The organism is Gordonia sp. (in: high G+C Gram-positive bacteria) (genome assembly GCF_047600385.1).
In the GTDB taxonomy this organism is placed as follows: Bacteria; Actinomycetota; Actinomycetes; order Mycobacteriales; family Mycobacteriaceae; genus Gordonia.
This window is the reverse complement of the sequence record NZ_JASGKZ010000001.1, coordinates 3,336,744-3,798,116: the sequence shown is the minus strand read 5'-3', so window position 1 is coordinate 3,798,116 and position 461,373 is coordinate 3,336,744. Positions and strand designations below refer to the sequence as shown.

Genomic DNA, 461,373 nt, shown 5'->3' with positions numbered 1-461,373 from the left:
TCTCATCGCGGCGCGGACCGGCGGGGTGCTGGCGTTCGAGGGCGTCTCGGTGGCGCAGTCGCCGTCGGACCTGCCGGTGGAGGTGCTCAACCGGCTGATCGACCTGCTGCGCGGCGAGGAGATCGTGCTCGACTCCCCGCTGCTGGAAGACCATCACGTGCACGTCCCGATCGAATACCACGGGCGCGTCGTCGGCGGTCTCTCCGCGTGGACGCCGCCCGAACGCACCGTCGACCCCTCCGACCTGGTGGTCCTGCAGATCCTGGCCGGCCAGATCGCGGTGGCGATGGTCAACTCCGAACTGCTGCTCGAGACCCGGCGCCGGGCGCAGGAACTCGCCGACCGGAACGCGGAACTGGAGCGGACCCAGCGGGAGCTCTCGGCGGTCCAGCGCACCGCGCTGCTCAACACCGAGCGGTCCCGGATCGCCCGCGAACTGCACGACTCGGTCGGCCAGTCGGTCCTGTCCGCCGGACTTCAGATCGAGCTCTGCCGCGGCTCCGTCCACGGCGACGGCGCCGAGCACTTCGACAAGGCCGTCGAGTTGACGCGGGCGGCGATGTCGCAGCTGCGCGATGCGATCTACACCCTCAACGACGCCGGCGTGCCGTCGCTCAGCATCGCCGACACCTTGCAAGGCCTCTGCGACCTGCATCTTCCCGCGGAGATCACCGGGTCGGTCGCCGTGCGCGGTCGGCCCCGCGAGGTGCCCAGCGAGGTGCAGCACGCGCTGCTGCGGATCGCGGGCGAGTCGTTGTTCAACGCCGCCCGGCACGCGGACGCGACCAGGGTCACCGTGCTTCTCGGGTTCGCCGACGGGCGGATCACCCTCTCGATCGACGACGACGGCACCGGGGATCCGGAGCACCTGAGGGTGCTGCTCCGGGCGTCGTCGTCGGGCGATTTCGCCGCGGGCCGTCGCCGTGGTCTGGCGAACATGTCATCGCGTGCGACCGAGTTGGGCGGCAGCATGCGCATCCGCCGATCACGGTTGGGCGGAGTCCGGATATCGGTGGAAGTACCGTTCGACGTAGGAGCGCAAGGATGAGTGCGGACCGAACAGAGGCGAAGAGCCCGATCAGAACGGTGCTGGTCGACGACCACGCACTCCTGCGCGAAGGGCTCCGCGCGGTGCTCGAACGCGAACCCGAGGTGGCCGTCGTCGGGGAGGCGGGCACCGTGGACACGGCGCTCGCCGAGGTCGCGCACACCCGGCCCGACGTCGTCGTCGTCGATCTCAAGCTCACCGCGGGCACCGACTACGAGGGGATGCGGCTGATCGGCGAACTCAAACGCGCCGACTCGTCGATCTCCGTCCTCGTGCTGACGACGTTCCTCGACGACGATCTGGTGGTCCGCGCCGTCCGTGCGGGGGCGAGCGGGTACGTGGTGAAAGACGTCGACACCACCGAACTGGTCCGGGCCATCCGGGCGCTCGCGGCCGGGGGCAGCGCCTTCGACCCGCGCAGTTCGAACATCGTGATGCGCACCATGTCGGGGGAGCGGAACGTGTCCGACGAACTCACCGATCGAGAGCGCGAGGTGCTGCGGCTGCTGGCCGACGGGATGTCGAACGGGGGGATCAGCAAGAAGCTCTTCATCTCCGAGTCGACGGTCAAGTTCCACATCCGGAACATCATCCGCAAGCTGCGGGTCTCCAAACGCACCGACGCGGTCTACGTCGCGAGCAAGCGCGGACTGATCTGAGCCCGGGCCCGCCCCGTCGGGTGATCGAGGGCGGGACCGGGTTCGGTCCTTCGGGCCGGTCAGGGGGTCCGATCGAGGACCAGCCAGCCGCCGTGGTCCTCGAAGAGCCCGGTGATGTTCGACGACCACGGCGCCGCCCACCGCAGGAGATCGGCCTCGGTCAGACACTGCAGGTGACCGAAGTGCGGGCTCGGCGTCTCCTCGTACGGGACCGCGATGATCACCCGACGCCGGGCGACGCGGAGCGCCTCGGAGATCGCCGCGTGCACGTCGTCGGCGCACAGGTGTTCCAGCAGGTGGATGAGGGTCACCGTGTCCACGGAGTCCGAGTCGAAGGGGAGTGCGCGCGCATCGCCGGTCGTGGTCGTGACCGGGACGCCGAGGTCACCGGCGGCATCGTCGAGCAGGGCGAGGGCCGCCGGATCGATGTCGAGGGCCGTGACGGTGTGGCCGTCCTGGGCGCACTGCAACGCCAGGAAACCGAAGCACGACCCGACCTCGAGCACCGAGGAGCCGGCGATCAACGAACGCGCACGCAGATGGACCGGGCTGAACGACGATCGGCCGCCGCGCAGTTCGGCCACCGAATTGCGATAGAACTCGCGCCAGGCGAGTGCGGGTTCGGTGCCGCAACTCCGCACCACCGCCATGAACGCGCTCTCGAACTCGTCGCGGCCGGACAGGTCACCGGCTTCCACCAGGGAGACGAGTGCCTGGACCAGGGTGTCGTCGCTGAGGTCGGTCGGGGAGAGGTCGTGCTCGATCTCGACGGCGGTCTCGTCGGAACGGGCGCGGATCGACGTCGACGGGCCGTCGACGGTGGACGAAGCGGTGGGCGACGAACCGGTGGGGGAACGACGTGCGGTGATCCGCCGGGCCGGCCGGGAGATCCCGATGAGTTGGCTCATATCGGCACGATATGGGTGGAGAAGCCCCAGGTGAACTGCCCGAACGGGTGTATCGACTGTCCGGACGGCCAGGTTCGCGTCGTGCTGCGGACGTCGCGTGGCCGGCGTGGGGGTTGTGTGCTTGTTTGGTGTGGTGACCTGCGGGTTTGTGTTCGTGTTGACGTGTGTGTAACTTAGTTCAGGTCGCCAGCGACGAACTTTCGAAAGAAAAACTTCTGCTGCTGGTTGCGAACAGGTTCTAGATTCTGCTAGAGTTTAGGGCCTGGGTGGTTGGACGCCGGATGTTTCACGCGGTTCCTGCTTCTCTCACTTCGTGAGGGCGCGGGACTGGGAGGAAAAATCCGGGTTTGACTTCCGACTGCCGGTCTGGTTAGGCTGGTGGAGTTGCCCGCGAGTCGGGCGGCAAGGCTCCGGTTCACCGAAGTTCGCATGCTGTTTTTACGGGGTGTGGTGTTGGTGGGTGTGTGTTTTTTGAGAACTCGATAGTGTGTGATGGATTTTCTTGTGCCAACTATTTTCGGCTGGCATTTGAGGGAGTCTGTCATGTTTTTGACAAGATGATTTTTTTGCCAGTTGATTCTTTTGAATTTGGATTATTTTTTGGTCAGGTCTATTTCTCTGATTGGTTTTTTGTTGGAGAGTTTGATCCTGGCTCAGGACGAACGCTGGCGGCGTGCTTAACACATGCAAGTCGAACGGAAAGGCCCTGCTTGCAGGGTACTCGAGTGGCGAACGGGTGAGTAACACGTGGGTGATCTGCCTCACACTTTGGGATAAGCCTGGGAAACTGGGTCTAATACCGGATAGGACCACCGGCTGCATGGTCGGTGGTGGAAAGCCTTGTGCGGTGTGAGATGGGCCCGCGGCCTATCAGCTTGTTGGTGGGGTAACGGCCCACCAAGGCGACGACGGGTAGCCGACCTGAGAGGGTGATCGGCCACACTGGGACTGAGACACGGCCCAGACTCCTACGGGAGGCAGCAGTGGGGAATATTGCACAATGGGCGCAAGCCTGATGCAGCGACGCCGCGTGAGGGATGACGGCCTTCGGGTTGTAAACCTCTTTCGCCAGGGACGAAGCTTTTGTGACGGTACCTGGAGAAGAAGCACCGGCCAACTACGTGCCAGCAGCCGCGGTAATACGTAGGGTGCAAGCGTTGTCCGGAATTACTGGGCGTAAAGAGCTCGTAGGCGGTTTGTCGCGTCGTCTGTGAAATCCTGCAACTCAATTGCAGGCGTGCAGGCGATACGGGCAGACTTGAGTACTACAGGGGAGACTGGAATTCCTGGTGTAGCGGTGAAATGCGCAGATATCAGGAGGAACACCGGTGGCGAAGGCGGGTCTCTGGGTAGTAACTGACGCTGAGGAGCGAAAGCGTGGGGAGCGAACAGGATTAGATACCCTGGTAGTCCACGCCGTAAACGGTGGGTACTAGGTGTGGGGTCCATTTCACGGATTCTGTGCCGTAGCTAACGCATTAAGTACCCCGCCTGGGGAGTACGGCCGCAAGGCTAAAACTCAAAGGAATTGACGGGGGCCCGCACAAGCGGCGGAGCATGTGGATTAATTCGATGCAACGCGAAGAACCTTACCTGGGTTTGACATACACCAGACGACGGTAGAGATATCGTTTCCCTTGTGGTTGGTGTACAGGTGGTGCATGGCTGTCGTCAGCTCGTGTCGTGAGATGTTGGGTTAAGTCCCGCAACGAGCGCAACCCTTGTCCTGTATTGCCAGCGGGTTATGCCGGGGACTTGCAGGAGACTGCCGGGGTCAACTCGGAGGAAGGTGGGGATGACGTCAAGTCATCATGCCCCTTATGTCCAGGGCTTCACACATGCTACAATGGCGCGTACAGAGGGCTGCGATACCGTGAGGTGGAGCGAATCCCTTAAAGCGTGTCTCAGTTCGGATTGGGGTCTGCAACTCGACCCCATGAAGTCGGAGTCGCTAGTAATCGCAGATCAGCAACGCTGCGGTGAATACGTTCCCGGGCCTTGTACACACCGCCCGTCACGTCATGAAAGTCGGTAACACCCGAAGCCCATGGCCCAACCCCTCGGGGAGGGAGTGGTCGAAGGTGGGATCGGCGATTGGGACGAAGTCGTAACAAGGTAGCCGTACCGGAAGGTGCGGCTGGATCACCTCCTTTCTAAGGAGCAAACAACAACAAGTGGTTTCAGGTCTGTTCATGGCCGGCCGCGTGTTTGTTCGAGGGTGAAACACAAGAAAACCATCCAATGTAAGGGTGTTGGAGTCACGTGACGACAACATCAGGGTGGACGGGTTCCCGGTGACGGGGCTCGACGATGTCACACACTATCGGGGTTCTGAGAAAACAACGGTCGAATCTTTTCCGCACTGTGTGTGGAGGGGTTCGGTTCGGGGTTGACTCTGCTGCTCGCTGACTACCGCGCGCGTTGTTTCGTGTGTATGGGGTGGGTGGGTGTGTGTTGTTTGAGAAGTGCATAGTGGATGCGAGCATCAATAATCGAGAACTTGTAGATGATACAGGACATCTTGTTTTTGGTGTTTGTACTGCAATTAAACATTTTGGTTTCTGTTGTTCAATTTTTTGGGCACAGTTTTTACTCATGTGTTTGTGGGACTCCACATTCGTATCCTTGTGCTGTGTGGGTGGTTGCCGGTTCTGAAAATTTTTTTGGGGTTGGTGGTTGCTTGTGTGGTGTGGGGGTGTGTTTGTGGGTGTTGTTGTAAGTGTTTTAGGGCGTTCGGTGGATGCCTTGGTACCAGGAGCCGATGAAGGACGTGGTAGGCCGCGATAGGCCTCGGGGAGTTGTCAAACGAGCTGTGATCCGAGGGTGTCCGAATGGGGAAACCCAGCACCAGTGATGTGGTGTTACCGCCCGGTGAATGTATAGCCGGTGCGGGGGGAACGTGGGGAAGTGAAACATCTCAGTACCCGCAGGAAGAGAAAACAATTGTGATTCCGTGAGTAGTGGCGAGCGAAAGTGGATGAGGCTAAACCGCGCGTATGTGATACTCGGCAGGGGTTGTGCGTGTGGTGTTGTGGGAGTGTCGTGGATCGGTCTGCCGGCTGGTCGGCCAGTTGAGAAAGTGTTGTGTTAGGTGAAGTGGCCTGGGATGGTCTGCCGTAGACGGTGAGAGTCCGGTAACTGAAAACGCAATGCCTGGTTTCGATGTTTCCCGAGTAGCAGCGGGCTCGTGGAATCTGCTGTGAATCTGCCGGGACCACCCGGTAAGCCTAAATACTTCCTGGTGACCGATAGCGGACGAGTACCGTGAGGGAAAGGTGAAAAGTACCCCGGGAGGGGAGTGAAATAGTACCTGAAACCGGACGCTTACAATCCGTCAAAGCCTGCGCAATCCTTGGGGTTGGTGGGTGATGGCGTGCCTTTTGAAGAATGAGCCTGCGAGTTAGTGCTCAGTGGCGAGGTTAACCCGTGGTGGGGTAGCCGTAGCGAAAGCGAGTCTGAATAGGGCGTTTTGAGTCGCTGGGTCTAGACCCGAAGCGGAGTGATCTACCCATGGCCAGGGTGAAGCCACAGTAAGATGTGGTGGAGGCCCGAACCCACTTCAGTTGAAAATGGAGGGGATGAGTTGTGGGTAGGGGTGAAAGGCCAATCAAACTCCGTGATAGCTGGTTCTCCCCGAAATGCATTTAGGTGCAGCGTCATGTGTTTCTTGCCGGAGGTAGAGCTACTGGATGGCCGATGGGCCCCACTAGGTTACTGACGTCAACCAAACTCCGAATGCCGGTAAGTGAGAGCATGGCAGTGAGACTGCGGGGGATAAGCTTCGTAGTCGAGAGGGAAACAGCCCAGATCGCCGGCTAAGGCCCCTAAGCGTGTACTAAGTGGAAAAGGATGTGGGATTGCTTAGACAACCAGGAGGTTGGCTTAGAAGCAGCCATCCTTGAAAGAGTGCGTAATAGCTCACTGGTCAAGTGGTCCTGCGCCGACAATGTAGCGGGGCTCAAGTACACCGCCGAAGCCGCGGCAATCACACAAAACATCCATGAGGATCTACGGGTTCTTGTGTAGTGGTGTGGTTGGGTAGGGGAGCGTCCTGCACTCTGGGAAGCAGCCTGGTGATGGGTTGTGGAGGGTGTGGGAGTGAGAATGCAGGCATGAGTAGCGAAAGACAAGTGAGAAACTTGTCCGCCGAATGACCAAGGGTTCCTGGGCCAGGTTAATCCGCCCAGGGTGAGTCGGGACCTAAGGCGAGGCCGACAGGCGTAGTCGATGGACAACGGGTTGATATTCCCGTACCCGTGTATCCGCGCCCAGTGGCGAGGCAGTTGTACTAACCACCCAAAAACTTCTTCTCAGTCCTTCGGGATTGTTTGGGGGTGGCTGCGTGGGACCTCGGCTGTAGTAGTCAAGCGATGGGGTGACGCAGGAAGGTAGCAGGGCCACGCGGTTGGTTGTCGTGGTGTAAGCCTGTAGCCCGGAATATAGGTAAATCCGTGTTCCTTGAGGGTGAGGGGTGATGCGTAGCCGTTGAGGTGAATTCTGTGATCCTATGCTGCCGAGAAAAGCCTCTAGTGAGTTGGTGCACGGCCCGTACCCCAAACCGACACAGGTGGTCAGGTAGAGAATACTAAGGCGATCGAGAGAACTGTGGTTAAGGAACTCGGCAAATTGCCCCCGTAACTTCGGGAGAAGGGGGACCACACCTGGTGACGACATTTACTGTTTGAGCTGGGGGTGGTCGCAGAGACCAGAGAGAAGCGACTGTTTACTAAAAACACAGGTCCGTGCGAAGTCGTAAGACGATGTATACGGACTGACGCCTGCCCGGTGCTGGAAGGTTAAGAGGACCGGTTAATCATCTTTTGGGTGGTGAAGCTGAGAATTTAAGCCCCAGTAAACGGCGGTGGTAACTATAACCATCCTAAGGTAGCGAAATTCCTTGTCGGGTAAGTTCCGACCTGCACGAATGGCGTAACGACTTCTCTGCTGTCTCAACCACAGACTCGGCGAAATTGCAGTACGAGTAAAGATGCTCGTTACGCGCGGCAGGACGAAAAGACCCCGGGACCTTCACTATAGCTTGGTATTGGTGTTCGGTACGGTTTGTGTAGGATAGGTGGGAGACTGTGAAGCGGGCACGCTAGTGTTGGTGGAGTCGTTGTTGAAATACCACTCTGATCGTATTGGGCTTCTAACCTCGGACCCTGATCGGGTTCAGGGACAGTGCCTGGTGGGTAGTTTAACTGGGGCGGTTGCCTCCTAAAGTGTAACGGAGGCGCCCAAAGGTTCCCTCAGCCTGGATGGCAATCAGGTGTTGAGTGTAAGTGCACAAGGGAGCTTGACTGTGAGACGTACATGTCGAGCAGGGACGAAAGTCGGGACTAGTGATCCGGCACCGGCAAGTGGAAGCGGTGTCGCTCAACGGATAAAAGGTACCCCGGGGATAACAGGCTGATCTTCCCCAAGAGTCCATATCGACGGGATGGTTTGGCACCTCGATGTCGGCTCGTCGCATCCTGGGGCTGGAGTAGGTCCCAAGGGTTGGGCTGTTCGCCCATTAAAGCGGCACGCGAGCTGGGTTTAGAACGTCGTGAGACAGTTCGGTCTCTATCCGCCGCGCGCGTCTAGAAACTTGAGGAAACCTGTCCCTAGTACGAGAGGACCGGGACGGACGAACCTCTGGTGTGCCAGTTGTTCCGCCAGGAGCACTGCTGGTTAGCTACGTTCGGAAGGGATAACCGCTGAAAGCATCTAAGCGGGAAGCCTGTTCCAAGATGAGGTTTCTCACCCACTTCGGTGGGGTAAGGCCCCCTACAGATGATGGGGTTGATAGGCCAGAACTGTAAGCGCAGTGATGTGTTCAGGTGACTGGTACTAATCGGCCGAGGACTTACAATAACACCCGAACACCAAAAATTTTTGGTGTGTCGCATCCACTATGTGCTTCTGAAACAACACACGAGCATTCGACCCCCCTTCTGGGGTGGTTGGGTGTGGTGTTGTTTCGTATTGTTTCGGTGGTTTTAGCGGAGGGGAAACGCCCGGCCCCCATTCCGAACCCGGAAGCTAAGCCCTCCAGCGCCGATGGTACTGCACTTTAGTCAGTGTGGGAGAGTAGGACACCGCCGAACACAACATTATGGGGAGACCCTCGAGACCTCGTGTCTCGGGGGTCTTTCCGCATCCCCGGGGGTTTTTCTTACTGGTCGGGTCTTCTCGCTGTTCGGGCCTCTTTCTTCTCTTCTCCTGACCGAGCCCCTCTCTTCTCTTTTTCTTCGTTGGTTGAGTCCCTTCGGTGGTTGAGTCCTTCCGCGGGTTGATCCGGGCCTTCTTCGTTGGTTGAGCCGGGGTCGTGAACGGAGTGAACGACCCCGAGTCGAAACCACACCTTCCCGAGACTGGGTGGGCTTCGACGCGAGTGTCGTTCACTGCGTTCCGCCACTCGGCTCAGCCAGCGGGGCGGGGGACACCGCCACTACATCCCTTCGTTCGGCTCAGCCGGTGGGAGAGCGCCACCACTGCGTTCCCCTTGTCCAGCTCAGTCGGCAGATAGGTTTCGCCGCGGTCGCGGGTCTGGCCTTCGGCCTGGCGGTCGGGGAGTGGGCGCAGAACCTCCAGTTCATCGGCGACATCTTCATCCGGCTCATTCAGATGGCGATCGTGCCGCTCGTGATGACGTCGGTGATCGTGCCGCTCGTGATGACGTCGGTGATCGTGGCGACGGGATCCATGTCGGGGGCCGGCACCGGCAAGATCGCTCTCCGCACCTTCCAATGGATGATCGGGTTCTCGCTGGTGGCTGCGGTGCTCGCCTGGGCGCTGGCGTCGTTGATCAAGCCCGGTGCCGGAATGGTCTTCCGCGGTGAACTGGATTCGTCGCTGAAGGAGTCCGCGACCGAGGTCTCCGGTTGGCAGGACACCATCGTGGAATTCGTGTCGAAGAACATCTTCGAAGCGATGTCGACGGCGACGATGGTGCCGATCATCGTCTTCTCCCTGCTGTTCGGCATCGCGTTGCGCATCCAGACCGCGAAGACCGGCGACGATTCGGTGCTCTCGTTCATCGATCAGGTGCAGCAGATCGTGCTCACCATGATCCGGCTCGTGATGTACGTGGCACCGATCGGTGTGTTCTGCCTGTTGGCGTCGATGGCCGGGGACGTCGGCTTCTCCGTGGTCACCAGCACCCTGAAATATCTCGGCACCACACTGCTGGGCGTTCTGATCATCATGGCGCTGTTCGTGGTCGTCGTGACGCTGCGCACCGGACTGAATCCGGCGCTGCTGCCCGGCAAACTCGCCGACCAGACGACCATCGCGGTCACGACCACCAGTTCGGCCGTCACGTTCCCGACCGTGCTGCGCACCGCGATCGAGAAGATCGGCGTGAGTCAACGCGTCGCGAACTTCACCCTGTCGATCGGTCTGACCATGGGGTCGTACGGCGCGGTGCTCAACTACATGATCGTCGTGATGTTCCTGGCGCAGGCCGGCGACATCCAGCTGGGCTTCGGCGAGATCGTGCTCGGCATGGCGTTGGCGATCCTGTTGAACATGGGCACCATCACGGTGCCCGGCGGGTTCCCCGTCGTCGCGATGTTCCTGGCGACCTCGCTGGATCTTCCCTTCGAAGCGGTCGGTCTGCTGATCGCCGTCGACTGGTTCGCCGGCATCTTCCGCACCTTCCTGAACGTCAACGGCGACACCTTCGTCGCGATGCTCGTCGCCAAACCCGACGACGAGATCGACGAGGACGTCTACTACGACCGCAAGCACGTGGTCGCCGACGATCTCGACATCGACGAGGAACTGCTGGTGAAGGCGGACATGGCCGATTGATCCGCGTTGATCCGCGCCGCCGAGACGAACGACCCCCGACCGAATCGGTCGGGGGTCGTTCGAGTCGGGCGTATGACGATGCGGGTTACGGGAACACCGGGAGTTGGAAGCCGCCTGCGGTGCCGGGGGTACCGACCTGGCGGGTCGTCGTCGTACTGGGCTTGGCCGCTGTCGAACGCGGCTGCCGGGTCTGCGGGGTGCGGGACCTCGGAGCACTGGAGCGAGGGGTGTTGGAGCGCGACCGCTGCGCGGCCTCGGCCCGCTTCTTCTCGGCGACGGCCCGGGCGTGCGCCTCCGGATCCTTCTTGTTGGCCTCGGCGCCCAGTCCGGTGCCGGTCTTGTCGTCCTCGATGAAGCACATCGAACGGATCACGTGATGGTAGGTCACCAGACCGTAGGTGAGCGGCAGACCGAGGACGGCGGCGATCATCCTGATAGGTGCGACGGTGATATCACCCGCGATCGGAATCGGGCTGACGAGTAGACCTCCGACCGTGGAGAACAGCCACAGGGAGAGCGCGTACGAGTAGTACGCGGCGGTCAGCGACTTGGTGACGGTCAGGTCGTGGACGCTGACCAGCTCGCCCATGTTCTTGCCCTCCCCGGAGTTGTGTCCGAGGCCGATGATGACGTTGAGCGGTGCACCACCGATGTAGGGGATCATGGAACCGAGGAACGATCCGAGCTGCTCGGCCTGGGAGAAGTCGGCCGGATCCGCGGGGATCATGTTGTGCGGGACCTTGGTCGCCTTCATGTCCCGGAGGATCTTCTGCACCTGCGCGTCGATCCGGCGCTTGGAGGCGGCATTGGGCGCGGTGGACTTGGCGAACTCGCCGGTGCGTTTGACGATGCGGCTGAGCGGCTGGTCGCCGACGGGCGCACAGGTGTCGTTGTCGGCGAGGGCGAGCTGATTGGCGGCACCCTGGATCAGCGGGTGGATCGGGATGTCGTACTTGACGACATCGGACGGCTTGCCCGCCCGCTCCTTCTGCTCATCGGTCACCCGTGCGACGCACTGGTTGATCATCGAGTTGCTCACACCCTGGTAGAGGAACTGAAGACCCATCTGGGCGCCGGTGAAGCCGAGGGTCAACAGGGTGTTGTAGGTGACGAATCCCGCGAGCGGAGTATCGCTCAGCAGGGGCGGGGAGCCGAGGCCCGGCAGCATCGAGAGTCCGAACTGGATGGGAGCCAGTACGCCCACGAAGAAGTACAGCCACACCGACTCCACGGCCTGGCTCAGCGTGATGTTCTCGACCGGGATGGCGTCGTTCTGCTTGCCGTCGCGGATCTTCAGCAGATTGTTGACGACGATCTGGGACAGCGCGGTGCGGTACTGCGGGTCGTCGCGGTCGGCGCCGAGGGAGTTCGGGTGGTCGGAGACGGCGAGCGTCGAGACGTGGGTGTTCTTCATCCACGCGAGGACGTCACGCTGATTGGCCTTGGCCGCGGCCTGAACCTGCGGGGGCAGGCTCGGCATCAGCGATTCGAGGACGGACCGGTACACGACGTCGAGGGTGGTGAACTCGCCGCTCACGCACGTGGTGTCCTTGCCCTTGTTCTCGGCGAGAGGCTTGAGCATGGAACGCTTGGAGTCGGCGATCCGCTCCTGCCGCTCCTGGTAGGTCTCCGCCGGCTCCTTCTTCGGGGGAGTGCGCTTCTTGGCGACCTCGGCGGCCGGGGTCGCGAACGTCGCGAGGGCCTGCGGGGTGAAGAGTTCGGCGTTGCCCTCCGGCACGGCGACGTTGAGGACCACGCCGCCGAGGATGCCGACCGCCGCCGCGCGGATGAACCATCGCTGGCTGTTCGAAGTCTTCTTGCCCTCACGGACACCGTTCGACGACGTCGCCATGGATTGCACTCCTCAACACGTAGGATTCGCGGCCGGGGGGATCTGGTGCGGCGTGAATGTGCGCACGACACGACTGATCTGACAGCTCCCCGACCCGTCTGACGAAAATGTTAGCGTAGCCTTACGAAAATGTGAGTACCGATTCCCGGTGGCCCTGCTCACTTTTCCGACCATTCGGTAACACCGGACGCAGGTCGGAAGTCCCTGCCGTCACAGGAGTCTCAGGTCTCCTGATCAATGCCCGACCCGGCGAGGCGCCTGCCGCGGCGCTCACCCCGGTGGTGCGTGCCACCCGGGCCCGGGCTCACTGATCGAGGGTCGCCCCGCCGTCGACCCGGAGGTCGTGCAGGACCATGTGCTTGGCGGCGTCGGAGGCCAGGAACAGGATGGTCGCCGCGATGTCCTCGGGGGCGGCGATCCGGCCGAGGGGGATCCCGAGCCGGAAACGTCCGGGATCGCCGGTCAGGACGGCGGCGCGGGCCGCGTCGTCGTGCAGCATGCCGCCGAGCATGGGGGTGTCGGTGGACCCGGGGGAGACGATGTTCACCCGGACGCCGGCCGCGGCCGCATCGATGCCGACGCTGCGCGCGTACGACGTCGCCGCGGCTTTGGACGCCGCATAGGCCGGCATGGCGGCGCGCGGGGTGGCGGCGGCGTTGCTGGAGACCACCACGACGGAGCCGCGGCGTCGTCCCGTCATCGCCGGAATGGCGGCGTCGAGGAGGTTGCGCACGCCCGTGGCGTTCACCGCGAGGCAGCGATCCCAGTCGTCGCTCATCACACCCGCGGCGGAGACGAGCACGTCGATCGGACCGTGACGCCGCTCGGCGGCGACCCAGGCCCGGGCCACGGCGTCCCGGTCGGTGACGTCGAGCGCATCGATGCCGTCGCCGGCGACCAGATCCCAGGCCTGCACGACCGCACCCGCCGCACGCAACGCGGTACAGGTGGCGGCGCCGATACCGCCCGCGGCGCCGGTCACCGCGACCACCGCGCCGGTGATCCCCGGGACGGTCACGAGCCCGCGGGCGAGAGCGCGTCGACGTCGTCGACCACGGCGGCCTTCGGGGTCACGGCCTCCACGGTCTGGGCGGCGGTGACGACCCGTCCGGCGCGTTTGCCGATGTACTCGGCGGCCATCTGGTGCTCGTCACGGGTGAAATCGGCCATGGCGTCGACGACGAAGAACGGTGCGACGTCGCTCATGAAGGCCTCGGTGGCGCTGATCATGCAGCCCATGTGGGCGTAGACGCCGATGACGATGAGCTGATCGCGGCCGTGGTGACCGAGGAGCTGACGCAGATCGGTGCGCTGGAACGCGGAGTAGCGCCACTTGGTGACGTAGATGTCGCCGTCGCGCGGTGCGAGTTCGGGGACGATCTCCTCGTCGCGGCCGGCGGACAGTCCGCGGCCCCAGAACTCGGAGAGGATGCCGCGCCGCGACGGGTGCTGGTCGCCGGGCTGGGCGGTGTAGACCACCGGGATGCCGACCTTCTCGCACGCCTCGCGGATCCGGACCATGTTGTCCAGCGCCGTGGCGATCGGCTCCTGATCGCGGTCGTAGGCGTCGATGAAGTAACGCTGCATGTCGTGGATCAGCAGGGCGGCCCGGTCCGGGTTCAGTTCCCATTCGACGTTGACGGGGAACGGGCCCGCGGGGATCTCATAAGGGGGGATATGCGGGATGGCCATAGCATTAGGCTAGCCTTACCGTATGCGCGTGTCACCTTGGCCCACCGAACTCGTCGACCGCTACCGGGCCCGCGGGCTCTGGACGGACCAGGTGTTCGACGACCTGTTGACCGGAAAAGCAGCTGATCAGAAGTTCGCCGATCGAGTGGCGGTGGTCGACGCCGCACGTTCGCTGACCTACGCCGAACTGGACGATCGTGTCGGGCGTCTCGCCGCGGGCCTGGTCGCCAAGGGCATCGGGCGCGACGACCGCGTCCTGCTCCAGATCCCGAACTGCGTCGCCTTCGTCGAGACGCTGTTCGCGCTGTGGCGCGTCGGCGCGCTCCCGGTGTTCGGGCTGCCCGCCCACCGCGAGAACGAACTGGTCGGCATCGCCCGCGCCGCCGAGGCCGTCGCGATCGTCTCCCCGGCCGCGCGCCCGGGATTCGACTACCGTGCGCTGGCGCAGACCGTCGCCGACCAGGTCGACTCGGTCCGCGAACTGATCGACTGCGATGCGTTGGAAGACCTCTGGGCCGAACCGATCGAACACGAGCGGTCGAATCCGGAGGACCTGGGTTTCCTGCAGCTCTCCGGCGGCAGCACCGGCATCCCGAAGCTCATCCCGCGGACCCACGCCGACTACCTGTACAGCGTGCGCCGCAGCAACGAGGTCTGCGGCGTCGACGCAGACACCGTGTACCTGGTGGTGCTGCCCGTCGGCCACAACTTCCCGATGAGCTCGCCCGGGATCCTCGGCGCGTTCCACGCCGGCGGGCGCGTCGTGCTGGCCGAACAGCCGCTGCCGTCGGTGGCGTGGGACCTGGTGGAACGCGAACGCGTCACCATGGTCGGCATGGTGCCGCCGCTCGCGCGACTGTGGACCGAGACCGCCGAACGCGCCGCCGCGGACGGCGCCCCGACGCACGACCTCTCCAGCCTGGCGACCGTCCAGGTCGGCGGCGCCCGCTGCCCCGACGAGCTCGCCGAACGCATCGGTCCGGCCCTGGGCGTCCGCCTCCAACAGGTGTTCGGCATGGCCGAGGGCCTGGTCTGCTACACCCGGTTCGACGACCCGATCGACGAGGTGATCGGCACCCAGGGCCGGCCGATGTCCGACGACGACGAACTCCGCCTGGTCGACGAGGACGGGAACGTCGTGGCCGACGGCCCCGGGTTCCTCGAGACGCAGGGGCCGTACACGATCCGGTCGTACTGGGGCGGCCGCAGCCCGGAGTCGTTCGCCCCCGACGGGTGGTACCGCACCGGCGACGTCGTGGAGCTCTCGGCGGCGGGCAACCTGATCGTGCGCGGCCGCGGGGCCGACCGCATCAACCGCGGCGGCGAGAAGGTGTCGGCCGAGCAGGTGGAGGAGGAGCTGCTGGCGCACCCGGGCATCCGCGACGCGATCGTGGTGGCCGCCGCCGACAAGTACCTCGGCGAACGCACCTGCGCCTATGTGATCCCGGTGGACCCGGAGAACCCGCCGAAGCTGCCCGAGATCCGAGGCTTCATGCGCAAGGCCGGGCTGGCCGAGTGGAAGCTCCCCGACGCGCTGGAGATCCTGGAGAAGTTCCCGGAGACCGGTGTCGGCAAGGTGAGCCGGAAGAAACTGCGCGAGACGCTCGCGAGGTAGACGCCCGGAGCCCCTTCGACTCGGCTCGTCACTGCGTTCCTCACCGGCTCAGGGATCGGTGAGAAGCACGGCATCCTGCGTGGAGGCGCTGACGGTCGGTGGGGAGCGCGAATCTTCGGTGGGGGATGCTCATGGCCGCCGGCTGAGCCGGGCGAGCCGCTAGGCGAGTCCGTGTCGAAGCCGAGTATCTCGGGTGAGGCGGGGTTTCCCTCCGGATGTCCGGGGCGTCGTCTGTGGACAACTCGGTTCGGGCGTACGAACCTGTGGACGACGTCGTTGAGTGATCGTCGTGCAGTACCGAGACTGAAGCGATGAACGGGGGATTCGTCTACATCCTGCAATGCTCCGATGGGAGCGGGAGCACCCGCAGCCTCGACCATCGGACGAGCCAGCACCTCGCGGGCCTCGGCGGCGACTACACGCGCCGTCGGCAACCGGTGGAACTCGTGTTCGCGCACGAGTGCGCGTCGGTGCAGGAGGCCTGGGGGCTCGAACGGAAACTGCACGGGTGGTCGCGGGCGAAGAAGGCTGCGCTGATCGCCGGGCGCTTCGATCTGCTGCCGGGGTTGTGTCGCGGCGTGGGTATCGGAAGGGCGACGACGCCGGGCGTGCGACACCCGCGACGGGGGAGTGACGCCGACGACCCTTCGACGCGACGACTCACTGCGTTCGCTGTCAGCTCAGGGATCGGCGGGAGATGCCGTAGCCGCTGGATGACGGAGGATCGATGGGGTGTCGCCGATAGCCGCCGGCTGAGCAGGGCGAACCGCTAGGCGAGGCCGTGTCGAAGCCGCGGAGCTCGGGTGGGGACCCTTCGACTCGGTTCGTCGCTGCGCTCCTCACCGGCTCAGGGATCGGTGAGGAGCGCAGCTCACGTGGAGACGCGACGGTCGGCGGGGAGCGCTGCTCGTGTGAAGGCGTCGACCGTCGGTGAGGAGCGCTGCTCGCGGGGCGAGGCGGCTCATCGCCGCCGGCTGAGCCGGGCGACGAAGCCGGCCGTGTCGACGCCGAGGACCTGGGGTCAGTGGCGGCGCAGGCGGGCGGCCAGGCCCAGGACCTTGGTGCCGACCCCGTGACCGTGGTCGTGGCCGTGCTCGTGCGTGTGGTCGTCGAACTCCTTGAGGTCGCGGTCGTGGTTCGACTTCTTCGCGTAACCGTTCTCCGTGAGGCCCCGGCGCCAGTAGCCGATCACCAGCATGGAACGACGCTCCACACCGCGCTTGCGCAGGCCCTTGCGGATCGCCAGCACCTGCGCCGATTCGGCCGCGGCCCAGGCGAACACGCCGTCGACGAGCGGGTGTGCGGCGACGGCGTCCACCAGCAGCGTGCCGGTGCCCGCCTCGGCGCCCTCGCGGGAGAGCCACTTCACCTCGACCCCGGCCGGACGGGTGAGCTCCTGGCGCGCGGAGTCGTCGCAGACCTCCACGTACGCGGTGCCGCGGGCGTCGGCGGGCAGGTTCTCCAGGATGTTGCCGATGGCCGGGAGCGCGGTCTCGTCGCCGGCGATCAGGTAGTCGGCGGCGAGACCGATCGACTTCCCGCCGCCGCCGGCGATGCCGAGCGTGCTGCCGACCCGGGCGCGCGCCGCCCACGCCGAGGCCAGTCCCTCGTCGCCGTGCATCACGAAGTCGATGCTCAGCGTGGACTCCGCCGCGTCGAAGCGGCGCACGGTGTAGGTGCGAACGCGTTCGTGCAGTTCCGGCATGGTGCGGATCGGGGTGTCGGCGCCGCAGCTCGGATCGTCGAGCTCCGGGACGCCGTAGGTGCCGTCCGCCCGCGGCAGCAGCATCTTGATGTTCGGGAACTGGCCGGTGGCGATGTACGCCGCGACCGGCTCCCCGGCGAAGGTGACTCGACGCATGTGGGGGGTGATGTCGTCGACGGATACTGCGGTGAACAGCAGGGCGGGCATGGTGCTGATGTCTCTTTCGTTGTGGTGATCTAGTGCTGAGAATCGGTCAGGCGAATTCGCCGGCGAACTCCTCGATCTCGTCCTGCGTCAGATCGTCGACCAATGAGTCGGACGGTGTCAGACCGCCGAGTGAGTCGAGCACGGTCTCGTCGCTCAGTGCGTGGAGTATCTCGGACCACTTCTCGAGGACGGCGCGGACCCGGCCGTCGTCGACCAGCGTCCGCACCCAGGCGACCTCGGTGCGCAGGACGTCGCCCGACGCCGACGGCACGGTGACGGCGTTGAACTCCAGCGGATGCGACGCGGGCATGTCGTCGTCACGCAGCACCAGCAGCGGACGTCCCGGCCACAGCGAGGAGAAGAGCGAATCGCCTTCGCCCGTGGTCAGTCGACCGAGATAGTTGAACAGCACCGGGGAGGGGGCCTGCGGTCGCGCATCCGGATGCAGCTCCGTCAGCAGACCGTACTCGAGGCCGGAGAACTGCGGGCGGGCGAGGAGTTCCTTCACCTGCTTGATCGTGGCGTCCACGGTCTCGGCCGACGCCTCGGCGACCGTCGGGGGGAGATCGATGGGCACCGGCCAGAACGCGGTGAACCAGCCGAGCGTCCGGGAGAGATCGGCGCCCTCGACGAGGGTCTCGTCGCGTCCGTGGCCCTCCAGGTCGACGAACAGCCGACGGCGGTCGCCTTCGGCGGACACCGCGCCGATCGCCACCGCGAGCGTCGCCAGCAGCACTTCGGTCGGACCCGTGCGGTAGAGATTCGGCAGCCGGGACAGCACCGCGTCGGCGGGGACGTCGACCTCGATGCGCTCGACCCGGGCCGCGGTGTCGGTCTCCGCGTCCAGGGGACGCGTGCCGACCCGGATCTCGTCGGGGCCACCGGTGGGGTGCTCCCAGTAGGGGCGTCCGGCCAGGACGTCGTCGTCGACGGCGCGGTCGACGAGCGCGCCGGCCCACTCCCGGAACGACGTCCCCTCGGCCTCGATCTGGGCGGCGCGCGCCGCGGCGACCCGGTCGTACGCGGTGCGCAGATCCTCGATCAGGATCCGCCACGAGACGCCGTCCATCACCAGGTGATGCACGACGAGGACCAGCGCATCGCAGTCGCCTGCGGGGAGCCCGCGGACGAGCAGCGCCCGCACCGGCGGCCCGACCTCGGGATCGAGTCCGCGGGCGGCCTCGGCCGCGAGCTCGGTGATCCGGTCGTCGGCGCGGTCGGCGTCGAGACCGGACGGCAGCACGTGTTCGGCGATCTCGACCGCGGCCCCCGCCTCCGTCGGCGGGGCGACGGTCATCCCGTCGGAGGTGAGGACGGCGCCGAGCATCGGGTGCGCGTCGACCACCGCGGACAGGGCCTCGTCGAGCAGGGCGAGATCGGCGCCGACCGGTACCCGAAGCACCCGGGCCTGAGCGAATCCGCCGAGGCGGCCGCCGCGCAGCACCCGTTTCATCAGCGGAGTCAACGGCATGTCCCCGTAGGCCCGGGCGGGATCGGTCGTCGTCGCGGGGGGCCGGGCGCCGTGGACGGCCTGCTCGGCGAGGGCGCGCGGCGTCCGGAGTTCGAAGACCTGCCGCGGAGTCAGCGAGAGGCCGGCGGCGCGGGCGCGCGAGGTCACCTGGATGGCGATGATGCTGTCGCCGCCGAGGGAGAAGAAGTCGTCGTCGGCGGACACCTCGTCGAGGTCGAGGAGGTCGGCGACGATGCCGCACAGCACGGCCTCGGGAGAGTCCTCGGCGGTGACGACCGGCGCCGTCCGCTGCGCCCAGGGATCGGGGAGCGCGGCGCGGTCCGTCTTGCCGCTGGGCGAGAGCGGGATGTCGGCGACCGGGACGAACACTCCGGGGACCAGGTGCGCGGGAGCGATCTCGACCGTCGCCGCCCGCAGCGCCGAGAAGTCGTCGCCCTCGGTGCCCGACAGGTAGGCGACCAGCCGACGCGCGCCGGTCCGGGAGGAGCGCACGTCGGCCACGATCTGATCCACGGCCAGTCCGGCGGCCCGCGCCGCCCGCGCCAGGAGGGCCTCGACCTCGCCGAACTCGACGCGGTAACCGGCGATCTGGACCTGGTCGTCGGACCGCCCGAGGTAGTCGAGCCGGCCGTGTGCGTTCCAGCGGACCAGGTCACCGGTCCGGTACATCCGTCCGCCGTCGCCGAACGGGTTCGCGACGAACCGCTGCGACGTGAGGTCGCCGCGGCCGAGGTAACCGCGCGCGAGCTGCGGCGTGGTGAGATACAGCTCGCCGACCCGGCCCTCGGCGACCGGCCGCAGGTGCCGGTCCAGGACGTGGAGGACCGAACCGCGGGAGGGCACGCCGATGGAGGGGAGCGGGGTGTCGGAGACCTCGGTGAAGGTGATCTCGACGGTCGCCTCGGTGGGGCCGTAGAGGTTGAACACGGTCACGTCGGTCCGGTCGGTGAGCTCGGACCACAGCGCCGGCGGGAAGGCCTCGCCGCCGGTCGAGAGGTACTCGGGCACGTGCCGGTCCGGTGCGACCTCGGTGAGTCCGGCCCGCACGTACGCGTCGATCAGGACGGGCACGGCGTCGACGTAGTCGATGCGCCGTCGACGCACGTAGTCGACGACCAGGGCGGCGTCGGTCACGTCGGCGCGATCGATCAGATGGATCTCGTGCCCGGCGCACAACCACGCGATGTTCGACACCGAGGAGTCGAACGACAGGGTGTGGGTGCTGAGCAGCCGTTGACCGGGACGCTTCATCGTGAAGTACCGGTGCGATCCCAGGAGGGTGGCGATCGCTCGATGGCTGATCATCACGCCCTTGGGCAGCCCGGTGGACCCGGAGGTGTAGATCACGTACGCGGTCGCATCGGGGCGGGGGTGGCGCACCGGCCCCTCGGCTCCGCGGGGGACGGGAGCCGGGTCGGGGAGGTCCGTGAGATCGAGGACCACGGCGTCCTCGGGCAGCAGCCCCTCGACGACGCCGCGGCTCTCCGGGGTGACGAGCACGACCCGCGGGGCGCTGTCGGAGAGCTGGTGCGCGATCCGGTCGGCCGGGTACTTCGGGTCGATCGGGACGTATGCGCCGCCGGCCCGCCAGATCCCCAGGATCCCGGACAGCGCGAGCGCCGAGGTCTCGGCGACGACGGCGACCAGCTCCTCCGGCCCGACCCCCTGCGCGCGGAGGACCGCGCCGATCCGGTCGGCGCGCGCGGCGAGGTCGCCGAACGTCAGGGTGTCGTCGTGTCCGACGATCGCGGTGGTCTCGGGGTGCGCGGACACCGTGGTGTCGAACAGTTCCAGGACGCTCGTCTCGCCCTCCGGATTGGCTCCGCCGTCGCCGAGAGCGACGACGGCCGCCCGCTGCGCCTCGGTCAGCAGATCGAAGGAGGCGAGAGCGCGGTCGGCGTCGGCGGCGGTGAACTCTTCGATGAACGTCGACAGCTCGTCGAGCAGTTCGTCGAGCGCCTCGGCGCCGTACTCGTGCGCGTCGGCGTCGAGGATCAGCTCGGGCCGGCCGTCTCCCCCCATCGCGACGGTCACCGAGAAGTCCTGCACCGGCCCCCGGTCGACGGAGTGGACGACGGCGGGCAGACCGGCGAAGTCGAGCGTGGTGGCGAACGGTTTGACGTTCACCACGGTGCCCACGTGCCTGGTGAACCCCGAGGTGAGCGTCGGCTCGGCGCCGGGAACCGCTCCACCGCGGTAGCGCTGATGCGCGGAGAGCGCCCGCATCGTGTCCTGGGTGTTCCCGATGACGTCCCGGACCCGGTCGCCCGGTGCGGTGCGGACGGTCAGCGGGGTGAGGTTGACCGCCGAGGTCGGGACCCGCGCCGCGGCGAGGCCGAGACGGTTCATCAGGAGGAAACCCATCGTCTGGCTCTGCCGACCGGTGCGCCGGGCGAGGAAGGCGGCGACGGCGGCGGTCACCACCGCGGCCCAGTTGCTGGGGCCGGTGGGATCCGCGGGGTTCGTGACGGGGGCGATGCTCCGCCGGACGCTGCGCACCGAGCGGGCCTGCCCGGCGGCCTCGGTGGTGTCGGCCGCGGCGACCTGCTCAGTCCAGAACTCCGCATCGGCGCGGGCCTTCGGCGATCCGAGGTACGCCAGATCCTGGTCGACGACGTCGCGGATCGAGCCCAGCGGCCGACCGACGTCGGGTTCGCCCGCGCAGAGCCGCCGGTAGATCTCGGCGCCGCGGGTGAACACGAGGGAGAGCCCGTAGGCGTCGATCAGCGCGTGATGCGCGGCGAGCACCCAGAAGACGGTGTCGCCGTGCCGCAGGATCCACTGGTGCACACCGGGTTCGACGCGCAGGTCGTGCGCGTGCCCGGTCCAGCCGCGGACGTGGTCGGCGAGTCGCCGCCACGCCTCGCCCGGTGCCAGATCGACGACCTCCGGCGGCGCGAGATCGAACGCGCCCGGAATCTGCCGGACCCCGCCGTCGGTCTCGACGAGACGGGTGGTGAGGGCATCGGATTCGGTCGCCGCCAGGTGGGCGGCCCGGACGAGGAGGTCGACGTCGACTCCGCCCGTCAGCTCGACCGCATCGCAGACGTTGAACGTCGGGTTCTCCGGATCGAGCGTCTGGCCGAACCACAGGGCGGCCTGGCTCATCGTCAGCTCGATCGGCGTCGAGGAGTCGAGGTTCACGAGGCGTCTCCTTCCGAGTCGTCGTTCGTCCCCGGACCCGCCAGGAACGCGGTCAGCGCCGGTCCCCAGGCGGCCACGGCATCCGGGCCGAGCAGTTCGCCGTGGGTCTGGTCGACGGCGAGGTACTCCGCGGGGGTGAACGCCGAACCCCAGGTCGCCAGGGAGGCGGCCGGATCGGCCTCGACGTACAGCACGGGCGGGTCGAGCGGCGTCTGTGGCGTGCGCATGTCGCCGCATCACCTGCAGCGACCAGCCGCTGGAGGTGATCACCGCGTCGACCACGGCCGGGTCGAGTCCGGCGAAGAAGCTCTCGCCGCCCAGGACCAGGTCGATCGCCTCGTCCCGGCGCAGGTCGCCGGACCGCTCCGGCGGCACCGGGATGCCCAGCGCGCCGAGGGCCGACGCATTCGGGGAGAGCGTGTCGAGGTAGGCGTAGTACTCCGCGGGCGACTCGGCGAAGGCGTCCAGCAGCACCAGCGACTCGACGGTGCGGCCGCGGGCGGTGAGCTCGGCGGCCACCGCCGGGGCGAGCGAACCGCCGTACGACCAGCCGAACAGCACGAGCGGGCCGGGCACGGCGTCGTCGACCCGGTCGGCGAAGTACCGGACCACGTCGGGCAGCTCCTCGGGCACGGGACTCCCGCTGATCTGCGGGGCCTGCACCGCGTAGACGCCGCGCTCGACCGGGATGTACGGCAGCAGCTGGCCGAAGGGCCAGCCCAGGCCGGTGCCGGGCGGCAGCACGACGACGGTCGGCGCCGGACCGGCGACGCGGAACTCGATCACCGGGGTCTTGAGCCGGTCCGCGGCGGCCGGATCGCCGTCGAGCACGGCCGCGATCGCCGCGATGCTCGGGTCGGCGAACACCTGCGAGACCGCGAGGTCGACGTCCAGCCGCGAGCGCACCGCATCGGCGAAGGTCATCAGCTGCAGCGAGTGCGCGCCGAGGTCGAACAGGTTCGCGTCGACGTCGACGGTCTCCAGCCCGAAGGTCTCCGCGGCGAGCTCGGCCAGCACCCGCTCCAGCAGGGAGCCGGCGCGGCCGCCGTCGGCGGTCTCGGCGGCGGGCTCGGGCAGGGCCTTGAGGTCGCGTTTGCCGTTGACGTTCACCGGGATCTCGTCGATCCAGGTGAACGACGACGGGACCATGTACGCCGGCAGCGCCTCGGACAGGGTGCGTCGCACCTGCTCGTTCGACGGTGCGGGCGCCTCCGGATCGGCGACGAGGTACGCCGCGAGCGTGGTGGTGCCGCGCTGCCCGCCGTGCGCCGTCGTGTCGCTCGTGCGCGGGGCGACCACGGCCAGCGCGATGCCGTCGATCGCGGTGAGCGCCGCCTCGATCTCCGACGGCTCCACGCGGTAGCCGCGCACCTTGACCTGGTAGTCGGTGCGGCCCAGGTAGTCGAGCAGGCCGTCGGCGCGGCGCCGCATCAGGTCGCCGGTGCGGTAGAGCCGCCGTCCCGGATCGGACGGATGCGCGACGAAGCTGAGCGCGGTGAGCTCGGGGCGGTCGTGGTATCCGCGGGCCAGGCCGTCGCCTTCCACGTACAGCTCGCCGGCCACGCCCGGGGGCACCGGCCGCAGCCACGGGTCCAGCAGGTGGACCACGGTGTTGCTGATCGGCCGCCCGACCGTCGGGGTGGGCGAGTCGACGGTGCCGCCGCCGAGGGTGTTGATGGTGTACTCGGTGGGCCCGTACAGGTTGTAGCCGAGGGTGCCGGGCGCCTCGGTCAGGGCGTCCCACACCCCGGTCCCGACGGCCTCGCCGCCGAGCAGCACCAGCGCCGGGGCATGGCCCTCGTCGTCCAGCAGGCCCGCCCCGATCAGGTACTCGGCGTACGTCGGGGTCACGTTCACGACGTCGACGTGCCACCGATCGCAGTACGCGACCAGCGCCTCGGGGTCGCGGCGCAGGTTCTCGTCGCACACGTGGACGGTGTGCCCGTAGGTGAGCCAGAGCAGCTCCTCCCATGACATGTCGAACGCGAACGACACCGTGTGCGCCACGGTCAGCCGCTCGTACTTCGACAGCGCCACCGACGGCCGGAAGATCTCGTCCTCGTGGTTGAGATACATGTTGGTCAGGCCGCGGTAGCCGGTCACCACGCCCTTGGGCTTGCCCGTCGACCCGGAGGTGTAGATCAGGTACGCCGGGTGGTCGAGGCGGCCGGGCCGGTCGCTCGCGAAGAGACCGAGCTCGGCGTCGTCGAGCGGCCCGGCCGGCAGCGCGTCGAGCCGGGCGCGGACCTCCGGGTCGCGCAGCCGGACCGGGGACGGCCCGTCGGCGAAGATGTGCGCCAGCGCCTCGTCGTCGGCGCCCGCGGTGAGCGCGACCACCGGGCGGGCGTCGTCGACCAGCCCGCGCAGCCGCTCGGCCGGATGGACCAGCTCCAGCGGCAGATAGGCCGCACCGGTGCGCAGCACCGCGAACAGCGCCACGACCATCTCGATGGACCGCTCGATCGCCAGGGCGACCACGGTCTCCGGTCCGGCGCCCTGGGCCAGCAGCAGACGGGCCAGCCGGTTGATCTCGGCATCGAGTGCGCCGAAGGTCAGCGTGGTGTCGCCGAACACGAGCGCCGGGGCATCGGCGTGGGCGGCCGCGGTGACGGCGAGCATCTCCGACACCGACAGCTCGGGCACGTCCAGGTCGCGGCCGGCCTGCGGCGGTTCGGCCGCGGTGATCGGGAGGGCGGCCAGCGGCAGGTCTTCCAGCGGTCCGGCGTCCGGCGTCGCCGGCTCGCCGTCGGTACCGGAGAACGCCTCGAGCAGGGCGAACAGGTCGTCGACCAGGCCGGCGGCCGTCACGTCGTCGACCAGGTCGCGGCGGGTCTCGACGGTCACCGCGAGCTCGCGGCCGGGCGTCACGACCACGGTGAGCGCGAAGTGCGTGTGATCCTCGCTGTCGTGCCCCACCACGCCGTGCTCGGCGCCGAGCCGGCCGTCGTCGATGAAGTTCTGCAGCACCAGCAGGACGTCGAAGAGCGCCGGGGTGCGGACCGCCGCGGCGATCTCGCCCAGGCTCAGCCACTCGTGACCGAGCAGATCGAGGCGGTCGGACTGCTGGGCGCGGAGGAACTCGCCGACCGGGGCATCCGGCCGCAGCCGGGCGCGCACCGGCACCGTGTTGAGGAACATGCCGATCGCGGCGTCGGCGCCGTCGACCTCGGTGGGCCGGCCGGCGACGGTCTGCCCGATCACCACGTCGGTGCGGCCCGACCAGCGGCCGGTCACCAGGAGCAGCGCCGTCGAGAGCACGGTGTTGAGCGTGACGCCGACGCGCTGCGCGGTGGCGCCGAGCCCCTGCGACTGCGCTTCGGTGAGCGAACGCTTGACCACGCGGGTACCGCCGCGGACCACCGGATCGGCGCCCGGGCGCAGCAGCGCGGGCTCGTCGTAGCCGTCGAGGTAGCGGGACCACGCGGCGAGCGCGGCATCGCGATCGCGGGCGGCGAGCCAGCGGAGATACCGGGCGAACGCGGGCTCGGCCGCGGCCTCGCGGTCCGGGGCGGTGCCCGCGTAGTGGGCGAGCAGCCCGCCGATGAACACGCCGTTGGACCAGCCGTCCCACACCAGGAACCGGCGCGAGACCACCAGGCGGTCGCCGTCGGCGCGACGCAGCAGGGTGGCGCGCCAGAGCGGGGGAGTGTCGAGCTCGAAACGCCGGACCTTGTCGGCCTCGACGATCTGCGCCTCGGCCTCGGCGAGCGCCTCGCCGGTGAGCACACGCAGGTCCACCACTTCGAGCGGCGGAGTCAGACCGTCGACGATGAACTGCACGGGCGCGGGCAGGCCGTCGTGGGCGAAACCGGAGCGCAGCGGCGGGTGCTCGGCCATCAGCGCGGCGAGGGCCCGGCGCAGCCGGCCGGGGTCCAGCGCCCGGTCGAAACTCAGGACGAACTGCGCGTTGTAGACGTCCAGATCGCCGGAGACCGCGGACTGGAAGTAGAGGCCCTCCTGCAGCGGGGAGAGCCCCCACACCGCGGTCAGCGGCCGGGCGATCCGGGTCTGCAGGGTGCGCAGATCGGCTTCGGCGAGGTCGACGGCCACCAGGTCGTCGAGACCGGGACCGGGCCGGTTCGCCGGGTCGGCGGCGGCCGAGGCGAGCAGGGCGGCCGCCCGCGGGAGCGCGGCGAGGAACGCCTCGGCGTCGACACCGGCGACGTCCTCGGCGGTGACGGTGGCGGTCAGGCCGTCGTCGTGCAGGGCGACGGCCAGCTCCGCGGCGGTCTCGCCCTCGGTGAGCAGCGTGAGTCCGCGCGCATCGTCGACGCGGACGGTGAACGCCGGCGGCAGTGCGGTCAGGACCGGTCCGGCCTGCGGATGCAGGTATTCGAGCAGGCCGAAACCGGCGGCCGGCGGCGCGAGGACCTCCCGGGTCCGGGCCAGGGCCTGTACGGGATCGGTGCCGGTCCAGAGCTCGGTCGGGACGGCGGTGCCCAGCGGCAGGGTGCTGTCCGCGCCGCCGCAGGCGAGATCGTCGCGGCCGTCTCGCACGAGGTCGACGACGAGCGCGGAGGAGTCGGTGGCTGCCGAGTCGGCGGCCGTGCGCTCGGCGCGGGCCAGACCCAGCGCGAGCCCGGCCACGGCCAGCCCGGTCCCGACGGCGTCGAGGCCCACGGCCCGGAAGGCGTCCGGATCGAGGCCGGGGGCGGTGCCGGTCCGCGGATCGGCGGCGGGGGCGGGGGGGACCGCTCGCGCGGCGAGCGCCCGCCAGGCGTCCAGCCGTTCGACGACGTCGGCGTCCAGTGCGCGCTCGCCGCAGCGGTTCAGCAGTTCTTCGGGATCGTCGGCGGTCGACAGCTCCAGCGGGGCGCCGGTGGCGACGGCCTCCCACGCGGCGGCGAGATCGCGGGCCAGCAGCCGGCGGCCGGCGGCGTCGACGAGCAGCGGATGCGCGGAGATCACCAGCATGCCGGCGTCGTTGCCCAGACCCGGGATCCAGGCCGTCGCGATGCCGCCCGGGCGGCGGTCGGTCCACTGCTCGTCGAGCAGCCGCTGCGGTTCCGGGGACTTCCGGGTGCGTTCCAGGACGGTCGGCGCGGCGCCGTCGGGGGCGGCCGACGGCACGTACTCCCAGAGTCCGGGCGCCAGCCGTTCGACGGTCAGGGCGAGTTCGGGATGCGCGGCGACGACGGCGTCGACCACCGCCCGCACCTGCGCCTGTTCGGCGCGCGGCGGGGTGGGGACGGCGAAGACGGTCGCCGCGGCGGTGAGAGCGGTGTCGTCGTCGACCTCGTCGAGGGCGTCGTCGTGCGCGGCGATCCACTCCTCGGTGCCGGGGAGGGTGCCGGGGAGGGGGGTCCCTTCGACGGGCTCAGGGAACGACGAAGAGAGCTCAGGGGTCGACGAGGAGGTCTCGGCCTCGGTGAGATGGGCGGGCCGGGGGAGAGCGGTCTCCAGCGGCGGTCCGACGACGGTGTCCGGGGCCGCCAGGAGCTCGCGCAGGTAGGCGGCGAACTCGTCGGCGATGGCGGACATCTCGGCGCGCTGGGAGCCGGGGCCGTGGAAGTAGACGGCCACCGACCGGGTCGCGGCGTCCACCTCGAAGAAGACGTCGATGTCGCCGGTGGGGCCGGAGGAGAGGATCTCCAGGTGCGCATTCGAGGCCCACCGCGGAGAACGCGCGGGTGGTCATCGGGAGGATGTTGGCGCCGACGCCGAACAGCGGGCGCGGAGTCCCGGAGGTGACCTCTCGGAGAGCGCGGCGCAGATCCTCGCCGCGGAAACGGCTGTGCGGATTCACCGCGCTCAGCGCGGCGTCGACGTCGCCGGCCACCTGGCGCCAGGTGGCGCCGACCCGGAGCCGGACGCGCAGGGGGAGCACGGTGGCCAGGGTGCCGATGTGCGCGCGCAGATCGGGATCGATCCGGCCGGACATCGGGGTGGCCAGCAGCAGGTCGTGCTGGCCGGTGCGGCGGTGGAGGAAACCGGCGAGGCTCGCGAGCAGCAGCCCCGCCGTGCGGACGCCGAGGGCGCGGGCCTGACCGTACAGCCGCGCGTTCTCGGCCTCGGTCAGCGGCACCGCGAGGATCTCGGCGCGCCGGGCCACCGGCTCGATCGCGCCGAGCAGCCGGGGCGGCATCGGCGCATCGGCGACCTGCTCCAGCCAGAAACGCCGGTCGTCGTCGAACCGCGGCGAATTGCGGTACTCGTCGTCGAAGCCGATCAGGGTCTCCAGCGACCACGCGGCATCGGTCTGCGGGACGTCGGCGGTGTCGGCGGGGATCCGGTGCCGCCTGCCGTAGCGGGTGAGACCGGCCGACATCATCATCCCGACGGCGGTGCCGTCGAGCACGATGTGGTGCGCGGAGAGATAGGCGAGCGTGTGCTCGTCGCCGACCCGCAGCAGGCTCGCTCGCATGAGCGGGCCCGCCGCGGTGTCGTACGGTTCCAGCAGCGCGGCGTCGATCCAGGCGCGCGCCGCGGCCTCCGGATCGGTCTCCCCCCGGAAATCGAGGACCCCGATCGGTGGGAGGTCGTCGATCACCTCCTGGTACACCTCGCCGCCTGCGGTCACGAAGCGGACGCGGGCCGCCTGCGACCGGGCGATGGTGGCATCCATCGCCACGGTGAGGGCGGTGACGTCCACCGGGCCGCGCATGTGGGCGATCAGCGCCGTCGTGTAGGCGGTGCTGTCATCGGTGGCCCGGTCGGCCATCCAGATCTCCCGCTGCGCCGCGGTGAGCGGGGAACGGGAGCCGGAGGTCGTCGGGATTGCGGGGGAAGACTGATCCAGTGTCATTTACTCGTCGTCGATCACTGAGCGGGCTTGGCGGCCTTGACCGCGGCGGCGATGTCCACGGCCTGACGTTCCACGGCGGCCGTGGTGTACGAGTAGGCCGTGCGGTACGGGTACACGTTGCCCTTCTGGACGGCGGGCAGCGCCTTGAACGCCGGGTTGTCCAGCAGCTCCTGGACGCCCTTGGCCGGCTTGCCCTCGGTGTCGGCGTCGAAGAAGATCACGTTCGCCGAGCTCAGCTTGTTCAGCTGCTCCAGCGACATCACCTCGTTGAAGCGCTTCGGCTCGGCGGGGACGCCGTCGAAGTACTTCACCCCGGCCATCTCCAGGCGCTTGTACACCAGCGACTTGTTGGTCGCGGCGGCGAAGGTGCCCGGCTCCTGGCCCGCGCCGATGTAGGCGGCGGTGCCCAGCTTGCCCAGGGCGTCCTTCTGGTCGTTCGCGATGGCGGTGAGCTTGTCGTTGACGCCGGCGAGGCGCTTCTTGGCGAAGTCGCCGCAGCCGATCGCGTCGGCGACGTTCTGGTAGTTGTCCCAGACCTGGGTCGGCTCCTGGATCTCGAGGGCGACGGTCGGCGCGGCCACCTCGTTGACCTCCTTGAGCGCCAGGGTCTTCTCCATGTCCTTACGGATGTAGGTGACCACCAGGTCGGGGTTCAGCGAGAGCACCTTCTCGGTGTTCACGCCGGCGGTGGCCGACCCGATGTCCGGCACGCCCTCGACCTGCTTGAGCTCGTCCGGGGTCGCGTTGGCCTTGTAGTCGTCGAGCATGCCGACGGGGACCACGCCGAGGTCGATCAGCTGCGTGGCCACCAGCCAGCCCGAGATGATCCGCTTCGGTGCGGCCGGCACCTTGACGTCGCCCAGGTAGGTTCCCTTGACGGTCCGCTCGCCGCTCAGGTCGCCGGAGGCGCAGGGCACGGCCGGGTTGCCGCCGGTCTCGTCGCTGTCGCTGCTGCACGCGGCGGTGGTGGTGAGGAGCGTGCCCGCCGCGAGCAGCGCCGCGGCCATGCGCACACGTCGGCGCAGGTGGGGAGAGGTTGCCATCGTGATTGAGTCCTTCACTGTCGGTGCCGACCCGGTCGGCTGGGTGAACGGCGAGAGGACGAGTGAAACGCCCTCAGCCGATGTTAAGGGTAGGGTAACCTAGCTAGTTCCGCGATCTCGGGCCCGGTCGGCGGCCGCGGCGAAACGCTCCCGCAGCCGGTCGGCGATCGCCTCGACGTCGTCGGACGAGAAGACCGCGGCCGACCACGTGACCTCCACCACCAGCTCCTGCGAGCCGTCCGCGGAACGTTCGACGCGCCCGTCCACGGTGAGCGGATGATCGACGGACAGGTCCGCCGCCGGGGTGGTCCGGGTCCACCGGGCCTGCGGGACCGGCTGCCACGGGTTCTGGCCGCGCAGATCCATGCCGCCCAGGTAGTTGACGAGGACCTGGGCCCGCGGCGAGCGGGCCAGCACCCGCGCGGTGCGCGGATTGCAGTAGCGGGCCAGGCCGTAGCCGTGACCGGGGTTCGCGATCTGCTCGGCGACCCGGTCCGCCCCGGTCGGGTCGGCGGGGGAGTGGAGCACCGGCCACAGCGCGGTGAGCCAGCCCACCGTCTCCGACAGATCGGCGTCGACCAGGTCGCGGCCGTGGCCCTCGACGTCGAGCAGGAACGGGGTGTCCGCGGCGTCCGGGGAGGCCGCCCGCCGCCATTGCGCGAGCCCGGCGGCGACGTCGGCGACGAACGACGTCCCCACCGCGTCCGCGGCGAGGTAGCGCTCGGTCTGGGCCGGGTCCAGGCGCACCGCCGTGGCTTGCAGATCGGCCTGGACTCCGGCGTCCCGGCCGATCGGAACGCCGACCAGCGGCGACGCCTGCGCCAGCACCCCGCGCCAGCGGGTGGCCTCGGCCACCGTGGCCGGTGCGGCCGCCAGCTCGGCGACGGCATTGGTGTAGCGCGCGAAACCGGTGATCGGGGCGGGCGGCTCGGCGGGACGTCCCGCGGCGAGGTCGGCGTCGATCACGGCCAGGTCGTCGAGCAGGATCCGCCACGAGACCGCGTCGACCGCGAGGTGGTGGATCACCAGGACCAGCCACGACCGCTCCGGACCGAACACCGCGGCGGCCTGCAGACAGCCGGTCGCCGTCGGATCCAGACGCGCGTGCACCTCGGCGGCGACCCCGGTGAACTCCGCCTCACCGGGTTCGGCGTCGAACCGGTGGACCGAGAGGAGCCCGGCGGCCGGTTCGGCGGGAGCCGGCTGGACGGTCCAGACGCCGCCCGCGGCCACCTCGACACGCAGCCGCAGGGCCTCGTGCCGGGCGAGCACCCGGTCCAGGACGGCGGTGACGCGGTCGGCGGTCGCCTCGGCGGGCAGCGCCACGGTGATCGACTGCGCCAGCGACTGCCAGCGACCCGTCCGGGCGGCGAGCCGAGCGGTGATCGGGGTGAGCGGCAGCGGGCGCGTCCGCTCGGCGGGCGCCTGCGCGGGGGCGTCGTCGGCGACCTCCACCTCGCGTGCGGCGGCGGCGATCGCCGCCACGGTGCGGTGCTCGAAGAGGTCGCGGACCTCGACGTCGTAGCCGCGGCGCCGCAGGCGGTTGATCACGGTGATGGCGACGATGTCGTCGCCGCCGAGGGCGAAGAAGTCGTCCTCGCGACCGGCGGCCGCGCCCTCGGGCAGGCGCAGCACCTCGGCGAAGACCTCCGCGACGGCCTGCTCGGCGGCGCCGGCGGCCCGGTCTCCGGACCCGGTGACCACCGGGTCGGGCAGGGCCCGGCGATCCAGCTTGCCGTTCGAGGTGACAGGAAGCGCGTCGAGCAGGATCAACGCCGCGGGCACCATGTGCGCGGGCAGTCCGTCGGCGGCCGCGGCCAGGACCGCATCGGGTGCGACGTCGACGCCCTCGGCGGGGACGCTGTAGGCGGCCAGCATCGTGCGGCCGTCCGCAGTGGTGTGCCCGATGATGACGGCCTGGCGCAGCGCACCGGTCTCCAGCAGCGCCTGCTCGATCTCCCCGGGCTCGATCCGCTGGCCGCGGAGTTTGAGCTGCGCGTCGCTGCGGCCGGTGTATTCGAGGACGCCGTCGGCGGTCCACCGGGCGACGTCGCCGGTCTGGTACATCCGCTCGCCCGGCCCGCCGAACGGGGCGGCGACGAAGCGCGTGGCGGTGAGGCCGGGCTGGCCGGCGTACCCGCGGGCCAGCTGCACGCCGGTCAGGTACAGGTCGCCCTAGAGACCGACCGGGCGTTCGCGCAGATCGGCGCCGAGGACGCGCAGTCCGGTGTTCCAGACCGGGGCGCCGATCGGGATCACGGTGCCGGGCAGATCGGTCACGTCGATCTCGGTGACGTCCACCGCGGCCTCGGTGGGCCCGTAGAGGTTGCCCAGCCGCACCTGCGGGAGACGGTCGCGGACGCCGTCGCGCAGCGGGGCGGTGAGCGCCTCGCCGGAACAGAGGATCCGGCGGAGCGCGGGGAGCGCGTCGTCGGTCTCGGCCAGGAACGCGCGCAGCAGCGACGGGACGAAGTGCACCGTGGTGACCTCGTGCGCGCGCAGGGTCGCGGCGATCGCCGCGGGCTCGCGGTGCGCGCCCGGCGCGGCCATGACGATCGTGGCACCGGCCGTCAGCGGCCAGAACAGCTCCCACACCGAGACGTCGAAACCGGTCGGGGTCTTGTGCAGCACCCGTTCGCCGACGGTCAGACCGTAGCGGCCCTGCATCCACAGCAGGCGGTTGACGATCGCGCGGTGCTCCACGACGACGGCCTTCGGGGTGCCGGTCGATCCGGAGGTGTAGATGAGGTACGCGGCCCGGCGGTCCGGCAGCGTCCCCGGGGCGGGGAGGTCGACGGCGGCCTCCGGCAGTGCGTCCGGGATCGCCCCGGTCGAGTCCACGACGACGGTCGGCGCCGCCCCGAACTCGGCGTCGGCGTCGTCGGTGATCACCGCGGCGGGATCGGCGTCGGCCAGGATGAACGCCCGGCGCCGGGCCGGATGATCCCGGTCGAGGGGAAGGTAGGCGGCACCGATGCGCTGCGCGGCGAGCACCGCCACCGACAGGGCCGCCGACCGCGGGAGATCCACCGCCACCACGTCGTCGACGCCGACGCCCGACGCCGCGAGCCGGCGCGCGAGCCGGTCGACGGACCCGGTCAGCTCGGCGTAGGTGAGGGTCTCGGTGCCCGGGCCGTCGCCGGCCGGGGCGATCACCGCCGGGACGTCCGGGTGCGCGGCGGCCGCCGCGGCGATCAGGGCGGTCAGGTCCACGCCCGCGGGCACGTCGTGCGCGGTGGCGTTGCCCCGCTCCAGCACGGCCCGGTCGTCGTCGGAGAGCAGCGGGAGAGCGCCGATCCGGAGCTCCGGGTCGGCGGTCATCGCCGTGATCGCGGTGGTCAGCAGGGCGGCGATGCGTTCGACGGTGGGCGCGTCGAACAGATCGCGAGCGTATTCGATCCGGCCCGAGATCCCGTCGCGGTCGGCGTGCTCGAGGAACTCGACGGTGAGGTCGAACTTCGCGCCGGTCGGCGGCACCGGGACGATCTCGGCGGTGAGCCCGGCGAAGTCCGGGTCGGGGACCGGTCCGCGGTACTGCACCATGCTCTGGAACAGCGGATTGCGGCCGTACCGGCGTTCGGGGGCCGCGGCCTCGACGATCTCGGCGAACGGGAGCATCTGGTGGTCGAGCGCGGCCAGGTCGGCGTCCTTCACCCGGGCGATCAGCTCGGCGACGGTCAGATCGCCGTCGAGCCGGGTGCGCAGCACCACGGTGTTGGTGAACATGCCGATCACCGACTCCAGGGCCGGGTGCGTGCGGTTGGCCACCGGGGTGCCCAGGGGCACGTCGAGGCTGCCGCTCAGGTGCGACCAGACCGCGGCGACCGCGGCGTGGGCCACCATGAACGACGTCGCTGAGGTCCGCCGGGCCAGCGCGCGCAGCGCGGCCCCGGTCTCGTCGGAAAGCGCGAACTCGACCACGCCGCCGCGGCCGCTGGGCGTCTCCGGGCGCGGACGGTCGTAGGGGAGTGCGAGCTCGTCCGGCAGACCGTCGAGCAGCGCCGACCAGTGGGCGCGCTCGGCGGCGCGCCGCGTGACGCCGTCGTCGTCGGCGCGGTCGAGGGTCTGCTCCTGCCAGAGCGCGGCGTCGGCGTACTGCACCGGCGCCGCGGCGGCGGATCCGCCGCCCAGGACGCGCTGATAGGCGTCGGCGAGTTCGGCGAACAGCAGCGGGGCGCACCACTCGTCGGCGGCGATGTGATGCACGGTGAGCTGCAGGATCCACGAGTCCGGGACATTCCGATCGGCGACGTCCCGGGCGGGATCGAGCCGGGCCACGTCGACGCGCAGCGGCGGCTCCACGCGCAGGTCGAAGGGCCGGGTGCGCCGCTCGGCGAGGGCGGCCGCGGCGTCGTCGGCGCTCTGCTGGTCGAACTCCTGCCCGTCGAAACCGTGGACCTCGACCGGGATCGGGGTCCCGACCGGGGCGATACGGGTCCACAGACCGCCGTCGGCGTCGTCGTCGAGCCCGGTGCGCAGCGACTCGTGGCGGTCGACCAGCTGCTGGACGGCGAGGCCGAGCGCATCGACGTCCAGGACGCCGCGCAGGGCCAGCGAGAACGGCAGGTTGTAGGCGGCCTCGTCGTCGCCGGACGTCGAGCGGACCAGCTGTTCGGCCGACCAGACGCTGCGCTGGGTCGCGCTCGCCGGCAGCGGGTCCGGCCGCGAGGTCGGGAGGGGGAGGTCGGCGCCGGACTCGTCCGGGGCGGTGCGGAGCCGATCCAGCTCGGCGGCCAGCGCGGCGACCGTCGGATGCTCGAACACGGTCCGGACGCCGACGGCGAGTTCGTGCTCGGTGACGAGCCGGTGCACCAGGCGCGTCGCGAGCAGCGAGTGGCCGCCCCGGCGGAAGAAGTCGTCGTCGCGGCCGACCGCGTCGAGTTCGAGGAGGTCGGCGAAGAGCGCCGCCACCTCTCGTTCGGCGGCCGAGCGGGGCTCGGCCGCGGTCGCGGAGGCCACCGTCTGCGGGTCGGGCAGCGCGCGGCGGTCCACCTTGCCGTTGGGCAGGGTCGGCAGTGCGTCCAGGACCACGACCGCGGGCACCTGGTAGCTCGGGAGACGCTCGGTGAGCTGCCGGTGGAGGCGGTCGGCGGCCGACTCGGCGCCCTCGGCCCGGTCGTCGAGCGTCACATACGCCCACAGGGTCTGCGTGCCGGATGCATCGGCCCGTGCGAAGACCACCGCGGCGTCGACGCCGGACAGGTCGTGGAGGGCGGCCTCCACCCCCACCGTCTCGACGCGGTGACCGCGGATCTTGACCTGGCCGTCGGCGCGGCCGTGGAACTCGATCCGGCCGTCGGGCCGGAGCCGGGCGAGGTCGCCGGTGCGGTACAGCCGACCGGGACCGAACGGATTCGCGACGAAACGCTCCGCGGTGAGGGCGGGCCTGCCCAGATAGCCGCGGGCCACCTGGGGGCCGGCGACATACAGTTCGCCGACCACGCCCTGCGGCACCGGCCGCAGGAGGTCGTCGAGCAGGACGATCCGGGTGCCCGGCACGGGACGGCCGATCGAGGCGGACTCGGTGCGGTCGACGTCCTCGTCGGCGAGGTCGGCCACGGTGACGTCGCCGACCACCTCGGAGGAGCCGTACGAGTTCACGATCTGCGCGTGCGGGGAGGCGGCGCGCACGGTGCGCACGACGTCGGCGCTCAGCGGCTCCCCGGACAGCACCCAGCGGGAGACTCCGGCGCAGGCCTGCGGCGCGGTGGTGGCCAGGGTGAACGCGAGCGACGGGACCGCGGTGACCTGGGCGACGGACCGGGCGCGCATCAGATCGGCCTGCGCGGCCGGATCGACCCGCTGCGCGTCGGTGGCGACCACCATCGGCGTGCCCGCCGCGAACGCGCCGAGCATCTCGGTGAGGCCGTCGATGAAGGCGAACGAACTCTTGAGGAGCCGGACGTCGCCGGGGGCGGCGGACCAGGCGGTCCCGGCCCAGCTCAGGCGCGCGGCGAGTCCGGCCCGCGTCCCGGCCACGGCCTTGGGCACACCGGTGGAACCGGAGGTGTAGACGAGGTAGGCGAGATGGTCGTCGTGCGCGACCGGAGCGTCGTATGCGGCGGGGGCTTCGGGGAGGACGGGGGTCTCGGGGAGGGCGGCCGCGTCGTCGTCGATCCGCAGGCGCGGCGCCGGGTGCTCGGGCACCGGGGCGCCGTCGACGGTGACGATCACCGCGGGGTCGGCGTCGGCGACGATGTACTCCAGCAGCTCGCGCGGGTACTCCAGGTCGATGGGCAGCACCGCGGCGCCCGCGCGCAGGGTCGCCAGCACCGCGACCACGGAGTCGACGCCGCGCGGCAGGGCGACGGCGACGATCGAGTCGGGGCCCGCGCCCAGCGCGGCGAGGCGGGCGGCGGTCCGGGCCACGCGCGCCTCCAGGGCGCCCGCGGTGAGCGACGTCCCGTCGCCGTCGACCGCGACCGCCTCGGCGGGGAGACGGCTCGGCGCGAGCAGTTCGGCGAGGGCGGCGGGCGCGGCCTCGTCGCCGGCGCCCGCGGCCAGGACCGCGGCGGTCCCGGCGTCGTCGAGCGCACCGACGGCGGCCACCCGGGCGGCGGGCTCGTCGGCGATCCGCCGCAGCACCGCGACCAGGGTCCGGGCCAGGCGCTGCGTCCGCTCCGGAGTCACCGCGGCGGGCAGATGATGCAGCCGGATCTCCAGGTGCGGCTGGACGATCACCTGGACGGTGATCGGGTAGTGCGTCGAATCGCGCGGCGCGATCCCGGTCGATGCGAGGCCGGCCGCGGCGAACGCCTCGAGGAGCGACGACGAGGAGGACGGATGGTTCTCCACCACGAGAAGGGTGTCGAAGAGCTCGCTCATGCCGGCGGCCCGCGAGATCGCCGGGAGCCCGACCCAATGATCGGTGAGGACCGTCGCCTGCTCGCGCTGGACGGCGGCGGCGACGTCGACCAGGCTCTGGCCGCCCGCGGCGCGGACCCGGACGGGGACGGCGCCGATCGTCATGCCGATGAGGCGTTCGGAACCCTCGAACTCGGGGCTGCGACCGGAGACCGTCGCACCGAACAGGACGTCGCTGCGGCCGGTCTCCAAACCGAGGGCCAGCCCCCAGGCCGTCTGGATCAGCGCACCCGGGGTGACGCCGGCCGCCCGGGCCCGCTGCGCGAGACGGTCGCCCAGATCGCCCAGATCGTCGATCCGGAGCTCGGCCGGACGGGTGCCGAGGGCCGCCGGATCGGCATCGGCGACCAGGGTGGCGGTGGCGCCGTCGTCGAGCACGGCCTTCCACCGCTCCAGGGCGGCGTCGACGTCGCGCTCGGCCAGCCACGCGAGGTAGTCGCGGAAGGCGCGGACCGGCGGCAGGCCGTCGACGGCGCCGCCCGCCGCATACGCGCGGAGGATCTCCTGGAACAGCAGCGGCGACGACCAGCCGTCGAGGATCAGATGGTGGTTGGTCACCAGGAGCCGCCAGTCGTGCTCGCCCAGCCGGCCGAGCGTGAAGCGGAGCAGCGGCGGATTCTCCAGGTCGAAGCGCTCGTCACGGGCGGCATCGCAGATCTCGGCCCAGGCGGCCCGAGCCTCCTCCGGAGTGCGGTCGGCGAGGTCGTGACGTTCCCAGCCGACGGCGGCGCCGTCGAGCACCAGAGCCACCGGCATGCCGTTCTTCCGTCGCCGGAACGCGGTCCGCAGGTTAGGGTGGCGGTCGAAGACGGCCTGGGCGCTGCGATGCAGCAACTCCGGGTCGAGTTCGCCGCCGAGCCCGATGTCGGCCTGGACCGTGTACGGATCGAGGCCGGAGCGATCCAGCGAGGAGGCGTAGAGCAGACCGTCCTGGACAGGAGTGAGCGGCATGATCTCGGCGAGCTTCATCAGGGAGATGCGTCCTTGTTCGATCGGGCCCGGACCTCGTCGGCACGGGCGGCGGCGCGGCCGGTCGGCGGCCCCCTCCGGCCCCACCTGGCAACTCTATTAAGGTAAGCATCACCGAACTGTTCTTACGACCCCGGGTGAGGTGATCCGGGGCACAGACCGATGGGAAGTGGACACGCGTGCGACCGGTGCACCCATGACTACCGCGGTGAGAGGCGCCGAATCGGCGAAGCCCGCCCGCGACCAGCCGAGCCCGGGCCTGGCGCAGACCAATGCGCGCCGGACCCTGGGCTGGCTCGTTCTGCTCGCAGTGCTGGTCGGAGTGATGTTCCTCAGCGTGCTGATCGGCTCCGAGGACCTGCCCTTCTCCACCGTCTGGGACGGACTCGTGCACTTCGACGCGCTCGTCGTCGAACACAACTTCGTGCGGGCGCGCGTCTCGCGGACCGTGCTGGGGGTGCTGGTCGGGCTGGCCCTCGGCGTCGCCGGGGCGCTGATCCAGGCGATGACCCGCAATCCGCTCGCCGACCCCGGCATCCTGGGCGTCAACGCCGGCGCGGCGTTCTTCGTGGCCCTGGCCGTCGGCGTCTTCGGACTCACCACCATCTGGACCAACATCTGGTTCGCCTTCCTCGGCGCGATCGTGGCGACCGCGCTGGTCTACCTGGTCGGCTCCCGGGGCGTGGCCGGGTCGACGCCGGTCCGCCTCACCCTGGCCGGGGTGGCGATCGGCGCGCTGCTCGGCGGCGTCACCGTCGGACTGGTGCTGCTGGACCCGGTCGCCTTCGACCAGATGCGCGCCTGGAACGCCGGCTCCATCGCCGGTCGTCCGCTCGACGTGCCGACGGCGGTGCTGCCGTTCATCCTCCTCGGCGTGCTCCTGTCGGCGTTCGTCGCGCGCCCGCTCAACGCGGTCGCGCTCGGCGACGACCTCGCCCGATCGCTCGGCGCCGACGTGCTGCGGACCCGGGTGATCGGCATCGTCGCGGTGACCCTGCTGTGCGGCGCGGCCACGGCGGCGGCCGGACCGATCGGTTTCATCGGCCTGATGATCCCGCACGTGTGCCGCTGGATCGTCGGCCCCGACCAGCGCTGGATCCTGCTGTACACGCTGGTCTCGGCGCCGCTCCTGCTGCTCGCCTCCGACATCCTCGGCCGGGTGATCCTGGCCGACAGCGAGGTGCCGGTCGGCGTGGTGACGGCCTTCCTCGGCGCCCCGGTGCTGATCGCGCTGGTACGGCGCAGTAAGGCGAGCGGCCTGTGAACGACGGTGAGATCAAGCGTCCTGCGGCCGTGGACTTCGGGCGGCCGGTGGCCGTCCTCCGGGCCGGGACCGGTCGGCTCTCCGGCCGGGTCGACGTCCGCGTGGTCGCGGTGGTGGCGGTGCTGCTCGCGCTGACCTTCGTCGCGTTCGTCGTCGCCCTGGTGCTGGGCGACTACCAGATGCCCGTCGATCGGGTGCTCACCGCGCTGTTCGGGACCGGGACCCCGCGCGACGAGTTCGTGATGGGCCGACGGCTGCCGCGGGCGCTGCTCGCGGTCCTGCTCGGCGCGGCCCTGGGCATCAGCGGCGCGATCATCCAGTCGCTCACCCGCAATCCGCTGGGCAGCCCCGACGTGATCGGCTTCAACACCGGCGCCTACACCGGTGCGCTCCTGGTGATCGTCGTGTTCGGGGGGAGCGCGGGATACCTGGGCACGTCGGCCGGATCGCTGATCGGCGGCATCGCGACCGCCCTGATCGTCTATCTGCTCGCCTACAAGCAGGGGGTCCAGGGCTTCCGCCTGATCGTCGTCGGCATCGGCGTGAGCGCCATGCTGGCCTCGCTGAACACCTGGCTGATCCTGACCGCCGACCTCGACGTCGCGATGGCGGCCGCGGCCTGGGGGGCGGGAACGCTGCAGGACCCGCAGAACGACCTCAAGGTGCCCATCGTCGCGCTCGTCTTCGCGCTGGTGCTGGTGCTGCTCGTACCGCTGTCGGTCCGCATGAAGGTGATGGAGATGGGCGACGACGCCGCCACCGCCCTCGGGGTGCGCACCGAGCGGACGCGCCTGATCCTGCTGGTGCTCGGCGTGAGCCTCACCGCGCTGGCCACCGCGGCCGCCGGTCCGATCGCCTTCGTCGCACTCGCCGCCCCGCAGCTGGCCAAGCGGCTCGCCGGATCGGCCGGGGTGTCCATGCTGCCCGCCGCGGCGATGGGCGCGCTGCTGCTCTCGGCGTCCGACCTGGTGGCCCAGTGGACGTTCTCGACGCCGCTGCCGGTCGGTGTGGTCACCGTGTCCGTCGGCGGTCTGTACCTGGTGTGGCTGATCGCCCGCGAAACCAAGAAGAACTGAATCGAGAGGGAACATGAAGACGACGTGGTTCGGCCGGTCGGCCCCGGTCCCGGAGCCGATCACCGACGGTCCGCGCCTGGTGGCCGACGAGGTGACCCTCGGCTACGACAAGCGGATCATCAGCAGCGACCTCAGCGTCGCCGTCCCGGACGGCTCGTTCACGGTGATCATCGGTCCCAACGCGTGCGGCAAGTCCACGCTGCTGCGGGCCCTGTCCCGGCTGCTGGCCCCGGCCTCGGGGTCGGTGCTGCTCGACGGCGCCGAGATCGCGTCGCTGCCGGCCAAGGAGGTCGCGCGTCGGCTCGGACTGCTCCCGCAGACGTCCACCGCACCCGACGGCATCCGGGTGGCCGACCTGGTGGCGCGCGGCCGGTTCCCGCACCAGAGCCTGATCCGGCAGTGGTCCGACGACGACGAGGCCGCGGTGGTGGAGGCCATGCGGTCCACCCGGGTCGATGCGCTGTCCGGGCGGCTCGTCGACGAACTCTCCGGCGGCCAGCGCCAGCGCGTCTGGATCGCCATGGTGCTGGCGCAGCAGACCCCGCTGGTCCTGCTCGACGAACCGACCACCTACCTGGACATCTCGCACCAGATCGAGCTGCTCGACCTCTGCGCGCAGCTGAACGAGACCGGCCGCACCCTGGTCGCGGTGCTGCACGACCTGAACCACGCGTTCCGGTACGCCGACAACCTGGTGGTGATGAAGGCCGGTGAGATCGTCGCGCAGGGCGCACCCGCGGAGATCGTCGACGCCGACCTGATCGGCGACGTGTTCTCGCTCCCGTGCCGGATCATCGACGATCCGGAGTCGCACACCCCGCTGGTGGTCCCGAAGGTGTCGCGCTGACCCCTGCCGGTCCCTCGGGACACCGGGACCGTCGGCCTCCGGACGCCGGGGGCGGGGAAGACGAAGGACGGGCCGGGAGAGTCGTGAGACTCTCCCGGCCCGCCCTTCGTCGTAGGGTGCCCGGCCCGGACCGTCAGCCGCGCGGCCAGGTCTTCAGCGCGTTCGCCCACGCCCGGGCCTCGTGGACCCGCTGCGAGGTGAGACCGTGGCTCTCCGGGTAGGTGCGGTAGTCCACCTGGACGCCGTTGCCCCGCATCTCGGCGACCAACTCGTCGGTGAGCGGCTGGAAGGCCACGAGGTCGGCGGTGCCCTGCTGGAGCAGGACCGGGCTCTGGAAGCCCTTGACCGGGACGCGGGCATAGGTGCGCAGCGCCGGGATCAGCGGTCCGTCGGCGAGCGGCTTGGTGACCAGCGAGCCCACCGAGATCCCGCGGGTGGCGGCGTTCTGCTGCTCGTAGCAGCGGTTCTTGGCGGCCTCCACCAGGGCGCGACCCTGCGGGGTGAGGTACGAGTCGACCTGAGCCTCCGGATGGACCTGCTTCAGGCCGGCGAGCACGTAGGTGAAGTACGTGGTGTGATCCGGGGTGACGGCCGGCGGGAAGCCGGGGCGGATGGTCGAGAAGTACTCGGGGAGACCCGAGGGCACCGAATGCGCGATGGTGCCGGCGACCTTCAGCTCCGGTGCGTAGCGCTTGGCCAGATGACCGGCCCACAGCGAGGTGTGGCCGCCCTGCGAGCCGCCGAACGGCACGAAGGCGTTCGACGCCGTGTGGTCGGAGTAGCGGTCGACGACGGTGCGGGTGGCCCGGACCATGTCGATCACGTTCTTGCCGGCGACCTCGCCGTCGAGGTAGGCGTGGTCGCCCTGGCTGCCGATGCCCGCGTAGTCGGTGGCCGAGATGACGTAACCGTCCTTGAGCCACGGGCCGAGCCACGGGTCGCGCTTGCCGCCGCTGCCGAGCTCCCGGCTCAGCCCGCAGCGGTCGCCGAGACCGACGGTGGAGTGGTTCCACGACAGGATCCGGTAGCCGGCCCGGCCGGGGGCCCGCTTCGGGATGGAGACGCTGCCCTGGACCGGGACCAGCTGCCCCTTCGCGTCCTCGGACAGGTACTTGACCGAGATGACCCGGGCGGCGCCGTCGATCGTCGAATCGGGATCGGCGGTGATGTCCACCGCGCTGATCACGTCACCTCGAGCCGCCGCATGGGCCGGGGCGGTGACCACCGGCAGAGTGGTCAGCAGGGCCGTCGCGCCGAGCGCGGCGAGTGCACGTCGAAGCACCAGGTCTCTCCTTGTTGCTTGTCTAGAGGCGCACCTCGAACACTGAGAGCGCGCTGAACGGAACACTAACAGAACGTCTTTGGCTACCCTAAGTGCCTTTACGGCTGAGTAGCGGGCGTCACAGCGGGTTTCGGCGGCTCGTAGCGCCGCACCGTGCGGAGCGAACCGAGCACCGCTGCGGCGACGATGCCGAGCGCGGTCAGGGCGAGACCGTAGTAGACGACGGCGGTGGGCGCCGACCAGAACGAGCCGATCGCTCCGGCGGCCAGGGCGCCCGCCGTCGCGCCGCTGACCTCCTGCGCCATCCAGATCCCGTTGACGCGACCGAGCAGCGGGCCGGGGGTGTGCTGCTGGATCAGCATGTAGCGGACCACCTCCTGGACGGCGTCGAGGAAGCCGATCACCAGCGCCAGGATCAGGGCGATCCACAGAGCGGCCACGGTGCCGAGGACCGCGATCAGGGCGAAGCTCGCCACCGCGATGGTGAGCAGAAGCACACCCGGACGGGCGACTCCGGCGATCCATCCGCTCATCAGGGTGGCGATCAGGGCGCCGGCCGCCATCGCGGCCATCAGGTAGCCGATCGAGCCGGCCTGGTCGTCGAACCGTTCGGAGACGAACGCGGGCAGCAGCGCGACGAGGCCGGCGGCGAACATCGTGAGCATGCCGACCACCATCACGGCCAGCACCACCGGCGACGAGCGGAAGAACGCGGCCAGCGACGGCGGCGCCGGGCGGTGAGCCTCCCCTCCGCCGGTAGGGCTCTCCTCTCGCTGGTCGAGAGGAGTCGAGACCGCTTCGTCGGGAGCATCGGCGTCGTCCGCGGTGGGCGGCGCGGGTGTGTCGGCGAGTTCGGCGTGCGGCGGCATGCTCGGCAGTCCGAGCAGGATCAGCACGGTCGACGTCGCCATCACGGCCGCCACGGTGAACGTCCAGCCCACGCCGTGCGTCCCGATGATCGCACCGGCGATGCCGGGCGAGATCGCCGTGCCGAGCCGCACGGTCAACGAGCTCAGGGCGCCGACCGCGGCGAGGTGCTCACGGGGGATCAGGGTGGGGACGGCCGCCATGAGCGCCGCCGCCGACAGCGCGCCGATCAGACCGTCGAACCCGGCCAGCGCGTAGAGCAGCCACACCTGCGGCGAGCCGCCGAAGACGCCGAAGGCGTTCAGGGCCAGGCCGGCGAAGGCCAGTGCGGCGGCGGTGCGCCCGGTGAGGATCAGCAGGCGGCGGTCGAAGCGGTCGGCCAGGGCGCCGCCGACGAGCATGCCGACGAAGGTCGCGATGCCGGTCACGGCGGTGGCCACGCCGACCTGGAACGACGACCGCGTCAGATCCCACATCTGCACGGGCACCGACACGATCAGCATGCCGATGCCGATCAGTGAGACGGCCCGGGCGATGAAGACCCGCCGGAAGGCGGGGCTGATCCGGAGCGGGGTGATGTCGATGAGTAGGCCGCGGGCCTTACCGGATGCCATCGGGATCCTTCCTGGTGCGTAAGCTGACCGCTGTCACCATAGTTAGCCTTACCGAAGGAGCCGGAATGCCCACCTCGACTCTCGATCGCGAACGTATCGTCGCCGACCTCGCCGAGGCGCTGGACGTTCCCGCCGAACAGCTCACCGACGACGTCAACGTCCTCGATCTCGGCCTGGACTCGGTCCGCCTGATGTCGCTGATCGAGCGGTGGCGCGCGGCCGGCGCCCTCCGCGCCGACATCGCCGTGCTCGCCGCCGACCCGGTGATCGGATCCTGGGTGCGCGAACTCACCGCCGACTGATCAGGCCGCACCGACACGGCGACTCGTGACCGGCCCGGACTCGTGGAGTTCGGGCCGGTCACTGCGCATCGGCGGGGTCCACGCCGAGTGCGCGCAGCACGGTGGCCAGCTTGGCCCGCGTCTCGGCGACCTCGGCATCCGGATCGGAGGCGGCGACGATGCCGCCGCCCGCCCAGGTCCGGGTGCGGAGACCGCCGTGATCGACCTCCGCGCAGCGGATGGTGACCATCCACTCGCCGTCGCCGCCGTCGGCTCCGGTGCGGGCCCAGCCGACGGTGCCGGCGTAGAAGCCGCGATCCTCCTCGGTGGCGAGGATGTAGTCGCGGGCCCGACCGGTGGGCGTGCCGCAGATCGCCGGCGTCGGGTGCACCGCGAGCGCCAGATCGAGGGCGGTGATCTCGGGGTCGGCCAGTTCGCCGCGGATCGGCGTGCCCGAGATGCCACATCGCCGGGGTCGCCATCACCTCGGGGCGGTCGGGGACGTCGAGCGTCCGGCACAGGGGTGCCAGCGCCTCGGCGATGGCCGAGATCACATAGCCGTGTTCGACGAGATCCTTGGCCGAGTCGGCCAGGGTGCGCCCGCGCTCGGCATCGACGGCGGGGTCGGTGCTGCGGGCGGCGGAACCGGCGAGCGGATGACAGCTCACCACGCGCCCCCGCTTGCGGATCAGCACTTCGGGGGTGGCCCCGACGAGATGCGACCGGTGGCCGGCCGCGGTGAGATCGGTCACGAAGACCGAGCCGTGCGGGTCGTCGGCGCGCAGCGCGGCCGCGAGCGACCACGCCTCCAGCGGGGTCCGGCTGCGCAGGACGACGCTGCGTGCCAGCACCACTTTGGCCAGGTCGGAGGCGGGATCGGCGAGGGTCGCCACGGCGTCGGCGACTCTCCGGCGATGGGTGGCGATCGGGGGTTCGAGCCGGTCCACCGACGTCGCCGGGATCGACGACGTCGACTCGGGGAGCCACGGGCCCTCGAGCACGTCGAACCGTTCGGGGGCGATCAGTGCCGCGGTGCCGCGGAGATCGAAGGGGACGGCGCCGACGACGGCGTCGACCCGGCCGTCACGCAGCGCCCGGGCGGCGGCGTGGACGTCCTGGAAGGTCTGGGTGCGGCCGTGCCCGACCGCCCGATAACCGTTGCGGCACAGCAGGAAATCCGGATGTGCCGATACGGCGGGGGCGTCGTGGTGGTCCGGTGCGTCGACCGTGGGGTGAGTCATCTCCGACAATCTGCTCGAGCTCCTTCACTTCTGCTGTGGCCACGGGGGTCCGTCCACCCGATTCGTCCGGTGTGACGCATTCGGAAGAGGACATGCCACGGCCGTAGTTGAGCTTAGGTTAGACTCACCTATTGAATCGTAGCGAGGCCGACCTCGGTTGACGAGGGATTTCAAGGAGTTATCAGTGCCCAGTGAGACCACCCCGACGTACGACGTACTCGGCATCGGGTTCGGACCGTCGAACCTCGCCCTGGCGATCGCCATCGAGGAGTACAACGAGACCGCTGTGACCCCGCTGGCCGCTCGGTTCGTCGAGCGCAGGAAGGATTTCGCGTGGCACCCGGGCATGCTGCTGCCCGGCACGACGATGCAGGTCAGCTTCTTCAAAGACCTGGCGACGCAGCGTAATCCGCGGAGTGCGTACACGTTCGTGTCGTATCTCGCCGATCGCGGACGGCTGGCCGACTTCATCAACCTGCAGACCTTCTTCCCGCTGCGCGCGGAGTTCGCCGACTACCTCGCCTGGGCGGCCGAACGGGTGAGCGTGCCGGTGGACTACGCGGTCGACGTCCGCAGCGTCGAGTGGACCGGCGAGCACTTCGAGGTGATCGCCGAGACCGGTCGTTTCCGCGCCCGGAACCTGGTGCTCGGCGGCGGGATCTGGGGCAAGATCCCGCCCGGCGTGCAGCGCGGGCCGCGCGTCTTCCACAACCACGACCTGCTGACCCGGCTGGCGGCCCTCCCGGCGGCCACTCGGGGTCGTTACGTGGTGGTCGGCGCGGGCCAGAGCGGTGCCGAAGTGGCCGACTACCTGCTGGGGCACACCGACTCCGAGGTCCACTCGGTGCTGACGAAGTACGGATTCACGCCCGCCGACGACAGCCCGTTCGCGAACCGGATCTTCGATGCGACCACCGTCGACGAGTTCTACCACGCCGATCAGGCCTGGAAGGACCGGCTGATGGCGTATCACCGCGGCACCAACTATTCGGCGGTCGACCCGGAGCTGATCTCCTCGCTCTACCGTCAGGAGTACACCGAGCGGGTGTCCGGCGAGCGCCGGTTCGTGCTGCACGGGGCCTCGGAGGTCGTCGACGTGACGGAGAACGACGACGAGGTGGTGGTCACCGTCGCCGAGCGACTCACCGGCAAGACCGAGGTGCTGCGGGCCGACGCGGTGATCTTCGCCACCGGGTTCGAGCCGGTGCCGGTCTGGCGGATCCTCGGCGATCTCGAACGCGTCTGCCACACGGATGCGGCCGGTCGGCCGCTGCTGGAGCGCAGCTACCGTCTGGTCACCGACCCGGAGGTCACCGGTTCGATCTACCTGCAGGGCAATTCCGAGCACACCCACGGTCTCACCTCGACCCTGCTCTCCAACGTCGCCGTCCGCTCGGGCGAGATCGTCGATGCGCTCACCACCGATCGGGCGATGCGGTGCGTGGAGTCGTCGTCCCTGCCCGACCGGGTGCCGAGTGAGCGTGGGCCCGCCCATATAGGCTGACCGCCGTGCGCCTCGTGATTGCCGAATGCCAGGTCGACTACGTCGGCCGACTGACCGCCCATCTGCCCATGGCCAAGCGCCTGCTGCTGATCAAGTCCGACGGCTCGGTCAGCGTGCACGCCGACGACCGGGCCTTCAAGCCGCTCAACTGGATGAGCCCGCCGTGCCGGCTCACCGAGGAGACCGCGCCCGAGGAGACCGGGGCGCAGGCGGTCTGGGTGGTGGAGAACAAGGCGGGCGAGCAGTTGCGCATCACCGTCCGGTCCATCGAGCACGACTCCCGCCACGAACTCGGGGTGGACCCGGGTCTGGTGAAGGACGGGGTGGAGGCGCACCTCCAGGAACTGCTGGCCGAGCACGTCACCACGCTCGGGGACGGGTACACCCTGATCCGCCGCGAATACATGACGGCCATCGGACCGGTCGACCTGCTGTGCCGCGATGCGGACGGCGGGACCGTCGCGGTGGAGATCAAGCGGCGCGGGGAGATCGACGGCGTCGAGCAGCTCACCCGCTATCTCGAACTCCTCAACCGCGACGCCACCCTCGCGCCGGTCGCCGGGATCTTCGCGGCCCAGCAGATCAAACCGCAGGCCAAGACGCTGGCCAACGACCGGGGGATCCGCTGCGTCACCCTCGACTACGACCGTCTGCGCGGCACCGAGAGCACGGAGTTCCGGCTCTTCTGAGCGAAGAACCGGAACTCCGCGGGCGGTGGATCCGCGGTCGGCGGGGCGGTGGCGAACGGATCGCCGCGGCCTGGGCAAGATCTCAGGCCGTGGCCACTCGCGACGGCGAATCGTCGTCGTCATCGTCTCGCTCGAAGTCGATGATGATGTCGCTCTCGAGATCGTCCTCGTCGTCGACGGTGCTGAGCACATCGGTGATGTCGAACTGGCGGGCATCGGAATCGAAGCGCTCGCGGCCCACCAGGGTGCGGTTGAGCAGTTCGAGGTCGGACTCCTCGGTGGCGCCGACCAGCGCCTGTTCGTCCTCGGACAACTCCAGGGCGGCCGGCAGCGCGCCCAGATGATCGCGCAGCGCGGCGAGGTGGTCGAGGATCTGGCGGTGGGCATCGCTGGCCGCACCGGCCAGATCGCGCGAGCGGGCCAGTCGGGCGGTGGCGATGTGGTGCGCGGCGCCGCGCAGCCCGGCGGCCTCGGCCTCGGCGGCGGCGACGATCTCGGTCGCCCGCTCCTTGGCCTCGGCGAGCTTGGTGGCGATCTCGCGCTGCGCCTGCGACCGGTCCCGCGCGGTGTACTGCTTGAGTTCGGCGGCGCTCTCCTTGGCTGCGGAGGCCTCCTGCTCCGCGTCGGAGATCAGCTTGTCGGCCTGCTGCTTGGCCAACTCCACGGTGCGGCTCGCCTCGGTCTTGGCCTTGGTCAGGATCTGGTCGGCCTCCTGGCGCGCGACGGAGACCGTCTCGGCGGCCTCCTCGCGGGCGGTGGCCCGGATGTCGCCGGCCTCCTCGGTCGCCAGGCCGAGCATGCGCGAGAGGCGCTCGCTCATGCCGGAGACGGTGGTCGGAGGCTCGGAGAGCGCGTCGACGTCCTTCTGCAGGCCGCGGATCCGGGTGCGGGCCTCGTCGAGGTGGCCGAGGAGCTCGTCCGCGTGCGCGTGCGCGGAGTCGCGATCGGCCGCCATCATGGCCAGATCGGCTTCGAGCTGGCGGATGTGGTCGGTGACCTGATCGCGGTCGTAGCCGCGCATGACGATGGAGAAGGGGCTTTGACGCTGACCTGGTGCTGACATATCGGAAACTCTAAAGCTGTCGTCGAGAGATATCTCGGTTTAGGGCGGCGTGTTGGGGAGCAGTTCGGTAACAGTGTTACTGATGTGACTCGAAGCGGTCGAACATCAGGGCGCTCTCCCGCCGGGCCTGCCGCGGGAGTCGACGGCGGTCAGTGTCCCGCGGCGGGCTCCACCAGTTCCAGCAGCACGCCCCCGGCGTCCTTCGGGTGGACGAAGTTGATCCGCGAGTCCGCGGTGCCGCGCTTGGGGGCGAGGTAGAGCAGTCGCACGCCGTTGGCGGTCAGCCGTGCGGCGAGGGCGTCGACGTCGGTCACGCGGACCGCCATCTGCTGCAGTCCGGGCCCGTTGCGATCGATGAACTTGGCGATCGTCGACTCGGGGGACAGCGGCGCCAGGAGCTGGATCAGCGCGCCCTCGCCGCCGGCCGGACCGACCATGGCCTCGCGCACGCCCTGCTCCTCGTTGACCTCCTCGTGCAGGTTCACGAAGCCGAAGTTGTCGCGGTACCAGGCCAGGGCCGCGTCGAGGTCGGGAACGGCGATGCCGACGTGATCGATGCCGATCACGAGGTCGGCCGAACCGTCGAGCGGTCCAGTGGTCGGGGTCACTGCGGTGGATGCGGAATCACTCATCTCTCCACGGTAGCGTTGACCGCGGTATGCCTTGTCGTAAAGGCCGGGTTCCGTGCAGGACCCGAACGTCATCAGTCTGGTAGGAGCGCAGTAGATGTCCGACAACACCACCGTCATCGTCGCCGGTGCCCGCACGCCCTTCGGCCGCCTGCTCGGGTCGCTGAAGGGCTTCTCGGGCGTCGACCTGGGAGCGGTCGCCATCAAGGGCGCCCTGGAGAAGTCCGGTGTGCCGGCCTCCGAGGTCGACTACGTGATCCTGGGCCAGGTGCTCACCGCCGGTGCGGGTCAAATGCCCGCCCGTCAGGCCGCCGTGAAGGCGGGCATCCCGTGGGACGTCCCGGCGCTGGCCATCAACAAGATGTGTCTGTCGGGCATCGACGCCATCGCCCTGGCCGATCAGCTGATCCGCGCCGGCGAGTTCGACTGCGTCGTCGCCGGCGGCCAGGAGTCGATGAGCCGGGCGCCGCACCTCCTCCCGGGCAGCCGCGAGGGCTTCAAGTACGGCGACACCGCGCTCGTCGACCACCTCGCCTACGACGGCCTGCACGACGTCTTCACCGATCAGCCGATGGGCGGCCTCACCGAGTCGCGCAACGGCCCCGACGGCTTCACCCGCGAACAGCAGGACGAGGTCGCCGCCCGCAGCCACCGGCTCGCCGCCGAAGGTCAGGCCGCGGGCGTGTTCGACGACGAGATCGTCCCGATCGAGATCCCGCAGCGCAAGGGCGACCCGATCGTCGTCTCCGCCGACGAGGGCGTGCGCGCCGCCACCACCGCCGAGTCCCTGGCCAAGCTGCGTCCGGCGTTCAGCAAGGACGGCACGATCACCGCGGGCAACGCCTCGCAGCTGACCGACGGCGCCGTCGCCGTCGTCGTGATGAGCAAGAAGAAGGCACAGGAGCTCGGCGTGGAGTGGCTGGCCGAGATCGGCGCCCACGGCAACGTCGCCGGCCCGGACTCGTCGCTGCAGGAGCAGCCGGCCAACGCGATCGTCCACGCCTGCGAGAAGGAGGGCATCAGCCCCGCCGACCTGGACCTGGTGGAGATCAACGAGGCCTTCGCCGCGGTCGGCCTGGCCTCGGCGAGCAAACTCGGCCTCGACATGGACATCGTGAACGTCAACGGCGGCGCCATCGCCATCGGCCACCCGCTGGGCGCCTCCGGCGCGCGCGTGGCCCTGCACCTCGCCCTGGAGCTCAAGCGCCGCGGCGGCGGCATCGGCGCGGCCGCGCTGTGCGGCGCAGGCGGCCAGGGCGACGCCCTGATCATCCGAGTCCCGAAGGCGTGATCGACATGACCAAGCAGACCGGCAGGCAGAAGTGGTTCGACGTCGCCTCCCCGGCGTCGCGGTTCCGGCTGATCGCCCTCATCGAGGCGATCACCTGGGGCCTGCTCATCATCGGCATGATCCTCAAGCGTGCGGGCGGCATCGAGTCCGCCACCATGGTCCCCGGCATGCTGCACGGCATCGCCTTCATGGCCTACGTCGCGATCACGCTGTGGGCCGCCGTCGAACTGAAGTGGAACTGGAAGATCTCGGCGCTGGCGCTGGTGGCCTCCCTCCCGCCGTTCTGCACCCTGATCTTCGAGTGGTGGGCCGAGCGGAACGGTCACCTGGACCAGCCGACCGACTCCGACACCGGTGACGAGCGTGAAAGACTGACGGTGTGACGAACCCGAGGAACCGGCAGCAGGCGGCAGCAGGCCTGCAGGCCGCCGCAGCGATGTCCGGAGCAGTCGACCTGTCGGCGCTCGCCGCCAAGGCCGAGGCCGCCCGCACCCCGGCGGGCGGACCGCCCGCCGGCGCTTCCGGCGGAGGCGCCGTGGTGGAGGTGACCGACGCGACCTTCGAGAGCGACGTCATCACCCCGTCCATGCGGCAGCTCGTCGTCGTGGAGCTGTGGACTCCGCGGTCGGCGGAGTGCCTGCAGTTCTCGCCGATCCTCGCCGACGTGGCACGACGCTCCGGCGGCCGATGGCTGCTGGCCCGGGTCGACGTCGACGCCAGCCCCGGGATCGCGCAGGCCTTCGGCGTGCAGTCGGTCCCGATGACGGTGGCGCTCGCCGAGGGGCGACCGGTCGCGGCGTTCAACGGCGTGCAGCCCGAGGCGCAGATCCAGGGGTGGATCGACGACGTCCTGGCCAAACTCGGCCCGGAGTTCGCCGCGGGTGCGGCGCCCGAGGAGCCGCAGGACCCGCGCATGACGGCCGCCGAGCAGCTGCTCGACGCCGGTGACACCGCCGCGGCACTGGCCGCCTACCGGGCGATCGTCGCCGCCGAACCGGGGCACACCGAGGCGCAGGCCATGGTGCGGAACCTGGAGTTCATCAACCGCGCGCAGGGGCACGATCCGTCGATCGTCGACACCGCCGCCCCCGGTGACCTCGACGCGCAGCTGGCCGCGGCGGACGTGCTGCTGTATGCGCAGCAGCCCGAAGCCGCCTTCGAGCGGGTGCTGGCCGTGGTGCGCACCACCGCGGGCGACGACCGGGACCGTGCCCGGACCCGGCTGCTCGAGCTGTTCGAGCTCTTCGAGCCGTCCGAGCCGGTGGTCGTGGCCGCGCGGCGCAAGCTGGCGCTGGCGCTGTACTGAGTCACTGAGTTCCGAACGGGACCGAGCTGCGGGCCGTGTCGTGAGGGTGTCGCCGGCGCCCCTTCGACACGGCCCGCTCACTTCGTTCGCGGTCCGGCTCAGGGATCGGTGGGGTGAGTCGCTCCGCTCCCTGAGCCGGGGGCGAGGAACGAGCCCCCGTGTCGAAGGGGCACGGCGACGCCCTCACCGACCGGGCGGCACCAGGAGGATCGCGGACTCGGCGGGCAGCGTCAGCCGCGCGCTGAACGGGTATCCGTGGCTCGGGACCTCCTCGACGTGCGTCGCCCCCAGATTCCCGATGCCGCGGCCGTGATAGTCCCGCGCCCCGGTGTTGAGGATCTCGCGCCACGTCCCGCCGAGCGGGAGCCCGATCCGGTAGTCGTACAGGTCGTGCGGGGAGAAGTTGAACAGGCACGCCACGGTGTGTCCGGGTTCGTCCGGCCGGGTGCCGCGGCGCAGGAAGCCGAGCACCGCGTTGGTGACGTCGGCGCCGTCGAGCCACGCGAAACCGCTTGCGGCGCAGTCGCCCTCGTGCAATGCGGGCAGCTCCCGGTGGAGACGGTTCAGGTCGCTCACCACGTGCGCGATCCCGGCGTGCGCGGGATCGTCGAGCAGGGACCACGTCGGGCCGTCGACGTCGGACCACTCGGTGCGCTGCCCGAACTCCTGCCCCATGAACAGCAGTTTCTTGCCCGGGTGCGCCCACTGGTAGGCCAGCAGGACGCGGACGCCCGCGGCGCGGTCGGATTCGGCGGGCAGCCGGGAGTACAGCGTGCCCTTCCCGTGCACCACCTCGTCGTGGCTGAGCGGCAGCACGAAGCTCTCCGCGGTGGCGTGCGTCAGCGCGAAGGCGAGGCGTTCCTGTTCGCGTCGTCGTCGCCCGTGCGGCCGGGAGACGAAGCCGAGCAGATCGTGCATCCAGCCGAGGTTCCACTTGAGGTCGAAACCGAGTCCGCCCCGGTCGACGGGCGCGGTGACCCCCGGCCACGCCGTCGACTCCTCGGCGATCATCAGGGCTCCCGGCACCTGCCGGTGCACGGCGTCGTTCAGGGCGCGCAGGAAGGCCACGGCGTCGTCGTTCTCGTGGGTGCCGCGGTCGTTGGGCCGCCACCGCCCGGGTGGGCGCGAGTAGTCGAGGTAGAGCATGGCGGCGACGGCGTCCACCCGCAGCCCGTCGAGATGGAATTCAATGCACCAGTACAGCGCGCTCGCGATCAGGAACTCGACCACCTCGTCGCGACCGAGGTCGAAAGCGTGGGTGCCCCAGTCTGGCTGGTCGCGGCGCAGCGGATCGGCCGGTTCGTACAGGTGGGTGCCGTCGAAGCGGCCGAGCGCGAACCCGTCCTTGGGGAAGTGCGCGGGCACCCAGTCCAGAAGCACCCCGATCCCGCAGCGGTGCAGGTGGTCGACGAGGAAGCGGAAGTCGTCCGGGGAACCCAGCCGGGCGGTCGGCGCGAAGTAGGCGCCCACCTGGTACCCCCACGAGCCGCCGTAGGGGTGTTCGGTGATCGGCAGCAGCTGCACGTGCGTGAAGCCGAGCGCCCGGACGTGGTCGGCGAGCGGCCCGGCGAGGTCGCGGTAGCCCAGGCCCGGACGCCACGACGGCAAATGCACCTCGTAGATCGAGACCGGTCCGGTGAGCGGATCGGCGTTCGCGCGGGCGGCGAGCCAGGCGTCGTCGTGCCAGCGGAACGACGACGCCGCGCACACCACGGAGGCGGTCTCCGGCGGGCACTGCGTCGCACGGGCGAGGGGATCGGACTTGTCCCGGACCACGCCGTCGGCCCCGGTGATCCGGTAGCGGTAGCACTGGCCCACGACGGCCCCGGGGACGGTCGCCGACCACACCCCGTCGGCGGCGCGCGTCATCGGGTGGTCGCGGGCCCGCCAGTCGTCGAAGTCGCCGAAGACGGTGACCGCTCGGGCGTGCGGCGCCCAGACCCGGAAGTGCACGCCGGCGTCGGCGGGGAAGGAGCCGAGGCGCCGCCAGAGGGGGAGTCTCCGGGAGGGCTCGGTCACGGGGTGTTCAGGCGGCGCAGGGCGGCGCGGACCGCGGCCGGGTCGGTGGTCCGCCAGAACGGCGGGAGACCGGCCACCAGATAGCCGCCGTAGCGGGCGGTCACCAATCGGGAGTCGAGGACGGCGACCACGCCGCGGTCGCCGTCGGCGCGCAGCAGTCGGCCCGCGCCCTGGGCCAGCAGCAGCGCCGCGTGATTGGCCGAGACCGCGAGGAAGCCGCTGCCGCCGCGGGCGTCGACGTCGCGCTGCCGGGCGGCCAGGAGCGGATCGTCGGGCCGGGGGAACGGGATCCGGTCGATCGTCACCAGGCGCAACGACGGCCCCGGCACGTCCACGCCCTGCCACAGGGAGAGCGTGCCGAACAGGCAGGTCGGCTCGTCGGCGGCGAACTTCTCGATCAGCGTCGACGTCATCTCGTCGCCCTGGCAGAGGATCGGGAAAGCGACCCGTTCGCGCAGTTCCTCGGCGGCCCGGGTGGCTGCGCGCATGGACGAGAACAGGCCGAGGGTGCGCCCGCCCGCGGCGTTCATCAGGTCGACCATCTCGTCGAGGGTCGCCTCCGCGGGGCCGTCGCGGCCCGGTGCGGGGAGTCTCTCGGCGACGTAGAGGATCGCCGACCGCGGATAGTCGAACGGCGAGCCGACGTCCAGGCCGCGCCAGGAGCCGCCCTCGTCGGCGTCGTCCTCGCCTCCGGAGGTGTGCGCGGGGAGCCCCCAGGTCCGGGCGAGCGCGTTGAAGTCGCCGCCGATGGTGAGCGTGGCCGAGGTGAGGATCACCGTGGAGTCGGTGAACAGCGAGGTGCGCAGGAGCCCGGAGACGCTCAGCGGGGCGATGTGCAGGCTCCGGCGGACCTCGCCGCCGCGGAGCCGTTCCTCGGCCAGCCAGATCACGTCGAAACGTTTGGCCGGATCCGGTTCGCCGAAGACGGTGAGGATGCGGACCACGGTGTCGTGCAGGTTCTCGGTGGCGCTGATCGCCATCTGCCGGGAGGAGGCGGCATCGGGATCCGACGGGTTCTTCTCACCCGCGGGGGAGATCTCGGTGCGCGCCTCCCACAGCCGGTCCCGCAGGGAGACGAGGATCTCGGCGGCCCCGGCAGGCAGCCGCAGCCATTCGCCGACCCGGGCCTGGTCGAGCAGTTCTTCGAGCTGCTCGGCGGCGGTGGCCAGGGTCTCGGCGGTCTGGACGGAGATGAGCTTTCCCGCGCGCCGACTCACGTAGGTCACGCCCGCGGCCGAGACCTCCTCGGTGGAGACCGAGGTGATCCGGTCGACGAGCTCGTGCGCCTCGTCGATCACCACCACCTTGTGCTCGGGCAGGATGTTCGCCGGACTCATCGCGTCGATGGCGAGCATGGCGTGATTGGTCACCACGACGTCGGCCTCGGCGGCGCGGCGCCGGGCGCCCTCGGCGAAGCAGTCGTCGCCGAACTCGCAGGCCGCCGCCCCGATGCATTCGCGGGAGGTGACGCTCACCTGGCGCCACGACCGGTTGTCGACACCGGGTGTCAGATCGTCGCGGTCGCCGGTCTCGGTGTCGCCGACCCACTCCCGGATCCGGGTGATGTCGCGGCCCATCCGGGACAGCTCGAAGGCGTCGAAGATGGCGTCCTCCGGTTCCTCCGCGGCGGTGGAGTGGACCTTGTTGAGACACAGGTAGTTCGCGCGGCCCTTGAGGATCGCGAACCGCGGTTCCCGCCCGAGCGGCCCGGCCAGCGCCGCCCCGACCCGGGGCAGGTCGCGTTCGGTCAGCTGTCGCTGCAGGGCGATGGTCGCGGTGGAGACGACGACGGTCTCGCCGGTGTCGATCGCGTGCCGCAGCGACGGCACCAGGTAGGCCAGCGACTTGCCGGTGCCGGTGCCGGCCTGGACCGCCAGATGCCGTTCGTCGGCGATGGCCTCGCCGACGGCGACGGCCATCGTCAGCTGGCCTTCGCGACGCGATCCGCCGAGGGCTGCGACCGCGGACCGGAGCAGGTCGGGGACGTCGGGGAGCGGACTCACTCGGCCGGGGAGTCGGGGAACGTCAGCTCGCCGACGAGTTCGACGCCCGCCGCGCGCAGCTCCCGTTCGGCGCGGGCGTAGGTCTCCGGCGAGATCGCGGCGGTGCAGGGGAGCAGCACGCGCGTGGTCAGTCCGGTGCGGGCGGCGTCGACGGCGGTCGCGCGCACGCAGTAGTCGGTCGCGATGCCGACCACGTCGACGGCGGTGACGTCGTGCTCGCCGAGCCAGGTCGCCAGCGTCACATCGTCGGCGGTGCCCTCGAAACCGGAGTACGCGGCGCTGTAGGCGCCCTTGGAGAAGACCGCGGCGAACGACGTCGTGTCCAGCGCCGGATGGAACTCGGCCCCGGGGGTGCCGACCACGCAGTGCGGCGGCCACGAGTCGACGTAGTCGGGCGTCTCGGAGAAGTGGTCGCCCGGATCGACGTGGTGGTCGCGGGTGGCCACCACCGTCCGATACTGCGGCATCAGCTCGGTGACGGCGGCCGCGACGGCGGCGCCGCCGGCCACGCCGAGCGAGCCGCCCTCGCAGAAGTCGTTCTGGACGTCGACGACGATCAGGGCGCGTCGTGGTTCGCGGCTCATGGTGCCTCCGGGGTGTTCGCTGGAGATCTGGTCACTGGACGTCGAGGGCTCACCGGACACGCGGTTCACCGGGCGTCGACGTGGCGGGTGCCGATCGCCGGCTCGCCGTGGCTCAGGCCCAGGCCCTCCCACGGCAGGCTGACCAGGCCGCGCGCCAGGTGGGCGCGGGACTCGGCGAGCGTGGGCAGGTCGGCGACGCGCTCGCCGTCGCGCACCAGCGGGATCTGCAGTTCGCGCAGGTTCAGGGTACCGGCGACGTCGTCGGGCAGGACGGTCCCGTCGCGGTAGAGGATCTCCTCGACGACGGTGCCCGAGTCGCGGGAGGCGCGCACGGCGCGCTTGGCGCCGCCCCGGCTCTCCTTGTGACTGGCCCGTTTGGCGACCGGGATGCCGTCCACCTCGACCAGCTTGTAGACCATGCCCGCGGTCGGGGCGCCGCTGCCGGTGACCAGTGAGGTGCCCACCCCGTAGAGGTCGACGGGCTCGGCGCGCAGCGAGGCGATGGCGTACTCGTCGAGGTCGCCGGAGACGACGATCTTGGTGTTCACCGCACCGAGCTCGTCGAGCTGCCGACGCACCTGGCGGGCCAGGACGCCGAGGTCGCCGGAGTCGATCCGCACCGCGTTCAGCTCGGGGCCGGCCACCTCGATCGCGTTCCGGACGCCGGTGGTGATGTCGTAGGTGTCCACCAGGAGCGTGGTGCCGGTGCCCAGCCGCGCGATCTGCGCGGCGAAGGCGGCCCGCTCGTCCGGCCCGTCGGCGGCGGCGAAGGAGAGCGTCCAGGAGTGGGCGGCGGTGCCCGCGCTGGGCACGCCGTAGGTGCGGGCGGCCTCCAGGTTGCTCGTCGCGGTGAGCCCGGCCAGGTACGCGGCGCGGGCCGAGGCGACGGCGGCCTGCTCGTGCGTGCGGCGCGACCCCATCTCGATGATCGGCCGTCCGGCGGCCGCCGAGACCATGCGCGCCGCGGCCGAGGCGATGGCGCTGTCGTGGTTGAGGATCGAGAGCACCAGCGTCTCCAGGACCACGCCCTCGGCGAATCCGCCGCGCACGGTGAGCACGGGAGAGCCGGGGAAGTACAGCTCGCCCTCGGCGTAGCCGTCGATCTCCCCGGAGAAGCGGTAGTCGGCGAGCCAGGCGAGCGTGTCGTCGTCGACGATCGACCGCTCCCGCAGGGCGGCGATCTCGGCGTCGCCGAAACGGAAGTCGGCGAGCTCGTCGAGCAGTCTGCCGGTGCCGGCGACGACGCCGTAGCGTCGGCCGTCGGGCAGCCTGCGGGCGAACACCTCGAACACGCATCGGCGGTCGGCGGTGCCGGCCGCGAGCGCCGCGGAGATCATGGTGAGCTCGTATTGGTCGGTCAGCAGCGCGGAACTGGTCACGTTCGCTACCCTAGACCTCATGGCGCTGGAGGAAGCGGCACCCGGGACGAGCACCGGTACGGCAGTGGCCGAACCGGAGGCGGCGATCGAGCGACCCTGGGTCACGATCGTCTGGGACGACCCGGTGAACCTGATGAACTACGTCTCGTACGTCTTCCAGAAGATCTTCGGCTACCCCGAACCCAAGGCTCACGAGCTGATGCTGCAGGTGCACCAGGAGGGCAAGGCCGTCGTCTCGTCGGGAGACCGGTCCAAGGTCGAGAGCGACGTCCGCAAACTGCATGCGGCCGGCCTGTGGGCGACCATGCAGCACGACGAGTGATGCGGACGTGGACCACCCGCGGCGACGGTGACGACCTGCGGATCTGCTCCAATCTGGAGAGCTACGAGTGCCAGCTGCTGGTCTCGCTGGTGGGTTCGACGTCGGAACTGCTCACCGAGCGCGCCGAGTCCGCGCCGTACGATCCGCTGACCGAGCTCACCGGGATCCGCACCGGGCACACCGAGGCGCCCCGGGATCCGACCCTCGGCCGGCTCCTGCCCGACTTCCACCGGCCCGACCAGGACGAGCTCATGGCGGCCGATCCGGTGGCGGCCGACCTCAACGGCGGTCTGCGCAGCCTGAACGAGCCGCGGATCATCGACGCGAAGCTGACCGCGGCCCAGGTGCTCCTCGACACGCTGCCCGACGGCGGCGGAGACGTGGCGCTCACCGCGGCGCAGGCCGACGAATGGCTCACCGCGCTGAACGACGTCCGGCTGGCGCTGGGCGCGATGCTCGGGATCACCGACGACCCCTGCGCCCCGGACCCCGACGACCCGCACGCCGGCCACTACGACGTCTACCAGTGGCTGACGGTGGTGCAGGAACTGCTGGTCGAGGCCCTGATGGGCGGGTATTGAGAGCGCGCGCGGGCGACCGGATCACCGATGTCGCGGGACTCGGCGTCGGACACGCGACCCGGCTCGACGCCGACGTGACCGCGGCCGCCCCCGACGCGCCCGGCCGCGGCTGGGCCACCGGCACCACGGTGGTGACCGTGCCCGACGGCGCGGTGACCGCGGTCGACGTCCGCGGCGGCGGCCCCGGCACCCGGGAGACCGACCTCCTCGATCCGGTGAACACGGTGCGCGGGGCGCACGCGATCGTGCTGTCCGGCGGCAGCGCCTACGGTCTCGCGGCGGCCGACGGCGCGATGCGCGCCCTGGAGGCCGACGGCCGCGGTCTGCCGATGGACCTGCTCGGCCACGTGGTGCCGATCGTGCCCGCCGCGGTGATCTTCGATCTGCCGGTGGGCGCCTGGGAACTGCGCCCGGACGCCGACTTCGGCGCGCGGGCGCTCCGGGCGGCGAGTGACGACTTCGCGATCGGCACCGTCGGCGCCGGGACCGGGGCGCGGGCCGGGGCGCTCAAGGGCGGCGTCGGCACGGCGTCGTCGACGCTGCACGACGGTCCCGCGCGCGGCCTCACCGTGGGCGCGCTGGTCGTCGCCAATCCCGTCGGGTCGGTGATCGATCCGGCGACCGGGCTGCCGTGGGGGCGCGACGACCTCGACCGGCACGGCCTCGGGACGCCTGCGGCGTCCGAGGTGGCCGCGCACGCCGCGCTCGGCGCCAAGGGGACCCCGCTCAACACGACGATCGGGGTGGTGGCCACCGATGCGGCGCTGCCGGTCGCGGCCGCGCGGCGCCTGGCGATGGCCGGGCACGACGGTCTCGCGCGGGCGATCCGGCCCGCGCACTCGCCGCTCGACGGCGACACGCTGTTCGCCGTCGCCACCGGCGGGACGACCGCCGACCCGGACGCGGTCGTGCCGATGCCGCCCGGCATGGACCCGGCCGCCCCCGTGACGGCGGCGCTGAGCGAGGCCGCGGCCGTCGTGGTGCAGCGCGCGGTGGTTTCCGCGGTGCTCGCGGCCACCGGCGTCGCCGGCATCCCGGCCTATCGGGACGTGCTCGGCTCGGCGTTCACGGCCGGTCCGGGAAGCCTGCGATGACCGGGTGCCCGTCGCCCGCGACCGCGCCGGCGGGGCGCCTCTTCGGCGCGCCGGACGGTGGTCTGGCAGCCTGGATGCCTGCCCGAACCGACCGACGCGGCGGTTCCCCGAAACCAGGAGGCTCGCCATCGTCGACGGTGTGATGCATGTGGGAGAACTGATCCCGACCGAGCGGGCGCTGGCCCCGATCGGGATCTTCGACTCCGGCGTCGGCGGCCTGACCGTCGCCCGCGCGATCATCGATCAGCTGCCCGACGAGGACGTGCTGTACATCGGTGACACCGCCAACGGGCCGTACGGTCCGCTGACCATCCCGGAGATCCGGAGACACGCCCTGGCGATCGGCGACGAGCTGATGCGCCGCGGAGTCAAGGCGATCGTCATCGCGTGCAACACCGCGTCGGCGGCGTGCCTGCGCGATGCGCGCGAACGCTATGCGCCGATCCCGGTGATCGAGGTGGTGCTGCCCGCGGTCCGGCGTGCCGTGGTGGCCACCAAGAACCGCCGGATCGGCGTGCTCGGCACCGCGGCCACCGTCGCCTCGCGCGCCTACCAGGACTCGTTCGCCGCCGCCCCCGACCTCGAGGTGACCGCGGTCGCGTGCCCGCGGTTCGTCGACTTCGTCGAACGCGGGATCACCAGCGGCCGCCAGATCCTCGGCCTGGCCGAGGGCTACCTGGAACCGCTGCAGGCCGCGGGCGTGGACACGGTGGTCCTCGGATGCACCCACTATCCGCTGCTCGCGGGCGTGATCCAGCTGGTGATGGGCGACGAGGTGACGCTCGTGTCGAGCGCCGAGGAGACGGCCAAGGACACCTTCCGGATGCTCACCGAATCGGACACCCTGCACCCGCACTCCGGGCGGGAGGCCCAGCGGGTGTTCTCCGCGACGGGCGACCCCGACTCGTTCCGGAAGCTCTCGACGCGCTTCCTGGGGCCGACCGTCGGACACGTCACGCACCTGTAGGACCGGGTGCGGGCGCCCGGCCCGCAATCGCCCGTCGGACCGGGGAGTCTTCCGCGTCGGTCCCGCGCGTGGGCTCCGCGGCGACGTGTCGTCGAATCTGGGACGACTTCGGTCAAGGCCGGGGTTTCGCGTCGGTCGCCGCGAGCGGCGTGGCAGAGTGTTCCCCATGCGGTTGACGGTCCTGGGATGCTCCGGCAGTGTGAACGGTCCCGGAGCACCGTGCTCGGGGTATCTGCTTCAGGCCGACGGACACGATCCGGTGCTGGTGGACTGCGGGCACGGCGTCTTCGGGGAACTCCTCCAGCACGCGAATCCGAACAAGGTCGCGGTGCTGATCTCGCACCTGCACGCCGACCACTGCCTGGATCTCCCTGCGATGCTCGTGTGGCGGCGCTGGGCGCCGGAGAAGGCCACCGAACGGTCGCTGATGTTCGGGCCGCCGGGCACCGCGATCCGGATCGGTTCGGCGTCGTCGGAGTATCCCGGCCAGGTCGACGACATCAGCGACACCTACGAGGTGCACGAATGGGTGGACCGCAACGTCGTGACGGTGCACGGTCTGACGATCGAGCCGTTCAAGGTGTCGCATTCCGCCGGCGACGTTCGGCCTCCGGATCACCGGACCCGACGGCGAGGTGCTGGTCTACAGCGGTGACACCGGCTACGCCGACGTCGTCGTCGACCTGGCGCGGGACAGCGACCTGTTCCTGTGCGAGGCCTCCTGGACGCACGATCCGGAGAACCGTCCGCCGGACATGCATTTGTCGGGTGTGGAGGCCGGCCGGATCGCGACGCGCGCCGCGGTGCGCTCGCTCGCGCTGACCCACGTGGTCCCGTGGACCGACTCCGACGCGATCATGGACGAGGCCCGCGAGGAGTACAAGGGTCCGCTCCAGCTGGTCCACCAGGGCCAGGTGATCGAGGTCCGTCCGCCGTTCCCGGGCTGAGGTCCGGGCGGGACCGGGAACCGATAGAGTCACGGGTGTGACGACACGAGCAGACGGCCGCGCCGACAACGAACTGCGGCCCATCACCTTCACCCGCGGTTTCACCACCAATCCGGCGGGCTCGGTCCTGGTCGGCTTCGGCAACACCCGGGTGCTCTGCACCGCGTCGGTGACCGAGGGCGTGCCGCGCTGGCGCAAGGGCTCCGGCCTGGGCTGGCTCACCGCCGAGTACGCCATGCTGCCGGGCGCCACCCACGAGCGGTCGAGCCGTGAATCGGTCCGCGGCAAGGTCGGCGGCCGCACCCACGAGATCAGCCGCCTGATCGGGCGTTCGCTGCGCGCCTGCATCGACCTGGCCGCCCTCGGCGAGAACACCATCGCCATCGACTGCGACGTCCTCCAGGCCGACGGCGGCACCCGCACCGCGGCCATCACCGGCGCGTACATCGCGCTGGCCGACGCCGTGACCTGGCTCGGCGCCGCGGGCAGGCTCGCCGACCCGCAGCCGCTGAGCTGCATCATCGCCGCGGTGAGCGTCGGCGTGGTCGACGGCCGCGTCCGTCTCGACCTCCCGTACGAGGAGGACTCGCGCGCCGAGGTCGACATGAACGTGGTCGCCACCGACGCGGGCACCTTCGTGGAGATCCAGGGCACCGGCGAGGGCGCCACCTTCCCGCGCGGCACCCTCGACAAGCTGCTCGACGTCGCCGTGGCCGGCATTGACCAGCTGGTCCAGGCGCAGCGCGAGGCGCTGGCCGCGCCGTACCCGGGTGAACTCCCGGGTACGAGCGAGTAGGCCGATGAGTTCGACCGAGGTCGGCGCCGGGCTCGCGGTGGACACCCCGCCCGGCAGGGTCCTCCTCGCCAGCAACAACGCCAAGAAGCTCGCCGAACTGCGGCGGGTGGTGGAGGCCGCCGGGATCACCGGACTGCAGGTCCTCGGGCTGGGCGACGTCGAGGCCTATCCCGAACCGGTGGAGGACGGCGCCACCTTCGAGGAGAACGCGCTGCTCAAGGCGCGCGAAGCCGTCGCGAGGACGGGATTGCCCGCCCTCGCCGACGACTCCGGACTCGCCGTCGACGCTCTCAACGGCATGCCCGGCGTGCTCTCCGCGCGCTGGAGCGGCGGCAAGGGCGACGAGGCCAACAACGACCTCCTGCTGGCGCAGCTCGCCGACGTGCCCGCCGAACGACGCGGCGCGGCGTTCGTCTCGGTCTGCGCGCTGGTGACCCCGGGCGGCGAGGACGCGACGGCGCGCGGCGAGTGGCGGGGACGCATCGTCGTCGAACGTCGGGGAGCGGGCGGTTTCGGGTACGACCCGCTGTTCGTGCCCGACGACGACCTGGCCGCCGGACGCACCTCCGCGGAACTGTCCGCGGCGGAGAAGGACTCGCTGAGCCACCGGGGGAAGGCCCTGGCCAAGCTGGTGCCCGTGCTGCGCTCGCTGGCGGCGCCCGACGCCTGACGGGGGGCTTCGACACACGCTCGGTACGCCGACGGCTGAGCCGGGGCGCGAACGTGGTGAGCGACCCGCGTCGCAGCCTCGCCGTTCCGGAGACGACGAAGGCCCGCCCTCACGGGCGGGCCTTCATCGAGAAGACTGTCGGGTCAGATCCCGAGTCGGGTCAGATCCCGAACCGTGCGCGCACCTCGCGGGTCCGGATGTGCTCGACGTAGAACGACAGGAACGGGATGGTGCCCGCCAGGCAGGTGCCGAGGATCCTGCCCGCGGACCAGCGCACCTTCATGGCGAGGTCGACGGTGAAGATCAGATAGATCACGTACGCCCAGCCGTGCACGATCGGGACCCAGCGCATCCAGTCGGCGTCGTAGTCGAAGCCATACTTGGCGACCATCTCGAACACCAGCACCAGCAGCCACACGCCGGTGACCCAGGCCATCACGCGGTAGCGGAGGAACGCGGTGCGGATCTTGTCGATCGGCGTGGTCACGACCGGTGCGGAGGCGGCCGGGGCGGGCTTGTCGGGGGCGGAGTTCTCGGTCACGAAGGATCCTTCGGAGATGTCTGGGGCGGAGACGTCGGGGACGGGGACGTCTGGGACGGGGCGTCGAGCTCCGCGAGATAGCGGTTGTACTCGGTCAGCGCGGGGTCCGGGGTGTCGTCGGACAGCGCAGCGACGGTGGGATCGGCGGCGGACGGCCGCTCGGGCAGCAGACCCTCGGGGATCTCCTTCGGTCCGTTGCGGGCGCGTTCGGCCTCGACGACGTCCGGGTCCTCCTCCATCACCACGAACCGGCGGTAGGCCCAGAAGATCGCGACCGCGAAGGCGGGCCACTGCAGGGCGTAGCCGAGGTTCTGGGCGGTGCCGGACGCGGATTCGTAGCGGCCCCACTGCCACCAACCGAGGGCGAGGCAGGCGCAGGCGGCCAGTACCACCAACGCGATGAGCGCCGGGCGATGCCGCTGGGGGGCGGGTTCGGGCGTCTGATCCACGTCTTCGACGGTACCCGGCCCGGGCGGGTGAGCTGCACCATGCTCGTTCACCACGGCCAGCCGATAAGCTGAGCCTCATCTAACCTGCGGAGGATTCTCATATGGGTAAGGGCTTTCAGGGTGCACTGATGCGGGCCTTCGGGGCGAAGGACCACATCGCCACGGTGACCGGCACCGAACAGATCACCTCGTCGGTGATCAAGGTGCGTTTCCGCTGTGACGGGCTGGTCTACGAGACGGGTGAGCAGCCCACCGCCTGGGTGCGGGCCTGGTTCCCCGATCCGCAGGGCGGCAGCAAGCTCCACCAGCGCGGCTACACCCTGATGGACGTCGATCCGGCCTCCGGCGACTTCTCGATGTGTTTCGTGACCCACGAACCGGCCGGTCCGGCGTCGTACTGGGCGCGCCGCGCCGAACCGGGCGACGAGATCGTCGTGAACCGGCTCGGCGGCGACGGCTGGCCGCTGGACGATCCCCAGCCGAACGGGTACGTGCTGGTCGGCGACGCCGCGTCGTGGCCCGCGTTCCACTCGATCGTCGCCGAGGCCGACAAGACGGTCCCGATCCGGATGTTCTTCGAGTACGCCCACGACGACGACCGGGACCTCCCGATCCCCGAACACCCGCTGCTGGAGGTGACCTGGGTGCCGACGTCCGACGACGGCCGCGCCCTGGTCGACGCGCTGGGCACCGAGAGCTTCCAGGGGTGGAAGGCGTACGTGGCGGCCGAGTCGACGGCCACCCGCCTGGTGAAGTCGCGGCTGACGCTGCAGGACGGCCAGAACAAGGGCACCATGCACTCGCAGGCCTACTGGATCCGCGGCCGGGCGATGGGCAAGGAGGCCGAGACCTCCGACATCGTCGAGGTGGCGTCGGCCGAGACCGCGGCGGACCCGGCTGCGGCGGACCCGGCTGCGGTGGACACGGCGGGGGCGGACACGGTGGGGGAGCAGCAGGCCGCGCCCGCCGAGTCCGCGCCGGCCGCGGTCCAGGTGGAGAGCCAGAAGGAGATGCTCAAGGCGCAGCGTGAGCGCAACAAGAAGTTCTCGGTGCTGGCTCCGGCGAAGCCCGCGTTCGTGCTGAGCGCGATCATCGCGGTGCTCCTGGCCGGGCTGGCCGTGGTCCCGCTGATCCTGTTCTCGGAACTGGCCGCGCGGTTCGTCGAGGGCGCCGGCCGCGAGGACCTGGTGCGGGTCGGTGTCACCGGCCTCGTCGTGCTGGTGGGCGGGGCGTTCCTCACCTCGGCGCTGATGGTCGGACTGCACGTCTACGACCAGTACTTCGCGACGGCGCTGCGCCGCCGGGTGATGGAGAAGTTCACCCGCCTGCCGCTCGGCTGGTTCCAGGGCCGTCGCCGCTCCGAGGTGCGCAAGCTCGCCCAGGACGACATCGGTGCTCTGCACTATCTGGTCACGCATGCGGTGACCGATCTGGCGACGGCCATCGTGACCCCGCTGGCGATCCTGATCTATCTGTTCACCGTGAACTGGACCTTGGCGCTGGTGCTGTTGCTGCCGGTGATCACCTACCTGGTCACCGTGATCAGGCTGGCCGCCATGGATCGTCCCCGGATGACGCGGATGCTGCGTTGGAACGCGACCCTGCCCGGCGACGCCGAGCGATACATCGCCGGTCAGAGCGTCAGCCGTGTCTTCGGCGACGGCGCCACCGTGGATCTGCCCGGTGAGATGGCCGAGCTGCGCGACTTCATGAAGAACTGGCAGCTGGAGACCATCGGCGCCAAGGCCACCATGATTCAGATGAACCGGCCGATGACGTCGACGGTGCTGATCGCCCTCGGCGGCACCCTGCTGGTCACGGTCGGCTGGATGCCCGCGGTGGCGATCCTGCCGTTCCTGATCCTGGGCACCTCTCTCGGCGACCGCCTGGTCGGCGCCGGTTTCGCGGTCGGCGGTCTCCGCGACGGCATGAACGCCAAATCGAGTCTCGAACTGCTGCTGAGCACGTCGGAGCTGGCGGCGGGCACCGAGCCGGTCCCGGCCGCCACCGGTCCGGCCGCGCTGAGGTTCGACGACGTCTCGTTCGGTTACGTACCGGGCCGGGAGGTCCTGACCGACTTCACCCTCGCACTCCCGCCGGGCGGCACCACCGCCGTCGTCGGGCCGTCGGGTGCGGGCAAGTCGACGGTCGCGGCGCTGGCCGCCAGGCTGTGGGACCCTTCGACGGGCTCAGGGAGCGGAAAGACCGGCTCAGGGAGCGGAAAGACCGGATCAGGGAGCGGGAAGGCCGGGGCGGGGAGCGGGAAGGCGGGGTCGGTGACGCTCGACGGCGTCGACCTGCGCACCCTCGACGAGGCCGCACTGCGGCGCCACGTGGCCGTCGTGCTGCAGGACGTCCAGCTGGTGCACGGCACCGTCGCCGAGAACATCGCGCTCGGTCACCCGGAGGCGACCCGCGAGGAGATCGTGACCGCCGCGCGGACCGCGTTCATCGCGAAAGAGATCGAGGCCCTGCCGGACGGTTACGACACCGTCGTCGACCGCGACAGCATGTCCGGCGGCCAGCGTCAGCGGATCGCGATCGCCCGCGCCCTGCTGGGGGAGCCGCGACTGGTGGTCCTCGACGAGGCGACGGCCGCCGCCGACCCGGACTCGGAGTGGGAGGTCCGCCAAGGTCTCACCACGCTGCTGAAGGGCCGCACGGTCCTGGTGATCGCGCACCGCCTGCACACGGTGGCGCACGCCGACCTGATCGTGGTCCTCGACGAGGGCCGGATCGTCGAACAGGGCACCCGTGACGAGTTGATGAAGCGCGACGGACTGTTCGCCCGCATGCAGAACCAGGCGATGGAGGCCCTCGCATGATCTACCACGACCTCGTCACCGTCACCGGCCCGGAGGCTCGCGGCGAACGGATCCGATTCGTGGCGGCGACCGTCGTCTCGACGGTGCTGCAGGCGGCGTCCGTCATCACGCTGGTGCCTCTGCTGCACGCCCTGTTCGGCGGCCGGCCGTCACAGGCCTGGCCCTGGACGGGGCTGCTGGTCGGGATTCTACTGCTGACCGTCGCCTCCGACCGGGTCGCGATGTTCGCCGGACTGAAGCTCGGCTTCCGGATCATCGACGCCGTCACCGAGGCGGGGCTGGGCGGGATCCGCCGACTGGACCCGGGACGACTGCACTCCGAGCGCGCCTCCACACTGCGCGATCTGGTGTCGGTGTCGGCGCCGGAGTCGATCTCGTCGGTGGTCCTGCTCGGGTCGCCGCTGATCCACGCCGTGCTGCTGACCCCGCTGCTGGCGCTCATGCTGCTGTTCGTGTCGTGGCAGCTGGCCCTGGTGGCGCTGATCGGCGGCATCGCCATGTTCCTCGCGCTGCTCGCCTCGCAGCGGATCGTCGCGAAATCGGAGGCGGCGTTCTCCGAGAACACCCGGGAGCTCGACGACCGGGTCCTCGAATTCGCGTGGGCGCAGCCGACCCTGCGCGGTTCGGGTGCGGGCACCGGCACGGTGAACGACGTCCTGAGCGAATCCCGCAGCCGCGGCCTGCGACTGCTGGCCTGGACGGTGCCCGGCGAGCTGCTGTTCAGCATCGTCCTGCAGTTGACGCTGCTGGCGTTCGGCGTCACGACGGCGTCGCTGTACCTGTCCGAGGCGATCTCCGGGGTCACCGCCGCCGCGATGATCGTGGTGCTGCTGCGGATCGTCGAGGTGGTCGGGTCGCTGTCGCTGCTGGGTCCGGCCGTCGCGAACGGCGCGCGGGTCTTCCGCGAGGTGGCCGTACTGGTCGACGAGGAGAACGCCGCCGCCGTGCCCGCCGCGACCGCGCCGGTCTCCGGCGCCCCGGAGGTCGCCCTGCGCGGTGTGGGCTTCACCTATCCGGACGGCACACGGGCGCTGACCGACGTCGACGCGGTCCTGCCGGCCGGCGGGATCACCGTGATCGTCGGACCGTCCGGGTCGGGCAAGTCGACGTTGCTCGACGTCGTCGCGGGGCTGCGTGAGCCGAGCGACGGCCGGGTGGAGGTCGGCGGCGCGCCGTCGTCGTCCGCCGACCGGCTGGCCGGGACGTCGGTGGTGTTCCAGAGCAATCAGCTGCGCCCGGGCACGCTCAAGGAGAACGTCGTCCCCGGTGCCGCCGACGAGGTCGACGACGCCGTGCTCGCGACGCTGGCCGAACGTGCGCAACTCGGTGAGGTCCTGGCCTCGCTGCCGGCCGGCTGGGATTCGCGGGTCGGGGAGGGCGGCAACGAACTCTCCGGCGGGGAACGCCAGCGGGTCGGCCTGGCCCGTGCGCTCGCCAAACCGTCCGGTCTGCTGCTGGTGGACGAGGCCACCTCGGCGCTCGATGCGATCACCGAGCGCGCCGTCGTGAAGGCGCTGGAGCAGGTCCGCGGCGAACGGACGACGGTGATCGTGACCCACCGTCCGGCTCTGGTGTCCCTGGCCGATCGGGTGATCGTGCTCGATCGAGGGCGGATCGTCGACTCGGGGAAGGCCGACGACCTGCTCGAGCGGGGCGGCGTGTTCGCCGACCTGTGGAAGCGCTGGCGCGAGTCCGAGGGCTGGCAGGTCTGAGGGGCCGTCGATGAGGGTGCTGGTGCTCGGCGCGCGCGGCGCGGTCGGCCGCGCTGTGAGCGACCATCTGAGACGGATGGGGCACACCGTCACCGGAGTGGGCCGTACGATGACGCCTCCGGGGATGCCGCTCGACCTGAGCACCGGTGAGGGGCTGACCGGTCTGCGAGCGGCGGCGGACGAGTACGACGTCGTCGTCAACGCCTCGGGTATCGAAGATCCGGCCCTGGTCGCGTGCACCGGGGAGGTGCCGTTCGTGGAGATCTCCGCCACCGGTGCTTATCTGGAGTCTCTCGCGGTCACCGGCTCCGCGACCACGCTCGTTCTCGGTGCCGGTCTGGCACCCGGCGCCACGACGATCCTCGCCGCCGCGCTTCCCGCCGTCCCCGGTGACGACGTCGACGTCGCGATTTCGCTCGGCTCCGGCGAGACCCACGGGAACGCCGCGGTGGAATGGACCGCGGGGCTCGTCGGCCGCACGATCCACCGGCCGCCGGAAGCCGAGCCGGTACCGAACCTGCATGAGACCCGCCGGTTCCGCACCGAAGCCGGAATCAGGACCCACCTGCGCGCCGACTTCCCCGATCACGTCCTCATCGGCGTTCCTCGCGGCGTCGCGGTGCGCAGCTACCTCGCCGTCAGCAGCCGTCTCGCCACCGCCGCGCTCGCGGTCGCCGGGCGTCTCCCCGTCCTGGCACCGCTGATCAGCCGCGCTCCGCACTGGGGAGACCGGTGCTGGGAGGTGAGTGCGACCCACCGCCGCACCGGGCGACGTCTCAGTGCGCGCGGAGTCGGGCAGTCGCACGCCACCGCGCTGCTCACCGCTCATGCCGCCGTCGCCGCGGCGACGGCGCCTCGTCGCGGGCCTGTCCCCATGTCCGAGCTGGTCACCGTGGCCGAACTGCGGGAGATGGACGGCATCGAGTTCGGCGAGTCCTGACCGGTGGGCACATCCGGCGGGCGGGAGACGGCACCGGGTATCGTGTGACCCGCACGCGCGAGTGGCGGAATCGGCAGACGCGCTGGATTTAGGTTCCAGTGTCTACGGACGTGGGGGTTCAAGTCCCCCCTCGCGCACCACAGCGGACCGAGCGACCGCCGAACACCGGCCGTCCGAGGTCCGCCGAGGGAATTCCGCGGTCGAGCTCTTTCGGCGGGCGAGCCTCCTCGCTGGCCGAGCGGAGCCCTCTCGGTGATCAAGCGGAGCCTTCTCGGTGATCAAGCGGAGCCTTCTCGGTGATCGAGCGGAGTCGAGATCCGGCGATGATCGGGCAGTGGTCTCGACTTCGCTCGACCAGCGAGAAGAAGAGCTCGACCAGCGAGAAGAAGAGCTCGACCAGCGAGAAGAACCGTCTGACCGGCGAGAAGAACTGCTCGACTGGCGAGAAGAACCGTCTGATCGGGGAGATGGAACTACCTGGCCGGCGAGAAGAACCGCTCGATCAAGACTCGTCCGGTCCGCTACGGACCCCGGTGGATCACCAGGATCGCCGCCGCGGCGCCGTCGACCGGCGTCAGCCGATGTTCGACGCTCCCGTCCCACGTGCAGGACTCGCCGCCGGACAGCACCGGACCGTCAACGGTCACCGGATCGCCGTCGACCCGCATCCGGCCCCGCGTGACCAGCACCTGCGCCGTCGACGACGCGGTGACGCTGCAGACGTACGACAGGTCCGGCGTCAACTCCACCGCGCGGACCTCGGTGGTGACGCCGTCGCGGGTCCGGGAGTCGAGCAGACGCGACGGGGTGCCGGGGCGGCGTCCCGCGATCCGGCCGGTCATCGTCCGGGTGAGATCGCGGGCGCGGGTGGCCAGGGAAGGACGTGCGGTCTCCCGAGCCGACGAGGAGTTCTTGGCATCGTCGCCGGCGATGGCGCTCACCGAGAGGTTGCGGGCCTGCCCGGCCTCGCGGAGTCGTTCACCGATGAGTCCGCTGATCTCTGGCTCTTCCACGACCGTCAGAATAGGCCGATTTCCGGCGCCCGGCCGGATGCGAACCGGTCGGTGGAGCCGTGTCACAGGTACGGGCGGGTGATCAACTCCAGATAGTGCCCGGACGGGTCAAGGAGATACACCCCGCGGCCGTCGTGCTCGCGGTTGATCTCCCCGGGTCGGGTGCGCTGCGGGTCGGCCCAGTGCTCCCGGCCCGCCGCGGCGATCGCGGCGTAGGCGCGGTCGAAGTGGTCGTCGTCGAGTAGGAACGCGTAGTGCTGCGGCGGGAACTCGAACGGCGGCGCCGCGAACTGCAGCAGGACGCCGTCGGCGAGGCCGATGTTGACGAACGGGCCCCACGACGGGAGTTCGTCGGCCTCCAGGAGGTCGCGGTAGAACGCGGCGGTCTCGGCGGCGTCGAGCGCGGCGATGATGGTGTGGTTGAAACGGGAGGACACGGTTCTCCTTCGTCGGTCTGTGGCTGGTGTGGGCACAGAGGACGAGGGAGGAGCGCGGATCAGGCGCCGACCAGGTCGCCGATCCGGGAGCGGCCCGCGCGGGCCCGACTGGTCATCACGGGAGCCAGCCTACTCCCGGCCGGTAACCTCGTGCCGGTGAACGCTCTGCCTGCCGACCTCGTGCCGCTGTCCGATCCCACCGTCGTCGACGCCCTCGGCGCCGTGCTCCGCGAGCGCGACTACTCCTCGGACGGGATCGCCGGCCTGCTGGGCGAGCAGGCGGCCGACGCGCTGGTCGGCGGTACCTGGTGGCCGGCGCTGCGGGCGACGAGCCGGGTCGACGACGCGCAGCGGCCCCTGGCCACGCTGATCCGGCTCTTCCTGCTCGGCACCGTCGAACCGGAGGAGGCCGTCGCCGAGGCGTTCGCGCCGCTGACCGTCGACGTCCTGGCCGGGGAGGGCGTCCTGCGGTCCGCGGACGACGGCTGGCGGGCCGCGCTCGACGTCCGGCCGCACGCCTCCGACGAGCGCGACCACCTCGTGGTCTCCGACCAGGACGCGCTGCTGCGGGCGGCGCCCCTCGCCCACGACCACGTGCTCGGCATCGGCGGCGCCTCGATCTCGCTGGCCCGGGCGGTGATCCGCACCCCGTTCCGGCGCGCCCTCGACCTCGGCACCGGCTGCGGCATCCAGGCGCTGCACATGGACGCGCACTGCGATCAGGTCGTGGCGACCGACACCAACGCCCGCGCGCTGGCCCTGGCCGCGGTCACCGCACGACTCAACGGCATGACGTGGGACCTGCGGGAGGGCAGCCTCTTCGCGCCCGTCGCGGGGGAGCGTTTCGACCTGATCGTCGCCAATCCGCCGTTCGTCGTCGGCACCGGCTCCCAGGACTACGTCTACCGGGACTCCGGGGTGGCGGGCGACGGGATCAGCAGGCAGCTGATCGAGCAGGTCGCCGAGCATTCTGGAACCCGGCGGCATCGCCCAGTTGCTGGCGAACTGGATCGTGCACGACGAGGACGACTGGCAGGCCCGCATCGGCGAGTGGGTGCGCGGCACCGGACTCGACGCGTGGGTGGTGCAGCGTGAGCTCGCCGATCCGATCGGCTACATCTCGCTGTGGATCGCCGACGCCGGGGAGACCCCGGAGGGGGCGGCGCAGCGCGGCGCGCAGTGGCTCGACTGGTTCGAGCGCGAGGGGATCGTCGGAATCGGCATGGGTCTGGTGACGCTGCGCAAGCCGCACACTGCGACGGACTCGGCGAGCGGTAGGGAGCCGGACGTGGTGATCGAGGAGATCACCGGGGCCGGGCAGGAGGTCACCGGCTTCGAGGCGCAGGCGTGGTGGGCCCGCCGCGACTTCCTGCGCGACACGTCCGACGACGCACTGCTCGCCGCCGCCCTGAGCACCTCGCCGGTGTTCCTCGAATCGCAGCGTCTCCCTGGGGAAGAAGGCTGGCAGGAGGTCTCGGCGGCGGTGACGCGACCCGGCGGCCCCGGCGCGGTGCTGCCGGTGGACGAGGTGATGACGGCGCTGCTCGCGGGATGCCGCGGCGAGGTCCCGCTCGGGACGCTCGTCGAGCTGCTGGCCGGATTCCACGGCGTCGACGCCGACGCGCTCGCCGAGGCGGCGCTGCCGGCGGTGCGGGAGGCGATCGGGCGGGGGATCCTCTACGTCGCGGAGTAGCGGCGCGGAGACCCTTCGACGCGCAGGCTCGTTCCCCGGTCGCGGCTCAGGGATCGGTGGGGGTGCCTCCTGACCTGCGGGGAGGTCCGTTCGTTCGACGCGGGCGACCGGTCTAACGGGGCAGCACCGCGTCCAGGGCCGCGGTCAGATCCGCCTGCAGATCCTCGACGTCCTCCAGACCCACCGAGAACCGCAGGTGACCGTACTTCCGGAAACCCTCCGGATACGCCGCCACCCGCGGGCCGGACGTGCCGACGTGCACGATCAGCGACTCGTCGTGCCCGACGGACACCGCCGAGGTGATCACCCTCAGCTCGGCCACGAACCGGTTCTGCAGGTCCGGGTCGCCGTCGAGCGCGAAGGCCATGATCCCGCCGAAGCCGCGTCCGCCGAGCAGGCGGGCGGCGACGTCGTGCTGGGGGTGGCTCGCCAGCCCCGGATACGCCACGTAGGCCACCCGCGGATCGGCCTCCAGGAACTCCGCGAGCCGCGCGGCGGAGGCCTGGTGCCGATCCAGCCGGAGGGGGAGGGTCACCGAACCGCGCTGGATGAGCCACGCGTTGAACGGCGAGATGACGCCCCCGACGTCGACCATCGCCTCCGCGCGGATCGGCGCGACCAGATCGGCCCGCCCGATCACCGCGCCGCCCATGGCGTCGCCGTGGCCGTTGATGTACTTGGTCAGCGAGTGCACGACGAGGTCGGCGCCGTCGTCGAGCGGCCGGTACAGCGGCGGCGGGGTGAACGTGGAGTCGACCATCAGCAGCACGCCGCGGCGGTGGGCCAGTTCCGCGAGCGCCGGGACGTCGGCGACCTCGGTGGTCGGATTGGCGATCACCTCGGCGGCGATCAGCCGGGTGTTCGGCCGGATCGCGGCGGCCACCGCATCGAGGTCGGTGATGTCGACGAAGGTGGCCTCGATCCCGTATTTGCGCGGCAGCAGCGTCGTCCACAGCTTGTACGTCGCCTCGTAGGTGGCATCCGAGACGACGACGTGGTCGCCGGCGCTCACGTGGGTGAAGAACACCGCGTGCAGCGCCGCGACGCCGGAGGCGAGCACCAGGGCGTCCTCGCCGTGCTCCAGCGCCGCGAGCTTGTGCTGCAGGGCGATCTGGTTCAGGCCGGTGTTGCGCGTGTAGATCACGTGCTCGGGACTGGACCAGTCGAGCGTCGCCGGATCGGGCGGCAGATGGTACGAGTTCGCCATCGTGATCGGCACCCGGATGGGGTCGCCCTCGCCGGCCGGACCGATCGCGTTGCCGCCGTGCACGCTCAGCGAGGCCTCGCCGAGGGTCTGCGGGTCGCGGCGGTCCGGTCGTGCTGTGCTCATCTCGTGCCAACCCTTCTCCTGTGGCGACGGTCCGGGCGGACCGGGTCCGGCATCCACTGTAGGAGCAGCGTGAACGACGACGACGCGCCGCCTCGAAAGAGAGACGGCGCGTCGTCGGTGAGAAGACCCGGAGGTCAGCCGATCACGAGTACAGGTTCGCGATCGCCTGCTTGTACGTGTCGTGGATCACGTTCCGCTTGAGCTTCATCGTCGGGGTGAGCTCTCCGGTGTCGATGGTGAAGTCCGTCGCCAGGACGTCGAACTTCTTGATCTGCTCGGCGGCCGAGACCTTCGCGTTGGCGGCCTTGACGGCCTCCTCGAACTCCGCGCGCAGCTCGGGGTTCTCGGCGAGCTGCTCGATGGTGGTGTCCGCGGGCAGGCCGTTGCGCTCGATCCAGCCGGGGGCGGCCTCGGGATCGATGGTGATCAGCGCGCCGATGAACGGCTTCTGGTCGCCGACGACGAGGCACTGGCTCACCATCGGGTGTGCCCGGATGGTGTCCTCGAGCTGCGCGGGGGAGACGTTCTTGCCGCCCGCGGTGACGATCAGCTCCTTCTTGCGGCCGGTGATGAACAGGAAGCCGTCGTCCAGCTTGCCGATGTCGCCGGTGTGGAACCAGCCGTCGCGGATCGAGTCGGCGGTGGCCTGCTCGTTCTGCCAGTAACCGTTGAAGACGACCGGGCCCTTGAGTAGCACCTCGCCGTCCTCGTCGATGCCGACGGTGACACCGGGGACCGGGCGGCCGACCGAACCGATCTTGGTGTGGTTCTCGTTGTTCGCGGTGACCGCGGCGGTGGTCTCGGTGAGGCCGTAGCCCTCGTAGATCGGGATGCCGACGCCGCGGAAGAAGTGGCCCAGCCGGGCGCCGAGCGGGGCGCCGCCGGAGACCGCGGCCTCGCACCGGCCGCCGAGCGCGTCGCGCAGCTTGCCGTAGACCAGCTTGTCGAAGACGGCGTGCTTGGCCTTCAGCGCGAAGCCCGCGCCGCCTTCGTCGAGCGCCTTGCTGTAGGCGATCGCGGTCTCGCTCGCCTTGTCGAAGATGCCGCCCTTGCCGCCGTCGACCGCCTTCTGGCGGGCCGAGTTGTAGACCTTCTCGAAGACGCGGGGCACCGAGAGGACGTAGTTCGGCTGGAAGACGCCGAGGTTGGCGACCAGGTTCGGGATGTCGCTGGTGTGGCCCAGGACCACGCCGTTCTCCATGCATCCGACGGCCACGACGCGGGCGAAGATGTGTGCCAGCGGGAGGAACAGCAGCGTGCTCTTGCCCTCTTCGAGGCCGCTGGCGACCGCGGTCTTGACCGCTTCGGTCTCGGCCAGGAAGTTGGCGTGGGTCAGCACGACGCCCTTGGGGCGGCCGGTGGTGCCCGAGGTGTAGATGAGGGTGGCGGCGTCGGACGACCGTGCGCCGGCCTCCCGCTCGTCGAGCGCGGAGTCGGGCACGTCGGCGCCGCGCTTGCGCAGCTCGGCGACGGCGCCGTCGTCGATCACCAGGGTCTCGGCGAGCGACTCGGCGGCCGTGATCACGGCGTCGTGCTTGGCCTTGTGACCGGCGTTCTCCAGGATCAGGAGCTTGGTCCCCGAGTCGTTCAGGATCCAGTCGACCTGGTCGGGAGCGGAGGTCTCGTAGATCGCGACGGTGGTCGCGCCGGTGCGCCAGATCGCGTAGTCGATCAGGCTCCACTCGTAGCGGGTCGCCGAGAGCAGGCCGACCCGGTCGCCCGCGCCGATGCCGGAGGCGATGAGCCCCTTGGCGACGGCGTCCACCTCTTCGGCGAACTGACGCGCAGTGACGGTGAGCCAGTGCCCCGAATCGCCCTGACGCTTGAAGACCGGCAGCGTCGGACGGTCCCGGCGCAGGGTCTGGATGCGGGTGACGGTGGTGACGTCGTCATCGATGGTCAGCGTGGAGGGAGTGGTGAACTCCTGCATACGGGCAATCCCCTCGGATCGTGGTGAGTGCTTCGGTTCCGGACGAACCTCGTGAATCGATACCCTACCAGCGAGTCAAGTGGTACGTGTCACAGGCTTTCTTCGGGGTAGCATGGGAGACGATGATCAAGCTTTACGGGTGCGCATGACTAGCACCGACAATTCCAGTTCAACCACTGACACCGTGACGTTCGACGGCTTCGGCATCGACGAGCGTGTCCGCGCCGCCCTCGACGAGGTCGGCTACGAGTCCCCGTCGCCCATCCAGGCGGCGACCATTCCACCACTGATGGCGGGCCGCGACGTCGTCGGTCTGGCACAGACCGGCACCGGTAAGACCGCGGCCTTCGCGATCCCGATCCTGTCCCGGCTCGACACGGCCGCCCGCAAGCCGCAGGCCCTGGTGCTGGCTCCGACCCGTGAGCTCGCACTGCAGGTGTCCGAGGCCTTCGGGCGCTACTCCTCGAAGATGCCCGAGGTGAAGGTGCTGCCGATCTACGGCGGCCAGAGCTACGGCATCCAGCTCTCCGGACTGCGCCGCGGCGCGCAGGTGATCGTCGGCACGCCCGGCCGGGTGATCGACCACCTCGACAAGGGCACCCTCGACCTGTCCGAGCTGCAGTTCCTGGTGCTCGACGAGGCCGACGAGATGCTGTCGATGGGCTTCGCCGAGGACATCGAGCGGATCCTCGCCGACACCCCCGACGACAAGCAGGTGGCGCTCTTCTCGGCCACCATGCCGCCGACTATCGGTCGGCTGGCGCGCAAGTACCTGAACGACCCGCAGGAGGTGAAGGTCAAGTCGCAGACCTCCACGGCGTCGAACATCACGCAGCGGTACCTGCAGGTCTCGCACCAGCGCAAACTCGATGCGCTGACCCGCGTCCTCGAGGTCGAGGACTTCGACGGGATGATCGTCTTCGTCCGGACCAAGTCCGCGACCGAGGAACTGGCCGAGAAGCTGCGGGCGCGCGGCCTGTCCGCGGCGGCGATCAACGGCGACATGGTGCAGGCGCAGCGCGAACGCACCATCAACCAGCTCAAGGACGGCACCCTCGACATCCTGGTCGCCACCGACGTGGCGGCCCGCGGGCTCGACGTCGACCGGATCTCGCACGTCGTCAACTACGACATCCCGCACGACACCGAGTCGTACGTGCACCGCATCGGCCGGACCGGCCGGGCCGGACGGTCGGGCACCGCGCTGCTGTTCGTCTCGCCCCGCGAGCGTCATCTGCTGCGGGCGATCGAGCGGGCGACGCGTCAGGAGCTCACCGAGATCGACCTCCCGTCGGTGGAGGACGTGAACGCCCAGCGGGTGATCAAGTTCGGCGAGTCGATCACCCACAACCTCGAGTCCGACCACCTGGACATGTTCCGCGGTCTCATCGAGACCTACGCCCGGGAGAACGACGTCGCGATGGCCGACATCGCGGCGGCGCTCGCGCTGGAGACCCGCGACGGCGGATTCCTGATGACTCCGGATCCGCCCGCCGGTCAGCGACGCGACCGGGATCGGGATCGGGACGATCGTCGTGAGCGCACGCCCAAGAACGGCGGACGGTTCGCGACCTACCGCATCGCGGTCGGTCGCAGGCACAAGGTGTCGCCGGGAGCGATCGTCGGCGCCATCGCCAACGAGGGCGGCCTGACCCGCGCCGACTTCGGCAACATCAGCATCCGCGACGACTTCTCGCTGGTGGAGCTGCCCGAGGACCTCGACGACGAGACCCTCGCCATGCTCAAGCACACGCGCATCGGTAAGAACCCGATCGACATCAGCCGCGACCAGGGACCTCCCGGCCAGCGCGGCGGGCGTCGGAGCGGCGGCTACCAGGGCAAGGGCGGCAAGAAGGACCACTGGGGCAAGCGGCCCCCGCGCGTCGCCGGCCGCGGACGCGGCTGACCGCGTTCGGCAACCGAACACAGACGACGACCGATCGGCGCTCCGCCGGTCGGTCGTCGTCTGTGTTCGCGGTGACGGGGCCTCGTCGAAGCCTTCCGGTCAGTCGGCGTCGATCACGGCCTGGATGCGCGGGCCGTACGCCGCGATGAGGTCGGCGGTCGACGGTGCGGTGAAGACGGGCGCGCCGACGAGGTAGCGCATGGTCGCGACGCCGAACATCATCGACGACACGGCGCGCGCGGTGTCCTCGCCGACGCCGACCCGCTCGGTCACCATGGGCATGATCGACTGCGACACGAACTCGCCGAAGGCGTGCGCGGTGGGCTCGTCGGTGACCGCGGTCCGCAGGAACGCCTGGAGCGCCGGACCGGAACCGGGGTCGTCCCAGGCGGTCAGGAAGGTCTCGGCCAGGCGTGCGCCCAGCGTCTCGCGCGGGCCGTCGGCGGCTTCGGCGATGCGTACCGCCGGATCGATCGGCATCTCCATGGCCGCGACGAACAGGCCGCGCTTGTTGGTGAAGTAATAGGGGATCAAGGCGACGTCGACGTCGGCGCGGGTCGCGACGGCGCGCATCGTCGTCTTGCCGAATCCGCCGGAGGCGAAGAGTTCGCGGGCCGCGGCCAGGATGTCGTCGCGGGTGTTGCCGTCACCGGTGCGCCGTCCGGTACGGACCGGTTCGTCCTGTTTGCTCACCCGTCCACCGTATCGCATTTCAACAATTGTTGACTTCGATGCCCGTCCGCGCCTACGGTGTCATTCAACAAATGTTGAAACATCGGCGTCGAAACGAGGAAGTCATGTCCGAAGCCCTGTCCACCGTCCCCGTGCGGAAGGTCGCCGCGGTGATCGCCGGGATCGCGATCGCGATCCCGCTGATCTTGCTGATGTTCATCGGCCCCGCCTCCCGCGGCGCGCCGCACGATCTGCCCCTCGGCATCGCCGGACCCGCCCCCGCCGTCGCGCAGGTGGAGAAGGCGCTCGACGAGCGGCAGCCCGGAGCGTTCGACGTCCAGCGGTACGACACCCGCGCCGACCTGGAGCGGGCGACCGCCGACCGCGAGGTCTACGGGGGACTGGTCGTGGGACCGGAGTCGGCCACGGTGATCGCGACCGGGGCGAGCCCCGCGGTCGCCGGGACGCTGACCCAGATCGGCGCGCAGATCGCCGCCCAGGCCGCGGCTCGGCAAGCCCCCGCCGCACCCGGAGCCGCCCCGGCTCCGGCGGCCGCGCCGACCGTGATCGACGTCGCCCCGCCGTCGGACTCCGATCCGCGCGGAGCAGGCTTCGGTTCGGTGGTGATGCCGCTGTTCATGGCCGGCGCCGCACTGGGCATCGCGCTGACCATGCTGCTGCGTCGTGCCAAGTGGATCGCCGTCGCGGTGCCCGTCGCCGCCGCCGTGGTGGCCGCGACCTGCGTGGGCGCCGCCATGGCGGTGGGCGTGCTCTCCGGCGGATTCTGGCCGCAGTGGTTCGCCATGTTCGCCGGGATCGCGGCGATCGGCGCGGTGATCGCCGGCCTGGTGTCACTGGTCGGCATGGCCGGCATGGGGATCGCGGCGCTGCTGTTCATGCTGATCGGCATGCCGCTCGCCGGAATCGCGGCTCCGCCGGAGTACCTCCCGGGAGTGTGGGGACACCTCGGCCAGTGGCTGCCGCTGGGCGCGGGCGGCACCGCCCTGCGCGGCGCGGCGTTCTTCGCCGACGGCCGGTTCCTGGGCGCGGGCACCGGGATGGCGTTCGCCGCCCTGGCGATGTGGATCGTGATCGGTTACGCGCTTCTGGGCGCGTCGATCCTCAAGCGCCGGAAGCTGGCGGGCGAGGTGCTCGGGGAGCCGGCCGCGGGCTGAGTCCGGGCGGGTCAGTCGACCAGGGCGGGGAGGCCCCGGGCGGCGGTGACGGGCAGGCGCAGGGTGACCCCGCCGAGCGCCGACGGCTCCGGATTCACCTCGATCACGGTGACGCCCCGGGCCGCCGCGGTCTCGGGCAGCGCGGCGGCCGGATGGACCACCCCGCTGGTCCCGACGACGATCACCAGGTCCGACATCGCGAACGCGAGTTCCGCGTCGGCCCAGGCGTCGGCGGGCAGCTGCTCGCCGAACCAGACCACGCCGGGCCGGATCGCCCCCTCGCATCGCGAACACGATCGAAGGTCGGGATCCACGGCGGCGTCGGCCGGAGCCGAGATGCCGCAGGTGTCGCAGCGCGGTGAGAACAGGCTGCCGTGCAGGTGGACCGCCGGCCCCGACAGGGTGCGTTCGTGCAGGTCGTCGACGTTCTGAGTCACCACCGACACCATTGCGCCGTGTGCGCGTTTGCGCTGTGCGAGCCGCGCGATCGCGTGATGTCCCTCGTTCGGTTCGACGGACCGGGCACCCGAGGCGCGGTCGGCGTACCACGACCACACCAGAGATCGGTCCCGCTCCCAGGCCTCCGGCGTCGCGAGTCGCGCCGGGTCGAAGCGGGCCCAGAATGCCGGTCAGCGCGTCGCGGAACGTGGGCACGCCGCTCTCGGCGGACATGCCCGCACCGGTGAAGACGACGATGCGATCCGCCCGCCGCACCGCGGCGCGAGCGGTCGCGAGGTCGTCGGGGGCGATGCCGTCGAGGGAGCGGGCGGTCATCCGACCTTCCGATACTTCTTGTGCATGGCCTGTTTGGAGACGCCGAGCAGCAGGCCGATCTCGGCCCAGGAGAGTCCGGCGATCCGGGCGCGGCGGACCGCGGCCTCCTCCTGGCGGGAGAGGTCGCGGCGGAGCGCGGCGATCCGGGTCAGTTGCTCGATCGGGGTCTCGTCGGCGTCGTCGGGCTGATCGTAAGCGGTCTTCATGATCTCCTCCGCGTGGCTTCTCCGGATCCTCCGGTCTCTTCCAGGGTGCGCCTCGATCGGCATGTCGTCAACCTGGGTTGACGGTTGGTCTCGACTCCGCTCGACCAGCGAGGAGAGGTTTGACCGGCGAGGAGTCGTTCGGCGGTCGAGGATCCTCTCGCTGGTCGAGCGGAGTCGAGACCGGGAGGCGGGGGATCAGTGGGGCAGTTCGGTGCGCAACGCCTCGGCGATCGCATCGGGATCGCCCGCACGGCGGGTGATCAGGCCTTTCGCGAAGCGGAGCTTGTCGCCGGAGTGGCGCGGCACCACGTGCAGGTGCGCGTGGAAGACGGTCTGGAAGGCGGCCTTCCCGTCGTTCAGGGCGAGGTTCACTCCGTCGGCGTCGAGCGTGGTCTTCATCGCGGCGGCCACCCGCTGGCCGGCCTGGAACATCCGGGCCCCGGTCTCCGGCGGCAGATCCGCCAGTCCGACGGCGTGCTCGCGCGGGATCAGCAGCGTGTGGCCCGCGGTGATCGGGCGGATGTCGAGGAAGCCGAGGAGGTGCTCGTCGCGGTACACGACCCGGGCGGGGGCGGCACCGGTGACGATGGCGCAGAAGATGCAGTCGCTCATACTCCGACAGCCTGTCGAATGCCCGAGGCGCCCTCCCGGGGAGGAGGGTGCCGCGGGCGGTCGGGCATCGGTCAGCTCGAAGTGGCCGGAGGTGCAGAGCCAGTCGTGGACGTGTCCGCCGTCGGCGTAGTACAGCGCGATGCTCTGTGCGGTGCTCAGCCGTGACGACCGGCCGTACCCCCAGTAGCGGGTGCCCTTCGCGATGGCGCCGCAGCCGTTGACCATCGCGACCACCACGCGGCAGTCGTCGTAGCCGCAGGTGCTGAGCGCGGCGCTGCGGGCGGCGGAGGAGTCCGGGTAGTCCCAGGCTCGGCCGGTGGCTCCGGACGACGGCGAGAGCGCGAGCGCGCCGTAGTAGTCGACGGCGTGGGCGGGGGCCGGTGCGGCGACGTTCGCGATGCCGAGCATCGCGCCGGCGCTCAGGACTGCGAGTCCGGCGCCGACGAGACGGGTGCGGATGTTCATGGCGATCTCCTGAATCTTTCGTGCGGACTCAGCCTGCGGCGGGTTCGCGGGTGGGTTCTCCGGACGCCGGCGGGCTCGGCGGTGCGACGGTCGGCGTCTGCACGCCGCGGGGTCTGGTCACCTCGGTCCCGACGTTCCAGTTCGAGACGTCGATCGTCATCGTCGTGCCGGTCGCCGGTTCGACGACGACGCGCGCCACCTGGTGCTCGGCGGTGATCCAGACGGTGGTGCCGAGCGGGGTGGTCGCCTTCGCGGCCTCCTCGCCGGTCGCGCCGGTCAGCGCGGCGACCGTCTTGGCGGGCACGGTGCCGGTCACCTTGGTGGCCCGGGCTCCGTTCACGTCCTCGGTGCCGTCGGTCTTCGCGCCCTCCAGACCGCGCAGGATGCCGGGGACGCCCGCCTTCGCGTCGAGGACCCGGGAGACGTCGTAGATCGATCGGCCGTCGCCGTAGTCGATCCAGCCGCCGCCGTCGACGTTCGCGTAGAAGGCGCCGTCGAGGTAGACGAACGGGGCCGTGACCTTCTTGCCGCCCATGTCGAGGGTCGCGGTGCCCTTGCCGGAGACGGTGGGCCTGGTGTTGACCTCGGCGGCGACGGCGGTGGCGTTGAGGCTCTGGACGGTGCCGCTGACGGCGATCTCGAGCGTGGCGCCGGTCAGGGCCTCGGTGGCCTCGGCGGCCTTGTTCAGCAGTTCGGCGGCCGCGGGATCGGAGGCGGCCGGGGCGGGGTCGGAGTCCGGATCGCCGCCGCAGGCGGTCAGTGTCAGGGCGGCGGCCGCGCCGAGGGCCAGCACGGCTCCGCGGATGCGTCGGTGTCGTTTCATGCGATGTCTCCTTCTCGCTGGGTGGGGAGAAGTTAACAACGCACCGGGTCCCGAAATCATGCTTCCGGGGGAATCTGAGTGTTTCTACCCAAGCGCGGCAGAGTAGTCAGATAACGATTCAGTAACGATTTAAGTCGGCGCTGCGGTGCAGGTGGGGGCGGTTACTCGCCGTTCTACCAGCGGGTATACCTGCGGGTCGCGATAAAACATGAGGGAAGCCTCATGTTTGCCTGTCATCATGGGACACGTTCAGCGGCCGCCTCGGCCGTGCCCGCTCCGACCCCCGACCAGGAGAGCCTGTGACCCTCGACCAGTTCCGTTCCCGTTCGCGCACAGACCGACCCGCCGCACCGGAACCGAGCCTGCTCGACCGACTGGCTCAGGGCGAGGCCTATGCCGTGAGCTTCGGCGGCCAGGGAGGCCCCTGGCTGCCCACGTTCGCCGAGGTCGTGATCGACGCCGACCTCGAGTCCACGATGGCCCGCGCGCTCGACGACGCCCGCGCGATCCTCGCACCGGTCGCCGAGGACCTGGCCCGCGCCGGCGCCCGGGCCTTCGACCCGATCGCCTGGATGCATGCGCTCGACGAGGACCGTCCGGTGCCGTCGGACGGCGAACTGGCCGACGCCGGCGTCTCGCTGCCGGGCATCCTGGCCGCCCAGCTCGCGACCATCGCCTCGGCCGCCAAGCAGGGACTGGACACCGCCGCGGTGCCGCCGATGGCCGTCGTCGGGCATTCGCAGGGCATCCTCGCCACCGAGGCGATCGCGGTGGCCGGTCAGCCGCGGGACGCCGACGACGCCCAACTGCTGGCGCTGGCGCATCTGATCGGTGCCGCGGCGACCCTCACCGCGCGTCGCCGCGGACTGACGGGGACGGCCGAGGCGTCGCCGATGACGTCGATCTCCCAGGTGGTCCCGCAGGACGTCGAGGTGCTGCTGGCGCAGTACGTCGCCGGTCTGCCCGCCGATCAGCGCATCGGCGCCCCCGCGGTGGCCGTGCACAACTCGCGCCGGGCCGTCGTGCTCTCCGGCGCGCCGCGCCACCTGCGTGCCTTCCAGGTGCTCTGCGAGCAGAAGGCCGAGGCCTCGGCCGACGAGCGCAAGCGCAAGCGGACCGGCGGTTCGCCGTTCGCGCCGGTCTTCGAGAACGTGATGACCACGGTGCCGTTCCACCACCCGGACATGGCCCCGGCCATCACCCTGGTGACCGAGTGGGCCCAGCGATGCGGCCTGGATCCGGCACTGGCCCACCGGTACGCCGAGGCGATCCTGGTGAGCCACGTCGACTGGGTCGCCGAGGTCGGCGAGCTGGTGGCCAGCGGCGCCCGCTGGCTACTCGACTTCGGTCCGGCCGACGTCGCGACGCGGCTCTCGTCGTCGTCGATCCGCGGTCAGGGCGTCGGCGCCGTGCCGGTCGCCACCCGCGGCGGACAGCGCAATCTGTTCGTCCCCGGCAACGTCCCCGAGGTCTCGGCCCCGTGGGCGCTGTACGCGCCGCGGCTGGCCGAGCTGCCCGACGGCCGCACCGTGGTCGACACGCCCTTCACCCGGCTGACCGGCCGCTCGCCGATGATGCTGGCCGGCATGACGCCGACCACCGTCGACCCGGCGATCGTGGCCGCGGCCGCCAACGCCGGACACTGGGCCGAGCTGGCCGGCGGCGGCCAGGTGACCGAGGCGATCTTCGCCGACAACGTCGACCGGCTCACCGAACTGCTGGAACCGGGCCGCGAGGTGCAGTTCAACTCGCTGTTCCTGGACCCCTACCTGTGGAAGCTGCAGCTTGGCGGCAAGCGCCTGGTGCAGAAGGCCCGGGCCGCGGGCGCCCCGATCGACGGGGTGATCGTCACCGCGGGCATCCCCGAACTCGACGAGGCCGTGGACCTGGTGCACGAGCTCAACGACGCGCAGCTGCACTACGTCGCCTTCAAACCGGGCACCGTGGAGCAGATCCGCGCGGTGGTCCGGATCGCCAACGAGGTGCCCGAGTTCCCGATCATCGTGCAGGTGGAGGGCGGCCGGGCCGGCGGCCACCACTCGTGGGAGGACCTCGACGACCTGCTCATCGCCACCTACGGCGAACTGCGCGACCGCCCGAACACGGTGGTCTGCGTGGGCGGCGGCATCGGCACGCCCGAGCGGGCCGCGGAATACCTGACCGGCGAGTGGTCGGCCCGGCACGGCTACCCGCTGATGCCGCTGGACGGCATCCTGATCGGCACCGCCGCGATGGCGACCCTGGAGGCCACCACGGCCCCCGAGGTGAAGCGGATGCTGGTCGACACCGTCGGCTGCGACGAGTGGATCGGCGCCGGTCACGCGGCGGCCGGGATGGCGTCGGGCCGCAGTCAGCTCGGCGCCGACATCCACGAGATCGACAACGCCGCCTCCCGCTGCGGCCGACTGCTCGACGAGGTGGCCGGCGACGCCGAGGCCGTCGCCGAGCGCCGCGACGAGATCGTCGCGGCCATGGCGGGCACCGCCAAGCCGTACTTCGGCGACACCGCGACCATGACCTACGCCCGGTGGCTGACCCGGTACGCCGACCTCGCGGTGGGCACCGGAGCACCGCTGCCGTGGGCCGACGTCACGTGGGCGCAGCGCTTCACCGCGATGCTGCACCGCACCGAGGCGCGCCTGATCGGCCAGGACTCCGGGACCTTCGTCTCGATGTTCGACGACGACGTCGACGATCCGCACGCGGCGATCGCGGCCCTGACCGCGGCCTACCCGGAGATCGACACCGACATCCTGCACCCGGCGGACGTGGCCTTCTTCCTGGAGCTGTGCCGCACCCCGGGCAAGCCGGTGAACTTCGTGCCGGTGATCGACAAGGACGTGCGCCGCTGGTGGCGCAGCGACTCGCTGTGGCAGGCCCACGATGCGCGGTACGACGCCGACGAGGTCTGCATCATCCCCGGTCCGGTGGCCGTCGCCGGGATCACCCGGGTCGACGAGCCGGTGGGCGAGCTGCTCGACCGGTTCGAGGCGCACACCGTCGAGGTCCTGCGCCACAGCGGCGAGAACGTGTGGCCGGCGGATGCGCGTCGTCGTACCGGGGAGGTCGCCTCGGCCGGACCCCTCACCGTCCTGCTCGAGTCCGTCGACGTCTCGTGGGCCGGCCGCATCGTCGCCAACCCCGTGCAGCTGCTCGGCGACCCGAGCGGCTGGGAGGTGTACGACGACCAGGTGGCCGATCACGCCCCGACCGGCGCCCGGATCACTCTGCTCTCCGACGCCGGGACCTACCCCGCGTCGTTCGAACTGTCCGTCCCCGTCTCGGGCACCCGGGTGCGGATCCCGGTCTCGGTCGAGGAGAGCTGCCTCGACGGCGGTGTGCCGCGGGTCGGCGTCGACGAGGCCGCCGGCGCCATGCGTGAGCTGCTCACCGTCGCCGCCGGCGGCACCCTGACCGATCTCGACGACGGCGCGGCCGCGGTCACCGTGCGTTGGAGCGCCGATTCGGTGGCCGATCACAGCGGGGCCACGGCGTCGTCGCTGCCGCGCGGCTACGCGCCGACCACCCCGGCCGTGCCCTTCGGCTTCGCCGTCCCCGACACCCTGGTGACGGCCTGCTGGCCCGCCGTGTTCAGCGTGATCGGCGCCGCGCGGACCGACGACGGACTGCCGGTGGTCGAGGGGCTGCTCGACCTGGTCCACCTGGACCACGCCGTCGAACTGACCGGCCGGATCCCCGAGTCCGACACCGACCTGACGATCACCGCCCGACTCGGTGCCGTGTACGACTCCGCGGCGGGCCGCGTGGTGGAGGTCGGCGTCGACGTCGCCCGGACCGACGGTGCGCCCGTCGCCACTCTGGCCGAGCGATTCGCCATCCGCGGACGCAGCGGTTCGGCCGAGTTGAGCGATCCGGTGCGCGCCGGCGGCGCCGCCGACGACGAGCGCACCGGGGTGCGCAAGCACGTGCGGACCGTGACGATCACCGCACCGGAGGACATGACCGGTTTCGCCGTGGTCTCCGGCGACCGCAACCCGATCCACACCGACGCGTCGGCGGCGCGGCTGGCCGGGCTGGGCGAGCCGATCGTGCACGGCATGTGGCTCTCGGCTGCGGCGCAGCAGGTGGTCACGGCCGCCGACCTGGACACGCCGGTGCCGTCGCCGCGGGCCCTGCTGGGCTGGACCGCCCGTTTCCTCGGCATGGTCCGCCTCGGCGACGAGATCACCGTGCGGGTGGACCGCGTCGGCATGGATGCCGGGCGCGACGTGATCGAGGTGACCGCCAAGGTCGGCGACGACCTGGTGATGGCCGCGACCGCGCTGCAGGCCGCCCCGCGCACCGCGTACGCGTTCCCGGGCCAGGGCATCCAGAGCAAGGGCATGGGCCTGGACGCGCGCTCGCGCAGCAAGGCCGCCCGCGAGGTCTGGGACCGCGCCGACGCGCACACCCGCAAGGCCCTGGGCTTCTCGATCCTCGCCGTCGTCCGCGACAACCCGACCACGCTGGTCGCGGCCGCCGGGAGCGGAGCGAGTGGAGAGAGCGGGGCGAATCGACGCCTGGAGACCTACCACCACCCGGACGGCGTGCTGTTCCTGACGCAGTTCACCCAGGTCGCGATGGCGACGCTGGGCGTCGCGCAGATCGCCGAACTCCGCGAGGCCGGCGGCTTCGTGGAGGGCGCCATCACCTGCGGGCACTCGGTCGGCGAGTACAACGCGCTGGCCGCCTGCGCCGGGGTGCTGCCCCTCGAAGCCGTGCTGGAGGTCGTGTTCCAGCGCGGATCGGCCATGCACCACCTGGTGCCGCGCGACGAGCGGGGCCGCTCGAACTACCGGATGGCCGCCATCCGCCCGAGCCAGTTCGGCCTGGCCGACGCCGACGTCACCGGTTTCGTGGCCGAGGTGGCCGCGAACGCCGACGAATACCTCGAAGTGGTGAACCTGAACCTGCTCGGCTCGCAGTACGCCATCGCGGGCACCGTCCGCGGTCTGGAGGCCCTGGAGACCGAGATCGTGCGCCGCGTCGCCGAGTACGGCGGCAAGCGCGCCTTCATCCTGGTCCCCGGCATCGACGTGCCCTTCCACTCGACGGTGCTGCGCGCCGGCGTCCCGGAGTTCCGCGGCAAGCTCGACGACCTGCTGCCCGCCGACATCGACCCGGCGATCCTGGTGGGCCGGTACATCCCGAACCTGGTGCCGCGCCTGTTCGACCTGGACCGCGCCTTCGTCCAGGAGATCGTGGACCTGGTGCCGTCCGAACCGCTGACCGAGGTGCTGGCCGACTGGGACTCGTGGGCCGCCCGCCCGGCGGATCTGACCCGCGTGATGCTGATCGAGCTGCTGGCCTGGCAGTTCGCCAGCCCGGTGCGCTGGATCGAGACGCAGGACCTGCTGTTCTCGGCGCCCGAGGCCGGCGGCCTGGGCATCCAGCGTTTCGTCGAGGTGGGCGTCAAGACCGCGCCGACGATCACCGGCCTGGCCCGCAACACTCTGAAGCTGCCGCAGTACTCCGCCACGACGGCCGAACTGGTGAACGCCGAGTCCGACGCCGCGCTGCTCACCGCGCAGGACGCCGGCGCCGACCCGGAGCCGGAGGCCGACGACGCCGCCCCGAGCCCGGACGCCGCCGCTCCCGCCGCCGCGGCTCCGGCCGCGACCGCGGCGCCCGCACCGACGGCCGCGGCCGCCGGACCCCGCCCGGACGACATCGCCTTCGGGCCGGCGGACGCGGTGCGCGCGGTGATCGCCCTGTGGACCAAGATGCGCACCGACCAGATCGGCGCCGTGGACACCATCGAGGCGCTGTGCGACGGTGTGTCCTCGCGCCGCAATCAGCTGCTGCTGGACATCGGCGGCGAGCTCGGCCTGGGCGCGATCGACGGGGCGGCCGAAGCCGACATGACCGCGCTCGCGACCACCGTGAACTCGCTGGCCCGCGGTTACAAGCCGCTCGGCGAGGTGCTCGGCGACGCCGTCGCCGACCAGTTCCGCAAGGTGGCCGGTCCGCTCGGCAAGCGCCAGTCGTACGTCACCGACCGGGTGACCGGTGCCTGGCAGCTCGGCCCGGGCTGGGCGCTGCACACCCTGGTCGCCGTCGGCCTGGGCACCCGCGAGGGCGCCAGCGTCCGCGGCGGCGACCTCGGTGATCTGCTCGACGGACCGGTGACCAGCACCGACGCGCTCGACGCGGTGATCGACCGCGCCGTCCGCGGCGTGGGAGCCGCCCGCGGCATCGCCGTCGAACTGCCGGTGGCCGCCTCCGGCGGCGGGGCGACGGTCGACGCGGCCGCGCTCGGCGAGTTCGCCGACCGGATCACCGGCGAGGACGGCGTCCTGGCCGCGACCGCGCGGACCCTGCTGACCAGGCTCGGTCTGGTCGACACCTCCTCGGCGCCCGAGGCCGACCCCGACGCCGGACTGCTGGCCGACCGGGTCAGCGCCGAGCTGGGGTCGGACTGGCAGCGCACCGTCGCCCCGGCGTTCGACGCCGAGCGGGCCGTGCTGATCGACGACCGGTGGGCCACCGCCCGCGAGGACCTGGCGACGCTGTGGCTGACGGACGTGCCCTTCGACGGAGCTCAGGGAGCGGAAGACGAAACTCCGGGAGCGGATGACGGGACTCGGGGAGCGGTCGGCATCGCAGCGGCTGCGGCCGGGTTCGTCGGTGCGGGGGAGACCGTCGCCGGGCACGCCGCCTGGTGGGGGAACCGGGCCGCCGTCGAGGGCCGGCCGGCGCACGCCGAGCTGTACGCGGCGATCGCCGAGGCCGCCCGCGACCAGACCCCGGGCGAGTTCGCCGACGACGTCGCGGTGGTGACCGGGGCCTCGAAGGGCTCGATCGCGGCCGCCGTGGTGGGCAGGCTGCTCGCCGGCGGGGCGACGGTGGTGGCCACCACCTCGCGCTTGAACTCCGAGCGTCTCGCGTTCTATCGGGAGCTCTACCGCACGCACGCCCGGACCGGGGCCGCGCTCTGGGTGGTGCCGGCCAACATGGCCTCGTACACCGACGTCGACGCCCTGATCGACTGGCTCGGCAGCGAGCAGACCGAGAACCTGGGGGCGACCACCGCCGTCGTGAAGCCAGCGATGCGGCCCACGCTGCTGTTCCCGTTCGCCGCGCCGCGGGTGGCCGGGGACCTCACCGACGCCGGTGCCCGCGCCGAACTGGAGATGAAGGTCCTGCTGTGGTCGGTGGAGCGGCTGATCGGCGGTCTGTCGGCGATCGGCGCCGACCACGACCTCGCCGGCCGCCTGCACGTGGTGCTGCCCGGTTCGCCGAACCGCGGCATGTTCGGCGGCGACGGCGCCTACGGCGAGAGCAAGGCCGCGCTCGACGCGGTGGTCACCCGCTGGGCGGCGGAGGACTCGTGGGGGGCGCGGACGTCGCTGGCCCACGCGCTGATCGGCTGGGTGCGCGGCACCGGTCTGATGGGGGCCAACGACGTGATGGTCGAGGCCGTCGAGGCGGCGGGCGTCCGCACCTGGAGCACCGAGGAGATGGCCGACGAACTGATCGGCCTGTGCACCGCGGACCGGCGCGCCGCAGCGCGGACCGCACCGCTGCTCGCCGACTTCACCGCCGGACTGGACGCCGCGTCGATCGACCTGAAGGCCTTGGCCGAGCAGGCGCAGCAGGCCGCCGAGGCGGCCGACGACGCAGGTGAGGAGGCCGAGGAGACCCTGGTCGCCGCGCTTCCGGCCCCGGCCCGCGCCGAACTCGGCAGCCCGATCGCCTGGCCGGAGATCGACGCCCGGCCGGAGGACCTGGTGGTGATCGTGGGCACCGGCGAGGTGGGGCCGTACGGCTCGTCGCGCACCCGCTTCGAGATGGAGGTGGACGAGAAGCTCTCGGCCGCCGGCGTGCTCGAACTCGCCTGGACCACCGGTCTCGTCCAGTGGGACACCACCCCCAAGCCCGGCTGGTACGACGTCGAGACCGGTGATCCGGTCGCCGAGGCCGACATCGCCGAGCGCTACCACGACGTCGTCCTGGAACGCTGCGGCATCCGCCGCTACGCCGACGAGGGCGCCATGGTCGAGAACTCCGCGCCGCTGCTGGAGTCGGTGTTCCTCGACGAGGACCTGAGCTTCACGGTGCCGTCGGAGGCGCAGGCCCGGGCCTTCGCCGCCGCCGATCCCGAACGCACCCGGGTGACCCCGAACGCCGACACCGGCGACTGGACGGTGACCCGTCTGGCGGGCACCGAGATCCGGGTGCCGCGTCGCTTCGCGCTCTCGCGCACCGTGGGCGGGCAGATCCCGACCGGTTTCGACCCGACCCGCTGGGGCGTCTCGGCGGACATGGTCGAGTCGGTGGACCGGGTGGCGCTGTGGAACCTCGTCGCCACCGTCGACGCGTTCCTCACCTCCGGATTCAGCCCCGCCGAACTCATGCGCTGGGTGCATCCGGGGCTGGTCGCCAACACCCAGGGCACCGGCATGGGCGGCATGACGTCCATGCGGTCGCTCTACGTCGACACCCTGCTGGGTGAGGCGAAGGCGAACGACATCCTGCAGGAGGCCCTGCCCAACGTCGTCGCCGCCCACGTGGTGCAGTCGTACATCGGCAGCTACGGCGCGATGATCCACCCGGTCGCCGCCTGCGCGACGGCCGCGGTCTCGGTGGAGGAGGGTGTCGACAAGATCCGTCTCGGCAAGGCGCTGTTCGCCGTGGCCGGCGGCTTCGACGACCTCGGCATCGAGGGGATCGTGGGCTTCGGCGACATGTCGGCCACCGCCGACTCGGCCGCCATGGCCGCCAAGGGCATCGACGAGCGCCGCTTCTCGCGGGCCAACGATCGACGCCGCGGCGGCTTCGTCGAGTCCGCGGGCGGCGGCACCGTCCTGCTGGCCCGCGGCGACGTCGCCGCGCAGATGGGGCTGCCGGTCCACGGCGTGGTGGCGTGGGCGCAGAGCTTCGGCGACGGCGTGCACACCTCGATCCCGGCGCCGGGCCTCGGCGCCCTGGGCGCGGCACGCGGTGCCGCGGACTCGCCGCTGGCGAACGCGCTGGCCGGACTCGGCGTCACCGCCGACGACGTCGCCGTCGTCTCCAAGCACGACACCTCGACCCGGGCGAACGATCCCAACGAGTCCGAGCTGCACGAGCGTCTCGCGTCGGCGATCGGCCGCAGCGACGGGGCGCCGCTGTTCGTGGTCTCCCAGAAGTCGCTGACCGGTCATGCCAAGGGCGGCGCCGCCGCCTTCCAGCTGATCGGGCTGTGCCAGGTGCTCCGGGACGGGGTGATCCCGCCGAACCGCAGCCTGGACTGCGTCGACGAGAAGATGGCCGAGTACCCGCACCTGGTGTGGGCGCGCGAGCCGCTGCGCCTGGGCGAGCGTCTCCCGCTCAAGGCCGGCGTCCTCACCAGCCTCGGGTTCGGGCACGTGTCGGGGCTCGTCGCCGTCGTGCACCCGGAGGCCTTCGTGGCCGCCCTCGACGCCGAACAGCGCGCGGACTACCGGGCGCGGGCCGCCGAACGCCTGCGGGCGGGACGACAGCGACTGCTCTCGGCGATGTGCGGCGTGGAACCGGCCTACAGGCGGCCCCCGAACCGCCGATTCGACGAGACGATCGACGAGCACGACGCCGAGGCCTCGCTGCTCCTGGATCCGCAGGTCCGCCTCGACTCGGAAGGGGCGTACAAGTGAGCATCGTCGGAATCGGACTCGACGTGGTGGACGTGACGGCGTTCGCGGCACAACTCGAGCAGGCCGGGTCGAACATGCAGATGGGTTTCCGGGTGGGGGAGCGGCGCGATGCCGCCGCCCGGTCGGGCGACCCCGCGCGTCATCTCGCGGTCCGCTGGGCCGCACGGGAGGCGGTGATCAAGGCGTGGTCGTCGAGCCGTTTCGCGCAGACCCCCATCCTGCCGGAGACCGCCGTGAACGACGTCGAGATCATCACCGACAACTGGGGGAGGCCCAAGGTGCGTCTGCACGGCGACCTGGCCAAATACCTCTCGAACGTGAAGATCCACCTGTCGCTCACGCACGACGGCGACACCGCCGCCGCGGTGGCGATCCTGGAAGAGGAGTGACGGCGGCTCGAGGATCGACGGAGACCGCCGGCGGGTCAGTGCCCGCCGGCGGTCTCCTCGAGCAGGAGATAACCGGCGAGCATGCGTTTGAGTTCGGCGACGATGCGCTCGTGGTCGTGCCCGGCCTGCACCGAGAAGCTCAGCAGCGAGTAGGCGGTGTGCACCAGGACCTGCGCCATCAGCCCGCGGCGCTCCCGCTGGCTGGGGATCAGGGGGGCCAGGAGCCGCGCCACCTGCTCGGCCAGGATCTGCTCGTTGAGGGCCGCGGTGACCCGGGTCGCCGGTGTGGACTGGACGGCCAGCCACACCGCGCGGCGCGACGGGTCGGTGCGCCAGAGCACGGCCAGATGGTCGAGGAACTTCTCCAGCAGCGCGGGCCACTCCAACGACGGGATCTCTCCGGCGAAGGCGGTCAGCTCGTCCCGGACCGCGGCGGTGTCGACGCGGTCGAGTTCGCACACGATCACGTACTTGTTCGCGAAGTACTGGTAGAGCGTGCCGATGGGGACGTCGGCGCGGGCGGCGATCTGCTCGCAGGTGAGCGAGTCGAAGCCGTCGTCGATCAGCACCTCGCGGGCCGCGGTGAGGATGTCTTCGAACTTGCGGCGGCTGCGTTCCTGCGCGGGCCGCTTGCGCGGCACCAGCGGCTCGGTGGAGTGGAAGCCGGACATCGCGGACGGGCTTAGAGCTTCAGGTCTCGGCGGATCTTCGCGACGTGACCGGTGGCGCGCACGTTGTACAGGGCGGCGGCGATGCGGCCGGACTCGTCGACGAGGAAGGTCGACCGGATCACACCGGTCACGACCTTGCCGTAGAGCTTCTTCTCGCCGAACGCGCCGTAGGCCTGCATCACCTCCTTGTCAGGGTCGGACAGCAGCGGGAAGGTGAGTTCGTCGCGTTCGACGAACTTCGTGAGCTTGGCCGGCTTGTCGGGGGAGATCCCGATCACGTCGACGCCCGCGTCGTTCAGCTCGGCGAGGTTGTCGCGGAAGTCGCAGGCCTGCTTGGTGCAGCCGGGGGTCATCGCGGCGGGGTAGAAGTACACCAGCACCTTGCGGCCCGCGTAGTCCGCGAGCGAGACGGGCTCACCGTTCGCGTCGTCGAGGGTGAATGCGGGGGCGATGTCGCCGACTTCGAGGCGTCCGTCAACTGGCATGGCCCCACCCTATCCGGGACGCCCCTGCCGGGTGACGACCCCGGGTACGCTCGATACGTCGTGGACCGGCTGGTCCGCGAGTTCAGCGACAGCAACGATCGGTCCGCGAGACGGACGATCGTCGACAGACATGTGGAGGACGGCGTGGCCGACGACACCGAGAAGATCGAACAGCAGATCGCGCAGGCGCGTGAGGAACTGGCGGCGACGCTGGATCAGCTGGCCGAACGGGCCAACCCCCAGCAGCTGGCCGAAGACGTCAAGGGCCGGGCGCTCGCTTTCCTGAACACCCCGCAGGTGCGCATCGGTCTGCTCGCCGCCGGCGGCGTCGCGGTGGTGGTCGTGGTGCGCAAGATCGTCAAACGTTGACGTTCACCCACCCCTCCTTGCGAGACGTTCATCGCCTCTGACCAGGCGATTTCACATCTCGGCGAACATGCTGTTAATGTTCTTTCTGCAAGGCAGCACAGCGCCTCGCAAGGCCAAGCGCCATTAGCTCAATTGGCAGAGCAGCTGACTCTTAATCAGCGGGTTCGGGGTTCGAGTCCCTGATGGCGCACCAGAGAGACCCCCTCACCGGCGATGACGGTGAGGGGGTCTTTCGTCTTCTCCGAGGCATCCATCGAGAACCCATCGGAAACGATGAGACCTCGGACGACGCGAATCACACCGATGTGATTCGTGTCCGGGCCCCTGGTCGGGAGCCGACGGATCTGTGTACCCTGACTTCTGTCGATCGTCCGCGTTGACCGCGGACGATCTGGAAGTGCGTCGGGGGGCGCGTTTCCCTACAATGACATCGACCCGGAACGCCGGTCCGTTTAGTGCGAGTGCCGGGGGTATCCGGTGAGTTTCAGGTTGGAGCATCATGGCGTTTCCTCGGCTGCGTAACCGCGCCGTCAGCAAGACGGCCGCACTCGGCACACTTCTCGTGGCGACCCTCGCGCTCAGTGCGTGCGGCGCGTACAGCGACGAGGTCCACGCCTCGGGCGAGTTCACGGACATGATCCGGCCGGCGATCTCGGTGACCGATCAGGTCGGCAAGCCGCTGGACAAGGACGCCATCGGCGTCCAGCCCGGCAAGCCGATCGTGGTCAAGGCCACCGAGGGTGCGCTGACCGGCGTCCACATCCCGAAGGCCAACGGCAACCCGGTCAAGGGCGACCTGAGCGAGGACGGGTCCACCTGGACCAGCACCGAGCCGTTCGGCTACGACCGCAAGTACACGGTGCAGGCCGAAGCGATCGGCGTCGGCGGCAAGACCACCACCAAGCAGTCGTTCACCACGCAGGCCCCGGACAACCTCACGCAGGCCTACATCCTGCCGGGCAAGGGCGAGACCGTCGGCATCGCGCAGACCGTGGGCGTCCGGTTCGACGAGGCGATCCCGAACCGCAAGGCGGCCCAGGCGGCCATCAAGATCGAGACCACCCCGAAGGTGGACGGCGCCTTCTACTGGATCAGCGATCGCGAGGTCCGCTGGCGCGGGGAGCACTTCTTCAAGCCGGGCACCAAGGTCAAGATCGCCGTCGACATCTACGGTGTCGACCTCGGTGACGGCCTGTTCGGGCAGCAGAACTCCTCGTCGAACTTCACCGTGGGCCGCGCCATGGAGCTCATGGCCGACGACAACACCAAGACGGTCGTCATCAAGCGCGAGGGCAAGGTGATCCGCACCATGCCGACCTCGTTCGGCAAGCCGGGCGACGAGACCCCGCACGGCATCTACATGATCGGTGATCGCCTCGATCACATCATCATGGATTCGTCGACCTACGGTGTGGCGGTCGGCTCGGCCAACGGTTACCGCACCCCGGTCGACTGGGCCGTGCAGATGTCCTACAGCGGCATCTACCTGCACGGAGCGCCGTGGTCGGTCTGGGCGCAGGGCAACACCAACACCAGCCACGGCTGTCTGAACCTGAGTCCGGACGACGCCATGTGGCTCGTGCGGAACGCCCTGCGAGGCGACCCGGTCACGGTGAAGAACACCACGGGCGGACCGCTCTCGGTGACCGACGGCCTCGGCGACTGGAATCTCTCGTGGTCGAAGTGGAAGAAGGGCAACGCCTAGGCGCCGCCCGCACGACGATCCGAGCGTGACGCTCGAACGACCGGCTCCCCGCCAGGGGAGCCGGTCGTCTCTCGTTCGGGGGCTCGAGTCGAGCCCGCTGGGGGCCGATGCCGTGGGTCGTGCCGACCGGGGTCGACGAAACAGTGCCATCGGTCGTTGTTACCATTCGGCGGAACCTTCGAAACACGTTCTAGTTAGGTGGCAAGACTGATGGCTAAGCCGTCCTGGGAAACCGAAGAACTCGCGGCCCTCCGCGACATGGCACGCTCCTTCTGCGAGAAGGAGATCGTCCCGAACATCGAGAAGTTCGCGCAGCAGCATCACGTCGACCGTGATCTCTGGAACAAGGCCGGTGAACTGGGCCTCCTGTGCATGTCCATCCCGGAGGAGTACGGCGGTGGCGGCGGCAGCTTCGCCCACGAGGCCGTGCTGATCGAGGAGCAGGCCCGCACCGCCGACACCTCGTGGGGCGTCAGCCTGCACAACGGCATCGTCGCGCACTACATCCTGGCCTACGGCTCGGAGGAGCAGAAGAAGACGTGGCTGCCCAAGATGGCCACCGGTGAGGTCGTCGGCGCGATCGCGATGACCGAGCCGGGCACCGGCAGCGACCTGCAGAACGTCAAGACCAAGGCGGTCAAGGACGGCGACGACTACGTCATCGACGGCTCCAAGACGTTCATCACCAACGGCGGCCAGGCCGACCTGGTCGTGGTCGTGGTGAAGACCGACACCTCCGAGGGCGCCAAGGGCATCTCGCTGGTGCTGGTGGAGACCGACCGCGAGGGCTTCAGCCGCGGCCGCATCCTGGACAAGATCGGCATGAAGGGCCAGGACACCGCCGAGCTGAACTTCGCCGGTGTGCGCGTCCCGCAGTCGAATCTGCTCGGCGAGCAGGAGGGCCTCGGCTTCCTCCAGCTGATGCAGCAGCTCCCGCAGGAGCGTCTGATCATCGCCGTCGGCGCCGTCGCCGGCATGGAGGTCGGCCTCGAGAAGACCCTCGAGTACACCAAGGACCGCACCGCCTTCGGCCGCCCGATCTTCGGCTTCCAGAACACCAAGTTCAAGCTGGCGGAGGTGGCCACCGAGGCCCACGTCGGACGCGTGTTCCTGGACGACTGCATCGAGAAGCACCTGCGCGGCGAACTGGACATCCCGACCGTGGCGATGGCCAAGTGCTGGACCACCGACACCGCGCAGAAGGTCGCCGACGAGTGTCTGCAGCTGTTCGGCGGCTACGGCTACATGAACGAGTACCCGATCGCGCGCATGTGGGCCGACAGCCGCGTGCAGCGGATCTACGGCGGCACCAACGAGATCATGAAGGAGATCATCGCGCGGTCGCTCTGAGCCCGTGCGAACGACGTCTCGCTGAACGACGAGGGGCCGATCACCGTCACCGGTGGTCGGCTCCTCCTCGTCTGCCGGGTCGTCGTCCGCCGAGCCCGGACGCTGTCGGGGTCCGGACGCTGCCGGGTTCGGGCGACCCGGTCGTATTCGACTGTCGGATGCGCCACAATGAGGCGGCGCCGGAGAGACACACCGGCGAAGCGAGCCGACCGGCGGAGGCGCCGAGGGGAGGGGTTGAACACGTGGGCACGATCGTCCTGGCGGATGCACGGACCGACTGCGAGCGGCAGGTGATCGACGAGTGGGTGCGACGCACCCATCCGGGGGCGCGGGCCCAGACCGTCGACGAGACCGATTTCGAGGCCCTGCCCGCCGACACCGACCTGGTCCCGGTGCGGGTGGTGTGGCTGCCGCCGGCGCGGGACGGTGAGCGCCGCGTCTCGCTGGCCGATGCGGTCGCGCTCTCCAATCCGCGGCGGCCGCCGGGCTGGCGGCAGTCGTCGATCCGCAGACGCCATCCGGACCGGGTGCACGCGGTGGCCGGGGCATCGGCGACGATCGCCGAACTGCGCGAGCACTACGCGACCCAGCAGGCCGAGGGCGAATCGTTCGCGGCCTTCGTCGGCATGCGGGCGGCGCTGGCCGCCGAGCGGGCGGAGCTGGCACTGGTCGGCGACCGCTACAAGGTGCCCCGGCTGGTCGCGGAGCAGATCGGCTCGTCGGCCCGATTCCAGGAGGCCGTCACGGAGCTGGCCGACCGGCTCGGGCGGCCCGTCGCGTCGGTCGCCCAGGAGGCGACCGACAAGATGAGCTCGTTCGTCGCGACCCAGAGCCGACTGATGCGCGACGTGTTCACCTCCACCTTCCGCGGTCTCTACGAGCGCGCGTGGACCGTCTCGGCCGACCTGGACACCCTCGGCCGCTTGCGTCTGCTGAACAGGTCGTCGTCGTTGATCTTCCTGCCCTCGCACCGGTCGTACGTGGACACGATGGTGCTGGGCAGCGTGCTCGACGAACACGACTTCCCATCCAACCTGGTCCTGGGCGGCAACAATCTGGCGTTCTGGCCGATGGGGCCGATCGCGCAGCGGGCCGGAACCATCTTCATCCGCAGGCAGTTCGGCTCCGATCCGGTGTACAAGCTGGCGATGCGGTCGTATCTGTCGTTCATCGTCGAGAAACGGTTCAACCTGGAGTGGTACATCGAGGGCGGCCGGAGCCGGACCGGCAAGCTGCGACCGCCGATGCTCGGCCTGCTCGCCTACGTGGCCGACGCGGTCGAGAGCCTCGACGGCGTCGACGCCACGATCGTGCCGACCTCGATCGTCTACGACCAGCTGCCGGAGATCGCGGTGATGGCGCAGGAGTCCGCGGGCGGCACCAAACGGCCCGAAGACCTCAAATGGCTGCTGCGCTATGCGCGCGGGCAGCGGGTGCATCGCGGGGAGGCGCGGGTGCGGTTCGGTGAGCCGTTCTCGCTGCGCGAAGCCCTCGACGCCGCGGGCGGGGGACGCGCGAAACTGGAGAAGGTCGCGTTCCGGGTGATGGACGAGATCAACGCGGCCACTCCCATCTCGGCCACCTCGCTGGCGGGGTTCGCCCTGCTCGGGGCCGCGGACCGGGCGTACACGGCCACCGAGATCGAGGTGATCCTGGCGCCGCTGCTCACCTACATCGACGACCGCGGGCTGCCTGGCCCGGATCCGGCGCTGTGCCGCGGCCTGGGTCTGCTGCGCACGCTCGGCGAACTCACCGAGGCCGGGGTCCTGATCGCCTACGAGGGCGGCTCGGAGAAGGTGTGGTCCATCGCGCCGGACGAACACGCGATCGCCGCGTACTACCGCAACGGCGCGCTGCACCACTTCGTCGGCCGCGCGATCGTGGAGCTGGCGATGCTCGCCGTCGCCGACGGAACGGTCCGGCCCGACGGTCTGGACCCGCGGGGACTGGAATCGTTCAGCGACCGGGAGCAGGAGCGGCTCGGGCACGAGGCGCTGCTGAGCGTCGCGCAGATCGAGGCGCTGCGGATCCGCGACCTGCTGAAGTTCGAGTTCTTCTTCCCCGTGAAAGACGAGTACCTGCACCGCCTCGGCGCCGAGCTGGACCTGATCTCGGCCGAGTGGCGAGAGGTGGAACCGACCCGGGAATGGGTGTACGACGTGCTCTTCGCCAATGCGGGCAAACTCCTCGCCCGGCGGACCCTGCAGACGTTCTTCGACGCGCAGCTGGTGGTGGCCAGGCACCTGACGGCCCTCGGCCGCGGCTCGGTGGACAAGGAGGCCGTCCTGACGGACTGCCTCGGCCTGGGACGGCAGCTCGCACTGCAGGGCGTGGTCCCGAGCAAGGACTCGGTGTCCAAGGACATGTACGACGCCGCGTATCGCCTCGCCGAGAACCGGGGCGCGGTGGGCGATGCGCCGGTCGACGACCAGCTCCGGGCGCGGGCGGCGTGGCTCGCCGAGGTGGAGGAGATGAGAGTGCGGCTGGAGCGGATCGCGGCGATCGAAGCCGAACAGGCGGCGGCGGACCGGGCGGCCGCCGACCGGGGAACGGGGGACCAGCGGTGAGCGCACTCGCGGACCGGCTCGCTCAGATCCGGTCGGCCCCGGCCGGCGACCGGGTGTGCGCGTTCTTCGACTACGACGGCACGCTGATCGACGGCTTCTCGGCCGCCGACATCCTGAAATCGCGGGTCCGGAGCCTGGACTTCACCACCGGTGAACTGCTCGACGGCCTGCTGATCGCGCTGCGCGGCTGCCACTCCGAACAGGACTACGCCGAGGTGCTCAAGGCGACGCGGCCGGCCTTCGCGGGCAAGACGTACGAGGAACTGCTCGCCGAGGGGCGGAACCTGTTCAAGAACGTGACCGCCGCCCGGCTGCGGCCGCAGATGTGGCAGATCATCCGGGCGCATCGCGCGCGCGGACACCGCATCGTGATCGCGTCGTCGGCGACCCGGTTCCAGATCGAGCCGATCGCTCGGGAGATCGGCGCCGACCGCGCCCTCGCCACCGACATCGAGGTGGTCGACGGCATCGTGACCGGCCGGGTGATCGGGCGACCGCTCTGGGGGCCGGGCAAGGCCGCCGCGGTCCGTCGTCTGGCCCGTGAGTGGGACCTGGACCTGGCGTCGTCGTTCGCCTACAGCGACGGCAACGAGGACGTCCCCTATCTGGAATCGGTCGGGAACCCGGCGGCGGTGTCGCCGCAGCACGGCCTGCGCGCGGTGGCCGAGGCCAACGACTGGCCGATCCTGGATCTGAAGAACCCCTCCCACAACCGGCTCGGCATGGCGTTGCGGACGGGGGCGTTCTACGGCAGCTTCCTGGGCGGGGCGGCCGTCGGATTCGGGCGGTCGCTGGTGTCCCCGGACCGGACCGAGGCGATGCAGTCGTCGATCGCGGCGGGGCTGGACCTCGGTTTCGCGCTGTCCGGCGTCGACGTCGACGTGCTCTCCGGCCGCGAACACCTGACGTCGGCGCGGCCGTGCGTGTTCGTCTTCAACCATCAGTCCAAACTCGACCTCCCGGTGATGATCCACCTGGTCCGCACCGACGCGACCGGGGTGGCGAAGAAGGAGGTCGGGCAGCTGCCGGTGTTCGGCCAGATCCTCGACGCCGGCGGCGTGGTGTTCATCGACCGCGCCGACGCGGGCAAGGCGATCGAGCAGTTGACGCCGGTGGTGGAGAAGATCCGCGACGAGCGGGTGTCGCTGGTCGTCGCACCGGAGGGCACCCGGTCGGCCACCCCGCGCATCGGGCCGTTCAAGAAGGGGCCGTTCCACATCGCCATGCAGGCCGGGGTGCCGGTGGTGCCGGTGGTGCTGCGCAACGCCGGCGAGGTGATGTGGCGGGGCGCGCAGACGATCAAACCCGGCGTGGTGGAGGTGCGGGTGCTGCCGCCGGTCGACACGTCGTCGTGGCGGGCCGAGACCGTCGGCGACCACGCCGAGCAGGTCCGGGAGATGTTCCGGCAGGCCCTCGCGGACTGGCCGGTCACCGCGTTCGACGACGGTCGGCTGACGCGGACCATGGGAGTGTTCGAATGGCAGGAGTCGAGCGATGACGAGTGAACAGGATCGATCCGGGCAGGATCGGCCCCTCGACTGGGGCACCGACAGCCGGATGAGCCCGGTCGACACGGTGATGTGGCGCGGTGACGCCGACCGCAATCTCCGTTCGACGATCAGCATGCTCGAACTGTACGACTGCACCCCCGACTGGGATCGCCTCGTCGCCGCCCACGAATGGGGCTCCCGGATGGCGCCCCGGTTCCGGCAGCGCGTGATCGAGGCGCCGTGGCAGACCGGGCCGCCGAGCTGGTCGGTGGACCCGGACTTCGACCTGCACTACCACCTGCGCCGGCTCCGGGTGGGCGGCGACGGCTCGATGCGGGAACTGCTCTCGACCTGCGAGCAGCTGGCGATGACGCCGCTGGATCCGCGGCGGCCGCCGTGGGAGGGCTACCTGATCGAAGGGCTGCCCGACGGGCGGTCGGCGTACTTCCTCAAGGCGCACCACGCGCTGACCGACGGCCTGGGCGCGATCATGGCGCTGGCGCAACTGCACTCGCCGACACGCGAGCCGGTGCCGGGGAAGCCGCAGCCGCCCGCGCCGGAGGTGAACGAGCCGACGGCCTTCGACGTCCTCCGCGCCCAGGTGAACGAGGAGATCGCGCGGATCCCGTCGCTGGTGGGGAAGACGCTCGACGGCGTCCTGGCCCTGCGCGACCCGAAGCGGGCGCTGAGCAGGGTGCTGCGGTACGGGCGGTCGGTGCCGCGGGTGGCCGGTCTGGTGAGCCCGCCGGGATCACCGCTGCTGGCCGGCCGGAGCGGGTCGTGGCGGTTCGCCGCGCTGGAGGTGCCGTTCGTCGGCCTCAAGGCCGCGGCCACGGCGGTGAACGCGTCGATCAACGACGTCTACCTCGGTGGTCTGATCGGCGGATTCCGGAAGTACCACGAACGCAACGGCGTGATGGTGGAGAGCATCCCGGTGGCGATACCGATCTCGGTGCGCGAGCCCGGTGACACCGGCGGCGGCAACCGTATCGCGGTCGGCCGGCTCGCCGGTCCGGTCGGGATCGACGATCCGTTCGAGCGGGTGCTCACCTGCCGTGAACAGGTGCGGGCCGCCCGGAACGAGCCCGCGGTGGACGTGTTCAACACCGCTGGACCGGTGCTCGCCTGGATGCCGGGACAGTTGATCGCGCAGTTCAGCGGCACCACCGCCGGGAACGACCTGCAGGCCAGCAACGTGCCGGGCATCCCGTGGGACACCTACGTCGCCGGGGCCAAGGTGGAGCGGATGTTCCCGTTCGGCCCGCTGCCGGGTTGCGCGGTGATGGCCACCATGATCACGCACAACGGCGTCGCGTGCCTGGGACTGAACTTCGACGCCGCGGCCGTCGTCGACCCGGATCTGTTCGTCGAATGCCTGGTCGACGGGTTCAATGAGGTGATCGGCCTGGCCGAGACGCCCGACGACGGTGAGCCGCTGCCGAAGATGACTCGGGTCGGGTGAGACGAGGTCGGCGACTCGCGGGTAGGTGCCGTCGACCCGCGCGGGGGTGCCGGGCACCGTCGTCTCGACCGAGCGGCCTCGGCTGAGGATGCTCGATCGAGACCAGGATGCCGGGCACCCTTGACCCGAGACCGTCCGACCATCCGATGGCTGAGCCGGTCGAGGAACGAAGTGACGAGGCCGTGTCGAAGTCTCGCCTTCTCGAAACTTGGGACGCGGTGCTCGGACCCCTCAATTCCGAGCACCGCGTCGGAGCGCATCAACGTCGTGCTCAGCGCAGGTTGACGGTGGCACCGCTGGAGAACAGCGAATCGTGCAGTTCGAGCGATGCGGGGCGGGCGTTCTCGGGCATGTCGAAGACGAGCTTCACGGTGACGGTGTTGCCCGGGTTGATCTTGTCCCAGACAGCGATGTCGGAGTCGCCTAGCGCGATCTGGGCGGTGGAGTCGGTCTCGAAGGTACGTCCCGAAGAGTCCTTCAGCTTCTGGTCGCCGGGACTGAACGACTGAGGCTCGTCACTGATGTTCTTCACGGTCATGGTCACGACGACGAACTGGCCCTGAGCCTTCTCCTGTAGGTAGGGGTTGTCGCCGACGACGCTGAGGCCCGCTTCCACGCCGGTGACGGTGAACTCGAACTTCCCGTCCCGGACGGGGGTGTTCAGCTCGGCCGTCTTCTCCTCCGCGTCGTTCTTCGTCGCTTCGGTCGGGGCGCCGGTGCCGAGGGCGTTCGTCGGTTCGTCGCCGCTGCCGCTGCTCAGCGCGGAGACGACGAGCAGGAAGACGATGATGCCGCCGAGAAGCCACGGCCACTTCTTCTTTTTCTTGGTCGGCTGCTGAGGAATCTGCGGTGGGGGGACCTGCTGCTGGGGAATCGGTTGCTGGGGATAGGGCTGCTGGGGGTACTGCTGCGATGAGGTCATGCCGAGAAGTCTGGTCCAGGCGGCAAGATTTTTACTTCAAACGTATCGATAAGGTGATTTATCGATTGAAATAGTGACTCCACCTAAGAGGTGCGATACGGTCTCTGGCATGACCACCCACCGGGAATCGGCCACGCGTGCGGTGATGTCCATGCAGGACATTGCTGATCTCGCCCGTGTTCAGCGCCCGGTGGTCTCGATGTGGCGGACGCGATACGCGGACGGGGAGAATCCGTTTCCGTCGCCGATCCGCCCCGGCGGCACCGAGTTCGACGCCGAGGTCGTCGCCCGATGGCTCGCGGCCACAGGACGCGGCAAGAATCCCGAGGCCGCCGACGACGTCGCTCTGTACACGACACTGCTGCGGGACACCGCGCGGTCGATGGACTCCGCGTCGTTACTGGCGCTGTTGAGCGCGCGGTCCGGCGGCGGGGTCGCCGATCTCGATGCTCCGCGGGCGTTCGAGGTTGCCGCCGGTCTCGCCGACGGGCACCTGGTTTCCCTGGACGCCGTCGAATCGGTACTTGGTGAGCATTCGGTGATCGACGCCGTCGATCGACTCGTCGAAGCAGCCTACGATCCGGCGCGGGTGATCACCCGGTTGGCCGATCTCGGATGCATGGACGATCCCGCGGGCGCGGCGGAACTGCTGACCGACGACGGTACCCGGTTGACCGGTGCGATCGCCGCGGAACTGGTTCGGTCGTCGCGGAGCCCGGTGGCGCCGAGCGGTCCTGGCGGACTGGTGTTGCTCGACGGTGCGATGGGTCTGCTCGCCGAGAACGAGCTCGCTGAACTCGCCTGCACACCGAATACGCGGCGGCGGCCGTGGCAGCGAGCGCGATGGCGGGCGTTGCTCGCCGCCGGTGTGTCGGTGCGACAGGTCGCCGCCGGTGACCCGGTGCTGCACGATGCGACGATTCTGGCGCAATGGGCGTCGGCGACCAGCGCTGATGCCGCGGCCTTCTTCGACTGGATCGACGACATTGTGGTGAGCCTCGGCCCGGGTGGGCGCGCTGCGGTGATCGGGCCGGCTGAACTGTTGGTCGACGACCTCCTGGAAGAGGTTCGGCGGCGGCGCGGGGTGGTGCTCGGCGAACACGACTACTTCGCGCCGCTGCGCTATGTCGCACGGTTGCCGAAGGGACTCGTGCGATCGGCGGGACGTCGACAGTTGGCGCTCTGGGTGATCGCGCCGTCGACGGACGAGCAGTCGGCGGCGACCGTGTTCGCCGATCATTCGGCGCTCTCCGGTCCGGTCGAGATCCAGGCACTGGCGGCCGATGTCGCGGTGGCCGCCGCCGGCGAGTGGGATCGACGGAGTCACCTGTTCCTCCGCGGCACGGTGCGCGCATCCCGGGTGACGATTCCGGCGCACGTCCTCCGGATCTCCGCCGACGACGAGATCGAGGCCGACGGCGGTGACCTGCTGGCCCAGATCTGGGATGCCGAGTCGTCCTGCGGCGTCGAGGTACTGGCCGGGATCCGAGTCCAGGCCGAGCACGACGATGCGGCTGTCGGTGCGATCTCGGAAGGAACGGTCTCCTGGTCCGCGGTGACGTCCGGTCATGGGCGTCCGCTGCGTGTGATCGCCGGTGTCCGGATCCCCGACGAACTGGTCGGTGCGGCGGGCGGCGGCCGGGTCGTCGTGCTCGGCGACGTCGAACTACGCGATCCGGCGCGGATCGGTGCGCGCGGGGTGGACCGACTGGCATTGGAACGCGTCGCACCGCGCAGCACGTTCACCGAACCGGGGGACGTCGTCTACCTGCGTACGGGAAGACCGGCGGCGCTGGTCGACGACGTCGGAGGCCGACTGGTGTTGGCGCCCGCCCGGATCGCACGCTGTCGGGACGTCGACCTCGACGGTCGCCGCCTGGTGCCGCACATCGTCGCCGCCGACATCGTCGGGCAGCGGTCGGCGCACGACGATGCGTGGCGCCTGCGCACCGTCCCCGCCCGTCAGGTCGAGGTCGTCGTGGAAGCGCATCGGCGTATCGAGCGGAGACGCGCGGCTCTGCGCGCAGAACTCGCCGTGCTCGGCGACCTCGACGACTCCCTGATCCGCGGCCTGACGACCGGGGTCCTCACAGCAGAATTCATCAGCGGGACGAATGATTCCGCGCAGCAGAAGGAGAACAGTACGTGGCGAAAGTGACGATGGCCCCGACGAAGCCGTCGACTCCGCAGGAGCTCAAGGACACGCTGTGGAAGGCGGCCGACAAGCTGCGCGGTTCGATGGACGCGTCCCAGTACAAGGATGTGGTGCTCGGACTGGTGTTTCTCAAGTACGTCTCCGATGCGTTCGACGAACGCCGTACGGCTCTCCGTGCCGAATTGGACGGGGAATCGGAGGCCTACATCACCGAGACGCTCGAGGACCCGGACGAGTATCGCGCCGAGGGCGTCTTCTGGGTCTCGTCGGCAGCACGGTGGGCCCATATCGCCGCCAACGCGAAGGGCATCGCGGCATCCGGTACAGACGATGCGCAGAGCGTCGGCAAGCTGATCGACGATGCCATGCGCCTGCTGGCGGATGAGAACGAGTCGCTGGGCGGTACGCTGCCGACCGTCTACGGCCGGGACAACATCGATCAGCGGCGTCTCGGTGAGCTGGTGGATCTGATGAACTCGGTGCAGTTCGCGGGGGACGGCGCCTCGAAGGCCCGGGATCTGCTCGGTGAGGTGTACGAGTACTTCCTCGACAAGTTCGCCAAGGCCGAGGGCAAGCGCGGCGGCGAATTCTACACGCCGCCGTCGGTGGTCAGGGTGCTCGTGGAGGTGCTGGAGCCGCACGAGGGTCGCGTCTACGATCCGTGCTGCGGTTCGGGCGGCATGTTCGTGCAGACCGAGAAGTTCCTGGAAGCGCACGATGAGGATCCGACGCGCATCTCGGTGTTCGGTCAGGAGCTGAACGAGCGCACCTGGAAGATGGCGAAGATGAACCTGGCGATCCACGGGATCGACACCCAGGGGCTGGGTTCGCGCTGGCAGGACACCTTCGCCCGGGACATCCACCCCGACACTCAGATGGATTACGTGCTGGCCAATCCGCCGTTCAACATCAAGGACTGGGCGCGGCGGGAGGACGACGAGCGCTGGCGCTTCGGCGTGCCACCGAAGCGGAACGCGAACTACGCGTGGATGCAGCACATCTGGTCCAAGCTCGCGCCGAACGGCGAGGCCGGCGTGGTGATGGCCAACGGCACCATGACGTCCAACACCGGAGGCGAGGGAGAGATCCGCAAGAACATGGTGCAGGGCGACACCGTGAGCGCCGTCGTGGCACTGCCTGGCCAGCTGTTCCGCGGGACGCAGATCCCGGTGTGCGTCTGGTTCTTCGCCCGGTCGAAGGGCCGGGGAGCCGGCGGCTCCGTCGACCGCTCCCGTCAGGTCCTGTTCATCGATGCCCGCGAACTCGGCCACATGGTCGACCGTGTGGAACGCAATCTGTCCGACGACGACATCGCCCTGATCGCCGACACCTTCCGCGCTTGGCGAGGGCGCGAGTCGGCGGTCGGCGAATACGAGGACGTGCCCGGCTTCTGCAAGAGCGTCACCCTCGACGAGATCCGCGACGCGGGCTACGCCCTGACCCCGGGCCGATACGTGGGGGCGCCGCCGGCCTCGGAGGACTCCGAACCGATCGACGAGAAGATCGCGCGGTTGACGAAGGAGTTGACGGCCGCGCTCGACGAGTCCGCGCGGTTGGATGCCGTCGTGCGCGAGCAGCTGGGACGGCTGTCGTGACTTGGGAGACTAGAACACTCGCTGACGTCGTTACCCTGAAGCGTGGATTCGATTTGGCGACGGCGAGTCGAATCGCTGGTGCTGTTCCGATTTTGTCAGCAGGATCAACAGCTGGAACCCACAATGAAGCAAAAGTTCGAGGACCTGGTTTCTCTGTAGGTCGAGCGACGAATCTGGGAGTTCCACAGTGGTCCGATGTGGACTATTGGCCATTAAACACTACCTTGTACGCTGCTGATTTTCATGGTAATAATCCGCGGTGGCTATACCACTTGTTTCAGGTGCTGGACCTGAAGGGATACGACTCCGGAAGTGTCCAGCCGATGCTCAATAGAAACTATATAGCACAGGTTCCAGTATCCGTTCCGCCGCGGCCAGTGCAGGATTCAATCGCTGAATTTCTAGGTGCTCTAGACGACAAGATCTCTGCGAATGCTCGTGCGCGGGATCTGACTATGCAATTGTCTGATTCGATCGTAAGAGCTAAATTATTGGAAGACTCACGGGCTGTTTCCTTGACTGATATCGCATCCGAGATTACGCGCGGGATAGCACCGAAATATGCGGAGGAGGGGATATTGGTTCTCAATCAGAAATGTGTACGAGGTGGACTCGTCGAGCACACTAATGCGCGGTACTCTTCGGCGTCTCCGAAGTCTGAGGTGAAGTTCCTACGTCGCGATGACGTTCTGGTGAACTCCACCGGCCAGGGCACGCTCGGGAGGGTTGCGCGGTGGACTCGTGGCTGGCCGAATGCAACGGTGGACTCGCATGTGTCGATAGTTCGATTCGATCCGAGCCTCGTCGACCCTGTTTTCGCTGGAACAGTGCTGGCAGGATTGGGGCGTGAGATAGAGGCTCTTGCCGAAGGTAGCACCGGACAAACCGAACTTCGACGTGATCTTCTCGGTTCGCTGCCGATCCGATTGCCAACGATCGGTGTGCAGCGGGAGGTGGGTTCTATTCTGTCTGAACTGTCTAGTCGGATCGATGCTGTTCAAGTCGAGAATGAAGTTCTAACCCGTACTCGCGACGAACTCCTCCCGCTCCTCATGGACGGACGGATCACCGTGCGGTCTGCTGGCGTTACCGGCGAACCGGGGCGGTGAGTGCGAGGATGGATGCCATGACTGACCGCGAATTCATGGTGACGAGGATCATGCTGAAGCAGTTCCGAAGCTTGAAGGACATCGATGTGGAACTCGGTCGACTCACGGTTCTCGTCGGACCGAACGGGTCAGGCAAGAGCAACGTCCTGGATTCACTGCGACTGGTCGCCGAGTCTTTGACGTCGTCTCTCGATCAGGCGCTGCGGAACAGGGGTGGCGTCGGAGAGGTTCGGCGGCGCTCACAGGGGCACCCCACCCACTTCGGCATTCATCTGGAGTTCTCGGGTCAGGCCGCTGACGGGAGTGTGTTCACCGGCTTCTACGGATTCGAGGTGGGGGCGGTGAAAGGCGGCGGCTACCGGTTGGCCAAGGAGACGTGCCGTGTCGACGGCGCATCCGGGTCCACCTGGTTCAAGGTGGTCGGCGGCACTTTGAAGGGCGCCAGCGACGACGTCGCCGCCGTCATGCCCCCGGCCAACGATCAACGACTGTACCTCGTCGTGGCGGCAGGGCGCCCGGAGTTCTTGCCGGTCTACGAGGGGCTGTCCGGCATCACCGTGTTCAGCCCGGTGCCAGACGTGATCCGCCAGCCGCAGAGCCCGGACCTCGGGGACTACTTGAGTCGAGACGGGGCGAACCTCGCCTCGGTGATCCATCGCCTGGAGCGGACGAAGGACGGGAGGGCGGCGAAAGCGAGGATCGAAGATTATCTACGGGTGATCGTTCCGGGGATGAAAGGTGTATCCCGTGATTCTCTCGGGCCGTGGGAGACGTTGGAGTTCACTCAGGAGGTCTCCGGCAGTGACGCTCCCTGGCGGTTCCCCGCACAATCGGTCTCCGACGGGACCCTCCGGGCGCTGGCCGTGCTCACCGCGCTCTTCGCCAGCGCGGGGCGAGTCCTCGGTCCGATCGGGGTGGAGGAACCGGAGAGCGCCTTGCATCCGGCGGCGGCCGCCGTGCTCATGGACGCTCTCCGCGATGCGAGTGAACGGCGACAGGTGATCGTCACCAGCCACAGTGCCGACCTGCTGGACCGTGACGATTTCCGCGTCGACGAGATTCTCGCGGTTCGCTCCGTCGGCGGTGAGACCATCGTCGGGCGTGTGGACGCGGGCGGAGAGATAGCACTGCGGGAAAGTCTCTACACTCCCGGGGAACTGCTTCGTAGCGATCAACTCCTGCCTGCCACACCGGTGAGGAGTCCCGAATGAGCCGATACGCAGCACCGGTGATCGCCCCGATCGTCGAGGGCAAGGGTGAGCAGGAAGCGATCGGGGTTCTCATCCGGAAAATCGCTGCCGTGCAAGGCACATACGTGGACGTCGCTCCACCGTTCCGGGTGGATTCCGCGAAGATGCGTAAACCAGAGGAATTGAAGCGGGCGATACTCGTCCAGTCCGCTCGCGTTCCCGGAAATGGAGGCGTGCTGATCGTCCGCGACGGTGATGACAAGGACGTCGATTGTGTCGTCGAACTCGCCGCGGAGCTCGCATCGACTGTCACGCAGGTGGGTGCGATCGCCGAGGTGGTGATCGCCGCTCCCGAATTCGAAGCGTGGATTCTCGCCTCGATCGACACCGTCGGCAGTCATCGACTCATCTCGGATACGACGCCGATCCTCGACCCCGAATCACGACGTGACGCGAAAGGGCGGCTGCGCGCTGTCATGTCGGAGTCGTACCGGGAGACCATTCACCAGGCGGCGTTCGCACAGCTGATCGACGTCGGACGGGCTTCACAGCGGAGTCGCTCGTTTCGACGTCTCGTTCACGCCGTCGAGTCGCTCGCCACCGAGCGACGATGATCGAACCGATGAGGAGGGATTGCACATGTCCGGCAGTTTGAGCGCGCCACTGAAGGCTGAGGTCTTCGACGTGGAGGAACTGGTCGCCAAAGCATGGCAGGGTGAGGTCCGAATCCCCGCTTTCCAGCGGCCGCTGCGGTGGGGTTTCGAAGATGCTTGCCGCTTGATCGACAGCATTCTGCGGGGGTACCCGATCGGGAACCTCCTGATGTGGTCGCGGGCAGCTGACGCCGGAACGGTCCGGCTCGGAGCGCTCAGCATCGACGCGCCGGCTCTCGGCAGCGCATTGTGGGTGGTGGACGGGCAGCAGCGGGTGACGACGCTCGCCAACGTCTTCTCACCGGAAGGCAGTAAGGACTCTCGCTTCGGACTGAGCGTCGATCTCACCGACGAGCGCGTCGTCCGCACCAAGGAGTCCGCACCGTCGCACGTGATCCCGCTGCCCGTGCTGTTCGATCTCCAGGAACTCATGCGGTGGTTTCGGGACCGGCCGGAAGCGGAAGAATACTTCGACCGGGCCACCGGGGTCTCCAAGCGGATCCTGAAAGCACAGATCTCCGCATCGGTGGTGACGACCGGTGACGAGGACGTTCTCCGGGAGATCTTCGACCGGGTGAACAACTACGGCAAACGATTGAAGCGTTCCGAGGTCTTCGCGGCGTTGCATCCGGCCGAACCCTCCGACGACGACTGGAGTTCGTTCGCGTCGATCGCGGAATCGATCGACGCCGCCGAAAACTTCGGTCTGATCGACGTCGACACCGTGATGAAGGCGGTGCTCGCCAGGCGCGGTGCCGACATCACCCGCGATATCCGTCTGGAGTTCACGGAACGTCGTGGAACGAGCGATTTCCCGGACGAAGACGTCAAGACCGCCTACCGTCTGGGCGCGGAGTCGTTGACTGCAGCGGTGAATTTCCTGCAGCAGGAGGCCGGGGTTCCGCACATGGCTTTCCTGCCGTACAAGTATCTGCTGATCGTCCTCTCACGAGTTTTCGGCCACCACGACCTCTCCGAGCCGAGCCGGCGACGGCTTCTCAAGCGATGGTTCTGGCGTGCGGCGACCGCCGGACCGAGCGTGTTCCTCGGATCGGCGACCGGCGCGGCCCGGGCGCTCTGCACACGAGTCGTTCCCGACGATGCCGATAAGACACTTCTCGGGCTGCTCGATGCGGTGCCGGAGGATCGACTCGTGACTCCTGACGTGTGCCAGTTCCGAACGAACCACGCGACCGGAAAGATCATCGCGTGCGCGATGTGGGCGCTCGAACCCCGATCGCTCGTGTCGGGGACCGTGCTCACCGGTGTCGACCTGTCCGCGGCGCTCGACGAAGTACAGACTCCGCGGGATGCGCTGCTGTCCGTCGTCGGTCGCGGTCGGTTGCCGAACGATGTGGCGAACGAGGTCGGACGTTGGCTGCTGCTACCCGACACCGACATCTCGGCAGTGGAGGTGGAAGACCGTCTCGTCACCGGGGATCTCGATGGTCGGGTACTGGCATCCCATGCGATCTCGGAGACTTCGCTCGCGAAACTGGCGGATACCGATGTCATCGGATTCGTGCGGGAACGTAGCCGAGATCTGCAGGTGATCGTCGACGATTTCCTTCGCGTGCGGTGGGAGCAGGGATTCGAGTCGAGGTCGGCGTTGTCGGCCTACGTCTTCGACGATCCGGAAGACGACGCAGACGAAGCACCGGCGGTCGGCTGAGAGGTGTGCGGATGACCAGCGATACACGGATGCTCAGAGTGACGCTTCACGGGAGAGTCGTCGGTCATCTGCGCCGTCACGGCAACGTGAGCTGGTTCGACTTCGATGAGCAGTACCTCGCGGACCCCGATCGTCCGGTGCTCGGGTTGAACTTCGAAGAGAACCCCACGGCCGCCGTTCGCGGAACGAATCGCTTACCGGTTTGGTTCTCGAACCTTCTTCCGGAAGGTGTGTTGCGGGAGTGGATCGCTCGGGATCTCGACGTATCGGTCGACCGTGAGTTCGAACTGCTGGCTCACGTCGGGCACGACCTGCCTGGAGCGGCGGTGTTCACGGAAGTCGATTCCGACGATCGCGAACTGCCCACCGCTGCCGTCGAGGAGACAGGAAATGCGGCCCGAGACGAGAGTTCACTGTGGCGATTCTCTCTCGCTGGTGTCGAGTTGAAGTTCTCGATGCTGCGCGCAGGAGAACGGTTCACCTGTCCTGCTCACGGTGCGGACGGAGACTGGATCGCCAAACTTCCGGGTACGACGTTCCCCGGACTGCCCGCGAACGAGTTCGCGATGATGTCGCTGGCGCGTGCGGTCGGTATCGATGTGCCTGAGATCCGGATGGTCCATCGTGATCAACTGCATGGCCTACCTGCCAACGCGTGGCGCAGCGCCGAGGAATGGGCGTATGCGGTGAAGCGATTCGACCGCAATGCGGATGGCAGCCGCAAGCACATCGAAGATCTGGCGCAGATCAGATCGATGTATCCGGATGACAAGTACCTCGGCAACTATGAGACCGTGGCCGGACTCCTGTATCGCGGCCACGACATCGAGAGTCTTCGGGAGTTCGCACGCCGCCTCGCGCTCTTCGTCGTGATCGGCAACGGTGACGCACACCTGAAGAACTGGTCCGTCCTCTACTCCGACCCGAGGTCGCCGCGGATATCACCGGCCTACGACATCGTCGCGACAGCGATGTACAACCCAGACGGCAGCAGTGCCGAGCAGCTGAGCCTCAAACTCAACGGTGCCCGTCGTTTCGAAAGCATCCGGCTGGCTGATTTCGAACGTGTGGAACGGAAGCTCCATGCGCAGGGTGCGGCCTTGGCAGAGGTGGTGCGAGACCTGATAGCAGTGGTGCCCGCTGCCTGGGAGGAGATCCGTGCGGTGTCGTCGATCGATTCGACTGATGCGGAGATGATCACGCGGACAGTGGCAGAGCGGTGTCGACAACTGCGGTAGCGGCCGTCCCGGAACGTGAGGGTGATGAGACATCCGGTTCCTCAGGTCGAACCGGCAGCTTGACGATTATTTGCATGATTCCACTCGATAAGGACCGTTATCTCCTAGATCAATGTTTGAATTCGCGAGATCGGGGCATGATGACGACATCGAACGCCATACGAAGAGACGTCCGACACGCGGACGAGGGGAGCGAAGACACATGGCCGGAGTCATGAACGAAGACGATTGGGAGGCCTGGACGCTCGACCAGCTGGCCGGGCTCGACTGGCGGTATCGTGCGGGCAAGGACGTCGCACCCGGCAGCGGGGAACGCGAGTCCTGGCGTGACATCGTGCTGCTCGGCACGTTGCGGCAGGCGCTGGAGAACCTCAATCCCGACGTCCCGATCGAGTACCTTCACCAGGCGATATCGGATGTGACGGGGCCGAAGTCGCAGGACGCGATCACCGAGAGCTTCCGTCTCCACGACATCCTGGTCAACGGGTACCGCGGCATCTCCTACATCGATCACGAAGGCCGTGAGGTGACGCCGACGATCCGCTTCGTCGCCGGCGATCCCGCCCGGAACAAGTATCACGCGGTGAACCAGGTGACCATCCGGAGCCGCGAGCACGAGCGACGATTCGATGTGGTCCTCTACATCAACGGACTCCCCGTCTCGATCATCGAACTCAAGCGTGCCGGATCGTCGACCGCCACCAGCGAGGTCGCGTACAACCAGATCCAGACCTATCTCCGCGAGTTTCCGATGGCGTTCCGATTCGCGGACCTCGTCGTCGTCTCCGACGTCACCACCGCACGGTATGGCACGCCCTTCACGCCGTGGAACCACTTCGCGCCGTGGAACGTCGACGACGACGGCGCCACCGTGGCACTGGGCGCTCCCGGTGACGACGGCGAACCGATGAACGAGCTCGAAGACCACCCTCGCCGGGGTCTACAACGTCGACCGGTTCGGCCAACTGCTCCGCGACTTCACTGCCTACGACCAGTCCGACTCCGGTCTGGCCATGCGCATCGCCAAACCGCACCAGTACTTCGCCGTCACGAAGGCGGTGGCGAGCACCGTCGCCGCCGTCGACTCCGACGGCCGTGCCGGTGTCGTCTGGCACACCCAGGGATCCGGCAAATCGATGGAGATGGAACTGTACACGGCGAAGGCGATGCGTCATCCGCGGCTGGCCAACCCCACCGTCGTGGTGTTGACCGACCGCACCGAACTCGACACGCAGCTCTTCGACGGGTTCAACGTCTCGGTGCTGCTGCCCGAGCACCCGCGGCAGGTCAGCAGTCGCGACGAGCTGCGGACCGAGTTGGCCGGGCGCCGCAGCGGCGGCATCTATTTCACGACGCTGCAGAAGTTCGGTCTCACCAAGTCGGAGAAGGAATCCGGCGCCGACCATCCGTTGCTGTCCGATCGGCGCAACGTGATCGTGATGGCCGACGAAGCCCACCGGAGCCACTACGACACCATCGACGGGTATGCGCGGCACCTGCGCGATGCGCTCCCGAACGCGACACTCATCGCGTTCACCGGCACCCCGATCCGGGAGGTCGAACGAGACACCCGCAAGGTCTTCGGCGACGACATCGACGTCTACGACCTGCACCGCGCGGTCGCCGACGGTGCGACGGTGCCGGTCTCGTTCGAGCCGCGCCTGATCAAGCTCGCCCGTGCGCCCGGACTCGACGACGACGAGATCGACGACGTCGCCGACGAGCTCACCGCGGGACTCGATGAAGCAGACAAGGATCGGATCCAGCGCAGTGTCGCCGTGCTCGACACCGTCTACGGGGCGCCGGAACGTCTGAGTCATCTCGCCGACGACCTCGTCAAACACTGGGAGGTGCGGCGTGACGTGATGGGTCCGTTCCTCGGCGGACCGGGTAAAGCGATGATCGTCTGTGCGACACGGACGATCGCCGCGAGGCTGTACGAGGAACTGATCGATCGCCGTCCCGACTGGCATGACGACGCCGATGACAAGGGCGTGGTCAAGGTGGTCTACACGGCCAGTCCAGGGGATCCTCCCGAGATCACGAAGCACATGCGTCGCCCCAGTGCCATCGCTGCGGTGAAACAGCGGGTCAAGGATCCCGACGACGAACTCGAGATCGTGATCGTCAAAGACATGATGCTGACCGGGTTCGATGCGCCGGCCCTGCACACGCTCTACATCGACCGGCCGCTCAAGGGCGCGCTGCTGATGCAGACCCTGGCGCGCGTCAACCGCACTTACCGGGGCAAACAGGATGGTCTGCTGGTGGCGTACGCGCCGCTCGCCGACAATCTGACCAAGGCGCTGCGGGAGTTCACCCGCGATACGGATGCATCGGGCGATCGGTTGGTCGGGCGCGACGTCGCCGAGGAGACGGCTATCGTCATGTCGCTGTTGGCCGAGCTCGACGGGACCGTCGGTACTAGGTGGAAGGAGACCGTCCGGGCCAGCGGTTATCCCAAGGCCCTCGCCGAGGTCACCAGTATGCTGCTTTCGCCGAGCACATCAGGAAACTCGGATCCGACCGATCCGAACATCAGGCCGTTGCGGGACCTGTTCCGGGACAAGAGCGCCAAGTTGGCCCGGGTATGGGCGCTCGCCGCAGGCGGAGCGGAGAATCTGGACTTAGAGCGGGTACGGCCCGAAGTCCGCTTCTACGAGGAGGTCCGCACCTGGCTTGCCAAACGCGACGCCGCCGATCGGATGAGTCGCGGTGAGCCGATCCCCGACGAGATCCGGCGTCGACTGGGCGACCTCATCGTCACCTCCGCGACAGGTGACGGCGTGATCGACATCTACCGCGAAGCCGGACTCGAGCTTCCCGACCTGCAGTATCTGACACCGGAATGGGTACACGACGCGCAGTCGGAGTCGAAGGTCCACCTCGCGATCGAAGCGCTCAAAGCGAGTCTGCAAGAGGGGGCGAGAAAAGCGACGGGCAATAACGAGGTCCGCCGGAAGCAGTTCTCGCAGCGGATCAACGAACTGATGATGAAGTACACCAATCAGCAGATCACCGCGGCGGAGGTACTCGCCGAACTCGCCGACATGGCCAAGGACGTCACGTCGGAGGCGGACCGCGGGAAGTCGTTCGACCCGCCGCTCTCCGACGACGAGCTGGCGTTCTACGACGTCGTGCATCAGAACGAGTCCGCCGTGGATGTGATGGGCGACGACGTGCTGGCACAGATCGCCAGGGACCTGGTGGCCGCCATGCGGCGCGACACTCGGGTCGACTGGACCGTGCGCGAAGACGTCCGCGCCAAGTTGCGGACCTCGATCAAACGGCTGCTCCGTAAGTACAAGTACCCGCCGGATCAACAGCCGGCTGCGATCGCCGAAGTGATGAGCCAGATGGAGTCGATGGCACCTCGCTTTGCGGCAGAGAAGTACATATAAGCTCCGGGTCGGACAGACGGTGTGGTGGCAGGTCGTCGGTAGTCGGCAGACAGGTGTCCTCACGGCCTGGTTTTCGCGGGATGCTGTCGATGAACTCCGGGTGCGTGAGCCGGAGAAAGTGTCGAGAAATTCGAGGTATCCCGAAGTGATAACCGGATGAATCCGGTGTTCTTCCTGATCTGGGCGGAAGACGGCCGTATCGTCGGTGTATGGCAGACCCCGAGCCGCCGCGCGAGTCTCGACCGGCCGGAATCGCCGACCGGTCCAGCGAATCGGCGGGCTGCGTCGTCGTACCCGGTGGATCCTCGGTGCGGTCGCGGGGGTGATCGTCGTCGCTCTGTGGTGGGGGGGGCTGCGCTGTTCCAGCCGTGGCTGTTCTGGGTGAATCACGAGGTGGCCGACGTGATCCCGTCGGCCACCACCCGTGCACCGGCCGAGGCGGACCGGACCGTGGAATCTCAGACCGAGGCATCTCGAGCCGAGGCGTCCGAGATGTTCGAGGTGATGTCGCGGGGGCCGATCGTCGTGCGTTCGGGGACGTTCCTCAGCCACGAGCACGAGACGACCGGGAAGGCGTCGATCATCCAGGTCTCGGACGGGACCAGACTGCTGGCGATCGAGGACCTGAGTACCACGTCGGGCCCCGACGTACACGTCTGGTTGTCGGCGGGCGAGGCGATTCCGGGGCGGGACGGTTGGCTCACCGCGGGCCGGGCGCCGCATGTCGACCTCGGCGACATCAAGGGGAACCGCGGTGACCAGGTGTACCGACTGCCCGCCGACGTGGGATCTGGCGGAGTACGACGCCGTCGTGCTCTGGTGCGTATGGTTCGGGGTCTCGTTCGGTGCTGTCGCGCTGGAGGCGCAGTGATCGGACTCGGCGTCGATCAGAGGAAGAACGTCGCGCTCTCGAAGAGGATCTCGCCGTCGCGGCAGTGGTAGGTCTCGGTGCCCTTGGCGCCGTTCTGCAGATCGACGACGAGGTAGCCGTACTCGCCGTTCGCCGTGAGGGTGGTGAGGGTGTAGACCGGTTCGACGCCGTCACGCGGCGCGCCGAGCGTCTGCATCATGGCGGGAAGCTCGGTCTCGACCCACTCCTCGACGCCCTGGCGCCCGACCACCGGCCCCTCGGCGAAACTGGTGTGGACGACGCAGTCCTCGGCGTAGTCGGCGGCGATCACGGCCGGATCCATCGTGGACATGGCTCGCATGTGGCTCTGCAGGACGGCCATGGTGGCGGCCGAGGTGGCGTCGAGCTCTTCCGGTGTGGTGAGGGTCATCTCTCTCCTTGTGTCGATGTGAGGTGTGACACGTTCATCATGTCCGCGGAGGAGAGTGCGGAGTGTGCAAGTTCTCGGACATCGTGCCGCGGCACGAAAGCACCGAGCCGGCGACGGGATCGCATCCCGTCGCCGGCTCGGCGTGTCGTCGTCGTCCGGTTTTAGGCCATCAGGAGTGCGACGATCCAGATCGTGAGCACGGCCAGCCCGAGGTATCCGAGCACCAGGCCCGCGATCGCCGGTCCACGACCCCGCTGGTCGTTCTGTGCACCGATCCGGCCCAGCGCGACATGCCCCAGCACCACGCCGACGAGACCGAGGCCGAGCACGGAGAACACCAGCGACAGGATCGGCAAGGCGCCGGCGGCTCCCGTCCCTCCCTGCGGGGTGTCGTCGACCCGGGCCGGTGCCGCCTGCTTCTCCAGCAGGCCGACGGACGACGACGCCGCGCCGCCGGGCGATCCCGGGGGATCGGACAGGGGAGGCTCGCCGTCCATCGCGCGCTCGTTGTTCCGCCATTCCCGGTAGCCGGGATCGTCGAGGAAGTGCTCGTCGATCTGCTGCTGCGTGGCGGCGAGCTTCGGGTCGAACGACAGGTACTTCTTGGTCTCCCGGGCCACCAGGCCGGAGAGGATCAGGATGCCGATGAGGTTCGGGATCACCATGAAGCCGTTCATGATGTCGGCGAAGGTCCAGACGATCTCCAGCGGGATGGTGGAGCCGACGAAGGCCATGACCACCCACACCAGCCGGAAGGGGAGGACGGCCCGGGTGCCGACGGCCCGCTCGATCGCGCGTTCGCCGTAGTACGACCAGCCCCACAGGGTGGTGAGCGCGAACAGCAGCAGGCAGAAGGAGACGACGTAGCCGCCGACGGTGCTGCCGGGCAGGCCCTGGTTGAACGCATCGGTGGTCAGGCGCACGCCGGTGAGTGCCGCACCGGCGTCGTCGACCTTCTCGTACGCCCCCGAGACCACGATCACCAGCGCGGTGAGGGTCACCAGGATGATGGTGTCGATGAAGGTCTGGGTCATCGACACCAGGCCCTGTCGCACCGGATGGCTGGTCTGCGCGGCGCCGGCGGCGATGGCGGCCGAGCCCATGCCGGACTCGTTGGAGAACAGGCCGCGGGCCAGGCCGAACTGGATCGCGGCGATCACCGTGGCGCCGAGGAAGCCGCCCGCGGCGGCGGTGCCGGTGAACGCGTCGGACAGGATGGTCGCGACGGCGGCCGGGATCTCGGTGACGAAGGCGGCCAGGACCCACACCTGGGCGATGATGAAGACGACGATCATGACCGGCACGATCCGGGCGGCGTAGCTGCTGATGCTCTTGATGCCGCCGATGAGCACGGCCAGGGTGACCAGCGAGACCACCAGGCCGGTGACCCAGGTGGGGATCGAGAAGGTGTCGTTCATCGCCTCGGACATCGAGTTGGCCTGCACCATGTTGCCGATGCCGAAGCTGGCGAGGATGGTGAAGAGGGTGAACGCCCAGGCCAGGACGACGCCGATCGGGCCGAGGTATCTCCCCTTGAGGCCCTTGGTGAGGTAGTACTGCGGACCGCCGTTGCGGTGGCCGTGCTCGTCGACGGTCCGGAACCGGACGGCCAGGAACGACTCGCTGTACTTCAGGGCCATGCCGAAGACGCCGCTGACCCACATCCAGAAGATGGCACCGGGGCCGCCGAGGGCGATCGCGGTCGCGACACCGGCGATGTTGCCGGTGCCGATCGTCGCGGCCATCGCGGTGGCGAGCGCACGATACTGGGAGACGTCGCCGCTGGCGCCGTCGTCCTGGCGCCGGATGAGACCGAGATGCAGGGCCGCGCCGGTGCGGGCGAACTGGATGCCGCCCAGCCGGAAGGTCATGTAGACGCCGGTGCCCAGGAGCAACGGGATGAGGACGAACGGTCCCCACACCACCTTCGATATCGCGCTGAGTATCTCGTTCAATCCATCCACTGCCAGGTCCTGTCCGGTGCCCACGGCACCTCACGCCGGTGGTTTCGGCGTCGACGCCGAATATTCGTTCCGGAATCGTAGCGGGGAGGTCGAAGCCCGGTACGAGGGACCTGGGAGGAATGCCGGGCTGCGGGTCGTCGTCGTTCGGGCCCGACGACGACCCGGTCTCAGCTGCTCTCGGGCAGGGCGTCCTTCCAGTTCACCCAGAATCCGGCGTTGTTCAGCGGATTCTCGGCCTGGGCGGCCTGGGCGTACCCGAGTATCGAGGTGCCCGGTCGGCAGCCCTTCGTCCTGATCGAATGGGTGATGGACGACGTGCCGGGCTTCAGCACGCCGGGCCGGTCGCCGTCGACCCGGACCGTCTTCGCGGTGCCGCCGACCCGGGTCACCCGGACCCCGGTCAGGGGGGTGCCGCCGGTGTTCTTCACTCCGAGAGTTCGTCGGGTCTGCCAGAGGGGGAGCGGGTTGCCCGGCCATGCGCCGAACGTGCAGACGGCGCCGCCGAGGATCTGCAGGTCGCCCGGAGCCGCGGCGGTCGCGGGGGCGGGAGCGAGCAGGGCGCCGGCGCCGACGACACCGGCGGCGAGCGCCGCGACGGTCCGCTTCAGAGACTTCTTCATGGTCGTGCCTCTCGGGTCGTGGGTTCACCAATGCGGGGATCCGTCGGGATCCGCTGCTGTCTCCGCGGTCGGAGACCGTGCCCGTCTTCGAGGCTATCGGTGGGGACTTTCGTCCCGTTCGACCAGGTCCAAGGGCATTTCGGTGCCGTGGTCCGGGACGGCGGAGTGCCGCGTGTCGCGGTGTCGGGACGGCTGCGACATCGGTTCGGAACCCACCGCCGGAATATAAACGGACCACGGTACGGTTATGGATGTCATGAAGAAAATAGGATTCCTCTCCTTCGGGCACTGGTCCACCGGCGCCGGGTCGCATACCCGCAGCGCGGGCGACGCCCTGAAACAGTCCATCGAGCTGGCCGTGGCCGCCGAAGAACTGGGCGTCGACGGCGCCTACTTCCGGGTGCACCACTTCGCCCGTCAGCTCGCCTCGCCGTTCCCGCTGCTCGCCGCGATCGGCGCACGGACCAGCCGGCATCGAGATCGGCACCGGAGTCGTCGACATGCGTTACGAGAACCCCTGGTACGCCGCCGAGAGCGCCGCGGCCGCCGATCTGATCGCCGACGGCCGCCTGCAGCTGGGCATCTCGCGCGGCTCGCCCGAGCAGGTGATCGAGGGCTACCGGTACTTCGGCCACCGACCGGGCGAGGGACGGACCGACGCCGACATGGCCCGGGAGCACACCGACGTCTTCCTGCGGATGCTCGACGGCGAGGGCTTCGCCGAGCCGAATCCGCGACCGATGTTCCCGAACCCGCCCGGACTGCTGCCGCTGGAACCGCACGCACCGGGCCTGCGCGAACGCATCTGGTGGGGTTCGGGCACCCGGGCCACCGCCGAGTGGACCGCGCGCCAGGGGATGAACCTGATGAGCTCGACGCTGCTCACCGAGGACACCGGCGTGCCCTTCCACCGGTTGCAGGCCGAACAGATCCAGCTGTTCCGCGAGGAGTGGGACAGGCACGGCTGGGGACGCGAACCGCGCGTCTCGGTCAGCCGCAGCATCTTCGCGCTGGTCGACGACAGGGACCGCGCCTACTTCGGTCTGCGCGGCCGGGACGCCGAGGACCAGGTGGGTCGTCTCGACGGCGGCACCGCGCGCTTCGGGCGTTCGTACGCGGCGGAGCCGGACCGGCTGGTCGAGGAGCTGGCGAAGGACGAGGCGATCGCCGCCGCGGACACCCTGCTGCTCACCGTCCCGAACCAGCTGGGGGTCGCTTATTGTGCACACGTCTTGGAGTCGTTCGCGACGCATGTGGCTCCGGCTCTCGGTTGGCGTCCCGAGACCGAGGGTGCCGTCGGGGGAGAATCGACCTCATGAGGGCGATGCGATGATGGACCGATGAACGAGCCCGCTCCCCGATTCCTCCTCCGTCCGTCACGCGGCTCGACGGAGTATCCGGAACTCGTGGAGATCTGGCGTAGCGCCGTCCGCGCCACACACGACTTTCTCGACGAGTCCGATTTCGAGCGCATCGAAGCCGGTCTGATCTCCGGGTATCTTCCGGCCGTCTCGATACTCGTCGCCGATACCGATGGGGGACCGGTGGGCTTCGCCGGAGTCGCCGAGGGACGTCTCGAGATGCTCTTCGTGTCGGACTCGGCTCGCGGCAAAGGCGTCGGTACCGCGCTGCTCGACGAGGCCGTCGCGCGACACGGCGTGACCGAGGCGGATGTCAACGAACAGAATGCGGGAGCGCTCGGCTTCTACCTCAGTCGAGGTTTCGTGCAGGCGGGCCGGAGCGAACTCGACGGCGACGGCCGCCCCTATCCGCTCCTTCATCTGGAGATTCCCGCCTGAGCCGACCCGCTCTCTGCCGCGAGGAGCGAAGGGCCCGCTACCCGTCGTCCCGCCGCCGGGTTCTCTCGGCGATCAGCGGATCGTTGGTCCCCTCCGGGTCGAGGGGATTGCAGAACTCGACCGTGATGGTCTCGAATCCCTTGTTGCGCTGGGCCTGCGCCAGGTGCGTGTAGGTGCGCTCGTCGCCGGGCGTCAGCACGACGTCGTCGGTGAACTCGGTGAGCAGTGAACGCGGATACAGCTCGTCGACGCGGACCGCGTTGATCTCCATGCTGATCACCACCGTGACCGCCGCGAGGTAGAGGAACGCGATCAGGCCGAGGACGGTGGCGAAGACGCCGGTCACCGCCCCGGCCCGCGCGATCACCTGCTCCACGTATTCGCGGCCGAAGTGCTGCAGGGTCTGCCAGCCGAGCGAGGCGACCACGGCCCCGGCCAGGACGTCGCGGACGCTCACCTTCCGGGCGGTCCCGAACCGGAACGCGAAGACGAACACGCCGAGCGTGAGCAGCGTGGTGCCGGCCAGGGTCACCAGGTCGGTGATCCGGCCCGCGTGCGTCCGGGAGGCGACGATGCCGAGCGTGACCAGCCCGACCATCGCGACCCCGACCGTCATCAGCAGGACGAAGCCGCGCACCCGCACGAGGATCGGATTCGGGCGGGCGTTCCGCGGCACCGCCCAGATCACGTTCATCGCGTTCTGGCAGGCCACCGCGACCCCGAGCCCGCCGTAGATCGCGCCGGCCAGCCCGACGACGACGCTGACGAAACCCCCGCTCAGCCCGGTCGGGTCGCCGAGCTGATCGCCGACGACGGGGATCTGGCCGAGCACCGAGTCGACGATGCGGCCGCGCAGGGCGTCGTCGTGCTCCAGGACGACGCCGAGCACCGTCGTCATCACCAGGAGCAGCGGGAACAGCGAGACGAAGCCGTAGTAGGCGATCAGGGCGGCCAGGTAGCCGCCCTGATCGTCGAAGAACTTGTACAGGACGGCCAGGGGGAAGCCGGTCTTCGGATGTCGCAGCGTGAAGGCGTCGATGCGGGCCGCGAACCCCGCGGTACGACGGCGCCTCACGGTACGGCGGTGCTCAGTCGAGGAGGTCGGCGTGGTGGCGGGCCGCCACGTCCGGGTGCGCCCGCAGTCGGGCCTTGAGCATGTTCTCGCCGAACGTGCCGGAGATCGGGTTGGCCGGATCCTCGGTGACGCCCGGCGCCTGGGCGGCGAACTCGGGCGGAAGGGTCACGCGGGGCATGCGCGACGACAGCGCCGGATTGAAGAAGAACGGCACCGACAGTCGTTCGGTGCCCTCCGGCGGCGACTGCACCCGGTGCATGGTGGCCTTGAGGTAGCCGTCGGTGGCGAACTCCATCAGCTCGCCGATGTTCACCACGAAGGCGTCCTCGACCGGCGGGGCGTCGATCCAGCCGTCGCCGTGCTGCACCTGCAGGCCGCCCTTGCCGGGTTCGACCAGCAGGAGGGTGAGCACGCCCGGGTCCTTGTGCGCGCCGACGCCCTGCCGGTCGGCCGATTCCGGGCGCCCGGGGTAGCGGACCAGTTTCAGCAGGGTCGACGGCCGCTCGGCGAAGGCGTCGTCGAACACGTCGGCGGGGGAGCCGAGGCTGCGCGCCCACTCGCGCATCAGGCGCAGTCCGAGTGCGCCGCACCGCGCCTGCCAGTCGGTGATCACCTCGCGGAAACCGGGCAGGCTCAGCGGCCACAGATTGGGGCCGTCCAGGCGCAGGTAGGCGGGATCGTCGCCGAGCGACGGGTACTCGGCGGCGACGTCGATCTGTTCGCGCCAGTCGATCGCGCCCTGGGTGTACTCGCCGCCGAACCGGGTGTAGCCGCGGAACTGCGGGCTGGCGAGCATCTCGACGCCGAACTTGTCGGTGTCGGGGAGGGCGAAGAACGCCCGCGCGGTCTCGAAGAGCCGGTCGCGGACGTCGCGGTCGACACCGTGTCCCACCAGGTAGAAGAAGCCGACGTCGTGCGTGGCGATGCGCAGTGCGTCTCCGAAGGCGGCGCGGTCGTTCTCGTCGCCGTCGAGCAGCGACATGTCGACGATCGGCAGTTCTGTCAGGGCGCTGGTCATGGGTGTCCTTCCCTCGCTTCGGAGTCTTTCACGATATTCGTGCGAGCACTGCGGTACATAATAGATACAAGATGTACCCGAGGGTGCGACCGAGTAGGAGAACAGTCATGTCCCGAGCCCCAGGAACCCCGATGGACCGCAGTGCGGCCGACCTCGTCGCCGAGGCGAACGCGACGGTCCCGCCGCTGTCGCCTGCGGCGGCCGCCGACCTGCTCGACGACGAGTCGGTGCGCTTCGTCGACATCCGCGAACCGCAGGAGTGGGCCCGCGAGGGGACGATCCCCGGCGCGTACCGGGCGCCGCGCGGGATGCTCGAGTTCTGGGTGGACCCGGCGAGCCCCTACTACCGCCCGGCCCTCGACGACGGGCGCCGCCTGATCCTGTACTGCGGCTCGGCCTGGCGCTCGGCGCTCGCGGCGGCGAGTCTGCACCGGATGGGGGTGGACGTCGCGCACGTGGCGGGCGGTTTCAGCGCCTGGCGGGCCGCCGGTCATCCGGTGGCGCCGTACGACGAGCCCCCGAAGGCCTGACTCGCCCTCGCGAACCCCGGGTCCGCGTTCCGGCGCTCGGGCCCGGGGTTCAGGAGAGGAAGTCCCCGGCGGCGGCCGCGAGGTCGAGCAGCGGCTGCGGGAAGAACCCCAGGAACGCCGTCGCCGCGGCGCACACCCCGATCGGCACCGTGGTCAGGGCGCTCGGGGTGAGCACGTCGGGAGCCTCGTCGGGGGCCTCGGCGAAGAACATCGACACGATCACCCGCACGTAGAAGTACGCCGCGACCGCGCTGCACAGCACGCCGACCAGGACCAACGTCCAGGCCCCGTAGCCGCCCGCCGCGGCGAAGACCACGAACTTGCCGATGAATCCGCTGGTCAGCGGGATCCCCGCGAACGAGAGCAGGAACAACGACATCAACAGCCCGACCAGCGGACGACGACGACCGAGCCCCGCCCACGCCGACAGCGCGGCCTCCTCCCGGCCCGTCCCGTCGCGCACCACGGCGAGCAGGGCGAATCCGCCGAACGCGGCGAGCGCGTAACCGGCCACGTAGAAGAGGGTGCTGCCGATCCCGGCCGTCCCGAGCGTGATCGCGCCGACCAGGGCGAAGCCGACATGACTCACCGACGAGTATGCGAGCATGCGTTTGACGTCGCTCTGGGTCACCGCCATGAACGTGGCGATCACCATGGTCGCGATCGCGACCGCCCACATCGGCATCCGCCAGTCCGGTTCCAGCGGGGCGAAGCCGACGTGCAGCACCCGGAGGAGCGCGCCGAAGGCGGCGACCTTGGTGGCTGAGGCCATCAGCGCCGTGACCGGGGTGGGCGCCCCCTGGTAGACGTCGGGCACCCACGACCCGAACGGCACCGCACCCACCTTGAACAGCAGCCCCACCGACACCAGGACCACCGCGATCAGGGCGAGCGTCCGGTCCGCCGACCCGTGTGCGAGCGCCCGACCGATGCCGTCGAGCGCGAGGGTGCCGGTGGCCCCGTAGGCGAAGGCCGCGCCGAACAGGAACACCGCCGAGGCGAACGCGCCGAGGAGGAAGTACTTGAGCGAGGCCTCCTGGGACAGCAGACGACGACGCCGGGCCAGCCCGCACAGCAGGTACAGCGGCAGGGAGAGGACCTCCAGTGCGATGAACATCGTCAGCAGATCGCCGCACGCTCCGAACAGCATCATCCCGCCCACCGCGAACAGGGTCAGCGGGAACACCTCGGTGGTGATCGCGAACCGCGCCGCGGCCAGCTCGTCCGGCGATCCCGGCACCGTCGCGGCGGCCGGGGTGAACGCGTCGGCGGGCAGATCGTCGTCCGGTCGGCCCGTGCCGTCGGCGGCGACGCGGAGTCCGGCGGCGGTGTGCACCTCGGTCGGCGCCCAGACCCGGTCGAGCCGGCGTTCGCCCATGAACGCCACCGCGGCGATCGAGAGCAGCAGCACGGTGCCCTGCAGGAACAGGCTCGGACCGTCGATCACGACCGCACCGGAGACGGTCGACTCCGCCTCGGTCCCGCGCAGAGCGAGCACGACGACGCCGACGAACGCGACGACCAGTGCCGCCGACGCCAGCGTCAGCTGGATCCGGTGGCGCAGCCGTGAGACGGCGGCCGCGGACGCCCCGGTGACCCCGGGAGCCGCCGACAGCGCGGCCTCGACCAGCACGCTCACCACGGCCGCCCCGAACACGATCAGCATCGGGGCGAGCCGCGAGTACGCGATGCTCGGCGTCTGTACGGCGAGGGTCTCGATCGCGAGGGTCGTCATCGTGCACCTCCGGCCGTGGCGGACGGGTTCTCCGGGCCGGTCACGGTGTGCGCCACCGCCGGATCCACCAGATCCAGGATCGGCCCGGGGAAGAGCCCGAGCACCAGCAGCGCGGCGAGCAGCGGCGCCACCACGGCCTTCTGCCGCACCCCGAGGTCGCGGATCGACGTCGCACCGGACCCCTCGTCGTCGCGCGGACCCGGGAGCCGGACCGGGCCGCCGAACATCCGCTGGTAGGTCCACAGGATGTACAGCGCGGAGAGCACCAGCGCGCCCGCGGCCAGGACCGCGGCCACCGGATACCGGACGTAGGTGCCGATCAGCACCAGGAACTCGCTGACGAACGGCGCCAGACCGGGGAGCGAGAGCGTCGCGAGCCCGGCGACCAGGAAGGTCTCGGCGAGGACCGGCGCCACCTGCTGCACGCCGCCGTAGTCGGCGATGAGCCGGCTGCCGCGCTGGGTCACCAGGAATCCGGCGATCAGGAACAGCGCCGCGGTCGCGATCCCGTGATTGACCATGTACAGCGCCGAACCGGACTGCCCCTGCGCGGTCAGCGCGAAGATCCCGAGCACGATGAACCCGAAGTGCGAGATCGACGTGTAGGAGATCAGCCGCATCAGATCGGTCTGCCCGATCGCCAGGATCGCGCCGTACAGGATCGAGACCACGGCCAGCCCCGACACGATCGGCGCGAACACGGCCGCCGACTCCGGGAACAGTCCGAGGCAGAACCGCAGCATGGCGAAGGTGCCGACCTTGTCCATCACCGCCATCATCAGCACCGCGCTCGCCGGGGTGGCGGCGACCGCCGCGTCGGGCAGCCAGCCGTGCAGCGGCCACAGGGGAGCCTTCACCGCGAACGCGAAGAGGAAACCCAGGAACAGGAGGTGCAGGGTGGTCGACGACGCGGCCGACTCGCCGCGCTCGGCCATGGTGCTCAGCGCGGTGAGCGAGAAGGTCCCGCTTCCGGTGCGGGCGCTCACCGTGTACAGACCGATCACCGCGGCGAGCATCACGAGGCCGCCGAGCAGGTTGTAGAGCAGGAAGCGCACCGCCGCCTGCGACGACCCCCGCCGCCCGGCGTCTCCCCGCCGGTCGTCGTCCTCTCGTTGGTCGCCGTCCCTCCGTCGGTCGCCGTCTCCTCGCTGGTCGCCGTTCCTTCGCCGGTCGGTGTCCTTTCGCCGGTCGAGCGGAGTCGAGACCCCGTACCCGCCGATCAGGAAGTACATCGGGATCAGCATGGCCTCGAACACGAGGTAGAACAGCAGCACGTCGATCGCGACGAAGCTGATCAGCACCATCGCCTCGATGGCCAGGAACAGCGCGAAGTAGGCGTGCACGCGGCGCGGGGCCGATCCGTCGTCGTCGTGGCCGTGGCCGTCGCCGTCGACGTCCCGCCAGGCCGCGAGCAGCAGCAGCGGGGTCAGCAGTGCGGTGAGCAGGACCAGGGCGAGACCGATGCCGTCGAGCGCGAGCGTGTACCGGGCGCCGAGCGCCGGGATCCAGCTCACGTCCTCGACCAGCTGAAAACGCTGCCCGCCCGCGCCGCCGGGAGAGAACCGCACCGCCACGATCACGGCCCAGACCGCCGTCGCCGCGGCCGCCCCCAAGCCGAGCCGTTTGGCGAGTTCGGCGGCACGGGGCGGCAGCACGACGACCACCGCGGAGGCGACCGCCGGGATCAGCCAGAGAATCGTCAACCAGGGAACCGAGAGGCTCACAGCGAACTCACCACCCACGTGATCGCGCCGATCAGGATCGTGCCGCCGAGGATCGACGCCGCATACGACCGCACGTAACCGCTCTGCAGACGCCGGGTGAGCCGCGACAGTCCGGTCACCCCGGCGCCGACGCCGGACGGCAGCCGATCCAGTCCGTCCTCCTCGAAGACGACGACGCCGCGCACCGCCGCCCGGCCGACACCCTCGAACACCCGCTCGTTGACCGCATCCCCGTAGAGGCTTCGGCGGGCGGCGACGGTCAGCGGCGACACGTCGTCGGGAGCCGTGACCGGGACGGGATTCCGCCCGTACCGGAGCCAGCCGAGTGCGACGCCGGCGAGCACCGTGACCAGCACGATCACGGTCACCGCGGCCGCAGGCAGCAGAGCCTGGCGATGTTCGGGCTCGCCGACCACCGGGGCCAGCCAGTGCTCCAGCGTCCCGCCGAGAGCGAGGGCTCCGCCCAGGAGCAGCGAGCCGACGGCCAGCACGATCATGGGGAGCGTCATCGAGAGCGGAGACTCGTGGGGGCGCGGGCGGTTCGACTCGCGAGAGGGGTCGCTCGACCAGCGCGGTTCGCCGAAGAAGGTCATCACCGTCACCCGCGTCATGTAGAACGCGGTGATCCCGGCGCCCAGCACCAGCACCGCGAACAGGATCGGCCCGCGCACCCCGCCCGCGGCGAGCGCGGTCTCGATGATCCCGTCCTTGGAGAAGAAACCGGAGAACGGCGGGATCCCGATCAGGGCCAGACAGCCGACGCCGAAGGTGACGAAGGTGATCGGCAGGAGCCGCGCGAGGCCGCCGTAGCGGCGCATGTCGGTCTCGTCGTCCATCGCGTGCATCACCGAACCTGCGCCGAGGAACAGCCCGGCCTTGAAGAAGCCGTGGGTCAGCAGGTGCATGATCGCGAACACGGAACCGATCGGGCCGAGCCCGGTGGCGAGGATCATGTAACCGATCTGGCTCATGGTCGACGCCGCCAGCGCCTTCTTGATGTCGTCCTGGGCGCAGCCGATGATCGCCCCGACCAGGACGGTCACCGCGCCGACCGCGATCACCGCGGTCCGGGCGGTCGGCGCGAGATGGAACAGCGGGCCCGACCGGGTGATCAGGTAGACGCCCGCGGTCACCATGGTGGCCGCGTGGATCAGCGCGGACACCGGGGTGGGGCCCTCCATGGCGTCGAGCAGCCAGGCCTGCAGCGGGACCTGCGCGGACTTGGCGCACGCGGCCAGCAACAGCAGCAGACAGATCCCGGTGAGCGTCGACGGACTCGCCGCGCCGGCGTCGTCGAACACGTCGGCGAAGCCGACCGAACCGAAGGTCGCGAACATGAGCATCAGGGCGATCGCGAACCCGACGTCGCCGACACGGTTGATCACGAACGCCTTCTTGGCCGCGGTGGCCGCCGACTTCCTGTGCTGCCAGAACCCGATCAGCAGGTACGACGCCACGCCGACGCCCTCCCAGCCGAGGTAGATCCCGAGGTAGCCGTCGGCGAGCACCAGTACCAGCATGGCCGCCAGGAACAGGTTGAGATAGGCGAAGAACCGACGACGACCCGAGTCGGTTCTCATGTAGCCGAGCGAATAGACGTGGATCAGCGTCCCGACCACGGTGATCAGCAACACGAAGCACATCGACAGCTGGTCCAGCCGCAGCGCCGCCTCGACACGGAGATCGCCGACCCGGATCCACTCCCAGCCGCCCGCGATCACCGTGCGTCCGGCGGTGTCGCGGCCGAGCATGGCGAACCAGCTCGCCAGGCCCGCCACGGCGGCGGCGCCGGCGAGACCGGTGGCGGCCAGGTGCCCCCAGGCGTTCGTCCGCCGCCCCCCGAGCAGCAGCGTCAGCGCACCGAACGCGGGCAGACCGGGGATCGCCCAGAGCAGTCCCGCCCAAAAGCCGCCGGTGAGCGCCGCGGCGTTCAGGACTGCGAGGTCCGGGACCACCGTGTCCATCGCGTCACCGCCTCAGCAGGTCGGCGTCGTCGACGGAGGCCGATCTCCGGGCTCGGAAGATGGCCATGATGATCGCCAGACCCACCACCACCTCGGCCGCGGCCACCACCATCGTGAAGAAGGCGACCGCCTGACCGTCGAGACTCGAGTGCATGCGCGCGAAGGTGACGAACGCGAGATTGGCGGCGTTGAGCATCAGCTCCACGCACATGAACACCACCAGCGCGTTGCGCCGCAGCAGCACCCCGGCGGCGCCGACGGCGAACAGGACCACCGCGAGGAAGAGACAGCCGGCCGGGTTCATCGCTCGCCTCCCGCCGCCGAGCCCACCTGTCTGGCGCCCGAGCCCGAGTCCGCGGCCGGATCCCGCGGTGTGAGCAGTGCGTTGACCGACTGCTTCGACGGGCTCCCGTCCGGTTCCAGGGCGGGGACGTCGACGGCGTTGTGCCGGGCGAAGACACCCGGCGGCGGCAGCGGCGTCGCCCGGGCGCCGTCGGCGAAACGCCTGATGGAGAGCTCGCGCTGACCGAGCTTCGGGGACAGCCGCTGCCGGTGCGCGAGCACCATCGCCCCGAGCGTCGCGGTGATCAGCAGGGCGCCGGTGAGCTCGAACGCCCACAGATGGTCGACGAAGATCAGTTCGGCCAGCGCCCGCACCGAGCCGTCGGTCTGCGCCGCGGCGGCCCGCTCCTCCATGCCGTGGAAGGGGCCGAGTGCGGCGTGCCCGAGCGCGGCGATCAGCAGGACCGCGAACCCGGCGCCCAGCCCGGCCGCCAGCAGACGCTGCCCGCGGATCGTCTCCACCAGGGAGTCCGAGGAGTCGACGCCGATCAGCATCAGCACGAACAGGAACAGCATCATCACCGCGCCGGTGTAGACGACGATCTGCACCACCCCCAGGAACAGCGCGCCCTGCATCACGTAGAACACCGCCAGGACGATCATCGTCATCGCCAGAAACACCGCCGAGTAGACGGCCCGGGGGGAGAGCACCACGCCGAGCGCCCCGACCACCGCCGTCGCGGCGAGCACCCAGAACGTGACGGCCTCGCCCAGACCCGTCTGGGCCGTCCCGGCGGCGAGGACGACGGGACTCGTCGCGGCATCGGAGATCGACGTGCCGGCGATCAGCGCGGCGGGAGTCACCGGGGCTCCTCGTCGGGCCCGACGGGATCGTCGGCGGGTTCGGCCGACCGGGCCGTCACCTCGCCCCGGTAGTAGTGCTCCGGTCGGGTCCCCGGCGCCATGTCGTGCGGGGGCGGCGTCATGTCGTCGTCGAGCGGTGCCAGGAGCTGATCCTTCTCGTAGATCAGACCGGCCCGGCTGGGTCCGGTGAGCTCGTAGTCGTCGGTCATGGTGAGCGCCCGGGTCGGGCACGCCTCGATGCACAGTCCGCACCCGATGCAGCGCAGATAGTTGATCTGGTAGACGCGGCCGTAGCGTTCGCCGGGCGAATACCGTTCCTCCTCCTGGTTCGGTGCGCCCTCCACCAGGATCGCGTCGGCCGGGCAGGCCCACGCACACAACTCGCATCCGATGCATTTCTCCAGGCCGTCGGCGTAGCGATTGAGCTGGTGGCGGCCGTGGAAGCGGGCCGCGGGCGGCCGCTTCTCCTCGGGATACCGCTCGGTCACGGGCGTGCGGAACATGGTTCCGAAGGTCACCGCGAAACCGGCGACGGGTGTGGGCAGCGGGGGCGTGGGCAGCTCAGGCATCGGTGCTCTCCTTGATCGAGTGAGGCCGGGACCCCGGCACCACCTGGCCCGGCAGGGGCGGCACGGGGAATCCGCCGGCCATCGGGTCGAAGGGCGCCGCCGGATCCGGGGTCGGGGGCGGCGGCGCGGCGGACCCGCCGACCACCCTGGCGATCGTGGCCACCAGCGCCGCGGTGGCCACGATCCCGACGGCGCCGAAGATCAGCCCCGTGACGGTGCCGGACAGGCCGCGGGTGGCCTGCACGATCACCGCGACCACCATCACCCAGGCCAGGGCGAACGGGATCAGGACCTTCCAGCCGAGCGTCATGAACTGGTCGTAGCGCAGGCGCGGAAGGGTGGTGCGCAACCAGATGAAGACGAACAGGAAACACCACATCTTGAACACGAACCACACCAGCGGCACCCAGCCGGAGTTCGCGCCGGGGATCAGGCTGATCGGCCACATCACCTGCCAGCCGCCGAGGAACAGCGTGGTGGCCAGCGCCGACACCGTCGCCATGTTGATGTATTCGGCGAGCATGAACATCGCGAACTTCAACGACGAGTACTCGGTGTGGAAGCCGCCGACCAGTTCGCCCTCGGCCTCGGGGAGGTCGAACGGCGCGCGGTTGGTCTCGCCGACCATCGCGATCGCGTAGACCACGAACGATGGCAGCAGCACCAGCACGTACCAGCGGCTCTGCTGCCCGGCCACGATCCCGGATGTCGACATGGTGGCCGACAGCAGGAACACGGTCGCGAAACCGAGGCCCATCGCGATCTCGTAGGAGATCACCTGGGCCGTCGACCGGAGACCGCCGAGCAGCGGATAGGTCGACGACGACGACCAGCCCGCCAGCACGATGCCGTAGACGCCGATCGAGGTGATCGCCAGGACGTACAGCACCGCGACCGGGAGATCGGTCAGCTGCAGCGGGGTCCGATGCCCGAACACCGAGACCATCGGGCCCATCGGGATCACCGCGAAGGCCATGATCGCCGGGACCACCGCGATGACCGGCGCCAGCAGATACAGCGGCCTGTCCACGCCCGCCGGGGTCAGGCCCTCCTTGAGGGCGAGTTTCACACCGTCGACCAGGCTCTGCAGCAGGCCGCCGGGGCCGACGCGGTTGGGGCCCAGCCGCTGCTGCATGCGGGCCATCACCTTGCGTTCGGCGAGGATCGCCACCAGCACGGTGAGGACCAGGAAGGCGAAGATCGCGATCGCCTTGGCCAGGATCAGCCACCACGGGTCGTGACCGAAGTCGGTGAGGGCGGGGAACTCCCGGTCCGCGGCGAGCATCACCGGTTCGCCTCCGTCGAGGGTCCTGCGCCCGGGGACTCTGCGCCCGGGGACCCTGCGCCCGGGAGCTCCGTGCCCGCGGACACCGTGACGGTGCTGCCCGCGGTGGCGGCCAGCGTCCGGTAGACCGGGGCGCCGGGAGAGTTCTGCGGCACCCAGACCACGTCGTCGGGCATGGCCGTGAGCAGCAGCGGGAGGGTGAGCGCGCCGCGATCGGTGGCGACGGTGACCGGATCACCGGAGGCCAGACCGAGCCGCCGTGCGGTCCCGGGCGACAGCCGGACGACGGCCCGCCGCGCCGTCCCGGCCAGGTGCGGTTCGCCGTCCTGCAGACGTCCGGCGTCGAGCAGGAGCTTCCAGGTCGCGAGGGTGAGAGCGAGCGTCGGGCGGGGCTTCGACACGGTCTCGGCCGGCGCCTCGCCCGGCTCAGCTGCAGACTTCACCGTCGGCTGAGTCGAGCGCGCCGAGTCGGCGACGAACGCCCGCGTCGACGTCCGCGGCTCCAGCGTCGCGCGATTGCCGCGCCAAGGACCGATCCGGCTGAACTCCCGGTGGATCGCCTCGGCCGAGTCGCAGTTCAGGTCGGCGCCGAGCTCGGCGGCGAGCGCGTGCAGCACCCGGTGATCCGAGAGCGGATGCGTGCGGTCCGGACGGGGCGGCAGCGCGGTGTCGAACGGGCGCGGCCGACCCTCCCAGGTCACGAACGTGCCGCTCTTCTCGGCCACCGCGGCCACCGGGAACACCACGTCGGCGAACTCGGTGACCGACGACGGCCGCTGCTCCAGGCTCACCGTGAAACCGCGCCGCAGAGCTGCGGCGGCGGCCTCCGGATCGGGCAGGTCGTCGACGTCGACGCCGCCGGTGATCACCGCCTCGAGTTCCCCGGAGGCGAGCGCCGCCAGGATGGCGTCGGTGCTCCGGCCGGGTTCGGAGGGCGGGGTGGACCCCCAGATCGCGGCGAGGTCGCGCCGGGCGATCCCCGACGAGAGCGGCCGACCCGCGGGCAGCAGATCCGGGGCGGCGCCGACGTCGAGGGCGCCCCGCTCCCCGGCGCGCCGCGGCACCCAGGCCAGGCGGGCACCGGTGGTCTCGGTGACCCGGGCCGCGGCGGCGAGGGCGCCGGGGGAACCGGCGAGCCGTTCGCCGACCAGCAGCACCGAATCCGGGGCCGCGAGCAGGTCGGCCACCTCGGGACCGGACAGCACGTCGGCCTCCTCCCCGGGGCGGCAGACCAGTACGCTCGCGGTGAGCTTCGCGGTGCCCGGACTCAGCCACGGCGCGAGCGTCACGATGCGCATCCCGTGCCTGCGCACGGCCTTGCGCAGCCGCAGGAACAGGGCGGCGCACTCCTCTTCGGGCTCGAGTCCGGCGAGCACCACCGTCGTCGCCTGCTCCAGTCGGGCGTAGGTGAGTCCGATCCCGGAACCGGCGACGTGCGCGGCGAGGAACGCGCTCTCCTCGTCCGAGTGCTCGCGGATGCGGGCGTCGACGTCGTTCGTCCGCAGGACGGTCCGCGCGAACTTCGCGTAGGCGTAGGCGTCCTCCACGGTGGCGCGTCCGCCCACCAGGACCCCGGTGCGGGCCGGTGCGAGACCGCGGGCGGCGACGGCGAGGGCGTGCGGCCACGACGCGGGCACCAGGACACCGTCGGCGTCGCGGACCAGCGGCGTCGTGAACCGGTCGGGGAGCCGGGTGTAGGCGAAGGCCCAGCGACCCTTGTCACAGTTCCACTCCTCGTTCACCTCGGGGTCGTCGCCGGCGAGCCGCCGCAGGACGGTGCCGCGCCGGTGATCGGTGCGCAGCGCGCAGCCGCCCGCGCAGTGCTCGCAGACGCCGGGGGAGGAGATCAGGTCGAAGGGCCGCGCGCGGAACCGGTAGGCCGCGCCGGTGAGCGCGCCGACCGGACAGATCTGCACGGTGTTCCCGGAGAAGTACGACTCGAAGGGCTCGTCCTGGTACGCCGACACCTGCTGCAGGGCGCCGCGCTCGGCCAGTTCGATCAGCGGATCCCCGGCGATCTCGTTCGAGAACCGCGTGCAGCGGGCACACAGCACACAGCGTTCACGATCGAGCAGCACCTCCGTCGAGAGCGGCACCGGCTTGGTGTAGGTGCGTTTGACGCCGTCGAACCGCGACTTCGGCCGTCCCGCCGACACGGCCTGGTTCTGCAGCGGGCATTCGCCGCCCTTGTCGCAGGTCGGGCAGTCGAGCGGATGGTTGATCAGCAGCAACTCCATCACGCCGCGCTGCGCGCGGGCGGCCGCGGCCGAGGTGTGCTGGGTGCGCACCACCATGCCGTCGGAGACGGTCACCGTGCACGACGCCATCGGTTTGCGCTGCCCCTCGATCTCCACCAGGCACTGGCGGCAGGCGCCCGCGGGCGGGAGCAGCGGGTGATCGCAGAAGCGCGGGATCGCCACGCCGATCAGTTCGGCGGCGCGGATCACCAGGGTGCCCGCGGGGACGGACACCTCGACGTCGTCGACGGTGAGGGTGACCAGGTCCTCGGCGGCGTCGGTGCGGCGGGGTTCGGTGACGGTCATGATCTCGACTCCGCTCGATCATCGGAGGAGGCCGCGCGATCATCGGAGGAGGCCGCTCGATCATCGGCGGGGACCGCTTGGTCGGCGGAAGGGACCGCTCGGTCGGCGGAGGGGGTCGTGCGATCGGCGAAGACCGTGGCCTTGGACGGATCGAACGGGCACCCGCCCGGATGGCCGTCGTGGGCGAAGTGCGCGAGGTACTCGTCGCGGAAATGCTTCAGCGAACTCAGGATCGGACTGCCCGCGGCATCGCCGAGCGCACAGAACGACTTCCCGACGATGCTGTCGGTGAGATCGGTCAGGGTCTCCAGGTCGTCCTCGGTCGCGTCCCCGGCTTCGAGGCGCCGCATGAGCTGCACCAGCCAGTAGGTGCCCTCGCGGCAGGGCGTGCACTTGCCGCACGACTCGTGCGCGTAGAACTCGGTCCAGCGGGTCGCCGCCCGCACCACGCACACCGTCTCGTCGAAGATCTGCAGCGCCTTGGTCCCGAGCATCGACCCGGCCGCGGCCACACTCTCGTAGTCGAGCGGGACGTCGAGATGCTCCGGAGTGAAGATCGGGGTCGACGACCCGCCCGGCGTCCAGAACTTGAGCCGGTGACCGGCACGGATCCCACCCGCCCGATCCAACAGCTCACGCAGGGTGGTGCCCAGCGGCGCCTCGTACTGGCCGGGCCGGGCGACGTGCCCGGACAGGGAGTACAGGGTGAATCCGGCCGACTTCTCGGTGCCCATCGACCGGAACCAGTCGGCGCCGTTGCGCAGGATCGACGGCACGGTGGCGATGGACTCGACGTTGTTCACCACCGTCGGGCTCGCGTAGAGCCCGGCGACGGCCGGGAACGGCGGACGCAGCCGGGGCTGTCCGCGCCGGCCCTCCAGCGAATCGAGCAGCGCCGTCTCCTCCCCGCAGATGTAGGCGCCGGCCCCGGCGTGGATCACCAGCTCCAGATCCAGGGTGGAACCGAGGACCCGGGGGCCGAGGAGCCCGGCGTCGTAGGCCTCGCGGGTCGCCTCGCGGAGCCGCCGGATCACCGGGGCCACCTCCCCGCGGACGTAGACGAAGGCGTGCCGCGCCCGGATCGCGTAGGCGGCGATCGCGATGCCCTCGATCAGCATGTGCGGCGTCGCGAGCATCAGGGGCATGTCCTTGCAGGTCCCCGGCTCGGACTCGTCGGCGTTCACCACCAGATAGTGCGGCTTCGAAGCGCCGGTCCGATTCGGCCCGCTCGCTTCGCTCCCGGCGCCGTCCCGATTCGGCCCGCTCGCTTCGCTCCCGGCGCCGGGCCGCTCCTGCGGGATGAAGCTCCACTTCAGTCCCACCGGGAAGCCCGCGCCGCCGCGTCCGCGCAGGCCCGCGGTCTTCACCAGCTCGATCACGTCGTCCGGCGGCATCCGGAGCGCGGCCTTGAGGCCCTGGTAGCCGCCCCGGCGGAGGTACCCGGTCAGAGTCCACGACTCGTCGTCGGACCAGTACCTGCTCAGAACCGGGGTCTGCGCGGGCTCCGGCTCGGCCGGGGGCAGGTCGACGGCGATCACTGCGCGGACCCTTCGACGGGCTCAGGGAGCGGCCGAGACGACTCGGGGAGCAGTTGAGACGGCTCGGGGAGCAGCTGAGACGACTCGGGGAGCGGCTGAGACGGCTCAGGGAGCGGTTGAGGCGGCTCGGGGAGCGACGGGGACGGCTCAGAGCGTGAGGATCCGATCCCTGAGCCCGTCGAAGGGGCCGCCCCGGCCAGCAGGCGCTCGTTCTCCCGGAACGAGCACAGCCGGTCCGGGCCGCGACTGGGCTGCACCGGGTTCCCGGCGCGCAGGTCGTCGATCAGGCGGGCCGCCGACTCGGGGGTCTGATCGTCGAAGAACTCCCAGTTCACCATCACCACGGGGGCGAAGTCGCAGGCGGCGTTGCACTCGATCCGCTGCAGGGTCACCATGCCGTCGTCGGTGGTGTCGCCGGGCGCGATCCCGAGCCGGTCGGTGAGTCCGGCGAGGATCGCGTCGCCGCCCAGCACGGCGCACAGCGTCGTCGTGCAGACGCCGACCAGGTGTTCCCCGGTCTTCTCGCGCCGGTACATCGAGTAGAAGGTGGCCACGGAGGACACCTGGGCCGGGGTGAGATCGAGCAGGTCGGCGCACAGGCCGACCCCGGCGCGGGTCACGTAGCCGTCGTGGGCCTGGACCAGATGCAGGAGCGGGAGGAGCGCCGAGCGGGGCTGCGGGTAGCGGGCGACGATCGGGGCGGCGTCGGCGCGCAGGGCCTCCTCGTCGGCGGCGGAGTAGCGTGCCGGACCGGAGAAGGCGACCGGCGGGTGCGGCGTCGTCGTGCTGAACGCGCCCGGCGGCGTGATCTGCAGAAAGACCGGTTCGGCGGTCGTCGGTCCACGCTGGTTCATCGGTCCACCCCTCCCATCACGGGATCGATACTGGCCACGGCGGTGATCACGTCGGCCACCAGACCGCCCTCGCACATCGCGGCGACGGCCTGGAGATTGGTGAACGACGGGTCACGGAAGTGCACGCGGTAGGGGCGCGTCCCGCCGTCGGAGACCAGGTGGACCCCGAGCTCGCCGCGCGGCGCCTCGACCGCGACGTAGCACTGGCCGGGCGGCACCCGCAGGCCCTCGGTGACGAGCTTGAAGTGGTGGATCAGCGACTCCATGGAGACGCCCATGATCTCGGCGATGTGCTGCGGCGAGTTGCCGAGGCCGTCCGGGCCCACCGCGAGGTCGGCCGGCCAGGCGATCGCCGCATCGTCGATCGTCACCGGTCCGGGTTCGAGGGCGTCGAGGCACTGCCGGGCGATCCCGATCGACTCGTACATCTCCTGCACCCGGATCAGGTAGCGGCCGTACGAGTCGCATGCGGTGTCGGTGACGACGTCGAACTCGTAGTTCTCGTAGCCGCAGTACGGGGCGGTCTTGCGCAGATCGTGGGGCAGCCCGGTGGACCGCAGCACCGGTCCGGTGACGCCCAGCGCCATGCAGCCTGTCAGGTCGAGATAGCCGACGCCCCGGGTCCGCGCCTGCCAGATGTAGTTGTCGGTCAGCAGCGTCTCCACCTCGCCGAGCTGCGCGGGCAGAGCGTCGAGCACCTCCGCGATCCGCTTCTCGGCGCCGTCGGGGAGGTCGGCGGCCACGCCGCCGGGCCGGATGAAGGCGTGGTTCATGCGCAGGCCGGTGATCTCCTCGAACAGGTCGAGGATGGTCTCGCGGGCCCCGAAACCGAGGAACATCGGGGTCACCGCGCCCAGTTCCATGCCGCCGGTGGCCAGGGCCACCAGATGCGAGGAGATCCGGTTCAGCTCCATCAGCAGCACCCGGATCACACTGGCGCGTGGCGGGATCGCGTCGGTGATGCCGAGCAGCTTCTCCACGCCCAGGCAGTACGCGGTCTCGTTGAAGAACGGGGCCAGATAGTCCATCCGGGTCACGAACGCGACGCCCTGCGTCCAGGTGCGGTACTCCAGGTTCTTCTCGATCCCGGTGTGCAGGTAGCCGATCCCGCAGCGGGCTTCGGTGACCGTCTCGCCCTCGAGTTCCAGGATCAGCCGGAGCACGCCGTGCGTCGACGGGTGCTGCGGACCCATGTTCACCACGATCCGCTCCTCGGCCGAACCGGTGACGGCGTCGACGACGTCGTGCCAGTCGCGGCCGCCGACGTCGAACTCCCGTTCTCCGGTGTCGTTTCGCCGATCCCCGAGATCGGTCCGCCCCGAACCTGTCGAAGGGCTCATCGGTACGACCTCCGCTGGTTCGGGGGCGGCACCGTCGCGCCCTTGTACTCCACCGGGATCCCGCCCAGGGGGTAGTCCTTGCGCTGGGGATGGCCCTCCCAGTCGTCGGGCATCTCGATGCGGGTGAGCGACGGGTGGCCGGTGAAGACGATGCCGAAGAAGTCGTAGGCCTCGCGCTCGTGCCAGTCGTCGGTGGGGTAGACGCTCATCAGGCTCGGGATCCGCGGATCGGAGTCCGGGGCGGTGGTCGCCAGCCGGAGCAGCCGGTTGTGGGTGATCGAGCGCAGCGGGTACACCGCGTGCAGTTCCCGGCCGGTCATCTCCGGGTAGTGGATCCCGCTGACGCCGAGGCAGAGTTCGAAGCGCAACGACGGTTCGTCGCGGAGGGCGGCGGCCGCGACGAGCAGTCCCCGGCGGTACACCGACAGGGTCAGTTCCCCGCGGTCGATCACCACCTTCTCCAGGACCCGGTCGGGGTCGGCGCCGCGTGCGGCGAGGCCGGCGCGCAGATCGTCGACGGCCTCGTCGAACCAGCCGCCGTAGGGACGCTCCGCGGCGGCGGGCGTGGTGATCGGGCGGACGAGGCCGCCGAAACCGGAGGTGTCGCCGGTGCCGGAGACGCCGAACAGACCGTGGGTCACCGCGACGGTGTCGGGCCGGGCGAGGCCCCCGCACAGGCCCGCGGTCTCGAGCGCGCCGACCTCGCGTCCGCCGTCGTCCGGTCGGGCAGCGTCTGATCGGGCAGCGTCTGATCGGGCAGCGTCAGGTCGGGTCCGGTCGGCGGTCATCGCAGCAGTCCCTTGAGCTCGAGGGTGGTCGGCGCGGTGAGGGCCGCCTGTTCGGCCGCGGTGATCGCCGCCTCGCGGTGGACGCCGAGCGGGGTGTCGCCGATCTGCTCATGGAGGGCGAGGATGGCGTGCATCAGCATCTCCGGGCGCGGCGGGCAGCCTGGCAGGTAGATGTCCACCGGGACGATGTGATCGACGCCCTGGACGATCGCGTAGTTGTTGAACATGCCGCCCGACGACGCGCAGACGCCCATGGCCAACACCCACTTCGGTTCGGCCATCTGGTCGTAGATCTGGCGCAGCACCGGCGCCATCTTCTGGCTGACCCGGCCGGCCACGATCATCAGGTCGGCCTGCCGGGGCGAAGCGCGGAAGGCCTCCATGCCGAAGCGCGCGAGGTCGTAGCGGCCGGACGTGGTCGCCATCATCTCGATGGCGCAGCAGGCCAGGCCGAAGGTGGCCGGCCACAGCGACCCCTTGCGCATGAAACCGGCGAGCTTCTCGACGGTGGTCAGCAGGAAGCCGCCGGGCAGTTGTTCTTCGATCCCCATGTTCGGGTTCCTCCGTTCTCGGATCGATCCATCCGTGGGCTGTGCGTCGATCGATGCGTTCCTCCGGCTCAGTCCCAGGCCAGACCTCCCCGCCGCCACTCGTACGCGTAGGCCACCGAGACGTTGACGACGAACAGCGCCACCGCGATCAGTCCGAACCAGCCGAGGCCGTCGGCGGCGACCGCCCACGGGTAGAGGAAGACGATCTCGATGTCGAAGACGATGAAGAGCATCGCGGTGAGGTAGTACTTCACCGGGAAACGCTGGACCGGGTTCGCCGCGGGCGGCAGCGTCTCGATGCCGCACTCGTAGGCCTCGAGCTTGGCGCGGTTGTCCCGGCGCGGTCCGACGACGGAGGCGATCACCACCGAGACCACCGCGAAGACCAGGGCGACCGCACCCAGGACGAGGATCGGGACGTAGGCGTTCATGCCGGGGCGATCCTCCTCCGGTCGTCGTCGATGCGGCCGGCGACAGGGCTGGCGCCGCAACCGATTTCGGTGTGCCACAGGTCTTCGATGTGACTTGTGACACACACTAGTGGTGTCGGCGGGAGGATGCCCGGTGAATCACCGGGTTGGTGTCGAGGGGCCGCGTCGCAGCAGGTCGGCGGCGATGCGCGGCAGCAGGATCGGGTCCACCGGGAGCATGGCGCTGGCATTGGCGCGCGACCAGTCGGCCAGCCAGCGGTCGGCGGCGCGGGCGATCAGCACCAGCAGCGGCGGGCACGGCGAGTACTCGTCGCGCAGCTGCTTGGCCAGGCCGAGACCCCCGGCGGGGGCGGCCTCGCCGTCGAGGATCACCAGATCGAGTCCGCCGCGATCGAATGCGCGCAGCACCGCCGGGGCCGTCGCCACGTCGAGGCATTCGATCTCGGGCAGTTCCGGGTGCGGTCGCGATCCGAGGGCCTGGCGGACCTGGCGGCGGGTGTCGGCGTCGTCGGAGTAGATCAGCACGCGCAGGACCACCCGGTCCTCGGTGCGTGCGGCATCGTGGCGCGGTGCGGGACCGGCGGTGCGCGGAGAACCCGGGGGGCTGCTCATGGGTCCCGACCCTAACGCGCCGCGCCGCGGTCCGCGGTCTGTCGGCGAAAGACCCTAGGCTGAGGACGGGCGACGGCCGCGGCGGCCGAGCCGGACGGAGAGGCGGGCCGATGACGGCATCACTGCGGACGCTGGAGCGGGCGGACCTCCCGTTCGTGCATCGACTGTTCAACGACCCCGAGGTGATGCGGTACTGGTTCGTCGAACCGACCTATTCGCTCGCCGCGATCCAGGACCGGTACGACAGACGACTGCACGACGAGACCGAGCGCCGCTTCGTGATCGACGACGCCGGGCGCCGCTGCGGGATCGTCGAACTGGTGAGCATCGACCTCCGGCACCGGAACTGCGAGTTCCAGATCATCGTCGCACCGGACAGTCAGGGGCGCGGTTACGCCGGCCAGGCCACCCGGGCCGTGCTGCGGTACGCGTTCGCGGTGCTGAATCTGCACAAGGTGTATCTGCTGGTCGACAACGCCAACGCCGCGGCGATCCACGTCTACCGGAAGGCCGGTTTCGTGACCGAGGGCGTGCTGCGCGAGGAGTGCTTCGCCGACGGCGCGTATCAGGACGTGACCCGGATGGCGATCTTCCAGCGGGACTTCCTGAGCGCGGAGCACCCGGCCGCGGAGCGGTAGTCGTGCGGCGCGGCGCCCGTCCGGTGCCGCCGGTCTCCGGGTCCGGTCACCCGTCGTCGCCCTGGTAGCGGTCGATGCCCAGGGTCGCGATCAGGTCTTCGTGGAGCTGGAACCAGACCCGGTGGCAGGAGTCGACGTCGGTCTTGTCGACCCAGCCGCGCTCGCCGGCCTCGGCGCGCCGCAACGCGCGGCGGTATCTGGCGAGATATCCGTCGAACCGGGCGAGCACCGCGCTGAGCGAGTCGAGGATCGGGGCCGCCTCGGCGCCGACCGCGGCGAGTTCGTCGAGCACCCTCCGGTCCCATTCGGGGTCGGCGTGGTCGTTGGGGGCGAACCGGTCGGCGGCGTTCGGCCGCATTCTGCCAGTCCGTGACGGCCCGGACGAGCCGGCCGTTGAGGGGGAGGAAGTCGCGGTACGCGGCGCCCACGATGCGCCCGGCATCGGTGTGCCTGCGCTCGACCGCGAGCTGCTCTTCGCCGGCCTCCCGCCCCGTCTCGGTCAGCGACCATCCCCCGGCATCGGCGAAGGAGGTGCGCTGCACCCAGCCCCGGCGTTCGGCGTCGTCGAGGATCCGTGCGGCCTCGTCGACGTCGACTCCGGCGCGGGCGGCCACGGCGTCGGTGTCGGCGTATCCGAGCACGCGGACGGCGTGCAGTGTGAGCAGATCCGGTGTCGAGCGATGGCTCATGGTCGATTCTCTCCTCGTGTGTTCAGCCGATCCGCGTACTGCTGGCAGGCCTGCCGGGAGCGGAATCCCATGGCCTCGGCGATCTGCGACCAGGTCAGCCCCTCGCTGCGTGCGAGGAACAGCAGGCCCGACTCGATCCCGTCCTGTTCGGCGCGAGCAGCGGGGAGCAGGGTGAGCGCGCTCAGGAGTTCCTCCCGGCTCAGGTCGCCCGCCCGCGACACCGCGTACTGCGTCAGCTCGGTCGCCGACGGCGGCATGGGCGGCGGCCGCCACGGCCGCGGTGCGAGAGCGTCGGCGCCGTGAGCGAGGAGGCGGTCGCGGGCCTGCGCCTCGCGTTCGGCCTGCGCCCGGTCGTCGTCGGCCGCCGACCGTTCGTCGTTCGTTCCCATGGGTTCGGAGTCTGCTAGTCTCGGCGTCGGTTGTCAATCAAATGTTGACACGATGACGGGGACGGGGTGCCGAGGATGTCGACGACTCTTCGCGCGGCGACGGTCGCGCGCTGCGGAGGCAAGGCCGCCGCGCTCGGCGACCTGCTGCGTGCCGGACTGCCCGTGCCCGACGGTTTCGTCGTCACCGACGACGACGGGTCGGGGGAACGGTTGCGGGCGGTGATCGCCCGTGGACTCCGCGGGCTCGGCGACGTCCCCGTGGCCGTGCGGTCCTCGGCGGCGCACGAGGACGCGGACGGCGTCTCGGCGGCCGGCCAGTACGAGAGCCTCCTCGGTGTCCGGGGCGTCGACGACGTCTGTGCGGCCGTGACCGAGTGCCGCGACTCGGCGCGGACCGGGCGGGTCCGGACGTACCTGGGCCGGATGGCGGGTGCCGGAGTCGAGCCCGGCGACATGGCGGTCCTGGTGCAGCCGGTCGTCCCCGCGGAGGTCTCCGGCGTGCTGTTCACCCCGCAGCACGCCGCCGAACCCGTCCGGATTGAATCGTCCTGGGGCCTGGGGATCTCCGTGGTCGGCGGGACCGTCACACCCGACTCCTACGAGGTCGCCGCCGCGGGGACGGTGGTCTGCGCGCCGGGGAGCAAACGGACCCGGATCGACCTCGCGCCCGGCGGCGTCGTCGCCTCCGAGGTCCCGGCCGCCGATCGGGACGTGCCGTCCCTGAACGACGAACAGGCGGTGCGCCTCGCCCGCCTGGGGCGACGGATCGCGGACCTGCGGGGCGGACCGCAGGACGTCGAGTGGGCCGTCGTCGACGATGCCGTGTGGGTGCTGCAGGCCCGGCCGGTGACCGCGCCGCCGCCGCATCCCGATACGGCGGCGGCGCGGTGCGGCACCCCGCAGGTCCTGACCGGGACGCCGGGGTCGCCCGGTCAGGTCACCGGTCCGGCCCGCCTCGTACGCGGTCCCGCCGACTTCTCGGCGGTGCGCCGGGGCGAGATCGTCGTCTGCCCGTACACCGACCCCGCGTGGACCCCCCTGTTCGCCTTCGCCGCGGGAGTGGTCACACAGACGGGCGGGGCGCTGTCCCACGCGGCGATCGTGGCCCGCGAGTACGGGATCCCCGCCGTGCTGGGAGTCGCCGGAGCGCTGGACCGGATCCCGAACGGCGGACGGGTGCACCTGGACTGCGCCGCGGGAACCGTCGCCCCGGCCGAGAACCGTCCGGCGGCGGGGTAGGGGACGAGCCCGTGGCGACCAGACGTCTGTACCTCGCGCGTCACGGGGCCGCCGACGCGTGGGGGAACCTCACCGACGTCGGGCGCGAACAGGCGCGTCTGCTGGGTCGGCGCCTCGACGGCGTCCGGATCGACGCGATGTGGCATTCACCGCTGCCGCGCGCCCGAGACACGGCCCGGATGCTCGACCTGGTGATGAGCGGTACGGCGTCCGTGGCGCCGGCCGACGAACTGATCGACCACGTCCCCCACGTCCCGGAGCCGGAGGAGACCCCGCCGTCGTGGGTGCCGTTCTTCGACGGCTACGACCCGGCCGAGGCGGCCGAGGGGCGATGCATCGCTCAGCGCCTGACCGCGCGATTCGCCACCCCGCCGGTCGACGACGAGGACCGGCACGAAGTCCTCGTCACGCACTCGTACCCGATCGCCTGGCTCCTCCGGGACGCGCTGGACGCGCCGCCGGTGCGGTGGCTCGGACTGAACTGCGCGAACACCGCGCTGACGGTGATCGAGTACCGGCCGAGCGCGCCGCCGAGCATCGTCATGGTCAACGAGATGAGTCATCTCCCGCCGGAGCTCCGCTGGACGGGATTCCCGGCCGCACCGTGGGTCTGAGCCGGTTCGACGTCGTCGCACCGGGGGTCAGCGCGGATTCTCGTCGAGGGGCGGATTCTTGTCGAGGGCGGCGAGGGCCTGCCGGGCCGCCTCCAGTTCGCGGCTCAGCTCCTCGACCCGGCGGGCGGCCTCCTCGCGTGCGGCGTTCAGCAGACCGCTGACCGCGTCGGCGCAGATCTGGTCGCCCAGTTCGCGGACGGCGGCGTCGGCGGCCTCCGGGGACACCGCGCGGGTCCGCTGGGGTTTCCGGGCGCCGCGCGTGAGCGCGACGGACCATTCGTTCTCGGGGGAGCCGTACAGGGTGACGGTGACCGACTTGAGCGCGCCGGCCTTCGGTCCGGTGCGCTTGGCCGCAGCAGGTTTCGACACAGCAGGTTTCGCTGCCGCGGGATTCGTCGCGTCGGCGGGCTTCGGGGTGGCGGCGGGCTTCGGTGCGGTCGCCGGTGTCCCGGTGGCGCGTGCCGTCGGAGCGGCCTTCTTCGCCGACGGCTTCGGCGCGGGTGGTTCGGGGGCGTCCTTGGTCATCCGGAGCTCGTCGGCCTCGTAGGGGAGTTCGTCGTCGACGCCGCGCGGCCGCACGACGACGGTGCCGCCGTCCACCGAGATCACCCGCGCGGAACTGCCCGCCGCGAGACCGAGGCTCGGGGTCCCCTCCCGCAGGTAGACGGTCGCCCGCCTGCCGTCGGCCAGGGCGGCCGTGAGGTTCGCGAGGTCGTCCGGAGTCAGTGACTCGGCAGCGGCCGAGTGGCGGCGCGGGGGCATGAGGGGTCCTTCTCGTCGAGCTTCCGATGTGGGCCCACTGTAGCCGCACACTCCGACAGGAATCGAACAGACGTGCGTATCGGTGCGGCCCGTCGATCAGCGGTCCGGCGACAGCAGGTCGGCGAGAGCGTCCTCACCGCGTGCGGCGAGGGCCGCGCAGAGGTCGGCGATGCTGCTCTGGGCGGGCAGTCCGACGGCGGTGGCGAGCAGGGCGAGCGCCGCGGCGACGTCGTCGGTCGGCGGCAGCCCGACCGCGGCGAGGAGCAGCGGCAGACGCTCGGTCTCGGCGCGGAGCGGTTCGACGTCGAACCGGCCGTCGTCGGTGAAGACGAAGAACGCCTCGCCGCCCTCGTCGATCCCGAGGGCGAGGTAGAAGCGGCGCGTGCTGCCCAGCGTCGGCTGCAGTGCGGTCCACGAGAGCGGTTGCGCATTGTCGGGCGAGTCCAGGCGCCGGGTCTCCCCGGGTTCCAGCCCCAAGGCGACCGGCAGGGCGACGGGGAGCGGGGTGCCGCTGCCGCGCAGGTGCTCCCTGGTCACCGTGACCCGCAGCTTCCACGCATCCCCGACCCGGTAGAGGTTGCGGGTCTGGGCGGTCGACTTCTTCGGCTGCGGCGAGTGCTCGGCGCGGCTGACCACGCCGTCGAGCGTGGTGAACGGCGGTGCGCAGGCGTACGACGCGACGCTGGCGGCCTTGACGTCGTACGCCGCGGACACCTCGTCGATCAGCTCGGTCACCGGGATCCGGCCGCCGCGGGCGTCGAGGAGGTCGCCGATGGCATTGCGGATCGAGCGGTACTCGCCGCCGCCCCACAGACGCAGCCCCCACTGGGTGCGGGTGACGCGCTGGAAGCGCTCGTCACCGGTCATCTGGTTGACCAGCGAGCGCGCGGAGCGCTCGACGTGGAAGGTCGCCACGATCTGGTCGGGGGTCATCGGCTCGCCGTGGATCGACAGCACGGCGGCGGCGTAGTCCTCGACGGTGGCGGTGTCCAGCAGGATCCGGTCCCGGTGGCGCACGTAGCCGAGTTCCTCGGCCCAGTCGGCCGCCCACACGCCGGGGTCCGACGACTCCTCGCCCGTCCCCGGAACGCCCTCCGGGCCGAGGCGTCGCAGTGCCCCGGGCACGACGACGCCGAACTCGTCCGCGAGGCTCCGGGCCAGTTCCGCGGAGGCCTCGCGCGCCGCCTGCATCGTCGGGGCCGCCGCCCAGGCTCCGGCGACCTCGAAGGGCACGCCGATGCCGAGCAGCACCCGCCAGAGCGGGAGGCCGACGGCGTCGACCGGGTCGCCGGCCGCGGGGACGGCGTCGATCACCTCGGTCAGGGGCCGGACCGTGCCGATCACCCGGACCAGGGCGTCGACGAGGGACTGCGCGTCCGGGCTCTCGGCGAGCCAGGACCGGAGGTCGTCCAGGGCGCGGGCCTCGTACTGGCGGACGCGTTCGCGGGAGACGCTGAAGCGTTCGGCGAGGTCGTCGAGGCGGACGCGGTCGTCGTGGAGCCGTCGAGCGGTGAACACCTCCAGATCGCGTTCGGCGAGCCGGTCGAGGCGAGCGTGCAACTCGTCGGCGACGCGGCCGGGCAGGCGGTCGGCGAGCGCGGGGGAGGCGGCGGTGAGCGCATTCGAGTCGGGCTCGGGCGGCGGCCACGTCGGCGGGGGCGGAGGCGGGCAGCGGAGCGAGCAGCGGCGTGTCGAGTCGACCGAGCGCCGACTGCCAGCGGGCGATCACCGCGAGGTCGTCGAGGATCGCCTCGGCGCGGTGCCGAGCGGCGTCGTTCCGCCTCTCCTCGTGCGGCGCGGTGCCGTGCAGTTCGGCGCCGGGACCGGGCACGGACAGGGCGATCAGCGTGGTCAGCAGCGGCTGCACCGAGCCGAGTCCCATGCCACGCTGGCTCAGGATGCCCGCGGTGGTGGCGGGTTTGATCCGCGCGGTGGTGAAGTTGGACGACTGCAGAAGCCAGTTCGCGGTGCGCGAGGGCAGGTTCTCGTCGGGGATCAGGTCGACGTCGTCGGGCAGGAACGGGAGGAGTTCGCCGAGCGGGACGTCGTCCTGGGTCTCGGTGATCAGGACCGCGATCAGGGCGCAGTGGGCGCGGAGGACCTCGGGGTCGGCCGCGGACGGGTCGTCGTCGAGCCAGAAGAACTCGGGGTCGGTGCGCCGGTCGTCCAGCCAGGGCGCGAGGTGCGCCCAGCTCGCCGGGGGCTCACCGGCGCCCGGTCGAGGATCTCCGGGTGAGGGGGCCGTGCTCATACCTGCCAGTCTTGCGCACCCGGGGTGCGGACGGGCGACGTTCTCGCGGTGCGCGTGTCGCTTCTCGGCTTCGTCGTCGGCGGCCGGATCCCGGCGGCTCCCGCTCGGACCGCCGATCCGGTGGTCAGCGCGATTCGGCGGCGCGGGCGATGTCGGCGAGATCCTGTTCCAGCATGGATCGGGTGATGCGCTCGCCGAGCTTCGCCGTCAACCTGCCGATCGCTGCGGCGAGCACGCCGCCGCCGACGGACTCGCCCGTGAACGTCATCGTGAGCGCGGTGCCGTTCACCGCGGGAGTGAGGGAGAAGGTCGTCGCTTAGAGGGTCCCGTGGTTCTGGCTGCGGATCACCGTGCGGCGCGGAGGATCGATCTCGTCGACCCACATCTCCTCGACGGCCTCGCGTTTCAGCACGAGGCGGGTCTCCCGCCAGCGCGTGCCGACGCCGTAGCCGTCGCCGGAGACCCGTTCGACGGCGGTGACGCCGGTCAGGGTGGTCGGTGCGGCGTCGAGGTCGGTGAGCACCGACCAGATCACCTCGACCGGTGCGGCGATCTCCCGTGTCACGGTGATCTCGAATCCCGCCATGTCGATGCTCCTCGGTCGGTTCCCTCCGACAGTCCGGCGGGGGCGGCCAGTGTAACCCGGGCCGGTGAGGCGGCCCGGTGTTCCCGGCCGGCCTGTGTCGCAGTCAGGATGTGCACGAAAACGGGGGTGCACAAGGCTGTCTGCCAGATGGAGCCCCGGATTCGTGTACATCCTGACGAGCAGCGCTCCGGGGAGCGGCCCAGTCGGCGAGCATCATCCCGGATGCACACCGCAGGACCGGACGCACCCTGGACGGATGCGAATCGGCCCGAATCCGCGTCTCCGCAGGTCCGGGCCGATTCTGTTCGGGGTGAGTGACGGGACTCGAACCCGCGACAGCCAGGATCACAACCTGGTGCTCTACCAACTGAACTACACTCACCATCTCGGCTCGTCCGTCGCGCTTGTGGCGTTCCTCGCGAGCCAGGACAATACTCTAGCCGGAACCCGGGGTGAAACACCAATCGGTAAGTCTCGTCGGCGTTTTCGCAGGTCAACAGCCCCGGAGAGGGCGGGTCCGGGAGAGCGGGCCGGTCTCAGGCGGGTCCGAGCTCGGTGACGATCGCGGTGAGCGTCGCCGAGTCCGGTCCGGGTTCGGGGACGAACGCCGCCTTGCGGTAGTACCGCAGCTCCAGGATCGATTCGCGGATGTCGGCCAGCGCCCGATGGGCGAGCCCCTTCTGCGGCTGCCCGAAGTAGATCGCCGGGAACCAGCGGCGGCAGAGTTCCTTGATCGAGCTCACGTCCACCATGCGGTAGTGCAGGAAGGCGTCGAGCTCGGGCATGTCGCGGGAGATGAAGGCGCGGTCGGTGGCGATCGAGTTGCCGGCCAGGGGGACTCCGCCGCCGGGGATCTGCTCGCGCAGATACGCCAGCACCCGCTGTTCGGCCTCGGCGACGGTCACCGTCGACGCGCGGACCTCTTCGGTGAGGCCCGACTCGCGATGCATCTTCACCACGACCGGAGGCATGGCGGCCAGCGCGGCGTCGTCGGCGTGGATCACCACGTCGACGCCGTCGCCCAGGATGTTCAGGTCGCTGTCGGTGACGAGAGCGGCGATTTCGATGAGCTTGTCCGAGCCGGTGTCCAGGCCCGTCATCTCACAGTCGATCCAGACGAGTTTGTCTTCCACGGGATTCGAGCCTACGTCCCTCGGAGGGCGGGTGCCTCCGTGCCACCGGATTCGTCTCTTCGGCTCGCGCCCGGTAGACGACGGTGCGAGCATGGACCTTGTGACGACACCCACAAGCTCCGGTGCGGAGGGCTCCCGCCCCGCACAGACGATCGCCTACCCGAGTCCCACGTCTCGCACGCGGCACGGTCCGCCGGGCGATCCCGTGGTGGTGGTGCTGTTCGGCGCCACCGGCGACCTCGCCCGACGCAAGCTCCTCTGCGGCCTGGGGCATCTCGTCGGCCTGGACTTCACTCCGGAGATCGAGGTCATCGGGACCAGTCTCGAAGACATGGACGACGAGGAGTTCCGGACGTTCGCCCGCGAATCCATCGCCGCCGTCGGAGCCCGGAAGCTCAGCGAAGCGCAGTGGACGGCGTTCGAGTCCTGCCTGCACTACGTGCCGACGTCCGCGGGGCCGGCCGCACTGGCGGCCAAGGTCGCCGAGAGCCGGGCCAGGCTCGGCGACGACGCCCGTCTCCTGCACTATCTCAGCGTGCCGCCGAAGGCCGCGCCGAAGGTGATCGACACGTTGCGCGCCGCGGCGCTGGTCGACCGGGCGCGGGTCATCATGGAGAAGCCCTTCGGCGAGGACCTGGAGTCGGCGGTCGCGTTGAACGCCGAACTGCACGAGACCTTCGACGAGAGCCAGATCTTCCGGATCGACCACTTCCTGGGGAAGGAGGCGGCCCAGAACATCCTCGCGTTCCGGTTCGCGAACGGTCTGTTCGAACCGATCTGGAACCGGAACTTCATCGACCACATCCAGATCGACGTGCCGGAGAAGCTCGGACTGGATGCGCGCGCCGCGTTCTACGAGCCCACGGGGGCGTACAAGGACATGGTGGTGACCCACCTGTTCCAGGTGATGGCCTTCGTCGCCATGGAACCGCCGACCGCGCTGGAACCCCGGGCCATCTCCGAGGAGAAGAACAAGGTGTTCCGGTCGCTGGAACCGGTGCTGCCCGGGGACGTCGTCCGCGGCCAGTACGCCGGGTACCGGCGTGAGGAGGGGGTGGACCCGGAGTCGGACACCGAGACGTTCATCGCCCTGCGGGCCCACATCGACAACTGGCGCTGGGCGGGGGTGCCGTTCTACCTCCGCACCGGCAAACGGCTCGCCGAGGGGCAGCGCATCATCTCCATCGCGTTCAAAGAGGCGCCGAAGTCGATGTTCCCGGCGGGGTCGGGGATCGGGACGGAGGGACCCGACCATCTGACGTTCGACCTCGCCGACGAATCACGCGTGTCGCTCTCGTTCTACGGAAAACGGCCCGGCCCCGGCATGCGGCTGGACAAACTGTCCATGCAGTTCTCGGCCGTGGAGACCGAGCGCACCGACGACATCCTGGAGGCGTACGAGCGGCTCATCCTCGACGCGATGAACGGCGATCACACGCTGTTCACCACGGCGGAGGGCATCGAGTCGCTGTGGGAGCGGTCGGCGCCGCTGATGGAGGACCCGCCGACCGTCAAGCCCTACGCGCCGGGATCGTGGGGACCGAACCAGATCCACCAGTTGATCGCGCCGCACGCCTGGCGACTGCCGTTCGAGCGCAACTGGCGAGAGAAGCGCTGACGGTCGGCTTCGTGTCCGCGGAACCGCTCGGCGGGGGCTACTCGCCCTCGCCGAGTTTGGCGTAGAAGGTGCCGACGATCGGTGCGACGATCGCGCGCGGCGTGTAGCCGCCGGCCACCGACATCGCCTTCGACAGGGTGCCGGGCACGATCCGCATCTTGTTGCGGCCGAGGGCGTCCAGGCTCATCTCGGCGACCCGCTGGCTGGAGTGCCAGAGGAAGTCGGGGACCATCTTGTCGACGATCGACGCCTCGTCCTCGGTCGGGGTGTGGGTGCGCACCGGGCCCGGCGCCAGCAGGGTGACGTGGACGCCGGTGCCGCCGAGCTCCCCGCGCAGCGACTCGCTGAAGGTGTTCACGAACGCCTTGGTGGCGGCGTAGGTGGCGTTGTTCGGGATCGGCATGTTGCCGGCCGCCGAACCGACCATCAGGATGCCGCCCTCGCCGCGTTCGAGCATCTGCGGCAGCACGGCCAGGGTGAGGTCGTGGACGGCGTTGACGTTCAGCAGCACCTGGGCGCGCTCGTACTCGGCGTCGAGTTCGGCGAGCGGACCGAAGGTGGCGATGCCCGCGTTGTTGCACAGGATCGAGATCTCGCGGTCGGCGAGCTCATCGCACAGGGTCCGGGTGGCGGCGGCGTCGGAGAGGTCGACGGCCCGGACCTCCACGGTGACTCCGCAGCGTCGTTCCAGCTCGGCGGCCAGTTCGGTGAGGATCGCGCCGCGGCGGGCGACGAGGATCAGGGAGTGGCCGCGGTCGGCGAGGACACATGCCAGGGCCATGCCCATGCCGGAGGAGGCTCCGGTGACGACGGCGCGGGCGTTCGGGTTCGGTGCGGGAAGTGCCATGGGGGCATCCTATCGGCGCACGGATGCGCCGAACCTCCCCGGCGGACCGGAGTACACCGATCCTGACGGGTAGCGCCCCGCGATCGCCGCGTCCATGACAGGCTTCAGAGTAGTTTCGAGACGGCGACGACGGAGGGGCAACGTGAGCGATCTGGGCGATATCCGACGCGAACTCACACGCCGGGCGAAAGCGGTGGCGGACCAGGCGACATCGGTCGTGTCCCGCATCGTCCCGCAATCGGACGACGGTGAGCGGCGCGCGGAGGTCTCCGCCGAGGCGGGTCTGATCCAGCGGTTCATCCTGGCGCACCAGCCGCCGCCGGGCCCGGTCCACGGCCGCTGGTCGCTGGGTCTGGGCGACCTGTTCGCCGAGAACCAGCGGATCCCCGAGTCGGTGCGGCCGATGCCGACCAAGCTCAACCGGCTCGGCGGCGTGGAGATCACCGAGACCACGGTCGCGTTCGACGGCGACGGCATCGGGTGGGCCGCGGTGAGCGAGGTGCGCACCCGGAGCCTGGTGGACTATCTGGGCTCCGATGCGCTCGACCGCCAGATGGATCACCTGCCGATCCCGTGGTTCCCCGGGCGGGACCGCATGATCCACGTGTTCTCCGACGCGGTGATGAGTCTGCTGGTCGCGACGGCACGCGAACACGTCGAACGGGGCAACGACATCCGGATCCCCGCCGAGATCGGCTTCCGCGGCGGCACCGGACAGCACCGGCAGATCGCCCCCGGCATGCTGGCGGCCCTGATCATCGCCGATCCCGCGGTGATGAGCTGCCTGATCACCACGGCGGTCGCGAACCGCATCCCGATCCGGCCGGCCGACGACGACGCGGCGACCGACCAGGAGGCCCGGGTCGACGAGCTGATCGCGCGGATCGACGCGCTCGAAGCCCAGCTCGCGGTCTCCGAGGCGCAGATCGCCCTGCAGGATCTGGACGTGGACGTCCCGGAGAACGGGGTCGACGACGAGGAGCCGGTGCGCGACGAGGTCTGACCGGGCAGTTGACCGCGTATCGGGCGGCAGGACGTCCTGGTCGGGGGCTCGTTCCGGTTGATGCAGCCGGTCGTTCGGTTGTTCGTGCGTCATGAAATCGCTCTGACCAGCTGGGTTGTGTTCGTGTTGATGTGTGTGTAACTTAATCCGAGTCGTCAGCGAGCAACATTTCACCAGAAATTATTCGCCCGCTGATTGCGAAACAGTCCGAGACTCTGCTAGAGTTGAAGGCTGCGGCGGTCGCCGGAACTCTTCACAAGTTCCCGAGACCTTCCTTGACGGGGGGTGCGGGGATCGGGAGGAAATCCGGGTTTGACTTCCGGCCATGAGCCTGGTTAGGCTGGTGGAGTTGCCCGCGAGTCGGGTGACAGGCTCCGGTTCACCGAAGTTCGCATGCTGTTTTTACGGGGTGTGGTGTTGGTGGGTGTGTGTTTTTTGAGAACTCGATAGTGTGTGATGGATTTTCTTGTGCCAACTATTTTCGGCTGGCATTTGAGGGAGTCTGTCATGTTTTTGACAAGATGATTTTTTTGCCAGTTGATTCTTTTGAATTTGGATTATTTTTTGGTCAGGTCTATTTCTCTGATTGGTTTTTTGTTGGAGAGTTTGATCCTGGCTCAGGACGAACGCTGGCGGCGTGCTTAACACATGCAAGTCGAACGGAAAGGCCCTGCTTGCAGGGTACTCGAGTGGCGAACGGGTGAGTAACACGTGGGTGATCTGCCTCACACTTTGGGATAAGCCTGGGAAACTGGGTCTAATACCGGATAGGACCACCGGCTGCATGGTCGGTGGTGGAAAGCCTTGTGCGGTGTGAGATGGGCCCGCGGCCTATCAGCTTGTTGGTGGGGTAACGGCCCACCAAGGCGACGACGGGTAGCCGACCTGAGAGGGTGATCGGCCACACTGGGACTGAGACACGGCCCAGACTCCTACGGGAGGCAGCAGTGGGGAATATTGCACAATGGGCGCAAGCCTGATGCAGCGACGCCGCGTGAGGGATGACGGCCTTCGGGTTGTAAACCTCTTTCGCCAGGGACGAAGCTTTTGTGACGGTACCTGGAGAAGAAGCACCGGCCAACTACGTGCCAGCAGCCGCGGTAATACGTAGGGTGCAAGCGTTGTCCGGAATTACTGGGCGTAAAGAGCTCGTAGGCGGTTTGTCGCGTCGTCTGTGAAATCCTGCAACTCAATTGCAGGCGTGCAGGCGATACGGGCAGACTTGAGTACTACAGGGGAGACTGGAATTCCTGGTGTAGCGGTGAAATGCGCAGATATCAGGAGGAACACCGGTGGCGAAGGCGGGTCTCTGGGTAGTAACTGACGCTGAGGAGCGAAAGCGTGGGGAGCGAACAGGATTAGATACCCTGGTAGTCCACGCCGTAAACGGTGGGTACTAGGTGTGGGGTCCATTTCACGGATTCTGTGCCGTAGCTAACGCATTAAGTACCCCGCCTGGGGAGTACGGCCGCAAGGCTAAAACTCAAAGGAATTGACGGGGGCCCGCACAAGCGGCGGAGCATGTGGATTAATTCGATGCAACGCGAAGAACCTTACCTGGGTTTGACATACACCAGACGACGGTAGAGATATCGTTTCCCTTGTGGTTGGTGTACAGGTGGTGCATGGCTGTCGTCAGCTCGTGTCGTGAGATGTTGGGTTAAGTCCCGCAACGAGCGCAACCCTTGTCCTGTATTGCCAGCGGGTTATGCCGGGGACTTGCAGGAGACTGCCGGGGTCAACTCGGAGGAAGGTGGGGATGACGTCAAGTCATCATGCCCCTTATGTCCAGGGCTTCACACATGCTACAATGGCGCGTACAGAGGGCTGCGATACCGTGAGGTGGAGCGAATCCCTTAAAGCGTGTCTCAGTTCGGATTGGGGTCTGCAACTCGACCCCATGAAGTCGGAGTCGCTAGTAATCGCAGATCAGCAACGCTGCGGTGAATACGTTCCCGGGCCTTGTACACACCGCCCGTCACGTCATGAAAGTCGGTAACACCCGAAGCCCATGGCCCAACCCCTCGGGGAGGGAGTGGTCGAAGGTGGGATCGGCGATTGGGACGAAGTCGTAACAAGGTAGCCGTACCGGAAGGTGCGGCTGGATCACCTCCTTTCTAAGGAGCAAACAACAACAAGTGGTTTCAGGTCTGTTCATGGCCGGCCGCGTGTTTGTTCGAGGGTGAAACACAAGAAAACCATCCAATGTAAGGGTGTTGGAGTCACGTGACGACAACATCAGGGTGGACGGGTTCCCGGTGACGGGGCTCGACGATGTCACACACTATCGGGGTTCTGAGAAAACAACGGTCGAATCTTTTCCGCACTGTGTGTGGAGGGGTTCGGTTCGGGGTTGACTCTGCTGCTCGCTGACTACCGCGCGCGTTGTTTCGTGTGTATGGGGTGGGTGGGTGTGTGTTGTTTGAGAAGTGCATAGTGGATGCGAGCATCAATAATCGAGAACTTGTAGATGATACAGGACATCTTGTTTTTGGTGTTTGTACTGCAATTAAACATTTTGGTTTCTGTTGTTCAATTTTTTGGGCACAGTTTTTACTCATGTGTTTGTGGGACTCCACATTCGTATCCTTGTGCTGTGTGGGTGGTTGCCGGTTCTGAAAATGGGGTTGGTGGTTGCTTGTGTGGTGTGGGGGTGTGTTTGTGGGTGTTGTTGTAAGTGTTTTAGGGCGTTCGGTGGATGCCTTGGTACCAGGAGCCGATGAAGGACGTGGTAGGCCGCGATAGGCCTCGGGGAGTTGTCAAACGAGCTGTGATCCGAGGGTGTCCGAATGGGGAAACCCAGCACCAGTGATGTGGTGTTACCGCCCGGTGAATGTATAGCCGGTGCGGGGGGAACGTGGGGAAGTGAAACATCTCAGTACCCGCAGGAAGAGAAAACAATTGTGATTCCGTGAGTAGTGGCGAGCGAAAGTGGATGAGGCTAAACCGCGCGTATGTGATACTCGGCAGGGGTTGTGCGTGTGGTGTTGTGGGAGTGTCGTGGATCGGTCTGCCGGCTGGTCGGCCAGTTGAGAAAGTGTTGTGTTAGGTGAAGTGGCCTGGGATGGTCTGCCGTAGACGGTGAGAGTCCGGTAACTGAAAACGCAATGCCTGGTTTCGATGTTTCCCGAGTAGCAGCGGGCTCGTGGAATCTGCTGTGAATCTGCCGGGACCACCCGGTAAGCCTAAATACTTCCTGGTGACCGATAGCGGACGAGTACCGTGAGGGAAAGGTGAAAAGTACCCCGGGAGGGGAGTGAAATAGTACCTGAAACCGGACGCTTACAATCCGTCAAAGCCTGCGCAATCCTTGGGGTTGGTGGGTGATGGCGTGCCTTTTGAAGAATGAGCCTGCGAGTTAGTGCTCAGTGGCGAGGTTAACCCGTGGTGGGGTAGCCGTAGCGAAAGCGAGTCTGAATAGGGCGTTTTGAGTCGCTGGGTCTAGACCCGAAGCGGAGTGATCTACCCATGGCCAGGGTGAAGCCACAGTAAGATGTGGTGGAGGCCCGAACCCACTTCAGTTGAAAATGGAGGGGATGAGTTGTGGGTAGGGGTGAAAGGCCAATCAAACTCCGTGATAGCTGGTTCTCCCCGAAATGCATTTAGGTGCAGCGTCATGTGTTTCTTGCCGGAGGTAGAGCTACTGGATGGCCGATGGGCCCCACTAGGTTACTGACGTCAACCAAACTCCGAATGCCGGTAAGTGAGAGCATGGCAGTGAGACTGCGGGGGATAAGCTTCGTAGTCGAGAGGGAAACAGCCCAGATCGCCGGCTAAGGCCCCTAAGCGTGTACTAAGTGGAAAAGGATGTGGGATTGCTTAGACAACCAGGAGGTTGGCTTAGAAGCAGCCATCCTTGAAAGAGTGCGTAATAGCTCACTGGTCAAGTGGTCCTGCGCCGACAATGTAGCGGGGCTCAAGTACACCGCCGAAGCCGCGGCAATCACACAAAACATCCATGAGGATCTACGGGTTCTTGTGTAGTGGTGTGGTTGGGTAGGGGAGCGTCCTGCACTCTGGGAAGCAGCCTGGTGATGGGTTGTGGAGGGTGTGGGAGTGAGAATGCAGGCATGAGTAGCGAAAGACAAGTGAGAAACTTGTCCGCCGAATGACCAAGGGTTCCTGGGCCAGGTTAATCCGCCCAGGGTGAGTCGGGACCTAAGGCGAGGCCGACAGGCGTAGTCGATGGACAACGGGTTGATATTCCCGTACCCGTGTATCCGCGCCCAGTGGCGAGGCAGTTGTACTAACCACCCAAAAACTTCTTCTCAGTCCTTCGGGATTGTTTGGGGGTGGCTGCGTGGGACCTCGGCTGTAGTAGTCAAGCGATGGGGTGACGCAGGAAGGTAGCAGGGCCACGCGGTTGGTTGTCGTGGTGTAAGCCTGTAGCCCGGAATATAGGTAAATCCGTGTTCCTTGAGGGTGAGGGGTGATGCGTAGCCGTTGAGGTGAATTCTGTGATCCTATGCTGCCGAGAAAAGCCTCTAGTGAGTTGGTGCACGGCCCGTACCCCAAACCGACACAGGTGGTCAGGTAGAGAATACTAAGGCGATCGAGAGAACTGTGGTTAAGGAACTCGGCAAATTGCCCCCGTAACTTCGGGAGAAGGGGGACCACACCTGGTGACGACATTTACTGTTTGAGCTGGGGGTGGTCGCAGAGACCAGAGAGAAGCGACTGTTTACTAAAAACACAGGTCCGTGCGAAGTCGTAAGACGATGTATACGGACTGACGCCTGCCCGGTGCTGGAAGGTTAAGAGGACCGGTTAATCATCTTTTGGGTGGTGAAGCTGAGAATTTAAGCCCCAGTAAACGGCGGTGGTAACTATAACCATCCTAAGGTAGCGAAATTCCTTGTCGGGTAAGTTCCGACCTGCACGAATGGCGTAACGACTTCTCTGCTGTCTCAACCACAGACTCGGCGAAATTGCAGTACGAGTAAAGATGCTCGTTACGCGCGGCAGGACGAAAAGACCCCGGGACCTTCACTATAGCTTGGTATTGGTGTTCGGTACGGTTTGTGTAGGATAGGTGGGAGACTGTGAAGCGGGCACGCTAGTGTTGGTGGAGTCGTTGTTGAAATACCACTCTGATCGTATTGGGCTTCTAACCTCGGACCCTGATCGGGTTCAGGGACAGTGCCTGGTGGGTAGTTTAACTGGGGCGGTTGCCTCCTAAAGTGTAACGGAGGCGCCCAAAGGTTCCCTCAGCCTGGATGGCAATCAGGTGTTGAGTGTAAGTGCACAAGGGAGCTTGACTGTGAGACGTACATGTCGAGCAGGGACGAAAGTCGGGACTAGTGATCCGGCACCGGCAAGTGGAAGCGGTGTCGCTCAACGGATAAAAGGTACCCCGGGGATAACAGGCTGATCTTCCCCAAGAGTCCATATCGACGGGATGGTTTGGCACCTCGATGTCGGCTCGTCGCATCCTGGGGCTGGAGTAGGTCCCAAGGGTTGGGCTGTTCGCCCATTAAAGCGGCACGCGAGCTGGGTTTAGAACGTCGTGAGACAGTTCGGTCTCTATCCGCCGCGCGCGTCTAGAAACTTGAGGAAACCTGTCCCTAGTACGAGAGGACCGGGACGGACGAACCTCTGGTGTGCCAGTTGTTCCGCCAGGAGCACTGCTGGTTAGCTACGTTCGGAAGGGATAACCGCTGAAAGCATCTAAGCGGGAAGCCTGTTCCAAGATGAGGTTTCTCACCCACTTCGGTGGGGTAAGGCCCCCTACAGATGATGGGGTTGATAGGCCAGAACTGTAAGCGCAGTGATGTGTTCAGGTGACTGGTACTAATCGGCCGAGGACTTACAATAACACCCGAACACCAAAAATTTTTGGTGTGTCGCATCCACTATGTGCTTCTGAAACAACACACGAGCATTCGACCCCCCTTCTGGGGTGGTTGGGTGTGGTGTTGTTTCGTATTGTTTCGGTGGTTTTAGCGGAGGGGAAACGCCCGGTCCCATTCCGAACCCGGAAGCTAAGCCCTCCAGCGCCGATGGTACTGCACTTTAGTCAGTGTGGGAGAGTAGGACACCGCCGAACACAACATTAGGGGAGACCCTGAACCAGATTCTGGTTCAGGGTCTTTCTGCATCCCAGGGGTGTTTTCTCTGGCTTCTTCTAATACTGCTGTTTTCCTCCGCTGGTCGGGTCTCTCTTCTCTCCGCGGGTTGAGTCCCTTCGTTGGTTGAGCCGGGGTCGTGAACGGAGTGAACGACCCCGAGTCGAAACCACACTCTCTCGGGACGGGGTGGGCTTCGACGCGAGTGTCGTTCACTGCGTTCCGCCACTCGGCTCAGCCGGCGGGAATAGCGCCACCACATGATCTGGCAGACAGACGCGGCGGACAGAACAAATGCGAGTGGCGACGACCCCGGGAAGGGATCGCCGCCACATCGGGGAGTGCGAGAGGTCAGGGGAGGCCGGCGGCCACCTCGGTGCCTTGCCGGATGGCGCGCTTGGCGTCGAGCTCCGATGCCAGGTCGGCGCCGCCGATCACGTGCGTGGTGATGCCCGCCTCGGTCAGCGGGTCGACGAGGTCGCGCACCGATTCCTGGCCCGCGCACACCACCACGTTGTCCACCTCGAGCACCCGCTTGCCGGTCTCGTTGCCCTCCTTGTCGTGGAGGGTCAGGTGCAGGCCGTCGTCGTCGATCCTGTCGTAGGTGGCGCCGGAGATCTGTTCGACGCCCTTCATCTTGACCGCGGCGCGGTGCACCCAACCGGTGGTCTTGCCGAGGGTCTTGCCCTGGCGGCCCGGTTTGCGCTGAACCATGTACACCTGGCGGACGGCCGGCAGCGGTCGCGGGGAGGTGAGGAACCCGGGGGTGTCGAGGTCGTCGGTGACGCCCCACTCCTGCTCCCACTCCTTCAGGTTCAGGGTGGGGGACTCGTCGGTGGTGAGGAACTCGGTGACGTCGAAACCGATGCCGCCGGCGCCGATCACCGCGACGCGTGCACCGATCTCGCGGCGACCCAGGACGGCGTCGGCGTACGACATCACCATCGGATGGTCGATGCCGTCGATGTCCGGGATACGCGGGGTGACGCCGGTCGCGACGATCACCTGGTCGAAGCCGTCGGCGATGATCTTCTCGGCGTCGACACGGGTGCCCAGGTGCAGGGTGACGTGGTTGATCTCGAGCTGCCGGGTGAAGTAGCGGATGGTCTCGTTGAACTCCTCCTTGCCCGGGATCCGGGCGGCGATGGAGAACTGGCCGCCGATGGAGTCGCCCGCCTCGAACAGGTCCACCCGGTGACCGCGCTGCGCCGCGGCGACCGCTGCGGAGAGTCCGGCCGGTCCGGCGCCGATCACCGCCACCCGCTTGGCGTACCGGGTCTGGCCGAGGGTCAGCGTCGTCTCCCGGCCGGCCCGCGGATTCAGCAGACACGAGACCTTCTTGCCGACGAAGGCGTGGTCCAGACAGGCCTGGTTGCAGCCGATACAGGTGTTGATCTCGTCGGATCGGCCCTGTTCGGCCTTGTTCACGAACTCGGGGTCGGCCAGCAGCGGCCGGGCCATCGAGATCGCGTCCACCCGGCCGCGTTCGAGGATCTCCTCGGCGAACTCCGGGGTGTTGATGCGGTTGGAGGCGATCAGCGGGATGTCGACGACGTCGCGCAGCCGCTCGGTGAACTTCACGAACGCGCCGCGCGGCACGGAGGTGACGATGGTCGGGACCTGCGCCTCGTGCCATCCGATGTCGGTGTTGATCGCGTCGACGCCCTCGGCCTCCACCTTGCGGGCCAGCAGCGCGATCTCGTCGAACGTCTGCCCGTTCTTGACGAAGTCGGCCACCGACTGCCGCAGGATCACCGGGAAGTCGCGCGGCGTCTGCCTGCGGACCTCCTTGACCACCTCGACCAGGAAACGCTGCCGGTTCTCGGTGCTGCCGCCCCAGCGGTCGGTGCGGTCGTTGGTGTGCGGGCACAGGAACTGGTTGATCAGGTAGCCTTCGCCGCCCATCAGCTCGACGGCGTCGTACCCGGCGCGGCGCGCCAGTTTCGCCGCCTCGCCGAACGAGCGGATCACGTGCCAGATCATCCGATCGTTCATCTTCAGGTGTTTGAACGGATGGATGGGCGACGGTGCGCTGCCCGCCGCGACCTTGAACGGGGTGTATCCGTAGCGGCCGGCGTGCAGCAGCTGCATCGCGATCTTGCCGCCCTCGTCGTGCACCGCCCCGGTGATCTGCCGGTGCCGCAGGACGTCGGCGTGGTTGGTCATCTTGCCGGCGAGGGGGAGCAGCTGGCCGGTGCGAGACGGCGCGAAACCGCCGGTGATGATGAGGCCGACGCCGCCGCGGGCGCGTTCGGCGTAGTAGGCGGCGAGTTTCGGGGTGTCCCAGATCCGGTCTTCCAGACCGGTGTGCATCGACCCCATCACGACGCGGTTCCGCAGCGTCGTCCCGCCGAGCTGCAACGGCTCGAAGAGTTTGGGGAAGTGGGTGTTCGGGGCTGTCGTGGGGGCTGCCATGACGTCGCCTTTCTACTCGGTGGTCGTGCGGTGGCTGTCGAGTTCGCGGCTCAGGCCCGCGATGGTCTCGTCGCACCAGTCGACGGTGGCCTGCGCCGCGCGGATACCGCCGCGGAGGACCAGGTACTGGTGGAGTTTGCGGCCGGTCAGGGCGTCCGGATCGGGGTAGTAGTCGCGTTCGAAGCCCCGGTACAGGTCGAGGACGGCCCGTGACTCGTCGCGGTGTGCGGCGAGTTCGGTGAGGATCGCGGCGAGGTCGCCGAACTCGGCGGCCCGGATCTTGACACCGAGGTCGCTGCGCAACGGCATCACGGGGGTGGGACTGGAGACCCAGTCGGCGAGAAGCTCCTCGCCCGCGGGCGAGAGGGTGTAGACCTTCTTGTCCGGGCGGCCGTCCTGCACGACGTCGGTGTAGGTGACCAGGCCGTCGGCGGTGAGCTTCTTCAGCGTCCGATAGATCTGCTGGTGCGTCGCGGACCAGAAGTATCCGATCGAGCGCTGAAACTGCTGCCCGATCTCGTATCCGGTCCCGGGTCGCTCGGCCAGCGACACCAGGATGGCGTGTTCCAGAGCCATACCGGGCATGGTAGTTGCGCATCGCCGCACTATGCAACAGTGTGTCTATGAACCCGAGTGCTTATGAACTCGGGTGCCTATGGCCCGGGCGTCCGTGATCAGGGGCGAGTGCGAGTCGACGACGTCCGCCCCGGAGGAACGGGACCTTCGGCTCGCGCGACGGCCCGGTCGGTTTTGCTACAAAGGTGACTGTGAGCACTTTTCGTCGTATCGAGTTGCCCGGTCATGGTCCCGAGGACGTGGTGAGTCTGCCCGACGGGCGGGTGCTGGCCGGTCTGAACGACGGCCGGCTCCTCGCCGTGACACCGGATTCGGGTGACGTGGAGGTCCTCGCCGACACCGCGGGTCATCTCCTCGGTCTCGAAGTGCTGGTGGACGGCTCCATCGTGATCTGCGACCACGACCGGGGTCTGCTGCGCCTGGACGGCGGCCGCGGCCGCCCCACCGTGCTGGTCGACGAGGTCGACGGCCGCCCGCTGCATTTCGCCAGCAACGCGGTCGCGGCGAAGGACGGCACCATCTACTTCACCGCCTCCTCGCAGCGGCACCGGATCGACGACTGGCGCAGCGACATCATCGAGCACCAGGGGACCGGCCGGCTGATCCGGCGGTCGCCGGACGGGACCGTCGAGGTGCTGCTCGACGATCTGCAGTTCGCCAACGGTGTGGTGCTCGCGCCCGACGAGTCGTTCGTCCTGGTCGCCGAGACCGGCGCGTCGCGGATCACCCGATACCGGCTCACCGGACCCGAGGCGGGCCAGGTGGACGTGGTGCTCGACGATCTGCCCGGCTACCCGGACAACATGTCGATCGGCAGCGACGGCCTGGTCTGGTGTGCGCTCGCCTCGCCGCGCAATCCGCTGCTGGAGGGGGTCTTCAAACTCCCGCTGCGGGCGCGCAAGGTGCTCTCGCGGGTGCCCGAACGGCTCGGCCCGTCGCCGGAGGACGTCGTCTGGGCGATCGCCTTCGACTTCGAGGGAAACCTGGTGCACGACGTGCGCCCCTCCGGCGTCGACTACACCTTCGTCACGAGTGTGGCCGAACGGGACGGCGTCCTGTACTTCGGGACCATCGTCGACGATGCGCTGGGCGTGTACCAGCTCGATCCGCCCGCGTGAGCCGGCGGTGCGGAGCCGCCGGGCTTCGCACCGCGTCCGTCACCGGCCCGGAAGACGGGCGTGCCGGAGCCTCGCCGTCTCGGGTTCGGGAGTTCGGGCTCGGAGCGGTTCGGTCGGTGCCCGATCCGGGCACGGCTGCCGGGTCCGTCCTCGCATCCCGGGGGATCGCTCCGCGGTGGTGAGGCGACCTCCGCGGAGGGTGAGCAGCTGATCCGCCGCCGCGGCCAGCCGCGGATCGTGGGTGATCAGCAGGGTGGTCCGGGTCCGGGCGGCGGCCCGCAACGGTCCGATGAGCTCGTCGACGGAGTCGTCGTCCAGGGCGGCGGTGGGCTCGTCGAGGATCAGCACCGGGGTGTCCCGGAGCAGGGCTCGGGCGAGGCAGATGCGCTGCCGTTGACCGCCGGACAGTTCCAGGCCGCCGTCGGCGAGCACGGTGTCGTAACCGTTCGGGAGCGCGGAGACGAAGCGGTGCGCTCCGGCGTTCCGGGCGGCGGCGACGATCTGGTCGAACGTCGCGTCGGGCCGCCCGTAGGCGATGTTCTCGCGGACCGTGCCCGCCCGGATCACGGGGGTCTGGGGCAGCAGGGTCACCGCGTCGCGCACGGCGGCGCCGGTGAGCCGGTCGTAGTCGTGGCCGTCCAGGGAGATGCCGCCGGAGTCCGGGCGTTCCATCTTCGTCAGCAATGCGGCGAGCGTGGACTTGCCGGTGCCGCTCGGCCCCATCAGCACGGTGACCCGGCCCGGACGCAGCGCGAGGTCGACCTCGTCGAGCACGACGGCGTCGCCGCGCCGGAAGCCGACCTTCGTCAGATCGACGACGCCGACGGAACGGCGGCCGATCGCCGCGGGCGTGTCCGCGGCGTCGTCCAGGTGCGCCGGTTCGTCGAGCAGTTCGGCGATGCGGTCGGCGCTGACCGCCGTGGATGCGATGGACAGCCGGATGTCGGCGAACTGCTGGAGCTTCGGGTACAGCATGGCGAGGTACCCGGTGAGCGCGAGAAGTCCGCCGACGCTCAGATCCCCCTGCCGGACCTGCCAGACCCCGGTGACGGTCACTGCGAGTGCGGCGATCACCTCGGTGCAGCCGATCACGGCGCCGAAGCCGGCTTCCAGCCGGGCGTCGTCGATCCGGGCGCGTGCCCAGCGTCGTCCGGCCGAGCGCAGACGCTGCGCCTCCCGGTGCTCCTGGTTGTAGGCGACGGTGGTCTCGTGTCCGGCGAGCGCGGTGGTCACCGCTTCGGCGATGTCGCTGCCCGCCGTCATCTCGCTGTGGGTGATGCGCTGTTGGCGACGGGTGAAAGCGCTCGAGATCAGCCACAGGACGGGGGCGCTGCCCAGCGCCACCCCGGCCACGACCGGGCTCATGAGGAACGCGGCCGTGAGCAGCCCGACGACGTTGGCCGCGGCGACCGCCAGATTCAGCAGACCCGAGCCGATGAGATGTTCGAGCGATTCGAGGTCGGTGGAATGGCGTACGACGAGGTCGCCGAGCCCGCGCCGCCAATGCGAGGCGGGCGAGAGACGCTGCACGTGCGCGAACACCCGGGATCGCAGTCGCAGGACGATGCGCTCGGAGGCGACCGTCGAGAGCACCGCGCCCGCGTAGTCGGCGGCCGAGGACGCGATGGTCAGGCCGATCCACAGGACGGCCAGCCGGAGCACGGCGAACCGGTCGGTGGCGGTGAGCGCGCCGTCGACGAGGTCGGACAGGACGAAGACGCCGACCGCATCCGTCGCGGCGGCGATCAGAAGCAGGACGACGGCGGCGGTCAGGCGCCGTCGTTCGGCGCGGACGTCGGGGAGGAAGCGGGTGATCGCACGGAACGGAGACACGGGAGTCCTCGGAGGGGTTGCCCCGGTGGGGGACGACGGGGAAGCGGGCGGGCCGGACAGCGCCGTGCGCGCCGGGCGTTCGGCCCGGCGCGCACGGCAGCGGATGTCACCTGGCGGTGATCAGCTCCACTGCCAGACCCACCGGTGCGTGTGGCGGTCCCAGACACGGCGACGGCGACGACGCTGCTGGTGCTGCTGCTGCGTTCCGCGGTTCTGCTGGGGCTGCCCGGGGCGCTGATTGCCGTTGGCCATGAGGATCTCCTTCAGATCGGTTCTCTTCGGTTCCATCCGGTGCGGGGTTCCGCGCCGGATGAGAACCAAGTTAGGAGCGTGATCTGAGTGCTCCCTGCCGCAGACCTGCCGATCGGCTGTCAGGACGGAGCGGTTCCTGGGAGAGCGGTTCCTGGGAGGTCGCCTGCAGGCGGGTCACCGATGGCAGGCGGCGACCCAGTCGGCGTCGCCGTCGGCGTAGGTCTCGTACTTCCAGATCGGGACCGCCGACTTGATCTCGTCGATCACCGTCTCGCACACGTCGAACGCGGCACCGCGATGCGGGGCGGCGACGGCCACGACCACGGCGATCTCGCCGACGTCGAGTTCGCCCACCCGGTGCTGGGCGGCCACCCGGACGTCGTCGGTGCGGTGCCGGGCCAGCACCTCCTGGAGGAAGCGGTCGGCCCGCGGGTGCGCCTCGTAGCGCAGCCGCGTCACGGCGCGGCCCCCGTGATGGTTCCGGACGATCCCGGTGAAGGTCACCAGGGCGCCGTCGGCGTCGGTCCGGACGCGTTCGGCGCAGACCCGCGGATCGAGCGGTGCGCTGAGGATGTCGGTACCGAGGTCCGGTGGGAGGTCAGTCACGGTGGCCCGTCCCGTCGGCGAGGTCGTAGAGGTGGTCGAGCAGCGGCCCGAGCACCTTCAGACCGTCGTTCACCCCGCCCGTCGACCCGGGCAGATTCACGACGATGCTGCCGCCCGCCAGCCCGGCGAGTCCACGACCGAGCGCCGCGAACGGGGTCGCCGCGAGCCCTTCGGCGCGGATCGCCTCGGCGACGCCGGGCAGCTCGGTGGTCAGATGCGGGCGGGTGGCCTCGGGGACGCGGTCGTCGACGGTGGGGCCGGTGCCGCCGGTGGTGATCAGCACGGCCGGGGCCTCGGCGAGCGCGGTGCGCAGGGCGTCGGCGACGGCGTCGTCGGACACGACGATCGGCGGGGCGGCGTCGAATCCGCGGGCCCGGAGCCAGTCGACGATCACCGGTCCGGTCGCGTCGGTGCGCTCGCCCGCGGCGATCCGGGTGGAGGAGACCAGCACGGCGGCGCGGCGTCCGGGATGCAGCCGGACCCGGCCGGCCGGCACCGCCGCGGCATCGTCTCCGGCGCGGGCGGCCGCCGCGGCCGCCCGCGTCCAGTGCCCGTGTCTGCCGCCGGTCTTCTCGGCGAGCCCGACGTCGGTCATCGTCGCGGCGGGGTCGAGGGCCTTGACCATGTCGTGCAGGGTGAGGCCCGCGACGGAGACCGCGGTGAGGGCCTCCATCTCCACCCCGGTGCGACCGGTGGTCTTGGCGGTCGCCGAGACGACGATGCCGTCGTCCTCGAGTGCGAAGTCGACCGCGACCTTCGAGAGCGGGAGCGGATGGCACAGCGGGATCAGATCGGCGGTGGACTTGGCCGCCATGATCCCGGCGATCCGGGCGGTGGCCAGCACGTCGCCCTTGGTCACGCCGCCGCCGCGGATCGCGGCGATCACCTCGGGCGTGGTGCGGAAGACCCCGCGTGCGACGGCGACGCGCTCGGTGACGGCCTTGGCGGAGACGTCGACCATCGCCGCGGTGCCGTCGTCGCGCAGATGCGTCAGGCCGGCGGGCGGCTGGTCGGATCCGGTCAGGTCAGGGGCCACGTGGTCACCTCCGTGCCCGCCGCCGCATGCGTGACGTCGGCGTCGATCTCGATGAGCAGGTCGGCGGCGGCCGCGGTCACCGCCAGGTGGCTGCCGGGTCCGCCGATCGGTTCGACGACGGGGACGCCGGGCGACTCGTCGTCGCCGAGGACGCCGCGCAGGAACTGGGTCTTGCCGCGGACCGAGGTGACGTCCCTGCCCAGCCGGGCGCGCCCGCACGGGATCGGGGGGAGCCCGGCGAGTTCGCGCAGATGATCGCGCAGCAGCACCTCGAACGAGACGATCACGCTCACCGGATTGCCGGGGAAGCAGATCACCGGGGTGCCGTGCCAGAGGGCCAGCCCCTGCGGTCCGCCGGGCTGCATCGCCGTCGGACCGAACCAGCCGTACTCGCCGAGGGTCTGGCGGACCGGTTCGCGTTCGCCCATGGAGATCCCGCCGGAGGTCAGCACCAGATCGGCGTCCAGGCAGGCCGCGGTGAGGATCGTGTCGAAGTCGCCGTCGTCGCGGGCGGCGGCGACGTACACCACCTGGGCGCCGTGCTCGGCGGCCAGCGAGGTGAGGACCAGGGAGTTCGATTCGAAGATCTGCCCGCCGGAGGGTTCGCAGCCGGGCCGGATCAGTTCGCTGCCGGTGGAGATCACGGCCACCGTGGGACGGCGGATCACCTCGACGGCCGCGACGCCGGAGGCCGCCAACGCGCCGAGATGCCGGGGGGTCAGCGTCACCCGCGCATCGACCACCCGGGCGCCGGCGCGGACGTCGTCGCCGGCCGACCGGACGAAGGCGCCCGGCTCCGGCGACGACTCGAAGCGCACCCGGCCGTCGGTCTCGACGGTCTGCTCCACCGGCACCACCGCATCGGCGCCGCGCGGGAGCGGGGCCCCGGTCATGATCGCCGTCGCCGAACCGGCGGGCAGCGATTCCGGGGCGGCATCCCCGGCGAACACCCGGCCGCTGACCGGGAGGACGACACCGGGCCGGACCTCGCTCGCGCGGACCGCGAAGCCGTCCATCGCGGAGTTGTCGAACAGGGGCAGCGAATAGGGTGCGTGAACCGGGCGGGCGGTCACGCGGCCGAGCGTCACCGCGACCGGCACCTTCTCGGTGCGCCGGATACCGGCGAGATGGGCGCCCACCGCGGCGCGGTGCTCGGCGACAGGTCTGCGGATCACCCGTCCAGAGTAGTCGGCGCCCCCGCGCGTCCTGCGCGACATGAACCGATCGGCCACCGTCATCGCCCGATCCGTCCGCCCGACGTGAACCGGGGCGGCGGCGTGATTCGCTGCTAACGTCGGAAGGATGACTGCGGCGAGCGCCCCGGAACGGACGGTCCTGGTGGATCGGTTCGGCCGTCGTGCCCGCGACCTGCGGATCTCCCTGACCCAGGCGTGCACGCTGCGCTGCCGATACTGCATGCCCGCCGAGGGGCTGCCGATCATGCCGCGGGAGGAACTGCTCTCGACCGCCGAGGTGGTACGACTGGTCGACGTCGCCGTGGACGCCCTCGGGATCACCGAACTCCGGCTGACCGGCGGCGAACCGCTGGTCCGCAGAGACCTGGAGGCGCTGATCGGCGAGATCCGGGCGCGGCACCGCGACCTCCCGATCGCCCTGACCACCAACGGCCTCGGCCTCGCCCGCCGGGCCGCGGGCCTGGCCGCCGCCGGACTGACCCGGGTCAACGTCTCGATGGACACCGTCGACGAGGACCGGTTCGCCGCCGTCACCCGGCGCGACCGGCTGCCCGACGTGATCGCCGGGATCGACGCGGCCGCGGCCGCGGGTCTGGTCCCGGTCAAGGTGAACGCCGTCGCCCTGCGCGAGACCCTCGACGGCGCCCCGGACCTGCTGCGCTGGTGTCTGGACCGGGGGCTGTCGCTGCGGTTCATCGAGGCGATGCCGCTCGACGCCGAGGGCACCTGGACCGAGGACGCCTACGTGACGGCCGCGGACGTCCTCGCCGTGCTGGGCGCGCACTTCGAGCTGGAACCGGTGGGCCGCGAGGACGCCGGCGCCCCGGCCGAACGCTGGCGGGTGGACGGCGGACCCGGCACGGTCGGGGTGATCGCATCGATGAGCCGCTCGTTCTGCGGGGCCTGCGACCGCACGCGGATCACCGCCGAGGGCCGGGTGCGCCCCTGCCTGTTCTCCGACGACGAGATCGACCTGCGCGCGATCCTGCGCTCCGGCGGCGACGATGCCGCGCTCGCGGATGCGTGGCGCGCGGTCACCTGGCGCAAGTCACCCGGCCACCTGCCCGCGGAGATACTGAGCCATCCGCGCCGTTCGATGGGGGCGATCGGTGGCTGACACCGTCACCGTCACCTACTTCGCCGCGCTCGCCGACCGGACCGGTCGGCGCCGGGAGGAGCTCGCCGTGCCCGAGCGCACGGTCGGCGGGGTGCGGGCCGCCGTCGCCGGGCGGCACGGACCGGCGGTGGGCGAGCTCGCCCGGCTCTCCGCGGTGCTCGACGGCGACCGGCTCCTGCGCGACGACGCCGACCCCGTCGGCGCCGCGGTGGACCTTCTTCCGCCGTTCGCCGGGGGGTGAACCCGCGTTTCGAGTCGCGTCGTCGGACGTCGTGGGAGATCATCGGCGCAGGCCGCGTGCGGCGGCCGTCGACATGAGGAGATCAGACATGCAGTTGCGCAGGGTGTTCGGTTCGGTGGTCGCGGTGGGTGCGGCGGTGGCGATGGCCGCCTCGGTCACGGCGTGCGGGACGTCCGACGATGCCGGATCCGACGCCCACACCGTGCGCGTGATGGCGGCGGCCTCCCTGGTCGACGTGATGGATCCGCTGACCGAGGCCTACCGGGGCGACCACTCCGGGGCGCAGGTGCAGGTGGACGCGGCCGCGTCGTCGGCCCTGGTGCAGCGCCTCAAATCCGGTGCGCAGGCCGATGTGCTGATCACCGCCGACACCAAGACCATGGCTGATGCCGTCGCCGCGGGCGTCGCGAAGGATCCGGTGACGGTGGCCACCAACAAGCTGGTGATCGTGGTGCCCAAGGGCAACCCGGGCAAGGTGACCGGCCTGGACTACTTCACCAGGGCGGGCAACCGGTCGGTGATCTGCGCGAGCGAGGTGCCCTGCGGTCGGGCCGCGGAGAAGGCGATCACCGCCGCCGGCGGACAGCCGAAGCCGCTGAGCCGCGCCGTGGACGTGCGGGCCGCACTCGGCTCGGTGACCAGCGGTGAGGCCGACGCCGCCCTGGTGTACGCGACCAATGCGACGTCGGCCGGCGACAAGGTGGCGACCGTCGAGATCCCGAACGCCCCGGTGGTGGAGTACCCGGCCGCCGCGCTGACCGACGGCGGCAAGGACTTCGTGAACCTGCTGACGTCGGATCAGGGCAAGAAGATCCTGACCGACGCCGGATTCGGCCTGAAGTGACCGGATCGGGGCAGGGCCCGGCCCGGTTCTCGCTCGCAGCGTGACTCACCGTCCGCCGAACTCTCGGCTCCCGGCGTCGATCACCGGCGTCGGGATCCTGGGCCTGGCGACGATCGTCGCGCCGCTCGCCGCGCTGGCCTGGGCCGCGCCGTGGCACCGGATCGTCGAACTGCTGTCGGCGCCGGCGGCGGTGTCGGCGCTGGGGCTCTCGCTGAGCGCCGCCGCCCTGGCGACCCTGTGCGCCCTGATCCTGGGCGTCCCGCTGGCCGCCGTGCTGGCCTCGGACACCGTGCGCCCGGCCCGCCTGGTGCGGCTGCTGGTGGTGGTCCCGATGGTGATGCCGCCGGTGGTGATCGGCACCGCGCTGCTCACCCTGCTGGGGCGGCGCGGTCTGCTGGGGCGGTACCTGTACGAGTGGTTCGGGTGGACGCCCACGTACACCTTCGCCGCCGTGGTGATCGCCCAGCTGGTGGTGGCAATGCCGTTCCTGGTGGTCAGCGTGGAGGCGGCGCTGCGCAGCCGCAACATCGACGCCGAAGAGGCGGCCTACACCCTCGGCGCGAGCCGGATCACCACGTTCCGGCGGGTCACCGTCCCGGAGATCCGCGGAGGCATCGCGGCGGGCGCGATCATGTGTTTCGCGCGGGCGTTGGGGGAGTTCGGAGCGACGGTGACCTTCGCCGGGAACGTCGAGGGCCTCACCCAGACCATGCCGCTGGCGATCTACCTGGCGTTGCAGCGCGACGAGGAGGCCGCGATCGCGATGGCGGTGGGTCTGGTGGCGCTCAGCGTGATCGTGCTGGTGTGCCTGCGGGCCCGCTGGATGCCCGCGGTCACCGGGCCCTGAGCGGCGCGTCGTCGTCGTTCCGGCCTCACACCGGGCTCCCCGGCGGGGAGAGAATCTGGATACTTCGCCGAGACGACGGTCGAAGGATCGTGAAACAAAGCGTTCGTACCTTGGTCGGGAGTCGGTGCACCGCCGACGTCAGAGGAGGAACTGCCTTGAAGCTCACACGATCTCACACGATCACCGACTGGGACCCCGAAGACGTGCAGGCGTGGAACGCCGGCGGATCGAAGGTCGCCCGGCGCAATCTGGTCTGGTCCGTCGCGGCCGAGCACATCGGTTTCTCGGTGTGGTCGATCTGGTCGGTCATGGTGCTGTTCATGCCCGAGGACGTCTACGGCATCTCGCTGAGCGACAAGTTCCTCATCGGCGCCACGGCCACCCTGGTCGGTTCGCTGCTCCGCTTCCCGTACACCATGGCCACCACCCGGTTCGGCGGCCGCAACTGGACCGTCTTCTCCGCGCTGGTCCTGGTGATCCCGGTGGTCGCCACCATCGCGTTGCTGGCCGCTCCCGGTCAGCCGCTGTGGACGTATCTGCTGGTGGCCGCGCTCACCGGCTTCGGCGGCGGCAACTTCGCGTCGTCGATGACCAACATCAACGCCTTCTACCCGCAGCGTCTCAAGGGCTGGGCCCTGGGGCTCAACGCCGGCGGCGGCAACCTCGGCGTGCCCGCCGTGCAGGTCCTCGGCCTGCTCGTGATCGCGGTGGCCGGCAACCGGCAGCCGTACTGGGTGTGCGCGATCTACCTGGTGCTCCTGGTGATCGCCGCGATCGGCGCCGCGCTGTACATGGACAACCTGGAGGGTCCCGGCGTCGACCTGGTCGCCATGAAGTCCTCGCTGGTCAACCGCCACACCTGGATCATCGCGCTGCTGTACATCGGCACCTTCGGCTCGTTCATCGGCTTCTCGTTCGCCTTCGGCCAGATGCTCGCGGTCAACTTCCGCGCCGACGGCCAGAGCGCCGCCGAGGCCGCGCTGCACGCCGCGCAGATCGCCTTCCTCGGTCCGCTGCTCGGCTCGATCAGCCGCGTCTACGGCGGCAAGCTCGCCGACCGCTTCGGCGGCAGCACCGTGACCCTGGCGGTGTTCGCCGGCATGCTGCTGTCCGCCGGAATCCTGATCGCCGGATCGTCGTCGATCGCGATCTGCACCGTCGGCTTCATCCTGCTGTTCATCCTGTCCGGCGGCGGCAACGGTTCGGTCTACAAGATCATCCCGTCGGTGTTCGACGCCGCCTCGCGCTCGCTGCCGCTCGACGAGGCGGGCCGGGCCGCCTACTCGCGGTCGATGTCCGGTGCGGTGATCGGCATCGCCGGCGCCATCGGCGGCCTCGGCGGCGTCGGCATCAACCTGGTGCTGCGCCAGTCGTACGCCTCGACCGGTGCCGCGACCACGGCATTCGTCGTCTTCGCCGTCTTCTACGCGATCGCGGCACTGGTGACGTGGCGGATGTACATCCGGGTTCCCGCCGCGGCACGGGAGTCCGCGGTCCCGGCCGACGTCGCCTCTGCGAAACTGGGTTCATGACGAACGACGTTCCGCAACGGTCGGCCTCGCCCTCGCTGGCGGGGTTCACCGTCGCCATCACCGCGGCCCGCCGCGCCGAGGAGTTCGAGACGCTCCTCGCGCGGCGGGGCGCGCGTGTGCGGAGCGCCGCGGCGATCGCGATCGTGCCGCTGCACGACGACGTGACCCTCCGCACCGTCACCGAGGAGCTGATCGCCGATCCGCCGGACGTCCTCATCGCGACCACCGGCATCGGTTTCCGCGGCTGGATCGAGGCCGCCGACGGCTGGGGTCTGGCCGAAGATCTGCTCACCGCGCTGGGGCGTGCGCGGGTGATCTCGCGCGGCCCGAAACCGACCGGGGCGCTGCGGGCCGCCGGTCTCCGCGAGGAGTGGTCGCCGGAGTCGGAGTCGTCCGCCGAACTGCTGGCCATGCTCACCCCGGACGACGTGCGGGGCCGCCGGGTCGCGGTGCAGCTGCACGGCGCCACCGACGACTGGGATCCGAATCCGGGTTTCCTGGACGGCCTCGGCGACCTGGGTGCACAGGTCATCGGAGTGCCGGTCTACCGCTGGAAGACGCCCGACGACCGCTGCGCGCTGGACACGCTGATCACCGACATCGCCGGCGGCGGCGTCGACGCGGTGACCTTCACCTCGGCCCCGGCGGTGGCCTCGGTGCTGATCCGCGCGGGGGAGCTCGGGTTGGCCGATCCGCTGCGGTACGCGCTCACCGAACGCGTCGTGGTCTACTGCGTCGGACCGGTGACCGCCGCCCCGCTCGACCGGATCGGGGTGCCCAGCGTGGCCCCGGACCGGATGCGGCTCGGAGCGTTGGCGCGACTGGTCGCCGACGACCTGCCCCAGCGACGTCCCGACCTCGTGGTGGGCGGTCACACCCTCGGTGTGCGGGCGGCGGCCGCCGTCGTCGACGGGGAGGAACGCGACGTCTCGGCGACCGGTCTCGCGCTGCTCAAGGCGCTGGCCGCCCGTCCGGGCGAGGTGCTCTCGCGAGAAGCACTGCTCGACTACCTGCCGGCCGGCGGCGACGATCCGCACGCGGTGGAGGTGGCGATCGGGCGCCTGCGCACCGCGCTGGGCGCGCGGGAGATCATCGCGACCGTGGTGAAGCGCGGCTATCGCCTGGCGGTGTAGCGGAACGGTGCCGGAACCGGACTGGGATCCGGCTCGGGTACCGCTGTCTCAGGGGATCGGTGTGTCGGCGGTCTCGACCGGTTCGGCCGGGAGGCTTCGGAACCGCGGGTGGACCAGCACGAACGCGGTGACCGCGGCCATGATGACGGTGCCGACGATCACCGGCAGCGGCGCCCACGCGCTGTACAGCGCGGTGGCCAGGGTGGGGGCGAGCACGAAGGTGAGCGCCGTGTTCGCCGCGATCAGCCCGGCCAGTCCGCCCTGCTCCTCCCGCGACACCAGCAGACTCGGACCCGCGGTGTAGCCGGGCATCGCGATGCCCACGCCGAGACCGGCGACGAACAGCGCCGCGAACAGCAGCGGCCCGGCGTCGGGGACGTACAGCAGGAAACCGAGGACGGCGACGCCGCAGCCGACCCGCAGCAGGGTGCCCGGACCCCAGCCGGACTTGGGCACCACCACCGCCTGCGCCAGGATCATGCCGAGGCCGACGGCCAGCAGCGCGGCCCCGGTGAGGACGCCGGTGGTCTTCGCGTCGAGGCCGAGCCGGTCCTGCACGAGGAAACCGGTGATGATCTGGACGAAGCCGACGGCGGTGAAGATGCCGAAACCGGCCGCCAGGAACGGCCAGACGCGCGGATCGGTGGGCCGGACCTTCACCGGGGTCTCGATCAGCACCGTCTCGTCCTCCGGGCGCAGCCGGGTGGCGACCAGGAGCACGCCGACCGTCAGCAGCACCGGCACCGCGACGAGCGGCGCCAGCAGTCCGAGGGCGGCCAGCGCCCCGCCGAGCACCGCGCCGGCGATCTGGGCGATGCCGTTGACCGCGCCGACGCTCGCCATGCCCTTGACGCGCGCGGCCTCGTCGTCGGTGACGTCGGCGATGAACGCCTGCGCGGTCGGCTGGACCGCGGCGATCGCGGTGCCGAACGCGACGCCGCGCAGCAGGACGAACAGCACGAAGAGCGCGGTTCCGCCGAGGACGCCGGTCATGCCGAAGCGGGCGACCAGCGTGAACGCCGCGGTGGCGACCGCGCCGAGTCCGAGCGCGCCGAGCAGCACCCGTTTGCGGCCCAGCCGCTGGGAGGTGCGACCCCAGCGTTGCGCGGTGAGGACCACCATGATCGCGGCGGTGCTGATGGTGACGCCCACCTGCCATTCGGCCAGCCCCACCTCCCGGGAGAGCGGCGCGATGATCGGATTCAACGTCATCTGGGCGAGGAACCCGAGGAACGCGGCGGCCAGGACCACGGCGATCTGCGGATTCGCCCGCTCGGCGGGGACGGTGTCGGGGAGGCTCACGGCAGCTGCTTCCTCAGGGTCGCCATACTTATTACTGAACGCAATTCACAATAGGTGGCGGGATCCGTCGGGGCAATGTGCGGTGACGGTGCGGGCGGGCGGCGGCGCAGACGAGAAGGCGCCGGGTCACGAAGGGTTCCGTCTTCGTGACCCGGCGCCCGCGGCCCTCGACGGGGCCGGTCGCGGCAGCCGACGGCCCTGGCGGCTGCCGAGTTCCGAGGGGCGGTGCTCAGCAGGTGGTGCGGGTGGTCTCGGCCAGGATCTGCGCCGACAGCACGCGGCGGCAGGCCAGGCTCACCACGCGCGGGTGCAGGCCGAGAGGAGCGGCGACGACGTCGGCGCCCGAGGAGGCCAGCCGCCGCTGGAACAGGCCGTCGGCCAGCAGGTACGACGCCACCGCGACGCGGCGTCCGCTCCGCCGCGCCCGCTGGACCGCCTCGTCGACGTGCGGGTGCTCCGAGTTCGCCGGCGGCGCGGCGAAACCGATGGTCACCCTCGTGCCGAGCAGCGATTCGAGGCGGGTGGCGACCCGGCGGACGTCGGCGACGGCGGTCGGGTCCGACGATCCGGCCGCGGCCAGGACCACGGTGTCGGTGCGCCGCGATCCGGCCTCGCGCAGGCGACCGGCCAGGGCCTCGGCCAGTGCGGGCGACGGGCCGAGCGCCGGGGTGAGGATCGCCCCCGGATGGGCGGCCGCCGCCAGATGTTCGGGCAGGTCGGCGCGGACGTGGTAGCCGCGGGCGAGGAAGGCCGGGACGACGATCACCCGGTCGCGGTCGGGGAGTTCGGCGAGCACCTGGCTCGGGGTGGGGCCGAGGACGTCGACGAAGGCGACGCGCACCTGTTCGTCGAGCCGGCGGGACACGGCGGCGGCGAGGTCGCCGATCATCGTGACGCCGTGCGGGTTGCGGGTGCCGTGGGCGGCGAGCAGAACGGTCACGGCCAGTCCACCTTCACTCGTTCGGCCGGCGAGGGCAGGTCGGTGAGCGGGACCTCCGACCGCGTGGTCGGGGCCGGCGGCCGCACCCCGAACCGGACGTCGGGGGTGTTGGAGACGAAGACGGTGCCGTCCAGGCCGATCCGGGTGCCGTACACCGGGATCGAGATGCCGTCGGCATCCAGGCAGCGGCCGTCGATCAGGCTGAACGCCTGCTTCTTCAGCGGGGACTGCACCACCGGGAAGCCGCCGCGGTCGCCGACGATGCCGCGCGACATCACCGCGGCCCGGCCGATCGGGTCGATGTTGCCGACGGCCTTGAGCCGGTCGTCGGCCAGCCGGAACAGGGCCACCTGGGCGCCGTCGGGCAGCAGAACGGCCACCCCTCGAAGCCGTTCGAGCCGATCGACGTGGCAGGCCGCGGTCCAGTCGCGGGTCCAGCGGTGCAGGTCGAAGTTGAGAGTCATGTCGGGATTCCTTCCGGAACGATTCCTTCTGGGACGCGGGGCTCGTCAGCGCGGGGCGCGGGCCGGGAAACCGGGGTCGCCCAGCAGGACGGGGACCTTGCGGCCGTTGTTCTCGCCGAATGCGACGGTGGGGTCGGGGGACTCGGGGGCGTTGACGAACGAGACGAAGCGCGAGAGCTTCTCGGGGTCGTCGAGCACGCCCTTCCACTCGCACGAGTAGCCCTCGACGTGGCGGGCCATGGCGGCCTCGAAGTCCTCGGCGAGGCCGAGGGCGTCGTCGACGACGATCGCCTTCAGCCGGTCCAGGCCGCCGTCGAGGTCGTCGAGCCAGGGCGCGGTGCGCTGCAGGCGGTCGGCGGTGCGGATGTAGTACATGAGGAAGCGGTCGATGTACTTGACGAGCGTCGCCGAGTCGAGGTCGCTCGCCAGCAACTGCGCGTGCTTGGGCGTCATGCCGCCGTTGCCGCACACGTACAGGTTCCAGCCGGCGTCGGTGGCGATCACGCCGACGTCCTTGCCGCGGGCCTCGGCGCATTCGCGGGCGCAGCCGGAGACGCCCATCTTCAGCTTGTGCGGCGACCGCAGACCGCGGTAGCGCAGCTCCAGGTCGATGGCCATCTGCACCGAGTCCTGCTGGCCGTAGCGGCACCAGTCCGAGCCGACGCAGCTCTTCACGGTGCGCAGCGACTTGCCGTAGGCCTGGCCGGACTCCATGCCGCCGTCCACGAGGCGCTTCCAGATCAGCGGCAGCTGCTCCACGGTGGCGCCGAACATGTCGATCCGCTGGCCGCCGGTGATCTTGGTGTACAGACCGAAGTCGCGGGCGATCTCGCCGATGAGGATCAGGTGTTCGGGGGTGATGTCACCGCCGGGGACGCGCGGCACCACCGAGTAGGTGCCGTTGCGCTGGATGTTGGCCAGGAAGGCGTCGTTGGTGTCCTGCAGCGAGGCCTGTTCGCCGCCGAGGATGTGGTCGGAGCTCGTCGACGCCAGGATCGAGGCCACGGTCGGCTTGCAGATGTCGCAGCCGGTGCCGGTGCCGAAACGTTCGATGAGGCCGGAGAAGGTGCGGATCCCCGACGCCTGCACCAGCTCGAAGAGTTCGGCGCGGGACCGGTCGAAGTGCTCGCACAGCGCCTTGGACTGTTCGACGCCCTCCTCGCTGAGGAGTTTGGACAGCAGCGGCACGCACGAACCGCAGGCGGTGCCCGCGCCGGTGCACTTCTTGAGGTCGGCGACGGTGCACGACCCGTCGGCGATGGCCGAGCACAGGGTGCCCTTGGAGACGTCGTTGCAGGAGCAGATCTGCGCGTCGTCTCCCAGGGCGCCGAGGCCCAGCGCCTCGCCGCCCTCGGCGGCCGGGGAGATCAGTGCGACGGGGTCGCCGGGGATCGTGGAGCCGACCAGCGGGCGGAGCATGCCGTACGACGACGCATCGCCCACCAGCACGCCGCCGAGCAGGGTCTGCGCGTCGTCGGACAGGACCAGTTTGGAGTAGGTGCCGCCGACCGGGTCGCTGACCACCACGTTCAGCGATCCGGGGGTGGTGCCCAGGGCGTCGCCGAAGCTGGCGACGTCGACGCCCATGAGCTTGAGCTTGGTGCTCAGGTCGGCGCCGGGGAAGGTGGCGTCGCCGCCGAGGAGCCGGTCGGCCACCACCTCGGCGGTGGCGTAACCGGGTCCGACCAGGCCGTAGCAGACGCCGTCGACGGCGGCGACCTCGCCGATCGCGTAGACGTCGGGGGCGCTGGTGGCGCAGGTGACGTCGGTGAGGATGCCGCCGCGGGGAGCCAGGTCCAGGCCGGCCTCGCGGCCCAGTTCGTCGCGCGGCCGGACGCCGGCGGCGAAGATCAGCAGGCCCGCGTCCACCGCGGTGTCGTCGGCCAGGGTCACCGTCAGACCGCCCGCGGGCGCCGCCTCGATGCTCTTGGTGCCCGACGACAGGCTGATGTCGATGCCGAGCTCGCCGATCATCCGGGCCAGGTGCTCGCCGCCGCCCTCGTCGACCTGCTGCGGCATGAGGCGCGGATTGATCTCCACCACGTGCGGCCGCATGCCGAGCTGGCGCAGCGCGTTGGCCGCCTCCAGACCGAGCAGGCCGCCGCCGACCACGATGCCCACCGCGTCGGGATTCCGCTCCAGCGAGGCCTCGGCGTCGGCGCGGATCGCGTCCAGGTCGTCGAGCGTGCGGTAGACGTGGCAGCCGGCGACGTCGTGCCCGGGCACCGGCGGGACGAACGCGTACGAGCCGGTGGCCAGCACCAGGGCGTCGTAGGCGAGGGTCTCGCCGGCGTCGGTCGTCAGCCGGTGCGCGTCCGGGTCGATCGCGGTGACGCGGGTGCCCGGGCGCAGGTCCACCGCGGTGTCGCCGGGGAAGCGGTTGCCGGGCAGGGCCAGGCAGGAGCGGTCCCACGCGCCGACGTAACCGGACAGGCCGACGCGGTCGTAGGCGGCGTCGGCCTCCTCGCCGAGCACGATCACCTGCCAGGCGCCGTCGGTGTCACGGGTGCGCAGGGCTTCGATGAAGCGGTGGCCGACCATTCCGTGGCCGACGACGACGACGGTCTTGCTCATCGCGGGGTCCTTCCGTCAATACGGGTCCGCTCGCTCGCGTTCGCGGGGCCCGTGGGCTTGATGTACCCAAGGTAGGAAGGACGTATTTCACCGACGTTGCCCCGGAGATGGCCGCCGAGTCACATCCGCCGCACATTCGCGACGGAGGTGCTGTGAGAGTTCAGCGCAGGCGTTCGACGGGGTGCGTCGACTCGGCCGGGGGCACCAGTGCGAGGCCGCGGCAGCCGAGCATCGAGGCGAGATGTCCGGTGCCGAGGTGACCGGAGACCGGACGCGGCGGCATCGACCAGCGGCCGGTGCCGTCGGGTTCGGCCGGGACCACCCGCCATCGTCCGGGCAGGCGTGCGTCGTCGTCGTTCAGGGTGATCGTCTCGGGGGCGCGAGGGGTCCGAGCGAGGAGCGCCTCGAGCAGTGCCGGAAGCACGACGACGGTGCCCGCCACGGCCGCCAGCGGATTGCCGCCGAGACCGAGGACCGGTGTGCCGCCGGGGAGCCGGGCCAGCAGGAGGGAACCGCCCGGGCGCAGGTTCACCCCGTCCAGGATCACCTCGGCACCGGCTCCGGTGAGCGCGGCGCGGAGATGGTCGGCCACCCCGCGGCCGGTGGCGCCGATGATCACGACGAGATCGGCATCGGGGTCGGCGAGGGCCTCGGCGAAGACCTCGGGGCGGTCCGCGAGATGTCCGGCGGCCGCCGCGACGACGCCGGCCTCGGCGAGGATCCCGGCCACCGGTTCGGAGGCGGTGTCGCGGACGGAACCCCACGGGATCTCGGTCGGTGTGCCGCCTCCGGGGGCGTCGGGCACGATCTCGTCGCCGGAGGTGTGCAGCCGGGCGCGCACCGGGCCGCGGACGGTCAGATGCTCGACTCCGGCGGCGCGGGCCACGGAACGGACCGCGGCGTCGACCCCGGTGCCCGCCGCGGCCAGGACGGCTCCGGCCGGCCAGGCGCTGCCGGTGCGCCGGGTGTCGTCGCGGCCGGTCGAGGTCTCGGTGAGCACGGCGCCGTCCAGGACGGTCTCCTCGTGCCGGACGGTGCGCTCGGCACCGGGCGGGAGGGCCGCGCCGGTGGCGACGACGCTCGCCTGCCCGGGGTGCAGCGCGGGGGTGTCGGTGTGGCCCGCGGCCCGGGGCGCGTCGATCAGCCGCCACGGCCCGGGCCCGGACACCGCGTAACCGTCCATCGCGGAGGCGTCGAACGGCGGGAAGGGCGCTGCCGCGATCAGCGGCTCGGCCAGCACCGTCCCGGCGGCATCGGCGACCGGGACCACGTCCACCGGCAGCGGGGTCAGGCGGGAACGCACCCGGGCCCGGGCCGACTGCGGGTCGACGCTCCCGTGGCCTGCGGCGCGGGCGACGGCCCGGGCGAGGTCTTCGGGGGTGTCGACGTCGTCGACTCCGGGCAGCGGAAGGAAGCGCGTCTCGGCCGGGATCAGCGCGCGCATCGCGGTGTCCGTCGGCCCGCGGAGGGCCGGCTCCAGGGCCGAGCGGCGCCACGCACCGAGCAGATACTGCTTCCGTCCCTCGGCATCGACGGCGAAGACGGCCGGGACCCGCGATCGTTCGAGTTCGGTCAGCAGCGCGTCGATCTGCCACGCGGTGAGATCGGGCAGATCGCCGGCCAGCACGACGACGGGCCGGTCGTCGGTGACGGCCAGGGCCGCCAGACCGGCGGCGACCGCGGCGACCGGCCCGCTGTACGGGGGATCCTCGCGGGTCTGCACGATCCCGGACGCCAGCGGTCGTTCCGGTCCCACGACGACGATCCGCTCCGCCCCGGCGACGGCGTCGAGGGCGATGTCGATCAGCCGCCGGTCGCCGACCAGCGCGGCGGGTTTGTCGACGCCGGCGAGGCGGCGGGCGCGTCCTCCGGCGAGCACGACGGCGTCGAACGCTCGCCGACTCGAATTCATGCTGCGACCCTAACGTGCCGGGGTCCCGGCGACGGACCACCGCTGGCCGGTGCCGGTGCGTCAGTACACGTCACGGACGTACCGGCGCTCGGCGGCCAGCGCCGTCACATACGCATCGGCGGCGGACGGGGCCAGGCGGCCCTGTTCGGCGACCACGCGCCGGAGCGTGTCGTCGACGTCGCGGGCCATCCGGGCGGCATCGCCGCACACGTACACGTGGGCGCCGCGCTGCAGCCACGACCACAGTTCCGGGGCGCGGGCCAACATCAGATCCTGGACGTACACCTTCTCCTCCTGGTCACGGGAGAACGCCAGGTCCAGCTCGTTCAGGACGCCGTCGCGGTGGAACCGCTCCAGTTCGTCGCGATAGTAGAAGTCGGTGGCGCGGTGCTGTTCGCCGAAGAACAGCCAGTTCTCGCCGGACGCCCCGGCGCGGGCCCGATGGTGCAGGAAGCCGCGGAACGGGGCCACCCCGGTGCCCGGGCCGATCATCACCATGGGGGCGGCCGGATCCTCCGGCGGACCGAAGTGCTTGTTCTTCTGGACGAAGATCCGGGCGGGTGCGCCGACCTCCGAATCGGCCAGGTAGGTGGAGCAGACCCCCGCCCGGCGCAGCCCTTCGGGACCGTCGAACCGGACCGCAGAGACGGTCACCTCCACGCGGTCGGGCGTCGCGAGCGGGCTGGAGGAGATCGAGTACAGCCGCGGCTGGCAGTCTGCGCAGGACGCCGAGCCATTCGGCGGCCGGCGCGGCGACGGGGAACCGGCCGATCAGGTCGACGCTCTGGCGGCCCCAGGTCCAGTCGGCGAGCCGGGCCGGGTCGCCGATCAGGGCGGTGAGCTCGGGGTCGTCGTGCTGGGCGTTGAGGAAACGCAGCAGGTCGGCGGTGACCCGGGCGATCTCCAGGTGTTCGGTGAGCGCGGTGCGCAACGGTATCCGCTCGCCGCCGAGCTCGATCTCCTCGGTGCCGTCGAGCCGGGTGAGTCCGAGCCATTCGGACACCAGGGCGTCGCTGTTGCGCGGCCACACGCCGAGGGCGTCGCCGGTCTCGTACTCGAGCGTGCCCGCGGGGAGTGCGAAGGCGAAACGTCGCACCTCCTTCGCCGAGCCCTCGGCGGTGAGGAGCTCGTTGGCGATCAGGCGGGTGAGAAGGGGGTTCTTCTTGGAGTGGGGGGCGGACGGTCTCGACTCTTCTCGGGGGTCTCGACTCCGCTCGACCACCGAGGCAGGCCCGACCGCCGAGGAGGGCTCGACCGATGAAGACGTCTCGGCCGGTGACGGGGGAGACTGGTCGGCGAGGGGGCTCGACTCCGCTCGACCGTCGGAGGGGTCGGCGTCGAGCAGGCCGGTGACGGTCTCCAGCCAGGCGGCCGCGGTCTCCTCGTAGTCGGGTTCGCACGAGACGCGCGGGGTGAGGCGGCGGGCGCCGAGGGTCTCCAGCCGACCGTCGAGCTTCCGCGCGAAACCGCAGAAGTCCGCGTACGACGAATCGCCGAAACCGAGGACCGCGTAGTGCAGGTCGGCGACGTCCTGGGCGGTGGCCGCGGCGAGGGCGTCCCAGAGCGCGGCGCCGTCGTCCGGCGGGTCGCCGTCACCGGTCGTGGCGACGACGAACAGCACGGTGTCCCGCAGATCGTCGACGCCGATGCGGTCGGCCTCGGCGAGGACGACGGTCCGGCCGTCGCCGTCGAGCGCCTTCGCGCAGTCCTCCGCGAACTCCTCGGCGGTGCCGGTCTGCGACGCCCAGACCACCGTGACGCGGCGGGTCGGCGGCTCGTCCGGAGCGGCGTCGGGCGGGGTGTCGCCCGTCGCGGCGAGAGCCGGTCCCGCGGCTTCGCCCGCGGTCCGGGAGAAGAAGCCCGCGAGCAGACCCTCGGCCCAGTGGCGGGTCTCGACGCCGAGCGGGGCGGAGGCGGGGATGGTCGGGAGCTCGCCCGCGGGCGGATTGGCCCGGATCCCGTGCACCAGTCCGGTCAGGAAGGCGCGTTCGGCGACGGTCGGCTGCGGCACCTCGCCGATGGCGAAGGCGGCGGCGAGCGGGTCGGCGGACAGGGCGGGCACAGACGGTGCGGGCGCGGTCATCGACGGGGGTCCTTCCGGTTCGGGCAGCGGGGCCGGGGTCACCGACACCGCGCACAGTTTGAACTCCGGTTGCAGCGAATCGGGGTCGATCGCATCGTTGGTCACCGCGTTCACCGCCAGGCCGTCGCCGCCCCAGTGCATGGGGACGAAGCACAGGCCGGGTTGGATCGCGTCGGTCACGGTGGCCGGGACGCGGACGGAGCCGCGCCGCGAGGTGACGTCGACCGGGTCGCCGTCGGCGATGCCGAGGACCTGGGCGTCGTCGGGGTGGATCTCGGCGAAACTCCCCGGGTTGAGCTTGTTGAGCTTCTTGACCCGGCCGGTCTTGGTCATGGTGTGCCACTGGTGCGCGAGGCGGCCGGTGGTGAGCAGCAGCGGGAAGTCGTCGTCGGGGAGTTCGGCCGGCGGCAGGTACGGGCGGGCGAGGAAGCGGGCCCGGCGGCTGGGGGTGGGGAAGGCGAACTTCGGGGTCACGCCGTCCTCGCGGACGTGCAGGGTCTGGCTGACGCCGTCGTTGAGGTAGCGGATCGGGTTGCGCGGTCCCGATCCGGGCGGGGCCGGCCACTGGACCGGCCCCCGGGCCAGCCGGGCGTGGTCGACGCCGCGCAGGTCCCAGCCGGTCCGCGGATTGTGGAAGCGCCGGAGCTCGTCGAACACCGCGGCCGCGTCGGGGAAGTCGAAGCCCTCGCCGAAACCCATCGCCTTCGCGACCTCGCAGATCAGCCGCCAGTCCGGTCGGGCCTGGCCGGGGGCGGGCATCGCGGGGGTCGTCAGCGTCATGTTCCGCTCGGAGTCGATCATCACCCCGGCGGACTCGGTCCACAGCGTCGCCGGCAGCACCGAGTCGGCGTAGGCGGAGGTCTCCACGCCGTCGAACACGTCCTGGACCACCACGAACTCGGCCTGTTTCAGCCCGGCGACCACGGCATTGCGGTTGGCGACGGAGACGACGGGATTGGTGCAGATGATCCAGACGGCTTTGACGTTCCCGGCGGCCATCTCGGTGAACAGGTCGACGGTGCCGCCGCCGGGGGTGACCGGGAGGGTGCCCTCGGGCAGACCCCACAGCGCCTCGACGTCGGCGCGGTCCTTCGCGTCGAGGACCGCGCGCTGGCCGGGCAGCCCCGGACCCATGTAGCCCATCTCGCGGCCGCCCATCGCATTGGGCTGACCAGTGAGCGAGAACGGTCCGGCGCCGGTGCGGCAGATCGCGCCGGTGGCGAGATGGAGGTTGCAGAGCGCATTGGTGTGCCAGGTGCCGTGTGTCGACTGGTTCAGGCCCATCGTCCACAGGCTCACCCAGTCGCCGGCCTCGGCGATCCACGTCGCCGCGGTGCGCAGATCGGCCTCGGCGATCCCGGTGATCTCGGCGACCCGGTCGGCGGGGTAGTCGGCGAGCAGTTCGACCAGCGCGTCCCAGCCCTCGGTGTATTCGGCGATGAACTCCGGATCGATCGCGTCGGCGTCGTACAGCAGGCGCAGCAGGCCGTTGAGCAGGGCCATGTCGGTGCCGGGGCGGACCGGCAGGAACAGGTCGGCCTTGGCTGCGGTCGCGGTCCTGCGCGGGTCGACGACGATCAGCTTGGCGCCCGCCTTGACCCGGTCCATCATCCGCAGGTGCAGGATCGGGTGGCAGTCGGCGGTGTTCGCGCCGATCACGAAGAACAGGTTCGTGTGGTCGAGGTCGTCGTAGCTGCCGGGCGGTCCGTCGGCGCCGAGCGACTGCTTGTAACCGGTGCCCGCGCTGGCCATGCACAGCCGCGAGTTCGACTCGATCAGCGAGGTCCGCAGGCAGCCCTTGGCGAGCTTGTTCGAGAGGTACTGCGCCTCGATCGACATCTGCCCGGACACGTAGAGGGCGATGGATCCGGGGCCGTGCTCGTCGTGGATCGCCTTCAGCCGGGCGCCGATGCGGGCGATCTCGTCGTCGACGTCGACCGGTTCCAGTGCGCCGTCCCGGTCGGTCCGCCGGTACGCGGTGGTCAGCCGGCCCGGCGCGGTGAGCATCTCGTGCGTGGTGTTGCCCTTGGTGCACAGGCGTCCGCGGTTGGCCGGGTGCGTGGCGGTGCCGCGGGAGGCCTTCGGGCGGCCCGCGTCGAGTTGCAGGGTCAGTCCGCAGCCGACGCCGCAGTAGCCGCACACGGTGTCGACGGTGGTCGTCCCCGTTCCGGTGGCCGTCGCGCTCGTCATGCGTTCCAGGCTGGCGCGACGGTGTTTCGCCGCGGGGCCGTCCGCCGTTACCCGAGGATCAACTCGCGCTCACATTCGGAGGTCCGCCGGTGTGCGGGGAACGGCCGTGTCGGACCGCGATGTGACGGGTGGCACAATCGGGGCCCATGAGGGATGACGTGATGAGCACGGAACAGCAGAGCGGGAACGATGCGGCGGGGCCGCTCCTCGTCGAACGGGACGGCGACGTCGTCACCTGGACGTTGAATCAGCCGGCGACGCTCAACGCGATCTCCGACGACGAGGTGATCGACGCGATCGTCGACGCGGTGGCCGAGGTGAACCGAGACCAGAGCGTGCGCGCGGTGATCCTGACCGGCGCGGGCCGGGCGTTCTCGGCGGGCGGCAACGTGAAGGACATGGCGTCGAGGTCCGGACTGTTCGGCGGTGCCGCGCACACGCAGCGGGTCGGCTACCGCGAGGGCATCCAGCGGATCCCGCGCGCGATGTACACCCTGGAGGTGCCGGTGATCGCGGCGGTCAACGGTCCGGCGGTCGGCGCCGGATGCGATGTGGCGATGATGTGCGACCTGCGGATAGCCTCGACCGCCGCGTTCTTCGCTGAGAGCTTCGTGAAGGTCGGACTGATCCCGGGTGACGGCGGGGCCTGGTTCCTGCCGCGCGTGATCGGCCCGGCGCGCGCCGCGGAGATGGCCCTGACCGGCGACCGGGTGGACGCCGCCACCGCGCTGGAGTGGGGGATGGTCTCGCGGGTCGTCGAACCCGAGGAGCTCCTGACCGAGGCGCGGGCCCTGGCCGACCGGATCGCGGTGAATCCGCCGATCGCGGTGCGGATGACCAAGAAGCTGCTGCGCGAGTCGTCGCGCCAGAGCCTGGACCAGCTGCTGGAGCTCTCGGCGGCCATGCAGGGCATCGCGCACCACACCGAGGACCATCACGAGGCCGTGGCGGCGCTCCTGGAGAAGCGGCCGGGCGAGTACCGGGGCCGCTGAGTCCGCTCCGATCCGGGCTCGCTACGACGGAGCCTCGACAGACTTCATATCAACACACGTTAATATGTTGATATGACTGATGAGCGCCTCGACGTCTGCGACCTGCTCTGCCTCGACCTGCCGCACGCCGAACGGATCCGTCGCGACCTGCCCGATCCGGCCGACCTGGAACGACGATCCGCCCAGGCCAAAGCGCTCGCCGACCCCACGCGACTCCGCATCGCCGCGGCGCTGCACACCGGAGGAGAACTCTGCGTGTGCGACATCGCCTGGGTCTGCGGCAGCGCCCAGAACCTGGTCTCCCACCACCTGCGGCAGCTGAAGTCGGCCGAACTCGTCTCGTCGCGGCGCGACGGCCGCCTAGTGATGTACTCGCTCACCGCGCGGGGACGCGGGCTCGTCGCCGCCCTGCTGACCGACTCCCACCCGACCGACTCCCGCCGGGACGAAGGGCAGGTGTGCGATGTCTGACGTCTGCTGCGGCACGACGCCGCAGACACCCGCCGCACCGGAACCCGCCGGACAGCCCGCGGCGGGTGAGCGGATCCGGCAGGTGCGCGAACTCCGGTACGCGGCGGTCGCCGCCGCGGCGCTGGCGGCCGGATGGTCGCTGGACCGCGCCGGGATGCCTGCCGCCGGGGTCGGTCTGGAACTGGCCGCCGCGGCGGTGGCCGCGCTCTCGTTCGTGCCCGAGGCCGTGCGGGCGCTGGCCCGCGGGAGGATCGGCGTCGGGACGCTGATGACGATCGCGGCGATCGGCGCGGTGGCGCTCGGCCGGTACGGCGAGGCCGCCATGCTCGGAATCCTGTTCTCGATCGCCGAGGGCCTGGAGCACTACGCGGTGTCGCGGACCCGGCGCGGTCTGCGGGCGCTGCTCGCGCTGGTCCCGCCGGTCGTCTCGGTGCTCCGCGACGGCCGCGAGACGCAGGCGGCCCCCGACGAGCTGGCGCCCGGCGACCTGATGGTGCTGCGGCCCGGCGAGCGCGCCGCCACCGACGGGGTGATCCGGCGCGGCCGGACCAGCCTCGACGTCTCCGCGCTGACCGGCGAGTCGGTCCCGATCGAAGCCGGACCCGACGACGACGTCCAGGCCGGCGCCGTCAACGGCGGCGGCGCGATCGAGGTGACGGTCACGGCGCGGGCCGCGGACTCCTCGCTCGCCCGGATCGTGCACATCGTGGAGGAGGCGCAGGAACGGAAGGGGAGCGCACAGCGGCTCGCCGACCGGGTGGCCCGGCCGCTGGTGCCGACGATCATGCTCCTCGCGGCGGCCGTGGCGGCGCTCGGCGCGCTGTTCGGCGATCCGCGGGTGTGGATCGAGCGGGCGCTGGTGGTGCTGGTGGCGGCCTCGCCCTGCGCGCTGGCGATCGCGGTGCCGTTGACCGTGGTCGCGGCGGTCGGCGCGGCCTCGCGGCGCGGCGCCCTGGTGAAGGGCGGTGCCGCACTGGAACGACTCGGCGCGGTCCGGGTGCTCGCACTGGACAAGACCGGGACCCTGACCCGCAACGCCCCCGAGGTGATCGAGACCCTGACCGTCGACGGTGCCACTCCTGTCGAGGTGCTGGCGGCGGCTGCGGCCCTGGAGGCGCGCAGCGAGCACCCGCTGGCCCGGGCGATCCTCGCCGCGGTGCCCGGAGCCGAGTCCGGCGGGGCGTCGGTGGCCGACGAGGTGACCGCGGTCCCGGGACACGGCCTGCGCGGCAGACTCGACGCCGTCGAACTGAGGCTGGGGCGGCCCGGATGGATCGACGGCGGCCCGCTCGCCGACGACGTCGCCCGGCTGCAGGAACAGGGCGCCACCGTGGTCCTCGTCGAACGCGCCGGAGCACTGATCGGGGCGATCGCGGTGCGCGACGAACTGCGCCCGGAGGCACCCGAGGTGATCGCGCGACTCGACGCCCTCGGCATCACCACGGCCATGCTCACCGGAGACAATCCGCGGACCGCCGCCGCACTCGCCGCCCGGGCCGGGATCGGCGACGTGCACGCCGAACTGCGGCCCGAGGACAAGGCGGAGGTCCTCGTCCGGGTCGCGGCCGGGCGCCCGTGCGCGATGGTCGGCGACGGCGTGAACGACGCTCCCGCGCTCGCCACCGCCGACGTCGGGATCGCGATGGGCGCGATGGGCGCCGACGTGGCGATCGAGACCGCCGACGTCGCGCTGATGGGCGAGGACCTGCGGCACCTCCCTCAGGTGGTGTCGCTGGCCCGGCGGGCACGCGGGATCATGGTGGCGAACATCGTGCTGGCGCTGGCGATCGTCGTCGTGCTGGTGCCGCTCGCGGCGACCGGGGTGCTCGGTCTGGCCACGGTGGTGCTGATCCACGAGTCCGCCGAGGTACTGGTGATCCTGAACGCGATCCGCGCGGCGCGGGTGAAGGACGACGAGAATCTGGCAGCGGCGGTGCGGGTGGAGGAGGCGAAACCGCACACCGTCGCGGTGCCCCTGCTGCACACCCCCGACGATCCCTGCTGCTCGGGAAAGTAGGTCGCGGAGACGTCCGGCCGGATCCGACGACGGCGCCGCCTCGGACCTGCGGTCAGGATGTACACGAATCCGGGGGTCCCGCCGACAGATAGCCTTCCGCACCCCCGTTTTCGTGTACATCCCTGCCTGTGCCGACGACGTCGGCGCAGGCAGGGATGTCGCACCGGTGCCCCCGGCAGGACTCGAACCTGCGACCTCGGGATTAGAAGGCCCTTGCTCTATCCACCTGAGCTACGGAGGCGTGGGTCACCACGGGATGTAGCCGACCGCGAGGGCGAGTATATCCCTACCTACAGTGGAAGCATGAGTACGACGACCCCGCGCGCGGTGGCCGAGGCCGATCGCGACAGCCTGCGGGACCCGTCGAAGCCCCGGCGCGCCCTCCTCTCGGTGATGATGCTGACCGGTGCGGTCGCCGCGGTGATCGTGACCGGGATCGGGGCGGCGACGGCGCTGACACTGACCGGACTGCCCGACCCCGGCTGGGTGGCGACCTACGGACTGCCGGTGCTGACCGTCGTCGGGCAGCTGTTCGCGGCGCTCGGTTTCGGCGGCGCGATCTTCGCGGCGTTCTTCGTTCCGCCGCAGGAGAGCGGGGAGCTCGACGTCGGCGGTTACCGGGCGCTGCGCTGGTCGGCGGCGGCCCTCGCCTGCTGGGGCGTCGCCTCGCTCGTATCGATCCCGTTCTCGATGGCCGTCTTCTCCGGATGGGGAGTGGGGACCGCCGTCGAACGCTGCGTGGATTCGGTGACGACGAGTCAGCTCCTCGGCATCTGCGGGATCAACCCGCAGTCGTGGTATCTGCTCTGGTCGGCGATCTTCGCATTCGTGGCCGCGGTGATCGCGCGGCTCGCGCTGCGGTGGGGCTGGACGATCGTCGTGATCGGATTCGGTTTCCTCTCGCTGATGCCGCCCGCGCTGGCCGGACACTCCTCGGCCGGCGGCGACCACGACCTGGGCACCAACAGCCTGATCCTGCACATCGTGGCCGCCGCGGTGTGGACCGGCGGTCTGGTGGCGGTGCTCGCGTACGCGTTCGGCGACGGCCGCTGGCGGACCCTGGCGCTGCGCCGGTATTCGCGCGTCGCGTTCTGGTGCCTGGTCGTCGTCGGAGTCAGCGGCGTGGTGAACGCCCTCGTCCGGGTGAGCCTCACCGACCTGTTCACCAGCACGTACGGGATCGTCGTGCTCGCCAAGCTCGTGACGCTGCTGGTCGCCGGGCTGCTGGGGCTGCTGCATCGTCGTCGTACACTGGCCGAACTCGAGGCCTCCGACGACCCGAAGAAGTCGCTGTTCGTGCGGTTCGCGGCCGTGGAGACGGTGGTCTTCGCACTCGCCTTCGGTCTGGCGGCCGGACTCTCCCGCACCCCGCCGCCGGTGTTGGCGACCGCGAACGTCGAGCATCACCGAGGAGAAGATCGGCTACCGGCTCGACGACCCGCCGTCGTTCGCGCGGCTCGCCCTCGACTGGCGGTTCGACCTGATCTTCGGCACCCTCGCGCTCGTCGCGGCCGTCGTCTACCTCCTGGGCGTCCGGCGGCTGCGCAAGCGCGGCGACGCCTGGCCGGTGGGGCGGACGATCGCCTGGCTGCTGGGCTGCGCGGCGCTGCTGATCGCGACGTCGTCGGGCCTGGGCAAGTACTCGCCCGCGGTGTTCAGCGTGCACATGATGAGCCACATGATCCTGTCCATGATGGTGCCGGTGCTGCTGGTGCTCGGCGCGCCGGTGACGCTCGCGCTCCGGGCGATCCCGCCCGCCGGCCGCGGACGGCCGCCGGGGCCGCGCGAATGGATCCTGACCGGGATCCACAGCAGGTACTCGCTGATCGTCACGCACCCGATCGTCGCCGTCACCATGTTCGTCGGCAGCTTCTACGTGCTGTACCTGGGCGGGCTGTTCGAGGCGATCGTCTCCCACCACTCGGCGCACCTCGCGATGAACCTGCACTTCCTGATCACCGGGTATCTCTTCTACTGGCTGGTGATCGGCATCGATCCGGCGCCGCGTCAGGTGTCCCCGGTGGCCAAACTGGGCATCGTGTGGGGTTCGCTCCCGTTCCACGCGTTCTTCGGCGTCGCGCTGATGATGACCACCGCGGTGATCGCCGGGGACTGGTACGGCTCGCTCGCCCTGCCGTGGCCCGATCACGACCTCGCCGCCGATCAGCGGGTCGGCGGCGGCATCGCCTGGGCCACCGGCGAGTTCCCGCTCATGGTGGTGATGATCGCGCTGCTGGTGCAGTGGCAGCGGTCCGACGAACGCCAGGCCCGACGCTTCGACCGGAAGGCCGACCGCGACGAGGACGCCGAACTGGAGAGCTACAACGCCATGCTCGCGCAGATGCGGACGGACCGGCAGTCCGAGCAGTCCGAGCAGTCCGACGACGCTCGCTGACCACTCACATTCCGTCGCTCGGCGCAAGACCCCGCGGCGGATCTGTGGACGGCGCGCGTCGTCCACAGGCTCGCCGGATCGGCGGTTCCCCTCCGTCCCGGCATCGGCGACGCTCGGTGGACGTAGTTCACGAACGAGTGGGGGAACAGACGATGCACGAGGTCTACACGACGATCACCGGGCGAGTGGTGAGCGATCCGCGGCCGGCCCTGACGAACGGGCACGGGGAGGTGCTCTCGTTCCGGGTCGGCTGCTTCGCACGACGACGCGACCAGCACTCCGGCGAGTGGGTGGACGGTCAGGTGCTCTACCTGGACGTCACCTGCTGGCGGCGGGTCGCGGAGTCGGCGGCGGGGGTGATCCGGCGCGGATCGATGATCATCGCGCACGGGCAGCTGCACACCAGCGAGTACACCGGGAACGACGGCGTGGGGCGCCAGAAACTGGAGTTGACCGCGACCGCCATCGGGCTGGATCTGGCGCGCAGGCAGCCGGCCGCACCCGGTTCGCCGGGCGACCCGTCCACGGCGGAGGAAGCCGTTCCGCTCGCCGAGGAGCCGGCCTGCGGGGAACCGCCGCCCGACGCCGCCTCGCACCGCGCGGAGAACGCCTTCGCCTGAGTGCGGCCGCAGACGCGAAACGAGGCCACGAGGTGATCCTCGTGGCCTCGCTTCCGGCAGTACCGGCGACGCGTCAGGCGGGAGCCGGCAACGGAGAGATCCGGAGGTACGCGGTGCGTGCGTACGGCACCATGGTGTGACGGTGGTACGCGTGGTTGTGTCGGAGGAACCCGCGGACCGCGGTGGTCAGGCGGGCGCTGAGGACGGCGGCGTCGTGCAGCCGGCGGCGCAGGAACGCGGTGACCCGATGCGCCCAGGTGAACTCGGTGGAGAGCACGGCCAGACCGAGGAACAGGGTGACCCAGCCCGGCCCCGGGACGGGCAGGGGGATCATGACCATGCCGGCCAGCATCATGACCGTGCCGACGATGCCGACAGCGAATCGGTAGGCCTGGTTGAGAACCGGGTTCTGCCGGATCGCATAGCGATTCCGCCGGTGCCAGATCTTGATTCGCAGGCGCATGTACGGCCCTCCAGATGGTCGTCGTGCGCGGTGGCGTCTCCGCCGCGCTAGCATCGAATGTACGACGATGCACCTGACCATACGGTGAGAATCGGGTCGTCCGGCGAGAACCACGGGCAAGTCGGGACCAACGACCCTGTGCCGATCGGTCGTAGGGCCCGACTTCGCGGGGTCCGGCGCGGCCTCGGCTGACGGTGATCTCAGCCGACGGTGATCTCAGTCGGTGGTGGGATGCAGACGGACGCCGTCGGTGAAACGCCGTCCGCGGCGCGGCAGGCGCGGCGGGCCGAGGAAGTCGTCGATCACCGGGGCGAACGTCGGGGCGTCGAGCACCAGGTCGATGTGGCCGCCGCCGTGCTCGTGCAGCACCGCGCGCGGCAGCCCCTTGCACAGGATCCGACCGTTGATCCGCGGCACGATCGGATCGTCGGTCCCGGAGATCACGAGGGTGCGCTGGCGGATGACCGGCAGCCAGGGCAACGACGTCCACGTGCCGCCGGCCATCAGCTGGTGGGCGTAGCCGATCTTCGATCCGGCGTGGAGTTGCTTCACGAACAGCTCGCCGACGTCGTCGCTGTGCTCGCGGACCTTGCCGCCGTAGAGGTCGGCGGCGATCGACGCGGCGTACGCGGGATCGCTGAACCGGCGCGGAGTGAGCATCTTGCTCAGCACCTGCGGCTTGCCCGGGAACATCGCGATGCCGGTGCCGGTCGCGACCAGGATCATGCGTCGGCACCGCCGCGGGTTCTGGAAGGCGAACTGCTGGGCCAGTGCGCCGCCCCAGGAGAGGCCGAGCACGTCGACGACGCCGACGCCGAGCTTGTCCAGCGCCTTGCCGAGGACCCAGGCCAGATACGGGAGGCCGTAGGGGAGCGGCGAGGCGGGCGACTCGCCGGTGCCGGGGACGTCGAACCGGATCACCGGGCGGTCCGGGTGCAGAGCTTCGACCAGGGGGTCGAGCACTTCGAGGCTGGCGCCGATCCCGTTGCACAGCACCAGCGGGATGCCGACGCCTTGGCGGTGGCGGACCCGGATCCGCTGCCAGCCGACGGCCAGGAAGAGATCGGGCTGGGCGGGCGGGCTCGTCGGCTCGGTCACGGGGGTGGTCATCGTCGTCTCTCCTTGGTTCGCGGCGGCGGTGTCGTCGTGCGGGCGGTCAGCTTTCGAGGACATAGGTGCCGGGAGCGGGCGCGACGGGCGTGAAACCGGGCGCGCCGAGGTTCTCGGGCGCCTCCCGGAGGCCGTCGCCGTGATCGCTGAGCCACTGAGCGTGCGCGGTCCACCACGATCCGCTCTCGGGCTCGATGTCCTGGCGCCACTGCTCGGCCGACAGCTCCCGGGAGACCGGGCCGATCCGGTACGAGGACTTCTTGTTGCCGGGCGGGTTGACCAGCGCCGCGATGTGGCCCGCGGTCGACAGCACGTAGGTGGCGTCGTCGCCGCCCAGCAGCGCGGCGCTGCGGTAGGTGGACTGCCACGGGCAGATGTGGTCGTTGATCCCGCCGACCACGTACGACGGGCAGGTGATCTTCGACAGATCGATCGGAGTGCCCAGCAGCGTGGCCTCGCCGGGGGTGACCAGCAGATTGTCCAGACCCAGGCGCACCATGTCCCGATGCAGCGCCGCGGTCATGTTGGTGCTGTCGGCGTTCCAGAACAGGACGTCGAAGGCGGCGGGGGTGCGGCCCTGGATGTAGTTGTTCACCACGTAGCGCCACACCAGATCCGTGGGCCGCAGCCACGCGAACATCTCCGACAGCGCGGCGCCCTCCAGGTAGCCCTTCGCCGCCGAGGACTTGATGGCCGACTCCGCCGCCTCGCGGTCGACCAGGGCCGAGGCGACGCCGGCCTGCGACTGGTCGAGCACCGTCACGAGCAGGGTCAGGGTCGAGACCAGGTCGCCCCGACCGGTGCTGGAGAGCAGGGCGGTGACCATCGCCGCGAGGATCCCGCCCGAGCACGCGGCCATGATGTGAGTGCTGGGGGCGCCGCTGATCTCGCGGACCGCCGCGAGCACCTCGATGATCGCCTCCGCGTAGGCGTCCATGCCCCACTCGCGGTGGCGGGCCTTGGGGTTGCGCCACGAGATCATGAAGACCTGATGGCCCCGGCTCAGCAGATGCTCCACCATGCTGCGGCCGGGGGCGATGTCGAGCACGTAGTACTTGTTGATCACCGGCGGCACGACGACCAGCGGCGTGGTCGACACCTGCTCGGTGGTGGGCCGGTACTGGATCACTTCGAGCATGCGCGTCCGGAAGACGACGGCGCCGGGCGTCGCGGCGGTGGTCTCGCCGACGTGGAAGGCGTCCGGGTCGACCATCGACGGCACGCGCGGCTTGGTGGACATGTCCCGGGCGAACGCGCGCAGACCCCGGTACACCGACAGGCCGCCGGTGTCGATGATCGCCTTCCAGCCGAGCGGGTTCAGCAGGACGTTGTTGGTCGGAGACAGCCCCTCGAGGATGTTGTCGAGTGCGAAACGCAGTTGCTCGGCGTCCCGCCACGAGAGGTCGGCGCTCTCGTACAGCGTCTCGGCGGCATCGCAGGCGGCGAGGTACGACTGCTCGACCCGCTTGAGCAGCGGGTTCCCGGACCAGGCCGGGTCGCGGAAGCGCTGATCGCCCCGTGCGGGGGCACGTTCGCTCCGGCCGATCGCGATCTCGCCGATCTCCTTCACCAGGCCGACGCCGGCGCCGACGACGGTTCCGGGCTTCTTGGCGAGCTCGGTGCCGAAGCGCAGCCACGCCGAGTTCGGCGCCATCCGTTTCGCGAACGACTTGGTCGAGTTGACCAGGAGGAGGTCCAGCGGGGCGGCGTGCTCGTCGGCGATCTGCGCGGCCTGATTCGTGGTCACGGGGCCTCCGTTCAAGAGGGGAAGGTGGTGCGGGGTCGTACCTCCATCATGGCTCAGATCACTCCCCGAATATGCTGTGTTCGGCACATCAATGACGGCCGTCGAGTGTGCACACGCACATCGCTCCTGTGGTGGCCGACTGCGGATCGGCCGCCGGGTCAGTCCGCGTGCGGGAAGTGCGCCTCCACCTCGAAGGCCAGGCAGAGTTCGGCGAGGTCGCGGGGCGCCGACGTCGACCGGCCGGTGAGCTCGGTGATCCGCTGCAGCCGGTGGCGCACCGTGTTGCGGTGGACGTGCATCTGCTCGGCGGTGGCGTTGACGTTGCCGTCGAGGGAGACCCACACCCCGAAGGTGTCGAAGAGCAGCTCGCGATCGGCCTGCGGCAGCCGGTACAGGCCGGCGAGCACCGAGCGGGCCAGATCGGTGCTGACCTCCGGCGAGTGCGCCGCCGCCACGCCGAGCACGGAGTCGTCGAACACCTCCACCGCTCCGCCCGGTCGGGTCAGGGCGATCCGGGCGTAGCGCAGGGCGCGCGCGGAATCGGTGAGGTCGGCGAACGGCGAACTCACGCCGACCCGACCGGAGGCGCGTTCGCGCAGCACGCCGAGCAGCCGTTCCACCTGGTACGACGACGAGGTGGCCACGATCCCGATCAGCTGGTCGGGCAGCAGCCGCCAGGCTGAATAGATGTCGGAGGCCCGCAGGATGCTCTCGATCCGGGGCAGCGGCTGACTGCCGATCTCGCCGACCGCGGCCGCCACCGCGACGTAGGGGCCGCGCGTCGGGATCCGCAGCAGTTCGGCGATCTCCCACAGCGTCTGCTCGGACGAGACCCGGCCCTGGAGCAGATGCTCGGTGAGCGCGGCGCGCTCGGTGGCGTCGTCGAGCGCCTGGGCGACGGTGCGTTCGCGGTGCGCCGCGGTCATCGCCTCGCTGAACCGGTCGTAGGCGTCCCACATCCGCGAGGTCGCCTCGAGGAGGGCTTCGCGGGAGAGGTCGGTGCGCACCACCGCGACCTCCCGGAACTCCCGCCACAGCATCTGGAAGGCGATCCGGTAGGCGTGCAGCACGGCGGGCAGCGGGACGCCGAGCTCGGCGCGGTGGGCGCCCATCGCGCGGGCCGCGGACGTGTCGAAGTCCCGGTGCCCGATCACCCCGGGCACCAGGAAACCGAAGATCCGGTCGGTGGTCTCGGCGATCTGGTCGTGGCTCACCAGATCCGTCGCGGCGTAGAAGTCGACCTCGCGGCGGATGGTCTCGGCGATGCGGTCGCTCAGCGGGGCGAGGCGTTCGCTCAGCAGTGCGGCGATCTCACGGAGTTCGGCGTCGTCGGCGGATTCCACATCCGACAGTCTGCTCGACGGCGGTCGACGACGAGGCGGCAACCGCGCAGACGGCCGCCGCGGCGGGCGGGGACGGGCGTCCGGAGCCCCGCCGAAAGGGCCCCCGGACACCGGTCCTCGCGTCAGTGCGAGTCGTCGCTCTCGTAGATGCCGCCGTGCTGGGAGGTGACCTCCACGTAGGTCATCATGGCGATCGGATCGAGACGCTTGATCTCTTCCCACAGGTCGTGCTTCTCCACACGGGAGACCAGGAAGGTCACCGCGTGGGAGATGTACGGTTCGCCTCCGCCGGACGGATAGACGGTGCGCCGGCCGATGCTGACCTTCCGGTGATGGTGTTCGGCGATGTACTCGGCGACGGCCTGGGGACTGCGGGTCACGACTCGGGCCTGCTCCATCTCCGCGCCGCCGTCCACGACGCGTTTGATGACCGGGGCGATCACCACGTAGAACAGGATGGCCGAGCCCATGGCCTTCTCCGGCTCCATCACCGCGGCGGCGACCGCGAAGATCACCACGTTCATCCAGAGGATGATCTGGTCGACGTCGTACCTGCTCCCGGCGGAGATGATGTGTGCGAGGGATTCGGTGCCGTCGAGCGCGCCGCCCTGCCGCAGCGCCATGCCGACGCCCAGGCCGACCAGCAGACCGCCGAACCCCAGCGCGTGAATGTAGTTCTCGGTCAGCGGCTTCATGTGATGGAGCCAGACGGTGCCCAGCGCCAGAGCCCCGACGCCGACCGTGGTCTTGACGGCATGGGCTCCGCCGAGCTTGCGCCAGGTGATCCAGATGAACGGCACGTTCAAGACGGCGATGAACGCACCGACCGGCAGGTCGACGAAGTTGCTGGTGATGATCGACACGCCGACCACTCCGCCGTCCAGGAACCCGTTGGGGATCAAGAACCCCTCCAGGCCGAGTGCTGCGAGCCCCGCGCCGACCACGATCACGAGATACTGCATGAATCCCTGAACGTATCGGTTGTCGGTGAACCGGCTGATCCTCTGCGGTGCTTTATCGATGATCTGCTTGACCATGTGTACTCCTTCGCGTTGACGGCATTATCTCTGTAAGGGCGCGAAATTCCCGTTTCGGCGAGATGATGGAAACATCACTGTGACGAAATCCTCGGACTCGGACCCGCGGCCGGGGTTCTCGTGATAAGCGCCACACGACGGTCGTGATCCGTGTCGATCTCCACCCGGATCCGAGCGGCCGCGGCGCATCGGGGCGGGCGGGGGTGTCTCGCGGCTCACACGAGACCGGTCATCGGTAGTCTCATCGGTGTGCAGTCGCCGACGAGACCGCCTTCCGCGTGAGAGGGGCACTCGTCTGCGCGTCTGTGGCCGACTAGGACACGAGAGCCCCTGTACGAGGTGTTCGTGCAGGTAGAAGGGATTTTATTATGGCAGAGTTCATCTACACCATGTTGATGGATGCATCATATCGCTGATTTGACGACAGTATCAGGGCAGGTCAGAGCACAGTTAGGTGACCCTCTTCTTCTTGCTGACTTGACCCTGATCCGTCCATGACTTGACCTTGGGTAGACGGGCTAGACCTCATTCGGCAGTCAGCGCCGCCTCCACCGCAGCCTCGGCTCGATCCAGGGCTCCCGGCAGCACATGGGTGTAAACCTCGAAAGTGATCCCGTAGCTGCTGTGCCCGAGCAACCTCGACACGGTCGCAACATCTACGCTGCGCCCGATCAGCACCGAGGCGTAGTAGTGCCGGAAGCTGTGGAACGTCCACTCGCCCGACAACTTCTTCTTCAGCGGCTCCCGAACATGCACCCTCAACATCCGGCCCGCGTTCGATGCCGTCCACATCAACCCCGAGCCGGTCTGGAACAGAGGCTCGTACATCTTCCGGTCCTTGTCCTTGACGAACGCCTGGAGATCGGTCATGAGCGAGGCCGGTACCGGAACCTCCCGGTCGCAGGAGTCGGACTTGAGTGGCCCCCACTTCCACTCCTTCGACCCGGTGCCCTGCTCCGCAACATGGATACGACGCCGATCTACATCCACACTACGGAGGCGCAGCCCGGAGAGTTCCTGAATCCTCAGCCCGGTCGAAGCCGCCATCCGGATCATCATCGCCAAGTCGTCGCTGACCGTCTCGGCCTTTTCGACCATCAGGTCGATCTCGGACTTCTTCGGAATCTCATGCCGCGACACCTGTCGGTTCGTCATCCGCTTCGACTTCAGGGTGGACATCGGGTTCTCGTCCATATACCCCCGATCCACGGCGACGGTGAACGCACTACGTAGTAGTCGTGACATCACCGCGATGGTCGGCTCCGCGAGCTTCTTCCCCGAGCACGGGCTCGCGACCCGCAGATCGTGCTGCCAATCGAGCACGTCTTTCACGTCGATCTGCCGAAGACCGATCTCTCCGAGCGCACCCGCGTTCTTTCGGAGATTCACTCTCAGCGCTTTGGTGCTTTCCCGCGATGCCTCGAGTTCCCATTCCTCGAGGAAGTTCACGAGCTTGAAGAAGTGCTTCTTGCCGCCCTTATCGGTGAGGTGGCTATCGGTGGTATCGAAAAGTTCGGTGAATCCACCATAAGGGCCGATAGGCTTCAACTCCGGCGCGGTGCCGCTCCGCTTCAGCCGTTCGGATCGCTCCCACATTTCGGCGTCGCGAAGAAGCCGGAACTGTTTCGAGACCAGCTTCTTCGTCGTCGGATCGTAGACTCGCGCCCGGTAATGGATCTGCCCATTGGTCAACTTGCGCTTCTGAATCGCCATGACCGAAGCTTCGCCAGTTCATCTACCGAAGGTCAAGTGCTCGCCCGAGAACGCTGCCTCGCCCCTGATCACAGCACCTCCGGCACCCACCGGCCACCGTGCCCGATCAGCCCGCGAGCAACGCACTCAGCCCCCGGAACGACGCCCGAGCCGAGTCGCGTCACGACCACCAAGTCGAGGTAACCGAAAACCCAGGCGAGACCGAGCCTCATGAGCCCTGCGGCAGGCGAGCCCTGACTGGCACATGACACGAGCGATCCACTGACTACCGACGTACCGGGAGACCGCCGAACCGACCGACGAAAGACGAACGACTCCGCGCAGCCAAACCCGATACCGTGAGAACTGTGGAGACGAACATGACCATCTGTAGAAAAAGGTTGATCACCGAAGTCAAATTCGATGCCCAGCGGTGCCAGGCGGCGTGCTGACCACCTGGCACCACCCTTCTAGATCTCCGCTCAGGAAATTTCCACATGGAAGATCTTGGCGACTGCTGCTGTCAACGGGACTTGACCACTTCGATCTGGCAGTCGGTGACCCCGGCCTGGAGTAGAAATTCCTGGGTTCGATCCGCAATCGCGGACGCCCAGGGGTAGCCGACCTGGGGGTCGTTGATACAGATGAAGCTCGCCCATCGATTGGTTCCGTCGTCTTCGATCCATGTGCGGACCACGACCGTACCGTTGCCGAAATCAATCTCGGAAGCCTCGCGAGGTGGGACGTCGAGCCCGTGGGCCTCGGCAACCATGTTCGGGTCGACCCTGGTGATGTCTCCGATTGAGCCGATTCCGGGGGCCTTCCGGTACTTGAGCTTTCGCTGACTGAACGGCGGTTCGATGGTCATCGCATTGTAGATTGCCGTCGAAACGGCTCCGGTATCAGCACTCGTGCGGAGTTTGACGCCGATTTTCACTGAGAACAGCATGATTTTGCGCTCCTGTCCGACCCGTTATTTCCAGAGTCCGCCGTGTCGTCCACAGACCCAGCCGGTGTTATTGCAGGTACGGCAGGTCAAGCCGCTGCTTCCTCCTTTACATCCTCCACATTCGAGCAGTTTGGTGTGGCATTTCTTGCACTTCGGCATGATTTCCCCTTGGTGACTGCGAGCTTGTGATGTCGGTGTGCGCTGTCGCACTTCGCAATGCTATGAAAGATCGGGGGGGGGGTATCCTATGAACGTATGAACTTCTTGCCTCATCGCCGAGGTCGCGGCGGTGTCAAGCCGTGGACTTGAAGCTCTCCCACGCTGTCGCTCGGGAGAACCAATGCCTGACCTGAGTTCGCGCGGCTTAGTGTCCAACGGTTGATTGCATCGAGGATGCGCAAGATGTGCGACACAGGAGCCGGCTCGACCATCCGGACGCACATACACCACCCCTTCTTAAAGGTCTCACCACCGAACACGCCAAACCCCAATCGAGCAAAGGTACTGGTGTACTGGTCAGGGTAACCCGAAGTGTTTCCGAACAGTACCGACCGCTCCCGCGTCCCCGAACCCACACTCAAAAGCGCGCACTCGGGTCAGTTGGCTCCGTTTGGATCAGCCCAGTTCGGCGGCACCCCCCCCAGGGTGCCCTTCAGATCCGTTGCCGAATGCCAGTGCCTATATCTTCGCAAATTCTTTCACCGCAGACACTCCTCATCTCTACTTTCCATTCTAAGCGCCTGAAATTCGCTCAGAAATATCCCCTAGCGAATACCCTGAAAGTCCGCCTATGGGGAATGTAGAGGGTAGCAATGGGCCTTTCTGGATCACTTTCGGAGATATGATAACGAGGATAGAGAGAGCCTCCAAAATCCTCGCGGAACTTCCTTTTCGAAATGGCATCACACGCGAGAAGTTCGGAGATAAAAACGCCTCGGAGAACGTCATGAGAAACGAGAGCCCTTACGGTCTCACAGACCGGCAGAACCGCATTGTCGATGTCATCCTCACTGAGCGAGAAGACCGGGCAATCCGGCTTGGTGGCAACGAGCAAGAGTTCACCGTAAATCGCCGCGCCGAAATCCGGGCCCGAAATCCCCGAAGAGGAAACCCCGCGAGAATGTCCGAAGAGCATTTCCGGTTCCTCGTCTATCAGGAGCGGCACTCCATCACCGGAGGGCTGTTCCGCACTGCCGAAGGCCGTCGAGAGGTGTGGACCGTCGATGACGTGCGCGCCGCTTACGATCTCGTCCACGAATCCGAGACGGACGACCTGAAACAATGGCGATTCGGCCTACAGGAGAAAGCCATCGAGCAGGGGAGGGCCTGGGCTGAATCCACGATCTGCTGTGAACAACTCGAGCCCGGATTCCCCACCCGCGACCACAGCACACTTGCCACGAAGAGAGCCTGCTCACTCTGTGGTCCCGCACTCAATTGGATCGAAAACCCTGCCAACCGATGCCGGATCAACCCCCTCATCATCCACGGGCGCGCAACCGGAGGAGGGCAACAATGCGCCAAATGCCGAGCGGCGCGCCAACTCCGCGCCCCACAATCCGTATCCCGGAAGCCCCGCCACCCGAAGCGCACACGCTCCGAGCATCGAACAGCACCGACGACCATCATCATCCCGATGAGCAACAGGGACGACGGAGCCCTGTTCGACCTTGCCGAAGTCGGAGATCTCCTCGCCACAACATGAGGAATTGAGACGAAATCTCCGGAACGTCTCGAAAAGCTCTCCTGGCGAGAGGCCCTGATCTCCCTGCTAACGGGAGTTTTGGATCGTCCACTCGATAGAGTGTGGGATCACTATTGTCACTGTGTCGAAACTGACCTCGGCATCGTGCCTGGTCAGGAGCTTTCTGGGGTTCGCGGGCTTCTCCGTCCTCGACAGAGGCGGCAGCCGTGTGCATACTGGGCGGCATGACGAGTGGACAGCAGCGCCCGCCGATCTGGCAGTGGAAGCAGCGCAGTGAATGGTGGAACAGTAAGGAGGCCGCGAGAAAGGCTCGATGGCAAGAAGAGCGCGACAGGGAGGATCAGTGGGTAGCTGGGGTCGACCTGAGTCTCAACGACTTCGAGCGGGTGCCGTTTCGGAAGGCTAGCGTCTTCCGGCGTCTGCTGAAGGTATGAGACAGCATCGAGAACTTGAGAGGCCGCAAAACTACGGTGACGTGATCGGCCATTGGACGTATGCAAATGGGCAAAAGCCCCCAATCTGGCAATGCAAGGCGCGTTGTCGGTGGAAGTACGGACTCTCGGAGCGGCTTGCGGAGAAGGCTGTAGCTGAACGGAAACGCGCTGTCGAGGAAGACGAGCTAGAGACAAAAATTTGGCACCAGGCCAATTGGTATGACTGACGGTGAAATTACCGTAGACAGTCTTTCGTGAAGAGCATCCGCTAGATTGCGCCCGATCCTAGTGAGCGTGGGGGAGCGGGGTTAATCGTCACTGTGTCGAAATGACCTGGTGCCCCCCCTCGCGCGTGTTCGCTGCTCGGAAATCGGGTTCGTGAATCTTCGGCGTGTCGATGGCGGGGGGGGGGGGGGTAGTTGAGTGGAAGAATCAGGGAGTGAGGCAAAGCACTTTCTACACGTGGGAGATCCCGCGCCAGCTCGCGAAAAAGTCATCGTCGCCGGATGTGTTCAGGAAGAGAATACTCAGCAACCTTGACGACCGTAAATCTTTCGATCAAGGGGAGGATTTTCTAGCGGTCATCGATATCGGGAGAAAGCGATGGTTCTCTCCGTGGCCGACTTGGCTCGTCTTGGCTGAAATCGAGGATGAGGAAGGTGTGCTCTTCAAGGCGGGGGATCTGACTAGGGCGCTAAAGAAGTCGGGTCAGTTCGGCGATCAGATGGGCAGGAGGATTCTGTATGAACGGAGCAGCCTTGTCGAAGAAGGGAAGGCACTTCCTTTGTCGAAGTTTGCGCAGCGGTGGTTCGAGCGCAACGGGTCGAATGCGGCTGAGCAGCTGAAGAAACAGCTGGATTCATAGCGCGCACGAAACGCCAGTCAGGATCAACAACGATCCTGACTGGCGTTTCGTGCTATTGAAGTGATTTACATCACTCTCGGAATGCTTCAGGCATCCACTGCACAATCCGAGTTGAAATCACCGACCCCCAACCCCGAACTCTGCATCATGGGCGATTTATTTCCCACAACCCACAACCCTCAAACCCCCACCAGCTGACACTCCCTCTATCAGCATTCTCCCAGGTCACAGTGCGTTTCCATCCGCTCTCTCTTCGCCTTCTCTCTAAGTGCCTCTAACCGCCTTCTACCTGTCTCTCTCTGATCCTCTTTAAGCCTCTCTCCGACCTCCATCCGAGCCCGGAGAGAATCCTGAAGAAGCCACTTCAAGAAGCTCTCAGCAAACTGATCGACTAATTGAAAACAACCGATTTCCCTCTCGGTGGAACAAACGAAATTCCGAGATCGAAGGCTGCGCCGTAAGGTGCGAGAGCACCCAGGGACGTTTTCACGGTGGGCGATTCTGAGTCAGAAAACGTGTGCTGCTTGTGCTAGTATATTCATGTACGAAGATGTTGGGAGACATCCGAGTATCCAAACCGTGTTGTGGTTTGAGGCGACAGGTCATCCCCGGAGTTCCATGTATCGACTCCGGGGATGACCTGTCTTCAGGGGTCGAAATGGGATGACGAAAACTTGACCGAAGTCCATGCTACCGTGTTCGTATAGCACGTCGGGAATAAACTCGAAGAAGAATATGTTCCCCTTGTTGCTATAGTTCAAAACAGCGAAGAGGCTCGCCCCCGAATCGCTGTGAATTGCCCACAACAACACGGACAGATACATGACAGAAAGGAAATCTCCCAGCAAAACGTACGTCGCCACGACCCGGCGACACGGTACCGGTTACCAAACTCGGTTCGCCTCGAGGCCGAAGTCCCCCGACACTTCCAAAGCCGGACGCACAAAGGGCTCGGCGTCCATCCCCGGCAATCCCGAGAGGTTCCGCGATCTGAAGCGTATGTCTTCGAAGAGATACGACGACTTCATGGCCATCGAGCACGATGTCGACCGGATCGAAGACGGAACAGACTACCTGGCCGCGTTCACCGTCTCCCTCCCGTCGGGAAAAGAGCTTCAGCGCATCGGGTACGTTCCCGCTGACACCGGGGAACTCAAGAGAGAACTCGACAAGACCCTGCAGCGACCCGAGTTCGCCGAAGCTCTCAAGGGTCTGAAAATGCACATGAAAGTAGAGTTCAAGCAGTACCGGGAACTCAGAATCTACAACGTCATGCACGGCCACGGAATCTTCTCGGTACCAGATATCTCCGAAACCTTCGTGCCGGAAGGCGGAAGGAAACCCCGAACGAAAGACTGGTTCTTCATCCGTGCGGTAGACGTCACCCTACAGCGCATGTTCGGGGAATACTCCCAGCGAGGGAACCCGGCGGTCGTCCTTAGCCAGGTAGTTCCGCAAGCCGAAGATCCGTGGGGTAGGACCGTGGCCGCCCAGATCAAGGCCGTCGCCGCATACCAATCGAAGTTCGGCGATCAACACGACGAGAAACGGCACACCATCCTGCAGGTCGCTGACGATCCGGAACAGATCAGGACAGGGAACTCCTCCTTCTCCATCGGCCTTCAGGGAAAGAAAGACCCCGGTGTCCGGCTCGGCAAGTTCTTTCAGTCCGACATCGACTACATGATCGACTCAGAGATCGTTGATCGTGTTCGGGATACGCCCGAAAGTTTCGCCGTCTACGTCAAATCCGATGACGCAGTAGACCTGGCCGAGTTCATGAACGGATTGGCCGACGCCAAAGCCGAACGCAGGATCGCCAAAGCCGCAGCCCGATTGGCCGGACAGATCCGGTACCCGGCACACACCACCAATGCCCTGCTGCACTACGGCCTCGATTCACCGGAATCGGCGAATGACAATTCCTGGTTCCCTATGGACGAGACGGACCGTGAGGTGTTCGAAGCTGTGGTGAGTGCTACCAACGAGATCTGCGACGCCCGGAGACGGGAACACCGGGCCCTCGGACTCCGGTGCCTCGTCCGCCATATCATCGAAAAAGTTGACCAGGTACTGACCGAGACGGCGCACGAGGCACCACCTTTGGAAGAGAAGATCAGCACTGACAGCGAACCTTCCGCTGATGACTACATTGCTGACGACATCTACGGCATTGTAGACGACTACTTCACCGACGAACCCACCGGATTCGACGGCTTACCGGAGCAAGAGCTCAGCGAATACGTCGTGAATGCTGAACCGATCAAGGCGACTCTGGTGCGTAGAACTCGCAAGGTCACCACGCCCGAGCCGGCTCCCGAAGTCGAACCCGAACCGGAAACCGAGCTTCCACCTCTGAACCGCCGCAAGAAGCGTCGGCATCGCAGTCAAGACGCCATCGACGCCAGACTGGCCGAGATCAATTCCGGACCGCACAAACCACGAAAGAGACGACATCGGCGTGAAGACACCCCTGTGCGCGGGCAAGGGACAGTAGACCGAAATCAGTCGGGCCATGCCGACCGTGATGACGATGGTCCGAAGATCAGGTATCTCAGGACCGAAGAAGAGAAGGCCGAGTTCGCACGACGACGTACACAGTCCACGAACAAAGCCGAATCCATCGAACAGTTCCGTCTCGGCAATGATTTCTGACGAATACTCGTCGGGAAAGACAGTAGAATAGACTTGCGTGATGGCGATCCTGTTGTCACGAAAATAAAGAAAGAGCTAGGGGCTGCTGTGAACAGCCTCCTGACTCCCGAGCGACAGCCCGATCATAGAAAGGGGCGCTCCACCGAACAGAACGACGGAGGTTCTGATGATGTCTCGCACCAAACTTAACACAATTTTCCTGACTCAAGATTTTGACGAACTGCTTCTCACCGAGAGAGAGCAACTCGCAAGCCTGGATTTGAACCAGTCACAGAAACGAGAGTTCCAGTACCTGATCACGCTGAGGAACGATCACGACACCCGCGAAGAAGCCCGCGACCCGCGACCCGAACATTGCACGTTCGCAGAGTGCGCAAGACGGATCAGGTGCAAGTCCCTCTGCGACTCTCATGATGCTAGGTACCATCACCTTCTGAATTTGCAATCGGTGCGAGAGCGCACTCGTGAACAATCCTTAACCCCGGAGGGTTACCGAAAGAGAGTCGCCGCTCGTTTTCGTCAACAAGGTATCGAAGTCACTCCTGGTGAACTTCCGCTTATCGATCCGAAAGCGACTTTTGCATCGACAGGAAATAGATGTAGCTACTGCGACTGTGAACTGAATTTCGATCCGGTCCTCTCACAGACGAAAGCTACGCTCGATCACATCGTAGGATTCCATGACGTAGCCGATCACAGATCAGATCTTCTGAGACCTTCGTGTAACGGGTGCAATGTGGCAAGGAGTTCAGGTAACTCAACTCGGGACGGCTCCACGAAAGAGTGGATAGCATCGAACTCAGCACAAGCCCTCAAGGCAAAAGAATCGATGACGAAGAGAGGCGTACTGACGAAGTTCATCGTAGAGGAGAGAAAAGAACTGTCCCGTAGATCACTCGGTATGGTCGATGACATTCTCTCCGACTTGGGCTTCACATCGAACGGCTTCAAGTGGAACAAGGCGGTTATGGCATGAAGATCATGAACATCTTCCGGCGAAAAGAACGATCCACATCGATCTCTATCGATCAACATGATCTTGATCTCCTGATTCTCGACATCCGTGAGATGGGTCATCGAATGCTCGTTGATCAACGGGAAACTTTCTGAAGATCATATCCGAACGTCCGAATCCTTCCGAATGACAAACCCTGGTCAGTATCCTCACCGATCTGGCTGGGGTTTGTTTCCCCTGTAGACCAGTTTACCAGTGGTAGACGATTATTTTCACTCAGGTTCCCTGATCTGCGTTTTCATATAAACAGATTTTCCTCTCCTCTTGCATCGCACGTCATGGAACACCACGAGATATGGTCGCTCCCTGTTCCGCGAACACATTGCCGTCCCTCGTTCTCCGGTTCGGTTGATTACCAATCACTTCGATCCTGAAGAGAACACGATAGCCGTGTTGTTTTGATCGACATCGCCACACGACTTCCACGAAACTTGATCGATAGGATCGAGATAAAATGATCTCACATCGATGAGTATGCGAAGAGTGTATCTCTCCTTTCATGCGATGTGCATCTATCGCTTTTCACGTCCGAAACACATGAGGTAAAAACCGTGAATGCAAAGTACAAAAATCTCGAAGAGATGAAACGCGCCGCTGAGGAACAACGACGTGCCGCCGAAGAAGAGATGACTAGGATCGCGAACCAGATCCGCTCCGAAGAGGAAGAGGTCGAATATCAGAAGTCGTTGATCCGAATCCGCCGTACGATCCTGCAACACTTCCGAGATGAACACGCTCGCTACACGAAAGAGCTGGAGGTGTACGAACTGGCCTCGAATCTTCGGAAGCTGAAGCAGGCCGAGGAGTTCGAGAAGCTCGCGCGGGTCGTGTCGCCGGATCTTCCTGAACCGGAACCCGAACGTGACTACACACCACAAGGTCTCCCCGGCGAGGCAACTGTCCTGTGGGAGCTGGGAATGTCCGCGAACAGCAGTGAGCCGTGGAACATCGACATGCCTGACGATCCTGACGCGCCGTTATCGGATGCGGATAAGCGGGCGAGACAATTCGGAGATATGATCCGAGGATCTCTCAACAGCCAACGCCGATTCCCGTCTCTGATGAACTCTGTCGTTGAGGACGAAGAGAACTCCGGCGACTGATCACCAACGATGGCAAGTCCGACACAGAAACGAAAGGTCGTCGATCTGAACTGAACTTTCCCGAAAGGGAACCACATCCCCCTCGTCTTCGGACAGCGAGGTGATAACGACAACACCCGGTGCGGTCTACCACGATCACGCCGGGTGTTGTCGGCTCCGGGCATCGATACCCTTTGGCACCTCCACGTGTCCACACTCTCGATCCGATCCACGACACACCAACGGGGATGACACACGAACACACGAACACACTGAGACGAGGAGAGGAGGGACGAGCGCACACCACGTACACGAACTACGAACCGTGTACCGACACCGCAGCAGCTATCGTCACGCAGGCTCGGACCAGCACACAGGTTCACGACGACACAGCACACGACAGCGGGGAGCGTGCTGTGTCCACCCAACCAACCCGAACGCGGACACTCATCGTCACAGTGACGAAGTGTGCGAGTGCGAAGAAGATCATGTTAACGAGGTTCGAAGTGAACGAATGAACGACGAACGACAACGAGACAGCTCGCGAAGCGTTGAACGATTGGCGATGACGAATGCAAGAGGAGCGATGAGAGATGATCGTGTGGACTCATCGCCGAAAGTCCATTCGTCTCCGAAGTGTTCATGCTCGAATGTCCGAACCATCTTCGGTTTTCTTTTTCGCGTCGCTTCGTGTATTCGTGTTTTCTGTCCGTCATACGGTAATGCTCAGATTTCACGGATCACGACCCGTTTCAATTTTTCACTGGGCAGTTGAACGACGGTTCGCTGGCGCATTCTCCGCAATATCGCTCTCGTTCTACAGCGAGAGTGGTTCTCCATTTCCCTGTGGTAGACGCTGAGCTTTGCACCGCCAAGACTGTATTTCGGCGGCGCTGGTGGTTACTGAAAAGTCCATTCCGAAAAGGGCGCTGTATCGCGTTCTAAGCGGCTTTTTTCTGTACCTCACCCCCGCGCGAAGCGCCTCAAAAGTCCGCCTGTGGGGCATCTAGGGGGCAGCAATAGGCATTTCCGGTTACAAGGGGTGGGGGTGCCCCGCTTCTCGGCGGAAGGTTGACCGGTGGGCGTAGGCTCTTTTTGTTTTTGCAAGATTTGAAAATTCGCAGATCCGCGCCCATTTGTTGCATTCGCGTGTAGGTATTCGTGCAGGTCAAAAGGATTTCATCTATCGGCCTTATCGTGCTCTATTTTCCGCGCATTGTGCAGTTTGTGATGATCTGTTCATCATGCGTCATGAACCTCCGCTCCCGTGTGATGAAAACCGCATTTTATGGTAAAATTGGAACATTGCGGAAATCGCCCATTTCATCGCACAAACGGGGCATTTCATCGCATTTTCGAGATTATCTGTACCGGGAGGTGCATTGCGATGGGTGGATCATGGAAGGCGCGTAAGACGCGAGAGGATGCTGTAAGGGGGTTCGACTCCTTGCCGATTGAGCGCAGTCCACAACCGAGGCTGAACTCGCTGTTTGCCGATTGGATCAACCCCATGCTGGCCGCTGACTACGACGGCGACCCGAAGTTCTTGCCGCTGACACGCCGCTATTGGTTGTCGCTGGGGAAGTTCCCGACGACGGAGGATCTTGCTCTCGCGCAGTGGTATTCGCTGGCTCCGGTGCCGTGCATCTACGATCTTCAACTTCGGGGAATGGCGACGACTGCGCAGCTCACCGAGATGCGACGGCAACTCGGAGGTTTCGGGATCAGCCACGAAGACCTCCGGCGACTTCGGCTCGAGCCCGGTTACTACGAACCCGGTGAGGGTGGATTTTACGATGAGGAGGATTCGGAATGAAGCGGATAAGTCCCTCGGGAAAGCGAAAGTCGAGTGTCCATGCGGCCCCCGCGATGATCTCCTCCGACGGGGAAAGGCGCAAGAGGAGACTCGGGCTGAATGGGAGGCGCTATTGCTGGGACTGTGACAAGTTTCTGTCTTCGGAGGTCGCAAAGGGGAATCACAGTCGGATGCACGTCATCGAACGTCACTTCCTGAAGTCATCCGGCGACCCGTTTACTGACAACATGCTCAAATTCAACCGAAAAAATGTTGCCCGATGGGTCACGCAGGGGAGGCCATGACCATGCACGAAAGCGACCGACACGAGATCGAAAGGCTACTCCTGGAGATGGAGATCGAGAAGGAGTTTGCCGATGAGATCGCATCGCTGAAGGCAGACCTCTACCTCGAACGCAAACGGCGAGACGAAGAGATTGAGCGCATTCGATCTGACGCACGTCGTGAAAAGGAAGCCGCACTGACAGCCCTCGACTCTGCGAAAGAACTTGCGGTACAGAACGCCATCGATGTAGCCCGGTGTCAGGCTCTGCTCAGGTTCAACGATCCGGCAGCTGCGGCATGGGTCGACAACATGGAAGGGGAGAGCCCCGAAGAGATCGCGGATGAACTGAAAGGCCGGGGCTCCTGGTTCTCACGGGGCCTCTCCGCTGGCCTGACCCCGAAAGCCGCTGCGGAAGCGGCACGTCACTGGACGCCCAGGGCTGGTTCGCACCCTCAGTGCGCCGATGAGGTCATCGACCGTCTCTCACGGGACAAGTCGAACTGGATTTCGGCCCCGGAGCCTCATGCACAGGTCAATCCCTTCGCCGCGCTCGGTCAGGATGGGCCGACCGTCGTTTCCAGCGCCGCCAAGCTGTCGGGCTCTCTCCGCGAAGCTCTGGGTGAACAGGCCATCGGCGGAAACCTCTGGCGCACGGTTCACCTGGACGACTGAGGCCGTCCCGGACGGCATTGGGGTATCCAACGCCGCATCACGCCGACAGGCCGGACAGCGGCCCGGACAGACCCCGATCTGAGCCCTCCGGGAGACAGCGCCCCGCGCCGGGTGCAGGCCGAGGTCAAGTTGACCCTGCTCGGTACCATCGGGGACGACGAAACCCCCGACGAAAACCGTCACTTGACCTCGAAACCCCGGTAACTTGACCTTTTCGGTCGGTGGACTAGACCTCAGAGCTGCGTTCGCGCAGGTGAAAGGCGGTAAGGCTATGGCAGAGTTCATCTACACCATGAAGAAGGTGCGCAAGGCGCACGGTGACAAGGTCATCCTCGACGACGTCACGATGTCGTTCTACCCGGGCGCCAAGATCGGCGTCGTGGGTCCGAACGGCGCAGGCAAGTCGTCGATCCTGAAGATCATGGCCGGGCTCGACCAGCCCAGCAACGGCGAGGCCTTCCTCGACCCCGAGGCGACCGTCGGCATCCTCCTGCAGGAGCCGCCGCTCAACGAGGAGAAGACCGTCAAGGAGAACGTCCTGGAGGGCATGGGCGAGATCGCGGTGAAGCTCGCCCGCTACAACGAGATCGCCGAGCTCATGGCGACCGACTACTCCGACGAGCTCATGGACGAGATGGGCCGGCTCCAGGAAGACCTGGACAACGCCGACGCGTGGGACCTCGACAGCCAGATCGAGCAGGCCATGGACGCGCTGCGCTGCCCGTCCGGGGACTCGGCCGTCACCCACCTGTCCGGTGGCGAGCGCCGCCGCGTCGCCCTGTGCAAGCTGCTGCTGAGCAAGCCCGACCTGCTGCTCCTCGACGAGCCCACCAACCACCTCGACGCCGAGTCGGTGCTGTGGCTGGAGCAGTTCCTCTCCACCTATCCGGGCGCCGTCCTGGCCGTGACGCACGACCGCTACTTCCTCGACCACGTCGCGCAGTGGATCTGCGAGGTCGACCGCGGCAAGCTGCACCCGTACGAGGGCAACTACTCCACCTACCTGGAGAAGAAGGCCGAGCGCCTGGAGGTCCAGGGCAAGAAGGACCAGAAGCTGCAGAAGCGCCTCAAGGAGGAGCTCGCCTGGGTCCGCTCCGGCGCCAAGGCCCGGCAGACCAAGAACAAGGCGCGTCTGGCCCGCTACGACGAGATGGCGGCCGAAGCCGAGAAGCACCGCAAGCTCGACTTCGAGGAGATCCAGATCCCGACCCCGCCGCGCCTGGGCAACGTCGTGGTCGAGGTGGAGGGCCTGGACAAGGGCTTCGATGAGCGCGTCCTGATCAAGGACCTCTCGTTCACCCTGCCGCGCAACGGCATCGTCGGCGTCATCGGCCCCAACGGCGTCGGCAAGACGACCCTGTTCAAGACCATCGTCGGCCTGGAGCAGCCGGACGGCGGCAGCGTGAAGGTCGGCGAGACCGTCAAGCTGAGCTACGTCGACCAGAACCGCGCCAACATCGACCCCAAGAAGTCGGTGTGGGAGGTGGTCTCCGACGGCCTGGACTACATCGAGGTGGGCCAGAACGAGAATGCCCTCGCGCGCCTACCTGAGCGCCTTCGGTTTCAAGGGCGGCGACCAGCAGAAGCCGTCGGAGGTGCTCTCCGGCGGTGAACGCAACCGCCTGAACCTGGCGCTGACCCTCAAGGAGGGCGGCAACCTGATCCTGCTCGACGAGCCGACCAACGACCTCGACGTCGAGACCCTCAGTTCGCTGGAGAACGCCCTGGAGCAGTTCCCCGGCTGCGCCGTGGTGATCTCGCACGATCGCTGGTTCCTGGACCGGACCTGTACCCACATCCTGGCGTGGGAGGGCAACGTCGCCGAGGGGCAGTGGTTCTGGTTCGAGGGCAACTTCGAGGCCTACGAGGCCAACAAGGTCGAGCGGCTCGGCCCCGACGCGGCGCGCCCGCACCGCGTCACGCACCGCAAGCTGACCCGCGACTGACCTCTCGACCGACACGAGAACCGAGTGACGACCGGCCGCGGCGTGGAGCGATCCGCGCCGCGGCCGACGTGTCTTCCATGCCCGACCGGAGTCGACACTCCGTCAAGTTCGGTGCGGAAAGTGAACACCCTGTCGGTATGGCGGGTACCGGGTCGCCGGGACGGCTAGCGTCCTAATCCAGGAGGCAATGAATGACTGATCAGACCATCACCGACGAGGTGCTCGCGCACCTGATCCCCGGGGCACTGCTGCGTTACGGCGGATCCGGCGCCGACCGCGAACGACTGGCCAGACATCTCAAGGCGGGCGCGGTGCGAGCCCCCGCGGAAGACGTCGTGAGCGTGTCCAAGGTCGGTGAGGTCTGGGAGATCCTGGTGGTGGCCGCCGACGCTCCGCTGCTGGTCGACTCGGTGCTGACCGTGGTGGACGGCGCGGGCCTCACGGTGGCGGGCATCGATCATCCGGTCCTTCCGGTGGTCCGCGACGACGCGGGACGGCTGCTCTCGATCGGCGACGCCGACCGGACCGGCGGCAGCCCGGTCGACGAGTCGTGGATCTGCGTGCGGGCGTTCGCGTCGGTGCGCTGCGAGCCGGAACGACTGCGCGCCGACGTCGCCCGTTCGGTCGGGTTGCTCGCCGCCGTGACCCGGGACGCCGAGACGATGCGCGCCCGGTTGGCGGGCCTGGCCGACGGCGACATCGCCCCGGCGGCCGAACGCGACGAGTACCGCCGGCTGATCGAGTGGATCGCCGCCGGCTCCAACTTCCACCTCGTCGGCTACGCGCCCGGTGACGGCGGCGCCGGACTGGGCGTGTGGTCGGACCCGCAGACCATCCGGCTGCAGCCGCTGCGCGAGTCCGGCGCCCGCGACGGCCACGGGCCGGGCGGCCTGCCGGTGATCGACCGCGTGTACCTGGAGACGGGGATCCTACGCACCCGCTATCCGCTGGTCCTCCGTTTCTCCGTGGGGAACGTGGAGCACCAGTTCGTCGGGATGTTCACCTCGATCGGCCTGTACCAGTCGGTGCGCGAGATCCCCGTCGTCCGGCGCAAGACCGCGGCGGTGCTCAAGGCGCTCGGCCTGGAAGCGGAGTCGTTCAGCGGGCTCGCGGCCATCCAACTGCTCCAGACCTATCCGCTGTTCGCGATCTTCGCGACCCCGGCGGCCGAACTGGCCCAGCGGATCCGCGGACTGCTGGCCGCCAACGTCGACCGCAGCGTGCGCCTGTTCGCGCGCCGCTGCCACGACGGCCACACCGTCGGGGTGATGGCGTTCCTGCCCCGCGACCGCTATTCGACGGCGGTGCGCTCCCGCGTGATCGAGTTCGCCGAACGCGAACTCGGCGGCTCGCGCTCGGAGTTCTCCACCCGGCTGTCCGACGGTCCGCTGGCACAGCTCCAGGTGATGATGCGGGTCCGGGGGAGCACCGCCGACCAGGACCTGCGCACCGGCTCGCCAATGCACGCGCACCTGGAGGAGCTGCTCGCCGAGGCGGTGCGGACCTGGGAGGACGACGTCCGCGCGTTCACCGGCGCCGACACGGTGGTCTCGGGTCTGCTGCCCGCCGTCTCCACCACCTACCGCGAGGAACGCAGCCCGGCGCGCGCCGCCGCCGACCTGCCGATCGTCGCCGGACTGGCCGCCGACGACGTCCACGTGGTGCTGCGGTCGTCCGACGGCGTCCCGTGGACCTTCACCCTGTACCTCGCCGGCCGCGACGCGGCGCTGACCGACATCCTCCCCATGCTGGCGAGCCTCGGTCTGACGGTGCTCGACGAGCACCCGTACCGGATCGACCGCGCCGACGGTCTCGGCGTCCGCATCTACGAGTTCACCGTGACGCCCGCGGCCCGGACCGCGGCCATCGACCCGGTCGCCGCCGAGGAACGCGTCGCCGAGGCCTTCCGCCGGATGTGGTCGGGGGAGGACGCGGTGGACCGGCTGGGCGAGCTGGTGCTCCGGACCGGGCTCACCGCCCGCGAGGTGGCAGTGCTGCGCACCTACACGCGCTACCTGCAGCAGTGCGGTTTCGGCAACAGCGTCGCCCACTACGCCGAGGTGCTCGGACAGTACCGCGAGGTGACCCGCGCGCTGATCGGGTTCTTCACGGTGTCGTTCGATCCGGCCGTCGACCCGGCGCAGCGGGACCGCCTGGTCGCCGCGGCGGACGCGACGCTCGACGACGAGCTGGCCGCGGTGATCAGCCTGGACGCCGACCGGGCGCTGTCGGCGATCGCGCACGCCATGCGCGCGACCCTGCGCACCAACTACTTCCGGCACACCGACGAGCAGAACGTCCGCCTGGACGCCGAGTTCGCGCCGACGCTGGCGATCAAACTCGCCACCCGTGCGCTGCCGCTCGCGCCCGCCCCCCGCCCCGAGTACGAGATCTTCGTCCACTCGCCGCGGGTGGAGGGCGTGCACCTGCGGTTCGGCGGCGTCGCACGCGGCGGCTGCCGCTGGTCGGACCGCCGGGAGGACTTCCGCACCGAGATCCTCGGCCTGGTGAAGGCCCAGGCGGTGAAGAACGCCGTGATCGTGCCGGCCGGCGCCAAGGGCGGCTTCGTCGTCCGACGGCCCCCGGCCCCCACCGGCGACGCCGCCGCCGACCAGGCGGCGCTGCGCGCCGAAGGCATCGAGTGCTACCGCGCCTACGTGTCCGCACTGATCCAGCTGACCGACGACATCGACCACGAGACCGGCGCGGTGGTGCCGCCGCGGGCCGTGGTCCGCCGCGACGGCGACGACCCGTACCTGGTGATGGCCGCCGACAAGGGCACCGCGAGCTTCTCCGACATCGCCAACGCGATCGCCGGGCACTACGGTTTCTGGCTCGGTGACGCCTTCGCCTCGGGCGGTTCGATCGGCTACGACCACAAGGCGATGGGGATCACCGCGCGCGGCGCCTGGGAGGCGGTCAAGCGGCACTTCGCCGAGATGGGCATCGACTGCCAGCGCGAGGAGTTCACCGCGGTGGGCATCGGCGACATGAGCGGCGACGTCTTCGGCAACGGCATGCTGCTCTCCCGGTGCACCCGGCTGGTGGCGGCCTTCGACCACCGGCACGTCTTCGTCGACCCGAACCCGGACGCGGCGACGTCGTTCGCCGAACGGCAGCGGCTCTTCGCCCTGCCGCGTTCGTCGTGGGCCGACTACCGCACGGCGCTGATCAGCGCCGGCGGCGGAGTGTGGTCGCGCGAGGTGAAGTCGATCCCGGTGAGCCCGCAGATGGCGGCGGCCCTCGGCCTGGCCGACGGGGTGACCGCGCTGGCGCCGCCCGACCTGATCCGCGCGATCCTGCGGGCCCCGGTCGACCTGCTCTTCAACGGCGGCATCGGCACGTACGTCAAGGCCGCGGACGAGCCGGACTCGGCCGTCGGCGACAAGGCCAACGACGCGGTGCGGGTCACCGCCGACACGCTGCGCGTCAAGGTGGTCGGGGAGGGCGGCAACCTGGGCGTGACCGAACGCGGCCGCGTCGAGGCCGACCTGCACGGCGTCCGGATCAACACCGACGCGCTCGACAACTCCGCGGGCGTCGACTGCTCCGACCACGAGGTGAACATCAAGATCCTCCTCGACTCGCAGGTCTCCACCGGCGCCCTGCCCCCGGACGAGCGCACCGCGCTGCTGGAGTCGATGACCGACGAGGTCGCCGAACTGGTGCTGGCCGACAACATCGCGCAGAACGCCGCGCTGGGCGCGGCCCGCAGCGCCGCCGACGCCGAGGCCGACCTGTACGCGCGGATCCTGGATCAGCTCGCCGACGACGGCGTGGACCTGGCGCTCGAAGACGCTGCCGCAGCCCGGGGAGCTGCTCGAACGGAAGGCCGCGCTCGATCGCGGTCTCACCGGTCCGGAACTGGCCACGGTGCTGGCGCACGTGAAGCTCGGCGCCAAGGCCGTCCTGATCGCCTCCCCGCTGCTCGACGGCGACGCCTTCGACGACCTGGTGTCGTCGTACTTCCCGGCGCCGCTGCGCGAGCGTTTCGCCGAGGGCATCGGCGGGCACCGCCTGCGCCGCGAGATCGCCGCCACCTGCCTGGTGAACCAGATCGTCGACGACGGCGGCATGACGCATCTGTTCCGGATGACCGAGGCCACCACGGCGACCGTCGAGGAGGCCGCCCGCGCCTACGCGGCGACCGCCGCGGTCTTCGGGTTCACCGAGCGGATCGCGCGGCTGCGCTCGGCGGGGCTGCCCGCCGACCTCCTCGACGACATGACGCAGCGCGAACGCACCCTGCTCTCGCGCGCCTCACGATGGTTCCTGGAACACCGGCCGCAGCCGCTCGCGTATGCGGCCGAGGTGCGACGGTACGCCGACGTCGAACGACTCACCCCGATGATCGACGCCTGGGCGCGGCCGACCATCGCCGAGGCCGTCGACGCCGCGACCGCCGACTACGTGAACCGGGGCGCCGACCCGGAACTGGCGCGCAGCGTCGCGCGGGCGCCGTTCCGGCTGCACCTGCTCGACGTCGCCGACGTCGCCGAGATCGCCGACCGCGGCGTCGACGAGATCGGCGACCTGGCGTTCGCCGTCCTGGAGCACTTCGCGATCGACGAACTGCTCGACGCCGTCGTGCATCTGGAACGGACCGACAACTGGCACCTGCTCGCCCGGCTCGCGCTGCGCGACGACCTGCATTCGCTGGTGCGTTCGCTGACCCTGGCGATCCTGCGACTGTCCGAACCCGACGAGGACGCCGAAGCCAAGATCGCGGACTGGGAGTCGTCGCGCAGCACCACGCTCGCGCGTGTCCGGAGCACCGTGCGCGGAGTGCTGGAGACCCCCGAACCGGGTCTCGCGGGCCTCACCGTCGCCGTGCGGGCGCTGCGCAGCATCGTGTGAATCGGGAGGGTCGTAGGCTGGAGGGCGGAGGTGATGCGGACATGCCGCAGGACGGAACGGACGACAGGCGCAGGCTCTTCGAGGACGAGGGGCACCGCACCGACGACGGCTACGTGGTCCGGGTGCCGGTGCGCTGGTCGGACATGGACGTCTTCGCGCACATCAACCACGCGCGGATGGTGACCCTGCTGGAGGAGGCCCGGATCCCGTGGCTCTTCTACGACGACAAGCCCACGCACGCGATGCGCAAGGGCTGCCTGGTGGCCGACCTGCACGTCAAGTATCAGGGCCAGATCCGGCACGACGAGTCGCCGATCTCGGTGACCATGTTCGTCGAGAGACTGCGCGCGGTCGACTTCACCGTCGGCTACGAGGTGCGCCCGTACGGCGCCGACCCGGCGGCCAAACCCGCCGTGGTGGCGACCACGCAACTGGTGTCGTTCGACATCGACACGCAACGCCCGCGGCGGATGACGCCGGAGGAGAAGGAGTACCTGGCCTCCTTCGTGCGCACGACCCCGCAGTCGTGAGCGATCTCGGGGCCGCGCGCGGTCTGGTTCCGGCGTCGGAGTCGGATCGCGGCGACACCGCGGCCTTCGTTCAGCGGGCCGCCCGCGTCGACGACTCCGGGGTGATCCGCCTCAAACAGCGACCCGACGGCCGCGTCGGACTGTGGGTGCGCACCGGCTTCGACGTCCTGGCCTCGCGGTCGGTCTTCGGCACGGTGGAACCGACCGACGTCGTCGCCGACGTCGGCGCGCTCACCGCCTCCCTCGGCACGACGACGCCCGGCACCCCCGTCTCGCTCGGGTTCGCGCTGCCCGCGGCCTGGCGCGGGGCGCTGCCCGCCGCGGACGGTTACACGCACCTGGACGACGTGCCCGCACGCGACCTGATCGCGCTGGCCCGCAAGGGCACCCGGGTGGCCCGGGACGAATCCGGTGCGCTGGGGCCGGCGTCGTCGTTGCTGGATCAGGAGGTGGTCGAGGTGACCGCCGCGGACGAGCACGCCGGCATCACCATGCGGGCGGTGTTCGCCCTCACCGCGATGGGTTTCGTGCGCGACGCGCAGGGACACGAGATCTCCGAGGACTCGCCGATCGAGGCGATCGCCGCCGACGAACCGGTCCGGGTGTGGTGCTCGGCGGCGTGGGTCCGGATCGTCGCCCGCTACGGGACGGTGTACCAGCGTCGATCGGTGCTGGGCGTCTCCGTGCTGTAGCGCGCCGCGGGGCTTCGACACGGGTCGCTCACTGCGTTTGCGTCCCGGCTCAGCCGGCGGCAGGGAGGCGCTCGTCCCGCCGGCGGCGGGGGTGCTCGTTCCGTCGGTGGAACGAGATGTTCAGACCAGCCAGGCCGCCGCGTTCGGGGCGAGCATGCCCTCGACCAGGGGGAGGCTCAGCAGCAGGATCTCGCCGTGCGGGAGCGGCACCGGCGCCTCGGTGGTGTTGAGCGCGCAGACCAGGCCGCCCGGCCGGCGGAACGCCAGGCAGCCGTCCGGCGCGCCGTACCAGTCGACGGTCGGCCCGCTGAACTCCGGGCGCGCGTAGCGCAGCTCGATGGCCTGGCGGTACAGGGAGAGCGTCGAGTAGACGTCCTCCAGCTGGGTCTCCACCGTGAAACGGCCCCAGTCCTCGGGCATCGGCAGCCACGTGCGGGGGTTGGCGCTGAACCCGAAGGGCGGTTCGTCGCCCTCCCAGGGGATCGGGACGCGGCAGTCGTCACGACCGCGCACCGTCCGACCCGAACGCTCCCAGACCGGATCGACCAGCGCCTCCTCGGGCAGATCCACCACGCTGGGCAGGCCGAGCTCGGCGCCGTTGTAGATGAACACCGTGCCCGGCAGCGCGAGTTCGACCAGCGCCATCGCCCGGGCCCGCGCGATGCCCAGACCGAGCGCGTTCTCCGCGGCCCACTCCGGATCGGGGTGGTCGGCCGGGACGGCGGGGGCGTACCGCGTCGCCTCCCGCTGGACGTCGTGGTTGGAGAGCGTCCAGGTGGGGACGGCGCCCACCGAGTCCACCGCGGACAGCGACTCGTCGATCGCCGCGCGGATCTGATTCACCTCGAAGTCGGCCGAGGCCAGCTTGAAGTTGAAACCCAGATGGAGTTCGTCGGGGCGGACGTACAGGCTGAACTCGGCGCTCGACTCGACCCAGACCTCGCCGACGTTCGCGGTGCCCGGATAGTCGTTCATCACCGCGCGGATCCTCCGGTGGATCGCGTGCACCGCGACGTTGTTGAAACGCGGATCGTCGTCGGTGTGTTTGAGGACCGCGGCGGGCTCGTCCATGTCCGGCAGACCCGGCGCCTTCGCCATCCCGTGGGCGACGTCGATCCGGAAACCGTCGATACCGCGGTCGAGCCAGAACCGCATGGTCTTCTCGAGGTCGGCCATCACCTCGGGATTGTCCCAGTTCAGGTCGGGCTGCTCCGGGGCGAACAGGTGCAGATACCACTCGCCGAGTTCGCCGTCGGTCTCCCGGATCCGGCTCCAGGCGCTCCCGCCGAAGACGCTGGTCCAGTTGTTCGGCGGGAGCTCCCCGCGTGTGCCGCGGCCCGGCCGGAAGATGTAGCGTTCCCGCTCCGGGCTGCCCGGCCCGGCGGCCAGCGCGGCCGAGAACCACCGATGCTGGTTGCTGGTGTGGTTGGGCACCAGATCCATCGTCACGCGGATGTCGCGGTCGTGCGCCTCGGAGATCAGCTCGTCGAACGCGGCGAGATCCCCGAAGACCGGATCGATGTCCCGCGGATCGGAGACGTCGTACCCGTGATCGGCCATCGGCGAACGGGTGATCGGCGACAGCCAGATCGCATTCGATGCCGAGCAGCTCCAGGTATCCGAGCTTGTCGATCACCCCGGCGAGATCGCCCACCCCGTCACCGTTGCGATCGGAGAACGAGCGCGGATAGATCTGGTAGACGATGGCATTGGTCCACCACTGGTCTGCGAAACCTGTTAGCGCCGAAGGATCAAAGCTCACGGGCCGATTGTTTCACATCGTGTTCAGAACGGGCTGTTCATCAGGGAGTGTGCCGCAGCGTCGAAATAATCGAGCATGCGGGTGCGGTGTTCGTCGTCGAGCGTCTCGGCCGGAATCGAGGCGACCGCGATCTTCATGCAGCGCAGCCACGCATCGCGTTCGATCGGACCGATCTTGTACGGCATGTGCCGCATCCGGAGGCGGGGGTGACCGCGTTCGTCGGAATACGTGTGCGGCCCGCCCCAGTACTGTTCGAGGAACATGCGCAGCCGGCGCTCGGCGCCGCTGAGATCGGCCTCCGGATACATCGGCACCAGGACCTCGTCCTTCTTCACTTCCTCATAGAAGCGTGCGGTGATCGCGTGGAAGGTCGACTCGCCGCCGACCTGGTCGTAAAAAGTGCTCACCCGGACCATTGTTCCTCACCTCGACGGCCCGCTCGCTCCGCACGCTCCGCTCCCGGCGCCGGAGCGTATCCGCCCTGCTCGCTCCGCGTGCTCCGTTCCCGGCGCCGGACGTCTACGACGCACTGTAGGCCCTCCGCGCACATCGCCGTCCGGGGTGGGTTAAATTAGACGGGCAACAGGCGGCCCGCACGGGTCAAGTGCGTCCCGCGGAGGACGCTCGTCGAAAGGCTGACAGTGGAAGACATGATCGCAATCGTCGGGATGATCGTCATCGTCCTGACCGTGATCTCCGTGGCCGGGTGCGTGATCTCGATGCTCTTCTCTTCGGGAGTCAAGCGTCCGAAGATCGCGGAGTACACCCTGGACCAGAAGTGGACGCGCTCACCGGCGCTGTTCAGCGCAACCGAGATCGAGCCCATGGCCCTGCCTCGCCATTTCGAGCCGGCCGACATCGAGGGAGGGTACGCAAGTGGCAAGTGGTGACTCGCACGAGATCGCTCAGCAGAAGACCGGGGTCCTCGACCTCAACGGCGCGTACAACGAGAGCGGTCTGCCGGTCGGTGCGGCGATCACCGCGAGCGGCCGGATCTCCGCGGCGCTGTTCCCCGGCGAGACCTTCGACACCCCGCCGTTCCGCCGGGACGAGTTGATCGCGCTCGACGAGGCGCTCCGCGACGCGAGCAACCTCGCCGAGGTGCGTTTCTCGGTGTTCATCGGCGACCTGAGTTCGGACCTGGAGGGCGAGGCCCGCAAGATCCTGTCCCGCGCCCCCGAACCCGCCTACGGCACCCTGATCGCCGTCTCCCCGAACACCCGCGACGTGGTGATCGTGTCGGGCTCGGAGGTCGCCGGTCGGGTCAACGACCGCGTGGCCGAACTCGGCGTGACCGCCGCGGTGTCGGCGTTCAAGGAGAACCAGCTCATCGAGGGTCTGGTCTCGGCGCTGCGCGTGATGGCCACCGCCGTCGCCCGCCCGTAACCGCTTTCTGCACGACGTCTCAGGGCGCCGCCTCCTCGGAGGCGGCGCCCTTCGTCGTTCGTGTGGTCTCGACTCCGCTCGACCAGCGAAGGAAGCTCCTCTCGCTGATCGAGCGGAGTCGAGATCCCCCGGGATCAGCTCGCGTCGAACACCCTGGCCTTCAGCGAACGTTCGACGCCGGCGCAACCCTCGGTGATCAGGCGCGCCAACGCGGGCGGGACGTCACCGGAGGCCAGGAAGGCGTCGGCCGCGGCCAGTCCGGACTCGGAGATGTCCCACGACGGGTACAGGCCGATCACCACGGTCTGGGCCACCTCCGACGAACGACGACGCCACAGCTCGCCGACCCCGGCGAAGTACGCGGCGGTGTACGGAGCCAGCAGCTCGCCCTGGCCGGTGCGGACGATGCCCTCGACCGTCGAGCGGACGGTCACGTTGGCGACCGTGTCGTCGTCGAAGGCCGTCGCCCACGCGGCGGCCTTGGCCTCGGTGAGCGGGCGGGCGGCGCGGGCCGCCGCGGCGTGGCGGGCCCCGGCCGCGGTGTTGTCGTTCTGCGCCTCGGCGTCGATCACCGGGGTGGCGTCGGCGTCCGGGTCGATCGCGCCCGCCGCGGCGAGCGCCTTGACCAGCTTCCAGCGCAGCTCCGCATCCACGGTGAGCCCGGGCAGACCCACGGTCGCCGGATCGGCGCCGTCCAGGAGCGTCCGCAGGTCGGCGACCTGATCGTCGTTCACGACCCCGGTCAGCAGCGCGCTCAGGAACGCCAGCTGATGGTCGGATCCGGCCTCGGCGGTGCGCGCCAACTCCAGCAGGCGGGTGGCGAACGCCGCGCGGCCGACGGCGGCGGTCCACTCCGGATCGGCGTAGCTCTCCAGGGCGGTCGCGGCCTGCAGCAGGACGCGCTGCACCACGCCGACCTCGGTCTCGGCGCCGATCCCGGACGAGACCAGGGCGACGAAGTCGCGGGCCCGCATCTCGGCCTGGCGGGTCATCTCCCACGCGGCCGACCACACCAGGGTGCGCGGCATCGAATCGGCGATCTCCCCGACCCGGGCGGTCGCGGTCGCGAGCGACTCCGGATCCAGGCGCACCGACGCGTAGGTGAGGTCGTCGTCGTTCAGCAGGACCAGCTTCCCGCGGCCGACGCCGACGAGCTCGGGGACCTCGGTGCGGGGACCGTCGACGTCGATCTCGACCTGGTGCACGCGCACCAGCGCGCCGTCCTGATCGTCGTAGACACCGATCCGCATGCGATGCACGCGGGTCTCGCCCGCGCCCGGAGCGGCGCCGTCCTGGAGCACGGCGAACGAGGCGAAGCGGCCCTCGTCGTCGAGCGTGAAATCGGGGCGCAGCACGTTGATGCCGGTGGTCTTGAGCCACTGCGCGCCCCAGCCGGACAGGTCGCGGCCCGAGGCGCGTTCGAGCGCACCGACCAGATCGGCGAAGGTGGCGTTGCCGAAGCGGTGCTCGGCGAAGTACTCGCGCAGCCCGGTGAGGAAGGGCTCGAGGCCGACGTAGGCGACGAGCTGCTTGAGCACCGAGGCGCCCTTGGCGTAGGTGATGCCGTCGAAGTTGACTTCCACCGCGGCGATGTCCGGGATGTCCGCGGCGATCGGGTGCGTCGAGGGCAGCTGGTCCTGGCGGTACGCCCACGACTTCTCGACGTTGGCGAAGGTGGTCCAGGCGTTGGTGTACTCGGTGGCCTCCACCTGGGAGAGCACCGAGGCGAAGGTCGCGAACGACTCGTTGAGCCACAGGTCGTCCCACCACGCCATGGTCACCAGGTCGCCGAACCACATGTGCGCCATCTCGTGCAGGACGGTCTCGGCGCGGCGCTCGTACAGGTAGCGGGTCACGCGCGAGCGGAAGACGTAGTCCTCCAGGAAGGTCACCGCGCCGGCGTTCTCCATGGCGCCGGCGTTGAACTCGGGCACGAACAGCTGGTCGTACTTGCCGAACGGGTAGGGGATCCCGAAGGTGCGGTGGTAGAAGCCGAAGCCCTGCTTGGTCTCGGTGAACAGGCGGTCGGCGTCCATGAACTCGGCGAGCGAGGAGCGGCAGTACAGGCCCAGCGGGATGGTGCCGTGCTCGTCGGTGTACTCGTCGGTCCACGTCGCGTACGGCCCGGCGATGAGCGCCACCAGGTAGGTGCTCATCACCTCGGTGGTCGCGAAGTCGATCCGCTTGCCGCCGTCGACGACGGTGGACTCGGCCACCGCGCCGTTGGAGATCACCTCCCAGTCGGCCGGGGCCAGGACGCTCACCGCATAGGTGGCCTTGAGGTCGGGCTGGTCGAAGCAGGCGAACATGCGCTTGGCGTCGGCGGTCTCGAACTGGCTGTACAGGTAGACGGCGCCGTCGGCCGGGTCGACGAACCGGTGCAGGCCCTCGCCGGTGTTGGAGTACGCGCAGTCGGCGACCACCGACAGCACGTTCTCCGCGGCGAGATCCGGCAGGACCAGTCCGACGGCCTCGTCGAAGGAGTCCACGTCCAGGTCGACGCCGTTGAGGTTCGCCGAGATCAGTCGCGGCGCGACGAGTTCGACGAACGTCTCGGCGCCCGGTGTCGCGGTGAAGGCAACCACGGTGTGCGACCGGAAGGTCTCCTCGCCGGGACGGCCGCGGCCGTCGGTCAGGTCGAGGTCGATCCGGTAGTGCTGGACGTCGATGGTGGCGGCGCGCTGCCGAGCAGCCGACCGCGTGAGATTGGGAGCAGTCACACGGTCGACTCTATCCCCGCGGCGGGGCCCTCGTCAGACACGACGCGAGGGGTACGACGACGGGTCCGGCGACGGCGGCCCACGACGGTCAGCGCGCGACGAACGTGCCGCCGCCCGGGACGGACGGCTGGCCCGCGTTCGGATAGGCCCACGAACCGCGGATGGCGGAGGTGAAGGCGATCTGGCCCGATCCGGTGTACGCCACCGGCCGGAACGGCGTGGGGTCGCGGAAGTTCGGGCACGGCTTCATGCGGACGTGTCCGCGATATCCGGTGGTGGTGTTGAGGTAGTCGACGTCGACCATCATCCCGGCCGCCGACGACGAGCACACCGCCGGACTGGCCGGGGCGGTGAAGGCGGTCCAGCCGCGGCGATCGGTCGAGTCCGCCGTGATGCCGACGAACAGCGGCGCCGGAACCACCAGGCCGCTCACCTGGAGGCCGGAGGCGGGAACCTGGGTGACCGGGAGCGGTGCGGCCTCGGCGGGCGCGGCGAGAACTGCGGTGGCCGCGGCCGCGGAGAGCGCGGTGGCCGCGGCGACGACGGCGGTGCGGAGCTTTCTGGATCTCATCTCAGGTCCTCGGTACGAGTGGTGTGTCCGACCCTCATCCAGGTTAGTCCCCGTCCGGTGTGACGACAAGCACGATCGGGTGTCGGAGGCCGGTGGTTGAATGGCGTCATGACTGATCGCGATCGTGTGGATTTCTGGTTCGACCCCCTGTGCCCGTGGTGCTGGATCACCTCGCGGTGGATCCTCGAAGCCGAGCGGGTCCGGCCGATCGACGTGGACTTCCACATCATGAGTCTGGCGGTCCTCAACGAGGGCAAGGACCTCCCGGAGGAGTATCGCGAGCATCTCAAGGGGGCGCTGGAGCCGGTACGAGTGCTCGCCGCCGCCGCGGCCCGCTACGGCGACGACGTCCTGCCGAAGCTGTACACCGCGATGGGCACCCGGCGGCACGACGAGGCCGACCACGACATCACGTCGATGATCGCCGCGGCCCTCGCCGCCGCCGGTCTGGACCCCGCCCTCGCCGAGGCCGCGCATTCGACCGAGTACGACGCGGCGATCCGCACCAGCCACCACGCGGGCATGGACGCGGTGGGCGACGACGTCGGCACCCCGACCGTCCACGTCAACGGGGTGGCGTTCTTCGGCCCGGTGCTCTCGCGCATCCCGCGCGGCGAGGACGCGGGCCGGGTGTGGGACGGCGTGGTGGCCCTCGCCGGCTACCCGCACTTCTTCGAACTCAAGCGCACCCGGACCGAGGAGCCCGAATTCGGCTGAGCCCCGCGTTCGGCGGACCCGGCGTCCGGGTCCCGTTCAGAACTTGGGACGGGGGTTCAGCCCGTTCGGCAGGGTGCCCGGAGGCTGATCGGTCGGTTCCGGCGGCGCGGGGACGGTGGCGGTGTGGCCGCTGCCGACTCCGCGCTTGAACGCCGTCGGCCGGCGGAACAGCGCTCCGGCCCGGGAGCGGTCGCGGAGCGCGGCCGCCCGCCAGGTGAGGACCGGGTGCGTCGAGAGCAGGTTCACCATCGTCACGAAGAAGCCCTTCTCCCGGGTCGCACGGTCGGCGAACTGGTCGAAGTCGACGGCGCTGAGCATGTACTTGCCCGCCGAGAGCAGGCCGATCGCGCCGGGGGCGCCCGCCGGATGCGTGTAGTAGCCGTAGTTGTCGGCGCTGTACTCCTGGGCGCGTGACAGCGCGGAACCGAGGATCGGCACCGAGGTCACCGCGCCGGTGAGCAACTGGCGCCAGTACGAGGTGTGGCCGGCCGCGATGTGACCCACCTCGTGTCCGATGATGAACTCCAGGGCCTCCGGGCTGCGGGCCTTGCCGCCCACCTCGAACAGATCCGAGTACACGACGATGTAGCGGCGGAAACCGTGCCCCGAGGCGAAGGCGTTGACCGCGCCGTTGCCGCTCACCACGTAGCCGTCGGGGACGTGGTGCAGGCCGTAGCGGGCCGCGGCGTCGACCAGCATGCGGTAGCCCTCGGGGAACTGCGTCGGCGTCATCTGTACGCCGTTCACCCGCTGCTGGGCGTACATGAAACCGCGGCCGAGGAAGACGATCAGCGGCATCATGAGCAGGGCGAGGAGGTAATCGCTCACCACGCCCATGGCCACCGCGAGCAGGATGACCAGGTAGCCGAGCACCGTCATGAGGATCACGATCACCAGCAGCGGGATCTCCCACGGGTGTCGGCGAGGGGTCCCGGAGTACTTCGCGGGCGGCCTCCAGACGGCATTCGGGGCCGGGTCGATGGGCGGGCGTCTCGGCCACCAGGGGGTCCGAGACGCCGGGAACTGAGGGGATGGGCGCGTGGCTGTCCACGTGTCCAATCTATAGTGGCGTCCATGCGGATTTACCTGGGTGCCGACCATGCCGGATTCGAGCGCAAGAACGAGATCGCCGATCATCTTCGGGCCGCAGGCCACGAGGTGGTCGATTGCGGTGCTCACGAGTACGACGCGCTCGACGATTACCCGCCGTTCTGTATCGAGGCCGCCGAGCGCGTGGTCGCCGATCCGGGCAGCCTGGGCATCGTCCTGGGCGGCAGCGGCAACGGCGAGCAGATCGCCGCGAACAAGGTCAAGGGCGCGCGTTGCGCTCTCGCCTGGAGCGTCGAGACCGCGCAGCTGGCCCGCCAGCACAACAACGCCCAGCTGATCGGCCTCGGCGGCCGGATGCACTCCAAGGAGGAGGCGCTGGCGATCGTCGACGCCTTCGTCGCCACCGAATGGTCGAACGAGGAGCGCCACCAGCGTCGTATCGATCTGCTGGCCGACTACGAGCGCACCGGCGAGAACCACCTGCCGCAGGCCTGAACGGCCGCCCGCGGTGCCCGAAGGGCATGCGCTGCACCGGCTCGCCCGGCGGCAGCGGGATCAGTTCGGCGGGCAGCGGGTCGCAGTGAGCAGCCCGCAGGGCCGCTTCGGTCCGGAGGCCGCCGTCCTGGACGGCATGGTCTTCCAGACCGCGGAGGCGTGGGGCAAACACCTCGTCTACACTTTCACGGCCTCGTCGGGGACGGGGCCGTCGTATCTGGTGCACATCCACCTCGGCATCTACGGGGCCTTCACCGAGGAGGCGCTGCCGATGCCCGAGCCGACCGGCCAGGTGCGGCTGCGGATGGTCGGCGAGGACCTCGGCATCGACCTGCGCGGACCGAACGCGTGCGAGCTGTACACCCCCGCGGACCTGGACGCGCTCCTCGTGCGGCTCGGCCCCGATCCGCTCCGCTCCGACGCCGACCCGGACCAGGCGTGGCGCCGGATCTCGCGTTCACGACGCTCCATCGGCTCGCTGCTGATGGACCAGAAGGTGATCGCGGGGATCGGGAACATCTACCGCGCCGAAGTGCTGTTCCGGACCGGCATCGATCCGATGCGTCCCGGTGTCGGTGTCTCGCGCACCGAGTTCGACGCGATCTGGGCCGACCTCGTCGAACTGATGCCGGTCGGGGTGGAGACCGGCCGCATCCACGTCGTCCGGCCCGACGACGACCACGGTGCGCCGGCGTACGCCCCGAACCGGCCGCGCACCTACGTGTACCGCCGGGCGGGGGAGCCGTGCCGCCTGTGCGGGACCCCGGTGCGGCGGCGCGACCTGGAGGGGCGCAACCTGTTCTGGTGCCCGTCGTGCCAGAGCTGATCGCGGCGGGGCCGATGTCGGACGGCTGACGCCGTTCCGCCGATTCTCAGAGGACGCTCAGCCGCCGACTGGGTCCGTCCCAGTCGGCGTCGGCAGTCTGGACCCATGCACGCGAACGAGATCCCGCCGTCCGCCCGGGTGACCCTGCTCGTGGTCGGCGGCACCGGCGAAGCCACGGTCGACGACGATCCCACCGAGGTGACCGGCATGCTGTCCCGGGTGACCGAGGTGTTGGACGAGCGCTTCGTGCCCCGCTGGGTGCCCTATCCGGCGGCCTACGGTCCGGCGACCGCCCTCGACGGCGAGTGCTACCGCTCCAGCCTGTCCCGCGGCGTCGCCGCCCTGGCCCGCGCCGTCGACGAGAACGTCGACGAGCACCCGGACCGACCCGTGATGCTGATCGGCTACTCCCAGGGCGCCGCGGTGATCCGCGGCCTGCTGGCCCGGCCGTCGGCCCGGCCCTACCTGAAGTCGATCGCGGCGGTCGGACTGGTCTCCGATCCGCACCAGCCGCCCGGAGCGGTGCCCGGCTGCGACGGGTGGGGAGTGGCCGGCCCGGGACCCGACCTGCCGGAGGGCATCCCCGTGTTCTGGGTGGGCGCCGCCGACGACGTCATCTGCAACGCCAGCCCGGATTCGCTGGTGCGCGACGTCGCCGATCTCTCGGAGACCTTCTCCGTCGGACAGATGGGCGCCTGGCTCGCCGACGTCTACGACCGTGTGCGCTCCGCGGATCTGCAGAACGCCGCCTGGAGCACCGGGTTCTCGCCGAGCCGGTGGCGGCGTGACGTCGTGCGGCTGGGCGTCGCGGCCCGCGAGGTGCGCGGCTACCTCCCGGCGGTGCTGGAACTCCGGCATCGGCGTTGGCGCAACCCGTTCGGCGGGCGCCACGTCTCCTACGGCAGCGAACCGTATCGTCGGGCACCGTTGACCGCCCCGGACGTGACCGGGTGCGAGGTGCTGGCGCACTGGCTGCAGTTGCAGGTCACGCTGGGCTCGGGCCGTCCGCTCGCGGCCTGAGTCCGGCGCTGGATCGGACAACGGGGTCCGATACGGGGATGATCGGACAACGGGGTCCGATGCGAACGACCCCCCTCGCGCACTGCGGGAGGGGGGTCGTGTCGTCGTTCGGCGTCAGATCAGAGACCGCTGCGGTCGGTCTTCATGTTGCCGCCGCCGATGGTGCCCTTGACGACGACCGGGGTACCGCGATCGATGTTGTCGTAGACCCACTTGCCGTTCTCGGTGCTCACGTTGATGCAGCCGTGGCTGACGTTGCTCACGCCCTGCTGAGCCACCGACCACGGAGCGGCGTGGATGAAGATGCCCGAGTTGGACATGCGGGTGGCGTACTCGACGTAGGTGCGGTAGCCCTCGGCCGAGTCGATCGGCACACCGTAGGTGGAGGAGTCCATGTACATGTCACGGTTCTTCTCCTTGGTGCGGTACACACCGTTCGGAGTCGGGTGCTTGTCCGAGCCCATGGAGATCGGCATCTTCCGGAGCTCTTCGCCGTCCTTCCACCAGTAGATGGTGTGGCTGGCGTTGTCGGCCAGGGCGACGTAGCCGGTGCGGGTGCCCACCTTCGGCATGGTCGGCCAGTCGGACTTCTTGGTGGTCGTCGTCGGCGCCTGCTCCTCGGGAGTCGGCGTCTGCTTCTCCGGCGTCTGCAGACCCGGGATCTGCGGAACCTCGACCGGCGGGAGGCCGGGAATCACGGTGACCGGTTCGGCCGAGGCGACGGCCGGAGCGGTGAGGGAGAGCGCGGCCGCGCTTACGGCGACAGCAGTGAGTCGGGCAGCGCGACTCTGACGTCGGCCCGAAGGCTTGGCGGAAAACACGTGATGAACCCTTTGCTTTGTCAACATGGAGAACGTCCCCCAAGACGTTCGTCTGGCTATCGTTACACAGTTGTTGCCTTGGGGCCAACCATCTTTCGGTGAAATGCAGGTCACGAAGGGGTGAATCCGCAGGTCCGGGGCACTGTCGTGAATTCAGTGAACTGAGCCACCCGGGTAACGACTTTTGTCGTAGATCGGACTATCGGGTCAGGTTCGCCGTTCATCGGCGAATAAGAGGACGACCCGTTTCCGGCTCTGCGGCATCGACGTCCGCGGAAGCGGCGGCGCTCCCGCGGACGTCGCGGCGGAGTCGGTCGGGGCCGATCTCACTCCTCGGGCTCGGCGATGGGCGGCGAGAGCCGCATGGAGGAGAGTTGATCGTCGGTGAACTGACCGGGAACGACGCCCTTGACCCCGTTGAGATCCGCATCGTGGAGGTCCGCGTTGCCGAGGTAGGCGTAGTTGAGGTTGGCGTTGCCGAGATTGGCGTAACCGAGGTTGGCGTTGCTGAGGTTCGCGCTGCTCAGGCCCGCGTAGCTGAGATCGGCGTTGCTGAGGTTGGCGTTGCTGAGGTTGGCGCCGATGAAGTTCGCGTAGCTCAGGTCGGCGCCGATGAGGTTGGCGTTGGCGAGATCGGCGCTGCTCAGGTTCACGCTGATGAGATTGGCGTTGTTGAGGCTCGCGGTGCTCAGATGTGCGCCGCTGAGATCCGCCTTACCGAGGTTCGCGCCGAGGAGGTTCGCGCTGCTGAGGTTGGCGTTGGAGAGATCGGCGTTGCTCAGGTCGGCGTTGCTGAGATCGGAGTAACTGAGGTCGGTGCCGCTCAGATCGGCGTTGCTGAGGTTCGCGCCGTTGAGGTTGACGTAACTGAGATCGGTGTCGCTGAGATTCGTGGTGTTGAGATCGGCGCTGTGGAGGTTCGCGTAACTCAGGTTCGCGCCGTTGAGGTCGGCGTGACCGAAATCGGTGCTGTGCAGATCCGTGCTGCTCAAATGGGCGTTCTTGAGTTTCGCGTTGCGAAGATCCGCATCGCGGAGGCGTGCGTTGATCGACATGCGCGCCGCTGAGATCCGCGCCGTCGAGGTGCGCGCCGCTGAAGTCGGCGCCGTTGAGGTTCGCCCCGGCGAGGTTCTCGTGTCGCAGGTGTGCGCCCCGCAGGTCCACTTGCAACGTGGTCCAGTCCGTCGGCGAGGGGGCCAGGGAGCGGCGGTCGCTGATCGCATCGATGATGGCCCGCCGGACTCCGTTCTCCTGGAGCCGGTCGATGGACTCGTCGGCCGGACCTCGCACGCCTTTCTTCAGCTTCTCGTCGCCGTCGGTCGTCGGCGGTTGCGGGGGACGCGTGTCGGTGCGCAGGTATGCGGTGAACACGTTGACGATCACCTGGGTCTGGTCGGGGCGGCCGACCTTGAGCCAGTCGTCGGCGAGGGCGGCGAAGGCGTAGACGCCGGCGAGACGGATGGAGGCCTTGTCGTCGCCCAGTTGCCTGGCGGCCTCGGTGTACCGGTCGTGGAGTGCGCGTTCGGCCGCCTGCCGATCGCGGTCGAGGGCCTGCTGGTCGCGGTCGAGGGCGTCTTCGCGTTCGACCTCCTTCGAGACCTGGCGGCGGAAGGCGATGTACAGGGCGCCGCCGAGGCCGAGGACGCCGAGCGCGGTGAGGGTGGTGCGAGCCGCGTTGAACCAGGCGTCGCCCACGGTGACATCCGGGCGTCCGGTGTCGCGGAGCCATCCGGCGCTCCAGAGAGAGATGCCGTCGGACTGCAGGAACAGGAACCAGAGCATCAGGATCACGCCGAGCGCCGTGCCGGCGAGGAGGAATCCCACGGTGCGTCTGACGAGGGAGCCTTCCGGGCCCGTCTGGGGCCGATTCGGACGTCTGCTGCTCACGGATACTCCTTCGGACCTTCGAATCCTGGGCTTTCGGACCGTGGGGCTTTCGCTGATCTCGGAGCCCCCGGGCACGGTGGCGAGCGTGTGGTCGGGCCAGATCGCCGGTCCGGCCAACGTACCCGGAGGCGTGCTGGGGGCCCACCGGCGCGCGTTCTCGTACTGGGAGTGCGGACTCGTTCCCGGTTTCCGTTGGCCGTTCTCGAGGGCGATGGGCTCTCGTCGAGAGGAGGTTTCCGATTCCATGCCGTTCACCTTGCACGAAACGAGCGGGAACGGCATGAGCGGCACGCCCTCCACGCGGACTCCGAGCAGTGGGGACGGGTGGCGAGCGGTGTGGGCCGAGTACGAGAACAGCCGACGGTCAGGTCTTCCCTGATCGTCGGCTGTGCTCTCCACCTGTGGAGCGGGTGACGGGAATCGAACCCGCGTAGCTAGTTTGGAAGACTAGGGCTCTACCATTGAGCTACACCCGCGTCGCCGTCGCCGGTGCCCGGCGGCTGCGATCACAGACTCTACGTCACACCGGTCCGGCGGAGCAAAACACCTCCCCGGGTTCGTCGTTCCCCGGCTTCGCCCCGTACTATCTCCCTTTGGTCGTATCGCTTGTCGCTTTGAGGCCGCGGGATGTGGCGCAGCTTGGTAGCGCATCCGCTTTGGGAGCGGAGGGTCGCAGGTTCAAATCCTGTCATCCCGACCAACGCACGAACTACGTGAGAATCGCAAAGGAGCACCAACGTCGTGAAGAGCACCGTCGAGCAGCTGAGCCCGACCCGAGTCAAGCTGAATGTCGAGGTTCCGTTCGAGGAGCTGTCCGGCGATTTCGACCGGGCCTACCAGGCGCTGGCTCAGCAGATCCGGGTCCCCGGCTTCCGCCCGGGCAAGGCTCCGGCCAAGATCATCGAGGCCCGCGTCGGCCGTCAGGCCATCCTGGAGCAGGTCGTCAACGACGCCCTGCCGGCCAAGTACAGCCAGGCGCTCGCCGAGTCCGAGACCAACGCCATCAGCCAGCCGGAGATCGAGGTCGGCGACCTGGTCTACGGCGAGCCGCTGACCTTCAGCGCCGTCGTCGACATCCGTCCGGAGATCACCCTCCCCGATTTCGCGACCGTCTCGGTCGAGGTGGATCCGATCGAGATCAGCGAGGCCGACGTCGAGGACCAGCTCGAGGAGCTGCGTCAGCGTTTCGGCACCCTCACCGCCGTCGAGCGCGGGGTGGCGGAGGGCGACTTCGTCACCCTGGACCTGTCGGCCACCGTCGACGGCGAGCCGGTCGAGGACGCCGCCACCGAGGGCCTGTCGCACGAGGTGGGCAACGGTGAACTGATCGAGGGTCTGGACGAGGCCGTCACCGGTCTGAAGGCCGGCGAGACCGCCACCTTCACCACCACGCTGGTCGCCGGCGAGCACGCCGACTCCGAGGCCGAGGTCACCGTGACCGTGCAGTCGGTCAAGGTGCGCGAGCTGCCCGAGGTGGACGACGAGTTCGCTCAGCTCGCCAGCGAGTTCGACACCGCCGACGAGCTCCGCGAGGACCTCCGCCGCCAGGTGAGCGACTCCAAGAAGTACGAGCAGGCCGGCGCCATCCGCGACGCCGTGCTCGAGTCGCTGCTGGAGTCGGTCGAGTTCCCGCTGCCGGAGAAGGTCGTGGAGGACGAGGTCGAGGCCACCCAGCACCAGCTGGTGCACGCGCTCGGCCACGACGACGAGCAGATCAACCGCTTCCTGGAGGCCCAGGGCAAGACCCGCGAGGAGTGGGACGCCGAGGCCAAGGACGAGGCCGAGAAGTCGGTCCGCACCCAGCTGCTGCTGGACGCCGTCGCCGACGAGGCCGAGACCGAGGTGGGCCAGGACGAGCTGACCCAGCAGATCATCATGCAGGCGCAGCGGTACGGCATGCCGCCGCAGGAGTTCATCCAGCAGCTGCAGAACGCCAACCAGATCGGCGCCCTGTACGCCGACGTGCGCCGCAACAAGGCGCTCGCCGGGGTGATCGGCGAGGTGACCGTCAAGGACACCAACGGCGACGTCATCGACACCGCGACCTTCTTCGGCGGGAACGACGACGCCGAGGCGGAGGCCGAGGGCGACGACGCCTGAGCGTCACCGTCGCGAGACTGACCCGCGCAGCCGGGGCCGGAGTGATCCGGTCCCGGCTGCGCGCATCGGGGCCGTCGTCCCGCGGTCGGAGAGGGTCGTCGTTCGAACAGACGCAAACTGTTCCGCTGTCAGCGAATCAGGGGGGTGTGGGGAACATTCCGAGCCCGCCGAGTGATTAATGTCGGTGACAGCTTCCACCGCGGCCGGGTCGTCCCCGACGATCGCCGCCTTCGAGATGAAGAGGAAAACCACTGTGAGCAACCTGTACACGCCCCCGTCCATGAGTTCGGGCGTCGCCGGCCTCAACCTGACCGATTCGGTCTTCGAGCGGCTGCTGCGCGAGCGCATCATCTTCCTGGGCACCCAGGTCGACGACGACATCGCCAACCGCGTCTGCGCGCAGATCCTGCTGTTGGCCGCCGAGGACCCCGAGCGGGACATCAACCTGTACATCAACTCGCCCGGCGGCAGCGTGACCGCGGGCATGGCGATGTTCGACACCATGCAGCTGGCCCCGTGCGACATCGCGACCTACGCCATGGGCATGGCCGCCTCGATGGGCCAGTTCCTGCTCGCCGCGGGCGCCAAGGGCAAGCGCCACGCCCTGCCGCACGCGCGGATCATGATGCACCAGCCGTCCGCAGGCATCGGCGGCACCGCGGCCGACATCGCCATCCAGGCCGAGCAGTTCGCGGCCACCAAGAAGGAGATGAACCGGCTCAACGCCGAGTTCACCGGCCAGCCGCTGGAGAAGATCGAGGCCGACGCCGATCGCGACAAGTGGTTCACCGCCGCCGAGGCCAAGGACTACGGCATCGTCGACCACGTCGTCACCAGCATCGCCCGCACCGGCGCCTGATTCGGCCACTACCAGAACTTTCGGAGAAACCATGTACGAGAACCTCCCGGCCGACGTCCGCGCCGGCATCCCCGACTCGGCGATCGCACTCAAGCAGATCGAGGCGCGCTACATCCTGCCGTCGGTCATCGAGACCACCCCGAACGGGCAGCGCAGCCTCGACCCGTACACCAAGCTGTACGAGGAGCGCATCGTCTTCGTCGGCACCCCGATCGACCAGACCGTGGCCAACGACATCATGGCGCAGCTGCTGGTCCTGGAGAGCCAGGACCCCGACCGCGACATCACCATGTACATCAACTCGCCGGGCGGCAGCGTGCACGACATGCTCGCCATCTACGACACCATGCAGTACGTCCACTGCGACGTGATGACCGTGTGCCTCGGCGAGGCGGCCTCCGCGGCGGCGATCCTGCTGGCCGGCGGCACCCCGGGCAAGCGCGCCGCGCTGCCCAACGCCACCGTCCTGATCCACCAGCCGCGCACCGGCGGCGCCTACCAGGGCCAGGTCTCCGACCTGGAGATCCAGGCCGCGGAGATGGAGCGCATCCGCAACCGGCTCGACGACATCCTGGCCAAGCACACCGGTCAGGACACGGAGAAGATCCGCAAGGACACCGACCGCGACAACATCCTGTCGGCGGAGCAGGCCAAGGAGTACGGCATCGTCGACGAGGTCTTCGAGTACCGCAAGAAGTCCGCGCGGAAGTGACGCGCGGCGTCGTCGACACCCGTCGCAGGGCGGGTGTCGACGGCCCGGGCCCGCGGGCTCGGAAATCCAATCGAATCCCGCTGCTCCGGTGACAGCCGCCCGGAGCGGCGGGTATCCCGCCGAAGCGGCAGGTAGACGAGTCAACGCGCAGGTACCGTGAAGGTACGCGCAGATCAGGAAGTGGGTGCAAGCCACATGGCACGTATCGGAGAGGGCGGCGACCTGCTGAAGTGTTCGTTCTGCGGAAAGAGCCAGAAGCAGGTCAAGAAGCTCATCGCCGGACCCGGCGTCTACATCTGCGACGAGTGCATCGACCTCTGCAACGAGATCATCGAAGAGGAGCTCGCCGAGACCAGCGGTGACGTGAAGCTCGACGAGCTGCCCAAGCCGACCGAGATCCGTGAGTTCCTCGACACCTACGTGGTGGGTCAGGACACCGCCAAGCGCACGCTCGCGGTGGCCGTCTACAACCACTACAAGCGGATCCAGGCGGGGGAGAAGAAGGAGCCGCGCGGCGGCGAGACCGTCGAGCTGGCCAAGAGCAACATCCTGATGCTCGGCCCCACCGGCTGCGGTAAGACCTACCTGGCCCAGACCCTCGCCAAGATGCTGAACGTGCCGTTCGCCATCGCCGACGCCACCGCGCTGACCGAGGCGGGTTACGTCGGCGAGGACGTGGAGAACATCCTGCTGAAGCTGATCCAGGCCGCCGACTACGACGTCAAGCGTGCCGAGACCGGCATCATCTACATCGACGAGATCGACAAGGTGGCGCGCAAGAGCGAGAACCCGTCGATCACCCGCGACGTGTCGGGGGAGGGCGTGCAGCAGGCGCTGCTGAAGATCCTCGAGGGCACCCAGGCCTCGGTCCCGCCGCAGGGCGGCCGCAAGCATCCGCATCAGGAGTTCATCCAGATCGACACGACGAACGTGCTGTTCATCGTGGCGGGTGCGTTCGCCGGCCTGGAGAAGATCGTGTCCGAGCGGGTCGGCAAGCGCGGGATCGGCTTCGGCAGCGAGGTGCCGAGCAAGAACGAGGTCGACACCGCCGACCACTTCGCCGAGGTGATGCCGGAGGATCTGATCAAGTTCGGACTGATCCCGGAGTTCATCGGCCGTCTGCCGATGATCGCCTCGGTGACCAACCTGGACAAGGAGGCCCTGGTCTCAATCCTGTCCGATCCGAAGAACGCCCTGGTGAAGCAGTACAAGAAGCTCTTCGACATGGACAACGTGGAGCTCGAGTTCAGCCCGGACGCGCTCGAAGCGGTGGCCGACCAGGCCATCCACCGCGGCACCGGCGCCCGCGGTCTCCGCGCCATCATGGAGGAGGTGCTGCTGCCGGTGATGTACGACATCCCCAGCCGCACCGACGTCGCCAAGGTCGTGGTGACCGCCGAGACGGTGAACGACAACGTCCTGCCGACCATCGTGCCCCGCAAGAAGCGCGAACCCCGCGAGAAGTCGGCCTGACCGGCCGAGCACGGTGACCGGCCGAGCACGGTCCGGGGGATCGATGAGGACCCCCGGACCGCGTTCGTCGCTCTGGTGCCGTCCGAAATGCACCGCTACGGTGGTGGGCATGATCCTGCGCCGCGTTCCCCGATCCCTGCCCGCCGCCTTCCTCGCCGCCACCGCCGCGGTGGCGCTCACCGCCTGCGGCGGCTCCGACGACGACGCGGACTCCCTGAGCGTGCCGATCAAGGACGCCGCGGGCGAGCAGATCGCCACCGCCGAACTGGGCTTCGACGACGGGCACGTGTCCGTCGAGGTCACCACCACGAAGTCGGGCAAGCTCACCCCGGGTTTCCACGGCCTGCACATCCACGCCGTCGGCAAGTGCGAGGCGAACTCGGTGCCGCCCGCCGGCGGTGAGCCCGGTGACTTCCTCTCCGCGGGCGGCCACTTCCAGGCGCCCGGTCACACCGGCCACCCGGCCAGCGGCGACCTCGTCTCGCTGCAGGTCCGCGAGGACGGTTCGGCGCACCTGGAGACCACCACCGACCGGGTGACGAAGGCGGATCTGACGGCCGGCGCAGGCACGTCGATCATCATCCACGCCGGTCCGGACAACTTCGGCAACGTGCCGGCGGACAAGTACCACCAGCACAACGGCGCTCCCGGACCCGACGAGTCGACCCTCGCGACGGGCGATGCGGGTGGTCGTGTGGGGTGCGGTGTGATCTCCACCGGCACGCAGAGCTGAGACCGGCCGCGCGACCGCCCGGCAGTCGGGGCGAAAACCGCCTCCGTGGCACGGTTTGCCGACACAATGGCGTGCATGACTGAACAGACGCAGCACGGACTCGCCGGAATCGTCCTCGCAGGAGGCCGGTCCCGCCGCATGGGACAGGACAAGGCCTCCCTCGAATGGGAGGGTCGGCCGATGGTGAAGACCGTCGTCGACGTCGTCGCCCAGCGGTGCGCTCCGGTGAAGGTGGCGGCCCCCGAGGGGTCACAGGCCTACCAGGAGCTGAACGACGACCCGGACCTCACGTGGATCACCGACGAAGAAGTGGGGAAGGGGCCGCTGGCCGGCATCGTCGCCGCGCTGCGCGCCGCGAAGGACGTCGACGCCTCCGCCGTCTTCGTCTGCGCCACCGACATGCCGCTGATGAGCCCGGCGCTGGTCGACGAACTCCTGCACGCGCTGACCAGCGCACCCGACGTGGTGATCGTGCACGAGGGCGGTCGCGACCATCCGCTCGCCGGCATCTACCGGACGCGTGCGCTTCCCGCGCTGCAGGCGCAGCTCGATTCGGGCGACGTCCTGATGACGTCCGCGCTGGAATCGGTGGTGACCCATCGGGTGGGGGTCAGCGACCCGTCGTGGCTGACCAATGTCGACGCCCCCGAGGACCTGCATAGACTTCGTGCGTGACCACACCTCCCGTTCACCGACCGGGCCCCGGGTTCGTTCCCGAGCCGCCACGAAACAGCCGGCTCGTACCGGGTGCCTCCGGATGGTCGTGCCGGATACGGGTCGGTGAGATGGTTTTCGTCATGCACCCGGAGTGGGTCGCCGCTGCTCTCACGACGAGGCGGGAGCGGCCCGGATATCAGCCGTTCGCGCGTGCGGTGCAGGCGATGTTCGGATCCCTCGCATGACGTCGCCCGCCGTCGTCGACTCCATCGAGTTCGAACTCAAGAATCTCGACGCGATCCAGCCGTTCGGCGGATGGTCCGACCCGAAATTGACCTGGTTCGGAATGACCGACGGCTATCTGCGCTGGCACCTGGGCGACCAGACGCTCTATGAGTACACCGCTGAGGCCCGTGATCAGTGGGGGCCGATGCCGCCCTACGCGGTAGGGCCGCCGTACAGCGACTACTACCTGTGGCGATTCCTTGCGGACCTCACGGAACTCTTCGGTGCGATCCGGGAACCGGTTCCCGGGGAACTGTTTCCGCTGACCGAGGATCCCACCGCGGTGCGTCAGGCTGCGCGGTGGTGGCTCGATGCCCGCGAGGTCCGGCCTACGCGTGATTTCGAAGAATGCTTCGACGATGTCGTTTGCGCCGAGTCCTGGATCTCCGCCCGGTTGCTGGACGCGGGCCACCTGAGGGGCGGGCCGAACATCTGGTTCTTTCGGCGCGGTGACACCCTACGGATCGTCTGGGACACCGAGGCCGTACTCGACGACGGACAGCCGATCTGGACCGCACGGAGCGGAAACTTGACCGTCGGATTCGACGACTTCGTGCGCGAGATCGAAACCTTCGGCGACTCGTTCTTTCGCGCGATGGATGCCCAGGTCGAGGCGGCGCTGCGGAAGAACTGGGGACCGATCAACGTCGACCTTCCGGGTCTGATCGACGATCATGCATCCCGGAAGGCGGAGTTCGCGACGGCGCTCGCACTTCTTCAGGAAGCACCCGACGAGCCGACCGACTGGGCAGAACTCGAGGAGTCGTACCGCCGGATGGGGACCGTCGGATAGAGATTGCGCGCCTGCGGCGTTTGCGATGACGTCCGCGCTCGAGTCGGTCCCGGATCCGAGGCGGCGCCGGGGCTCACCTCCCGGTCGGGTCGTGCAAGGTCGGACGGGAGGCGGCCGGGTTCGGCGAAGGGGGATGCGGGGTTCACGGGTGACTCCTCGGTGGTCTCGTTCTTCATCGGTCGGCGGGTGCGGCGGCGACGATCATCGCGGAGGTCGCCCGCGTCATCGCGATGTAGCGGGAGACCGCCCCGGGCAGACCGTCGCCGAAGTCGTCCGGTTCCACCACGACGACCAGGTCGAATTCGAGCCCGCTGGTCTCCGTCGGGTCCAGTCGGGTGACCCGCGGGCGGTCGGGTAAGGCCCGGAGTCCGTCCGGTGTGCCGATGACGCAGGCGATGCCGTCGTCGTTCCGGCTCAGCCAGTCGTCGAGGGCGGCGACGGCCTCGGGAACGGGACACTCGCGCACCGGTGTCCCGGACTCCCGGACGGAGTCGGGGATGTTCGCGTCGGCCAGGACCGGCACGATCTCTTCGGCGGCACGGTCCATCACCTCCCGCGGCGTCCGGTAGTTGATGCTCAGCGCGGCCACCTCGATGCCGCGGAGGCCGACGCGCCGCAGTCGTTCGACCCAGGTCTCGGTGAATCCCGTGCGGGCCTGCGCACGATCACCGACCACCGTGAACCTGCCGCTCGGACACCGTCGGCGCAGCATCGCCCATTCGGCGTCGGTGAGCTCTTGCGCTTCGTCGACCACGATGTGGGCGAAGGCGCCCGACAGCGGATCGATCTCGGCTTCGGGAAGCGCCGACTCGTCGGTGGTGAGCGAGGCCATGCCGCCGTAGGCGAACTGCTGTATCAGGCCGTCGCCGTCACCGTCGTCGTCGACGGCCACCAGTTCGTCCACCACCTCGCGTATCACCCGGTCGTGCGCGGTCGCCGCGGCCGCCCGCTCGCGGTGTCGTCGCTCCGCCGAGGCGTCGCCGAGACGGAACCGGGCCGCATCGAGGAGCGGAAGATCGGAGACCGTCCACGTCTGCGGTGCCCGACGACGGAGGGCCGCGACCTCGTCGCGCGACAGATCGGGGGCGCACGACCGGAGGTAGGCGGGCACGGTCCACAGATCGGCGACGAGGTCGGTCGGTTCGATCAGCGGCCAGGACCCGCACACGGCCTTCCAGATGCCGCGGGCCTCCGGCGAGTCGTCGTCGATCCCGAGCCGTTCCAGCAGCGCCTCGTGAATCGTCGGACGCGCCTCGTTGTGCGGGGTGCCCGGTTCCACCGCGTCGAAGGCGACCCGCCAGTCGGCGGGGCGTATCTCCAGTTCCGCGTCGTCGGTCTCGACCGTGATCGTCTCGGCGGGCGGATCCTCGTAGAAGGCGACGGCCGCCTCGATCGCGGAGGTGAGTCCGGCCTTGAGGGCGGCGACGTGCGCATCCGTCTCCGCGACCGCACCGCGCCCCTCCGGGACCAGCGACGTCAGCGTGGTGAACCGCGTGCCTTCGTCGCCGAGGTCGGGGAGCACGCCGGCCACGTAGTCGAGGTAGCGCTCGGTGGGGCCGACGAACAGGACGCCGCCCCGGGAGCGTCCCACGCGAGGATCGGCGTAGAGGAGGTGGGCGACCCGGTGCAGCGCCACCACGGTCTTCCCCGTGCCCGGACCGCCGTCGACCACGAGGGTTCCGGTCGCCGGTGTCCGGACGACGGTGTTCTGGTCCGCGGCGAGGGTGGAGAGCACGTCTCTCATCTGCGTCGTGCGGGTCGAATCGAGGGCCGCGAGGAACGCGGACTCGGCATCGAGGGTCTCCGGCGGCAGTTCGGCGACGGCCTCGTCGGTCAGCGCTTCGTCCCAGTAGTCGCAGACCCGGCCCGCCGCCCAGCGGTACCGGCGGCGGGAGAGGAGACCGCGCGGATCGGCGCGTCCGGCCTCGAAGAACGGAGCGGCGGCCGGCGACCGCCAGTCGAGGAGCAGTTCTCGGCCGTCGGCACCGGTGACCCCCAACCGGCCGATGTAGACCGGTTCGCCGGGGGCGTCGGCCGGGGTCATCCGGCCGATGCAGAGGTCGGCGCCGCGGCGGCGAAGCAGCGCGAGCCGACCGGAGGTGAGGCGGATGTCGGCGTCCCGCTCGACGATCTCCTTCGAGTCGTGGACAGCCGTCACGGCCAGGTTCGCGAGCCGCTCTTCGGCGACGACGACGGCGGCTCGCGCCGCCTCGTCGATCGCGGCGAAGTACTCGTCGTCGGCCGCGATCAGGTCCCGAGCGGACTTGCGGGCCAGTCGATCGGGCAGGGCGAAGCGGCTCGGATGCATGCGGAAGACTCCTCGGAGACGGGATGTGAGCTGCGATTATGCGCCCGCTCCGGGGCCTTGCCGCAAGCCCCGGTCTCCGCGTTATGGTGAAAGGGGATCGAGTGGAGGGTCCGCGGAACATCGGACCACCCGATTACCTAGAATCGACCGAGTGACCACCCCTGACGCGCCCAACGCGCTTCCCGCTGCCTGGAATCCCGCCGAGCATGAGGAATCCCTCTACGAGGGCTGGGTGTCGGCCGGGTACTTCGACGCCGACGAGACCAGCGACAAGCCCGGCTACTCGATCGTGCTGCCGCCGCCGAACGTGACCGGTTCGCTGCACATGGGACACGCGCTCGACCACACCCTGATGGACACCCTGACCCGCCGCAAGCGCATGCAGGGTTTCGAGGTGCTGTGGCTGCCGGGCATGGATCATGCCGGCATCGCGACGCAGACCATCGTCGAGAAGCAGCTCGCCGCCCGCGGCACCTCCAAGGAGGAGCTGGGTCGCGACGTCTTCGTCAAAGAGGTCTGGAAGTGGAAGGAGGAGTCCGGCGGCACCATCCAGGGCCAGATGCGCCGCCTCGGTGACGGCGTCGACTGGCGCCGGGACCGCTTCACCATGGACGAGGGCCTCTCACGCGCCGTCGCGAGCATCTTCAAGAAGCTGTACGACGACGGGCTGATCTACCGCGCCGAGCGCCTGGTCAACTGGTCTCCGGTGCTGCAGACCGCGATCAGCGACATCGAGGTCAAGTTCGAAGAGGTCGAGGGCGAGCTGGTCTCGTTCCGCTACGGCTCGATGAACGACGACGAGCCGCACATCGTCGTCGCCACCACCCGCATGGAGACGATGCTCGGCGACACCGCCATCGCCGTCCACCCCGACGACGAGCGGTACACCGCGCTGGTCGGCACCGAGATCGACCACCCGTTCCTCGACCGCAAGATCCCGGTGATCGCCGACGACTACGTCGACCCCGAATTCGGCACCGGCGCGGTGAAGATCACCCCGGCGCACGACCCCAACGACTTCGAGATGGGCCTTCGGCACTCGCTGCCGATGCCGACCATCATGGACAAGACCGGCCGCATCGAGGGCACCGGGACGCGGTTCGACGGCATGGACCGCTTCGAGGCCCGCGTGAAGGTCCGTGAGGCGCTCGCCGAACAGGGCCGCATCGTCAAAGAGGTGCGCCCGTACCTGCACAGCGTCGGCCACTCCGAGCGGTCCGGTGAGAGCATCGAGCCGCGCCTGTCCCTGCAGTGGTGGGTCAAGGTGGACCGGCTGGCCAAGGCCGCCGGCGATGCGGTGCGCGACGGCGAGACCGTCATCCACCCGAAGAGCCAGGAGCCGCGCTGGTTCGACTGGGTCGACGGCATGCACGACTGGTGCATCTCGCGCCAGTTGTGGTGGGGCCACCGCATCCCCATCTGGTACGGCCCGAACGGCGAGGTGGAGTGCTTCGGCCCCGACGAGACCGCCCCGGTCGGCTGGGAGCAGGACCCGGACGTCCTCGACACCTGGTTCAGCTCCGGTCTGTGGCCGTTCTCCACCATGGGCTGGCCGGACTCCACCGCCGCCCTGGAGAAGTGGTATCCGACGTCGGTGCTGGTCACCGGCTACGACATCCTCTTCTTCTGGGTCGCGCGCATGATGATGTTCGGCACCTATGTCGGCAGGCTCGACGACGCCGGGTTCGCCGCGAAGAACGCGACCGTCCCGTTCGAGAACGTGTTCCTGCACGGCCTGGTCCGCGACGAGCACGGCTCCAAGATGAGCAAGTCCAAGGGCAACGGCATCGATCCGCTCGACTGGATCGACCGCTTCGGCGCCGACGCCCTGCGTTTCACGCTCGCGCGCGGCGCCAACCCGGGCAGCGACATCTCGGTGGGCGAGTCCCATGCGCAGAGTTCGCGGAACTTCGCCACCAAACTGTTCAACGCCACCAAGTTCGCGCTGATGAACGGTGCGGTGACCGGCGAGCTCCCGCCGCGGGACGCGCTGACCGTCGCCGACCGCTGGATCCTCGGCCGCCTGGATCAGGTGCTGGCCGACGTCGACTCGGGTTTCGAGGCGTACGAGTTCTCCAAGGCCTGCGAGGCGCTCTACCACTTCGCGTGGGACGAGGTCTGCGACTGGTACCTGGAGTTGGCTAAGGTGCAGAACGCGGAGAGCCCCGAGCGCGCGGGGACGACGGCCCTGGTGCTCGGCACCGTCCTGGACAAGCTGCTGCGGGCTCTCTCGCCGGTGATGCCGTTCGTCACCGAGACGCTGTGGAAGGCGCTCACCGGGGGCGAGTCCGTCGTCGTCGCACCGTGGCCGGAGCCGTCGGGGGAGCCGTTCGACGACGCCGCGGCCACCGCGATCGAGGATCTGCAGAAGCTGGTCACCGAGGTGCGTCGCTTCCGCAGCGATCAGGGCCTCAACCCGGGGCAGCGGGTCGCCGCGCGGGTCGGCGGCCTGACTCCGGAGCTGGAGGTCACCCGGCCCTACCTGGAGTCGCTGGCCCGGCTCACTCCGGCGGGGGAGGACTTCGCCGAGACGGCGACCGTCGAGGTGCGGCTGTCGTCGTGCACGCCGACCGTCGCCATCGACACCTCCGGTCAGGTCGACGTCGAGGCCGAGCGCAAGCGGGCGGCGAAGGATCTCGCCGCGGCCGAGAAGGAACTCGCCGGCACCACGGCGAAGCTGGGCAACGAGCAGTTCCTGGCGAAGGCCCCCGAAGCGGTGGTCGCCAAGATCACCGCACGACGCGATCTGGCCGAGGCCGAGGTGGCCCGGCTGACGGCGAAACTGGCGGAGCTGGACGCGCGATGACCGCACCCGGTGGCGAGGCGGCCGACCACGAGGCCGATCTCGCCGAACTCGCGGCGGTGGAGGCCGAACTCGACACGCGCTGGCCGGAGACCAAGATCGAGCCGTCCCTGACGCGCATCCACGCGCTGATGGAGCTGCTGGGCAACCCGCAGAACTCGTATCCGTCGATCCACATCGCGGGCACCAACGGCAAGACCTCGGTCACCCGGATGATCGACTCGCTGCTGCGCGCCTTCCATCGCCGGACCGGCCGGATCACCAGCCCGCACCTGCAGCTGGTGACCGAGCGCATCGCGATCGACGGCCGGCCGATCAGCGCGCGCACCTACGTCGACGCCTACCGCGACATCGAGCCGTACATCACCATGGTCGACGACTCGTCGACCGCCGCGGGCGGACCGCGGATGAGCAAGTTCGAGGTGCTCACCGCGATGGCCTACGCCGCGTTCGCCGAGGCGCCGATCGAGGTGGCGGTGGTGGAGACCGGGATGGGCGGCCGCTGGGACGCCACCAACGTGATCGACTCCACGGTCGCGGTGATCACCCCGATCGCCTACGACCACGCCGACTACCTCGGCACCACGCTCACCCAGATCGCGGGGGAGAAGGCCGGGATCATCACCGCGACGGCTGCCGATGCCCTGGTGCCCGACGACGCGGTGACGGTGATCGGCGTGCAGCAGCCCGAGGCGATGGACGTGCTCCTGCGCGAAGCGGTGGAGGCCGAATCGGTGGTCGCGCGGCAGAACTCGGAGTTCGCCGTGCTGGAGTCGGCCACCGCGGTCGGCGGGCAGCTGCTCACTATCCAGGGCCTGGGCGGGGTGTACGAGGACGTCTTCCTCCCGCTCCACGGCGCCCACCAGGCCGAGAACGCCGCGCTGGCGCTCGCCGCGGTGGAAGCCTTCTTCGGGGCCGGACCGGACCGTCGGATCGACGCCGATCTGGTGCGCGCCGGTTTCGCCGAGGTGGCCAGTCCCGGCCGCCTGGAACGCGTCCGGAGCGCGCCGACGGTCTTCGTCGACGCCGCGCACAACCCGCACGGCGGCGCGGCCCTGGCCCGGACGCTCTCCGAAGAGTTCGAGTTCCGCCGTCTGATCGGTGTGATCGCCATGCTCGGCGACAAGGATGCGCGCGGCTTCCTGGAGGCCGTCGAACCGGTGCTCGACGCCGTGGTGATCACCCACAACGGCTCCCCGCGTGCGCTCGACCCCGAGACGCTCGGCGACCTGGCGACCGAGATCTTCGGCGAGGACCGCGTGCGCATCGAACCCTTCCTGCCCGACGCGGTGGCCGCGGCCATCGGACTGGCGGAGGAAGACGACGACGAGACCCTTTCCGGCGCGGGCGTGGTGATCACCGGTTCGGTGGTCACCGCGGGCGCCGGCCGCACCCTGTTCGGTAAGGAACCCGCATGAGTGACCTCGACAAGGCTCGGTCGTCGGACGACGCGGCCGACCGCGCGGACGAAATGGCGGGCCGCGCGGACGGCACGGAGGATCGCGCGGACGGCACGGAGGGTGCGGGCGGTGCGGTGCCCGCGCCGACCAGCGACCCCTGGAAGGGTTTCCGCGGGGTGATGGCCGGTGTGCTGATCCTCGAGGTGATCGTCGTCGGACTCACCTTCCCGGTGGTGGGCACGCTCACCGCGAACGGCGTCACCTGGGCGTCGGGCCTGTATCTGGGCGTGCTGTGTCTGATCATGACCCTGTTCTCCGGGCGGCAGGGCGAGCCGTACGCGCTCAAGGTGAACCTGGTCCTGCAGGCGCTGGTGATCGCCGGCGGCGTGTTCCACTGGTCGATCGCCGTCGTGGGTGCGGTGTTCCTCTGTGTCTGGGTCTACATCGCCTACCTGAAGAACGACGTCGAGAAACGCATCGCCCGAGGTCAGCTGCCCAGTCAGCGGCAGTAGGGGCGGTCGGCGACGTCGTCGAGGAGACCGACCCGTCGGTAACGTGGGCTACACTCCTCCGGAAGGCGTGAGCGGACCGCCTAGGAACGGAAGTGGGTCAGATGACGCGTGGTCGTCGATGGATGATGGCACTGGCGGGGGTCGCGCCGGTGATGGGGACACTGCTGACGGTGGCCCCCGCGGAAGCGGCTCCGGAGAAGCTCTGGGACAACGTGGTCGTCGATCGTGCGGGCCTGGAGAAGGCGCTGCTCGATCCGAAGGGTCTGGAGACGGCACTGCGGAAGCAGGTCGACAAGCCGGGCGATCAGGCCGGGCCCGGTCGACCGGAGGCGCCCGACATGGATCGGAAGATCCCGGAGAAGCCGCTGCCCTCGCCCGACGACTCCGTGGAGCCGTCGTTCCCGCTGACCGTCCCGCAGGGCGCGTTCGGTTATCTCGCGACGCGCAGCGCGACGCTCTGGCTCCACCAGCAGCGCCCGGGCGACAAGATCCGAGGATTCCCGGTCCCCGCGCAGTACCGCATGGCGAACGACGTCCTGGCCGACCAGATCGACCGCGAACTGAAGGCGGCCGCCAAGACGGCGGGGGCCTGCGTACAGATCATCTTCAACCCGCATTCGACGCCCGGAAACCTGTTCGACTACGGCGTCTGGTCGGTGGAGGAACAGTACTGCCCGTAGCGGCGGGGTGAGAGGTGTCGCACCGGTCACGGCCGGGGTGCTCCGGGCGCGGGGCGTCGTCGTCCATGCCTTACAGTTCTCCTCGTGACTGAACAGACTCTCGTCCTCATCAAGCCCGACGGCGTCCAGCGCGGACTGATCGGCGAAGTGATCGCCCGCATCGAGCGCAAGGGCCTGAAGCTGGCTGCTCTCGAACTGCGTCAGGTGACCACCGAGGTGGCCTCCGAGCATTACGCCGAGCACTCCGAACGCCCGTTCTTCGGCGACCTGCTCGAGTTCATCACCTCCGCCCCGGTCGTCGCCATGGTCGTCGAGGGTGAGCGTGCGATCCCGGCGTTCCGGCAGCTCGCCGGCGGCACCGACCCCGTCGAGAAGGCCACCCCGGGCACCATCCGCGGCGATTTCGGCCTGGAGACCCAGTTCAACATCGTGCACGGCTCGGACTCGCCCGAGTCCGCCGCCCGTGAGATCGCCCTCTGGTTCCCGGCCCTGAACGCCTGATCCACCCGAGCCGTTCCCGGAAGACCCCGCGCCGTCGTGGCGCGGGGTCTTTCCCGTATTCGGCGGCCGTGTACGGAAAACCGGTGAACATGTGGGATACTGGGCAGGTCCTCGGTGCCACACTTTGGTATCGACGGATACGACTACCTGCGCAGGGGCCGTCCACCCACGGCGCGCGCGGAAGCAGTCGAACACAGCAAGGCGTCGTTCCCGACGCGAAGACCACATAACACTCGGCCGGTGACGGCCGCACACATAGCCAGGGCCCTCGCGTGGCCGCGTCGGAAGCATTCGGATCGACGCGCCCGGGGGCCTCGAGGAGACCACGTGACCGATAACGGGTCGCCGACCGATGCCAACGCATCGGATGATTCGGCGGAAGCATTTCCCCTGCGACTTCGCGTGCACGCACTCGCCCGGACGCTGGGAGTGACCAGCCGGGAAGTGCTCGCACATCTGCAGGAACTGGGCGTCACCGCGCGCTCGGCATCGTCGTCCATCGGACGCGAACAGGCGCAGGCCGTCGCCGACCGCCTGGCCGCATCGGCCGCCGGTGACGACGCGGCGCCGGCCCAGGCCGAGCTCGCCCTGAACACCGGGAGCGCCGGCACACCGGAGCCGACCGCCGAACCGAAACCCGCCGAACCGGAGTCCGCTGTCGAGGTGGCTCCGGCGCCGGTCGCCGAGACGCTGTTCTCCGCGCTCACCGTCGAGGAGCCCGCCGCGCCGGCGGCCGCACCGGCCGAGGTCGCGCCGCTGTTCCTGCCGCCGACCGCGCCCGAACCCGTTGTCGCCGAGACCGTGGGTAGCGCGTCGTCGGACGAGGACGCCGAGCCCGTCGCGCCGGAACCCGTCGTGTCGGAGCCCGCCGCCGCCGAGACCGGGGACGCGGACGGTCGGGATTCCGCGGAGAGGCCGGCCGACGAGCCGGGCACGGACGAGCAGAACGACGACGAGGCCGCCGCGGATGCCGAGGACGGACCGCAGCGGAACCGGCGGCGTCGTCGTGGACGTCGCGGCCGCGGGCGCGGCCGGGGCGATGCGAACGAGCAGGACGGCACCGAGACGTCGGCGGAGAACCGGGACGAGAAGGCCGAGGAGACCTCTTCGGAGGAGGCCGCCGAGAACGACTCCGCCGAACCGGTGCCCGCCGCCGAGACCCCCGACGCCGTCGCGCCCAAGGGCAAGGGCCGGGGCAAGAAGGGCAAGGGCGCCAAGAACAAGGCCGCCCAGGGCGCGAACGCCGAGAGCGGTACCGAGAACAAGGGCGCCGGGAGCAAGGCCGCCGCGGGCGACGACGAGCGGGCCGAGAAGAACGACGCCGAGGCGAAGAACGCCGAGGGCGATGCCGGCGCCGAGAACCCGGCCGACGACGCCGAGGCGAAGGAGCCCGAGGCCGAGGCACAGGACGTCGAGAACGACGAGACCGCCGAGGGCGACGGCGACGAGTCGGCGACCCCGACGAGCAAGCGGCGGCGCAGGCGTCGTCGTCGCAAGGGCGGCGCCGAGGCCGAGGAGGCCTCGCCGGACGATCCGCCGAACACCGTGGTGCACGAGCGTGAGCCGCGGGCCAAGAAGGTGCGCGACGAGGTGCAGGGCATCTCCGGTTCCACCCGGCTCGAGGCGAAGCGTCAGCGGCGCCGCGACGGGCGGGATGCGGGCCGTCGTCGTCCGCCGATCCTGTCCGAGTCGGAGTTCCTCGCCCGCCGGGAGGCCGTCGAACGGGTGATGGTGGTCCGCGAGCGCAACGTCGATCCGGCCGTCGCCGCCGCCGATCCGCACGCGCCCAAGGAGGACTACACCCAGGTCGCCGTCCTCGAGGACGGCGTGCTGGTGGAGCACTTCGTCACCACCGAGACCAGCCAGTCGATGGTCGGCAACATCTACCTGGGACGCGTGCAGAACGTGCTGCCCGGGATGGAGGCGGCCTTCGTCGACATCGGCCGCGGCCGCAACGGCGTCCTGTACGCCGGCGAGGTGAACTGGGAGGCGGCCGGTCTGGACGGCGGCTCCCGCAAGATCGAGCAGGCGCTCCGCCCCGGCGACTACGTGCTGGTGCAGGTGAGCAAGGACCCGGTGGGCCACAAGGGCGCCCGCCTGACCACGCAGATCTCCCTGGCCGGCCGCTACCTGGTGTACGTCCCGGGCGGGACGTCGACCGGGATCAGCCGCAAGCTGCCCGACACCGAGCGCAAGCGCCTCAAGTCGATCCTGGGCAAACTGGTCCCCGCCGAGGCCGGCGTGATCATCCGCACCGCCTCCGAGGGCGTCAGCGCCGAGGAGCTCGGCGCCGACATCGCGCGCCTGGAAGAGCAGTGGAAGGGCATCGAGGCCGCGGCCGCCGAGCACACCGCGAAGGCGTCGGGCACCACCCGCGCGCTCTACGAGGAGCCGGACCTGCTCGTCCGCGTGGTCCGCGACCTGTTCAACGAGGACTTCAGCAAGCTCGTCGTCGAAGGCGCGAAGGCCTGGGACCAGGTCTCCGGCTACGTCGGCAGCGTCGCGCCGGATCTCGCCGAGCGGGTGACCCGCTTCGAGAAGGAGAACCCGAACTCGGCCGACAGCTTCGGCGTGTACCGGATCGACGAGCAGCTCACCAAGGCGCTCGACCGCAAGGTCTGGCTGCCGTCCGGCGGCACGCTGATCATCGAGCACACCGAGGCGATGACCGTCGTCGACGTCAACACCGGCAAGTTCACCGGCAGCGGCGGCAACCTCGAAGAGACCGTCACCCGCAACAACCTGGAGGCGGCCGAGGAGATCGTCCGCCAGATGCGGCTGCGTGACATCGGCGGCATGATCATCGTCGACTTCATCGACATGGTCCTGGAGTCGAACCGCGACCTGGTGCTGCGGCGTCTCACCGAGGCGCTCGCCCGGGACCGCACCCGTCACCAGGTCTCCGAGGTCACCTCGCTGGGCCTGGTGCAGATGACGCGCAAGCGGCTCGGCACCGGTCTGCTCGAGGCGTTCTCCACCACCTGCACCTGCTGCAGCGGACGCGGACTGATCGTCCACCCGAACCCCGTCGAGGTCCGTTCGGGCGACGACGGCGGCCGGGGCGGCGAGGGCGGCTCCAAGCGGTCGCGCCGCAACAAGCGCAAGGCCGAGAAGGAGAAGGCCGAGGCCGTCGTCCCCGAGACGCCGGCGAAGCCCGCCGCCGAGAGCAAGCAGCACAAGCCGGCGGCCGAGCACCCGCTCTTCAAGGCGATGGCCCATCACGAGGACGAGGCCGCGGCGGACGAAGCCGCGGGGACCGAGTCCGAGGTGGTCGCGGTGGTGACGATCGAGGAGACGGTCGTCGAGGTCGAGGTGACCGAGACCGTCGTCGAGACCGAGTCGCCGGTCGAGACCGAGCAGGCCGTCGTCGAGACCCGGCCGGTCCCGGCGGAGACGGCGGCCGAGTCGGTCGCGGAGGTTCCCGCCGACGAGAAGGTCGCCGACAAGGCTGACAAGAAGGCCGCTGAGAAGACGGTCGTCGAGGAGCAGGTCGCCGAGGAGCAGGCGCCGCCCGCGCCGGTCGTGACGCGTCGTCGTCGTGCCGCCCGCCGGGCCGCGGCGCCCAGCGCACCGGCCGAGCCGATCGTCGTGACCGCCGACAAGCCGGTCACCTCGGTGGCCGCGCGGGCCGCCGAGCCCGTCGTGGAGGTCACCCGCAAGCCCCGGCGCCGGAGCGGCCGCCGGGCGTCGGGTCCGCCGCCCGCGGAACGGGAGTGACCCGTGTGGAAGGCCGGTTTGACCTGGTCCAGCCTTCTGCCGTAGCCTTGACAGGTCGCCTCCCGTAGGCGAGCGCACACCTGTGCGCGGGGTCTTGAAACCCCGGGACTGCGGGAGGATCTCCGGATGGAGCCGGAGACGAGAGAACACCGATGTACGCCGGACGCAGGCACCTCTGCGCCCCGGCCCGATGAGACGAGTTAAGAGGACAGCGGGAATGGCAACGTACGCCATCGTCAAGACCGGCGGTAAGCAGTACAAGGTCGCTGAAGGCGACACTGTGAAGGTCGAGAAGATCGAGGTCGAGCCGGGCGGCTCCGTGCAGCTTCCGGTGGCGCTTGTCGTCGACGGCGCAAGCCTGACGACCGACGCCGACGCGCTGGCCAAGGCTTCGGTCCAGGCCGAGGTCGTCGAGCACGTCAAGGGCCCGAAGATCCGGATCCACAAGTTCAAGAACAAGACCGGCTACCACAAGCGCCAGGGTCACCGTCAGAAGCTGACGGTCCTGAAGGTCACCGGAATCAACGCGTAAGCGTTTCACTACTTCCTTAAGGAGGACAGAGGAATGGCACATAAGAAGGGTGCATCCAGCTCGCGGAACGGTCGCGATTCGAACGCCCAGCGCCTCGGTGTGAAGCGCTTCGGCGGCCAGGTGGTCAGCGCCGGTGAGATCCTGATCCGCCAGCGCGGCACCAAGTTCCACCCGGGCGTCAACGTCGGTCGCGGTGGCGACGACACCCTGTTCGCGCTCGTCGCCGGTTCGGTGGAGTTCGGCTCCAAGCGCGGCCGCAAGACCGTGAACATCGTCCCGGAACCGGCTTCGGTCTGACCCGGACACTCACACAGTTCTGAGCCGACAGGGCGGGACGGGGTCTCATCGACCCTGACCCGCCCTGTCGTCGTCTGTCACGCGCAGCCCGCTGCCCGGAGCCGCGCACCAGGAAAGGAGACACGCATGTCGCGATTCGTCGACCGTGTGACCATCGACGCCGTCGCCGGCAACGGAGGGCACGGTTGTTCCTCGGTGCACCGTGAGAAGTTCCGGCCGCTGGGCGGCCCGGACGGCGGCAACGGAGGCAGCGGCGGAGACGTGATCCTGGTGGTGGACCCCCAGGTGCACACGCTGCTCGACTTCCACTTCCGTCCGCACGCCAAGGCCGGCAACGGCCGACCCGGCGAGGGCGGCAACCGCAGCGGCGCCAACGGCGAGTCCCTGGTGCTCAAGGTGCCCGACGGGACCGTCGTGCTCGACACCGACGGCACCGTCCTCGCCGACATGGTGGGGGAGGGGACCGAGTTCGTCGCCGGCCAGGGCGGCCGCGGCGGCCTGGGCAACGCGGCCCTGGCGTCCAAGGCCCGCAAGGCCCCCGGATTCGCGCTGCTGGGCGAGCCCGGCGAAGAGCGGCAGCTGGTGCTGGAGCTCAAGTCGGTCGCCGACGTCGGCCTGGTGGGCTTCCCGTCGGCGGGCAAGTCGTCGCTGGTCTCGGTGCTGTCGGCGGCCAAACCGAAGATCGCCGACTACCCGTTCACCACGCTGGCCCCCAACCTCGGCGTCGTGACGGCCGGTGATCGGACCTACACCATCGCCGACGTGCCGGGACTGATCCCGGGCGCCTCGCAGGGACGCGGCCTCGGCCTGGACTTCCTGCGGCACCTGGAACGCTGCGCGGTGCTCGCGCACGTCGTCGACTGCGCGACGCTCGAACCCGGCCGCGACCCGGTCTCCGACATCGACGCGCTCGAAGCCGAACTGGCCGCGTACCAGCCGGTGCTCGCCGAGGACCAGTCGCTCGGCGATCTGGCGACGCGGCCGCGCATCGTGATCCTGAACAAGGTCGACATCCCCGAGGCCGACGAGCTGGCCGACCTGGTGGAGGCCGACATCGCCGAACGCGGCTGGCCGGTGTACCGGGTGTCCGCGGTGGCGCACAAGGGTCTGAACGAGCTCAAGTTCGCGCTCGCGGAACTGGTCGAGAAGTATCGCCGGGAGCAGGAGAAGCCGGTCGCGCGCCGCGCCGTGATCCGGCCCAAGGCCGTCGACAAGACCGAGTTCACCGTGATCGAGGACCCGGAGATCGAGGGCGGCTTCATCGTCCGCGGCGAACGCCCCGAACGCTGGATCCGTCAGACGCAGTTCGAGAACGACGAGGCCGTGGGCTACCTGGCCGACCGGCTCAACCGTCTCGGCGTGGAGGACGCGCTGGTCAAGCGCGGCGCCCGGCCGGGGGCGGCGGTCACCATCGCCGGCATGACCTTCGACTGGGAGCCGTCGGTGCCCTCGAGCGAGGAGGTCCCGCTGACCGGTCGCGGCACCGACATCCGCCTCGAACGCAACGACCGCATCGGCGCGGCCGAGCGCAAGGCCGCCCGCAAGCTGCGGCGCCAGCGCGACGACGAGGCCGACGAGTCGCAGGAGAGCCTGGGCTGGTCCGCCGACGACGCCGAACACGACGACACCGAACACGACGATGCCGGGGACGGCGCCGCCGAACACGGCGAGGGGACGGATGACTGAGGTGCGTGCGGCGATCGCCGCGGCCCGGTCGATCGTGGTGAAGATCGGTTCCTCGGCGGTCACCGATCTGCGGACCGGGCTGGATCACGCCCGGCTCGATGCCCTGGTCGACGCCCTCGAGGCGCGCATGCGGGCCGGGAGCGACGTCGTCGTCGTCTCCTCCGGTGCCGTCGGCGCGGGGATCGCGCCGCTCGGGCTCAAGAAGCGTCCGGTGGATCTGGCGACCAAGCAGGCGGCCGCGAGCGTCGGTCAGCTGAAGCTGGCGCAGGCCTGGGATGCGTCGTTCGCGCGTTACGGGCGCACGGTGGGCCAGGTGCTGCTGACCGCCGACGACGTGTCCAACCGCGCGCATCACGCGAACGCCCAGCGCACCCTGAACCGGTTGCGCGCCCTGCACGCGGTGGCCGTGGTGAACGAGAACGACACCGTCGCCACCAACGAACTCCGCTTCGGCGACAACGACCGGCTCGGGGCGCTGGTGGCACACCTGGCCGGCGCCGATGCGCTGGTGCTGCTGTCCGACGTCGACGGCCTCTACACCGGGGACCCGCGCAGACCCGGTCCGGACGGCGAGCCCGCCCGCTTCATCGACGAGGTGTCCGGACCCGAGGACCTGGACGGCGTGATCGCCGGATCCGGGGGAGCGCTCGGCACCGGCGGCATGGCCTCGAAGCTGGCCGCGGCCCGGCTGGCGGCCGATTCGGGTGTCCCGGTGCTGCTGGCCGCCGCCGCGCAGGCGGACCGGGCGCTCGGCGGCGCGAGTGTCGGCACGGTCTTCGCCGCCCGTCCGCAGCGGCTGTCGGCCCGGAGGTTCTGGGTGCGGCACGCCGCGGAGTCGCTCGGCCGACTGACGATCGACGCCGGCGCGGTGGACGCCGTGGTGGGGCGGCGGCGCTCGCTGCTCGCCGCCGGGATCACCGCCGTCGACGGCAACTTCTCCGACGGCGACGTCGTGGAGCTCGCCGGTCCGGACGGGCGGGTCTGTGCGCGCGGCGTGGCGTCGTACGACGCCGACGAGGTGGCCGAGATGGCCGGGAAGTCGGGGGACGACCTGCCGTCGGACCTGCGTCGGCCGGTGATCCACGCCAACGACCTCGTTCGGACGTGACCCGCCGGTAACAAAGGCTAGGCTGGTCGGCATGACCGGACTCCTGTTGAATCCCGCCACCGCCGACTACTCGCAGTTCGATCCCGAGACCCGCAGGCTGCTGCGCGCGACGATCGACTTCTTCGAGTCGTACGGCAAGGATCGCCTGCTGCAGGCGGACCTGAGCGCGGAGTGGGTCGCCGACTTCCTCGAGTTCCAGAAGCGCGAGAAGCTGTTCGCGACGTTCCTGACCCCGGCGGCCTACGCCGACGGCGACGAGAACCGTCGCTGGGATGCCGCCCGCAACGTGGCCCTCAGCGAGATCTTCGGCTTCTTCGGTCTCGCCTACTGGTACGCCGAGCAGGTGACGATCCTCGGGCTCGGCCCGGTCTGGATGTCGGGCAACGAGTCGGCCAAGACGAAGGTCGCCCGGCAGCTGGTCGACGGCGAGGTGATGGCCTTCGGTCTCTCCGAGCGCGCGCACGGCGCCGACGTCTACAGCACCGACATGATCCTGACGCCGGATCCGGCCGGCACCGGCGGGTTCACCGCCTCGGGCACCAAGTACTACATCGGCAACGGGAACGTCGCGGGCACGGTGTCGGTGTTCGGCCGCCGCGCCGACGTCGAAGGACCCGAGGGCTACGTCTTCTTCGCCGCCGACAGCCGGCATCCGGCGTACCGGCTCGTCGACAACGTGGTGCACGGGCAGATGTACGTCTCCACCTTCGAACTCGACGAGTACCCGGTGGGCGCCGACGACATCCTGCACACCGGCCCGGAGGCCTTCGCCGCCGCGCTCAACACCGTCAACGTCGGCAAGTTCAACCTGTGCCACGGGTCGATCGGGATGTGCGAGCACTCGCTGTACGAGGCGATCACGCACTCCAACAACCGGATCCTCTACGGGAACCCGGTCACCGACTTCTCGCACGTGCAGGGCAACTTCGTCGACGCCTACGCCCGGCTGGCCGCGATGAAGCTGTTCAGCGATCGCGCGGTGGACTACTTCCGCAGCGCGAGCCGCGACGACCGCCGCTACCTGCTGTTCAACCCGGTCACCAAGTCGAAGGTCACCTCCGAGGGCGAGACGGTGATGACCCTGCTGCTCGACGTCGTGGCGGCCAAGGGTTACGAGAAGAACACCTACTTCCACCAGGCCAACCGCTTCATCGGCTGGCTTCCGCGGCTGGAGGGGACCGTGCACGTCAACGTCGCGCAGATCCTCAAGTTCATGCCGAACTACCTGTTCAACCCCGCCGAGTACCCGGAGATCGGCCGTCGTCTCGACGCGGCCGACGATGCGTTCTTCTTCGCGCAGGGGCCGGTCGGCGGCGCCGGGAAGGTGCAGTTCGCCGACTGGACCGCGCCCTACGAGGCCAAGCGCGACGTGCCCAACGTGGCGGTGTTCTACGAGCAGGCCACCGCGCTGAAGACGCTCCTGGTCACCGCGCCGCCGAGTGCGGAGCAGCAGAAGGACCTCGACTTCGTGCTCACCATCGGGCACCTGTTCACGCTGATCGTCTACGGGCAGCTGATCCTGGAGCAGGCCGCGCTCATCGGTCTCGACGACGACGTCCTGGACCGGATCTTCGACTTCCAGATCCGGGACTTCTCCGGGTATGCGGTGGACCTGTACGGCAAGGCGTCGGCGACGGCGGCGCAGCAGGAGTGGGCGCTCGGCGCGGTGCGTCGTCCGACGGCCGATCCGGCGGTGTTCGATCGGGTGTGGCAGCAGGTGAAGGCGCTCGACGGCGCCTACGTGATGCCGAACTGACCGGATGATCCCGAAGACGATCCGGATCGGCGGCCCGGAGTTCCGGGCGATGCACGAGCGGGTCGTGGAGGTCACCGCGCTCACGTCGCGGCTCAACGTGCTCCCGTTCGACGACGAGGACGGCAAGGCCGAGCTGTTCGCGCAGATCCTCGGCCGCCCGCTGCCGGACGAGGTGACGATCTACCCGCCGTTCTTCACCGACGACGGACGGAACATCGAGTTCGGCGGGCGGGTGTTCGTCAATCAGAACTGCACCTTTCTCGACGGCGCGGGCATCACCCTCGGCCACCGGGTGATGATCGGGCCGAAGGCGACCTTCGTCACCGGTGGTCATCCCGTCGATCCCGCCGACCGCAAGCTGTATCTGACAGGGGCGCCCATCGTCCTCGAGGAGAACGTGTGGGTCGGGGCGGGGGCGACGATCCTGCCCGGCGTCACCGTCGGGAAGGACTCCGTGGTGGCCGCCGGGGCGGTGGTGGCCGACGACGTTCCACCGCAGACGCTGGTGGCCGGGCCGAAGGCCGGCGTCGTCCGCGGGTGGTGAGCGGCGGCGATCAGGGGACCAGCAGATCGACGACGGCGGGGAGGATCTCCTCGCAGCGGCGGTCGATCTTGAGGTCGGCGACGTCGTCGCCGCGCGTCGTGCCGCGGTTGAGGATCGCGACCGGTCTGCCGTGTTTCGCGGCGTGCCGGACGAAGCGCAGCCCGCTCATCACGGTGAGCGAGCTGCCGACGACGAGGAGCGCGTCGGCGTCGTCGACCATCGCGTACGCTCGGGCGACGGCCGGTTTCGGCACGGTCTCGCCGAAGTAGACGATGTCGGGTTTGAGGATGCCGCCGCACGCCGGGCAGCCGACGGTGACGAAGGACGCCGTGTCCTCCAGGACGGCGTCGGCGTCGGGGGCCACCTCGATGGCGCCGCGCCCGGACACCCGTTCCCGGAAATCGGGGTTGGCGGCCTCCAGCGCGGCGTCGAGGACGTGCCGGGAGAGCCGGTGCCCGCAGTCGAGGCAGATGACCCGGCCGTACGAGCCGTGCAGGTCGAGGACACGGCGCGAACCGGCCTTGAGGTGCAGCATGTCGACGTTCTGGGTGAGGACGCCGCTCACGTGCCCGGCGGCCTCGAGCCGGGCCAGCGCACGGTGGGCGTCGTTCGGCTCTGCGGCGTCCATGTGGCGCCAGCCCAGGTGGTTGCGTGCCCAGTAGTGCCGCCGGAAGTCGGCGGAACCGAGGAACATCTGGATGGTCATCGGGGTGCGGGCCGGTGCGCCGGGGCTGCGGTAGTCGGGGATCCCCGACGGCGTGGAGAGTCCGGCCCCGGTCAGCGCCAGGGTGCGTCGTCCGGCGAGGAAGGCCGCGAGCGCGGCGGCGCGGGCGGCGGGATCCGGGTCGGCCTCGGTGGGCTCGGCCGGTGTCCAGGACGCGGCGGTACGCATGACGCCCATGGTGGCACAGCCCGGCCGAGGGACACGTTTTAGACTGGAGGCACCATGCCTCGAATCATCGCCGGCGAGTTCCGCGGCCGCCGCCTGACCGCGCCCGCCGACTCGACCCGTCCCACCTCCGATCGCGTCCGCGAGGCCATCGCCTCCATGCTCGGCTCCCGGACGGATCTGTCCGGGGCGCGGGTGCTCGACCTGTACGCCGGGACCGGCGCGCTGGCCTTGGAGTTGCTGTCGCGCGGAGCGTCGAGCGCGGTGCTCGTCGAAGCCGATCGCCGAGCGGCCGCGGTGACCCGCGAGAACATCGCGGTCTGCGGCGCGCAGGGGAGGGCGCGCGTGGTCAACCGGACCGTCGCATCGTTCCTCGACGCGCCCGGTGAGCGCTTCGACCTGGTCTTCCTCGATCCGCCGTACGCGATGAGCGCAGACGAGGTGGCCGCCGCGCTCGCGGCGCTGCCCGGTCACCTCCGCGAAGATGCCTGGGTGGTGCTCGAACGGGCGACACGGAGCGACGAACCGGCGTGGCCGGACGGTCTGGAACCGGTCGCGAGCAAGGTCTACGGCGACACCGTCGTCACCCTCGCCGCGAACTGATCGGGCGGAATCCGCCGAACGACGGGGGCCGATCGGCATCGTCGTGAACACGGTCGATCGGTAGGCTCGGTGACCATGAGTACCGCTGTGTGCCCCGGCTCCTACGACCCGTTCACCCTCGGCCATCGGTTCATCGTGGCCAAGACCGCCGAGCGGTTCGATCGGGTGATCGTCGCCGTCGTCGTCAATCCCAACAAGCAGGGGATGTTCGGCATCGCCGAGCGCATCGCGCTGATCGAGCAGGACTGCGCCGATCTGCCGAACGTCGAGGTCCGCAGCTGGAGCGGCCTGCTGGTCGACCTGGTCCGCGACGAGGAGGCGACGACCATCGTCAAGGGTCTGCGTTCGGAGACCGACTTCGCCTACGAGTCGCCGATGGCGCAGATGAACCGTGAGCTGTCGGGGGCGGAGACGCTGTTCATGCTCACCGATCCGAAGTACGCGCACGTGTCGAGTTCGCTGGTCAAGGAGGTGGCCAAGCTCGGCGGGGAGGCGTCGCCGTACCTGTCGCCGGAGATTCACGCCGCGCTCATGGACCGGATCGACGGTGTGCGTCGGGTCTGAACGGATGCGGGTGTGACGACCCCGACCTCAAGTTCGACTTGAGAGATTCTGCGACACGCCGAACATCTCCCTAGTCACATCGATAACTTTGGGCACAATGGTCTCAGAATTATCGACCAGGCCAGTCATCGGTACTGAGCCGGACAAGGGGTAACCATGTACCGCTGCTTCGAAGCCCTCGAAGAACTGATGGCCATCGTCGAGGAGGCCCGAGGCGTCCCGATGTCGGCGAACTGCGTCGTGCCCCGCGAGGCCGTGCGCGAACTGCTCGACGACCTGCGCGATGCGCTGCCGCAGGAGGTCGACGACGCCCAGGACGTGCTCGACGAGCGCGACACGCTCCTCATCACCGCCCGCGAGAGCGCCGACACCATGGTCTCCACCGCCGAACGCGACTCGGAGGCGATGGTCTCCCAGGCGCGGGCCGAGGCCGACCGCATGCTGGCCGAGGCCGAGTCGCGGGCCGAGCGGATGGTCGAGGAGGCCACCGCGCACGCCAAGACCATCAGCCAGAACGCCGCCGAGGAGGCGCAGCGTCTGCAGAGCAGCGCGCAGCGCGAGTACGACGCGGTCACCGGCAGGGCTCACGCCGAGGCCACGCGCGTGATCGATGCGGGCAACGCCAACTACGAGAAGTCCGTCGCCGACGGCATCGCCGAGCAGCAGCGACTGGTCTCGTCCACCGAGGTGGTGGCCGCGGCCAAGTCGGAGGCCGAGCGGATCGTCGACGCGGCCTACGCGGAGTCGGACCGGCTGCGCGGCGAGTGCGACGTGTACGTCGACGAGAAGCTCGCGAGCTTCGAGGACGTGCTCACCAACACCCTGCGTTCGGTGAACCGGGGTCGTCAGCAGCTGCGGACCGGCGCCGCCATGCACGACTACGTCGAGCACACGCACGACGCCGATCACGGCGGCAACGTCCACAATCATCCGGCGGCCGCATCGATGGCGGGCTGATCTGCGGCAGGTGATCCGACACCGGATCGAGCGCTCATCCCGGGCGGGTAAAATCCTCGGGGTGAGCGCTCATTCGTCTGCCAGTCCGTATGTGATCGACGTCCGCAGTCTGCCCAAGCGGCCGGGTTCGATGGTCGAGGTGCAGCGGAACATCAGTGCGCCCGCGCGGATCGGTGCCGAGATGATCGGCATCCCCGCCGGCGGCGGGATCGACGTCGACCTCCGTCTCGAATCGGTCTCCGAGGGCGTCCTGGTGACCGGTACCGTCCGGGCCGCCACCGAAGGGCAGTGCGGCCGCTGCCTGGAACCGGTCCTCGGCGACGTCGACCTGTTCCTCACCGAACTGTTCGCCTACCCGGACAGCGAGACCGAGCAGACCACCGACGAGGAGGACGTCTTCCGGCTGGTCGACGACGCGGTGGACCTGGAGCAGGTGATCATCGACGCGGTCGGCACCGAGCTGCCGCTGTCGCCGGTGTGCGACGACGAGTGCGAAGGTCTGTGCACCGAGTGCGGTGTGCGGCTGGCCGACGCCGAACCCGATCACGGCCACGAGAGCATCGATCCGCGGTGGGCCGGGCTGGCCCGGTTCACCGAGTCGGGAGAGGCGTCGACGGAACCGGAAGGGAACGCGGCGAACGGAGAGGGGGCGCAGGCGTGAGCAAGTCCGATCCGGCCGATCTGCTCGGAGCCCTCGGCGTCTCGGTCCGCGAGGATCTGCTGACCCTGGCCCTGACCCACCGTTCGTACGCGTACGAGAACGGCGGCCTGCCCACCAACGAGCGCCTGGAGTTCCTCGGTGACGCCGTGCTGGGCGTGGTGGTGACCGAACGCCTCTACCTCGGTTTCCCCGACCGTCCGGAGGGAGAGCTCGCCAAGATCCGCGCCAGCGTGGTCAACATGAACGCGCTGGCCGACATCGCCCGCGAACTCGGCCCCGGCGGACTCGGCGCCCACCTGCGGCTCGGTCGCGGCGAAGAGCTGACCGGCGGTCGCGACAAGGCGAGCATCCTGGCCGACGGCCTCGAATCGCTGCTCGGCGCGGTGTTCCTGGACCACGGGATCGAGACCGCCAAACAGGTGATCCTGCGGCTGTTCGAGCCCGCCATCGCCCGTTCCGGCGAACTCGGCGCCGGGCTGGACTGGAAGACCTCACTGCAGGAGCTTACCGCCGCCCGCAACCTCGGGGTGCCCAGCTACCAGATCACCTCGACCGGCCCGGACCACAACAAGGAGTTCACCGCCGAGGCGATGGTGGCGGGCAAGGCCCGCGGCTCCGGTGTGGGACGCACCAAGAAGGAGGCCGAGCAGAAGGCCGCGGCCCTCGCCTGGAAGGCGCTCAAGGCCGAGTCCGAGGGCGCGGGCACAGTCACCAGTGCCTGAGCTGCCCGAGGTCGAGACCATCCGGACGGGTCTGGCCGCGCACCTGGTCGGTCGACGGTTCGACGACGTCGAGCCGCTGCACCCGCGGGCGACGCGCCGCCACGTGCTCGGTCCGGACGACCTGCGGGGTCGGCTGCGCGGCAAACAGATCCGCAGCGTCGACCGGCGCGGGAAATACCTGTGGCTCACCGCGGCGGACGACGCCGACGAGGTCGCGATCGTCGTGCACCTGGGGATGAGCGGGCAGATGCTGATGGCCGAGCGGGGCGCGCCGGACCCGACACACCTGCGGATCAGGGCGCTGCTCGACGACGGAAACGAGCTGCGCTTCGTCGACCAGCGCACCTTCGGCGGTTGGCACCTGGACGAGTTCGTCGACGTCGGCCCAGGTCTCCCCGGAAAACGCGCACCCCGGCCGATCCCTGAGCCGGGCGACGAAGGGGCCCGTGTCGAAGGGGCGATGGCGTCACCCTCCCAGGCGGTGCGCCGGCTCCCCGAATCCGTCGCCCACATCGCACCGGATCCGTTCGAGGACGCCTACGATCCGGACGCTGTCGTGGACCTCCTGCGCCGGAAGGACACCGAGATCAAGCGGGCCCTGCTGGATCAGACGGTCGTCGCCGGGATCGGCAACATCTACGCCGACGAGGCGCTCTGGCGCGCGGAGGTGCACGGTCGTCGTCGTACCAAGGCGTTGACCAGGATCAAGCTGCACGAGACGCTGTTCGCGGCCCGCGAGGTGATGCGCGAGGCGATCAAGGTCGGCGGGACGTCGTTCGACGACCTGTACGTGAACGTCAACGGCGAGTCGGGGTACTTCAGCAGGGAGCTGCATTCATACGGTCGGGAGGGACTGCCCTGTGACAGGTGCGGGACGCCGATCGTGCGGGAAGCGTTCATGAACCGGAGCTCGTTCTTCTGCCCGTCGTGTCAACGTCCGCCCCGTCGTTCACCCCGGCGGTGAGACCGAGGGCACGGTTCGGACTGCCTGAACTGCTGCGGCCGCGAGACTGCTAGCGAACGCGTGGTCTAGGTGTTCCCGGGTGAGCAGATGTCGGAAGTGGATCGGCGCGATGACCAGTTCGATAAGGGTGCGCCCATCGGTGTCGGGAGGCAGCTCGCCGCGTTCGATCGCTCGTGTGATCATCGGTAGGACCGCCTGGAGTCGGCCGGCCCAGAACGCCTCCCGTGCCGAGCGGGTCTCCTCTGAGTCCGAGATCGACGCGAGTGTTCGGGCGAGACCGTCACCCAGCGGGGTGTCCAAGTACGCGATCAGGTTGCTTGCGAACGTGCTCAGGTCCCCGTGGAGGGATCCGGTGTCGGGCACCGGGAGCGTGCGTTCACTAGCAGTGAGAAGGGCGTCGACCAGTAGGTTCTCTCGGGTTCCCCAGCGTCGATAGACCGAACTATTGCGGACGCCGGCGCGTCGGCTGATCTCTGGAATGCCGACCTTGTCCACACCTTCGTCGATCACCACCTCCAGCACCGCCTGATGGACGGCCTCGCGCACACGGGCGGAACGCCCCCCGGGGCGCTGTGTCGTCTCAGCGTGGGTCATATCCACGATGTTAATGCAGAAACCATTGCTTTTGTGAAGGAGTGTCGATACGCTCCCTAAAAGCAGATTATTCCGCAATATCCACCGCTTGGAGAACCACGAAATGTCCATGTCTGATCTCGCCCGACGACTCATGGTGACCGCTTGCGCGCTCACTCACACGACGGAAAGGGCCACGCGCAAGTTCGGGCCTGTGCAGTTCCTGCCGCAACTTTCCGCGGACCGGTTCACGCATCTCGGCGGCATCGCGTACGACGAGTTCCGCGAACAGCTCGAGGGTTGCCGATCATTCGAAGACGACCAGTGGACCCGCTACTGGGAGGCCTTTGCCGATCGGCATCTGGCGACCGCAGACGCTGCCCTCAACGCACTGGGCGGCCCCAGCACGAGTGAGCTCCTCGAAGACCACGAAGTCGATCTGCGTGCACTGGGCGAACTCCTTGCTCCCGCGTGCGAGATCCTGGCCGAACGCGGGATCGTGGCCGATCCGACTGCTGTCGACCGCTTCTGTGCGGAGAATCCTGCACACGCGGACGCGGCGATCGCGCTCGACGGACTGATCAAAGCGATGGTCTACGAATTCGTCGCCGCATGGCCGGGCTGGAGTCCGCTTCGACTTCGCGCGTACGAGCGGTCGCACAAACTCGGAGAAGTCGTGCAGTTGGCCTTGGCGCCCGCGATGGGGGTCACGATCGAGCGGGTAGACATCCCGCTCGGCGAGGGCGACCGAGCACGCGGCTACCTGATGATCCCGGACGGCGTGACGAAGCCTCCGGTCGTCCTCGTGACCAACGGCCTCGAAGGCACGCTCGCCGAAGTGTCTCTACCGCTGCTGAAGTACCGGTCCGAAGGTTTGGCTGTGTTCGTCATGGAGATGCCGGGCACCTACTCCTACCGCGGATCTCTGTCGCCCGCCGCCGAACACGTCTATACGAAGGTCATCGACTTCCTGTCCGAGGAACCTCGCGTCGACGGCGAACGCATCGGGATTCTCGGCCTCAGCTTCGGAGCCTACTGGGCCACCCGGATGGCGGCAGTGGACGCACGAATGAAGGCCGCCGTCGCGAATGGCGCGCCGACGAACCGAACCTTCGGGCCACTAGCGTCGGTCGGCTTGCCGGAGATCATGGTTTCGACGCTCCAGAACGCCGTCGGTGCAAAGACCATGGCGGGCACGATGTTGAAGCTCATGGCGATGTCGATCGGCGACTACTACTCGCGGATTCAGATTCCGCTGCTCGTGATCAACGGTGCTGACGACACGCTCGTCAGCACCCAGGACTCGATCGACCTCGCTACCGGGGCGCCCTACGGCCAACTCGTGCTGTATGCAGATGACGACCACTGCGCCATGGGGCACGCAGAGGAATGGATGCGATTGGCGCAGGACTTCCTTCGCGATCGTCTGCTCACCGCCGACGAGAACCGTGCGGTGCGTGCGTGACCAGACGGGCAGTACGGCGAGTGCTGAACCGTGCCGGGCAGAGCATCGCGCGCAGATCCGCACCGGCGAGGCCTGGCAGGCAATCGAGCAGCTCGACTGGCAGTCACTGTTCCGACCCGAATTCGAGCTGGAGCGCTACGCGAGCATGCCCGACGGTGGCCCGCAGCGGTCAAAACACTTCGCCACGTCGATGTCGTCGACCGCAATCATCGGACCCGACGTGATCGAAGGTCTCGATCGCCTGACTGCGACCGTCACCATCGACGGCGAGGTCGTCTCGGAGACCGGAACCCAGGGCATGCGTTACTCGCTCGGCGAAGCGATCGCGCACTGCTTGCAGGGAGAGCAACTCTTCCCCGGGGAGCTCTTCTCGACAGGGACGTTGCCCGGTGGATCCGGGATGGAGCTTGGCCGCTGGCTCGCCCCGGGGCAGACGCTGCGCCTGGAAATCGACGGCGTCGGGGTCATCGAACATCTCATCGGAGGCGAAGCATGAAGATCAACCAGGTGTCCGACTCTGTGCACGTGGTGGCCGGAACCAATGTCAATTGGGCGCTGGTCGGCAGCGGCTCCGGTGTGACGCTCGTCGACGCTGGATACCCCGGCGACACCGACGACGTTCTGAAGTCGGTGCGCGAGGTCGGACATACGCTCGACGAAGTCTCCGCGGTCCTCGTTACCCACGCCCATCTCGACCACATCGGAGCGATCCCCACTCTCGTCGAGAAGATCGGGATGCCGGTGTACACCGGCGGCGCCGAAGTGCCGCACGCCCGGCGCGAGTACCTGCAGCAGATCACGCCGAAGGAGATGCTCCGACAACTAACCACCGCCCGAGGCCGGCGATGGGTCGCTCAAACGTTGATGGCCGTCCGCGGGCACATGAACATCAAGATCCCGTTCGTCCTCAGCGCGGATGACGTCGTCCTACCGGCCGGACTGACACCGATACCGACGCCCGGGCACACCACCGGCCACACCGCGTACCTCCTGCCGGACGAGGGCGTCCTGTTCACAGGTGATGCCCTCGTCACCGGACATCCCCTGAGCTGCCGTTCGGGGCCGCAGATCTTGCCGGCGGTGTTCAATCACGACGAAGCCCAAACCCTCGACAGCGCGAAACTCCTCGAGAACCAGCCTGCTCGCACGATCGTTCCCGGCCACGGTCCGTCGATCCAAGTCGATCAGGAGTCTGCATGAACGACGACACTGCATATGCTCGCGGAATGGCGACTCGACGTCAGGTGATGGGCGACGAATTCGTCGACCGCGCCCTCAGTCGAACCGCGGGCACAGAATCTGAGGAGTTGCAGCGGTTCATCACCGAACACGTGTGGGAAGAGGTCTGGAACCGTCCGGGTCTCAGTCGCCGCGACCGAAGCCTACTCAACCTCGGCATGCTCGCCGCCTTACGCGCTCACGAAGAGTTGGCCGGTCACGTCCGCGGAGCGCTTACCAACGGACTCACCCGCGACGAGATCGTCGAGGCGATCATCCAGACCGCCGGGTACTGCGGTGCGCCCGCCGCGCTGTCCGCGATACGTGTGGTGCAGCAAGTCTTTGGCGAGACCGACTGACTTCCGCGGGTTCCTGTCCCCGTCCGGCGGCCAAGCTCACACCGGAGTGACGAGGCAGGAGCTGCTCGCGGTGGCGAGCAGTTTGCCGTCGGCGTCGCGGAGCTCGGCGTCAGCGAAACAGACTCGCTTGCCAGGCTTGGTGACCCAGCCGCGGGCGACGATCGGACCGGTATCTGCGTGGATCGGTCGCATGAAGCTGACCTTGATCTCGATGGAGCTGTAGCCGACACCGGCGGGCAGGGTCGAGTGAACGGCGCATCCGGCAGCGGAGTCGAGCAACGTGCAGGCCAGTCCACCGTGCACCATCCCGATCGGGTTGTAGACCGATTCGTCCGGCACACAGGTGAATTCGACGGCGCCCTCCTCGACGGACGTCAAACGGAAGCCGATCAGTTCACCGATCGGCGGGTTGGCCTGTTCGCCCCGCGTCCACCGCGTCAAGAACTCCAGGCCGGAGACGTCTCGACCGAGCGTGGCCGTCGCCTTCGGATCGGCCCAAGAAACGGTCTTGGTCCGCGTTGCATCGAGTCCTTCTGGGGTTTTGGTCATGGATGAAGGCTAACATGCTGGATTCGGAATCTGAACTCAGATACCATGTGCGTATGGCACGAGAATGCTCAGTTGCAGCGGCGCTGTCGGTGGTCGGCGAGCAGTGGTCCCTGCTCGTTCTTCGAGAGGTCGCGCTAGGGGTGCGGCGGTTCGACGCGATCCGCGAGAATACTGGTGCATCGCGAGCCATTCTCGGCGCGCGGTTGCGCAGCCTCACCGAGGCGGGCGTCTTGGAGAAGGTGGAGTACCGCGAGCCCGGTTCGCGAACGCGGCACGAGTACCAGCTCACCCCGGCCGGCCGCGAACTGCAGCCGGTCCTGACCGCCCTCATGCAATGGGGCGACAAGCACCTTGCCGGGCCGGCTGGGCCGCCACTCACCGTTATCCACGCCAACTGCGGCGCGCAGGTCCGGGCTGCCCTGCGGTGCGAGTGCGGGCACGTGCTGACCGATACCGGTCGTGAGCTGGCAGTACTGCAAAACCGATAGACCCCGACCGTTGTCGAGGATCGCTGTCGATCCGCACGCCCATATCAATGTTCGGCGACAAGTCCGGCTACTTCGAACGGGCGCTGAACGCGTACGGGCGTGAGGGCCGGGAGTGCCGACGTTGCGGCACCCCGATGGTGCGGGAGCAGTTCATGAACCGGAGCTCGTTCTTCTGCCCGCGGTGTCAGGTGCCTCCACGACCGCGCAAGGCACGGCGACAGCGACCGCGTCATCGACGCGTCGGCCGGGCAGCGTCCCCAGAGTACCCACGTTCGCGAAGGTCGTTCCGCCGGCGTAGAGCCGGAGACGGACTCGCAATGCCGGTCGTGGCATCCGCGGGCGGGTGCCACGACCGGCCTTCGGTCAGCGGAGGTGACGGGCGAAGAATCTCGCCGCGTCCTCACCGGCGTACGACGGCACGCCGGTGTGCCCGCCCAGATTCGCCTGGAGCGTCTTCTCCCGGGAACCGAAGGCATCGAACAGGTCCAGGGCGGCCCGGCGGTCGTTGAACTCGTCGTCCCACTGGAGAAGCATGTGGATCGGGACGGTGACGTCACGCGCCTCGTCGAACGTCCGACGCGGGATCACGCTTCCGGCGAACAGTCCCGCCGCCCGGATCCTCGGTTCGGCCACCGCCAATCGGACGCCGATGGCGAGGAATCCGCCCGAATACGCGGCGGGGCCGGTGATCCCGGGCAGATCGAGCAGTGCATCGAGGGCGGCCTGCCATTCGGGTACCGCCTGGTCGACCAGGGGCAGGACCAGCCGGTCGACGACGTCGTCCGGGACGGGGTCGCCCGCCGAGAGTGCGGCGCGCAGGTCGGCGCGGGCGTCCGCGGCCCCGGGCAGGGGAGGACGGTCACCGGCTCCGGGCAGTTCCAGGGTGGCGCAGGACGCTCCGAGGGCCACGGTGGACAGTGCCCGCTGCACCAGCCGCGGATACAGGGCGTCGAGGCCGCCGGGGTGGCCGAGCAGGACCAGCGGCGTGGGGTCGGCGGACTCCGGCGGGGTCCACAGGATGCCCGGAATCGAGTTCAGGGTGAAGTGCTGTTCGACGGCGCCGTCGATCCGGCGCCGGGAGAGGAGATGCATGGTGAGGTCTTTCGCAGAGTGCTCTGTGGCGCTCCGGACGACCTATCGTCCGACCGTGACCTCCGAGAGGAGCGCCCATGTCGATTCGTTCACGGGTACCACCTCCTCTTTCCGCCGGCACGGCTACTGCGAAGCTACTCCTGCTCGCACCGGAACACCAGTGTTCTCCGCCGGGGAGAAGGAGACCGGCCAGGACCGCCTATTCTGATTCCGCCGCGCCGAAGGGAAGGTTCACCCGGCCGCCGGTGTTGTGCCGGAAGCGAACCCGACCGCGATCGAGAGGAATCCCCAGATGACCGAGCCCACCAGCGACCAGCCCGCCAAGACCGAACTGTGGGTGCAGCGCACCGGCACACGGCGCTACACCGGGCAGAGCTCGCGCGGGGCGCAGGTGCTGATCGGATCGGAGGACGTCCCGGGGGTGTTCACTCCGGGCGAACTCCTCAAGATCGCGGTGGCGGCGTGCAGCGGGATGGCGTCGGACTTCACCCTGTCGCGCCGACTCGGCGACGACTACGACGCCACCATCCGGGTCTCCGGTGCGGCCGACCGGGAGAACGAGGTGTACCCGCGGATCGACGAGGTGATGGAGCTGGACCTGTCCGAACTCGATCCCGAGGCCGCCCAGCGCCTGCTGACCGTGGTGGAGCGTGCCGTGGACCGGGTGTGCACCGTCGGACGGACCGTGAAGGCCGGCGCCGAGGTGAACCTGACCATCGACACCGAGTGAGCCCGGCGAGATGGAACGACTGACCGCATTCGTCCACGGCACCGTCCAGGGCGTCGGATTCCGCTGGTGGACCCGCTCGCGGGCACTGGAACTGGGGCTGACCGGCTACGCCAAGAACCTCGCCGACGGGCGGGTGCTGGTGGTGGCCGAGGGGCCTCGGCCCGCGCTGGACGTGCTGGTGGCGAAACTGCGTTCCGGGGACACCGCCGGGGCGGTGGATCTGGTGGTGGAGTCCTTCGGTCCGGCGCGCGGCGACCAGAACGGTTTCCACGAGCGCTGAACACCCCGAGCGCGGGACGAGAGCCGGGACCCGCGGTGGGTATCCTTGACCGTCGTGCACCTCAAGAGCCTGACCCTGAAGGGCTTCAAGTCCTTCGCGTCGGCGACGACCCTCCGCTTCGAGCCGGGCATCACCTGCGTGGTGGGTCCCAACGGCTCGGGCAAGAGCAACGTGGTCGACGCGCTGACCTGGGTGATGGGCGAGCAGGGCGCCAAGGCGCTGCGCGGCGGCAAGATGGCCGACGTCATCTTCGCCGGCACCTCCGGTCGGGCGCCGCTGGGTCGTGCCGAGGTGACCCTGACGATCGACAACTCCGACGGGGCCCTGCCGATCGAGTACTCCGAGGTCTCGATCACGCGGCGCATGTTCCGCGACGGCGCGGGCGAATACGAGATCAACGGGAACACCTGTCGGCTGATGGACGTGCAGGAACTGCTGTCCGACTCCGGTATCGGCCGCGAGATGCACGTCATCCTGGGGCAGGGGCGGCTGGCGGCGATCCTGGAGGCGCGCCCCGAGGAACGACGCGCCTTCATCGAGGAGGCCGCCGGGGTGCTGAAGCATCGTCGTCGTAAAGAGAAGGCCGTCCGCAAACTCGACGCGATGGCGGCCAACCTCGCGCGCCTCACCGACCTGACCGCCGAACTGCGGCGCCAGCTGAAACCGCTCGGCCGCCAGGCCGAGGTGGCACGCCGCGCCGCCACCGTCCAGGCCGAACTCCGCGACGCCCGGCTGCGGCTGGCCGCCGACGACCTCGTCACCCGCCGCACCGAGATGGCGCAGCACTCGGCGATGGAGGAGGAGATCCGGCGACGGTCGGACGAGGTGACCGCCGAACTCGATGCCGCGACCGCCGCGCTGGACCACAGTCGGGAACAGCTCGCCCAGGTGGCGCCCGCGGCCACCGAGGCGGGCCGGGTGTTCTACACGCTGTCGGCGCTCGCCGAACGGGTCGAGGGCACCCGCCGGCTCGCGAGCGAACGCGCCACCCACCTGTCGACGCCGAGCGCCCAGCCGTCCGGCCCGGACCCCGAGGAGCTCGAGCGCCGCGCCGAGGAGGCCGAGCTCACCGAGGCCGAACACGAGGCCGCCGTCGAGGAGTCCGCCGAGCGGCTGGAGTACGCGACCGTCGCGCTGCGGGCCGCGGAGTCGGCGTCGGCGGAGGCCGAGCGGGCCCACCTCGCCGCGGTCCGGGCCGTCGCCGACCGTCGCGAAGGTCTGGTCCGGCTCGAAGGCGAGGCCGCGAATCTGCGCACCCGCATCGACTCGGTCGACGGCGAGACCGCCCGCCTGACCGCCGCGATCGACGACGCCCGCGAGCGGGCCGACGCAGCGCGCCGCGAACGCGACGAGGCGCAGGCGCGGATGCGTGAACTCGAAGACCGGGAAGAAGGACTCGACGCGCATCACGAGCGCCGGGTCGCCGCGCTGACCGCGGCCACCGAACGGGTCGTCGAACTGCAGCGGTCCGAGCGCGAGGCCGAACACGGGATCGCCGCGCTGACCGCCCGGATCGAGGCGCTCGCGATCGGTCTGGAGCGGGCCGACGGCGGCGCCTGGCTGCTGGAGCAGGAGACCGAAGGGATCCTCGCACCGCTGTCGGACCTGCTCAGCGTGCAGCCCGGATACGAGACGGCGCTCGCCGGAGCACTCGGTCCCGCGGTCGACGCCCTCGTCACCGCCGATCGTCTGGCCGCCCTCGGTGCCCTGGCCGCGCTGCGTGCCGGCGACGGCGGCCGTGCCTCGCTGATCGTCGGCGGTCTCCCGGAGCGGCCGCTCGGCGACCGCCCCGCACTGCCCGACGGCGCGGTGTGGGCGCGCGACGTGGTGACCGCCCCCGCAGAGATCGCCGGTGCGCTCGACGTCCTGCTCGCCGACACGGTCCTGACCGAGACGGCGCAGGAGGCGATGGCGGTGGCCGTCGAACTCGGGGTGCGCGCGGTGACCGGGGCGGGCGATCGGATCTCCGCGGCCGTCGTCGAGGGCGGTGTCTCGGCGCGGCCCTCGACCCTGGAGGTGCAGTCGGCGATCGACACCGCCACCGACGACCTGGCGCGCACCCGCCGCGAGCGGGAGCGGCTCGACGAGGTCCTGGCGCAGGCCCGGGGCGTCGAACGGGAGGCCGCCGAGGCCGCGGAGGGCGCCTTCGCGGCGCTCGTCGAGTCCGACTCCCACATCGATGCCGTCTACGAACTGCTGGCCAGACTCGGCGAGAACATCCGTGGCGCCGAGCAGGAGGCCGACCGGCTGGTCCGCCAGCGGACGTTCGTCGAAGCCGGTCGCGCCGAGAACCTGGCCGCGCTCACCGAGGTGGACGAGCGGCTGCGGGCGGCCGCCGACGAGTCCGCCGACGACGTCGACGACGACGCCGATCACGCGCTGCGCGAGGCCGCGGCCGCCGAGGTGGCCACCGCGCGTTCGGTAGAGGTGGAGACCAGGCTCGCCCTGCGCACTGCCGAGGAGCGACTGGCATTGGTGCGCGGCCGGGCGGAGGCCCTGCGCCGCAGCGCCGCCGCCGAACGGAGCAGCCGGGAGCGGCTGCGCAGGCAGGACGCTCAGCGCCGGTACGCGGCCGGGGTCGCGGCCGCCGTCGCCGAGGCCTCGGCACGGCTCGCCGACGAGGTGGCCCGCGCGGTGGAGACCGCCGCCGCCGGTCGCGACGAACTCGAAGCCGCGCGGGCGGCGCGCACCGTCGAGACCGAGGAACTGCGGACCCGCGTGGACGCCGCGACCGCCACCCTGAACCAGCTCCGGGACGCGGTGCACCGGGACGAGGTCGCCAAGGCGCAGGCCGCGCTGCGGATCGAGCAGTTGGAGGAGCAGGTCCTCGAGCAGTTCGCCGTCGCCCCGGACGACCTGATCGCCGAGTACGGTCCCGATGTGCCGATGCCGCCGTCGGACCTGGAGATGCGGGAGTACGAGGAGGCCAAGGCGCGCGGCGACGACGTCGTCGCCCCGGCCCCGATGCCGTTCGACCGCCGGACGCAGGAATCGCGGGCCAGGAAGGCGCAGAAGGATCTGAACACCCTCGGCAAGGTGAATCCGCTGGCGCTGGAGGAGTTCGCGGCGCTGGAGGAACGGTACAACTTCCTCTCCGCGCAGCTGGAGGACGTGAAGGCCGCCCGGGCCGACCTGCTGGAGGTGGTGGCCGACGTGGACGCCAAGATCCTGCAGGTCTTCACCGACGCCTACGCCGACGTGGAACAGGAGTTCACCCAGGTGTTCGCCACGCTGTTCCCCGGCGGCGAGGGACGGCTGGTGCTCACCGACCCGAACGACATGCTGACCACCGGCGTCGAGGTGGAGGCCCGCCCGCCGGGGAAGAAGGTCAAACGGCTCTCGCTGCTGTCCGGCGGCGAGAAGTCGCTCACCGCGGTGGCCATGCTGGTCGCGATCTTCCGGGCCCGGCCGTCGCCGTTCTACGTGATGGACGAGGTGGAGGCCGCCCTCGACGACGCCAACCTGCGTCGGCTGATCGGCCTGTTCGAGCAGCTGCGCGAGCGGAGCCAGCTGATCGTCATCACCCACCAGAAGCCGACGATGGAGATCGCCGACGCCCTGTACGGGGTGAGCATGCGCGGCGACGGCATCACCCAGGTGATCTCGCAACGACTGCGCGGCGTCGACCTGGCTCGGCAACACTGAACGTCACCGGACACCGAACTTCCATGAACACCGCGAACTGAAAGGGTCCTCTTCGTGGACACACAACTGATCATCGGCATAGTCATCGCCGTCCTCGTGCTGTCGGCGCTCGTCATCGGCGGTGGTATCGCGCTCCAACGGCGGCGGCGGATCTCGCTGTCGGACTCGGAGCCGGAGAAGCAGGTCGCCGACGGCCGGCGCGAGGTCGACAAGTCGGGCGGGTATCAGACCGGTTCGGGGTTCAACTTCACCCAGGGCGGCACCGCCACGCTGGAGAAGGAACCGGTGGGGGAGAAGCCCACCGCACCGAAACCCACCGCACCGAAACCCCCTGCGCCGAAACCCACCGAGCCCAAGACCCCTGCACCGACGCCGCCTGCTCCCGAAGCCGAGCCCGTCGAGCCCGAGCCCGTCGAGTCCGAGCCGGTCGCGCCCGCTGAGCCCGAGTCCGCTGAGCCCGAATCCACCGAGCCGGAACCCGCCGAGGCCGGATCGGAGCCGAAGTCCGCCGAGTCCACTGAGTCCGAGTCCGCCGAATCGGAGTCGGTCGCCGAGACCCCCGAGAGCACCGTCGACGACGAGGTCGCGACTCCGGACGCGGTCGCCGAGCCGGAGACGGCACCCGAGCCGGAGGCAGTGCCGGAACCCGAACCCCTGCCCGAACCCGAGCCCGAAGCGGCCGCCCCGGCCCTCGACGAGATCGCCCCGACCGACGGCCGGCTGTCCCGCCTGCGGGGGCGTCTCGCCCGGTCGCAGAGCGCCATCGGCACGTCCATGCTCGGTCTGCTGGGGGCCGGCGACCTCGACGAGGACTCCTGGGAGGAGATCGAGGACACCCTGGTGATGGCCGATCTGGGCACCTCGGCGACCACCGCCGTCGTCGATGCCCTGCGCGCCGAACTGGCGACCGGCAAGGTGCGCACCGCCGACGAGGCCCGGGCGGCGCTCCGCACGGTGCTCATCGCGCAGCTGCACCCCGAACTCGACCGTTCGGTGAAGGCGCTCCCGCACGCCGGCGGTCCTGCCGTCGTGCTGGTGGTGGGCGTCAACGGCGTCGGCAAGACCACCACCACCGGCAAGCTGGCCCGCGTCCTCGTGGCCGACGGACGCCGGGTGCTGCTCGGCGCCGCCGACACCTTCCGGGCCGCCGCCGCCGACCAGCTCCAGACCTGGGGCGAGCGCGTCGGCGCGGGCATCGTGCGCGGCAAGGAGGGCGCCGACCCGGCGTCGGTGGGCTTCGACGCGGTGGCCACCGGCATCGCCGACGGCGTCGACGTGGTCCTGATCGACACCGCGGGCCGTCTGCACACCAAGACGGGCCTGATGGACGAGCTCGGCAAGGTCAAGCGCGTGGTGGAGAAGAAGGCCCCGGTCGACGAGGTGCTGCTGGTCCTCGACGCCACGGTGGGCCAGAACGGGCTCATGCAGGCGAAGGTGTTCGCCGACGTCGTCGATCTCACCGGAGTGGTGCTCACCAAGCTCGACGGCACCGCCAAGGGCGGCATCGTCTTCCGGATCCAGGAGGAGCTCGGCGTGCCGGTCAAGCTCGTCGGCCTCGGCGAGGGCGCCGACGATCTGGCGCCGTTCGTCCCGGAGGCGTTCGTCGACGCGCTGCTCTGAGCACCGTCCCGGACAGGGGATCGCGGCCCGGCGAGCCGGATCCCGGATGCCCGATTCGTGCGGATGGCGCGGCCCCCGGCGACCCGGTGACCAGCCGCGTCATCCGTACGACTCGGGCGGCAATCCAGCGTTAACGGTGCAGATGTTCGTGTAACACGGCGGAAATCAATCAGCGCGTTCTCAGGAAACCTGCTCGCGGGAAGGTCTCTTCACAACGTCGAACCCGGCGTAGATTGAGGAGGTTCCACCGTGACAACGGCTCTACCCGAGAGCGTTTTCGGCACGTTCGATACCGGCAACACCGCATGGGTCCTGATCAGTGCGGCGCTCGTGCTGATGATGACCCCGGCACTCGCATTCTTCTACGGAGGCCTGACCGGTAAGAAGTCGGTCCTCAACATGATGATGATGTCCTTCGGATCGATGGCGACCGTCGCGGTCGTCTACGTCCTGTGGGGCTTCTCGATGTCGTTCGGCAACTCGCTCACCGGGGACGATGACATCCTGGGGCTGTTCTCCAACCCCTTCTCCCTGTTCGGTTCGGACCAGCTGATGGCGACCGACGGCGACAAGGTGGTGCTGTGGGGAGACGACGGCTCCGGGATCCCGGCCGTCGTGTTCCTGGCCTTCCAGCTGACCTTCGCGATCATCACCGTGGCCCTGATCAGCGGTGCCGTGGCCGAACGCGTCAAGTTCGGCACCTGGCTGGCGTTCACGGTCCTGTTCGTCACCGTCATCTACTTCCCGCTCGCCCACATGGTGTGGGGCGGCGGCCTGCTGGGCGGCGGCGAGCGCAGCTTCGCGGCGTGGATCTTCGGCAGCGAGGACGGCGAGGCCAAGGTGGCTCCGGTCGACTTCGCCGGCGGCACCGTGGTGCACATCAACGCCGGTATCGCCGCGCTGGTCCTGGCGATCCTGGTCGGCAAGCGCGCCGGCTTCGGCAAGACCGCTCACCGCCCGCACAACATCCCGTTCGTCATGCTCGGTGCCGCCCTCCTCTGGATCGGCTGGTTCGGTTTCAACGTGGGCTCGGAGCTCGGCGCCGACGCGACCGCCGGCCTGGTCTGGGTCAACACCACCGTCGCCACCGCCGCCGCCATCATCGGCTGGCTCGCCGTGGAGTGGATCCGCGACGGCAAGCCGACCTCGGTCGGCGCCGCCTCGGGTATCGTCGCCGGCCTGGTCGCCATCACCCCGGCCTGCGCCGCACTGACCCCGGTCGGCTCGATCATCCTGGGCGCCGTCGCCGGTGTCCTCGCCGCGCTGGCCATCGGCCTGAAGTACAAGTTCGGCTTCGACGATTCGCTCGACGTCGTCGGCGTCCACCTCGTCGCCGGCCTGTGGGGCACCGTCGGCATCGGTCTGCTGTCCAAGGACGCCGGCCTCTTCTACGGCAACAACCTGAAGCTGCTGGTGATCCAGATCGTGATCGCCGCCATCGCTCTGGCGTTCACCGCCGTCCTGACCGCCGTCCTCTACTACGTGCTCAAGCCGCTCGGCTGGCGCATCGACGCCGAGGACGAAGCCCGCGGGATCGACTCCGCGGAGCACGCGGAGACCGCGTACGACCTCGTGTGACCTTCCCGGCCGGGCGACACGTGTCGCCCGGCCCGGTCGCTCGACCACCACCACTTAGGCTGAACACCAGAACAGAAAGGGTGTACCCATGAAGCTGATTACCGCCATCATCAAGCCGTTCACGCTCGAGGATGTGAAAACCGCACTGGAGCAGCTCGGCATCGTCGGCATGACGGTCAGCGAGGTGCAGGGCTACGGCCGCCAGAAGGGCCACACCGAGGTCTACCGCGGCGCCGAGTACGCCGTCGACTTCGTGCCGAAGGTCCGCGTCGAGGTCGTCATCGACGACGAGGACGTCGATCAGGTGACCGACGCGATCGTCGAGGCGGCACGCACCGGGAAGATCGGAGACGGCAAGGTCTGGGTCTCCCCGGTGGAGAAGGTCATCCGGGTGCGCACCGGTGAACGCGGCACCGAAGCTCTCTGAGGCGGCCGCGCCGGATCCGGCGCGGCGCCTCAGCGCGGCCCGTGCGGACGTCCTGGCGATGTACTCGCCGGACGAGGCGGCCGGAGAGCCGCTCCGCGCGGGCCTCGCGGCCGCTTACGAGCGGTGGCTGGTCGACCGGTCCGCGGAGCTGGGGATCGTCGAGGGCAGCGGATTCGCCGTCGTCGCCGTCGGCGCCCTGGGCCGCCGCGAGATGGTCCCCGGATCCGACCTGGACCTGGTGCTCCTGCACGACGACCGGTATCCCGACCGCGTCCAGGAGATCGCCGACGGGCTCTGGTACCCGATCTGGGACTCCCGGGTCGGCCTGGACCACAGCGTCCGGACCATCCCGGCGGCGCTCCGCGTGGCCCGCGAGGAGCCGACCGCCACGCTCGGTCTGCTCGACGCCCGCTTCATCGCCGGCGACGAGGACCTGGCGGCCCTGATGATCGCGTCGATCCGCAACCTCTGGCGGGTCGAGGCCCGACTACGTCTCCCGGACGTCCTGGAGATCACGCACCAGCGGTGGAAGCGGGCCGGGGAGATCGCCCAGCACGCCCAACCCGACCTCAAGCACGGCCGCGGGGGACTGCGGGACGTCCAACTGCTCAACGCGCTGGCCCTGGCGCAGTTGACGGACGGTCTGTCCCGGTTGCGGGCCGACCAGCCCGGCACCCCGGTGGCCCAGGCCTACGAACGTCTCCTCGACATCCGGACCCAGCATCAGCTGATCACCGGGCGGTCGCGGGATCGTCTGCAGGCGCAGGAGGCCCAGCAGCTGGCCGGGGCCCTCGGGCTCGCCGACCGGTTCGAGTTGGCCGGTCTGCTCAGCGACGCCGCCCGCACCGTCGAGTTCGCCGTCGACACCGGACTGCGCACGGCGGGCAACTCCGTCGGCCGACGCGGACTGGCCAGGTTCCGGCGGCTGCCGCTGCGGAAGCCGCTCGACGAGGGCGTCGTCCAGCACGACGGCGAGGTGGTCCTCGCGCGGTCGGCCATGCCCAGCCAGGACCCGGGCCTGGTGTTCCGCGTCGCGGCCGCGGCGGCCAAGAACGATCTGCCGATCAACGGTCCCGCGCTGGAACGGCTCGCCAAGTACGCGCCGGACCCGGTGGAGCCGTGGCCGGCCGAGCCGCTCAGCGACCTGCTGGTCCTGCTGTCGGCGGGGGCGCCGATGGCGCGCACCGTGGAGGCGCTGGACCGGATCGGGCTGTGGGACAAGTTCTTCCCCGAGTGGGGCGGCGTGCGCGATCTGGCGCCGCGCGACCCGATGCACACCTGGACGGTGGACCGGCATTCTGGTCGAGACGGTGATCGGCGCGGCGTCGTTGACCACCAGCGTCTCGCGTCCGGATCTGCTGCTGCTGGGTGCGCTGATCCACGACATCGGCAAGGGCCGCGGCGGCGATCACAGCGAGATCGGTGCCGAGATCGCGGTGGAGATCGGCAAGCGGCTCGGACTGTGGCCGCACGACGTCGAGATCCTCTCGGCGATGGTGCGGTACCACCTGCTGCTGCCGTCCACGGCGACGCGCCGCGATCCGACCGACCCGAAGATCGTCGAGTCGGTGGCCGACACCCTGGGCCGGGACCGGGTGCTGGTGGAACTGCTGGGTGCGCTGGCGCAGGCCGACGGTCAGGCGACCGGTGCGGCGGCGTGGAGCGACTGGAAGGCCTCGCTCATCGCGGGGCTCACCGGTCGGCTGCTCACGCTGATCGGCGGCGCCGAACTGCCCGAACCCGAGCCGCTCACCGCCGACCAGGCGGCGCTGGCCGAGGAGGGCGGTCTGCACGTCCGGCTGGAGGCCGGCGACGGTCCCACCACGTACGTGGCGACGCTCGTCGCGCCCGACCGGCCGGGGCTGCTGTCCCGGATGGCCGGGGTGCTGGCGGCGTCGGGGCTCACCACGCACTCGGCGCACGTCCGGTCGCACGCCGGGCACGCCGTGAACTCGTTCGTCGTGATGCCCGCGTTCGGCGATCCGCCGGACGTCCAGGTGCTGCGGCAACGGCTGCGGAAGGCGCTGGAGGGCGTCGACGTCGTCGCCGGCCTCGCCGACGGCGAGGATCTGCCGCCGGTGCTGGCACCGCCGCGGGCGACGTGGGTCGAGGACTCGGCGTGCGGATCGCTGCTGCTGGAGGTGCGTTCGGCGGATCGTCCCGCGCTGCTGGCGCGGATCTCGGCGGTGCTCGAACGCGCCGGCGCCGACGTGATCTGGGCGACGGTGACGACGCTCGGGTCGACGGTGATCGACACCTTCAGCGTCGAACTCTCCCGCGACACGCCGGGGGCCCGGGACGAGATCGCCGAGGCCGTCCTGCGGGTCTGTCCGGGGCCCGCGCACCCGGCGCGCTGAGAAGTGGAAGGATAGGGGAATGTTCGAATCCCTTTCCGACCGGTTGACCGGTGCCCTGAAGGATCTGCGTGGCAAGGGGCGGCTCACCGACGCCGACATCGATGCGACGGCCCGCGAGATCCGGCTGGCACTGCTCGAAGCCGACGTCTCGCTGCCGGTGGTCCGGACCTTCATCGCCCGGATCAAGCAGCGCGCCAAGGGCCAGGAGGTCTCCGGCGCGCTCAATCCGGCGCAGCAGATCGTCAAGATCGTCAACGAGGAGCTCGTCGAGATCCTCGGCGGCCAGACACGGCGGATCCAGCTGGCGAAGACCCCGCCGACGGTCATCATGCTCGCCGGTCTGCAGGGTGCCGGTAAGACGACGCTCGCGGGCAAGCTGGCCCACTGGCTCACCAAGCAGGGGCACACCCCGATCCTGGTGGCCTGCGATCTGCAGCGCCCGGGTGCGGTGCAGCAGCTCCAGATCGTCGGCGAGCGCGCCGGCGTTCCGGTGTACGCGCCGAACCCGGGTGCCGCGGTCGGAGGGGAGGGCGAGCTCGGCGTCGACCGTTCCGGCGATCCGGTGTCGGTGGCCCTCGGCGGCGTCGCGCACGCCCGCGAGAAGCAGCACGACGTGGTGATCATCGACACCGCCGGTCGCCTCGGCATCGACGAGGTCCTGATGCGGCAGGCCTCCGACATCCGCGACGCGACCAGCCCCGACGAGGTGCTCTTCGTCCTCGACGCGATGATCGGTCAGGACGCGGTCGCCACCGCGCAGGCCTTCGCGGCGGGCGTCGACTTCACCGGCGTGGTCCTGACCAAGCTCGACGGCGATGCCCGCGGCGGCGCGGCGCTGTCGGTCCGGGAGATCACCGGCCGGCCGATCATGTTCGCCTCGACCGGTGAGAAGCTCGACGAGTTCGACGTCTTCCACCCGGACCGCATGTCCAGCCGGATCCTCGGCATGGGCGACGTCCTGTCGCTGATCGAGCAGGCCGAGCAGCACTGGGATGCGGCCGAGGCCGAGAAGGCCGCGGAGAAGATCAGCCAGGGCGAGTTGACGCTGGAGGACTTCCTCGAGCAGATGCTGATGATCCGCAAGATGGGTCCGATCGGGAACCTGCTCGGCATGCTGCCGGGCGCGGGCGAGATGAAGGACGCCCTCGCGCAGGTCGACGACAAGCAGCTCGACAAGATCCAGGCGATCATCCGCGGCATGACTCCGGCCGAGCGGGCCGATCCCAAGATCATCAACGCCTCGCGGCGGATCCGTATCGCCAACGGCTCGGGCGTCACCGTGACCGATGTGAATCAGCTGGTGGACCGCTTCTTCGCGGCCCGCAAGATGATGTCGCAGATGTCCGGCCGCATGATGGGCATGCCCGGCGGCGGTGGCAGGCGCAACAACCGCAAGGGCAAGAAGGGCGCCAAGGGGCGCAAGGGCAAGGGCCGCGGACCCACCCCGCCCAAGGGGATGCGCGGCGGCATGCCCGGAATGGGCATGCCGGGGATGCCGGGCATGCCCCCGGGGATGGGGATGCCGCCCGGCATGGACCTGTCCCAGATGCCGCCGGGGCTCGACCAGCTCCCGCCGGGCCTGGAGGGCATCGACCTGAACAATCTGAAGCTGCCGAAGAACAAGTAGGAGCCCGCCCGTGTCGAGCAGTGACCTGGGATCGGCGCCCGGCGTCGTCGAGCATTACCGCGGCATCGATCCGTTCACCGATCAGACCCTGGAGTTCTGGGTCGACGGCGGACGGATCTCCACCGCGCCGATCGCCGGCGCCGAGACCGTCTCCGACGGCGGCTGGATCGTGCCGGGACTGGTCGACGCGCACAACCACGTCGGGATCGCACCCGGCCTCGGCGTCACGATCGAACGCGCCCGCGGGTTCGCCCGGCAGGACGCGCAGGCCGGGGCGCTGCTGCTCCGCGAGGTCGGGTCGCCCGTCGACACCCGTCCGCTCGACGACGACGCCCACGGCCCGCGCTTCCTGCGGGCCGGCAAGCACATCGCACGACCCAAGCGGTACCTGCGCGACTACGGCATCGAACTCGACGACCCCGACGTGCTCGCCGACGAGGTGCGCCGTCAGGCGGCCGCCGGCGACGGCTGGGTGAAGCTGGTCGGGGACTGGATCGACCGCGAGGTGGGCGACCTCGCGCCGCTGTGGACCCGCGCGCAACTGGACGCCGCCGTGGCCGCCGCGCACGAGTCCGGCGCCCGGATCACCGCGCACGTCTTCGGCTACGACGCGCTGCCGGACGTCATCGGGGCGGGCTTCGACTCGATCGAGCACGGCACCGGGCTCACCGAGGACCTGATCGACGAGATGGTCGCCCGCGACATCGCGCTGGTCCCGACGCTGATCCAGGTGGAGAACTTCCCCGGCATCGCCGACGGCGCCGACCGGTTCCCGGTCTACCAGGCGAACATGCGCAAGCTGTACGAGACCTCGGGGGCGGTGTACGCCGCGGCCCGCGAGGCCGGGGTGGCGCTGTACGCGGGCACCGACGCCGGCGGTTTCGTGGCGCACGGCCGCATCGTCGACGAGGTCCAGGCGCTCACCGGGATCGGTTTCTCACCGCTGGAGGCGTTGGCGGCGGCGTCGTGCACGCCGCGCGAGTGGCTGGGCGTCGAGGGCATCGTCGACGGCGCCCGCGCCGACTTCCTGGTGCTCGACGACGATCCGGCACGATCCGTGGCGGCCCTGCGCACCCCGAAGCACGTGGTGTGCGGCGGCGCCCGGATCGCCTGACGATCCCGTCGGCGTCAGACAGCGCTCAGAACAGTCGGACGGCGCCGACGACGACGAGCAGCACCGCGACCACGTAGCCGGCGGCCTTGGTCAAGGAGTCTCGGTGGCTGCGCGCGGTCTGGAACAGACGGCCGACCCACGAATCGGGATTGTGTCGTACCAGGCCCAGCAGCAGCGCCGACAGGATCGGCAGGCTCAGGGCGACGGTGGCGAACAGGGGCAGACCGGCGTAGCGCTCGATCGTCGGCATGTCACTCGTCGACAGGATCGCGAGGCCGAGGAAGAACGGTACCGAGGTCACCGACTGGATGAGGCCGAGGCCGAATCCGACGAGCATCGTCAACGGTGACGGCGACCGCAGCGGCGCGAGGACCTTGTCGATCATGTCCGTCGAGTCGCCGCCCCGGAAGGTCGCGATCGCCCCGCCCACACCCACCAGGATCAACACCACGCCGAAGATCCACGAGTCGATCACCGACTGGACGAGGGAGCCGAAGCCGTCGAACACGGCCAGCGTGATCAGGGCGAGGAAGAAGACACCGAGCCAGTCGCCGATCACCAGGAGTCCGGCGATCGATCGGTAGCGCCCCGGGGGGAGCATGATCGCCAGTGCCACCAGGACACCGATGAGCAGCACGTTGATCGCGTCGAAGAACGCGAAACCGAGTGCCTGGAGCATGGATTGCGGTCCGTTCCTCGTTCGACAGATCCGGGGGAAGTGCCCGATGCGCCCGGATGGCACACGTCGCCGAGTCTAATCACGCTCCGGTGGAGAGCACTCAATCGTGCGGCTGTGACGTTGCCTGCTTTTGGCCGCCGCCGTCGTCGTCTGGCAGAATGAACCGCTGGTTCGCCGGAAGCGGTCACGCACCGACCGGCGGTCACCCCGTAAGAGATCGCAAAACCGGATCCGCCGCTCCTCGGCGGATCGCTGAATTGCGCTGTGACACAGAGGAAGTCTTCACATGGCTGTCAAGATCAAGCTCACCCGGCTCGGCAAGATCCGCAACCCGCAGTACCGCATCATCGTCGCCGACGCCCGCACCCGCCGCAACGGCCGGGCCATCGAGACCATCGGCAAGTACCACCCGAAGGAGGAGCCCTCGCTGATCGAGGTCGACTCCGAGCGCGTGCAGTACTGGCTGGGCGTGGGCGCGCAGCCGACCGACCCGGTGCTGGCGATCCTCAAGATCACCGGTGACTGGCAGAAGCACAAGGGCCTGCCGGGCGCCGAGGGCACCCTGAAGGTCGCCGAGCCCAAGCCGAGCAAGCAGGAGCTGTTCGCCGCCGCGCTGGCCGCCGCCGAGAACGAGCCCGCCGTCGAGGCCACCACCGCCAAGAAGAAGTCGGCCAAGAAGGCCGACGAGGCTGCGGAGAAGGTCGACGAGGCCGCCGAGGGCGACGACAAGTGAGTGCTGTCATCGCTGACGCCGTCGAGCACCTGGTGCGCGGCATCGTCGCCAATCCCGACGACGTGCGGGTCGAGCTCATCACCGGTCGTCGCGGCCGGATGATCGAGGTTCACGTGAACCCCGAGGATCTCGGCAAGGTGATCGGCCGCAACGGCCGCACCGCTACCGCGCTGCGGACCCTGGTCGCCGGTGTCGGCGGCCGGGGCATGCGTGTCGACATCGTCGACACCGACCGCTGACCGCACGCACGTCGAAAGAGATCGGGAGACCACGATGGATCTGGTGATCGGCCGGGTGGCCAAGACCCACGGCGTCCGAGGTGAACTCGTGGTCGATGTGCGGACGGATTCCCCCGGCGAGCGTTTCGCCGTCGGAACCGTCCTGCGCGGCCGTGCACCCAAGGGTGCCGGCGAGAAGAAGTACACGGTCGCAGCCGTCCGGCCTCACGCCGGGCGGCTGCTCGTGTCCCTGGAGGGCGTCACCGATCGGGACGTCGCCGCGGCGATGCGCGGCACGCTCTTCCTGATCGACGCCGCCGACGTCGACTCCGGCGACGATCCGGACGAGTTCTACGACCACGAGCTGATCGGCCTGCCGGTCGCCACCGTGGACGACGAGCCCGTCGGCGAGGTGTCCGACGTCCTGCACCTGCCCGGCGGGGAACTGCTCGCGGTGAAGACTCCCGCGGGGAGAGAGGTGCTCATCCCCTTCGTCGCCGAGATCGTGCCGACGGTGTCCCGGGACGGGATCGTCGTCGATCCGCCCGAAGGACTGCTGGACCCGGACTCCGAGTCCCCCGAGCCCGTCGACTCGCCCCCTGAGCCCGTCGACTCGTCCCCTGAGCCCGTCGAAGGGTAGACCCGTGCGCATCGACGTCGTCACGATCTTCCCGGAGTATCTCGAACCGCTCAGCGTGGCGCTGCTGGGCAAGGCGGTCGACGCCGGCCTGCTCGAAGTGGGCATCCACGACCTGCGGAACTGGACGCACGACGTCCACCGCAGCGTCGACGACCAGCCGTACGGCGGCGGACCCGGCATGGTGATGAAACCCGAGGTGTGGGGTCCGGCGCTCGACGAGGTGTGCCCCGACGAGGCGCTGCTGGTGGTCCCCACGCCCGCCGGGCGGCCGTTCACCCAGGCCACCGCCGAGCGCTGGAGCACCGAGGAACACCTGGTCTTCGCCTGCGGACGGTACGAGGGCATCGACCAGCGGGTGTTCGACGACGCCGCGCGCCGCGTGCGCGTGGAGGAGGTCTCGCTCGGCGACTTCGTGCTGATCGGGGGAGAGGCCGCCGTGCTGGCGATGGTCGAGGCCACCACCCGCCTGATCCCCGGGGTGATCGGCAATCCGCAGTCGCACCGGGAGGACTCCTTCTCCGACGGGCTGCTCGAAGGACCCAGCTACACCCGGCCCAAGGTCTGGCGCGATCTCGAGGTCCCGCCGGTGCTGCTGTCCGGCGACCACGCGAAGGTGGCCGCCTGGCGCCGCGAGCAGTCGCTGGAACGCACCCGCGAACGTCGACCCGAACTGCTCGACGACTCCGCGGACTGATCTCTCGGGTCTGCACCGTCGTGCGCGGCGTGTCGTGGAACCGGATCGGTCCGCGCTGCGTCTAACCGGGTATGGCACCTCGTACCAATTGGGTCGTCCCGCTCGGCACGATTCTGAATCGTCTCGATTCGATGGACGTCGGCGGCGCCGCCGCCGACGCCGCGGAACTGAACCGCATAGCCGACGCTGCGAAGACGATCGCGTTCGGGCTGGCCAAGAGCTTCGGCGGATTCGACGAGCTGATCGGGCGTGGACCGCTGGCCGCGGACGAGGCGGGTCTCGCCTTGAGCGATCGTCTCTCGGCGGCGGCGAACCGGCTCCTGGACGCCGGGTCCAGTCTTGGTGATGCATCCGGCGATCTGGCGGCGTCGGCGGCGCTCGGACCGCAGATCGTCTCGCTGGCGAGCACCATGCCGCGCAACCTCTCCGGCGCGCGGCTCACCATGATCCTGGTCTCGCGCACGATGGATCACGTGTACAGCGAGCCGATGAGCGCGCACGCGGTGGGTCTCGGCGCGGGAGGATCCGGGGGCGGGTGGCAAGGGCTGTCGGCAGCGGACAAGAGTCTCCTTCGCCGCGGCGACAGCGGATCGACGGAGGATCCGCCGGCCGGTAGGACGCCCGTACCCGGTGCGCCGGGCGACTCGCCGTCGACACCGGCACCGTCGGCGTCCGCCCCTGCTCCGACCGCGCCCGCCCCGTCGACCCCGACCCCGACTCCGCTTCCCTCGGCCCCGGCTCCCCGAGGTGCGCCCGGTGGAACACCGCCGGACGGGCCGCCGGCGGACGGAACCTCCCCGGGCGGCGGTGCCCCCGGCCGCGGTGCGCCGACGAGCCCCGCCCCTCCGGTGCCGGGAACCGGAGGTCCCGGGGCACGGGAGGTCCCCGAGCCGAGTCCGGTCCGCCCCGGCTCGGGAACCGTTCCGGTGGCCTCCGCCGAGACCGGACCGGTGCGCACCGCGCCGGGAGGACCGAGCACGACGCCGGGACCCGGGGCCGTCGTACGAGGACAGCCGGCCGCGGCCGTGCCGGCGCTCGCGCTCCCGACGGATCCGGTCGGCGCGCGACCGGGCGGACCCGGCGGTGCGCCGTTCACCGGAGCTCCGCTCATCGGGGCCGGTCCCGCCGGAGCCGCGGCGACGTCGTCTCCGCCGCGTCTCACGACCGTCCCCTCGGGGCCGCCGACGGGGAGCGGGCCGCCGGTTGCGGGGGCATCGCGCGCGGGGCTCCCCGCCGCGGGACCGCCGACGGCGCCGCTCGCTCCCGGCCAGACCGCCCGGCCGACCGCGGGTTCCGCGCCGCCGGGGATGCGGGGATCGTCGTCGATCGCTCCGCCCTCGGGTCTGTCCGGCACTCGCGACGACGAGGAACGACGACGCCCCGGTTATCTGCTCTCGACGCAGGCCGCCGTCGACCTGATCGGCCCGTTGCCGATGGCCGGGCCCGCGGTGCTCGGTGCGATGCCCGACGATCCCGGACCCGCCGACGATCGGGACGCGGAGGAATCCGACGACGAGCAGGACCTGGATCTGACGCTGTAGAGGGTGCCCGGTGTCGTACCGGGGAGGATTTCTCCACCGGCCGACGGTCTGGCAGAATGGATCGGGTTGTCCGGACACGGACACCGAACACCGACACGGGTACGAACCGGTCGATCCGGATCGTCGCGCAGCGACGGGGCCGGACGCCAGGTTCCTCTGCACCACGCGACGCCAGATTGGATCCACCATGAACACTCTCGACTTCCTCGACAAGCAGTCCCTCCGCGACGACGTCCCCGAGTTCGCCCCCGGCGACACCGTCGACGTCCACGTGAAGGTCATCGAGGGCTCCAAGGAGCGCATCCAGGTGTTCAAGGGCGCCGTGATCCGTCGCCAGGGCGGCGGCATCCGCGAGACCTTCACCGTCCGCAAGGTCTCGTTCGGCGTCGGCGTGGAGCGCACCTTCCCGGTGCACAGCCCGAACATCGACAAGATCGACGTCATCACCCGCGGTGACGTCCGTCGCGCCAAGCTGTACTACCTGCGCGACCTGCGCGGCAAGGCCGCCAAGATCAAGGAAAAGCGCTGACCTGCGCGAATGCGGTCTTCTCGACCGCATACCGCGAAAACCACGGGATGACCTACGGTTGAGCGGTTCCCGAACGACGGTTCGGAGGGCTCCCGGAATCACTGATTCCGGGAGCCCTCGTGCATTGGGGGCCGAGTGCGCCGAGCTCCTGCCGGAGGAGAGTGTGCGGCGGCTCGACGGATGCGGTGGGGCCACCGCGATCGAGGACGAAGCGGCGAGCGCGTAGCCTGGTTCCTCGTGAACGACAAGCCAACGGGTGACTGGTCCTCTGACGACGTGCCGGCGGAAGCCGACCGCGCAGGGGAGCGGTCTCCGTCTGATGACCAGCGACGTCCGGCCCCCGCCCGCGGAGGCGGGACCGACGACGCCGAACCGGCGCAGAAGCACTGGCGCGACAAACGCGACGCGTCTTCGGAGGAGGACGACGAGCAGGGCGGCGGTCTCCTCAAGGAACTCGCCATCATCATCGGGGTCGTCCTGGTCCTGATGTTCGTGGCGACGCAGTTCCTGGTCCGCCAGTACGTGGTGCCGAGCGAGTCGATGGAGCCGACTCTGCACGGCTGCTACGGCTGCACCAACGACCGCATCATCGTCGACAAGCTGAGCTACCGGTTCACCGATCCCGAGCCCGGCGACGTCGTCGTGTTCAAGGCGCCGACGTCGAGTTGGGAGGGGTCGTGGAGTTCACCGCGGTCGACCAACGCCGTCATCAGCACGGTGCAGGACGTGCTGGCGCTCTTCTCGCTGCAGCCGCCGGACGAGAACAACCTGGTCAAACGGGTCATCGCGACCGGCGGCCAGACCGTCGAATGCCGCAACGGCAACGGTAAGGGCGTGACGGTCGACGGCAAGCCGCTGCGCGAGCCGTACATCGACAAGGATCTGCAGAACGAGGCCGGGCTGGGCTCCTGCTACGGCGACGACTTCGGGCCGATCAAGGTGCCCGCCGGACACGTCTGGGTGATGGGCGACAACCGGTCCAACTCGGCGGACTCGCGCGCCCACATGGAAGACGAGTTCGAGGGCACCGTTCCGATCTCGGACATCCGAGGCCGGGTGCGCCTCATCCTGTACCCGTTCGACCGGATGGGCGGCGTGGACTCGGTCGACCCGCAGTAGTCCGCAGTGGCCCGCGGTCGTCCGTCACGCAGTTGGCCGCCCCGCACCACGGTGCGCCGGGCGGCCTCGCTGCGCACGTACGAGTTCACGCTGGAGCGGAGCGGCCTCGGACCGGTCGCCGGGGTGGACGAAGCCGGCCGCGGCGCGTGCGCGGGACCGCTCGTCGTCGCCGCGTGCATCCTGCGGCCGGTGCAGTCGCCGGCGCTCGCCGGACTGAACGATTCGAAGAGACTGTCGGAGGCGACGCGGGAGCGGCTGTACACGGCGGTGACCCGTCACGCGGTGGCGTGGCATGTGACCGTGATCGGCGCGGCGGAGATCGACCGGATCGGGATCCACGTCGCCAACATCCGCGGCATGCGGCAGGCGGTGGCCGGTCTGCCGGTGCGCCCGGGCTACGTGCTGTCCGACGGATTCGCGGTGCCCGGGCTGCCCGCGCCGTCGCTGCCGGTGATCGGCGGCGACGCCGAGGCCGCCTGCATCGCCGCGGCCTCGGTGCTGGCGAAGGTGACCCGCGACCGCATCATGGCCGGGCTCGACGAGGTGTGTCCCGGCTACGATTTCGCGATTCACAAGGGTTACGGCACCGCGCACCACATGGCGTGCCTGGACCGGCTGGGGCCGTCGCCGGAGCACCGTATGTCGTACAAGAACGTGCGCGCTAGGCTGGGCTGATGAGCGCTGAGGATCTCGAGAAATACGAAGCCGAGATGGAGCTGTCCCTGTACCGCGAGTACAAGGACATCGTCGGACAGTTCTCATACGTGGTGGAGACCGAACGGCGGTTCTACCTGGCCAACGGGGTCAACCTGCTGCCGCGGAACAACGACGGCGAAGTCTACTTCGAGATCCATCTGACCGATGCCTGGGTCTGGGACATGTACCGTCCGGCGCGTTTCGTGAAACAGGTCCGGGTGGTGACCTTCAAGGACGTCAACATCGAGGAGCTCGAACGCTCCGAACTGCGTCTCCCGAACGAGCCGACCCTGTAACCGTGGAGCTGCGCGGCAGGCGGGTCCTGGTCACCGGGGCGTCCAGCGGGATCGGATGGGCGACGGCGACCGAACTCCACCGGCGCGGTGCTCACCTGGTGATCGCCGCGCGCAGCGTCGACAAGCTCGACGAGTTGGCGGCCCGGATCGGTGCCGAGGTGTTCCCCGTGGACCTGTCGGTCCCGGGTGCGGCGGCCCGACTGGCCGAGGCAGTGGGGCCGGTCGACGTCCTGGTGAACAACGCCGGAGCCGGAGTCGCCGCCCCGGTCGCGGTGATCGGCGACGACGAGACGGCCCGCGCGGCCCTCGAACTGAACTACTGGAGCCCGTTGGCGCTGGTCCAGGCTCTGCGGCCGCGGGCGATCGTGAACGTGACCTCGCTGGCGTTCGTCACCCCGTGGCCGCTGTCCGGGGGATACGCGGCGGCGAAGGCCGCGCTGTCGACGGCCACCGAGACCCTCCGGATGGAGAATCCCGGCACGCTCGTGGTGGAGGTGATCCCCGGTCCGGTCGACACCCCGGTGCAGGCGGAGGTTCGACTGATCCCGGGCAGTGCGCGTGTCCTCGACCGGGTGCCGACGGGGACCGCGGAGGGATGCGCGCACCGGATCGTCACCGCGTTGGCCCGGGATCGGACGCGGGTCGTCTACCCGCGGCTGTACTGGCCGGCGCTGGCCTTCCCGACGGTGGGACGGCGTCTCCTGCGGTTGACGGCGCGTCACGTGGTGACGCCGGAGACGGTTCTCCGGACCGGGTCGCAGGGAGATCCGCAGGCGCGGGCCGCTCGGGAGTCGTGGCGTCCGCGCCGAGACCCCCGCCGGAGTCAGTAGGTGCCGAAGTCAGTAGGTCAAGAGCAGTCGATCGGCGACGACCTCCGATTCCAGCGACATTCCCTCCATCTGGAATCTGCGTAGCATCGACCGGCCGCAATTCACCATGACTTCACTCTTGAACAGGCCGTCCGGCGCCTCGTTGAGAACTGTTTTGAGTCCGGACTTCTTCGTCCCGTCGATACTGAGTGCTACTCGTACTCCGCGACTCCTGCACCTGTCGATCGCCTCGAACAGCTCTTCCAGTGAGAACCGGTGGGCGCCGTACAGGATCGTTTGGGAGTCGGTGTACGGCGGATCGCAGTACACCAGATCTCCACGGCGCGCCTGAGCCATGGTGTCCCGGTAGTCAGCATGGGCGAACGTGGTTCCCCGGACGCGCTCCGCCCAGAGGTCGACGCGCTTGTCGAACGAGTCCGACGAAATCGGTGTGTGCGCGCCGCAAGGAGTCGAGAGATGTCGATCCGCCTGGCGGAACCGCACCACACCGCCATAGCAGGAACGGCACAGGTAGAGCAGGTCGGCTCCGTTCGGAGAGGCATTGAAAGCGGACTTGACTTGTTCGTACACCGCCGACTTGTTCGAGAAGTCGGCGGCGACTCGGTTGCGGCGCTCGGCGTACCAGGATTTGAGCTCTTCGGGGTTCTGCTCCAAGCATGTCCAGATCTCCGCGAGTGGTGCCAGCGCATCTGCCGCGACACCTCGTCGCGGTGCGTACGTGCTCAGTACGGCTCCGCTGCCGAGGAAGGGTTCGTAGTAGGTGGCGACATCGCCGGGGAAGTAGGACGCGATCTCATGCGCGAATCGCTGCTTGTTGCCGATCCACTTCAGCAGTTGGGTCTTGAACGGCGCAACCGGTTCGGGCGCTTCGAACAGAGAGGTCGTCGTCACCTCCGCGATGGTAGCATTCGGCCACCCCGTTTTTCGGATATCGGCCGATGTCGATTTCCTGCGAGCTGTTTTGGTCGACGACTCTCGGTCAGAGATCACTCTGTTCGATCATGACGGGGCTCTGTGTCGGACGTTCTCACAACGGTAAGAAGGTACTTTTCAGAAAATGACGAAGATTCGGCGCTTGTCGGGTGTGAATTCTTCCATGAGATTCCTGGAATCGCTGAAGTATCGGTTGTCGAATACGGCAGGAGCCGTGGAAGTCAGGTGGTTTCTCGTCGTCGTTCCGCAACCAGTTTTCGGAGGGTGTTGGCGTTCAGGCCGAGCTCATCTCCGACGTCCCGGCAGGCGCGGGACACGTTCACTCCGTCCCGCTGCATTCTTTCGAGAACACTGTTGACGGCCCGCTCTTTCAACTCCATGGGGATTGCTGGCATAGCCGAATGATACGTCACCTGGTGGATCGGTCGTGTGCGACCGGTGCCGCCTGTGGCTTCTGCGCGGACGGCCGCAACCATCGCCCGGCGGAGGGCGGTCAGGGGGACGGAGAAGGTCTATTTAGCACGTGCCGGGAGTCCGGACAAGGCCCGACGGCGGATCTGTGGACGGTGAGACTTGTCCACAGGACGTCGGAATCGGGTACTGACAGTGTCGTCGTGAGCTTCCATGCTGGGGTGCATGGGGGAGAACACGGTGCGCCGCGACCGGCGTGGACGAGTGGGCCGGATCGGTGAGGATCTGGCGGCCGAATACGCCGAGTCGCTCGGCTGGCGGATTCTGGAACGGAACTGGCGGACACGGTACGGCGAACTCGACCTGATCGCCGCGGACGGGACGACGCTGGTGATCGTCGAGGTCAAGACACGGGCCTCACACACCTTCACCGATCCGGTGGCGGCGGTGACCACGGGCAAACTGCGGCGGATGCGTCTGCTGGCCCGGCAGTGGCTGGCGGCTCGGCCGGAGGGTGCGCCGTGGTGGGAGGTGATCCGGTTCGACGCCGTCTCGGTGCAGCTCGATCTCGACCACCCGGAGGATCGCTCCGCCGCGCGGCTCACGCACCACACCGGACTGGTGGAGTGAGGCGGCCGTCATGCGCGTGGTCGGAAACGTCTCCTCGATGGGGCTGTGCGGATTCGTGGCGGCACCGGTCGAGATCCAGGGGAACATCGCCTCGGGGCTGCCCGGCGTCACCATCAGCGGCAGCGTCGACGGTTCGCTGCGCGAGGCGAAGGACCGGGTGCGGGCCGCGGTGGTGAACAGCGGTTTCAAGTTCCCCGAACTCAAGGTGGTGGTCGCGCTCGCGCCCGCCGAGATGCGCAAGGAGGGCTCGGGGTTCGACCTGGGCATGGCGCTCTCCATCCTCGTCGCGGACCGGCAGGCCGAGCCGGTGCGCCTGACGGACACGGTCTTCCTGGGCGAGCTGGCGCTCGACGGCCGGGTCCGGGCGGTTCGGGGCGTGCTCCCGCTGCTGCTCGCCGCCCGCGATGCGGGCTTCGGGCGTGCCGTGGTGCCGGTGGACAACCTGCGTGAGGCGGCCCTGGTGGAGGGTATCGAGGTCGGCGGTGCGCAGTCGCTCGCCCAGGTGGTGGCCTGGCTGGCCGGTCACACGGTGCTCGAATCGGTGCCCGGCGGCGACTCCGGCCCGCCGCCGCCGATCCCGGACATGGCCGACGTGGCGGGACAGTCGGAGGCGCGCCACGCTCTGGAGGTCGCGGCCGCCGGCGGCCACCACGTGCTGATGACCGGTCCGCCGGGAATCGGCAAGACCATGCTCGCCTCCCGGATCCCGGGGATACTGCCGCCGCTGCTGCCCGAGGAGGCGCTGGAGGTGACGGCGATCCACTCGGTCGCGGGCACCCTTCCCTCGCACCATCCGCTGATCACCGTGCCGCCGTTCGTCGCGCCGCACCACAGCGTCACCGCGACGGCGCTGCTCGGCGGCGGCACCGGCATGGCCCGTCCGGGCGCGGTGTCGCGGGCCCATCGCGGGGTGCTCTTCCTGGACGAGTGCGCGGAGATGGGCCCGAAGGTGCTCGACGGTCTGCGTCAACCGCTCGAAGAAGGCCGCGTCACGGTGTCCCGGCGCGACGGCGACGCCAGCTATCCGGCCCGGTTCCTCCTGCTGCTCGCCGCCAACCCGTGCCCGTGCGCACCGGCGCACGACGTCGACTGCGTCTGCACCTCGATCGTCCGGCGCCGCTACCTGGGCAGACTCTCCGGTCCGCTGATGGATCGCATCGACATCCGGGTGCAGATGGAGCCGCCGGGGAGCACCATGCTCCTGAGCGAGCGCGGAGAGTCGTCGGCGGTGATCGCGGAACGGGTGATCGCCGCCCGCGTTCGGGCGCGTGAGCGATGGCGGGCGCACGGCTGGCTGACCAATGCGGAGGTGCCCGGCCGGGCGTTGCGGCAGGACTTCCCGCTTCCGCCAGAGGCGCTGGCGCCGATCGAGACGTATCTGCGGGACGGCCGGGTGACCGCGCGCGGAGCGGATCGGGCGCTCCGGCTCGCCTGGACCCTCTGCGATCTGCGCGAGGGAGGCAGGCCCGGCGCCGCCGACGTCGCGCAAGCCCTGATGTATCGCGATCGGGAGTTCCGGTGAGCACGGGGGAGCGGGAACTACGCGCGTGGGCCTATCTGACCGCGGTCGCCGAGCCGCCCTGCGCACCCCTGATCGACCTGGTCCGGCGCCACGGCGCCGAGGAGACCGCCCGGATGATCAAGGCCCGGGCGCTGCCGGCGGACGGTGCGGCGGTGGCGACGGCCACCGAGGCGCGCCACCGCGTCGACACCGCCGCGCGGGATCTGGAGACTGCGGCCGCGGTCGGCGCCCGGCTGGTCACCCGGGACGACGCGGAGTGGCCCGCGTGGAGTCTGCTCGCCCTCGACCAGGCGAGCACCGCGGTGCGCGGCGGTGCGCCGCTGGCGCTCTGGGTGCGCGGACCGCACCCGCTGGTGGAAGTGACCGAATCGGCGGTGGGCGTGGTCGGATCGCGTGCGGCAACGTCGTACGGGGAGCACGTCGCCGGTCGGATGGGATCGGGACTCGCAGGCGCCGGCTGGACCGTCGTGTCGGGTGGGGCGTACGGGATCGACGGGTGCGCGCATCGGGGAGCCCTCGCGGCCGGCGGCCTCACGATGGCGGTGCTGGCGTGCGGGATCGATCGCGACTATCCGACCGGTCATGCGAAACTGCTCGCCGAGATCGGCCGTCGAGGCGTGGTCGTGACCGAGTACGCCCCCGGGACGACGGCGGCCAAACACCGGTTCCTCACCCGGAACCGGCTGGTCGCCGCTCTGTCGAACGCACTGGTGGTGGTGGAGGCGGGACGACGCTCCGGTGCGGCGAACACCGCCGCGTGGGCCCGGCACCTCGGCAGGCCGCTGGGCGCGGTGCCGGGACCGGTGACGAGCGCGATGTCGGTGGGCTGTCACCAGATGATCGCCGACGGCGAAGCGACGCTCGTGGCGGACGAGGTCGCCGCCCGGGCGCTGGTCGACGTCGACGGCCGGGACCGTCGTCGGCAGTCGCCGTCGCGGTCCACCGACGGACTCTCCCCGGAGCAGTTCCAGGTGGTGGAGGCTCTCCCGGCTTCAGGTGGGCTCAGCGTCGACGAGGTCGCCTTCGTCTCGGGTCTCCCCGTCGACCGGGTCCGTCCGGCGCTGGCCATGCTGGAGGTGAAGGGCCTGGTCGAGACCTCCGGCGGGGTGTGGAGTCTGGGAGGACGGCGATGACCGACCTCGCCGCGAGTGCTCGACGCCGCCGAGGGGCGTCTGCCCGCCGGACTTCTTCCGCCCGGCTCGGAGCCGGATCACTCGGGCTCTGCCATCGGGGCGAGGAAGTCGACGTCGGTCAGCCGGATCCGGGTGTTCAGGTCGCCGCCCCAGTCGACGCCGATCCCGTGTCTGCGGAAGACCGGCACCACGACGTCGTTCATCAGCCCGACGGTCACTCGCGCGTACTCCCGATCGCGCTCGGCGTCGGACATGCCCTCCCACTCGCTCTGTGTGAAGAACGCGGGGAGGAAGGCCCCGTAGTTCAGGTAGGTGGTCCGGTCCTGGAAGATCCCGTCGGTGTCCTGCTGGTGGAAGAAGACGTACCCCTTCCACTCGCGGGAGTCGTCACGCTCGTCGACGATCTCCGCGCTGCCGCAGGTGCCGCAGCAGGTGAAGTCGCCGCGCGCGACGATCCCGGTGTCGTTCAGCTCGGCGAAGGCGCGGTCGAGTGCGGTGACCGGCAGCGGGAGACCCCACCGGGCCTGCTGATCGCGCCGGGCCTCGATCACCGACCGGAACCACGCGGCGGCGCGGTCGGCCGAGATCTCGGCGGCGGCGAGTTCGTCCTCGAAGTAATCGAGGTACACCTCGACGTCGTTCTCGCCGTGCAACACCTGCTGCCAGGTCTGTTCCTCCACGTACTCGGCGTCCTCACCGAGATCCCAGTCCACAGGCAGGGCGTATCCGTCGGGGCGTGCGTAGTGATCGATGCTCATGGGGACGTTCTACACGCGGGTGCCGACATCGCCGGGGGACTCGGCGCCCCACCGCGAACGTCTCCGGCCGCCGAGACGCGTGGTGACTATCGTCAAGTGACGATCGACTCCGCTTCGAGAGGAAGACCGCCGTGTTCGACGACCTGGAACCGTGGACACCCGACGAGGTGACGAGGATGGAGACGCTGCTCGGGGCGCTTCCGGGATGGGAGGTCGTGTGACCGCGCGCGGTGGGATCGACCTCGACCTCGACCTCGATCCCGACCTCGACGACGAGGGATGCATCTCCGCGGTTCTCACCGAGGGGGCGTGGCAGCTCCGGATCCGTGCGACGCCCACCGAGTTCGCACGACTGCGGGACGTCCGCGCGGCGTCGTGGGCGGACCGGACGTCGATACGTGCGGGCACGGTGGCGGGGACCCCGGTGTTCTTCTCGTGCGAAGGGGACACCGTGACGTTGCTGGTCGGCCACGACGACGAGACCTGGGAACTGGCCGTCGAACTGCCGGTGGGTCTGGTCGACGAACTGGTCGAGGCCTGTCCGGAAGGCTGATGCGCGGCCCGGGGCGAACCGGTGAGAAGCGGTGTTACTTAGGGTGCCCTCACCGCGTATTCGGGAGGCGGGTAGCGTGGTCGGCATGGCACGGCGACTGAACACGATGACGGTCCAGCGGACCGAACGGCTCACCGATCACATGATCCGCGTCTGGCTCGGCGGTGACGGCTACGACGACTTCGCCGCGACCGGCGACACCGACATGTACATCAAGCTGATCCTGCCGCCGGCCGGGGTGGACGTGACCTACCCCGAGCCGCTGGACATGGACCGCGTCGCCGCCGAGTTCCCGGCCGAGCAGCAGCCGGTCCTGCGCACCTACACCGTTCGGCGCGACGACCCGCAGGCCCGCGAGATCGCGGTCGACTTCGTGGTCCACGGCGACGAGGGCATCGCCGGTCCGTGGGCGGCCCGGGCGCAGCCGGGCGAGACGGTCCACTTCTTCGGCCCCGGCAGCGGTTACCGGCCCGACCCGAAGGCTCCGTGGCATCTGCTGGTCTCCGACGAGGCCGGGCTCCCGGCCCTTGCCGCGGCCCTCGAGGCGCTGCCCGCGCAGGCGATCGCCAAGGTCTTCATCGAGGTCGGCGGCCCCGAAGACGAGCTCGCGCTGACCGCGCCGGCCGGTGCGGAGATCACCTGGGTGCACCGCGGTGCGTCGTCGGACACCGCGGGAGACGACGTGAGCGGCGACGACGCCCCGGTGATCGCCGCGGTCCGCGCCGCCGAATGGCTCGCCGGCGAACCACAGGTCTTCATCCACGGTGAGGCGCAGGCGGTGATGAAGAACCTGCGCCCGTACGTCCGCAAGGAGCGCGGGGTCAGCGCGAAGCGCGCCTCGTCGATCTCCGGCTACTGGCGTCGAGGACGGACCGAGGAGGGCTTCCGCCAGTGGAAGGCCGAACAGCGGGCCGCGGGCAAGGACTGAACGACGACTCGTCTCCGGGCGGCCCCGCCGGGTCGCTCGGAGACGGGACCGTTCGACCCGCGGTCGGTCAGACCACCGTCTCCTCGTCGACGGGGCGGCGAGCCGGAATGCTCAGCGCGGTGACCGTCGCCAGCAGACAGGTGGTCAAGGCGATGCAGACCCCCCACACGTAGGCCCCGGACGACGGCAACGGCACCGCGGTTCCGCCCGAGGTCTGGACGGCCACGGTCGACGCGGACAGGATCATCCCGACCGCCGCAGTCGCCAGCGAGGTGCCGACCGAGCGCATCAGCGCGTTGACGCCGTTCGCCTCGCCGGTGTGCGATACCGGCACCCAGCGCATGATCAGGGCGGGCATCGCCGAATAGGCGATGCCCAGTCCGGCGCCGGAGAGGATGTTCGCCGCCAGCAGCCACATCCAGTTCCCCGCCCACGGGCCGGTGATCATCACCAGCAGCACCGTGTAGCTGCCGCCCATCACCAGCGAGCCGAGCGAGAGCGAGACCCGGGCGCCGTAGCGGCCGGTCAGGGCGGCCGACACCGACGAGAAGACGAACATCACCAGGCCGCCGGGCATCAGGACCAGACTGGCGAGCACCATCGACAGCCCGAAACCGAGGCTGCCGGCGGCGTTCGCACCGGTCGGCGCCATCAGGATCTGGATCGGGATCATCTGCATGGCGTAGAAGGCGAACCCGGAGGCGATGGAGGCGAGGTTGGTCAGCAGCACCGCGCGGCGGACGTTGAGACGCAGATCCACCAGGGGGTTCTCCCGGCGTCGTTCCCAGCGGCACCACCAGATCGTCGAGACGACGAAGCCGGCGAACAGGCCGAGGGTGACCGGGCTGCCCCAGCCCCACTCGTTTCCCTTCGACACCGCCAGCAGGATGCAGGTCAGCAGCACGGTGAGACCGGCGGCGCCCGGATAGTCGAACCGCCCACCGGTCGGCGTGCCGTGATCGGGCACCGTCACGACGACGGCGACCCCGGCGAGGAGGGCCACCGCCGCGGACACCCAGAACAGCGCGTGCCAGTTCAGATTGTCCGCGATGGCCGCGGCGAACGGCAGACCGAGCGAACCGCCGACGCCGAGAGAGGCGCTCATCGCTCCGACCGAGCCGCTGAGACGTTCGGCCGGCACGATGTCGCGCATCAGCGAGATCCCGAGCGCGATGGTCCCGATCCCCAGCCCCTGCAGGCCGCGGCCGATCATGAAGACGAACAGTCCGGGCGCCAGGGCGCACACCGCCGAGCCGACGGACACCGCGGCCATCGAGGCGACCACCATGCGTTTCTTGCCGAACATGTCGCCCAACCGGCCCGCGATCGGCGTGATCACCGAACCCACGAGGAGCGTGATGGTCAACGCCCACGAGGCGTTGGTCTGAGACGTCTTCAACAGCGTCGGCAGCGACGGGATCAGCGGGACGATGATCGTCTGCATCACGGCGACGACGACGCCCGCCGCGCAGAGCACGGCGATCGCGAGCCGGGGATGCGACTCGGGCGGGGTGGTGGTCAAGGTGCGGGTTCTTCTCCGGCTCGGGTGAGCGCATCAGGATGGTCGAGACCGCCCTCGACGAGGGCGGACGGAGCGTTCGCTCTCCCGTGAACCGTATACTTTGCGTCCGCTCCGCGGACAGCTACCCGCGCGTACCGTCGGCCCGCACGGGCGGCCCTACACTGGCGGCATGGCCGAGGTGCTGTCCGAGTTCGCCGATCACCTGCGCTGGGAAGCCGGGCGCAGCGAGCACACGGTGCGCGCCTACGTCGGCGATGTCCGCGGACTGATCTCCTTCGCCGGTGCGCGCGGAGTGCCGTCCACCGGGATCGATCTGGACCTGCTGCGCGCCTGGCTCGCCGAGCAGACCCGGCGCGGAGCGGCCCGCACCACGGTGGCCCGGCAGGTGTCGTCGGCCAAGACCTTCTGCGCCTGGGCGCACCGCGAAGGTCTGCTGGCGACGAATCCGGCGGCCCGACTCCAGGCTCCGAAGGCGCACCGCACCCTGCCCGCGGTCCTCGACCCGGAGCAGGCGGCCGCGGCGATCGCCGCGGCCGCCTCGCCCCCGGAGGCGAGGGACACGGGGGGCGAGAGGGACACGGGGGGCGAGAGGGACACGGGGGGCGAGGTGGGGCACGCCGGGGGCGGCGAGGACGCTCCGCTCGCCCTGCGCGACCGCCTGATCGTCGAACTCCTGTACTCCTGCGGGATCCGCGTGGGTGAGCTGTGCGGACTGGACCTGGGCGACGTCGACGCCGACCGGCGGGTGCTGCGCGTGATCGGCAAGGGCGACAAACAGCGTTCGGTGCCGTTCGGGGCGCCGGCCGCGGCGGCGGTCGCGGCCTGGCTGCAGCGCGGGCGCCCGGCACTCGTGACGGCGAAGTCCGGGGAGGCGCTGCTGCTCGGCGCTCGCGGCGGACGCCTCGACCAGCGCATGGCGCGCACCGTGGTGCACCGGGCGACGGCCGCGCAGGGCGTCGAGATCGGGCCGCACGGACTGCGGCACAGCGCCGCCACGCACCTGCTGGAGGGCGGCGCCGACCTGCGGGTGGTCCAGGAGCTGCTCGGCCACTCGTCGCTGGCCACCACCCAGCTGTACACGCACGTCAGCGTCGAACGGTTGCGGGCGGTGCACGACCAGGCGCATCCGCGGGCCTGAGCGCCGTCGTCCACGGCTCGGCGCGGCCCCGAGCGGCCCGGAGATCCGAGGCGGCCGCACGGCGGTCACCCGGGCCGGTCACCCGGGCCGGTCGCCGACCGGTTTCAGACGCACCCGGACCGCCCCGACCAGCGCCAGGGGATCGAGGTATTCGGCGGTGCGGCCCGCCCCGCGCCGCGCACCCCAGTGCAGGCAGGCGGCGGCCGGACAGCCCGCGTGCCCGGCGTCGAGATACCCGAGCACCCGGCCGCGGACGACGGTCTCCCCGGCGCGGACCGTCGCACGCACCGGTTCGTAGGTGGTGATGATCCCGTCGGGATGGAGCACCGACACCGTCGGACGGCCGCCGACCGTGCCGGCGAAACGCACCGTCCCGGCGCCGGCGGCCAGCACGGCGGCATCCGGTGCGGCGCCCAGGTCCACACCGCGATGCCCGGACCGCCAGCGCTGCGCCGGAGGATCGAAACCCCGCTCGACGGACGGCCGCGGCGCGAGCGGCCACTCGTAGGGTCCGCGCGGGGCGGCCGTCGCCGCACCGCCGACCGTCGAGAGCATCGCCAGGAGCGCCGTCGTCAGGAGTGCCGTCGTCAGCAGTGCCGCAGCCCGGGCCGTCGAGCGCACCGGAGCAGACCGCAGCAGAGCCGACCGGGACGGAGACGATCGGAACGGGGACGATCGGAGTGGAGACGATCGGAGCGGGGAAGACCTCATACAGATCAGACGCAGCGGAGGCCGATCCGGATCCCTTTTGCTCCTTCGGCGTGTCGCGGCGTAGAGTCGATCACTGCATCCCACCGGTCTCTCCGGCGGGATGACTTCGCGCGTTCGCGCGTCCGGCATCCGTGCCGGACACCACGGCAGCACCCTGCGGTCCCGGGATCCCGGGCCGGTCTGCCCGCGGACGCCAGGACCGGCGTCGACCGACGACCGGTGAAACCGAGAAAAAGGAATACCCATGGCAGTCGTGACCATGCGGCAGCTGCTCGACAGCGGCGCCCACTTCGGACATCAGACCCGTCGCTGGAACCCGAAGATGAAGCGTTTCATCTTCACCGACCGCAACGGCATCTACATCATCGATCTGCAGCAGACGCTGACCTACATCGATCGCGCCTACGAGTTCGTCAAGGAGACCGTCGCCCACGGCGGCACCGTGCTCTTCGTCGGCACCAAGAAGCAGGCGCAGGAGTCGATCGCCGCGGAGGCGACCCGCGTCGGCATGCCCTACGTCAACCAGCGCTGGCTGGGCGGCATGCTCACCAACTTCAACACCGTGCACAAGCGTCTCCAGCGCATGAAGGAGCTGGAGGCCATGGAGCAGACCGGTGGCTTCGAGGGTCGCACCAAGAAAGAGATCCTCATGCTCACGCGTGAGAAGAACAAGCTCGAGCGCACGCTCGGCGGCATCCGCGACATGGCCAAGGTCCCCTCGGCTCTCTGGGTCGTCGACACCAACAAGGAGCACATCGCCGTCGGCGAGGCCCGCAAGCTGAACATCCCGGTCATCGCGATCCTGGACACCAACTGCGACCCCGACCTGGTCGACTACCCGATCCCGGCGAACGACGACGCCATCCGCAGCACCGCGCTGCTGACCCGCGTCATCGCCACCGCCGTCGCCGAGGGCGTGCAGGCCCGCGCGGGCAAGGCCTCGGGCGACGCCAAGCCGGAGACCGGCGAGGGCGAGCCGCTCGCGGAGTGGGAGCAGGATCTGCTCGCCACTCCCGAGGCCGCCGCGGAGCCCGCCGCCGAAGCGCCTGCCGCCGAGGTGCCCGCCGCTGAGTGATCGCCTCTAGGCTGATCACGTCAGAACCCACCCACTTCTTCTCCGAAGGGAGTCGCCACCCATGGCGAACTACACCGCGGCAGACGTCAAGCGTCTGCGCGAACTGACCGGCTCGGGCATGCTCGACTGCAAGAACGCCCTGGCCAACAACGACGGTGACTTCGACAAGGCAGTCGAAGAGCTCCGCATCAAGGGTGCCAAGGACGTCGGCAAGCGCGCCGAGCGCGCCACCGCCGAGGGCCTGGTCGCCGCCCGCGACGGCGTCATGATCGAGCTGAACGCCGAGACCGACTTCGTCGCCAAGAACGACGAGTTCCAGAAGCTGGCCGAGGACGTCCTGGGTGCGGCCGTCGAGCTGCGCTCCAGCGACGTCGAGGCGCTCCTGGCCGCACCGCTGGGCGAGGGCACCGTGGCCGCCGCCGTCGAGGGCCTCTCGGCCAAGATCGGCGAGAAGCTGGTCCTGCGTCGCGTCGCCGCGTACGAGGGCCCCGTCGCCGTCTACCTGCACAAGCGTGCATCGGACCTGCCGCCGAGCGTCGGCGTCCTGGTCTCCTACACCGGTGAGGGCGACGCCGCGGCCGAGGCCGCGCGCGGTGCCGCCATGCAGGTCGCCGCACTCAAGGCGAAGTACGCCTCGCGGGACGACGTCCCCGAGGACGTCGTCGCGAACGAGCGTCGTATCGCCGAGGAGACCGCCAAGGCCGAGGGCAAGCCGGAGAAGGCGCTGCCGAAGATCGTCGAGGGTCGCGTCAACGGCTTCTACAAGGACGTCGTCCTGGTGGATCAGCCGTCGGTCACCGACTCCAAGAAGACCGTGAAGGCGATCCTGGACGAGGCCGGCGCCGCCGTCGTCGCGTTCACCCGCTTCGAGGTCGGCCAGGCCTGACGGTCCGCCGAACACCCGGCCCCGCCGTGTCCTCACCGGACGCGGCGGGGCCGAAGTGTTTCTCGGGGCGATTCACCACTATGATCAGGAGAGTTTGGCCATCGGTCGGCCAGACCCTGTCCATCACCGACGAAGGGGCACGATGACGCAGCCACAGGCACCTGTACAGCGCGAAGGATTCAGCAGGGTGTTGCTGAAGCTCGGCGGCGAGATGTTCGGTGGCGGCTCGGTCGGACTCGACCCGGACGTGGTCGCCATGGTCGCCGACCAGATCGCCGAGGTGGTGCAGAGCGGCGTCCAGGTGGGCATCGTGATCGGCGGCGGCAACTTCTTCCGCGGCGCCGAACTCCAGCAGCGCGGCCTGGACCGGGCGCGCTCGGACTACATGGGCATGCTCGGCACCGTGATGAACTGCCTCGCTCTGCAGGACTTCCTGGAGAAGCGGGGGATCGACACCCGCGTCCAGACCGCGATCACCATGGGGCAGGTCGCCGAGCCGTACCTGCCGCTGCGCGCGGTCCGGCACCTGGAGAAGGGGCGTGTGGTGATCTTCGGCGCGGGTATGGGCATGCCGTACTTCTCCACCGACACCACCGCGGCTCAGCGCGCCCTGGAGATCAAGGCGGAGGCAGTGCTGATGGCCAAGGCCGTCGACGGCGTCTACTCGGACGATCCGCGGACCGACCCGGATGCGGAGCTGTACCGCGAGATCACCCACCGCGAGGTCCTGGACAAGGAGCTCAAGGTGGCCGACGCGACGGCTTTCTCACTCTGTATGGACAACAACATGCCGATTCTGGTGTTCAATCTCCTCGAGCGCGGCAACATCGCCCGTGCGGTCGCGGGAGAGAGCATCGGCACCCTGGTCTCGTCCTGACCGTCGTACCCGCCCGGTGACGGTCCCGCAGTGGACCGCGATCGACCCCAGCACGAGATCGACCCCAGCACGACCCGCCCAGCGAATCCCGACACACCTGCCAGACCAGTGATAGGACGACGATGATCGACGAGACCCTGCTCGACGCCGAGGAGAAGATGGAGAAGGCCGTCGCGCATCTGCGTGACGAGATGACCTCCATCCGCACCGGCCGCGCCAACCCGGCGATGTTCAACAAGGTGATGGTGGAGTACTACGGTGCTCTCACCCCGATCACACAGGTGTCGAGCATCAACGCGCCCGAGCCGCGCATGATCGTCATCAAGCCGTACGAGCAGTCGATCATGGGCGACGTCGAGACCGCCATCCGGAACTCCGACCTGGGCGTGAACCCGACCAACGACGGCAACGTGATCCGCGTGGCGATCCCGCAGCTCACCGAGGAGCGCCGCCGCGACCTGGGCAAGCAGGCCCGCGGCAAGGGCGAGGACGCCAAGATCGCGATCCGCAACGTCCGCCGCAAGGCCGTCGAAGAACTGCACCGCATCCAGAAGGACGGCGAGGCGGGCGAGGACGAGGTGAAGCGGGCCGAGAAGGACATCCAGACGACCACCGACACCTACACCCAGCAGGTCGACGAGGTCGTGAAGCACAAAGAAGCCGAGCTGCTCGAAGTATGACCACCGATCCGCAGCCGAAGGCGTCCAAGGCCGGACGCAACCTCCCCGCGGCCATCGGCGTGGGCGTGGGACTCGGTGCCGGGCTCATCGCGGTGCTGGCCTTCGTCCCCCGCGGCTGGTTCCCGGTGGTCGCGGTGGCCGTCGCGATCGCCACCTGGGAGGTGGCCGCGCGGCTGCGCGAAGGCGGTCGTCACGTCGCCTTGATCCCGCTCCTGATCGGCGGCCAGGCCGTCGTCTGGTCCACGTGGCCGTGGGGGCTGGACGGTGCGCTGGTCGCGTTCGCCGGAACCGCCCTGGCCGTCCTCGCCTGGAAGCTGTTCGCCCAGGGGCTGTCGGCGGCGCCGCACGAGTACACGCGCGATGCCGCGCTCTCCCTGCTGGTCCTCGCCTGGATCCCGCTGATGGCGGTGTTCGCCGTCGACATGGTCCAGCAGGGGCTCGCCGACGATCCCGACGGCGGCCGTTACCGGGTCTTCACCTTCCTGATCGTGCTGGTCTGCTCGGACGTCGGCGGCTACACCGCGGGCGTCCTGTTCGGCAGGCATCCGATGGTCCCGGCGATCAGCCCGAAGAAGTCGTGGGAGGGTCTGGCCGGTTCGATCCTGTTCTCCACGATCGGCGCGGTGTGCTGCATGCACTGGATGCTCGACGCCCAGTGGTGGATCGGCCTGGTCCTCGGCCCGGTGCTGGTGATCGTCGGGACGTTCGGCGACCTGATCGAATCCCAGATCAAACGGGATCTCGGGATCAAGGACATGGGCACGCTGCTGCCGGGGCACGGCGGCATCATCGATCGCATCGACTCGCTGCTGCCGGGTGCGTTCGTCACCTGGTGCGTGCTCACCGCACTGCTGTAGCGGAACGACGCTCTCCGGGACACGTACCGGAGAGCGTCGCGTCGGTTACTTCGCGGCCGCGTTCCGGCGCGCCTTGTCGACCCTGTTGAGGGCGCGGCGCAGCTCCATGATCCGCGCGGCGCTGATCGCCAGGGTGATGATCGCGCCGAGCAGCGCGGCGATCAACAGGCTCACCCCGACGGGGAGCCGGACCTTCCAGAACAGCAGGTCGATGTCCTGGGAGCCCTGGTTCCGCAGGATGAAGACCAGGAGCAGGATCGTCACGACGATGCCGACAACCCACCCGAAGTAGGTGGCCCGCGACCGCGTGTGGGCGACGCTGCGCACCTGTCGTCGGGCCTCGCTGAGCGCCCGGCGTTCGGGACCGGAGGCGTCGTCGACCGGGGCGGGAACACGGGGTGCCGGAACGGCGGCGGGGTCGTCGTGCGTCTCTGGAGTGCTCATCGGGTCATCATCGCATGAGAGAATGGTCGTGTGACCAGCCTTCCCCTTGTTTTCTCCGCGCCCCGGCGCGGCAAGCCGCCGACGCATTTCGCCGACCTCGACGAGGCCGGACGGATCGCGGCGGTGGCGGAGCTGGGTCTGCCGAAGTTCCGGGCCAATCAGCTGGCCAAGCAGTACTACGGCAGGCTCAACGCCGACGTCGCCGAGATGACCGACCTCCCCGCCGGTATCCGCGACGACGTCGGAGCCGCCCTCTTCCCGACGTTGATGACCGCCGTCCGGCACGTCTCGTGCGACGACGGAACCACCCGCAAGACGCTCTGGCGTCTGCACGACGGCACGCTGCTCGAATCGGTGCTGATGCGCTACTCCGACCGCAACACCCTGTGCATCTCCTCACAGGCCGGCTGCGGCATGGCCTGCCCGTTCTGCGCCACCGGCCAGGGCGGACTCGACCGGAACCTGTCGACGGCGGAGATCATCGACCAGGTGCGGGCCGCGGCCCGCGCCCTGCGCGACGGCGACGTCGGCGAACCCGGCCGGCTCTCGAACATCGTCTTCATGGGCATGGGCGAGCCGCTGGCCAACTACAAGCGCGTGGTCGACGCGGTCCGGAAGATCACCTCGCCCGAACCGAACGGTCTGGGCATCTCCGCACGCTCGGTGACCGTCTCGACGGTCGGCCTGGCTCCGGCGATCCGGAAACTGGCCGACGAGGGCATCCCGGTCACCCTCGCCGTCTCGCTGCACACGCCCGACGACGAGTTGCGCGACACCCTGGTGCCGGTGAACAACCGCTGGTCCGTGCAGGAGGTGCTCGACGCCGCGCGCTACTACGCCGACACCACCGGCCGCCGCGTCTCCATCGAGTACGCGCTGATCAAAGAGGTGAACGATCAGCCGTGGCGCGCCGACATGCTCGGGAAGAAGCTGCACCGGGCGCTCGGTTCGATGGTGCACGTGAACCTGATCCCGCTGAACCCGACACCGGGCTCGGAATGGGATGCCAGCCCGAAGGACGTCGAGCGCGAGTTCGTGCGTCGGGTCCGCGAACAGGGCGTCTCGTGCACGGTGCGCGACACCCGGGGCCAGGAGATCGCCGCCGCCTGCGGTCAGCTGGCGGCCGAGGAGAAGTAGACCCGGCGGCGCACCCGCGGGCCCGCGTCAGCGGTCGGATTCGTCGTCGCCCTCGCCGTCGTGGTGACTCTCGCCGTCGTCGTGACCGTCGCCGGTGCGGTGATCGTCGTACCGGCTGTGATGACTCTCGCCGTCGTGGGTGCCATCGAACTCCCGACCGACGACGTAGCCGCCGCCGGCGCCGATCAGCAGCAGGGCCGCGGCCGCGGTGAGACCGCCGCCGATCTTCCATCCGATCTCGCGGAGACGGCTGCCGGGTCGCGGGGCCGCGGGCACCGGGTCGGGCGCCACGGCGTGCGGGATCCGGTCGGCGAGGACGGGGCCGGAGTCCTTCTCGTCGGTGCTCGTTTCGGTGGTGCTCGCTTCGGCGGTGCCGGTCTCGTCGGGGTTCCGGTCGTCGGTCGGGTTCGTCATCGCGCCTCTTCTCGGGTGGGCACCGGCGTCGTCCGGTGCGGTGAGTCCATGGTCGCTTCGGGCACCTGAAGAATCGCTGTCATGCGCCGGTGGCGGCCGGACCCCGCGATGCGATCAGCCGCCCCGGTGGACCGGGGCGGCTGATCGTCTCGAACGGGGTGCGGCTACTTGCCGTGGCGCTTCCACTCGTTCTTCTTGGGGCGCAGCTTGTAGAGCGGGAAGGCGATCAGCACGATGCCGATGCCGACCAGGAAGATGTCTTCGACGTGACCGTGGTGGTTGCCGATCAGCATGCCGAACATGATCAGACCGCTGATGAAGGACGCGATCGCGTAGGTGCGCGGGGCCGTGCCCGACCAGCCGAAACGCGCCGAGGGCGCGTCCGGATCCTCGCGAACCCAGCCGGTATCGACGTAATCGACCTCGGTGCTTGCCACTTCGAACTCCTCGGTGTCGGGGTCAGATGGAAATACCGATGTATGACGACCGGTAGTAGCTAGGGCTACAGCATAACCCGACCGTCGTACGCGACAATGACCGGTGTGACGACACGTGTTGCGGCGGACCGGCCGCCCGGTTCCCGGCACCGGGTCCTGGTCCTCGGCTCGACGGGTTCGGTCGGCACTCAGGCGCTGGAGGTGATCGCCGACCACCCCGAACGGTTCGAGGTGGTCGGGCTCGGCGCCGGCGGCGGAAACCTCGATCTGCTCGCCCGGCAGGCGGCCGCGACCGGACTGGCGGCCGGTGCGCTCGCCGTCGCCGACGAGGACGCGGCCGCCGCGTTCGGCGACCGGCTGGGCGGCCGGGTGTTCGGCGGCGAGCACGCGCTGGTGGAGCTGATCGAGGCGACCGAGGCGGACGTGGTCCTCAACGGCGTCGTCGGCTCGATCGGTCTGCGGCCGAGTCTGGCGGCGCTGGAGTCGGGTGCCCGGCTGGCGCTGGCGAACAAGGAGTCGCTGGTGGCAGGCGGTGCGCTGGTGCTCGCCGCCGCGTCGCCCGGCCAGATCGTGCCCGTCGACTCCGAGCACTCGGCGATCGCCCAGTGCCTGCGCGGCGGGACCGCCGACGAGGTGGACCGACTGGTGCTCACCGCCTCCGGGGGACCGTTCCACGGCTGGACCGCCGCGCAGGTGAGGGAGGCGACTCCCGAACAGGCGGGCGAGCACCCGACCTGGTCGATGGGGCCGATGAACACCCTCAACTCGGCGACGCTGGTGAACAAGGCGCTCGAGGTGATCGAGGCGCACCTGCTGTTCGGCGTCCCCTACGACCGGATCGACGTCACCGTGCACCCGCAGTCGATCGTGCACTCGATGGTGACCTTCGTCGACGGCGCGACCATCGCGCAGGCGTCGCCGCCGTCGATGAAGCTGCCGATCGCGCTCGCCCTCGGAGGGCCGGCCCGGGTGCCGGGATCGTCGGCCGCCTGCGACTGGTCCACCGCATCGGAGTGGACCTTCGAACCGGTCGATGACGAGGTGTTCCCGGCCGTTCGCGTGGCCCGGCAGGCGGGGGAGGCGGGCGGCGGTCTCACCGCGATCTACAACGCGGCCAACGAAGTCGCGGCGGCGGGCTTCCTCGCGGGGGCGATCGCCTTCCCGGACATCGTCGCGATCATCGTCGACGTGCTGGCGCAGGCGGATCGGTGGACTTCTGCACCCGGTACTGTGGACGAGGTATTGGCCGCCGACGCGTGGGCGCGGCAGCGGGCCGCCGCACTCGTGGCGCGGCGACCTCGCCCGGGTGCGGCGAGCGGGATAGACAGGGCAAGGAAGACGTGAGTTTCGTTCTCGGTGTGGTGGCGTTCGCGCTGGCACTGCTGATCTCCATCGCCTGGCATGAATGCGGTCACATGTGGGCCGCGCAGGCGACGGGGATGAAGGTCCGCCGCTACTTCGTCGGATTCGGTCCCACCCTGTGGTCCACCCGGCGCGGGGAGACCGAGTACGGCATCAAGGCGATCCCGCTCGGCGGTTTCTGCGACATCGCCGGGATGACGCCGCACGACGAGCTGGCCGAGGAGGACCGCGATCGGGCGATGTACCGGCAGGCCACCTGGAAGCGCCTGACGGTGCTGTTCGCCGGGCCCGCACAGAACTTCGTCTTCGCGTTCGTGCTGGTGATCGGCGTCGCGCTGGTGTGGGGGCTCCCCATCCTCGGGGACAAACCGGTGTACGCCACCGAGATCGGGTGCGTCGCACCGACGACCAATGCGAAGGGACGGCCGGTCGACTGCACCGGCCCGGCGCCCGCCGCGGCCGCGGGCCTGCGGTCGGGCGACCGGATCCTGGCCGTGAACGGTCATTCGGTGACGGGTTCGCCGGACCTGGTCAAGAAGGTGCAGGCCACCACCGGGGAACTGCGGCTCACCGTGCAGCGCGGCGAGGACACGCGGGATCTGACGGTGCCGGTGACCCGGGTGCAGCGCATGACGCAGAACCCGGACGAGACGCTCTCACCGGTGACGGTCGGCGCGATCGGCGTCAGCCTGCACCAGGACACCGTCCGCGACTACGACGCGCTGACCGTGTGGGGCGGCGCGGTGAGCTTCACCGGCGACATGTTCGCCGAGACGTGGAAGGCGCTCATCTCGCTGCCGTCCAAGGTGGGCAAGCTGTGGACCGCCGTCACCGGCGGCGAACGCGACCCGGACACCCCGGTCAGCGTGTACGGCGCCTCGGTGCTGGGCGGCGAGGCCGCCGAACGCGGCTACTGGGACGTCTTCTTCCTGCTGCTGATCAGCGTGAACTTCTTCCTCGGCGCGTTCAACCTGGTCCCGCTGCTGCCGCTCGACGGCGGGCACATGGCGATCGCGCTGTACGAGAGGTGCCGCGACGTGGTCCGGCGCCGATTCGGCAAGGCCGCCGTCGGCCCGGTCGACTACTACCGGCTGCTGCCGCTGACCTACGGCGTGGTGGCGGTGATGGCGGCGTTCATGGTGCTCACCCTCACCGCCGACATCATCAATCCCATCAAGGTCTTCTGACGACCGGTACGGCGGAAAGCGCTGATCTGCGGTGTCACCGTGATCGGGCGTCGATGTCGTTACGGTCGATCTCACCCGACGACAGCCGGAACCGACGACGAAGGAGCACGAGATGGCGTGGAGTGGAGACCCGATCTGGTTGCCGGAGGTGTTGCGCGGCGCCGGCTGCAAGGTGATCGAGCAGCCGGGATGGCGGGACCGGGGCCACGGTGATTTCCTGACCATCACGCACGTGATGTGGCATCACACCGCCGGCGGCGGCCCGCAGGACTGGGTGCTGGTGCAGAACGGCACCAACGGCATGGCGGGTCCGCTCGCCCAACTGGTGCTCGAGCGGGACGGCACCTACCGGATCATCGCGGCCGGCGTCGCCTGGCATGCGGGCGTCGGGTCGTGGCCGGGGCTGCCGACGAACAACGCGAACTGGCATGCGATCGGCATCGAGGCCGTCAACGACGGGCGCGGCCAGGAGTGGCCGCAGGTGCAGCGGGAGGCCTACCGGATCGGCACCGCCGCGATCCTGCGCAGGCTCGGGCGGGGTGCGGACGGCGTCGTCGCGCACAAGGAGTACGCCAAGATCCAGGGCAAGATCGACCCCTACCCGTTCGACATGGTCGACGAACGACGCCGCGTCGCGGCCCTTCTCGCGGGCCGTCCGCCCGCCCCGGTGCGCAGCGAGATCGACCACTACGCCGCGCAGTCGGCGAACACCTGGATCGGGAAGCGGGTGACGAAGGCCGGGACGGAGGTGCCCGTCGGCCCGCCGGGCGGCGGCGGCCGGGCGGTCGAGTTCGAGAACGCCGTCGTCTACTGGTCGAAGGCGACGGGCGCGCACGCGGTGCCGCGCGGCGTCCTGCTGGAGGAGTACCAGCGGCGCGGCGGCACCGGCGGCGCACTCGGGTTCCCGGCCCGCGAGTTCACGCGGCTGACGAAGAACCCGCGCGGCGACCTCGGTGCGGTCCAGGCGTTCGAGCGAGGCGTGCTCTACAAGAGGGATGCCGACGAGCGCGGATACCCGGTGTTCGGGAGGATCGGCGAGCACTGGGCGCAGTCCGGGTATGAGAACGGCCCGGCCGGGTACCCGACCTCCGACGAGCGCGAGCTCGACGGCGGCTTCATCGCGCAGGACTTCCAGTACGACCGGCTCGTGTTCTCGCCGTCGATGGTCGTGCCCGCATCGGTGCTGCAGGATCGGCGCGGAGGCGACCCGGACCCGGACGGACGGTAGGAAACACCAGCGCCCGGGCGGCCCCGCCGAACGACGTCGGCGGATCCTCCAAACGCCCCCGGAAACGATGACAAACGCGTTCCTGTCGGCCACATCGGCGAAACAGAACGGTGACAAATCCTGGGTGTGCTTGACCCATGGATCTCTACGACGTCCGCGACTACCGGGTCGCCACCGAGCGCGGCGATCTCGCCCTCGCCCCGGGCGAGGTGTTCGTGGCCGGCGGCACCTGGATGTTCTCCGAGCCGCAACCGGGCGTCACCGGACTGGTCGACGTCACCGGCCTGGGGTGGCCGCTGTTCGAGGACCTCGACGACGGACTGCGCATCGCCGCCACGTGCACCGTCGCCGAGCTCGTCGCGCTCCCGCTCCGCCCGGAGTGGCCCGCCCAGCGGCTCTTCGCCGACTGCGCGAACGCGCTCCTCGCGTCGTTCAAGATCTGGCACACCGCGACCGTCGGCGGGAACGTCTGCCGTTCCTTCGCCGCGGCGTCGATGGTCTCGCTGGCCGTCGCCCTGGACGGGGTCGCCCTGATCTGGACGCCCGACGGCGGTGAGCGCCGGGTGCCGGTGGCCGACCTGGTCACCGGCAACGGACTGAACGACCTCGCCCCGGGGGAGGTGCTCCGCGCCCTCGACCTGCCGGGGTACGCGCTGCGGGCCCGGACCGGGTTCCGCAAGATCGCGCTGGCCCAGCTGGGCCGCTCGGGTGCGGTGGTGACCGGCCGCCGCGACGTCGACGGCACGACGACCTTCGGCGTCACCGCGGCCACCACCGCACCGCGGGTGCTGCGCTACCCGGCTCCGCCCGAGGACGGCGTGCTGCGGGCCGACGTCGCCGCCCTCGACGGCTACTACACCGACCCGCTCGGCGCGGCCGACTGGCGCCGGGGCGTGGCCGGGGTGCTCGCGGCGGAGATCCTCGACGAGCTGACCGGCGGCGATCTGCTGGACGGGGCCGCGTGATGGACCTCGTCGTGAACTCCGAACCGGTCGACGCGCAGCCGCGACCCGGGCAGTGCCTGCGTACCCTGCTGCGTGAACACGGGCACTTCGAGGTGAAGAAGGGCTGCGACGCCGGCGACTGCGGCGCGTGCGGCGTCCTGGTGGACGGTGTGCCGGTCCACTCGTGCATCTACCCGGCCGTGCGGGCGCAGGGCCGCGAGGTGACCACGGTGAGCGGCCTCGGCACCCCCGACGCGCTGCATCCCATGCAGGCGGCCTTCGCCGACGGCTTCGCGTTCCAGTGCGGATTCTGCACCGCGGGCATGATCGTGACGGCCTCGACGCTCACCACCGACGACGTCGACGACCTCGACCGCAAGATGAAGGGCAACCTCTGCCGCTGCACGGGCTACCGGCCGATCCGGGAGGCGATCCGCGGGGCGGTCTCGGCGGAGCCGTCGATCGAGCTGAACCGAGATCTCGACCGGCGCGAGAAGACGCCCGACTGGCAGGGAGTCGGCTGCTCCCTGCGGCCGCTCGCCGCGACCCGGGTCGTCACCGGCACCGAGCCGTACACCTTCGACGTCGCCCCGGAAGGCCTCCTGCACGTCAAGGTCCTCGGGTCGCCGCACGCCCACGCCCGCATCGTCTCGATCGACACCTCCGCCGCCGAGGCGATGGACGGCGTCGAACTGGTGTTGACGCACGAGAACGTGCACACCCCGCGGTTCTCCACCGCCCGCCACGAGTTCCGCACCGACGACCCCGACGACACCCTGGTCTTCGACTCGGTGGTCCGGTTCCGCGGGCAGCGCGTCGCGGCGGTGATCGCCGTCGACCCCGGGACCGCGGAACTGGCGACGCGCCGCATCGACGTCGTCTACGAGCCCCTCGACGCCGTGTACGACCCCGAACAGGCCCGGAGCCCCGGCGCGCCCCCGATCCATCCCGATCTGGGAGAGGCCGAGCGGGTCGCCGATGCGCAGCGCAACGTGATCGCGGCCCTGCACGACGGTTACGGCGGCGACGTCGAGCAGGCGCTCGCGGCGTCGGCGGCGACCGTCGAAGGGGAGTGGCGCACCTCGCGCGTCTCCCACGCGCAGCTCGAGACGCACGGCACCCTGGGCTGGATCGCCGACGACGGCCGCCTGACGCTGCGCAGCAGCACGCAGGTGCCGTTCCTGGTCCGCGACGAGCTCGCCTACCTCCTCGGCCTGGACAAGGAGTCGATCCGGGTGTTCACCGCGCGGGTCGGCGGCGGTTTCGGCGGCAAACAGGAACTGCTCACCGAAGACCTGGTGGCCCTCGCGGTGCTGCGCACCGGCAAGCCCGTCGCCTACGAGATGACCCGCACCGAGGAGCTGACCCGCACCACCCACCGGCACCCGTTCCGGGTGCGGGTCCGCCTCGGGGCCGACTGCGACGGCGTCCTCACGGCCATGCACGTGGACGTGCTCACCGACGCCGGCGCCTACGGCAACCACTCGCCGGGCGTGATGTTCCACGGCTGCGCCGAATCGGTGTCGGTGTACCGCTGCCCGGTGCGGCGGGTCGACGCCGAGACCGTCTACACCAACAATCCGCCGTCGGGCGCGTTCCGCGGCTACGGCCTCGGCCAGGTGATCTTCGCCGTCGAATCGGCGATGGACCAGCTCGCCCTCGACCTCGGCATCGACCCGTACACGCTGCGCCGTCGCAACATGGTCGACGACGGCGACCCGCTGCTCATCGCGCACCCCGAACCCGAGGAGGACCTGCTCTACGGCAGCTACGGCCTGGATCAGTGCCTGGACGCGGTGGAGCGGGGGCTCGCCGACACGGCCGGGGACGTCCCGGCCGAATACCGGGCCGACCGCTGGCGGGTGGGCGAGGGCATCGCGCTCTCGGCCATCGCCACCATGGCCCCGCGCGGACACTTCGCCCGCGCCACCGTCCGCGTCGACGACGACGGCATCTACTCGATCGGAGTGGGCACCGCCGAATTCGGCAACGGGACGACGACGGTGCACGTCCAGCTCGTGGCCACCGCGCTGAACACCGCACCCGACCGGATCCGCCTGCACCACGGCGACACCAATGCCGCGCCGTACGACACCGGGGCCTTCGCCTCGGCGGGCACCACGGTCGCGGGCAAGGCGGTGCACGCCGCGGCCGTGCGTCTCAAGGAACTCCTGCTGGCGGCCGCGGTCGCCCTGACCGGCGACCCCGCCCCCGAACTGCGGTCCGACGGCGTCCACACCCGCGACGGCGTGCTCGGATTCGGGCGCCTGCGGACGGCGGTCGGCGTCGAACACCGCGACAATGCGCACGTCGTCGCCGAGGGCTCCGAGGACGGAGCCTTCCGGTCGATCGCCTTCAACGTGCAGGGCTTCCGCGTCGCCGTCGACACCGAGACCGGCACCGTGCGCATCCTCGACTCGATCCACGGCGCCGACGCCGGGACCGTGGTGAACCCCGCGCAGTGCCGCGGCCAGATCGAGGGCGGGGTGGCGCAGGGCATCGGTTCGGCGCTCTACGAGGAGATCATGCTCGACGGCGCCGGACGCGTGGTGACGCCCGTCCTGCGCACCTACCGGATGCCGCAGACCGCCGACGTCCCCGACACCGCGGTGATCTTCGCGCGGACGCACGACGACCTCGGGCCGTTCGGCGCCAAGTCGATGAGCGAGTCCCCGTACAACCCCGTCGCCCCGGCGCTGGCCAACGCGATCACGCGGGCGCTGGGCACCCGGCCGTACGAACTCCCGATGTCCCGCGACCGGATCTGGCGCCTGGCCCGGACGCTCCGGGGCACCGGCACCCCGCCCGACCCGACCGCACCACCCGACCCGACGGTCACCCCCGATCCGGCGCACCCGCCCGAATCGGCACCCCCTCCCCGGCACCGTCCGACGATGCAGAACAACGAAGGAGCTCAGGCATGAGTACAGCGGAAGCGGCGACGACCCCGCCGCGTATCGATCCGGTCGACGAGGTGCCACCGGTACCCAGACTCCTGACCTACGGATTCCAGCACGTGGCCGCGTTCTACGCGGGCGCGGTGATCGTGCCGATCATCATCGGCGGCGCGCTCGGCGTCTCCGGCGCCGACATGATCAAACTGATCCAGGCCGATCTGCTCACCTGCGGCATCGCCTCGCTGCTGCAGGCCGTCGGCATCAAGATCGGCCGGTTCCGGATCGGCGTGCAGCTGCCGCTGCTGCAGGGTGTCGCCTTCGCCGGCGTCGCCCCGCTCATCGCGATCGGCTTCGACCACGGCGGCGGATCGGCGGCGCTGCCGTTCATCTTCGGCGCGGTGATCGTCTCCGGCATCCTCTTCTTCCTGCTCGCGCCGTACATCGCGAAGATCGTCCGGTTCTTCCCGCCGGTCGTCACCGGCACGGTGCTCACGATCATCGGCGTGACGCTCATGCCGGTGGCCGCCAACCACGCCATCGGCGGCCAGCTGGGGCTGCCCGGCTTCGACTGGTCGTACCCGGTGATGGGTGCCTCCGAAGGCGGGCACGGCGATCCGTCGAGCTCGATCAACTTCTACTTCGCGATCGGCACGATCATCACGATCCTGGTGCTGCAGCGCTTCTTCACGGGCTTCCTGGCGACCATCGCCGTGCTGCTCGGCCTGGTCGGCGGATCGGTGGTCTGGTTCCTCACCCAGGACACCGACTTCACCCCGGTGAAGGAGGCCGGCTGGTTCTGGTTCTCCACCCCGTTCCACTTCGGCATGCCGCAGGTGACGCTCTCCGGCGTGATCCTGGTGCTCCTGGTCATGACCATCACCGCCGTCGAGACCATCGGCAGCCTGTACGCCGTCGGCGAGATCGTCGACCGGCGCGTCGCGCAGGACGACGTCGCGGCGGCGCTGCGGGCCGACGGCGTCTCGACGACCATCGGCGGCAGCATGGGCTCGTTCCCGTACACCTGCTTCTCGGAGAACATCGGCCTGGTCCGCGTCACCGGTGTCAAGAGCCGCTGGATCGTGGCGACGGCCGCGGTCTTCATGATCGTCCTCGGCCTGTTCCCGAAGGCCGCGGCCGTGGTCTCGCTGATCCCGGAACCGGTCCTGGGCGGTTCGGCCCTGATGCTGTTCGCCGCCGTCGCCGTGGTCGGCATCCAGCTGCTCGGCGGCGTCGACTTCAACGATCACCGCAACCTGATCGTCGCCGGCACCGGCATCGCCGTCGGCATGTACGTGATGGCCTTCCCGGGCGTCACCCAGGCGGTGCCGTCGTGGCTCGAGTGGTACTTCTCGGGCGGTATCGCGGCCGGCGCGTTCACGACGATCCTGCTGAACCTGGTCTTCTTCCACATCGGCCGCGATCGCGGCCCCGCGGTCACCACCGGCAGCGACGGCGACCTGATCCACCTCGACGAGATCAACGAGATGAGCCGGGAGGAGTTCGGCGACACCTTCGCCGCTGTGGTCCAGGGCCAGGACTGGGCGCTGGACGTGGTCTACGGGCTGCGGCCGTTCGCCTCGCCGATGGCCCTCGGCGAGGCGTTCCAGGACGCCCTGCTCACGGCGACCAACGACGAGCAGGACGCGCTGATCGACTCGTACGCTGACTTCGGTTCGGACGATCCGGACGAGCAGGCCGAGGCCATGGCCAGCATCGATCCGCTGTTCGGGCAGCCCTCGTACACCGAGCACGACGAGCTGATCGAGGTGGCCAAGGCGCATCGCGAGAAGTTCGGCTTCCCGCTGATCATCTCCGAACGCGACGAAGCGAGCTATGCGCAGATGCTCGGCTCGTACTGGGCGCGGATGGACAACTCGGTCGCCGCCGAACGCCAGGAGACGCTGATCGAGATCTCCAAGATCTTCAACCATCGATTCAACAAGCTGGTCGCCGACGCGAACCCGATCTCGACGGCCCGGTTCCAGCGTTTCACGGAGGTCGGACGATGACGACGAGGCTCGGGGGCACCAGGCCCGCGACGAAGAACGAGGATGCCCGCTGGCTCGGCGTGGCGATCGATCTGGCGACCGAGAGCGTCGCCGAGGGCGGTGGGCCGTTCGGCGCGTTGGTCGTCCGTCACGGCGTCGCGGTGGCGGTGGGGCAGAACCGGGTGACCCGGGACAACGATCCGACTGCGCACGCCGAGGTGACCGCGATCCGGTCGGCGTGCCAGGTGATCGGCGGCTTCTCGCTCGCCGGGCACACGCTGTACACGTCGTGCGAGCCGTGCCCGCTGTGCCTGTCGGCGGCGCTGTGGGCGCGCCTGGACCGCGTCGTCTTCGCGGCCGACCGGGAGGACGCGGCGCGCGGCGGCTTCGACGACCGCGAGTTCTACGAGCTGTTCGCGCGGCCGCGCTCGGAGTGGCAGATGGTGATCGACCCGATCCGCCCGGCCAACGCCTTCGCGCCGTTCGCGGCCTGGAACGCCGAGGTGGACCGTGTCCGATACTGATCGAGTGCGGCGCCTGCTGCGGGTGATCGCCGACGACGTCGTCCCGCTCACCCGGGACGGCGTGGCCGCGGGCAACAAGCTCTTCGGCGCGGCGATCGTCCGGAAGGACGATCTGTCCACGGTGGTTGCGGCGACCAACGACGAGACCGCCAATCCGCTCTGGCACGGCGAGATCCACGCGATCAAGAAGTTCTACGAGCTGACCGACCGGCCCGCGCCCGCGGACTGTCTGCTGCTGGCGACGCACGAACCGTGCTCGCTGTGCCTGTCGGGGATCGCGTGGGCGGGGTTCAACGAGTTCGCGTACCTGTTCAGCCATCGGGACTCGGCCGAGAGCTTCGCGATCCCTTACGACATCGCGATCCTCCGCGAGGTGTACGCGGTGCCCGACCCCGATCGGGCGGCGCCGGCGCCGGACCGGGACCTGTACAACCGGGAGAACGCGTTCTTCGCCTCCACCGATCTGCGTCCCGCGGCGCAGGAGGCCGCCCCGGAGCTGCTGGCCGAACTGGAGGAGACCTACGCCGAGCTCTCGGCCGTCTACCAGCGGAGCAAGGGCTCCGGGAACATCGCGTTGGCCTGACATGCGTGAACGACTCGCCGAACTCGAACACTGGTGGACCTCCGGGAGACCGGCGGCCCTGGCCACGGTGGTCGCCACCTCGGCGTCGGCGCCGCTCCCGGTGGGGTCGGTGATGGCCGTCGGCCCGCGCGGGGAGGTGATCGGGTCGGTCTCCGGCGGCTGCGTGGAGGCGGCGGTCTACGCCGAGTGCGTCGACGCGATGAGCACCGGCCGCCCCGCGCTGATGCACTACGGCTTCAGCGACGACGACGCCCTCGCTGCGGGCTTGACCTGCGGCGGCACGCTCGACGTCCTGGTCACCAGGTTCGACGGCGAGCGGTTCCCCGGCTTCGGGGAACTGGTCGGACTGATCGCCGCGGACGTCCCGGTCGCGGTGGTGACGGTGCTCGACGGCGAGCCGGACGCGGCCGGGGCCGAGATCGGTGCCCGGATGGTGGTCGCAGAAGACAGCAGCCGGGAGAGCCGAAGCCGGGGGAGCACCGGGTCGGCGGAGGTGGACGCGGCGATCTTCACGGCCCTCCCCGCGCTGCTCGCGGCGGGGGAGAGCGGGGTGCACACCCTTCCGGCCGGGAGGGGGTGCGCGGCCGGGACCGTGCGGGTGTTCACGCAGGTCTTCGTGCCGCGTCGTCGTCTGATCGTGTTCGGGGCCACCGACTTCGCCGTCGCGCTCACCGCCGCGGGCGCCTTCCTCGGGTACCGGGTCACGCTGTGCAATGCGCGGCCGGTGTTCGCCGCGCCGGACCGGTTCCCGGCCGCCGACGAGGTGGTCCGCCGCTGGCCGCACGAGTACTTCGCCGACGAGCTCGCCGCCGGCCGGATCAATGCGCGGACCGCGGTCTGCGTGCTCACCCACGACGAGCGCTTCGATCGGCCGCTGCTGACGCTGGCCCTGGAGTCGGGGGCGGCGGGCTACCTCGGCGCGATGGGGTCGCGCCGCACCCACGAGCGCAGGCTCGCCGACCTGCGCGAGGACGGCGTCTCCGAGGAGGCGCTGGTCCGGCTGCACAGCCCGATCGGACTCGACCTGCAGGCGCGGACCCCGCAGGAGACCGCGGTCTCGATCGTCGCGGAGATCCTCGCCGACCGGGGCGGGGGCACCGGGCGCCCGCTCGCCGCGGTGCCGGGCGCGATTCACTCCGCGGGCGGGAGGTCCACGTCGACGCCGGAGGCGAGGTCGCCGCATTCGACGGCGCGGACGGTGGTCGAGGCGAGATAGCCGCGGGCGCCCCGGTCGCCGGTGGCGCTCGCCGCGGCCGGTCCCACGTGACGGCGGCCGAACAGCACCGGATGGCCGGGCACGCCGTCGTAGACCGCGCGGGCGAGCGCCTCGGGTCCGGCGTGGGCCAGGAGCCGTCGTACCACGTCCGGGCCCACGTCGGGCAGGTCGACCGAATGCACGACGACGACCTCGCCCGTCGTCGCGGCCAGTCCGGCGCGCAGCGACGCGCTCATCCCGTCGGCCCAGTCCGCGGTCTTGACCACCCCGACGCCGGCGGGCACCAGGGGCCGGGCCCGGTCGGCCGCGGCGCCCAGGACCACGGTCACCCGATCGCAGCCACCCGCGGTGAGCGCCTCGATCGCACCGGTCAGCGCGCCCGGGACGAGGGCCTTGGGGAGGCCGCGTCGTCGACCCGCTCCGGCGGCCAGCAGCAGTCCCTCAATGCGCACGGTGGCCGACCCTACGCCGCCGCGGCCCGGTGCGTCGGTGTCGCGGGTAGCATGGAGCCGGTGCGTCCACCGCCGCCGGACGGCTGCGGCAGAAGGACGGCGAGGTCGCTCCGGAGGCGCAGATCGCCGAGACTTTGATCGAAGAAGCCGTGCGCATCGCCGAGGAATCGGGAGAGACTGGAAGCGGCGCCCCGGTCGTGATGGTCGGCTGACCGTGACTCGAAGCGTCGTCGACGTCATCGCGGGGACCGCGATGACCAGCGAATCGAGGAGGGACCGTGCTCGGACTGGTGCGTGATCGGCCGCTGGGTGCACGCAATGCCGAAGCCGTGGGACGGGCGCTCGACGCCGATCCGGTGGCCGGATGCATGATCGCGTCGCGGATCGAGGCCTACGGGCTCACCCCGCGTTTCCTGGGCGGCGAACTGTGGACGGCGTCCCGGCCGGAGGACTCGCTGTGCTTCTCCGGCGCCAACCTGATGCCGCTGGCGGCCACCGAGGAACAACTCGACCACTTCGCCGGTCGGGCCCTCTCGAATGCCTCGGCAGTGCACCTCGGTGGTCGGCCCCGACCACCTGGCGATGAGCCTGTGGGGCCGCGTCGAAGGGGAGTGGGGGCCGCCCCGGGAGATCCGCGCCGTCCAGCCGCTGCTGGCGCTCGACGGATTCCCCGCCGTGCCGATCGACCCCGAGGTGCGCCTGGTGACCGGCGCCGACCTCGACGTCTACTTCCCGGCGGCCGTCGAGATGTTCATCGGCGAGGTGGGCGTCGACCCGTGCGCCGGCGACGGCGGCCGGGCCTACCGTCGTCGGCTCGCGTCGCTGATCTCGGCGCGCCGGGTCTTCGCGAAGTTCGACGGTCCGCGCGTCGTCTTCAAGGCCGAGGTGGGCTCGCTGTCGCGGCGCGTCGGCCAGATCCAGGGGGTGTGGACCGATCCGGAGTATCGCGGCCGGGGCCACGCCACCGGGGGGACCGCCGCGGTCTGTGCGGCCCTCGCCCGGCAGGGCCGGATCGCCAGCCTGTACGTGAACGAGTTCAACGTCGCCGCCCGCGAGACCTATCGCAAGGTCGGTTTCGGGCAGGTCGGCACGTTCGCGACCGTGCTCATCGACTGACCGGACGACTCGACGGCCGCGGCGCGCCGGGCCGTCCGCACGGCCGGGTCCACTAAGCTCGCCGACGATGGTTCTTTCAGGGGCGAGCGGTGCGCGGGACGGCCGGCACCGCGCACGGTGGCGGGCACCGGTGGCGGCGATGACGCTGATCCTGCTGTTCCCGCTGGTCGCGTGCTCCACCGAGGACCACGGTCCGCGCAGCGTCGCCGAGGACTTCCTGCGACGTTTCGCCGCCCGCGACTTCGCGGCGGCCGCGGCGCTGACCACCAATGCGGCGCTCGCCGAACCGCTGCTGGGCGCGGCGTGGTCGGGACTCGACGCGAAAGGGCTCGACCCGCGCGCCGGCCGCCTGCGCGTCGACAACGACATCGCCGAGATCGACGTCGTCTACGCCTGGTCGCTGCCCGGTCGTCGCGAGTGGAGCTACCCGGCGACGCTGACGATGGGGCGCAGCGACACCGGGTGGTCGGTGCGCTGGGCGTCGACCAACGTCCACCCGGAACTCGGCGCCGACCAGCGTCTGCAACTCGACACGTTCGCGCCGCCGCGCGCGGCGATCATCGAATCGGACGGCAGCGAGGTGATGGGCGACGGCACCGTGACCGCCCTGAGCTTCGACGCGCGCGCGGCCGCCGCGCAGGGCTCGGTGGTCGACTCGGCGGCGCGGCTGGTGGAGACCGTCGGCCCGCTGATCCCGGGCCTGACCGTGCAGGGGATCGCCGAGCGGGCCACCGCGGCGCCCGGACCGCTGCCGATCGGGCGGATCTCCGGACCCGAGTACGACAGGCTGCGCGACCGGCTCGCGATCCCCGGCGTGATCGCCGCCGGGCAGGCGGTGCTCCAGCCGCGCGATCCGCGGTTCGCGCGGGCGGTGCTGAACCAGGTGAAGAACCGGGTGGGCGACGAGATCAGCGGCACGTCGGGCTGGCGGGTGTCGGTGATCAACCCGAACGGCGTGGTGGCCGACGTGCTCGCCGACCACACCGCGACACCGGCCCCGGCGGTCCGGCTGACCCTCTCGCGGTCGGTCCAGGACGCGGCGCAACGCGCGGTGGACGTGGTGGGCAGGCAGGCGATGATGGTCGTCCTGCAGGCCTCGACGGGCAAGATCCTGGCCGTCGCACAGAACCCGGCGGCCGACCGCGGCGGCCTGCTGGCCACCACGGGCGCCTACCCGCCCGGTTCGACGTTCAAGATCGTCACCTCGACGGCGGCGCTGCACGCGGACATGACCAGACCGGACGCCGTCGTGCCCTGCCCGGGGGAGATGCAGATCGGCTCGCGTCTGGTGCCCAACTACAACGGTTTCTCGCTCGGCCAGGTGCCGCTGTGGCGTGCCTTCGCCGACTCCTGCAACACGACCTTCGCCGATCTCGCATCCCGGATGGGTGCCTCGGATCTGCCGCACGCGGCCGCGGCGATGGGGCTGGGGCCGCGGTACGACATCGCCGGGATCGACTCGAAGTCCGGTTCGGTGCCGATCGAACCCGACCTGGTGCAGCGCGCCGAGGACGGGTTCGGGCAGGGCCGGGTTCTCGCGAGTCCGCTCGGCATGGCGCTGGTGGCGGCCACCGCGGCGACCGGCCGGACACCGGTGCCGGTGCTGATCAACGGGCGGGCGACCGGCGTCGTCGGGCCGCGCCCCACCCTGGCGCCGGAGCTGTACGAGCAGATCCGGCCGATGATGCGGGCGGTGGTGACCGAGGGCACCGCCAGGTCGGTCGCCGGTGCCGGGCCGGTCTTCGGCAAGACCGGCGAGGCGGAGACGGCGGGCGGTTCGCACGCCTGGTTCGCCGGCTTCCGCGGCGACCTCGCCTTCGCGACGCTGATCGTGCTGGGCGGCGACTCCGACAACGCGGTGCGTGTGACCCGGGACTTCTTCAACCTGCTCCCGCCCGGCCACGGGTGAGGCCCCGCCCGGGGACGTCGAGGGCGGGAGGGCCCGGGGTCAGGAGTGGTGGGGGGTCAGGAGCGGTCGGGGGTGACGATCAGCTCGCCGGTGTCCGGGTGGCGCACCAGGGACACCGGGTGGTCGTAGGTGCGGCCGAGCAGTTCGGCCGTCATCACCTCGTCGACGGCGCCCGCCGCCGGGATCCGGCCGTCCTTCATCAGCACCACCTGGTCGGCGTAGGCCGCCGCCAGCGAGAGGTCGTGCACGACGAGCACCACCGTGGTGCCCGCCTGCGCCCGCTGCCGCAGGATCCGCAGCGTCTGCTCGGTGTGCCCGATGTCCAGGGCCGCGGTGGGCTCGTCGAGGAGCAGCACCGGGGTGTCCTGGGCGAGGGCCCGGGCCAGGGAGACGCGCGCCTGCTGACCGCCGGACAGCTGGGGGAACGGGCGCTCGACCAGCTCGCCGATCCCGCAGGCCTCGATCGCGGCATCGACGATCACCGCGGTGCGCGCCGCCTCTGGGGTGCGCAGCCACGGGTAGCGGCCGAGTTCGACCACCTCGCGCACGGTGAACGGGGTGTCGACCCGGTTCTGCTGGGTCACCAGCGCGCGGTGCCGAGCCAGTTCGCGGGTCGGGATCGACGCCAGGGGCCGATCGCCGAGGCGGACCGATCCCGCGTGCGGGGTGCGGACCCCGGCGAGCACCGAGAGCAGCGTCGACTTGCCGCAGCCGTTCGGTCCCACCAGGGTCAGGATCTCGCCGGGACGGGCCGTCAGGCCGACCCCGTGCAGGACGGGGCGGCCGCCGAGGCGCACCTCGACGTCGTGGGCGTGCAGCTCCGATCCGGTCGCGTGCATGGTCACCATCCGGTCTTCGCGGTCCGGCGCAGCAGGACGAAGAACACCGGGCCGCCGATCAGCGACGTGAGCATGCCCAGCGGCAGTTCGCCGTCGGTCAGGGTGCGGGCGGCCAGGTCGGCGACGCCGACGAACAGCGCGCCGCCGATCACCGACGCCGGGAGCAGCACCCGGTGGCGCGGACCCACCAGGAGCCGCATGATGTGCGGCACGATCAGGCCGACGAACATCACGATGCCGGTGAACGCCACCGCACCGGCGGTCAGGACGGCCACCAGGATGATCACCTGGCGGCGGACCACCTCGACGTTCACGCCGAGCGCCGCGGCCTGGAGGTCGCCGAGGGCCAGCAGATCGAGTTTGTTCACCAGGACCGTCGCGGCGGCCAGGGACGCGACGACCAGCGGCGCCACCACCTGGACGTGCGACCAGGTGACCGCGCCGGCGAGCGAGCCGAGCTGCCAGAAGACGATCTGCTCGCGGGTGGCGGTCGAGGCGACGGTGGTCAGGTAGGCGATGATCCCCAGCGCGAAGGCGTTCACCGCGATCCCGGTGAGCACGATCATCACCGTCGAGGTCCCGCCGTCGCGCATGCTGAGCACGTACACCGCGAAGGTGGTCGCCAGCCCGGCCAGGGCGGCCGCCACGGCCACCGCCCAGCCGTCGGCGCCGCCGTCGCTGAGCACGAACATCAGGCACGCGCCCACCGCGGCGCCCGACGAGACGCCGACGATGCCGGGTTCGGCGAGCGGATTGGCCAGCACCCCCTGCATGAGACAGCCCGCGGCGCCGAGCGCCGTGCCGACCAGCAGACCCAGCACGATCCGCGGGAACCGGGACACCCAGAGCGCGTTCTCGCCCTCCTGGGAGGGGAGCGGACCGAGGTTCAGATGCCAGTGGTGGGCCAGCGACCCGAGCACCTCGGACGGGGGGACGTGCAGCTGGCCGGTGCCCGCCGAATACACGACGACGACGCCGAGCAGCACCAGCGAGCCCAGCAGGACCCAGTACGCCCGACCGCCGCGGAGACGGTTCTTCGTCGTCATCGATAGATCGCCTCGCCCAGCGACCGCAGGACCAGACCGGTGTCCGGGCCGAACGCGAGGATCTCGGTCTCCTCCATCGCGATGATCCGTCTGGCGCGGCCCGCGCCGGTCCCGGCGACGGCGGGCAGCGCGGCCACGCCGTCGAGGCCGCCGACCGACTCGGCGCCCTGGGTCATCACCAGGATCACGTCCGGGTCGGCGCGCATCAGGGACTCGGTGCTGACCATGGTGAAGGCCGCGGTGAGCCCGGCCTCGGTCCCGGCGTCCTTGCCGCCGAGCCCGGCGATCAGGTCGTCGGCGCCGGAACCGGGTCCGGCGAGCAGGATCAGCCGGTCGCCGCGGATGTAGAGGAAGGCCATCGTGGGATCGCCGGTGGGATCGGGCAGCGACCTGCGGGCGGCGTCGATCTGGCCCTGCGTGCGGGCGACCAGTCGTTCGCCGGCGGCCTGCGCGCCGAGGGCCTTCGCGACGTCGCGGATCAGCGCGGGCGTGCCCGCGATGCTGCGGTCGCCGGTGAACTCCGCGACGTCGAGTCCGGCGGCACGGAGCTGGTCGAGGATCCCGGCCGGAGTCGAGTCCCGGGCCGCGAGCACGACGGTGGGCCGCTGGGCGAGCACCTTCTCGACGTTGATCGCATGGCCGGGATCGGTCACCACCGGGAGACCGGCGGCCGCGGGGAAGGTGGTGGAGCCGCCCACCGCGACCACCTTCGGTCCGAGGCCGAGCGCGAAGACCGTCGCCCCCAGGGTGCCGTTGCGGTCGATCGCGATGATGCGGTCCGCGCGCGGCGACGCCTGCGGAGCGGTCTCGACGGGGACCGGATCGTCGTTCGGCAGGTCGGCCACCCGGGGGCCGTCGCGCAAATGCGCGGTGGCCGGATCGTCGATCGCGCCGACGTCGAGCGGGGCCGTGGTGCATCCGGTCAGGACGGCGACGGCCGCGACCAGCCAGGCGACGAGCAGCCCGAGCGACGCCCGGGAACGACGACGGGGCGGGCGCGGCAGCGGCACGAGGCGATCCTTCCCGGCAGGGGTGATTGAGGCATACCTTACCGGGCGGTCGGGGCGTGACCGGAACGGCCCGGAACCCCGAAGGACCGGGTCCGTAGACTGGATGCCCATGACCGTTCGTGCACCGCTGACCCCCGGAATCGTCTCGCCCACGCTGCCGGTTCCCGACTCCGTCGCCCGCCCCGAGTACGCGTGGAAAGACACCGTGAACGAGGGCCACGAACCCTGGGTGCAGACGCCGGAGACCATCGAGAAGATGCGGGTCGCGGGCCGGATCGCGGCCAATGCGCTGGCCGAGGCCGGGCGCGCGGTGGCACCGGGGGTGACCACCGACGAACTGGACCGGATCGCCCACGAGTACATGATCGACCACGGCGCCTACCCGTCGACGCTGGGCTACAAGGGTTTCCCGAAGTCGTGCTGCACCTCGCTCAACGAGGTGATCTGCCACGGCATCCCGGATTCGACGGTGATCCAGGACGGCGACATCGTGAACATCGACGTCACCGCCTACATCGACGGCGTGCACGGCGACACCAACGCGACCTTCCTCGCCGGTGACGTCTCCCAGGAGCACCGCGACCTGGTGGAGCGGACCCGGATCGCGACGGACCGGGCGATCAAGGCGGTGAAGCCGGGCCGCGCGCTCAGCGTGATCGGCCGGGTGATCGAGGCGTACGCGAACCGGTTCGGCTACCGGGTGGTCCGCGACTTCACCGGGCACGGGATCGGGGAGACCTTCCACAACGGTCTGGTCGTACTGCACTACGACCAGCCGGCCGTCGACACGATCATCGAGCCCGGCATGGTCTTCACCATCGAGCCGATGATCAACCTGGGCGGCCTCGACTGGGAGCAGTGGGACGACGACTGGACCGTGGTGACCGCGGACCGGAAGTGGACGGCCCAGTTCGAGCACACGCTGGTGGTGACCGAGACCGGCGCCGAGATCCTGACGCTCCCGGACGCCTGACCCGGGCCGGACGCCCCGCCGCCCGGCCGAGAATCGACTGCCCGGCCGAGGGCTCAGTCGAACGAGTCGCCGACGCAGAGCGTGGAGACGGTGGTCCCGGATTGCCCGGTGGCGCGTCGTGCATCGGCTTCGGCCCGGGCCCTCGCCGTCGACCGGTCGCGGCCGCGGGCGAGGAAGTAGGCGTGGTCCGACTCGGCCCCGCCGCGCGCGACGGCGCCGCAGCCGTCGGTGAAGGTGGCGTGACCCCAGGACGAGGTGTAGCCGTACTCGGCCGCCCTGCCCAGCAGGGTCTCCTTGCTCGCATGGTTCTTGAATCGGATGACGCGGCCCCGCGGACTCACCACGAAGCCCCAGACCTTCGCGGTGGACGCGGCGACGGCGCTCGGGGCGGCGGACCGATCGCGGAGCGCGGTGCTGCTCGAGGTGGTCGGGGCTCCGCGGGTCGAGCTCTCGTCCCGGTCGGCCAGCAGCACCGCGCCGATGATCACGGCGAGGCCGATGAGGATCGCGATCACCGCGAGGACGGTCGTCGTGGTCGACGACCTCGCCTTCGGCGCCGGATAGGGCATCGGGTACGGCTGCGACTGTCCGAGGTGGTGCGTCGGCGCCTGGTGGACGGGGTGGTGGGACGCCTGCCCGAACGCCCCGGAGTGCGCGGCGGGACGGGGAGCGGCGGGGTTCGGGGCGGCCGGGTGCGACGGTGTGACCTGGTGGGGCACCGGGCGTTGCGGCGGTGCCGAGGCGGCGGAGACGGAGGTGGGCGGCGCCACCAGCGTCTGCTTGCGGGTGTGCGGGTCGCCGCCGGAGGCGAGCGCGGTCGCGAAGGCCCGGCACGACGGGTAGCGCCCGTTCGGATTCTTGGCGAGGGCGCGCGCGAACACCGGGTCGAGCCCGGACAGGGACGGGGCGAACCGGCTGATCGGCGGCGGCGGTTCGGAGAGCTGGGCGTGCATCAGGGCGGCGGTGGTGAGGCCCTGGAACGGCGGTCTGCCGGTCAGGAGCGTGTAGGCGGTGCACGCCAGGGAGTACTGGTCGGCGGCGGGGATGTCGCGCCGGCCGTCGACGCTCTCCGGCGCCGCATAGCTCAGGGTGCCGACGAACGAGCCCGCGGCGGTCATCGAGGTGGCGCCGGCCAACCGCGCGATCCCGAAGTCGAGGATCGTCACGCGGTCGACGTCGTCGTTCGCCGCGTCGCGGCGCACCAGGATGTTGGCGGGTTTGATGTCCCGGTGGACCACGCCGCGCGTGTGCGCGTAGTCGAGCGCGGCGGCGGCCTGGTCCACGATCGCGAGGACGTCGCGGTAGGGCAGCGGCCCGGCGCGGTCGAGGTCGGAGCCCTCCAGGTACTGCATGGTGAACCAGGGCATGGCCTCGGCAATGCCGTGGTGGTAGACGGTGACGATGCCCGGGTGGTCGAGCTTGGCCATGGTGCGCGCCTCGGCGGAGAACCGGGCGGCGAAATCGCCCGACGAGTCCACCGAGAGCACCTTGAGCGCTTCCCGCCGGTCCAGGTTCGGGTTGGTGACCAGGTAGACGCTGCCCATGCCGCCGCGCCCGAGCAGGGACAGCACCTCGTAGCCGGCGAAGGTGCCGCCGGGTTGCGGCATGGCCATCGACGTTCCCCCTCCAGCCGGTCTGCGGTGCCGCGGGCTGCGGCTTTCGCCTGATCGTAGTCCGCGTGGCCGGGCGGTCCACTCCGCAGGGCCGCGCGGTGGCCAGACCCGGGGCGGCGCCGGGGAGCCGGGGCGGGGATAGGGTGAGGTCTGTGACGGCGATCCGCGGAGCCCTGCTGGTCGGCGGGACGTCGAGCGATGCGGGCAAGAGCCTGATCGTCGCCGGTCTCTGCCGGTCGCTTCGTCGTCGAGGCGTGTCGGTGGCGCCGTTCAAGGCGCAGAACATGTCGAACAACTCGGCGGTCACGCTCGACGGCGGGGAGATCGGCCGCGCCCAGGCGCTCCAGGCCGCGGCGTGCGGGCTGGCACCGGACACCCGCTTCAATCCGGTGCTGCTGAAACCGGGCGGCGACCGGCGTTCGCAGGTGGTCGTGCGCGGCCGGGCGGTCGGTGACGTCGGCGCCCGGGACTACCAGACCTGGCGGGCCCGGCTCGCCGACGTCGTGCACGACGAGCTGGCCGCGCTGCGGGCCGAGTTCGACGTGGTGATCGTCGAGGGCGCCGGATCGATCGCCGAGATCAATCTGCGCGCCGGCGATCTGGCGAACCTCGGCCTGGCGCGCCGGGCTGGCCTGCCGGTGCTCGTCGTCGCCGACATCGACCGCGGCGGTGCGCTCGCCGGGCTGTACGGCACCACGGCGGTGCTCGACCCGGACGATCAGGCGCTGGTCGCGGGCTATGTGATCAACAAGTTCCGCGGCGACCCGGCGATCCTCGCCCCCGGCCTGGACATGCTGCGCGAGCGCACCGGTCGGCCGACGCTCGGCGTGCTGCCGTTCAGCCCGGACGTGTGGATCGACGCCGAGGACTCCCTGGCCAGCGCGGTGGGCCGCCGGGTGGGCGTCCCGCGTCTCGCCGCGGAACGGATGACCGTCGCCGCGCTCCGCCTGCCGCGCATCTCCAACGGCACCGACGTGGAGGCGCTGGCCTGCGAACCGGGGGTGACGGTCACCTGGGTGGACGATCCCGGTGCGCTCGCGGCGGCCGACCTGGTGGTGATCCCGGGCACCCGGGCCACCGTCGACGACCTGGCCTGGCTCCGCGGGCGCGGCCTCGACCGGGTCCTGGTCGAGCGCGCGGCGCGCGGCCGCCCGATCCTGGGCATCTGCGGCGGCTTCCAGCTGCTCGGGCGCCGGATCGTCGACGACGTCGAGTCCGGGGCGGGCGCCGTCGACGGACTCGGGCTGCTCGACGTCGACGTCGTCTTCCACCCGGACAAGACGCTGCGGCGTTTCGCCGGGCACGGTGGACCGGATCCGGTGTCCGGCTACGAGATCCATCACGGCCGGGTGGTCCGGCAGAGCGGCGAGCGCTGGCTGCACGACGACGAGAACGGCCCGGAGGGGGCGCGGAGCGGCGTCGTCTACGGCACCCACTGTCACGGACTCCTGGAGAGCGACGACTTCCGTCGCGCCTTCCTGACCGAGGTCGCCGCCGCGGCGGGGGTGCGGGGTTTCGCCCCCGAACCGGGCCTGTCGGTGGCCGCGGTCCGGGAGGCGCAACTGGATCTGCTGGCCGATCTCGTCGACGAACATCTCGATGCGGCCGCCGTGCACCGGTTGATCACAGACGGGCCACCGAGGCTCCCCAGCGTTCTAAGCTCGTTGTCGTGGAGTCCGAACACCTGAAGATCGAACACAAGGGCCTGACCTTCGACGTGCATCGAAGCGGGCCCGCCCGCGGACCGTGGGTGGTGTTGCTGCACGGATTCCCGACGACGTCGTACTGCTGGAAGGACGTGATCCCGCGCGTGCACGACGCCGGGCTGCGCACCCTGACCATCGATCAGCGCGGCTACAGCCCCGGCGCGCGGCCCGACGCCGTCGAGGACTACCGGCTGGAGCTGCTGGTCGACGACGTCGTGGGGGTCCTCGGACACCTCAACATCGCGTACTCGATGCTCGTCGGACACGACTGGGGCGGGATCGTCGCCTGGCATCTGGCGGCCGGGCACCCGGACCGGTTCACCGGCCTGGTGGCGGTGAGCACCGGGCATCCGTCGGCGATGGCGGCGGCGCTCGCCGAGAGCGACGATCAGCGGCGGCGCTCGTCCTACATCAAGGCCTTCATGGCCGAGGGATCGGAGGAGAAGCTCACCGCCCGCGAGGGCGTGCTGCTGCGTCGTGCCGGGGTGAGCGCCGAAGAACTCACGCCCTTCCTGGCGCCGGCGACCAGCTCGGTCACCGGCGAGCCGGTGAACGCGCTCACCGGTCCGCTGAACTGGTACCGCGCGAACTTCGGCGGCGACGTCGCCGAGACGCTGGCCTGCCCGCCGGTGGAGATCCCGACCACCATGCTGTGGAGCGACGGCGACGCCGCGCTGGGCCGCGCGCAGGCCGAGGGCAGCAGCCGGTTCGTGTACTCGGACTACCGGTTCTCCGAGGTCCGCGACGTCGACCACTGGGTGCCGGAGAAGGCGCCGGAGGCGGTCGCAAGCGAGATCGCCCTGCGTTCGACGATGTACTGACCGGCCGTTCGGGGCCCGGGCCGGAGCGGGTAGCGTCGACGGCCATGCCCCCTACCGAACGCATCGAGGCCGTCGTGTTCGACGTCGGCGAGACCCTGATCGACGAATCCCGGATCTGGTTGCGCTGGGCCGAGCGCCTGGGCGTCACACCGCTGACCTTCCTGGGCGCCATCGGCGCGTGCGCGGCTGCCGGGCAGGAGGTCGGGGCGGCGTTCGAGCTGGTCCGCCCCGGATTCGACGTCCCCGCCGAGGACGCCGCGTGGGCGCTCGAGGACCCCGACGGCCTGCGCAGCGGGTTCGACGCCGACGACCTCTACCCCGACGTGCGACCCGCCCTGGCCGCGCTCGCCGCCCGCGGTCTGCGCCTGGTGATCGCCGGGAACCAGCCGCCCGCGGCGCTCGACGCGTTGCGCGCGATGGCTCTGCCCGTCGACGAGATCCGCAACTCGGCCGAGCTCGGCGTCGAGAAGCCCGACCCCGGGTTCTTCGCCGCGGCGGCCGAACTGGCCGGGGTCGCGCCGGAGGCGATCGCCTACGTCGGCGACCGCACCGACAACGACGTGCTCCCGGCCGCCGACGCCGGCATGCGCCCGATCCTGATCCGGCGCGGCCCCTGGGGCCACCTGCACGCGACCCGCCCGGAGGCGGCCCGCGCGACGATCATCGACTCGCTCCTGGAGCTGCCGGACCTCCTCTGAGCGCTTCCGCCGGTCGAGCGCCGCCCTCTCGTCGGTCGAGTCCTTCTCGTCGGTCGATCGCCCCCTTCTCGTTGGTCGAGCGGAGTCGAGACCCCTCGGAGAGGCTTCGACCCCCGCTCGTCACTGCGTTCCTCACGAGGCTCAGCCGTCGGAGGGAACACCGTCACCCCGGGGCCCGGGTCGTCGGCTGAGCCCGACGCAGGAACGCAGTGACGGAGTCGGTGTCGAAGCCCCTCGCACAGCGCGAGGGGCGCTCAGTCCAGATCCAGGCCCAGCAGGGCGTTCTCCAACACCTCGGGGAGCGCCGGGTGGATCCAGTACTGGCCGCGGGCCATGTCCCGGACGCCCAGCCCGAAGCTCATCGCCTGAATCACCGGCTGGATGATCGACGACGCCTGCGCGCCCAGCAGGTGCGCGCCCAGCAGCCGGCCGGTGGCCCGGTCGGCGATCAGCTTGCAGAACCCGACGGAGTCCTCCATCGCCCAGCCGTAGGCGACGTCGCCGTAGGCCTGCACCTTCACCGCGACGTCGTGACCGGCCTCGCGGGCCTGCTCCTCGGTGAGCCCGACGGTGGCGATCTGCGGGTGCGTGAACACCGCGGCGGGCACGGCGTCGTGCATGAACGACACCAGGTCGTCGGCGTCCCAGCCCTTGACCAGGTTCTCCTGCACGGTGCGCTGCTCCTGGTTCGCCACGTGCTTGAGCTGGTACGGCGAGGAGACGTCGCCCAGGGCCCACACGCCGCGCGCCGGGGTGCGGCCGTGCGCGTCGACCGGCACGCGGCCGTCGTCGGTGAGCTTCAGGCCGATGGTGTCCAGACCGAGGCGGTCGCCGTTCGGGACGCGTCCGGTCGCGACGAGGAGGACGTCGACGTCGAGCACGTCGCCGTCGCTCAGGACGAGGCGGATCGCCCCGTCGTCGAGTTCGCAGACCTCCGCGCACGTCTGGTTCAGCACGATGTTCCACTGTTCGGCGGCGACGGCGGTGAACCGCGAACTGATGTCGGAGTCCATCTTGCGCAGCAGCGCGGGGCCGCGGGCGATCACCGTCACCTCGGTGCCGAGCGCGGAGAAGACGTGCGCGAACTCGGCGGCGATGTAGCCGCTGCCCACGATCGCCATCCGCTTCGGGAGTTCGGGGAGCCGCATCACGTCGTCGTTGGTGTGGTAGCGGACGCCGGACTCGGCGATCGGCGCCGGGATCTGCGGCCGGGCGCCCGCGGCGATCACCACCTCGGCGGCCAGCACGGTGTCGCCGTCGGCGGTCACCAGCCGGTAGCGTCCGGTGTCGTCGTCGCGGCCGTCGAACACCACGTGCGAGCGGTAGACGGTGATGTTGTCGCAGTCCTCGACGCGGTAGCGTTCGCCGCCGGCGGAGATCGGGTCGATGCGGTCGAACACCCGCGACACCAGTTCCGGCCAACGGGCGCCGTCGAAGGCGGCGTCGACGTCGTACCGACCGGCCTCGCGCACCTGCGCGGCGACGTCGGCGGCGTAGACGAACATCTTGGTGGGGATGCAGCCGACGTTCAGGCAGGTGCCGCCGTAGACGCCTTCTTCGAAGAGCGCGATCGACGTCTGCTCGAAGCGCTCGTCGGGGATCGAGTTGCCGCTGCCCGAACCGATGATCGCCAGGGCGACCTGCTGCGCGGTGCTCACCGGTCGCTCCCGGCGGTCTCGTCGACGTCGATCTCGAAGCTCAACCACTCGTCGACGACGTCGTAGGCGCGTGCGCGGACCGCCTCTTTGGACAGGAACACGTCGTGCCGGGCGTCGGGCACCGCCACCGACAGCACCCGCGAACCCAGCGACGACGACCACTTGGCCATGTGTCGCACGTCCAGCACGCAGTCGGCGGTGTCCACCGCGATGTCGTACGAGGCGGTGAAGCGGGTCTTGTCGGAGCGGAGCGAGAGCACCGGCACCCCGACCTCGAGGCCCTTGTGCAGCCGCAACTGGCCCTGCCGGACCGCGTTGAGCCAGCCGAAGGTCACCGGGAAGCCGCTGACCGGCTTGCAGCGCAGGTCGTAGGTCCATTCGCCGTTGGCCTCGGTGTGCAGACTCTCGCCGTACGCGGAGGAGAGTTCGCGGGGGACCTCGGCCTTGGGCCGGATCCGGGCCCCGGCGGCCAGCACCCCGGCGACCACCGGGGTGCGCAGCACGGCCTCGCCCTGCAGGTCCAGCCACGGGCTGTTCAGCAGCAGGCCCGCCACGTGCGCGTGCCGGGCCGGATCGGTCTCCCGCAGCCGATCCAGCCACAGCGCGGTGATCAGGCCGCCGGTGGAGTGCCCGGCGACGACGATGCGCGGCGCGCCGCCGGCGGCCGCGACCTCCTCGGCGACGACGTCCAGGGCCGCGCCCAGCTCCTCGTCGTAGGTCGCGAGATCGGTGGTGAAGTGCGGGGTGTGGTGGTCGGCCAGCGAACGTCCGCATTTACGCAGGTCCAGGGCGAAGAACAGATAGCCGCGGTCGTGGAAGAAGGCGGCCATCTCCTCCTGGAAGAAGTAGTCGGTGAAGCCGTGCACGTAGAGCACCGCGCCGCGGGGCGCACCGGCGGAGGCCCCCGGCTTGCGGACGAGCGTGGCATTGATCGGATCCTCGCCGTCCCGATCCGCGGCGAGCGGGACGGTCAGGAGCTCGTAGCGGTCCAGGAAGTGGTCCGGACGCCACTGCCGGGGGGGTCGATGCGTCGAAGAGGATTCTGGGGAGGTCACGGGACCTAAGCTTAGAGCGGCGCGGTTCCTGTCGTGCATCCCACAAATGACGGTGTCGATTCGGGAACGGCTCCGGCCATGGTGGACAATGACGTTCACATTCGGACTCCACCGCGCGTATCGGCGCCGGTGAGGAAGTGGGTAGGGCGTGTCGCAGAAGGTGATCAAGACAGACGTTGCGCTGGTCGGCGCAGGCATCATGAGCGCTACGCTCGGTGCGCTGATTCGGCAGTTGGAGCCGACCTGGTCGATCAGTCTGTTCGAGCGGCTGCATGCGGCCGCCGCGGAGAGCAGTGATCCCTGGAACAACGCGGGCACCGGGCATTCGGCGCTGTGTGAGCTGAACTACACGCCGGTCGGTGCGGACGGCGAGATCGACATCACCAAGGCGCTGGGCATCAATGAGCAGTTCCAGCAGTCGCGCCAGTTCTGGGCGTACGGCGTGGACAACGGCCTGCTCGGCCGGCCCGACGAGTTCATCAACCCCATCCCGCACGTGTCCTTCTGCCACGGTGCGGAGGGCGTCGAGTACCTGCGCAAGCGTCACGAGGCGCTGAGCAGCAACACCCTGTTCGAGGGGATGGAGTACATCACCGACGACGGCGTGTTCGCCGAGCGCCTGCCGCTGATGGCCGCCGGTCGCGACTACTCCGACCCGGTCGGCCTGAACTGGTACACCGAGGGCACCGACGTCGACTTCGGTGCGCTGACCCAGCAGCTCCTCAACTTCGTCGGCCGCGAGTCGAACCTGTACTTCGGTCACGAGGTGCGCAACCTGTCGCAGCAGTCCGACGGCTCGTGGATCCTCAAGATCCGCAACGTCAACTCGCGCGAGATCCTCCGGGTGGAGGCCAAGTTCGTCTTCATCGGCGCCGGCGGCGGGGCGCTGCACCTGCTGCAGAAGTCCGGCATCCCCGAGGCCAAGGGCTTCGGCGGCTTCCCGGTGAGCGGTCAGTTCTTCCGCTGCACCAACCCCGACCTGATCGAGCAGCACTCGGCCAAGGTGTACGGCCAGGCCGCCGTGGGCGCGCCGCCGATGTCGGTGCCGCACCTGGACACCCGCGTGATCAACCACGACAAGGGCCTGCTGTTCGGTCCGTACGCCGGCTGGTCACCCAAGTTCCTCAAGACCGGCGGCGTCATGGACCTGCCGAAGTCGGTGAAGCCGGGCAACCTGCTGCCGATGATGTCGATCGCCCCCAAGGAGTTCGGCCTGCTCAAGTACCTGATCGGTGAGCTGGCCGCCACCTCGAACGACCGCGTCAAGACCCTGCAGGAGTTCGTCCCGCGGGCCACCGGCGGCGACTGGGAGATGATCACCGCCGGACAGCGCGTCCAGGTGATCCGGGCCACCGGCAACAGCGGCAACCTCGAGTTCGGCACCGCCGTGGTCGCCGCGGGCGACGGCACCATCGCCGGTCTGCTCGGCGCCTCGCCGGGCGCCTCGACCGCCGTCCCGGCCATGATCAACGTCCTCAAGGAGTGCTTCGCGGACCGTTTCGAGGGGTGGACCTCGAAGCTGACCGAGATGATCCCGTCGTACGGCCAGAAGCTCAACGACAACCCCGCGCTGTTCCGTCAGCAGTGGGACTGGACCAACCGCAGCCTCGAGCTGACCGCTGACGCCGACCGCCCGGACGCGGCGGCGCCGGCCGTCGAGGCCGAGGCCGTCGAGCCCGCCTGATCACGGTGACCGAAGCCTCTGCGCGTTACCCGTTCAGCGCCGTCGTCGGACAGGATCGGCTCAAACTCGCGCTGATCCTGTCCGCGGTGGCCCCCGGCATCGGCGGGGTGCTGATCCGCGGCGAGAAGGGCACGGCCAAGTCGACGATCGTGCGCGGTCTGGCCCCCCTGCTCGCCGACTCCGCGCGCGTCGTGGAACTGCCCATCGGGGCGACGGAGGACCGGGTGATCGGTTCGCTCGACCTGACGCGCGTGCTGCGCGACGGTCAGGCGCACTTCACCCCGGGGCTGCTGGCGCAGGCCGACGGCGGGGTGCTCTACATCGACGAGGTGAACCTGCTCTCCGACCACCTGGTGGACGTGCTGCTCGACGCCGCCGCCAGCGGCCGGGTGACCGTCGAACGCGACGGCGTCTCGCACACGCAGTCGGCGGCCTTCGTGCTGGTGGGCACCATGAACCCGGAGGAGGGGGAGCTGCGCCCGCAGCTGCTCGACCGATTCGGGCTGGTGGTGGACGTCGCCGGTCCGCGCGACGTCGACGAACGCGTCGCGATCGTCACCGCGCGGATGGCCTTCGACGCCGATCCCGACGGGTACGCCGCCCGGTTCGCCGACGCCGAGACGGAGTTGGCCGAGCGGATCGCCGCCGCGCGCGCCGCACTCGGCGAGGTGACGATCCCGGCCGCGGAACTGCGCCGGATCTCGGCGATCTGCGCGGCGCTGGAGGTGGACGGTCTGCGCGGCGACATCGTCGTCGCCCGGACCGCGACCGCGCACGCCGCGTGGCGGGGCGCCGCCGAGGTGACCGAGGACGACGTGAAGGTGGCCGTCGAGCTGGCGCTGCCGCACCGTCGTCGTCGAAACCCGTTCGACTCGGCGGGCATGGACCGCGAGGAACTCGATCAGGCGCTGGAACACGGCGAGCAGGCCGCCCAGGAGCCGCCCCCTTTGAGCCGGAGCCGGACCCCGGGTCCGGCGACGACTCCGCACCCTCCGAACCCGACGCCGCCGAGCCGGAGACCCCGCCCGACACCGACCCGGACGACGATCCCGGATCGGGCGGCGGTCGAGCGCCGCAGGGCCCGGCCTTCGGCGCCCCGCCGGTGGGCACCGGTGCCCGGCTGCGGACCTTCCGCGCCGCCGGCATCGGCGACGGCGACGACGGACGACGCTCCAAGGCGCGCAGCCGCCGGGGCATGACGGCGCGCGCCGTCGACTTCCACAGCGAGACCCCCGTGCACCTGTTCGCGACGGTGCTCGCCGCCGCGGGCCGGTCCGTGGGCGACGGGGTGCCCGCGATCGGCGCGGAGGACCTGCGCGGAGCCGAACGGATCGGCGCGGAGTCCAATCTGGTGGTGTTCGTCGTCGACCTGTCCGGGTCGATGACCGCGCGGGCCCGGCTCGCGGCGGTGCGGACCGCGTGCGTGGACCTGCTGCGCGACTCGTACACGCGGCGCGACCGGGTGGCCGTGGTGGTGGCGGCAGGCAAGGACGCCTACGTGGCGGTGCCGCCGACGCGGTCGGTGGACCTCGCCGTCGCCCGGCTGGCCCAGGTGCGGACCGGCGGCCGCACGCCGCTCGCGGAGGGACTGACCGAGGCGCTCGGGGTGATCGAGCGGGCCGCCCGGACCGATCCGACGCGGCGCCCGCTGCTGGTGGTGCTCACCGACGGCCGCGCCACCTCGGGTGCGGACGCCCCGGGGCGGGCCTCCGCGGTGGCCGACGTCGTCGCGCGAGCGGGGATCTCGTCGCTGGTGGTCGACTGCGAGCAGGGGATGATCCGGCTCGGTCTGGCCGCCGATCTCGCCGGCCGGATGGGCGCGCAGTACGCGTCGATGGACGATCTGGCGGTCACCGGTCTCGTCGGCCGGGTGAGCGGCGTCGCCTGATCTCGACTCCGCTCGATCATCGAGGGGAGCGCCTTCGCCGGTCGAGCGAAGTCGAGACCTGGGGCGGGTCGTCGTCTGATCTCGACTCCGCTCGATCACCGAAGGAAGGCTCGATCACCGAAGGGGGCTCGAACATCGAAGGACGCCCTTCCCGTCGGTCGAGCCCCTTCTCGTTGGTCGAGCGGAGTCGAGACCTTAGGCTGGTCTCCATGCCCAAAGGAGTACCCGAGTCGGTCCCGAACGACGGCCTGACCACCCGCCAGCGCCGCAATCAACCCGTCCTGGCGGTCAACACCGGCCCCGGCAAAGGGAAGTCGACGGCGGCGTTCGGCATGGCGCTGCGTGCCTGGAACGCCGGGCTCTCGGTGGCGGTGTTCCAGTTCGTCAAGAGCGCCAAGTGGAAGGTCGGGGAGGAGAACGCCCTGCTCGCGCTCGGCCGCGTCCACGAGCAGACCGGCGAGGGCGCCCCGGTGCAGTGGCACAAGATGGGCCAGGGCTGGTCGTGGATCCGACGCTCGGACGACGCCGAACAGGACCACGCCGAGGCCGCGCGGGCCGGCTGGAGCGAGATCGCCCGCCGGATCGCCGCCCGGGAGCACGACTTCTACGTCCTCGACGAGTTCACCTACCCGCTGCACTGGGGGTGGATCGACGTCGACGAGGTGGTGACCGCACTGCGGGAGCGGCCGGGCCGCCAGCACGTGGTGATCACCGGCCGGTACGCGCCGGAGGCCCTGCTCGACGCGGCCGACCTGGTGACCGAGATGACCAAGATCAAGCACCCGATGGACGCCGGCCGCAAGGGGCAGAAGGGCATCGAGTGGTAGCGGACCCGTCTTCCGCACCGGGGCGGGCGGTTCCCGGCCGTCTGCCGGTGATCGTGATCGCCGCCCCCGGCTCGGGCAGCGGCAAGACGACGGTCGCCACCGGCCTGATCGGCGCGCTCACCGCGGCCGGACACGTCGTGGCGCCGTTCAAGGTGGGGCCCGACTACATCGACCCGGGCTATCACGCGCTCGCCGCCGGGCGGCCGGGCCGCAATCTCGACCCCAACCTGGTCGGCGCCGAACGCATCGGGCCGCTGTTCGCCGCGGGGGCGCGGGGCGCGGACATCGCCGTCGTCGAAGGGGTGATGGGCCTGTTCGACGGCCGCATCGTCGACGACGACGGTGACGGCCTCGGCCTCGGTTCCACCGCGCACGTGGCGACGCTGATCGGTGCGCCGGTGGTGCTGGTGGTGGACGCCGCCGGGCATTCGCAGTCGCTGGCGGCGCTGCTGCAGGGTTTCGTCGGGTACTCGCCTGCGGTGCGGATCACCGGGGTGATCCTGAACCGGGTGGGTTCGGACCGGCACGAGGAGGTGCTGCGGCAGGCGTGTGCGCGGGCCGGCCTGGAGGTGTTCGGCGCGCTCCGCCGCGACCCCGACCTCACCGTCCCGTCCCGCCACCTGGGGCTGATCCCGGCCGCCGAGCGGGCGACCGACGCGGTGGCGGCGGTCGCCGCGATGTCGACGACGGTGGGTGCGGCGCTGGATCTGCCCGCGCTCGTCGCGGCCGCACGCGACGCGCGGCCGGGGCCGGTGCGGGCCTGGGACGCCGTCGACGAGATCGCCGGCCGGGGGAGCGACGCACGACCGCTCGTGGCCGTCGCCCGCGGCCCGGCCTTCACCTTCTCCTACGCCGAGCACACCGAACTCCTGGCGGCCGCGGGCGCGGAGGCGATCGGTTTCGACCCGCTCTCCGAATCGCTCCCGGACGGCACCGCCGCGGTGGTGATCGGCGGCGGCTTCCCCGAGGAGCACGCCGCGACCCTGAGCGCCAACACGCCGCTGCGGGAGGCGCTGCGGGCGCACGCGGCGGCCAGCCGGCCGGTGCACGCCGAATGCGCCGGTCTGCTCTACCTCCAGCAGACCCTGGACGGGCACGCGATGTCCGGGGCCCTCGCCGGCCGGGGAGCGTTCTCGGCGCGTCTGACGCTCGGCTACCGCGACGCGGTGGCCCTGCGCGACTCGGTGCTCTTCGCCGCGGGCGAGCGCGTGACCGGACACGAGTTCCACCGCAGCGTCGTCGACTTCGACGACGACCCCGGCGCCGCGTGGGCGTGGCGGGGCGTCGACGGGCGGCCCGTGCACGACGGCGCCGTCGTCGGCAGGATCCACGCGTCGTACCTGCACGTGCATCCCGCGGGCCATCCCGCGGCGATCGCCCGCTTCGTCCGGGCCGCCGCCGCACCCGGGGCGGACACGACACCTGCGGCGGATATCGCACCCGGGGCGGATCAGACCGTCCCGTCGACACCCGGTGAGGGGACATGAGCACGTCAGCGTCGTCCGAGAGCACCTACCAGGCAGGCCAGGAGCGCGGCGACTACGCCGACCTCACGGCGCAGCGCGAGGCGCGCGGCGCGGCCATGCCGACCGGTTCGGAGGCGTTGCGCACCGCGCTCGACGCGCTCACCGCCGAACGGTCCGATCCGACGGTGCTCCGCGAACTCCTCGAAGCGGTGCTGATGGTGGGTCAGGGCCTGGACCTGGCCGACGCGCTGCAGCGCATCGTCGACGTCGCGGCATCGGTGCTCGACGCGCAGTACTGCGCGCTCGGCGTCCGCGGGCCGGAACTGCGCCTGCAGGCCTTCGTCTACACCGGGATCCCGACGCGGGTCCGCGCGCAGATGGGCGGGCTGCCGGTCGGCCGCGGGGTGCTCGGAGAACTGCTGCATCGTCCCGAGGTCCTGCGGATCCCGCACCTGTCGCAGCACTCCGCCTCGGTCGGCTTCCCGCCGCACCACCCGCCGATGGACACCTTCCTGGGCGCGCCGATCATCGTCCGCGGGGAACTGTTCGGCAGCATCTACCTGACCGAGAAGAAGTCGAAGCCGGCGTTCACCCCGGAGGACGAGCAGATCGTCTCGGTGCTCGCGGTGGCGGCGGGCATCGCCGTCGAGAACGCCCGCCTGTACGAGCGCCAGCGCACCCGGCACCGCTGGATGGAGATCCTCGCGCACCGCGGCTCCGAGCCGATGGCCGGGCTGGCGCTGGAGGACACGATCAACGGTCTGTGCGCCGACGTCGCGGCGCTCACCGGGGCCGTCGACGTCTTCATCGTCACCTCCGACAACGGGGAACCGTGCCTGCACGGCCACACCGGACGCCCGGTCGGCGCCTCGGCCATCACCTGGCCCGGGCTCTCGTTCAGCGTGAGCGAGGCCCAGGGCGCCGACGCCGAATGGCTGCGGCGCGGAGCCCGGTGGAAGACGGCTCAGCCGATGCAGCACTCGCCCGGCGACTACGGCGCGATCGTGCTGACCCACGTGGAACGCCCCAACTGGGAACCGGAGGAGATCGCCGGGCTGGCCGGGGTGGCGCGGGTGGCCTCGCTCGCCATCGCCTACGCCGAACAGCAGCAGCTCACCCGCGACCTGGAGAAGCTGGAGGACCGCCACCGGATCGCCCGCGACCTGCACGACCACGTGATCCAGCGGCTGTTCGCGGTCGGCATGTCGCTGCAGACCATGCAGGCCGCCCCGGACCAGTTCGAGGTCCGGATCGCGCAGGTGATCGACGACCTCGACGCCACCATCGGCCAGATCCGCACCTCGATCTTCGACCTGCAGTCGGCGTCGATCAACGGGGAACCGGTCACGCTGCGCCGCAAGGTGCTCGACGTCGTGGCCGAACTGGCCCGGCACGCGCCGATCGTGCCGAGCGTGGCCTTCGTCGGACTGGTCGACACCCTGGTGCCGGACCATCTCGGACCGCACATCGAGGCCGTGCTGCGCGAAGGCCTCTCCAACGCGCTGCGGCACTCCGGAGCCAGCCGCATCGGGGTGCGGATCGAGGCCGACGACGTGCTGACCGTGGAGATCTCCGACGACGGGAAGGGGATCCCCACCGACGTCGGCTATCGCGGACTGGACAACCTCACCCGCCGGGCCGACGAGTGCGACGGCAACTTCACCGTCGACACCTACGCAGGCAAGGGCACGACGCTGATCTGGGAGGTGCCGCTCCCGCCGGTCTGACGGAGGCGATCCGCCCCGCCCCGTCGCTCCCCGAGCCGGGACTCAGTCCAGGATCTCCCGGCCGGTCACGGTGTTCGACGGAAGGATGATCACCTTGCGGTCGTGCGTCAGGACGTGCACGAAACCGGGCGTGGCCTCCAGGACGTAGCCGTCGAACGTGCCGTACCCGGAAGTGGTGGTGATCCGCTCGTGCGCGAGCCACGGGTCGTCGTCGACGACGGCCAGGAACAGGATGCCGACGCTGGCGATGACGGCGATCTGGCCGGTGACCGCGATCGCCAGGCGCCGGGCCCGGCCTTCGCTGGCGAAGAGCCGGACCAGGACCAGGAGGACGCCGACGCCGACGGCGCCGATCAGGGTCCACGGATTCCGGTAGGTGACGGTCATCGCGAACGCGATCACGCCGAACGCCACCGCGGCGAGGATCGTGGAGATCTCGATCCGCCGGGCCTCGCCGGAAAGCGGCCAGAACAGGCGGATCAGGGTCAGCGGGAGCAGGATCGCGGTGAGGACTCCGGTGGCCCACGGCTGCACCGAGATGGTGCCGAAGGCCAGGGCGAACGAGTCGCTGAAGTCGAAGGTGTCGGAGATGGAGGCCACCGTCGGCCAGTCCCATCGTGCGACGGCGAGCAGCCGCAGCAGCACGAACATCACCGCGACGACGGCGGCGGTGCCCAGTTCGACGTCGAAGCGCCGGTAGGCGGCCTCGGTCTCGGCGTCGTCGACGGCCTCGGCGGCGACCACCGCGGCGGTGTCGGGATCGTCGTGATCCCGACCCGGCTCGGCCTCCCGCTCGTCGCCCGACATCGGTTCAGCGTTCGCGTTCGCGGAGCTTGGTCGCCATCACCGCGACCTGGGTGCGGCGCTGCATGTCCAGCTTGGCCAGGATGTGCGAGACGTAGTTCTTGATCGTCTTCTCGGCCAGGAACATCCGCTCGGCGATCTGCCGGTTGGTCAGTCCCTCGCCGATCAGGTGGAACACCTCGCGCTCCTGTCCGGTGAGCTCGGCGAGCGGGTCCTTCTTCTCGGACTTGCCGTCGCGCAGCTTGGCCAGCAGTGCGGCGGTGCTCCGGTCGTCGAGGAGCGATCCGCCCTGCCCGATGGTGCGGACCGCGGCGATGAGGTTCTGGCCGAGGATCTGCTTGAGCACGAAACCGGAGGCGCCGGCCAGGACCGCGGCGAGCAGGGCGTCGTCGTCGGCGTAGCTGGTGAGCATCAGGCAGCGCACCCGGGAGTTGCGGGAGCGCACCTCGCGGCACAGTTCCACCCCGTTGCCGTCGGGCAGCCGGACGTCGAGCACGGCGACGTCGGGACGCGTGGCGCCGATCCCGGTGATCGCCTCCTTGACGGTGGCGGCCTCACCGACGATCTGCAGGTCGGGGGCGGTGCCGAGCAGGTCACGCAGACCGCGGCGAACGAGTTCGTGGTCGTCGACGAGGAACACCCGGACGGGCTTCCCCGGCGCACTGGACGGAGGAGTGGCCATGGAAGGAACGGTACCGCAGGGCCCGGGTGAAATCCCTCCGGGAGACCCGGCGAGTTCGGGACCAACGGCTCACGACCCGGCGGCGCCGCCCGATGAGGATGGAGTGCATGACCACACTGCTGGGAAAGAAGATGAGCGGCTCGGACCTGCTCCGTGAACTGCTTCCGGTGTGCGAGGGCGAAGTCGAGCGGCACATGAAGATGACCCGCGACTGGCATCCGCACGACTACGTGCCGTGGGACGACGGCCGCAACTTCGCAATGCTCGGCGGCGTCGACTGGGATCCGGAGCAGTCGAAGCTGTCGGAGACCGCGAAGGCCGCGATGATCACCAACCTGCTGACCGAGGACAATCTGCCCTCGTACCACCGGGTGATCGCCGACAACTTCAGTCTCGACGACGCCTGGGGCTTCTGGGTCGGTCGCTGGACGGCCGAGGAGAACCGGCATTCGGTGGTGATGCGCGACTACCTGGTGGTGACGCGCGGCGTGGACCCGGTGGAACTCGAAGAGATCCGGATGGAGCACATGACGGCGGGCTTCAATCCGCTGCCCGAGGACGATGGTCAGCGCGACCACAGCTACGACATGCTGTTCGCCGTCACCTACGTCTCGTTCCAGGAGCTCGCGACCCGGGTGAGCCACCGCAACACCGGCAAGGCGTGCGGCGATCCGATCGCCGACCGCATGCTCCAGCGGGTGGCCGCCGACGAGAACCTGCACATGCTGTTCTACCGGAACATCGTCTCCGGAGCCCTCGACCTGGTGCCCGACGAGGCGATGGCCGCCATCTACGCGATCGTCTCGAACTTCCGAATGCCCGGCGCCACCATGCCGAACTTCCGCCGCAACGCGGTCCTGATCGCCAAGGGCGGCATCTACGACCTCCCGCAGCACATGGAGGACGTCGTGATGCCGGTGCTGCGCAAGTGGCGGATCTTCGAGCGCGACGACTTCGGCCCGCTCGGCGAGATGTACCGGGAGAAGCTGGCCGAGTTCCTGGCGCAGATGAACGTCAAGGTGACCAAGTTCGAGGCCGCCCGCGAGCGGGCGCTGGCCCGGGAACGAGCCAAGAGCGCCTGACCCGGTCCGGATTCGGTCGTCCGGGTTTCGGCCGGGGTGCCGCCGCCGTTCGGGGGCGTCTGCTTTCCTCTTTCCTCTGCGGTTTCCCCGCGGTGCTCGCTTCGGTGTCGGGTGCCACGGATTCTTCTTCCCGCGCCCGGCGTGTCGCGTGTCCTCTTCCATGTCGCGCCTCATGGACGGCGCGCGACACGGAAGAGGACACGCGACACGCCCCGGTTCAACGACGATGCGGCGCCCCTCCCGGACGGTCGAGCCGCCCCGTCGCGTCTACCCGACGACGGCGTCCTCACCGATGGCGGCGTCCTGAATCAATCCGACAGTCGAGCCTCCGTGTCGCGTCTGCGTAGACGATGGCGTGTCTCCTCCGACGGCTGAGCCGCCCCGCGAACGCAGTGAGCGGGGCGAGTCGAAGCCTCTCCTGCTCGGATATCGAGGACCAGATGGTCGGCATGGTCGGGAACCGTTTCCGAACGCCGGTCATCGGGCCGTAACACGGGGAGAAGTAGGCTTTCGAGCATGGGTGATGGACACTATCTGGCCGGGCTCGACCTCGCCGGACGCAAGGTCGTGGTGGTCGGTGGCGGCGGTGTGGTGCAGCGGCGGCTGCCCAATCTGATCGCCTCCGGCGCCGACGTGCACGTGATCGCCGTCGACCCGCGGCCGACCGTCGAGGCCGAACCCGCGGTCACGGTGCATACCCGCGCCTACGCCGCAGGCGACCTGGAGGGCGCCTGGTACGCGATGGCCTGCACCGACGACCCCGAGGTGAACGCCGCGGTGGTCGCCGAGGCCACGCAGCGGCGGATCTTCTGCGTCCGCGCCGACGACGCCCGCGAGGGCACGGCCGTCACCCCGGCCTCCGGCCGCCACGGCGTGGTCGGCGACGGCGGAGTGCAGTTCGGGGTGCTCGCCGGCGGCGACCACCGGCTGTCCGCGGCGGTGCGTGCGGCGATCAGCTCCGCGCTGGCCGACGGGACGACGCTGAGTCTGGACCGCGAACCGCACGCCCCCGGCGTGGCCCTGGTGGGCGGCGGGCCCGGCGATCCCGAACTGATCACGGTCCGCGGGCGTCGCCTGCTGGCGCAGGCCGACGTGGTCGTCGCCGATCGTCTGGCCCCGGGCGCGCTGCTCGACGAACTCGGCCCGCAGGTGGAGGTGATCGACGCCGCGAAGGTGCCGTACGGCCGCGCCATGCGCCAGGAGAAGATCAACGAGCTCCTGGTGGAGCGAGCGCAGGCCGGCAAGTTCGTCGTGCGCTTCAAGGGCGGCGACCCGTACGTCTACGGCCGCGGATACGAGGAACTGCAGGCGTGCGTGGCGGCCGGGGTGCCGGTGACCGTGGTGCCCGGCGTGACGTCGCCGATCTCCGCGCCCGCGCTCGCCGGGATCCCGGTGACCCACCGCGGCGTGACACACGAGATCGTGATCGTGTCCGGGCACGTCGCCCCCGGACATCCCGAATCGCTGACCGACTGGGACGCGCTCGCCAAGCTCCGCGGCACCCTGGTGCTGATGATGGCGGTGCAGCGCCTCGATGCGTTCGCCACGGCGCTGCTCGACGGCGGCAAGGCCGGAGACACCCCGGTCGCGCTGATCGAGAACGCCTCGCGGCCGGATCAGCGACTGATCCGCACCGATCTGGCACACGCCGCGCAGACCGCGCGGGAGCAGGAGCTGGCGCCGCCGGCGATCGTCGTCGTCGGGCCGGTGGCCGCGTTCGACGACGCCGAACGGGCGATCGGGCTGTGAGTTCGACGACGACCACCCCCCGCACGAGTCCCGGCGGCTGGATCGTCGGCACGTTCTGCGGGCTGACCCTGCTCGTCGCCGGTGTCGGTTCGTGGTGGTTCGTGCCGTGGCTCACCGCGGTGCTGGTGGGCGTCGCCGTCGTCGTGATGTCGGTGTGGCAGTGGTTCCGGCGGTCGCGGGAGATCGCACCGGTGTCGTCGAACCCCTGGCTCGTGGTCGGGGTACCGGTGCTCTTCGGCGGGCTCGCGGTCCTCGCCCTCAACGGCTGGATCATGCAGGTCTCCCGCGGCGCCGACGGCGGCGGATCGAGCGGCGGCGAATCGGGGATGACGCAGATGACGGTCGGGTTCGTGACCGGCGTGATCTTCATGGCCGGCGCCTACGGCTACGGGCGGGTGCGTGCGCAGAGGGTCCAGGTGACCGAGCAGCGGTACGGCGAGCCCGTCGCCGAGACCCCGGACGAGGACGACGACGTCGACCCGAACGAGTGGTTGCAGAACTTCGACCGCCGCGCGCTCTGACCTCTACTCGGGGTGTGACGCCGACCCGCAGGTGACGCCACGCGGGTGCGGTCTCCCGGCGCGGCGTGGTGTCGCGTGCCCGACGTCATCGTGGGGCCGTGTCGCGTGCCTTCTTCCGTGTCGCGTCTCATGGACGGTGCGCGACACGGAAGAGGAGTCGCGACACGCCGGAGGAGTGGTGTGTCGGAGGAGTGGCGTGCCTTACCGGGCGCGGGGCTTCGACAAGCCGGCGTCACTTCGTTCCTCCGGCTGCTCAGCCAACGGAGGGAGGGCCGTCGCAGGGAGGACGTGACGCGGAACACGGTGGTCGGCTGTCGGCGGACGGGTGTGTCGCGTGTCCTCTTCCATGTCGCGTCTCATGGATGGTGCGCGACACGGAAGAGGACACGCGACACACCGGGCGGGAACTGGGGACGGCCCCGGCCGACGTCGTGCCTGCCCGGGACCGGGTCACTCCGTGACGACGGTGATCTCCGTCGGCGAGGTGATCTCGATCCGGTGGCCCGCATCCGAGAGCACCGCGGCGAGCTTGTCGACGTCTCCCACCTTGGCCCGCGTCTTCACCAGATCGCGGGCGATCAGGCCCTTGTAGTGCTTGTTGAAGTGGCTCACCACCTTCCGGGAACCGTCGGGCTGCTCGGTCACCACCGTCGCCGTGACCGCCCCGCGGATCGGGCCGAGGGAGAGATACGCACCCGAGCGCAGATCGAGCACGAAGTCGTCGATCTCCTCCAGCGCGGGGGAGAGCACCGGCTTCCAGACCGAGGCCAGGGTGCCGAATCCGGGCAGCCGGGATCCGCCGGACAGCCGGTACGCCGGGATCGGGTCGGTCGCGGCCACCACCCCGAACAGCGCCGAACCGATCATCAGCCGGTCGGCGGCCTTGGTCTTCGACGCGCGCGTCATGCCGCGGTGGTCGAGGGCGTCGTACAGGACGCCGGTGTAGCGCTCGACGGCCGGCCGCGTCGGCGAGAGGAAGAGTTCGGCGTTGCGGTCCACCTCGGCCAGCTGCGCCCTGCCGAGGCCGAGCGCCTTCTGTGACGCGTCCAGGTCGGCGGACAACTCGACGAGGGCGTCGGCGAGGCGTCGTCGTACCGCGTTCAGCTCCGGGAGGCAGAGCGCCTCCAGGTCGAGCGGCGCACCGCGGCCGCCGTCGGACTTGGTCTCGGAGGGAGGAAGGATCACGCGCACCCGAACACCCTAGCCAACCCGCATCCGGTTGCTCTCAGGGAAATGTCCACTTCGCGATTCCTCAAGCGGCTCTTCGCTTTTCGGATAGATCACGAAAGGTGTCGGTCGTTACATTCGAATCACGACAGTGAGGTGTGACACGTCGGCGCCCGCCGCGGTCGGCACCTCTCCACCGAGATCCCCGGAAAGCGAACCGATGCCCCGACCCTTCACCCGGACCCCCGGGTTCGTGCTGATGCTCTGCTTCACCACGATCCTGCTCGACGGTTACGACCTCGTGGTCTACGGCACCACCACCGGATCGCTGATGAAGCAGTTCGGCGTGGACAAGGCCGCCGTCGCGAACGTGCACAGTCTGACCCTCGCCGGACTGATGATCGGCTTCCTCGTCGCCGGGCCGCTGGCCGACCGGATCGGCCGACGGGTGGTGATGATCAGCGGTGTCGCGGTGTTCTCCGTCCTCTGCCTGGTGTGCGCCTTCGCGCCCTCGTTCGAACTCTTCGCGGCGGGCCGGGTCCTGTCCGGCGTCGGCCTGGGCGCGGTGGTCCCGTCCGCGGTGTCGATCGCGAGCGAGTTCGCGCCGGCCCGTCGACGTCAGCTGTTCAACGGCATGACGCTGATCGGTTACCCGGTGGGCGGGGTCCTGGCGACTCTCGTCGGACTGGCGGTCCTGCCGAGCGCCGAGGTGATCTCCGCGGCCGATCCCGCGAACGAGGCGTGGCGCTGGATGTACGCCGTCGGCGGACTCGGGCTGCTGCTCGCCCCGGTCCTCCACCTCCTGCTGCCCGAGTCGCCCGGATATCTCGCCGCTCGCGGCAGGCACGACGAGGCCGAGCGCGTCGCGACCCGCTACGGCGTGAGCATCGCCGTCGGCCTGCCGGAGTCCGGCGCCGTCGAGACCGCCCCGGGGAACGCGTCGTCGAACGCGCCGTCCGGTGTCCGGCTGCTCTTCACCCCGAGGTACGTGATCGCCACGATCGTCTTCACCCTCGTCATGTTCTGCACGCAGATCCTCACCTACGGGCCGAGCACCTGGCTGCCGAGCATGGTCGGCGAGATGGACTTCGGTGGCGCGACGGGAATCCTCGCGCTGATGATGCTGCAGATCGGCGCGGTGGTCGGCACGATCGTCGGCGCGAACCTGGCCGATCGCGGCGGGGCGACGCGCACCGTGGTCCCGTACTTTCTGCTGGGCGCGTTCTCGCTGTTCGTGCTGGCGTTCAGCGGCGACCTCGGCCCCGTGATCCTGTTCGTCGCCGCGTTCCTCGCCGGCGTCGGCACCATCGGCACCAGCACGCTCATGTACGGCGTGATCGCCGCGCACTACCCGACCTCCGCGCGGGCCTCGGCGATCGGGTTCTGCCTCGGTCTGGGGCGCGTCGGCGGCATCCTCGGCCCGCAGATCGGCGCGATCTTCGTCACCGCGCGGTCCGGTCTGCTGGCGTTCATGGTGCCCGCGCTCCTCGGCGCGGTGCTGGTGCTGGTCCTCGCGACGGTCGGCCGGACCCGGGAGCGGGACCGGGGCGCGTCGGTACCCGCTCCCGAAGCGGAGCGGATACCGCCGGGGGAGCGGGCGCCGTCGGAGAAGTCCCCGATCCGCTGACGCCGAGCGCGACCCTCGTCCGACGTCCCGCCCCTCCCTCGCATCGCGTTCGGGGAGGCGGGATGTCGCGTTCGTGCGGCGGCTCACTAAGCTTGACCTCGTGATCACGCGTATGTCTTCCCTGTTCCTGCGCACGCTGCGCGACGACCCCGCCGACGCCGAGGTGCCCAGCCACAAGCTGCTGGTCCGGGCCGGATACATCCGTCGCGCGGCGCCGGGGATCTACTCGTGGCTGCCGCTGGGCCTCAAGGTGTTCCGCAACATCGAGAACGTGGTGCGCGAGGAGATGGACGCGATGGGCGCGCAGGAGATCCTGCTGCCCGCGCTGCTGCCGCGCGAACCCTACGAGACCTCCGGCCGCTGGACCGAGTACGGCGACAACGTCTTCAAGCTCAAGGACCGCAAGGGCAACGACATGATGCTCGGTCCGACCCACGAGGAGCTGTTCACCCAGCTGGTGAAGGGGGAGTACAGCTCGTACAAGGATCTCCCGGTGATCCTGTACCAGATCCAGACCAAGTACCGCGACGAGGAGCGCCCGCGCGCGGGCCTGCTGCGCGGCCGCGAGTTCGTCATGAAGGACTCGTACTCGTTCGACGTCGACGACGCGGGCCTGCAGCGCTCCTACGACCTGCACCGCGCCGCCTACCAGCGGGTGTTCGACCGTCTCGGCGTGAAGTACGTCATCGTGGCGGCCACGTCGGGCGCCATGGGCGGCAGCGCCTCCGAGGAGTTCCTGGCCGAGTGCGAGGTGGGTGAGGACACCTTCGTTCGCTGCGCCGAATCCGGCTACGCCGCGAACGTCGAGGCCGTCGTGACCCCGGCGCCCCAGCCGCTGCCGTACGACGACGCGCCCGCGGCCGAGGTCCACGAGACCGGGGAGACGCCGACCATCGCGACGCTGGTCGACTGGGCCAATCAGGTGCTCGACGGCGAGTACACGGCCGCGGACACGTTGAAGAACATCCTGGTGAAGATCCGCAGGCCCGGCAAGGACTGGGAGATCACCGGCATCGGCGTCCCCGGCGACCGCGAGGTGGACTTCAAGCGTCTGGAGTCGTCGGTCGAACCCGCCGAGGTGGAGATGCTCGACGACGCCGACTTCGCCGCCAATCCGGCGCTGGTCCGCGGCTACATCGGCCCGAAGGGCGTGCAGGCGGCCGGCGGCACCTACCTGGTCGACCCGCGCGTGGTGACCGGCACCGCCTGGATCACCGGCGCCGACGAGCAGGGCAAGCACGTGGTGGGTCTGGTCGCCGGCCGCGACTTCACCCCGGACGGCACCATCGAGGCCGCCGAGGTGCGCGCGGGCGATCCGTCGCCCGACGGCGCCGGCGTGCTCGAGGCCGCCCGAGGCATCGAGATCGGCCACATCTTCCAGCTCGGCCGCAAGTACGCCGACGCCTTCGGGCTCGACGTGCTGGGCGAGAACGGCAAGCCCGTCCGCGTCACGATGGGCTCGTACGGGCTCGGCGTCTCGCGCATGGTCGCCGTCCTGGCCGAGCAGATGCACGACGACAAGGGCCTCGTCTGGCCGCGCGAGGTGGCCCCGTTCGACGTCCACCTGGTGATCGCCAACAAGGATGCGGCCGCCGTCGCCGGTGCGCAGGAGCTGGCCGACCGGCTCGACGCGCAGGGCCTGGACGTGCTCTTCGACGACCGCAAGGCGTCGCCGGGGGTGAAGTTCAAGGACTCCGAGCTGCTGGGCATGCCGACCGTCGTGGTCGTGGGCCGCGGCTGGGCCGAGGGGACCGTCGAGATCCGCGACCGCGCCACCGGGGAGGCCGCGGCGGTCCCGATCGCCGAGGCCGCCGACGCCGTGGTGGCCGCGACCCGCGGCTGACCGCTCCGGCGACACCGCCGCAGACGGAACGACCGCGCGCCCTCCCGACCGGGAGGGCGCGCGGTCGTCGTCGTTCGGCTCCGGCGCGTTCGGTGCGCGGTCAGTTCTTCGCGGCGCCCGGGAAGGCGACGGTCACCGGCGACCTCTTGAGCACTCCGCGCCAGTGCGCGGCGCGTTTCGCGCATTCGGTGAGCCCGTCGACCGCACGTCTGCGCAGATCACGACTGCTGACCTGCTCGGCCATCGCGCGGTAGGCGCGGGCGCACTCCTCCTCGGCGGTGAGCAGCGCGCCGGCCGCGGTCGTCGGATCGGTGATCTTCTCCGGCAGCCGGTAGCCCGCCGCGGCGACCTGCTCGTCGGCGCCGAGCGAGACCAGGTCGCGGTTCAGCGAATCACGGCGGACCCGGTGCGCGGCGATGAACTCGGCGACGGTGCCGCGCTCACCGGAACCGATGAACGCGGTGGTGACGCCGTAGGCGAAGATCGCGGCGCTCTCGGCGTCGGCGGCGTGGTCGAGGGCGTCGGTGTCGGCGGTCATGCGAGCTGGACCTCTTTCAGTGTCGCGCACGAGGCGCTGATGGACGCGAGCAGACCGGCGACGAAGCCCGACGAGGTCGCGGCGGCGTCGGCGGCATCGCGGGCGGCGGTCGAGAGAGCCTTGCCGAAGGCGTCCAGGGTCACCGTCTCGTCGTCCTCGGTCGGGGCGGCGGACGCCTGCGCCGCGGCCGGTGCGTGGAGCCGGTTGATCTCGTCGAGCAGGGCGCGGGCGTGTTCGCCGCGTTCCTTCGCGATCTGGGTGAGCGCCGCCGTGTACGAGGTCTCGCGCGGGGCGAGCTGCTCGGCCTGCCTGCGCTGCACGTCGGCGGTCCGGGCGAGGGGGGCCAGGAGCGCGGCGGTGATCTCGGCCTCGGACGGGCCGACCGTGCAGGCGCTCACCGCGGAGCCGGCGGCCGCGACGATCACCAGGCCGGCGCCGCCGCGGAACAGGGCGCGGCGGGTCGGTCCGGAGGCGGCCGGAGGACGGGACGGGGTCGGGGAAGCGGATGTCACCCGGCCGATTCTGCCAGCTTCGTCGTCGGGGCCCGACGTGTCCATGGCTCCGGCGCGTCATGGACTAGAATGAAATGTCCTGTGGCGACCGCGGTCTCCCGGCGCGTCGGCGCCGCGACACGCGACGACCGCACCCGCACGACGACGACACGAACCACTACGGAACGACGAGGAGAGGCGCGATGAGCGAGACGGCGCAGGAGCGGATCCGCGACGTCGTGGGACCGATCGCCGAGTCCCTGGGCTACGACCTCGAAGACGTCGTCGTGAAGGGGCCCGCGACGCACCGCGAGGTGCGCATCACCGTCGACCGCGACGGCGGCGCGAGTCTCGACGCCCTGGCCGAGGTGAGCCGGGCGTTCTCCGAGGCGCTCGACGACACGGACCTGTTCGACGACGATCCCTACGACCTCGAGGTGAGCACCCCCGGCATCGGGCGGCCGCTGACCCTGCCGCGGCACTGGCGGCGCAACCGCGGGCGCAGGGTCGCGCTCACCCGGACCGGAGAGGATGCCCCGAGCGAGGTGCTCGGCCGGATCTGCGACGTCGACGACGACGCGGTCACCCTGCTGCACAACGTGAAGGGCCGGATGAGCACCACCGTCGTGCCGTTCGCCGAGATCGAGCGCGCCGTGATCGAGGTCGACTTCACCCGGCCCGGACCGGCCGAACTGCGTCGCTGCGGCCTGGACGACGACGAGATCGCCCGCCGCCGCGAGCCCGCCGGCTGAGCGTCGTCCCCTCCGCACCGTCCGGCCGCCGTCCGCTCGCCGGGCGGTGTCCCACAGCCCTGTGCGCCCGGGTCTCCGCGGAGACCGCGCCCGGAACCACCCGTCCTGTCCAGACAACTCAATACGACAAACGAATAGGAGTCACCACCATGCACATCGACGTCACCGCGCTGCGGTTGATCGAGTCCGACAAGGGCATCCCGGCCGACACCGTGATCACCGCGATCGAGACGGCCCTGCTCACCGCCTACCGGCACACCGACGGCTTCGCCCCGCATGCGCGCATCGACATCGATCGCAAGTCGGGCGAGGTCCGCGTGATGGCTCAGGAGGTGGACGAGACCGGTGTCGTGGTCCACGAGTACGACGACACCCCCGAGGGCTTCGGCCGGATCGCCGCCACCACCGCCCGTCAGGTGATCCTGCAGCGGCTGCGCGACGCCGAGAACGAGAAGCAGTTCGGCGAACTGGTGGCGCACGAGGGCGAGATCGTCGGCGGCGTGGTGCAGGCCGACGCCCGCGCCAAGTCCAAGGGGCTCATCGTGGTGCAGATCGGCACCGACGCCAACGCCACCGAGGGCGTGATCCCGCCCGGCGAGCAGGTGCCCACCGAGAAGCTGCGGCACGGCGACCGCGTCAAGTGCTACGTGGTCGGGGTGACCCGCGGTCTCCGCGGCCCGCAGATCACGCTGTCGCGGACCCACCCGAACCTGGTCCGCAAACTGTTCGCGCTGGAGGTCCCGGAGATCGCCGACGGCTCGGTGGAGATCGTCTCGGTGGCCCGCGAGGCCGGACACCGTTCCAAGATCGCCGTGCACACCGGTGTCGCCGGTCTGAACGCCAAGGGGGCGTGCATCGGCCCGATGGGGCAGCGCGTCCGCAACGTGATGAGCGAGCTCGGCGGCGAGAAGATCGACATCATCGACTACTCGACCGATCCGGCGCAGTTCGTCGGCAACGCGCTCTCGCCGGCCAAGGTGGTCTCGGTGGAGGTGATCGACGCCGAGGCGAAGGCCGCGCGCGTCGTCGTCCCCGACTACCAGCTCTCGCTGGCGATCGGCAAGGAGGGCCAGAACGCCCGTCTCGCGGCCCGTCTGACGGGGTGGCGCATCGACATCCGTTCGGACGCGGAGACCAGTGACACAGCGGCCGCCGGTTCCGGAGTCTCCGAAGAGTCCGGGAATGAGTTAGACTGATCGGTGGTTCTTCCAGAGTCGACACATCCGATCCGCATGTGCTTGGGCTGCCGTGAACGCGGCCCGGTCACAGAGCTGGTCAGGGTGGCGGTGATAGGTGTGCCCGGCGATGACTCCGACAACGGTGTCCGTCTGGTGATCGATCGCCGGAAGAGCCTGCCGGGACGTGGTGCGTGGCTGCACCCGTCGCAGTCCTGCGTGACTGCGGCGGTGCGGCGCCAGGCCTTCGGACCGGCCCTCCGGGTGCGCGGACTGAAAGTGCATCCGGACGACCTCGTCGAAATTTTCGGCGAGGCCGGCCATGAGGGCTCCGCAGGGAGTCAGGACAGGTGAGTAGAAGATCATGAGCACACCGTGAAGTCGCCACGATGAGCACGTTCGTCAGTTAAACCGAGGCCGCAGCGGAAGCCCGCTCGGCCTCCAAGTGAGGAGAGCAGTGGCACCGAAGCCCCGCGTCCACGAATTGGCCAAGGAACTCGGCGTCTCCAGCAAGCAGGTGCTGGAGCGTTTGAAGGACCAGGGTGAATTCGTCAAATCCGCGTCGTCGACAGTAGAGCCCCCCGTGGCCCGTCGACTCCGCGAGTCCTTCAAGTCCGCCGGAGACTCCGGCGGCAAGAACGAGGCGGCCGCAGCGTCGCCCGCCGCCGCGGCGAAGAAGCCCGGTCCCCGTCCCGCGGCGACCCCGAAGCCGTCGTCCGGTGTCAAGCCGGGTCCGGCGAAGCCGTCCTCGGGCCCCAAGCCCGGTGCGCCCAAGCCGGCCGCGCCGAAGCCCGCGGCACCCGCCCCGGCTCCGGCTCCGGCCCCGCAGAAGCCTGCGGCGGCCAAGCCCGCTCCGCAGAAGCCGGCCGCGCAGAAGCCCGGCCCGCAGAAGCCTGCCGCGGCCAAGCCCGCTCCGCAGAAGCCTGCGGCCCCGAAGCCCGCGGCGGCCAAGCCGTCGGCGGCTCCGGGTGCCAAGCCGGGTGCTCCCGGACCCCGTCCGGGCCCGCGTCCCGCGCCGCGTCAGCCGCGCGTGGGCAACAACCCGTACTCGTCCGCTCCGGCTCCCGCGCCGCGTCCGCAGGGCGGTCCGCGCCCGGGTCCCGGTCAGGGCGGTCCGCGTCCGGGACCGGGCCAGGCCGGTCCGCGTCCGGGCGGTGGCCGTCCGGCCGCGGGCGGTCGTCCGGCTCCGGGTCAGGGCGGTCCCCGTCCCAGCCCCGGCAGCATGCCTCCGCGCCCGAGCCCGGGTGCGATGCCGCAGCGTGCGGCTCGTCCGGACGCCCGTCCCGGTGGCCGTGGCGGCCCCGGTCGCGGTGGTCCCGGCGGCGGCGGTGGCGGCGGCTACCGCGGTGGTCCCGGCGGCGGTGGCGGCGGCGCTCCCGCAGCGGGCGGCGGTTTCCGCGGTCGTCCGGGTGGCGGCGGCGGTGGCCGCGGTCGCGGCGGCACCGCGGGCGCCTTCGGTCGTCCCGGCGGCGCGCCCCGCAAGGGCCGCAAGTCCAAGCGGCAGAAGCGGCAGGAATACGATTCGATGCAGGCGCCCGCCGTCGGCGGCGTCCGGCTGCCGCACGGCAACGGTGAGACGATCCGTCTCGCCCGCGGCGCCTCGCTGTCGGACTTCGCCGACAAGATCGGCGCCAACCCGGCCTCGCTGGTCCAGGCGCTGTTCAACCTCGGCGAGATGGTCACCGCGACCGAGTCGGTGAACGACGAGACGCTGGAGCTGCTCGGCGGCGAGATGAACTACGTCGTCCAGGTCGTCAGCCCGGAGGACGAGGACCGCGAGCTCCTGGAGAGCTTCGACCTCACCTACGGCGAGGACGAGGGCGGCGAGGAGGACCTCGCGCAGCGTCCGCCGGTGGTCACCGTCATGGGTCACGTCGACCACGGCAAGACCCGACTGCTCGACACGATCCGCAAGGCGAACGTGGGCGAGGGCGAGGCCGGCGGCATCACCCAGCACATCGGTGCGTACCAGGTGATGACCGACCTCAACGGCGAAGAGCGTCTGATCACGTTCATCGACACCCCCGGTCACGAGGCCTTCACGGCCATGCGTGCCCGCGGCGCCAAGGCGACGGACATCGCGATCCTCGTGGTCGCGGCGGACGACGGCGTCATGCCGCAGACGGTCGAGGCGGTGAACCACGCGCAGGCCGCCGACGTGCCCGTCGTGGTCGCGGTCAACAAGATCGACAAGGAGGGCGCCGATCCGCAGAAGATCCGCGGACAGCTCACCGAGTACGGTCTGGTCCCCGAGGAGTACGGCGGCGACACCATGTTCGTCGACATCTCCGCCAAGCAGGGCGAGAACATCGAGAGCCTGCTCGAAGCGGTGCTGCTGACGGCCGACGCGTCGCTCGATCTGCGGGCCAACCCGGAGATGGACGCGCAGGGCGTGGCCATCGAGGCGCACCTGGACCGCGGTCGCGGTCCGGTGGCGACGGTCCTGATCCAGCGCGGCACGCTGCGCGTGGGCGACTCGATCGTCGCCGGCGACGCCTACGGTCGTGTCCGGCGCATGGTCGACGAGCACGGCGACGACGTCGTCGAGGCGTACCCGTCGCGTCCGGTGCAGGTCATCGGCTTCACCTCGGTGCCGGGTGCCGGCGACAACGTGCTGGTGGTCGAGGAGGACCGCATCGCGCGGCAGATCGCCGACCGTCGTGCCGCGCGCAAGCGCAACGCACTGGCCGCCCGCAGCCGCAAGCGGATCAGCCTGGAAGACCTGGATTCGGCGCTCAAGGAGACCAGCCAGCTCAACCTGATCCTCAAGGGCGACAACTCCGGTACGGTCGAGGCCCTCGAGGAGGCTCTCCTCGGGATCGAGATCGACGACGAGGTGCAGCTCCGCGTGATCGATCGCGGTGTCGGCGGCGTCACCGAGACCAACGTCAACCTGGCGGCGGCCTCGGATGCGATCATCATCGGCTTCAACGTGCGCGCCGAGGGCAAGGCCACCGAGCTGGCCAACCGCGAGGGCGTCGAGATCCGGTACTACTCGGTGATCTACAAGGCCATCGAGGAGATCGAGGCCGCGCTCAAGGGCATGCTCAAGCCGATCTACGAAGAGGTCGAGCTGGGCCGCACGGAGATCCGCGCGATCTTCAAGTCGTCCAAGGTCGGCAACATCGCGGGCTGCATGGTGCAGTCGGGTGTCGTCCGCCGCAACGCCAAGGCACGTCTGCTCCGCGACAACAACGTCGTGGCGGAGAACCTCACGGTCAGCTCGCTGCGCCGGGAGAAGGACGACGTGACCGAGGTCCGCGACGGTTACGAGTGCGGTCTGACGCTGACCTACTCCGACATCAAGATCGGTGACATCATCGAGACCTACGAGATGGTGGAGAAGGCGCGAGACTGATGGTGGACCACGCACGAGCCGCCCGGCTCGCCAAGCGGATCACCACGATCGTCGCCTCGGCGATCGGCACGGAGATCAAGGATCCTCGACTGGCACACGTGACCATCACGGACTGCCGGGTCACCGGGGATCTGCACGACGCGACCGTCTTCTACACGGTGATGGGGGCGTCGGTCGACGACGAACCCGACGTGGCGGAGGCGGCCGCAGGTCTGGCCAAGGCCACCGGTGCCCTGCGCTCCCTCGTGGGCGCGGGCACCGGGGTCCGGTTCACCCCGACCCTGCGTTTCGAGCTGGACACCGTTCCGGACGCGACGCGGGCGATGGACGAGCTGCTGGCCCGCGCCCGCGCGCAGGACGAGCTGGTGGCCCGCGCCGCGGCGGGGGCCACCCCGGCAGGCGAGGCCGATCCGTACAAGCACGACGAGGACGAGGCCGGAGACGATCCGGCCGGGGCCCGCGGGTGACCGCAGCCTCTGCCACTCGGATCGCCGAACTGCTCAGCGCCGCTGAGCGGGTCTCGATCATCAGCCACGTCCGCCCCGATGCCGACACGATCGGCAGTGCGCTCGCGCTGGGCCAGGCCCTGCGCGGGCGCGGGGCGGACGTCGCCGTCTCGTTCCCCGGACCCGAACCGCTGCCCGGTTCCCTCCGGCAGCTGCCGGGTTCGGAGCTGATCGTGTCCGACGACGCGCTGCCGCCCGCCCCGGTGACGGTGGTCGTCGACGCGGCCACGCTCGAGCGCATCGGCGGTCTGGCCGCGGTGTTCGCCGCGTCCGACCGCACGGTCTGCATCGATCACCACGTGTCGAACGAGGGGTACGCCGATCTCGACCTGATCGATCCGACCGCGGACTGCACCGCGGTGCTGATCCTCGACGTGATCGACGCCCTCGGGACCGAACTCACCGCGGACATCGCGACGTGCCTGTTCGCGGGACTGGTCACCGACACCGGCTCGTTCAAATGGGCGCGCCCGGCGTCGTTCACGGTGGCCGGACGGCTCACCGCGGCCGGGGTGGACTCGGCGTACTGGAACAGGATCCTGATGGATTCGCATCCGTTCGACTGGCTGACCATGGTGTCCGGCGTCCTCGACACCGCGGTGCTCGACGAGTCCGCGTGCGGCGGGGCGGGCCTGGTCGTGGCGGTGATGCACGCCGACCTGATGGCGGGCCTGGACTGGGAGGACGGCGAGAGCGTCGTCGGCATCGTGCGCACCGCGCGGGAAGCCGATGTGACGGCCGTGTTCAAGGAGTCCGCCCCCGGGCACTGGAACGTCTCGCTGCGCAGCAAGGCGGCCGTCGACCTGGTGCCGATCGCGGCGGCGTTCGGCGGCGGCGGACACACCCGCGCGGCCGGGTACAGCGACGCCGGTTCGGCGGACGAGGTCGTCGCCCGGTTGCGAGAGGCGCTGTAATCTCGGCCGTCGCGGCGAGCCCGCCGACCAGGTTCCTGCGGCTCGCCGGTTCCGCGCTGGTGGTGCTCATCGCGCCGCCGCTGTACCTGATGCTCGACCTGGCCGTGGTCGGACGGCTCGGCGGCACCGAGTTCGCGGCGCTCACCGTCGCGACGCTGGTGCTGGCGATGGTCAGCACGCAGCTCACCTTCCTGGCCTACGGGACCACGGCGCGGTCGGCGCGCGCCTTCGGCGCCGGCGACCGCGCCGCCGCCGTACGCGAGGGCGTCCAGGCCGGTTGGATCGCGGCGGGGGTCGGCGCGCTGATCGTCGCCGTCGTGTATCCGCTGGCGCCTTCGGTGATGCGGGCTCTGGTGCCCGACGACGACGTCGCGGCCGCCGCGGCGTCCTGGGTGCGGATCGCCGTGTTCGGGGTGCCGCCGATCCTGCTCTCGATGGCGGGGAACGGGTGGATGCGCGGCGTGCAGGAGGCCCGGAGACCGGTGCGGTACGTGACCGTCGGACTCGGGGTGTCGGCGGTGCTGTGCGTGGTCCTGGTGCACGGTCTGGCCGGGGCGCCGCAGCTCGGGCTGGCGGGCAGCGCGGTGTCGAACCTGGTGGGGCAGGGGCTCACCGGGGGCGCGTTCGTCGTGCACCTGGTGCGGGAGTCCGGTTCCGGGGCGGCGCTCCGGCCCGACTGGCCGGTGATGCGTGCGCAGCTCACGATGGCCCGAGACCTGATCCTGCGCAGTGCGTCGTTCCAGATCTGCTTCGTCTCGGCCGCCGCGGTGGCGGCGCGTTTCGGCGTCGCCCAGGTGGCGGCGCACCAGTTGGTGCTGCAGCTGTGGGAGTTCATCGCGCTGCTGCTCGACTCGCTGGCCGTCGCGGCGCAGCAACTGGTCGGTGCCGCGCTCGGGGCCGGGGCCTTCGCCGCCGCTCGGAGCGATGCGCGGCGGGCGACGCTGCTGTCCCTGGGTCTCTCCGGGCTGCTCGCGGTGGGATTCGCGGCCGGGGCCGCGGTGATCCCGCGGATCTTCACCGACGACGCCGAGATCCTCGCGGCCACCCGGACGCCCTGGTGGTTCCTGGTCGCGATGCTGCCGATCGCCGGGATCGTGTTCGCACTCGACGGCGTGCTCCTCGGTGCCGGTGACGTCGCCTATCTCCGCACGGCGACGCTGCTCGGTGCGCTCGGCGGGTTCCTGCCGTGCATTCGGCTCTCCCTGGTCTTCGACTGGGGGCTGGCCGGGATCTGGACCGGGCTCCTGGTGTTCATGGGTGCCCGGTGGGCGGCGGTCGGCCTGCGGGTCCGGTCGGGGTCCTGGGTGCGGTGACACGTCCCGAGGCGCCTGTCTCGTTGTGATGTCCGCGGCAAAGTGTGGATTTCGGTAACGCTCCCGGTACCGGGCAAGTTACCTTCTAGTACGTGCTGAAGAACAAGATCGTCACCGTTGCCCTGGCCGTGTCCGCCGCCGGTTCGGCGTTGCTCGCCGTGACTCCCGCGACCGCGGAAGCGGCTCCGTCCGGCACCCGGGTGATCATCACTCCGGGTCAGTCGGTGAGCGGTGTGTCGATGGCTCCGGCCTACCAGCAGATGGCGCAGGATCTCACCTCGCGCGGCTACCCGTCCACCGTGGTGGACGTGAAGGGCGTCGATCTGCGTGCGGACGCGGCGGTCATCGGCGGCGCCGTGGACCGTCTCGCCAAGGAGCATCCGCGCGACAAGATCGCGATCGTGACGCACAGCATCAGCGGTATCAGCGCCCGCTGGTACCTCAAGGAGATGGGCGGCCACAAGAAGGTCGACACCTACGTCGCCGTCGGCACCGCCCAGTACGGTTCGCCGGCCTCGTGCGATGCGGACATCGCCAAGGAGAACTGCCCGGGCACGTCGTTCATGAAGAAGCTGAACGCGGGCGACGACACTCCGGGTCAGACCAAGTACACCGGGGTGCGGAGTGCGCGCGAGTTCGCCACCGGGCACCTCGACGGCGGCCAGTGCCGGGTGAAGCCGATCCCGGCGACCGGTGTGGTGCCGCCCGCCTTCGAGCACACCATCGAGCCGCTGAACCCGGACGTGCAGAAGGTCGTGGCCGAGACGCTGAAGGGCAAGTGCTACGGCCGGTTCGTCGACGAGGCCGACGGTGTGCTCACCGGCCGGAACCAGATGCTTCCCGACGCGCCCTACTACAAGGAGCACCGCGGCTGATTCCCGCACCCGGTCGAGTGGCCCCTTCGCTGGTCGAGCGGAGTCGAGACCACCGGCCGCACCTCTTCACGACGACGGCACCGCAGTCCTCACTGCGGTGCCGTCGTCGTCTCCGGGGAGCGGCGGGGTCAGGCCACGGATCGCCGGTACTGCGGAAAGCGCTCGATGAACTGCTGGGCGTAGGTGCACACCGGCACCGCCTTGATGCCGCGGGCGTCGAGGTCGTCGAACATGAGCGAGAGCAGCAGGCGCGCGAATCCGGACTGTCCGAACTTCTCGGTCACCACCACGTGCAGCAGGGTCATGGTGTCCTCGCTGGTGAGCTCGTATCCGGCCAGACCGACCAGTTCGTCGCCGGACCAGAGTTCGTAGCGGTCGCGGTCGGGGTTGTCGCGCAGAGCGGGCGCGGGGTCCAACGTGACCGTGGGCGGCGGCACCGGTGTGTTCTGGATCACAGATTCCTGAGTCATGGGGACCAAGGTAACCCCATTCGGGCGTCGTGTCATGGGTCGGCCGGGAAACGGGGCGATCGGCGTCGAATGTCCGAATCCGGTTCGGCGGCGGGGGTTGTCGTCGACGTGAGCACGGTCTACCGTTATGAACATGTTCAATGAACATGTTCAGTCGAGTCGTGCGGAGCAGCGGGAACAGACCCGGATGCGCGTGATCGCCTCGGCGCAGCGACTGTTCTCCGAACGCGGATTCCGGTCGACGACGATCCGCGACATCGCCGCGGACGCCTCGGTGAGCGTGGGCACGGTGATGTCGGTGGGGGACAAGGACGCCCTGTTGCTGGCGGCGTTCGACGAGTGGATCGGCGTCGCGCAGCGCGGCGCCCCGGGGCTGCCCGAGGGTGACGACGCCGCGATGCGGATCGGGCGCTTCGTGCAGCCGTTCCTGACGATGTTCGAGTTCGACCTCCCGCTGGCCCGCGAATACGGGGCGATCCTGGCGCGGGGAGTCCACCGGACCGAGGTCTTCTCCGAGCTCGCCGACTCGATGATCGAGCAGTTCGCCGAGATCTTCGCCCAGCACGGTCTGGGCGACGACGCGCCGGCGGCCGCCCGCGCGACCTACCTGGCCTACCTCGGCCTGCTGATGGCATCGGCGGCCCGCGGAGAGGGTGTGGGCGGCGTCCGCGCCCAGCTCGAAGACGTCGTCCGGGTACTGGCCCGGACGCCATAGAAGGGAACCATCATGTTCGACGTACCCGATCCCGCCTGGCCGATCATCGCCCTGGCCGTGTTCTTCTTCGGCGACGCGCTCGCCGCGCTGCGACCGCCGCAGTTGATCCGCGACTGTCTCGAAGGCGTCGGATTCCCCGAGGACTGGTGGTGGGCGCTCTCGTGGGTCAAGCTGCTCGCCGGGGCGGGCCTGGTGGTCGGGCTGTACCAGCCCGGCGTCGCCGTGACCGTCGTCGCCGGTGCGATCGGCTACTTCCTGGCGGCCACCTACGCGCATGTGCGCGCCGGCTTCACCAAGAACATCACCTTCGCCAGCTGCCTGTTCTTCCTGGCGGCCTCGGTCGCCGTCCTGCTGGGCTGCTTCGTCTTCTGAGCGAGCCGTCGAGCTCTCCTGCATAGGTCGGGTTCTCTTCGCTGGTCGAGCGCACCCCCTCGCCGGTTGAGTGTGCCTTCTCGCTGGTCGAGCGTGTCTTCTCGCTGGTCGAGCGCACCCCCTCGCTGGTCGAGCGGAGTCGAGACCACCCGCTCTGGGATCTCGACTCCGCTCGATCACCGAGGGGAGCGCCCCTCTCTGGTCGGGTTCTCCTTCGCCGGGTGAGCACACCCCTCGCCGGTCGAGCGTGCCTCCTCGCTGGTCGAGCGTGCCTCCTCGCTGGTCGAGCGAAGTCGAGACCACTCCTTCGCTGTCCGGGGATCTCGACTCCGCTCGATCATCGAGGGGAGCACCCCCTCACCGGATTCCGCGGCCGCGACCTCGAAAAGTAAGGGTAACCTTATAAACATGGCTGAACAGGTATCGCTGGGGGACATCCAGGAGACGCTGCTGATCCCGTTGTACGGGCGGGCACAGGACGCGCGGAGTCGCAGCAGCGTCCTGCACGACACCAAGGCCGCCGAGATGGTCGATGAGATCGACTACGACTTCGCCAAGCATTGTCGTTCCAACACGGTCGGGGCGGTGTGGCGGGCGTCGATCTTCGACGCGATCGTCCGAGACTTCCTCGACGAGCATCCCGACGGCACGGTGGTCGACCTCGGGTGCGGTCTGAGTACCCGCTTCGAACGCCTGGACAACGGGCGGGTCACCTGGCTCGACGTCGACCTGCCCGACGTGATGGACCTGCGGAGCAGATTCTTCCGCGACTCCGATCGGTACACGCAACGAGCCGGTTCCATCCACGACACCGACTGGTACGACGCCGTCGACCGTTCGCGACCGGTTCTGCTGCTCAGCGAGGCGGTGCTGCTGTATTTCCCGGCCGAGACGGTGCTGGCGACGCTGACCTCGATCGCCGCGGCATTCCCCGGCGCGCGGCTGGCCTTCGACACCGCGGGCGAGGCCATGGTCTCCATGCAGGACAAGAGCAAGGTCTACGACCAGCTGTCCGCCCGCTTCCACTGGGTGTGCGACGACCCGAAGGCGCTGGAGTCGTGCGGTCTGCGGCTGGTCGAGTCGTATGGTTTCGCGGCGCCGCCGGCGACGGCGAAGCGCACCTGGCCGCTGCCGGTGCGCGTGATGACCGGGCTCGGCGGTCGGTTCTCGATCCCGAAGTCGTACCGGTTCAACGTCTTCGAAACGTGTCCTTCGAGATGACACGACCCGGTGACCGTCGGAGAGCGGCTCCGATGGTCACCGAGCAGGACGACGTCGCCTACTCGCCGGCGCGGCGGGCGGCGTAGGCGATGCCACCCGAATGGCTTTCGAGGATCTGTTTCTGATCGTGCTCGCGGATCAGTGTGCGGCCGATCCAGGCGTCGTGGTCCTGGTCGGTCGCCTCGCCGAGGGGGAAGCCGATCCGGGGATCGAAGTCGAGCCAGTCTCCGTTCGGGTCGACTCGCCACTCGTAGCGCACCGCCGACTGGCCTGCACGGGGGTCGTTGACCAGGAGCGCCAGGACAACCGGCCGTCTCGGGCGATCGAACGCAGTGTCCCGGCGGTCTTCGGGCTGACCGGCCAGTAGTGTTCGGCGCGATCGCGTGCCTCCTCGTCGGTCCAGGGGTCGTCGGGATTCCACCCGCGGCGGCCGCCCTCCACTCGATTCCGCTTTTCGGCTCTGAGGGATCCGGCGAAGCGTCCCTCCTCTCCGGTGCGGACGTCTTCGTAGCGGGCCATCGTCTCGGTGCTGCCTTTGACCACGACGACGACGGACTCGCCGCTTCGGGTGCCACCGGGGCGGAAGTCGGCGAGCGAGGACGGTCGGCTTTTTTCTCCGGCGCTGATCTCCTCCACGATGAAGGGTTCGGCGCTGTAGTACCTGCGCACCTCGGCGGCCGGCTTCAGCATGGCTGACGAGTGATGGCCGGCCACGATGTTGGTGAGGTCGACGCCGGCCTTTCGCAGAAGCTCGATGGTCAGTGCTTCCAAGGTCAGCGCCGACTGCTCGTCCAGGCCGCCCTTCACGATGTAGGCGTAGTCCTCGAAGTTCAGATCGTCGGAGTCGGTGTTCGCGAGGATCTCTCGGATGGCGAGATGTTTGGCGCTCAGTCGTCCGTCACCGCGTGCGATGGCTTTCCTGGCTTCGGCGAAGTGCTGGGCCCAGCGCAGACCTCGGCCCTTGCCGACGTAGAAGACGTCGTCGAGGTTCAGGGACGTGCCGACGGCGGGGTTCTTCGTCAGCAGGTACACGTAATCCTCGCCTCGGTCGCCGTCCATGGCCAGATCGATCCGGCCCGGATTCGCCGACTTCTTTCGTGGTTCAGCCATGAGTTCTCTCCTTGTGTCCTGGGGTGCGGTGGTGAATGGAGGGTGCGGCGACGCGCACCCGGCCCGGTGTTCTCTGTCTAATCGATCGGGTCCGCCGGGTGTGCGAGCCAGGGGCGGGCCAGTTCGGAGGCTTCGTGCCGGTGGCTCGCGGCGGTGGCGAGGTGTCGGTCGCGATGACGGATCGCGTCGGCCAGGCGTCGTCGATCGTCGGCCGTCCGAGTGTCCTCGTCTTTCGCCGTGTAGCGCACGATCCGGGTCTCCCAGTATTCGGCCTTGTCGAGGGCTTCTCGCCGGCGGCGTTCAGCCGCTGCGACCGCCGCCGAGAGTTCGCTGAAGAAGTCGGCCGCCACCTCGCGGAGGTCGTCGACGTCGGCGACGGCATCGAGATCGGGAATCGTCCGGGTCGTGCGTTCGTAGCGCAGTGCGGAGTGCAGGTCGGTGATCGTCGGTGCGGCGGTGACGAGCACTGTGTGGCCAGCCAGGGTGCTGCGGCGAGCGGCGATGGCGCACCGGTATGGACCGGAGGCCGCCGGGAAGAGGATCATGACGTTTCGCATGTAGGGATAGTGTCAGTTAACCAACACAATTGCAAGGTTGGTGACACTTACACAACACTAGTTCTCTGTGATGATGCTGTTCCTCATGCTGTGGAAACAGCTCTCTCGGGCAGGTGGATGGCATGGTGATCGCGGGAGGGGGATTCGTGTCCTTGCTTCCGTGGATGTCGAGTGGCTAGCGTCTGACACGGCGCGGCTCGGATGGAGGTGACGATGGCCGAAGACGGCGAGCGGAAGAGGCAGACCGCGGGACTGGCCCGGTTGCCGGTGAGTCTCCGATCGGCGAAGGAGTCGTCGGACCTCGCCGCAGGCACCGGCGGTGCCGACTTCGACCCGAGCGACCTGGCCGAAGCGCAGTTCATCGCCGGCCGTGTCATCCGCGGCGACGACCCGCACCTCGCACGGCACCTCCGGGAGAAGGAGCTCGCGCAGTTCGTGCTCAACGCCGTGGTGAACGGCACGGCGTGGGCCACCGACGTTCTCGAGGAGAACCTCCCGCGTGCCTTCGTCACTGCGTTGCGCATGGGGCCGGTCACGGCGAGTTGCACCGAACTGGACACCGTCGCCGATCGCGCCCTCGTCGACTGGGACGAGATCGGGAGACTCACGCCGGTCGATCACGACGCCGTCGGCGGAGTGCCCGTCGGCGCCGACTACTACCTCCGGACGCGCTACGGCATGAGCCTCGCCGACTCGGCACCCGAGGTGTGGTCGTCGGCACGCGGGTACTGGCACATGGCCATGGACACCGAATACCTGGTCCCTACACGATTCGGCTACGCGCCATACGTGTTCAAGGTCGACGGATGGGCCACCTGCCCGTCCGAACCGGGCAGGTCGCCACGCGTCTGGGCGACCGGGGGCAGCCTGATCGACGTGACCAGCGGGAAGCTGCGTCGGATGGAGGAGACCGTCGGCGCCGACGCGGGCTGGCTGCCGTCCGTCGCCGACGACGGGCCCGCGGCCTCGTCCGAGGACCTCGACGTCGCACGCCTCATCACCGGCCGTGTCATCGGTCTCGGCAAGGGAGCGAACCCGGTCAAACGACTCCGCAGTCGTACACGCAGGCTCAGTACCCCGGCCTTACGGAAGAAGCACAAGACCGAGTCCCGGGACGGTTGAGTCGCTTCCGCGGCCTGACGGATCTCGACGGGCCGCACGCTCTGGCAGACTGGACGGCATGGCGAAGCTCTGGGCGATCAGCGATCTACACGTCGCACACAAGGGCAACGAGCACATCGTCGACCGGATCCGGCCGGAAGGCCCGGGTGACTGGCTGATCGCGGCCGGCGACGTCGCCGAACGCACCGACGACATCATCGACACCCTGCGGCGTCTCAAGGCGCGTTTCGACACCGTCGTCTGGGTGCCGGGCAATCACGAGCTCTACACCACGGCCAAGGATCCGCTGCAGGTCTACGGCGTCGCCCGGTACGACTACCTGGTGCAGGCCTGCCGGGACATCGGCGTCCTCACCCCGGAGGACATCTACCCGCTGTTCGATCCGGGCGACGGGGGAGAACCGGTCCGCGTGGTACCGATGTTCCTGCTGTACGACTACTCGTTCCGACCCGAGGGCACGACGACGACGCTGCAGGCCCTCGCCGTGGCGCGGGAACGCAATGTGGTGGCGACCGACGAGTTCCTGCTGTCCCCGGAGCCGTTCCCGACGCGGGATGCGTGGGGGAGGGCGCGCGTCGAGGCGACGCGGGCTCGGCTCGAGGCGCTCGATCCGGCGGAGAAGACCGTCCTGATCAACCATTGGCCGCTGCGTCGCGAACCGTGCAATGCGCTCATGTACCCGGAGTTCGCGCTGTGGTGCGGCAGTGAACTGACCGCGGACTGGCACACACGCTTCAACGCCGCCGCCTGCGTGTACGGGCACCTGCACATCCCGCGGACCACCTGGTACGACGGCATCCGGTTCGAGGAGGTGTCGGTCGGGTATCCGCGGGAGTGGAAACGACGCGGCCTGCCCGAACCGCTGCTGCGGCAGATCGCGCCGGACCCGGGGTTGCAGGCCGAGGATCTGAACGAACTGGGGGTCCGGTTCGAGTTGCCGCCGGATTACGCGGAGCGCTCGCAGGAGTATCGGGAGCGGCTCGAACGGGTTCGGGAACGACGGGCCCGGCGCGGCTGACCCGCGAGGTTCACGGTTTCAGCGACCGCCAGAGGCGGTCGTCGTGCTCGACGATCACCTCTCCGTCGTGGAGGCGCCACGACCACGGTTCGGTCCAGTCGTTCTCCTCCGCGAGTCTGGCCCAGGTGGCCGCCGCCGAATTCGGCGAGGTGTCGACGCCGGGAAAACCCGGAGGCAGGACGACGACGTTGCGGTTCTGCGGTCCGAGGAGTGATTCGGCGGCCGCCTCGAACTGCAGGACGGCGGATCGGCCGGCGAGTTCCTTCGGTGTGTCGATGCGGCGGCCGTGTCGGTCCGGCGCGCCGATCACGCTGACGGTCGCGGTGGTGAACGGCCCGGTGAGGACCAGGTATTCGAGATGCGGAGCGGTGTGCATGTCCGCGGCGGGCGGCGTCCACACCGACAGGTTGCGTCGGGCGGCTTCGGTCGCGATGTGCCGAGCGGCCGGGGTGAGCGCATCGAACTCGGTGAGCGGCTGGTAGCGCGCGACGGCGAGCCGGTGGTCCCAGGCGATCGGGCAGCGGCGGGGACGGACGTGCCAGCCCGATTCGGGACGTCCGAGGTGGACTCGTTGAAGGGCGCCCGTGCGAGGACCGACATCCATGTGCAGCAGGACGGTCTCGGGATTCTCCACGGCGTATCGGATGAACCCCGACGCGGCGCTCTTCGGTCCGGACGTCAGACTCAAGACTTTGGGGCCGGTGGCGCAGGCGACGGTGTAGGCGGCTGTCGCCGACAGTGCGGCGACCCCGACCGATACCGGTCGGGGGCCGGGGACGTCCGGGAGATGTTCCAGGTGCCGGTCGAGGGTCAATGCTACGACCGAATCGGCGCCGGCTTCACCGACGGCGGCTTCGAGACCCACCGCGGCCCCGAGCCCACAGGCGATCAAATCCACTTCGTCGATCGGCTTCTCCGCCAGTTCGACGACGGTGGTTCCTCCGACGGGTTCCTCGGGTTCCCCGAGTTTCTCCAGCCGTCGCCAGGCATCGTGATTCCACAGTTCGATCACGTGACTGCGGCGTCGTGAGGGCACGAGCGCGTTGAACAGTCGGGACAGCCGGGGGAGATGGAATCCTTGCGGGACATGACGGGTGGGGCGGCGTCCGGTGACCGTGACCACGCGGACCTCGGTCCCGAACGCGAGTCGCGCGTAGGTCTCGCGGCGGGTGAGCGTGTCCGCGGCGTTGCCCGGGGAACGTTTCACCTCGACGGCGTAGACGGTGAAACCGTTGCGGACCAGGACGTCGAATTCGATCACCGGAGGCGAGCCCTCGGGAACGTCGAGGGGAACGGCACAGGCGCCGACGAGTACTTCCAACTCCCAGGACTCTTCGGTACCGGCTGCGGCGACGGCACAGGCGGTGGCCAGTTCGAGGGCATCACCGCAGAGTTTCGACGGATCCGATCGAGTCCAGCGGTCCGCCACGTCATCGGGGATTCCGTCGATCTCGGCGCGGAGCTGCTGGAGGGCGGTCACGAGCGCGGACGTGTTCGTGTCGGGCTCGGTCGCCCGCCGACACACCGTCTGGAAATCATGAGCGACGCGGGCGGGATCCGTGCCGGCGGTCGGGATGAGTGGTCCGTATCCGCGTTCGAGACGGAACCCCTCCAAGGCTGCGAGCATCTCGAGGCCGATGAGTTCGCCGTCGGGCAGAAGAACATCACTGCCGTCGGCGTCGGGACCGTCCAGGACCAGACAACGCCGATAGTTGTTGTTGTAGGAACGCAGTCCGTGACCGCCGCCGTGGGACTCGTGCTGCTCGAGATGACGCCACACTCCGCAGAACTGCTGCACCCGGTTCCCGGCGGTGTAGTCGAGTCGGTAGGGTGCGTCGATCTCGAGGTCGGACAGTGCGAGTGTGGTGTCGTCGAAATCAGTGGCCGGCCCGCAGTCGAAGAGCCGTACATCACTGAGCGTCGGGTAGAGCATGTCGCTCACCTCGGCGAGGCGGGCGGCCTGGTCGGTACTCGCTGTCGTGTGGACGATCACCAGACTGCGATAAGGCAGCGTCATGGACGGCAACGCGGCACTGCAGTTCCCGTCGACGAGGACCACGAGCGGCAGATTCGGGTAGTCGGCGGCGGAGAACTCGGCCATCAGCGGTGACGTCCTTAGTGGTGCGAGCGAGTCGAGGTGTGCTGTGGTGACCCTATGCGATGCGAACACCGGGTAGACGATTACTCGGTGCGGGGCGGCGAGGCGTAGCTACCGGGGTCCTCGACACGATGTTCGGCAGCGGTGGCGTGAGTGGTACCGGAACCGGTGCGCGAACGTGGCAGTAACGACTCAGGTGTGCAAGCCGTTGACCAGTACGAATGACCTTCGCGGACTCGATCGGAGGTGGCATGAGTTTACTTATGGTGGCTGGTGTGCGGGCGGTGTGCGTTCGTGCTGGTCAGAGGCCCGGATCCAGTGGTACCCTCGCAACGCATGTCACTCGCGAAAGCGAATTGAAACGCTCGCACACGTAGCAGGTGAACGGCGGATCCTGCTCGCAACGCATGTCACTCGCGAAAGCGAATTGAAACCCACATGGGGGCTCTTAGCCACGTTGCCACTCTTGGTCTCGCAACGCATGTCACTCGCGAAAGCGAATTGAAACTGAACTCGCGTGTGGTAGTGGATACTGTTCTCGCTGACTCGCAACGCATGTCACTCGCGAAAGCGAATTGAAACCCGAGGGCCTCGAGGACCTCGCCCCGAGAGAAGCGACCTCGCAACGCATGTCACTCGCGAAAGCGAATTGAAACGTTATTGAACACTTCCACTCCGTTAGGTAGTTGGTCTCGCAACGCATGTCACTCGCGAAAGCGAATTGAAACCACGCGCCCGGTCGGCCCACTTGTTCAGGGCACGCGCTCGCAACGCATGTCACTCGCGAAAGCGAATTGAAACCGACGCGGCCTGTGGTCCTTGTTGGACTCGAGCGGGCTCGCAACGCATGTCACTCGCGAAAGCGAATTGAAACGTTGCTGTGGAGGAGGCGCAGCAATGCCCGGTCTCGCAACGCATGTCACTCGCGAAAGCGAATTGAAACCCGCTCAGGAAGTACGAGATCTGCTCGTAGAGCCACTCGCAACGCATGTCACTCGCGAAAGCGAATTGAAACTTGGGCCTACACGAGCTGCTCTGCTGCTTCGACCATCTCGCAACGCATGTCACTCGCGAAAGCGAATTGAAACAACATCGCGTCGGTGAAGTCGATGCCGAAGCTGCTCGCAACGCATGTCACTCGCGAAAGCGAATTGAAACTCTTGCCGGACAGGAACCCGCGCAGGCGCACGCTCTCGCAACGCATGTCACTCGCGAAAGCGAATTGAAACGGTCTCGTCCGAGCTGGACGGGCGCTCGATGATCGCCTCGCAACGCATGTCACTCGCGAAAGCGAATTGAAACCGCGGAACAGATCGTCGTGCGTCTGGACGACGAAGCCTCGCAACGCATGTCACTCGCGAAAGCGAATTGAAACCGAATGCACCCGCTTTCGTGACAACACTGAGACTGAGCTCGCAACGCATGTCACTCGCGAAAGCGAATTGAAACAACAACACCGGCAATGATGATTGTGTAGATAGGACTGCTCGCAACGCACGTCACTCGCGAAAGCGAATTGAAACTCGAAAATCCTTTCGATGACGCGGTCGTGGAGCCTCGCAACGCACGTCACTCGCGAAAGCGAATTGAAACCCGACCCCGGTCGCTTTACACTTTCCGCAAGTGCTCGAAACGCACGTCACTCGCGAAAGCGAATTGGAACCCGATCGGTCAGTCGACTTCCCGGCGTGACGTACCCTCGCAACGCACGTCACTCGCGAAAGCGAATCGAATGCAGGAGGGCGAGGTCATTGACTTCGTATCACGATGAGGTGATGACTGTCTGGGTCGAGGAGGACGTACTCGATGGAGTCACACGGTGAGCACAGGTGTCGCCCAAACGGTGGATTCGCATGAGTAACAAGTCTGCGGTTCGCAGACGACCTGTACATGTCGAAGGATGGTGGTCGCGAGGAGAACTCAGCTGATAGATCTGGTCTCAGACCGGGATCTCCTCGAACGGGCATGGAAGAAGGTGCGCGACCGTGATCAAGCGAAAACCGAGTGGGGGAGTGATCCGGCCAACCAAGAGCTCGTGAGATTCGCGAACGATTCGAAGCAACGTTTGGATCGGATCTCGATGTCTCTCGAGGACGGTTCGTATGCACCGCGTCCGTTGTTCGGGGTCGAGATCCCGAAGCGGGACGGGTCCGTTCGCCGGCTGGCGATTCCGAAGATCGGTGATCGCGTCGTCGAGCGATGTGTGCTCGATGTGCTGACACCCCATGTCGATCGACATCTCGGGCCGTCGTCGTTCGGCTACCGGGAAGGGCTCGGCGTGTGCAATGCCGTCGAAGCAGTCGCGCGTTTCCGCGATGAGGGCCTCGGATGGGTGCTGCACGCGGACGTCGATGAGTGTTTCGATCGGATTCCGAGGCGCATGGCGGTGCAGCGTCTGTCGTCGTTGTTGCCCGACGATTCGCTGGCCGCACTTCTGATGTCGCTGGTCGCTCGGAAGGTGCGAACGAAGCGCGGTCTTCAGGATCGGCTCGGCGTGCCACAAGGCGTCGCGATCTCGCCGCTGTTGGCGAACCTCGTTCTCACCTCACTCGACACGGCGTTGATCGATGCGGGGATTCCAGTGGTCCGATACGCCGACGACTTCGTCGCACTGACCCAGTCGGCGGAGGAGGCACGAGAGGCCTACACCATCGCGGCAACGGCGCTGCAGGGAGTGAGGATGAGAATGGATCCGGACAAGACAGAGGTGATGAGCTTCGACGAGGGGTTCTGTTTCCTCGGCGAAGACTTCGGAACGCGGTACCCGCCGACAGTGGATCTGGATCCGGGTGACGAGCCGCTCCGGAAGTCGCTGTACGCGGGGACGTCAGGGAAGTCGGGTCTTCATCGAAGCCGGCCGACTGATCGTCGAATCGAAGGATTCGGAGGAACTGGTCAACGTACCGAAGACCACCGTCGCCCGGATCACCTGCTTCGGGGCCGTGACGGTGAGTGCGGGCACGCGGTCGTGGGCGTTGACCAACGACGTCGACGTCGCCTACCTCTCACGGCGAGGTAAGTATCAAGGGCAGCAGCTCTCGGCGGCGTCCGGCAGTCGCGTCGAGCGTCTACGCGCTCAAGTGGCGATGTCCGATGACGAGACGGCATCGCTGCGCATCGCCAGGGAGATGATCGAGACCAAGATCAGTCACCAGGAATGCCTGTTGCATCGGTTGATCCGGCGCGAGAAGTCCGGTGCCGTGGCAGAAGTGATGACGCGACTGCGTGGTCTGCGGGCCATGATTCCCGAAGCCGCCACCCGAGACGAACTCCTGGGTGTGGAAGGAGCAGCCGCCGCAGCCTACTTCAGTGCTCTCGGACAGCTGGTGCCGGAGAGTCTGCGCTTCGACAGGCGGAGTAAACGGCCGCCGGAAGACATGGTCAACTCGGCGCTGAGCTACGGATACGCGATTCTGGTGTCGGAATGCGTCGCGGCGTTGATCGCGGCCGGCCTGGACCCGAACATCGGGTTGCTGCACAAGGACAGGTCGCGGAGACCGAGTCTGGCGCTGGACCTGATGGAGGAGTTCCGGCCGATGATCGTCGATCAGGTGGTGATGGTCGCGGCCCGTCGAGGAGCCCTGAAACCCGAGCACGCCGCCGAGCGGCCGGGCGAACCCGGAGTCCATCTGAACAAGGCAGGCAAATCCGCGCTCGTCGGTGCGTACGAGAAACGGATGCTCTCGGTCACCGGCGGGGCGATCCCAGGTTTCAAGGGGAGCATTCGCCGTCACCTGTACAAGCAGGCGGGGCTGCTCGCTCATTCGATCATCGATCCCGACGCGGCGTGGTTCGGAACATCATGGCGCTGACCCTCATCGTCGCCTACGACGTGACCAGCGACCGACGTCGAGCGAAATTGGCGGGTTTGCTCCAGGCGTGGGGAGACCGCCTCCAATACTCGGTGTTCGTCTGCGTACTCGATGAGAGTCACCTGGGCGCACTGGAATCGGAGATCAAGAGGATCATCGACCCCGACACGGATTCGGTCGCGCTCGTGAGGCAGTGCGCCGCGTGCTGGAAGGCGATCGGGGCCATGGGACAACGGGAGATCCCGGAGGGCGCGACCTACTGGGCGTCGTTCTGAATCCAGGACCGGTGCAGTTCAATGCTTCCGAGGCCACGCGCCGTGTAGGCGCCGATACCCACCAACCGGGCGAATTCGAGGAGGGGCGTCCACGTGGCGGCCGCCTCCGGGGTGTCGCAGACGAATCGCATGCGGCCGGTGAATCCCGAGATGTGGATCTGGGCGTGTTTGAACGTCCGGGTCTTGCCGGTGATGTGGGAGACCCACACGTCGTCGTCCTCCGGAGACCACGGTCGGACATCGCTCAGCGGTCGGCCGAAGACGGTGTTCCAGCGGGCGTTCACCGAACGGAAGATTCGGGCCGGGTCGAGGAGCGGGGTGAAGCGCTGCCCACTGCGGATCGCGGTGGGACTCAGGAATTCCACCGTGTGTTCGCGCCGCGGTTCGACGTCCAGGACGGCCTCCTCGTCCGCCGCCTCGAGGATCCTCGGTGAATCGAGCAGCGCGGTGGTCTGCGTACCCAGACGGAACTCGGTGCCCGGAGTCAGATGCTCGGTGAGACGTCGTGCGGTCTCGGCGCCGATCGTCGTCACCTGCTGGACCGTGATCCCGCTCATCGACTCGATCGGTCGAAGCGCCCACTCCTTCGACTGTCTCCTGTGATCGTCGTCGAGAACGTGCGCGAGGGCCGCGTGGGTCTGTGTGAGCTTCACCTGCCGTGTGTCGATCGGTGCGAGCGGAATCGCCCACGTACGGATCACGGTAGGCGTCCCAGATGAGTGCATCCCTTGATCCTTCCTTTCTCGTCGCGAACCTGGCCGGCCGGGAACAGCACGTCGCGCCGATCCCGAGCGGCTTCGGCGACCAGCGTCGACACGATCCACCAGGTGTCCTCGACCGGAGCGGGTATCGGCGGATCGACCGCCGCATAAGACACCTCGGAGAGAGTGACCGAGGAGTCGTCGACGGTCACTTCGGCGAACGGCACCGAGTGCTCGACCAGACGGAATTCGTGGCCCGACCTCGGGATCGTGCACAGCAGGGTGTCGTCGGCGTCGAAGACGTGAAGGTCGTGCGGGGTCGCGTTGATCAGCCGTGCCACGATCACTCCGTGTACGGAAGCGTCGGCGGCCGGTCCGTGAGCTGTTTCAGAGCGATCCGGCGCCAGTCCGAACTCTTGGCATGCTGCTTCCGCATGTCGGTCCACCAATGGAAGCCTTCACCCTCGGGTTTCCGGGTTCGGCGCGGGTAGTGGACGGGGTGCCCAGGATATCCGGTGAGGACGCGCTGGAACTCGTCGCGTGACCGACGGAGTCCCCGATCCTGTGCCACCGCATCGTCGTAGGCGGAGAGGAACCTGTCCACCGGCACGGTCGGCAGCGGATCACGCGCGGCCGAGACGAGCGACAGATAACGATCCTTCACCGCACGACCTGACCAGATCGCACTGGACTCCTCGTCCAATTCGACGTGGACGGCGCCGAAACCGAGTGGTTTACCCAATCCCATGGTGAGCACCGCATCTTCATCCTCCTGGGTCAGGAGCCAGAGCAGCGCCCCCAGTTCGGCCTCGGAGACGTCACGGACGTCGATCGTCGTCTCGAAGACCACACCCGGCACCACCCAGTCGCTCACCTCGCCGGCCACCTGCTCCGGTACGCGGTCAGGACGCTGATACTCCTTGAACCGTCCGTCGCCGACGGCATGACGACCCGGCGTCGGGGCCCAGTACGCGGAATCGTCGAACGTGTCGGCGTGCGGCAGGAAGAATTTGCGGCCGCGGAGACGATCCTCCGGGCGGTACCCGCCGTCTTTCGGGTATGCGTCGTCGTCGACGTCGGTGTAGAAGAGCCACTGGCTGGTCTTCGGTCCGTTGAGCACGGCGAGCGGAACGGGACGATCGAACTCGATGATCGGTCGATCGACTCCGCCGGTCACTCGCGGTTGATCGATGGTGAGCCGACTGCGAACCGCGGGCTGGACCACGGCTTCGTCGCCCGCGTCAGACGATGCCCAACCGAACAATCGGTCGGCCGGGGAGAGGTGCTCGGCGGTCGGTGCCGGGAGTTGGTTCTCCGGAACCAGATCGTACGGCGAGGCTTCGAACATCTTCCGTCCGATCATCGCCGGACTGAGGTTCACGAGCTTCTCGCCGGTCTGCTCGTCGTATTTGGCCCAGAGTGTTCTTCCGGGACGGAGTTCCCAACGTCCGGGATCGCTGACGTAGGTGCCGTGTCGGGCGCGTTGCTGCGGGGTCTCGTGCTTGTGAGCATCGACGAACGACTCGATCAAGCCCTTCCACCCGGTGGCGAGATGGTCGGTGAGTGTGTCCTCGTAATCGCGGAACTCGACCCAGTCCTGTCCCTCCAGAAGTTCGGAGACGAAGAAACGCTCGTGCCGCTTCCTGTTTCCGAAAGGCGCGTCGGTCCAGTGAATTCGTCCACGGACGCGGATGGCTCTCGGATCCGGGCGGCCGTTCGTTCTCGTATCGGGTAACCGGGACGCGGTGGCGGGAAGATCCTGGCCGGGGAGAGCGAGATCGGTCACCTTCCAGGTGGCGAAGGCGTTTCCCTGTCGTTGGAGACGGAGCCATGCCTCTGCCTCGACCATGTCCAAGGAGTCGATCCGTGGTGCTTTGCGGAGTCGGGCCTTCGCCAGGTCGATCGGGAGCAGCGCGGCGGATGACGGTTCCACCGTGCCGTCGAAATCGTACGGAGTCAGGACGTCGACGCCCCTGATCGTCACCACATCGTCGTCGGAGACCGCACTCACCCATATCGGGAACAGATGCTTCGCCGCGTACCCGGGTGGGACGCGCATCGCACCGGGCGTCCGATACTTGTCTTCGTCGAAGCTGCCGTAGCGGGAATTGGTGATGGCCTCGTATGCAGATCGGAGCACACCCTTGAGTGATGACCCGAGCATCATCGGTGCGCCTTCCGCGTCACGCCGGGTGGTGTAGCGGGAATCGGGCGCCGAGTTCACGGGATTCTGCGCGTGTGGGGAGACGAGCAGGAGCGGCGTCCGGGTGGTCATCCTGATCTTGAGCCGGGCGTTGAAGAGCTCCGAGTGGAATCTCGCGAACGACGGTGCCGAATGATCGACGAGCGGTCCCTGTGTCGGGCGCGGCGGTGTCGAGACGAAGTTGTAAGGATTGATGAAAGCCATGCGTTCAGCCCTTCTCACTGGTGAAGCTCACGCGGGTGTATCGGACGTCGGCGACCGACCGGTTTCCGTGGTCGTCCTCGGTCAGATAGGTCACCTGGTGCAGGCGTGCGCGGTCTCCGCCTTTCACCTCGTTGCCTCCTGTCGGCACCCGGATCCGGCCAGTGCGCGCATCGTCGAGTGCCGCCCAGCGGGCGGTGCTGTCGGCAGCGACGGCACGTCCCCAGAGGAAACGCGCCTCGTCGTCTCCGATGCTCTCCCGGAACGGTGCGGTGCCGTCGCCTTCGCCAGCTTCGGACAGTTCGGCGGTGTCACCGGCCCCCTTGTCCCGATGGACCCATCGGACCTGGCGGTCCGGGGTGAAGAACACGGCTTCGAACACCTCGGTCCAGGCGATCGTCCGGCCTTCCGCCGCGGTCCAGAGACCGTCCTGGAAGGTGACGAACAGGGCTTCGGCAGGAAGATAGAGCACCCCGAGCGCCCCGTCGGAGGCGACGAGGTCGGCGGCGCGTTCGACGGTGAGGTCGTCGTGCACGTCGACGTGCAGGTATCGGCGGTCAGACATGAGACTCCTCGGCCTTCTGGTCGTCGCCCGGATGTGCGATCTGGCGGGACCACGCTCCCGACAACTCTTCGAGCAGGTCGTCGTCGGCGAGCACCTCGTCGAGGCTGCCGTTGAGACGTTCCGCGTAGGATCCGCGACTCGCGGTCAGGGTGATCTGCTTCCGGTCGACACGCAGCCCGCCCGAACCCCGTGTGACATCGGCACCGAGGCGCAGCCCGCCGTCGGGGATGCCGTCGGCCATGTCCAAGAGGATGAAGAGCAGCAGGGCGAGTGCGGCGTTCCGGCGGTCGGAGTTCGGTACCAGCGTGGCCTTCTCGCGGTCCCGGTCGGCGGTGTTCCGGGTCAGAGCGTCGAGATCGATCTCCAACGTCAACGGCTGCCAGGCGACATGCGGTTCGAGAGCGGTGAAGAGTTTGGCATCGACGGTGCCGCCGGAGAACCGGTCGATCGAATTGCGGGTCGCGAACACCAGGTGCGCACCGGACTTGTTCAACTGTCTGTTGAGATTGCGGACTCGAGAGTGGACGTCCTGCTTGTTCTTGGCGTTGATCAGGGCCTCCCACTGCGTCGCGGGGATCTTCGTCTCCGAGAGCGTCTCGTGGACACGGATCGCGGCGCTGTTCCCGGTGTCCTGACTGCCGGTCGCGTCACGCGAGGCGTCGGCCTTCTCGTTGGCCCGACCGAAGAGATCGCCGACGGCGTGAAGACCCACCGAGGTCAGCTGGTCGAGGAAACTGCTGGGTTTCTCCGGGTCGTAGGCCGGCGCGTCGACGTCGGTGACGGTCCGGGCGATGACCTCGGCATGTGAGCGCAACGCCCCCTTGGACGACGTCCCCGGAATCACGAAGTGGGTGTTCGCGCCGCGGGACGCGGTCAACGGCAACTGCCCGATCTCACCGCCGTCTCGACTGTCGGCGACGAACACCGCGCCGGCGGCCGTGAACGGAACGGTGACCACCAGGAGGTCCTGTGTCTCCCGGTGCTTCAGATGGTCGACGCGTGCCGGTTTGCCTGCGACCCCGAGCGTCGCCAGCAGGCGGGATCGTTCGAACGACTTGCGGAGGATCTCGACGTTCTTGGACTTGATCAGACCGTAGCCGGACGACGTCTTCGCGCCGACCGCGATCCCGGTGCGGAGCAGCGCCGCGATCCGGATCGCCTCCTGCTCCAGCTCGGGACGTTCGGCGTCTCCCTCGATCAGTGCGCGAAAACGGAAGGTGGTGCCCTCGGCGAGATACTCACGGCTGAAGAGGTGGTGGGCGGCCGCTGCACCGGTCACGCGGTCGATCGACGTCGTGGTGCGTTCCTCGATCGCCACCGAATCCCCAGTCCAGGCGTCGAAGACGGTCACGGCGCTCGTGGTGGCCTCGTCGTCCTCCACGTCGCCCCACACGGCGGAGTCTCCGTCGAGTCGAGCCCGGAGGACACCGGCCAGCGTGGTGCCGGGGACCAGGTAGCGGCCGAGGCCGTCCCGCACCAGGACCGCGTCGATCAGCGAGCCCGATTCGGCGGCGCCGATGTGCAGGGGAGACTGGGCGACGAGGTCGCCGGTGATCTCCCAGATGGTTCGCTTCACGCGCTCTTCTCCTTGGTCGTGTCGCGAGTCAGTTCGACGAGCAGCAGCTGAAACGCCTCGCGTGCCCAGCGCGCCCGGCTCTCCTCCGGGATCTGGTCGAGGAGGACACGGAATCGTCGTCCGTCGCCGTCCGCATCCAGCAGGTCCCAGAAATGGTCGCCGTGCTCGTCGGAGGGGATCGAGTCGACCACCGCTTTGAGCCTTTTCGCAGTCTCCTCCCAGACCGCCCTCCGCGTCTGGATCGTCTGGGTACCGCTGTACCAGTGGTCGAAGGCGTCCACCCCCCGTTTGGTTCCGAGACCGAGCGCGAGTCTGCGGAGCACACCCTTCTGGGCCCGGCTCGCCGACGAGGGGATCCAGCGCCTCCGACGGTCGGGATCGGCGACGAGCGCATCCACCGCACGCGAGACCCTGCCGGAGAGCACCGCCTCGACCATCACCTGCCGGGTGTCCGCGGCGAGTGTCCTCTGAGCGCTTCCGGGTTCTCGGGCGGCGGGAGCGACGTCGAACGTCGGGTGCGGATCCTGCAACAGCGGATCGGCGATGCGGATCCGGCCGAACCCCTCGGCGGTCCGTTCGCCGACACCGACGTGGAGGGATTCGAGTTTCTCCGCCGTGATCTCGCCGTCGGTCTTCACCTGGATCACCCCGCCCGCGGCCAGCCCGATCAGCGAGGGGCGTGGCAACCCCCACCGGGTCTGCCACGAATCGATCCGGACGGTGTTCACGGCGCGGGTCACACTGACCCGTTCGCCTCTCTCACCTTCCGCAGCGGGTTCCCGGATCGCCTCGGCCTCGGTGAGTTCGACGCCGAGGCGCGCGCCGAGCGCCCGCAGCAGCCCCTCGACGGTCGGATCCGGACCGCCGGACGGACCGCGGAGCAGCACATCGGATTCGAGGAAGACCGAGAACTCGGCACCCGCTTCGATGGCATCGGGTGCACGGCGTTTCTCCGCTGCGGTCCAGCGGATCCGGACGTCCCCGTAGTCGTCTTTCCGCGACTGGCCGATGCGTGCCTGCGTCGGCAGACTGTCGAGTCGGACCCGGTGTCCCTCGGGCAGCCAGACCTCGGCGGCGAAGCCGGTGCCGGGCGCTACGGCCTCGTAGGTGAACACCTCGGAGTCGCGGTCCTCGTGAACCGACACGTGCATGCGCTGGGTCAGTGCGGGCTTCGTACTCGCCCAGCAGTCGTCGAACGCCGCGACGTAGTGGTCGCGCGCCGGCTTGTGTTTGGGATCGAAGGTGTGCACGCACAGTCCGTTCACCACTTCGCCGGACGTACGGCCCTTCTCCCGTGTCAGAGTCATCGGCCAGGGGACGGTCCGTTCGTCCCCGATCACCGGAGTCGCGGGCGTCACCACCACGCGGCCGTCGCGGACGGCGGTGAAATCGAGACCCAGTGCCTCGGTGACGAGGGGGAGCAGTGCCGCACCAGGGATCGTCGTCGACGACGTGACGGTGTTGCCGCGGGTGGTGGCGCCGACCAGCAGGGGCGACCGCGTCGTGATCCATGCTGTGAGCGCGTGCCGGAGCGGGCCGTGCGGAAGATCGGCGGCGGACGTTCCGGCCGCGGCGGGAGCCGCCGGCGGCATCGGCGGAGCGTCGGCGATCGCCGACGCCGCCAGCGCGTCGAAATCCCGCGCACCCGGAGCGGTGAGGGTGAGCGTGAGCTCTCCCGCACCACGACGCCGCTTGCCCCCGACCGCCGCGGTGAGCCTCGCCGCCGCCTGGAGGAGGAAGACCGCGGGCCACACGTCTCGGAGAGGCCGGTCGGTGGCCAGCGCCCAGGTGCCGTCGAGCCGCAGACCGGCGCGAGCCCGCTCATCGGTACGGAGCTGGTCGTCCGCGGCGGTGCCGGTGGTCCGGTCGATCGCGACGTTCGTGCGCAGCACCGTGGCGGCGCGGCGGAGTTCGTCGGGATGCACGTCGAGCAGATCGGCGACCTCGTCCGCACGCACGCTCTCGGTGATCCGCAGCGGTGCGGTCATCAGTGCAGCCGGGATCGGCGTCTCCCGGCGGTGGTCGTCGGACTTCGCCGTCGACCGGTCGGGCCGTGACCCGAACAGCCAGCGCACCCACTCGGCCCAGTGATCGTCGGGCTGGTCGGCGTCGAGCGAGTCCGCCACCTGCTCGGCGCGTTCACGGAGCACCCCGGTCAGCGTCTTCGCGGGGAGGTAGGGCAGGCCGGCCGCATCGCGGACGACGGCGCGGTCCACCTGTTTGGTCGCCCCCTCTCCGGAACCGACGTGCCAGTCGGATGCCATCACTGCCGAGACGGTGAGCGGATGGGTCACGATGCGGCCTCCACGGGTGACGGGGCGAACGGTTGGTCGGAGATACTCAGCAATTCGAGTGCGGTGATCAGCGTCGTCGGCGACTCCGCGCTGTACAGGTCCTCGGACTTCTCCTCGGCGTCGGCGACGGTGATCGCCGACAGCATGTCGCCGAGTCCGATGTTGAGATGAGCGGCCTGACGGCGGACCTTACGGAGACGGTCGGCGGCGTCCTCCGGACTTCGGGCGGTGGTGAGGGCTTCGCGGATCGACTGGACGGTGCCCCGGCTGACCGTATCGATCTCGGCGATCACACGGCGCAGTTCGTCGACGGTGCCCACCCCGCCGCCGTCTATGCGCAGTGGCCGACCGAGGTAGGTCCGGCCGGCGATCGAGTCGTCGGCCAGCAGCGTGGCCAGATCGCGGATCGCGCTCTCGAAGAGCGCGTAGATCGCGACCGCACCCTCGGCGCGCGTGGTCTCCTTGGCTCGCGACGTCAAGGCCTCGGCCAACTCGACGGCATGGTGGAACGGATGTTTGGCCTTGACCAGCGCCAAGCCCACCGCCATCGAGAGGTGTTGGGCGTTCTGGCTGGTCGCCGCGGCGAGATGGGGCAACTGTTCTCGGATGTCCTGGAAGGCATCGGTGAACGGCTGCCCGATCGCCTCCCGTGCCACCGTCTCGAAGCTCCTCGAGAGCGTCACGGCGAACTCGACGGCGATCGGGCCGTCGACCACGACGATCACGTCGTCACCACCGACCAGGATCGGAAGCACCGTGTCGTGTTCGGCGACGGCCGAGACGTGGTCGACGGTCCGGCGCAGTGCCTCCCACGTGATCTCCTCGAGATTTCGGCTCAACACCATCTGGCGCTGGATGAACGACGCTCCGTCGGCGATCGCCGCGAGGTTGGTGAAGATCTTGCCGATCCCGTTGCCGTCGGCATGGATCACCCCGACCCACGACGACTCGTCGAACGCATCGCCGAGGTGGCGATCACCGACGATGACCGGGTTCCCGTCGAAGCGTTCGAGCATTCGCCCCCGGGCCTGTCGGACGCTCTCGAAGAGGAAGTCGGCCTGGAGCGATCGCGGTCGATCCTCACCGTCGGACTCGGCGCCGAACGTAGCGGTGGGACGTCCCGTATAGGCGCACGGAAGATGGAAGGGGAGCGCGGGATCCGCACTCAGCGGTGACGGTCGACGGTAACGCTGCCGCTCGAGTTCGATCGTCGCGTTGCGCAACCGCACCGCGGCGTCGCCCAGGTCCTTCGAGAGCGGTTCGGGGGACACATGACCCCACACATCGATTCCGGAGCCCTTCTCGATCGCCGTCCCCGTCACCCGGCGGACGATCTCGACGCCCAGCTCACGATCGGGGACTAGAAGAGATGCCTTGCCGGAGGCCTTCACCACGTGGACCACGACGTCGTCGTCGACGGTCCAGGAGTCGTCGGGATCGGAGACGAAGCGAATCTCTCGCTTCGTGCGCCGGTTGACGTCGTCGATCACCGCCTGGGCCGCGTCGGACACCCAGTGGTAGCCGAGTTCCCAGATCGCGGCCGAGGCCGCCACCTGCAGTCGCTGCTTCGAGGTGGAGAAGATGTAGTTCTGGTTGGAGCCGGTTTCGATCAGAACCCAGTGCATGCCGTCGCTTTCGGTGCCGAACACGTCGTGCGGTGGAAAGGCCGCGCAGCGTGTGGTGTTGTCGCCAGAAGACCGTGCACAGTGGATCACAGAAGCGGATGCCCTGTGGCGCGAAGCGCCGCCCGGGACGCGAGATTCGCACAAATGGGCGACAAGACGGGTGACGTTGTGCCAGTGTCGGTTACGTCGGCGAACGCTGTGCGGGATGCACCAACGCGGGGACGAAGACGCCGTTCGCGTAGTCCATGAACCGCCCTCGCTCCCAGATCGCGGCCAGATGCGGATGGACGTCGAACGGCGGTGCGCTGTAGCGGCCGAGAGCGACTCCGAGACTGAACGCGATCGTCTTCGGCACTCGTGCGGTGATGTCGATACGGGCGTCGGGGAACGCGGCGAACACCGCGTGGATGTGCCAGACGAGTGAATCGGTCAGCGTGTTCCCGTCGACGAACTCGCTGTCTTCGTCCTCGCCGAGGTCCTCCACCGCGACCGGGACGCCGTCGCGGTAGGACATGCCCTTCAAACGGACACGTCGCTGATCGGAGCGTGTTCCAGCAGCATCCGAATCTGAACCGGGTGGGGTGGACGGAGGAGAATCAACTGATTCGAGATCGCCGCAGTAGACGATGTGGGTGACGTCGTACTCGGGCTCGCCCGGACGGATCGGAACACGTGATCTCGAATCGGACGATGAGTCCGGGTCGGCGGTGAAGACGGGGAGTCCGTTCGGCGTCGCGAAGAGAGCCACCCGTACACGCCTGACCTCCGGGGCCGTTCGGGGCCGGTCGGTGTTCGGCGGGGAACTCCGCGCCCCCGCCGCGATGACGATCGGTCCGAACCGGGAGGGATGCGTTCGGGCAGTCATCGGAGACCGGCCGAGCACCAAAGACTCTCGCTCGGAATCGAGAGACCAGCGTGTGTGTGAGGAACCGCCCTGCTCGGCCAGCTCGATCATGCGGACACGATGTCTCGGCGTCCAGTCGAAACCCACCCGCAGTGCGACGGGCCACGGGAGGTCGGGAGCGATCTCGAACAGGGTCGAATCGTCGTCGTCGTTGGTGGATCGTTCGAACTCGGTATAGAGGTCGGCGGTGGGGCCGAGCAGGTCGACCTCCGTCGCGTTCCGGGCGATGGCGGCGTGAGTCCGGCGGACCGCCCGGAAATCGCGCGCATCCTTGCTCGTCAGCGTCGCCGCGAGGTCGTGGCGGGGGACATGACCGGTCGGTTGCAGACGAAGGTAGTAGAGAGTGCCGGTGTCGGCTCGCAATCGTCCGGCCCATCGGATCATCACGATCCAGAGAAGGAGAGTGATCCCGCTGGCGGCCCACGCGACCGGAATGGACTTGTCGAACAGTTTCTCGGCGAGCCAGCCGGTCGACGCGGTGAACGCGGACAGCGATACACCCGCGATGATCAGTGTCCGGCTCTCCGGGAGCAGTCTCCTGCCGGTGCGTTGCGCGGCGCTGCCGATCGTTGAAGGACTCACGGTCAGCGAGTCTTCCAGAAGGCCCCGTGATCGGGTGCGGATCACACGGTATCGAGGAACGGTCGGGAGCCGCGGGTGAGGCCACCGCATGACCGTAGTGACATGCCTCTCTGAATTAGCGACCTCTCAGTCTCACCTGGCACGATCAGGGGTCGAAATCCGTGCCCGGACCCAGACGGAGGTGAGACGGTGATCGAGCTGCTGTTCCCCCGCGGGGTCGGGACCGCCGAGGCCTTCGGCGACCCCGCGGACGCCCGGCTGCTGCCCGCCGAGGAGAGCCTGATCTCCCGCGCGGTGGAGAAGCGTCGTCGCGAGTTCACCACCGCGCGTCACTGCGCGCGCGGAGCCCTGGCGCAGATCGGCGTGGAGCCGGCCCCGATCCTGCGCGGCGAGCGCGGGATGCCGCTGTGGCCGTCGAACGTGGTCGGGTCGCTGACCCACTGCGACGGCTACCGTGCGGCGGTGGCCGCTTACGCCATGCAGATCCGGTCCCTCGGGATCGACGCCGAACCGCACGAGGCGCTGCCCGACGGGGTGCTCTCGCACACCAGCATCGCCGCCGAGCGCGAGGTGCTGGCCACCCGCGACGACTCGATCCACTGGGATCGGCTGCTGTTCTGCGCCAAGGAGGCCACCTACAAGGCCTGGTTCCCGCTCACCCAGCGCTGGCTGGGTTTCGAGGACGCGCACATCACCTTCACCCGGGACGCCGGCGAGGGCGACGTCGCCGCGGGCACCTTCACCTCGCAGATCCTGATCGACGGCGCGACGATCGACGGGGGAGCGCCGCTGCTGACGCTCCCGGGCCGGTGGCTGATCGCCGACGGACTGATCCTCACCACCATCGCGCTCACCTGACACATGACCGTCACCACCCCCGCGTCCCGCACCGTGCGCCGGACCGACGTCGAAGGCCTGCGCGGAATCGCGATCATGCTCGTCGTCGTGTTCCACATCTGGTTCGGCACGGTCTCCGGTGGCGTGGACGCCTTCCTGTTCATCTCCGGTTTCTTCCTGATCCCGTCGCTGATCCGTTCGCAGACCTCGCGGGAACCGGTGGACGACCCGCTGCCGCGGCTGTGGCGGATCCTCAAACGGCTCTGGATCCCGATGGCGTTGGTCGTGGCCGTCACGGTCCCGGCTGCCTGGTTCGTCTACCCGTCGTCGCGCCGCTCGGAGACCCTGGTCGATGCGCTCTGGTCCGACCTGTTCGCCGAGAACTGGGCGCTGGGCCTGCGGAATCTGAGCTACGCCGACGCCACGTCGATGCCGTCGCCGTTCCAGCAGCTCTGGTCGCTGGCCGTGCAGGCGCAGGTGTTCGCGCTGCTGATCGTCGGCGTCGTGCTGATCGGCCGGTTCCTGCGTCGTCGGGTACGACGAGGGGAGCTCCCGCACTCGTCGATCCACCGGATCCTGGTCGCGGTGATCGCCGCGACCACCGTCGCCTCGTTCGGCTGGGCCACGCACGCCGTCTCGGTCAACCAGACGCTGAACTACTACAACACGCTGTCCCGGTTCTGGGAGATCGCCCTCGGCGGTCTGGTCGGGCTGGCCGTCGCGAACCTGACGGTCCCCGGCCGCTGGCGGCAGCTCGCCGGCATCGTCGGACTGGCGATGCTCTTCGCCACCGGGCTCGTCGTCGACGGCGCCGCCACCTTCCCCGGTCCGGCGGCTCTGCTGCCGATCGGCGGCACCCTCCTGGTGTTCCTCGCCGGGACCGGCGGATCGAGCATCACCACCCGGGCGCTGTCGTGGGCGCCGATGGTGCGGCTCGGCGCACTGGCCTTCCCGCTCTACCTGTGGCACTGGCCGCTGCTGATGACCTACCTGGTGTACCGGAACCACCACGGCACCCCGATCCAGCAGGTGGGGCTGCTCGACGGCCTCGCGATCATCGCGCTGTCCCTGCTGCTCGCCGTGGGCACCGACGCCCTGCTCACCGACGGGCTCCCGCGCAGACACGTCAGGTTCCGGACCCCGGCGGTGATCGTCGGCACGGTCGCCGCGCTGGTCGTCGCGGTCCAGGCGGGACTCTCGTCCACCCAGGTGGCGTCGATCGACGACATCGACTGGACCCAGCACCCGGGCGCCTCCGCCCGCACCGGAACGGCGGTGCCTTCCGGCGTCGAGTTCCTGCCGCGCGCCGAGGTGTCGCGCACCGACCTCCCGCAGTCCGGGCACGACGGCTGCGTCAACACCGGGGTCGACGACGCCGACCTCATCACCTGCGACTACGGCGCCCCGCGCGCACCGGGCCGCAAGGTCCTGATGCTGCTCGGCGGCTCCCACGCCGAGCACTACCTGCCCGCGCTCGACGTGATCGGCAAGAACCACGACTTCACCGTCGAGACCGTGCTCATGGTGGGATGTTCGCTGGCCACCGGTCCGACGGCACCGCAGTCGACCGAGCGCGAACACTGCCGCACCTGGCAGGACAAGGCACTCGAACACGCGGTCGCCGCACGCCCCGACGCCGTTTTCACGACGTCGACGCGGCCCCGGGAGAAGGCCGGACCCGGCGACTACACGCCGCAGTGGTACATCGACGTCTTCGCGCGGCTCTCCAGCGAGGGGATCCCCGTGATCGGCGTGCGCGACCTGCCCTGGCTGCTCGACGAACACGGCGAACACCGCCAGCCGTTCGACTGCATGTCGGCCCGGAACGACGCCGAGTACTGCGGCGTCCCGCGCGCCCGCGCCCTGGCCCCGGAAAACCCCGCGATCACCGCGCTCGGCGGCATGCCGGGGGTGACCGTCGTCGACTTCACCGACGCCCAGTGCGACGCGACCGTGTGCCCGGCGGTGGTCGGCAACGTCCTGGTCTACCGGGACTCGCACCACTACACGCGGACGTTCGTGCTCACGATGATCCCGGAGATCGAGCACGCCCTCGGCCACGCCCTGGGGTGGTTCCCGGAGCGGTACTGACCGCTTGAGAGAATCGGGGAATGGCCGATTCCACCATTGAGAACGCCGGACTGCTCGTCGTCGACAAAGCCGCCGGGATGACCAGCCACGACGTCGTGTCCCGCTGCCGCAAGGCCTTCGACACCCGACGCGTCGGCCACGCAGGCACCCTCGACCCGATGGCGACCGGTGTGCTGGTGGTCGGGATCGAACGCGCCACCAAACTCCTCGGACTGCTCTCGCTGACCACCAAGAGCTACTCGGCGACCATTCGTCTCGGCGCGTCCACCACCACCGACGACGCCGAGGGCGAGCCGCTGAGCACCGCCGACGCCTCTCCGGTCACCGACGAGCAGATCGCCGCGGGCATCGCCGCGCTGACCGGCGACATCGAGCAGGTCCCGGCCAAGGTGAGCGCCATCAAGGTCGACGGCCGGCGCGCCCACGCACTGGTCCGCGACGGCGCCGAGTTCGAACTCCGGTCCCGTCCGGTGACCGTGCACCGCTTCGCCGTCGTCGACACCCGACGGGCCGGGGAGTTCGTCGACCTGGACGTCGAGGTGGACTGCTCGTCGGGCACCTACATCCGTTCGCTGGCCCGTGACCTGGGCGCCGCGCTCGGCGTCGGCGGCCACCTGACCGCGCTGCGGCGCACCGCGGTGGGACCGTTCACGCTGGACCACGCCCGGACCCTCGACGACGTGATCGCCGACCCCGGTGTGAGCCTGGACATCGACGCCGCGGCCAAACTCTGCTTCCCGCACCGCGACATCACCGACGACGAGGCCGAATCGATCAGCCAGGGCCGCTGGCTGGAGCCGATCGGGCGGAAAGAGGTGTACGCGGTGGTCGACCCGGCGGGCCGGGCGATCGCACTGGTGCAGGAGAAGGGCCGCCGCGCGGCCTCGGTGATGGTGGTGCGCCCGGCGACGCTCCGCTGAGCGAGTTCTGCCTCCTTGATCGAGCCTTCGCCTCGTTGATCGAGCGCCCCTCCTCGCTGATCGAGCGGAGTCGAGATCGCCCTCGGCGAGGAGGTGTGGTCTCGACTTCGCTCGACCAGCGAGAAAAGGGTGCTCGGCCGGCGAGAAAGGGTGCTCGACCGGCGAGGGGAGACTCGACCGGCGAGAGGGGAGGAGCGGGTGACGGGGTTGGGGTGTCAGCCGTCGAGGAAGATGGCGCGGGAGGCGACGTCGCCCAGGTGGATCAGTTCGCCGTCGTCGACGGAGACCGCGATGGTGCCCGCGAACGGGCGCTTCTCCACCACCCGCACGGTGCGCTCCAGGTCGATCCCGATCTCCTGGAAGTAGCGGAGCATGTCGGAGTCGGAGTCGGAGATCCGGCTGATGACGCCGGATTCGCCCACGTCGAGGTCGGCGAGCTGGTGGGAGGCCGCGTCGGGGATGCGGCCGTCGGCGGACGGGATCGGGTCGCCGTGCGGATCGTGCTGCGGGAAACCGAGTTTCGCGTCGATCCGGGCCATCAGGCCGTCGGACACGGCGTGTTCGAGGACCTCGGCCTCGTCGTGCACCTCGTCCCAGCCGTACCCGAGCTCGCGCACCAGGAACGTCTCGAGCAGCCGGTGGCGGCGCACCATCCCGACCGCGGCCTCCCGGCCGTCGTCGGTGAGGGAGACCGAACCGTAGCGGGCGTGCTCCACCAGACCCTGGTCGGCGAGTTTGCGGATGCCCTCCGAAGCGGTGGACGGCGAGACGCCGAGCTTCTCGGCGAGGAGTTTGGTGGTGACCTTGACCTCGCTCCACTCCTGGGACGTCCAGATCACCTTCAGATAGTCCTGGGTCACCGAGGTGAGGTCACCGACCGGGCGTGAGTGGGGCATGGGCGTGAGTTTACTCGGCGGCGAGTCGTACGCTGGACACCGTGTTGCGTTGGCGAGGGTTGTCGAATGTTCCCCCGGGCTGGGGTCGGTGTGTCGTGACGATCGGCGTGTTCGACGGTGTGCACCGCGGTCACGCCCAACTGGTGGGTGCGGCCACCAGGTCGGCGGCCGAACGGGGGATCCCGTCGGTGCTGATGACCTTCGATCCGCATCCGTCGGAGGTGGTGCGGCCGGGGAGTCACCCGCCGCAGCTGTCGACGCTGCGTCGGCGCGCCGACCTGGCCGAGGAGATGGGGATCGACGTCTTCTGCGTGATCCCGTTCAACACGACGGTGTCCGCGCAGTCGCCGGAGGAGTTCGTCCACGAGGTCCTCGTCGAGCAGTTGCACGCCGCCGAGGTGGTGGTCGGCGACAACTTCACCTTCGGCCACAAGGCCACCGGCGACGTCGCCCGGCTCCGCGAACTGGGCGAGCGGTTCGGCTTCGAGGTGACCGCCGTCTCGCTGTTCGGCGAGCACGCGGTGACCTTCTCCTCGACCTACATCCGGTCGTGCATCGGGGCGGGCGACGTCGAACTGGCCGCCGAAGCCCTCGGCCGCCCGCATCGCGTGGAGGGCGTCGTGGTGCACGGCGAGAAACGGGGCCGCGACCTGGGCTATCCGACCGCCAACGTGTCGGCCACCGCGCACGCCGCGATCCCCGGCGACGGCGTGTACGCCGCCTGGTTCACCGTCCAGCCGGGCGGTCACGCACCCGAGGGCATGGTGGCCGGCCAGCGGTACATGTCGGCGGTGTCGGTGGGGACCAACCCGACCTTCTCCGGGCGCGACCGCACGGTGGAGGCGTACGTGCTCGACGTCGACGCCGACATCTACGGCCAGCACGTCTGCGTCGACTTCGTGAGCCGGATCCGCGGCATGGAGGCCTACGACGACCTCGACTCGCTGATCACCGCGATCGGCGACGACGTCGAACGCACCCGCTCGATTCTCGAAGCCGACTCCTGAACTGGTAGTCTTCTCCGCTGGTGCTGCTGCGGTCCGTGGCGGCGCACCGCTCCGCGGTCGCGGAGTCTTCGGAACACGGAACTGGAACAAGGAGAATCACGCATGTCGCTGACTGCTGAGCAGAAGAAGGCCGTCCTCGCCGAGTACGGCGTCCACGAGACCGACACCGGCTCGCCCGAGGCTCAGGTCGCCCTGCTGACCAAGCGCATCACCGACCTGACCGAGCACCTCAAGCAGCACAAGCACGACCACCACAGCCGTCGTGGCCTGCTCCTGCTGGTCGGTCGTCGCCGTCGCCTGCTGAAGTACCTGGCCTCGGTCGACATCAACCGTTACCGCTCGCTGATCGAGCGCCTCGGCCTGCGTCGCTGATCGCCCGGGCCCTCGCGCCCGACACGGCTTCTCGTCACGGCCGCTCCGCCTTCCGGCGGGGCGGCCGTCGTCGTCTCCGGACTCCGCCGTCGTGCTGTTGCTCCCTCTCCGAGGGTTGCTCCGGCGTCTTCCGGGGCTACTCCGTCTTGAGGGGGTTCAGGGTCTCGGCGTCGAGCAGGGGGATCCCGCGGTCGACCAGTGTGGCCCAGCGCCGGTCGGCGTCGTGATCGCGGAGGCACACGGCGTGGGTGACCGTCGCGGTGAGGTTGACCGCGACCCGGCCGCCCTCGGCCTCGATCCGGCCGCGGAGCGCATCGCGTTCGGCGGGGCTGCCGCCGAGCAGCAGCACGCGTCGGCCGCCGAGACGGCCCGGCGCCCGCTTCGGCGCGGTGGACCAGGGGGCGGGCTTCGGTGCCGTCGTCGTGCAGGAGTGGAGCGGGAGGTCGAGTCCACGGCGGTCGGCGAGGACCATCGAGCGCTGGAAGACCTCGACGGTCGCCAGGACGTCCGCGGCGGCATCGTGTTCCCGCCAATCGCCGACACCCCAGTAGTCGGCGACCGAGCGGAGCTTCAGATCACGCGTCGGGAGGTCGAGGCGGCGGGTGAGGGCCATGGTGCACAGCCGCTCGCGGACCGGCAACGGCTGCCGGATGCGCTGCGCCTCGGCCGACAGGAAAGACCAGTCGAAGCGGGCGTTGTGCGCCACCAGGACGCGCCCGTCGAGCATCCGGCCGAGGTGCTCGGCGACGTCGTCGTACCGCGGTGCGCCGGCGAGTCTGGTCCGGGTGAGTCCGTGGATGTGGACCGGACCCGGATCGCATCCCGGATTCAGCAGGGTGGACCACGACGACTCGACGGCGAGGTCGGGGCCGAGCTGGGTCACGGCGATCTGCAGGACGCGGTCGGAACGCGCGCTCAGCCCGGAGGTCTCGACGTCGACGACGGCGTAGCTGCGAGGGAAACGCTGGGCCACGGCGGCGCCGGCGGGGCCCGAGAGGATCGGCGGTTGCACGTGATGGAGCCTATGCGGTGGGTGTGACAAAGACGGCACGGCGGGGGAGGACGGAACCCCGTCGTCGTGTGATCGGCCGTCGCCGGGCCGTCGAGTGCTAGAATCACCGAGAACGATTGTGCTGGTGACGGTGCGTCGAATGTGTAGGCAGACCGGTCTTCGGTAGTGGCTGCCGGAACGTCGGATCGATCCGACGGGGTTCCGGCCGCTTCGATCGATGGCCGTCTCACGCCGCCGGGTCCCCTTGTGCGGGCCCGATGGAGCGGCGCGCATTCCGGCCGTACCCAAGGCAGTTCAACGTTTCGGCACCGCGCTCTGCGCGGGGCCGGCCACTGCATATCTCGCGGCGCCGAACGACACGGTGTCGCGCAACGAAAGGGATTTGAACAATCCATGACTGATGTCATCGAAGAATTCGACGAGGCCATCACCGAGGTCTCCTGCGTGATCGACAACGGCGCGTTCGGCAAGCGGACCCTCCGCTTCGAGACCGGCCGTCTGGCTCTGCAGGCCGCGGGCTCCGTCGTCGCCTACCTGGACGACGAGACCATGATCCTGTCGACCACCACCGCCTCGAAGAACCCGAAGGAGCACTTCGACTTCTTCCCGCTCACCGTCGACGTCGAGGAGCGCATGTACGCCGCGGGCCGCATCCCCGGCTCGTTCTTCCGTCGCGAGGGCCGCCCGTCCACCGACGCGATCCTGACCTGCCGCCTGATCGACCGCCCGCTGCGCCCGTCGTTCGTCGAGGGCCTGCGCAACGAGATCCAGGTGGTCGAGACCATCCTGTCGCTCAACCCGAACGACCTGTACGACGTCGTCGCGATCAACGCGGCCTCGGCGTCCACCCAGATCGCCGGCCTGCCGTTCTCCGGCCCGGTCGGCGGCGTGCGCGTCGCGCTGATCCCGTCGGACGAGAACAAGGCCGGCCAGTGGGTCGCCTTCCCGACCGTCGAGCAGCTCGAGGGCGCCGTCTTCGACATGGTCGTCGCCGGCCGCATCGTCTCCGGCAGCGGAGCCGACGCGGACGTCGCCATCATGATGGTCGAGGCCGAGGCCACCGAGAACGTGCTCGCGCTGATCGCCGACGGCGCCACCGCGCCGAGCGAGACCATCGTCGCCGAGGGCCTCGAGGCCGCCAAGCCGTTCATCGCGCAGCTGTGCGAGGCGCAGAAGCAGCTCGCCGCCGCCGCGTCGAAGCCGACCCGCGACTTCCCGCTGTTCCCGGCCTACCAGGACGATGCCTTCGAGGCCGTCTCGGAGTTCGCCTCGGACCGCCTGAACGAGGTCCTGGCGATCGCCGGCAAGCAGGAGCGCGAAGAGGCCACCGACGCCCTCAAGGCCGACGTGCTGGCCGAGGTGGGCCCGAAGTTCGAGGGTCGCGAGGGCGAGATCGGTGCGGCGTTCCGTTCGCTCACCAAGAAGCTGGTCCGCAAGCGCATCCTGACCGACCACTTCCGCATCGACGGCCGCGGCATCACCGACATCCGCGAGCTGTCGGCCGAGGTCGGCATCATCCCGCGGGCGCACGGCAGCGCGCTGTTCGAGCGCGGCGAGACCCAGATCATGGGTGTCACCACGCTCGACATGGTCAAGATGGCGCAGAGCATCGACTCGCTCGGCCCCGAGACCAGCAAGCGCTACATGCACCACTACAACTTCCCGCCGTACTCGACCGGTGAGACCGGCCGCGTCGGCTCGCCGAAGCGCCGCGAGATCGGCCACGGCGCGCTCGCCGAGCGCGCCCTGGTGCCGGTGCTCCCGAGCGTCGAGGAGTTCCCGTACGCGATCCGTCAGGTCTCCGAGGCCCTCGGCTCCAACGGCTCCACCTCGATGGGCTCGGTCTGCGCCTCGACCCTGTCGATGCTGAACGCCGGTGTGCCGCTGAAGGCCCCGGTCGCCGGTATCGCCATGGGCCTGGTGTCCGACGAGGTGACCGTCGACGGCAAGACCGAGACCCGGTACGTCGCCCTCACCGACATCCTCGGTGCCGAGGACGCGTTCGGCGACATGGACTTCAAGGTCGCAGGCACCAAGGACTTCGTGACCGCCCTGCAGCTGGACACCAAGCTCGACGGCATCCCCTCGCAGGTGCTCGCCGGCGCGCTGAGCCAGGCCAAGCAGGCCCGCCACACCATCCTCGAGGTGATCGCCGAGGCCATCGACGAGCCCGACGAGATGAGCCCGTTCGCGCCGCGGATCACCACCATCAAGATCCCGATGGACAAGATCGGCGAGCTGATCGGCCCCAAGGGCAAGACGATCAACGGCATCACCGAGGACACCGGCGCCAACATCTCCATCGAGGACGACGGCACCGTGTTCATCGGCGCCGCCAACGGCGAGGCCGCGCAGGCCGCGATCGACAAGGTCAACGCCATCGCCAACCCTCAGCTGCCGAAGGTGGGCGAGCGCTTCCTGGGCACCGTCGTCAAGACCGCGCCGTTCGGCGCGTTCGTGTCGCTGCTCCCGGGTCGCGACGGCCTGGTGCACATCAGCAAGCTGGGCAACGGCAAGCGCATCGGCAAGGTCGAGGACGTGGTGAACGTCGGCGACAAGCTGCAGGTGGAGATCGCCGACATCGACGAGCGCGGCAAGATCAGCCTCGTCCCGGTGCAGGCCGACGCCTGATCCCCACCCCCGCTGATCGGATGATTCTTCGCTGATCGAGGAACCCTCGCCAGTCGAGTGTCTTCTCTCGCTGATCGAGTGGTTCTCTCGTTGATCGAGCGAAGTCGAGATCATCCGATCTCTCGCTGACCGAGATCACCGGCCCGCGACTCCCTTCCCGGGAGTCGCGGGCCGGAGTCGTCTGCGGGGTCAGAACTCACGCAGATACAGCAGCATCCGGTAGTCGGTGCCGGGTTCGATGTTCACGAACCCGTGCCGTTCGTAGAAGCGCCGGGTGTCGTGGTCGATCTCGTCGACGTTGATGTGCAGGCCGCCGCCGTCGCGGCGGCGCACCTCGTCGACCACCGCGTTCAGCAGTCGTGTGCCGATGCCCCGATCGCGCAGGCCGGGGATCACGTAGAGCTCGTCGAGGACGGCCAGCGGGCCGTCGTGGTAGATCGTCGGCCGGAGGGTGACGGTGCCGAATCCGGTCGTCTCCTCCGGGGTTCCGGCCAGGATCGCGAACCCGTCGGGGTCGGCGAGGAGCGCGGCGTAGCGCCTGGTCAGGACGTCGAGGTCGGCGGGCGGCGCACCGAACTCGGTGTCGAAGGCGTCCTGCAGTCGGGCGAGGAGGGCGGCATCGTCGGTGGTCGCCACACGGATCGTCATGGGCCCGACGGTAGACGACGAGGGTGCGCGGTCCGGCGGTTCGCAGTGAACCGTCGGGCCGCGCACCCTCGTCGTGACGGGCTCCGGATCAGGCCTCGGCCGTCACCTTCTCCTGCAGTTCGGCCGGCGTCATCTTCTTGGTGCCGAGCGGGTATACCAGCAGGGCCAGGGCCGCGCCGATCGCGGCGGCCACGGCGCCGATCACGAAGCACAGCTGGTAGGCGCCGAGCGTGGGGATCTCGGTGGCCTTCGGGCCGATCTCCATGGTCTTGCTGGTCAGGACCACGGCCATCACCGCGCCGGCGACGGTGGTGCCCACCGACCGCATCAGGCCGTTGAGGCCGACGCCCGCGCCGGACTCCTCGGCCGGGACGTTCTCCAGGATCAGGGTGGGCATCGCCGCGTAACCGATGCCGACGCCCGCCGAGCCGATGCAGGTGGCGATCAGCAGCTGCCACGGCGCACCGGTCAGGAAGATCGCCAGGACGTAGCCGACCGACAGGACCGCCGCGCCCAGCGCCAGAGTGCGTCGGCCGCCGATCGTGGTGAGCATCTTGCTCGACACCGGGGCGAAGACCAGCATCATCAGTCCGCCGGGGGCCATCCAGAGGCCGGCCTGCAGGATCGACTGGCCCAGGCCGTAGCCGGTGATCTCGGGCGTCTCGAGCAGCTGCGGGATGACGATGGCCTGCGCCATCATGCCGAAGCCGATGAGGACCGCGGCGAGGTTGGTCATCAGCACCGGTCGGCGGGCCATCGTGCGCAGGTCGACCAGCGGATCGTCGTGCCGGAGCTCGAACAGGCCCCACAGCACCAGGAAGACGAGGCCGCCGACGATCAACCCGAGGGTGACGCCGTCGGTCCAGCCCCAGTCGTTGCCCTTGGTGACGCCGACCAGGAAGGAGACCAGGCCGACGGTGAGTCCGAGCGCGCCGACCACGTCGAGGCGACCGTCGTGCGCGTCGTGCACGTGCGGCAGGACCAGCAGCGACATGAGGGTCATGGCGGCGGCCAGGCCCAGGGACACCCAGAAGAGGGCGTGCCAGTCGAGGCTCTCGGCGATCCACGCCGCGAGCGGGAGGCCGAGGGCGCCGCCGACGCCGAGCATGGCGCTGATCGAGGCGACCGCGGTGTTCACCATGTTCACCGGCGCCACCTCGCGGACGAAGCTGATGGCGACGGGGATGTAGCCCATGGCCAGGCCCTGGAGCACGCGTCCGACGAGCATCGGGGTCAGCGTGTCCGAGAGCGCACAGATCAGGGAGCCGGCCAGCAGGATCAGGGCCGAGGCCACCAGGATCGGCTTCTTGCCGAGGAGGTCGGCGAGTCGGCCGGACACCGGCATGGCGACCGCCGCGCCGAGCAGGGTGGCGGTGACGACCCACGAGGCGTTGGACCGCGTGGTGCCCAGGAGTTCGGGGAGTTCGAGCTGAATCGGGATCACCAGCGACTGCATCAGCGCGACGAAGAGGCTGGAGAGCCCCAGCGCCACGATGATGATCACCGGGTTCCGGGTGCCCCGGACGCGGTCCGGGGCAGAATCGGTCGTGTTCAAGAGAGATGTCCTAATCGCGAAGGTGTGTAAAGTACACAGGCTGGGTGTGTAGATTACACACTTGGTGCGCGAGGAACGAATTGGAGTGATCCGTGAGTGACGGAGAGCGGAACGACGACACGGTGAGAGACACGACGGCGAGAGATGCGGACGTCTGGGAGCTGGACGACGACGAGGGGCAGGCCCGACGGTTGGCGCGGGCACTGGCGCGGCTGGAGGGCTACCGCCGGAACCGGGCGCTCTACGGGGGACTCGGCGCCGCCGACATGCGACTGCTCTGGCTCGTCGTCGACGCCGGACCGCAGACCCTGGCCGAGATCACCCGCGCCCTCGGCCTCGAGCGGTCCACGGTGAACCGCCAGGTGAACGCCGCCGTCGACGCGGGTCTGCTCGCCAAGGGCAGGGTCGCCGGATCGAGCGCCCACCGCGTGGAACTGACCGACGACGGCCGCGCGGCCTTCGAACACGCCGCCTGCCAGGCGCTGACCGCGATCACCGAGACCCTGGCGGGCATGTCCGGCGGGGAGGCCGACGAACTGGTGGCGCTGATGGAACGGTTCGTCGACGCCTACGGCCGACGGGTCGGGGCGGTGCCGTCGCCCGAGTGAGACGGGGCGGCCCGGCGGCGCGGACGTCTCCGCGGATGACGGCGACACCGTGCGCAGGCGCCCGCGACCTGCCAGGCTGTCACCTGTCGGTGTCTCGAACCGGCACGGACGACGATCACGGCGGAACCGACGCGGGAGAGACGATGCACCTCGACGAATACATGCGCTACGACGCGACCGGCCTGGCCGAACTCGTGAGGCGCGGGGAGGTGACGCCCGCCGAACTGCTCGCGCTGGCCCGGCAGCGGATGGCGGAGGTGAACCCCGCGCTCAACGCGGTGGTGATCGAGACCGCGCCGGAAGCCGACGCGCAGGTGGCGGGGGAGCTCTCCGGACCCTTCGCGGGTGTGCCGTTCCTCCTCAAGGATCTCTCGCAGGAGTACAAGGGATACCCGACCACCGGCGGCTGCAAAGCCCTGAAAGACGACGTCGCCACCGAGAACGCGCTGGTCACGGATCGTTTCCTCGACGCCGGGCTGGTGGTGGTCGGCAAGACGGCCACCCCGGAACTCGGGTCCAAGGGCGTCACCGAGTCGACGTTGTGGGGGCCGACCCGCAACCCCTGGGACACGAGTCGGACTCCCGGCGGCTCCTCCGGAGGCTCCGCCGCGGCGGTGGCGGCGGGCATCGTCCCGGTCGCGGGCGCGAACGACGGCGGCGGCTCCATCCGGATCCCGGCCGCGTGCAACGGCCTGGTGGGTCTCAAACCCAGCCGAGGGCTCACCCCGTACGGCCCGCAGACCGGCGAGTCCGGCTTCGGGATCGCGGTGGAAGGCGTCGTCGCCCGGTCGGTGCGTGATTCGGCCGGTCTGCTCGACGCGATCGCGGGCCCGCACCGCTACGCCGACTACCTCACCGCTCCGCCCGCCGAACGCTTCACCGACGCGATCACCGCGCGACCGGGAACGCTCCGGATCGGGTACTCCACGCATTCGGCGATCACCGAGTCCCCGGAACCGGAAGCCGTCGCGGCGGTCGAGTACACCGCCGGACTGCTCCGCGACCTCGGCCACGAGGTGGTCGAGGTGGCCCCGCCGTACGACGACAAGGCACTCGCCGAGACGTTCCTGACCATCTGGTTCGCGCGCCTGGGCGGCGACGTCGCGCAGATCAAGGACCGCACCGGCGCCGGCGACTCCGACTTCGAGGCCGACACCGTCGCCATGGTGGAGTTCGGCCGCGCCAACGGCACCGAGGCGCTGATCCGGGCGCTCGACGGCGTCGTCGGCTACACCCATGCGATGGAGCGGTTCTACGAGTCGTTCGACTTCTTCCTCACCCCGACCCTCGCGTGCACGCCGGTGCGCATCGGGGCGCTGGAGACCCCGAAACCGCTGCGGATCGGGGCGCGCGTGGCACACCGGGTGCGGGCGGGGAGACTACTGCTGGCCAGCGGGCTGATCGAGCAGATGATCGCCGACAACCTCGGCTGGGTGCCGTACACCCAGCTGGCGAACCTCACCGGCCGGCCCGCGATCAGCGTCCCGGTCTACTGGACCGACGACGGTCTGCCGCTGGGCGTCCAGTTCAACGGCTCGCTGGGCTCGGACGGCGCCCTGCTGCGTCTGGCCGCCCAGCTGGAGGAGGCCGCGCCCTGGATCCAGCGCTTCCCGGCCCGGCCGACGCCGACGCGGGGATGAGCCCGGACCGGTGCGTCCCACCCGCCCCGCTCGGGGCCGGGCGATCTAGACTCGTCGTCGTAGATCCCGAGCGAATGAAGGTGGACAGATGAGCGGTGCGATCCGGGTCGGAGTGCTGGGCAGCAAGGGCAAGGTCGGGCAGGCGATCGTCGACGGCGTCGTGGCCGCCGCGGACACCGAGTTCACCGTCGGCGTCGACAAGGGCGACGCGCTCAGCGCCTTCGTCGACTCGCAGACGCAGGTCGTCGTCGACTTCACCCACCCCGACGTGGTGATGGACAATCTGAAGTTCCTGGTCGAGAACGGCATCCACGCCGTCGTCGGCACCACCGGGTTCACGCAGGAACGGCTCGCCACGCTGCAGGGCTGGGTCGACGCCAACCCGGGTGTGGGCGTGCTCATCGCCCCGAACTTCGCGATCGGGGCCATCCTGTCCATGCACTTCGCGCAGCAGGCCGCCAAGTACTTCGACTCGGTCGAGGTGGTGGAGCTGCACCACCCGCACAAGGCCGACGCGCCGTCGGGCACCGCGGGCCGGACCGCGCAGCTGATCGCGGCCGCGCGCGCCGAGGCCGGTTGTGCGCCGAGCCCGGACGCCACCTCCACCGGACTGGAGGGCGCGCGGGGCGCCGACGTCGACGGTGTGCGCGTGCACTCGATCCGGCTCGCCGGGCTCGTCGCCCACCAGGAGGTCCTGTTCGGCACCCAGGGCGAGACGCTGACCATCCGGCACGACTCCATCGACCGGACCTCGTTCGTCCCGGGCGTGCTGCTCGGGGTGCGGGAGATCGGCGCGTATCCGGGTCTGACCGTCGGACTCGATGCCTTCATGGACCTGTAGTCGTGACGGAGAACGGATCCGACACGGAACCGGAGAATATCGGATCGGAGAAGGACGACTCGTACGGCCGGGGCGAGTACAAGGAACGCGACGCGCGACCGCTGGTCCTGATGATCGGCTTCATGGTCTTCGCGATCGTCGTCTACCTGGTCCTGCTGAGCCGCTCCGCGGTCCGGCTGATCCAGACCGGCGACGTGGTGGGCATCGGCATGGGTCTCGCGGTGTTCATCCTGCCGATCCTCGGGGTGTGGATCATCGTGCAGACGGTCCGATCGGGGATCGAGCACCAGCGGATGACGCAGGCCGTCGCCGCGGCCGGCCGCGACCTCGACGTCTCCGCACTCCCGCACCGGCCGTCGGGGAGGCTCGAACGCGACGCCGCCGACGCGCTGTTCGCGCAGGTCAAGGTGGAGTGGGAGGCCGACCCGTCCGACTGGATGAGCAGCTACCGGATCGCCCGCGCCTACGACTACGCCGGCGACCGGAAACGGGCCCGACAGCTGATGCGGCGGGCCTCGGAGGGGTACCGGCAGGCGAAGGCCGACGGCACGCTCGGGGATCCGACCGCGAAGTCGTGAGAACACCCCCGGCACCGTGTCGGCGACCCGCCGACACGGTGCCGGGGTGATTCGGGCGATATGCCGGTGCTTACGATCATCGGGTGACTGACGATCCGACGATGGTCGCCGGGGAACCGGCGGAAGGCGAGAGCTCGGAGATCTCGAAGACGACGGGGGCATCGGGGGAGGGGGAGGAGAACCCTCGCACGACGGCCGGATTCGATCGCGCCTTCTTCGGCGGACTCGGCGTCGGTCTGCTGGTCGCGGCCGCATCGCTGGCGCTGGTCCGATGGCTGGGACACGAGAACGGTCCGGAGTCGGATCGGCAGGTCGAGATCGGGATGATCGCGGCGGTGATCGTCGTCGCGGCACTGGTGATGCTGACCGTCTCCGTCGTCGCGCTGGTCCGCGACGGGACCGGGCGCGGTTCCGGCCGGGTTCGGCTGTTGACGACGCTGCTGGGTGTCGTCGTCCTGAGCCCGGCGCTGGTCGCGATGTTCGGGCAGTTCGTCACCGACGAGAAGGCCGAAACCGATCCGGGAGAACCGACTCTGGGCAGCCTCTGGCTCCTGCTGGTGGGCTGCGCCTGCACGTTCGTCGCCTGGTATCCGCGGTGGCGGCCCCCGCCGGAGGACGGTGTTCGACGCCGCCGGGCCGTCGCGATCGCGGCGGGTGTCGTCCCCGTTCTGGTGGTCGCGGCGACGTCGTTCCCGAAGAGCACGGTGGCCGAGCCGCGACCGGAGATCGCCATCGAGCACGTCGACATGCACGCGGTGCCCGGGGAGACACCCGCGCGCGTCGGGGCGGAACCGGAGAAGCTGGCGAGCGGTGAGAAACCGGCTCTCGACGAAGAACTTCGGGGTGAAGCGCTGTCGGTGGGGCCGGGATACTTCACCGGCGACTTCATGATGATCAACGGTGACACCGGCACGGTGCGCTGGCGCCTGACCGAACCCGACGACACCGAGCTGATCGCCGTCGTCGATGCCCGCACCTCGACGGTCGCGGTGACCGCTCGCCGCGGCGGTGCCGGACGAACCTTCGGGGTCGACGCGTATTCCGGAGAGGTCCGCTGGACGCGGGACATCGCGCTGGCCCGGTGGTCGTACGGCGGCGACTGGACGCGAGACCGAGCGGTGGCCGCGAACGTGCTCGTCGTGGTCTCCGACGATGCGCGGACCGCGCGAGCGTTCGCCCCGGACTCCGGGCACCCGATCTGGACGCGCGACGTCGGACGAGACTGCGCGATCCGAGAGATCACCGCGACGGCGGCCGTGGCCGTGCGGGTGCACTGTGTGCCGGACGATGAGAGCGGATTCTGGATACTCGATCCCGCGACCGGGCGGCGCACTGCGGTGCACCCGGTGAGCGCCGAGGGCTTCGCCATGCGGGAGGACACCGCGCTCGTCGCCGACCGATACGTCCCGCTCTTCTCTCGTAACGATCCCGACGAAGTCGTCGGTGTCGCCGACGCCGCGACCGGTGAGCCGGTGGTGCGGTTCGCCATGCGAGGTGCGGGGGCGGATGGTCACGCGGATCAGTCGATCGTCGGCTGCGCGGCCGACGGCGACTGTCTGATCAAGAAGAACGATGCTGACGGGTCCGAGGGAAGGATCGTGTCGCTGCGCCGAGCGCACCCGGACATACCGATCAAGACGATCGCCGACGGCCTGCCGGGGCCGCTCGGGTTGCGTGGCCGGATGCTGTGGTTGCGGGAGCAACTGCTGTGGGCGGCGTGGCCCCACCACGCGGTGGTGATCGTGAATCGTCGAACGGGTGAGGTGACGCACCTCGACGGAGTACACGGCGACCTGCTGGCGGTGCCCGGCGCGGTACTGGTGCGCGGCGAATCGGAACTGGTCAGATTGGCGGGGGCATGACGGGGGAACGACTCGGATCCGAGATCCGACGACGAGCCGCGTGGTACTCGGGGGTGAGCACCGGTGCGACAGTGCTCGCCGTCGCCGGGGCCGTGGTCGCGCTGTGGGGCCGGCCGGGATCGGCCGATGTCGAGGAGGTCGACTCGGCGATCGTCGCGCTCGGCCTCGGGGTTCCTGCGGCGATGGTGTGCGTCGTGTTCCTGCGACTGGTGCTGCGTCGCCGGCCCGATCTCGCGGAGGCGGTCGGCGCCCCGGCCTGGATTCTCACCGGTGCTGGAGGGATCGCCGCCTTCGTCCAGGTGCTCGTGTTCGGCCGCCACCGGCAGCTGATCGGTGTGCTCGACGTGCACTCCTCGGTGATCCTGGCGACGCTCGCGGCGGCGTCGGCGGTGATCGCCGCCGCCTCCCTCGGCGCGCTCGCCGCGGTGTACGTCCGTGAGCAGGACACGGAAGATCCGGTCGCCGACGACGACCGGATGCCGACGCGCCGGACGGGGTTCGTCGCGGCGACGGCGACGACGGTGATCGGTGCGCTGATCGCGGGTGTCCTCGTCGTCGTGCAGCAGCCGTCCCTGCGCCTTCAGGATGCGGAGGCCGCCGCGCTGGGGAGTCCGCCGGTGCCGACGTCGATGACCGAGACGGCCTATCGGATCCGGGCGGACGACGAGAACGCCTACGCGCTGCGCGCCGGACCGGGGTTCGTCGTGGTCGACGGCGACGAGCTCACGGCGTACGAGGGATCCCGGGGCTTGAGGCGCTGGACGTTCGACGCCGGGCGGATCGGCGGACTCTCCGGGTCGAGTGATACGCGGGAAGTGGTGGTGTTCGGATCCGCGCGGGACGCGGACGAGGAGACCGTCGTCGTCGCCGGAGGGGACCTGTCCGTCGGTCTGGACGCGGTGACCGGACGGGTGCTGTGGCGCTCGGCCGCCGCCGCGTTCCGCGTGGGAGACGGCGACGATCGGCTTCACCGAGTCCGGTTCGCCCCCCGCCGATACGAATACGGGAAAGACCCGACACCTCCCACCATGACCTTGATCGACCCGCGCCGGGGAGTCGTGCTCTGGAGTCGGGAGGTCTCGTGCGACCGGTCCCTCCGGGCGGCGACCGTCGATCATCTGGTTCGGGAGGCGTGCGGCGGTTCGGGGCGGATCGAGATCCGTGCGCTCCCGAACCCGGAGGCGCGCCAGGTGAGCCCGAAGGTGCCGGGAGAATGCGGTGCTCACCCGGATCAGGGCCCTCGGGGAGGGACTGTTCGCGCTGGTCTATCGTCTCGGGCCCAGAGGTTTCCGGGGGCGAGCGTCACCGCGCGGACTGATCGTCGTGCTGAACGCCGAGAACGGACGAGAGGTCGACCGCTTCGACGGCCGCTTCGACGTCGGTCCCGTGCACGACGACCTCGTCGTCACAGCCGGTCCGGCGATCAGCGAGGAGGACAGGCCGGCGCGACTCGTGGTCCGCGACCTCCGGAAGCGCACGTCGAAGACGATCCAGGTCGATGACCTCGACTCCGTCCTGCGCGATGAGTGGGTCGATCAGTACTTTTTCAGCGGGGATCGGGTGGGCGACCGGTTGGTGCTCGCCGGACCCCGGGGACTCGTCGCCGTGGATCCGGTGTGGGGGAGGGTCGACGAGATGCCGGACGTCTGTGTGGGCGGACTGCGCTTCTACGACGGGAACGATCTCCGGTATTCGTACATCGTGACGGTGCCCGGCGCCGTCGTCGTGCGGTGCCGGGCACCGGGGCGGGCGCCGTACGGCGTCGAGATCGTCGGGCTGCGTTAGCACCGGCGGGCGGCGGGTGATTCGGGCGGATCGCCGGTGCCTAGGATCATCCGGGTGACCGATGACGATCCGGCGGCGGCCGCCGAGACCACGGACGAGATGTCGGCGGTGGAAGAACGGCCCCGCACCAGGACCTCTCGCGTCCTGGCGACCTACGGTCCGGCGTTCTTCGGCGGACTCGGCGCCGGGCTGCTGACGGCGGCGGCGCTGCTGGCCCTGGTCCGGTGGCTGGGGTACGGGAGGGACCCGCGGCTGGATCGGTACGCCGAGGTCGGGATGATCGCGGCGGTGATCGTCGTCGCGGCGCTGTCGGCGACGACGGTCTCCCTGATCGCGTTGGTCCGGGTCGGCGAGGCGCACGGTTCCCGCCGTGCCCCGGTGCGGGCGGTCCTGGTGGGGACCGTCGTCGTGAGCCTGTGTCTGGTCGCGACGTTCGGCCAGTTCGCCGGTGCCGAGGACTCCGACCCGGGGCAGCCGATGCGAGCGAGCTTCTGGCTCCTTCTGGCGGGCTGTGTCTGCACCTTCCTCGCCTGGCGCGTGGAATGGAGCGTCTCGCCGAGAAAGGATCGTCGAGGACGACAAGCGGTCACGGCTGCGGCGGCGTTCGTCCCGATCGCCGTCGTCGTCCCGGTCGCGGCGATGTCGTACCCGACGAACGAGTCGGCCGAGTCGTTGCTCGGCGCCCCCGGGATCACCGTCGACCGTGCCGACACGCACGCGGTGGCCGGCGCGGTGCCCGCGCGTGTCTCGTCGACGCCGGAGAAGACGACCGGCGACGAGAAGCCGACGTTCGACGGGCGGCGCAAGACCGCGGTCTCGGTCGGGCCGGGCTACTTCACCAGTGAGATGACGATGATCAACGGCGACACCGGCACCGTGCGTTGGCGTCTGGCCGAGCCGGAGGACGGCGTCACGCTGTTCGCGATCGTCGACGAGAACGCCTCGACGGTGACGGTGTCGGCGAGTCGTGCCGGTACCGGCCGGGACAGGATCGGACGCACGTACGGCATCGACGCCGATTCGGGCGAGATCCGCTGGCGACGGGACATCGTGCTGCCCGGCCGGCTGTACGGCGTCGCCGAGGACGACGGACGCGATCCTCTGCTGGTGGACGCGACCGCCCTGATGACCGTCGCCGACGACGCGCGGACCGCCGAGGCGTTCTCTCCGCGCGACGGCCGGCCGATCTGGACTCTGGACGTCGGACGGGACTGCGCGATCCGGCAGGTCTACAAGACCACGGTCGTCGCCGTGCGCGTGCACTGCGGTACGGGCAGCGCGGAGAGCGGATTCTCGATGCTCGATCCGGGGACCGGCCGGCGGCTGTCGGTGCGGCCGCTGACTCCTCACGGGTTCGCCACCGCCGCCGGCACCGCGCCGATCGCCGACGGATACGTGCCGATCCTCGGTGGGAGCTCCGGCGACAGCGTCGTCGGAGTGGCCGACGCGCGAACCGGTGAGCCGGTGCTGCGGTTCGGCCTGCGGCGCTATTCGGACGATGACACCAGGCCGGATGCGTGGATCAGCGGTTGTTCCGCCGACGCGGAGTGTCTGATCGGCGATCCGCGGGATCGGAAACGGATCGTGTCGTTGAGCGGGGCACGCAAGGAGATTCGGGTCGACGCGGACCGATCCGCCAGACCGCCGCTCTGGCTCCGAGACCAGGTGCTGTGGGTGACGTCGGCCGGTGGGGAAGAGCGGTCGGCACTGGTGATCGTGGATCGTCGGTCGGGAGCGGTGACCCGGATCCCCGGGGTGGACGGGGACGTGCTCGCCGTCCCCGGCGCGGTCCTGGTACGCGGCGAATCGGGACTGACCAGATTGGCGGCGGCATGAGGGGAGAGCGATCCGGGCCGGAAGCCCGGCGGCAGGCGGCGTGGTACTCGGGGACGAGTGCGGGTGCGACGGTGCTCGCCGTCGTCCTGGTGGTGGTCGCTCTGTGGGGACGGTCGGGACTGTCGAGTGTCGAGGAGGTCGACTCGCGGGTCTTCGTGATCGGCGTCGGAGTCCTGGTGGCATCGGGCGGCATCCTGGTGCTCCTGCTCGATCTGCGGTACCGGCCCGGACGCGCGGATGCCGTCGCGGCACTGTCCTGGCTGATCGCCGTCTGCGGCGGGATCGCCCTCGTCGCGCCGTTGTCCCTGTTCGGTCGGAACCGGTCGGCGATCCGGGTGCTCGACACACATGCGGCGGTGACACTGGCGACCCTGTCCGCGGCGGCCGCACTGATCGCGGCCGTGTGCCTCTGCCTGTGCGCCGGGGTGTTCGTACACGAGCGGGACACGTCGGACCCCGACGCCGCCGCGGACACGGCGGACGTCCATGCGGGGACGGACACCGCGGTGGTCCCGGCGGGTCCGGAGCGGGTGGCGACGGATGATCCTGCCGGCATCGGGTCCCGGATACCGACGAGTGGAATCTGGCGGCGCACGGCGACGGCGGCGATGCTGGTCGGCGCGCTGATCGCGGGCGGGCTCGTCGTCGTCCAGCAACACGCTCTACGGCTCCAGGACGCGGCGGCCGTCGCCGTCGAGAGTCCACCGGTGCCGACGTCGATGACCGAGACGGCTTACCGGATTCGTCTGGACGGTCGGAACACCCAGGTGCTGCCCGCCGGTCCGGGGTTCGTCGTCGTCTCCGGCGATGTGATCACGGCCTACGACGGATCCCGGGGCACGGAGCGTTGGACGTTCGACGCCGGCCGACTCGGTGGTCTCTCCGACCCGAATCGGTGGTCCGGCGCGCGTGACACCGAGGACGTCGTGGTGTTCGGATCCGCCGAGAACTCCGGCGAGGACACGGTCGTCGTCGCCGGAGGAGACGTCTCCGTCGGTCTGGACGCGGCGACCGGACGGGTGCTGTGGCGCTCGGCCGCCGCCGAGTTCCGCGCCCCGTCGCCCGCGGGCCTCTTCGGCCGCATGCGATTCGTCGCCGGTGGCGACGGCTCCGAAGACGAGTCCGTTCCCCTCGAAGAGGACGGTGATCGATCCTCGCCGAGGGGTCGTTCTCCGGCGAGACGAGGTTCCGTGCGTCCCGTCTTCGTGGGCGGTGAGCGCCGATCACCTCGTCGGAGCGGTCTGCGATCGGGTGGACCGGATCGAGATCACGGACCTCTCGTCGTGGGCCGGGCGCCAGGTGGCCCCGGACGTGCCGGACGAGGCGTCTCTCACCGATGTCAGGGCGCTCGGCGAAGGACTGTTCGCGCTGGTCTACCGCGTCGGTACCGGCGAATCCCGCGGGCTGATCGTCGTGCTGGATGCCGAGGCCGGCCGGGAGGTCGACCGATTCGACGGGCGCTTCGTCCTCGGCTCCGTCCACGGCGGCCGCGTCGTCGCAGCCGACGGACGAGCGACCGATCGGTGGGACTTCACGTCCCGACTCGTCGTCCGCGACCTGGGGAGACACGTGTCGACGACGATCCGGAACGACCGCGGCGGCGAGTTCTTCCACCACCCCGAGGCGAGCGATCCGCTCGATCTCCGCTCGATCTGGGTCGACGGTCGACTGATACTCGCGGGATCCGAGGAGCTCTGGTCCGTGGATCCGGAACGCGCGAGGATCGAGGAGGTGCCGGCCGTCTGCGCGGACGGCTTCCACGTCTATGACGGTGCGGACATCGCCTACTCGAACGTCATGACAGCGCCCGGCGCGGTCGTCGTGCACTGTCGTGCCCCCGGCCGCTCGCCGTACGGCACCGAGATCGTCGGGCTGCGTTAGCGGGGGCTTCCCGACGAGGTGTGTGCCGCGCGGTTCAGCGCGCAGGGCTCATGTCGCCGAGTTCACCGATGTCGCCGACCCGCCAGGACCCCTTGATCCCGTTCAGACGCAGCTCCCGGGTGTGATGCCGTTCCAGCGTGCTGCGGTGGCTGACGCTCACCAGGATCGTCTCCGGGAGTTCGGAGCGGACCAGGGCGTACATCTGGAATTCGAGGCCTTCGTCGAGCGCCGAGGTCGCCTCGTCCAGGAACGCCGCCTTCGGGCGGGTCAGCAGCAGGCGGGCGAAGGCCACACGCTGCTGCTCGCCCGGGGAGAGCACCTTGGCCCAGTCCCGGACCTCGTCCAGCCGTGGACCGCCCGAATGCGGCAGCGACACCTGACGAAGGACGGCATCGAGCGCGGCGTCGTCGATCTCGCCGGGCGCGAACGGGTACGACACCACCGACCGGAGGTCGCCCAGCGGTACGTACGGCAGCTGCGACATGAACAGGATGTCGCGCAGCCCGTCCGGCCGGGCCATGGTTCCGCTCGTGTACGGCCACAACTGGCCGAGACTGCGCAGCAGCGTGGTCTTGCCCGACCCCGAACGGCCGGTCACCAGCAGTGCGTCGCCCGGCTGGAGCGACAGGTTCAGGTCGGTGACCAGCGGCGCGCCGTCGGGCGTGCGCACATCGACGTCGACCAAGCTGACCGTGTCGTCGGTGGACGGCTGCACGTCCAGCGCGGGGAGGGCACGACTCTGCTCGTCGGCGATCACCAGTCCGTGCAGACGGATGACGGCTGCGCGCCAGCCGGCGAAGCTGTCGTAGGCGTTCCGGAAGAACGAGAGGCCGTCCGCGATGGAGCCGAACGCCGACGCGGTCTGGGTGACGTCGCCCATCTTGATCTGGCCGTCGAACAGCCGCGGCGCCTGGATGAGCCACGGGATCGGCACGATCGCCTGGCTCATCGACAGGTTCCAGCCCTTGAAGGCCAGCATGCGGACGATGTAGCTCTTGTAGTTCGCGACGATCAGCGCGAAACGACCGCGCAGCTGCTCCCGCTCGGCGCTCTCACCCCGGTAGAACGCCACCGACTCGGACGCATCCCGCAGACGCACCAGGGAGTAGCGGAAACCGGCGTTGTACTTCTCGTTCCGGAACGCGAGGCGGATGATCGGGCGACCGATCCAGAACGCGATGACCGTCGCGATCGCCACGTACGCGAACGCGGTCCAGAACATCGCGCGCGGAATCGTCAGATCGAGGATCGTCAGATCGCCGGAGAGATTCCACAGGATCTCGGTGAACGCGATCACCGAGGCGACCGAGGTGATCGCGCCGAACAGCAGGGTGCTCTCGGCGATGTAGCCGGGAGTGTTCGTCTCCGGTCCGACGCCCGTGGTGAACACGTCGACGTCGGCCTGGATGCGCTGATCGGGGTTGTCGATCGAGTCGTCGATGAACCGGGACCGGTAGTAGGCGCGATCGGTCAGCCAGTCGCCGGTCAGTTCGTCGGTGAGCCAGGCGCGCCAGTTCAGCATGAACCGCTGCGTCAGGAACAGATCGAGCAGCTGCCGGATCACGTGGAGGGTGGCGAGCAGCACGAACAGCCGACCCAGCGACGTCCAGAACCCGTCCATGCCGGACTGTTTGACCTTCTCGTCGCCGGCCGAGAGCCCCTGCACCGCGGTCTGGATGGACGAGTAGAGGTCGTTGCCCTGGTAACTGAACAGCACGTCGAGGCGGACACCGGCCATCACGATCAGCAGGATCACCGCGAGCCACACCCAGATGAGGCCGCTGCCCGGACCGGTGAAGTAACCGCGGGTGACCCGCCAGAACTGGCGGCCCCACACGGTGAACTTCAGCAGCAGCACCAGCACGATCATCGTGACGACCGCTGCGATCGCCCAGGCCTTGGCGATCCACAGGAGTGAATCCCAGGCGGCGGCGCTCCAGTCGATGGAGTATTCGAACGGCTCCAGTTCATTCACCGGCGGCACTTCCTTGCGATCGGCGTCGGACAGGTCACCGCGCGAAACTACCCCAGGAAGTCGCGGGCACAGCGTATTTCGCGCATACCGGATCCGCCGGTCGGGAAGACGTACTCCGGGGTCGTGGATCGCATCGGACGCCGACCGGGCTGCGCTAGCGTGGACGCGTGCGCCTGCTGATCGTTCACCACACACCGTCACCGCACTGCCAGGAGATGCTGGAGGCGGTGCTCGCCGGCGCCACCGACCCCGAGATCGAGGGCGTCGAGGTGGTCCGCCGCGCGGCGCTGACGCTCTCCCCGGTCGACGTGCTCGAAGCCGACGGGTATCTGCTCGGATCGCCGGCCAACCTCGGCTACATGAGCGGGGCCCTCAAGCACGCTTTCGACACCGTCTACTACCCGTGCCTGGATTCGACGACGGGCCGGCCATACGGGCTCTTCGTGCACGGCAACCAGGGCACCGAGGGCGCGCAGCGGAGTGTGCACTCGATCGCGGGCGGTCTGGGCTGGGTCAAGGCGGCCGAGGACGTCGTCGTCTCGGCGAAACCGACCAGGGCCGAGCTCGAGGCCTGCTGGGAGCTGGGTGCGACCGTCGCGGCACAGTTGACGACCTGACGCAAGAGCGAGGTCTCGCGGCCTGTGGACGATCCGCGTCCATCCACAACTTCGCCGACACACCTGGCACTAGTCGCCGGGACCGTTCGATGATTCTCCCAATGCCGAGCGTGGGGGAGTGGTCGATGGGGGCTCAACAATGGGTGACGTCGACAGTCGGCTTGGCGGCGACCTTCGGTGTGATCGCGACACTGTGGCAGCGACAGCGATCGGAACACCTCGACCGGAGAGAACGAGCCTCCGAACGAGTGCGGCTTCGCGAACAGCAAGCGCGGCACGACGAACAGCAGGCACGTGCGGAGTGGTGGAGACGCTGGGAATGGGCTGTCGAACTCGCATCGGCAGACGATCCCGCACGCGAGGGTGCCGGTGCGGCGACGATGGAGGCGCTCGCGGATTCTCCGCTGATCACCGCGAGTGAACTCGGTATATTGGAGGTGTTCGGTCGTATGAGCGAGTGGAGCAGCCATGGATCTGACTGAGAGCGAGCGCCAGCGCGCGAACGCGGGCTACTCGTTGCGCGGTTCCACACCGGACATCCGTCGGACCTATGCCAGGATCCTCGTGAAGGTCGCACGGCGACAGGGCCGAGAGCCTGATCGGTGGGTGCTCGACGTCGCCGAAGGACGCCTTCCCGCGTAAGCCACTGCACAGTCGACGGCGTGACGCAAGGGCCGAGTGCCGCGGCTTGTGGACGACGACGGTTGTCCACATTCTCGCCGATCCTCTCTGGTCAGTGCGGTCTCCGGGTGATCCACTGGCGGTGGATCATCGAGTGGGGAGTGGTCGATGGGGGCTCAACAATGGGTGACGTTGACAGTCGGGCTGGTCGCGAGCATCGGTGTGATCGCGACACTGTGGCAGCGACAACGATCGGAGCACCTGGATCGGGTCGAGCTGAGACGGGATCGTGCGCGGCGTGACGAGTACGAAGCGCGCAGTGAATGGTGGCGACGTTGGCAGTGGGCGGTCGAGATGGCACTCGCCGACGATGACGCGAGGGAGCGGACGGGTATCGAGACACTCGATGCGCTCGTGATGTCGTCGCTGGTCACGGGCAGTGAACTCGATATAGTCGAGATGTATTTCAAGAATCGTGGAGGGCCGAGCCGTGGATCTCACTGAGAGTCAGCGTCAGCGGGAGAACGCGGATTTCACCCTGCGCGGTCGTACTCCGGAGGCTCGTCGAGCCTCGGCCCGAGGCCTGGTGACCATCGCGCGCAAACGCGGGCAGCAGCCCGATCAGTGGGTGCTCGACGTCGCCGAAGGTCGTCTTCCCGCGTAGCCGCCGCGCCGACGGTCACCGCGGAACGTCGACCGTTCTCCCCGTCAGTAGACTCGGGCGGGTGACCCCGATCGTTCCCACCCCGTACGAGGACCTGTTGCGTCAGGTCATGGAGACCGGCACGCCCAAGGCCGACCGGACCGGGACGGGAACGCGCAGCGTGTTCGGTGCGCAACTCCGCTACGACCTCGCGCAGGGCTTCCCGCTGATCACCACCAAGAAGGTGCATCTCAAGTCGATCGTCTACGAACTCCTGTGGTTCCTCCGCGGCGACTCGAACGTGCGCTGGCTCCAGGATCACGGCGTCACGATCTGGGACGAGTGGGCGGACGACGACGGCGAACTCGGCCCCGTCTACGGCGTGCAGTGGCGCAGCTGGCCGACGCCGTCGGGTGAGCACGTCGACCAGATCCAGGCCTCCCTCGACCTGCTGAGGTCCGACCCGGACTCGCGGCGCAACATCGTCTCCGCCTGGAACGTCGGGGAGATCGCGCAGATGGCGCTCCCGCCGTGCCACGCGCTGTTCCAGTTCTACGTCGCCGACGGCAGACTCAGCTGCCAGCTCTATCAGCGCAGCGCCGACCTGTTCCTCGGGGTGCCGTTCAACATCGCCTCGTACGCCCTGCTCACGCACATGATGGCGCAGCAGGCCGGCCTGGCGGTGGGCGACTTCGTCTGGACCGGCGGGGACTGCCACGTCTACGACAACCACGTCGACCAGGTCCGCGAACAGCTCTCGCGGGACCCGTACCCGTACCCGCGACTCGAACTCCGCCGGGCCGATTCGCTCTTCGACTACACCTACGACGACGTCCGGGTGGTCGACTACCGGTCGCATCCGGGGATCAAGGCGCCCGTCGCCGTCTGACGCCTGATCGCCGAGGAAGGGAACCGCACATGGAGATCGTCCTGGTCTGGGCGCAGGACCGGTCCGGCGCGATCGGTCGCCGCGGCGCCATCCCGTGGCACGTGCCCGAGGACATGGCGCACTTCCGCGAGGTCACCGGCGACGGCGCGGTGATCATGGGCCGCAAGACCTGGGATTCGCTGCCCGAGCGGTTCCGTCCGCTGCCGGGTCGGCGCAACGTCGTGCTGACGCGCTCGCCGGGGTTCGTCGCCGCCGGCGCCGAGGTGGTCGACGGTCTCGCGGCGGCGTTCGACCTGGTCGGCGGGACGGCGTCGGTGATCGGCGGCGGCGAGATCTACCGGGCCGCGATGGCGCACGCGACCGGTCTGCACGTCACCGAGATCGACACGGACGTCGACGACGCCGATGCGTTCGCCCCGACGATCGACCCGGAGATCTGGCAGGCCGTCACCACGACCGACTGGCGGCGGTCGCGCACCGGTACGCACTACCGCTTCCTGGAGTACCGTCGGGCCGTCCGGTGAGCGCTGACCTCTCGACGGCCGCGGCCCGCCGGATCGCCCTGGCCGCCCAGGGGTTCGCGGATCGGCCGCCCGCCGGTACACCGACGCGGACCCACTTCGCCCGAGTCCTCGGCCGCACGCGGCTGCTGCAGATGGACTCGGTCAACGTCCTCGCACGCGCCCACTATCTGCCCGCGTTCAGCCGACTCGGCCCGTACGACGACGAACTCCTCGACCGGGCGGCCTGGCGCGACACGGCCCGGGCGCCGCGGCTGCTCGCCGAGTACTGGGCGCACGAGGCGGCCCTGATCCCCGTCGACGACTGGCCGCTCTTCCGCTGGCGGATGCGGGAGTTCGCCGAAGGACGGTGGCGACACACCCGGGACGTGCTGCGCCGCAGCGGTGCCCTCGTCGACGACGTCACCGCGGTGATCGCCGAGGCGGGCGCCAGCACACCGCGCCAGATCGAGGATCGCCTCGGCATCGACCGCCCGGCCGCGGAGAAGGGGAGCTGGTGGACGCGCGGCGAGGTGAAGCACGTCTGCGAGGCGCTCTTCGCCGCCGGGACGCTCTCGTCGGTTCGGGACCGGAACTTCACCCGCGCCTACGACCTCGCCGAACGCGTCCTCGGCGCGGACCGCTGTGCGACGGAGATCGCCGAGACCGATGCGGTCCGGGAACTCGTGGCGAAGGCCGCCGCCGCGCACGGCATCGCGACCCTTCCCGACCTGGCCGACTACTACCGGCTCAAGACCGCACAGGTGCGTGCCGTCCTCGGCGATCTGCTCGACGACGGCACGGTGCGCGAGGTCGGCGTCGAGGGCTGGAACGAACCGGCCTATCTGCACACGGCGGCACGGACACCGCGCGCGGTGCCGCGGTCGGCGCTGCTCTCCCCGTTCGACCCGGTCGTCTTCTTCCGGCCGCGCACCGAACGGCTCTTCGGTTTCCGCTACCGCATCGAGATCTACGTGCCCGCCCACAAACGGGTGCACGGCTACTACGTGCTGCCGTACCTGCACGACGAGCGGTTGGCGGCGCGCGTCGACCTCAAGGCGGACCGCACGGCCGGGGTGCTGCAGGTCCTGGCCGCGCATCACGAACCCGACGTCGACATCGGTCGGGTGGCGCACGACCTGGCGGCGGATCTGCGGACGACGGCGACGTGGCGCGGACTCGACGACGTGGTCGTGCAGCCGCGCGGCGACCTCGCGCCCGCCCTGACCGCCGCGCTCGGCGGCGGATAGGCCCGGATGTTCCCGGCGGGTTCATCTCGCCGAGCGAACTCGTTCTCACAGGCGTAAGTTCGCATTTGTGAACTGGTTCAGCGCAGGTGGCGATGTCTACGCTCGGCATCGGCCCAGCTATCCGACGAAACTCGCGCGGCAACTGGCCGATGCCGCGCCGGGACGGGCGTGTGCGGTCGACGTCGGCTGCGGCACCGGATTCCTCACCGCATTGCTCGCCGAATACTTCGACGAGGTCTACGGTCTGGACCCGAGTGCGGACCAGCTGGCCAACGCCTCACCGCGTCCGGCGATCGAATACCGCGTGGCCGCGGCGGAGGCGACCGGCCTGCCCGACGGCAGCGTCGACCTGATCACCGCAGCCCAGGCCGCGCACTGGTTCGACCTCCCGGCGTTCTACGACGAGGCGCGGCGGATCGCCGTCGACGGTGCTCTGCTGGCCCTGGTCACCTACGGGGTGGCACGACTGGAACCCGATCTGCAGGCGCGTTTCGACCGCTTCTACACCGACGAGGTGGGACCGTACTGGGAGCCCGAACGCCGACACGTCGACAACCGTTACGCGGATCTGGAGTTCCCGTTCGAGCGGGTGGACATCACCGTCGCCGACATCGAACGGGACTGGACGCTCGAGGAGTTCGCCGGCTACCTGCACAGCTGGTCGGCGGTCCGGAAGGCCGAGAAGCAGGGCGTCGGCGACCTGGTGACCGGGCTGATCGACGACCTCTACCCGGTGTGGGGCGGCGAATACCGGCACATCCGCTGGCCGGTCACCGTGCTCGCCGGCCGGATCGACGAGGACACCTGATGCCGCAGTCGCCGGAGACACTCGACCACCTGCGGCGGGCCCGCGACCTGATGGACCGCGACTATGCGCTGCCGCTGGACGTCCCGGCGATGGCGACCAAGGCGATGATGTCGACGGCGCACTTCTCCAAAGAGTTCGCGGCCGCCTATGGCGAGACCCCGTACGGGTACCTCGTCACCCGGCGGGTGGAACGCGCGATGGCCCTGCTGCGCGACGGATCGGACGTCCCCGAGGCGTGCCTGGCGGTCGGGTTCTCCTCACCCCGGTCGTTCAGCAGCATGTTCACCCGGCTCGCGGGGGAGACGCCGTCGTCGTACCGGGAGCGGCCGCACGACGAGTCGGAGGAGCTGCCGTCGTGCATCACCGCGGTCCTGGCCCGCCCGACGCCGTTCTGCACCCGCTGAACCCTCCCGGCTCCGAGCCCGGCCGGAGGCGGCACGCCTGACCTCCCTCGCCGGTCGCTCCATTCTTTCGTCGGTCGTCCCTAATCTTTCATCGGTCGTTCCTTCGTTCTCTCGTCGGTCGGTGCTCTTCATCTCGGTGGTCGAGCGGAGTCGAGACCGCTGTCTGAGCACCGAGGGGATCTCGACTCCGCTCGATCACCGAAGGACGCTCGATCACCGAGGGACGCTCGATCACCGAGGAACGCTCGATCGTCGGAGAACGTTCGATCATCGGGAATCACTCATCTAGGGTTCTTGTCGAACCGACGACCACGATCTGAAGCGAGCACGATGAGCAACGACACCGCCGAGGCGGCCAGCGACGAGGCCGGGATGGAGATCTACGGGGCGTGGGGAGCGGTGCTGCCGGACCAGACGCGCGCGCAGATGGCGGTGGTCGGGAGCGACGACCAGTTCGTCGTGATCCACCGGACCGGCGAGGGGCGATGGGACTCCCTGGCCGTCGCCTTCGATGAGGAAGCGGCCAAGCGCACCGCCGATCTGGTCACCCGGATGACCAGGATGCCGGAGTACCTGCGCATCGGCGGCGACGGAGTCGGCGCCGGCCTCGACACCGATCATCCCGGCGTCGAATGGGTGGTGCCGACCGCCGTCGTCGACGATCCCGATCCGATCGTCCGGATCACCGGCCCCGGCACCGACCGGTTGTGGGCGGTGCCCAGCACCGACGGCGAGGTGGTCGGCCTGCTCAACCCCGACGGCGACCCCCGGGAGATCGCCGAGTTCACTTCGGGCGCGGCCGCCGATGCCTTCATCGGGATGGTCGACGCGCTGTTCGCCCTCAACGGCAGCCGAGGCTTCGCGGAGGGATCGGGATCACACTAAGGTGGGGCGCGTGAACACCTTTCAGAACGTCGCCCGACAGGCGAACAAGGTGGTGGCGCCGCTGCTGCAGGCCCCCGTCGTGGGAGCGTTGCTGGGCAGGTCGATGGCCGAGCTCACCTACACGGGTCGGCGCAGCGGGAAGACCTACCATCTGGTGGTCAACTACAAGCGCAAGGCCGACGACGAGATCGTCGTCGGCGTCGCGCTGCCCGACAAGAAGACCTGGTGGCGCAACTTCTACCCGGATCCGGGCCCCATCCTGGTCCGGCTCGACGGCGTGGACCGGCCCGGCACCGCCGTCGCCAAGCGGTCGGAGAAGGGCACCGGGGTGCGTATCGTCCTGCAGCCGCTGGGTCTCACCGACGCCGCCGATCACCCCGGGGCCACCCGATGACCGACGCCGCGTCGCGTCGTCTGCCGCTCGAGGGCGTGCGGGTCCTGGAACTGGGCAACTACATCGCCGCGCCGTCGACCGGACGCCTCCTGGCCGACTTCGGCGCCGAGGTGATCAAGATCGAACGGGAGACCGGCGACGAACTGCGCAACTGGCGTCTCTACGCCGGCGAGACGTCCATGCTCTTCCGCACCCTCAACCGCAACAAGAAGTCGATGGTGCTCGACCTGCGTACGCAGGAGGGCCGCGACGACGTCCGGCGCCTCGCCGGCCGGTGCGACGTGGTGCTGGAGAACTTCCGCCCCGGCACGCTCGAGAAGTGGGGGATCGGCCCCGACGTGCTCAGCGCCGACAACCCGGAGCTGATCTTCGTCCGGATCTCCGCGTTCGGGCAGACCGGACCGTATTCGGAGCGGCCGGGCTTCGCCGCGGTGGCCGAGGCCTACGGCGGTTTCCGCGAACTCATCGGCGACCCCGACCGGCCGCCCGTGCGGACCGGCGTCTCCATCGGCGACTCGATCGCCGGACTGTACGGCGCGTTCGGCGCGGTGACGGCGCTCTACGAGGCGCTGCGTCGTCGGGAACAGGCGGCCGAACCGCTGCCGTTGGAGGACCGGATCGTCGACGTCGCCCTGCACGAGGCGATCTTCTCCATGATGGAGTCGCTCGTCCCGGACCTCGGCGCGTACGGCGTCCGACGGGAACGCACCGGCGGCCGCATGCAGGGGATCGCGCCGTCGAACGCCTACGTGTGCGCCGACGGGTTCTCGGTGGTGATCTCCGGCAACGCCGACGGCATCTGGCCGCGGTACATGAACGCCGTCGACCGGCCCGACCTGGCCGCCGACCCCGGCCTGGCCGACAACGACGGCCGCTGGGCCCGGCGCGACGAGATCGACGACGCCATCGGCGCCTGGACCGCGCAGCGGACCCGCGACGAGGTGCTCGCCGCGATGGAGGCCGCGGGCGTGCCCGCCGGACCGATCTACACCGCGGCCGACATCGTCGCCGATCCGCAGTACCGTGCGCGCGACATGATCCAGGAGTTCGACGTCGACGCCGGGGGCGACGGCCCGACGCGCGTCGGTTTCCCCGGCGTGGTGCCGGTGCTCGGCGGGAAGTCGCTGCCGATCCGGTCGCTCGGCCCGGAGATCGGCGAGCACACCGAGGAGATCCGCGCGCGCTACCTCTCCGAAGCGGACGGGTCGGACGAGGACGGGGTGGACGCGGAGTGAGCGGCCCGGCGCTGCGCGACGTGACCCTGCGCGACGGCTTGCAGCTCACCGGCAAACCGCTGCCCACCGCGACCAAGGTGGCGCTGGTCCGCACGCTGCTGGCCGCCGGGATCCCCGAACTCGAGATCGGTTCCATGGCCCGCGGTGACCTGGTGCCGCCGATGGCCGACAGCCTGGACGTGGTCGCCGCGCTCACCCCGGACGAGCTCGACCGCTGCTGGATCTGGGTCGCCACACCCCGCCACGTGGAGAAGGCGGTGGCCGCCGGCGCGAAGAACGTGCAGTACTGCTTCTCGGTGTCCGACGCGCACAACAAGGCCAACATCGGACGGCTCACCGAGGACAGCCTGGCCGCCATGCCCGCCGCGATCGAGATCGCGAAGGCCGCGGGCGGACGGATCCAGCTCACCCTCGCCACGGCGTTCACCTGCCCGTTCGACGGCCCGGTGGACCCCGACCGGGTCCGGGCGATCGTCGACGACCCGCGCACCGAGGGCAGCGACGACGTCGTGCTCGCCGACACCCTGGGGCAGGCGTACCCGGCCGAGGTGGAGGAGCTCTTCGCCGCGGTCGCACCGCTCGCCGGGGACCGTCGGCTGATCTTCCACGGTCACGACACGTGGGGGACGGGTGTCGCGAACTCTCTCGCCGCGCATCGGGGCGGCGCCGTGATGGTCGACGGCGCCCTCGGCGGACTGGGCGGCTGCCCGTTCGCGCCCGGCGCCAGCGGCAACACCGCGACCGAGGACCTGCTGTTCGCGACCCGCCCGGACTATCTGACGCCCGCGGTGTTCGGGACGCTGGTGAAGGCCGGGGAGGACCTGCTCGCCGAACTCGGCGAACAGTCCCGCTCCAAGGCCGCGCAGGGCGCCCGTTCCAAAGCCGAGGCGTTCGGCTGGGTGGTGGCGTCGTAGCGCGGACCGGATGCCGCGCGGCCGGTGTGAGGGTGCCCTGACTAAACTGTCGTCTCATGGCAGACGGACTGAAGCACAACGGCAAGACCTACAAGCTCGTCATGTTCGACCTCGACGACACCCTCGCGCCGTCGAAGACCGCGATGAGCGACGAGATGGTCGAACTGTTCCGCGAGATGCTCGGCAAGAGCCTGGGCTGCATCATCTCCGGCGGCCAGATGGGCCAGTTCCAGACCCAGGTGCTCGATCGCCTCGGCGAGTTCGAGCATCGCGGCAATCTGCACCTGATGCCGACCAACGGCACCCGCTACCTCCGCTGGGAGGAGCCCGAGTGGGTCACGGTGTACGCCGAGGACCTGTCCGACGACCAGAAGTCGCGGGCCCTGGCCGTCGTCGAGGAGGGCGCCCGGGAACTCGGTCTCTGGGAGACGCAGACCTGGGGCCCGATCCTGGAGGACCGCGGCAGCCAGATCACGTTCAGCGCACTGGGCCAGGCCGCGCCGGTCGACGCCAAGGCCGCCTGGGATCCGGACGGCCGCAAGAAGGAGTCGCTGCGCGCCTACGCCGCCGAACGACTGGCCGACCTGGAGGTCCGCAGCGGCGGCTCCACCTCGGTCGACATCACCGCCAAGGGCATCGACAAGGCCTACGGCGCACGTCGTCTCATGGAGATCCTCGGCCTGACCGTCGACGACATCCTGTTCTTCGGCGACCGCCTGGACGAGGGCGGCAACGACCGCCCGGTGATGGAGCTGGGCATCGACTCCCTCGCGGTCCACGGCTGGGAGGACACCCACGCGAAGCTGTCGGCGATCGTGCGCGGCTGATCTCGACTCCGCTCGATCACCGAAGGGGGAACCCGATCACCGCCGAGGAACCCCCTCAACGGGGGTGAGCCCCCTTCGCTGATCGAGCGGAGTCGAGATCGCCCTTCCCTCGGATCCGGGCGAGGCCGACGGGTGCGGCGGGGCGGGGCGCGGACCTCGGAGGGGCTGCTCTCGTCGTCGTCCGGGCGGGGGTGGACGATGAGCCCGAGAACAGTCAGCGCCGTCGCGCCCGGGTGATTCGTCCGAGTCGTCGCCGAGTCCCGGCCCGGCAGAAGAAAGTGGAGCACCGAGTGTCCGAGTTGGTCCCCCTCACCGTGCAACTGGTCGCCTCGACCACGTTCGAGGCACCGGACGTGCCGTGGTCGACCGACGCCGACGGCGGTGAGGCGCTGATCGAGTTCGCCGGCCGGGCCTGCTACGAGAGCTGGGACAAGCCGAATCCGCGCACCGCGAGCAACGCCGGCTACCTGCGCCACGTGCTGGAGGTGGGACACACCTCGCTGTTCGAGCACGCCAACGCCACCTTCTACATCACCGGCATCTCGCGGTCGTGCACGCACGAACTCATCCGGCATCGTCACTTCTCCTACTCGCAGCTGTCCCAGCGGTTCGTCCCCGAGCACGACGGCAACGTCGTGGCGCCGCCCGCCATCCGCGGCGACGCCGAACTCGAAGAACTGTTCCTGGCCGCGACCGACGCCAGCCGGGTGGCCTACACCGAGCTGCTGGCCCGCCTGGAGGAGAAGTTCGAGGGCGTGCCGAACGCCATCCTGCGACGGAAGCAGGCGCGGCAGGCGGCGCGTTCGGTGCTGCCGAACGCCACCGAGACCCGGATCGTCGTGACCGGCAACTACCGCGCCTGGCGGCACTTCATCGGCATGCGTGCCACCGAGCACGCCGACGTCGAGATCCGTCAGCTCGCGGTGGAATGCCTGCGGCAGCTGGCGGCCCTCGCGCCCACCGCCTTCGGCGACTTCGAGATCGGGGAACTGGCCGACGGCACGGAGGTCGCCACGTCGCCGTTCGTCTTCGAGGGCTGAGCGATTACCCGTCGGTCGGCTGGGGTAGCCTGAGCGGCATGAATTCGCCTGCCACCGGGCCCGATGCAGCGCCCTTCGGAACGACCTCCGTCGCCATGGTCACCCCCTTCGACAGTGCAGGGAAGGTCGATCTGGACAAGGCCGCGGAACTGGCTCAGCACCTGGTGAACAAGGGACTCGATGCGCTCGTCGTGAACGGGACGACCGGCGAGTCGCCGACCACCACACCGACCGAGAAGAACGACGTGCTCCGCGTGGTGCTGGAGGCCGTCGGCGACCGCGCCCGCGTGGTGCAGGGCGCCGGCAGCTACGACACCGCCGAGACGGTGGCGCGCTGCCGGGAGGCCGCCGAGATCGGCGCGCACGGCCTGCTGATCGTGACCCCGTACTACTCGCGTCCGCCGCAGCGCGGCCTGCTGGCCCACTTCACGACGGTCGCCGACGCCACCGATCTGCCGGTGATGCTCTACGACATCCCGCCGCGGTCGGTGGTGCCCATCGAGACCGACACCATCGTCGAACTCGCCGCGCACCCGAACATCAAGGCCGTCAAGGACGCCAAGGGCGACCTGCACGAGGGCCGCAAGGTGATGGCCCGCACCGACCTGCAGTACTTCAGCGGCGACGACGGCATCAACCTGCCGTGGATGAGCGTCGGCGCCACCGGCGTCGTCAGCGTCGTCGGACATCTGGTGCCCGACCGTCTGAAGGCGCTGCGCGCGGCGGTCGACGCCGCCGATCTGACCACCGCGAACGCTCTCGCCGATTCGATGGCGCCGCTGGTCGACGCGATGTCGCTGGTCGGCGGCGTGACCATGGTCAAGACCGCGCTGCGGCTGACCGGCCTGGACGTCGGCGACCCCCGGCTCCCGCAGGTGCCCGCCGATCCGGAGCAGGTCGAGGCGATCGCCGCGCTGCTGCGTCAGGCGGAGGTGATCTCCTGATGGCCGGATCGCAGCGTCGTCGTTCCTCCCGCCGACCGGCCGGACCGCCCGCGGAGCAGTCCGCCGCCAAGAAGACGCCGAAGACCGATCCCGTGGCCGAGGCGGCCACCGGCGTCGGCATCACCGCCGACCTGATCGACCGGCTCAATACGCCGCCGAAGCTGGTCGAGGGCGGCATGCGGATCGTGGCGCTCGGCGGCATCGGCGAGATCGGCCGCAACATGACGGTCTTCGAGTTCGACGGCCGGATGCTCATCGTCGACTGCGGCGTGCTGTTCCCCGAAGACCAGCAGCCGGGTGTCGACCTGATCCTCCCGGACTTCCGGTACATCGAGGACCGGGTCGCCGAGATCGACGCGATCGTGCTGACCCACGGTCACGAGGATCACATCGGCGCGGTGCCGTTCCTGCTCAAGATGCGCGCCGACATCCCCGTCGTCGGATCGAAGTTCACCCTGGCCCTGGTCGCCGCCAAGTGCCGTGAGCACCGGCTGCGTCCCCGGCTGATCGAGGTCCGCGAGGGCGACCGGCAGCCGTACGGCCCGTTCGACTGCGAGTTCTTCGCCGTGAACCACTCCATCCCGGACGCGCTCGCGGTGGCCATCCGCACCTCGGCGGGGCTGATCCTGCACACCGGCGACATCAAGCTCGATCAGCTGCCGCTGGACAAGCGCCTCACCGACCTGGCCGGCTTCTCCCGGCTCGGCGACGAGGGCGTCGACCTGTTCCTGGTGGACTCGACCAACGCCGAGGTCCCCGGCTTCGTCACACCCGAACGCGAGATCGGCGGCGTGCTCGACACCGTGATCGGCAAGGCGCGCCAGCGGGTGATCGTCGCGTCGTTCGCCAGCCACGTGCATCGGATCCAGCAGATCGTCGACGTCGCCCACCGGCACGGGCGCCGGATCAGCTTCGTCGGCCGCTCGATGGTCCGCAACATGCAGATCGCGCAGGACCTGGGCTACCTGTCGGTGCCCGAGGGCGTCGAGGTGAACATCGACACCGCCGCCACCCTGCCCGACGACAAGCTGGTGCTGATCACCACCGGCAGTCAGGGCGAGCCGCTGTCGGCGCTGTCCCGGATGGCCCGCGGCGAGCACCGGCAGATCAACATCCGCGCCGACGACCTGGTGGTCCTGGCGTCGTCGTTGATCCCGGGCAACGAGAACTCGGTGTTCGCGGTGGTCAACGGCCTCGCTAAGCGGGGCGCGACGGTGATCACGCAGGCCAGCGCCAAGGTGCACGTCTCCGGACACGCCTCGGCGGGTGAACTGCTGTACCTGTACAACGCGGTGCGTCCGTCCAACGCGATGCCGGTGCACGGCGAGTGGCGGCATCTGCGCGCCAACGCCGCGCTGGCCGAGGCCACCGGCGTGCCGTCGGACCGCATCGTGCTGGCCGAGGACGGCGTCACCGTCGACCTGATCGACGGCCGGGCGCGCATCTCCGGCAAGGTCCCGGTCGGGTTCGTCTACGTCGACGGCCTCTCGGTCGGCGACGTCGGCGACTCCACCCTCTCCGATCGGCTGGTGCTGGGGGAGGGTGGTTTCATCGCCATCACCGTCGCCGTCGACGAGCACACCGGTCGCGCGGTGAGCCGCCCGCAGATCTCCGGGCGCGGTTTCTCCGACGATCCGAAGGCGCTCTCGGAGGCCGCGGACCTGGTGGACAAGGCGCTGGAAGAACTGGCCAACGAGGGCGTCACCGATGCGCACCGGATCGCCCAGGGCGTCCGCCGCGTGGTCGGCCGTTGGGTGGCGCAGACCTACCGTCGCCGCCCGATGATCGTGCCCACGGTGCTCGAGGTGGCCGGGGGCGACGACCACGCGTGATCCTCGGCCGTCCGGCGACGTCCGCCGGACGATGCTGTGGTGTGTCCCACATGGTCGGTCACGAATGCGACACGACGACCCGACGCGCGCTGTTGTGGATGTTACTGGAGTGAAGCAAAGGCACTAGGCTTGTCTTCATGGCTTCTCAGGCAAGCACGCGCAGTCGCGCGTCCGGATCCGGTCGCAACACCGGATCCTCGGCCCGCGCAGGCAAGACGACCACCCGCGGCACCTCCGCACGCGCAAGCGGCGGCACCCGCTCGACCTCCGGAAAGCGCGCCGCATCCGGGACCCGGGCGAATTCGGGGAACAAGGCGGGCCGCGGGGGGACCCGGGCCGCCGCGTCCGGCTCGCGCGGGCGCCGGGCTCCGGCCCGGACCAACCGATCACAGGAGCTGCACCGGCAGCCGTCCACGGTCGGCGCGGTCGGCAAGGGGCTGGGGAAGGGCATCTCGGGCGCCTGGAACCTGAGCGCCCGGGGACTGGGCAGTGTGGCCCGGGTCGGGTTGCGGCCCCAGGTGGATCCGGAGGATCCCGACTACGTGATCGAGCATGTGCGCTCACCGCGCCGCGACGGTGCGGCCCTGGCGTTGACGCTGCTCGCCGTCGTGATCGTCGCGGGATTCTGGTTCGGGGTGCCCGGTGCGGCCGGCGCCTTCGTCGAAGTCCTCATCCGCGCCGTGATCGGCTCGCTCGGCTACGTGCTGCCGGTGGTGCTGCTCGCTCTCGCCGTCGTCCTGATGCGCACAGGCGCCAATCCGTCGCGCCGCGCGCGGAACGTCGGCGGGGCGCTGCTCCTCACCCTGTCGGTCCTCGGCCTGGCGCACCTGGTGACCGGAGCCCCCACCGCGGCCGCCGAACGCCCGGAGTCGGCGGGCTTCCTGGGCTACGTGATCGCGTCGCCGCTCACCCAGGCGATCACCCTCTGGCTGTCGGTGCCGGTCTTCGTGCTCTGCGGCGTGGCCGGTCTCGTCGCGCTGAGCGGCCGGACCGTGCGCGAACTGGCCGACGGACTCGCGGCCTACCTCGGCCTGGGCGCCTACCGCTACGACGACGAGGAGTACGACGAGGACGCCTACTACGACGACGGATACGCGGACGACGAGTACGCGGACGGCGAGTACGACGAATCCGAGTACGACGGCATGGACGCCTACGACGCGTACGACGAGCCCGAACCGGATCCGGCGCCGCGCGCCGGTCGACGGGCCCGCACGGCGCGACTCGCGGACGAACCGGACGCCGATCCCGATTACGGCGACCCGTACGACAACTACCCGCCCGACGAGCGCCGCCGAGGCTCGGCGGACCGTCGTGCCTCGGCGCGCACGCCGCGTCGCCCCGTCCAGGACCCGGCCGACCGCCCGGCCCGGCGGCCCGCCCGCCCCACGGCGGGCGCCGACCGCGACGCGCACATGGCGGATCTGTTCACCGAGCCGCTCCTGGACGCCCCGGCCGGCGGGCACGCGACCGATGCGCTCGGCCCCCCGGCGACCCCGCCGGCACTGCCGGATCTGCCCGACCCGCCCTCGCCGCTGCCGGATCTTCCGCCGCTGCCGGAGGCCGTCGCCCCGGCGGCGCCGCGATCTCGCCCGGCGCCGACGCGCCGGAAACCGGCCGCGTCCGCCGACCGCGACGACGCTCCCGCCCGGTCCTGGCCCGTCGCCGTCGACCGTCCCGCCGCCGGGGCGGATGCGGTGCGGCCCGCCGTGCCGAAACCCGCGCCGACGCCCCCGGTCCGGGCCACGGCGGAAGGGGAGTACCAGCTGCCGCCGACCTCGCTGCTGGTCGACGGCGACCCGCCCAGACTCGGGACCTCGACCAACGACGACATGATCGACCGCCTCAACGGCGTGCTCGAACAGTTCAAGGTCGACGCCGCGGTGACCGGCTACACCCGCGGGCCCACCGTGACCCGCTACGAGGTGGAGCTCGGCCCGGCGGTGAAGGTGGAGAAGATCACCCAGCTGCAGCGCAACATCGCCTACGCGGTGGCCACCGACAACGTGCGTCTGCTGGCCCCGATCCCGGGCAAGTCCGCCGTCGGCATCGAGGTGCCCAACGCCGACCGCGAGATGGTCCGACTGGCCGACGTCCTCAACGATCCGGAGACCGCCGCCGATCCGCACCCGATGGTGATCGGTCTGGGCAAGGACATCGAAGGCGACTTCGTCAGCGCGAACCTCGCCAAGATGCCGCACCTGCTGGTGGCCGGCTCCACCGGCTCGGGCAAGTCGAGCTTCGTCAACTCGATGCTGGTCTCGCTGCTCACCCGGGCCAGGCCCGAAGAGGTCCGCCTGATCCTGATCGACCCGAAGATGGTCGAGCTCACCCCGTACGAGGGCGTCCCGCACCTGATCACGCCGATCATCACCGAACCCAAGAAGGCCGCCGCCGCGCTCGCCTGGCTGGTCGAGGAGATGGAGCAGCGCTACCAGGACATGAAGGCCTCCCGCGTCCGGCACATCAACGACTTCAACGCCAAGGTCGTCTCCGGCGAGATCAGCACGCCGCTCGGCTCGGAGCGCGAGTACAAGCCGTACCCGTACATCCTGGCCGTCGTCGACGAGCTCGCGGACCTGATGATGACCGCTCCGCGCGACGTCGAGGAGGCGATCGTGCGCATCACGCAGAAGGCGCGGGCGGCGGGCATCCACCTGGTCCTGGCCACCCAGCGTCCGTCGGTGGACGTGGTGACCGGTCTGATCAAGACCAACGTGCCCTCGCGGCTGGCGTTCGCGACGTCGTCGCTGACCGACTCGCGCGTGATCCTGGACCAGCCCGGCGCCGAGAAGCTGATCGGCATGGGCGACGGCCTGTTCATGCCGATGGGCGCCAACAAGCCGATCCGCATGCAGGGCGCGTTCATCACCGACGAGGAGATCAACGCCGTCGTCGAGTTCGCGCGGGAGCAGTCCGAGCCGGAGTTCGTCGAAGGCGTCACCGCGGCGAAGGCGGGCGACAAGAAGGACGTCGACGCCGACATCGGCAACGACCTCGACGATCTGCTGCAGGCGATCGAACTCGTCGTCTCCAGCCAGTTCGGTTCGACGTCGATGCTGCAGCGCAAACTCCGCGTCGGCTTCGCCAAGGCCGGTCGCCTGATGGATCTGATGGAGACCCGCGGGGTGGTGGGGCCGAGCGAGGGCAGCAAGGCCCGCGAGGTGCTGGTGAAACCGGAGGACCTGGCCGGGGTGATCGCGTCGATCACCGGCGGCGGGGAACCGGAGAGCGAGGACGAGCCGCCGCCGTTCTGATCCTCCCCGCGGCGTCCGGGTCGCGCACTCGGGCGTCGTGGGTATCATGGTCGGCACGATCAGGAGGGGAGTATCCCCCCGACGACGACCCCGTCAATACGCGACGACGACACGCGGCGTGCCGATCACACCGTGAGCGTCGCCGCCGGGACGTCGGTCCGCGCCGCGGACGGGAGAGACCTCCGGCATCGCTTCCCTTGTGTTGCGCGCTGGAGGTTCGACCGTGGAGGTCTCTGCTCTGGTCTGGACGCTCACCGTTCTGGTGATCGCCGGACTCTTCGTCTTCGATTTCTTCTCACACGTGCGGGTGCCGCACGAACCGACGCTGCGCGAGTCCGGATTCTGGACCGTCGTCTACGTCGTCCTCGCCGTGCTCTTCGGCGGTGTCGTCTGGTGGCGGTGGGGCGGTGCCTTCGCTGGCGAGTACTACGCCGGCTACGTGACGGAGAAGGCGTTGTCGGTCGACAACCTCTTCGTCTTCGTGATCATCATGACCAGATTCATGGTGCCGCGGATCCATCAGCAGAAGGTGCTGCTGATGGGCATCGTGATGGCGCTGGTGCTGCGCGCGGGATTCATCGCCGTCGGCGCCGCCGCGATCTCGGCGTTCAGCTGGGTCTTCTACCTGTTCGGCCTGTTCCTGATCCTCACCGCGGTCAACCTGGTCCGGGAGAGCGGTGAACCCGTCGAGCACGAACGGGAACGCGAGGGCCGGATCGAGCGGTTCGCCAAGCGCTTCCTGCGCACCACCGATGTCTACGACGGCGACAGGCTCCTCACCAGGATCGACGGCAGGCGGATGGCGACGCCGCTGCTGCTGGTGCTGATCGTGATCGGTTTCACCGACGTCCTGTTCGCCCTGGACTCGATCCCGGCGATCTACGGCCTCACGCAGGAGCCCTACCTGGTCTTCGCCGCCAACGCGTTCGCGCTGATGGGTCTGCGGCAGCTGTACTTCCTGATCGGCGGTCTGCTCGACAAGCTGATCTACCTCTCCTACGGCCTCTCGTTCATCCTGGGCTTCATCGGCGTCAAGCTGGTGCTGCACGCCCTGCACGAGAACGAACTGCCGTTCGTCAACGGCGGCGAGCACGTGGCGGTCCCGGCGATCTCCACCGGCCTGAGCCTCGCGGTGATCGGCGGCACCCTGGTGCTCACCACCGTGGCGAGTCTGCTGGTCAGTCGTCGCCGAAAGGCCCGCGGAAGTTCATCCACTCCCTGATCCGGGTGTCGGCGATCGCCCCGACGGTCGCGAACGGATCCTTCGCCAGGAGCGCGGCGGCGGCCTCCTCGTCGTCGGCCCGCACGACGAGCAGGGCGCCGCTGCCGTCGAGGTAGGCGCCCACGGCCAGGACGTCCCCGGCGTCGTAGGCCTCGGCCAGCCACGCGCGGTGCACCGGGCGGTGCTCGGTGCGCAGGTCGGCGAGGTCGGGGTCGTAGGTGTACTCCACGGCGTAGTTCGGCATGGTCGGCAGCCTACTCGCCGGGTACGACGGCCGGGTGCGCCCAGAACGATGCGCGCTCAGAGCGGTCGGGCGCTCAGAGGTGGGCGAGCATGCGGGTGTTGCCGAGCGTGTTCGGTTTCACGAAGCTCAGGTCGAGGAACTCGGCGACCCCGGTGTCGTACGAGCGGCACATCTGCTCGTAGACCTCGTGGGTCACCGGGGTGCCCTCGATCTCGGCGAAGCCGTGGCGGGCGAAGAACTCCACCTCGAAGGTGAGGACGAACACGCGCTTGAGCTCCAGTTCCCGGGCGACGTCGAGCAGCTGCGCGACGAGACGGTGACCGACCCCGCGCCCGGACGCGGCCGGGTCGACGGCGACGGTGCGCACCTCGCCCAGATCGGACCACATCACGTGCAGGGCACCGCATCCGAGCACCCGGCCGTCGCTCTCGGCGACCCAGAACTCCTGGATGGACTCGTACAGGGTCACCAGGTTCTTGCCCAGCAGGATCTTGCCCGCGTAGACGTCGATGAGTTCTTTGATCCGGAGGACGTCGGACGTGCGGGCACGGCGCACCGTCACCTCGGAGACCTCGGAGGTGGACTCGGTCGGATGCGTCGTGGACATGACAGACCAGGATAGTCGGCTCGTCCCGCGGTGCGAACACCTCACCGGCGGCGTGCCCCTCGACGCACCCGGCACCGCGTGTCGATAGGCTGTCCGGGTGACCGAACCCGTTCCCCCCGCGCAGCCGCCCGTTCAGACGGCGCCCCTGGTGAACGTGGCGAATGCTCTCACCGTCTTCCGGATCATCCTGGTCCCGGTGTTCGTGGTGGTGTTCTTCGTCGACGACGGGACCTCCGCGTCGTGGCGGATCGGGGCGTTCGTGATCTTCGCCGTGGCCGCGATCACCGATCGGCTCGACGGCAGCATCGCGCGGTCGTGGGGGCTGGTCACCGATTTCGGGAAACTCGCCGATCCGATCGCCGACAAGGCGCTGATCGGTGCCGCGCTGCTCAGTCTGTCGGTGCTCGGCGTCGTCCCGTGGTGGATCACCGTCGTGATCCTGGCCCGGGAGGTGGGGGTCACCCTGCTGCGGTTCTGGGTGATCCGGCACGGCGTCATCGCGGCCAGCAAGGGCGGGAAGCTCAAGACCATGCTGCAGTCCGTCGCCCTCGGTCTGCTGGTGCTGCCGCTGCAGGGCATCGCCTACGACGTCGCAATGTGGATCCTGTACGCCGCGGTGGCGGTGACGATCGTCACCGGACTCGACTACGTCTGGCACGCCCTGAGGATGCGCAGGCGGGCCGCGGAACGACCCCGAGGTCGTGATGGTCGGACTCCCTGAATCGTCGTCGCCCGCGACGCGTCCGCAGGCGAATTCCGATAGGGTCGTTCAGACAGGCTTTCCGCGATGCGCCGCTCGGCGCCGCGGTGGACATCGAGGAGGAGTGGTCGTTGGCACTACTGCTGCGTGAAGCGCTCGGCGACGAACTGCGCCGGCTACGGACCGATCAGGGGCGCACCCTGCGCGAGGTGTCGACCTCGGCGCGGGTGTCGCTGGGGTATCTGTCCGAGGTGGAACGCGGGCAGAAGGAAGCCTCCAGCGAACTGCTCGCCGCGATCTGCGAGGCGCTCGAGACACCGGTCGGCACGGTGCTGACCCACGTCGGCCGCGTGATGACCCCGCAGGTCGTCGAGGTGCTGCCGACCGAGCCCGCCGCCGGCACGCTGGCCGCCGCCTGAACCACGCAAGACCGATCACTCGTCCGCACCGAAGGGGAAGAATCCGACCATGGCGAATCCGTTCGTGAAGTTCTGGCGCTATATGACGGCATGGAGTAACGACCAGATCGATCAGAAGGCCGATCCCCGCATCCAGATCGAGCAGGCGATCGAGGACGCCCAGCGTCAGCACGAGGCCCTGTCGAAGCAGGCCGCCGCGGTCATCGGCAACCAGCGTCAGCTGGAGATGCGCCTCAACCGCCAGCTCGAGGAGATCGAGCGGCTGCAAGGCAACGTGCGGCAGGCGCTGACGCTGGCCGACCAGGCCGCCGCCGCGGGCGACACCCGCAAGGCGACCGAGTACACCAACGCCGCCGAGGCGTTCGCGGCGCAGCTGGTGACCGCCGAGCAGAACGTCGAAGACCTCAAGGTTCTGCACGACCAGTCACTCAACGCGGCGCAGTCGGCCAAGCAGGCCGTCGAGCGCAACGCAATGCAGCTCAAGGGCAAGCTGACCGAGCGCACCAAGCTGCTCAGCCAGCTGGAGCAGGCCAAGATGCAGGAGCAGGTCAGCGCCTCGCTCAACCAGATGAGCGAGTTGACCGCTCCGGGCAACACCCCGAGCCTCGACCAGGTGCGCGAGAAGATCGAGCAGCGCTACGCCACCGCCCTCGGTTCCGCCGAGCTGGCGCAGGACAGCGTCGCGGGCCGGATGGCCGAGATCGAGCAGGCCGGCGTCCAGATGGCCGGTCACGCCCGCCTCGAGCAGATCCGTCAGAGCATGAGCATCGACGCCCCGCGGACGCAGGGGCAGATCGACCCGGGTCAGCCCGGTGCCGGTGCCCAGCAGGGTCAGGCCGCCCCGCGGCGACAGGCCGGCAACTGATTCATGTCGCGTGCGTGGCCGGCTCCGATGCCGGCCACGCTTTCGCGTCTCTGGGGCTGGCCGCGGCGTTCACCGCGGCCGGCGACGAGGCCGTCGTCTACACCGGCCTCCGGTGGCGGGAGGCCGCGGCACGACGCGGCCTCACCGTCCGCGCGCTCCCCGGGCTGGCCGTGCGAGACGGGGAGGACGACGCCGACGCCGGCGCCAAACTGAGCACGCGCGCGGCCCGGATGGCGGTGGAACTGGCGCCGGTGCTGGCTCGAAGACGGAGTCGATCTGGTGGTCGGCGACTCGATCACGCTCGCCGGCGGCTGGGCCGCGGAACTCCTCGGTCTGCCGTGGATCGAACTCTCGTCGCATCCCCTCTACGACCAGTCGCGGGCGCTGCCGCCGATCGGTTCCGGGCTCGATGTCGGGACCGGTCCGATCGGCCGGATCAGGGATGCGGTCCTGCGTGCGCTGAGCGCGCCCGCCGAGGCGACCGGCCGGGCGCAGCGACGGGCCGCCCGCGCCGACATCGGGTTGCCGCCGGAGAGCCGGCCCGCGGCGCGGTTCGTCGCGACCCTGCCGGGTCTGGAGGTCCCGCGCCCGGACTGGCCCGCCCGCACCCACCTGATCGGGCCGCTGTTCTTCGAGCCGACGGACGACGAGTTCGACGTCCCCGACGGTGCCGGACCGCTCGTCGTCGTCTGTCCGTCGACGGCGGTGACCGGCAGTGATGCGCTGGCTCCGGCGGCCCTCGGCGCGCTGGCCGACCTCGCCCCGCGTGACCCGCTCCGTGTCGTGTACTCGGCGCTCGAACCGCCCGCCGGAGCGACCGACGTCCCCGCGGGCCTGGTCTCCGGGCTCGGCCGCCAGGACCGTCTCCTGGCTCGGGCCGACCTGGTGATCTGCGGCGGCGGTCACGGACTGCTCGCCAAGGCGCTCTCCGCCGGAGTGCCGGTGGTGACGGTGCCGGGCGGGGGAGACCAGTGGGAGCTGGCCTGCCGGGTGCAGCGGGCCGGCGCCGGGATCACGGTGCGCCCGGCGACCCGCGAGGCGATCACCGGCGCCGTGCGGACGATCCTGGCCGATCCGTCGTATGCGGCGGCGGCGCGCCGGATCGGGGACACGGTGCGCCAGACGGTCGATCCCGTCGCCGTCGCGCATCGGGCGCTCGACGACGTGCGCTCCGGGAGCGCCGACGACCCGCCCAACGACGACATCCGGAGGAGGAGCTGAATGCGACTGACCGAGTTCACCGAGTTCATGTACGACGAGTTCGGGCGGCGGACCGCCGATGCGATGCTGGTCGACCACGTGATCCTCGACCTGGGCGGCCGGACCGGCGCCGAGGCGATCGAGGCCGGAGTCGACCCGCGCGAGGTCTGGCGTGCCCTGTGCCGGGACTTCGACGTGCCGCGGGAGCGCTGGTGACGTCGCCGATCGTCGTCACCGGGTGAGAGCGGGCGCCGCACCGCTCTCACCTGCCGGTTCCTGCCGGTCGAGCGTCTTCTCCGCCCTCCGACTTGCATTCGAACACATGTTCAATCATCCTGGAGGGGAACCGCACGGCGGGCTGCTGCGTCTAAAGATCGACCGGCCGCAGCAGACCGGAACGGAATTGTCAGAGGGTGCCGCTACCTTGTGAGGCATGGCTGGCAAGAAGACGAATAAAGGAAAGAACATGGCGCTCTCACCGGATCGCGAGAAGGCCCTGGGCCTGGCTCTCGCGCAGATCGAGAAGAACTACGGCAAGGGCTCGGTCATGCGGCTGGGCGAGGACAGTCGTCCGCCGATGGAGGTGATCCCGACCGGCTCGGTCGCGCTCGACGTCGCACTCGGCGTGGGCGGTCTGCCGCGCGGCCGGATCGTGGAGATCTACGGTCCGGAGTCCTCGGGTAAGACCACCGTCGCACTCCACGCGGTCGCCAGTGCGCAGGCCGCCGGCGGCACCGCGGCGTTCATCGACGCCGAGCACGCGCTCGACCCGGAGTACGCCGCGAAGCTGGGCGTCGACATCGATTCGCTGCTGGTCTCCCAGCCCGACACCGGTGAGCAGGCGCTGGAGATCGCCGACATGCTGATCCGTTCGGGAGCCCTGGACATCCTGGTGGTCGACTCGGTCGCCGCGCTGGTGCCCAAGGCCGAGATCGAGGGCGAGATGGGCGACAGCCACGTTGGTCTGCAGGCCCGGCTGATGAGTCAGGCGCTGCGCAAGATGACCTCCGGACTGAACAACTCGAACACCACCGCGATCTTCATCAACCAGTTGCGCGAGAAGATCGGCGTCATGTTCGGCTCGCCGGAGACCACGACCGGCGGCAAGGCGCTCAAGTTCTACGCCTCGGTGCGTCTGGACGTGCGCCGCATCGAGACCCTCAAGGACGGCACCGACGCCGTGGGCAACCGCACCCGCGTCAAGGTGGTCAAGAACAAGGTCGCGCCGCCGTTCAAGCAGGCCGAGTTCGACATCCTCTACGGCCACGGCATCAGCCGCGAGGGCTCGCTGATCGACATGGGCGTCGCCGAGGGCTTCATCCGCAAGTCCGGCTCCTGGTACACCTACGAGGGCGACCAGCTGGGGCAGGGCAAGGAGAACGCCCGCAAGTTCCTGCTGGAGAACCCGGACATCGCCGCGGAGATCGAGCTCAAGATCAAGAGCAAGCTCGGCATCGGCCCGAACCTCTCCGAGGTCGACGAGCCGGTCCCGGCCCCGGTCGACTTCTGACCTGATCGGCAGCGGACCGATGACCGACGACGATTCCGGCACCGGCGACTCCCGCGCGCCCCGGCGGCGGTCCCGCCGCCGGGGCGACGGTGAGGCGCCGGACCGGGGCGAGGCGGTCTCGACGGGTCCGTCCGCCTGGGATGCCGCGTTGCGGCTCCTGGGCGTGCGGGCGCGCAGCGCCGCCGAGATCCGCGAACGACTCGCTCGGCGCGGTTTCGAGGAGGACACCGTCGAGGACGTGCTGCGCCGCCTCACCGAGTCCGGCCTGATCGACGACGCCGACTTCGCCCACCAGTGGGTCCAGTCGCGGCACCACCACTCGGGCCGGGGCCGTCTGGCCCTCCGGCGTGAACTGCGCACCAAGGGCGTCGAGGCGCACACGATCGAGGAGGCGCTCGCCGCGGTCGAGCCCGAGGACGAGCGTGCGCAGGCGGCGGCGCTGGCCGCGAAGAAGCTGGCCTCGTCGTCGTTGGACCTGACCGATCGTGACGACCGCGCCAAGGCCTACCGGCGGCTGTCCGGGGCCCTGGGGCGCCGCGGGTTCCCGCCGGACGTGATCTCGTCGGTGGTCTCCGAGACCCTTCGGGAGGCGGCCGCCTCGGCGTCGTGACCTTCTGCACCAGCCATGTCACACCCGTGACAGACCTGTGGCGCCTCTGCTCGTCGAGCGAGCAGAGGCGCCACACGTCGTCGTGACGACCGGACGGAAAACCGGACCTAGAACTGCCGATCCGGATGGTTCGGCTTCTCCGGGTGCTCGGTGCCGGAGAAGCCCGGCACGTTCTCCATCGCCTGCAGGTCGGCGACGTCGGGATCGGGGACATCACGCTTGCGGCGTCCGCCGCGCAGGCGCTTCTCCAGATAGTTCGCCAGACCGGTCAACGCGAAGTTGATGACGATCATGATCGCCGCGACCACCAGCAACGCCGGCAGGTAGTTGCCGAAGTACGACGCCGACTTGATCCCGGACCGGACCACCTCGATGTAGCCGACCATGTAACCCAGGGCGCTGTCCTTCAGCGCGACCACCATCTGCGCCACGAGGGCGGGCAGCATCGCGGTGACCGCCTGCGGGAGCAGCACGATCATCATGGTCTGCGATTTGCGCATGCCGATCGACTGGGCCGCCTCGGTCTGGCCCCGCGGCAGCGACTCGATGCCGGCCCGGAGGATCTCGGCGATCACCGAACCGTTGTAGATCGTCAGACCGAAGACCACCGCCGCGAAGGCCAGCTGCGACGACGGGAACAGCGCGTACGCCGCGAACAGGTAGTAGGCGAAGAAGATGAGGATCAGCACCGGGATCGCCCGGAACGCCTCGACGACGGTTCCGCACACGGTGCGCACCCAGGCGTGATCGGACAGGCGTCCGATCCCCAGCAGCGTGCCCAGGGCGATCGCCAGGACGATCGAGAGTCCCGCCGCTTTGACGGTGCCCCAGAATGCCGGGCAGGATCCACGTGGTCCAGGTCGACCACTGGACGAAGGGCTCCCACTTCTCGGCGGTCAGCTGGCCGTTGCCCGCCAGCACCGCGATGATCCACGCCAGCAGCGCGATCACCGCCACCGCGAAGACCACCGTGATGATCTTGTTGCGCAGCCTGGCCTTGGGCCCGGGGGCGTCGTACAGGACTGTTGCGTTGGCACTCATCGCTTCACCGCCCAGCGTTTGGCCGCCCAGCCGAAGGCGGCGCCCTCGGCGAGCGTGATGATCATGAAACCGACCGCGAAGACGGCGAAGATGACGAGGATCTGATCGGAGAAGTTCTCCAGGTCTTCCTTCATCAGGAGCGAGGCCTCGGCCACGCCGATCACCGAGGCGATCGTGGTGTTCTTGGTGAGGGCGATCAGGACCGAGCCCAACGGCGCGATCACCGCGCGCAACGCCTGCGGGAGGATGATCAGCCCGAAGACCTGCGAGAAGCCCAGCCCGATGGAGCGGGCGGCCTCGGCCTGACCGAGCGGCACGGTGTTGAACCCGGCTCGCAGGGTCTCGCACACGAACGTCGCCGTGTACAGGATGAAGGCGAGGACCGCGAGACGGAAGTTGTTGTTCTGGGTGAAGTCCGCGTCGTTGGCGGCGAGGGCCACACCGAGGTTCTGGTACAGCCCGAACGAGCACAGCAGGACGATCAGCGTCAGGGGGGTGTTGCGGACGACGTTGACGTAGACCGTCGCGAAGCCGCGCATCACCGGCACCGGCGACACCTTCATGGCGGCGAGCAGGATGCCCCAGATCAGTGCGCCGAGGGCGGACCAGAACATCAGCTGGATGGTGACCCAGAAGGCGGGCCACAGCTGTGGCCCCATCTCTTGCCAGAGTTCGCTCACTATTTCATTCCTTCCGGGCACGGTGTGGGCGCGGAGTCGACGAAGCTCAGGTCACCGACCGGCGGGACGAACGTGTACACCGATCCCGGTGCGTTCGCGCGGGTGATCATCTCGTCGACGGTCTCGTCGCCGAGGGCGTCGCGCAGGCTCTTCTCCCACGGCGAGACGCCGCCTCCGGCGGGGACCTCCATCATCGTCTTGAGTGCGGCGTCGACCTTCTCGACGGCTCCCGGGAAGTCCTTGGACATGCCAATGCCGTACCGCTCGGTGGAGAACGGCGATCCGGACTTCTTGAGGACGAGGGCCTCGGCGCCGTCGATCTTGCCTTTGACGCAGACGTCTTCGGGGTAGGTCATGGGCACGAGCTTGAACTCGTCCTTCCAGCGGTTGGAGTAGCCGGCGAGGATGATCTCGTCGGTGGTCACCGCGTCGACCTTGCCGCGGCGCAGCGCCTCCACACACGAGGAGTACGAGTCGTACTCCTGCAGCTGCACGTTCGGGAGCAGGGCCTTCACGTTCTGCGCCGGCGTCGAGCCGGTGACCGAACAGAGCTTCTTCCCGTTGCCCAGGTCCGTCAGCGAGCGGACGGAGTCGTCGTCCTTGCGGGTGAGCAGTCCCTGGTAGGTGATCAGGTACGGCCCGGCGAACGCGACGTCCTTCATCCGGGCGGCGGTGATCGAATAGGTGGCCGCGATGGTGTCCACCTCGCCGTTGCGGATGAACGTCTCGCGCTGCGCCGACGGGGTCTCCTTCCACGTGATCTCCGGGTGCGGCACGCCCATCCGGTCGGCGAGCGTGTTCACCACGAAGGTGGAGACCGAGGCGTCGAAGCCGGTGATCGCGCCGCCGGGGTTCTGCAGACCGAGGCCGGGCTGGTCGTACTTGGTGCCGAGCACCACGTTCCCGGACCGGATGTCGGCTTCGAGGTCGCGGGGGCCGGTGCTGCCACAGGCGGTGGCGGTGGCGGCGAGGACGCCGGCGGCCACCGTGAGCGCGGTGATCCGGCGCAGGGGCGACCGGCCGCCGCGGGTGCGCCCCGGCCGCGGGGATCGTCGTGTCATGTCCATGTCAGTGACCCAGGATCTTGGAGAGGAAGTCGCGGGCGCGTTCGGACTTCGGTGCGGAGAAGAAGCTCTCCGGATCGGTGTCCTCCACCAGCTGGCCGTCGGCCATGAACAGGATGCGGTCGGCGGCCTTGCGCGCGAAGCCCATCTCGTGGGTCACCACGACCATGGTCATGCCCTCGCGGGCCAGCGAGACCATCACGTCGAGCACCTCGCTGACCATCTCCGGGTCGAGCGCGGACGTCGGCTCGTCGAAGAGCATCACCTTGGGGGCCATCGCGAGGGATCGGGCGATGGCCACGCGCTGCTGCTGCCCGCCGGAGAGCTGCGCCGGATACTTGTCCTTCTGGGAGGCCACCCCGACCCGTTCGAGCAGTTCGACGGCGCGCTTCTCGGCGTCGGCCTTGGGCATCTTGCGGACCTTGATCGGGCCCAGCGTGACGTTCTCCAGGATCGTCTTGTGCGCGAAGAGGTTGAACGACTGGAACACCATGCCGACGTCGGCGCGCAGCCGGGCGAGCTCCTTGCCCTCGGAGGGCAGCAGACCGCCCTCGATGCGGATCTCGCCGTCGTCGATGGGTTCGAGGCGGTTGATGGTGCGGCACAGGGTCGATTTGCCCGAACCCGACGGCCCGAGGACGACGACGACCTGGCCGCGGGGGATAGCCAGATCGATGTTCTGGAGGACATGGAGGTCGCCGTAGTGTTTCTGCACGCCCTTCATGGCGATCATGGCGGTGTCGCTCGATGGTGTCATGGTTGGTGACCCTAACGCGGTGGGTCGCCACTGTCCCGGGGACTCGCCAAAGGTTGATCGAACGGAAACGCGCATGCGCGCGGGTGCCGGTGGGTTTCAGTCGATTTGCCATCGTCCGTACCCTGGAAGGGTGAGCAGTGCACTGGAAGAACGCGTCGGCATCGAGGTCACGGACGCGCAGCGGTCGTACTCGGTGCGCACCTACGGATGCCAGATGAACGTGCACGATTCCGAGCGCATCTCGGGTCTTCTCGAGGACGCCGGTTACGTGCGGGCCGAACCGGATGCGGAGGCCGATCTGGTGGTCTTCAACACCTGCGCCATCCGGGAGAACGCCGACAACAAGCTGTACGGCAACCTCTCGCATCTGGCGCCGGTCAAGGAGCGCCGTCCCGGCATGCAGATCGCCGTCGGCGGCTGCCTCGCCCAGAAGGACAAGGACACGGTGCTGCGGAGGGCGCCGTGGGTCGACGTCGTCTTCGGCACGCACAACATCGGTTCGCTGCCGGTGCTCCTGGAGCGGGCGCGGCACAACGACGACGCCCAGGTGGAGATCCTCGACTCGCTCGAAGCGTTCCCGTCCACGCTGCCGGCCAAACGCGAGTCCGCCTACGCGGGCTGGGTGTCGGTGTCGGTGGGCTGCAACAACACGTGCACCTTCTGCATCGTGCCGTCGCTGCGGGGCAAGGAGGTCGACCGCCGTCCCGGCGACGTGCTGGCCGAGGTCCAGGCGCTCGTCGAGCAGGGGGTGCTGGAGGTGACGCTGCTGGGGCAGAACGTGAACGCCTACGGGATGTCGTTCGCCGATCCGGACACGCCGCGCAACCGCGGCGCCTTCGGCGAACTGCTGCGGGCCTGCGGTGACATCGAGGGCCTCGAGCGGGTCCGGTTCACCTCGCCGCACCCGGCCGAGTTCACCGACGACGTGATCGAGGCGATGGCGCAGACGCCGAACATCTGCCCGCAGCTGCACATGCCGCTGCAGTCCGGTTCGGACCGGATCCTCAAGGCAATGCGTCGCAGTTACCGACGGACCAAGTTCCTCGGGATCCTCGAGCGGGTGCGCGCGGCAATGCCGCACGCCGCGATCACCACCGACATCATCGTGGGTTTCCCGGGGGAGACCGAGGAGGACTTCCAGCAGACCCTCGAGGTGGTCGAGGCCGCCCGCTTCTCCAGCGCGTTCACCTTCCAGTACTCGCCGCGGCCGGGCACCCCGGCGGCGACGATGGACGAGCAGGTGCCGCCTGCGGTGGTCAAGGACCGCTACCAGCGGCTGATCGCGCTGCAGGAGCGGATCTGCCTGGAGGAGAACGTCAAGCTGGTCGGCACCGAGGCGGAACTGCTGGTGGTGGCCGACGAGGGCCGCAAGAGTTCGGCGACCGGCCGGATGACGGGCCGGGCCCGCGACGGACGGCTCGTGCACTTCCGGCCGAACGCCGCGGCGAGCGAACCCGGCGCGCAGGGCGCCGAGCTCGCGGCCGCGGCCATCCGGCCGGGCGACGTGGTGCATTCGGTGATCACCGAGGCCGCGCCGCACCATCTGGTCGCCGACGGCGGGATCACCGCGCATCGTCGTACCCGGGCCGGTGACGCCCACGAACGCGGCGCGACCCCGACCACCGCACCGGTCGGCGTGGGCCTCGGCCTGCCGACCCTGGGACGCAAACCGGTCTCGGCCGAACCGGTGGGCGCGTGCGGCGGCGGTGCATGCGGATGAGCGACGGGGCCGACGACGCCGGGAGCGCAGCGAGCGGGTCGCGTGAGACCGACGCCGGGAGCGCAGCGAGCGGGTCGCAGGATTCTGATGCCGGGAGCGCAGCGCGCGGTCCCGCAGAGAAGGGGAGTGGACAGCCGATGAGTGAGAACGACCGAGTCGGGGGTGCGACGACCGCCGGGCAGGACCGGGAGACGCTGCGCGCCTACGAGAAGGATCTGCGGAGCGCTGAACGGAAGGTGGCGGGTGAGATCGATCCCGGGGTCCGGGCGGTGGTGGTCGCGGCGCTGGTGATGGTCGCGCTGCTCTCGCTGGTGCTTCCGCACGCCGGTGACGCCACCGGTATCGACGTGCTCACGATGTCGGAGACCGCGGATGCGCAGCGGATCGCGTTGCCGTCGCAGATCTTCACGTGGCTGCTCGCGGTGTTCGGGATCGGTTTCTCAATGCTGGCGCTGCTGACCCGGCGCTGGGTGCTGGCGTGGGTCGCGTTGTGCGGCAGCGCGGTGGCGTCGGTGGCGGGCATGCTGGCGATCTGGACGCGGAACACGGTGGGCGTCGGCGGTATCGAGCCGCCGAGCGGTCCGGGTGCCGGTCTGATCCTGGGCTGGTTGACCGCGATCGTGCTGACCTTCCACTGGTCGCGGGTGGTGTGGGCGCGCAGCGCCTACCACATGGCGCTGGAGACCGAGCGCCGCGAGCAGGCCGCGATCGCCGAGGCGTTCTACTCGGCGCTGCGGGAGAAGCAGTCGTCGAGACGGAAGCGCTCGGCGCCGCGGAACGCCGGCGCCCCGGGCGAGCGTTCCGGCGACGACGCCCCGGACGTCGATCCGGGCGAGAGCTGAGTCCCCCGGTCATCCGGGACACGGACGACGACCAGACGAACGACGGAGGGCGCCCCGGATCGGGGCGCCCTCCGTCGTTCGTCGGCCGGTGTCGTCGAGTCAGCGCTCGTCGATCGCGGTCTTGGCCGCCTCGGCCCATTCGGTCCACTGCGCGGCCTGCTCACGGAACTTCGCGGCGTCGCGGTCCTTGCCCGCCGCCGCGGCCTTCTCGGCCTGCTCGGTGAGCTTGGCGGCGCGCTCGGCGAACTGGGCGGCCCGGGCCTGGGCCTCCGGGTCGGTGCGCGACCAGGCGGCGTCCTCGGCGTCGCGGATCTTCTTCTCGAGTGCGCGGACGCGGCCCTCCAACGAGTGCATCTGGTCGCGGGGCACCTTGCCGATCTCGTCCCAGCGGTCGCGGAAGAGCCGGAACTCGCGGCGTGCGGCCTCCAGGTCGGCGCCCGGGTCGATGGTCTTCTCCGCCTCGGCGAGCAGGGCCAGCTTCTCTTCGGCGTTCTTGCCGAACTCGGCGTCGCGCTCGGAGTTGACGGCGTTGCGGGCGGCGAAGAACACGTCCTGGGCGGCTTTGAACCGCGCCCACAGGGCGTCGTCGGCGTCGCGCGGGGCACGTCCGGCGGCCTTCCACTGGGCGAGCAGATCGCGGTAGGCGGCGGCCGTCGCCCCCCACTCGGTCGAGGACGAGAGGGCCTCGGCCTGGGCGATCAACTCCTCCTTGCGGGCTTTGACGCCGGCGCGTTCGCGGTCGAGGTCGGCGAAGTGGGCGCCGCGCCTGCGGTTGAAGGCGTCGCGGGCCCGCGAGTAGCGCTTCCACAGGACGTCGTCGGTCTTGCGGTCAATGCCGCGGATGGTCCGCCACTCGTCGAGGATGGCGCGGAGGCGGTCGCCGCCGGCCTTCCACTGGGTGGAGTCGGCGCCGATCTGCTCGGCTTCGGCGGCCAGCTCCTCCTTGCGGGCGATCGCCGCGGCCCGAGCGGCCTCGCGTTCGGCCTTGGCCTCTCCGGTCTGCGCTCCGGCCCGGTCGACGATCTGCTGGAGACGGTCGCGCAGGCTGTCGACGTCGCCGAGGATCTGGGCGTCCGGCAGTCCTTCGAGGAGGTGCGCCGCGGCGGTCTGGGTCTTGTGCGGGTCGCCGGAGTGGGCGTCGAGCCGCTCCTCCAGGATCTCCACCTCGGTGGCCAGGTCGGCGAAGCGCCGGGAGAAGTGGGCGAGGCCCTCCTCCCTGGTTCCGGCCTGCCACGAACCGATCTGACGTTCGCCGTCGGCGGTCTTGAGCCACACCGCACCGTCGTCGTCGATCCGGCCGAACGCGTGCGGGTCGCCGACGTCCACGTGATGGACCGCCACGGGCGGTTTCTGTCCGGGTTTGGGGCCGGGCCGGGGTCCGGGGCGCGGACCCGGACGGGGGCCGGGGGCCGGATTCGGGGTCGAGGTGGGCTCGATCGGAGTGCTCATGGGGGTCGCCCTTCAGTCGTCGCGCCGCGCGTCACGGCTGCCGGAACCCGTGTGGATCGGCTCTGCCGAGCGATCCCGCTGCCCGGGTTCGTGAATTCCGTTGTTCATTCAAGCAGGTCACCGCCCGCGGTGTGACCGACGCGTGGACTTGTCGGAGCGGCGGGGTAGCGTCGTGGCCGTGTTGGCAGAGATCGCAGTGGTCCCGAGTGCACCGTTGCTGGTGCCGGAACTCGCCGGTCCGGCCGCGGTCGACACCGAGCCGGTGCGGGCCGCGGCGGTCGACGCCGGGGTGTCGTTGGCGGCGGCCTCGACCCGCTGGTGGGCGCTCGGGATCGGCGACCGGCCGGGTGATCCGTCCGGCTGCGCGTCGACGGGCGACTTCGGCGCCTACGGCGTCCCGGTCCCGGTACGACTGCGCCGCGATGCCGTCGACGACGCCCCCGCGCCGCCGCTGTCCATGCTGATCGCGGGCTGGCTGGGCGGGCGCGTGTCGGCGCGGGGACGGGCGGACGATTCCGCGGGCGTCGTCGAGGTCGTGCCGCGGATCGTCGACCCGGAGTGGGATCCGGCGCGGTGCCGGGCGGCGGGACGCGAACTCGCGGCCCGGCTGAACGACGACGCCGAGCCGTACGGCCTGCTGGTGGTGGCCGACGGCGCGAACGCGCTGAGCCCGTCGGCGCCGGGCGGCGGTGAACGCGACTCCGCGTGGGATCTGCAGCGCCGTCTCGATGCGGCCCTGGCCGCCGGGGATCCGGAGGGACTGGCCGGACTGGATCCGGGGGACTGCGTCGCCGACGGCGTCCTCACCCGGGCCGCCTGGCAGGTCCTGGCCGGGGTCCTGGACCACTGGCCAGCCCGGGCGCGGATCCGCTATGCGGCGGCGCCGTTCGGGGTCGGCTACACGGTGGCGACACTGCGTGCCGCGGGTGCCTCGCCGTCGTGCGAGTCGGCCGCCGAGGTCCCCGCCGGCGGAGGTTCGGTCGGCGGCGGCGGTCCGGCGGCCGGGGGATCGGGGCGATCGAGCATCGATCGCGCACCGGTCGCCGTCGTCGGCCCCACGGCGAGCGGCAAATCCGATCTCGCACTGGATCTGGCCGAACGGCTCGACGGCGAGATCGTGAACATCGACGCCATGCAGCAGTACCGCGGCATGGACATCGGCACCGCGAAGCTCCCGGTGGCCGAGCGCCGCGGGATCGTCCACCATCAGCTCGACACGCTCGACGTGACCGAGACGGCGACCGTGGCCGGATACAAGGAGGCCGCGACCGCCGACGTCGAGGCGCTGCTCGCCGCGGGCCGGACACCGGTGATCGTCGGCGGTTCGATGATGTACGTCCAGGGCCTGCTCGACGACTGGCGCTTCCCGGCCACCGATCCGGCGATCCGCGCCGAGTACGAGGCCGAACTGGCCGAGCACGGCCCCCTGGCCCTGCACCGCAGGCTCGCCGAGGTGGATCCGGCCGCGGCCGCGACGATCCTCGACTCCGACGGGCGTCGCATCGTGCGCGCCCTGGAGGTGGTGACGTTGACCGGGGAACCGTTCGCCGCATCGGCGCCGACCATCGGCGAGCCGCGCTGGGGCACCCGGATCCTGGCCCTCGACCGGGAACGGGAGGCGCTCGATCACCGGCATCGAGCGGCGCACCGCGGCGATGTTCGCCGCCGGCCTGGTCGACGAGGTGGTCGCCCTGTGCGAGCGGGGGCTCCGCGAGGGCCGGACGGCCTCGCAGGCCATCGGCTACGCCCAGGTCCTCGCACATCTGGACGGTCGGTACAGCCTGGCCGAGGCGCAGGAACGGACCTTCTTCGGGACCCGCCGCTACGTCCGGCGGCAACGCTCCTGGTTCCGTCGCGACCACCGGGCGATCTGGCTCGATGCCGCGGCCGACGACCTGCTCGAGCGGGCCCTGGCCGCGCTGGAGGGATGACGCCGACGGAACGACGACGGTGACCGGCGGCGCGAGCGGGCGTCGTCGCACCCCCCGAGTACGCTGACCTCGTGACCGTTTCCTCGCTGCGCTTCACCAAGGGCCACGGAACCCAGAACGATTTCGTGATCCTGCCCGATCCCGATGCCGAGCTGGATCTGACCGTGGATCTGATCGCCACGCTGTGCGACCGCCGCGCCGGACTGGGCGCCGACGGACTGCTGCGCGTCGCGCGGGCCGGCGCCCTGGTGCGAGCCGGCGTGCTCGACGCGCTGCCCGAGGGCGTCGCCGCCGAGGACTGGTTCATGGACTACCGCAACGGCGACGGCTCCATCGCCGAGATGTGCGGCAACGGCGTGCGGGTGTTCGCGCACTACTGCCGTGCGCAGGGCCTGGTGTCGTCCGACGAGTTCACGGTCGGATCCCGGGCGGGCGGGCGGCCCGTCGTCGTGCACGCGTGCGATGCGAGCGCCGCCGAGGTGACGGTGGCGATGGGGCCGGTCCGGCTCGACGGCCCGAGCACGGCGACGGTCGGGGAGCGCGCGTTCGGAGGTGAGGCCGTGGACGTGGGCAATCCGCATCTGGCGTGCGTCGTCGACGATCTGACGCCGGCGGGGCTCGCCGACCTCGCGCTCACCGCGCCGGAACTGGATGCGGCGGTGTTCCCGCACGGCGCCAACCTGGAGATCCTGACCCCGCTGGTCGCCGCCGACGGCGACGTCGACTTCACCTCGCACATGCGGGTCTTCGAGCGCGGCGTGGGGGAGACGCGGTCGTGCGGCACCGGACTGGTGGCCTCGGCCGCGGCCGCGCTGCACGGGCTGGGACGCGCGGAGGGGGCGGTGCGTCTGACGGTGCCCGGCGGGTCCGTCGTCGTCACGCTCACCGCCGAGCAGGCGTTCCTGCGCGGGCCGTCGCGGCTGGTCGCCCACGGGGAGCTGGTCGACGGTTTCCTCGGCGGCTGAGCGTCGCGCCGTCCCGCGGGGCGGACCGATCCGACCGAACCTCGGTTACGCCCAGAGAAAATACGGGTGCGGTCGGCACCGCCCATCGGCCATGATGGATCTCGTATGACTGAACTGCACGAATTCCCTGACATCGCCACCGGCCCGGCTCCGACCACCGGTGAGCTCCAACTGGACGACCGCGCCTCGCTGCAGCGCGTCGCGGGCCTGTCCACCGAACTCTCCGACGTCACCGAGGTCGAGTACCGGCAGCTGCGCCTGGAGCGCGTGGTCCTGGTCGGGGTCTGGACCTCGGGCACCTCGGCCGAAGCCCAGGCCAGCATGGCCGAGCTCGCCGCGCTCGCCGAGACCGCGGGCTCGGAGATCCTCGAAGCCGTGATCCAGCGGCGCGGCAAACCCGATCCGGCCACCTACCTCGGCTCGGGCAAGGCGGAGGAACTGCGCGAGATCGTCCTGGCGTCCGGCGCCGACACCGTCATCTGCGACGGCGAACTCACCCCGGCCCAGCTGAACGCGCTGGAGAAGGTGGTCAAGGTCAAGGTGATCGACCGGACCGCCCTGATCCTGGACATCTTCGCCCAGCACGCGACGTCCCGCGAGGGCAAGGCCCAGGTGTCGCTGGCCCAGATGGAGTACATGCTTCCGCGGCTGCGCGGCTGGGGCGAGTCCATGTCGCGCCAGGCGGGCGGCCGGGCCGGCAGCAACGGCGGCGTGGGCCTGCGCGGCCCGGGTGAGACCAAGATCGAGACCGATCGTCGTCGTATCCGTGAGCGGATGGCCAAGCTCCGCAAGGAGATCCGCGGGATGAAGACCGCCCGCACCGTGAAGCGGGCCGCCCGGCAGCGCGGGCGGGTCCCGGCGCTGACGGTCGTGGGCTACACCAACGCCGGCAAGTCGAGCCTGGTGAACGCCATGACCGGGTCGGGGGTTCTGGTGCAGGACGCGTTGTTCGCGACCCTGGATCCCACCACGCGCCGGGCCACGCTGGCCGACGGCCACGAGGTGGTGTTCACCGACACCGTCGGCTTCGTGCGGCATCTGCCGACGCAGCTGGTCGAGGCGTTCCGCTCGACGCTGGAGGAGGCGGTGGACGCCGACCTGCTGATCCACGTGGTCGACGGCGCCGACGCCTTCCCGGGCAAGCAGATCTCGGCGGTGCGGCAGGTCCTCAACGAGGTCTACACCGAAGAGGGCGCGGATGCGGTCTCGCCGCCGCCGGAACTGCTGGTGATCAACAAGATCGACGCGGTGGATGCGACCCGGATGACGCAGTTGCGCGGCGAGTACCCCGACGCGGTGTTCGTCTCGGCGCATTCCGGCGAGGGCATCGACGCGTTGTTCGCGCGGATCACCGAGTTCGTGGAGGCCGGCGACGTCGAGGCCGTGCTGCAGGTGCCGTTCGCGCGCGGCGAGGTGATTCCGCGTCTGCACCGGCACGCCCACGTGCTGAGCACCGAACACACCGAGACCGGCTCGCGCGTGCGGGTCCGGATGCCCGCGGCCCTGGCCGCGGAGTTCACCGACCTGGTCGCGACCGACTGAGCCCGGCTCCCCGGACGGCAGACTCCGGCCCGGACACTCGTCGAGGAGTGTCCGGGCCGGAGTACGTGGTGCCGGTGGTGTGCTACTCGGCGTCGAGGTCCTGGGCCACGAGTGCGGCGATCTGGTCGACGGCGGCCTGATCCTCGCTCTCGACGGTCACGACGGTGCCGTTCTCGGCGCCGAGGGTCATGATCATCAGCGCGCTGCCGGCGTCCACGGGCTCGCCGTCCTCCACGGCGAGGGTGACGTCGACGTCCAGGGCCGCGGCGGCCTCGGAGATGATCGTCGCGGGACGGGCGTGCAGGCCGACGGCCGAGCCGACGGTGACGGTGGTGCTGGGCATGGTGTTCCCTTTCGGTTGGTCCCGGTCACAGGGCGTTCCCGGGGGTGGATGGCGAACAGAGGAGAGGGTGGGACCGACGGTGCGGTCTCGGGGTCAGGCGGCGACCGGGGCGGGGGCGGCGTCGGCCTCGGTGGAGACCTTCTTGATCTGCTTGGTGGCGACCACGCCGATCGCGGCGACGACGGTGCCGACGGCCAGGGCGATCAGGAACTTCCACCAGGTGCCGTTCATCGCGAACATCACGAACACGCCGCCGTGCGGGGCCCGCAGCTGCACGCCGAAGGCCATGCTCAGGGCGCCGGTCACGGCACCGCCGACCATCATCGGCGGGATCACGCGCAGCGGGTCGGCCGCGGCGAACGGGATGGCGCCCTCAGAGATGAACGACGCGCCCAGCAGCCACGCGGCCTTGCCGTTCTCCCGCTCGGGATCGGTGAAGACGGACGGGCGCAGGACGGTCGAAGCGAGGGCCAGCGCCAGCGGCGGGACCATGCCCGCGGCCATCACCGCGGCCATGATCTCGTACTGGGCCAGGCCGGCACCGGCGGTGCCGACGCCGAGTGCGGCGAACGAGTACGCGGCCTTGTTCACCGGGCCGCCGAGGTCGAAGCACATCATCAGACCGAGGAGGACGCCGAGCAGGATCTTGGAGCTGCCGGACATGCTGCTCAGTCCGTCCTCCATCGACGTGTTGAGCCAGCTCAGCGGCTTGCCGAGGAGGGCGTACATCACGCCGCCGACGATCAGCGTGGCGAACAGCGGGATCACCACCACCGGCATGAGGCCCGCGGCCCAGCGCGGCAGGTTCAGCTTGGTGAACCAGAGGGCGACGACGCCGGCGAACAGGCCGCCGATCAGGCCGCCGATGAATCCGGCGCCGACGGCGAGCGAGACGGCACCGGCGGCGAAACCGGGGGCGATACCCGGACGGTCGGCGATCGCGAACGAGATGTAACCCGCCAGGACCGGCACCATGAACGCCATCACCAGCGAGCCGATCGCGAAGAAGACCGAGCCGAGGTAGGTCAGCAGGCCGCCGTCGGGGAGGTTCCAGAACGCGTTGTCCAGGGCGATCTCGCTGGCCTTGGCGTTGACCTCGTAGCCGCCGAACAGGAAGCCGAGCGCCATGAGGAGTCCGCCCGCGGCGACGAACGGGATCATGTAGCTCACGCCGGTCAGCAGAGCCTGCTTCAGGCGGCCGCCGAGACCGATGCTCGAGCCCTCGTCCTCGTTCGAGGCCGCCGCGGCGCCGTCACCGGCGGGGACGCGGCGCGCGTTCGGGTTGTCCGCGGCGGCGACGGCCTCGGCGATCATCGCGTCGGGTTCGTTGATGCCGCGCTTGACGCCCGATTCGACGACGGGCTTGCCCGCGAAGCGCTCGCGACCCTTGACGCCGACGTCGGTCGCGAAGATCACCGCGCCGGCGCGGGCGATCGACTCGGCCGAGAACGGCGTGGTGCCCGACGAACCCTGCGTCTCCACCTCGTATTCGACGCCCGCCCGCTCGGCGGCGAGCTTCAGGGCGTCCGCGGCCATGTAGGTGTGGGCGATGCCGGTGGGGCACGCGGTGATCGCCAGGATCAGCGGCTTCGCACCGGCGGCATCGTCGGCGGCCGCGCCCGAGGCGGCTGCCGCGGATGCTCCGGCCGCCGCCGCGGCGGCCTGCGGTGCCGCGCTCTCCGACTCGGCCGGGGCGGGCTTGGGCTTGGCGGGCTTCGGCGCGACGGCCTCGGCCACCAACTCGACGATGCGGTCGGCGTCGGGGGCCTCGCGGAGCGCGGCGACGAAGTCGGGGCGGACCAGCGCGCGGGCCAGCGAGCTGAGCAGCTTCATGTGCTCCTTGCCCGCACCCCCCGGCGCCGCGATCAGGAAGACGATGTCGGCGGGGCCGTCGGGTCCGCCGAAGTCGACCTTCTTGGAGAGCCGGGCGAAGCCGAGCGAAGCGGTGGAGACCGAGTCGACGCGGGCGTGCGGAATGGCGATCCCCCCGGGCAGACCGGTCGGCGACTTCGCCTCGCGGGCCAGCGCCGCCGTCGACAGCTCGTCGGGATCGGCGCAGCGGCCGGCGTCGCCGAGGGTCTGGGCGAGCCGCCGGATCACCGCCTCCGCGTCGTCGCCCGCGTCGGCGTCGAGCAGAACCAGCTCGGGCGTGATGATCGGTTCGGACATGGGTTTTCCTTCGCTCGTTCTGGTCAGGAGAGAGGCCGGACGTCGACGCCGGCGAGGTTCAGATCGGAGGGGCGGGGCGGGGTGGTGCCGGGCAGCGATGCGGCGGCCGAACCGTAGGCGACGGCGCAGGCGAGCGCCTCGGCGGGGGAGGCGCCGCGCTCGCCGGCGATCAGGTAGCCGGCCAGCGAGGAGTCCCCGGCGCCGACGGTGCTGCGCACCTGGACGGCGGGCGCCTGCGCGAACCAGGTCCCGGCGGCGTCGGTGAGGAGTGCCCCCGCGGCCCCGAGCGTGGTGAGGACCGCGCCCCCGGTGCGTTCGGCCAGCAGTCGGGACGCCTCGACGGCCGGTCCCAGGTCGCCGGCCTCGGCCGCCGACTCCAGCGCGGCACCGTCGCCGCCGGTCAGCTCGGCGAGCTCGAAGGCGTTCGGTTTCAGCAGGTCCGGACCGAATCCGACGATGGCCGACAGCGGGGCACCCGAGGTGTCGACGGCGATGCGCTTGCCGTTCGCGTGGAGGCGTTCGACGACGAAGCCGTACCACTCCGCGGAGACCCCCGGCGGAAGCGAACCGCAGAGCGCCACCCAGTCGGCGTCGGCCGCGGTGTCGGCGATCAGGTCGGTGAAGCGTGCGACGTGTCCTTCGGAGAGCTCCGCGCCGGGCTCGTTGAGCTTGGTGGTGGTCCCGTCGGGTTCGGCGATCGTGAGGTTGGTGCGGATCGCGGCCTCGACCGGGATCGTCCGGTACCGCAGCCCGGTCTCGTCGAGCAGGGTCAACAGCGGGTCGTCGGCGCGCGCGGGAAGCAGGGCCACCGCGTCGAGTCCGGCCTCGGCGACGGCCCGGGCGACGTTGATGCCCTTCCCGCCGGGCTGCCGACGGACCCGGGCGGCGCGCTGGACCTCGCCGCGGACCAGGGTTCCGTCCAGTTCGATGGTTCGGTCAACGCTGGGGTTGGCCGTCACGGTCACGATCATGCGATCACCACTTCGATGTCGAGGGCGGAGAGTTCGGCGTGGAAGGCATCGTCGATGCCGGAGTCGGTGACGATCACGTCGACGTCGTCGAGCGTGCCGAAACTGACCAGGTCCTCCCGGTTGAACTTGGACGAGTCGGCGAGGACCACCACCCGGTTGGCGGCGGCGATCATCGCGCGTTTGGCGGCGGCCTCGTCCGGGTCGGGCGTGGACAGGCCGTGTTCCAGACTCAGCCCGTTGGTGCCGAGGAAGGCGATCGACGGCCGGAGGCGCCCGAACGCGGCCACGGTCCCGGCGCCGACGGCGGCCTGGGTCCGGCCGCGGACCCGCCCGCCGACCAGGGTCACCTCGCACAGCGGCAGGGTGGCCAGATGGGCGGCGAGGGGCAGGGCGTTGGTGACGACGCTGAGTTCGGTGTCGGCGGGGAGGGCGAGCGCGGCCCGCAGCGTGGTGGTCCCGGCGTCGAACATGATCGATCCGCCGCTCGGGGGGACGAAGGCCTGCGCGGCGATCCCGATGGCCGTCTTCTCGGCGAGCCGGGAGCGTTCGCGTTGACTCAGGTCCGGTTCGTCGACGACGGCGGCCACGTCCGGGCGCACCGCGCCGCCGTGGACGCGGAGCACCACTCCCTGGTCGGCCAGCACGCTGAGATCGCGGCGGACGGTCTCGCCGGTGACGTCGAAACGGGTCGCGAGCTGGGCCACCGAGACTCGACCCCGATCGCGCACCTCGGTCGCGATGGCCAGTTGGCGTTCTTCCGCGTACACGACACCGTCCTGAGTAGAGTCCCCCTCAACGGAGACCGACGGCCCGAAGACCGTTTGGATATATCTTTACTTACCTTTGACTCTGTTGAAATGTCAAGAGATTAAGTAATGTCAATCACATGGATGAGGTGGCAGTGATGGGTTCGGCCGACAACTACGGAGCGGATACGACGGTGCAGGGCACCCCGGTGGTGCACGGGCTCGCCTACGGGCCGGTGATCCGGCCGGCGGAACCGCCCGCATTCGTGATCGACGCGACCGCGGAGATCGCCGAGGAGCAGCGCGCCGTCGAGACCGAGCGGTTCGACGCCGCGGTGACCACCGTCGCCGACCGGTTCAGCGCCCGCGCCTCGGCGAGCACCGGCTCGTCGGCCGAGGTCCTGGCCGCCACGGCCTCCCTCGCCAAGGACCGCTCCTGGATCCGGGCGGCCAAGAAGCGGATCGCCGGGGGGACGCCCGCGGTGGTGGCGACGTCGAGCGCGATCGACCAGATCGCCGAGCAGTTCACCAAGCTGGGCGGCCTGATGGCCGAGCGGGTGACCGACCTCAAGGACATCCGTGACCGGGTGGTCGCCGAACTCCTGGGGCTGCCCGAACCCGGGATCCCCGCCCCCGACGAGCCGTCGATCCTGTGCGCCGACGACCTCGCGCCCGCCGACACCGCGGGTCTGGACCCGACCCGAGTGATCGCGCTGGCGACGCGGCTGGGCGGACCGTCGAGCCACACCGCGATCATCGCGCGTCAACTCGGCATCCCGTGCATCGTGGCGATCGAGGACCTGGATCGGATCCCCACCGGCGCGATGGCCTTCGTCGACGGTGAGCGCGGCGTGGTGGGGCTGGAGCCCGACGGCGAGGCGGTCTCGGTCGCCGTCGAGAAGGCGCGCGAGGTGGCCGCCGCGGCCGCCGCGTGGCGTGGGCCGGGGCAGACCGCCGACGGACATCGCGTGCTGATCCTGGCCAACGTGGCCGACGGCCCCTCGGCGCGCAAGGCCGCCGAACCGGGAGTCCTCGAAGGCGTGGGGTTGTTCCGGACCGAACTGGCCTTCCTCGATCGCCCGGACGAGCCGTCGGTGGCCGAGCAGACGGAGCTCTACGGTGCGGTGATCGGCGCGTTCGACGGCCAGAAGGTCGTGATCCGGACGCTCGACGCCGGCTCGGACAAGCCGCTGAAGTTCGTGACCCATCCCGACGAGCCGAATCCGGCCATGGGGGTGCGCGGTAACCGGATCGTGCTCTCGCACCCGGAGATCCGCATCCATCAGCTCGATGCGATCGCCGAAGCCGCGAAGAGCACCACCGCGGTGCCGTGGGTGATGGCGCCGATGATCGCCACCGTGGCCGAGGCGCGCGAGTTCGCCGCGCTGGTGCGCGAGCGGGGTCTGGTGCCCGGTGTGATGGTCGAGGTCCCGTCTGCGGCGGTGATGGCCGACCGGATCCTGGCCGAGGTCGATTTCGTCTCGATCGGCACCAACGACCTCACGCAGTACACGATGGCGGCCGACCGCATGTCACCGGAACTGGCCGCGCTCACCGACCCGTGGCAGCCCGCGGTGCTCGCGCTGATCGAACGGGTCGGTGCCGCGGGCGCCGCGCAGGACAAGCAGGTCGGAGTCTGCGGTGAGGCCGCGGCCGATCCGCTGCTGGCTTGTGTGCTGGTCGGCCTCGGCGTCACGTCGCTCTCGTCCGCGCCGGCTGCGGCTCCCGCCGTCGGTCTCAAGCTGAGCACGGTGACGCTCGACCAGTGCCGGGAGGCGGCGCGCGCCGCGCTCGCCGCGGACAGCACGACGGCCGCCCGGGAGGCGGCGCGCGCCGTCCTCGGCTGAGGGAGGCGTCAGATACGGCGCATCACGGTGACGACCTTGCCGAGGATGGCGGCGTCGTCACCGGGGATGGGCTCGAAGTGCTCGTTGTGCGGCATCAGCCAGATGTGGCCGTCGACGCGCTTGAAGGTCTTCACCGTCGCTTCGCCGTCGATCATGGCGGCGACGATGTCGCCCTGCTCGGCCACGTTCTGCTGACGGACCACCACCCAGTCGCCGTCGCAGATCGCCGCGTCGATCATCGATTCGCCGACCACGCGCAGCAGGAACAGCGAACCCTCGCCGACCAGTTCCTTCGGCAGCGGGAAGACGTCTTCGACGGCCTCCTCGGCGAGGATCGGGCCGCCGGCCGCGATCCGGCCCAGCACGGGGACGTACGCCGCCTCGGGTCGCTGCGGGTCGGGGGCCGCGGCGACCGGCGGAGTGCGGTGATCGTCGCGGACGTTCACCGCGCGCGGGCGGTGCGGATCGCGCTTGAGGAGTCCGCGGCGTTCCAGGGTGCGCAGCTGGTGCGCCACCGACGAGGTGGAGGTGAGGCCGACCGCTTCGCCGATCTCGCGGATGCTCGGCGGGTAGCCGCGATCGCGTACCGACGAACGGATGAAGTCGAGGACCTCGCGCTGGCGCTGGGTCAGCGAGGCCTCCAGGGTCGCGGTCGACAGTTGCGGGTCCACGTTCGACAGGCTCTTGGGTCCGTCGGTCATCGCCGGGTCCTTTCCTTGTGGTTCGTCCGGACCTTGCGGTTCATCCGGATCGTTCTTCCTCTCAATCTAGTCGAACAGGTCACATATCTCAAACATTTGTTCGACGGTCCGCCGAGGTTGTCGGACCCGTGGTGTTAACTGTCGAACATCAGTTCTTCGAACATGAGAACGAATGGAGATGTCGATGGCCGAGCCGGTGATGAGCGGTACCGAGCGTCCCGCGGAACGGCGGACCACACAGCCCTCTGCGGCTGCTGTGACCTGCGATGTTCCCGTCCTTCAGCGTCGTCCGGAAGCGGGCGTCGTGATCGATTCCGGCGGCTGCCTGACCAGTGGACGGAGCCCGCAGACCCACCGCACGGCCTCCCGGCGCGGGCGTTCGAACGTCGACGGTCGTACCGGAACCCGTGCGGACGGGGCGTGGCCGGACGGCACGCGAGCGCATCGGGTCCGTGCGGACACGATTCCACCGGGCGGCTTCCGGTCGCCCGACCGGAACGGGACCGGCCGCCGTGCGGCACCCGCGCCCCGCACCCGTGGGGCCTCGACGGCGGGACCCGCGGCCGCCGAGGCGTCGGCCCGGCGCCGCCGGGCGGCCGGACTGCTGGTCGGCGCCGGTCTCGCCGTGGTGGTCGCGGTGATGGGCGTCCTCGGCGCCGACTACGCCGACGCCGTGACGCCGGGGCCCGCCGCGACCGAGGTGGTGCACGTCCGGACCGGGGAGACGCTGTCCGAGTTGGCCGCGCGGATCGCCCCGGATCAGCCGGAGTCCGCCGTGATCGCCATGGTCCGGGAGCTCAACGGCCTCGAGACGTCGGGTCTGCGACCGGGCCAGGCGCTGCTGGTCCCGGCCCGCCGATGAGCGACGACGACGCCCGGGTCCCGACGCTTCGACCCCCGGAGGCGAGCACGAGGGGCGGGCGGGCGCGCGGTGCGGTCGGGCGTCGACGAGGAGCCCACGGCACGATTCCGGTTCCGAGGGAGGACGTCTCGGTGCTCAGGTGCGGATCATCGGGTGCCGACAGGTATCCTGACACCATGCGATGCCCGTTCTGCAAGAACGACGACACCCGAGTGGTTGATTCGCGTGCCTCGGACGATGGTCTGACCATTCGTCGACGGCGTTCGTGTGGCGCGTGCAGTCGCCGCTTCACCACGGTGGAGTCGGCGGTGCTGGCGGTCGTGAAGCGGAACGGGGTCACCGAGCCTTTCAGCCGGGAGAAGGTGATGAAGGGCGTTCGACGAGCGTGCCAGGGTCGGCACGTCGACGAGGACGCGCTCGCCAAACTCGCCGAGGCGGTCGAAGACGCGGTGCGTTCGTCCGGTTCTGCGGAGATCCCGAGCAACGAGGTCGGTCTGGCCATTCTGCGGCCGCTCCGCGAACTGGACGAGGTGGCCTACCTGCGTTTCGCCTCGGTGTACCGGTCGTTCGAATCGGCCGACGACTTCCAACGGGAGATCGACGAACTCCGCAAGGACCGCACCGTCGTCTCCTGACCGGACCGGGATCGCCGTGCCGGTGGCCGGGTCCGGTCACCGGAAGGCGTCGAGGGCCTTGATCACGCGCTTCTCCGAGATCGGTCCCGCCGTGCCGAGCTGTTGGGCGAAGAGGCTGACGCGCAGTTCCTCGAGCATCCAGTGCATTTGGTCGTTCAGCGCATCGTGCCGCGGCGCCGGAATCTGGGCGAGCCGGAGGTTCCAGTGCGCGATCACCCGATCGACGGTGTCCAGGCCAGTGTGATCGCGGGCCGCCGAACCCGGCAGCGCCGCGAGCCGGGCGCGAGCCGCTTTCAGATAGCGCGGCACATGCCGGAGGCGGGTCAGCGGGGTGTCCGCGAGGAAACCGTCGAACACCAGGTGGGCGAGCTGGTCGGCGACGTCGTCGGCGGCGGCCGAGCCGCTGTGCCGGTCGATCTCCGGACGCAGGTTCGCGGTCTCGGCGAGGACGGCCACCGCGTGCTGGAAGTACTCGGGTGCGGCCGCCCGGACCTGCGGCGACAGTCGTTGCGCGAGGTCGGTGAACTGTGCCGGGGTGCGCAGCGTCGCCAGATCCTTCTCGGCATCGAGCGCATTGGCGATCGCCCGCCGGGTGCAGTCGGCGAACAGGCGAGCCGGATCGGCGTAGGGGCTCTGGCTCAGTGCGAGACGCTGTCCCGGCGGCAGGCCGTTGGCGATCTTCTTGGTGAGGGGGGCGATCGCCTGCTCGAGCAGGATCTGCGCACCGGCGCGGATCCCGGCGTCCCGGGCCGCCGCCGAGGTCACGTCGACCACCTGGACCCCGCCGGCGTGCGGCTTGAACGTGGGATAGGTGACCACCGGTTGTCCGGCGACCACCGTGTCGTGCCGATCGGCCAGGGTGCCGATGCCGTCGTCGGTCCACTTCGTGTGTGTCGGCGCGTCCTTCGGTCTCCGGTCGCCGCCGGCGGCCAGTCTGCGGAGTTCGTCGAGGCTGTCGCTCCGCGCGACGATCCGGCCCTCGCCGTCGCTCACCGCGAAGTGGATCCGCAGGTGCGGGGCGAGGGCGTCGGTGCGGAAGTCGGTGGGCGCCAGACTGATCCGCGAGATGACGCCGAGCTCCCGCGCCAGAGCGGGAAGCAGCGGCTCGGACCTCGGCTTGATCCGCGAGAGCGCGAGATCGGCGTACTGCTGTGCCGGCGAGAGGGACTTGCGCAGGCCCTTCGGGAGCGACTTGATCAGCGCCGTCGCCAGTTCGCTGCGCAATCCGGGCACCAGCCAGTCGAAACCTCCGCCGTGGACGTGGTCGAGCAGCGGTCGCGGGATCACCACGGTCACGCCGTCGTCGGGGGCGCCGGGCGAGAAGTGGTACCGCAGTTCGAGTCGGGTCCGACCCTGCTGCCACGCCGGCGGGAAGTCCGCGGCGGCGGGCGTCTCGGCGCCCGGGGTCTGCGCCTCGTCCAGGTGCAGGAGCGTGGGGTTCTTCCGGCTCTCCTTCTTCCACCACGAGTCGAAGTGCCGGGTGGAGACGACGTTCTGCGGGATCCGCGCGTCGTAGAACTCGTAGACGTCGTCGTCGGACAGCCGCATGGTGCGGCGGGTGCGATGCTCCAGGTCCTCGGCCTCGGCCAGGAGTTTCCGGTTGTGCGCCCAGAACTCGTGGCGGGTGCGCCACCGGCCCTCGACGAGGGCGGCCTGCAGGAAGATCGCCCGCGATTCGACGGGGTCGATCCGGCCGTAGTTCACCCGGCGCCCGGCGATCAGCGGCACCCCGTAGAGGCTGACCTTCTCGTCGGCCGTCACCGCGCCGCGGCGCGACGACCACGCCGGTTCGCTGTAGGTTCGCGTCACCAGTTCCGGCGCGATCTGCTCGACCCACTCCGGGTCGATGGAGGCGACGTCGTGCGCGAAGAGCCGGGAGGTCTCGATCAGTTCACCGGCCATGACGAAGGCGGGCGGCTTCGACGCCATCGTCGAACCGGGGAAGATGGAGAACTTGGTGCCGCGGGTGCCGAGGAACTCGCGGGTGTCGCCCTGCTTGGCGCCGATGTTGGTGAGCAGACCGGTCAGCAGACTCCGGTGGATCGACGCGGCGTCGGCCTCGGTGTCGGGGACCTCCCAGCCGAGGTCGCGGACCGTGCGGCGCAGCTGACGGTGCAGGTCGGTCCACTCGCGGATGCGCAGGTAGTGGAGGAAGTTGCGTTCGCAGTAGCGGCGGAACCGGTTGCCGGACAGGATCTCCCGTTGTTCGGCGAGGTGATTCCAGAGGGCGAGGCGGCCGAGGAACTCCGAACCGGGGACCGCGTACTGCTTGTGGGCGGCCTGGGCGGCTTCGCGCTTGTCGGCGGGGAACTCCCGGACGTCGGGCAGCGAGAGGGCGGCGGCGATCACCAGGATGTGGTCGAGACACCCGTTCTCGTGCCCGGCGACCAGCATCCGGGCCAGCCGCGGGTCGACGGGGAGTTTCGCCAGGTCGCGGCCCACCCCGGTGAGCCGGGCATCGGCCGAGTCCATCCCGGTCACCGCGCCGAGCTCGGAGAGCAGCGCCATGCCGTCGGTGATCGCGCGCTTCTCGGGCGGCTGCACGAACGGGAACTCGGCGACGTCGCCGAGCCGGAGCCAGAGCATCGACAGGATCACCGCGGCGAGATTGGTGCGCAGGATCTCCGGGTCGGTGTACTCCGGGCGCGCGTCGAAGTCGTCCTCGGAGTACAGGCGGATGCGAGATGCCCGGTGCGACGCGGCCGCAGCGGCCCGCCCGCTGTCGGGCGCTGGCCTGGGAGATCTTCTCCACGGGCAGCCGCGTCACCTTGGTGCGCGTGGAGTAGCGCGAGATGCGGGCGGTGCCGGTGTCGATCACGTACCGGATCCCCGGCACCGTCAGCGACGTCTCGGCGACGTTGGTCGAGAGCACGATCCGCCGACCGTTCGATGGTGTGAAGATCTTCTGCTGCTCGGCCACCGACAGCCGCGCGTACAGCGGTACGATCTCGGCTTCGGTCCGTCGTCGCAGGGCGTCGGCGGTGTCGCGGATGTCGCGTTCGGTGGGCAGGAAGACCAGGACGTCCCCGCGGTCGTGACGCCAGAGCTCGGTGACGGCGGCGTCGATGGCGGCGATCTGATCCAGGTCCGCGGTGTCGTCGTCGGCGTCGAGCGGCCGGTAGCGGATCTCGACGGGGTAGGTGCGGCCGGAGACCTCGAGGATCGGGACCTCGTCGTCGGGTCCGGCGAAGTGCCGGGCGAAACGATCCGGTTCGATCGTCGCCGAGGTGATGATCACCTTGAGGTCGGGACGGTCGGGGAGCAGACGCTTGAGGTAGCCGAGCAGGAAGTCGATGTTGAGGCTGCGTTCGTGCGCCTCGTCGATGATGATCGTGTCGTAGCGGCGCAGCATCGGGTCGGAGGTGATCTCGCGCAGCAGGATGCCGTCGGTCATCACCTTGATCGCGGTGTTCTTGCCGGTCTTGTCGGAGAACCGGACGCTGTAACCGACCACGTCGCCGAGTTCGGTCTCGGTCTCGTCGGCGATGCGACGGGCGACGGAGGTCGCGGCGATCCGCCGCGGCTGGGTGTGGCCGATCGATTTCCGGCCCAGTTCCAGGCAGATCTTCGGGAGCTGCGTGGTCTTGCCCGAACCGGTCTCGCCGGCGATCACCACCACCTGATGCGCGGCGACGGCCCGGGCGATCTCGTCGCGGCAGGCGCTGACCGGGAGCTCCGGAGGAAAGGAGAGGAGGGGGACTGCCATGATCGGTCCAGTCTACCGGCGGCGGTCGAAGCGGGATCGTCGTGGCGGGTCTGGCGGGTGTCGCGGGCACCGCCGCGTCGGCCGTTCGTACGACGCTCCGGCGGCGCGTCGTCGGCGAACATGATCCCGGCCACACCGGGCGGCCTCCGACGTGTCATATTGGGAGTCATGGGATCTCTCTGGCATGGATTCGCCGACATGGGTGCGGTCACCGACAACGGTTCGTTCGTCATCACGAGGGGTGAGGGAGTACGCGTCTACGACGACGCGGGCAACGAGTATCTCGATGCCACCGCGGGCCTCTGGTTCACCAACGTGGGCCACGGCAGGCAGGAGATCGCCGATGCCGTCGCCGCACAGCTCGGCACGCTCGCGCACTACTCCAACTTCGGCGACTACTCGAACGACACCCTGATCGCGCTCGCCGAGCGGGTGGCGGCGATGGCGCCGGTGCCCGGCTCCAAGGTGATGTTCACCTCCGGCGGCAGCGACTCGGTCGACTCGGCGGTCAAACTGGCCCGCCGGTACTGGACCGAGCAGGGGCGTCCGGAGAAGCGGATCGTCGTGTCGCGGTCGAAGGCGTACCACGGCATGCACATCGGCGGCACCGCGCTGTCGGGGCTGCCGCCGAACCGCGAGGGCTACGGGCCCGACTTCGTTCCCGACACCCAGCGGATCGAGTGGGACGACGCCAAGGCGCTCCTCGGCCTGATCGAGCGCGTCGGCGCGGAGAACATCGCGGCGTTCATCGCCGAGCCGATCATCGGCGCCGGCGGCGTCTACCTGCCGCCCGAGGGCTACCTGAGCGAGGTCCGCGACATCTGCCGCGACCACGACGTCCTGTTCATCGCCGATGAGGTGGTGACCGGGTACGGCCGCATCGGTCACGGCCACTGGTTCGCGTCGGGACGCTTCGACCTGGCCCCGGACATGATCACCTCGGCCAAGGGCCTCACCAGCGGCTACCTGCCGATGGGCGCGATGATCGCGGCGCCGCACATCGCCGAGCCGTTCTTCGCCGGCGGTGTCTGGTGGCGGCACGGCTACACCTACGGCGGTCACGCCGGTTCGGCCGCCGCGGCGATGGCGAACTTCGACATCATCGAACGCGAGGGCCTGCTCGACGAGGCGACCCGTCTCGAGGGCGACCTGCAGGCGGCGTTCTCGCCGCTCGCCGACCTCGACGCCGTCGCCGAGGTGCGCACCGGGCTCGGCGCGGTGACCGCGGTCCAGCTCGCCGATCCGGCCGACGCTCCCGCGGCGGTGCTGCGTCTGCGGAAGGCCGGCGTCGCCACCCGTGCCGCCGGTGCGGGCGCGCTGCAGGTCTCGCCGGCCCTGGTGATGACCACCGACGAGGTGAACGAACTCGCCGTCCGCTTCACCGAAGCCCTGAGCTGAGGTCGACCCGGGTCCGGGTCCGTCGATGGCAGTCGTCGGCCCGGACCCGGCGTTCACCGCCGGGTTCGTCGGGCTTCTTGCCGGTAGATGAAAAGACGACGACTCCGCGGGGAACTCCCCGAGCGGTGGGACCTTCTGCTCTGGCGGACCGGAAACCCGCCCCCGAGGCTGGGGTCATGAACACAGCAGCAGCAGTCGTGACCGGTGGAGCACGTGGAATCGGTGCGGCCATCGTGAGATCTCTCGTCGGCGCCGGAGTCCCGACGGTGATCGCCGACCTCCTCGACGACGACGGTGAGCGGCTCGCCGACGCACTGGGGGACCTCGCCGTCTACCGGCATCTCGACGTCACCGACGAGGCCGGATGGCAGTCGGTCCTGGCCGACGCGGAAGACGCCTTCGGCCGGGTCGGCTACCTCGTCAACAACGCGGGCATCCTCGCCTTCGGTCCCGTCGACGCCGTCGAGACCGAGGAGTTCCGCAGGGTCATGGACGTCAACCTGTTCGGCACGTGGCTGGGCATCAAGACGGCCGTGCCGTACCTGCGCGAGGTGCCGGGTGCGGCGATCGTCAACATCTCCTCGACGGCCGGCCTCACCGGTACCGCCGGGGTGTGCGCCTACTCGACCAGCAAGTGGGCGGTGCGCGGTCTCACCAAGAGCGCGGCCGTCGACCTCGGCCCCTCGGACATCCGGGTGATGTCGGTGCACCCGGGGCCGATCAAGACGCCGATGGTCGCAGGCATCGACGAGTCGCTGTCCGCCGGTTATCCGATCGCGCGGTTCGGCGAACCCGAGGAGGTCGCCGCGACGGTCCGGCACGCACTGCTCGAGGCCACCTATTCGACCGGCGTGGAGTTCATCGTCGACGGCGGCGCGACGACCGGCATCGTCGCACCGCCGCCGATGAAGTAGCCCGGTGGTCCTCTGCGCGAGTTCGTCGCCGTCGTCTTCACCGAGGTCCTGATCTGACCGTATCCATCGCAGGGGGGAAGCGTGCAGACACGCGAAGCGCTCCACCTGCGTGGACGGCAAGAACGGTCGGGTCCGGACCGTCGTCCGGCGTGCACACTGACCCCATGCGCGTCATCTATCACACCGCCGGCAGCCTCGACGGATACCTCGCCGACCCCGACCACGGCCTCGCCTGGTTGTTCGCCCAGGAGCATGTCGAACCGGTCAGCCCCGAGCTGCGAGTCGAATGCACTGACGGACCGGGCGGCGGCCTGCCTCATGGGCAGCGCCACCTATCTCTGGATCCGAGAACATCTGGCCGAGGACGGATGGCCGTACCGGCAGCCGACCTGGGTGATGACCTCGAAAGCACGCGAATCGATCGACGGCGCGGATCTTCGTTTCGCCGCCGGTGCCGTCGCCGACGTGGTCGCCGAGATCGAGGAGGCGGTGTCGGACCCGGAGGCCGTCCTCTGGCTGCTCGGCGGCGGAGAACTCGCCGGGCAGTTCCTGGATGCGGGCCTGCTCGACGAGATGGTCGTCAGCTACGCGCCGGTCACCCTGGGTCGGGGCGCGCCGCTGCTTCCGCGCCGGGCCCAACTCCGGCTGCGAGAGAGCGAGGTGTGCGGCGACTTCGTCTGCGCTCGCTTCCTGATCGACGGCCTTCGACCTGCGGCAGACTGGCAGGCGTGAGCGAGCGACGCCGAGACCGGCTGCGGGAACTCCTGGATGCCGTCCTGGCCGAGTCCGCGGGGAGTCTCACCGAGATGGCCGATCACGCGTATGCGTCGCGATTCCACTTCGCGCGTCAGGTGACCGACGGCGCGGGAGAGT

Annotated in this window: 363 protein-coding genes, 6 tRNA genes, 6 rRNA genes, 24 pseudogenes and 1 CRISPR repeat array (2 of these 400 running past the window's edge); of the genes and pseudogenes, 250 read left to right on the top strand and 149 right to left on the bottom strand. The window is 69.5% G+C overall.

The genetic code is table 11. The annotated features are described in order from the left end of the window. A protein-coding gene (locus QM809_RS17065) for a MadS family sensor histidine kinase (protein ID WP_415046877.1) crosses the window boundary here: on the top strand, nt 1–1,048 show its 3' portion. The gene continues 266 nt to the left of window position 1, outside the view; 1,048 of the gene's 1,314 nt are visible here — the last part of the coding sequence; the start codon falls outside the window, past its left edge; its stop codon occupies nt 1,046–1,048. Continuing rightward, complete coding sequence (locus QM809_RS17060) at nt 1,045–1,707, top strand: MadR family response regulator transcription factor (RefSeq protein WP_415046876.1); 663 nt, start codon at nt 1,045–1,047, stop codon at nt 1,705–1,707. The genes QM809_RS17065 and QM809_RS17060 overlap by 4 nt, the downstream gene beginning before the upstream one ends. A 59-nt stretch (nt 1,708–1,766) precedes the next feature. Here QM809_RS17060 and mftM read toward each other — a convergent pair whose 3' ends face one another. Beyond that, entirely contained in the window at nt 1,767–2,615 is an 849-nt protein-coding gene (gene mftM / locus QM809_RS17055) for a mycofactocin oligosaccharide methyltransferase MftM (protein WP_415046875.1), read from the bottom strand. A 630-nt stretch (nt 2,616–3,245) separates the two neighbouring features. Between mftM and QM809_RS17050 the strand changes: the two genes are divergently transcribed. The 4 genes from QM809_RS17050 (at nt 3,246) to QM809_RS17035 (ending at nt 10,412) form a co-directional block, all read left to right on the top strand. Next, nucleotides 3,246–4,768: ribosomal RNA gene (locus tag QM809_RS17050) — 16S ribosomal RNA — on the top strand. A gap of 560 nt (nt 4,769–5,328) precedes the next feature. After that, nucleotides 5,329–8,471: ribosomal RNA gene (locus QM809_RS17045) — 23S ribosomal RNA — on the top strand. A 115-nt stretch (nt 8,472–8,586) separates the two neighbouring features. Beyond that, nucleotides 8,587–8,704 (top strand): 5S ribosomal RNA (rrf, locus tag QM809_RS17040). Together the 16S, 23S and 5S rRNA genes form the textbook arrangement of a ribosomal RNA operon. A gap of 370 nt (nt 8,705–9,074) precedes the next feature. Continuing rightward, nucleotides 9,075–10,412 carry a dicarboxylate/amino acid:cation symporter gene (locus QM809_RS17035; protein ID WP_415046874.1) on the top strand — a complete coding sequence of 446 codons (1,338 nt, stop codon included), beginning with the start codon at nt 9,075–9,077 and terminating at the stop codon, nt 10,410–10,412. An 85-nt stretch (nt 10,413–10,497) separates the two neighbouring features. On the opposite strand, the gene QM809_RS17030 is transcribed toward QM809_RS17035, so the two are convergent. The 3 genes from QM809_RS17030 to QM809_RS17020 form a co-directional block, all read right to left on the bottom strand. Beyond that, entirely contained in the window at nt 10,498–12,264 is a 1,767-nt protein-coding gene (locus tag QM809_RS17030; RefSeq protein ID WP_415046873.1) for a hypothetical protein, read from the bottom strand. 304 nt (nt 12,265–12,568) lie between these two features. Further along, on the bottom strand, nt 12,569–13,282 hold the full coding sequence (locus QM809_RS17025; protein WP_415046872.1) for an SDR family NAD(P)-dependent oxidoreductase: 714 nt from the start codon (nt 13,280–13,282) through the stop codon (nt 12,569–12,571). Next, complete coding sequence (locus QM809_RS17020; protein WP_415046871.1) at nt 13,279–13,956, bottom strand: isochorismatase family protein; 678 nt, start codon at nt 13,954–13,956, stop codon at nt 13,279–13,281. Before QM809_RS17020 ends, QM809_RS17025 begins: the two co-directional genes overlap by 4 nt. 22 nt (nt 13,957–13,978) lie before the next feature. Here QM809_RS17020 and QM809_RS17015 point away from each other — a divergent pair, with 22 nt between their 5' ends. Together QM809_RS17015 and QM809_RS17010 are read left to right on the top strand one after the other, a co-directional pair. Next, a complete protein-coding gene (locus QM809_RS17015) occupies nt 13,979–15,571 on the top strand; it encodes a (2,3-dihydroxybenzoyl)adenylate synthase (protein WP_415046870.1) in 1,593 nt (530 codons plus the stop codon). A gap of 311 nt (nt 15,572–15,882) precedes the next feature. After that, nucleotides 15,883–16,344, top strand: a complete 462-nt coding sequence (locus QM809_RS17010) for a GIY-YIG nuclease family protein (RefSeq protein ID WP_415046869.1) — start codon at nt 15,883–15,885, stop codon at nt 16,342–16,344. 248 nt (nt 16,345–16,592) lie between these two features. On the opposite strand, the gene QM809_RS17005 is transcribed toward QM809_RS17010, so the two are convergent. The 6 genes and pseudogenes from QM809_RS17005 to QM809_RS16980 all read right to left on the bottom strand — a co-directional run bounded on the left by QM809_RS17005 (nt 16,593) and on the right by QM809_RS16980 (nt 37,719). Continuing rightward, nucleotides 16,593–17,483: a siderophore-interacting protein gene (locus QM809_RS17005; protein ID WP_415046868.1), complete on the bottom strand. Its 891-nt coding sequence runs from the start codon at nt 17,481–17,483 to the stop codon at nt 16,593–16,595. A gap of 46 nt (nt 17,484–17,529) precedes the next feature. Continuing rightward, complete coding sequence (locus tag QM809_RS17000) at nt 17,530–27,642, bottom strand: amino acid adenylation domain-containing protein (RefSeq protein ID WP_415046867.1); 10,113 nt, start codon at nt 27,640–27,642, stop codon at nt 17,530–17,532. Nucleotides 27,643–27,766: 124 nt separating this feature from the next. Then, nucleotides 27,767–28,843: pseudogene (locus QM809_RS16995) on the bottom strand (condensation domain-containing protein); the annotation flags it as partial. A 14-nt stretch (nt 28,844–28,857) separates the two neighbouring features. Continuing rightward, a complete protein-coding gene (locus QM809_RS16990; protein ID WP_415046866.1) occupies nt 28,858–29,886 on the bottom strand; it encodes an ABC transporter substrate-binding protein in 1,029 nt (342 codons plus the stop codon). Between the two features lie 99 nt (nt 29,887–29,985). Then, nucleotides 29,986–32,040, bottom strand: coding sequence for a condensation domain-containing protein (locus QM809_RS16985; protein WP_415046865.1), 2,055 nt, complete (start codon nt 32,038–32,040; stop codon nt 29,986–29,988). A gap of 21 nt (nt 32,041–32,061) precedes the next feature. After that, the gene (locus QM809_RS16980; protein WP_415046864.1) at nt 32,062–37,719 is read right to left on the bottom strand and encodes an amino acid adenylation domain-containing protein; all 5,658 of its coding nucleotides are present in this window, start codon (nt 37,717–37,719) and stop codon (nt 32,062–32,064) included. A 196-nt stretch (nt 37,720–37,915) separates the two neighbouring features. On the opposite strand from QM809_RS16980, the gene QM809_RS16975 reads away from it, so the two are divergent. The 3 genes from QM809_RS16975 to QM809_RS16965 are packed head-to-tail and all read left to right on the top strand — an operon-like array spanning nt 37,916 to nt 40,906. After that, entirely contained in the window at nt 37,916–38,983 is a 1,068-nt protein-coding gene (locus QM809_RS16975; protein WP_415046863.1) for a FecCD family ABC transporter permease, read from the top strand. Further along, on the top strand, nt 38,980–40,059 hold the full coding sequence (locus QM809_RS16970; RefSeq protein ID WP_415046862.1) for a FecCD family ABC transporter permease: 1,080 nt from the start codon (nt 38,980–38,982) through the stop codon (nt 40,057–40,059). The genes QM809_RS16975 and QM809_RS16970 overlap by 4 nt, the downstream gene beginning before the upstream one ends. A gap of 13 nt (nt 40,060–40,072) precedes the next feature. Continuing rightward, on the top strand, nt 40,073–40,906 hold the full coding sequence (locus QM809_RS16965; RefSeq protein ID WP_415046861.1) for an ABC transporter ATP-binding protein: 834 nt from the start codon (nt 40,073–40,075) through the stop codon (nt 40,904–40,906). Between the two features lie 133 nt (nt 40,907–41,039). Here the strand turns inward: QM809_RS16965 and QM809_RS16960 are convergent, their stop codons facing one another. Together QM809_RS16960 and QM809_RS16955 are read right to left on the bottom strand one after the other, a co-directional pair. Continuing rightward, nucleotides 41,040–42,188, bottom strand: a complete 1,149-nt coding sequence (locus QM809_RS16960; protein ID WP_415046860.1) for a lipase family protein — start codon at nt 42,186–42,188, stop codon at nt 41,040–41,042. A 98-nt stretch (nt 42,189–42,286) separates the two neighbouring features. Then, nucleotides 42,287–43,669, bottom strand: coding sequence for an MFS transporter (locus QM809_RS16955; RefSeq protein ID WP_415046859.1), 1,383 nt, complete (start codon nt 43,667–43,669; stop codon nt 42,287–42,289). A 65-nt stretch (nt 43,670–43,734) separates the two neighbouring features. Between QM809_RS16955 and QM809_RS16950 the strand changes: the two genes are divergently transcribed. Then, complete coding sequence (locus QM809_RS16950; RefSeq protein ID WP_415046858.1) at nt 43,735–43,971, top strand: phosphopantetheine-binding protein; 237 nt, start codon at nt 43,735–43,737, stop codon at nt 43,969–43,971. 58 nt (nt 43,972–44,029) lie between these two features. On the opposite strand, the pseudogene QM809_RS16945 reads toward QM809_RS16950, so the two are convergent. Further along, nucleotides 44,030–45,191 (bottom strand): annotated as a pseudogene (locus tag QM809_RS16945) (isochorismate synthase). A gap of 184 nt (nt 45,192–45,375) precedes the next feature. Here QM809_RS16945 and QM809_RS16940 point away from each other — a divergent pair. Both QM809_RS16940 and nucS read left to right on the top strand, forming a co-directional pair. Next, nucleotides 45,376–46,695: a lysine N(6)-hydroxylase/L-ornithine N(5)-oxygenase family protein gene (locus tag QM809_RS16940; RefSeq protein WP_415046857.1), complete on the top strand. Its 1,320-nt coding sequence runs from the start codon at nt 45,376–45,378 to the stop codon at nt 46,693–46,695. 5 nt (nt 46,696–46,700) lie between these two features. Further along, a complete protein-coding gene (gene nucS, locus QM809_RS16935; protein WP_415046856.1) occupies nt 46,701–47,384 on the top strand; it encodes an endonuclease NucS in 684 nt (227 codons plus the stop codon). Between the two features lie 82 nt (nt 47,385–47,466). Here nucS and QM809_RS16930 read toward each other — a convergent pair whose 3' ends face one another. Next, nucleotides 47,467–48,447 carry a DivIVA domain-containing protein gene (locus QM809_RS16930; RefSeq protein ID WP_415046855.1) on the bottom strand — a complete coding sequence of 327 codons (981 nt, stop codon included), beginning with the start codon at nt 48,445–48,447 and terminating at the stop codon, nt 47,467–47,469. A 149-nt stretch (nt 48,448–48,596) separates the two neighbouring features. Then, entirely contained in the window at nt 48,597–49,079 is a 483-nt protein-coding gene (gene mce / locus QM809_RS16925; protein WP_415046854.1) for a methylmalonyl-CoA epimerase, read from the bottom strand. 94 nt (nt 49,080–49,173) lie between these two features. Here mce and QM809_RS16920 point away from each other — a divergent pair, with 94 nt between their 5' ends. The 3 genes from QM809_RS16920 to QM809_RS16910 are packed head-to-tail and all read left to right on the top strand — an operon-like array spanning nt 49,174 to nt 51,673. Then, entirely contained in the window at nt 49,174–50,367 is a 1,194-nt protein-coding gene (locus QM809_RS16920; protein ID WP_415046853.1) for an acetyl-CoA C-acetyltransferase, read from the top strand. Between the two features lie 5 nt (nt 50,368–50,372). After that, on the top strand, nt 50,373–50,750 hold the full coding sequence (locus QM809_RS16915; RefSeq protein ID WP_415046852.1) for a DUF3817 domain-containing protein: 378 nt from the start codon (nt 50,373–50,375) through the stop codon (nt 50,748–50,750). A 53-nt stretch (nt 50,751–50,803) separates the two neighbouring features. After that, complete coding sequence (locus QM809_RS16910) at nt 50,804–51,673, top strand: tetratricopeptide repeat protein (RefSeq protein WP_415047131.1); 870 nt, start codon at nt 50,804–50,806, stop codon at nt 51,671–51,673. Between the two features lie 183 nt (nt 51,674–51,856). On the opposite strand, the gene glgB is transcribed toward QM809_RS16910, so the two are convergent. The 4 genes from glgB to QM809_RS16890 form a co-directional block, all read right to left on the bottom strand. Further along, nucleotides 51,857–53,692, bottom strand: coding sequence for a 1,4-alpha-glucan branching protein GlgB (gene glgB / locus QM809_RS16905; protein ID WP_415046851.1), 1,836 nt, complete (start codon nt 53,690–53,692; stop codon nt 51,857–51,859). Beyond that, a complete protein-coding gene (locus tag QM809_RS16900; protein WP_415046850.1) occupies nt 53,689–55,695 on the bottom strand; it encodes an ATP-dependent DNA helicase in 2,007 nt (668 codons plus the stop codon). Before QM809_RS16900 ends, glgB begins: the two co-directional genes overlap by 4 nt. Then, nucleotides 55,692–56,279 (bottom strand): isochorismatase family protein, encoded by a 588-nt coding sequence (locus tag QM809_RS16895; protein ID WP_415046849.1) that lies wholly within the window; start codon nt 56,277–56,279, stop codon nt 55,692–55,694. Before QM809_RS16895 ends, QM809_RS16900 begins: the two co-directional genes overlap by 4 nt. 65 nt (nt 56,280–56,344) lie before the next feature. Continuing rightward, nucleotides 56,345–57,616 (bottom strand): nicotinate phosphoribosyltransferase, encoded by a 1,272-nt coding sequence (locus tag QM809_RS16890; RefSeq protein WP_415047130.1) that lies wholly within the window; start codon nt 57,614–57,616, stop codon nt 56,345–56,347. Nucleotides 57,617–57,677: 61 nt separating this feature from the next. Between QM809_RS16890 and clpS the strand changes: the two genes are divergently transcribed. From clpS to rdgB, 7 genes and pseudogenes are all read left to right on the top strand, one after another. Continuing rightward, nucleotides 57,678–57,980 (top strand): ATP-dependent Clp protease adapter ClpS, encoded by a 303-nt coding sequence (gene clpS, locus QM809_RS16885; protein WP_415046848.1) that lies wholly within the window; start codon nt 57,678–57,680, stop codon nt 57,978–57,980. Next, nucleotides 57,980–58,561, top strand: a complete 582-nt coding sequence (locus tag QM809_RS16880; protein WP_415046847.1) for a DUF2017 domain-containing protein — start codon at nt 57,980–57,982, stop codon at nt 58,559–58,561. The genes clpS and QM809_RS16880 overlap by 1 nt, the downstream gene beginning before the upstream one ends. After that, nucleotides 58,558–59,655: a P1 family peptidase gene (locus tag QM809_RS16875; protein WP_415046846.1), complete on the top strand. Its 1,098-nt coding sequence runs from the start codon at nt 58,558–58,560 to the stop codon at nt 59,653–59,655. Before QM809_RS16880 ends, QM809_RS16875 begins: the two co-directional genes overlap by 4 nt. Before the next feature lie 142 nt (nt 59,656–59,797). Continuing rightward, on the top strand, nt 59,798–60,622 hold the full coding sequence (gene murI / locus QM809_RS16870; protein WP_415047129.1) for a glutamate racemase: 825 nt from the start codon (nt 59,798–59,800) through the stop codon (nt 60,620–60,622). Nucleotides 60,623–60,881: 259 nt separating this feature from the next. Next, nucleotides 60,882–61,569 (top strand): annotated as a pseudogene (locus QM809_RS16865) (MBL fold metallo-hydrolase). 37 nt (nt 61,570–61,606) lie between these two features. Next, complete coding sequence (rph, locus tag QM809_RS16860) at nt 61,607–62,365, top strand: ribonuclease PH (RefSeq protein ID WP_415046845.1); 759 nt, start codon at nt 61,607–61,609, stop codon at nt 62,363–62,365. A 4-nt stretch (nt 62,366–62,369) separates the two neighbouring features. After that, complete coding sequence (gene rdgB / locus QM809_RS16855; RefSeq protein WP_415046844.1) at nt 62,370–63,035, top strand: RdgB/HAM1 family non-canonical purine NTP pyrophosphatase; 666 nt, start codon at nt 62,370–62,372, stop codon at nt 63,033–63,035. Nucleotides 63,036–63,195: 160 nt separating this feature from the next. On the opposite strand, the gene QM809_RS16850 is transcribed toward rdgB, so the two are convergent. Both QM809_RS16850 and QM809_RS16845 read right to left on the bottom strand, forming a co-directional pair. Beyond that, nucleotides 63,196–63,576: a DUF3817 domain-containing protein gene (locus QM809_RS16850; protein WP_415046843.1), complete on the bottom strand. Its 381-nt coding sequence runs from the start codon at nt 63,574–63,576 to the stop codon at nt 63,196–63,198. After that, nucleotides 63,573–64,025 carry a transcriptional regulator gene (locus QM809_RS16845; protein WP_415046842.1) on the bottom strand — a complete coding sequence of 151 codons (453 nt, stop codon included), beginning with the start codon at nt 64,023–64,025 and terminating at the stop codon, nt 63,573–63,575. The genes QM809_RS16850 and QM809_RS16845 overlap by 4 nt, the downstream gene beginning before the upstream one ends. A gap of 101 nt (nt 64,026–64,126) precedes the next feature. On the opposite strand from QM809_RS16845, the gene QM809_RS16840 reads away from it, so the two are divergent. The 4 genes from QM809_RS16840 (at nt 64,127) to QM809_RS16825 (ending at nt 69,642) form a co-directional block, all read left to right on the top strand. Beyond that, a complete protein-coding gene (locus QM809_RS16840; protein ID WP_415046841.1) occupies nt 64,127–66,850 on the top strand; it encodes an ABC transporter ATP-binding protein/permease in 2,724 nt (907 codons plus the stop codon). Next, nucleotides 66,847–68,562: an ABC transporter ATP-binding protein gene (locus tag QM809_RS16835; RefSeq protein WP_415046840.1), complete on the top strand. Its 1,716-nt coding sequence runs from the start codon at nt 66,847–66,849 to the stop codon at nt 68,560–68,562. The genes QM809_RS16840 and QM809_RS16835 overlap by 4 nt, the downstream gene beginning before the upstream one ends. Before the next feature lie 10 nt (nt 68,563–68,572). Beyond that, nucleotides 68,573–69,502, top strand: coding sequence for a hypothetical protein (locus tag QM809_RS16830; protein ID WP_415046839.1), 930 nt, complete (start codon nt 68,573–68,575; stop codon nt 69,500–69,502). A 55-nt stretch (nt 69,503–69,557) separates the two neighbouring features. Then, nucleotides 69,558–69,642: transfer RNA gene (locus QM809_RS16825), tRNA-Leu, on the top strand. Nucleotides 69,643–70,023: 381 nt separating this feature from the next. On the opposite strand, the gene QM809_RS16820 is transcribed toward QM809_RS16825, so the two are convergent. Together QM809_RS16820 and QM809_RS16815 are read right to left on the bottom strand one after the other, a co-directional pair. Next, entirely contained in the window at nt 70,024–70,515 is a 492-nt protein-coding gene (locus QM809_RS16820) for a hypothetical protein (protein ID WP_415046838.1), read from the bottom strand. Nucleotides 70,516–70,577: 62 nt separating this feature from the next. Next, nucleotides 70,578–70,952 (bottom strand): VOC family protein, encoded by a 375-nt coding sequence (locus QM809_RS16815; RefSeq protein ID WP_415046837.1) that lies wholly within the window; start codon nt 70,950–70,952, stop codon nt 70,578–70,580. A gap of 156 nt (nt 70,953–71,108) precedes the next feature. Here QM809_RS16815 and QM809_RS16810 point away from each other — a divergent pair. Then, nucleotides 71,109–72,645: pseudogene (locus QM809_RS16810) on the top strand (methyltransferase). A 112-nt stretch (nt 72,646–72,757) separates the two neighbouring features. Here QM809_RS16810 and QM809_RS16805 read toward each other — a convergent pair. Further along, entirely contained in the window at nt 72,758–73,975 is a 1,218-nt protein-coding gene (locus QM809_RS16805; protein WP_415046836.1) for a trans-sulfuration enzyme family protein, read from the bottom strand. Nucleotides 73,976–74,117: 142 nt separating this feature from the next. After that, entirely contained in the window at nt 74,118–75,905 is a 1,788-nt protein-coding gene (locus QM809_RS16800) for an AMP-dependent synthetase/ligase (protein WP_415046835.1), read from the bottom strand. A gap of 145 nt (nt 75,906–76,050) precedes the next feature. Here QM809_RS16800 and QM809_RS16795 point away from each other — a divergent pair, with 145 nt between their 5' ends. Further along, nucleotides 76,051–77,811, top strand: coding sequence for a DEAD/DEAH box helicase (locus QM809_RS16795; RefSeq protein ID WP_415046834.1), 1,761 nt, complete (start codon nt 76,051–76,053; stop codon nt 77,809–77,811). A gap of 99 nt (nt 77,812–77,910) precedes the next feature. On the opposite strand, the gene QM809_RS16790 is transcribed toward QM809_RS16795, so the two are convergent. Continuing rightward, a complete protein-coding gene (locus QM809_RS16790) occupies nt 77,911–78,504 on the bottom strand; it encodes a TetR family transcriptional regulator (RefSeq protein ID WP_415046833.1) in 594 nt (197 codons plus the stop codon). A 104-nt stretch (nt 78,505–78,608) separates the two neighbouring features. On the opposite strand from QM809_RS16790, the gene QM809_RS16785 reads away from it, so the two are divergent. Next, nucleotides 78,609–79,658, top strand: a complete 1,050-nt coding sequence (locus QM809_RS16785) for an ABC transporter permease (RefSeq protein ID WP_415046832.1) — start codon at nt 78,609–78,611, stop codon at nt 79,656–79,658. 11 nt (nt 79,659–79,669) lie between these two features. On the opposite strand, the pseudogene QM809_RS16780 reads toward QM809_RS16785, so the two are convergent. From QM809_RS16780 to QM809_RS16760, 5 genes and pseudogenes are all read right to left on the bottom strand, one after another. Then, a pseudogene (locus QM809_RS16780) lies at nt 79,670–80,432 on the bottom strand (NAD-dependent protein deacylase). Further along, nucleotides 80,429–80,638: a hypothetical protein gene (locus tag QM809_RS16775; RefSeq protein ID WP_415046831.1), complete on the bottom strand. Its 210-nt coding sequence runs from the start codon at nt 80,636–80,638 to the stop codon at nt 80,429–80,431. The pseudogene QM809_RS16780 and the gene QM809_RS16775 overlap by 4 nt, the downstream one beginning before the upstream one ends. 195 nt (nt 80,639–80,833) lie before the next feature. After that, entirely contained in the window at nt 80,834–81,250 is a 417-nt protein-coding gene (locus QM809_RS16770) for an HIT family protein (protein WP_415047128.1), read from the bottom strand. Between the two features lie 141 nt (nt 81,251–81,391). Beyond that, a pseudogene (locus tag QM809_RS16765) lies at nt 81,392–81,658 on the bottom strand (DUF4189 domain-containing protein); the annotation flags it as partial. Nucleotides 81,659–81,743: 85 nt separating this feature from the next. Further along, nucleotides 81,744–82,538, bottom strand: a complete 795-nt coding sequence (locus tag QM809_RS16760; protein WP_415046830.1) for an LppX_LprAFG lipoprotein — start codon at nt 82,536–82,538, stop codon at nt 81,744–81,746. Between the two features lie 299 nt (nt 82,539–82,837). Here QM809_RS16760 and QM809_RS16755 point away from each other — a divergent pair, with 299 nt between their 5' ends. Both QM809_RS16755 and QM809_RS16750 read left to right on the top strand, forming a co-directional pair. After that, nucleotides 82,838–92,152, top strand: a complete 9,315-nt coding sequence (locus QM809_RS16755; protein WP_415046829.1) for a fatty acid synthase subunit beta domain-containing protein — start codon at nt 82,838–82,840, stop codon at nt 92,150–92,152. Further along, complete coding sequence (locus QM809_RS16750) at nt 92,149–92,541, top strand: holo-ACP synthase (RefSeq protein ID WP_415046828.1); 393 nt, start codon at nt 92,149–92,151, stop codon at nt 92,539–92,541. Before QM809_RS16755 ends, QM809_RS16750 begins: the two co-directional genes overlap by 4 nt. 35 nt (nt 92,542–92,576) lie before the next feature. Here the strand turns inward: QM809_RS16750 and QM809_RS16745 are convergent, their stop codons facing one another. Together QM809_RS16745 and bcp are read right to left on the bottom strand one after the other, a co-directional pair. After that, nucleotides 92,577–93,212 carry a TetR/AcrR family transcriptional regulator gene (locus QM809_RS16745; RefSeq protein WP_415046827.1) on the bottom strand — a complete coding sequence of 212 codons (636 nt, stop codon included), beginning with the start codon at nt 93,210–93,212 and terminating at the stop codon, nt 92,577–92,579. A gap of 11 nt (nt 93,213–93,223) precedes the next feature. Continuing rightward, a complete protein-coding gene (gene bcp / locus QM809_RS16740; protein ID WP_415046826.1) occupies nt 93,224–93,697 on the bottom strand; it encodes a thioredoxin-dependent thiol peroxidase in 474 nt (157 codons plus the stop codon). Nucleotides 93,698–93,757: 60 nt separating this feature from the next. On the opposite strand from bcp, the gene QM809_RS16735 reads away from it, so the two are divergent. From QM809_RS16735 to QM809_RS16705, 7 genes are all read left to right on the top strand, one after another. Then, nucleotides 93,758–94,066: a DUF3618 domain-containing protein gene (locus tag QM809_RS16735; RefSeq protein WP_415046825.1), complete on the top strand. Its 309-nt coding sequence runs from the start codon at nt 93,758–93,760 to the stop codon at nt 94,064–94,066. Nucleotides 94,067–94,183: 117 nt separating this feature from the next. Further along, nucleotides 94,184–94,259, top strand: a tRNA-Lys gene (locus QM809_RS16730). A gap of 306 nt (nt 94,260–94,565) precedes the next feature. Then, nucleotides 94,566–95,771: a L,D-transpeptidase gene (locus tag QM809_RS16725; protein WP_415046824.1), complete on the top strand. Its 1,206-nt coding sequence runs from the start codon at nt 94,566–94,568 to the stop codon at nt 95,769–95,771. 210 nt (nt 95,772–95,981) lie between these two features. Beyond that, entirely contained in the window at nt 95,982–97,121 is a 1,140-nt protein-coding gene (locus QM809_RS16720) for an acyl-CoA dehydrogenase family protein (protein WP_415046823.1), read from the top strand. Nucleotides 97,122–97,363: 242 nt separating this feature from the next. Next, a complete protein-coding gene (locus QM809_RS16715) occupies nt 97,364–99,688 on the top strand; it encodes a glycerol-3-phosphate 1-O-acyltransferase (RefSeq protein WP_415046822.1) in 2,325 nt (774 codons plus the stop codon). Continuing rightward, nucleotides 99,685–101,193, top strand: coding sequence for an HAD-IB family hydrolase (locus QM809_RS16710; RefSeq protein ID WP_415046821.1), 1,509 nt, complete (start codon nt 99,685–99,687; stop codon nt 101,191–101,193). Before QM809_RS16715 ends, QM809_RS16710 begins: the two co-directional genes overlap by 4 nt. Further along, nucleotides 101,183–102,640, top strand: coding sequence for a wax ester/triacylglycerol synthase domain-containing protein (locus tag QM809_RS16705; RefSeq protein ID WP_415046820.1), 1,458 nt, complete (start codon nt 101,183–101,185; stop codon nt 102,638–102,640). Before QM809_RS16710 ends, QM809_RS16705 begins: the two co-directional genes overlap by 11 nt. Nucleotides 102,641–102,911: 271 nt before the next feature. Here QM809_RS16705 and QM809_RS16700 read toward each other — a convergent pair whose 3' ends face one another. Further along, nucleotides 102,912–103,562, bottom strand: coding sequence for a DUF4352 domain-containing protein (locus QM809_RS16700; RefSeq protein WP_415046819.1), 651 nt, complete (start codon nt 103,560–103,562; stop codon nt 102,912–102,914). A 109-nt stretch (nt 103,563–103,671) separates the two neighbouring features. Between QM809_RS16700 and QM809_RS16695 the strand changes: the two genes are divergently transcribed. From QM809_RS16695 to QM809_RS16655, 9 genes and pseudogenes are all read left to right on the top strand, one after another. Then, nucleotides 103,672–105,720 carry a hypothetical protein gene (locus QM809_RS16695; RefSeq protein ID WP_415046818.1) on the top strand — a complete coding sequence of 683 codons (2,049 nt, stop codon included), beginning with the start codon at nt 103,672–103,674 and terminating at the stop codon, nt 105,718–105,720. A 2-nt stretch (nt 105,721–105,722) separates the two neighbouring features. Further along, a complete protein-coding gene (locus tag QM809_RS16690; RefSeq protein ID WP_415047127.1) occupies nt 105,723–107,312 on the top strand; it encodes a type I restriction-modification system subunit M in 1,590 nt (529 codons plus the stop codon). Continuing rightward, nucleotides 107,309–108,421, top strand: a complete 1,113-nt coding sequence (locus QM809_RS16685) for a restriction endonuclease subunit S (protein WP_415046817.1) — start codon at nt 107,309–107,311, stop codon at nt 108,419–108,421. The genes QM809_RS16690 and QM809_RS16685 overlap by 4 nt, the downstream gene beginning before the upstream one ends. 17 nt (nt 108,422–108,438) lie before the next feature. Next, nucleotides 108,439–109,632, top strand: coding sequence for an AAA family ATPase (locus QM809_RS16680; protein WP_415046816.1), 1,194 nt, complete (start codon nt 108,439–108,441; stop codon nt 109,630–109,632). Further along, entirely contained in the window at nt 109,629–110,225 is a 597-nt protein-coding gene (locus QM809_RS16675) for a DUF4276 family protein (RefSeq protein WP_415046815.1), read from the top strand. Before QM809_RS16680 ends, QM809_RS16675 begins: the two co-directional genes overlap by 4 nt. A gap of 25 nt (nt 110,226–110,250) precedes the next feature. Then, nucleotides 110,251–111,936, top strand: coding sequence for a DUF262 domain-containing protein (locus QM809_RS16670; RefSeq protein WP_415046814.1), 1,686 nt, complete (start codon nt 110,251–110,253; stop codon nt 111,934–111,936). Between the two features lie 11 nt (nt 111,937–111,947). Beyond that, nucleotides 111,948–113,174 carry a type II toxin-antitoxin system HipA family toxin gene (locus QM809_RS16665; protein ID WP_415046813.1) on the top strand — a complete coding sequence of 409 codons (1,227 nt, stop codon included), beginning with the start codon at nt 111,948–111,950 and terminating at the stop codon, nt 113,172–113,174. A 202-nt stretch (nt 113,175–113,376) separates the two neighbouring features. Next, nucleotides 113,377–116,575: pseudogene (locus tag QM809_RS16660) on the top strand (type I restriction endonuclease subunit R). Between the two features lie 339 nt (nt 116,576–116,914). Continuing rightward, nucleotides 116,915–117,517, top strand: coding sequence for a DM13 domain-containing protein (locus QM809_RS16655; RefSeq protein ID WP_415046812.1), 603 nt, complete (start codon nt 116,915–116,917; stop codon nt 117,515–117,517). Here the strand turns inward: QM809_RS16655 and QM809_RS16650 are convergent. The 3 genes from QM809_RS16650 to QM809_RS16640 all read right to left on the bottom strand — a co-directional run bounded on the left by QM809_RS16650 (nt 117,463) and on the right by QM809_RS16640 (nt 120,439). After that, nucleotides 117,463–117,855, bottom strand: coding sequence for a hypothetical protein (locus QM809_RS16650; RefSeq protein WP_415046811.1), 393 nt, complete (start codon nt 117,853–117,855; stop codon nt 117,463–117,465). The genes QM809_RS16655 and QM809_RS16650 overlap by 55 nt on opposite strands. A gap of 161 nt (nt 117,856–118,016) precedes the next feature. After that, a complete protein-coding gene (locus QM809_RS16645; RefSeq protein WP_415046810.1) occupies nt 118,017–119,810 on the bottom strand; it encodes an amino acid carrier protein in 1,794 nt (597 codons plus the stop codon). A gap of 176 nt (nt 119,811–119,986) precedes the next feature. After that, nucleotides 119,987–120,439 (bottom strand): hypothetical protein, encoded by a 453-nt coding sequence (locus QM809_RS16640; RefSeq protein ID WP_415046809.1) that lies wholly within the window; start codon nt 120,437–120,439, stop codon nt 119,987–119,989. Nucleotides 120,440–120,695: 256 nt separating this feature from the next. Here QM809_RS16640 and QM809_RS16635 point away from each other — a divergent pair. Next, nucleotides 120,696–121,758: pseudogene (locus tag QM809_RS16635) on the top strand (LLM class flavin-dependent oxidoreductase). A gap of 87 nt (nt 121,759–121,845) precedes the next feature. Further along, nucleotides 121,846–122,238 carry a GNAT family N-acetyltransferase gene (locus QM809_RS16630; RefSeq protein WP_415046808.1) on the top strand — a complete coding sequence of 131 codons (393 nt, stop codon included), beginning with the start codon at nt 121,846–121,848 and terminating at the stop codon, nt 122,236–122,238. 37 nt (nt 122,239–122,275) lie between these two features. On the opposite strand, the gene QM809_RS16625 is transcribed toward QM809_RS16630, so the two are convergent. Both QM809_RS16625 and QM809_RS16620 read right to left on the bottom strand, forming a co-directional pair. After that, nucleotides 122,276–123,313, bottom strand: coding sequence for a YihY/virulence factor BrkB family protein (locus tag QM809_RS16625; protein ID WP_415046807.1), 1,038 nt, complete (start codon nt 123,311–123,313; stop codon nt 122,276–122,278). Between the two features lie 13 nt (nt 123,314–123,326). Continuing rightward, nucleotides 123,327–124,331 (bottom strand): isopenicillin N synthase family dioxygenase, encoded by a 1,005-nt coding sequence (locus QM809_RS16620; protein ID WP_415046806.1) that lies wholly within the window; start codon nt 124,329–124,331, stop codon nt 123,327–123,329. A gap of 131 nt (nt 124,332–124,462) precedes the next feature. On the opposite strand from QM809_RS16620, the gene QM809_RS16615 reads away from it, so the two are divergent. Then, nucleotides 124,463–124,861, top strand: coding sequence for a rhodanese-like domain-containing protein (locus QM809_RS16615; RefSeq protein WP_415046805.1), 399 nt, complete (start codon nt 124,463–124,465; stop codon nt 124,859–124,861). 49 nt (nt 124,862–124,910) lie between these two features. Here QM809_RS16615 and nuoN read toward each other — a convergent pair whose 3' ends face one another. The 14 genes and pseudogenes from nuoN to QM809_RS16545 form a co-directional block, all read right to left on the bottom strand. Beyond that, on the bottom strand, nt 124,911–126,596 hold the full coding sequence (gene nuoN / locus QM809_RS16610; protein WP_415046804.1) for an NADH-quinone oxidoreductase subunit NuoN: 1,686 nt from the start codon (nt 126,594–126,596) through the stop codon (nt 124,911–124,913). Next, nucleotides 126,593–128,299 (bottom strand): NADH-quinone oxidoreductase subunit M, encoded by a 1,707-nt coding sequence (locus QM809_RS16605; protein WP_415046803.1) that lies wholly within the window; start codon nt 128,297–128,299, stop codon nt 126,593–126,595. The genes nuoN and QM809_RS16605 overlap by 4 nt, the downstream gene beginning before the upstream one ends. 17 nt (nt 128,300–128,316) lie before the next feature. Further along, a complete protein-coding gene (nuoL, locus tag QM809_RS16600) occupies nt 128,317–130,284 on the bottom strand; it encodes an NADH-quinone oxidoreductase subunit L (protein WP_415046802.1) in 1,968 nt (655 codons plus the stop codon). 4 nt (nt 130,285–130,288) lie between these two features. Continuing rightward, nucleotides 130,289–130,588, bottom strand: coding sequence for an NADH-quinone oxidoreductase subunit NuoK (gene nuoK / locus QM809_RS16595; RefSeq protein ID WP_415046801.1), 300 nt, complete (start codon nt 130,586–130,588; stop codon nt 130,289–130,291). After that, nucleotides 130,585–131,397, bottom strand: coding sequence for an NADH-quinone oxidoreductase subunit J (locus tag QM809_RS16590; RefSeq protein WP_415047126.1), 813 nt, complete (start codon nt 131,395–131,397; stop codon nt 130,585–130,587). Before QM809_RS16590 ends, nuoK begins: the two co-directional genes overlap by 4 nt. A gap of 29 nt (nt 131,398–131,426) precedes the next feature. Further along, complete coding sequence (nuoI, locus tag QM809_RS16585; protein ID WP_415046800.1) at nt 131,427–131,999, bottom strand: NADH-quinone oxidoreductase subunit NuoI; 573 nt, start codon at nt 131,997–131,999, stop codon at nt 131,427–131,429. Next, nucleotides 131,992–133,284 carry an NADH-quinone oxidoreductase subunit NuoH gene (gene nuoH / locus QM809_RS16580; RefSeq protein ID WP_415047125.1) on the bottom strand — a complete coding sequence of 431 codons (1,293 nt, stop codon included), beginning with the start codon at nt 133,282–133,284 and terminating at the stop codon, nt 131,992–131,994. Before nuoH ends, nuoI begins: the two co-directional genes overlap by 8 nt. Then, nucleotides 133,284–135,827 carry an NADH-quinone oxidoreductase subunit G gene (locus QM809_RS16575; RefSeq protein ID WP_415046799.1) on the bottom strand — a complete coding sequence of 848 codons (2,544 nt, stop codon included), beginning with the start codon at nt 135,825–135,827 and terminating at the stop codon, nt 133,284–133,286. The genes nuoH and QM809_RS16575 overlap by 1 nt, the downstream gene beginning before the upstream one ends. A gap of 128 nt (nt 135,828–135,955) precedes the next feature. After that, a pseudogene (nuoF, locus tag QM809_RS16570) lies at nt 135,956–138,219 on the bottom strand (NADH-quinone oxidoreductase subunit NuoF); the annotation flags it as partial. Then, nucleotides 138,216–139,559 carry an NADH dehydrogenase (quinone) subunit D gene (nuoD, locus tag QM809_RS16565; RefSeq protein ID WP_415046798.1) on the bottom strand — a complete coding sequence of 448 codons (1,344 nt, stop codon included), beginning with the start codon at nt 139,557–139,559 and terminating at the stop codon, nt 138,216–138,218. The gene nuoD and the pseudogene nuoF, both read right to left, overlap by 4 nt. Continuing rightward, nucleotides 139,556–140,236, bottom strand: coding sequence for an NADH-quinone oxidoreductase subunit C (locus tag QM809_RS16560; RefSeq protein ID WP_415047124.1), 681 nt, complete (start codon nt 140,234–140,236; stop codon nt 139,556–139,558). Before QM809_RS16560 ends, nuoD begins: the two co-directional genes overlap by 4 nt. Nucleotides 140,237–140,343: 107 nt before the next feature. After that, entirely contained in the window at nt 140,344–140,898 is a 555-nt protein-coding gene (locus QM809_RS16555) for a NuoB/complex I 20 kDa subunit family protein (RefSeq protein WP_415046797.1), read from the bottom strand. A gap of 68 nt (nt 140,899–140,966) precedes the next feature. Then, nucleotides 140,967–141,329 carry an NADH-quinone oxidoreductase subunit A gene (locus QM809_RS16550; protein WP_415046796.1) on the bottom strand — a complete coding sequence of 121 codons (363 nt, stop codon included), beginning with the start codon at nt 141,327–141,329 and terminating at the stop codon, nt 140,967–140,969. Between the two features lie 138 nt (nt 141,330–141,467). Beyond that, nucleotides 141,468–141,941, bottom strand: a complete 474-nt coding sequence (locus QM809_RS16545) for a hypothetical protein (RefSeq protein WP_415046795.1) — start codon at nt 141,939–141,941, stop codon at nt 141,468–141,470. A gap of 110 nt (nt 141,942–142,051) precedes the next feature. Between QM809_RS16545 and QM809_RS16540 the strand changes: the two genes are divergently transcribed. Then, nucleotides 142,052–142,579: a GNAT family N-acetyltransferase gene (locus QM809_RS16540; RefSeq protein WP_415046794.1), complete on the top strand. Its 528-nt coding sequence runs from the start codon at nt 142,052–142,054 to the stop codon at nt 142,577–142,579. 46 nt (nt 142,580–142,625) lie between these two features. On the opposite strand, the gene QM809_RS16535 is transcribed toward QM809_RS16540, so the two are convergent. Both QM809_RS16535 and QM809_RS16530 read right to left on the bottom strand, forming a co-directional pair. Further along, nucleotides 142,626–142,937: a hypothetical protein gene (locus QM809_RS16535; RefSeq protein WP_415046793.1), complete on the bottom strand. Its 312-nt coding sequence runs from the start codon at nt 142,935–142,937 to the stop codon at nt 142,626–142,628. 327 nt (nt 142,938–143,264) lie between these two features. Further along, nucleotides 143,265–143,657, bottom strand: a complete 393-nt coding sequence (locus tag QM809_RS16530) for a hypothetical protein (RefSeq protein WP_415046792.1) — start codon at nt 143,655–143,657, stop codon at nt 143,265–143,267. A 75-nt stretch (nt 143,658–143,732) separates the two neighbouring features. On the opposite strand from QM809_RS16530, the gene QM809_RS16525 reads away from it, so the two are divergent. Together QM809_RS16525 and QM809_RS16520 are read left to right on the top strand one after the other, a co-directional pair. After that, complete coding sequence (locus QM809_RS16525; protein ID WP_415046791.1) at nt 143,733–144,896, top strand: PEP/pyruvate-binding domain-containing protein; 1,164 nt, start codon at nt 143,733–143,735, stop codon at nt 144,894–144,896. Between the two features lie 11 nt (nt 144,897–144,907). After that, on the top strand, nt 144,908–145,510 hold the full coding sequence (locus tag QM809_RS16520) for a histidine phosphatase family protein (protein WP_415046790.1): 603 nt from the start codon (nt 144,908–144,910) through the stop codon (nt 145,508–145,510). A 27-nt stretch (nt 145,511–145,537) separates the two neighbouring features. On the opposite strand, the gene QM809_RS16515 is transcribed toward QM809_RS16520, so the two are convergent. Together QM809_RS16515 and QM809_RS16510 are read right to left on the bottom strand one after the other, a co-directional pair. Then, nucleotides 145,538–146,272 (bottom strand): DUF6319 family protein, encoded by a 735-nt coding sequence (locus QM809_RS16515; protein ID WP_415046789.1) that lies wholly within the window; start codon nt 146,270–146,272, stop codon nt 145,538–145,540. Nucleotides 146,273–146,368: 96 nt separating this feature from the next. Further along, nucleotides 146,369–147,832, bottom strand: coding sequence for a sigma factor-like helix-turn-helix DNA-binding protein (locus tag QM809_RS16510; protein WP_415046788.1), 1,464 nt, complete (start codon nt 147,830–147,832; stop codon nt 146,369–146,371). Between the two features lie 52 nt (nt 147,833–147,884). Here QM809_RS16510 and QM809_RS16505 point away from each other — a divergent pair, with 52 nt between their 5' ends. Then, complete coding sequence (locus QM809_RS16505) at nt 147,885–148,508, top strand: hypothetical protein (protein WP_415046787.1); 624 nt, start codon at nt 147,885–147,887, stop codon at nt 148,506–148,508. A 139-nt stretch (nt 148,509–148,647) separates the two neighbouring features. Here the strand turns inward: QM809_RS16505 and QM809_RS16500 are convergent, their stop codons facing one another. The 4 genes from QM809_RS16500 to orn all read right to left on the bottom strand — a co-directional run bounded on the left by QM809_RS16500 (nt 148,648) and on the right by orn (nt 150,242). After that, the gene (locus QM809_RS16500; protein WP_415046786.1) at nt 148,648–148,791 is read right to left on the bottom strand and encodes a hypothetical protein; all 144 of its coding nucleotides are present in this window, start codon (nt 148,789–148,791) and stop codon (nt 148,648–148,650) included. 48 nt (nt 148,792–148,839) lie between these two features. Then, on the bottom strand, nt 148,840–149,109 hold the full coding sequence (locus QM809_RS16495; RefSeq protein WP_415046785.1) for an SRPBCC family protein: 270 nt from the start codon (nt 149,107–149,109) through the stop codon (nt 148,840–148,842). Between the two features lie 309 nt (nt 149,110–149,418). Further along, nucleotides 149,419–149,491 (bottom strand) — tRNA-His (locus QM809_RS16490). A 154-nt stretch (nt 149,492–149,645) separates the two neighbouring features. Continuing rightward, nucleotides 149,646–150,242 carry an oligoribonuclease gene (gene orn / locus QM809_RS16485; protein ID WP_415046784.1) on the bottom strand — a complete coding sequence of 199 codons (597 nt, stop codon included), beginning with the start codon at nt 150,240–150,242 and terminating at the stop codon, nt 149,646–149,648. A gap of 100 nt (nt 150,243–150,342) precedes the next feature. Here orn and zwf point away from each other — a divergent pair, with 100 nt between their 5' ends. Beyond that, entirely contained in the window at nt 150,343–151,860 is a 1,518-nt protein-coding gene (gene zwf / locus QM809_RS16480) for a glucose-6-phosphate dehydrogenase (RefSeq protein WP_415046783.1), read from the top strand. A 37-nt stretch (nt 151,861–151,897) separates the two neighbouring features. Here the strand turns inward: zwf and cmrA are convergent, their stop codons facing one another. Continuing rightward, nucleotides 151,898–152,707, bottom strand: coding sequence for a mycolate reductase (cmrA, locus tag QM809_RS16475; RefSeq protein WP_415046782.1), 810 nt, complete (start codon nt 152,705–152,707; stop codon nt 151,898–151,900). A gap of 217 nt (nt 152,708–152,924) precedes the next feature. Here cmrA and QM809_RS16470 point away from each other — a divergent pair, with 217 nt between their 5' ends. The 4 genes from QM809_RS16470 to rrf (QM809_RS16455) all read left to right on the top strand — a co-directional run bounded on the left by QM809_RS16470 (nt 152,925) and on the right by rrf (QM809_RS16455) (nt 159,756). After that, a complete protein-coding gene (locus tag QM809_RS16470; RefSeq protein WP_415046781.1) occupies nt 152,925–153,710 on the top strand; it encodes a hypothetical protein in 786 nt (261 codons plus the stop codon). 594 nt (nt 153,711–154,304) lie between these two features. Further along, nucleotides 154,305–155,827, top strand: a 16S ribosomal RNA gene (locus QM809_RS16465). A 554-nt stretch (nt 155,828–156,381) separates the two neighbouring features. Beyond that, nucleotides 156,382–159,524, top strand: a 23S ribosomal RNA gene (locus tag QM809_RS16460). Between the two features lie 115 nt (nt 159,525–159,639). Further along, nucleotides 159,640–159,756 (top strand): 5S ribosomal RNA (gene rrf, locus QM809_RS16455). A 370-nt stretch (nt 159,757–160,126) separates the two neighbouring features. On the opposite strand, the gene QM809_RS16450 is transcribed toward rrf (QM809_RS16455), so the two are convergent. Further along, nucleotides 160,127–162,190 (bottom strand): FAD-dependent oxidoreductase, encoded by a 2,064-nt coding sequence (locus QM809_RS16450; protein WP_415046780.1) that lies wholly within the window; start codon nt 162,188–162,190, stop codon nt 160,127–160,129. Between the two features lie 12 nt (nt 162,191–162,202). After that, a complete protein-coding gene (locus QM809_RS16445) occupies nt 162,203–162,766 on the bottom strand; it encodes a PadR family transcriptional regulator (RefSeq protein ID WP_415046779.1) in 564 nt (187 codons plus the stop codon). A 191-nt stretch (nt 162,767–162,957) separates the two neighbouring features. Between QM809_RS16445 and QM809_RS16440 the strand changes: the two genes are divergently transcribed. Continuing rightward, nucleotides 162,958–163,884, top strand: a complete 927-nt coding sequence (locus QM809_RS16440) for an SMP-30/gluconolactonase/LRE family protein (protein WP_415046778.1) — start codon at nt 162,958–162,960, stop codon at nt 163,882–163,884. A 39-nt stretch (nt 163,885–163,923) separates the two neighbouring features. On the opposite strand, the gene QM809_RS16435 is transcribed toward QM809_RS16440, so the two are convergent. From QM809_RS16435 to glp, 5 genes are all read right to left on the bottom strand, one after another. Next, entirely contained in the window at nt 163,924–165,717 is a 1,794-nt protein-coding gene (locus QM809_RS16435; protein ID WP_415046777.1) for an ABC transporter ATP-binding protein, read from the bottom strand. A 120-nt stretch (nt 165,718–165,837) separates the two neighbouring features. Beyond that, nucleotides 165,838–165,969: a hypothetical protein gene (locus QM809_RS16430; protein ID WP_415046776.1), complete on the bottom strand. Its 132-nt coding sequence runs from the start codon at nt 165,967–165,969 to the stop codon at nt 165,838–165,840. A gap of 174 nt (nt 165,970–166,143) precedes the next feature. Beyond that, nucleotides 166,144–166,575: a molybdenum cofactor biosynthesis protein MoaE gene (locus QM809_RS16425; protein ID WP_415046775.1), complete on the bottom strand. Its 432-nt coding sequence runs from the start codon at nt 166,573–166,575 to the stop codon at nt 166,144–166,146. Further along, nucleotides 166,568–167,611 carry a bifunctional molybdenum cofactor biosynthesis protein MoaC/MoaB gene (gene moaCB, locus QM809_RS16420; RefSeq protein WP_415046774.1) on the bottom strand — a complete coding sequence of 348 codons (1,044 nt, stop codon included), beginning with the start codon at nt 167,609–167,611 and terminating at the stop codon, nt 166,568–166,570. Before moaCB ends, QM809_RS16425 begins: the two co-directional genes overlap by 8 nt. Beyond that, entirely contained in the window at nt 167,596–168,849 is a 1,254-nt protein-coding gene (gene glp, locus QM809_RS16415; protein ID WP_415046773.1) for a gephyrin-like molybdotransferase Glp, read from the bottom strand. The genes moaCB and glp overlap by 16 nt, the downstream gene beginning before the upstream one ends. 64 nt (nt 168,850–168,913) lie before the next feature. Between glp and moaA the strand changes: the two genes are divergently transcribed. The 6 genes from moaA (at nt 168,914) to QM809_RS16385 (ending at nt 174,521) form a co-directional block, all read left to right on the top strand. Then, complete coding sequence (gene moaA / locus QM809_RS16410; RefSeq protein ID WP_415046772.1) at nt 168,914–169,924, top strand: GTP 3',8-cyclase MoaA; 1,011 nt, start codon at nt 168,914–168,916, stop codon at nt 169,922–169,924. Then, nucleotides 169,917–170,165 (top strand): MoaD/ThiS family protein, encoded by a 249-nt coding sequence (locus tag QM809_RS16405; RefSeq protein WP_415046771.1) that lies wholly within the window; start codon nt 169,917–169,919, stop codon nt 170,163–170,165. Before moaA ends, QM809_RS16405 begins: the two co-directional genes overlap by 8 nt. Before the next feature lie 88 nt (nt 170,166–170,253). Beyond that, on the top strand, nt 170,254–171,009 hold the full coding sequence (gene modA, locus QM809_RS16400) for a molybdate ABC transporter substrate-binding protein (protein WP_415046770.1): 756 nt from the start codon (nt 170,254–170,256) through the stop codon (nt 171,007–171,009). Nucleotides 171,010–171,049: 40 nt separating this feature from the next. After that, on the top strand, nt 171,050–171,856 hold the full coding sequence (modB, locus tag QM809_RS16395) for a molybdate ABC transporter permease subunit (protein WP_415046769.1): 807 nt from the start codon (nt 171,050–171,052) through the stop codon (nt 171,854–171,856). A gap of 155 nt (nt 171,857–172,011) precedes the next feature. Further along, the gene (locus tag QM809_RS16390) at nt 172,012–173,388 is read left to right on the top strand and encodes an MFS transporter (protein ID WP_415046768.1); all 1,377 of its coding nucleotides are present in this window, start codon (nt 172,012–172,014) and stop codon (nt 173,386–173,388) included. Further along, on the top strand, nt 173,385–174,521 hold the full coding sequence (locus QM809_RS16385; RefSeq protein WP_415046767.1) for a uroporphyrinogen-III synthase: 1,137 nt from the start codon (nt 173,385–173,387) through the stop codon (nt 174,519–174,521). Before QM809_RS16390 ends, QM809_RS16385 begins: the two co-directional genes overlap by 4 nt. A gap of 48 nt (nt 174,522–174,569) precedes the next feature. Here the strand turns inward: QM809_RS16385 and QM809_RS16380 are convergent, their stop codons facing one another. The 6 genes and pseudogenes from QM809_RS16380 to QM809_RS16355 form a co-directional block, all read right to left on the bottom strand. Next, nucleotides 174,570–175,823 (bottom strand): MFS transporter, encoded by a 1,254-nt coding sequence (locus QM809_RS16380; protein WP_415046766.1) that lies wholly within the window; start codon nt 175,821–175,823, stop codon nt 174,570–174,572. 229 nt (nt 175,824–176,052) lie between these two features. Next, nucleotides 176,053–176,763 (bottom strand): sirohydrochlorin chelatase, encoded by a 711-nt coding sequence (locus QM809_RS16375; protein ID WP_415046765.1) that lies wholly within the window; start codon nt 176,761–176,763, stop codon nt 176,053–176,055. Then, nucleotides 176,760–177,227, bottom strand: a complete 468-nt coding sequence (gene nirD / locus QM809_RS16370; RefSeq protein ID WP_415046764.1) for a nitrite reductase small subunit NirD — start codon at nt 177,225–177,227, stop codon at nt 176,760–176,762. Before nirD ends, QM809_RS16375 begins: the two co-directional genes overlap by 4 nt. A gap of 45 nt (nt 177,228–177,272) precedes the next feature. Further along, the gene (nirB, locus tag QM809_RS16365) at nt 177,273–179,801 is read right to left on the bottom strand and encodes a nitrite reductase large subunit NirB (RefSeq protein WP_415046763.1); all 2,529 of its coding nucleotides are present in this window, start codon (nt 179,799–179,801) and stop codon (nt 177,273–177,275) included. 160 nt (nt 179,802–179,961) lie between these two features. Next, nucleotides 179,962–181,713: an NTP transferase domain-containing protein gene (locus QM809_RS16360; RefSeq protein WP_415046762.1), complete on the bottom strand. Its 1,752-nt coding sequence runs from the start codon at nt 181,711–181,713 to the stop codon at nt 179,962–179,964. Between the two features lie 60 nt (nt 181,714–181,773). Further along, nucleotides 181,774–185,986 (bottom strand): annotated as a pseudogene (locus QM809_RS16355) (molybdopterin-dependent oxidoreductase). Between the two features lie 161 nt (nt 185,987–186,147). Here QM809_RS16355 and QM809_RS16350 point away from each other — a divergent pair. The 3 genes from QM809_RS16350 (at nt 186,148) to QM809_RS16340 (ending at nt 189,466) form a co-directional block, all read left to right on the top strand. Next, entirely contained in the window at nt 186,148–186,978 is an 831-nt protein-coding gene (locus QM809_RS16350) for a crotonase/enoyl-CoA hydratase family protein (protein ID WP_415046761.1), read from the top strand. Nucleotides 186,979–187,050: 72 nt separating this feature from the next. Then, the gene (locus tag QM809_RS16345; RefSeq protein WP_415046760.1) at nt 187,051–187,449 is read left to right on the top strand and encodes an ArsR/SmtB family transcription factor; all 399 of its coding nucleotides are present in this window, start codon (nt 187,051–187,053) and stop codon (nt 187,447–187,449) included. Next, the gene (locus tag QM809_RS16340) at nt 187,442–189,466 is read left to right on the top strand and encodes a heavy metal translocating P-type ATPase (protein WP_415046759.1); all 2,025 of its coding nucleotides are present in this window, start codon (nt 187,442–187,444) and stop codon (nt 189,464–189,466) included. Before QM809_RS16345 ends, QM809_RS16340 begins: the two co-directional genes overlap by 8 nt. Before the next feature lie 167 nt (nt 189,467–189,633). Here the strand turns inward: QM809_RS16340 and QM809_RS16335 are convergent. Further along, nucleotides 189,634–189,707, bottom strand: a tRNA-Arg gene (locus tag QM809_RS16335). 62 nt (nt 189,708–189,769) lie between these two features. On the opposite strand from QM809_RS16335, the pseudogene QM809_RS16330 reads away from it, so the two are divergent. Together QM809_RS16330 and QM809_RS16325 are read left to right on the top strand one after the other, a co-directional pair. Continuing rightward, nucleotides 189,770–191,861: pseudogene (locus QM809_RS16330) on the top strand (cytochrome c oxidase assembly protein). Nucleotides 191,862–192,013: 152 nt separating this feature from the next. Next, the gene (locus tag QM809_RS16325; protein ID WP_415046758.1) at nt 192,014–192,481 is read left to right on the top strand and encodes a single-stranded DNA-binding protein; all 468 of its coding nucleotides are present in this window, start codon (nt 192,014–192,016) and stop codon (nt 192,479–192,481) included. 73 nt (nt 192,482–192,554) lie between these two features. Here the strand turns inward: QM809_RS16325 and QM809_RS16320 are convergent, their stop codons facing one another. The 7 genes from QM809_RS16320 to QM809_RS16290 all read right to left on the bottom strand — a co-directional run bounded on the left by QM809_RS16320 (nt 192,555) and on the right by QM809_RS16290 (nt 200,822). Continuing rightward, nucleotides 192,555–192,944 carry a TIGR02611 family protein gene (locus tag QM809_RS16320; RefSeq protein ID WP_415046757.1) on the bottom strand — a complete coding sequence of 130 codons (390 nt, stop codon included), beginning with the start codon at nt 192,942–192,944 and terminating at the stop codon, nt 192,555–192,557. Nucleotides 192,945–193,160: 216 nt separating this feature from the next. Continuing rightward, nucleotides 193,161–194,054, bottom strand: coding sequence for an alpha/beta fold hydrolase (locus QM809_RS16315; protein WP_415046756.1), 894 nt, complete (start codon nt 194,052–194,054; stop codon nt 193,161–193,163). Between the two features lie 46 nt (nt 194,055–194,100). Beyond that, on the bottom strand, nt 194,101–195,801 hold the full coding sequence (locus QM809_RS16310) for a PHA/PHB synthase family protein (RefSeq protein WP_415046755.1): 1,701 nt from the start codon (nt 195,799–195,801) through the stop codon (nt 194,101–194,103). 158 nt (nt 195,802–195,959) lie between these two features. Next, nucleotides 195,960–197,144, bottom strand: coding sequence for a PucR family transcriptional regulator (locus QM809_RS16305; RefSeq protein ID WP_415046754.1), 1,185 nt, complete (start codon nt 197,142–197,144; stop codon nt 195,960–195,962). Between the two features lie 122 nt (nt 197,145–197,266). Further along, entirely contained in the window at nt 197,267–198,181 is a 915-nt protein-coding gene (locus tag QM809_RS16300; RefSeq protein ID WP_415046753.1) for a YitT family protein, read from the bottom strand. A 525-nt stretch (nt 198,182–198,706) separates the two neighbouring features. Next, entirely contained in the window at nt 198,707–199,894 is a 1,188-nt protein-coding gene (locus tag QM809_RS16295; RefSeq protein WP_415046752.1) for a tyrosine-type recombinase/integrase, read from the bottom strand. A gap of 502 nt (nt 199,895–200,396) precedes the next feature. Then, nucleotides 200,397–200,822, bottom strand: coding sequence for a hypothetical protein (locus QM809_RS16290; RefSeq protein ID WP_415046751.1), 426 nt, complete (start codon nt 200,820–200,822; stop codon nt 200,397–200,399). A 946-nt stretch (nt 200,823–201,768) separates the two neighbouring features. Between QM809_RS16290 and QM809_RS16285 the strand changes: the two genes are divergently transcribed. The 4 genes from QM809_RS16285 to QM809_RS16270 all read left to right on the top strand — a co-directional run bounded on the left by QM809_RS16285 (nt 201,769) and on the right by QM809_RS16270 (nt 206,481). After that, on the top strand, nt 201,769–202,527 hold the full coding sequence (locus QM809_RS16285) for a hypothetical protein (protein ID WP_415046750.1): 759 nt from the start codon (nt 201,769–201,771) through the stop codon (nt 202,525–202,527). Nucleotides 202,528–202,751: 224 nt separating this feature from the next. Then, complete coding sequence (locus QM809_RS16280) at nt 202,752–202,961, top strand: hypothetical protein (protein WP_415046749.1); 210 nt, start codon at nt 202,752–202,754, stop codon at nt 202,959–202,961. A gap of 391 nt (nt 202,962–203,352) precedes the next feature. Beyond that, the gene (locus QM809_RS16275) at nt 203,353–203,826 is read left to right on the top strand and encodes a hypothetical protein (RefSeq protein WP_415046748.1); all 474 of its coding nucleotides are present in this window, start codon (nt 203,353–203,355) and stop codon (nt 203,824–203,826) included. A gap of 1,026 nt (nt 203,827–204,852) precedes the next feature. Then, on the top strand, nt 204,853–206,481 hold the full coding sequence (locus QM809_RS16270; protein ID WP_415046747.1) for a hypothetical protein: 1,629 nt from the start codon (nt 204,853–204,855) through the stop codon (nt 206,479–206,481). A 693-nt stretch (nt 206,482–207,174) separates the two neighbouring features. Here the strand turns inward: QM809_RS16270 and QM809_RS16265 are convergent. Next, nucleotides 207,175–207,558 carry a hypothetical protein gene (locus tag QM809_RS16265; protein ID WP_415046746.1) on the bottom strand — a complete coding sequence of 128 codons (384 nt, stop codon included), beginning with the start codon at nt 207,556–207,558 and terminating at the stop codon, nt 207,175–207,177. A gap of 489 nt (nt 207,559–208,047) precedes the next feature. Between QM809_RS16265 and QM809_RS16260 the strand changes: the two genes are divergently transcribed. The 8 genes and pseudogenes from QM809_RS16260 to QM809_RS16225 all read left to right on the top strand — a co-directional run bounded on the left by QM809_RS16260 (nt 208,048) and on the right by QM809_RS16225 (nt 219,356). Further along, nucleotides 208,048–208,599, top strand: coding sequence for a hypothetical protein (locus tag QM809_RS16260; RefSeq protein ID WP_415046745.1), 552 nt, complete (start codon nt 208,048–208,050; stop codon nt 208,597–208,599). A gap of 1,489 nt (nt 208,600–210,088) precedes the next feature. After that, nucleotides 210,089–210,394: a hypothetical protein gene (locus tag QM809_RS16255; RefSeq protein ID WP_415046744.1), complete on the top strand. Its 306-nt coding sequence runs from the start codon at nt 210,089–210,091 to the stop codon at nt 210,392–210,394. A 280-nt stretch (nt 210,395–210,674) separates the two neighbouring features. Continuing rightward, nucleotides 210,675–211,331 (top strand): hypothetical protein, encoded by a 657-nt coding sequence (locus QM809_RS16250; protein WP_415046743.1) that lies wholly within the window; start codon nt 210,675–210,677, stop codon nt 211,329–211,331. A 271-nt stretch (nt 211,332–211,602) separates the two neighbouring features. Beyond that, nucleotides 211,603–213,277 (top strand): annotated as a pseudogene (gene ettA / locus QM809_RS16245) (energy-dependent translational throttle protein EttA). A 191-nt stretch (nt 213,278–213,468) separates the two neighbouring features. Continuing rightward, nucleotides 213,469–216,921, top strand: a pseudogene (locus QM809_RS16240) (NAD-glutamate dehydrogenase domain-containing protein); the annotation flags it as partial. Between the two features lie 229 nt (nt 216,922–217,150). Next, the gene (locus tag QM809_RS16235; RefSeq protein WP_415047123.1) at nt 217,151–218,134 is read left to right on the top strand and encodes a hypothetical protein; all 984 of its coding nucleotides are present in this window, start codon (nt 217,151–217,153) and stop codon (nt 218,132–218,134) included. Nucleotides 218,135–218,175: 41 nt separating this feature from the next. Next, nucleotides 218,176–218,664 carry an acyl-CoA thioesterase gene (locus QM809_RS16230; RefSeq protein ID WP_415047122.1) on the top strand — a complete coding sequence of 163 codons (489 nt, stop codon included), beginning with the start codon at nt 218,176–218,178 and terminating at the stop codon, nt 218,662–218,664. Next, nucleotides 218,661–219,356: a hypothetical protein gene (locus tag QM809_RS16225; RefSeq protein WP_415046742.1), complete on the top strand. Its 696-nt coding sequence runs from the start codon at nt 218,661–218,663 to the stop codon at nt 219,354–219,356. Before QM809_RS16230 ends, QM809_RS16225 begins: the two co-directional genes overlap by 4 nt. 120 nt (nt 219,357–219,476) lie before the next feature. Here the strand turns inward: QM809_RS16225 and QM809_RS16220 are convergent. Beyond that, nucleotides 219,477–221,118: pseudogene (locus QM809_RS16220) on the bottom strand (glycoside hydrolase family 13 protein). 23 nt (nt 221,119–221,141) lie between these two features. Further along, on the bottom strand, nt 221,142–221,534 hold the full coding sequence (locus tag QM809_RS16215) for a globin (RefSeq protein ID WP_415046741.1): 393 nt from the start codon (nt 221,532–221,534) through the stop codon (nt 221,142–221,144). Between the two features lie 225 nt (nt 221,535–221,759). On the opposite strand from QM809_RS16215, the gene QM809_RS16210 reads away from it, so the two are divergent. Further along, a complete protein-coding gene (locus QM809_RS16210; protein ID WP_415046740.1) occupies nt 221,760–222,008 on the top strand; it encodes a hypothetical protein in 249 nt (82 codons plus the stop codon). Between the two features lie 10 nt (nt 222,009–222,018). Continuing rightward, complete coding sequence (locus QM809_RS16205; RefSeq protein ID WP_415047121.1) at nt 222,019–222,504, top strand: DUF5130 family protein; 486 nt, start codon at nt 222,019–222,021, stop codon at nt 222,502–222,504. Nucleotides 222,505–222,638: 134 nt separating this feature from the next. On the opposite strand, the gene pepN is transcribed toward QM809_RS16205, so the two are convergent. Further along, entirely contained in the window at nt 222,639–225,224 is a 2,586-nt protein-coding gene (gene pepN, locus QM809_RS16200) for an aminopeptidase N (protein ID WP_415046739.1), read from the bottom strand. Nucleotides 225,225–225,312: 88 nt separating this feature from the next. Next, nucleotides 225,313–225,795, bottom strand: coding sequence for a hypothetical protein (locus tag QM809_RS16195; RefSeq protein ID WP_415046738.1), 483 nt, complete (start codon nt 225,793–225,795; stop codon nt 225,313–225,315). 108 nt (nt 225,796–225,903) lie between these two features. Here QM809_RS16195 and QM809_RS16190 point away from each other — a divergent pair, with 108 nt between their 5' ends. Then, nucleotides 225,904–226,512 carry a DsbA family protein gene (locus QM809_RS16190; RefSeq protein ID WP_415046737.1) on the top strand — a complete coding sequence of 203 codons (609 nt, stop codon included), beginning with the start codon at nt 225,904–225,906 and terminating at the stop codon, nt 226,510–226,512. 36 nt (nt 226,513–226,548) lie between these two features. On the opposite strand, the gene QM809_RS16185 is transcribed toward QM809_RS16190, so the two are convergent. After that, the gene (locus QM809_RS16185; RefSeq protein WP_415046736.1) at nt 226,549–227,406 is read right to left on the bottom strand and encodes a M48 family metallopeptidase; all 858 of its coding nucleotides are present in this window, start codon (nt 227,404–227,406) and stop codon (nt 226,549–226,551) included. Between the two features lie 180 nt (nt 227,407–227,586). On the opposite strand from QM809_RS16185, the gene QM809_RS16180 reads away from it, so the two are divergent. The 3 genes from QM809_RS16180 (at nt 227,587) to QM809_RS16170 (ending at nt 229,903) form a co-directional block, all read left to right on the top strand. Next, nucleotides 227,587–228,057, top strand: coding sequence for a ribose-5-phosphate isomerase (locus QM809_RS16180; RefSeq protein ID WP_415046735.1), 471 nt, complete (start codon nt 227,587–227,589; stop codon nt 228,055–228,057). 13 nt (nt 228,058–228,070) lie between these two features. Then, complete coding sequence (locus tag QM809_RS16175; protein ID WP_415046734.1) at nt 228,071–228,883, top strand: Fpg/Nei family DNA glycosylase; 813 nt, start codon at nt 228,071–228,073, stop codon at nt 228,881–228,883. Between the two features lie 105 nt (nt 228,884–228,988). Beyond that, nucleotides 228,989–229,903, top strand: coding sequence for a cutinase family protein (locus QM809_RS16170; RefSeq protein WP_415046733.1), 915 nt, complete (start codon nt 228,989–228,991; stop codon nt 229,901–229,903). A 119-nt stretch (nt 229,904–230,022) separates the two neighbouring features. On the opposite strand, the gene QM809_RS16165 is transcribed toward QM809_RS16170, so the two are convergent. The 3 genes and pseudogenes from QM809_RS16165 to QM809_RS16155 all read right to left on the bottom strand — a co-directional run. Beyond that, complete coding sequence (locus tag QM809_RS16165) at nt 230,023–230,751, bottom strand: L,D-transpeptidase (protein WP_415046732.1); 729 nt, start codon at nt 230,749–230,751, stop codon at nt 230,023–230,025. A 299-nt stretch (nt 230,752–231,050) separates the two neighbouring features. After that, nucleotides 231,051–231,779: a pentapeptide repeat-containing protein gene (locus QM809_RS16160; protein ID WP_415046731.1), complete on the bottom strand. Its 729-nt coding sequence runs from the start codon at nt 231,777–231,779 to the stop codon at nt 231,051–231,053. A gap of 16 nt (nt 231,780–231,795) precedes the next feature. Continuing rightward, nucleotides 231,796–231,888: pseudogene (locus tag QM809_RS16155) on the bottom strand (pentapeptide repeat-containing protein); the annotation flags it as partial. A gap of 7 nt (nt 231,889–231,895) precedes the next feature. Here QM809_RS16155 and QM809_RS16150 point away from each other — a divergent pair. Further along, nucleotides 231,896–232,168 (top strand): hypothetical protein, encoded by a 273-nt coding sequence (locus QM809_RS16150; protein ID WP_415047150.1) that lies wholly within the window; start codon nt 231,896–231,898, stop codon nt 232,166–232,168. Between the two features lie 845 nt (nt 232,169–233,013). Here QM809_RS16150 and QM809_RS16145 read toward each other — a convergent pair. Then, nucleotides 233,014–233,087, bottom strand: a tRNA-Gly gene (locus tag QM809_RS16145). 147 nt (nt 233,088–233,234) lie between these two features. Between QM809_RS16145 and QM809_RS16140 the strand changes: the two genes are divergently transcribed. The 8 genes from QM809_RS16140 (at nt 233,235) to QM809_RS16105 (ending at nt 240,223) form a co-directional block, all read left to right on the top strand. Beyond that, nucleotides 233,235–233,311: transfer RNA gene (locus QM809_RS16140), tRNA-Pro, on the top strand. A gap of 41 nt (nt 233,312–233,352) precedes the next feature. Then, nucleotides 233,353–234,711: a trigger factor gene (gene tig, locus QM809_RS16135; RefSeq protein ID WP_415046730.1), complete on the top strand. Its 1,359-nt coding sequence runs from the start codon at nt 233,353–233,355 to the stop codon at nt 234,709–234,711. Between the two features lie 280 nt (nt 234,712–234,991). Next, nucleotides 234,992–235,570 (top strand): ATP-dependent Clp protease proteolytic subunit, encoded by a 579-nt coding sequence (locus QM809_RS16130; RefSeq protein WP_415047120.1) that lies wholly within the window; start codon nt 234,992–234,994, stop codon nt 235,568–235,570. A 31-nt stretch (nt 235,571–235,601) separates the two neighbouring features. Next, nucleotides 235,602–236,282 (top strand): ATP-dependent Clp protease proteolytic subunit, encoded by a 681-nt coding sequence (locus tag QM809_RS16125; RefSeq protein ID WP_415046729.1) that lies wholly within the window; start codon nt 235,602–235,604, stop codon nt 236,280–236,282. Nucleotides 236,283–236,477: 195 nt separating this feature from the next. Further along, nucleotides 236,478–237,755 carry an ATP-dependent Clp protease ATP-binding subunit ClpX gene (clpX, locus tag QM809_RS16120; protein ID WP_415046728.1) on the top strand — a complete coding sequence of 426 codons (1,278 nt, stop codon included), beginning with the start codon at nt 236,478–236,480 and terminating at the stop codon, nt 237,753–237,755. A gap of 109 nt (nt 237,756–237,864) precedes the next feature. Further along, on the top strand, nt 237,865–238,488 hold the full coding sequence (gene sodC, locus QM809_RS16115) for a superoxide dismutase[Cu-Zn] (protein WP_415046727.1): 624 nt from the start codon (nt 237,865–237,867) through the stop codon (nt 238,486–238,488). A gap of 75 nt (nt 238,489–238,563) precedes the next feature. Then, a complete protein-coding gene (locus tag QM809_RS16110; protein ID WP_415046726.1) occupies nt 238,564–239,163 on the top strand; it encodes a molybdenum cofactor guanylyltransferase in 600 nt (199 codons plus the stop codon). 133 nt (nt 239,164–239,296) lie between these two features. Beyond that, nucleotides 239,297–240,223, top strand: a complete 927-nt coding sequence (locus QM809_RS16105) for a DUF5984 family protein (protein WP_415046725.1) — start codon at nt 239,297–239,299, stop codon at nt 240,221–240,223. A 172-nt stretch (nt 240,224–240,395) separates the two neighbouring features. Here the strand turns inward: QM809_RS16105 and helR are convergent, their stop codons facing one another. Then, a complete protein-coding gene (gene helR / locus QM809_RS16100; RefSeq protein WP_415046724.1) occupies nt 240,396–242,531 on the bottom strand; it encodes an RNA polymerase recycling motor ATPase HelR in 2,136 nt (711 codons plus the stop codon). Between the two features lie 151 nt (nt 242,532–242,682). On the opposite strand from helR, the gene QM809_RS16095 reads away from it, so the two are divergent. From QM809_RS16095 to QM809_RS16040, 12 genes are all read left to right on the top strand, one after another. Next, nucleotides 242,683–245,337: a valine--tRNA ligase gene (locus QM809_RS16095; RefSeq protein ID WP_415046723.1), complete on the top strand. Its 2,655-nt coding sequence runs from the start codon at nt 242,683–242,685 to the stop codon at nt 245,335–245,337. After that, nucleotides 245,334–246,752: a bifunctional tetrahydrofolate synthase/dihydrofolate synthase gene (folC, locus tag QM809_RS16090; protein ID WP_415046722.1), complete on the top strand. Its 1,419-nt coding sequence runs from the start codon at nt 245,334–245,336 to the stop codon at nt 246,750–246,752. Before QM809_RS16095 ends, folC begins: the two co-directional genes overlap by 4 nt. Then, the gene (locus QM809_RS16085; protein ID WP_415046721.1) at nt 246,749–247,246 is read left to right on the top strand and encodes a DUF4233 domain-containing protein; all 498 of its coding nucleotides are present in this window, start codon (nt 246,749–246,751) and stop codon (nt 247,244–247,246) included. The genes folC and QM809_RS16085 overlap by 4 nt, the downstream gene beginning before the upstream one ends. Nucleotides 247,247–247,368: 122 nt before the next feature. Then, nucleotides 247,369–247,926: a hypothetical protein gene (locus tag QM809_RS16080; RefSeq protein ID WP_415046720.1), complete on the top strand. Its 558-nt coding sequence runs from the start codon at nt 247,369–247,371 to the stop codon at nt 247,924–247,926. Nucleotides 247,927–248,010: 84 nt separating this feature from the next. Further along, a complete protein-coding gene (gene ndk / locus QM809_RS16075; RefSeq protein WP_415046719.1) occupies nt 248,011–248,427 on the top strand; it encodes a nucleoside-diphosphate kinase in 417 nt (138 codons plus the stop codon). Nucleotides 248,428–248,754: 327 nt separating this feature from the next. Then, nucleotides 248,755–252,144, top strand: coding sequence for a translation initiation factor IF-2 N-terminal domain-containing protein (locus QM809_RS16070; RefSeq protein WP_415046718.1), 3,390 nt, complete (start codon nt 248,755–248,757; stop codon nt 252,142–252,144). Nucleotides 252,145–252,361: 217 nt separating this feature from the next. Then, the gene (gene rplU / locus QM809_RS16065) at nt 252,362–252,676 is read left to right on the top strand and encodes a 50S ribosomal protein L21 (protein ID WP_415046717.1); all 315 of its coding nucleotides are present in this window, start codon (nt 252,362–252,364) and stop codon (nt 252,674–252,676) included. A 33-nt stretch (nt 252,677–252,709) separates the two neighbouring features. After that, entirely contained in the window at nt 252,710–252,973 is a 264-nt protein-coding gene (gene rpmA, locus QM809_RS16060) for a 50S ribosomal protein L27 (RefSeq protein WP_415046716.1), read from the top strand. A gap of 126 nt (nt 252,974–253,099) precedes the next feature. Next, nucleotides 253,100–254,659 carry a GTPase ObgE gene (gene obgE / locus QM809_RS16055; protein WP_415046715.1) on the top strand — a complete coding sequence of 520 codons (1,560 nt, stop codon included), beginning with the start codon at nt 253,100–253,102 and terminating at the stop codon, nt 254,657–254,659. Continuing rightward, nucleotides 254,652–255,767 (top strand): glutamate 5-kinase, encoded by a 1,116-nt coding sequence (gene proB, locus QM809_RS16050; RefSeq protein ID WP_415046714.1) that lies wholly within the window; start codon nt 254,652–254,654, stop codon nt 255,765–255,767. Before obgE ends, proB begins: the two co-directional genes overlap by 8 nt. 31 nt (nt 255,768–255,798) lie before the next feature. After that, nucleotides 255,799–257,523: an acyl-CoA dehydrogenase family protein gene (locus QM809_RS16045; RefSeq protein WP_415046713.1), complete on the top strand. Its 1,725-nt coding sequence runs from the start codon at nt 255,799–255,801 to the stop codon at nt 257,521–257,523. Nucleotides 257,524–257,527: 4 nt separating this feature from the next. Next, complete coding sequence (locus tag QM809_RS16040) at nt 257,528–258,067, top strand: DapH/DapD/GlmU-related protein (protein ID WP_415046712.1); 540 nt, start codon at nt 257,528–257,530, stop codon at nt 258,065–258,067. A 10-nt stretch (nt 258,068–258,077) separates the two neighbouring features. Here QM809_RS16040 and QM809_RS16035 read toward each other — a convergent pair whose 3' ends face one another. Further along, on the bottom strand, nt 258,078–258,959 hold the full coding sequence (locus QM809_RS16035; protein ID WP_415046711.1) for an NAD-dependent protein deacetylase: 882 nt from the start codon (nt 258,957–258,959) through the stop codon (nt 258,078–258,080). A 54-nt stretch (nt 258,960–259,013) separates the two neighbouring features. On the opposite strand from QM809_RS16035, the gene rsmD reads away from it, so the two are divergent. The 6 genes from rsmD (at nt 259,014) to QM809_RS16005 (ending at nt 263,427) form a co-directional block, all read left to right on the top strand. Further along, complete coding sequence (gene rsmD / locus QM809_RS16030) at nt 259,014–259,559, top strand: 16S rRNA (guanine(966)-N(2))-methyltransferase RsmD (RefSeq protein ID WP_415046710.1); 546 nt, start codon at nt 259,014–259,016, stop codon at nt 259,557–259,559. A 75-nt stretch (nt 259,560–259,634) separates the two neighbouring features. Beyond that, nucleotides 259,635–260,123 carry a pantetheine-phosphate adenylyltransferase gene (coaD, locus tag QM809_RS16025; protein ID WP_415046709.1) on the top strand — a complete coding sequence of 163 codons (489 nt, stop codon included), beginning with the start codon at nt 259,635–259,637 and terminating at the stop codon, nt 260,121–260,123. 156 nt (nt 260,124–260,279) lie between these two features. Then, the gene (locus QM809_RS16020; protein ID WP_415046708.1) at nt 260,280–261,080 is read left to right on the top strand and encodes a DivIVA domain-containing protein; all 801 of its coding nucleotides are present in this window, start codon (nt 260,280–260,282) and stop codon (nt 261,078–261,080) included. A gap of 61 nt (nt 261,081–261,141) precedes the next feature. Beyond that, nucleotides 261,142–261,741, top strand: coding sequence for a YceD family protein (locus tag QM809_RS16015; protein ID WP_415046707.1), 600 nt, complete (start codon nt 261,142–261,144; stop codon nt 261,739–261,741). Beyond that, the gene (rnc, locus tag QM809_RS16010) at nt 261,738–262,463 is read left to right on the top strand and encodes a ribonuclease III (RefSeq protein WP_415046706.1); all 726 of its coding nucleotides are present in this window, start codon (nt 261,738–261,740) and stop codon (nt 262,461–262,463) included. The genes QM809_RS16015 and rnc overlap by 4 nt, the downstream gene beginning before the upstream one ends. Beyond that, nucleotides 262,456–263,427 (top strand): Fpg/Nei family DNA glycosylase, encoded by a 972-nt coding sequence (locus QM809_RS16005; protein ID WP_415046705.1) that lies wholly within the window; start codon nt 262,456–262,458, stop codon nt 263,425–263,427. The genes rnc and QM809_RS16005 overlap by 8 nt, the downstream gene beginning before the upstream one ends. Here the strand turns inward: QM809_RS16005 and QM809_RS16000 are convergent. Continuing rightward, nucleotides 263,413–264,021, bottom strand: a complete 609-nt coding sequence (locus tag QM809_RS16000) for a TetR/AcrR family transcriptional regulator (RefSeq protein WP_415046704.1) — start codon at nt 264,019–264,021, stop codon at nt 263,413–263,415. The genes QM809_RS16005 and QM809_RS16000 overlap by 15 nt on opposite strands. 109 nt (nt 264,022–264,130) lie before the next feature. On the opposite strand from QM809_RS16000, the gene QM809_RS15995 reads away from it, so the two are divergent. Genes QM809_RS15995 through QM809_RS15980 form a run of 4 tightly spaced genes read left to right on the top strand, consistent with a single transcriptional unit; the run spans nt 264,131 to nt 267,042 of the window. Then, complete coding sequence (locus QM809_RS15995) at nt 264,131–265,465, top strand: alpha/beta hydrolase family protein (protein WP_415046703.1); 1,335 nt, start codon at nt 264,131–264,133, stop codon at nt 265,463–265,465. Beyond that, a complete protein-coding gene (locus QM809_RS15990; protein ID WP_415046702.1) occupies nt 265,458–265,961 on the top strand; it encodes a fumarylacetoacetate hydrolase family protein in 504 nt (167 codons plus the stop codon). The genes QM809_RS15995 and QM809_RS15990 overlap by 8 nt, the downstream gene beginning before the upstream one ends. Next, on the top strand, nt 265,958–266,665 hold the full coding sequence (locus QM809_RS15985) for an MBL fold metallo-hydrolase (RefSeq protein WP_415046701.1): 708 nt from the start codon (nt 265,958–265,960) through the stop codon (nt 266,663–266,665). Before QM809_RS15990 ends, QM809_RS15985 begins: the two co-directional genes overlap by 4 nt. Beyond that, nucleotides 266,662–267,042, top strand: a complete 381-nt coding sequence (locus QM809_RS15980; protein WP_415046700.1) for a carboxymuconolactone decarboxylase family protein — start codon at nt 266,662–266,664, stop codon at nt 267,040–267,042. The genes QM809_RS15985 and QM809_RS15980 overlap by 4 nt, the downstream gene beginning before the upstream one ends. A 36-nt stretch (nt 267,043–267,078) precedes the next feature. Here QM809_RS15980 and QM809_RS15975 read toward each other — a convergent pair whose 3' ends face one another. Then, nucleotides 267,079–267,591: a PaaI family thioesterase gene (locus QM809_RS15975; protein ID WP_415046699.1), complete on the bottom strand. Its 513-nt coding sequence runs from the start codon at nt 267,589–267,591 to the stop codon at nt 267,079–267,081. A 53-nt stretch (nt 267,592–267,644) separates the two neighbouring features. Between QM809_RS15975 and QM809_RS15970 the strand changes: the two genes are divergently transcribed. Both QM809_RS15970 and QM809_RS15965 read left to right on the top strand, forming a co-directional pair. Further along, nucleotides 267,645–268,079, top strand: a complete 435-nt coding sequence (locus QM809_RS15970; protein WP_415046698.1) for a winged helix-turn-helix transcriptional regulator — start codon at nt 267,645–267,647, stop codon at nt 268,077–268,079. Between the two features lie 59 nt (nt 268,080–268,138). Continuing rightward, nucleotides 268,139–268,285: pseudogene (locus tag QM809_RS15965) on the top strand (zinc finger domain-containing protein); the annotation flags it as partial. A 157-nt stretch (nt 268,286–268,442) separates the two neighbouring features. On the opposite strand, the gene QM809_RS15960 reads toward QM809_RS15965, so the two are convergent. Further along, nucleotides 268,443–269,171 carry an alpha/beta hydrolase gene (locus QM809_RS15960; RefSeq protein ID WP_415046697.1) on the bottom strand — a complete coding sequence of 243 codons (729 nt, stop codon included), beginning with the start codon at nt 269,169–269,171 and terminating at the stop codon, nt 268,443–268,445. A 292-nt stretch (nt 269,172–269,463) separates the two neighbouring features. On the opposite strand from QM809_RS15960, the gene QM809_RS15955 reads away from it, so the two are divergent. The 10 genes and pseudogenes from QM809_RS15955 (at nt 269,464) to QM809_RS15910 (ending at nt 282,549) form a co-directional block, all read left to right on the top strand. Beyond that, entirely contained in the window at nt 269,464–269,901 is a 438-nt protein-coding gene (locus QM809_RS15955; RefSeq protein ID WP_415046696.1) for an OsmC family protein, read from the top strand. A 10-nt stretch (nt 269,902–269,911) separates the two neighbouring features. Next, nucleotides 269,912–270,181: an acylphosphatase gene (locus QM809_RS15950; RefSeq protein ID WP_415046695.1), complete on the top strand. Its 270-nt coding sequence runs from the start codon at nt 269,912–269,914 to the stop codon at nt 270,179–270,181. A gap of 54 nt (nt 270,182–270,235) precedes the next feature. Next, nucleotides 270,236–273,826: a chromosome segregation protein SMC gene (smc, locus tag QM809_RS15945; protein WP_415046694.1), complete on the top strand. Its 3,591-nt coding sequence runs from the start codon at nt 270,236–270,238 to the stop codon at nt 273,824–273,826. Nucleotides 273,827–273,880: 54 nt separating this feature from the next. Beyond that, entirely contained in the window at nt 273,881–275,446 is a 1,566-nt protein-coding gene (gene ftsY, locus QM809_RS15940; RefSeq protein WP_415046693.1) for a signal recognition particle-docking protein FtsY, read from the top strand. Between the two features lie 249 nt (nt 275,447–275,695). Continuing rightward, a complete protein-coding gene (locus tag QM809_RS15935) occupies nt 275,696–277,024 on the top strand; it encodes an ammonium transporter (RefSeq protein ID WP_415046692.1) in 1,329 nt (442 codons plus the stop codon). Between the two features lie 88 nt (nt 277,025–277,112). After that, nucleotides 277,113–277,451 (top strand): P-II family nitrogen regulator, encoded by a 339-nt coding sequence (locus tag QM809_RS15930; RefSeq protein WP_415046691.1) that lies wholly within the window; start codon nt 277,113–277,115, stop codon nt 277,449–277,451. Between the two features lie 58 nt (nt 277,452–277,509). Then, nucleotides 277,510–278,205, top strand: a pseudogene (locus QM809_RS15925) ([protein-PII] uridylyltransferase); the annotation flags it as partial. 556 nt (nt 278,206–278,761) lie between these two features. Continuing rightward, complete coding sequence (locus tag QM809_RS15920; protein WP_415046690.1) at nt 278,762–279,808, top strand: ACT domain-containing protein; 1,047 nt, start codon at nt 278,762–278,764, stop codon at nt 279,806–279,808. Between the two features lie 19 nt (nt 279,809–279,827). Next, complete coding sequence (gene ffh / locus QM809_RS15915) at nt 279,828–281,435, top strand: signal recognition particle protein (RefSeq protein WP_415046689.1); 1,608 nt, start codon at nt 279,828–279,830, stop codon at nt 281,433–281,435. Nucleotides 281,436–281,445: 10 nt separating this feature from the next. Further along, nucleotides 281,446–282,549: an amidohydrolase family protein gene (locus tag QM809_RS15910; protein WP_415046688.1), complete on the top strand. Its 1,104-nt coding sequence runs from the start codon at nt 281,446–281,448 to the stop codon at nt 282,547–282,549. Between the two features lie 25 nt (nt 282,550–282,574). Here the strand turns inward: QM809_RS15910 and QM809_RS15905 are convergent, their stop codons facing one another. Beyond that, on the bottom strand, nt 282,575–283,228 hold the full coding sequence (locus tag QM809_RS15905) for a hypothetical protein (RefSeq protein ID WP_415046687.1): 654 nt from the start codon (nt 283,226–283,228) through the stop codon (nt 282,575–282,577). Nucleotides 283,229–283,514: 286 nt separating this feature from the next. On the opposite strand from QM809_RS15905, the gene rpsP reads away from it, so the two are divergent. The 10 genes from rpsP (at nt 283,515) to QM809_RS15855 (ending at nt 290,524) form a co-directional block, all read left to right on the top strand. Next, nucleotides 283,515–283,961, top strand: a complete 447-nt coding sequence (gene rpsP, locus QM809_RS15900) for a 30S ribosomal protein S16 (protein ID WP_415046686.1) — start codon at nt 283,515–283,517, stop codon at nt 283,959–283,961. Continuing rightward, on the top strand, nt 283,958–284,200 hold the full coding sequence (locus QM809_RS15895) for an RNA-binding protein (RefSeq protein ID WP_247867497.1): 243 nt from the start codon (nt 283,958–283,960) through the stop codon (nt 284,198–284,200). The genes rpsP and QM809_RS15895 overlap by 4 nt, the downstream gene beginning before the upstream one ends. Nucleotides 284,201–284,234: 34 nt before the next feature. Continuing rightward, on the top strand, nt 284,235–284,819 hold the full coding sequence (gene rimM / locus QM809_RS15890) for a ribosome maturation factor RimM (RefSeq protein ID WP_415046685.1): 585 nt from the start codon (nt 284,235–284,237) through the stop codon (nt 284,817–284,819). Nucleotides 284,820–284,823: 4 nt separating this feature from the next. After that, complete coding sequence (gene trmD / locus QM809_RS15885) at nt 284,824–285,513, top strand: tRNA (guanosine(37)-N1)-methyltransferase TrmD (RefSeq protein ID WP_415046684.1); 690 nt, start codon at nt 284,824–284,826, stop codon at nt 285,511–285,513. Between the two features lie 131 nt (nt 285,514–285,644). Then, the gene (locus QM809_RS15880) at nt 285,645–287,054 is read left to right on the top strand and encodes a hypothetical protein (protein WP_415046683.1); all 1,410 of its coding nucleotides are present in this window, start codon (nt 285,645–285,647) and stop codon (nt 287,052–287,054) included. A 187-nt stretch (nt 287,055–287,241) separates the two neighbouring features. Further along, nucleotides 287,242–287,583, top strand: coding sequence for a 50S ribosomal protein L19 (rplS, locus tag QM809_RS15875; protein WP_415046682.1), 342 nt, complete (start codon nt 287,242–287,244; stop codon nt 287,581–287,583). A 276-nt stretch (nt 287,584–287,859) separates the two neighbouring features. Continuing rightward, on the top strand, nt 287,860–288,702 hold the full coding sequence (lepB, locus tag QM809_RS15870) for a signal peptidase I (RefSeq protein ID WP_415047119.1): 843 nt from the start codon (nt 287,860–287,862) through the stop codon (nt 288,700–288,702). A gap of 6 nt (nt 288,703–288,708) precedes the next feature. Further along, nucleotides 288,709–289,377: a ribonuclease HII gene (locus QM809_RS15865; protein ID WP_415046681.1), complete on the top strand. Its 669-nt coding sequence runs from the start codon at nt 288,709–288,711 to the stop codon at nt 289,375–289,377. Next, nucleotides 289,377–289,694, top strand: a complete 318-nt coding sequence (locus tag QM809_RS15860; protein ID WP_415046680.1) for a DUF2469 domain-containing protein — start codon at nt 289,377–289,379, stop codon at nt 289,692–289,694. The genes QM809_RS15865 and QM809_RS15860 overlap by 1 nt, the downstream gene beginning before the upstream one ends. 2 nt (nt 289,695–289,696) lie before the next feature. Then, nucleotides 289,697–290,524 carry an SDR family NAD(P)-dependent oxidoreductase gene (locus QM809_RS15855; protein WP_415046679.1) on the top strand — a complete coding sequence of 276 codons (828 nt, stop codon included), beginning with the start codon at nt 289,697–289,699 and terminating at the stop codon, nt 290,522–290,524. A gap of 9 nt (nt 290,525–290,533) precedes the next feature. Here the strand turns inward: QM809_RS15855 and QM809_RS15850 are convergent, their stop codons facing one another. Both QM809_RS15850 and QM809_RS15845 read right to left on the bottom strand, forming a co-directional pair. Beyond that, nucleotides 290,534–291,415, bottom strand: coding sequence for a Dam family site-specific DNA-(adenine-N6)-methyltransferase (locus tag QM809_RS15850; RefSeq protein WP_415046678.1), 882 nt, complete (start codon nt 291,413–291,415; stop codon nt 290,534–290,536). A gap of 263 nt (nt 291,416–291,678) precedes the next feature. Beyond that, entirely contained in the window at nt 291,679–291,852 is a 174-nt protein-coding gene (locus QM809_RS15845) for a hypothetical protein (RefSeq protein ID WP_415046677.1), read from the bottom strand. A gap of 241 nt (nt 291,853–292,093) precedes the next feature. On the opposite strand from QM809_RS15845, the gene QM809_RS15840 reads away from it, so the two are divergent. The 3 genes from QM809_RS15840 to dprA are packed head-to-tail and all read left to right on the top strand — an operon-like array spanning nt 292,094 to nt 295,153. Continuing rightward, nucleotides 292,094–292,498, top strand: coding sequence for a YraN family protein (locus QM809_RS15840; RefSeq protein ID WP_415046676.1), 405 nt, complete (start codon nt 292,094–292,096; stop codon nt 292,496–292,498). A gap of 10 nt (nt 292,499–292,508) precedes the next feature. Next, nucleotides 292,509–294,020 (top strand): YifB family Mg chelatase-like AAA ATPase, encoded by a 1,512-nt coding sequence (locus QM809_RS15835; protein WP_415046675.1) that lies wholly within the window; start codon nt 292,509–292,511, stop codon nt 294,018–294,020. After that, nucleotides 294,017–295,153: a DNA-processing protein DprA gene (gene dprA / locus QM809_RS15830; RefSeq protein WP_415046674.1), complete on the top strand. Its 1,137-nt coding sequence runs from the start codon at nt 294,017–294,019 to the stop codon at nt 295,151–295,153. The genes QM809_RS15835 and dprA overlap by 4 nt, the downstream gene beginning before the upstream one ends. Before the next feature lie 77 nt (nt 295,154–295,230). Here dprA and QM809_RS15825 read toward each other — a convergent pair whose 3' ends face one another. Further along, complete coding sequence (locus tag QM809_RS15825) at nt 295,231–295,911, bottom strand: DUF6891 domain-containing protein (protein WP_415046673.1); 681 nt, start codon at nt 295,909–295,911, stop codon at nt 295,231–295,233. A gap of 217 nt (nt 295,912–296,128) precedes the next feature. Between QM809_RS15825 and QM809_RS15820 the strand changes: the two genes are divergently transcribed. Both QM809_RS15820 and QM809_RS15815 read left to right on the top strand, forming a co-directional pair. Next, a complete protein-coding gene (locus tag QM809_RS15820; protein WP_415046672.1) occupies nt 296,129–296,464 on the top strand; it encodes a hypothetical protein in 336 nt (111 codons plus the stop codon). A gap of 85 nt (nt 296,465–296,549) precedes the next feature. Next, complete coding sequence (locus QM809_RS15815) at nt 296,550–297,392, top strand: siderophore-interacting protein (RefSeq protein ID WP_415046671.1); 843 nt, start codon at nt 296,550–296,552, stop codon at nt 297,390–297,392. Nucleotides 297,393–297,459: 67 nt separating this feature from the next. Here the strand turns inward: QM809_RS15815 and QM809_RS15810 are convergent, their stop codons facing one another. Beyond that, entirely contained in the window at nt 297,460–298,914 is a 1,455-nt protein-coding gene (locus QM809_RS15810; protein ID WP_415046670.1) for an MFS transporter, read from the bottom strand. 169 nt (nt 298,915–299,083) lie between these two features. On the opposite strand from QM809_RS15810, the gene QM809_RS15805 reads away from it, so the two are divergent. Next, nucleotides 299,084–300,052, top strand: a complete 969-nt coding sequence (locus QM809_RS15805; RefSeq protein ID WP_415046669.1) for a tyrosine recombinase XerC — start codon at nt 299,084–299,086, stop codon at nt 300,050–300,052. Nucleotides 300,053–300,130: 78 nt separating this feature from the next. On the opposite strand, the gene QM809_RS15800 is transcribed toward QM809_RS15805, so the two are convergent. After that, nucleotides 300,131–300,607: a M23 family metallopeptidase gene (locus tag QM809_RS15800; RefSeq protein WP_415047118.1), complete on the bottom strand. Its 477-nt coding sequence runs from the start codon at nt 300,605–300,607 to the stop codon at nt 300,131–300,133. Between the two features lie 400 nt (nt 300,608–301,007). Between QM809_RS15800 and rpsB the strand changes: the two genes are divergently transcribed. From rpsB to QM809_RS15775, 5 genes are all read left to right on the top strand, one after another. Continuing rightward, nucleotides 301,008–301,838 (top strand): 30S ribosomal protein S2, encoded by an 831-nt coding sequence (rpsB, locus tag QM809_RS15795; protein WP_415046668.1) that lies wholly within the window; start codon nt 301,008–301,010, stop codon nt 301,836–301,838. Between the two features lie 61 nt (nt 301,839–301,899). Beyond that, a complete protein-coding gene (gene tsf, locus QM809_RS15790; protein ID WP_415046667.1) occupies nt 301,900–302,724 on the top strand; it encodes a translation elongation factor Ts in 825 nt (274 codons plus the stop codon). A gap of 142 nt (nt 302,725–302,866) precedes the next feature. Beyond that, a complete protein-coding gene (pyrH, locus tag QM809_RS15785; RefSeq protein WP_415046666.1) occupies nt 302,867–303,601 on the top strand; it encodes a UMP kinase in 735 nt (244 codons plus the stop codon). A 122-nt stretch (nt 303,602–303,723) separates the two neighbouring features. Beyond that, the gene (gene frr, locus QM809_RS15780; protein ID WP_415046665.1) at nt 303,724–304,281 is read left to right on the top strand and encodes a ribosome recycling factor; all 558 of its coding nucleotides are present in this window, start codon (nt 303,724–303,726) and stop codon (nt 304,279–304,281) included. Then, nucleotides 304,278–305,138: a phosphatidate cytidylyltransferase gene (locus QM809_RS15775; RefSeq protein ID WP_415046664.1), complete on the top strand. Its 861-nt coding sequence runs from the start codon at nt 304,278–304,280 to the stop codon at nt 305,136–305,138. Before frr ends, QM809_RS15775 begins: the two co-directional genes overlap by 4 nt. 45 nt (nt 305,139–305,183) lie before the next feature. On the opposite strand, the gene QM809_RS15770 is transcribed toward QM809_RS15775, so the two are convergent. Then, nucleotides 305,184–305,582, bottom strand: coding sequence for a LapA family protein (locus tag QM809_RS15770; protein ID WP_415046663.1), 399 nt, complete (start codon nt 305,580–305,582; stop codon nt 305,184–305,186). A gap of 30 nt (nt 305,583–305,612) precedes the next feature. On the opposite strand from QM809_RS15770, the gene rlmN reads away from it, so the two are divergent. Further along, nucleotides 305,613–306,719, top strand: a complete 1,107-nt coding sequence (rlmN, locus tag QM809_RS15765) for a 23S rRNA (adenine(2503)-C(2))-methyltransferase RlmN (protein WP_415046662.1) — start codon at nt 305,613–305,615, stop codon at nt 306,717–306,719. Nucleotides 306,720–306,746: 27 nt separating this feature from the next. On the opposite strand, the gene QM809_RS15760 is transcribed toward rlmN, so the two are convergent. Both QM809_RS15760 and QM809_RS15755 read right to left on the bottom strand, forming a co-directional pair. Then, complete coding sequence (locus tag QM809_RS15760; protein WP_415046661.1) at nt 306,747–307,133, bottom strand: hypothetical protein; 387 nt, start codon at nt 307,131–307,133, stop codon at nt 306,747–306,749. 164 nt (nt 307,134–307,297) lie between these two features. Continuing rightward, a complete protein-coding gene (locus tag QM809_RS15755; protein WP_415046660.1) occupies nt 307,298–307,570 on the bottom strand; it encodes a DUF2631 domain-containing protein in 273 nt (90 codons plus the stop codon). 96 nt (nt 307,571–307,666) lie between these two features. On the opposite strand from QM809_RS15755, the gene dxr reads away from it, so the two are divergent. From dxr to QM809_RS15710, 9 genes are all read left to right on the top strand, one after another. Continuing rightward, nucleotides 307,667–308,914, top strand: coding sequence for a 1-deoxy-D-xylulose-5-phosphate reductoisomerase (dxr, locus tag QM809_RS15750; RefSeq protein WP_415046659.1), 1,248 nt, complete (start codon nt 307,667–307,669; stop codon nt 308,912–308,914). Beyond that, nucleotides 308,911–310,119, top strand: a complete 1,209-nt coding sequence (locus QM809_RS15745; RefSeq protein WP_415046658.1) for a M50 family metallopeptidase — start codon at nt 308,911–308,913, stop codon at nt 310,117–310,119. Before dxr ends, QM809_RS15745 begins: the two co-directional genes overlap by 4 nt. A 112-nt stretch (nt 310,120–310,231) precedes the next feature. Next, nucleotides 310,232–311,347, top strand: coding sequence for an N-acetylmuramoyl-L-alanine amidase (locus QM809_RS15740; RefSeq protein WP_415046657.1), 1,116 nt, complete (start codon nt 310,232–310,234; stop codon nt 311,345–311,347). 137 nt (nt 311,348–311,484) lie between these two features. Next, a complete protein-coding gene (locus tag QM809_RS15735; protein ID WP_415046656.1) occupies nt 311,485–312,312 on the top strand; it encodes an FAD binding domain-containing protein in 828 nt (275 codons plus the stop codon). Beyond that, nucleotides 312,312–315,215 carry a molybdopterin-dependent oxidoreductase gene (locus QM809_RS15730; RefSeq protein WP_415047117.1) on the top strand — a complete coding sequence of 968 codons (2,904 nt, stop codon included), beginning with the start codon at nt 312,312–312,314 and terminating at the stop codon, nt 315,213–315,215. Before QM809_RS15735 ends, QM809_RS15730 begins: the two co-directional genes overlap by 1 nt. Beyond that, nucleotides 315,212–317,197 carry a solute carrier family 23 protein gene (locus tag QM809_RS15725; RefSeq protein ID WP_415046655.1) on the top strand — a complete coding sequence of 662 codons (1,986 nt, stop codon included), beginning with the start codon at nt 315,212–315,214 and terminating at the stop codon, nt 317,195–317,197. The genes QM809_RS15730 and QM809_RS15725 overlap by 4 nt, the downstream gene beginning before the upstream one ends. Next, nucleotides 317,194–317,700 carry a nucleoside deaminase gene (locus tag QM809_RS15720; RefSeq protein ID WP_415046654.1) on the top strand — a complete coding sequence of 169 codons (507 nt, stop codon included), beginning with the start codon at nt 317,194–317,196 and terminating at the stop codon, nt 317,698–317,700. Before QM809_RS15725 ends, QM809_RS15720 begins: the two co-directional genes overlap by 4 nt. Then, the gene (locus QM809_RS15715; protein WP_415046652.1) at nt 317,687–318,283 is read left to right on the top strand and encodes a nucleoside deaminase; all 597 of its coding nucleotides are present in this window, start codon (nt 317,687–317,689) and stop codon (nt 318,281–318,283) included. Before QM809_RS15720 ends, QM809_RS15715 begins: the two co-directional genes overlap by 14 nt. Before the next feature lies 1 nt (nt 318,284). Beyond that, nucleotides 318,285–319,499: an XdhC family protein gene (locus tag QM809_RS15710; RefSeq protein ID WP_415046651.1), complete on the top strand. Its 1,215-nt coding sequence runs from the start codon at nt 318,285–318,287 to the stop codon at nt 319,497–319,499. On the opposite strand, the gene QM809_RS15705 is transcribed toward QM809_RS15710, so the two are convergent. Then, nucleotides 319,415–319,951, bottom strand: coding sequence for a nucleotidyltransferase family protein (locus QM809_RS15705; protein WP_415046650.1), 537 nt, complete (start codon nt 319,949–319,951; stop codon nt 319,415–319,417). The two genes, QM809_RS15710 and QM809_RS15705, sit on opposite strands and share 85 nt — an antisense overlap. Nucleotides 319,952–320,229: 278 nt before the next feature. On the opposite strand from QM809_RS15705, the pseudogene QM809_RS15700 reads away from it, so the two are divergent. Continuing rightward, nucleotides 320,230–321,067 (top strand): annotated as a pseudogene (locus QM809_RS15700) (GNAT family N-acetyltransferase). A gap of 67 nt (nt 321,068–321,134) precedes the next feature. Beyond that, on the top strand, nt 321,135–322,976 hold the full coding sequence (locus QM809_RS15695; RefSeq protein WP_415046649.1) for a penicillin-binding transpeptidase domain-containing protein: 1,842 nt from the start codon (nt 321,135–321,137) through the stop codon (nt 322,974–322,976). A 56-nt stretch (nt 322,977–323,032) separates the two neighbouring features. Here QM809_RS15695 and QM809_RS15690 read toward each other — a convergent pair whose 3' ends face one another. The 3 genes from QM809_RS15690 to QM809_RS15680 are packed head-to-tail and all read right to left on the bottom strand — an operon-like array spanning nt 323,033 to nt 325,871. After that, entirely contained in the window at nt 323,033–323,824 is a 792-nt protein-coding gene (locus tag QM809_RS15690; protein WP_415046648.1) for a heme ABC transporter ATP-binding protein, read from the bottom strand. Continuing rightward, nucleotides 323,818–324,861 (bottom strand): FecCD family ABC transporter permease, encoded by a 1,044-nt coding sequence (locus tag QM809_RS15685; protein ID WP_415046647.1) that lies wholly within the window; start codon nt 324,859–324,861, stop codon nt 323,818–323,820. The genes QM809_RS15690 and QM809_RS15685 overlap by 7 nt, the downstream gene beginning before the upstream one ends. After that, nucleotides 324,858–325,871, bottom strand: a complete 1,014-nt coding sequence (locus QM809_RS15680; protein ID WP_415046646.1) for a heme/hemin ABC transporter substrate-binding protein — start codon at nt 325,869–325,871, stop codon at nt 324,858–324,860. Before QM809_RS15680 ends, QM809_RS15685 begins: the two co-directional genes overlap by 4 nt. A gap of 109 nt (nt 325,872–325,980) precedes the next feature. On the opposite strand from QM809_RS15680, the gene map reads away from it, so the two are divergent. After that, nucleotides 325,981–326,844, top strand: a complete 864-nt coding sequence (map, locus tag QM809_RS15675) for a type I methionyl aminopeptidase (protein WP_415046645.1) — start codon at nt 325,981–325,983, stop codon at nt 326,842–326,844. Nucleotides 326,845–326,897: 53 nt separating this feature from the next. Here map and QM809_RS15670 read toward each other — a convergent pair whose 3' ends face one another. Continuing rightward, the gene (locus QM809_RS15670; RefSeq protein ID WP_415046644.1) at nt 326,898–328,457 is read right to left on the bottom strand and encodes a serine/threonine-protein kinase; all 1,560 of its coding nucleotides are present in this window, start codon (nt 328,455–328,457) and stop codon (nt 326,898–326,900) included. 152 nt (nt 328,458–328,609) lie between these two features. On the opposite strand from QM809_RS15670, the gene QM809_RS15665 reads away from it, so the two are divergent. From QM809_RS15665 to QM809_RS15655, 3 genes are read left to right on the top strand one after another with little or no spacing between them, the layout of a single operon-like run. After that, on the top strand, nt 328,610–330,145 hold the full coding sequence (locus QM809_RS15665; protein ID WP_415046643.1) for a cobyric acid synthase: 1,536 nt from the start codon (nt 328,610–328,612) through the stop codon (nt 330,143–330,145). Continuing rightward, complete coding sequence (locus QM809_RS15660) at nt 330,127–330,984, top strand: alpha/beta fold hydrolase (protein WP_415046642.1); 858 nt, start codon at nt 330,127–330,129, stop codon at nt 330,982–330,984. Before QM809_RS15665 ends, QM809_RS15660 begins: the two co-directional genes overlap by 19 nt. Before the next feature lie 44 nt (nt 330,985–331,028). Beyond that, nucleotides 331,029–331,682, top strand: coding sequence for an HAD family hydrolase (locus QM809_RS15655; RefSeq protein WP_415046641.1), 654 nt, complete (start codon nt 331,029–331,031; stop codon nt 331,680–331,682). A 254-nt stretch (nt 331,683–331,936) separates the two neighbouring features. Here the strand turns inward: QM809_RS15655 and mtr are convergent, their stop codons facing one another. Then, nucleotides 331,937–333,340, bottom strand: a complete 1,404-nt coding sequence (mtr, locus tag QM809_RS15650; RefSeq protein WP_415046640.1) for a mycothione reductase — start codon at nt 333,338–333,340, stop codon at nt 331,937–331,939. Further along, nucleotides 333,337–334,395 (bottom strand): alpha/beta hydrolase, encoded by a 1,059-nt coding sequence (locus QM809_RS15645; protein ID WP_415046639.1) that lies wholly within the window; start codon nt 334,393–334,395, stop codon nt 333,337–333,339. The genes mtr and QM809_RS15645 overlap by 4 nt, the downstream gene beginning before the upstream one ends. Nucleotides 334,396–334,543: 148 nt before the next feature. Here QM809_RS15645 and mqo point away from each other — a divergent pair, with 148 nt between their 5' ends. From mqo to QM809_RS15620, 5 genes and pseudogenes are all read left to right on the top strand, one after another. Beyond that, on the top strand, nt 334,544–336,079 hold the full coding sequence (gene mqo, locus QM809_RS15640) for a malate dehydrogenase (quinone) (RefSeq protein WP_415046638.1): 1,536 nt from the start codon (nt 334,544–334,546) through the stop codon (nt 336,077–336,079). After that, nucleotides 336,079–337,967, top strand: a pseudogene (locus QM809_RS15635) (AAA family ATPase). The gene mqo and the pseudogene QM809_RS15635 overlap by 1 nt, the downstream one beginning before the upstream one ends. A 209-nt stretch (nt 337,968–338,176) precedes the next feature. Next, nucleotides 338,177–338,794: a cob(I)yrinic acid a,c-diamide adenosyltransferase gene (gene cobO / locus QM809_RS15630; protein WP_415046637.1), complete on the top strand. Its 618-nt coding sequence runs from the start codon at nt 338,177–338,179 to the stop codon at nt 338,792–338,794. A 53-nt stretch (nt 338,795–338,847) separates the two neighbouring features. Further along, nucleotides 338,848–340,281 (top strand): cobyrinate a,c-diamide synthase, encoded by a 1,434-nt coding sequence (locus QM809_RS15625; RefSeq protein WP_415046636.1) that lies wholly within the window; start codon nt 338,848–338,850, stop codon nt 340,279–340,281. 95 nt (nt 340,282–340,376) lie between these two features. Continuing rightward, the gene (locus QM809_RS15620; protein WP_415047116.1) at nt 340,377–341,987 is read left to right on the top strand and encodes a GAF domain-containing protein; all 1,611 of its coding nucleotides are present in this window, start codon (nt 340,377–340,379) and stop codon (nt 341,985–341,987) included. A gap of 42 nt (nt 341,988–342,029) precedes the next feature. Here the strand turns inward: QM809_RS15620 and QM809_RS15615 are convergent, their stop codons facing one another. Both QM809_RS15615 and QM809_RS15610 read right to left on the bottom strand, forming a co-directional pair. After that, on the bottom strand, nt 342,030–342,794 hold the full coding sequence (locus QM809_RS15615) for a hypothetical protein (protein WP_415046635.1): 765 nt from the start codon (nt 342,792–342,794) through the stop codon (nt 342,030–342,032). A 4-nt stretch (nt 342,795–342,798) separates the two neighbouring features. Beyond that, complete coding sequence (locus tag QM809_RS15610; RefSeq protein ID WP_415046634.1) at nt 342,799–343,473, bottom strand: response regulator; 675 nt, start codon at nt 343,471–343,473, stop codon at nt 342,799–342,801. Between the two features lie 107 nt (nt 343,474–343,580). On the opposite strand from QM809_RS15610, the gene QM809_RS15605 reads away from it, so the two are divergent. The 3 genes from QM809_RS15605 to QM809_RS15595 all read left to right on the top strand — a co-directional run bounded on the left by QM809_RS15605 (nt 343,581) and on the right by QM809_RS15595 (nt 346,825). Further along, nucleotides 343,581–344,555: an acyl-ACP desaturase gene (locus QM809_RS15605; RefSeq protein WP_415046633.1), complete on the top strand. Its 975-nt coding sequence runs from the start codon at nt 343,581–343,583 to the stop codon at nt 344,553–344,555. Between the two features lie 516 nt (nt 344,556–345,071). Continuing rightward, the gene (cobA, locus tag QM809_RS15600; RefSeq protein WP_415046632.1) at nt 345,072–346,304 is read left to right on the top strand and encodes a uroporphyrinogen-III C-methyltransferase; all 1,233 of its coding nucleotides are present in this window, start codon (nt 345,072–345,074) and stop codon (nt 346,302–346,304) included. Further along, a complete protein-coding gene (locus QM809_RS15595) occupies nt 346,301–346,825 on the top strand; it encodes a hypothetical protein (protein WP_415046631.1) in 525 nt (174 codons plus the stop codon). Before cobA ends, QM809_RS15595 begins: the two co-directional genes overlap by 4 nt. 450 nt (nt 346,826–347,275) lie before the next feature. On the opposite strand, the gene yaaA is transcribed toward QM809_RS15595, so the two are convergent. After that, nucleotides 347,276–348,016, bottom strand: coding sequence for a peroxide stress protein YaaA (yaaA, locus tag QM809_RS15590; protein WP_415046630.1), 741 nt, complete (start codon nt 348,014–348,016; stop codon nt 347,276–347,278). A gap of 196 nt (nt 348,017–348,212) precedes the next feature. On the opposite strand from yaaA, the gene QM809_RS15585 reads away from it, so the two are divergent. Together QM809_RS15585 and QM809_RS15580 are read left to right on the top strand one after the other, a co-directional pair. Further along, a complete protein-coding gene (locus QM809_RS15585; protein ID WP_415046629.1) occupies nt 348,213–349,619 on the top strand; it encodes an MFS transporter in 1,407 nt (468 codons plus the stop codon). A gap of 112 nt (nt 349,620–349,731) precedes the next feature. Further along, nucleotides 349,732–351,462 carry a proline--tRNA ligase gene (locus tag QM809_RS15580; protein ID WP_415047115.1) on the top strand — a complete coding sequence of 577 codons (1,731 nt, stop codon included), beginning with the start codon at nt 349,732–349,734 and terminating at the stop codon, nt 351,460–351,462. Nucleotides 351,463–351,562: 100 nt separating this feature from the next. On the opposite strand, the gene QM809_RS15575 is transcribed toward QM809_RS15580, so the two are convergent. Further along, on the bottom strand, nt 351,563–352,000 hold the full coding sequence (locus QM809_RS15575) for a ferritin-like domain-containing protein (protein ID WP_415046628.1): 438 nt from the start codon (nt 351,998–352,000) through the stop codon (nt 351,563–351,565). Then, complete coding sequence (locus QM809_RS15570; protein ID WP_415046627.1) at nt 351,997–352,512, bottom strand: hypothetical protein; 516 nt, start codon at nt 352,510–352,512, stop codon at nt 351,997–351,999. The genes QM809_RS15575 and QM809_RS15570 overlap by 4 nt, the downstream gene beginning before the upstream one ends. Nucleotides 352,513–352,694: 182 nt before the next feature. On the opposite strand from QM809_RS15570, the gene rimP reads away from it, so the two are divergent. The 8 genes from rimP to QM809_RS15530 all read left to right on the top strand — a co-directional run bounded on the left by rimP (nt 352,695) and on the right by QM809_RS15530 (nt 361,384). After that, nucleotides 352,695–353,243 carry a ribosome maturation factor RimP gene (rimP, locus tag QM809_RS15565; RefSeq protein WP_415046626.1) on the top strand — a complete coding sequence of 183 codons (549 nt, stop codon included), beginning with the start codon at nt 352,695–352,697 and terminating at the stop codon, nt 353,241–353,243. A gap of 149 nt (nt 353,244–353,392) precedes the next feature. After that, nucleotides 353,393–354,439, top strand: a complete 1,047-nt coding sequence (gene nusA, locus QM809_RS15560) for a transcription termination factor NusA (protein ID WP_415046625.1) — start codon at nt 353,393–353,395, stop codon at nt 354,437–354,439. Nucleotides 354,440–354,475: 36 nt separating this feature from the next. Then, the gene (locus tag QM809_RS15555; RefSeq protein ID WP_415047114.1) at nt 354,476–354,772 is read left to right on the top strand and encodes a YlxR family protein; all 297 of its coding nucleotides are present in this window, start codon (nt 354,476–354,478) and stop codon (nt 354,770–354,772) included. Nucleotides 354,773–354,875: 103 nt separating this feature from the next. Then, nucleotides 354,876–357,776, top strand: a complete 2,901-nt coding sequence (gene infB, locus QM809_RS15550; protein WP_415046624.1) for a translation initiation factor IF-2 — start codon at nt 354,876–354,878, stop codon at nt 357,774–357,776. After that, a complete protein-coding gene (rbfA, locus tag QM809_RS15545; protein WP_415046623.1) occupies nt 357,776–358,243 on the top strand; it encodes a 30S ribosome-binding factor RbfA in 468 nt (155 codons plus the stop codon). Before infB ends, rbfA begins: the two co-directional genes overlap by 1 nt. After that, nucleotides 358,240–359,196, top strand: coding sequence for a DHH family phosphoesterase (locus QM809_RS15540; RefSeq protein ID WP_415046622.1), 957 nt, complete (start codon nt 358,240–358,242; stop codon nt 359,194–359,196). The genes rbfA and QM809_RS15540 overlap by 4 nt, the downstream gene beginning before the upstream one ends. Beyond that, nucleotides 359,196–360,509 (top strand): MATE family efflux transporter, encoded by a 1,314-nt coding sequence (locus tag QM809_RS15535; RefSeq protein ID WP_415047113.1) that lies wholly within the window; start codon nt 359,196–359,198, stop codon nt 360,507–360,509. The genes QM809_RS15540 and QM809_RS15535 overlap by 1 nt, the downstream gene beginning before the upstream one ends. 92 nt (nt 360,510–360,601) lie before the next feature. Beyond that, entirely contained in the window at nt 360,602–361,384 is a 783-nt protein-coding gene (locus QM809_RS15530; RefSeq protein ID WP_415046621.1) for an esterase/lipase family protein, read from the top strand. A 128-nt stretch (nt 361,385–361,512) separates the two neighbouring features. Here QM809_RS15530 and QM809_RS15525 read toward each other — a convergent pair whose 3' ends face one another. Continuing rightward, nucleotides 361,513–361,854, bottom strand: a complete 342-nt coding sequence (locus QM809_RS15525) for a GNAT family N-acetyltransferase (RefSeq protein ID WP_415046620.1) — start codon at nt 361,852–361,854, stop codon at nt 361,513–361,515. A 133-nt stretch (nt 361,855–361,987) separates the two neighbouring features. Here QM809_RS15525 and QM809_RS15520 point away from each other — a divergent pair, with 133 nt between their 5' ends. From QM809_RS15520 to QM809_RS15510, 3 genes are all read left to right on the top strand, one after another. Beyond that, a complete protein-coding gene (locus tag QM809_RS15520; protein ID WP_415046619.1) occupies nt 361,988–362,569 on the top strand; it encodes a TetR/AcrR family transcriptional regulator in 582 nt (193 codons plus the stop codon). A 12-nt stretch (nt 362,570–362,581) separates the two neighbouring features. Then, complete coding sequence (locus QM809_RS15515) at nt 362,582–362,941, top strand: DoxX family protein (protein ID WP_415046618.1); 360 nt, start codon at nt 362,582–362,584, stop codon at nt 362,939–362,941. A gap of 408 nt (nt 362,942–363,349) precedes the next feature. After that, a complete protein-coding gene (locus QM809_RS15510) occupies nt 363,350–364,162 on the top strand; it encodes a class I SAM-dependent methyltransferase (RefSeq protein ID WP_415046617.1) in 813 nt (270 codons plus the stop codon). A gap of 138 nt (nt 364,163–364,300) precedes the next feature. On the opposite strand, the gene QM809_RS15505 is transcribed toward QM809_RS15510, so the two are convergent. Next, nucleotides 364,301–365,272 (bottom strand): LEM-3-like GIY-YIG domain-containing protein, encoded by a 972-nt coding sequence (locus QM809_RS15505; protein ID WP_415046616.1) that lies wholly within the window; start codon nt 365,270–365,272, stop codon nt 364,301–364,303. A 77-nt stretch (nt 365,273–365,349) separates the two neighbouring features. Continuing rightward, nucleotides 365,350–365,829, bottom strand: a complete 480-nt coding sequence (locus tag QM809_RS15500; RefSeq protein WP_415046615.1) for a hypothetical protein — start codon at nt 365,827–365,829, stop codon at nt 365,350–365,352. Between the two features lie 213 nt (nt 365,830–366,042). Between QM809_RS15500 and QM809_RS15495 the strand changes: the two genes are divergently transcribed. Then, on the top strand, nt 366,043–366,951 hold the full coding sequence (locus QM809_RS15495) for a hypothetical protein (protein ID WP_415046614.1): 909 nt from the start codon (nt 366,043–366,045) through the stop codon (nt 366,949–366,951). A gap of 58 nt (nt 366,952–367,009) precedes the next feature. Then, a complete protein-coding gene (locus QM809_RS15490) occupies nt 367,010–367,969 on the top strand; it encodes a metallophosphoesterase family protein (RefSeq protein WP_415046613.1) in 960 nt (319 codons plus the stop codon). A gap of 10 nt (nt 367,970–367,979) precedes the next feature. On the opposite strand, the gene QM809_RS15485 is transcribed toward QM809_RS15490, so the two are convergent. Continuing rightward, nucleotides 367,980–370,070, bottom strand: coding sequence for a hypothetical protein (locus QM809_RS15485; protein ID WP_415046612.1), 2,091 nt, complete (start codon nt 370,068–370,070; stop codon nt 367,980–367,982). A 323-nt stretch (nt 370,071–370,393) separates the two neighbouring features. Next, nucleotides 370,394–371,802: a CRISPR direct-repeat array (repeat unit 37 nt; unit sequence CTCGCAACGCATGTCACTCGCGAAAGCGAATTGAAAC). Between the two features lie 165 nt (nt 371,803–371,967). Between QM809_RS15485 and QM809_RS15480 the strand changes: the two are divergent. The 3 genes and pseudogenes from QM809_RS15480 to cas2 form a co-directional block, all read left to right on the top strand. Beyond that, nucleotides 371,968–372,798 (top strand): annotated as a pseudogene (locus QM809_RS15480) (reverse transcriptase domain-containing protein); the annotation flags it as partial. Between the two features lie 58 nt (nt 372,799–372,856). After that, nucleotides 372,857–373,879, top strand: a complete 1,023-nt coding sequence (gene cas1, locus QM809_RS15475; protein ID WP_415046611.1) for a CRISPR-associated endonuclease Cas1 — start codon at nt 372,857–372,859, stop codon at nt 373,877–373,879. Further along, nucleotides 373,870–374,154, top strand: coding sequence for a CRISPR-associated endonuclease Cas2 (cas2, locus tag QM809_RS15470; RefSeq protein WP_415046610.1), 285 nt, complete (start codon nt 373,870–373,872; stop codon nt 374,152–374,154). Before cas1 ends, cas2 begins: the two co-directional genes overlap by 10 nt. Here the strand turns inward: cas2 and cas6 are convergent. The 8 genes from cas6 to QM809_RS15430 form a co-directional block, all read right to left on the bottom strand. Continuing rightward, entirely contained in the window at nt 374,136–374,807 is a 672-nt protein-coding gene (gene cas6, locus QM809_RS15465) for a CRISPR system precrRNA processing endoribonuclease RAMP protein Cas6 (RefSeq protein ID WP_415046609.1), read from the bottom strand. The genes cas2 and cas6 overlap by 19 nt on opposite strands. Before the next feature lie 44 nt (nt 374,808–374,851). Beyond that, a complete protein-coding gene (locus tag QM809_RS15460) occupies nt 374,852–375,196 on the bottom strand; it encodes a hypothetical protein (RefSeq protein ID WP_415046608.1) in 345 nt (114 codons plus the stop codon). A gap of 2 nt (nt 375,197–375,198) precedes the next feature. After that, nucleotides 375,199–377,262 carry a TIGR03986 family CRISPR-associated RAMP protein gene (locus tag QM809_RS15455; RefSeq protein WP_415046607.1) on the bottom strand — a complete coding sequence of 688 codons (2,064 nt, stop codon included), beginning with the start codon at nt 377,260–377,262 and terminating at the stop codon, nt 375,199–375,201. 4 nt (nt 377,263–377,266) lie between these two features. Continuing rightward, entirely contained in the window at nt 377,267–377,824 is a 558-nt protein-coding gene (gene csx19, locus QM809_RS15450) for a CRISPR-associated protein Csx19 (protein WP_415046606.1), read from the bottom strand. After that, the gene (locus tag QM809_RS15445; RefSeq protein WP_415046604.1) at nt 377,817–379,400 is read right to left on the bottom strand and encodes an RAMP superfamily CRISPR-associated protein; all 1,584 of its coding nucleotides are present in this window, start codon (nt 379,398–379,400) and stop codon (nt 377,817–377,819) included. Before QM809_RS15445 ends, csx19 begins: the two co-directional genes overlap by 8 nt. Continuing rightward, nucleotides 379,397–381,694: an RAMP superfamily CRISPR-associated protein gene (locus tag QM809_RS15440; RefSeq protein WP_415046603.1), complete on the bottom strand. Its 2,298-nt coding sequence runs from the start codon at nt 381,692–381,694 to the stop codon at nt 379,397–379,399. Before QM809_RS15440 ends, QM809_RS15445 begins: the two co-directional genes overlap by 4 nt. Further along, nucleotides 381,691–383,343 (bottom strand): Cas10/Cmr2 second palm domain-containing protein, encoded by a 1,653-nt coding sequence (locus QM809_RS15435; RefSeq protein WP_415046602.1) that lies wholly within the window; start codon nt 383,341–383,343, stop codon nt 381,691–381,693. The genes QM809_RS15440 and QM809_RS15435 overlap by 4 nt, the downstream gene beginning before the upstream one ends. A 157-nt stretch (nt 383,344–383,500) precedes the next feature. Beyond that, nucleotides 383,501–384,805: a hypothetical protein gene (locus QM809_RS15430; RefSeq protein ID WP_415046601.1), complete on the bottom strand. Its 1,305-nt coding sequence runs from the start codon at nt 384,803–384,805 to the stop codon at nt 383,501–383,503. A 189-nt stretch (nt 384,806–384,994) separates the two neighbouring features. Between QM809_RS15430 and QM809_RS15425 the strand changes: the two genes are divergently transcribed. From QM809_RS15425 to truB, 3 genes are read left to right on the top strand one after another with little or no spacing between them, the layout of a single operon-like run. Further along, nucleotides 384,995–385,663 (top strand): 4'-phosphopantetheinyl transferase family protein, encoded by a 669-nt coding sequence (locus tag QM809_RS15425; protein ID WP_415046600.1) that lies wholly within the window; start codon nt 384,995–384,997, stop codon nt 385,661–385,663. 3 nt (nt 385,664–385,666) lie between these two features. Beyond that, on the top strand, nt 385,667–387,733 hold the full coding sequence (locus QM809_RS15420; protein ID WP_415046599.1) for an acyltransferase family protein: 2,067 nt from the start codon (nt 385,667–385,669) through the stop codon (nt 387,731–387,733). 20 nt (nt 387,734–387,753) lie between these two features. Then, on the top strand, nt 387,754–388,653 hold the full coding sequence (gene truB, locus QM809_RS15415) for a tRNA pseudouridine(55) synthase TruB (protein ID WP_415046598.1): 900 nt from the start codon (nt 387,754–387,756) through the stop codon (nt 388,651–388,653). Between the two features lie 215 nt (nt 388,654–388,868). Here the strand turns inward: truB and QM809_RS15410 are convergent, their stop codons facing one another. Next, complete coding sequence (locus QM809_RS15410) at nt 388,869–389,549, bottom strand: metal-dependent transcriptional regulator (protein WP_415046597.1); 681 nt, start codon at nt 389,547–389,549, stop codon at nt 388,869–388,871. A 41-nt stretch (nt 389,550–389,590) separates the two neighbouring features. Between QM809_RS15410 and QM809_RS15405 the strand changes: the two genes are divergently transcribed. Next, the gene (locus QM809_RS15405; RefSeq protein WP_415046596.1) at nt 389,591–390,556 is read left to right on the top strand and encodes a bifunctional riboflavin kinase/FAD synthetase; all 966 of its coding nucleotides are present in this window, start codon (nt 389,591–389,593) and stop codon (nt 390,554–390,556) included. Nucleotides 390,557–390,658: 102 nt separating this feature from the next. Beyond that, a complete protein-coding gene (rpsO, locus tag QM809_RS15400; protein ID WP_415046595.1) occupies nt 390,659–390,928 on the top strand; it encodes a 30S ribosomal protein S15 in 270 nt (89 codons plus the stop codon). Nucleotides 390,929–391,064: 136 nt separating this feature from the next. Here rpsO and QM809_RS15395 read toward each other — a convergent pair whose 3' ends face one another. After that, nucleotides 391,065–391,940, bottom strand: a complete 876-nt coding sequence (locus tag QM809_RS15395) for an exonuclease domain-containing protein (protein ID WP_415046594.1) — start codon at nt 391,938–391,940, stop codon at nt 391,065–391,067. 393 nt (nt 391,941–392,333) lie between these two features. On the opposite strand from QM809_RS15395, the gene QM809_RS15390 reads away from it, so the two are divergent. After that, the gene (locus QM809_RS15390) at nt 392,334–394,571 is read left to right on the top strand and encodes a polyribonucleotide nucleotidyltransferase (protein ID WP_415046593.1); all 2,238 of its coding nucleotides are present in this window, start codon (nt 392,334–392,336) and stop codon (nt 394,569–394,571) included. 189 nt (nt 394,572–394,760) lie between these two features. On the opposite strand, the gene QM809_RS15385 is transcribed toward QM809_RS15390, so the two are convergent. Both QM809_RS15385 and QM809_RS15380 read right to left on the bottom strand, forming a co-directional pair. Then, nucleotides 394,761–395,219, bottom strand: coding sequence for a GNAT family N-acetyltransferase (locus tag QM809_RS15385; protein ID WP_415046592.1), 459 nt, complete (start codon nt 395,217–395,219; stop codon nt 394,761–394,763). A gap of 88 nt (nt 395,220–395,307) precedes the next feature. Continuing rightward, on the bottom strand, nt 395,308–396,774 hold the full coding sequence (locus tag QM809_RS15380; RefSeq protein ID WP_415046591.1) for an MFS transporter: 1,467 nt from the start codon (nt 396,772–396,774) through the stop codon (nt 395,308–395,310). 92 nt (nt 396,775–396,866) lie between these two features. Here QM809_RS15380 and QM809_RS15375 point away from each other — a divergent pair, with 92 nt between their 5' ends. From QM809_RS15375 to QM809_RS15335, 9 genes are all read left to right on the top strand, one after another. Beyond that, nucleotides 396,867–397,382: a MarR family winged helix-turn-helix transcriptional regulator gene (locus QM809_RS15375; protein WP_415046590.1), complete on the top strand. Its 516-nt coding sequence runs from the start codon at nt 396,867–396,869 to the stop codon at nt 397,380–397,382. Nucleotides 397,383–397,525: 143 nt separating this feature from the next. Next, complete coding sequence (locus QM809_RS15370) at nt 397,526–399,022, top strand: amidase (protein ID WP_415046589.1); 1,497 nt, start codon at nt 397,526–397,528, stop codon at nt 399,020–399,022. Between the two features lie 88 nt (nt 399,023–399,110). Further along, the gene (gene dapB / locus QM809_RS15365) at nt 399,111–399,863 is read left to right on the top strand and encodes a 4-hydroxy-tetrahydrodipicolinate reductase (protein ID WP_415046588.1); all 753 of its coding nucleotides are present in this window, start codon (nt 399,111–399,113) and stop codon (nt 399,861–399,863) included. A gap of 2 nt (nt 399,864–399,865) precedes the next feature. Further along, nucleotides 399,866–400,441 (top strand): hypothetical protein, encoded by a 576-nt coding sequence (locus QM809_RS15360; RefSeq protein ID WP_415046587.1) that lies wholly within the window; start codon nt 399,866–399,868, stop codon nt 400,439–400,441. An 83-nt stretch (nt 400,442–400,524) separates the two neighbouring features. Beyond that, nucleotides 400,525–402,303, top strand: coding sequence for a PQQ-binding-like beta-propeller repeat protein (locus tag QM809_RS15355; RefSeq protein WP_415046586.1), 1,779 nt, complete (start codon nt 400,525–400,527; stop codon nt 402,301–402,303). Continuing rightward, entirely contained in the window at nt 402,300–403,805 is a 1,506-nt protein-coding gene (locus tag QM809_RS15350) for a hypothetical protein (protein ID WP_415046585.1), read from the top strand. Before QM809_RS15355 ends, QM809_RS15350 begins: the two co-directional genes overlap by 4 nt. A gap of 58 nt (nt 403,806–403,863) precedes the next feature. Continuing rightward, nucleotides 403,864–404,088, top strand: coding sequence for a hypothetical protein (locus tag QM809_RS15345; protein ID WP_415046584.1), 225 nt, complete (start codon nt 403,864–403,866; stop codon nt 404,086–404,088). Between the two features lie 54 nt (nt 404,089–404,142). After that, nucleotides 404,143–405,924 carry a PQQ-binding-like beta-propeller repeat protein gene (locus QM809_RS15340; RefSeq protein ID WP_415046583.1) on the top strand — a complete coding sequence of 594 codons (1,782 nt, stop codon included), beginning with the start codon at nt 404,143–404,145 and terminating at the stop codon, nt 405,922–405,924. Nucleotides 405,925–407,136: 1,212 nt separating this feature from the next. Then, the gene (locus QM809_RS15335; RefSeq protein ID WP_415046582.1) at nt 407,137–407,805 is read left to right on the top strand and encodes a hypothetical protein; all 669 of its coding nucleotides are present in this window, start codon (nt 407,137–407,139) and stop codon (nt 407,803–407,805) included. 34 nt (nt 407,806–407,839) lie between these two features. Here the strand turns inward: QM809_RS15335 and QM809_RS15330 are convergent, their stop codons facing one another. Then, complete coding sequence (locus tag QM809_RS15330; RefSeq protein ID WP_415047112.1) at nt 407,840–409,771, bottom strand: ABC transporter ATP-binding protein/permease; 1,932 nt, start codon at nt 409,769–409,771, stop codon at nt 407,840–407,842. Between the two features lie 224 nt (nt 409,772–409,995). Between QM809_RS15330 and QM809_RS15325 the strand changes: the two genes are divergently transcribed. The 19 genes from QM809_RS15325 (at nt 409,996) to QM809_RS15235 (ending at nt 428,062) form a co-directional block, all read left to right on the top strand. Further along, nucleotides 409,996–410,397 carry a flavodoxin family protein gene (locus QM809_RS15325; RefSeq protein ID WP_415047111.1) on the top strand — a complete coding sequence of 134 codons (402 nt, stop codon included), beginning with the start codon at nt 409,996–409,998 and terminating at the stop codon, nt 410,395–410,397. Nucleotides 410,398–410,522: 125 nt separating this feature from the next. Next, nucleotides 410,523–410,879 (top strand): hypothetical protein, encoded by a 357-nt coding sequence (locus tag QM809_RS15320; RefSeq protein WP_415046581.1) that lies wholly within the window; start codon nt 410,523–410,525, stop codon nt 410,877–410,879. A 307-nt stretch (nt 410,880–411,186) separates the two neighbouring features. Beyond that, entirely contained in the window at nt 411,187–411,522 is a 336-nt protein-coding gene (locus QM809_RS15315; RefSeq protein ID WP_415046580.1) for a hypothetical protein, read from the top strand. Then, on the top strand, nt 411,509–411,682 hold the full coding sequence (locus tag QM809_RS15310; RefSeq protein ID WP_415046579.1) for a hypothetical protein: 174 nt from the start codon (nt 411,509–411,511) through the stop codon (nt 411,680–411,682). Before QM809_RS15315 ends, QM809_RS15310 begins: the two co-directional genes overlap by 14 nt. Before the next feature lie 61 nt (nt 411,683–411,743). Next, the gene (locus QM809_RS15305; RefSeq protein WP_415046578.1) at nt 411,744–412,550 is read left to right on the top strand and encodes a thymidylate synthase; all 807 of its coding nucleotides are present in this window, start codon (nt 411,744–411,746) and stop codon (nt 412,548–412,550) included. A 29-nt stretch (nt 412,551–412,579) separates the two neighbouring features. Continuing rightward, nucleotides 412,580–413,074: a dihydrofolate reductase gene (locus tag QM809_RS15300; RefSeq protein WP_415046577.1), complete on the top strand. Its 495-nt coding sequence runs from the start codon at nt 412,580–412,582 to the stop codon at nt 413,072–413,074. Further along, nucleotides 413,071–414,300: a winged helix-turn-helix domain-containing protein gene (locus tag QM809_RS15295; RefSeq protein WP_415046576.1), complete on the top strand. Its 1,230-nt coding sequence runs from the start codon at nt 413,071–413,073 to the stop codon at nt 414,298–414,300. Before QM809_RS15300 ends, QM809_RS15295 begins: the two co-directional genes overlap by 4 nt. Before the next feature lie 67 nt (nt 414,301–414,367). After that, nucleotides 414,368–415,108, top strand: a complete 741-nt coding sequence (locus tag QM809_RS15290; RefSeq protein WP_415046575.1) for a class I SAM-dependent methyltransferase — start codon at nt 414,368–414,370, stop codon at nt 415,106–415,108. Beyond that, on the top strand, nt 415,108–415,512 hold the full coding sequence (locus QM809_RS15285) for a helix-turn-helix domain-containing protein (RefSeq protein ID WP_415046574.1): 405 nt from the start codon (nt 415,108–415,110) through the stop codon (nt 415,510–415,512). The genes QM809_RS15290 and QM809_RS15285 overlap by 1 nt, the downstream gene beginning before the upstream one ends. Before the next feature lie 330 nt (nt 415,513–415,842). Next, complete coding sequence (locus QM809_RS15280; RefSeq protein ID WP_415046573.1) at nt 415,843–416,397, top strand: hypothetical protein; 555 nt, start codon at nt 415,843–415,845, stop codon at nt 416,395–416,397. Between the two features lie 10 nt (nt 416,398–416,407). Then, nucleotides 416,408–416,791, top strand: coding sequence for a nitroreductase/quinone reductase family protein (locus tag QM809_RS15275; protein ID WP_415046572.1), 384 nt, complete (start codon nt 416,408–416,410; stop codon nt 416,789–416,791). Next, nucleotides 416,788–418,026: a CaiB/BaiF CoA transferase family protein gene (locus QM809_RS15270; RefSeq protein WP_415046571.1), complete on the top strand. Its 1,239-nt coding sequence runs from the start codon at nt 416,788–416,790 to the stop codon at nt 418,024–418,026. Before QM809_RS15275 ends, QM809_RS15270 begins: the two co-directional genes overlap by 4 nt. After that, nucleotides 418,023–418,940, top strand: a complete 918-nt coding sequence (locus tag QM809_RS15265; protein WP_415046570.1) for a hydroxymethylglutaryl-CoA lyase — start codon at nt 418,023–418,025, stop codon at nt 418,938–418,940. Before QM809_RS15270 ends, QM809_RS15265 begins: the two co-directional genes overlap by 4 nt. Before the next feature lie 56 nt (nt 418,941–418,996). Then, nucleotides 418,997–419,767 carry an HAD-IIB family hydrolase gene (locus tag QM809_RS15260; protein WP_415046569.1) on the top strand — a complete coding sequence of 257 codons (771 nt, stop codon included), beginning with the start codon at nt 418,997–418,999 and terminating at the stop codon, nt 419,765–419,767. Nucleotides 419,768–420,057: 290 nt separating this feature from the next. After that, entirely contained in the window at nt 420,058–420,807 is a 750-nt protein-coding gene (thyX, locus tag QM809_RS15255) for an FAD-dependent thymidylate synthase (protein ID WP_415046568.1), read from the top strand. Between the two features lie 38 nt (nt 420,808–420,845). Beyond that, nucleotides 420,846–421,751 carry a 4-hydroxy-tetrahydrodipicolinate synthase gene (gene dapA / locus QM809_RS15250; protein ID WP_415046567.1) on the top strand — a complete coding sequence of 302 codons (906 nt, stop codon included), beginning with the start codon at nt 420,846–420,848 and terminating at the stop codon, nt 421,749–421,751. Further along, nucleotides 421,751–423,583 carry a ribonuclease J gene (locus QM809_RS15245; RefSeq protein ID WP_415046566.1) on the top strand — a complete coding sequence of 611 codons (1,833 nt, stop codon included), beginning with the start codon at nt 421,751–421,753 and terminating at the stop codon, nt 423,581–423,583. The genes dapA and QM809_RS15245 overlap by 1 nt, the downstream gene beginning before the upstream one ends. Before the next feature lie 137 nt (nt 423,584–423,720). Beyond that, on the top strand, nt 423,721–426,840 hold the full coding sequence (locus QM809_RS15240) for a DNA translocase FtsK (protein ID WP_415046565.1): 3,120 nt from the start codon (nt 423,721–423,723) through the stop codon (nt 426,838–426,840). 223 nt (nt 426,841–427,063) lie between these two features. Further along, nucleotides 427,064–428,062, top strand: a complete 999-nt coding sequence (locus QM809_RS15235) for a TerC family protein (RefSeq protein ID WP_415046564.1) — start codon at nt 427,064–427,066, stop codon at nt 428,060–428,062. Here the strand turns inward: QM809_RS15235 and QM809_RS15230 are convergent. Together QM809_RS15230 and QM809_RS15225 are read right to left on the bottom strand one after the other, a co-directional pair. Then, entirely contained in the window at nt 428,019–428,306 is a 288-nt protein-coding gene (locus tag QM809_RS15230) for a YciI family protein (RefSeq protein ID WP_415046563.1), read from the bottom strand. The genes QM809_RS15235 and QM809_RS15230 overlap by 44 nt on opposite strands. A 73-nt stretch (nt 428,307–428,379) precedes the next feature. After that, nucleotides 428,380–428,913, bottom strand: a complete 534-nt coding sequence (locus tag QM809_RS15225; protein ID WP_415046562.1) for an amino-acid N-acetyltransferase — start codon at nt 428,911–428,913, stop codon at nt 428,380–428,382. A gap of 97 nt (nt 428,914–429,010) precedes the next feature. Here QM809_RS15225 and pgsA point away from each other — a divergent pair, with 97 nt between their 5' ends. From pgsA to QM809_RS15190, 7 genes and pseudogenes are all read left to right on the top strand, one after another. Continuing rightward, the gene (gene pgsA / locus QM809_RS15220; protein ID WP_415046561.1) at nt 429,011–429,634 is read left to right on the top strand and encodes a CDP-diacylglycerol--glycerol-3-phosphate 3-phosphatidyltransferase; all 624 of its coding nucleotides are present in this window, start codon (nt 429,011–429,013) and stop codon (nt 429,632–429,634) included. A 110-nt stretch (nt 429,635–429,744) separates the two neighbouring features. Continuing rightward, nucleotides 429,745–430,032, top strand: a complete 288-nt coding sequence (locus QM809_RS15215) for a helix-turn-helix domain-containing protein (protein ID WP_415046560.1) — start codon at nt 429,745–429,747, stop codon at nt 430,030–430,032. A gap of 49 nt (nt 430,033–430,081) precedes the next feature. Next, complete coding sequence (locus tag QM809_RS15210; protein WP_415046559.1) at nt 430,082–430,897, top strand: PspA/IM30 family protein; 816 nt, start codon at nt 430,082–430,084, stop codon at nt 430,895–430,897. Next, a pseudogene (locus tag QM809_RS15205) lies at nt 430,897–432,118 on the top strand (glycosyltransferase). Before QM809_RS15210 ends, QM809_RS15205 begins: the two are co-directional and overlap by 1 nt. Further along, nucleotides 432,119–432,313, top strand: a complete 195-nt coding sequence (locus tag QM809_RS15200) for a DUF3046 domain-containing protein (RefSeq protein ID WP_415046558.1) — start codon at nt 432,119–432,121, stop codon at nt 432,311–432,313. It abuts the pseudogene before it with no gap. A gap of 250 nt (nt 432,314–432,563) precedes the next feature. Next, complete coding sequence (recA, locus tag QM809_RS15195) at nt 432,564–433,607, top strand: recombinase RecA (RefSeq protein ID WP_415047110.1); 1,044 nt, start codon at nt 432,564–432,566, stop codon at nt 433,605–433,607. Between the two features lie 19 nt (nt 433,608–433,626). Then, nucleotides 433,627–434,217, top strand: coding sequence for a regulatory protein RecX (locus QM809_RS15190; RefSeq protein WP_415046557.1), 591 nt, complete (start codon nt 433,627–433,629; stop codon nt 434,215–434,217). Between the two features lie 107 nt (nt 434,218–434,324). Here the strand turns inward: QM809_RS15190 and QM809_RS15185 are convergent. From QM809_RS15185 to QM809_RS15170, 4 genes and pseudogenes are all read right to left on the bottom strand, one after another. Next, a pseudogene (locus QM809_RS15185) lies at nt 434,325–435,258 on the bottom strand (amino acid ABC transporter permease). Beyond that, nucleotides 435,255–435,938 (bottom strand): amino acid ABC transporter permease, encoded by a 684-nt coding sequence (locus tag QM809_RS15180; RefSeq protein ID WP_415046556.1) that lies wholly within the window; start codon nt 435,936–435,938, stop codon nt 435,255–435,257. The pseudogene QM809_RS15185 and the gene QM809_RS15180 overlap by 4 nt, the downstream one beginning before the upstream one ends. Then, entirely contained in the window at nt 435,938–436,999 is a 1,062-nt protein-coding gene (locus tag QM809_RS15175; RefSeq protein WP_415046555.1) for a glutamate ABC transporter substrate-binding protein, read from the bottom strand. Before QM809_RS15175 ends, QM809_RS15180 begins: the two co-directional genes overlap by 1 nt. Nucleotides 437,000–437,006: 7 nt before the next feature. Continuing rightward, entirely contained in the window at nt 437,007–437,735 is a 729-nt protein-coding gene (locus tag QM809_RS15170; RefSeq protein ID WP_415047109.1) for an amino acid ABC transporter ATP-binding protein, read from the bottom strand. Nucleotides 437,736–437,889: 154 nt separating this feature from the next. On the opposite strand from QM809_RS15170, the gene miaB reads away from it, so the two are divergent. Both miaB and QM809_RS15160 read left to right on the top strand, forming a co-directional pair. Continuing rightward, on the top strand, nt 437,890–439,479 hold the full coding sequence (miaB, locus tag QM809_RS15165; RefSeq protein ID WP_415046554.1) for a tRNA (N6-isopentenyl adenosine(37)-C2)-methylthiotransferase MiaB: 1,590 nt from the start codon (nt 437,890–437,892) through the stop codon (nt 439,477–439,479). A 137-nt stretch (nt 439,480–439,616) separates the two neighbouring features. Continuing rightward, nucleotides 439,617–440,321, top strand: a complete 705-nt coding sequence (locus QM809_RS15160; protein ID WP_415046553.1) for a hypothetical protein — start codon at nt 439,617–439,619, stop codon at nt 440,319–440,321. A gap of 99 nt (nt 440,322–440,420) precedes the next feature. Here QM809_RS15160 and QM809_RS15155 read toward each other — a convergent pair whose 3' ends face one another. Beyond that, nucleotides 440,421–441,770: a DUF349 domain-containing protein gene (locus QM809_RS15155; protein ID WP_415046552.1), complete on the bottom strand. Its 1,350-nt coding sequence runs from the start codon at nt 441,768–441,770 to the stop codon at nt 440,421–440,423. A gap of 1,024 nt (nt 441,771–442,794) precedes the next feature. Here QM809_RS15155 and miaA point away from each other — a divergent pair. The 3 genes and pseudogenes from miaA to hflX all read left to right on the top strand — a co-directional run bounded on the left by miaA (nt 442,795) and on the right by hflX (nt 446,208). Next, nucleotides 442,795–443,701: pseudogene (miaA, locus tag QM809_RS15150) on the top strand (tRNA (adenosine(37)-N6)-dimethylallyltransferase MiaA). A gap of 71 nt (nt 443,702–443,772) precedes the next feature. Then, nucleotides 443,773–444,666 (top strand): diaminopimelate epimerase, encoded by an 894-nt coding sequence (gene dapF, locus QM809_RS15145; RefSeq protein WP_415046551.1) that lies wholly within the window; start codon nt 443,773–443,775, stop codon nt 444,664–444,666. A 105-nt stretch (nt 444,667–444,771) separates the two neighbouring features. Further along, on the top strand, nt 444,772–446,208 hold the full coding sequence (hflX, locus tag QM809_RS15140) for a GTPase HflX (protein ID WP_415046550.1): 1,437 nt from the start codon (nt 444,772–444,774) through the stop codon (nt 446,206–446,208). Between the two features lie 82 nt (nt 446,209–446,290). Here hflX and QM809_RS15135 read toward each other — a convergent pair whose 3' ends face one another. The 4 genes from QM809_RS15135 to QM809_RS15120 form a co-directional block, all read right to left on the bottom strand. Beyond that, nucleotides 446,291–446,551: an HPr family phosphocarrier protein gene (locus QM809_RS15135; RefSeq protein ID WP_415046549.1), complete on the bottom strand. Its 261-nt coding sequence runs from the start codon at nt 446,549–446,551 to the stop codon at nt 446,291–446,293. A 93-nt stretch (nt 446,552–446,644) separates the two neighbouring features. Beyond that, nucleotides 446,645–448,720, bottom strand: coding sequence for a fructose-specific PTS transporter subunit EIIC (locus QM809_RS15130; RefSeq protein ID WP_415046548.1), 2,076 nt, complete (start codon nt 448,718–448,720; stop codon nt 446,645–446,647). Nucleotides 448,721–448,743: 23 nt separating this feature from the next. Then, nucleotides 448,744–449,691 carry a 1-phosphofructokinase family hexose kinase gene (locus QM809_RS15125; RefSeq protein ID WP_415046547.1) on the bottom strand — a complete coding sequence of 316 codons (948 nt, stop codon included), beginning with the start codon at nt 449,689–449,691 and terminating at the stop codon, nt 448,744–448,746. Then, entirely contained in the window at nt 449,688–450,458 is a 771-nt protein-coding gene (locus QM809_RS15120) for a DeoR/GlpR family DNA-binding transcription regulator (RefSeq protein ID WP_415046546.1), read from the bottom strand. The genes QM809_RS15125 and QM809_RS15120 overlap by 4 nt, the downstream gene beginning before the upstream one ends. A gap of 119 nt (nt 450,459–450,577) precedes the next feature. On the opposite strand from QM809_RS15120, the gene QM809_RS15115 reads away from it, so the two are divergent. Beyond that, entirely contained in the window at nt 450,578–452,284 is a 1,707-nt protein-coding gene (locus tag QM809_RS15115) for a phosphoenolpyruvate--protein phosphotransferase (protein WP_415046545.1), read from the top strand. Nucleotides 452,285–452,292: 8 nt separating this feature from the next. Here the strand turns inward: QM809_RS15115 and lexA are convergent, their stop codons facing one another. Beyond that, complete coding sequence (gene lexA, locus QM809_RS15110; protein WP_415046544.1) at nt 452,293–452,985, bottom strand: transcriptional repressor LexA; 693 nt, start codon at nt 452,983–452,985, stop codon at nt 452,293–452,295. A 304-nt stretch (nt 452,986–453,289) separates the two neighbouring features. Here lexA and QM809_RS15105 point away from each other — a divergent pair, with 304 nt between their 5' ends. Together QM809_RS15105 and nrdR are read left to right on the top strand one after the other, a co-directional pair. Beyond that, nucleotides 453,290–453,847 (top strand): LysM peptidoglycan-binding domain-containing protein, encoded by a 558-nt coding sequence (locus QM809_RS15105; RefSeq protein WP_415046543.1) that lies wholly within the window; start codon nt 453,290–453,292, stop codon nt 453,845–453,847. A 176-nt stretch (nt 453,848–454,023) separates the two neighbouring features. Next, nucleotides 454,024–454,482: a transcriptional regulator NrdR gene (gene nrdR / locus QM809_RS15100; protein ID WP_415046542.1), complete on the top strand. Its 459-nt coding sequence runs from the start codon at nt 454,024–454,026 to the stop codon at nt 454,480–454,482. Nucleotides 454,483–454,518: 36 nt separating this feature from the next. On the opposite strand, the pseudogene hrpA reads toward nrdR, so the two are convergent. After that, nucleotides 454,519–458,188, bottom strand: a pseudogene (gene hrpA / locus QM809_RS15095) (ATP-dependent RNA helicase HrpA). Nucleotides 458,189–458,356: 168 nt separating this feature from the next. Here hrpA and QM809_RS15090 point away from each other — a divergent pair. The 4 genes from QM809_RS15090 to QM809_RS15075 all read left to right on the top strand — a co-directional run. Beyond that, nucleotides 458,357–459,586 (top strand): aspartate aminotransferase family protein, encoded by a 1,230-nt coding sequence (locus QM809_RS15090; protein WP_415046541.1) that lies wholly within the window; start codon nt 458,357–458,359, stop codon nt 459,584–459,586. A 176-nt stretch (nt 459,587–459,762) separates the two neighbouring features. Further along, the gene (locus QM809_RS15085; protein ID WP_415046540.1) at nt 459,763–460,500 is read left to right on the top strand and encodes an SDR family NAD(P)-dependent oxidoreductase; all 738 of its coding nucleotides are present in this window, start codon (nt 459,763–459,765) and stop codon (nt 460,498–460,500) included. 252 nt (nt 460,501–460,752) lie between these two features. Continuing rightward, the gene (locus QM809_RS15080; RefSeq protein WP_415046539.1) at nt 460,753–461,232 is read left to right on the top strand and encodes a dihydrofolate reductase family protein; all 480 of its coding nucleotides are present in this window, start codon (nt 460,753–460,755) and stop codon (nt 461,230–461,232) included. Then, on the top strand, nt 461,229–461,373 hold the beginning of the coding sequence (locus QM809_RS15075; protein ID WP_415046538.1) for a helix-turn-helix domain-containing protein. Its footprint extends 827 nt past the window's final position; the window shows 145 of its 972 coding nt (coding positions 1–145); the start codon lies at nt 461,229–461,231; its stop codon lies beyond the right edge, outside the window. Before QM809_RS15080 ends, QM809_RS15075 begins: the two co-directional genes overlap by 4 nt.

Bases quoted from the DNA above. Each gene is read 5' to 3' on its own strand.
- QM809_RS17060 (WP_415046876.1), top strand. From the start codon at position 1,045: ATGAGTGCGGACCGAACAGAGGCGAAGAGCCCGATCAGAACGGTGCTG.
- mftM (WP_415046875.1), bottom strand. From the start codon at position 2,615: ATGAGCCAACTCATCGGGATCTCCCGGCCGGCCCGGCGGATCACCGCA.
- QM809_RS17030 (WP_415046873.1), bottom strand. From the start codon at position 12,264: ATGGCGACGTCGTCGAACGGTGTCCGTGAGGGCAAGAAGACTTCGAAC.
- QM809_RS17020 (WP_415046871.1), bottom strand. From the start codon at position 13,956: ATGGCCATCCCGCATATCCCCCCTTATGAGATCCCCGCGGGCCCGTTC.
- QM809_RS17015 (WP_415046870.1), top strand. From the start codon at position 13,979: ATGCGCGTGTCACCTTGGCCCACCGAACTCGTCGACCGCTACCGGGCC.
- QM809_RS17010 (WP_415046869.1), top strand. From the start codon at position 15,883: ATGAACGGGGGATTCGTCTACATCCTGCAATGCTCCGATGGGAGCGGG.
- QM809_RS17005 (WP_415046868.1), bottom strand. From the start codon at position 17,483: ATGCCCGCCCTGCTGTTCACCGCAGTATCCGTCGACGACATCACCCCC.
- QM809_RS16990 (WP_415046866.1), bottom strand. From the start codon at position 29,886: ATGGCAACCTCTCCCCACCTGCGCCGACGTGTGCGCATGGCCGCGGCG.
- QM809_RS16980 (WP_415046864.1), bottom strand. From the start codon at position 37,719: ATGAAGCTCGCCGAGATCATGCCGCTCACTCCTGTCCAGGACGGTCTG.
- QM809_RS16975 (WP_415046863.1), top strand. From the start codon at position 37,916: ATGACTACCGCGGTGAGAGGCGCCGAATCGGCGAAGCCCGCCCGCGAC.
- QM809_RS16965 (WP_415046861.1), top strand. From the start codon at position 40,073: ATGAAGACGACGTGGTTCGGCCGGTCGGCCCCGGTCCCGGAGCCGATC.
- QM809_RS16955 (WP_415046859.1), bottom strand. From the start codon at position 43,669: ATGGCATCCGGTAAGGCCCGCGGCCTACTCATCGACATCACCCCGCTC.
- QM809_RS16950 (WP_415046858.1), top strand. From the start codon at position 43,735: ATGCCCACCTCGACTCTCGATCGCGAACGTATCGTCGCCGACCTCGCC.
- QM809_RS16930 (WP_415046855.1), bottom strand. From the start codon at position 48,447: ATGTCAGCACCAGGTCAGCGTCAAAGCCCCTTCTCCATCGTCATGCGC.
- mce (WP_415046854.1), bottom strand. From the start codon at position 49,079: ATGAGTGATTCCGCATCCACCGCAGTGACCCCGACCACTGGACCGCTC.
- QM809_RS16920 (WP_415046853.1), top strand. From the start codon at position 49,174: ATGTCCGACAACACCACCGTCATCGTCGCCGGTGCCCGCACGCCCTTC.
- QM809_RS16915 (WP_415046852.1), top strand. From the start codon at position 50,373: ATGACCAAGCAGACCGGCAGGCAGAAGTGGTTCGACGTCGCCTCCCCG.
- QM809_RS16910 (WP_415047131.1), top strand. From the start codon at position 50,804: ATGTCCGGAGCAGTCGACCTGTCGGCGCTCGCCGCCAAGGCCGAGGCC.
- QM809_RS16895 (WP_415046849.1), bottom strand. From the start codon at position 56,279: ATGAGCCGCGAACCACGACGCGCCCTGATCGTCGTCGACGTCCAGAAC.
- QM809_RS16890 (WP_415047130.1), bottom strand. From the start codon at position 57,616: ATGATCTCCGCGGCGCTCGCGGCCGGCACCGCCGACCGCCGATGCGTG.
- clpS (WP_415046848.1), top strand. From the start codon at position 57,678: ATGGCGCTGGAGGAAGCGGCACCCGGGACGAGCACCGGTACGGCAGTG.
- QM809_RS16880 (WP_415046847.1), top strand. From the start codon at position 57,980: ATGCGGACGTGGACCACCCGCGGCGACGGTGACGACCTGCGGATCTGC.
- murI (WP_415047129.1), top strand. From the start codon at position 59,798: ATGCATGTGGGAGAACTGATCCCGACCGAGCGGGCGCTGGCCCCGATC.
- rdgB (WP_415046844.1), top strand. From the start codon at position 62,370: ATGAGTTCGACCGAGGTCGGCGCCGGGCTCGCGGTGGACACCCCGCCC.
- QM809_RS16840 (WP_415046841.1), top strand. From the start codon at position 64,127: ATGGGTAAGGGCTTTCAGGGTGCACTGATGCGGGCCTTCGGGGCGAAG.
- QM809_RS16835 (WP_415046840.1), top strand. From the start codon at position 66,847: ATGATCTACCACGACCTCGTCACCGTCACCGGCCCGGAGGCTCGCGGC.
- QM809_RS16830 (WP_415046839.1), top strand. From the start codon at position 68,573: ATGAGGGTGCTGGTGCTCGGCGCGCGCGGCGCGGTCGGCCGCGCTGTG.
- QM809_RS16805 (WP_415046836.1), bottom strand. From the start codon at position 73,975: ATGAGCACAGCACGACCGGACCGCCGCGACCCGCAGACCCTCGGCGAG.
- QM809_RS16800 (WP_415046835.1), bottom strand. From the start codon at position 75,905: ATGCAGGAGTTCACCACTCCCTCCACGCTGACCATCGATGACGACGTC.
- QM809_RS16795 (WP_415046834.1), top strand. From the start codon at position 76,051: ATGACTAGCACCGACAATTCCAGTTCAACCACTGACACCGTGACGTTC.
- QM809_RS16785 (WP_415046832.1), top strand. From the start codon at position 78,609: ATGTCCGAAGCCCTGTCCACCGTCCCCGTGCGGAAGGTCGCCGCGGTG.
- QM809_RS16775 (WP_415046831.1), bottom strand. From the start codon at position 80,638: ATGAAGACCGCTTACGATCAGCCCGACGACGCCGACGAGACCCCGATC.
- QM809_RS16770 (WP_415047128.1), bottom strand. From the start codon at position 81,250: ATGAGCGACTGCATCTTCTGCGCCATCGTCACCGGTGCCGCCCCCGCC.
- QM809_RS16760 (WP_415046830.1), bottom strand. From the start codon at position 82,538: ATGAAACGACACCGACGCATCCGCGGAGCCGTGCTGGCCCTCGGCGCG.
- QM809_RS16745 (WP_415046827.1), bottom strand. From the start codon at position 93,212: ATGTCCGGCTTCCACTCCACCGAGCCGCTGGTGCCGCGCAAGCGGCCC.
- bcp (WP_415046826.1), bottom strand. From the start codon at position 93,697: ATGCCAGTTGACGGACGCCTCGAAGTCGGCGACATCGCCCCCGCATTC.
- QM809_RS16725 (WP_415046824.1), top strand. From the start codon at position 94,566: ATGGCGTTTCCTCGGCTGCGTAACCGCGCCGTCAGCAAGACGGCCGCA.
- QM809_RS16720 (WP_415046823.1), top strand. From the start codon at position 95,982: ATGGCTAAGCCGTCCTGGGAAACCGAAGAACTCGCGGCCCTCCGCGAC.
- QM809_RS16705 (WP_415046820.1), top strand. From the start codon at position 101,183: ATGACGAGTGAACAGGATCGATCCGGGCAGGATCGGCCCCTCGACTGG.
- QM809_RS16700 (WP_415046819.1), bottom strand. From the start codon at position 103,562: ATGACCTCATCGCAGCAGTACCCCCAGCAGCCCTATCCCCAGCAACCG.
- QM809_RS16695 (WP_415046818.1), top strand. From the start codon at position 103,672: ATGACCACCCACCGGGAATCGGCCACGCGTGCGGTGATGTCCATGCAG.
- QM809_RS16690 (WP_415047127.1), top strand. From the start codon at position 105,723: ATGGCCCCGACGAAGCCGTCGACTCCGCAGGAGCTCAAGGACACGCTG.
- QM809_RS16680 (WP_415046816.1), top strand. From the start codon at position 108,439: ATGACTGACCGCGAATTCATGGTGACGAGGATCATGCTGAAGCAGTTC.
- QM809_RS16675 (WP_415046815.1), top strand. From the start codon at position 109,629: ATGAGCCGATACGCAGCACCGGTGATCGCCCCGATCGTCGAGGGCAAG.
- QM809_RS16670 (WP_415046814.1), top strand. From the start codon at position 110,251: ATGTCCGGCAGTTTGAGCGCGCCACTGAAGGCTGAGGTCTTCGACGTG.
- QM809_RS16665 (WP_415046813.1), top strand. From the start codon at position 111,948: ATGACCAGCGATACACGGATGCTCAGAGTGACGCTTCACGGGAGAGTC.
- QM809_RS16650 (WP_415046811.1), bottom strand. From the start codon at position 117,855: ATGACCCTCACCACACCGGAAGAGCTCGACGCCACCTCGGCCGCCACC.
- QM809_RS16640 (WP_415046809.1), bottom strand. From the start codon at position 120,439: ATGAAGAAGTCTCTGAAGCGGACCGTCGCGGCGCTCGCCGCCGGTGTC.
- QM809_RS16620 (WP_415046806.1), bottom strand. From the start codon at position 124,331: ATGACCAGCGCCCTGACAGAACTGCCGATCGTCGACATGTCGCTGCTC.
- QM809_RS16615 (WP_415046805.1), top strand. From the start codon at position 124,463: ATGGACCGCAGTGCGGCCGACCTCGTCGCCGAGGCGAACGCGACGGTC.
- nuoN (WP_415046804.1), bottom strand. From the start codon at position 126,596: ATGACGACCCTCGCGATCGAGACCCTCGCCGTACAGACGCCGAGCATC.
- nuoL (WP_415046802.1), bottom strand. From the start codon at position 130,284: ATGGACACGGTGGTCCCGGACCTCGCAGTCCTGAACGCCGCGGCGCTC.
- nuoK (WP_415046801.1), bottom strand. From the start codon at position 130,588: ATGAACCCGGCCGGCTGTCTCTTCCTCGCGGTGGTCCTGTTCGCCGTC.
- nuoI (WP_415046800.1), bottom strand. From the start codon at position 131,999: ATGCCTGAGCTGCCCACGCCCCCGCTGCCCACACCCGTCGCCGGTTTC.
- nuoH (WP_415047125.1), bottom strand. From the start codon at position 133,284: ATGCTCGCCGCGGACCGGGAGTTCCCCGCCCTCACCGACTTCGGTCAC.
- QM809_RS16575 (WP_415046799.1), bottom strand. From the start codon at position 135,827: ATGACCGTCACCGAACCCCGCCGCACCGACGCCGCCGAGGACCTGGTC.
- nuoD (WP_415046798.1), bottom strand. From the start codon at position 139,559: ATGAGCCCTTCGACAGGTTCGGGGCGGACCGATCTCGGGGATCGGCGA.
- QM809_RS16555 (WP_415046797.1), bottom strand. From the start codon at position 140,898: ATGGGGATCGAAGAACAACTGCCCGGCGGCTTCCTGCTGACCACCGTC.
- QM809_RS16550 (WP_415046796.1), bottom strand. From the start codon at position 141,329: ATGAACGCCTACGTCCCGATCCTCGTCCTGGGTGCGGTCGCCCTGGTC.
- QM809_RS16545 (WP_415046795.1), bottom strand. From the start codon at position 141,941: ATGAGCAGCCCCCCGGGTTCTCCGCGCACCGCCGGTCCCGCACCGCGC.
- QM809_RS16540 (WP_415046794.1), top strand. From the start codon at position 142,052: ATGACGGCATCACTGCGGACGCTGGAGCGGGCGGACCTCCCGTTCGTG.
- QM809_RS16535 (WP_415046793.1), bottom strand. From the start codon at position 142,937: ATGCGGCCGAACGCCGCCGACCGGTTCGCCCCCAACGACCACGCCGAC.
- QM809_RS16530 (WP_415046792.1), bottom strand. From the start codon at position 143,657: ATGGGAACGAACGACGAACGGTCGGCGGCCGACGACGACCGGGCGCAG.
- QM809_RS16525 (WP_415046791.1), top strand. From the start codon at position 143,733: ATGTCGACGACTCTTCGCGCGGCGACGGTCGCGCGCTGCGGAGGCAAG.
- QM809_RS16515 (WP_415046789.1), bottom strand. From the start codon at position 146,272: ATGCCCCCGCGCCGCCACTCGGCCGCTGCCGAGTCACTGACTCCGGAC.
- QM809_RS16500 (WP_415046786.1), bottom strand. From the start codon at position 148,791: ATGACGTTCACGGGCGAGTCCGTCGGCGGCGGCGTGCTCGCCGCAGCG.
- QM809_RS16495 (WP_415046785.1), bottom strand. From the start codon at position 149,109: ATGGCGGGATTCGAGATCACCGTGACACGGGAGATCGCCGCACCGGTC.
- cmrA (WP_415046782.1), bottom strand. From the start codon at position 152,707: ATGGCACTTCCCGCACCGAACCCGAACGCCCGCGCCGTCGTCACCGGA.
- QM809_RS16450 (WP_415046780.1), bottom strand. From the start codon at position 162,190: ATGGCAGCCCCCACGACAGCCCCGAACACCCACTTCCCCAAACTCTTC.
- QM809_RS16445 (WP_415046779.1), bottom strand. From the start codon at position 162,766: ATGGCTCTGGAACACGCCATCCTGGTGTCGCTGGCCGAGCGACCCGGG.
- QM809_RS16430 (WP_415046776.1), bottom strand. From the start codon at position 165,969: ATGGCCAACGGCAATCAGCGCCCCGGGCAGCCCCAGCAGAACCGCGGA.
- glp (WP_415046773.1), bottom strand. From the start codon at position 168,849: ATGACGGTGGCCGATCGGTTCATGTCGCGCAGGACGCGCGGGGGCGCC.
- moaA (WP_415046772.1), top strand. From the start codon at position 168,914: ATGACTGCGGCGAGCGCCCCGGAACGGACGGTCCTGGTGGATCGGTTC.
- modA (WP_415046770.1), top strand. From the start codon at position 170,254: ATGCAGTTGCGCAGGGTGTTCGGTTCGGTGGTCGCGGTGGGTGCGGCG.
- QM809_RS16385 (WP_415046767.1), top strand. From the start codon at position 173,385: ATGACGAACGACGTTCCGCAACGGTCGGCCTCGCCCTCGCTGGCGGGG.
- nirD (WP_415046764.1), bottom strand. From the start codon at position 177,227: ATGACTCTCAACTTCGACCTGCACCGCTGGACCCGCGACTGGACCGCG.
- nirB (WP_415046763.1), bottom strand. From the start codon at position 179,801: ATGAGCAAGACCGTCGTCGTCGTCGGCCACGGAATGGTCGGCCACCGC.
- QM809_RS16360 (WP_415046762.1), bottom strand. From the start codon at position 181,713: ATGAATTCGAGTCGGCGAGCGTTCGACGCCGTCGTGCTCGCCGGAGGA.
- QM809_RS16350 (WP_415046761.1), top strand. From the start codon at position 186,148: ATGAGCACGGAACAGCAGAGCGGGAACGATGCGGCGGGGCCGCTCCTC.
- QM809_RS16345 (WP_415046760.1), top strand. From the start codon at position 187,051: ATGACTGATGAGCGCCTCGACGTCTGCGACCTGCTCTGCCTCGACCTG.
- QM809_RS16340 (WP_415046759.1), top strand. From the start codon at position 187,442: ATGTCTGACGTCTGCTGCGGCACGACGCCGCAGACACCCGCCGCACCG.
- QM809_RS16325 (WP_415046758.1), top strand. From the start codon at position 192,014: ATGCACGAGGTCTACACGACGATCACCGGGCGAGTGGTGAGCGATCCG.
- QM809_RS16320 (WP_415046757.1), bottom strand. From the start codon at position 192,944: ATGCGCCTGCGAATCAAGATCTGGCACCGGCGGAATCGCTATGCGATC.
- QM809_RS16315 (WP_415046756.1), bottom strand. From the start codon at position 194,054: ATGACCACCCCCGTGACCGAGCCGACGAGCCCGCCCGCCCAGCCCGAT.
- QM809_RS16300 (WP_415046753.1), bottom strand. From the start codon at position 198,181: ATGGTCAAGCAGATCATCGATAAAGCACCGCAGAGGATCAGCCGGTTC.
- QM809_RS16295 (WP_415046752.1), bottom strand. From the start codon at position 199,894: ATGGCGATTCAGAAGCGCAAGTTGACCAATGGGCAGATCCATTACCGG.
- QM809_RS16290 (WP_415046751.1), bottom strand. From the start codon at position 200,822: ATGCTGTTCTCAGTGAAAATCGGCGTCAAACTCCGCACGAGTGCTGAT.
- QM809_RS16285 (WP_415046750.1), top strand. From the start codon at position 201,769: ATGAGAAACGAGAGCCCTTACGGTCTCACAGACCGGCAGAACCGCATT.
- QM809_RS16280 (WP_415046749.1), top strand. From the start codon at position 202,752: ATGACGAGTGGACAGCAGCGCCCGCCGATCTGGCAGTGGAAGCAGCGC.
- QM809_RS16270 (WP_415046747.1), top strand. From the start codon at position 204,853: ATGGCCATCGAGCACGATGTCGACCGGATCGAAGACGGAACAGACTAC.
- QM809_RS16265 (WP_415046746.1), bottom strand. From the start codon at position 207,558: ATGACCCATCTCACGGATGTCGAGAATCAGGAGATCAAGATCATGTTG.
- QM809_RS16255 (WP_415046744.1), top strand. From the start codon at position 210,089: ATGCTGGCCGCTGACTACGACGGCGACCCGAAGTTCTTGCCGCTGACA.
- QM809_RS16250 (WP_415046743.1), top strand. From the start codon at position 210,675: ATGACCATGCACGAAAGCGACCGACACGAGATCGAAAGGCTACTCCTG.
- QM809_RS16230 (WP_415047122.1), top strand. From the start codon at position 218,176: ATGCCGCAGGACGGAACGGACGACAGGCGCAGGCTCTTCGAGGACGAG.
- QM809_RS16215 (WP_415046741.1), bottom strand. From the start codon at position 221,534: ATGGTCCGGGTGAGCACTTTTTACGACCAGGTCGGCGGCGAGTCGACC.
- QM809_RS16195 (WP_415046738.1), bottom strand. From the start codon at position 225,795: ATGAGATCCAGAAAGCTCCGCACCGCCGTCGTCGCCGCGGCCACCGCG.
- QM809_RS16190 (WP_415046737.1), top strand. From the start codon at position 225,904: ATGACTGATCGCGATCGTGTGGATTTCTGGTTCGACCCCCTGTGCCCG.
- QM809_RS16180 (WP_415046735.1), top strand. From the start codon at position 227,587: ATGCGGATTTACCTGGGTGCCGACCATGCCGGATTCGAGCGCAAGAAC.
- QM809_RS16170 (WP_415046733.1), top strand. From the start codon at position 228,989: ATGCACGCGAACGAGATCCCGCCGTCCGCCCGGGTGACCCTGCTCGTG.
- QM809_RS16165 (WP_415046732.1), bottom strand. From the start codon at position 230,751: ATGTTGACAAAGCAAAGGGTTCATCACGTGTTTTCCGCCAAGCCTTCG.
- QM809_RS16160 (WP_415046731.1), bottom strand. From the start codon at position 231,779: ATGTCGATCAACGCACGCCTCCGCGATGCGGATCTTCGCAACGCGAAA.
- QM809_RS16130 (WP_415047120.1), top strand. From the start codon at position 234,992: ATGAGTTCGGGCGTCGCCGGCCTCAACCTGACCGATTCGGTCTTCGAG.
- QM809_RS16125 (WP_415046729.1), top strand. From the start codon at position 235,602: ATGTACGAGAACCTCCCGGCCGACGTCCGCGCCGGCATCCCCGACTCG.
- clpX (WP_415046728.1), top strand. From the start codon at position 236,478: ATGGCACGTATCGGAGAGGGCGGCGACCTGCTGAAGTGTTCGTTCTGC.
- sodC (WP_415046727.1), top strand. From the start codon at position 237,865: ATGATCCTGCGCCGCGTTCCCCGATCCCTGCCCGCCGCCTTCCTCGCC.
- QM809_RS16110 (WP_415046726.1), top strand. From the start codon at position 238,564: ATGACTGAACAGACGCAGCACGGACTCGCCGGAATCGTCCTCGCAGGA.
- helR (WP_415046724.1), bottom strand. From the start codon at position 242,531: ATGCATCCGAGCCGCTTCGCCCTGCCCGATCGACTGGCCCGCAAGTCC.
- folC (WP_415046722.1), top strand. From the start codon at position 245,334: ATGACCGCACCCGGTGGCGAGGCGGCCGACCACGAGGCCGATCTCGCC.
- QM809_RS16085 (WP_415046721.1), top strand. From the start codon at position 246,749: ATGAGTGACCTCGACAAGGCTCGGTCGTCGGACGACGCGGCCGACCGC.
- QM809_RS16080 (WP_415046720.1), top strand. From the start codon at position 247,369: ATGATGGCACTGGCGGGGGTCGCGCCGGTGATGGGGACACTGCTGACG.
- rplU (WP_415046717.1), top strand. From the start codon at position 252,362: ATGGCAACGTACGCCATCGTCAAGACCGGCGGTAAGCAGTACAAGGTC.
- rpmA (WP_415046716.1), top strand. From the start codon at position 252,710: ATGGCACATAAGAAGGGTGCATCCAGCTCGCGGAACGGTCGCGATTCG.
- obgE (WP_415046715.1), top strand. From the start codon at position 253,100: ATGTCGCGATTCGTCGACCGTGTGACCATCGACGCCGTCGCCGGCAAC.
- proB (WP_415046714.1), top strand. From the start codon at position 254,652: ATGACTGAGGTGCGTGCGGCGATCGCCGCGGCCCGGTCGATCGTGGTG.
- QM809_RS16045 (WP_415046713.1), top strand. From the start codon at position 255,799: ATGACCGGACTCCTGTTGAATCCCGCCACCGCCGACTACTCGCAGTTC.
- QM809_RS16040 (WP_415046712.1), top strand. From the start codon at position 257,528: ATGATCCCGAAGACGATCCGGATCGGCGGCCCGGAGTTCCGGGCGATG.
- QM809_RS16035 (WP_415046711.1), bottom strand. From the start codon at position 258,959: ATGCGTACCGCCGCGTCCTGGACACCGGCCGAGCCCACCGAGGCCGAC.
- rsmD (WP_415046710.1), top strand. From the start codon at position 259,014: ATGCCTCGAATCATCGCCGGCGAGTTCCGCGGCCGCCGCCTGACCGCG.
- coaD (WP_415046709.1), top strand. From the start codon at position 259,635: ATGAGTACCGCTGTGTGCCCCGGCTCCTACGACCCGTTCACCCTCGGC.
- QM809_RS16020 (WP_415046708.1), top strand. From the start codon at position 260,280: ATGTACCGCTGCTTCGAAGCCCTCGAAGAACTGATGGCCATCGTCGAG.
- QM809_RS16000 (WP_415046704.1), bottom strand. From the start codon at position 264,021: ATGACCCACGCTGAGACGACACAGCGCCCCGGGGGGCGTTCCGCCCGT.
- QM809_RS15995 (WP_415046703.1), top strand. From the start codon at position 264,131: ATGTCTGATCTCGCCCGACGACTCATGGTGACCGCTTGCGCGCTCACT.
- QM809_RS15985 (WP_415046701.1), top strand. From the start codon at position 265,958: ATGAAGATCAACCAGGTGTCCGACTCTGTGCACGTGGTGGCCGGAACC.
- QM809_RS15980 (WP_415046700.1), top strand. From the start codon at position 266,662: ATGAACGACGACACTGCATATGCTCGCGGAATGGCGACTCGACGTCAG.
- QM809_RS15975 (WP_415046699.1), bottom strand. From the start codon at position 267,591: ATGACCAAAACCCCAGAAGGACTCGATGCAACGCGGACCAAGACCGTT.
- QM809_RS15970 (WP_415046698.1), top strand. From the start codon at position 267,645: ATGGCACGAGAATGCTCAGTTGCAGCGGCGCTGTCGGTGGTCGGCGAG.
- QM809_RS15960 (WP_415046697.1), bottom strand. From the start codon at position 269,171: ATGCATCTCCTCTCCCGGCGCCGGATCGACGGCGCCGTCGAACAGCAC.
- QM809_RS15955 (WP_415046696.1), top strand. From the start codon at position 269,464: ATGACCGAGCCCACCAGCGACCAGCCCGCCAAGACCGAACTGTGGGTG.
- QM809_RS15950 (WP_415046695.1), top strand. From the start codon at position 269,912: ATGGAACGACTGACCGCATTCGTCCACGGCACCGTCCAGGGCGTCGGA.
- QM809_RS15930 (WP_415046691.1), top strand. From the start codon at position 277,113: ATGAAGCTGATTACCGCCATCATCAAGCCGTTCACGCTCGAGGATGTG.
- ffh (WP_415046689.1), top strand. From the start codon at position 279,828: ATGTTCGAATCCCTTTCCGACCGGTTGACCGGTGCCCTGAAGGATCTG.
- QM809_RS15905 (WP_415046687.1), bottom strand. From the start codon at position 283,228: ATGCTCCAGGCACTCGGTTTCGCGTTCTTCGACGCGATCAACGTGCTG.
- rpsP (WP_415046686.1), top strand. From the start codon at position 283,515: ATGGCTGTCAAGATCAAGCTCACCCGGCTCGGCAAGATCCGCAACCCG.
- rimM (WP_415046685.1), top strand. From the start codon at position 284,235: ATGGATCTGGTGATCGGCCGGGTGGCCAAGACCCACGGCGTCCGAGGT.
- QM809_RS15880 (WP_415046683.1), top strand. From the start codon at position 285,645: ATGGACGTCGGCGGCGCCGCCGCCGACGCCGCGGAACTGAACCGCATA.
- rplS (WP_415046682.1), top strand. From the start codon at position 287,242: ATGAACACTCTCGACTTCCTCGACAAGCAGTCCCTCCGCGACGACGTC.
- QM809_RS15860 (WP_415046680.1), top strand. From the start codon at position 289,377: ATGAGCGCTGAGGATCTCGAGAAATACGAAGCCGAGATGGAGCTGTCC.
- QM809_RS15845 (WP_415046677.1), bottom strand. From the start codon at position 291,852: ATGCCAGCAATCCCCATGGAGTTGAAAGAGCGGGCCGTCAACAGTGTT.
- QM809_RS15840 (WP_415046676.1), top strand. From the start codon at position 292,094: ATGGGGGAGAACACGGTGCGCCGCGACCGGCGTGGACGAGTGGGCCGG.
- QM809_RS15835 (WP_415046675.1), top strand. From the start codon at position 292,509: ATGCGCGTGGTCGGAAACGTCTCCTCGATGGGGCTGTGCGGATTCGTG.
- QM809_RS15825 (WP_415046673.1), bottom strand. From the start codon at position 295,911: ATGAGCATCGATCACTACGCACGCCCCGACGGATACGCCCTGCCTGTG.
- QM809_RS15815 (WP_415046671.1), top strand. From the start codon at position 296,550: ATGGCACGGCGACTGAACACGATGACGGTCCAGCGGACCGAACGGCTC.
- QM809_RS15805 (WP_415046669.1), top strand. From the start codon at position 299,084: ATGGCCGAGGTGCTGTCCGAGTTCGCCGATCACCTGCGCTGGGAAGCC.
- QM809_RS15800 (WP_415047118.1), bottom strand. From the start codon at position 300,607: ATGCTCTCGACGGTCGGCGGTGCGGCGACGGCCGCCCCGCGCGGACCC.
- rpsB (WP_415046668.1), top strand. From the start codon at position 301,008: ATGGCAGTCGTGACCATGCGGCAGCTGCTCGACAGCGGCGCCCACTTC.
- tsf (WP_415046667.1), top strand. From the start codon at position 301,900: ATGGCGAACTACACCGCGGCAGACGTCAAGCGTCTGCGCGAACTGACC.
- pyrH (WP_415046666.1), top strand. From the start codon at position 302,867: ATGACGCAGCCACAGGCACCTGTACAGCGCGAAGGATTCAGCAGGGTG.
- frr (WP_415046665.1), top strand. From the start codon at position 303,724: ATGATCGACGAGACCCTGCTCGACGCCGAGGAGAAGATGGAGAAGGCC.
- QM809_RS15775 (WP_415046664.1), top strand. From the start codon at position 304,278: ATGACCACCGATCCGCAGCCGAAGGCGTCCAAGGCCGGACGCAACCTC.
- QM809_RS15770 (WP_415046663.1), bottom strand. From the start codon at position 305,582: ATGAGCACTCCAGAGACGCACGACGACCCCGCCGCCGTTCCGGCACCC.
- QM809_RS15760 (WP_415046661.1), bottom strand. From the start codon at position 307,133: ATGACGAACCCGACCGACGACCGGAACCCCGACGAGACCGGCACCGCC.
- dxr (WP_415046659.1), top strand. From the start codon at position 307,667: ATGACCGGTGTGACGACACGTGTTGCGGCGGACCGGCCGCCCGGTTCC.
- QM809_RS15740 (WP_415046657.1), top strand. From the start codon at position 310,232: ATGGCGTGGAGTGGAGACCCGATCTGGTTGCCGGAGGTGTTGCGCGGC.
- QM809_RS15735 (WP_415046656.1), top strand. From the start codon at position 311,485: ATGGATCTCTACGACGTCCGCGACTACCGGGTCGCCACCGAGCGCGGC.
- QM809_RS15730 (WP_415047117.1), top strand. From the start codon at position 312,312: ATGGACCTCGTCGTGAACTCCGAACCGGTCGACGCGCAGCCGCGACCC.
- QM809_RS15725 (WP_415046655.1), top strand. From the start codon at position 315,212: ATGAGTACAGCGGAAGCGGCGACGACCCCGCCGCGTATCGATCCGGTC.
- QM809_RS15720 (WP_415046654.1), top strand. From the start codon at position 317,194: ATGACGACGAGGCTCGGGGGCACCAGGCCCGCGACGAAGAACGAGGAT.
- QM809_RS15710 (WP_415046651.1), top strand. From the start codon at position 318,285: ATGCGTGAACGACTCGCCGAACTCGAACACTGGTGGACCTCCGGGAGA.
- QM809_RS15695 (WP_415046649.1), top strand. From the start codon at position 321,135: ATGGTTCTTTCAGGGGCGAGCGGTGCGCGGGACGGCCGGCACCGCGCA.
- QM809_RS15690 (WP_415046648.1), bottom strand. From the start codon at position 323,824: ATGGTGACCATGCACGCGACCGGATCGGAGCTGCACGCCCACGACGTC.
- QM809_RS15685 (WP_415046647.1), bottom strand. From the start codon at position 324,861: ATGACGACGAAGAACCGTCTCCGCGGCGGTCGGGCGTACTGGGTCCTG.
- map (WP_415046645.1), top strand. From the start codon at position 325,981: ATGACCGTTCGTGCACCGCTGACCCCCGGAATCGTCTCGCCCACGCTG.
- QM809_RS15670 (WP_415046644.1), bottom strand. From the start codon at position 328,457: ATGGCCATGCCGCAACCCGGCGGCACCTTCGCCGGCTACGAGGTGCTG.
- QM809_RS15655 (WP_415046641.1), top strand. From the start codon at position 331,029: ATGCCCCCTACCGAACGCATCGAGGCCGTCGTGTTCGACGTCGGCGAG.
- cobO (WP_415046637.1), top strand. From the start codon at position 338,177: ATGCCCAAAGGAGTACCCGAGTCGGTCCCGAACGACGGCCTGACCACC.
- QM809_RS15620 (WP_415047116.1), top strand. From the start codon at position 340,377: ATGCCGACCGGTTCGGAGGCGTTGCGCACCGCGCTCGACGCGCTCACC.
- QM809_RS15615 (WP_415046635.1), bottom strand. From the start codon at position 342,794: ATGTCGGGCGACGAGCGGGAGGCCGAGCCGGGTCGGGATCACGACGAT.
- QM809_RS15610 (WP_415046634.1), bottom strand. From the start codon at position 343,473: ATGGCCACTCCTCCGTCCAGTGCGCCGGGGAAGCCCGTCCGGGTGTTC.
- QM809_RS15605 (WP_415046633.1), top strand. From the start codon at position 343,581: ATGACCACACTGCTGGGAAAGAAGATGAGCGGCTCGGACCTGCTCCGT.
- cobA (WP_415046632.1), top strand. From the start codon at position 345,072: ATGGGTGATGGACACTATCTGGCCGGGCTCGACCTCGCCGGACGCAAG.
- QM809_RS15585 (WP_415046629.1), top strand. From the start codon at position 348,213: ATGCCCCGACCCTTCACCCGGACCCCCGGGTTCGTGCTGATGCTCTGC.
- QM809_RS15580 (WP_415047115.1), top strand. From the start codon at position 349,732: ATGTCTTCCCTGTTCCTGCGCACGCTGCGCGACGACCCCGCCGACGCC.
- QM809_RS15575 (WP_415046628.1), bottom strand. From the start codon at position 352,000: ATGACCGCCGACACCGACGCCCTCGACCACGCCGCCGACGCCGAGAGC.
- rimP (WP_415046626.1), top strand. From the start codon at position 352,695: ATGAGCGAGACGGCGCAGGAGCGGATCCGCGACGTCGTGGGACCGATC.
- nusA (WP_415046625.1), top strand. From the start codon at position 353,393: ATGCACATCGACGTCACCGCGCTGCGGTTGATCGAGTCCGACAAGGGC.
- QM809_RS15555 (WP_415047114.1), top strand. From the start codon at position 354,476: ATGTGCTTGGGCTGCCGTGAACGCGGCCCGGTCACAGAGCTGGTCAGG.
- rbfA (WP_415046623.1), top strand. From the start codon at position 357,776: ATGGTGGACCACGCACGAGCCGCCCGGCTCGCCAAGCGGATCACCACG.
- QM809_RS15525 (WP_415046620.1), bottom strand. From the start codon at position 361,854: ATGACTCAGGAATCTGTGATCCAGAACACACCGGTGCCGCCGCCCACG.
- QM809_RS15520 (WP_415046619.1), top strand. From the start codon at position 361,988: ATGTTCAATGAACATGTTCAGTCGAGTCGTGCGGAGCAGCGGGAACAG.
- QM809_RS15515 (WP_415046618.1), top strand. From the start codon at position 362,582: ATGTTCGACGTACCCGATCCCGCCTGGCCGATCATCGCCCTGGCCGTG.
- QM809_RS15510 (WP_415046617.1), top strand. From the start codon at position 363,350: ATGGCTGAACAGGTATCGCTGGGGGACATCCAGGAGACGCTGCTGATC.
- QM809_RS15505 (WP_415046616.1), bottom strand. From the start codon at position 365,272: ATGGCTGAACCACGAAAGAAGTCGGCGAATCCGGGCCGGATCGATCTG.
- QM809_RS15500 (WP_415046615.1), bottom strand. From the start codon at position 365,829: ATGCGAAACGTCATGATCCTCTTCCCGGCGGCCTCCGGTCCATACCGG.
- QM809_RS15495 (WP_415046614.1), top strand. From the start codon at position 366,043: ATGGCCGAAGACGGCGAGCGGAAGAGGCAGACCGCGGGACTGGCCCGG.
- QM809_RS15490 (WP_415046613.1), top strand. From the start codon at position 367,010: ATGGCGAAGCTCTGGGCGATCAGCGATCTACACGTCGCACACAAGGGC.
- QM809_RS15485 (WP_415046612.1), bottom strand. From the start codon at position 370,070: ATGGCCGAGTTCTCCGCCGCCGACTACCCGAATCTGCCGCTCGTGGTC.
- cas2 (WP_415046610.1), top strand. From the start codon at position 373,870: ATGGCGCTGACCCTCATCGTCGCCTACGACGTGACCAGCGACCGACGT.
- QM809_RS15455 (WP_415046607.1), bottom strand. From the start codon at position 377,262: ATGGCTTTCATCAATCCTTACAACTTCGTCTCGACACCGCCGCGCCCG.
- csx19 (WP_415046606.1), bottom strand. From the start codon at position 377,824: ATGTCTGACCGCCGATACCTGCACGTCGACGTGCACGACGACCTCACC.
- QM809_RS15420 (WP_415046599.1), top strand. From the start codon at position 385,667: ATGACCGTCACCACCCCCGCGTCCCGCACCGTGCGCCGGACCGACGTC.
- truB (WP_415046598.1), top strand. From the start codon at position 387,754: ATGGCCGATTCCACCATTGAGAACGCCGGACTGCTCGTCGTCGACAAA.
- QM809_RS15410 (WP_415046597.1), bottom strand. From the start codon at position 389,549: ATGCCCCACTCACGCCCGGTCGGTGACCTCACCTCGGTGACCCAGGAC.
- rpsO (WP_415046595.1), top strand. From the start codon at position 390,659: ATGTCGCTGACTGCTGAGCAGAAGAAGGCCGTCCTCGCCGAGTACGGC.
- QM809_RS15390 (WP_415046593.1), top strand. From the start codon at position 392,334: ATGACTGATGTCATCGAAGAATTCGACGAGGCCATCACCGAGGTCTCC.
- QM809_RS15385 (WP_415046592.1), bottom strand. From the start codon at position 395,219: ATGACGATCCGTGTGGCGACCACCGACGATGCCGCCCTCCTCGCCCGA.
- QM809_RS15370 (WP_415046589.1), top strand. From the start codon at position 397,526: ATGCACCTCGACGAATACATGCGCTACGACGCGACCGGCCTGGCCGAA.
- dapB (WP_415046588.1), top strand. From the start codon at position 399,111: ATGAGCGGTGCGATCCGGGTCGGAGTGCTGGGCAGCAAGGGCAAGGTC.
- QM809_RS15350 (WP_415046585.1), top strand. From the start codon at position 402,300: ATGACGGGGGAACGACTCGGATCCGAGATCCGACGACGAGCCGCGTGG.
- QM809_RS15325 (WP_415047111.1), top strand. From the start codon at position 409,996: ATGCTGGAGGCGGTGCTCGCCGGCGCCACCGACCCCGAGATCGAGGGC.
- QM809_RS15320 (WP_415046581.1), top strand. From the start codon at position 410,523: ATGGGGGCTCAACAATGGGTGACGTCGACAGTCGGCTTGGCGGCGACC.
- QM809_RS15315 (WP_415046580.1), top strand. From the start codon at position 411,187: ATGGGGGCTCAACAATGGGTGACGTTGACAGTCGGGCTGGTCGCGAGC.
- QM809_RS15300 (WP_415046577.1), top strand. From the start codon at position 412,580: ATGGAGATCGTCCTGGTCTGGGCGCAGGACCGGTCCGGCGCGATCGGT.
- QM809_RS15285 (WP_415046574.1), top strand. From the start codon at position 415,108: ATGCCGCAGTCGCCGGAGACACTCGACCACCTGCGGCGGGCCCGCGAC.
- QM809_RS15280 (WP_415046573.1), top strand. From the start codon at position 415,843: ATGAGCAACGACACCGCCGAGGCGGCCAGCGACGAGGCCGGGATGGAG.
- QM809_RS15270 (WP_415046571.1), top strand. From the start codon at position 416,788: ATGACCGACGCCGCGTCGCGTCGTCTGCCGCTCGAGGGCGTGCGGGTC.
- QM809_RS15260 (WP_415046569.1), top strand. From the start codon at position 418,997: ATGGCAGACGGACTGAAGCACAACGGCAAGACCTACAAGCTCGTCATG.
- dapA (WP_415046567.1), top strand. From the start codon at position 420,846: ATGAATTCGCCTGCCACCGGGCCCGATGCAGCGCCCTTCGGAACGACC.
- QM809_RS15245 (WP_415046566.1), top strand. From the start codon at position 421,751: ATGGCCGGATCGCAGCGTCGTCGTTCCTCCCGCCGACCGGCCGGACCG.
- QM809_RS15240 (WP_415046565.1), top strand. From the start codon at position 423,721: ATGGCTTCTCAGGCAAGCACGCGCAGTCGCGCGTCCGGATCCGGTCGC.
- QM809_RS15230 (WP_415046563.1), bottom strand. From the start codon at position 428,306: ATGCCGAACTACGCCGTGGAGTACACCTACGACCCCGACCTCGCCGAC.
- QM809_RS15225 (WP_415046562.1), bottom strand. From the start codon at position 428,913: ATGTCCACGACGCATCCGACCGAGTCCACCTCCGAGGTCTCCGAGGTG.
- QM809_RS15210 (WP_415046559.1), top strand. From the start codon at position 430,082: ATGGCGAATCCGTTCGTGAAGTTCTGGCGCTATATGACGGCATGGAGT.
- QM809_RS15200 (WP_415046558.1), top strand. From the start codon at position 432,119: ATGCGACTGACCGAGTTCACCGAGTTCATGTACGACGAGTTCGGGCGG.
- recA (WP_415047110.1), top strand. From the start codon at position 432,564: ATGGCGCTCTCACCGGATCGCGAGAAGGCCCTGGGCCTGGCTCTCGCG.
- QM809_RS15190 (WP_415046557.1), top strand. From the start codon at position 433,627: ATGACCGACGACGATTCCGGCACCGGCGACTCCCGCGCGCCCCGGCGG.
- QM809_RS15175 (WP_415046555.1), bottom strand. From the start codon at position 436,999: ATGACACGACGATCCCCGCGGCCGGGGCGCACCCGCGGCGGCCGGTCG.
- QM809_RS15170 (WP_415047109.1), bottom strand. From the start codon at position 437,735: ATGATCGCCATGAAGGGCGTGCAGAAACACTACGGCGACCTCCATGTC.
- QM809_RS15160 (WP_415046553.1), top strand. From the start codon at position 439,617: ATGAGTGAGAACGACCGAGTCGGGGGTGCGACGACCGCCGGGCAGGAC.
- QM809_RS15155 (WP_415046552.1), bottom strand. From the start codon at position 441,770: ATGAGCACTCCGATCGAGCCCACCTCGACCCCGAATCCGGCCCCCGGC.
- hflX (WP_415046550.1), top strand. From the start codon at position 444,772: ATGACTGAACTGCACGAATTCCCTGACATCGCCACCGGCCCGGCTCCG.
- QM809_RS15135 (WP_415046549.1), bottom strand. From the start codon at position 446,551: ATGCCCAGCACCACCGTCACCGTCGGCTCGGCCGTCGGCCTGCACGCC.
- QM809_RS15130 (WP_415046548.1), bottom strand. From the start codon at position 448,720: ATGTCCGAACCGATCATCACGCCCGAGCTGGTTCTGCTCGACGCCGAC.
- QM809_RS15125 (WP_415046547.1), bottom strand. From the start codon at position 449,691: ATGATCGTGACCGTGACGGCCAACCCCAGCGTTGACCGAACCATCGAA.
- QM809_RS15115 (WP_415046545.1), top strand. From the start codon at position 450,578: ATGGATGAGGTGGCAGTGATGGGTTCGGCCGACAACTACGGAGCGGAT.
- lexA (WP_415046544.1), bottom strand. From the start codon at position 452,985: ATGACCGACGGACCCAAGAGCCTGTCGAACGTGGACCCGCAACTGTCG.
- nrdR (WP_415046542.1), top strand. From the start codon at position 454,024: ATGCGATGCCCGTTCTGCAAGAACGACGACACCCGAGTGGTTGATTCG.
- QM809_RS15090 (WP_415046541.1), top strand. From the start codon at position 458,357: ATGGGATCTCTCTGGCATGGATTCGCCGACATGGGTGCGGTCACCGAC.
- QM809_RS15085 (WP_415046540.1), top strand. From the start codon at position 459,763: ATGAACACAGCAGCAGCAGTCGTGACCGGTGGAGCACGTGGAATCGGT.
- QM809_RS15080 (WP_415046539.1), top strand. From the start codon at position 460,753: ATGTCGAACCGGTCAGCCCCGAGCTGCGAGTCGAATGCACTGACGGAC.